We start from the raw sequence: 461373 nt of genomic DNA on the forward strand, positions 1-461373 counted from the left end.
GCGGCAAGCTGGACGGCACGCCGGAGGTGTGCGAGTTCGCGCAGACGGTCGAGGACGTCGTCATCGCCACGGTCGAGGGCGGCAAGATGACCAAGGACCTGGCCATCCTCATCGGTCCCGACCAGGAGTGGCAGCAGAGCGAGGAGTTCCTCAACTCGATCGCCGAGAACCTGGAAAAGGAACTGGCGGCCGGCTCCCGCTAACCGGCCGGCGGCTTCGCGGCGCCCCGCGCCGCCGCGGCGCACGAGTCGAGGAAGCCGGTGATCACCCCGGCGACGCGGTCGGGCGCCTCGAACATGGGGATGTGTCCGACACCGTCGAGCCTGGTGACCTTGTGGTCGTCGGGCAGGTGGGTGGTGAAATGCCGGCTGAACCTGGGCGCGGGCACCACCCTGTCCTTCTCGCAGATCACCAGGTGCGCCGGCACGGCATTCTCCGCGAGCTCACGCAGGCCGTGCAGCAGCACGGACTTGACGAGCAGCTGGAAGTAGGCCGGGCAGTGGGCGACGTCGTCGATGCAGCCGAGCAGTTGTTCGTCGCTGACCCCGTCGGGTGATGCGCTGATCGCGTAGGTGGCCAGTCGGCGGCTGAACGGCAGGCGCATCACGCGTGGCCCGAACAGCCAGGCCAGCACCAACAGCGGGATGCCCAGGACGAACTTGGCGATCACCTCGAACTTGTGCGGGCTCCACCGCGTCCAGCCGCCGGCCGGGGCGATGCCGGTGACGGTGCGTGCCCGCCCGCGCCGCTCCAGCTCGAAGGCGACCCAGCCGCCCAGCGAGTTGCCGACGATGTGGGCGTCCTGCCAGCCCAGCTCGTCCATCTGTCGCTCGACGTGATCGGCCAGCACCGCCGAGGACAAGAACCAGGTGCCCGCCGCCGGGCCGCCGTTGTGGCCGGCCATCGTCGGCGCGAACACCTCGTAGCGGCCGGTGTCGGCCAGCCGCCGGGCCACGTCCTCCCAGACCGCCTGCGACAACAGGAACGGGTGCAACAGCACGACCGGCTCCCCGGAACCCAGACGGATCGGTTGACGACTCCCCATAGCCCGAACCATAAAGCCGGTACCGCCGGTACCGCAAGCGAGCGTCCGCGAGGCGCCGCCGGTGGCTGAGGGGACGGCGGCGGCGCATGAAAAGATCGCAGACATCATGACCACAGCTACCGGATCCAGACGCATCTTCTCCGGCGTGCAGCCCACGTCCGACTCGCTTCACCTCGGCAACGCGCTGGGCGCCGTCGCGCAATGGGTCGCGTTGCAGGACGACCACGAGGCGTTCTTCTGCGTGGTGGACCTGCACGCCATCACCGTCACACAGGATCCCGAGGCGCTGCGCCGCCGGACACTGGTCACCGCCGCCCAGTACCTCGCACTGGGCATCGACCCCGGCCGCAGCACCGTGTTCGTGCAGAGCCACGTGCCCGCCCACACCCAGTTGGCGTGGGTGCTGGGCTGCTTCACCGGTTTCGGGCAGGCATCGCGCATGACGCAGTTCAAGGACAAGTCGGCGCGCCAGGGCAGCGACTCGACCACCGTGGGCCTGTTCACCTACCCGGTGTTGCAGGCCGCCGACGTGCTCGCCTACGACAGCGATCTCGTCCCGGTGGGCGAGGACCAGCGCCAGCACCTCGAACTGGCGCGCGACGTCGCGCAGCGGTTCAACGCCCGCTTCCCCGACACCTTCGTGGTTCCCGACGTGCTCATCCCCAAGGCCACCGCCAAGATCTACGACCTACAGGACCCCACGTCGAAGATGAGCAAGTCGGCGGCCACCGACGCCGGGTTGATCAACCTGCTCGACGATCCGGCCAAGTCCGCAAAGAAGATCCGCTCCGCGGTGACCGACAGCGAGCGCGAGATCCGGTTCGACCCCGAGGCCAAGGCGGGCGTGTCCAACCTGCTGACCATCCAGTCGGCGGTCACCGGGGTCGGCGTCGACAAACTGGTCGACGGCTATGCGGGCCGGGGCTACGGCGACCTGAAGAAGGACACCGCCGAGGCGGTCGTCGAGTTCGTCGGCCCGATCAAGGCCCGCGTCGACGAATTGCTGGCCGATCTCAGCGAACTGGAGACCGTGCTGGCGGCCGGGGCGCAGCGCGCCGAGGATGTGGCGGGCAAAACGGTCCAGCGGGTCTACGATCGGCTGGGGTTCCTTCCGCAACGGAGGTAGCGCGTTTCCTATGGGCGAACCGGGCAGGCCTGGGCTCCTCGATCGGCTGCGGACCCGCTACGGATCGTTCGACCACGCGATGCGCGCCTACCAGCGCTACAGCGACCGCAACGGCGGCTTCTTCGCGGCGGGCCTGACGTACTACACGATCCTTGCGCTATTCCCTTTGCTGATGGTCGGTTTCGCGGTGGTCGGGTTCACGTTGTCACTGCGTCCGCAGCTGGCGGCCCTCATCGAGCACCGCATCACCTCCACGGTGACCGGCGAGCTGGGCCGGCAGCTGGTCGACCTGATGCACTCGGCGATCCACGCGCGCACGTCGGTCGGTGTGATCGGGCTGGCCACGGCGTCCTGGGCCGGGCTGAGCTGGATGTCGCACCTGCGGCAGGCGCTGACCGAGATGTGGTGGGAGCAGCGTTTCGACTCACCGGGTTTCGTGCGCACCAAACTGTCCGACCTGGTGGCGATGCTGGGGACGTTCCTCATGACGGTGGCCACCATGGGCCTGTCGGTGCTCGGTCACGCGGCGCCGATGGCCGCGACGCTGAAATGGCTCGGCGTACCGCAATTCTTCGTGTTCGACTGGATCTTTCAGGCCGTGTCGATCGCGGTGTCGGTGCTGGTGTCGTGGCTGCTGCTGACCTGGATGATCGCCCGGCTGCCGCGGGAGAAGGTCAGCTTCGTCGACTCGATGCGGGCCGGGCTGATGGCCGCCGTCGGGTTCGAGTTGTTCAAGCAGGTGGGCTCGATCTATCTGCAGAAGGTGGTGCGCAGCCCGGCCGGCGCCGCCTTCGGCCCGGTGCTGGGCCTGATGGTGTTCGCCTACATCACGGCCTATCTCGTCCTGTTCTGCACCGCGTGGGCGGCGACGGCGTCGACGGACCCCCGGGCCCGGCGCGTGGAGCCGCCCGCACCGGCGATCATCACCCCGCGGGTGCGGGGGAACGAGGGGCTCAGCGCGCGCCAGGCGGTGACCGCGGCGGCGATGGGAGCCGTTGGTGCGCTGGCTTTTTCCCGGCTGACGCGGCGGCACCGCTAGCCCCGCGGGGCAACCCGCCAGTCGCCGCGGGCCATGACGGCGCTGACCCGCCAATCCCGATCCAGCACAACCAGGTTGGCGTCGTAGCCGGCCCGCAGGCTGCCGACCCGCTGCAGGCCCAGGGCCCGCGCCGGTGTCGCCGCGGTCACCTGCACCGCCTCGGCCAGACCGGAGCGCCCCGCCACCGCGCGGAAGAGCCGGTCCATCGTCGCGGTGCTGCCCGCGATCGTGTCCGTCCCGCGGACCCGCGCGACGCCGGCGACCACCTCGACCGGCACCGCCCCGAGCCGGAACGTGCCGTCGTCGCAGCCGGCCGCGGCGACGGCGTCGGTCACGACGGCGACCCGCTCGGGTCCCGCGGCGCGGATCACCGCGTCCACGACGGCCGGGTGCAGGTGGACGCCGTCGGCGATGAGCTCGACGGTCACGCCCGGGTCCGCCAGCAGGGCCAGCGCCGGCCCGGGCTCGCGGTGATGTAGCGGCGGCATCGCGTTGAACAGGTGCGTGCCGACGGTGGCGCCCAGGCCGATGGCGCGTTTGGTCTGCTCGTAGGTGGCATCCGAATGACCCACCGCCACAACGACTCCCGCGTCGAGAAAGCGCCGGATCGCCTCGTCGCAGCCGGGCCGCTCGGGCGCCAGCGTCACCATCTTGATCGCGCCGCCGCCGGCGTCGAGCACGGCGTCGATCTCGGCGGGCTCCGGGTCGCGCATCAGGGTGCGGTCGTGCGCGCCGCAGCGTGCCGCGCTCAGCCACGGCCCCTCGAGGTGGATGCCCGCGACGGTGCCGCGCCGGGCCGCTGCGGCGAGCGCGCGGACCCCGGCGATCAGCTCCGCCGGCGCGGCGGTGACCAGGCTGGCCATCGTCGTGGTGGTGCCGTGCCGCAGGTGGAAGGCCGCGGCGTCGGCGACGGCGTCGGGGTAGGAGGCCCCGCCCCCGCCGTGCACGTGCATGTCGACAAACCCGGGCACCACAACCGAATCGGGGAGGTCGGTGTCGGGCGGACGGGGCGGCGCGCCGGCGCCGCACCCCAGAATCCGGCCGCCGGAGGTTTCCAGCCATCCGGGCCGGCGGACCTGCCCGTCGAGCATCAGGGTGCCGGCGCCGATCAGGGACATGGTTTGTCCCAGCGCCCGCCGTTCTCCCAGAAATGCCGGATGTCCTCGAGTTCGCGGCCCCTGGTCTCCGGCGCGTAGCGGTAGACGACGCCGAACGCCACCACCGCGAGAACCGCGAACACCGCGAAAGTCCCGGCGCCGCCGAGGGTGTGCAGCATGCTCAGGAAGACCGCGGCGACGATCGCGTTGGCCACCAGGTTCGAGGTCAGCATCGTGCTCGACCCGATGGACCGCAGCCGGGTCGGGAAGCTCTCGCTGGCATACACCCAGCCCAGCGACCCGAAGCCGAGCGTGAACCCCACGATGAACAGCAGCACGCCCGCGAACCCGAGGACCGCGCCGCCCACGCCCCGCCCGAACACGGCCATCAGGACGACGTCGGCGGCGATCATCGTCGCGATGCCGCACAACAGGATCGGGCGCCGCCCCAGCCGGTCGACGAGCAGCATCGCGGTGAACACGGCCGCCAGTCCGGCGACCTGAACCAGCGCCGGCAACCCCAGCAGCGCGAAGTCCCCGGTGAACCCGATCGCCTCGAATATGCGCGGGCTGTAATAGACGATCGCGTTGATGCCGGTGATCTGGATCAGGAAGCCGAGCGCGACCACGAACAGGGTGGCCCGCAGGTACGGCGGGCGCAGCATCTCGGCCATGCCCCCGCGGCCCGCCGAGCCTTCGCCGACCGCGCGGCCGATCTCGGCGAGTTCGCCCTCGACGTCCGCGGCGGGTTCCACCCGCAGCAGCGCCGCGCGCGCGTCGGCGGTGCGGCCCTTCATCACGTACCACCGGGCGGTGTCGGGCATGCGGATCAGCAACGGCAGCAACAGCGCTGCGGGCACGGCGGCCAGGCCCAGCATCCAGCGCCAGGCGTGGGCGCCGGCCAACAGGTAGGCGGTGACGTAGCCGACGATGAGCCCGCTGACGGTGGCCAGCTGGTAGACGGTCAGCAGCGACCCGCGCACCGCCGCCGGAGCCGACTCCGCGACGTAGACCGGCACCACCACGATCGAGACGCCGACGGTCAGCCCCAGCAGGAACCGGGCCGTCAACAGCATCGGCAACGACACCGACAGGGCACCCAGCACCGCGAACGCCGCGTAGGCCACCAGCAGCGACACCACCGACCTCTTGCGCCCGAACGCGTTGGCCAGCACGCCGGCACCCAGTGCCCCGGCGATCTGGCCGAGCACCGCCATCGTCGTCAGCAGCTCCTGTTGCCGCGTCGTGAGCCCGAAGTCGCCGGTGACGAACAGCTGCACGCCGGCGATGATGGACAGGTCGTAGCCGTAGACGACGCCGACGCTGGCGGCGGTCAACCCGACCAGCCGGCCCCCGGGCCGGGTGCTCAACGATGCTGCGGCCGGCGGTTCATCGACCGCGCCGCCATGATCAGCCCGAAAACGACGATCGCCCCGATGACGCCGACGCCCACCCGCACCGGCACCGCGTCCGCCGACGGGAGGAGCCCGGCGGCCTGCGCGGCGCCGGCGTGTCCGGCGGCACCCTCCGGCTTGGCGGGCGCCAGCGAGGGGTCGGGCGCGACCAGCGACCCGACCTGCGTGCCCGGCGGGGTGGCGAACCCGTAGTCGAGCAGATGCGCGGCCTGCTCCCACGGCGCGATCGGCTGCCGGGTCCCGTGCAGCAGCACCGCCACCAGCCGTCGCCCGTCGCGGTTGGCCGCACCGACGAAGGTCTGGCCGGCGTCATCGGTGTAACCGGTCTTGCCGCCCAGCGCGCCGGGATAGTTGTAGAGCAGCTTGTTGTCGTTCTCCAGCTCGTAGCCGGGGTGGTCGCCGTGGCCGGGGAAGTCGAAGGTCTTGGTGGCGACGATGTCGGCGAACACGGGGTTACCCCAGGCGTAGCGGTAGAACAGGCCGATGTCGTAGGCCGAGGTGCTCATCCCCGGGCCGTCCAGCCCGGACGGCGTCGCCACCCGGGTGTCGCGGCCACCGAGCTTGGCGGCGAGCACGTTGATCTTCTCCAGCGCCTGCTGCATCCCGCCGAGCTGCATGGCCAGCGCGTACGCGGCGTCGTTGCCGGAGTGCATCAGCAGCCCGTGCAGCAGCTGGTTGACGGTGTACATCCCGCCCTCGGCGACCCCGACCTTGGTGCCCTCGACGGCCGCGTCCTCCGCGGTGCCGGGAACCACCTTGTTCTCGTTGAGCGCGTTGATGGACGCCATCGCGACCAGCACCTTGATGACGCTGGCCGGGCGGTGCCGGGCGTGCGGGTCCTTGGCGGCGATGACCGCGCCGCTGTCCAGGTCGGCCACCAGCCAGGCGTCGGCCGAGACGTCGGTGGGCAGCAGCGGCGTGTCGGGCGCGACGATGACGCCGCAGCTGCCGAGGGCCTCGCCGCCGACCGGCTTCGGGGGCACCGCCAGCGGCATCGGCGGGTCGCCCGCCTGGGGGACTTCCGACGAGTCCACCGCGGGCGGGGTGGACACCCGGTACGGGCAGTCGGTGGGCCCGGCGTTGGGCACCGGCTCGGCGCTCGCCGCGGGCGCGCCCAACGCGGCCGGGGCGGCCATCATGAAGACCGCCGCTGCCAGGCACGACGCGGATCGTAAGAAGGTCATCGGTGTGCAGACTAGGCGATCGGGCGGCCGATCCCCGGGAGCCGCGCTGTGACTAGTGGGGCGGAAGTTACTCGCCACCGCCGCGAAAGTGCAACCGTCGACGTGTCTACTCGCGCGATGCGTCGCTGGTTGCACTCTCGCGATGAGACGCGCCTACAGCCGCTTCCACGCCTCGGTGAGCACGTCGCGCAGGATGGACTCGATGGCGTCGAACTCGGCCTGACCGCTGATCAGCGGCGGCGCCAACTGGATCACCGGGTCGCCGCGGTCGTCGGCGCGGCAGTACAGGCCGGCCTCGAACAGCGCCGGCGACAGGTAGCCGTGCAGCAGCCGCTCGCACTCGGCGGCGGTGAAGGTCTCCTTCGTCGCCTTGTCCTTGACCAGCTCGATGCCGTAGAAGTAGCCCTCGCCGCGCACGTCGCCGACGATGGGCAGGTCGTACAGCTTCTCCAGCGTCGCGCGGAAGGCCGGCGCGTGATGCCTGACCCGGTCGTTGAGCCCCTCACGCTCGAAGATGTCCAGGTTGGCCAGCGCCACGGCCGCCGACACCGGGTGGCCGCCGAAGGTGTAGCCGTGCGGGAAGACCGTGGCGCCGTCGTCGAACGGCTCGAACAGGCGGTCGCCGGCGATCATCGCGCCGATCGGGGAGTAGCCCGACGCCATGCCCTTGGCGCAGGTGATCATGTCGGGGACGTAGCCGAAGTCGTCACAGGCGAACATCGACCCGATCCGGCCGAACGCGCAGATCACCTCGTCGGACACCAGCAGCACGTCGTATTCGTCGCAGATCTCGCGCACCCGTTCGAAATAACCCGGGGGAGGCGGGATCGCGCCGCCCGCGTTCTGCACCGGCTCGAGGAACACCGCGGCCACGGTGTCGGGCCCCTCGAACTCGATCGCCTCGGCGATCCGGTCGGCAGCCCAGCGCCCGAAGTCCTTGGGGTCGTTGGCAAATGGATCGGGTGCGCGGTAGAAGTTCGTGTTGGGCACGCGGAACCCGCCCGGCGTCACCGGCTCGAACGGAGCCTTGTAGGACGGCAGCCCGGTGATCGCCAGCGCGCCCTGCGTGGTGCCGTGGTAGGCGATCGAGCGCGAAATGACCTTGTGCTTGCCGGGTTTGCCGGTGAGCTTGAAGTACTGCTTGGCCAGTTTCCACGCGGTTTCGACGGCCTCGCTGCCGCCGGTGGTGAAGAACACGCGGTTCAGGTCGCCGGGCGCGTGGTGCGCGAGGCGCTCGGCGAGCTCTATCGCGGCCGGGTGCGCGTATCCCCAGAGCGGGAAGAACGCCAGCGTCTGCGCCTGCCGGGCGGCGGTCTCGGCGAGCTCGGCACGTCCGTGGCCGACCTGCACCACGAACAGCCCGGACAACGCGTCCAGGTAGCTCTTGCCGCGGTCGTCGAAGATGGTGACGCCCTCGCCGCGGGTGATGATCGGATGCGTGATGCCCGCGCCGTGGCGGGCGAAATGCAACCAGAGGTGATCGGTCATGGTGCCCGAGAGTAGCGCTACGCTCGGGCCATGACCTCAGTGCAGGGGGTCGCGCAGTTCGAGGCGTTGCGGCCCCATCTCATGGCCGTCGCCTACCGGCTCACGGGGACCGTCGCCGACGCCGAGGACATCGTCCAGGAAGCCTGGCTGCGCTGGAACGCAAACGACACCGCGATCGCCGACCTGCGGGCCTGGCTGACGACCGTGGTCAGCCGGCTCGGGCTGGACAGGCTGCGCTCGGCCGCGCATCGCCGCGAGAGCTACGTCGGAAACTGGCTGCCCGAACCGGTGGTCACCGGCCTCGACGGGGCCGACCCGCTGTCGGCGGTGGTCGCCGGCGAGGACGCCCGGTACGCCGCGATGGTCGTGCTGGAGCGGCTGTCACCGGGCCAGCGGGTCGCGTTCGTGTTGCACGACGGATTCGCGGTGCCCTTCGCCGAGGTGGCCGGGGTGCTGGGGACCACCGAGCCCGCGGCCCGGCAACTGGCGTCGCGGGCCCGCAAGGCCGTCAGCACGGCGCCGCCGCCGCACCCCGACCCCTCGCACGACGACGTGGTCGGGCGGCTGATGGCCGCCATGGCCGCCGGCGACCTGGACGCGGTGGTGGCGCTGCTGCATCCCGGCGTCATCTTCACCGGCGACTCGGATGGCAAGGCGCCCACGGCGGTTCAGGTCATCGTCGGCGCGGACAAGGTGTCCCGCTTCGTCTTCGGTCTGGCCCGCCGCTACGGCCCGGCGTTCTTCTCGTCCAGCCAACTGGCGCTGGTCAACGGCGAACTGGGCGTCTACACGGCGGGCGGCCCCGGCGGTGACGGCCACCGGGAGCTGTCGCCGCGCATCCTGGCGATGACGGTGCGCGACGGAAAGGTTTGCGCCCTGTGGGATGTCGCCAACCCCGAGAAGTTCACCGGCTCCCCGCTGCGGGTTCGCCGGGCTGCCCGGCCCACGGAATGCGGCAGGCGTCACCGGAATTGAAGCCCTGCTCGGTGATGCCCAGAGCGGTGTTCATCCGCGCCCGCATGTTCTCCAGCCCGATCTGATAGGTCAGCTCGATCACGCCGGCGTCGCCGAACCGGGCCCGCAGGTCGGCGACCTGCTCGTCGGTGACGGTGTGCGGGTCGGTGGTGATCGCGTCGGCGTAGGCGATGGCGGCGCGCTCATCGTCGGTGAAGGCGCAAGACGTTGCATACGAGTCGATCTCGGTGAGCCGGGTGATGTCCAGCCCGTCCAGGCGCTGCAGCATGGACCCGAAGTCCACGCACCAGGAGCAGCCGACCGCACGCGCCGTCCAGAACACCGCCAGCTCGCGCACGCCGGCGGGCAGCACCTGCGACGCCCGCTGCACCAGCGTCTCGTGCACCGCCCCGGCGACCAGCATTCCGCGGTGCTGCGCGGCGACGGCGAACGGTTCGGGAACCTGGCCGAATCGCCGTCTGGCGTAGCGGTACATGGCGCGGGTCAGCAGTCCGGCGCGCTCGGGGGGCAGGGGCTCGATGCGGGTCTTCTGTGTCATACCCCTCAGACGAGATCGGCCGCCGAAGTGTGACGGCCCCACGTCGCGGCGCGAGCGCGCGTGTCTGCACACCGACACGCCGCAAAATATGGCATTTTGCGCGCGCTCGCGGCGATGTAGCATCCAGGCACCACTTCGTTGCGCTCATAGGAGGTTGCGGTGGACGAGGTGGAAGGCGAAGTCTTCGGGCGTTATCGGCTGCTCGAGGTGCTGCGGTCCGGCAGCACCGGCACGGTGTACAAGGCCCGCGACACGATGATGGGCCGCGAAGTGGCCGTCAAGGTGCTCTCGCCGGAGTTGGCCGCCGATCCGGGCCACCGCGAGAGGTTCCAGCGTGAGGTCGCCGTCGCGGCCCGGCTCAACGACCCGAACATCCTCCCGGTCTACGAGGCCGGCGAGATCGACGGGCGGCTCGCCGTTGGCCGGCCTCGACCGCCCCGAGGACATCGCGGTCGACGACGCGGGCGACTTGGTGGTCACCGAGCCAGCGCTCCACCGGGTGCTGGAGCTGACGGCCGGGACGACCAACCCGACCGTGCTGCCGTTCACCGGTCTCGGGGAACCCACGGGGGTGGCGGTCGCCTCGCGCGATCCCGCCAACGACCGCGCCGTCGTTGTCAGCGACGCCGCGCACAACCGGGTGGTGAAGCTGCTCGCGCATTCGACCGAGCAGACCGACCTGCCGTTCAGCGGTTTGGCATTCCCGTCGGCCGTGACGCTGGGTCGCGGCGGCGCCCTCTTCGTCGTCGACCGGGACAACGAGCAGGTGCTGAAACTGCCCTGGAAGGCGACGGTTCCGACCGTGCTGCCCTTCGTCGTCGGACATCCCGACGATGTGGCCGTCGACACCAACGGAAACGTGTACGTGACCGACAGTCACGAAAATCACGTCACAAAGTTCGTCAAGGCCTCCAACACGTCGATAACACTGCCGTTCACCGGAGTTGACCATCCCAAAGGCATCGGCGTCGACACCGCCGGGAATGTCTACGTCGTCGACGCGGGCAACAACCGCGTGCTCGAGCTTCCGCCCGGTTGACCGTCTGCTCGGCGGGCTCAGCGCGAGAACATCAACGCGCGCTTGACCTCCTGGATCGCCTTGGTGACCTCGATGCCCCGCGGGCAGGCCTCGGTGCAGTTGAACGTGGTGCGGCAGCGCCACACGCCGTCGACCTCGTTGAGGATGTCGAGGCGCTCGGCGGTGGCCTCGTCGCGGCTGTCGAAGATGAAGCGGTGGGCGTTGACGATCGCCGCCGGGCCGTAGTAACTGCCCTCGTGCCAGAACACCGGGCAGCTGGTGGTGCAGGCCGCGCACAGGATGCACTTGGTGGTGTCGTCGTAGCGGGCGCGGTCGGCCGGGCTCTGAATGCGTTCGCGCGTAGGGGGATTGCCGGTGGTGACCAGGTAGGGCTTCACCGCCCGGTAGGCGTCGAAGAAGGGCTCCATGTCGACCACCAGGTCCTTCTCCACGGGCAGCCCGCGGATCGGCTCGACCGTGACGGTGAGTTGCTTGCCCTTCTTCTCGGGCAGCAGGTCGCGCATCAGCACCTTGCAGGCCAGCCGGTTGACGCCGTTGATGCGCATCGCGTCCGAGCCGCACACCCCGTGCGCGCAGGAGCGCCGGAAGGTCAGCGTCCCGTCCAGGTAGCTCTTGATGTAGATCAGCAGGTTCAACAGCCGGTCGGTGGGCAGGCAGGGAACCCGGAAGCTCTGCCAGCCACCGGTTTCGGTGAACGCGTCGGGCTGGTCGGGATTGAACCGGGCGATCTTGACCGTCACGAGCACCGCGCCCTCGGGAACCGGCGGCAGGGGCGGGCCCAGCGCGGTTTCGGCATCGTCTTCGGCCATCAGTACTTCCGTTCCTTGGGTTCGTAGCGGGTCTGCACGACGGGCTTGAAGTCCAGCGCGATGTCGCTGCGCAGGTCGCTTCCCTGCTTATCGGCCCCAATTTCCTTGTAGGCCATGGTGTGGCGCATGTAGTTGACGTCGTCGCGCTCGGGGTAGTCCTCGCGGGCGTGCCCGCCGCGCGACTCCTTGCGGTTCAGCGCGCCTACCACCGTCACCTCGGCCAGCTCCAGCAGAAAGCCCAGCTCGATGGCCTCCAGCAGGTCGCTGTTGAAGCGTTTCCCCTTGTCGTGCACGGAGATTCGCGCATAACGCTCCTTGCACGCGTGGATGTCGGTCAGGGCCTTTTTGAGCGTCTCCTCGGTGCGGAACACCGCGGCGTTGTTGTCCATCGTCTGCTGCAGGGCCCCGCGGATGTCGGCGACGCGCTCGTTGCCCTGCTCGGAGAGGATGTCGCCCACCCAGGCGACGACCATCGCCTCGGGGTTCTGCGGCATGTCGACGAAGTCGCGGCCGCGCGCGTAGGCGGCCGCGGCGATGCCGGCCCGGCGGCCGAACACGTTGATGTCCAACAGCGAGTTGGTGCCCAGCCGGTTGGCGCCGTGCACCGACACGCACGCGCACTCACCGGCGGCGTACAGGCCCGGGACCACCGAGGTGTTGTCCCGCAACACCTGTCCGGTGACGGTGGTCGGGATGCCGCCCATCGCGTAGTGACACGTCGGGTACACCGGCACCAGCTCGTGCACCGGGTCCACGCCCAGGTAGGTGCGGGCGAACTCGGTGATATCGGGCAGCTTGGCCGCCAGCACGTCCTCGCCGAGATGACGCACGTCGATGTAGACGTAGTCCTTGTCCGGGCCGGCGCCGCGGCCCTCGAGGACTTCGAGCACCATCGAGCGCGCGACGATGTCGCGCGGCGCCAGGTCGACGATCGTCGGGGCGTAGCGCTCCATGAAGCGCTCGCCCTCGCCGTTGAGCAGCCGGCCGCCCTCGCCGCGCACCGCCTCGGAGATCAGGATGCCCAGGCCGGCGAGCCCGGTCGGGTGGAATTGGTGAAACTCCATGTCCTCCAACGGAAGTCCCTTACGGAACACGATCCCCATACCGTCGCCGGTCAGGGTGTGCGCGTTGGAGGTGGTCTTGTAAATGCGGCCCGACCCGCCGGTGGCGATGACGACGGCCTTGGCGTGGAAGACGTGGATCTCGCCGGTGGCCAGCTCGTAGGCGACCACCCCGGTGGCCACCGGGCCGCCCGGGGTCTGCGTCAAAACCAGGTCGAGGGCGTAGAACTCGTTGAAGAACTCCACGTCGTGTTTGACGCAGTTCTGGTACAGCGTCTGCAGGATCATGTGCCCGGTGCGGTCGGCGGCGTAGCAGGCGCGGCGCACCGGGGCCTTGCCGTGCTCGCGGGTGTGCCCGCCGAAGCGGCGCTGGTCGATGCGGCCCTCGGGGGTGCGGTTGAACGGCATCCCCATCTTCTCCAGGTCGAGCACCGCGTCGATGGCTTCGCGGCACATGATCTCCACGGCGTCCTGGTCGGCGAGGTAGTCGCCGCCCTTGACGGTGTCGAAGGCGTGCCACTCCCAGTTGTCGTCCTCGACGTTGGCCAGGGCGGCGCACATGCCGCCCTGGGCGGCGCCGGTGTGGCTGCGGGTCGGATACAGCTTGGTCAGCACCGCGGTGCGCACCCGCGGGCCCGCCTCGACGGCGGCCCGCATCCCCGCGCCGCCGGCGCCGACGATCACCACGTCGTATCGGTGTTGGGAGATCACGCCTGCCCTCTCAGATGTTGGGGTCGAACGTCAGCAGCACGTAGGTCCCCAGCACCAGCGTGAAACCCATCGAGAGCGCCAGCAGGCTGTTCAGCCAGAACCGGGTGCTGTCCTTGCGGCTGTAGTCGTCGATGATGACGCGCAGACCGTTGCCCCCGTGCAGCTGTGCCAGCCACAGCAGCAGCAGGTCCCAGGTCTGCCAGAACGGCGACCCCCAGCGCTGCGCCACGTAGTTGAAGTCGATGCGGTACACGCCGTCGTCCCACATCAGCATGATGAACAGGTGCCCGAGCGCCAGGAACACCAGCACGACCCCGGAGAACCGCATGAACAGCCACGCGTATTTCTCGAAGTTTCCGACGCCGGCGCGCCGCCGCGGCGAGCGGGGATTGTCCAGGCCCGCGGGGCGGCTCATCGCGGATGCGCCATCAGGTGGATACCCAGCACCACCCCGGCCGGGACGATGAGCAACAGGAACAGGACGCCGACGATCCACAGCATCAGCCGCTGGTGGCGGGTGCCCTCGGACCAGAAGTCGATCAGGATGACGCGGATCCCGTTGAGCGCGTGGAACAGCACGGCGGCGACCAGGCCGAACTCCATCAGGCCGACGATCGGCGTCTTGTAGGTCGCGACCACCTCGTCGTAGGCCTGCGGCCCCACCCGGACCAGGGCGGTGTCCAGGACGTGGACGAACAGGAAGAAGAAGATCGTCGCGCCGCTGATGCGGTGCAGCACCCACGCCCACATGCCCGGATCGCCCCGGTACAGGGTGCGGGGCGGGCGCCGCCTGCGTGCCGCCTTCGCCGGGCCCGCGGTCGTCGCCTGTGTGCTCGCCACTGTGTTCACCGCCTTCCCCGGACGTTCCAGCCTAACTCGGCCGGGTTGCGGCCCAGGTTAGGGTGGCTTACTCACGTCGAGCATCGGTGAACGGGGTGCGCTATGCCTGAGGTCGACTGGAAAGCATTGCGCGGCAAGGCCGTCGACGTCGCGGCCAACGCCTACGCGCCGTATTCGCGGTTCGGGGTGGGTGCGGCCGCGCTGGTCGACGACGGCCGGGTGGTCGTCGGCTGCAATGTGGAGAATGTCTCATATGGCCTTGGTCTCTGCGCCGAGTGCTCGGTGGTGTCCGCGCTGTACGCAACCGGCGGCGGGCGCCTGGTCGCCCTGTCCTGCGTCGACGCGGCGGGGGCGCCGCTGATGCCGTGCGGGCGGTGCCGGCAGGTGCTGCTCGAACACGGCGGCCCCGGGCTGCTGATCGACCATCCGGCGGGGCCGCGCCGACTCGGGGACCTGCTGCCCGACGCCTTCGGCCCCGACGACCTGGCGCGGCGATGACGTTCGACGCGCCGACGGTGATCCGGACCAAGCGCGACGGCGGCCGGCTCTCCGACGCCGCCATCGACTGGGTCGTCGACGCCTACACCCACGGCAGTGTCGCCGACGAACAGATGTCGGCGCTGTTGATGGCGATCGTGTGGCGCGGCATGGACCGCGGCGAGATCGCCAGGTGGACCGCGGCGATGCTGGCCTCGGGACCGCGGCTCGACTTCACCGACCTGCCCGCGCCGACCGTCGACAAGCACTCCACCGGCGGGGTCGGCGACAAGATCACCCTGCCGCTCGTGGCCGTCGTCGCCGCCTGCGGGGCGGCGGTGCCCCAGGCGTCGGGCCGCGGGCTCGGGCACACCGGCGGCACCCTGGACAAGCTGGAGTCCATCGCCGGGTTCACCGCCGAGCTGTCCAATCGGCGTGTGCGCGAACAGCTTCGGCAGGTCGGCGCGGCGATCTTCGCCGCCGGCGAGCTGGCCCCCGCCGACGCCAAGCTCTACGCGCTGCGCGACATCACCGGCACCGTCGAGTCGCCGCCGCTGATCGCGAGCTCGGTGATGAGCAAGAAGCTGGCCGAGGGGGCGGGCGCGCTGGTGCTCGACGTCAAGGTCGGCTCCGGGGCGCTGACGTCCTCGCCGGAGCAGGCCCGGGAGCTGGCGCACATCATGGTCGGGCTGGGCGCGGCCCACGGGGTGCCCACCCGCGCGCTGCTGACCGACATGAACAGCCCGCTGGGCGCGACCGTCGGCAACGCGCTCGAGGTCGCCGAATCGCTGGAGGTGCTGGCCGGCGGCGGCCCGCCCGACGTGGTGGAGCTGACGCTGACGCTGGCCGGCGAGATGCTGGCGCTGGCCGGGATCGACGACCGCGACCCCGCCCAGACCCTGCGCGACGGCACCGCGATGGACCGGTTCCGGCGGCTCGTCGCCGCCCAGGGCGGGGACTTGTCGGTACCGTTGCCCATCGGTGCGCATACCGAGACCGTCACCGCCGCCCGGGGCGGCACAATGGGCGATATCGACGCGATGGCGGTGGGAATGGCGGCTTGGCGGCTCGGTGCGGGGCGATCCCGCCCGGGCGGGGCGGTGCAGCCGGGCGCGGGTATCCGGATTCACCGCCGCCCGGGGGAGCCGGTGGCGGCGGGCGAGCCGTTGTTCACCCTCTACACCGACACCCCCGAACGCTTCGGCGCCGCGATGGCCGAGATGGACGGCGGCTACGGCGTCGGCCCCGCGGCCCCGCGGCCCAGACCGCTGATCATCGATCGGATCGTCCCGTGAGCGAACTGGACCTCGAACAGATCAAGAAGGCGCCCAAGGCCTTGCTGCACGACCACCTCGACGGCGGGCTGCGCCCGGCGACCGTCATCGACATCGCGGCTGCGACCGGCTACGACGGGCTGCCCGCCACCGACGTCGACGAGCTGGCGACGTGGTTTCGCACCCGCTCGCACAGCGGCTCGCTGGAGCGCTACCTGGAGCCGTTCTCGCACACCGTGGCCGTGATGCAGACCGTCGACTCGCTGCACCGCGTGGCCCGCGAGTGCGTGGAGGACCTGGCGGCCGATTCGGTGGTCTACGCCGAGATCCGGTTCGCCCCCGAACTGCACATCGACCGGGGGCTGTCCTTCGACGAGATCGTCGACGCCGTGCTGGCCGGCTTCACCGACGGCGAGAAGGCCTGCGCCGACGCGGGCCGCCCGATCGTGGTGCGGCTGCTGGTGACCGCCATGCGCCACGCCGCGGTGTCGCGGGAGATCGCCGAGCTGGCAGTCCGGTGGCGGGACAAGGGTGTCGTCGGGTTCGACATCGCCGGGGCCGAGGCCGGCAACCCGCCGACGCGGCACCTGGACGCGTTCGAATACATGCGGGACAACAACGCGCGCTTCACCATTCACGCCGGCGAGGCGTTCGGGCTGCCGTCCATCCACGAGGCGATCGCGTTCTGCGGCGCCGACCGGCTGGGCCACGGGGTGCGCATCGTCGACGACATCGACGTGTCCGGCGACGGACAGGTGCGGCTGGGCCGGCTCGCGTCGATCCTGCGGGACAAGCGCGTCCCGCTGGAGCTGTGCCCGAGCTCCAACGTGCAGACCGGCGCCGTCAACAGCATCGCCGAGCACCCGTTCGACCTGCTGGCCCGGACCCGGTTCCGGGTGACCGTGAACACCGACAACCGGTTGATGAGCGACACCTCGATGAGCCTGGAGATGCACCGGTTGGTGCAGGCGTTCGGCTACGGGTGGAGCGACCTGGAGCGGTTCACCATCAACGCGATGAAGTCGGCGTTCATCCCCTTCGACCAGCGGCTGGCGATCATCGACGAGGTGATCAAGCCCCGGTACGCGGTGCTGATCGGCGGCTAAGGGGCCGGGCGGTCAGACGGCCTGCGACTTGCGCAGCAATTCGGCCGGGGTGGGCAGGCGCAGGCAGATGAGCCCGGCGTAGTTGTCGTCGAGCAGGTGCACGCGGTAGATGGTGCTGTGCACCACGGTCCACCCGCCGCCCTTCGCGCGCAGCCGCAGCAACCCTTCGGCCGGCCCCTCGGCGAACTGCTGCTTCATCGTGCGCAGCACGGAGTGGTCGTCGGGATGCACCAGCGGCTGGCCCGCCGTCTCGCCGCGCCAGTCGAAGTGGGGAAACGGGGGGTCGAGCCACTTGAGCAGATTCCACGACCGCAGGTCGACGAGGGCCCGGTGGATGCCCTCCTGCGCCATGTCCCGCAGGATGTGGCGGGCGAGGTCGCCGTCGGGCACCGGCTCCTCGCGGTCGGGCAGGCGCCAGTTCATGGCGCGGCAGACCAGAAATTCGGTGCCGTCCGGCTGGGGCTCGACGCGGGCGCGGGCGACGAAGCTCACCCGGATCCGTTCGCCGTCATGGCTGGTCGTGTCCCACGTGCTGCAGTAGGTGTCCCCGGGCTTGCAGCTCATCGTCAGCGCGAGCACCTGCGTCTCGTCGCGGTTGATGTGGCCGATCGGCAGGTCCGCCGCGAACGGGCGGCCGTCGGTTTGCTCGACGGCCAGATCGAGGCCGGAGTTGACCAGCGCCTGGGGCGTGTCGCTGGCCGTGCCCAGGGTGATGTTCCATGCCACCGCCCCGGGTTGCGGCCGTTCCGCCGGGGGAACGGTTCGGGGACCGGCCCACAGCTGTACGCCGTGCACGTGACCGTCGTTCATCACCACGGCCTCGGTTCGTACGACGGTCTTGCCGTCGGCCATCTCGCGGCTGACGCCCCGGCGTTTGCTGACCGTCTCGTCGACGGCCGCCGTGATCGCCTTGAGGTGCGGGTTTCTGCGCAAGAAGATGCTGAGCGGCACGAATTTTCGCAGCGCATGGCCCTGCGCGACGACGGCGGGCCCGTCGCCGACCACCTCCAGCAACAGCCATTCGCGATTCACGAGTGGGGATCATACGAGGGCATGCGCACCGCCGTTGCCGAAATCGGCGGACCGTGCGCCGACCGGATTCGGCCGGAAACCGGGGCGGCGCCCTCAGGCGAACCCGTACAACACCAACGCACAGCCCCCGGCAACCAGTGTCGTCGCCGTCATCGCGTGGCGGCGCCGCTGGATCCAGCGCCTGATTTGCTCCAGCCGGCGATCGATGCGCGGTCCGGCGACGACATAGGCCAGCACGGGGGCGGCCACGGTCGAAGTCGCCAGCGCGGCATAGCAGGCGACGGCCGCCGCCGCGCCGAGCACGGGCAGCCGGCCGGCGGCGATCTGGGTTCCCGCGGCCGCGCTGGCCGCAAGCACCTTCGGGTTCGCCAGCATGGGGAAGGTCCCTATCGCGGCCGCCACCGCTGGGGTGATCCTGCCTGCGCGGCTGTCCCAGCCCGCCTCGTCCGCGGCCGCGGCGCGCCGCCGCCACACCCACGCGCCGAATGCGACGAGTGCCGCACCGGCGGCCACGACCAGCCAGTCGGTCCACGGCGGCGCGGGTCCCCGGAGGCCGTCGAAGACCCGCGGGATGCGCATCGAGGCCACGGTCAGCCCGGTCAGCGAGAGCAATCTGCCCAGCAGGTAGGCGATGCTGGACGAGCGTGGCCGGTCGTTGTGGACGAGGAGTACCAACGCCAGCACGACGGGCACCGGCGAGAGCGCCACCACCAACGCCGGCGCGGCGAGCTTCGCGACCAGCAGCCCCGACGGACCGAAAGGTTCCAACTCTTCCCCCGACCAAAGTCCGCGGCGAAAATACCCGTCCCACGGTACCCGCGGGGGTATGGCCCCAGCGCGCGAACCGCCGTTCGGGCGGGGCCGGCCGCTCGCGACGGAACGGCTGTGCGGCGCCCGGCCGGGACGAATAGGGTGACTGGACATGAAGCTGCCACTGCTGGGTCCCGTGTCGCTCACCGGCTTCCAGAACGCGTGGTTCTTCCTGTTCCTGCTGATCGTGTTGCTGTTGGTGGGCGGCTACGTCGCCCAGCAGTTCGCCCGCCGCCGGCGGGTGCTGCGTTTCGCCAACATGGAGGTGCTCGAGCGGGTCGCCCCGCCGCGCCCGAGCCGGTGGCGGCACGTGCCGACGATCCTGTTGGCCACGTCGCTGGTGCTGCTGACCACCGCGATGGCCGGCCCGACGTCGGATGTGCGGATCCCCCTCAACCGCGCGGTGGTGATGCTGGTCATCGACGTCTCGGAGTCCATGGCGGCCACCGACGTCCCGCCGACCCGGTTGGCCGCCGCCAAGGTGGCGGGCAAGCAGTTCGCCGACGAGCTGACGCCGGCCATCAACCTCGGGCTGGTCGAGTTCGCGGCCAACGCCACGCTGCTGGTCGCCCCGACCACCAACCGGGCCGCCGTGAAGTCGGCGATCGAGCGCCTGGCGCCGGCCCCCAAGACCGCGACGGGCGAGGGGATTTTCACCGCGATGCAGGCGATCGCGACGGTCGGGGCGGTGCTGGGCGGCGGCGACGGCCCCCCGCCGGCGCGCATCGTGCTGGAGTCCGACGGCGCCGAGAACGTCCCGCTGGACCCCAACGCCCCGCAGGGGGCCTTCACCGCGGCGCGCGCCGCGAAATCCCAGGGCATCGAGATATCGACGATCTCCTTCGGCACGCCCGACGGCACCGTCGAATACCAGGGCGCCACCATCCCCGTCCCGGTCGACGACCAGACGCTGCAGAAGATCTGCGAGATCACCGGCGGGCAGTCGTTCCACGCCGACAGCCTGGAATCGCTCAAGCGGGTCTATGAGACGCTGCAGCGCCAGATCGGCTACCAGACCGTCAAGGGCGACGCGAGCCTGCCGTGGATGCTGCTGGGCGCGCTGGTCCTGGGCGGCGCCGTGCTGGCCGGTCTGCTGCTGAACCGCAGGCTGCCGTCCTGAGCCCTCAGGCGGGCAGGCGCCGGTTGATCAACAGCGCCAGGGCCGCGGCGAGCACGGCGGTCAGGACGCCCAGGCGCAGCCACCCGGCGCTGCCGGGGCCGGCCACGGTGCGGTACCCGATCTCGTTCTCGATGTTGTCGTAGCTCTTCTCGAGCTCGCCGATGTTGGTGGCGGTGTAGTACTGGCCGCCGGAGAGCCGGGCGATCGTCTTCATCTGGTCCGGCTTGACCGGCACCGCGACCCGCACCCCGTCCAGGTCGATCTCGCCGGTCGGCGTCCCGAACGCGATCGTGGAGACCGGCACCCCCTGGTCCTTGGCCAGGCGCGCCGCGGTGTATGCGCCGTCGTGCGGGTCCTGGGGGTCGGCCGGCTTGTTCTCCGCGCCGTCGGACAGCAGGATGATCCGCGCCGGCGGGGGCGCGTCGCCCCCGGTGACGTCGGTGGCCCCGATCGCGTGCAGGGCGGTGAAGATGGCCTCGCCGGTGGCGGTGCCGTCGCCGAACTCGAGCTTCTTGAGGGCGTCGACCGTCGCCTGGTGCTGCGGCGTGGGCGGCACCAGCAGGTAGGGGGTTCCGGCGAATCCGACCAGCCCCAGGTTGATGCCCGGGGTCAGCTGACCGGCGAAGTTGGCGGCCGCCTGCTCGGCGGCCTTGAGCCGGTTCGGGTCGACGTCGGTGGCCTTCATCGACTGCGACATGTCGATCACGAGCATGATCACCGCGCGGTTGCGCGGTATGCGCATGTCATGGGTGGGGGTGGCCAGCGCGACGGTCAGCAGGACCAGGCTGAGCAGCGCCACGGCGATCGGGAGGTGCCGCCACATCGACTGCGGCACTTCCGCTTCGGTGAACCGGCGCAGGCGGCGCCCGCGGCGGGACTGGACGAGGACGTACACGGCCAGCAGCGCCAGCGGGACCAGGCCGAACAGCAACAGGACCGGGCGCTGGAAGCCGTACAGGGGCAACGGGCCGACCCCGGGAAGCGACACCCCGACTCACCTCCGGTTCGGGCCGGCTGTTCAGGCTATTCGCGCCTGAGCCGCCCATCGACGAATTGTTCCAGTTTCTCCCATTCCCGCACCGCCGCCGCGTAGGGGGGCGTGGGCTTGGTCACCGACCCGGGTTCCAGCACGGAGGCCACCAGCTTGCCCAGCGGCCGGCCCGGCTCCAGCGCCGTGTCCACCGTCGGGTCCTCGGAGTAGTCGCCGACGTCGCGGAGCAACTCGACGGCCAGCTCGAGCTGGTCGCGGTCCACGGCGTCCGGCCCGTCGGCCAGGTCGTCGGCCAGGCCGCTGAGCACGTAGACGTTGTCGTCGGTGACCTCGACGGCCAGCGAGCCGTCGGTGGCCGCGGTGCGGATGTCGTCGTAGGTGCTCAGGTCCGACAGGTCGTGGTCGTGCTCGTCGGCCAGGTAGCGGGCCAGGGCGCGCTCGGAGGTGAACACGCTGATCCGCCCGTTGCGCCCGAGGAACACCGGTGCGTCGTCCAGGTAGCAGCGCAGGGTGTAGAACGTGCCGGAGCTCATCATGATCCGGATCGGGTCGATGCCGACCTGAAGCCAGAAGTCCTTGTCCCCGCCCAGCACGACGGTGTCGCCGGACGCGCGGGCCTCCTCCTCGTCCGCCGGTTCCTCCCCGGACTCTGCGGCGGACTCCTCGGCGGCCTCGGCCTCGGTTTCCGCTTCCTCGTCGGTCTCGTCGGTCTCGTCGGCCGCGAGGGTCTCCGGATCTTCGGCGGGCTCCTCGGCCAGTTCCTCTTCGGCCTCGGCCGACGCCGCGGCGGCGACCTCGGGGCTGGTGAGGATCCCCTCGACCGCGGTGAGCACGTCGTCCCAGCCCCGCCCGATGATCTCGGCGATGAGGTTCCAGCGCTTCTGCCCGGCCCGGCCGGCGAAGTTCTCGATCCCGCCCGTGACCGTGCCCAGGCTCGGGTTGCCGTTGAAGAACTTCGACACCGCCGGCAGCTCACACACCGACCCGAGCGACGACACGATCGCCAGCGCGCTCGCCACCGCGGCCACCGACTCCGCGGTCGGCTTCTCGGCCACCAGCTCCTCCACGGCGACCAGGTCGAACCGCGCGTCCTCTTTGGGATCGAACTTGTGCGCGTGCGCCGCGGTCAGGTCCTTCCACGCCGGGTGGTCGACCAGGTCGTTGTCGGTGTCGGAGCGCACGAACGCGACCAGGTCGGCCACGGACTCGAACGCGAACAGGTCCTCGTCCTTGCCCAGGAACGCCTCCCATTCGTCGCCGGCGTCGCGCCAGCGGGGCGCCCACACGGTGTAGCGGTCGCCGATGGACAGGCTCAGGCGGATCGGCACGAGGTCAGCAGCCATGCGGCACACAATAGCGACGGCGTCGCGGCGTTCGGGTTCAGCCCGCCCAGATGTCGGTGATCGCCGGGGCGTTGGCGGCGTACCCGGTCTTGGGCAGTCCGTACATCTGCTCCAGTGTGGAAAGCACGTTGTAGTGGCTGATCTGCTCGCCGTAGGTGCCGGGCCGCACATGCGCGCCGTAGAACACCGTCGGGATCCGGTTGCGGCTGGAGTTGTCGTCCTCGTCCCAGGTCACGATCAGCAGGCTGTTGTTGGCCGCCGCCCAGTTGGCGTACCCGGACAGGTTGCGGTTGAGCCAGGCGTCGGCCTGCGGGATGGAGCCGTCGTGCATGTTGTTGCCGTTGTCGGGGATGACGAACGACACCGTCGGCAGGGCGGAGTAGTTGCCCATGGGGAACGCCGAGAACGGCAGCGACGTGCTGGGCGGCACGTTGGTGAAGTTGGCCCAGGGCACGTGCTTGCGCGCGTACCTGCCCGCGCTGCACACCGGTGAGCCGACCGCGGGCAGTCCCTCGGAGAACCCGGCGAACGTGTAACCGGCGGCCAGCAACTCGGACGCCAGGTTGGGGGCCGCGCCGGCGTTGACCGGGCACGCGTCGGTGGTCACGCCGAACGTGCTGCCGGCGAACAGCGCCAGGTAGTTCGGCTCGCTGGGATGGGTCTCGGCGAACGACGCGGCCATGTTCGCGCCGGCCGCGGCCAGGGCGTTGATGAACGGCGCCGCCTTGTTGCCGATGATGCTGGTCGCCGCGCGGTTCTCCTCGATCACGACGACCACGTGCGCCGGTTGCGGGACCGCGGCCGCCGCAAGGCTCACGCGGGGGGACAGCGAGGCGGCCGCGATGCCCGCCAGCGCCACCGCGATGGCCAGCCCGGTGGCCCGCAGGGCCCGATGTGCCTTGCCTGTCAGTCTGCTTCGACCCCGCACCCCGGGAGTATATGGGCGGGTGCGGGGCCCCCGCGGTACCCGCATGAGCGTGTCAACCGGGTTGGCCCGAATCGTTATATAGGGTCAGGTGCCGTGGACGTGCGCATCGTCGATCACCCGCTGGCCCTGGCCCGGCTGACCACGTTGCGCGACAAGCACACTCCCAACGCCGAGTTCCGGGCCGCGCTGGCAGACCTGACGGTGATGCTGGTCTACGAGGCCACCCGCGACGCGCCCCGCGAGAGCTTCCCGATCCACACCCCGCTGGCCGAGACCCTCGGGGTGCGACTGGCCGGGACGCCGCTGCTGGTGCCCGTGCTGCGCGCCGGGCTGGGCATGCTCGACCGGGCGCTGGCGCTGCTGCCGCAGGCCCAGGTCGGGTTCGTCGGCGTGGCCCGCGACGAGGAAACCCACCGCGCGGCCGGGTATCTGGAGTCGCTGCCCGACGACCTGACCGGCCGGCCGGTGCTGGTGCTCGACCCGATGCTGGCCACGGGGGGGTCGGTGCGGCACACGATCGGTCTGTTGCACCGCCGCGGCGCCGCCGAGATCACCGTGCTGTGCGCGGTGGCCGCGCCGGAAGGCATTGCGGCGCTGGAGAAGGTGGCGCCCGACGCGCGGCTGTTCACCGTGGCCGTCGACGACGGCCTCAACGAGATCGCCTACATCGTGCCGGGTCTCGGCGACGCGGGCGACCGCCAGTACGGGCCCCGCTAGCCCCAGCCGCCGACCTCATCGACCAGTTCGTCGCGCAGCGCGCGGGCCCGCGTCCGGGCCGCGGCCAGCTCGGCGCCCGCCGCGCAGCGAACCTCGATGTAGCACTTCAGCTTCGGCTCGGTGCCCGAGGGCCGCACCACCACGCGCGCCGACACCGCGTCGTCGCCGCCGGCGAGGATCAGCGCGTCGGCGAGGTCGGTGACGGTCGCGGCGAACCCGGCCAGCCGGGCCGGCGGGTCCGCCCGCAACCGGTCCATGAGTGCGGCGGCCTCGCCGGCGCCGGCGACGCGGCGCGACACCGCCGCGACGTCGTGCACGCCGTGCCGCCGGGCCAGTTCGTCGAGCGCGCCCGGCACGGTTTCGCCCCGGGATGCCAGCGCGGCCACCAGGTCGCACACCAGGACGGCGGCGCTGATGCCGTCCTTGTCGCGCACCGCGTCGGGGTCGACGCAGTGGCCGATCGCCTCCTCGTAGGCGTACACCAGGGTGCCGCCGGGCACCTGCGAGTCGGCGCGGGCCAGCCACTTGAAGCCGGTGCCGGTCTCGACGTGCACCGCGCCGCGGTGCGCGGCGATGGCCGCCAGCATGCGCGAGGACACCAGCGAGCTGGCGACCACCGGGGTCCCGGTGTGCGGCTGCGACAGAATGTAATCACCGAGCAGCCAACCGGTTTCGTCGCCGGAGAGCATCCGCCACCCCGATGCGGTCGGGATGCCGACGGCACACCGGTCGGCGTCGGGGTCCAGCGCGATCGCGACGTCGGCGCCGACGTCGGCGGCCAGGGCCAGCAGCGCATCGGTGGCCCCGGGCTCCTCGGGGTTCGGGAACGCGACGGTGGGGAAGTCGGGGTCCGGCGCGAACTGGGCGCCGACGGTGTGCACGCGGCCGAAGCCGGCGCGGCGCAGCGTCTCGACGGCCACCGCGCCGCCCACCCCGTGCAGCGCGGTCAGCGCCACCCGCACCGAACCGGTGGCGCGCCGCACCCCGGCGGCCCGCTCGATGTAGCGCTCGACCAGGTCGGTGTGCGCGGGTTCGACCGGGGCGCGCGCGATCTCGTCGGCCGGCGGGGAGCCGGCCATCGCGGACTCGATCTCGCGGTCGGTGGGGGAGATGATCTGGATGCCGCCGTCGACGTAGACCTTGTAGCCGTTGTCGGTCGCCGGGTTGTGGGAGGCCGTGATCTGTATCCCGGCGGCGGCCCCGGTGCGCCGCACCGCGAACGCGACCACCGGCGTGGGCGTCGGCCCGGGCAGCAGCAGCACCGGAAAGCCTTGGGCGGCAATCACTTCGGCTGCCACGGTGGCGAACACGGCCGAGCCGTGCCGGGCGTCGCGCCCGACGATCACCGGCGAACCGGCGCGGCCGTGGCTCCTGAGCACCTGCGCCACCGCCCAGCTGGCGCTGCAGATCACCGCGACGTTCATCGCGTCGGGCCCGCCGCGCACCGGGCCGCGCAGGCCCGCGGTGCCGAACACCAGCGGGCGGGCGAACCGCGCGGCGAGTTCGCCGGGGCCGCAGGCGGCCAGCTCGGCGGCCGTGGCCGGGTCGGGGTCGTGGGCGATCCACTCCTCGGGCGTCATAGCCGGGCTATCCGCGTGATGACAGAGGCCAGCAGGGCGCCCATCCGGCGGGCCGAGGCGGCCCCGGCGGCGAGCACCTCGGCGTGGCTGAGCGGCTCGCCGCCGATCCCGGCGGCCAGGTTGGTCACCAGCGAGAGGCCCAGCACCTCGGCGCCGGCCGCGCGGGCGGCGATGGTCTCGTGCACCGTCGACATGCCCACCAGGTCGGCGCCCAGGGTCCGCAGCATCCGGATCTCCGCCGGCGTCTCGTAGTGGGGGCCCGGCAGGCAGGCGTAGACGCCCTCGGTCAGTTCCGGATCGGCGTCGCGGGCGAGCCGGCGCAGCCGCGCAGCGTAGGCGTCGGTCAGGTCCACGAACTGCGGACCGGTCAACGGGGACCGCGCGGTCAGGTTGAGGTGGTCGCTGATCAGCACCGGCCGGCCCACGGTCATCTCCGGGCGCAGCCCGCCGGCCGCGTTGGTGAGCACCACGACGCGCGCCCCGGCCGCGCAGGCCGCGCGCACCGGGTGCACGACGTGGCGCAGGTCGTGGCCCTCGTAGGCGTGCACGCGCCCGACCAGCACCAGCACCCGGTGCCCCCCGATCGGCACCGACAGCAGCTCACCGCTGTGCCCGGCGGCACTCGGCGGGCTGAAGCCGGGCACCTCGGCCTGGGGGAGCGTGGCGGCGGCGGCACCCAGCGCGGCGGCCGCCGAGGACCATCCCGACCCGAGGACTACGGCGACGGCGTGCTCGGCGGCCCCGGTGCGCTCGGCGATGAAATGCCCCGCCCGCCGGGCGAGTTCGTCGGCGTCGGTCGCGGCGTCGCTCACACTTGGCGAGCCTAGCCCGGCGGGGGCGCCGGGCCCGGCAATCGCGCCGCGACCTCGTCGATGTAGTAGCGGCGCGGCGCGTTGTCGCGTTCCACCGCCGAGCGGCACGCCAGCGCGTCGCCCTGCGTGGTGAACGGCCCCGCCATGACCGAACACACGTCGTCCCAGAAGAAGCCGTCGAGCACGTACCAACCGGGTGCCAGGCCGGCGGTGTGCCGCTCGATCATCGCCATGCGGTGTCGTATCGAGCGCTCCGCCCCGACCCCGTTTCCTGCCACGTTCTTCTCCGGTGTTCTCCCAGTGCCCTCCTCCGGCGAACTCGCGTTGCGCCGGGTCGGCATCGCCCACCCGGCAACATGGTGGCATGCAAGCGATAAATTGGCATACCATTTGCTTGAAAATCACGGAAATCAAATACCGAATGTGATCGGCGCCTCGGTCTGTGCCTACCACGGACAATCCGCGGCCGGATTGCTGACGGGCGCCGATCAGCGGCGGCAGGCTACGGAGCCTGAAGGCGGGGCGTCACAGCCCGAACAGGCCCGACTGCCCGTCCCCCGGGTTGAACCAGCCCGAGCTCGAGGCGCCCAGGTTCGCGAAGCCCGAACTGAGCCCGCTGCCGACGACGAAGAAGCCGGTGTTGCCGCCCGCGGCCCCGCCGCCCGCGTCTGCGACGCCGACGTTGTTGGACCCGGTGTTGAAGAAGCCGGTGTCGCCCCCTAACGATCCGTAGTTGAAGAAGCCGGTGTTCTCTCCTTGGGCGTTGGTGTTGAAGAAGCCGGTGTTCCACGTGTCCTGGCCCGGGAGGTCTGCCGAGTTGAAGAAGCCGGAGTTGAGGTTGCCGCCGGTGTTGAAGAAGCCCGACGTGCCGGTGCCGGTGTTGCCGAAGCCCGAGCTGGCCACCGATTGGGTGGCCGAACTGCCCACGCCGGTGTTCACGCTGCCCGCATCGAACAGGCCCGTGTTGGTGTTGCCCGAGTTCGCGATCCCGGTGTTGAAGTTGCCCGCGTTGTCGAAGCCGGTGTTCCAGTAGCCCGAGTTGAAGCTGCCCGTGTTACTGCCCCCCGAGTTGAAGCTGCCCGTGTTCCCATAACCCGCGTTCGCCACGCCCATGTCGTTGAAGCCCCCGTTCCCGAAGCCGACGTTCACGCCGTCGCCCGGTAATGCGTCGTAGCCCGCGTTGCCGATGCCGGTGTCGCCGCCGCCGGAGTTGCCGATGCCGGTGGCGATCTGGCCGGAGTTGAACAGGCCGGTGGCGGTGAGTCCGGAGTTGCCGATGCCGAAACTGCCGTTGCCGGAGTTGAAGAACCCGATGTCGTTGTTGCCGGAGTTGCCGAAGCCGATGTCGTTGCTGCCGGAGTTCAAGCCGCCGAAGCCGATCTGGTTGGTGCCGGTGAGCCCGAAGCCGATGTCGCCGGTGCCGCTGTTGCCGAAGCCGATGTTGCCGGCGCCGGTGTTGCCGAAGCCCCAGTTGTTGTTGCCGCTGTTGCCGAAGCCGATGTTGCCGAAGCCCGCGGTGCCCCCGATCCCGGAGTTGCCGGCGCCGATGTTGTAGTTGCCGACGTTGCCCAGGCCGAAGTTGTTGCTGCCGAGGTTGCCCAGGCCGATGTTGTAATTGCCCGCCGTGAGGGCCGGCCCGGCGTTGCCGAAGCCGATGTTGAAGTTGCCGAGGTTGCCGCCGCCGATGTTGAAACTCGACGTGACCCCGTAATACGAGCTGCCGTTGCCGAAGCCCAGGTTGGTGCTGCCGAAGTTGCCGGCGCCGAGGTTGTGGATGCCGATGTTGGCGCTGCCGAGGTTCTGGGTGCCGATGTTGGCGTTGCCCAGGTTCAGGCCGCCGAGGTTGCCGACGCCCAGGTTGACGTTGGGCAGGCTCAGCTGGGCCGTGGTGGTTTGCAGCGCGGTCTGCACCGACGACAACTGCGCGGCCGCGGCCGAGGCGCCGGCGTGATAGCCCGTCATGGCGGCGACGTCCTGGGCCCAGAACTGTTCGTAGTGGGCCTCCACGGCGGCGATCGCCGGGGCGTTCTGGCCGAACAGGTTCGAGGTCACCAGCGAGATCAGCTGGCCGCGATTGGCCGCGACCACGCCCGGGTGCACGGTCGCGGCGAACGCCGCCTCGAACGCCGAGGCCGCGGCCTGGGCCTGGGCGGCCGCCGACTGTGCGTGCGCGCCGGCGGCGCTGAGAAAGCCCGCATACGGTGTGGCCGCGGCCGCCATCGCCGTGGCGGCAGGACCCTGCCAGGCCTCACCCGTGAGCCTCGAGGTCACCGCGGAAAACGACGACGCCGCGGCCTGCAACTCGTCGGCCAGCCCAGTCCAGGCCGCCGCGGCCGCCAGCATCGGGCCGGACCCGGCGCCGCTGTAGAGCAGCGCGGAATTGATTTCGGGGGGACACACCAAGAAACTCATCGTTCACGGTCCCATCTCGGCGGGCCCGTGGTGGTGGCCGGCCGCCGTCACCGCCCCCGCGCCAACGTGACTCAGACAAAACGCCGATGTGACTCTAACGTCCGGGCACGCGCGCCGTCATTAGTTTCACGAACTATCACCGGGGTTTCTTCTGTGCGCCCCGCCATATGTGTCAGGATCTGCCACATGGGTTTTCGTTGCCGGCGCATCGTCGGTCCCATCGTCGGCCCGGCCGTCGCCGTCGTGGCAGCGGCCGTGACGTGCACGGGTGGCGCGCCGAGCGCACGGGCCGACGAGTGCGCCGACGTCCAGCTGATCTTCGCGCGCGGCACCGCCGAACCGCCCGGCCTGGGCGCCGAAGGAGAGGCGCTGCTGGCCGCCCTGCGGCCCGCGCTCGGCTCGCGCAGCGTCGACAGCTACGCGGTGAACTACCCGGCCAGCTACAACTTCCTGACCACCGCCGACGGCGCCAACGACGCCCGCGACCACATCGCCGAGATGACCGGCCAGTGCCCGTCGACCAAGCTGGTGCTCGGCGGCTTCTCGCAGGGCGCGTCCGCGGTCTCGATGCTGGCGGGGGTGCCACCCATCGGCCAGCGCATCGGCAACCTGGGATCGGCCCCCGCGCTGGATCCCGACCTGGCGAGCAAGGTGCGGGCGGTCGCGGTGTTCGGCAACCCCGGCAACCGCTTCGACACGCCCCTGTCGACCACGGGTGAGTTCGCCGGCCGCGCCATCGACCTGTGCAGCCCCGGCGATCCCGTCTGCGTCGTCGGCGGCCGCGACCGGGACGCGCACCACGACTACGCGGCGCCGCCCTACCCCGGTCAGGCGGCGGCGTTCATCGCCGGACTGGTCTAGGGGCCGCCGGAATGCGGCGGTGCGATACTGCGAGGATGCCCACCGCCACTTTGGACAGCGTCGAAGACGTCGTGCGGCGCCGGGGCGCCGACCTCGTCGAGCTGTCGCACTCCATCCACGCCGAGCCCGAGCTGGCGTTCGCCGAGCATCGCAGCTGCGCCAAGGCGCAGGCGCTGGTCGCCGAGCGCGGTTTCGAGATCACCGCACCCGCCGGTGGTTTGGACACCGCGTTTCGCGCCGACTTCGGCAGCGGCCCGCTGGTGGTCGGGGTGTGCGCGGAATACGACGCGCTGCCCGAGATCGGGCACGCCTGCGGCCACAACATCATCGCGGCGTCCGCGGTGGGCACCGCCCTGGCGCTGGCCGAGGTGGCCGACGAGCTCGGTTTGACGGTGGCGCTGCTGGGAACACCCGCCGAGGAGGCCGGTGGCGGCAAGGCGCTGCTGCTGGAGGCGGGGGTCTTCGACGACGTCGCGGTGGCGGTGATGGCACACCCCGGCCCGTCCGACATCGCCGCGGCGCGCTCGCTGGCGCTGTCCGAGGCGATCGTGCGCTACCGGGGCAAGGAGTCGCATGCCGCCGTCGCGCCCTACCTGGGGGTCAACGCCGCCGACGCGGTGACCGTCGCGCAGGTGGCCATCGGGGTGCTGCGCCAGCAGCTCGCCCCGGGCCAGCTCGTGCACGGCATCGTCACCGACGGCGGCCAGGCCGTCAACGTCATCCCGGGACGCGCGGCGATGCAGTACGCGATGCGCGCGGTCGAGTCGGAGTCGCTGCGGGAGCTGGAGGGCAGGATGTTCGCGTGCTTCGCCGCCGGTGCGCTGGCCACCGGATGCGAACACGAGATCGACCGGCCCGCACCGCCGTACGCCGAACTCAAACCCGACCACTGGCTGGCCGAGGTGTTCCGCGAGGAGATGCGCAGGCTCGGTCGCGAGCCGGTGGCCCCCGAGGTGGAGGCGGCGCTGCCGATGGGCAGCACCGACATGGGCAACGTGACGCAGGTGCTGCCGGGGATCCATCCGGTGATCGGCGTCGACGCCGGCGGTGCCACGGTGCACCAGCGCGCCTTCGCCGCGGCCGCCGCCGGGCCCAGCGCCGACCGCGCCGTCGTCGAGGCCGCGATCATGCTGGCGCGCAGCGTGGTCCGCCTGGCCGAGAGCTCCGCAGAACGCGACCGGGTGCTGGCGGCCCGAGAACGCCGGGCCGACTCATGAGAAGCCTGGGCGACGTCGCCGAGTCGTGGCTGGCCGGACACGCCGACGACCTGATCGGCTGGCGCCGGCACATCCACCGCCATCCGGAGCTGGGCCGTCAGGAGTACGCCACCACGCAGTTCGTCGCCGCACGGCTGGCCGAGGCGGGGCTGAACCCGAAGGTGCTGCCCGGGGGTACCGGGCTGACGTGCGACATCGGTCCCGAGCGCGAGCCGCGGATCGCGCTGCGGGCCGACATGGATGCGCTGCCCATGGCCGAGCGGACCGGGGCGCCGTACGCCTCGCGGATGCCCAACGTCGCGCACGCCTGCGGCCACGACGCGCACACCGCGATCCTGCTGGGCGCCGCGCAGGCGCTGGCGTCGGCGCCCGAGCTGCCGGTGGGCGTGCGGTTCATCTTCCAGGCCGCCGAGGAGCTGATGCCCGGCGGCGCCATCGACGCGATCGCGGCCGGGGTGCTGGCCGGCGTGACACGGATTTTCGCCCTGCACTGCGATCCCCACCTCGCGGTCGGCAAGGTCGCGGTGCGGCCGGGCCCCATCACGTCGGCGGCCGACTCGATCGAGATCACGCTGCATTCCCCGGGCGGGCACACGTCGCGTCCGCACCTGACCGCCGACCTGGTCTACGGGCTGGGCACCCTGATCACCGGCCTGCCCGGGGTGCTGTCGCGCCGCATCGACCCGCGCAACGGGACGGTGCTGGTGTGGGGCGCGGTCAACGCGGGCGTGGCCGCCAACGCCATCCCGCAGTCGGGGGTGCTGGCGGGCACCGTCCGCACGGCCAGCCGGCAGACGTGGGTGTCGCTCGAGGGGATCATCCGCGAGGCCGTCACCGCGATGCTGTCGCCGCTGGGGATCGAGCACACCATGCGCTACCACCGCGGTGTGCCGCCGGTGGTCAACGAGGAGATCGCCACGCACATCCTCACCCATGCGATCGAGGCCATCGGTCCCGACGTGCTGGCCGACACCCGCCAGTCCGGCGGGGGTGAGGACTTCTCCTGGTACCTCGAGGAGATCTCCGGCGCGATGGCGAGACTGGGCGTGTGGTCGGGCGAGGGCGCGCAACTGGACCTGCATCAGCCGACGTTCGACCTCGACGAGCGGGCCCTGGCGATCGGGGTGCGCCTGATGGTCCACATCATCGAGCAGGCCGCCCTTTTTTGATCGCGAGCGTGCGTGTTTGTACGGGGACACGCCGCTGCGGCCGGCATTCTGCGCACGCTCGCGCAGGTGAATTGTGGGCTGTCCGCGGCGCCCACACGATAGCGCGCATGCATGCAGGGCTCGAGCGGCTGCTCGATGCGCAAGGCGGGGTGGTGACATCCGCCCAGGCGCTGACCCACCTCAGCCGCCGAGGCCTGGAAGCGGACCTGAAATGCGGTGTTCTGCAGAAGATTTGGTACGGCGTCTACGGCCGGGGTGAGATAACCGACGCGCTGCGACTGAGGGCGCTGGATCTGGTCACCGGCGCGCAGGTCGCGGTATGCCTGAGCACCGCGGCGTCGATGCACGGCTTCGACACCGAATTGGATACGCACCTGCATGTGCTCAACCCGCCCGGGCAACAGTTGCGTCCCACCCGCGGCCTTTTCGTGCACCGTCGCGAGGGGGCGCCGCTCGTGGTCGTCGCCGGGCGCCCGGTCACCTCACCCGCGTGGACGGCGATCGAGGTGGCCCGGGCTCTACGCCGGCCGCGTGCGTTCGCGACGCTGGACGCCGCGCTGCGCAGCCGCACGTGCGCTCGCGAGGAGCTGGCGGCGGCGGTCGCGCGGCAGGCCGGCCGGCGGGGCATCGTGAGCACACGTGAGCTACTGGGCCTGGCCTCGCCGCTCGCGGAGTCTCCGATGGAGAGCGAGGCGCGGCTGGTCATGCTCGACGGCGGATTGCCGCCGCCGGTGCTGCAGTACGAGGTCACCGACCGGAGGGGGCGCACCTGGCGGCTCGACTTCGCCTGGCCGCAGCGGCGCGTCGGCGCGGAGTACGACGGCGTCGACTGGCACAGCGGACCCGACGCATTTCGCCGTGACCGGGAGCGCTCGGCCGCACTCCAAGAACTGGGGTGGTCGATCGTGCCCATCATCGCCACCGATGTCCGGCAACGGCCCGACGACCTGGTCCGCCGGCTCGACGCGCAGCTACGCAGGGCCGCGTGAGCGTGCGCAGAATGCCGGCCGGGACGGCGTGTCGCCGTGCAGACACGCACGCTCGCAAGCGGGAGGCGCCCCCAGCTCGCCGAGGACGGCTAAGTAGTCCCCGGGCCGATGTTGCGGGCCGGGCGGGTACGCAGGTCGTGCACGTAATCCGGTGGGGCTCCCGCGATTTCGGCGGCGTCGGCCATCACGCCCAGATATCGCGCCGACGGCAGGCCGCCCTCCCAGGCGTCGAGCACGTACAGCCATGCCAGCACCGGGTCGGTGTCGGTGTCCGACGCGATGCGCTCCACGCGGCACCGGATTTTCTTGTGGACGCCGAACTCGGAGCCCTCCCACCGGTCGAGGTTTCTCTCGTCCGCCGGTGTCATGTCGTAGAGGACGACGAACACGCGGGATCCGGGGTCCTCGACGACGGTGGCCAGCGCGCCCTCCCAGCCGATGTCCTCGCCGCCGAAGGTCAATCGCCACCCGTGCAGCCACCCCGTCCCGGCCATCGGCGAGTGCGGCGCGCGCTCCAGCATCTGCTCGGGATCCATGTTCGACCCGTAAGCGGCGTAGAGCGGCACGGGGAAAGCTTAAACGCCGGGGGTTGGCACGCCGTTAACCCGCGTGGTTTAGCCGCGCTGCGCAGTGCCCCGGATTCCGGCTAGGTTAGGGCTGTGGTGACCCGCATCGTGATCCTCGGTGGAGGCCCGGCCGGTTACGAAGCCGCGCTCGTCGCCGCCACGTCACACCCGGAGGCCCACGTCACCGTGATCGACTCCGAGGGCATCGGCGGGGCGGCGGTCCTGGACGACTGCGTGCCGTCCAAGACGTTCATCGCCTCGACCGGGCTGCGCACCGAGTTGCGCCGGGCCCCGCATCTGGGCTTCGACATCGACATCGAGGACGCCAAGATCTCGTTGCCGCAGATCCACGCCCGGGTGAAGGACCTGGCCGCGGCGCAGTCGGCCGACATCGCTACCCAGCTGTTGGGCACGGGGGTCCGCGTCGTCACCGGTCACGGCGAGCTGATCGACCCCACCCCCGGGCTGGCCTACCACCGCGTCCGGGCGACCGCTCCGGACGGCACCACCAGCGAGCACGAAGCCGAGGTGGTGCTGATCGCGACCGGGGCCAGCCCGCGGATCCTGCCGTCGGCCCAGCCCGACGGTGAGCGCATCCTGACCTGGCGCCAGCTCTACGACCTCGACGCGCTGCCCGAGCACCTCGTCGTGGTGGGCTCGGGGGTGACCGGCGCCGAGTTCGCCAACGCCTACACCGAGCTGGGCGTGCCGGTGACGGTGGTGGCCAGCCAGGACCGCGTGCTGCCCTACGAGGACGCCGACGCGGCGCTGGTCCTCGAGGACGAGTTCGCCGAACGGGGCGTGCAGCTGATCAAGAACGCCCGGGCCGAGTCGGTCACCCGCACCGGGACCGGGGTGCTGGTCACCCTCAAGGACGGCCGCACCGTCGAGGGCAGCCACGCGCTGATGACCATCGGGTCGGTCCCCAACACCGGCGGACTCGGCCTGGAACGGGTCGGCATCGAGCTGGGCCGCGGCGGCTACCTCACCGTCGACCGGGTGTCGCGGACGTCGGTGCCGGGCATCTACGCCGCCGGCGACTGCACCGGCCTGCTGCCGCTGGCCTCGGTCGCGGCCATGCAGGGGCGGATCGCGATGTATCACGCGCTCGGCGAGGGCGTCACCCCGATCCGGTTGCGCACGGTCGCGGCGACGATCTTCACCCGGCCCGAGATCGCCGCGGTCGGCGTGCCGCAGCGGATGATCGACGACGGTTCGGTGACCGCCCGCACCATCATGCTGCCGCTGCACACCAACGCCCGGGCGAAGATGTCGGGGCTGCAGAAAGGCTTCGTCAAGATCTTCTGCCGGCGTTCCACCGGCGTGGTGATCGGCGGGGTCGTGGTGGCGCCGATCGCCTCCGAGCTGATCCTGCCGATCGCCGTGGCGGTGACCAACCGCATCACGGTCAACGAGTTCGCGCAGACGCTCGCCGTCTACCCGTCGTTGTCCGGCTCGATCACCGAGGCCGCCCGCCGGCTGATGGCCCACGACGACCTGGACTAGAAGGCCGACTCGGCCGAGCCCGACGAACTAGCCTTTATCGAGGACACCTACCGACGAGTAACCGACAGGAGCCCCAGCCGTGAGTGATCCGTTGCGCCCGCCCGGCGAGCGCGGCTCGCCGGCGTCCGAGCTGGGACCGCGGCAGCGCGAGATCGCCTGGCAGCGGCTGGGCTCCGAGCAGTTCGACGTCGTGGTGATCGGCGGCGGCGTGGTGGGTTCCGGGTGCGCGCTGGACGCCGCCACCCGCGGGCTCAAGGTGGCGCAGGTGGAGGCGCGCGACTTCGCGTCCGGCACGTCGAGCCGCTCGTCGAAGATGTTCCACGGCGGGCTGCGCTACCTCGAGCAGCTGGAGTTCGGGCTGGTGCGCGAGGCGCTCTACGAGCGGGAGCTGGCGCTGACCACGCTGGCCCCGCACCTGGTCAAGCCGCTGCCGTTCCTGTTCCCGCTGACCAGCCGCTGGTGGGAGCGGCCCTACATCGCCGCGGGCATCTTCCTCTACGACCGGCTCGGCGGCGCGAAATCGGTTCCGGCGCAAAAGCATCTGACCCGCGCCGGGGCGCTGCGGCTGAGCCCCGGCCTGAAGCGCTGCTCGCTGATCGGGGGCATCCGCTACTACGACACCGTCGTCGACGACGCCCGGCACACCATGACCGTGGCCCGCACCGCCGCGCACTACGGGGCGGTGGTGCGCTGCTCCACCCAGGTGGTGGCGTTGCTGCGGGAGGGCGACCGGGTGACCGGCGTGCGGGTCCGCGACACCGAGGACGGCAGCACCACCGAGGTCCGCGGCCACGTCGTGATCAACGCCACCGGGGTGTGGACCGACGAGATCCAGGGCCTGTCCAAGCAGCGCGGGCGGTTCCAGGTGCGCGCGTCCAAGGGGGTGCACATCGTGGTGCCGCGCGACCGGATCGTCAGCGACGTCGCGATCATCCTGCGCACCGAGAAGTCGGTGATGTTCGTCATCCCGTGGGGCAACCACTGGATCATCGGCACCACCGACACCGACTGGGCCCTCGACCTCGCGCACCCGGCCGCCACCAAGGCCGACATCGACTACATCCTCGGCACCGTCAACACGGTGCTGGCCACCCCGCTCACGCACGCCGACATCGACGGCGTCTACGCCGGGCTGCGGCCGCTGCTGGCCGGCGAGAGCGAGGAGACCTCCAAGCTGTCCCGCGAGCACGCCGTGGCCGTGCCCGCGCCCGGGCTGGTGGCCATCGCCGGCGGCAAATACACCACCTACCGGGTGATGGCCGCCGACGCCGTCGACGCCGCGGTGCAGTTCGTGCCGGCCCGGGTGGCGCCCTCGATCACCGAGAAGGTCAGCCTGCTGGGCGCAGACGGCTACTTCGCGCTGGTCAACCAGGCCGAACACGTCGGCGCCCTGCGCGGCCTGCACCCGTACCGGGTGCGCCACCTGCTGGACCGCTACGGGTCGCTGATCGGTGACGTCCTGGACCTGGCCGCCGACGACCCCGGCCTGCTCGACCCGATCAAGGAGGCGGCGGGTTACCTGAGGGTCGAGGCCCGCTACGCCGTCACCGCCGAGGGGGCCCTGCATCTGGAGGACATCCTGACGCGCCGGATGCGGATCTCCATCGAATACGCGCACCGGGGCGTCGAGTGCGCCCGCGAGGTGGCCGACGTGGTGGCGCCGGTGCTGGGGTGGAGCGCCGAGGACGTCGAGCGCGAGGTCGCCAACTACGCGGCGCGGGTGGAGGCCGAGGTCCTGTCGCAGGCCCAGCCCGACGACGCCTCGGCCGACGAGTTGCGGGCCAGCGCCCCGGAGGCCCGCGCCGAGCTCCTCGAGCCGGTCCCGCTCAGTTGAGGTCCGCGTGAGGCCCGCGCCGCTGCCGGTGCGCGACGGGCTGGGCCCGGCCCGGGTGCGGCTGCGCGGCGGCCCGGTGCTGGCCGAGCTGGCCGAGCGGTTCGGCGAGCCGGCCCGCGCGAAGGTGCTCTCCGGCGAGGTCGTCGACGCCGACGGCGTGGCGGTCGACGCGGCCACCGTGCTGCCGTGCGGGGCCAGCGTCTACCTCTACCGCGAGCTGCCCGACGAGGTCGCGGTGCCCTTCGAGATCCCGGTGCTGTACCGCGACGCCGACCTCGTCGTCGTCGACAAGCCGCATTTCCTGGCCACGATGCCGCGGGGACGGCACGTCGCGCAGACCGCGCTGGTGCGGCTGCGCCGGGAGCTGGGCCTGCCCGAGCTCAGCCCCGCTCATCGCCTGGACCGGTTGACCGCCGGCGTTCTGCTGTTCACCGCGCGACGCGAGCTGCGCGGCGCCTACCAGTCGCTGTTCGCCCGCGGCCTGGTGCGCAAGACCTACCTGGCGCGCGCGGCCGTCGATCCGGCGCTGGAGCTGCCGCGCGTGGTCCGCAACCGGATCGTCAAGCGGCGGGGGCGGCTGCAGGCGTTCTGCGAGCCCGGCGTCCCCAACGCCGAGACGCTGGTGGAGCTGGTGTCCGACGGCCGCTACCGGCTGACGCCGCGCACCGGGCGGACCCACCAGCTGCGGGTGCACATGGCGTCGCTGGGGATTCCGATCCTGGGAGATCCGTTGTATCCGGACGTCGTCGACGTCGCTCCCGACGACTTCAGCGCGCCGCTGGCGTTGCTGGCGCAGCGCATCGAGTTCGACGACCCGCTGACCGGCGTGCGCCGCGAGTTCGTCAGCGGCCGGGGGTTGCCGTCGGGTTGATCGCGGTCGCCCGGTGCCGGCCGCGCGAGTCGTGGGGCGCGAACGGCACGCGATCGGGTAGCCACCGGCCCATGGATGCCATGGATGCCATGGATGCCATGGACGTCGCCGTCACCTTCGTGGGCAACGCCACCACGCTGATCTCGGCCGGCGGCGTGACGTTGCTGACCGACCCGAACTTCCTGCACCGCGGCCAGCACGCCTACCCCGGATACGGGCTGGTGTCCAAGCGGCTGAAGGAACCGGCGCTGGGCATCGACGAGCTCCCGCCGGTCGACGCCGTCGTGCTGTCGCACCTGCACGGCGACCACTGGGACCGCGTCGCGCAGCACGGACTCGACCACGAGCTCCCGGTGGTCACCACCCCGGATGCGGCAAAACGGTTGCGTCACCGCGGTTTCGGCCGCGCGCACGGCCTGTCGACGTGGCAACACCACACCATCGCCAAGGCCGACACCACGGTCCGGATCACGTCGCTGCCGGGCCGGCACGCGCCGGTGTGGGCCCGGCGGCTGCTGCCCACGGTGATGGCAGCATGCTGGGATTCGACTCCGCCGGCCGGTCGCCGCGGCGCCGGCTCTACGTCTCCGGCGACACCCTGCTCGTCGAGGAACTCGACGACATCCCGGCGCGGTTCGACCCGGTCGACGTGGGCGTGCTGCACCTGGGCGGCACCCGGTTGCCGGCGGGGCGGCGGCTGCCCTTCGGCCTGACCGTCACCATGGACGGTCGCCAGGGCGCGGAACTGGTGTCCAGGCTGAAGCTGCCGAAGGTGATCCCGGTCCACTTCGACGACTACGGGGTCTTCGCGTCGCCGCTGGCCGACTTCACCCGCGAGATGGTGCGCCGCGGCATGGCCGACCGGATCGTCGAGTTGGGCCGCGGCGCCTCGGTAACCGTCTAAACTGGCCTGACCTGCGTCGGCCGCCCGCCGGCAAAGGGGGCCAACGGCCGCTGTGGTCCGGGACCTATGCCCCTCGGCCCGCACGTTCCGGCCGGTTAGCGTGATCGGCATAGCGCTCGTCGCGTCTTAACGGGGAAGGACGCCAATATGTCGAATTCCTTACCGCCATCGGAAATCCTGGCCGTCGCGAGCGGGCACGTGCGGGTGCGCGCTACCGTACCCTGGGCCCGACGCCAGACGTTCGCGCCCTCGTTCCACCGGTTTGCCCAGCAATTCAGCGCCGTGTTGCAGAATCTTCCCCAGCACAGTCAACGAGAGATGCCATGGATGTCCTAGCGCCCCCAGAGGTCACCTCCGCGCTCATCTACTCCGGGCCCGGAGCGGCTTCGCTGACAGACGCCGCCGCCGCGTGGCAGCGGCTGGCCGTCGAACTGGAGAACTCGGCCGCGGTCTACACCTCGGTGTTGTCGTCGCTGATCGAGTCCTGGGACGGCGCCTCCTCGGCCGCGATGGCCCAGGCCGTCCACCCCTTCCTGCTCTGGTTGCGCGCCACGGCGCAGCAATCCCAGCAGGTGGGGCTTTCCGCGGAGGCCGCCGCGGCGGCCTTCACCGTCGTCCACTCGACCGTCGTCCCGCCCGCGCAGGTCGCCGCCAACCGGACGCGGCTGGCGCAGCTGCTGGCCACCAACCGGTTCGGAAGCAACACGGCCGCGATCGCCGAGACCGAGGGCCAGTACCAGGCGATGTGGGCCAACAACTCGGCGGCGCTGACCCGCTACCTGACGGCATCGGCGCAGGCCACCGCGCTGCCGCAGTTCTCCTCGCCGGTGACGATCGCCAGCCCGACGGCCGCGGCCGCCCAGGCCGGCGTCGTGCCGACGGCGAGCACCGGCAACGCCGCCTCGGTGCTGTCGTCGCTGTTCGGCACGGGCTCCGGGGGCGTGGTCAACAACGGCTGGTTCCAGCTGGCCAACACCTGGGGCAACCAGTTCATCTCCTCCGGCTTCCCGGTCAACCTGCTCGGCGTGGGGGCGCAGGTCGCGACCGCCCAGGGTGTGCAGTCGGTGGGCGGCGAGGTCGGCCAGGGCCTGGCCGAGGGGGAGGCCGCGCTGGGCGCATCGGCGGTGGAATTCGGCAACGCGCTCAAGGCCGTCGGGTCGGCCGCGTCGGCGCCCACGGCGGCGATGGGCGTCGGGGTCACGGTGGGCAAGCTGACCGCCCCGCCCGCGGTGGTGGGGCTGTTGCCCGCCGCGCAGTCGCCGGTGCAACTCGCGGCCGCGGCCTCGCCGCTCGGCGCGGGGGAGGGCGGGCTGTCCGCGCTGCCGTTGATGCCGATGATGGTGCCGCCGCCGGTCTCCGCGGGCAGCGGCTGGCGCAAGCGGAAGCAGCAGAAGCTCGAGGACCTCGACTACGGTGTCGAGGCCCCGAAACGGGTGATCCATCGGCCGCCGAGCGGGGGATGAGAGCCGACGATGTTACCCCAGGACAGCGAGATGTCCTGTCGTGCAACGCATGCGCGAATCCAGTAGGTAAGCCGCCATGGATTTTGGGATGCTGCCCCCCGAGGTCATCTCGGCGCTGATCCACGCGGGACCCGGATCCGGGTCCCTGCTCGCGGCCGCCTCCGCCTGGCACCAGCTGGGCCTGGAGCTCGACGAATCCGTGCGCAGCCACGCCGCGGTGCTGACATCGCTGGGCGGGACCTGGCACGGTCCGTCCGCGGCGGCGATGGCGAGCGCCGCCGAACCCTACCTGGACTGGCTGGCCGTGACCGCGCAGCAGTGCCAGCAGGTCGGCGCGTCGGTGCACGCGGTCGTCGCGGCGTTCGAGCTGACGCACTTCGCGGTCGTGCACCCGTCCGTGGTCCTCGCCAACCGGACGCGGCTGGCGTTCCTGCTGGCCACCAACTTCTTCGGGATCAACCTCCCGGCGATCGCCGAGACCGAGGCCGAATACCAGGCGATGTGGGCGAACAACTCGGCGGCGATTTATCGCTACGCCGCGTCCTCGGCGAGTGCGGTTGTGCCGGTGCAGTTCTCGGCGCCGCCGCCGATCGCCAACCCGGCCGCGCTGGTGACCCCCGCCGGTGTGGCTCCCGCCGCCACCGCCGACCTGTTCACGTCGGTGCCGGCCGCCGCCGGCTCCGGCGCCCTGATCGACAACCCCTGGTTTCTGTTGGCCAACGACTGGCTGAACCAGGGCATCGCGGCGGGCGGATATCCGGTCAACATCCTGGCGGTGCTGGCGCAGCTGGCCACCGCCGGCGGGTTCCAGGCGTTGGGCGGCGACATCGGGGCCGGCCTGTCGCAGACCGCGGCGGACTTCGCGGCGATGGAATCCCGGCTGGCCGGCGCGCTCGGCGCCGCCGGGCCCTCGTGGGCGCCCTCGGGGTCGATGGGCACCGGGATCCTGGTGGGCAAGCTGACGGCGCCGCCCTCGGTGGTGGGGTTGCTGCCGGCCGCGGAGTCGCCGGTGCGGCTCGCGTCCGCGGCGTCCCCGCTGTCCCCCGAGCTGTCCCGGCCGCCGATCACGATGCCCCCGCTGGGCGCGTCGCCGGCCGCCTCGTCGGGCGATCGCCGGCGCACCGGCCGCGACTACGACGACATCGAACTCGGCAAGGAGCTGCTGGGCACGGTCATGCAGCGGCCGCCGTCGGCGGGATGACGCCCGGCGACCAAGGACTCGCGATTGAGGACCGAGGTCACTAGCAGCCGCGGCCGTCGTTGGCGAGCATGATCGGCATGAATCGGCGATCCGTGGCCGCCCTGCTGGGCGGCACCCTGGCGGGGGTGACGGGCTGGGACCTCGCGCAGCGCCGCCACGCCATCCTGCGCAACTACCCGATCGTCGGCCACCTGCGGTACCTGCTGGAGGCGGTGGGCCCGGAGCTGCGCCAGTACATCGTCACCGACAACGACGCCGAGCGGCCCTTCAGCCGCGACCAGCGCCGCTGGGTGTACACCTCGTCGAAGGCGGCCAACCGCTACTTCGGGTTCGGCACCGACAACGACCTGGAGCGGGTGCACAACTACCCGATCATCAAGCACGCGGCGTTCCCCGTGCCCGCCCCCGACGGCGAGCCGCACCACCCCGACCCGGAGGTGCCGCTGCCCGCGGCCAAGGTGCTCGGCGGCGCGCGGCGCCGCGCCAGGGCGTTCCGGCCGTCGTCGGTGGTCAACATCTCCGGTATGAGCTTCGGGGCGCTGTCCGCCGCCGCCGTCACCGCGCTGAACAAGGGCGCGGCCCTGGCCGGCGCCCTGCACACGACCGGGGAGGGCGCGGTGACGCCGTATCACCTGGGCGGCGGGGACCTCGTCTGGCAGATCGGCACCGGCTACTTCGGCTGCCGCGACGCCGACGGCCGCTTCAGCCTGCCGCGCCTGATCGACCGGGTCGCGGCCACCCCGCAGATCCGGGCCATCGAGATCAAGCTCAGCCAGGGCGCCAAGCCGGGCCTGGGCGGCATGCTGCCCGGCGCCAAGGTCACCCCCGAGATCGCCGCGATCCGCGGCGTCCCGGCCGGGGTGGACTGCAAGAGCCCCGCCGGCCACTCGGCGTTCCGCGACGTCGACGGGCTGCTCGAGCTGGTGGAGACCATCGCCGCCGAGACCGGCCTGCCCGTCGGCGTCAAGTCGGCGGTCGGGGAGGAGCGGTTCTGGCGCGACCTGGCCGCGCGCATGGCCGGCACCGGCCGCGGCGTCGACTTCGTCACCGTCGACGGCGGCGAGGGCGGCACCGGCGCGGCCCCGCTGGTCTTCAGCGACCACGTCGCCCTGCCCTTCAAGTGGGCCATGCCCCGCGTGTACCGGGCCTTCGCCGAGCAGGGGCTGCACCACGACGTGGTGTTCGTCGGCTCCGGCAAACTGGGCATCCCCGAGAACGCGCTGCTGGCCCTGGCCGCGGCTGCGACATGATCAACGTCGGCCGGACCGCCATGTTCGCCCTCGGCTGCATCCAGGCGCAGCGCTGCCACACCGGCCGCTGCCCGTCGGGCGTCGCCACCCAGTCGGCGTGGCTGCAGCACGGCCTGGACCCGGACCTGAAGTCGGTGCGCTGCGCCGACTACCTGGCCACGCTGCGCTTCGAGCTGCTGTGCCTGGCCCGCGCCTGCGGCGTCGTGCACCCGGCGCTGGTGCCGCCGGACGCCGTCGAGCTCCTCGACGTCGACCTCAAGACGGTGCGGCTCGACGCGTTGCTGGACTACCGCGACGGCTGGGGGCTGCCCGGCCCGGCCGACGTCGACGCGATCACCCGGCTGATGGGCCCGACCGGGTAGCCCGCCGGCGGTCCAGCCGGCGCAGCACGAACTTGCGCGCTTCGCTCACCCACAGCACGCTGCTGGACACCGCCAGGCACACCAGCCACCGGCCCGGCGACAGCGGTGTGGTGGTGAAGGCCGTGTTGAACAGCGGCAGCTGCACCACCGCCACCTGCGCCAGCGCCGACAGCCCGATCGCGGACCACAGCCACCCGTTGGCGAAGACGCGGTGGAACGCCGACCGCGTCTCGGAGCGGGCGTTGATCGTGTTGAACAGCTGGGTGAGCACCAGCACCGAAAAACCCGCGGTGCGGGCGGTGTCCAGGGACGACGGCACCGGTCCGCCGGGGGCGTACAGGTGGATCGTGAACAGGGTCGCGGCCGCCACCGCCGCACCGATCACGATGATGTTGTTCCACATCCGCCCGTCGATGACCCGGTCGGTCTTGGCGCGCGGCGGCCGGTCCATCACCTCCTCGGTCGACGGGTCCACGCCCATGGCCAGCGCCGGCGCCCCGTCGGTGATCAGGTTGACCCACAGGATCTGCGTGGCCAACAGCGGCAGCGCGACGGTGTGGCCCTGGGTCAGCCCGATCGCGTCGGCCAGCACGACGCCGAAGAAGACGGTGAAGACCTCGCCCATGTTGGAGGACAGCAGGTAGCGCAGCGACTTCTTGATGTTGGAGAAGATGCCGCGGCCTTCCCGGATCGCCTCGATGATCGTCGCGAAGTTGTCGTCGGCCAGGATCATGTTCGCGGCTTCCCGGGCGACCTCGGTGCCGGTGCGGCCCATGGCGATGCCGATGTCGGCGACCTTCAGCGCGGGCGCGTCGTTGATGCCCTCGCCGGTGGCGGCGACGACGTCGTGGTCGGCCTGCAGGGCCTCGATGATGCGCAGCTTGTCCCCGGGTTCGACCTGTGTGTACCGGGAATGCAGGCGCACCATCTCGCGGAGTTGCTCGTCGCCCAGCTCGGCCAGCTCGGCGCCGGACACCGGCGAGCCCGTGCCGCCGATGCCGAGGTCGGCGGCGATGCGCGCCGCCGCGCGGGGATGGTCGCCGGTGAGCATCACGACCCGGACACCGGCGCGGTGCGCTTCGGCGATCGCCGCGGCCGCCTCCGGGCGGGGCGGGTCGGTGATGCCCACCATGCCCGCCCACACCAGCTCCCCGCGCTGGTCCCGGTACGCCACCGACACCGGGTGCAGCCCGCGGTCGGCGAGCCGCTCGGCGTCCCCGCGGATGGTTGCCCTCCCCGCGTCGTCGAGCGCCTCGAGCCGATCGCCGACCCGCACCCGGGCGCACCGGGGCAGCACCGCATCGGGGTCGCCGGTGGTCACGGCCGGCCCGGAGCGCTCGCCATCGTTTGACGAAACACCTTGCTGTGCAATGAGTTTCGACTCAGCTACCAGGAATGCCGCGGTGACGGGATCGCCGTCGGCGCTCCAGCGGCCGTCCTCCTCCCGCAGGGTGGCCGTGCCCGCCGCGCCGCCGGCGCCGAGCACCAGCGCGATCTGGCGCCACAACTGGCCGCGCCCGTCCAGCGCGACCCCGTCGTGTTCGACCCGTCCCTCGGGGCGGTAGCCGGCTCCGGCGACGGTCGCCTCGCCCAGCGGCGTCACGACCCGGACGATCGTCATCTCCCCGGTGGTCAGGGTGCCGGTCTTGCCCGAGCAGATCACCGAGGTCGAGCCCAGCGTCTCCGCGGACGAGAGCTCCTTGACGATCGCGTGGTGGCGGGCCATCCGCCGCATGCCCAGCGCGAGGACGACCGACATGATCGCGGGCAGCCCCTCCGGGACGGCGGCCACGGCCAGCGACACGCCGAGCAGCACCGCCGTGATGACGTCGGCGGCGCTGTGGATGCCGAAGACGAGCAACACCGTCGCGATCACCACCACGGCGACCACCAGCACCCCGATGCCCAGCAGCCGGCCGGCCCGCGCGACCTCCCGCTGCAGCGGGGTCGCCTCGTTGCCGACGCTGCGCACCAGGCCCGCGATCTGACCCGTCTGGGTGGCCATCGCCGTGGCCGTCACCACCGCCCGGCCCGCCCCCTGGGTGACGGCGGTGCCCTTGAACACCATGTCGGTCTTGCCGTCGAGCGCCGTCGGCCCCGCCGGGGTCCGCGCGTCCTTGAGCACGGGCTCGCTGCGGCCGGTCAGCGCGGCCTCGGACACCCGTAGCCCGGTGGCCGTCAGCAGCCTGGCGTCGGCCGCCACCGCGTCCCCCTCGGCCAGCAGCAGCACGTCGCCCGGCACCAGTTCGCCGGCCGGGATCCGCCGTTCGGCGCCGTCGCGGACGACCCTGGCCGTCGCCGCGGTCAGCCGCGCCAGGGCGTCGACGGCGCGCTCGGCGCGCGCCTCCTGCGCGTAGCCCAGGGCGGCGTTGAGCACCAGGATGACGCCGATCACCACGGCGTCGACGGGCCAGCCGGCCGAACCCTCGGCCACCCACACCGCCAGCGAGGCGACCAGCGCCGCGAACAACAGGTAGATCAGCGGGCTGCGGAACTGCGCGGCCACCTTCCGCCACCGCGGGACCGGGGGGACGCTGTCGAGGTCGTTGGGTCCGACCGTGGCCAGCCGCCGGGCGGCCTCGGCCGCGGTCAGTCCGCGCGCCGGGTCGGTGGCCAGGCGTTCGACGACCGCGGCCGCGTCGAGCAGTGCGGGATCGGGGTCGAGGAGTGCGCTGATCACCGGGACTCGGCGGCCCGGTCCCTGCGGGATTCCAGCATCCGGTTGCGCACGATGTGCTCGACCAGGATCGGCACGAAGGTCTGCAGCGGCGCGTCGACGAACTGTTGCGTGGCCTCCTCGGTCCACCGCCTGATCTCGGCGGCGCGCTGCGCGTCGCCGCCCTCGTGCTGGGCCAGCTTCTCGGCGATGTCGGCCAGCGACCGCGTCGCCGTGGACCCGGCGGGCGGGCACGGCGCGGCGCCGGCGCCGGCGTGCGCCTCCATCGCGCGCCGGGCGACGTCGTCGCCGGCGTCGAGGCGGACGACGTGCAGCGTGAGGTGCCGGCCGTCCTCCCCGATCAGGACGACGCTGGCCGGCTCGTCGCTGGTGAAGCCGAGCAGTTCGACGGTCTGGCCGCCGACGTCGACAAGGGGCGGCGTCTCGTCCCAGCCGTTGCGGCGATAGCCCACCAGCACCACCGGCCCGAGCCGGTCGGACACCGACGCGACCAGGCCCGGCAGCTCCTCGACCAGGTGCCGCGAGCGCGGCCACCAGGCGCCGTCGAAGTGCTCGGAGGCCGGCCGCTTGGGCATCAGCGTCACCCGGGCATCGCCAGTCATCTCAACCACCTGCCAATCCTTCGACCAGTCGTCGTTGCCCTATGTCGGCGGCGCGCGCGAGCAGTTCGGGAGCCGTCGCCGACACCAGGCTCGCCGCCGCGGCGGCCAGCAGGCCCTGACCCCAGGCCACCGGGCCGACCGGGACGCAGCCGAACACCTGGCTGACCCCGGGCGTGGAGATCACCACGAACAGCGCGGCCAGCGAGCCGACCGTCGTCAGCACCACCAGGTGGCCGTGCGAGTCCAGCAGGGTCTGCGTGAGCTGGGCGCCGACCAGCGCGATCAGCGAGACCGTCGCCGCGCGCTGTGGGGTGCCGGTCACGCTGGCCATCACCCAGCCCAGCGTGGCGCCGACCGTGGTGGAGGCGCCGCGGATCCCGATCGCGCGCCACATCGCCGCCTCGTCGCGGTCCACCTCGGCGCTGCCCGCCTGCTCGCTGACGGCCAGCGCGGCGGCGGGCAGGGCGTCGGTCAGCATGTTGACCAACAGCATCTGGCGGGCGTTGAGCACCGAACGCCCGGTCAGGATCGTGGTGATCAGCGCGAAGAACACCTCGCCGAGGTTGCCGCCGAGCAGCATCGACACCGCGGACTGCACCCGCCGCCACAGCTGTTCGCCCTCGTCGAGGGCGTCCAGCAGCGCCTCGATCCGCTCGTCGAGCAGCACCACGTCGGCCGCGGTGCGGGCCGCGTCGCTGCCGCGGGCGGCCACCCCGATGCCGACGCTGGCGGCGCGAATGGCCGCGGCGTCGTTGACGCCGTCGCCGACCATCGCGGTGACCAGGCCGGCCCGCTCCAGGGTCTGCACCACGTCGATCTTGTGTTCGGGCGACATCCGCGCGAACACCTGTCGTGACCTGGCGATCTCGGTCCGCCGGTCGGCCGACAGCGTCTCCCATTCGGCGCCGGTGACGACCTGCTCGGCCGTGACGTGCAGGCCCAGCTCGCGGGCGATCACGGCCGCGGTCGCCGGGTGGTCGCCGGTGATCAGCCGCACCCCGATGTCGCGCTCGGCGAGCTCCTGCAGCACGGCGTGGGCCATGGGTCGCGGCGTGTCGGCCAGCCCCAGCAGGCCGATCGGGGTGAGCCCGGAGGTGCACAGGGCCTCCAGGAAGTCGGGGTCGGCCGCCGCGGCCGCGGCCTCGGCGTCGCCGAGCTGCCGCTCGGCCACCGCCAGCACGCGCAGGCCGTCGGCGGCCATCTCGTCGACCTGCCGGGTCAGCGGCCCGTCGGAGTGCAGCAGCGCCGAGGCGAGCACCTCGGGGGAACCCTTGATGGTCAGCCGGGTGCCGACCAGGGCGGCCGCGAACGGGCGGCCGGACTGGAACGGCAGGAACGCGTCGCGGGTGCGCCGCGCCTGCGGCGGCGCACCGTCGCGCAGCGCGGGGTCGTCGGCGGCCTGGCTGATCGCGTCGTCGGTGGCGTGCTCCACCCGGTGGGTGTGCCGGGCGTAGCTCGTGCTCACCGCCGCGTCGAGCACCTGCCCGGCGGTGAACCCCGAATTCGGGCGCACCGCTTTGACTTTCAGCCGGTTCTCGCTCAGCGTGCCGGTCTTGTCGAAGCACACCACGTCCAGGCGGGCCAGCGCCTCGATGGCGTGGGCGTTGCGGATCAGCACCGATTCGCCGGTGAGCCGGCGGGCCGCGGACAGCTGGGCCAGGGTCGCCACCAGCGGCAGGCCCTCGGGAATGGCGGCCACGATCAGCGTGACCGCGCTGGAGACCGCCGCGCGCAGCGGGGTGCCCCGCGCCACGCTGAGCAGCCCGACCAGACCCCCGCTGGCCACGCTGAACGGCAGCGCCCGCCGGGTGATGTGCCGCAACTGCCGCTGCAGGCCGATCTCCTGCAGCTTGCGCGGTGCCATCGCCAGCGCGCGGCGCGCTTCGGTGCGTGAGCCCACCGCGGTCACCACCGCCACCGCCGTGCCGGCGACCACCGTCGTGTCCGCGTAGAGCATGCAGGTCCGTTCGGCCAGCGGCGCGCCCGGCGTGGGGTCGGTCTGCTTGCCCACCGGCAGCGACTCGCCGGTCAGCGTCGACTCGTCGACCTCGACGTTGGACGCGTGCAGCAGCCGGGCGTCGGCGGGAACCACCTCGTCGGAGCGGACCTCGATGATGTCGCCCGGACGCAGCCGCCTCGTCGGCACCTTCTCGCGGCGCTGCTCCTCGAGCGGGCCCAGCCGCCGCCGCGCCGGCGGATCCTGCACGGCGAGCAGCCGGTTCAGGGTGCGCTCGGCGTGCAGTTGCTGCTCGGCCGACAGGGCGGCGTTGACCAGCAGGACGCTGCCGACCAGCACCGCGTCCAGCGGCGAGCCCAGCAGCGCGCTGGCCAGCGCACCCGTGGCCAGCAGCGGGGTGATCGGGTCCGCCAGGTCGCCGCGCATCTCGGCGGCGAAATCCCGGGCCAGGCCCCAGGTCCGCGCGGCCCCGCCCTGCACCGCGCGCAACGCCGGAATCCGCGCCAGCCCCGGCCACTCGGCGGCGCCCGCCCCGGGTTGCTCCCCGGGCGGGCGGGGCAGCAGCCGCTGCACCTCCGCGACGGGCAGCGCGTGCCAGTCGTGGCCGGCCTCCGGCTCGGGCACCGGGTCCCGGAAGAGCTTGGCGGCGGCCCGGTACCCGAACCACAGGCTGGCGGCCATGCCGACGTTGACCGACGCCGAACTGCGCCCCGGCACACCGGGAATCAGCATCAGCGCGCCCAGCGTCGACGCCGCGGCCGACAGCCGCACGGCGCCGTCGGTGGCGGCTCGCGCCGACGGCAGCGCGTGCAGCAGCCGCCAGGCGCCGGTCAGGTCCGCGACGAACAGGTCCGCCCCCCAGGGCGGGGGCCGGCGCTGCCGCAACACGCCGATCGTGACGTCGGACCGGTGCGCCGCGCGCATCTCCGAAGTGGTCAGCAACGCCACCGTGGCGTCGCCGGCCTTCAGTTCCGCGACGGCCGCGGCCACCGCGACGTCGACCGACTCGCCCGAGGGATACAGTCGGTCGAATCCCTGTGTCAGAGAACGCAACCCGTCATCCTCGAGGGAGAACACCCGCGGGTGGGCCCGGCGCGCCTCGGTCAGCACCGCGGCGGCGAAGGGATCGCGGACCGGGCTGATCAGCGCCTCGCCGGACTCGCCGGCCCCGGGGATGTCGGCCAGCCGGTGCCAGCCGGGCTGCAGCCCGTCGCTCTCGAGGGCGGCCCGGACGGCTTCCCACGCCTGCGCGCGTTCCGAGTTCTGCACGCCCAGAACGCGGCTCACCGTCAGCTCGTCGGTGTAGAGCGCCCGCGGGTCGATCATGATCGCGTCGATCCGGTCGAGCACGCGCAGCGCGCCGGGACGCAGCACCAGCGCGTCGTGCCGGGCGGTCAGGCCGCGGTGCATCGTGGCGCCGAACGCCTCCCGGACGGTGCGCAACGGCTTGGGGACGGCGGCCAGCGCGGCCGCCCCGGCCAGGTCGGGGTTGCGGGTCAGCAGACCGACCGCGAGGCCGGCGCCGACGCCACCGAGCCCGGCGCGGTCGGCGTAGCGTTCGGCGGGCCCGTCGGGCGGGTGCGCGGTGTTCTGCGGCGCGAAGGCCGCGCCGTCGGGTACCGGCTGAGCGCCCAGCCCGGGCTCGTGGCGGGCCCACGTCAGCCGGCCGTTGAACGCCTCGGCCGCCAGCATGGTGCGGGTGGCGGCCTCCGCCGCGGCCGCCGTCGGCGACAGGGTCAGCGCGGCCGTCGTGGCGTTGACGACACCGAACAGGACGTCGGTGCCCTCCGTCCCGATGCGCCGGTCCAGCTCCCGGCGCAGCCGGGGCAGATGGTCGGCCAGCGTCGGGGGCACCGCCACCACGTCGGGCAGCCTGGGCAGCCGCAGCAGGCTGCCGGTCAGGGAAAGACCGAGGCTCGCGGTGGCGGCCGCGGCCGCCACCATCCGGCCCATCAGCAGCGCGTCGTCGCCCGGCAGGCTGGCCGAAGGCTGCCGGGCGGGCCGGGCCCCGCCCCGCCGTTCGGCGCCGGCGACGATCCGGCACAGCTCCGCCAGCGACGGCCCGCCGGCGGTTCCGGTGTCCAGGGTGACCACCAGCCGCGCCAGGTGGTGATTCAGGAAGGCCTCGCGCACACCGGGTGCGGCGCGCACGGCGGCGAGCACGTCGGCGGCGATCGCCGCGGCCCGCTCGCCGTCCAGGCCGCGCACCTCGATCCAGCGGCGCGCACCGTTGCTGCTGGTGCGCCGCACCGGCGGGCCGCCCGCCGCCTCGACCGCCATGCCCGCGGCGGCCCGGGTCAACGCGGGAACGTCCGGGGCGGCCCGGGCCAGCGACCTGCCCACGCTGACCGCCATGCCCCCGCCCAGCAGGGCCGTCCCGGCCACGGTGCCCGCGGCGACGGCGCTCACCGTGACCGCGAGCCGGGTGCCTTCCGCGGCGGCCCGCAGCGGCGCCGCGAGTAGCCCGGCGCCCGGCAGGCCGCGTGGGGCGATGGACATGTAGGTGGCCCCTGCTTACTGTTGCTCACCGTGCCGTCGACCGGTGACGCCCGAAGCCTAACCGGCGGTGACGTCGTGTGCAGGGGCCGTTCGGGCCCACTTGCGGGTGGCTTTCGTCCCTAGCCGAAAGCGCTGCGATGGCGTTGAGTTCGTGTCGCGGTGCCCCGCGACAACGTTGCCCGGAGGTTACAGCGATGCGAACCAGCTACCACACCAAGCTGGCCGAGCTGGCCAGGCAACTCGGGGAGATGTGCGGCCTGGCCGGGGCGGCGATGAAACGCGCCACGCAAGCGCTGCTGGAGGCCGACGCGGCGGCCGCCGAACGGGTGATCGCCGACCACGAAGTCCTCGTCGCGATGCGCGAACAGGTCGAGAAGGAGGCGTTCGCCCTGGTGGCGCTGCAGCAACCGGTGGCCGGTGAGCTGCGGGCGGTCTTCGCCGCCATCGACATCGTCGGGGACATCGAGCGGATGGGTGCGCTGGCCGTGCACGTCGCCAAGATCGCCCGCCGGGAGTACCCCCGGCATGCGGTCCCCGAGGAACTACGCGGGACGTTCGCCGAAATGGCCACGATGGCAATCGATTTGAGCGACAACGCCAAACAGGTGCTGGTCACCCGCGATCCGCAGCAGGCCGCGAAGCTGCACGAACACGACGACGCGATGGACGCGCTCTACCGGGAGCTGCTGAGTGTGCTGATGGGCCGGGAGTGGAAGGAAAGCGTCTCCGTCGGTGTGGAATCGGCGTTGCTCGGCCGTTTCTACGAGCGCTTCGCCGACCACGCCGTGGAGATCGGCCGCCGCGTCATCTTCGCGGGCACCGGCGCCCTGCCGGACGAGGACGAGATCTCCACCTACTGACAAGATGGGGCCCGTGCAGGTAGCTCCGAACGTCCAGGGCCGCCTGTGGCGTTCCGGCGAGCCGCAGGACGATTTCGAGGTCGCCAGGCTCGCCGACTACCCCGGCGAGCCCGACGCCCTGGTATGGGTCGACCTCTGCGATCCCGACCACGGCACGCTGTGCGAGCTGGCCGCCGAACTGGGCCTGAACACCTGGGCCGTTCAGGACGCGGTGGCGGCCTCCGAACGCGTGAAGGCCACCGCCTACGCCACGCACACCTTTCTCACCGCCTACGCCGTCGACGTGGTCGCGGAGCCGGCGTCCGCTGCCGATGCGGGAGGTCGTCAATTCCATTCAGCATCACCGTCTTCAGGACGGGGCCGGCCGCGAGCTGGACCCGCTCTACGCCGACCTCTACGACCACGTGCTGCGCGTGTCGGAGTGGACGGAGTCGCTGCGCCGACCGCGATCACCGGCTTCTACGGCCAGAACGTGCCCTACCCGGGCTTCGGCACCCCCGCGGGGTTCCTGGCCAGCAGCGGCGTGATGGTGGTCCGTGATGGTCGCGCTCTACGCGTTGTTCCGGCGCCGTGACCGGCTCTGAGCTGAGCACCGGCGCGGTCGCCGCGGCCCCGGTCGCCGACGTGCTGCGCCGCCTGGACAGCTCGGCCGCCGGCCTGTCCGCCGCACAGGCGGCCGCGCGGCTTCAGCGCTACGGCCCCAACGCGGTGCGCACCCACCACGTCAACGCGCTGGCGGTACTGGGCCGGCAACTGCGCAACGCGGTGCTCATCCTGCTGGGGGGCACCGCGGTCGTCTCCTACTTCCTGGGCGACAGCATGCAGGCGGTCATCATCGGGATCATCCTGGCGGCCAGCATCGGCTTGGGCTTCATCAACGAATATCGCGCCGAGCGGGCCGCCGCCGAGTTGCATGCGGGGGTGCATCACAACGTTCTCGTGCGCCGCGACGGCGAATACGTCCCGCTCGCGGTCACCGCGTTGGTGCCCGGCGATGTGATTCGGCTGTCGCTGGGCGAAGCCGTGCCGGCCGATGTCCGGCTGATCGAGGTCAGCGGTCTGGAATGCAACGAAAGCATCCTGACCGGGGAATCGACCGGGTCGGAGAAATCGCCGCAGCAGGTGCCCGCCGGAACCGAACTCGCCGAGTCGTCCGACCTGGCCTTCATGGGCACCATCGTCAGTGCCGGCGAGGCCACCGGGGTGGTGTACGCGACCGGCAGAAGTGCCGAATTCGGGCGGATAGCAGCCGGTCTGGATGCCCGGCAACCCGAAACCGACTTTCAAGTGGGGCTGCGCCGGTTCTCCTACCTGCTGCTGCAGGTCGCGATGGCGCTGATGGTCGTCATCCTGGCCGGCAACCTGCTCCTGCACAAGCAGGTCATCAACTCCGTGCTGTTCTCGCTGGCGATCGCGGTGGGTATCACGCCGCAGCTGCTGCCCGCCGTGCTCAGCACCAGCCTGGCCACCGGTGCGCGGCAGCTGGCCCGGGCCAAGGTGCTCGTCAAGCGCCCGGTGTGCATCGAGGACCTCGGCGACATCGACATCCTGATCACCGACAAGACCGGCACCCTGACCGACGGCCGGATCAGCCTGATCGACACGGTCGACCCCGCCGGTGCGCACAGCGACTCGGTCCGGCGCCTGGGGCTCATGGCTACCGACGTGGACCCGGAAACCGGTGGGGCGAGCGGCAATGCGCTCGACGCCGCGCTCTGGGAGTCCCCGCAAGCGCAGCAGCTCGTGGGTGCCGTGCGCCGGGTCGCGATGCTGCCGTTCGACCACGAGCGCCGGGCGACGTCGGTCTTGGTTGATGACGACGGCGAACGCGTGTTGCTGGTCAAGGGCGCGCCCGAACAGGTGCTGACCCAATGCCAGCCGACGGCGACGGCCGCACAAGACACCCTTGCGGCCCTGTTCGCCGCCGGACGCCGGGTGGTGGCCGTCGCCGTCAAACCCGCCGCCGGCCTGACCGCTATCAGCCCCGAGGACGAATGCGATCTGATGCTGGCCGGCTTTCTGGTGTTCGCCGACGAACCCAAACCCGCCGCACGCCGGTCCCTGTCGCGGCTGGCCGGCCTCGGCATCGAGCTCAAGATCGCCACCGGCGACAACCCGCGGGTCGCCGAAAAAGTCTGCGCCGAGATGGGTTTGGCGTCCAAGGGCACGATCACCGGCACGCAGCTCGAGCCCCTCGGCGACGACGACTTCGCCGCCGCCGCCCAGCAGCACACCATCTTCGCCCGCATCTCCCCGGAGCAGAAGGAGCGGCTGATCGTCTCGCTGCGCCGCACCGGGCGATCGGTCGGCTTCCTGGGCGACGGCGTCAACGACGCGCTGGCCCTGCACGCCGCCGACGTGGGCATCTCGGTCGACAGCGCCACCGACGTCGCCAAGGACGCGGCCGATGTCGTGCTGCTGGAAAAAGACCTGGACGTGCTGGCCACCGGGGTGGCCGAGGGTCGGCGAATTTTCGCCAACACCATCAAGTACGTGCTGATGGGCACGTCGAGCAACTTCGGCAACATGTTCAGCGCGGCCGCCGCCTCGGCACTGCTGCCGTTCCTGCCGATGCTACCCAGCCAGATCCTGCTGAACAATCTGCTCTACGACAGCTCGCAGCTGGCGATTCCCACCGACCGGGTCGACGAGGAACAGCTGCAGGCGCCGTCGCACTGGAACGTCGCTTTCATCCGCCGGTTCATGCTGGTTTTCGGCCCGATCAGTTCGCTGTTCGACTTCTTGACCTTCGGGTTGATGCTGGGCGCGCTGCACGCGAGTGCCATCGAGTTCCGCACCGGCTGGTTCGTGGAATCGCTTGCGACCCAGACGCTGATCATTTTCGCCATCCGCACACGCAAGGTGCCGTTCTTCCGCAGCCGATCGAGCCCGTTGCTGGCAATCACCAGTCTCACGGTGGTCGCCATCGGCGTAGTGCTCACCATTTCACCGCTCGCTCACACCCTGGGCTTCACGCCGCTGCCGTGGCAGTTTTTTGCCGTGCTCGGCGGATTCGTCGTCGTCTACCTGGTTTTGGTGGAGCTGGCCAAGATCATGTTCTACGCCGAGCCGGTGCGCCTCGTCGGAGCGCCGCGCCGCACCCGCGGGCGTGCCCATCGGATCCGGCGGCGCGCCGCCCGGTTCCACTACGTGGACGGGACGCCGCGCGGCACCGCGACCCGATGACCTGCACCCCGTGTTCACCTGTTGGGTGTGGTCACCGGTCGCGCCCCCGGCGTACGATCTTGCGGCCGAGCCGGTGCTCGTGCGCTATCGCAGAGGAGGGCGCGAGTGGATCCATCACATGCGGTGGCCGCGGGGGGTGGCGAGCGGCCGGCGCTGCACCTGTCGGAGCTGCTGCGCTCGCCGGTGCTGGCCCGCTCGGGCGAGACCGTGGGCCGGGTCGAGGACGTGATCGTGCGGCTGCGCGGCGCCGACGAGTATCCGCCGGTGACCGGGATCGTGGCCGGGGTCGGTGGGCGGCGGGTCTTCATCGGGAGCCGGGTGATCGGGGAGTACGGCCCCGACCGGATCGTGTTGACCAAGAACAAGGTCGACCTGCGCGGCTTCGAGCGCCGCGACGGTGAGGTGCTGCTGCGCGCGGACGTGCTCGGGCACCGGCTCATCGATGTGGCGGCCGTCGACCTGGTGCACGCCTACGACGTCGAACTCGAGGACGCGGGCGCCGGATGGGTGCTCGCGCGGCTGGACACCCGCCGCCCGGCAAGGCTTTTCGGGCTCATCAAGAGCTCGGGTGGGCACGCGTCGCGCGACTGGAAGGCGTTCGAACCGCTGATCGGCCACGCCCGTTCCAATCCGGTGCGCCGGCACTGGGGCAGGGTCGGCGGCTTGAAACCGGCCGAGATCGCCGACCTCCTCGAGGATGCGGACAAGGCGGAGGGCGGGGAGATCCTGGACCGGGTCCGCAGCGACCCGGAGCTGGAAGCTGACGTGTTCGAGGAACTCGACCCCGACAAGGCCAGCCGGCTGCTCAACGACATGCCCGACGAGGAAGTCGCCGCGCTGCTGGGCCGGATGCGCGCCGACGACGCGGCCGACGCGATTGCCGACCTGCGCCAGGCGCGGCGCCGCCGGGTGCTGGACCTGATGCCCGCGCCGCAGCGCACCAAGGTGGTCACCCTCATGGGGTTCAACCCCGAAAGCGCCGGCGGGCTGATGAACGTCGACTTCGTGTCCTGTGCCGCCGGCGCGACCGCGGGCACCGCACTCGCGCTGGTCGCCGACGCCCGCACCCTGCAGCCCGAGGCGCTGGTCAAGATCCACGTGCTCGACGAGGACAAACGCCTCTCGGGGGTGGTGTCGGTGATCGCGCTGCTGCAGGCCGAACCCGATGACAGCGTCGGGGCGCTGATGGATTCCGACCCGGTGCGGGTCACCGCGACCGCCGACCTGACCGACATCGCGCTGTTGATGGCCGACTTCAACCTGTACTCCATCCCCGTGGTCGACGAGCAGGACCACGTGCTCGGGGTGGTCACTGTCGACGACGTGCTGGAGGCCACCATCCCCGAGGATTGGCGCCGGCGCGAGCCCGCGCCCCGCCCCGCGCCGGTGACGGGAGGGCAGGACGGGTGAGGTCGCCCGACGACGCCACCATCCCCAGCGCCGTGCTCGACAGCGCGCACCTGGGCGACATCGAGGGCGCGTTCGGGCGCATCGCCGTGGGCGAGACCGAGCATGCCGCTACGCTGAAGACGCGGCTGCTGACCCTGCTGGCCATCGTCGGCCCCGGAATCATCGTGATGGTCGGCGACAACGACGCCGGCGGGGTGGCCACCTACGCCCAGGCCGGCCAGAACTACGGCTACTCCCTGCTGTGGGTGCTGCTGCTGCTGATCCCGGTGCTGATCGTCAACCAGGAGATGGTGGTGCGGCTCGGCGCCGTCACCGGCGTGGGGCACGCGCGGCTGATCAACGAACGCTTCGGCCGCGGCTGGGGCTGGTTCTCCGTCGGGGACCTGTTCCTGCTGAACTTCCTGACGATCGTCACCGAGTTCATCGGCATCACGCTGGCCGCCGAGTTCATCGGCGTCTCGAAGTACCTCGTGGTGCCGGTCTCGGCGGTGGCGCTGGTCGCGATCATGGCCAGCGGCAGCTTCCGCCGCTGGGAGCGGGCCATGTTCGTGTTCATCGCGGTGAGCCTGGTGCAGATCCCGATGCTGCTGATGTCGCATCCCCAGTGGATGCACGCGGCGAAGTCCTTTGTGATGCCGAGCATTTCGGGTGGGGTGAGCTCGGATGCGGTGCTGCTGGTCATCGCCATCGTGGGCACCACCGTGGCGCCGTGGCAGCTGTTCTTCCAGCAGTCCAACGTCGTCGACAAGCGGATCACGCCCCGGTTCATCGGCTACGAACGCGCCGACACCGTGCTGGGGGCCTTCGTCGTGGTGGTCGGCGCCGCGGCGCTGCTGATGACCGGCGACTGGGCGGGGCGCTCCACCGGAACCGTGGGCGGCTTCTCCGACGCCGGCGCCGTCGCGCACCTGCTCGGCCGGCACAGCGAGGTGCTCGGTTCGATCTTCGCGATCGTGCTGATCGACGCCTCGATCCTGGGCGCGGCCGCGGTCACCCTGTCCACCAGCTACGCCTTCGGCGACGTGTTCGGCCTCAAGCATTCGCTGCACCGCGGGTTCTCCGACGCCAAACAGTTCTACCTGTCCTACACGGCGATGGTGGCGCTGGCCGCCGCGATCGTGCTGATCCCCGGCGCCCCGCTCGGGCTGATCACCACCGCCGTGCAGGCGCTCGCCGGCCTGCTGCTGCCCAGCGCCAGCGTGTTCCTGCTGCTGCTGTGCAACGACCGGGAGGTGCTGGGGCCCTGGGTGAACCGGCCCTGGCTGAACTGGGTCGCCGGGCTGATCGTCGGCATCCTGCTGCTGCTGTCGGGGATCCTGATGGCCACCACGCTGTTCCCCGACATCGACGTGGTCGCCGTCGCCGGCTACCTGTCGCTGGCCCTGGTGGCGCTGGCCGCCGCCGCGGTCCCGGTGCTGCGCTGGATGGCCCGCCGCCAGCCCGCCCGGCCGGCTGCGCACCTGCCCGCCCGCGGCGTCGACCGCAACACCTGGCGCATGCCGCCGCTGACCCTGCTGGAGCCGGTCACCTGGTCACCCGGAACCCGCCTGGGCATGATCGCGCTGCGCGGTTACCTGGTGGTCGGCGCCGTGCTGCTCATCGTCAAAGCCGTGCAACTCGGCGCCCGGTAGCGCTACGGTCGCCTGCCATGAGCGAAGAACACGCGCTGGTCATCGTCGCCGGCTATCAGGACCTCGACACGGCCCGCCGCGACTTCGGGGCCCTCACCGAACGGACCGGGCGCGCTCACCTCGAGCTGCGGGGCGCGGTGCTGGTGGGCAAGGACGAGCGCGGGGAACCCGTCCTGGTCGACACCGGCAACCGGCTGGGCCGGCGCGGGGCCGCCTGGGGCGCCGGTGCGGGCCTGGCGGTCGGGCTGTTCTCGCCCGCGCTGCTCGCCACGGCCGCCGTCGGCGCCGCCGCCGGCGCGCTGGCCGGCACCTTCGCCGAGCATCGCGCCAAGAGCGGGCTGGCCGACAAGATCGGGGCGGCGATGGCCGCGGGCAGCGGCGTCGTCGTCGCCGTCGTGCCGGCGGACGGCCGGCTGGCCACCGAGCAGGCGCTGGCCGGCTCCCCGATGAAATCGGTTGCCGAGCTGAGCCGTTCGACGCTGCGGGCGCTGGGGTCGGCGCTGGAGGAGGCGATGGGCAAGTTCAACCCCGACCGCACCCGGCTGCCGTTGCCCCGGCCGAGTTTCGGCGGCACCATCGGGCGCACCATGGCCGAGTCGGTGGGCGACTGGACGGTCGTTCCCGGGCCCGGGGCGCCCGAGGGCGCCCCGAACGTGCTCATCGTGCTGATCGACGACGCCGGGTTCGGCGGCCCCGACACGTTCGGCGGCGGCATCCGGACGCCGACGCTGAGTCGCGTCGCGCAGAACGGCTTGTCCTACAACCGCTTCCACGTCACCGCGGTGTGCTCGCCGACCCGCGCGGCGCTGCTGACCGGGCGCAACCACCACCGGGTGGGCTTCGGGTCGGTCTGCGAGTTCCCCGGCCCCTTCCCCGGCTATTCGACGGTCCGGCCGCAAGGTTGTGCGTCGCTGCCGCGCATCCTGCGCGACAACGGTTATGTCACCGGCGGTTTCGGTAAATGGCATCTGACGTCCGACAACGGCCAGGGGGCGGCCGGGCCGTTCGACAACTGGCCGGTGGGCTGGGGCTTCGACCACTTCTGGGGGTTCCTGTCCGGTGCCGCCGGCCAGTACGACCCGATCATCACCCGGGACAACTCCGTCATCGGCGTCCCGGAGGGCAAGGACGGCAAGCCCTATTACTTCCCCGACGACCTCACCGACAAGGCCGTCGAGTGGCTGCACGCCGTGCGGGCCCAGGACGCCGAGAAGCCGTGGCTGATGTACTACGCGACCGGCGCCACCCACGCCCCGCACCACGTGTTCGCCGAGTGGGCCGACCGCTACCGCGGCCAGTTCGACGAGGGCTGGGACGTCTACCGGCGCAAGACGTTCGAGCGGCAGAAGGAACTCGGCATCATCCCGCCCGGCACCGAGCTCACCGAGCGGCCCGACCTGTTTCCGGCCTGGGACGGCCTGTCGGACACCGAGAAGAAGCTGTACGCCCGGCAGATGGAGGTCTTCGCCGGGTTCTCCGAGAACGCCGACTTCAACGTCGGCCGGCTGCTCGACGCCATCGAGGACCTCGGCGAATCCGACGACACGCTGGTGTTCTACATCTGGGGCGACAACGGCGCCAGCATGGAGGGCACGATCACCGGCTCGTTCAACGAGATGACCTTCCTCAACGGCCTGCTGCTGGACGCCGACCGCCAACTCGGGCTGATCGAGGAGTACGGGGGCATCGAGGCGCTGGGCGACGAGTTCACCGCGCCGCACTTCGCGGCGGCGTGGGCGCACGCGAGCAACACCCCGTTCCAGTGGGGCAAGCAGATGGCCAGCCACCTCGGCGGCACCCGCGACCCGATGGTGGTCGCCTGGCCGAGCCGGATCCGGCCCGACCCCGCGGTGCGGTCGCAGTTCGCCCACTGCATCGACATCGCGCCGACGGTGCTGGAGGCCATCGGTTTACCGGAGCCCACGCACGTCGACGGGATCGAGCAGGAGCCGATGGACGGAACCAGCTTCGTGCACACCTTCGACGACGCCGCGGCCGAGGAGCGTCACACGGTGCAGTACTTCGAGAACTTCGGCAGCCGCGCCATCTACCAGGACGGGTGGTGGGCCTGCGCCCGGCTGGACAAGGCGCCCTGGGACCTGTCGCCGCAGACACTGGCGCGGTTCGCGCCCGGCACCTACGACCCCGACGAGGACGTCTGGGAGCTGTACTACCTGCCCGACGACTTCTCCCAGGCCGTCGACGTGGCCGCCGAGCATCCCGACAAGGTCGCCGAGCTGACGAAGCTGTGGTGGCAGGAGGCCGAACGCAACCGGGTCCTGCCGCTGCTGGGCGGGCTGGCCGTGATGTTCGGCAGCCTGCCGCCACTGCCCACCACCACCCGGTTCGTCTTCAAGGGCGACGTGCAGAACATCCAGCGCGGCATGGTCCCGCGCATCTTTGGCCGCTCGTACGCGATCGAGGCGCGGCTGACAGTCCCCGAGGGCGGGGCGCAGGGCGTCATCGTCGCCAACGGCGACTTCATCGGCGGCTTCGCGCTGTGGGTCGACGACGGCGGACGGTTGCACCACACCTACTCCTACCTCGGCGTGGACACCTACAAGCAGGCATCGGCCGAGCCGGTGCCCACCGGCGACGTCACGGTCACCATGCTGTTCGAAACCGACCAGCCCGTGCCGGGCTCCGGCGGCCGGGTGAGCCTGTGGGCCGGCGGGCGGCGCGTCGGCGAGGGACGGCTGGCCGCGACCGTGCCGATCGCGTTCACCTCGTACGCCGGGATGGACGTCGGCCGCGACAACGGCCTGGTCGTCGACCGCGACTACGAGGACTGGGCGCCCTACGCGTTCACCGGGACGGTGCACGAGGTGATCTTCGACCTGCAGCCCGTGCCGCCGGAGGCCGAGCGGGCGCTGCACGGGCACGCGTCGGTGCAGGCCGTGGGGCGGGGCGCGGCGGGCTGACTAGCGGGCGTTTTCGCCGTCGTCCGGGGAATCCGCCAGGGCGGCCCGCAGGCCCTGCTTCACCTGGTCCCGGACGTAGGGGCCGCCCTTCTTGACGGGCTGCGGGCAGTCGGGGCAGCTGAGGACCGTGAACGGGTTGGGGCCCGGGTCGGCGCCGGCCGGTGCCGCCAGACCCGCCGCGGCCGCGCCTGCGAGGGCGAGACACATCACTAGTTTCGTAACCACCCACAACTCCCCAAAACCGACGCTGTCTGAATTTTAGGAGCCGGCGGTGTCGGGTTGCACGTCAACATTGCGTAACGGGGGTAACTACGAGATGTACTGCGGGCAGTAGGCCCGCATGCTGGCGCCGACGAAGTATCCCGCGTGGTAGCCGTCGAGCGGGCTGTTGTCCATCACCGCGGACGCGACCTGGCTCGGCGAGGCGCCGCGTTGCAGTTCGTTGCACACCTCGTGCGCGCCGCTGAGCGCGGCCTCGGGGCTCGGGTAGTGAATGTTCTTGGCCTGCAGCGCGTCCAGGAACGCGTCGTCGTTGGCGTCGGCGCGCGCGGTCGGGGCCACGGTCGGATCCACGGCGGTCAGCGCGCCGAGCAGCGCGACCGACGCGGTCCAGGTGGCGAGTCTCCGGATGGGCGTGATGACTCCAGGATCTCTCGGTGGACCAAGTCGATGAACGGCGGGTGCAGCAAGCTCAAACAGGTTAGCCGGAGCGCCCCGGCGGCGCAGCGGTTCGCGCCACGCGCCGCGCAATCCGTCACCCGCGCCGACCCGGGTCGGTACCTTATCGGCATGCCGTTCGCGCGATGGTTGTCGTTGGCCGGTGTGGTGGCCCTGGCGGTGGCGGCCCTGGCCGGCTGCGGCGCGCGGCATCTCTCGGCGGCCGGCGCCCGCGACGTGCCCGGCACGCTGTTCTCCGGCGGCCTCGACCGGACTTACACGCTGCACGTGCCGCCCGGCGACCCGGTCGGCCTGGTGCTCAGCCTGCACGGCGGCGGCGGCAACGGAACCGGGCAGCGGGGGTTGACCGACTTCGACGGCGTCGCCGACGCGCACCATTTGCTGGTGGTCTACCCCGACGGGTACGACAAGAGCTGGGCCGACGGCCGCGGGGCCTCGCCGGCGGACCGCCACCACGTGGACGACGTGGGGTTCCTCGTCGCCCTGGTCGGCAAGCTGCAGGACGACTACAACATCGACCCGGGACACGTCTTCGCCACCGGCATGTCCAACGGGGGCTTCATGTCCAACAGGCTGGCCTGTGACCGCGCCGACGTCTTCGCCGCGATCGCGCCGGTGGCGGGGACCCTGGGCGTGGGCGTGCCGTGCAACCCGTCGCGGGCGGTCTCGGTGTGGGAAGCCCACGGCACCGCCGACCCGCTGGTGCCGTTCGGCGGGGGCAACGTGCGTGGTCGCGGCGGGATCAGCCACGCCGTCTCCGTCGCGAGCATGGTGGACAAGTGGCGCTCGGTCGACGACTGCCACGGCGACCCGTCGGCGGAGGCGTCGCCCGGCGTCGGGGACGGCACCGCCGTGCACCGCTTCGCCTACACGGTGTGCGCGGCGGCCACCGAGGTGGTGTTCTACCGGATCGACAACGGCGGCCACACCTGGCCGGGCGGCAGGCAGTACCTGCCCAGGGCGGTCATCGGCCGCACCACCCGCGCCCTGGACGGCTCGGAGGCCATCGCCCGGTTCTTCCTCGCGCACGCCCGCGATTAGCCCGCCGCGCTGCCGGCGAAGCCGACGGCTGTCCGCCGAGCCGCGTTGGTGCGATCTTGTTACGATGCCTCAAGCCTGCGGGAGCCGCAGCGCTGCTGGCTGGCCACCGTCCAAAGGAATCGGGTTGCAACTCAATCGGTTTGGCGCCGCGCTGAGTATCCTGGCCCTCGGGGCGATGCTGTCGGGTTGCGGCGGCGACGGCAACGGGCAGCACGCGGCGACGGGCGCGTCGCCGGTCACCTGCGGCGGCAAGCAGACGCTGCGGGCCAGCGGTTCCACGGCGCAGGCCAACGCGATGACCCGTTTCGTCAAGGCCTTCGAACAGGCCTGCCCGGGGCGGTCCCTGGACTACACGCCCAACGGGTCCGGCGCCGGGCTCAGCGAATTCGTCGGCAACCAAACCGATTTCGCCGGCTCCGACTCGCCGCTGAGCATGGACGAGTACGCCGGGGCGCAGCGGCGCTGCGGTTCGCCGGCGTGGAACCTGCCGGTGGTGTTCGGACCCATCGCGATCGTCTTCCACATCGACGGTGTGACGTCGCTGAACCTCGACGGCCCGACCGCCGCGCAGATCTTCAACGGCGACATCAAGACGTGGGACGACGGCGCGATCCAGGCGCTGAACCCGGGGACCACCATGCCCGCCGAGCCGATCAGCGTGGTGTTCCGCAGCGACCAGTCCGGCACCACCGACAACTTCCAGAAGTATCTGGACACCGCCTCCGGCGGCGCGTGGGACAAGGGCGCCGGCAAGACGTTCAACGGGGGAGTCGGCGAGGGCGCCAAGGGCAACGACGGGGCCGCCGCGGCCGTCAAGAGGACCGGGGGCTCGATCAGCTACGTCGAATGGTCCTACGTCCGGGCCCAGCAGCTGGACATGGCCAAGATCGTCACCTCGGCCGGCCCGGACCCGGTGGGGATCAGCGCCGAGGCGGTGGGCAAGACCATCTCCGCCGCCTGGTTCATCAAGGAGGGCAACGACCTTGCCCTGGACACGATCTCGTTCTACCGGCCCAACCAGCCCGGCTCGTACCCGATCGTGCTGGCGACCTATGAGATCGTGTGCTCGAAGTACCCGGACGGGCAGGTCGGCGCGGCTGTCAAGGCCTTCCTGCAGAGCGCGATCGGCGCCGGCCAGGACGGCCTGGCCGACCAAGGCTACATTCCCGTTCCGCAGGCGTTCATGTCGCGGTTGTCGACCGCGGTCAACGCCATCTCCTGACCCGGCCGGGCGTCACGGCGCCGAGTGGTTCCTCGGGCAGAACGCGGCGATGCTCGCGCCGACGAAAAAGCCCGCGTGGTAACCGTCCAGGTGGCTGTTGTTCATCACTTCCGAGGCGACGTTGGACTTCTGGCTGCCGTGGTCGAGTTCGTCGCAGACCTCGTGCCCGGCGATGATCGCAGCCTGCGGCGACGGGAAGTTGATGCCCTTGGCTTTCACCGCGGACAGGAAGGCGTTGTCGATCGCGTCGGCATGCACGGCCGGGGCCGCGACCCCGGCCAGGCCGAGCAGCGCGACCGTCAGGGCAAGGCCGACAGACAGTGGACGCACGCGCTGCGGCGTGCGCGTCCGGCTGTTCGTCATCGGTGGGTCCTCCCGGTCGGCGGTGCAAGAAGGCAAGCCAAACCTTTGGCACTGCGATCATTGCATGCCGCGCCCGCGCCCGCGAAAGTCCCGGCGCACTTGATCGAAGTCCCCTGTTCAGCGCTGGCAAACCGGACACCGGTAGGTCACCCGCTCCCCGGTGCCGCTGTATTCGACGCGCGTGCCGCAGCGGCGGCAGGGCCGTCCCGCCCGCCCGTACACCCACAGCTGCCGGCCCGCCCGGGTGTCGCCGGTGGTGCAGCGGTTCCAGCGGAAGCGGTTGATCCACAGCATGTCCCGGGCCCGCGCCACCAGCCGGTGCGCGTCGGTGACCGCGCTCACCGGCGCGGTGGGCAGATGGCCGGTGACGAAGCACAATTCGTTGCAGTACACGTTGCCGACCCCCGCCAGCACCCGCTGGTCCAGCAGCGCCTCGGCGAGCGGCCGGCCCGGCCGCGCGGTGAGGTTGGCGGCGGCGCGCGCGGCGTCCCAGTCCGGGCCCAGCAGGTCGGGCCCCAGGTGGGCGACCGCGGCGGCGTCGCGGTCGCGGTCCAGGATCTCGAGCACCCCGAGGTCGACGCCCACGGCCCGCACGGGGCCGGCTTCCAAAACGATCCGCGCGCGGTGGTCCACGCGCACCGGACGGTCACCGACCCGCCAGCTGCCGTCCATCTTCAGGTGCGAGTGAATGCTGGCCGGCCCCACCCGGATGAACAGGTGCTTGCCGCGGCTGAGCACCTCGTCCACCGCGTGTCCGGTCAGGTCGACGGTCGCGAACTGCGGCACCCGGACGTCGCAGCGCGTCAGCGTGCGCCCGGCCAGGTGCTCCCGCAGGATCGCCGCGGTGTGCCAGACGGTGTCACCCTCGGGCATGGTTCCCCGGCACGTTCACCGCAGCCGCAGTCCGCGCGGGGTGCGCACGAACCCGGCGTCCAGCAACCCCGCCAGCGCGTCCGCCCGTCCCGCGCCGGGCGGTGGCTGCAGCGCCGCCACCCCGTCGATGCGTTCCACCAGGATCCCCGCGACCCGCCGCCCGGACACCAGGCCGGCCAGCGCCGCGGCGGCAGCGTGGTGGGCGGCGGGGTCGTCGGTGAAGGTCAGCAACGAGCGTCCGCCGCGTTCGAGGAACCAGGCGCACTCGCCGTCCACCAGCACCACCAGCGCCCCGGCCTTGCGGCCGGGCCGCGCCCCCTGGCCCTGCGCGGTGGCGGCAGGCCAGGGCAGTGCGGCGCCGTAGGGGTTGGCCGGGTCGGCCGCGGCCAGCACGACGGCCCGGTAGTCCGGCCGCTGCGCGTCGACGCCGTCGGTGTAGCCGCGCAGCCGGTCCACGGTGGACGCGACGGCGAACTGCGCGCCGCCCAGCGACTCCACGAAATAGCCACGCTGGCAACGCCCGGCGTCCTCGAAGGAGCTCAGCACCTTGTACAGGGTGGCGAACCCGCCCGGCACCCCCTCCGCCGTCACCGCGCCCCTGGTCAGCACGCCGTGCCGGCCCAGCAGCAGCTCGGCCTGGTAGTGCGCGCGCACCGTGGAATCCGGCTCGGGGGCCGGCAGGGCCGACCACCGACCCGCCACCGTCGGGTCGGCGGCGCGGTGCTGGGCGTGCGCGACGCTGTAGCGGCTCAGCCGCGGCGGCCGATGCGTCCGGTGCGCCGGCGCCGAACGCCTGCGGCCGCCCGTTCCGCTCAGCAGGGCGCGCACCGGGGCGAAGGTGTCGCCGGTGACCAAGCCGGCCCAGATCAGTTCCCACAGCGCGGCTTTGAGCCGGGCCGGGTCGGCTTCGCCGGCCGACCCGTCGGCCGCGAGCTGGCGGAAGAAGTACGCACCGCCCCCGGACAGCGTGTCCAGGATCGCGCGGTGGACGCCGGTGAGGTCGATCTGGGCGGGCGGCGCCAGGGTCAGGGGCGCGGAGTCGCCGTGATGCAGCGCGATCCAGCCGTCGCTGCCCGAGATGGACCCGGCGCCCGACCAGGTGACCTCCCCGGTCGCCAGCAGCTCGTCGAGCAGCGCCGGGGCGTAGTCGGTCACCCGGGGGGCCAGCACCAGCGGTTCGATCGCCGAGGCCGGCAGCCGCACGCCGGCCAGTTGGTCGATGACGGTCAGCAGGCCGTCGGGGCCGGACAGGTTCGCCGACACGCGGTGCCAGGCCGGCAGGAACCGCCCGTACGCGGCGGTGCTCACCGGCTCGACCTGGGCGCGCAGTGCGGCCAGTGAGCGGCGCCGCAGGATGCGCAACACCTCGGCGTCGCACCACTGCTCGCCGCCGCCGCCCGGTGTTCGGGAGGGCTCCGCGGCGGCGACGAACTCGCCGCGCACCAGGCGCCCCCCGGACGTCCCCGGGCCGGCCAGCCGGCTCAGCACGTCGGCCGCGACCCGCAGCCCCAGCCCGAACCGGGCGGCCGCCTCGGCGGTGGTGAACGGGGTGTGGGTGCGCGCGTAGCGACCCAGCAGCTCGCCCAGCGGGTCGGTCACCGCCTCGGTGAAGCCTGCCGGCACCCCCGGCGGGACCGCCACCCCCACCCCGTCGCGCAGCCGGCCGATGTCCTCGACGGCCACCCACCAGCCGCGGCCGGCGAACGACACCGTCAGCGCGCGGCGGGCGGCTCGCAGGCCCTCCAGCCAGCCGCCCACCTCGGCGCCGCCGGCCCGGGCGCTGATCTCCTCCTCGGTCAGCGGGCCCAGCAGCCGCAACAGGTCCGCGACCCCCTCGGCGTCGCGGGCGGCCCGCTCCGGCGACAGGTGCTGCAACTGCCGGCCGGTCGCGGCGATGATGTCCGGGTCCAGCAGCTCGCGCAGCTCCACCCGCCCCAGCAGCTCGGCGAGCAGGGTCGCGTCCAGCGACAGCGCCGCGGCCCGGCGTTCGGCCAGCGGGGTGTCCCCCTCGTACATGAACGCCCCGACGTAACCGAACAGCAGCGACGCCGCGAACGGCGACGGCTTCGCGGTCTCGGTCTCGAGCACCCGCACCCGGCGCGCGGCGATGCCGTCCATCAGCTCGGCCAGGGCCGGGACGTCGTAGACGTCCTGCAGACATTCGCGGACGGTCTCGAGCACCACGGGGAAGTCGGGGTACTTGCGGGCGACCTCGAGCAGCTGGGCCGCCCGCTGGCGCTGCTGCCACAGCGGCGAGCGGCGGCCCGGGTGGCGGCGGGGCAGCAGCAGGGCCCGGGCCGCGCATTCGCGGAACCGCGACGCGAACAGCGCCGACCCGCCCACCTCGGCGGTGACGACCGGGTCGATCTCGTCGGCGTCGAAGACGAATAGCTCGGCGCCGGGCGGGGTCTCCCCGGTTTCCGAGAGGGTGTCGGGCAACCGCACCACGATGCCGTCGTCGGAGGCGGTGGGTTTCTCGTCGATGCCGTAGCGTTCCCGCAGCCGCCGGCCCACCGCCAGCGCCAGCGGGCCGTGCACCCGCAGCCCGTACGGGGAGTGCAGGATCACCCGCCAGTCGCCGAGTTCGTCGCGGAAGCGCTCGACCAGCAGCGTGGTGTCGGTGGGGACCACCCCGGCCGCGGTCCGCTGCTCGTCGAGCAGCCCCCACAGGTTGTCTCGCGCGTAGGCGTCGAAACCCAGTGCGGCGCAGCGCGCGTCGAAGGCGTCGCGGCGCAGGCCGGCCAGCTCGCCGGTGAGCGCGCCCAGCGCGGCGCCCAGCTCGGCCGGGCGGCCCACGCCGTCGCCGCGCCAGAACGGCAGGCGGGCCGGCTGCCCGGGAGCGGGGACCACCAGCACCCGGTCGTGGGTGATCTCCACGATGCGCCAGCTGGTGGCCCCGAGCGAGATCACGTCGCCGGGCCGCGATTCGTAGACCATCTCCTCTTCGAGTTCGCCTACCCGCGAAGGCTTCTCGGCCTCGGAAGCGAGATAGACCGCGAACAGGCCGCGGTCGGGGATGGTGCCCCCGGAGGTGACGGCCAGCCGCTGGGCGCCGGGGCGGGCGGTCAGCGTCCCGGTGTCGCGGTCATAGACCAGCCGCGGCCGCAACTCGGCGAACTCCGTCGACGGATACTTGCCGCTCAACAGGTCCAGGGTGGCCTCGTACAGGCGGCGCGGCAGCGTCGCGAACGGGGCGGACCGCCGCACGGTGTCGAACCACCGGTCGGCGTCCAGCGGCTCGAGGGCGGCCGCCGCCACGGTGTGCTGGGCCAGGACGTCGAGGGGGTTGGCGGGCACCCGCATCGTCTCGATCTCGCCGGCCAGCATGCGCTGCACGCTGACCGCACAGCCGATCAGGTCGGTGCGGTGCTTGGGGAGCAGCACGCCGCGGGAGACCTCGCCGACCTGATGCCCGGCCCGTCCGATGCGTTGCAGGCCGCTGGCCACCGACGGTGGCGCCTCCACCTGGATCACCAGGTCGACCGCGCCCATGTCGATGCCCAGCTCGAGGCTGGAGGTGGCCACCACCGCCCTGAGCAGCCCGCGTTTGAGATCCTCTTCCACCAGCGCGCGCTGCTCCTTGCTGACCGAGCCGTGGTGGGCGCGGGCCAGCAACGTGTCGGCGCCGTAGGTCTGGCCGCTTCCCATGATGTGCGCCGGCGCCCCGCCGGGCACCCCGCGATTGGGCTCGGACGACTCGGTGGGCAGCTCGACGCCGCGGCGTTCGGCGTGAATTTCGTTGAGCCGCGCGGTCAGCCGTTCGGCCAGCCGCCGCGAGTTGGCGAACACGATGGTCGAGCCGTGCGCCTCGATCAGGTCGACCAGGCGCGCCTCGACGTCGGGCCAGATGCTGGGGGTACCACCGGATTGCGGGGGAGTGTGCGCCAGGTTCGTCATGTCGGGCACCGGCACCTGCACGGTGAGCTCGACGGTCTTGCCCGACGGCGGGGCCACGATCCTGGTCGGGGACTGTCCCGACAGGAACCGGGCCAGCTCCTCGGGCGGGCGCACGGTGGCCGACAACCCGATGCGCTGGGCGGGCCGTCCCTCGCGCAGCGCGTCCAGCCGCTCCAGCGACAGGGCCAGGTGCGCGCCGCGCTTGCCGGCGGCGATGGCGTGGATCTCGTCGACGATCACGGTCTGCACGCCGGCCAGGGTCTCCCGCGCGGCCGAGGTGAGCATCAAGAACAGCGACTCCGGCGTGGTGATCAGCACGTCGGGCGGACGGTTGAGCAGCTGCCGGCGCTGCGCGGGCGGGGTGTCGCCGGAGCGCACCCCCACGCTGATGTCGGGAGCCGGCACCCCGCGGCGTTCGGCGATCCGCGCCAGCCCCGCCAGCGGGGTGCGCAGGTTGCGCTCGACGTCGACGGCCAGGGCCTTGAGCGGGGAGACGTAGAGCACACGGGTGCCGGCCCGCCGCTCGGGGTGGGCGGCCAGACGGTCGATCGCCCACAGGAACGCCGCCAGCGTCTTGCCGGACCCGGTCGGCGCGATCACCAGGGTGTTGTCGCCGTCGGCGATGGCGTCCCAGGCGTCGGCCTGCGCGCTGGTCGGCGCGGCGAACGTCCCGGCGAACCACTCGCGGGTGACCGCGCCGAACCGGCCCAGCGGGTCGTGCGGACGGTCAGGCCGCTGCGGACCGGCGCGAGTGCTCACCCAACCATGGTGCCAACGGGGACCGACAGGCGCTCACAGCCTGGAGGTGGCCATCAGGTGGGCGAGTTCGTCCGGAATGCCCGGCACCCGGGCGATGGCGTCCAGCAGCGAGTGCGCGCACGCGTCGGCGAGCCGCTCGGCATCGGTGGTCGGGTCGATGATCCGCCGACGGCAGATCTCGAAGGTGAGCGCCAGCCAGCCGTGCAGGATCACCTCCAGGTGCTTCTCGGTCTCGGGTTCCAACTTGTCGGCCGGGATCGTGCTCACCAGTTCGGCGACCCGGTTCATGATGTGTTCCAGCTGCCGGTTCTTGGCCTCGTCGCTGACGCCGAGCAGGACCGGGTCCGAGCGGCCCAGGCCGACGTACGCCGCCCACGCCGACTGCGGGTGGTGTTGCTGGTAGGCCATGTAGGCCAGCACACCGGTCCGGATCTCCTCGAACAGCGTCAGGCCGGCGGGCCGCAACGCGTCGGTGGCCTCGTAGAGCCGGTCGGCCTCGTCCTGCACGACCGCGGCGAAGAAAGCCCGTTTGTCCGGAAAGTAGTGATACATCAACGCGCGGGAAACCCCGGCGCGCTCGGCGATCTCGTCGATGCGGACCTCGTCGTACGGCCGCTGACCGAAAACCTCCGCCCCCAGAGCAAGCAGCTCAGCTCGGCGGTCCTCGGGGGATAACCGCCTTCTAGCTGTTGACATGGGTCAGATAGTACCCACGCGGCCCGCGGCGACGTCCGGACTTGCGTCAATGGGATCGAAGCCCGCCGGACGGCGACTGCCCCCCGGGGGCCTCAATTCAGCGTGCGCACGCACAACCGGAACAGGCACCAGGAGATCTCGGCCTGCACGCCCGCCTTGTCCAGATAGCGCTGCCATTCGGCCCGGCGGAAGCTGCGGGTGATGGAAATGATGCCGTCGGAGCGCACGATCGGGTGCCAGCGCATCAGGTCGGCCAACAGCGGAAACAAGTAATAGTTCAGCGAATTGCGGTGCAGATCCGCGATATGCCAGCCGCGTGCGGAATTCGCCTGCAGCCACATCAGGAACTCGACGACCTCCTCGTCGTCGAGGTGATGGGTGAACTGCGAGCTGACGATGAAGTCCGGCCGCTCGTCGGGGGTGTAGGCGAACACGTCGCCCGTCCGGTACTCGATGCCCATCTCCGGCGGGGTGGCCGCCAGCGCGGTGGCGATGCTGCGCGGGTTCAGGTCGATGCCCGACAATCGCGCCTTGAGCCCGCGGCGATCCGCCCAGCGCGCGATGGCGCGCAACAGATCGCCGTCGCCGTAGCCCACGTCCAGGACCGAGATTTCCGCACCGGCGGGCAACGCCTTCGTCGCCCGCGCCAGCCAGCGCAGCGCCGGGCGATGGGTGAGCGTCATGCGGTTGACGACGGCGAGGTCGGCCAGGCAGCGCTGGTAGTCGGCGAAGGCGACATTGTCGTCGTCGAGGACTTCCGGCGTCATGCTGCGCACCGAGAGGTCCATGCATCCCATCCTTCGCGTCGATTCCCCGCGCTCAATCTTGCGACATGGTCCTGGACGTTGCCCAACCCCTCCCTCCCCGGCGGCTGAGAACGGCGGTTTACCGTGGTTTACCACCGGGTATGCGCTTTCGTGCGATCGTTTTGGGGGAGCGGTCTTTCGGGGGGCGGCAAGACATGAGGATGAAGGATGCAGAAGGCAGACGAGTGGTCCACGGGTGACCGCCTGGGGCAGGAGGACGGCGAGGTCCACGCCGCCATCCGCTTCGCGGTCCTGGCCACGGCTGCCGGAGTCGGCTTCCTGGTCATGGCGGCGCTGTGGGTCAGCACCTGCCCGGGCGTGCGCGTCGACACGGTGGCGTGCGGTGCGCCGCAGCGCACGATGCTGGCGTTCGGGGGCCCGCTGATCCTGCTGACGGCGGCGCTGTGGGCGTTCCTGCGCACCTACCGCGTGTGGCGTCACGAGGGCACCTGGTGGGGATGGCACGGTGCGGGCTGGTTCCTGCTGACGCTGACGGCGGCGACGGTGTCGTTGGGGGTGTCGCCGATTGCCGGCCCGGCGCTGGCGCTCTGAGGCGTTTCGCCGAGAGCACGCGGGAAAACCCGGCTCCCCGGGTTTTCCCGCGCGGCCGGGCGGGTATCAATAGTTCGACCATGACTAGTTGCCGCAACCATTGCCCCGACCCCTGCACCCGCCCCGACCCCGGCACCGAAACGCGCCGGCACCGGCGCGTTTCGGCCAACCCCATTCCGGCGATTTCGTGTCGGGTACCCGGCGGCGACAATGGCTAACCCGCTGCAACGTATGGTCCCAGGGGGGCTGCAGAGCGGTAGTAACGTCAGTCGAACAATGCCGGGAGACCATATGAACGATGCGGGATTGCGCGTCCACGAGCGCAACCGCGGCCACCGCGCCGTCGAATTGCACGTCGCCGCACGCCTGGAGAACCTGGCGATGCTGCGCACGCTGGTCGGCGCGATCGGCACCTACGAGGACCTGGACTTCGACGCCGTGGCGGACCTGCGGCTCGCGGTCGACGAGGTGTGCACGCGGCTGATCCGGTCGGCCACGCCGGATGCGACGCTCGTGGTCGTGGTGGACCCGCAGGACGACGTTCTGGTCGTGGAGGCCTCGGCCGCGTGCGACACTCACGACGTGGTGGCGCCCGGCAGCTTCAGCTGGCACGTGCTGACGTCGTTGGCCGACGACGTCAAGACCTTCCACGACGGCCGCGCACCCGATGAATCCGGCAGTGTCTTCGGAATCACACTGACGGCCCGGCGGGCGGCCTCCAGCAGGTGACGGCGCGAAATGCCGGCGGTTCGGCTTCGCGCCCCAACGAATACGCCGATGTGCCGGACATGTTCCGCGAGTTGGCCGCCTTCCCGGCCGACTCGTCGGATTTCCAGCGCCACCGGGACAAGATCGTGGAGCGGTGCCTGCCGCTGGCCGACCACATCGCCCGGCGGTTCGAGGGCCGGGGCGAGCCGCGCGACGACCTCGTCCAGGTGGCGCGGGTGGGCCTGGTCAACGCGGTGGTCCGGTTCGACGTCGACACCGGTTCGGATTTCGTCTCGTTCGCCGTCCCCACGATCATGGGGGAGGTGCGGCGCCACTTCCGCGACAACAGCTGGTCGGTGAAGGTCCCGCGGCGGCTCAAGGAACTGCATCTGCGGCTCGGCAGCGCCACCGCGGAGCTGTCCCAGCGGCTCGGCCGCGCACCCACCGCCACCGAGCTCGCCGAGGAACTCGGCATGGAGCGCGAGGAGGTCGTCGAGGGCCTGGTGGCGGGCAGCTCCTACAACACCTTGTCCATCGACACCGGCGGGGGCAGCGAGGACGACGAGGCCCGTGCGATCGCCGACACCCTGGGCGACGTGGACTCCGGCCTGGACCGCATCGAGGACCGCGAGGCGCTGCGCCCGCTGCTCGAGGCGCTGCCCGAGCGCGAGCGAATGGTGTTGGTGCTCAGGTTCTTCGAGTCGATGACGCAGACGCAGATCGCCGAGCGGGTCGGGATATCGCAGATGCACGTGTCCCGGCTGCTGGCCAAGTCGCTAGCGCGGCTGCGGGACCAGCTGGAGTAGCGGGCGCGGCTCCCCGGCTCCCCGCTGGCCGCCCGGCCGCAAAAGCGGTTCCTCCAGCGCCGTCGTCACCGGCAGGGTGCCGTCGGGGTCGCAGACGCGCAGCAGCCGGGCCACCGCGGGGCTGGGCACCATGGCCCAGTCCGCGCGGGCGCCCGAGCACACCACGTTGATCCGGTGCAGCGCCGAAAAGCCGGCCGTACCAATAAATTTCAGGCCGCGCAGGTCCAGGGTCACGCGCTTGCAGCTGCGAACGCTGCGTTCGACGTAGGAGGTGAGCTCGTCGGCGTTGGCCGCGTCGAGCTCACCGTCCACCGTGATCACGGTGCTGCCGGGTAGCCGGCACGCGCCGAACTGCGCGGTACGACTTTGTTGCCAAGATTGGGCCACAGACATAGCCGGACTCCATCAGTAGAGGAGGGTGTGCTGTGGATGACGTCAAGCGAAGCCGGGAAGTTCACGCGCCCCCGCGTTCCCGACGTGATCCGGGCGGCTGTGAACTCAACCTGACTGCACCCTACCCGTGCCGGGGCGGGCCGACAACGTCTGCGCCGTGGAGTCGACGGATCACTTGATCTCGGCGAGCACCGTGCCCTGGGTGATGGCCGCGCCGGCCTCGACGGCGAGCCCGGTGATGACGCCGTCCTTGTGCGCGGTGACCGGGTTCTCCATCTTCATCGCCTCGAGGACGACCACCAGGTCGCCGGTGGCGACCTCCTGTCCCTCCTCGACCGCGACCTTGACCACGGTGCCCTGCATCGGAGCGGTCACCGCGTCACCGGAGGCCGTCGCGCCGGCGTGCGCCCCGCGCTTGCGCGGCTTGGGCTTCTTGCGGACGACACCGGCCGGGTCGGCGGCACCGCCGGACAGGGCCAGGTCGCCGGGCAGCGACACCTCCAGGCGGCGGCCGTCGACCTCGACGACCACCTTCTGCCGCGGCCGGTTGTCCTCGTCATCGAGGGGCTCGCCGCCGGTGAAGGGTTCGACGGTGTTGTTCCACTCGGTCTCGATCCAGCGGGTGTGCACGGAGAAGCCCTCGTCGTCACCGATGAACGCCGGGTCGGACACCACGGCGCGGTGGAACGGGATCACGGTGGCCAGGCCCTCGACGTGGAACTCGTCCAGCGCGCGCCGGGCCCGCTCGAGGGCCTCGGTGCGGGTGGCGCCGTACACGATCAGCTTGGCCAGCATCGAGTCGAACTGCCCGCCGATCACCGAGCCGGTCTCCACCCCGGAGTCCAGCCGCACGCCGGCGCCCGCGGGCGGATCGAACCGGGTGACCGGGCCGGGCGCGGGCAGAAAGCCGCGACCGGCGTCCTCGCCGTTGATCCGGAACTCGAAGGCGTGGCCGCGCGGCGTCGGGTCCTCGGTCAGGTCCAGCCGTTCGCCGTTGGCGATGCGGAACTGCTCGCGCACCAGGTCGATGCCCGCGGTCTCCTCGGTGACCGGGTGCTCGACCTGCAACCGGGTGTTGACCTCCAGGAACGAGATCAGCCCGTCCTGGCCGACCAGGTACTCGACGGTGCCGGCGCCGTAGTAGTGCGCCTCCTTGCAGATCCGCTTGGCCGACTCGTGGATCTCCTTGCGCTGCGCGTCGGTCAGGAACGGCGCCGGGGCCTCCTCGACCAGCTTCTGGAAGCGGCGCTGCAGCGAGCAGTCGCGGGTGCCCGCGACGACGACGTTGCCGTGCTGGTCGGCGATCACCTGGGCCTCGACGTGGCGGGGCTTGTCCAGGTAGCGCTCCACGAAGCACTCGCCGCGGCCGAACGCGGCCGTGGCCTCGCGCACCGCCGACTCGTAGAGCTCGGGGATCTCCTCGATAGCGCGGGCGACCTTCATGCCCTTGCCGCCGCCGCCGAAGGCGGCCTTGATCGCGATCGGCACGCCGTACTCCCGGGCGAAGGCCACCACCTCGTCGGCGTCCTTGACCGGGTCGGGCGTGCCGGGCACCAGCGGGGCCTGGGCGCGCGCGGCGATGTGGCGGGCGGTGACCTTGTCGCCGAGGTCGCGGATCGACTGCGGGCTGGGCCCGATCCAGATCAGGTTCGCGTCGATGACCGCCTGGGCGAAGTCGGCGTTCTCCGACAGGAAGCCGTAGCCGGGGTGGATGGCGTTGGCCCCGGACTTGGCCGCCGCGTCGAGGATCTTGCCGAAGTCCAGGTAGGACTCCGCCGACGTCTGGCCGCCCAGGGCGAACGCCTCGTCGGCCAGGCGCACGTGCGGTGCGTCCGCGTCGGGCTCGGCGTACACCGCCACGCTGGGCAGGCCCGCGTCGCGGGCCGCCCGGATCACCCGGACAGCGATCTCGCCGCGGTTGGCGACGAGCACTTTGGAGATCCTCGAGCTGGCGTGACTAGCCACTGCGCCTCCTGTTTGGCTTATCAGCAGACTGGTGCTGCGACGTCTTTAAGAGAGTTTCTTACTCTGCTCGGGAAGTCTAAGCGGCGCGCCGTCGCCGCGATCAGCCGGTGCCGCAATTCCGGTGAATCACCGGGGTTACGGGGCCGACTCGCGCACCCGCCGCTTGATCCGGGCCAGCATCGCCGACATGCCGCGCAATCGCAGCGGGCTGATCAGCGCGGCCAGGCCCAGGCCGGTGTAGAAGTCCTCGGGCACCGCCAGGATGTCGGCGGCGGGTTGCCCGTCCAGGCCGGCGGCCAGGATCGAGGCGAACCCGCGGGTGGTCGGCGCCTCGGGGGGCGCGCTGAAGTACAGCCGCACCCGGTCCGGGTCGCCGGCGTCGACGTGCAGGAACAGCGGGGTCTGGCATTCGGGGACCGGCTCCATCGCCGCCTCGGCCAGCTCGGCGGGCAGCTCGGGCAGGTCGTCGGCGAATTCGAGCAGGAGCTTGAGCTTGTCCTGGCCCTCGACTTCGGCGAAGTCGGACACCACCTCGGCAAGCGGCGCGGGCACGCTCATCGGGCCGGTACGGCTCCCGGCGCCTGTCCCGGTTCCGCGCCCGCCACGATGGGGACGCGCACCGTGTTGCCCCACTCGGTCCACGACCCGTCGTAGTTGCGCACCCCGGGCTTGCCCAGCAGGTGCGTGAGCACGAACCAGGTGTGGCTGGACCGCTCCCCGATGCGGCAGTAGACGATGGTCTTGTCGTCGGGACCGAGGAATCCGTAGAGCTCCTCGAGCTCCTCGCGGCTGCGGAAGCGCCCGCTGTCGTCGACCGCCCTGCTCCACGGGATCGACCGGGCGGTGGGGATGTGGCCGGCCCGCAGCACCCCCTCCTCGGGGTAGTCGGGCATGTGGGTGCGCTCGCCGGTGTACTCCTCCGGGGAGCGCACGTCGATCAGCGGCTCGGCGCCCAGCGCCGCCAGCACGTCGTCCTTGTAGGCGCGGATGGGTTCGTCGTTGCGCTGCACGACGGGATAGCCGGTGGAGGTCCTGGTCGGGACCTCGAGGCTGGTCTCGCGCCCGTCGGAGAGCCACAGGTTGCGGCCGCCGTTGAGCAGCCGCACGTCGGGGTGGCCGAACAGCGTGAAGACCCACAGCGCGTACGCCGCCCACCAGTTGCTCTTGTCGCCGTAGATCACCACGGTGTCGTCGCGGGCGATGCCCTTGCGGTCCATCAGCTCGGCGAACTGCCGGCCGGTGATGTAGTCGCGCACGGGCGCGTCGTTGAGGTCGGTGTGCCAGTCGATCTTGACCGCGCCGGGGATGTGGCCGACGTCGTAGAGCAGGACGTCCTCGTCGGATTCGACGATCGCCAGGCCGGGCGCGCCCAGGTTGGCCGACAGCCAGTCGGCGGTGACCAGGCGTTCGGGGTGGGCGTAGGCCGTGAGCGTGGGGCTGGGATCCGGTGGTAGGGGCACACCGGAAAGCCTACCCACCCGCGGCGTTTCGCGGGCGCGGGCGCGGGCCTCAGGCGGGCGGATTGGCCGCCCACACCGCGGCGACCGACAGCCCCGCGCGGCCCAGCAGCGAACGGGTCAGCGGCAGCCCGATCCCCACCACGGCCGAGGGGTCGCCGTCGACGCCGTCGATGAACCAACCGCCCAGGCCGTCGAGGGTGAATCCCCCTGCCACGCACAAGGATTCACCCGAGGACAGGTACGCCTCGAGGTCCTCGGGGGACGGGATGCCGAAATGCACCGTGGTGACTGCGTTTTCGGAAGTGGTGTAGGTAATCTCGTTGTCCAGCAACCGAATCAGCGCATGGCCGGTGTGGAGCTGGCCGGCGCGCCCCGCCATGGCCCGCCACAGGTCGCGTGCCGCGGACGTCGAACCCGGCTTGCCGCAGAGCCGCCCGTCCAGGTGGAGCATCGAATCGCAGCCGATCACGACGCAGTCGGCGGCGACGGCGGGCTCGAGCTCCGCGGCCACCCGTTCGGCCTTGGCACGGGCCAGCGCGCACACCACGTCCCCGGGCGGCGCGTCGGCGCCCAGGCCGGCGATGACGGCTTCCTCGTCGATCCCCGAGACCCTGACCAGCGGATCGACGCCGGCTTGGCGCAGCACTTTGAGCCGGCCCGCCGACGCCGACCCGAGCACCAGCCGGGTCACTGCTGCATATGCTGCATGTGGATTTTCTGCTGCATGGTGAGTCGCTGAAAGTTCGTCATCGCGTAACGCAGTTGGTCGGCCGGCAGGCCCCAGCGGGTGCGCTCGGGCGGCGGCGGCTGGGGCGCGGCGCCGGTGCTGCCGAGCACGGCGATCAGCGCGGCCAACTCCGCGGCGGTGGGCTTGCCGCGCAGGATCTGGATGTGCGGCTCGTGCAGCTGGTGGCCGTCGTCGGCGCTCACGGCGCTCACAGCGGAATGTTCCCGTGCTTCTTGGGGGGCAGGTGGGAGATCTTGCGTTCCAGCAGCCGCAGCGCCGTGCCGATGTAGCCGCGGGTGTGCGACGGCGGGATCACCGCGTCGACGTAGCCCCGCTCGGCCGCCACGTACGGGTTCACCAGCGTGTCCTCGTACTCCTGCTGCAGCTGCAGCCGCAGCTCACCGACATCGGCGCCGTCGCGGGCGGCCTCCTTGAGCTGCTGGCGGTAGACGAACCCGACGGCGCCGGAGGCGCCCATGACGGCGATCTGGGCGGTCGGCCAGGCGATGTTGACGTCGCAGCCCATGTCCTTGGAGCCCATGACGCAGTAGGCGCCGCCGTAGGCCTTGCGGGTGATGACGGTGATCTTGGGGACCGTCGCCTCGCCGTAGGCGTAGAGCAGCTTGGCGCCGCGACGGATGATGCCGTTGTATTCCTGGCCGGTGCCCGGCAGGAACCCGGGCACGTCGACGAGCATGACGATCGGGATGCCGAAGCAGTCGCAGGTCCGCACGAACCGGGCCGCCTTCTCCGAGGCGTTGATGTCCAGGCAGCCGGCGAAATGGGTCGGCTGGTTGGCCACGATGCCGACCGGCCGGCCGTCGATGCGGCCGAACCCGACGACGATGTTCTGCGCGTAGCCGTTCTGGACCTCGAGGAACTCGTCCTCGTCGAGGATGCGGGTGATCACCTCGTGCATGTCGTAGGGCTGGTTGGGGGAGTCCGGGATCAGCGTGTCCAGCTCGATGTCCTCGGCGGTGAGGTTGTCCTCGATGGGGCCCTCGGGAATGGGCTCGGCGTAGCGCGGCGGGTCGGTGGCGTTGTTGGGCGGCAGGTAGCCCAGCAGCTCGCGCACCCAGTCGAAGGCGTCCTGCTCACCCGAGGCCACGTAGTGCGCGGTGCCGGACTTGGCCATGTGGGTGTGCGCACCGCCGAGCTCCTCCATGGTGACGTCCTCGCCGGTGACGGTCTTGATGACGTCGGGCCCGGTGATGAACATCTGGCTGGTCTGGTCGACCATCACCACGAAGTCGGTCAGGGCGGGGGAGTAGACGTGCCCGCCGGCGGCGGCGCCCATGATCAGCGAGATCTGCGGGATGACCCCGGAGGCCACGATGTTGTTGCGGAAGATGCGGCTGTAGAGGCCCAGCGAGACGACGCCCTCCTGGATGCGGGCGCCGGCGCCGTCGTTGATGCCGATCAGCGGGCGGCCGGTCTTGATCGCCAGCTCCTGCACCTTGACGATCTTCTCGCCGTACACCTCGCCCAGGCTGCCGCCGAACACCGTGGCGTCCTGGCTGAAGATGCACACGTCGCGGCCGTCGATGGTGCCGTAGCCGGTGATCACGCCGTCGCCCAGGGGGCGGTTGTTCTCCATGCCGAAGTTCGTGCTGCGGTGCCGGGCCAGCGCGTCGAGCTCGACGAAGGAGTCCTCGTCGAGCAGGGCGAGGATGCGCTCGCGGGCGGTCAGCTTGCCCTTGGCGTGGACCTTCTCGACGGCATCCTCGCCGACCGGGTGCAGCGACTCTTCCCGGCGCTTGTGCAGCTCGGCCAGCTTGCCCGCGGTGGTGTGGATGTCGACGGTGTGTTCGCTCGCAGGCTCAGCGGAATGAGCCGAGCGGTCGGTAACGCTTGTCATGGCAGTCGATGTTATCGGCTGGCCGTCCGGCGCTGCTTAGGCTGGGCCGGGTGAGCGACCGGGACCCGCCTTTCAACCCGCCTTTGGACGAGGCCGCGCTGCGGGCGGAGCTGATCGGCGCCGGGCTGGGCTGGCGACGGCTGGACGTCGTCGAGCGGACCGGCTCCACCAACGCCGACCTGCTGGCGCGCGCGGCGTCCGGGACCGGCGGGGCGGCCGACGTCGCCGGTGCCGTGCTGATCGCCGAGCACCAGACCGCCGGCCGCGGGCGGCACGGCCGCGGCTGGTCGGCCGGCCCGCGGGCCCAGATCACGATGTCGGTCGGGGTCAGCGTCGTCGACGTGCCGGTCGCGGCGTGGGGCTGGCTGTCGCTGGCCACCGGGGTGGCCGTCGTCGACGCGGTGGCCCCGCTGCTGGAGGGGACCGGATGCCGGGCCGGCCTGAAGTGGCCCAACGACGTGCTGGCGGGCCCGCCCGAGTCCCGCGGCAAGCTGGCGGGCATCCTCGCCGAGGTGGCGCGGCCGGCGGTGGTGATCGGCGTGGGGCTCAACGTCACCGGCGCCCCCGGCGACGTCGCCGGCGCCACCTCGCTGTGCGACCTCGGGGTGGCCGCACCCGACCGCGGCGAGCTGGTGCGCGCGCTGCTGACCGAACTCGGCGGGCGGATCGCGGCATGGCGGGCCGCGCGCGGCGCCGACCGGGCGCTGGCCGCCGACTACCGGGCGCACAGCCTGACGATCGGCACCCGGGTGCGTGCGCACCTGCCCGGCGGCCGGGAGATCGTCGGCGCCGCCACCGGCATCGACGACCAGGGCAGGCTGTGCCTGCAGACCGAACGCGAAACCGCCGTGATCTCGGCCGGTGACGTGGTGCATCTGCGGTAGCCGGCGCAGCTAATGTCGCGACCATGCGTTATCCGGACAACGCCCTGGCCGCCGCCGAGCAGGTGGTGCTGCACCACCACCCGCACTGGAAGCGGCTGTTCTGGCCCGCCGTGGTGTTCGTGGCCGCGACCGGGCTGGCGGCCTTCGGCTCGGGCTACCTCAACTCGACGCAGTGGGAGCAGACCGCCAAGAACGTCATCCACGGCGTCATCTGGGGCATCTGGCTGGTGGTCGTCGGCTGGCTGGCGTGGTGGCCGTTCCTGACCTGGCTGACCACCCATTTCGTCGTCACCAGCCGGCGGGTGATGTACCGGCACGGGGTGCTCACCCGGACCGGGCTCGACATCCCGCTGGCGCGGATCAACAGCGTCGAATTCCGCGACCGGATCTTCGAGCGGATCTTCCGGTGCGGGACGCTGGTCATCGAGTCGGCGTCACAAGACCCGTTGGAGTTCCACGACATTCCGCGGCTGCGCGAGGTGCACGCGCTGCTGTATCACGAAGTCTTCGACACCCTGGGCGCCCCGGGTTCTGCGGAGTCGCCGAGCTGACCCGATCGGCTCGCCTTGCGGCTGCGCCAGCTGCGCAGCAGCGTGACGTTCCCCATGTTCCCGCCCTCGATGGTGTCCTCGAAGACCTCGGCGATCCCGCCGGCGGTGAGGGCGGACTCGAGGGCCTTCTCCTCCAGGGCCATGTCGCGATTGCGCGCGAACGCGTCGGGGAACACCCAGCGCCGGAACGCCCAGAAGCGGAAAGCCATCTGCAGCAAGTTCCCGATGATGTAGGCCGAGACGAAGTCGGCGATGTTCTCCGCCGTCAGCGACACCATCGGCTCCCGCAACTGCAGCACGTAGCTGGAGAACCACAGCGGCGCCATGCTCAGCAGCACCCCGACACCGCTGAAGGCGAAGAACAGCAGCGCCTCGTGGTGGCGTTCGCGACCGCCGCGGTCGCGAAAGCTCCACTCCCGGTTCAGCACGTAGGAGGCGATGACCGCGACGATGCCGGCGATCACCTTGGCGGTGACCGGCTTGGTCTCCAGGACCGTGAGCTTGAGGGTGTAGAAGATTGCCGAGTCGACGATGAACGTGGTGCCGCCGACGATCGCGAACTTGATCAGTTCGTGGTGGCGCTGCACACAGGGCTGAAAAGCCGCAGGCAAACGCGCAATCGTTGCGTCGGCGAAGGGCACAACACGTGAGTGTACGGACGGACACAAAAACGACGCAAAATGGTGCATAACGATCCGGTCTCACCGCCGGTCACCGGCCGGCCCGCCCCCATGACACCATGATGGCCGTGCCGAGTACCCGCACCCCCGTCCTCGCCCCGCGTGTGGCCATGGTCGGCGGCGGCCAGCTCGCCCGGATGACCCACCAGGCCGCGATCGCGCTGGGGCAGACGTTGCGGGTGCTGGCGACCTCCGTCGACGAGTCGGCCGCGCAGGTCACTCCCGACGTGGTGATTGGCTCGCACCTCGATCTGGAGGACCTGCGCAGGGTCGCGGCCGGGGCCCACGTGCTGACGTTCGACCACGAGCACGTCCCCACCGACCTGCTGGACAAGCTCGTCGCCGAGGGCGTCAACGTCGCCCCGCCGCCCAGCGCCCTGGTGCACGCCCAGGACAAGTTCGTCATGCGGCGCCGGCTGGAGGCCCTGGGCGCCCCGGTGCCCCGCTACGCGCCGGTGGACAGCATCGACGACCTGGACGCGTTCGCGCGCACCCTGGGCGCCGCCGACGACGCCCCGGTCGTGGTCAAGGCGGTGCGGGGCGGCTACGACGGCCGGGGGGTCTGGATGGCCCGCGACCTCGCCGGCGCCCGCGAGATCGCCGGCAAATGCCTGGACGACGGGCTGCCCGTGCTGGTCGAGGAGCGGGTGCAGTTGCGTCGGGAGTTGTCGGCGCTGGTGGCGCGCTCGCCGTTCGGCCAGGGCGCGGCGTGGCCGGTGGTGCAGACCGTGCAGTGCGACGGGATCTGCGTGCAGGTGATCGCGCCCGCGCCGGAGCTGTCCGGGGAGTCGGCGGCCGCCGCGCAGCGGCTGGCGTTGCGGCTGGCCGCCGAGCTGGGGGTGGTCGGGGTGCTCGCGGTCGAGCTGTTCGAGACCACCGACGGGACCCTGCTGGTCAACGAGCTCGCGATGCGGCCGCACAACTCCGGGCACTGGACCATGGACGGGTCGCGCACCAGCCAGTTCGAGCAGCACCTGCGCGCGGTGCTGGACTATCCGCTCGGCGACACCGACGCGATCGCGCCGGTCACCGTGATGGCCAACGTGCTGGGCGCACCGGAAACGCCCGCCATGTCCATGGACGAGCGGCTGCACCACCTGTTCGCGCGGATGCCCGACGCCCGGGTACACCTGTACGGCAAGACCGAACGGCCCGGCCGCAAGATCGGGCACGTCAACTTCCTGGGCGCCGACCTGGCGGACCTGAAGGACCTGCGGGAACGCGCCGAGCTGGCGGCGCACTGGTTGTCACACGGCCGATGGACGGACGGATGGGACCCACATGAGCACCACTAACCCCCGCGTCGGGGTCATCATGGGCAGCGACAGCGACTGGTCGGTGATGTCCGACGCCGCCGCCGCGCTGGCCGAGTTCGACATCGCAGCCGAAGTCCGGGTGGTCTCGGCGCACCGCACGCCGCAGGTGATGTTCGACTACGCCCGGAGCGCGGCCGACCGCGGCATCGAGGTGATCATCGCCGGGGCCGGCGGCGCCGCCCACCTGCCCGGCATGGTGGCCGCGGCGACGCCGCTGCCGGTGATCGGGGTGCCGGTGCCGCTGGCGCGCCTGGACGGCCTGGACTCGCTGCTGTCGATCGTGCAGATGCCCGCCGGCGTCCCGGTGGCCACGGTCTCCATCGGCGGCGCCCGCAACGCCGGCCTGCTGGCCGTGCGCATCCTCGCCTCGTCCGACCCGGCGCTGCGGGCCCGGGTCGTCGCGTTCCAGGGCGAGCTGGCCGAGAGCGTGCGGCACAAGGATGCGGCGGTGCAGCGGCTGCACGGTAAAGTTACCGATGAGTAGCGCAGGGAGGCTTCACATGGCTGGATGGGCCGGAAACCCGTCGTTCGATTTGTTCCAGTTGCCCGAGGAACACCAGGAGTTGCGGGCCGCGATCCGCGCGCTGGCGGAGAAGGAGATCGCTCCGCACGCCGCCGACGTGGACGAGAACTCGCGGTTCCCGTCCGAGGCGCTGGACGCGCTGAACGCGTCGGGCTTCAACGCCGTGCACGTGCCCGAGGAGTACGGCGGGCAGGGCGCGGATTCGGTGGCGGCGTGCATCGTCATCGAGGAGGTGGCCCGCGTCGACGCGTCGGCGTCGTTGATTCCCGCGGTGAACAAGCTGGGCACCATGGGCCTGATCCTGCGCGGCTCCGACGATCTGAAGAAGCAGGTGCTGCCCTCGATCGCCGACGGCTCCGCGATGGCGTCCTACGCGCTTTCCGAGCGCGAGGCCGGCAGTGACGCGGCGTCGATGCGCACGCGCGCCAAGGCCGACGGCGACGACTGGATCCTCAACGGGACCAAGTGCTGGATCACCAACGGCGGGGTGTCGAGCTGGTACACGGTGATGGCGGTGACCGACCCCGACAAGGGCGCCAACGGGATCTCGTCGTTCATGGTGCACGCCGACGACGAGGGGTTCACCGTCGGCCCCAAGGAGCGCAAGCTGGGCATCAAGGGCTCGCCCACCACCGAGCTGTACTTCGAGAACTGCCGCATCCCCGGCGACCGCATCATCGGCGAGCCGGGCACCGGCTTCAAGACCGCGCTGGCGACCCTGGACCACACCCGGCCCACGATCGGGGCGCAGGCTGTGGGCATCGCCCAGGGCGCGGTGGACGCCGCGATCGCCTACACCAAGGAGCGCAAGCAGTTCGGCCGCCCGGTCGCCGACAACCAGGGTGTGCAGTTCATGCTGGCCGACATGGCGATGAAGGTGGAGGCCGCGCGGCTGATGGTGTACTCGGCGGCCGCGCGCGCCGAGCGTGGGGAGACCAACCTGGGCTTCATCTCGGCGGCCTCGAAGTGCTTGGCCTCCGACGTCGCGATGGAGGTCACCACCGACGCGGTCCAGCTGTTCGGCGGTTACGGCTACACCCGCGACTTCCCCGTCGAGCGAATGATGCGCGACGCCAAGATCACCCAGATCTACGAGGGAACCAACCAGATCCAGCGCGTCGTGATGTCGCGGGCTCTGCTGCGCTGAGCCGACCGTTTGTGCGGCCTTCGTTGGGAAAGCCCGGCCACACCGCATAGGATCTTCCACGGCAACCATTCGGGGTGGTAAGCCGGGACGTACAGTCACCGTCGGCGCACCGGCTCCGGTCGGACCGTCGCCATAGCTAATGGCTCCCGCGGCCGAGGGGGGTGGGGTAAAAAAGATGCCCGCCGACCCAATGCGCGGATGACCGGAAGTGATGCCCAGTGCGTGCTGCTCCCGTTACCCCGGCGGCCCATTGGCGGTCGTTGTCGCTGTTGCTGGTCGAGGACGACCGCGCCGACGCGGTGCTCGTCGAAGACCTGATCGCCGATGCCGTCGCCGACATCCGGGTGGTGTGGGCGCAGTCGATGGCCCACGCCGAGCGGGAGCTCGCGTCCTCGCGGCCCGACTGCGTGCTGCTGGACCTGCACCTGCCCGACGCCAGCGGCATCGACGCCCTGGACCGCATCGCCAAACGTGACGCCACCGTGCCGATCGTGGTGCTGACCGGCCTCAACGACGAGTACTTCGGGGCGTCCGCGGTCGCGGCCGGCGCCCAGGACTACCTGGTCAAGGGCCGCGTCGAACCGGAGATGCTGCGGCGGGCGCTGCTGTACGCGATCGAACGCAAACGGGCCGAACTCATCGCCGCCGACCTGCGCGCCACCCGGCTCCGTGCCCGCGAGAACGCGCTGCTGGAACGCGGCCTGCTGCCCTCCCCGCTGCTGCACGACAACTCGGGCGTCGAGATCGTCGCGCGGTACCGCCCCAGCCGCGAGGACGCGTTGCTGTGCGGGGACTTCTACGACGTCGTGCAGACCCCCGACCGGATCGTGCACGTCCTGATCGGCGACGTCGCCGGGCACGGCCCGCACGAGGCGGCCCTGGGCGCGGCCCTGCGGATCGCGTTTCGCGCGCTGACGTTCGCCGGGGTGCACGGTGTCGAACTGATGCGGCAGCTGGAGCGGGTGCTGCATTCCGAACGGACCGGCACCGGTATCTTCGCGACGGTGCTCGCCCTGGAGATCTCCGCGGACAGCCCGCGGGTCAGCACCGTGCGGGCCGGCCATCCCGGGATGCTGCTGCAGGGCGGCGGCTGCGTGGAGTGGATCGAGCCGCCGGCGGGGCCGGCCCTGGGGTTGCGCGCCGACGACTGGCCGCGCCACGAGCTGGAACTGCCCGCGGGCCACGGGCTGCTGCTGCTGACCGACGGGCTCTTCGAGGGATATTCGGGGCGGGGCACCGCGCGCCTCGGCGAGGACGGCCTGCTCGCCCTGGCGCGCCGGCACGCCAACCAGCCCGGTCCGGTGTTCGTCGACGCGCTCATCGACGAGGCCGAAAAACTCGCCCTGCCGCGGGGCGGGCTCACCGACGACATCGCGGTGCTGCGCGTCGCGCGGACCACGGCGTGACGCCGACGTTGCGGTGGCTGCGCCCGTCGCAGCTCACAACGCGGGGATGGCAGGCGGTGGTCCTGTTCGTCATGGGCGTGCTGGTGCTGACCGGTGCCGCGGTCGGCACCGTGCTGCTGGACCGCACCGACAAGACGTCGCGGGAGCTCATCGACGACATCCAGCCGGCGCGCGTGGCGGCCTGCCGGCTGCAGGCCGGGCTGCGCGACCAGGAGACCGGCGTTCGCGGCTACCTGATCGCCGCCGATCGCCAGTTCCTCACCCCCTACTACGACGGGCAACGCGCCGAGCGGGCCGCGGCCGAGGAAATCCGCCACCGCCTCGGCCGGCGGGCGAACCTCATCGCCAACCTGGACGAGATCGAGCGGTCCGCCGCGCAGTGGCGGTCCAGCTATGCCGAGCCGCTGATCGCCGGCGTGACCCCCAACGCCCCGAACGTCGTGAACCGCCGGGTGGCCGAGCGCGGCAAGACCCAATTCGACCATCTGCGTGCCCTGTTCGCCGCCCAGAACGCGAATCTGTCCGCGGCGTGGGTGCGCGCCGCCGAGCAACTCCGGCACACCGACGCCTGGCGCGACCGCGTGCTGATCGCGCTGGTGCTGGTGTTCTTCGGCACCGCGGCGGTGCTGGGACTGCTGGTGCGCGACATCGTCACCCGTCCGCTGACGCAGCTGGCCGCGGCGTGCCGGCGGATCACCGAGGGCAACTTCACGGAAACCATCTCACCCCCCAAGCGGCCCAGGGACATTCGCGACATGGCGATCGACGTGGAGAACATGCGCCGTCGGATGGTCGAGGAGCTCGACGTATCCCGTGCCGCCCGAGCGCAGTTGGACGAGCAGACCGAGGAGCTGCGACGCTCCAACGCCGAGCTCGAGCAGTTCGCCTACGTTGCCTCGCACGACCTGCAGGAACCGCTGCGCAAGGTGGCCTCGTTCTGCCAGCTGCTCGAGAAGCGCTACGGCGACAAACTCGACGAGCGCGGCACCGAATACATCGCGTTCGCGGTGGACGGGTCCAAGCGCATGCAGGTGCTGATCAACGACCTGCTCACCTTCTCCCGCGTCGGGCGCCTGGGCACCTCGGAGGCCGAGGTGGACCTCGACACGCCGCTGGAGGCCGGCCTGAGCAACGTCGCCGCCGCCATCGAGGAATCCGGTGCCGAGATCGTGCGCCCGCACGAGCCGCTGCCGCGGATCGTCGGCGACCCCACGCTGCTGACGATGTTGTGGCAGAACCTGATCGGCAACGCGGTGAAGTTCCGGCGCCAGGACAGCCCGCCGCGCATCGTCATCGAGTGCGAACCGGGCACCGGTGACCGCGAGGACCAATGGGTTTTCCGGGTTTCCGACAACGGCATCGGGATACCCGAGGAGTTCGCCGAGAAGGTGTTCGTCATCTTCCAGCGCCTGCACGGCCGCGACGCGTACCACGGGACCGGCGTCGGGCTGGCGCTGTGCAAGAAGATCGTCGAGCACCACGGCGGCAGCATCCACATCGACACGTCCTACGTCGACGGCACCCGGTTCGAGTTCACCCTGCCCATGGCCCCGGTCCCCGCCGAGGACCACGAGGACGCGCCGGCCACCGAAAACCAAGCAGAACGAACACAGCCAGAAGGAGCACAGCAATGACCTCGGGGAGAGCGATCGAAATCCTGCTCGTCGAAGACGACCCGGGAGACGAGCTGATCACCCGGGAGGCGTTCGAGCACAACAAGCTCAACAACAACCTGAACGTCGCGCACGACGGGGAGGAGGGTTTGGACTACCTCTACAAGCGCGGCCCGTTCAAGGACGCCGTGCGGCCCGACCTCATCCTGCTCGACCTGAACCTGCCGAAGTACGACGGCCGCCAACTGCTCGAGCAGGTCAAGTCCGACCCCGACCTCGCGCGCATCCCGGTCGTCGTGCTCACCACCTCCTCGGCCGAGGAAGACATCCTGCGCAGCTACCAGTTGCACGCCAACGCCTACGTCACCAAGCCGGTCGACCTGGACCAATTCATCAACGCGGTGCGCCAGATCGACGAGTTCTTCATCCAGGTGGTGCGGCTGCCGGGGCTCTGAGGGCGTTCCCTCACGATTCCGAGTGCCGCCCGGCCAGCCAGGTGATCAGCCGCCCGAGGGCGATCAGCAGCAGCAAGAAGACGATCAGCAGGAAAGCCGAGTCGTAGGAAAGGTTCTGGGCCGCCTGGGACGGCTGGTTGTAGAAGGTCCAGACCGGGTAGGTCAGGTAAGCCACCGGCGAGCCGACCAGGTGACCGGTCGGGGGCGTATCGGACCAGCCCGCCGTGTAGAGCAGCGGTGCCGTCTCGCCGATCGCCAGCGCCAGGGCCACCAGCATGCCGGTGACGATGCCGGGCAGCGCGGTCCTCAGCACGATCCTGCGCAGGGCCCAGCCGGCCGGCAGCCCGAGCGCCTCGGCGCCCTCCCGATACGACGTCGGCACCTGGGCGAGGGAGGACTCGGTGGCCTTGGCGATGTAGGGAATGCTCATCACCGACAGCACCAAAACTCCGGCCGCCAGCGAGAAACCCCAGTCGAAGTACACGACCAGCGCGAGGTAGCCGACGTAGCCGAGCACGATCGACGGGATGCCCGACAGCACCTCGTAGGCGCCACGCAACACCGAACGCATTCTGCCGGTGGCGAACTCCGACAGGTAGATGCCCGCCAGCACGCTCACGGTGCCCCCCACCAGCATGACGCCGAGGCCCAGGACCGCCGTGCCGATGATGGCGTTGCGCAGGCCGCCGCCGTTGCCCTCGGTGTCGGTCACCAGCACGCTGAAGTGGAACACCGGCGCAGCGCGGCCGACGACGCCGATCAGCATCCACAGCGTCGGCGCCACCACCAGGGCCAGGCACCCCAGGCACGCCGCCCAGAACAGTGCGTCGGCGACCCTGCGCCGCGCGGCGACCGATCGCCGCGGGGCCGGCGCCGACACCCCGCCGGTCGTGGCAGCGGCCGATCGGTTCACCCTCAGATACCCCGTCCCACCGGCAGCGCGGTCCCCGACGTCCGGCGCACCAGCGCGCGAGCGGCCATGTTCACCAGCAAGGTGATCACCATGAGCACCAGCCCCGCCTCGGCGAGGGTCTTCACCGCGAAGTTGGTGGAGTCCGTCATCGCCGAATCCAGTTGCGACACGATGGTGGCCGCGATCGTGGTCATGGTCGAGTAGATGTTGGCCGGCATCGCGCCCAACATCGCGCCGGAGACCATGGCCACGGCCATCGTCTCGCCCAGCGCGCGTCCGAGCCCCAGCACCACGGCGCCGATGATGCCGGTGGACACCCACGGCAGGGTGACCCGGCGCACGCATTCCCACTCCGACATGCCCAGTGCGATCGCGCCCTCGCGTGGCAGCGACGGCACCTGGCGGATCAGGTCACGGGTGGTGCTGGCGATGATCGGGATGACCATCACCGCCAGCACCAGACCGGATATGAGCATGCCCTCTCCGTTGCCGGTGTCGCCGCGCAAGTAGTCGAGCACGGGGACGTCGGGGGCGTTGCGGGCGATCACCGGGGCGACGTGATGGGCGATGAAGGGGCCGAACGTCATCGCTCCCCACAGCCCGACGATGACGCTGGGGATGCCGGCCAGCAATTCCAGCACCATGCCCACCGCCGAGGCGAGCCGCCTGGGCACCCGTTCCACGAGGGCGAATGCCGCCCCGATCGATACCGGCACGGCGACGATCAGGGCTATCGCGGAGCTCGCGAGGGTGCCGACGATCAGGGGCAGTGCGCCGTAGTAGGCGCCGACCGGATGGGCGACACCGTCGGTGGTTTCGTTGGCGCCATAGGTGTTTCCAGGGTTCCAGTCGGTGCCGGTCAGGAAGTGCGCCCCGTTGACCCGGATCGCCGGCAGCGCCTCGATCAGCAGCGTGCCCAGCACGAACCCCAGGGCGAGCAGCGGGATCACCGCACCCAGGCCACCCAGCCATCGAATGACCAAGCCCTCGCGGCTGAGGTGGCGGCGCGACACCGGGCCCAACAGAACCTAGCCCGCTATCTTGGCGATCTGGGCGTCGGACAGCTTGACCACCGCGGGTGGAAGCGGCTGGAAGTGGACCTTGTCGAGATACGAACGGTCGTTGCCATCGGTGATCGTCCAGTGCAGGAACGCCTGCATCGTCTGGGCGGTGGCCGCGTCCTTTTGGTGGCTGTCGACGATGGCGTACTCGTAGTTGATGATCGGGTACCCGTCCGCGGCGGGCCCGTCGATCAGCGAGATCGCCTCGTTGGCGGGGGTGGAGGTGAACCCGGCGGCCGCGGCCTGGATGCTTCGGGCGTCGGGCAGCAGGAACTTGCCGGCGGCGTTGCCCAGTTGCGCCTCACCCAATCCCTTCCGGGTGGCCTGGTCCAGGAAGCTGATCCCGATGTAGGCGACGCAGCCGGGAGTGTCGGCGCACCCGGTCACCATGCCGCCGTTGCCGTTCTCGCCGAGCGCGCCGGGCACGTCCGGGAAGTCGACGGTGGTGCCGAAGCCGGGCGACTTGCCCCATCCGTCGGGGTCCTGCTTGGACAGGTACTGCGTGAACAGGAAGGTGTCACCGGACCCGTCGGAACGGTGCAGGGGCACCACCGGGGTGGCCGGCAGGTTCACCCCCGGGTTCAGGCCGGCGATCTGCGGGTCGTTCCACGTCTTGACCTTGCCCTGATACATGGCCGCCAGGACCTTGCCGTCCAGGTTGAGGTGCGCGGTGACACCGGGCAGGTTGTAGTTGATCTGCTGCGCGGAGATGGCCAGCGCGATGTTCATCAACCCCTTGTGCGCGGACATGTCGCCTTGGGACAGGTACGCGTCGGACGCGCCGATGTCGATCGCCCCGGCGGCGGCCTGAGCGATTCCGGTGCCCGAACCGGTGCCCTCGGTGGTGATGGTGACATTCGGATACTTTTGCTGGTACGCCGGGCCCCAGAGGTTGAACAGCGGGTAGAGCAGCGTGCTGCCGGTCTCCGACAGGGCCACTTTGGAACTCGCCGGCGTCGTGGCGGGGCTGGTCCCGCCCTGCCCGGCGCCGGACGCCCCACCCCCCGAATTCGAACCGCACGCCCCCGCAGCCAGGGCCACCAGCGCGGCAACCGACGGGGCCAGCACCCTACGCAAACGAACTTTCACGTCGCTACCTCTTATCTCGAGTTACGTGCCTTACCTGACTTTTCCATGCCTGGAGTAACCCCGCGGCCGCCGAAGAACCCCGCGACGTAACGGGCGGTTTCCGCCTGCTGCGGCGAGTGGAACAGCTCATCGGTGGGAGCCTCCTCGACCAGTCGGCCGTCGAAGAACAAGGCGGTGCGGTCACCGATGCGGACGGCCTGGGCGAGGTCGTGGGTCACCATGACCACGGTCAGCCGGTCGGCCAGCGAGCGGATCAGCGCTTCGATCTTCTCGGTCGTGGTCGGGTCCAGCGCGGAGGTGGGTTCGTCGAGCAGCAGCACCTGAGGGCTCACCGCCAACGCGCGCGCCAGGCACAACAACTGCTGCTGGCCACCGGAGAGCCGGAACGGCGACGAGCCGAGCCGGTCTTTGACCGCGTCCCACAGGCCGACCTCGGCGAGCCGGGCCTCGGCAACACCTTTGAGCTCCTTGCGCGGGACCATCTTGTGGGCGCGCACGCCGGCCACCACGTTGTCGAGGATGGACATCGGGAACGGGTTGGGGCGCTGGAACAACATGCCGACCCTGCGGCGTAACTCCATGCGGTCACCGGCCGCGAAGATGCTCTGCCCGCCCAACAGGATGTCGCCCTCGTGGCGGAAGCCGGCAACCTTGTCGTTCAACCGATTCAGGGTGCGCAGGAACGTCGTCTTGCCCGAGCCGGTCGGCCCCAGCAGGACGGTGACCGCCCGTTCGGGGAAGTCCAGACTCACCCTCTCGAGCACCGTCGTGGCGCCGAAACCCAGGGTGAGGTCCACCGCCCTCAGCACCGGGACGGTGACGTCGGCTGCGCCGGCAACCGTCTCGGCGTCGCGCTGTTTACGGGCCATCGACGTTCGATGCTACTTGCTGTCCGTACGTGTGCGCGTCGACGGTCGTTTACATTGGGAGTTTGTATATTCACTTCGAGTTCACATTGCGGCCACCCGCGGTGGCCCACGACCCGGCAGAGGAGTTGCGTGAAGCTGATTCGACCCGGGGGCGCGGCGAGCCTGCTGGCGGCGGCCACGTTGGTGGTGGCGGCCTGCGGGGGAGGCCACCCGGGCGCCTCGTCGTCCGGGTCGAGTGCCACGTCGTCGCCGGTGGACTGCGGCGGGAAGAGCGAACTGCGCGACAGCGGTTCGACGGCGCAGGAAAACGCGATGGAACAGTTCGTCTACGCCTACATCCACGCCTGCCCGGGCCACACGCTCGACTACAACGCCGACGGCTCCGGGGCCGGGGTGCGCAACTTCGTCAACAACGAGACCGACCTGGCGGGTTCGGACGTCCCGCTGAACCCCGACAACGGGCAGACCGACAGGGCGGCGGACCGGTGTGGTTCGCCGGCGTGGGACCTGCCCACGGTGTTCGGCCCGATCGCGGTCACCTACAACGTCAAGGGCGTGAGCACGCTGAACCTGGACGGTCCCACCATCGCGAAGATCTTCAACGGCACGGTCACCACCTGGGACGACCCCGCGGTCAAGGCCCTCAACCCGAACGGCGGTCTGCCCTCGGAGCCCATCGTGGTGATCTTCCGCAGCGACCAGTCCGGGACCACCGACAACTTCCAGAAGTACCTCGACGGCGCCTCCGACGGCGCGTGGGGCAAGGGCGCCAGTGAGACGTTCAACGGGGGCGTCGGCCAGGGCGCGAGCGGCAACAACGGCACCTCGGCGCTGCTGCAGACCACCGAGGGATCGATCACCTACAACGAGTGGTCGTTCGCGGTGGGCAAGCAGCTGAACATGGCCCAGATCATCACGTCGGCCGGGCCGACGCCCGTGGCGATCACCGTGGACTCGGTCGGAAAGACGATCAACGGGGCCAAGTTCGCGGGGCAGGGCAACGACCTGGTGCTGGACACCTCGTCGTTCTACAAGCCCACGCAGGCCGGCGCCTATCCGATCGTGCTGGCGACCTACGAGATCGTCTGCTCGAAATACCCGGACTCGGCGACCGGTACAGCGGTGAAGGCGTTCATGCAGGCCGCCATCGGTCCGGGTCAGGTCGGGCTGGACCAGTACGGCTCCATCCCGCTGCCCGGCTCGTTCCAGGCGAAGCTGTCGACGGCGGTCAGCGCGATCTCGTGATGCGATCTCGTGATGCAATCTCGTGACCAGGTGAAGGGAACTCGACGGTGAGCGACACCGAGGCGGCCTCGCGGGGATCGAAGTTCGGCCCATACCGGCTGCTGCGGCTGTTGGGGCAGGGCGGCATGGGGGAGGTCTACGAGGCCGAGGACACCCGCAAGCATCGCGCGGTGGCGCTGAAGCTGATCTCGTCGCAGTACTCGGACAATCCGGTGTTCCGCGCGCGGATGCAGCGGGAGGCCGATACCGCCGGGCGGCTGACCGAGCCCCACATCGTGCCGATCCATGACTACGGCGAGATCGACGGGCATTTCTTCGTCGAGATGCGCCTGATCGACGGCGCCTCACTGCGCACCCTGCTGGCGGACTACGGCCCGATCGCCCCGGCCCGGGCGGTGGCCATCGTCCGGCAGGTGGCCGCGGCACTGGATGCCGCACACGCCGTCGGCGTGACGCACCGCGACGTCAAACCGGAGAACATCCTGGTGACCGCCGACGACTTCGCCTACCTGGTGGACTTCGGCATCGCGCGCGCCGCCAGCGACCCGGCGCTCACCCAGATCGGCACCACCGTCGGCACCTACAACTACATGGCCCCGGAGCGGTTCACCGGCAACGAGGTCACCCACCGTGCCGACATCTATTCGCTGGCCTGCGTGCTGGGCGAGTGTCTGACCGGGGTCCCGCCGTACCGGACCGAGAGCGTGGAACGGCTGATCGCCGCGCACCTGCTCGAGCCCGCGCCGCGGCCCAGCGAGCTGCGGCCCGGTCAGGTTCCCCCGGGCCTGGACCAGGTCATCGCCTGGGGGATGGCCAAGAACCCCGCAGAGCGCTACCGCACCGCCGGTGATCTGGCCGCCGCCGCCAACGACGCCCTCACGGCGCCCGAGCAGCGGCAGGCCGCCACGATCCTGCGCGAGGGTGAGACGGCGACGCTGCGGGCCAACGCAAACGCCGGCGGCTTTCGCCGAACCGCGCCGCCGCCCAATGCCGACACTCGTGCCGCCCCGGTGCCGTCCGCCGCGGGCGGCGCCTGGCGGGAGCCACCCGATCGACCCGCCGACGGCGGCGGGCTCGACCGCGCCGGCCCGTCGACGTACGGCCGGCAGCGCTACGGCCGCGAACCCGACTTCGGCTCCGATGCGTCCGCCGGGAAGACAAGCGGCAGGAAAAAACTGTGGATCGCCCTCGGCGTTGCCGCGCTCGTTCTCGTCACGGCCGTCGCCGTCACCGGCTACCTGGTATTGCGTCCGTCGCCGTCGTCGCAACAGGCCACCGGGCAAACCGTGCTGCCGTTCAACGGCATCGACTTCCGGCTCTCCCCGGGCGGAGTGGCACTGGACAGCGCCGGTGACGTCTATGTCACCAGCGAGGGCATGTACGGCCGGGTGGTGAAGCTGACCCCCGGGTCCAGCGCTCCGACGGTGCTGCCGTTCGACGGGCTCTACCAGCCCCAGGGTCTGGCCATCGACGGTGCCGACACCGTGTACGTCGCCGACTTCGACAACCGGGTGGTGGCCCTGGCCGCCGGATCCAACAAACAGACCGTGCTGCCGTTCACGGGCCTCAACTACCCCGAAGGGGTAGCGGTCGACGCCCAGGGCAACGTGTACGTGGCCGACCGGGGCAACAGCCGGGTGGTGAAGCTGGCGGCGGGCGCCAAGACCCAGACCGTGCTGCGGTTCACCGGTCTCAAAGACCCCGACGGGGTGGCCGTGGACCCCGCCGGCAACGTCTACGTCACCGACACCGACAACAACCGGGTGGTCAAACTGGACGCCGCGTCCGACACCCCGACGGTGTTGCCGCTCAAAGACCTTTCCGTCCCGTGGGGCATCGCGGTGGACAACGCCGGTGCCGTCTATGTCACCGAGCACGACAAGAACCAGGTGGTGAAATACGCGCCGGGAGCCGGCACGCCGACCGTGTTGCACTTCGAGGGACTCAACACCCCGTTGGCGGTCGCCCTGGGCGACGACGGCAGCGTCTACGTCGCCGATCGCGGCAACGACAGGGTGGTCAAGCTGGCCGGCTGACGGGCGGCGCACGCCGACCGGCATGCGGGCAGGTCCGGAGGCCGTGCGCCGACGGATCAGGGTGTCGCGAGGAACTCGTCGGTGTGCGCGCCGACCGCCGGCGGGGGCTCGGGCGTCGCGGCGTCGAAGCTACCGTAGCGGGCCGGGGTGCGCACGACGGTGACGGCGCCTTCGCCGTTGTCCGGGCCGCCGGCGATCCGCAGGGCGAGCTCGTTCTCCGCGAACAGCGGGGTGTCCACGACCTGTTTCCAGGTGTGCGCGTGGCAGGCCATCAGGCCGCCCTCCTGCAGCAGCCCGACCCATTCGGCCGCGGTCCGGGCGGCCAGCGCCGCTTCCAGTTCCTCGGTCAGCTCGGCGTAGTGCAGCGCCCGCGCCCGCTGGTCGATGAAGCGTTCGTCCTCGAGCAGGTCGGGCCGGCCGATGAGCTCGCACAGCTTGGCCCAGTGCTTGGGCACGTACGCGCTGATCACCAGGTAGCCGTCGGCGGCCCGGAACGCGTCCGAGGGCTGGGTGGCGAAGCCGACCCCCTTGCGCCGCTTGGGTTTCGGCGCCGAATCGGTGGGCGCCTCGGTCGGCTTGTTCAGGTGGATCGTGAGCTGGGCGGCCTGCAGGCCGACCGCGACGTCGTACATCGCGACCCGCACCACGTCGGCCACCCCGTGCCGTTCGCGGTGCAGCAGCGCGGCCAGCACCGCCTGGGCCAGCACATGCCCGCTGGCCGCGTCGACGAGCTGGAACGGGATGATCTGCGGTTTGCCGCTCGGTGTGGGCATCCCGGTGGTCATGCCCGACTCGGCGGCGACCATCAGGTCCACCCCCGGCCGGCTGCCGTGCGGGCCGTTGCCCCCGTAGGCCGACAGCCGGGCGTAGACCAGCCGGGGGTTGCGGGAGCGCAGCTCGTCGGGGCCCAGCCCCATGCGCTCCATCACGCCCGGACGGAACCCCTCCAGCACGACGTCGGCGGTCTCGGCGAGGCGCAGGATCTGCTGGCGGCCCTCGTCGGTGGTCAGGTCCACCGCCACCGACTTCTTGCCGCGGTTGTGCGGCAGGAACAGCGTGGCCAGCGGCGGGCGCCCGGGCAGGACCGCGGTGATGTGGCGGGCCGCCTCACCGGCGGGCGCCTCGATCTTGACGACCTCGGCGCCCAGGTCCGCCAGCACCTGCCCGGCCAGCGGGCCGGCGATGTTCTGGGTGAAATCGAGCACCCGGAAGCCGTCGAGTGGCTTGGGGGCGTTGCTGTCCGGCATGGGGTGCCTTCCTTCAGTCGGCCTTGCGCAGCACCGCGGTGCAGTAGTAGTTGCGGGCGAACGGCGCCTGCGCGCTGTCCTCGGGGCCGTCGGTCGGCTGCAGCGGCAGCCCGTGCTCGCCCAGCAACTGGTTCAGCGGCGTGCGCACCGGCTGCCAGCCGCGGGCCTCCAGGTAGGTAGCCGCGTCGTTGCGCTCGCCGGGGAAGCCCAGGTCGTCGAGCGCGACGTCCAGGCCGTTGTCCTGCCAGCGGGCGGCGGCGGCGTTGAGCGCCTGCGCGTTGACCCCGGAGTTCAGGAACACCTCGGCGACCAGCCGGCTGCCGTCGGCGCTGAGTTCGGTGATGTTGTCCAGCAGCCGATCCTGCGCGTCGGGCGGCAAAAACCCCAGCAGGCCCTCGGCGGCCCAGGCCGCGGGGGCGGCGGTGTCGAACCCGGCCTGCCGCAGCGCCGCGGGCCAGTCGTGGCGCAGGTCGATCGGGACGGGCCGCACCTGCGCGGTGGGGTTGGCGTCCAGCTGCGCGATGGTGACGCTCTTGAAGTCGAGCACCTGCGGCTGGTCGATCTCGAACACCGTGGTGCCCGCCGCCCAGGGCAGCCGGTAGGCGCGCGCGTCCAGGCCGGACGCCAGCAGGACCACCTGGCGCACCCCCGCGGCCGCCGCGTCGGCGAAGAACTTGTCGATGTAGCGGGTGCGCGCCGCCAGCATGTCGGTCATGCGCTGCATGCCCCACGCCGCGCCCGGAATGTCGACGTCGGCGGAGTCCAGTTCGCCCGCGGCCCAGCGGGTGAAGAAGTCCACGCCGACCGCGCGCACCAGCGGCTCGGCGAACGGATCGTCGATCAGCTTGTCGCGGGTCGCCCGGGCCCGGCCGGCCGCCACCATGGTGGCGGTGGCCCCCACGCTGGTCGCCAGGTCCCACGTGTCGTTCTCGGTGCGCGCCATTCGTCAGAACCCTTCGTCGATGTGCCGGACCCACTGGTTAGACAGCGTAACGAGGAACGCTATGGCGCTGTCCGCGGCTCGGTTTCGCGCGCACGTGGTGACCAAAGACCCCCGCCGGTGGTGGCGATGCGCCCTTGCCGCCGGCGGCGGCGACGGGCACAGTGCACACGTGCTCACTCGTCTTGGCCTGGAAGCCCGCTCGCTGCTGCTGTACGCGAGGGCGGGGGGACTGCGGTTGATCCCGCCCGGCCGCGCCGTGCCGGTGCTGCGCGCGTTCGGCCGCTACGGCCTGCTCGGGGCGGCGACGGCGATCACCGCCGCCCGCGATCCCGACGGCGTCGCGCTGATCGACGAGCGCGGCGCGCTGAGCTTCCGCGACCTGGACCGCCGGACCAACGCGCTGGCCGACGCGTGGCGGCGGCGCGGTGCCGGCCCGGGCACCACCGTGGCCGTCATGGCCGCCAACCACCGCGGCTTCCTGGAGGCGGTGTTCGCCGCCGGCAAGTGCGGCGCGGGCGTGGTCCTGCTCAACACGGGCTTCGGCGGCGAACAGCTCGCCGGCATGGTGGCCCGCGAGGGGGTCGACCTGCTCGTCCACGACGACGAGTACGGCGCCGCCGTCGCCGGCATCCACCCGCGGCTGGGGCGGTGGCGGGCCTGGGCGCAGACGCCCGGTCCCGACACCCTCGACGCGCTGATCGCCGGCGGCGACCCCGGCCCGCCGCCGGCCTCGGGCGGCCGGCCCAGGATCGTCATCTCCACCAGCGGCACGACCGGGATGCCCAAGGGGGCGGCGCGCTCGGAGCCCTACTCGCTGATACCGGTCGGGGGCCTGCTCGGCAAGGTGCCGTTCCGCGGCCGTGAGGTCACCGAATGCTGTGCGCCGCTGTGCCATTCGATGGGCTTCAGTCACGCGATGTATGCGATGGTGCTGGGCTCGACGCTGGTGCTGCGCCGCCAGTTCGAGCCGGAGCGGGCCCTGGCCGACGCGGCCGCCCACCGGGCCAGCGCCATGATCGTCGTGCCGATCATGTTGCGGCGCATCCTCGACCTGGGCCCCGGCGTTCTCGCCGGCCACGACCTGTCGGCGCTGCGCATCGTGTTCGTCGGCGGTTCCCAGCTCGGGTCCGAGCTGGCCACGCGCGCCCTCGACGCGCTGGGCCCCGTCGTCTACAACATGTACGGCTCCACCGAGGTCGCCTACGCCACCATCGCCACGCCCGCCGACCTGGCCGCCGAGCCCGGCTGTGTCGGCGGCGTGGTGCCCGGTTCGGTCGTCAAGATCTTCGACGGCGACGGGCACGAGGTCCCCGCGGGGACGCGCGGGCGCGTCTTCGTCGGCAACGTGCTGGCCTTCGAGGGATACACCGGGGGCGGCACGAAGGAGACCATCGGGGGCCTGCTGTCCACCGGCGACGTCGGCCACTTCGACCGGGCCGGGCGGCTGTTCATCGACGGGCGCGAGGACGAGATGATCGTCTCCGGCGGCGAGAACGTGTACCCGGGCGAGGTCGAGGAGGCGCTCGCCCGCCACCCCGACGTGCTCGACGCCGCGGTCGTCGGCGTCGCCGACGAGGAGTTCGGGCAGCGGCTGCGCGCCTACCTGGTCGCGCGGCCGGGCGCGTCGCTGACCGAGCGCGACGTCCGGGACTACGTGCGTGACCGGTTGGCCCGCTTCAAGGTTCCCCGCGACGTGGTGTTCGTCGACGCGCTGCCCCGCAACGCGGCGGGCAAGGTGCTCAAACGGCAGCTGAACCACTCGGCGTGAGGGTGCTCACCCCCGGTGTCGAAGTGCCCGCGTTCGGCGCCGTGCCTCTACCATCGGGGGCGATGACCACTTCGTCTTCGCTCTCCCACACCTGTCAAGGCGCGACGCAGCGCGACGCCGCCTGGCAGGACGGCGCCCGCTGGGCGCGGCGGCTGGCCTGGGTGAGCCTCACCGTGCTGCTCGTCGAGGGCGCCATCGGGCTGTGGCAGGGCCTGGCGGTCGGGTCCATCGCGCTGACCGGGTGGGCGCTGGGCGGCGGCGGCGAGGCGCTGGCCAGCGCGATGGTGGTGTGGCGCTTCAGCGGATCCCGCACCCTGTCCGAGACCGCCGAGTCGCGCGCCCGGCGCGGCGTGGCCGTGTCGTTCTGGCTGACCGCGCCCTACATCGCCGCCGAATCCGTGCGCGACCTCACCGACGGGCATCACGCCGAGACCTCGGTGATCGGCATCGTGTTGACGGTGGTCGCGCTGGTGTTGATGCCGGCCCTGGGCTGGGCCAACCACCGGCTGGGCGTTCGGCTGGACTCGGAGGCCACCGAGGGCGAGGGCATCCAGAACTACCTGTGCGCCGTGCAGGCCGCCGGCGTGCTGGTCGGCCTGGCCGTCACCGCGGCCTGGCCGAGCGGCGGCTGGTGGATCGACCCCGCGGTCGGGCTGGCGGTCGCCGCCATCGCGGTGTGGCAGGGCGTGCGCGCCTGGCGCGGCCACGACTGCTGCTGAGCGACGCCGCCTAGTCCAGCCGGTAGCGGATCAGCCGCGAGCTGTTGGCCACCACCGCCACCGACGACGCGTTGTGCAGTATCGCGGCCAGCACCGGCGACAGCGCGCCGCCCGCGCCGATGGCCAGCCCGGCGGCGTTGACCGCGATGGACATGCCGTAGTTCTGGCGGATCACGTCGACCGCCCGGGCGCCCAGGTCCCGCACGTCGAGCAGGCGGTGCAGGTCGTCGTTGGTCAGGGCCACGTCGGCGGTCTCGACGGCGACGTCGGTCCCGGCCAGGCCCATGGCGATGCCGATGTCGGCCGCCGCCAGCGCGGGGGCGTCGTTGACGCCGTCGCCGACCATGCCGACGACGAAGCCCTCGGCCTGCAGCGCGCGCACCGTCTCGAGCTTGTCCTCCGGCATCACCTCGGCGCGCCACTCGTCGATCCCCAGCTCGCCGGCGACGACCTCGGCGATGTCCGGGTGGTCGCCGGTGAGCATGACGATGCGGCGCACACCGCCGGCCCGCAGCTTCGTCAGCACCTCGGCGGCCTCGGGACGGACCTCGTCGCGCAGGCTGACCAGCCCCACCAGCGTGCCGTCCACGGCCAGCAGCAGCGGCGTCTCGGCCTGGCGGCGCAGCCGCTTGACCCACTCGGTGGCCTTCTTGGAAACCCGCACCTTCTCGGCGCGCAGCAGCGACGGGCTGCCCAGCAGCAGGGTGCGGCCGTCGGCGCGGGTCCGCATGCCCAGGCCCACCAGCACCTCGCACTCCTCGTGCGGCGGGATGCTGATGCGGCGCTCCTCGGTCGAGCGGATCACCGCCTCGGCCAGCGGGTGCCGCGAGTGGATCTCCGAGCTGGCCGCATACGCCAGCACCTGTTCGGGCTCCCAATCGGAGTGCATGGCAACGATATTGGTGACCACCGGGCGCCCGACGGTCAGCGTCCCGGTCTTGTCGAACACGATCGCGTCGACGCGGCCGGCCCGCTCGAGGTGGGAACCGCCCTTGATCAGGATGCCGCGGCGCGCGCCGTTGCCGATCGCCGCGCTGATCGCGGTGGGGGTGGACAGGCCCACCGCGCAGGGGCAGGCGATCAGCAGCATGGTCATCGCGCGCCGGACGTCGCCGGTGACCAGCAGGGTCAGGCCGGAGACGATGAACGAGGCGGGAACGAAGCGGCGCGAGAAGTTCTCCCCGACGGTCTGGATCGGCGCCCGGTCGTGCTGCGCCTCCTCGACGCGGGTGATGATGCGCCCGATCGCGGTCTCGTTGCCGACGGCCTGGGCGCGCACCACCAGGCGCCCGCGCACCACGACCGAGCCCGCGTGCACGTGCGCGCCGGCCGTGATGCTCACCGGCAGGTTCTCCCCGGTGATCGCCGACTGGTTGACGATCGCCTCGCCGTCGACCACCTCGCCGTCGACGGGGAGCGCGACGTGGTCGTGGACCACCACCTCGTCGCCGACCTGCACGGTGTCGATCGCGACCTGCACCTCGGTGCCGGCGTCGGGGCCGTCGGTCAGCCGGATCCAGGCGGTGTCCTGGGTGCCGCGCAGCAACTCCGAGATGGCGCGCCGGGTCCGGCGCAGGGTCAGGTCCTGCAGGTACTCGCCGATGTTGAGCAGCCACAGCACGGTGAGCGCGACGACGTTCTCGCCGAGCAGCAGGCTGGCCACCGTCGCCGCCGAGACCAGCGTGTCGGTGCCCGCCTTCCCGGACCGCAGCGAGCGCAGCGCGCCGCGCAGGAACGGGTAGCCGGTGAAGATCGCCACCCCGCCGGCCACCAGCTGCCCGCTCGGCCCCAGCAGCGGCGGCCGGACGAACACGTAGCGGCGCAGCCCGAGCAGGGCCAGCGCCGCCCCGCCGATGACCATCCGCAGCACGTCGGCGTTGCGGATCTCCGCCGAATGCGGTGCGCGCACCGGGATCAGGTCGGCGGCCACGTGCGCGGCCCCGGCGATCGCGGCCAGCAGCGCGGAGCGCTCGGCGCGGCGCGGCGAGTACCAGACGACGACGGAGCCGGTGCGCGGATAGGCGTGCACGACGCGCACGCCGGAGCACTGGGCGACGGCCTCCTCGACCGCGACCGCGCGCCGGGAGTCGCCGCGGACCCAGTCGGCCTTGACGCGCATGCGCCCGGCCGCATCCGAGATCACTGCGAGCGCGAGGTCCTGTAAGGGGGCGTCCGATGCGGGGGCCAGGCTCATCGCGGCGGGATCAGTGGTCGTGGTCGTGCAGGTCGGTGACCGCCGGGGTGGGCGCCTCCTCGCCGATGCGCTCGCGGGCCTCGGCCATCACGTCGGACATCTTCAGGCGGGCCGATTCCGCGGCCTCCTCGGCCTTGCGGGTGCCGCGCAGGCTCAGCTCGGCCGCCGAGACCGCGGCCTGGTGCAGCGGCGCCTTCTTCGCGGCCCGGACCACCAGGTCGTAGGCGGCCGCCCCGACCACCCCGTAGGCCAGAAATATGGCTCCCTTCGCCAAGAATCCCATCGCGTCAACCTTCCTCGTGCCGTGGGCCGATACCGCGGTAGCGACGTTAACATCGAAATATCGCGATATCAACATGGATCGCCCGGCCGGCCGGGGCGCGGGCGGCGGCCCGGTTCACAGCACCCGGGTGACCTTCTCGGCCTCGATCCGGCGCTGCAGCAGGGCTGGATCGGGATGCGCCACCTGCACCAACGACGCGCCGACCGCCAGGATCGCCAGCAGCCCGTCGACCAGGTCGTCCGGCCCGGTCCACGCCGCGCTGGAAAGCACCCGATCCGCCGACGTCAAACCCCTGGCCGCCGCCGATCTTTCGCAGTCCGCCAGGACTTCGCCGACCGACCGGCCGTTCAGCGCGGGACCCGGGTGGGGCTCCGCGACGATCTGGTCGCCGTGCACGCGCACCGCGGTGGCGTAGTCGGTGACGCCGAACGGCAGGTCGGAGGCGGGCCGGCCGAAGGGGTCCAGCGACAGCACCGCCACCTCGCCCCCCGGCGCGGCCGCGTCGGCCTCGTCCAGGCGTTCGGCGGTGCACAACGCGAGGTCCGCCGGGCCGCGGTCGAGCACGGCCTCGGCACCGATCCACCACACCCCGAACAAGACCGCGGCGGTCTGCCAGTGCGCCGGCAGCAGGATCGCGACCCGGCTGCCCGGACCGGCGCCCAGCTCGTCGCGCAACAGGTTGCCGGTCTTGGCGGCCCAGTTGGCCAGCGTCGCCGCGGACAACTCGATGCGCTCGCCGGTCGCGTCGTCGTAGTAGGTGATGCGCGGGCCGACGGGGTCGGTCCGCAGCATCGGTTCCAGGATCGCGCCGGCGAGCGTGCTCAGTTGATGCACTCCGGCTTGTCGGAGCCGGCGGTCAGGATGGGCGAGGGCGCCGGGGTGTCGGTGTCGGCCGCCCCGCCCGCGCTGGACACGTGCGCGGCCGCCGGCTGGCTGTTCGCACCGCCGCCCAGGCCGGAGCCCGGGCCGCTGTAGTCGTTGGCCAGCACCACGCGCACGGTTCCCGGGGCTATCGACGTGTCGGCGACCACCGGCAGCCCGCCCAGTTGCCGGGCGACCTCCTGGGCGCCGACGTCGTCGCTCTTGGCGGCCCGCACCTGGCTGCCCTTGACGTGCCCGCCCACGTTGTTGCCGACGGGTCCGGGCGTGAATCCCTTGGCGCTCAACACGTCCGACACCGCCGCGGCCAGTCCGTTGATGTCGGTGTCGTTGACCACGCTGGCGGTCGTCTTGGCGGGGGTGAAGGCCAGTTCCTCGGTCTTTCCCTCGTCCTGGTTGTGCAGCAGGCCGCTGACCCAGTCCTGCACCTGGTGCGGGTCCACCCGCACCACGCTCTGCATGCCGTCGTCGCTCCAGCCGGCGCCGTCGAGCACCGGGATGGTGGCGAAGGCGACGTTGCCGCCGGCCAGTTTCTGCATCTGCTGCACGAAATCCATGACGTCCCAGCCCGAGGACAGCACCACCGAACGCTGCACGGCGGCCTCCAGGCGCTGCAGCGTGGTGGGGCTCGACAGCGTCTTGCCGGAGATGACCCGGTGGGCCAGCGAGGCCATCACCGCCTGCTGGCGCACGACGCGGTCCAGGTCGCCGCGGGGCAGCTCGTGGCGCTGGCGGACGAAGCTGAGCGCCTCCGGGCCGGACAGGCGCTGCTGGCCGGCGGGGAAGTCGGCGCCCGAGAGCGGCTCGAACACCGGTTCCTTGAGGCAGACGTCGACGCCGCCGAGGGCGTCGGTGATCAGCGCGAAACCGAGCAGCCCGATCTCGGCGTAGTGGTCGACGGTGACCCCGGTGAGTTCGGCGACGGTCTTGATCAGCGCCTCCCGGCCGGCCTCGGTGCCCTGGGCCGCGGCGTGCTCGGCGGAGTCGCCGGCCTTGACCAGGTTGGCGCGCCTGGTCTCGCGGGTCTGGCCGTAGACGCCGTTGATCTTCGTCTTGCCCAGGCCCGGGGCCGACACGTAGGAGTCGCGGGGGATCGAGATGGCGGTCGCCGACTTCCCGTTGTTCGGGATCCGGATCAGGATGATCGTGTCGGTGTTGGTCGCCTCCTCGTCGCCGGCCCGCAGCGTCTCGAGCTCCTCGGCCGACAGCGGGTTGCCGTGCGCGTCGGTGCGGCTGTCCAGGCCGACCAGCAGGATGTCGATCGCGCCGTCGTCGCCGCCCTTGCCCAGCGAGGCCGCCGACATGTGGAAGATGCCGTCCTCGAAGGACCGCACATTGGTCCACGCGATCCCGGTGCCGAGCACGACGAGCACCGTCAGCGCGGTGGCAGTCACACGAACCACACGTTGCACTCCCATCCCACTAGGTTACTTGCGGCACAGCTGCTTCGCGGGTAGCGGCCGCCCGCGTGCCCCGGGCGTGCCAGACTCATGCCATGTCGGGCAGGATCGTGATCAGCGGGGCCGGGGGTCAACTGGGGAGCACCTTGGCGGCGCTCGCGGCCGATCAGGGCCGCGAAGTGCGGGCCTACACGTCGTCGCAGTGGGACATCACCGACCCGGCGGCGGCCGAACGAATCGAGGCCGGCGACGTCGTGATCAACTGCGCGGCATACACCGACGTCGACGGCGCCGAGAGCGACCAGGACCGCGCCCACGCCGTCAACGCCGCCGGGCCCGGATACCTGGCGCAGGCGTGCGCGCGCGCGGGCGCCCGGCTGATCCACGTCTCCACCGACTATGTCTTCGGCGGCGGGGCCTCCGGCGGCGGGGCCTCCGGCGGCGACCCGGCGCACGTCGCGTCGCGCCCCTACGAGCCGAGCGACCCCACCGCGCCGGCGGGCGTCTACGGCCGCACCAAGCTCGCCGGCGAGCGGGCCGTGCTGGCGGCGCTGCCGGACGCCCGGCAGGGCGTGGTCGTGCGCACCGCCTGGGTCTACACCGGCGGCACCGGCAAGGACTTCGTCGCCGTCATGCGCCGGCTGGCGGCCGGCGACGGTCCGGTGAACGTCGTCGACGACCAGACCGGCTCGCCGACCTACGTGGGCGACCTGGCCGCCGCGCTGCTGCAGGTGGCCGACGACGGCGTGCCCGGTCCGGTCCTGCACGCCGCCAACGAGGGGGCGGTGTCCCGGTTCGAGCAGGCCCGGGCGGTCTTCGAGGAGTGTGGCGGAGACCCGTCGCGGGTGCGGCCGGTCAGCACCGCGCAGTTTCCCCGGCCGGCCCCGCGGCCGGTCTATTCCGCGCTGGGCGGCGAACAATCCCGGGCGGCGGGCCTGCGCCCGCTGCGGCCCTGGCGCGAGGCGCTGGTCGCCGCGCTGGCGGCGGCTGGCGGCGTCGCCGCGGGCGACCGACCGTTACCCTCGACGCGTGCCTGACGTCGTACCGGTGGTCACGGTGACCTACTCGCCGGGCCCGCACCTGGAGCGTTTCCTGGCCTCCCTGTCGCTGGCCACGGATCGTCCGGTCGAGGTGCTGCTGGCCGACAACGGCTCCACCGACGGGACCCCGCAGGAGGCGGTCGAGCGCTACCCGAACGTGCGTCTGTTCGAGACGGGGAGCAACCTCGGGTACGGCACCGCGGTGAACCGCGCCGTCGACCGGGTGGGCGACGACAACGACTGGGTGATCGTGGCCAACCCGGACGTGCAGTGGGGCCCGGGCAGCATCGACGCGCTGCTGGACGCCGCCAACCGGTGGCCGCGGGCGGGCGCGCTCGGCCCGCTGATCCGGGACCCCGACGGGTCGGTGTACCCGTCGGCGCGCCACCTGCCCAGCCTGGTCCGCGGCGGCATGCACGCCGTGGTCGGGCCGTTCTGGAAGCGCAACCCCTGGACGGCGGCCTACCGCCAGGAGCGGCTGGAGCCCAGCGAGCGGCCGGTCGGCTGGCTGTCCGGGTCGTGCCTGCTGCTGCGCCGGTCGGCCTTCCGCCAGGTCGGCGGGTTCGACGAGCGCTACTTCATGTACATGGAGGACGTCGACCTCGGCGACCGGCTGGGCAGGGCCGGCTGGTTGAGCGTCTACGTGCCCTCGGCCGAAGTGCTGCACCACCGGGGCCACTCCACCGGGCATGACCCGGCGAATCACCTCACGGCGCATCACAAGAGCACCTACATCTTCCTGGCGGACCGGCATGCTGGGTGGTGGCGGGCACCCCTGCGCTGGACGCTGCGCGGGTCGCTGGAGGTGCGTTCCCGCCTGATGGTGCGCAATTCGCTGCGCAGCAGACGACGCAACGTGGAAGGGCGCCAGAGGTGGCAAAAACCCCGGTCGACGCGGTGATCCTGGTAGGCGGCAAGGGCACCCGGCTGCGTCCGCTGACCCTGTCGGCGCCCAAGCCGATGCTGCCGACCGCGGGGCTGCCGTTCCTGACCCATCTGCTGTCGCGGATCGCCGCGGCCGGCATCGAGCACGTGATCCTCGGCACCTCGTACCGGGCCGAGGTGTTCGAGGCCGAGTTCGGCGACGGGTCCAAGCTGGGCCTGCAGATCGAGTACGTGACCGAGCCGAACCCGCTGGGGACCGGCGGCGGCATCGCCAACGTCGCGCCGAAGCTGCGTCACGACACCGCGATGGTGTTCAACGGCGACGTGTTGTCCGGCGCCGACCTGGGCGAGTTGCTCGAGTTCCACCACGCCAAGCAGGCCGACGTCACGCTGCACCTGGTGCGGGTCGGCGACCCGCGGGCGTTCGGCTGTGTGCCCACCGACGAGGACAACCGCGTCGTCGCGTTCCTGGAGAAGACCGAGGACCCGCCGACCGACCAGATCAACGCCGGCTGCTACGTCTTCCAGCGCGAGGTGATCGACCGGATTCCCCGGGGCCGCGAGGTCTCCGTCGAACGCGAGGTCTTCCCGGCCCTGCTGGCCGACGACCTCAAGGTGTGCGGCTACGTCGACGCCACCTACTGGCGCGACATGGGCACTCCGGAGGACTTCGTGCGCGGGTCGGCGGACCTGGTCCGCGGCATCGCCCCGTCTCCGGCGCTGCACGGCCACCGCGGCGAGCAGTTGGTCCACGACGGCGCCGCGGTGTCGCCCGGCGCGGTGCTCATCGGCGGCACGGTCGTCGGGCGGGGCGCCGAGATCGGTCCCGGCGCGCGGCTGGACGGCGCGGTGATCTTCGACGGCGTCAAGGTCGAGGCCGGCAGCGTCATCGAACGGTCGATCATCGGCTTCGGGGCGCGCGTCGGTCCGCGGGCCCTGATCCGCGACGGGGTGATCGGCGACGGCGCCGACATCGGCGCGCGCTGCGAGTTGCTGCGCGGCGCCCGCGTCTGGCCCGGCGTGACCATTCCCGACGGCGGGATCCGCTACTCCTCGGACGTCTGAGCCCGGCTAGCGGCCCACGGCCCGGGCGACCAGGTAGGCCAGCGCGTGGTCGGCGTCCTCGGGCAGCCCGTCGGCCGGGAACCACCGCAGGTCCAGCGACTCGTCGCTGATCGCTGTCCGCGCGCCGGCCGGCGCGCGCGCCACGAATTGCAGGTCCAGGTGCCGGGTCGGCACGCCCAGCGAGCACACCACGGGGTGGACGTGGACGGCCGCCAGTTCCGGATCGAGGCGCAGACCGGTGATGCCGGACTCCTCGGTCGCCTCGCGCAGCGCGGCGGCGACGATGTCGGCGTCGTCCTCGCCGCCCTCGTCCCCGTCGTTGCAGTGCCCACCCATCTGCACCCAGCGGCGCAGCCGGTGGTGCAGGGTCAGCAGCACCTTGCCGCCGGTGTCGTCGAGCACCAGCGCCGACGCGGTGACGTGGCCGGGCACGCAGTCGCGGCGGCAGGCGTCGGGGCGGGCGTGCAGGAAGGCCAGGACGGCGTGGCGCACCGCGTCCTGGCACTCGTCGGGCGCCCGCCAGTCGGTGAGGACCGAGATCGCCGAGTCGCGAACGCTCACCGCGACACCCGCCCGGTCCGGCGGTCGCGCAGCGCCGACCACGCCGCGCGGCAGCCGGCCACGACGTCGGCGGACCAGCCGAGCCGGTCGATCAGCACGCGGCGATCGACGATGTCGAGGGCCTTTCCGAACTCGCCGGCCTTGAGCAGCAGGTCGACGTCGGCGGCGAGTTCGCCGTCGGCGCAGGACGGCGGCGGGATGGGCAGCTGCTCGGCTTCGGCGGGTTCGAGTTCCAGGATTCCCCCACCGTAACTGCGGCCCCCGATCTCGGCGAAGGCGAACGTCGCGCTGTTGTGGAACGCCGCGGCCAGCGCCGCCGGGTCGGCCCCCGGCCGCAGCCGGACCCGGTGCACGGTGTCGGTGCTCGTCGCGGCGGCGGCGTTGACGGTCAGCCGCGGCGCCTGGTGGATCTGGCGCAGCAGGAACAGGTCGGGCATCCACAGCGACGGCGTGGTCCACCACGGCTTGCGCAGCGAGCACTTGTAGCCGCGGTGCACGCCCGCGGCCTCCCCGGCGGCGATGTGGGCGGCCAGCGCGGCGCCGGCCGGCTCGCGCGGCGCGTCGAGCAGCCAGGTCCGCTGTCCGGCGGCCATGTCGGCCGCCCGGCAGTCGCCGTCGTAGACCAGCCCGGACAGCTGGGCGCTGCGCGAGACGAGCGGGACGCAGTGCGGCGTCAGGCCCCGCGCCCGCGCCTGCGGGTCGGTGAAGGTGAAGAAGCTGTTGCGGCCGGTCACGATGCCCACGTCCACCTCGGCCACGTCGCCGAGCCGGGTCATGGTGCCGGATTCCCTGAGCCGCCGCAGCAGGCGGATCGCGTCGGGCTCGAGGAAGTATGCGGTCCACTTCTCCTGTTCGTGCAGCAGCGCGGGAGCGGAGGCGACGTCGAGGTCCGCGCCGGCGAGGGCGTCGGCGTCGGCGAGGTGGACGGTGCGCACCCGGGCCGGGCCCGCACCCGCGATCCCGCAGAACAACACGACCTCCTGCAGCACACCGCCGAACACCAACCGCTGAAACGTCAGCAGGGTGATGTCGCGGAACCGGCGCAGCAGGAAGTCGCGCAGCTGCGCGGCGTAGCCGACCTGCAGCAGTTCGGCCGGGAGCACCAGGCCCACCCGTCCGCCCTCGCGGACCAGCACCGTGCTCGCGACGACGAACGGGACCCACGCGTTGGTCAGCCGGGTCGGGCGCAGGCCCTCGCGCCGCATCAGGTCCAGTGCCGGTTCGCGCTCGCCGGATGCCCAGTTCCCGAACCGGATGTAGGGCGGGTTGCCCGCGACGCCGTCCCAGCCGCCGGCCGCGGCGGTGGCCAGCCAGGTGAACAGGTTCTCGGCGTCGACGGGTGCGAACCGCCGCGACTTGACCGCCTCGGCGGCGACGAGTTCCACGCCGCGCACCCGGCTGCTCAGGCCGGCCAGCTCGCGCAGGATCGCGCCGTCGCCGCAGGCCGGTTCGACGATGCGCGGGCCGGCCTCCCGGACCCAGCGGGCCAGGAACCGCGCCACCGGTTCGGGGGTGTAGTAGCCCCCGCGAACCTTGTCCGCCGACGCCGCCGGCTTGCCCGCGAACGCCGTCACGGGGTCATATCCCGATCAGCAGGTCCGCGACCGGAACCGGGTCGCGCGGCCCGGCCGGCTCCTCGGCGTAGCCGATCGCGACGGCGCCCAGCGGTTCCCAGTCGGCGGGCAGGCCGAGCTCGGCGCGCACCAGGTCGGCGGCGAAGATCGTCGAGCCGATCCAGCAACTGCCCAGCCCCCGCACCGCCAGCGCCACCAGCAGGGCCTGCACGGCCGCCCCGACCGCCACCGTGAACATGGTGTGCTCGGCGTCGGTGCGGGCGGCGTCGGAATAGGTGTGCGCGCCGTCGGGAACCAGGAACGGGATGACGACCTCGGGTGCGTCGTAGAGGATCTGGCCGCGGGCCACCCGGCGCTCTATCGTCTCGGGGGGCCTGCCGTCGGCGGCGAGGTCGGCGCGCCACCGGTCCTTCATCCGGTCCAGCAGCCGCAGCCGCGTGGCCGGGGTGCGCAACCACGCGAACCGCACCGGCCGGGTGTGGTGGGGGGCCGGCGCGGTCAGGGCCTCGGCGACGGCGGACTCGACGAGTTCGGGCGGCACCGGCCGGTCGCCGAAGGAGCGCACCGACCTGCGCAACAGCTGGGCCTGCCGGCGGCCCAGCTCGAGCGCCTCGGCGGTGCCCAGCCAGAACAGGTCTTCGGTGCCCGGCCGCACCAGGTGCCGGGCCGTCGAGCCGTCGTCGGTCACGTGCAGGCCGCGGACCACGGCCACCGGCATCGCGGTCAGTTTGCCCTTGACCAGGTCGGCGGCGGCCGCGACCTCGTCGGCGACCGCGACCTCGGTGACCAGCAGCTCGTTGCCGTGGCCGTCGACGGCGCCCGAATAGTTGTGCAGCACGGCCAGACCGGCCGCGCCGATCGCCGCGTCGGTCTGGCCGTTGCGCCAGGCCCGGCCCATCGTGTCGGTGACGACCACCGCGACCTCGACGCCGAGGCGTGCCCGCAGGCCCGCGCGCAGGGCCGCGGCGCTGGCGTCGGGGTCGACGGGCAGCAGCGCGAGTTCGTCGCGGCCGACGTTGGAGCCGTCCACGCCGGCGGCGGCCTGGACCAGGCCCAGCCGGCTCTCGGTGATCAGGGTGCGGCCCTTGCGTGCCAGCACCCGCACCGCCTCGTCGTCGACGAGCCGGCGCCGCAGCCGGTCCCGTTCCTCGGCGTCCCGCGGCGCCGGCACCAGGCGGCCCTCGCACTTGGACACCGCCTTGCTGGTCACCACCACGACGTCGCCGTCGCGCAGCCAGGGCGCGGCCGCGGCGAGGGCCGCGGCCAGGTCGTCACCCGGGCGGAACTCGGGGAGCCCGCGCACCGGCAGGATCTCGACCGCGGCCGCGGTGCCGTGCTCGCCGACGCCCGGCCCGCTCACGCGCGCACGCCCGCGAGGTCCAGCCCGGCGGCGACCATGGCGGCCGTGGCCTGCGGGTCGGTCATCACCAGCGGCACCGAACGCACCGCGACCCCCTCGATGAGCGCCCCGTCGCCGTCGTGCACCAGCCAGCAGTCCAGGATGCCGGTGCCGGCGCGCGCCCCGTAGTGGCGGCCCACCGCCTCGGCGGTGGACTCGACCCCGATCACGGACAGGCAGGCATCGGCCATGCCGCGCAACGGCTTTCCGCCGATGATCGGCGAGTAGCCGACGACCGGGGCGGTGGCGGCCCGCAGCGCCCCCCGGATGCCGGGGACCGCCAGGATGGCGCCGACGCTGACCACCGGGTTGGACGGTGCCAGCAGGATGACGTCCGCCTCGGCGATGGCCGCTACGGCTTCGGTTGTGGCGCTGGCTTTTTCGGCGCCGACGAACGCGAAGCTGTGGGTCGGCACCTGGGCGCGGTAGCGCACCCACCACTCCTGGAAGTGGACCGCGCGCCGGCTGTCGTCGGCCGGGTCGGTGATCACCACGTAGGTCTCGCACCGGTCGTCGCTGGCCGGCAGCAGCCGGGCGCCCGGTTGCCAGCGGTCGCACAGCGCCGCGGTGATCTGCGTCAGCGGGTAGCCGGCGCCCAGCATCTGGGTGCGCACCAGATGGGTGCCCAGGTCGCGGTCGCCCAGCATGAACCAGTCCGGCTGCACTCCGTACCGCGCCAATTCGTCTTTGGCGTGCCAGGTTTCGTCGCGGTGCCCCCACCCGCGCTCCGGGTCCACCCCACCGCCTAAGGTGTACATGCAGGTGTCCAGATCCGGGCACACGCGCACCCCGTGGATCCAGGCGTCGTCGCCGATGTTGACGACGGCGGTCAGTTCGTGGTCGTCGGGCGGTTGCCCCGGCGCGCGGAACCGGCCCAGCCCGAGCAACTGCTGGACCCCCAGCAGGAAGCGGGCGCCGCCGACCCCGCCGACCAGAACGGTGACCTTCACAGGGCACGACAGTACCGGCCGGTCACGGTCCGGCGGCGGGCCCATGAGGCGGGCCGGGAAGCGGGACCGGAAACGGTTGTGACAGTTGTGATCGACACGCCGGGGGGCCAAAACAACAGAAACGCCGAAATTTGGTCACGAGATGATATGGAAACGCCGTCTAACGCTTGACCGGGCACATCAACCCGTGTCTAATCACAACAGTGTCATTTCCCGGTTGGCCGGCCGTTTCCGGTGTCGCAGACCGAGATTCGATCACTTGTTCGAATGTTCGAATTGTCTGTACATCAGAACAGTGGGAACCCCTACTCTTCCAATCAGCCTGAGGAGGCGGAAACGCATGTCCTACGAACACCTTCGGGGCGTCATGGCAGGCACACCGCACACCACGTTCGGCTCAGCCCCGGTGGTGCTCGCCCGGCCGCATCTGACCGTGGTTCCCGATGCGCCGGTCGCATTCGAACCCGAACCCGACCCCGAGCCTCTGCCGACCCCGGACCAGTGGCAGGACCGGGCCCTGTGCGCCCAGACCGACCCCGAGGCGTTCTTCCCCGAGAAGGGCGGCTCCACCCGCGAGGCCAAGAAGATCTGCCTGGGCTGCGAGGTGCGCAGCGAGTGCCTCGACTACGCCCTGGCGCACGACGAGCGCTTCGGCATCTGGGGCGGGCTCTCCGAGCGGGAGCGGCGCCGCCTCAAGCGCGGCATCATCTGACGCGACACCCCCGACGCGACACCGCAATTGGCGTCAGTCGTCATCGATCGTCGGGTCGATGACCGAGGGCTCGACGTCGAGGTAGATGGCCACCTGCGCCACCAGGATTTCGTGCAGCAACTCGGCGAGTTCGACGGTGTCCTTTGCCCGTCGCTCGATTGGCTTGCGGAACAACACAATTCGTGCCCGCGTGGCGTTGCCGCGGACGTCGACGCCCGCCGGGATCAGGCGGGCCAGCGCGATCGGCCCGTCGGCGACGACCTCGGGCGGCCACTGCACGCTGTCGGGGTCCTTGGCCGCGATGCGGGGAATTTCGTCGACCGCGACGTCCAGGTCGCCCAGCCGGTCCTGCCAGCGCCGCTCGATGGGTTCGTAGGCTTCCAGGACCGCCATGTCGAACCGCTCCGCCCGGCTGCGCCACCCCGGCACCGTCGGCGGCAGCAGCGGACCGCGCATGTCCCGGCCCCGCCGGGACACCCGGGGCGAGCCGGGCCGGCCCCCCTGCCGATCGCTGCGGCCGAAGCCGCGCCAGCCGCCGCGGGAATCACTCATCGGGCACGATGGTAACGGTTGGACATCGGGCGCCGAGCGATTGCGCGTGTCCGGCGCTTCGGCGGGGTTTGTCCACGATAACCTTTCGGCGTGAACGTTCCCCGTCGCTGTTGCCGGCCCGGGTGTCCGCACTACGCCGTGGCGACTCTGACGTTCGTCTACTCGGATTCGACGGCCGTTGTGGGTCCACTCGCGACCGCGCGGGAGCCGCATTCGTGGGACCTGTGCGTCGGCCACGCCGGCCGGATCACGGCGCCCCGCGGGTGGGATCTCGTGCGCCACGCCGGCCCGCTGCCCACCCATCCCACGCATCCCGAAGACGACGACCTGGTGGCGTTGGCCGACGCGGTGCGTGAGGTCGGGCCCGGCGAGACGCCGCTGCCCGGCCTGCCCGGTTTCCGGCAGAGCGGATCCTCCGAGCCTCAGGTTCAGCACGCCGCCGCCCACGCCACCGCACCGAGCGGCGGCGTGCTCGCGCCCCCCGAGCACCGGTCCGGGCGCCGCCGCGGCCACCTGCGCGTGCTGCCCGATCCGACGGACTAGGCGGCTTCGGCGCCGACCGACCGTGGCTGCCCGTGCCCGCCGGAGGTTATAGGCTGGCGGCCAAGAGTCGAAGCGATCCATGGCGTCAGGAGGCCCCGCATGTCTCGGCCCGCCGCGGCCGTCCACCGTGTCGTCAAGGCGTACGACGTGCGTGGGCTGGTCGGTGAGGAGCTCGACGAGTCGCTGGTCGCCGAGTTGGGTGCCGCGTTCGCCGGGCTGATGCGCGCCGAGGGCGCGCGCCAGGTCGCGATCGGCCACGACATGCGGGAGAGCTCACCGACGCTGGCGGCCGCGTTCGCCGCCGGCGTCACCGGGCAGGGCCTGGACGTGGTGCGCATCGGTCTGGCGTCCACCGACCAGCTCTACTTCGCCTCGGGGCTGCTGGACTGCCCCGGCGCGATGTTCACCGCCAGCCACAACCCGGCGGCCTACAACGGCATCAAGCTGTGCCGCGCCGGGGCCAAACCCGTCGGCGCCGACACCGGTCTGCGCGTCATCGGCGACGACGTGATCGCCGGAGTCGCGCCCTACGACGGGCCGCCCGGTACCGTCGCCGATCGCGACGTGCTCGCCGACTACGGCGCCTACCTGCGTTCGCTGGTGGACACCTCCGGGCTGCGGCCGCTGCGGGTGGCCGTGGACGCCGGCAACGGGATGGCCGGGCACACCACGCCCGCCGTGCTCGGCGCGATCGAGTCGATCACGTTGCTGCCGTTGTACTTCGAACTCGACGGCTCGTTCCCCAATCACGAGGCCAACCCGCTCGACCCCGCCAACCTGGTGGACCTGCAGGCCTACGTGCGCGAGACCGGGGCCGACATCGGGCTGGCCTTCGACGGCGACGCCGACCGCTGCTTCGTGGTCGACGAGCGCGGCGAACCGGTGGCGCCGTCGACGGTGACCGGCCTGGTCGCCGCCCGCGAGCTCGAGCGCGAGATCGGCGCGACCGTCATCCACAACGTCATCACCTCCCGGGCGGTGCCCGAACTGGTCACCGAACGGGGCGGCACGCCGCTGCGCTCGCGGGTCGGCCACTCCTACATCAAGGCGCTGATGGCCGACACCGGCGCGATCTTCGGCGGCGAGCACTCGGCCCACTACTACTTCCGCGACTTCTGGGGCGCCGACTCCGGGATGCTGGCCGCGCTGTACGTGCTGGCCGCCCTCGGCGAGCAGGAACGGCCGCTGTCGGAGCTGACCGCCGACTACCAGCGCTACGAGTCCTCCGGCGAGATCAACTTCACGGTGACCGACGCGCCGCAGTGCGTGGAGGCGGTGCTGAAGTCGTTCGGCGCCCGCATCCACTCCCTGGATCACCTCGACGGGGTGACCGTCGACCTCGGTGACGGCAGCTGGTTCAACCTGCGCAGCTCCAACACCGAGCCGCTGCTGCGGCTCAACGTCGAGGCCCGCACCGCCGAGGACGTCGCCGCCGTCGTCGAGCGGGTCCGGGCGGAGATCGGCGCGGCGACCGCGGCGCTGCCGGGGGACGCCGTCCCGTGAACGCGACCCGGGCGATCGACCTCGAGGACGCCGAGGGCCTGCTGGCCGCCGACCGGGACGGCCTGCTGCGGGCGGCGTCGTCGGCCGGCGCCCAGGTGCGTGCCGTCGCCGCCGCCGGCGAGGAGGGGACGCTGGACACGCTGCGCGTCGACCACCCGCCGCGCAGCGTGATCTGGGTGGCCGGCCGCGGAACCGCCGAGACCGCAGGCGCCATCCTGGCCGCGACGCTCGGTGGCGAGGTCTCCGCGCCCATCGCGGTGCTCGGCGAGGCGCCGCCGTGGATCGGCCCGCTGGACGTGCTGATCGTCGCCGGCGACGACCCCGGCGATCCGGCACTGGTCACGGCCGCCGCGACCGGGGTGCGCCGCGGCGCGCGGGTCGTGGTGGCGGCGCCGTACGAGGGCCCGCTGCGGGATTCCACCGCCGGGCGGGTCGCCGTGCTCGCCCCGCGCCTGTGGGTGCCCGACGAGTTCGGGCTGTGCCGCTACCTGGCCGCCGGCCTGGCCGCCCTGCGCACCGTGGACGCCAGAACGGGCATCGACCTGGGGCGGCTCGCCGACGAGCTGGACGCCGAGGCCCTGCGCAACAGCGCGGGCCGCGACCTGTTCACCAACCCCGCCAAGACGATCGCCGCGCGGATGTCCGGTCGCCGGGTCGCGCTGGCCGGCGACTGCGCCGCCACGCTGGCCGTGGCGCGGCACGGCAGTTCGATCCTGTTGCGGATCGCGCACGAGGTGGTCGGCGCCGCCGGCCTCGCCGACGCGGTCGTGGCGCTGCGCGCGACCGACGGCTTCGGCGGTGCCTCGTCGTCGGTGGACTCGCTGTTCCACGACGAGCAGATCGACGGGCCGCTGCCCGAACGGCTGCGGGTGCTGGCGCTGACGCTGGCCGCCGAACGCACGGTGGTGGCGGCGCGCGTGGCCGGGGTCGACGACGTCCATCTGGTCTGCGCCCAGGACGTGCCGGCTTCGCCGGATGCGCCCGGCGGACCGGCCGAAGCCGGTGGTGGGGCCGGTGCCGAGCGCATGCCGGCCGGTGCGGGCAGCGCCTGGCAGCAACTGGCAGTATTGGCCGTCCGGCTGGAGATGGCCGCGGTTTACCTGCGACTGGTGCGGGGATAGATACACACGTGGAACTGCTACGCGGGGCCTTGAGGACGTACGCATGGGGGTCGCGTACCGCCATCGCCGAGTTCACCGGCCGGACGGTGCCGGCGGCCCACCCGGAGGCCGAGCTCTGGTTCGGCGCACACCCGGGCGATCCGGCCTGGCTGGAGACCGAGCACGGCGAGGTCTCGTTGCTGGACGCGCTGGTCGCCGACCCGGAGGGCCAGCTCGGGCCCGGCTCGCGCGCCCGGTTCGGCGACGTGCTGCCGTTCCTGGTGAAGGTGCTGGCTGCCGACGAGCCGCTGTCGCTGCAGGCCCATCCCAGCGCCGAGCAGGCCGTCGAGGGCTACCTGCGCGAGGAGCGGCTGGGCATCCCGGTGAACTCGCCGGTCCGCAACTACCGCGACACCTCCCACAAGCCGGAGTTGCTGGTCGCGCTGCAGCCCTTCGAGGCGCTGGCCGGGTTCCGTCAGGCCTCGCGCACCGCGGAGCTGCTGCGGGCGCTGGCGATCGCCGAGCTGGACCCCTACATCGAGCTGCTCAACGACCAGTCCGACGCCGACGGCCTGCGGGCGCTGTTCACGACCTGGATCACCGCGCCCCAGCCCGACCTCGACGCGCTGGTCGCGGCCGTGCTGGACGGCGCGATCGCCTACGTCAGCTCCGGCGCGACCGAGTTCGCCGACGAGGTCAAGACGGTGCTCGAGCTCGGCGAGCGCTACCCCGGCGACGCCGGGGTGCTGGCTGCGCTGTTGCTCAACCGCATCAGCCTGGCCCCGGGTGAGGCGATCTTCGTGCCGGCCGGAAACCTGCACACCTACCTGCGGGGCTTCGCCGTCGAGGTGATGGCCAACTCCGACAATGTGCTGCGCGGCGGGCTGACCCCCAAGCACGTCGACGTCGCCGAGCTGCTGCGGGTGCTCGACTTCGAGCCCACCGCCGAGGCGCGGCTGCGCCCGCACATCCGCCGCGAGGGCTTCGGGATGGTGTACGAGACCCCGGCCGAGGAGTTCGCGGTGGCGCTGCTGGCCCTCGACGGCGAGTACCTCGGGCACGAGGTCGACGCGTCGTGCAGCCACGAGGGGCCGCAGGTCCTGCTGTGCACCCAGGGGTGCACGACGGTGCACGGCAAGTCCGGCTCTCTCACGCTGCGGCGCGGGATGGCCGCCTGGGTGGCCGCCGACGACGGCCCGATCCGGCTCGTCGCGCGCGAGCCCACCAAGTTGTTCAGGGCGACCGTGGGGCTGTGACGGCCCGCCGCTCCGGCGAGGCCTGCCGGCGCTCGCCCAGCCACAGCTTCATGTTGTGGGCGACGGCGCGGCCGACGAGCCGCGGCGGCGGCACCATGTAGAGGCTGTCGAGCAGCGAGAACCGGCGCAAAAACCATTCGGCCAGCACGGGTTCGGTCTCGGCCGCGCCGAGGAACTGGTCGAACAGCGCACCGACCGGCCGCCGCCAGCGGGGGATCGGGTCGGTCTCGGCGTGGTGGAAGCTGACGTCGCCGATGGCGTTCATCAGCCACACCGGGTAGGTGGTCTTCGCGGTGGCCCGGTTGAGCGTCGCCGCCACCCGGGCGTTCGGCTGCTGCAGCGCCCGCCGCAGGTGTCCGGCCTGCAGCGACGTCATCGTCATGCCCTGCCCGAAGGTGGGGTTGAAGCTGGCGACCGCGTCGCCGAACGGGACGATGCCGCCCGGGAAGCGGTCCAGTTTGTCGTAGCGCCGCCACCGGCTGGCCGGGAAGGCGCGAAACGCCGGCTCGCCGAGCGGCTCGGCCTGCGCCAGCGCGGCGGTGAAATGCGCCGGCAGCAGCTCCTCGGCCAGCGCCAGCATCTCCGGGAACGTCCGCGGCGGTTTGGCGTCGGCCACCCCGAAGGTGGTGAGCACCCAGGTGCCGTCCTCATAGCACAGCATGCCCAGCCCCAGCGACTGGTCGTGGGAGGCCCCGGCGACGACCACCTTCTCGGCGATCGAGCCGTCGGGGATCCGCAGCTGCCGGGTGGCGTAGTTGATGCCGGTGTCCAGGGTCCGTTCGGGCGGGCGCCGGTATCCCCACTGCTCGAGCCACACCGGTAGCCGGGTGCCGCGGCCGGCCGCGTCGACGACCAGGCCGGCCGGCACGAACTCGGTGCCCTCGGGGCTGCCGGAGTCCAGCAGCACCCCGGTGACCCGCTGCGGGGATCGGTCGAACCCGGGCTCGGCGACCCGGCGCCGCACGATCTCGACGTTGGCGATCTCGACGTTGGCGATGTCGCGGACGCGCCGGCGCAGCTGCCACTCCAGGTGCGGGCGGCTGGGCACGAAGGCGGTGAACTCGTCGCGCAACGTCCGCCCCACCCCGAGCACGTGACCCGCGGCGGCGAGGTGGATGCAGTCGGGCCGGTTCTCGAGCATCGGCACGCCCGCGGCGACCATGTCCTCGAGCAGTCCGGGGAACAGGCCGTCGAACTCGATCGCCCCGCGGGCCATCAGCATGTGCAGGTGCCGGTCCTGGGGCACCGTCGCGCGGTTTGCCGGGGTGTCGGGCAACTCGTCGCGTTCGTAGACGGTCACCCCGCGTAGAACTCGGAGAGCACCCGGGCGGCGCACAACCCCGCGATGCTGGCCCCGATGACGACCGCGTGATCCCGTGTGTTGCCCTCGCCCCCGGACACTCTCGCAGCCTACCCAGTACTGTGCCGTCCAACGGGTGACCAACGGGAGGGTGGATGGCCAATCGGTGGCGCACGAAGTCCGTAGAGCAGTCGATCGCCGACACCGACGAGCCGGACACCCGGCTGCGCAAGGACCTCAACTGGTGGGACCTGGTGGTGTTCGGCGTCGCGGTGGTGATCGGCGCCGGCATCTTCACGGTGACCGCCTCGACCGCCGGCGACATCACCGGCCCGGCGATCTGGGTCTCGTTCGTGATCGCGGCGGTCACCTGCGCGCTGGCGGCGCTGTGCTACGCCGAGTTCGCGTCGACGCTGCCGGTGGCCGGCAGCGCCTACACCTTCTCCTACGCCACCTTCGGCGAGTTCCTGGCCTGGATCATCGGCTGGAACCTGTTGCTGGAACTGGCGATCGGCGCGGCCGTGGTGTCCAAGGGCTGGTCGACCTACCTGGCGACGGTGACCGGATACGCCGGTAGCCGCCTCGAACTGGGATCGGTCCGGCTCGACTGGGGGGCACTGCTGATCGTCGCGGTGGTGGCGACCCTGGTCGCGCTGGGCACCAAGTTGTCGTCGCGGTTCTCGGCGGTGGTCACCGGCGTCAAGGTGGCGGTGGTGGTGCTGGTCGTGGTGGTCGGCGCCTGCTACGTCAAGGGCTCGAACTACTCGCCGTTCATCCCGCCGCCCGAAGCGGGGCACGAGGCCTCGGGCGTCAATCAGTCGGTGCTGTCGCTGCTGACCGGGGCGCACAGCAGCCACTACGGCTGGTACGGCGTGCTCGCGGGGGCGTCGATCGTGTTCTTCGCGTTCATCGGCTTCGACATCGTGGCCACCATGGCCGAGGAGACCAAGCGGCCCCAGCGGGACGTCCCCAAGGGCATCCTGGTGTCGCTGGCGATCGTCACGGTCCTCTACGTCGCGGTGTCGGTCGTGCTCTCGGGCATGGTGCCCTACTCCGCGCTCAAGACCGTCCCGGGCCGGGGGCAGGCCAACCTCGCCACGGCGTTCACCGCGAACGGTGTGCACTGGGCCAGCAAGGTCATCGCCGTCGGGGCGCTGGCCGGGCTGACGACCGTGGTGATGGTGCTGATCCTCGGGCAATGCCGGATCCTGTTCGCGATGGCGCGCGACGGGCTGTTGCCGCGCTCGTTGGCGAAGACCGGTGCGCGGGGAACCCCCGTGCGGATCACCGCGCTGGTCGCGGTGGTGGTGGCGCTGACGGCCTCGGTGTTCCCGATCGCCAAGCTCGAGGAGATGGTCAACGTCGGAACGCTGTTCGCGTTCGTCCTGGTCTCCGCCGGCGTCATGGTGCTGCGCCGCACCCGTCCCGACCTCGAGCGCGGCTTCCGGGCGCCGTGGGTGCCGCTGCTGCCGATCGCCTCGATCTGCGCCTGCGTGTGGCTGATGCTGAACCTCACCGCGCTGACCTGGATCCGGTTCGGGGTCTGGCTGGTCGTGGGGATCGCCATCTACCTCGGGTACGGGTACCGGCACTCGGCGCAGGGGCTACGGCAGGCGAGCCGGGTAGACGCCCCGTAGTCCCTTTACAAAATAGCGCCTTATGTCTAGACGCGAGACGCGGCAGGTCGTATTGTCAACCTCACGTAGTGGTGTGACTCACGAGGAGGTTTGGCATATGACCACACTCAACTCCCGGGCGGGCCGGGACGTTGAACGAGCCGAGGCGCCGGTCTGGCGGGACAAGAAGCGCCGGCTGTGGCTGCTCGGGCTCGTCGCCCCGACGGCGTTGTTCGTGATGCTGCCGTTGATCTGGGCGCTCAACCGGCTCGGGTGGCAGACCGGCTCGCAGGCGTTGCTGTGGATCGGCCCGCTGCTGGTCTACGTCCTGCTGCCGATCCTGGACCTGCGCTTCGGGCCGGACGGGCAGAACCCGCCCGACGAGGTGATGGAGCGGCTGGAGAACGACAGGTACTACCGCTACTGCACGTACGTCTACGTCCCGTTCCAGTACCTGAGCGTGGTGCTGGGCGCCTACCTGTTCACCGCGTCCGACCTGAGTTGGCTCGGCTATGACGGCGCGCTGGGCTGGGCGGGCAAGCTGGGCGTGGCGCTGTCGGTCGGCGTGCTCGGCGGCGTCGGCATCAACACCGCGCACGAGATGGGCCACAAGAAGGACTCGCTGGAGCGCTGGCTGTCCAAGATCACCCTGGCGCAGACCTGCTACGGGCACTTCTACATCGAGCACAACCGCGGCCACCACGTGCGGGTCGCCACCCCGGAGGACCCGGCCTCGGCCCGCTTCGGGGAGACGTTCTGGGAGTTCCTGCCGCGCAGCGTGTTCGGCAGCCTGCGCTCGTCGCTGCGGCTGGAGGCCCAGCGGCTGCGCCGGCTCGGCAAGAGCCCGTGGGACCCCAGGACTTACCTGTCCAACGACGTGCTCAACGCCTGGCTGATGTCGGTGCTGCTGTGGGGCGCGCTGATCGCGGTGTTCGGCCCGGCGCTGATCCCGTTCGTGGTGATCCAGGCCGTCTTCGGCTTCTCCCTCCTGGAGGCGGTCAACTACCTCGAGCACTACGGGCTGCTGCGGCAGCAGACCACCACCGCGTCGGGCGCGGTCCGCTACGAGCGGTGCGCGCCGGTGCACAGCTGGAACTCCGACCACATCGTCACCAACCTGTTCCTCTACCACCTGCAGCGGCACAGCGACCACCACGCCAACCCGACGCGCCGTTACCAGACGCTGCGCAGCATGGCGGACGCCCCGAACCTGCCCAGCGGGTACGCGTCGATGATCTCGCTGACCTACTTCCCGCCGCTGTGGCGCAAGGTGATGGACCACCGGGTGCTCGAGCACTACGGCGGCGACATCACCAAGGTCAACGTGCAGCCGCGGCTGCGGGCCAAGATGCTGGCCAGGTACGGCGCGTCCGGCCAGGCGGGTGCGGCATGACCGCCTACCGCTGCCCGGGCTGCGGCTACGTCTACGACGAGGCGCAGGGCAATGCACGCGAGGGCTTTCCGGCCGGCACGACGTGGGACCGGATCCCCGACGAGTGGTGCTGCCCGGACTGCGCGGTGCGCGAGAAGGTCGACTTCATACCGATGGGAGCGAACGCGTGAGCGACCACAGACTGTTCCGCTGCCTGCAGTGCGGCTTCGAGTACGACGAGGCGCTGGGCTGGCCCGAGGACGGCATCGACCCCGGCACCCGCTGGGACGACATCCCCGAGGACTGGAGCTGCCCGGACTGCGGCGCGGCGAAGTCGGACTTCGAGATGGTGGAGATAGCGCGGCCGTGATCGCCACGACCGTCTCCGCGAATGCCGTCGCGAAAACAGATATCGTCGCGCCTGTGAAGCGGATGCCGTACGCCGAGGCATCGCGGATGCTGCTGCGCGACTCGGTGCTCGACGCGATGCGCGACCTGCTGCTGGCCCGCGACTGGTCCGCGGTCACGCTGTCCGACGTGGCCCGCGCCGCCGGCGTCAGCAGGCAGACCATCTACAACGAGTTCGGCTCCCGGCAGGGCCTGGCGCAGGGGTACGCCCTGCGCCTGGCCGACCGGCTGGTCGACACCGTGCACGCCGCCCTCAACTCCCACGTCGGCGACGTCTACGAGGCGTTCCTGCACGGCTTTCGCGACTTCTTCGCCGAGTCGGCGGCCGACCCGCTGGTGATCTCGTTGCTGACGGGGGTGGCCAAGCCCGACCTGCTGCAGATCATCACCACCGACAGCGCGCCCATCATCACCCGCGCGTCGTCGCGGCTGACGACGGCGCTCACCCAGAGCTGGGTGGCCGCCAGCGACGAGGACGCCGGCGTGCTGGCCCGCGCCATCGTGCGGTTGGCGCTGAGCTACGTGTCCATGCCGCCCGAGGCCGACCACGACGTCGCGGCGGATCTGGCCCGGTTGATGACCCCGTTCGCGGAGCGGCACGGCGTCGTCAACCTGCCCTGAACCCCTCCTCGGCTCTCCCTGAGATAAGGCGCCCGACGGCCGCCTACTACAGTGGCGGAAGAACATACTAAAGCTAAGTACCGCCAGTGACGGTGAGATTCGAGTGAGGATGAGAGACGCTATGACGACGACCGAAAAATCGCCGAGTGCCGACGTCCGGAACGGCATCGACTTCAAGGTTGCCGATCTGTCGCTGGCGGATTATGGGCGGCGCGACATCGAGCTGTCCGAGCAGGAGATGCCGGGTCTGATGTCGCTGCGCCGCGAGTACGCCGATGTGCAGCCACTCAAGGGCGCCCGGATCTCGGGCTCGCTGCACATGACGGTCCAGACCGCGGTGCTCATCGAGACCCTGGTCTCGCTGGGCGCGCAGGTGCGCTGGGCGTCGTGCAACATCTTCTCCACCCAGGACCACGCGGCGGCGGCCGTCGTCGTCGGCCCCTACGGCACCCCCGAGGAGCCCAAGGGGGTTCCGGTGTTCGCCTGGAAGGGCGAGACGCTCGAGGAGTACTGGTGGGCCGCCGAGCAAATGCTGACGTGGCCCGACCAGCCGGCCAACATGATCCTCGACGACGGCGGTGACGCCACCATGCTGGTGCTGCGCGGTGCCCAGTACGAGAAGGCCGGCGTGGTGCCGCCCGCCGAGGACGACGACCCCACCGAGTGGAAGATCTTCCTGGAGCTGCTGCGCAACCGCTTCGAGACCGACAAGGGCAAGTGGACCAAGATCGCCGAGTCGGTCAAGGGCGTCACCGAGGAGACCACCACCGGCGTGCTGCGGCTCTACCAGTTCGCCGCGGCCGGTGACCTGGCGTTCCCGGCGATCAACGTCAACGACTCGGTGACCAAGTCCAAGTTCGACAACAAGTACGGCTGCCGGCACTCCCTGATCGACGGGATCAACCGCGGCACCGACGTGCTGATCGGCGGCAAGAAGGTGCTGGTCTGCGGCTACGGCGACGTGGGCAAGGGCTGCGCGGAGTCGGTGAAGGGCCAGGGCGCGCGGGTCGTCGTCACCGAGATCGACCCGATCAACGCGCTGCAGGCGCTGATGGAGGGCTACGACGTCAAGACGGTCGAGGACACCATCGCCGAGGCCGACATCGTCATCACCGCGACCGGCAACAAGGACATCATCACGCTGGCGCACATGAAGGCGATGAAGGACCACGCGGTCCTGGGCAACATCGGGCACTTCGACAACGAGATCCAGATCGCCCAGCTCGAGAAGTCGGGCGCGACCAGGACCAACATCCGCCCGCAGGTCGACCTGTGGACGTTCCCCGACAGCGGCAAGTCGATCATCCTGCTGTCCGAGGGCCGGCTGCTGAACCTGGGCAACGCCACCGGCCACCCGTCGTTCGTGATGAGCAACAGCTTCTCCAACCAGGTGATCGCCCAGATCGAGCTGTGGACGAAGAACGACGAGTACGACAACGAGGTGTACCGGCTGCCCAAGCACCTCGACGAGAAGGTGGCCCGCATCCACGTCGAGGCGCTCGGCGGCCAGCTGACCAAGCTGACCAAGGAGCAGGCCGAGTACCTCGGCATCGACGTCGAGGGCCCCTACAAGCCGGACCACTACCGCTACTGAGCCGGCTTTGGCCGAACACCCGGCCAGCCGGGCGTTCGGCACCGAGTGCCCGGCCAGCCGGGCGCTGGACGAGGGAATAAGCTTCGCGGCGTGCTGATCGCGATCGAAGGGGTCGACGGCGCCGGCAAACGGACGCTGACCGGGGGGCTGCGCAAGGCGTTCGAAACCGCGGGGAAGTCGGTGGCCACCCTGGCCTTCCCGCGCTACGGACGATCGGTGACCGCCGACCTCGCGGCCGAGGCGCTGCACGGGCAGCACGGCGACCTCGCGTCCTCGGTCTACGCGATGGCGACGCTGTTCGCGCTCGACCGCGCGGGGGCCGTCGCCGAGATCGAGCGCCTGGGCCGCGACCACGACGTGGTGATCCTGGATCGCTACGTCGCCTCCAACGCGGCCTACAGCGCCGCGCGGCTGCACCAGGACGCGGCGGGGGAGGCGGTGGCGTGGGTGCACCGGCTCGAATACGGCCGGCTGGGGTTGCCCGTGCCCGACTGGCAGGTGCTGCTCGCGGTGTCCGCCGAACTCGCCGGGCAGCGGGCGCGCCACCGGGCCGCCGCCGAGCCGGGCCGGGCGCGCGATGCCTACGAGCGCGACGACGGGCTGCAGCAGCGCACCGGCGCGGTGTACGCCGGGCTGGCCGCCGCGGGCTGGGGCGGGCGCTGGCAGGTGGTCGACGCGGACGTCGATGCGGCCCGTCTGGCGGCGACGCTGACCGCTCCGCAGGCCGGAAATTGACGGTTTTGGCCGTCTAGCCAAATTGACCTTGTGGTCGCCCGTTCCGGGGTGAAAATGGTGTGGTGGTCGCCTTGCGACGCCGTCGCTCTATGGTCCTTGCAGGCCGTCGTCTAGCCGGGTGCTGGGATCGCGTTGTGGGCCCTTCATTGTTGCCGCTTGTTCGAGCACGAGGATTAGATTCTGTTGTTGGCCTTGCGATTCCACGGGCGACCACACCCTTAGATATAGATCGGTGTGGAGACGGGAGGTCAGTGGCGGTGTTGCAGGAGTCCCATGATGACGAACAGATCATCGCCAGGGTCGCGGCCCTGGATATCGGCAAGGCCGAACTGGTGTGCTGTGTGCGTGTTCCTGCGCCCGACAGCGCGCGCAAACGGTTGCAGGAGGTGTCGACGCAGTCGACGATGACCGGCTCGCTGATCGAGTTGGCCAACCGACTGGTCGAGTTACGGGTCGAGCGGGTGGTGATGGAAGCCACCTCGGATTACTGGAAACCGGTGTTCTACCTGCTGGAGGCCCACGGGCTGGATCCGTGGCTGGTCAACGCCCGCGATGTCAAACATCTCCCGGGCCGACCCAAGACCGATGTGCTGGATGCGGTGTGGTTGTGCAAGGTGGCCGAACGCCAGATGCTGCGGCCCAGCTTTGTGCCACCCCCACCGATCCGGCGGTTGCGGGATCTGACCCGCTACCGCATCGACCTGGTCGGGGTGCGCACCGCGGAGAAGAACCGGGTCGAAAAGCTGCTCGAGGACGCCTGCATCAAGCTCTCGGTGGTGGCCTCCGATATTTTCGGGGTGTCCGGGCGTGTCATTCCATCTGTGTAAGTCCGGGGTGGTCCATCATCGGACCGCCGTTGGGCGGACAGAAGGAGTGTTTTGTGACCAAGACCATGCAGATGCCGGCTGAGGAGACGACCGCGGCGCGGCGGCTGGCCGAGATGTTCACCGAAGAGACGCTGGACTCGTTGATTAAGGATGCGGTGAAGACCGGGACCCCGATCGACGGCGCGGACGGTTTGCTGAACCAGCTGACTAAGGCCGTGCTGGAGCGGGCGCTGAATGCGGAGCTAACCCACCATCTGGGCTATGAGGCCGGCGATCCGGCCGGACGCGGATCGGGAAATTCGCGCAACGGCACCACGCCGAAAACGGTGACCACCGTCAACGGCCCGGTGCAGATCGATGCGCCGCGTGATCGCAACGGCTCGTTTGAGCCGGCGATTGTGCCGAAGAAGACCCGCCGGCTCAACAACATCAATTCGGTGGTGTTGTCGCTGTATTCACGGGGAATGACCACCCGCGATATCGAAGCCCACCTGCAGGAGGTCTATGGGGCGTCGGTGTCGCGGGAGTTGATCTCCAATATCACCGAGGTGGTGGTCGATGAGATCAAGGCCTGGCAGGCCCGCCCGCTCGATGAGGTCTACCCGATCCTCTACATCGATGGGCTGCGGCTGCGGATCGGCGACAACGGGGTCATCACCACCAAGGTCGCCTATTTGGCCATTGGCGTGGATCTGGAGGGCCGCAAACACGCCTTGGGCTGCTGGATCCAGGACTCCGAGGGGGCGAAGTTCTGGCAGAAGGTCGTCATCGACCTGCGCAACCGCGGGGTGCGCGACATCCTCATCGCCTGCTGCGACGGGCTGACCGGTCTGCCTGATGCGATCCGCTCGATCTATCCCGATACCGTGGTGCAGACCTGCGTCGTGCACGTCATTAGGAATGCGATGCGCTTCGTGTCTTATAAGGACCGCAAGAAGGTCGCCACCGCGATGCGGGCGATCTACAGTGCGCCGACCGTCGATGGAGCCGAACTCGCACTCAAGGAGTTCGACCAGCAATTCGGCGCCCAATATCCGGGTGCAATTGACGTGTGGCACAACGCCTGGGGGGAATTCGTTCCGTTCCTGGACTATCCGGTGGAGTTGCGCAAGATCGTCTACACCACCAATGCGATCGAGTCGATCAACTTCCAGTTGCGCAAGATCACCAAGAACCGTGGTCATTTCACGGACAAGGACGCCGCGATGAAGTTGCTGTACCTCGGGCTGCGCAACATCTCCAGCGAGAGAGGAGGCTATTCGGGTACTGGAACGCACAACTGGACTGTGGCGCTCAACACACTCGCCAGACTATTCCCTGGGCGAATCCCATTGTGCTAGAATACAACTCGTAGTCAAATCACCTCTGACTTACACAGAAATCGTGACAGGCTCGGGTGTCCGGGCGCGCGATGATGGCGGCGTTGATCTCCGGCGAACGCGACCCCAAGGTACTCGCGCAGATGGCGCGGTCTCGGATGCGGACCAAGATCGGCCGGCTCGAGGACGCGTTCAACGGCCACTTCGACGCCCATCACGGGTTCCTGCTGGCGCGGATGTTGGACCGCATCGACGGTATCGACGCCGACATCGCCGCCCTCGACGAACAAATCGAGGCCTATCTGGCCCCTTTCGCCGCGGCGGCGACACGCCTGGATGAAATCCCCGGCATCGGGCCCATCGCCGCCGCGATCATCCTCGCCGAAATCGGCACCGACATGTCGCGCTTCCCCACCGCCGGGCACCTGTGTTCATGGGCGAAGTTCTCACCGGGGATCAACTCCTCGGCAGGCAAAACCAAGGGCAACGGCTCGACCGGGCACGGTAATCGCTACCTGGCGCGGGTCCTGGGCGAGGCCGCCGTGGTGGCCGGGCGCACCGACACCTTCCTGGGCGAACGCTACCGGCGCATCGCCCGCCGACGAGGCAAGAAACGCGCCATCGTCGCCGTCGGCCGCTCCATCCTCGTCATCGTCTGGCACCTCCTGGCCGACCAGGACACCCACTTCACCGATCTCGGCGCCGATCACTTCACCAAACACACAAACCCAGAGGTCAAAAAACGCAACCACATCCGCCAACTCGAAGCACTCGGCTACACCGTCACCCTCACCCCCGCAGCCTGACCACACCCGTATCGAGTCAGCGCACCGCCATTTTCGGATTAGAGCAAGAAACGCCCGTGTGGCGCCCGTAATTTGTCCCGATCTGGTGACACCATGGAGTCCATGAGGCAAAGGATTCTCGTCGTCGACGACGACGCTTCGCTGGCCGAGATGCTCACCATCGTGCTGCGCGGGGAGGGCTTCGACACCGCGGTCATCGGCGACGGTACCCAGGCCCTGACCGCGGTGCGCGAGCTGCGGCCCGACCTGGTGCTGCTGGACCTGATGCTGCCCGGCATGAACGGCATCGACGTGTGCCGGGTGCTGCGCGCCGACTCCGGCATCCCCATCGTGATGCTGACAGCCAAGACCGACACCGTGGACGTGGTGCTGGGCCTGGAGTCCGGCGCCGACGACTACATCATGAAGCCGTTCAAGCCCAAGGAGCTGGTCGCGCGGGTGCGCGCCCGGCTACGGCGCAACGACGACGAGCCGGCCGAGATGCTGTCCATCGCCGACGTCGACATCGACGTGCCGGCGCACAAGGTCACCCGCAACGGCGAGCAGATCTCCCTGACCCCGCTGGAGTTCGACCTGCTGGTCGCGCTGGCACGCAAGCCGCGGCAGGTGTTTACTCGTGATGTGCTGCTCGAACAGGTGTGGGGGTACCGGCACCCGGCGGACACCCGCCTGGTGAACGTGCACGTCCAGCGCCTGCGGGCCAAGGTCGAGAAGGACCCTGAGAACCCGACCGTGGTGTTGACCGTTCGAGGAGTGGGGTACAAGGCCGGACCCCCGTGATCCGCGATGCTGAGGAGCGGCGCAGGTGATCCGCGCTGGCGACGATGCAGAGCGGAGCGATGCTGAGGAGCGGCGCAGGTGATCTTCGGCTCGCGCCGACGCACTCGTAGTCGCTGGGGCCGCTCGGGTCCCCTGCCTCGTGGCATGGGCGCGGTGAGCCGGGCCGTGGCCGTCGCCTGGCGCCGATCGCTGCAGCTGCGCGTGGTGGCGTTGACCCTCGGGCTGTCGCTGGGGGTGATCCTGGCCCTCGGCTTCGTGCTGACCAGCCAGGTCACCAACCGCGTGCTCGACGTCAAGGTCCGGGCCGGCATCGAGCAGATCGAGCGGGCGCGCACGACGGTCGGCGGGATTGTCAGCGGCGAGGAGACGCGCTCGCTGGACAGCAGCCTGCAGCTGGCCCGCAACACGCTGACCTCCAAGACCGACCAGGCCTCGGGCGCCGGGCTGGCCGGCATGTTCGACGCGGTGCTGATGGTGCCGGGCGACGGCCCCCGCGCCGCCACCACGGCCGGGCCCGTCGACCAGGTGCCCAACGCGCTGCGGGGTTTCGTCAAGGCCGGGCAGGCGGCCTACCAGTACGCCACGGTGCACACCGACGGTTTCTCGGGGCCCGCGCTGGTCATCGGCTCGCCGGCGTCGTCGCAGGTGGCCAACCTGGAGCTCTACCTGATCTTCCCGCTGAAGAACGAGCAGGCCACGATCACGCTGGTGCGCGGCACGATGATCACCGGCGGCGCGGTGCTGCTGGTGCTGCTCGCCGGGATCGCGCTGCTGGTGTCCCGCCAGGTGGTGGTGCCGGTGCGGTCGGCGTCGCGGATCGCCGAGCGGTTCGCCGAGGGGCACCTGTCCGAGCGGATGCCGGTGCGCGGCGAGGACGACATGGCGCGGCTGGCGATGTCGTTCAACGACATGGCCGAGAGCCTGTCCCGCCAGATCACCCAGCTCGAGGAGTTCGGCAACCTGCAGCGCCGGTTCACCTCCGACGTCAGCCACGAGCTGCGCACCCCGCTGACCACGGTGCGCATGGCCGCCGACCTGATCTACGACCACAGTGCCGATCTCGACCCCACGCTGGCGCGCTCCACCGAGCTGATGGTCAGCGAGCTGGACCGGTTCGAGACACTGCTCAACGACCTGCTGGAGATCTCCCGGCACGACGCCGGTGTGGCCGAGCTGTCCGTGGAGGCGGTGGATCTGCGCGCGACCGTGCGCAGCGCGCTGAGCAACGTGGGGCACCTGGCCGAGGACGCCGGCGTCGAGCTGCAGGTGGACCTGCCCGCCCACGAGGTGATCGCCGAGGTGGACACCCGGCGGGTGGAGCGCATCCTGCGCAACCTGATCGCCAACGCCATCGACCACGCCGAGCACAAGCCGGTGGAGATCCGGATGGGCGCCGACGAGGACACCGTCGCCGTCACGGTGCGCGACCACGGGGTCGGTTTGCGCCCCGGCGAGGAGAAGCTGGTGTTCAGCCGGTTCTGGCGCGCCGACCCGTCGCGGGTGCGGCGCTCCGGGGGCACCGGACTGGGCCTGGCGATCAGCATCGAGGACGCGCGACTGCACCAGGGCCGGCTGGAGGCGTGGGGCGAGCCCGGCGAGGGCTCGTGCTTCAGGCTGACGCTGCCGCTGGTGCGCGGCCACAAGGTGACCACCAGCCCGCTGCCCATGAAGCCGGTCCCGCAATCGAATTCGCAGCCGATACCGCAGGTCGGCGACACCGGCCCGCAGCACCGCAAGGACCGTCAGCGCCAGCGCGAGCCCGCCGAGAGGAGCGGCTAGATGCGGCGCCTGCTTTCCCTGCTGTTCGCGGCGGTGCTGCTCGGCGGCTGTGCCGGGGTGCCCAGCACGTCGGCGCCGCAGGCCATCGGCACCGTCGAGCGGCCCGCGCCCTCCAACCTGCCCAAGCCGACCCCGGGCATGGATCCCGACGTGCTGCTGAGGGAGTTCCTCAAGGCCACCGCGGACCCGGCGAACCGGCACCTGGCCGCGCGGCAGTTCCTCACCCAGTCGGCGTCCAACGCGTGGGACGACGCCGGCAGCGCGCTGCTGATCGACCATGTGGTGTTCGTGGAAACCCGTGCGGCCGAACGTGTCTCGGCGACGATGCGGGCCGACATCCTGGGTTCGCTGTCAGATATGGGCGTGTTCGAGACCGCCGAGGGCGTGCTGCCCGACCCGGGGCCGATCGAGTTGGTCAAGACGTCGGGCGGCTGGCGGATCGACCGCCTGCCCAACGGCGTCTTCCTGGACTGGCAGCAGTTCCAGGCGACCTACAAGCGCAACACGCTCTACTTCGCCGACCCGACCGGCAAGACGATGGTGCCCGACCCGCGCTACGTCGCGGTGCCCGACCACGACCAGCTGGCCACCGAGCTGATCTCCAAGCTGATCGCCGGGCCCCGCCCCGAGATGGCCCACACCGTCCGCAACCTGCTCGCCCCGCCGCTGCGGCTGCGCGGGCCGGTGACCCGCGCCGACGGCGGCAAGAACGGGATCGGCCGCGGTTACGGCGGTGCGCGCATCGACCTGGAGAAGCTGTCCACCACCGATCCGCACAGCAGGCAACTGCTGGCCGCCCAGATCATCTGGACGCTGGCCAGGGCGGACATCCGCGGGCCGTACGTGATCAACGCCGACGGCGCACCGCTGGACGACAGGTTCGCCGAGGGGTGGACCACTTCCGACGTCGCCGCCACCGACCCGGGCGTGGCCGACGGCGCGGGGGCGGGGGTGCACGCGCTGGTCAACGGCGCGCTGGTGGGCCTGGACGGCCAGCACACCACGACGGTGCCCGGGGCCTTCGGGCGGATGCCGGACCAGACCGGGGCGGCGCTGTCCCGCAACGGCCGGCAGGTCGCCTCCGTGGTGACGCTGCGCCGCGGCGCCCCGGACCAGGAGGCGTCGCTGTGGATCGGGGACCTCGGCGCCGAGGCGGCCCAGTCCGCCGACGGCCACACCCTGTCGCGGCCCAGTTGGTCGCTGGACGACGCGGTGTGGGTGGTCGTGGACGGCAACAACGTGCTGCGGGCGATCCAGGAACCCGCCTCCGGGCAGCCCGCGCGCATCCCGGTGGACTCCGCGGCCGTCGCGAGCCATTTCCCGGGACCGATCACCGACCTGCAGTTGTCCCGGGACAGCACTCGCGCCGCGATGGTGATCGGTGGCCAGGTGATCCTGGCCGGTGTCGAGCAGACGCAGGCCGGCCAGTACGCCCTCACCTACCCGCGGCGGCTGGGCTTCGGGCTGGGCACCTCGGTGGTGTCGCTGTCCTGGCGGACCGGCGACGACATCGTGGTGACCCGCACCGACGCCACCCACCCGGTGTCCTACGTGAACCTCGACGGGGTGAACTCCGACGCGCCCGCGCGTGGCCTGCAGCTTCCGGTGACGACGGTCGCCGCCAACCCGTCGACGGTGTACGTCGCTGGGCCCCAAGGGGTGTTGCAGTACTCGGCGTCGGCCGGTGAAGGCCAACCGCGCTGGTCGGAGGTCCCGGGGCTGACGGTCGTGGGGGCGGCGCCGGTGCTGCCGGGCTGACTTGCCGTGGTGGCCGCCGGCGGCTACGTTCCCCGCGTTGAGCCGATGGCGACAGCCGTCGCGCGCGAGCGCTTGCCGAGGGTGGTGAGGCATTGCGGAACAAGTCGGGCGCGGTGCCCTGATGGCACCGCTGGGAGTTGATCCCGCCGCGCTGGATGGTGCCGGTTCTGCGGTGGTCTCGGTGGGTGAGGGTTTGTGGTCGGTGACATCCGGTCTTGCCGGGGTGCTTTCCGGATGCGCGGGAATGGCGGGCAGCGATCCGGCCGGCACCGCATTCGGACGCGGCTACGACAATTCGGCGGCGAAGGTGTTGGAGGCGATGGCCGTAACCCGGAACGGGTTATGCAGCATCGGCGACGGTGTGCGGATGTCCGCGCACAACTACTCGATGGCCGAGGCGATGTCAGATGTATCCGGCCGCGGGGAGCCGCTGCCGGTACCCGGGCCTACCGGGTCCGTGGGGACGGGGTCAACGCCGTCGGCGGTCGGAACCGGCACCGGCGCCCCGGCGGGGTGGGGGTGGGTGGCTCCCTATATCGGGATGATCTGGCCGAGCGGTGATTCAACGAAACTGCGTACCGCAGCGGCCGCCTGGATCAGCGCCGGAACGAATTTCGAGGTCAGCGAGATAATCGGCGCGGCGGGGCCCATGGGCATCGTCGAAGCCCAGCAGATGCCGGAAGGACCGGCGATTGCAGCGGCGCTCACGGACGCTCACCGCAGCGCCGCCGGCGTTTTGCAACAGTGCATCTCGATCGCGGCTCAGCTGAATGAGTACGCCGACAAGATCGATCGGGTTCATGCTGCGATCCTCGATCTGTTGTCCCGCATCTGTAACCCCATGACGGGTATCAAAGAAGTCTGGGACATTCTCACCGACGAAGACGAAGACGAGATCCGCAAAATCGCCGACGATATCCGCACGGTGGGCGACAATTTCACCATTGAAGTCGACGCGCTGCGTGAGCAGCTGGCCGCCGCGGTCTCCGAGGCCACGACCGTGCTCACGACAATGGGCCACAAGGCTGCCAAAGATTGGAATCAGTTCCTGCACGGGACAGATGTCGGACGAATTGTCGACTCCCAGCTGCATATCAGCAAGGGCGCCCTCGAAGAGGCCGGCGGAATCCTCAAGAACGACTGGACGTATGGGCCGCCACGGGCACTGGTCGATCCTGAAGGTTGGTACAACTCCTGGCGGGAAATGGTAGGCGGGATGGCGCCGTTGGTCGGGCTGGGTGGGGATCACGCGCCTGGGGTAGGGCACGCCTGGAAAGAATTCGGCAAAGGCCTGGTCCATTGGGACGATTGGAAAAAAGATCCTGCTGAGGCCGCAGGGAAAAACCTGTTCGATCTCGCTACTTTTTTCGTACCGGGTGGGGAAGCAGGAGCAGCCGCCAAGGGCGCTCGCGGGGCGGCTGAAGCGGGGGAAGCGGCCGCCAAGGCGGCCCACGGGGAGGTTGCGGCGTCGCGGGGGTTCGGCGACGTCGCGAAACCCGTCCCTGCCGCGCCCGCGCCGCACGCACCCCATGTCGAAGTGCCGTCCCCGGACCGGCCGCCGGCGTCGATCGACACGTCTGGCGCCCCCGCTCCGCCCAAGCCGGGTGGTTCTTTGCCGCACAGTCCAACCGAATCGAGGGTGCCGGTAGGCGAAAATCCGCGTGCGCCTGGTGAGCATCCGGTCAGCACCCCGGCGATCCCGGATGATCGCGTGCCCTCAAGCCACCGGCAACCGTTGGAATCTGCGCCGTCCGCGATTCCCGGTGGGCATGCCGTCGACCGGGCGCCGGCCGCCGTACACGCTCCGCCGCCCGCGGCCACGGTTTCGGCTCCGCACGCACCCACCCCTGGCTCGGCACCCGCCCCACACGCATCCGGGCCGCCTTTGCCAAGTGCTGGGGATGCGTCGCGCGGTGGTCCGACCGAACCGCCGTCGCACGTCGACGACGCGCCGCATGGTGGTGGTGGGAGCCCCGAGGGCGCGGGCGAGCACCACCCACCGGCGCGAATCGGCCCCGATGAGCCGGCGGCGGGTGACCATTCGTCGCCGGTAGCCGGTGATCACTCGGGCAGCGGCGCACCTCACGCGGCCGACGTTGCGTCCAACCTCAACGACGCCTTCGTCAATGGCCGTCCGACAGACGAACTCGCCCGCGAGGTTGCCGACCTCTCGACTCACCACATGCCGAGCCCGATCAACGACATAGGCAACGTCGACCGCGTGGTCTTGGGCAAGTGGGATGGGCAGGAAGCGGGCTACATCGGCGAAGCGAGGCGCAACGGCGGGATCTACTTCGACACCGGAGGCGCGACCTGGGACGCCATAACGCACGGGCTGGGTGAGGCCGACGCCAAGGTCTTGGCCTGGCGGGTGAACGAGCAGTTCCTTCGCGCGCAATTGGAGAACGGAGTGTCGCGCATCGAATACCTTCTAGGTGGCGAGTACTCCTCGCTAGAGGAAATCCTGTTGAAGCGACAGGGCTCTTTTTCTGCGATGGAGATAGAATACCTGGCCGACAACGCCGTGAAATACGGATATACACGAATCGGAAACGCCTGGATTAAGGATAACTGACAGTGGCGCAAGACTTTCCAGAGAAAGTGCAGTCCATTATTGGACCGCTTCTATCCTCCCTCGGGTTTCAGTTGGACGAAATTGACAACAATGTTGATGAAGGCGGCCGACGGGGCTCGGTGGTCTATTATCGGAGCGCCGACTGCCGGCTCCAAGTCTACTGGTCGGCTCGCGAGTACGAGGTCAATGCGATGATCGCCTCCTTGGACGCGCCGAATGAGCACGGACTCTACAACAGATCCTCGAAATGGCACTATCTCAATGAATTCGCGGAAACACCTGACCTACCTCTTGAGGAACTCGTTCAGGTACTCAAGGCCGAGCGAGGCAATTTCGAATCCGACACGAAATGGCTCGAGTGGCTGCGGGGGAGAATCGAGAAATATTATTCCGTCGCACGTGATGGCGTACTGAGGCCAGCCCAAGGGAGTCCGTAGTTTCGACGACCGATCGCCAGAGGAGTTGCCAAACGTGCTGAATTGGCGACGGCGGCGGTCAGTTGCGGGGGTCCGCTCGGCTGATCTGGGAGTGCTCTCGAAGTTCGAGATCGATGAATGCTCCGACCATCGCGTCGTACACCCGCCGCACCACTTCCGGTGACGCCCCTTCTCGGATAGCCCACTCATGTCGCCGCGCCATCATGGCGGCGCGGCGGTCGGGTGCACGAACCGAGTGCTGATCGGTTTTGTAGAGCGCGGCCTCTGTTACCAGCTTTTGGCGCGTGGCCAAGAGCCTGACGATGTGCTCGTCGATCTGATCGATCTGGGAGCGGACCTCGGCGAGCGACACGTCCGCGACCGTACATGAGCCAGCGAGCCACCGAAGTCGTCGTTTGCCCGCGAAAGTGCGAGTGATCGCCTGCAAGACGTCGATCTCGGCGCGAAGCGGGGGACATGTCGGCCCCGGCCGCCACACTGGGCGACGTGCTCGACCTCATCCTGCCGCTGGAGTGCGGCGGCTGCGGGGCGCCGGCGACCCGCTGGTGTGACGCCTGCGGCCGCGAGCTGTCGGTGGCCGCCGACCAGCCCCACGTCGTCACCCCGCGCGTCGACCCGCAGGTGCCGGTGTTCGCGCTGGGCCGCTACGCCGGGGCCCGCCGCCAGGCGATCCTCGCGGTCAAGGAGCGCGGCCGGGGCGACCTCGTCGCGCCCCTGGCGCGCGCCCTGGCGCTCGGCGTGCACCGGCTGCTGACCTGGGGGATCGTCGAGACCCCGCTGACCATCGTGCCCGCACCCACGCGGCGCTCGGCGGCGCGCCGCCGCGGCGGCGACCCGGTCACCCGCCTGGCCCGGGCCGCCGTGGCGGGGCATCCCGACGTCACCGTCGCCCAGGTCCTGCGGATCAAGGCGCTGGCCCGCGACTCGGCGGGCCTGGGCACCGCGGCCCGCGAGCGCAACATCGCGGGCCGGGTGCTGCTGCACGCTCAGCCGCCCCACACCGAGGTGATGGTCGTCGACGACGTCGTCACCACCGGCGCGACGGCCCGCGAGTCGGTGCGGACCCTGCACGCCGCGGGGGTGCGGGTCGCCGCGGTCCTCGCGGTCGCGGCGGCGTGAACCCGGGGTGAGACCGTGCGCGTGCCAAGAGGTTGTGAAGAACTCGCAACGGGTCGGCGAAATCAGTGGCATCCCAAGGCGAACACGAGCTAACGTCGAGAACAACATGCAATGACCTACCGGTCATGCCGCACTGGTCGAAAGTCCCAGGTTGCGACCCCACTGGCGAAGGGGGTGAGTATTCGGCACCTTGCACCGGCGGGCAGCCTGCGCGTGAACCATTCCGGAACCGCTCTCACCCCGTCGGCGCGCCTCTGAGTAAGTCGGGCACGCAGCGCGCGTGCGACGTGGAAAGGGAACGAATTGTCACGCATGTCAAGGCTGTCCATGGATTCCAATCAGCTGCTCGCCGACCCGCCGGCGGAGACCGACGGTCAGGCCGAACCGGCCGCCAGCGCCGAAGTCGTGTTCAAGGGCCGCAACGTCGAGATCCCCGACCACTACCGCTTGTACGTCTCCCAGAAACTCGCCCGCCTCGAGCGGTTCGACCGCTCCATCTACCTCTTCGACGTCGAGCTCAAACACGAGCCCAACCGCCGTCAGCGCAAGTCCTGTCAACGCGTGGAGATCACCGCCCGGGGCCGCGGACCGGTCAGCCGGGCCGAGGCCTGCGCCGACAGCTTCTACTCCGCGTTCGAGTCCGCGGTCGCCAAGCTGGAGAACCGGCTGCGGCGCGCCAAGGACCGGCGCAAGGTCCACTACGGCGACAAGACCCCCGTTTCGCTGGCCGCGGCCACCGCGGTCGCGCCCCCGTCCGAGCGGCTGAACGGCGCGCCTCAGGCGCCGCCGTCCGAGCGCAACGGCGCCGCCCCCGAGCAGCTCGGGGACCACGAGCCGGGCCGGATCGTGCGGACCAAGGAGCATCCGGCCACGCCGATGACGGTCGACGACGCGCTGTACGAGATGGAGCTGGTCGGGCACGACTTCTTCCTGTTCCACGACAAGCAGAGCGAACGGCCGTGCGTCGTCTACCGCCGGCACGCCTACGACTACGGCCTCATCAGACTGGCCTGAGGCGACCGGGCTGATCGGGCTCGCCTGATCCGGCTCGGGCGGCCGGCGCGGCGTGTCACCTAGGATGGACGGCGTCTCATAGACAGAGAAGACTCCAACCCACAGGGGACATAGCTGTGCTGTCGAAGTTGCTGCGCCTTGGTGAAGGTCGCATGGTCAAGCGCCTCAAAAGCATTGCCGACTATGTCGACTCGCTGTCCGAGGACATCGAGAAGCTCACCGACGCCGAGCTGAGGGCCAAGACCGAGGAGTTCAAGAAGCGGCACGCCGACGGGGAGAGCCTCGACGACCTGCTGCCCGAGGCCTTCGCGGTGGCCCGCGAGGCCGCGTGGCGCGTGCTCGACCAGCGCCCCTTCGAGGTGCAGTTGATGGGTGCCGCGGCGCTGCACTTCGGCAACGTCGCCGAGATGAAGACCGGTGAGGGCAAGACCCTGACGTCGGTGCTGCCGGCCTACCTCAACGGCATCGGCGGCAAGGGCGTGCACATCGTCACGGTCAACGACTACCTGGCCAAGCGCGACAGCGAGTGGATGGGCCGCGTGCACCGCTTCCTCGGCCTGGACGTCGGGGTGATCCTGGCCCAGATGACCCCCGACGAGCGCCGGGTGGCTTATGCCGCCGACATCACCTACGGCACCAACAACGAGTTCGGCTTCGACTATCTGCGCGACAACATGGCCCATTCGCTGGAGGACTGCGTCCAGCGCGGCCACAACTTCGCCATCGTCGACGAGGTCGACTCCATCCTGATCGACGAGGCCCGCACCCCGCTGATCATCTCCGGCCCCGCCGACGGCGCCTCCAACTGGTACCTCGAGTTCGCCCGCCTGGCGCCGCTGATGGAAAAGGACCTGCACTACGAGGTCGACCTGCGCAAACGCACCGTCGGTGTGCACGAGAAGGGCGTCGAGTTCGTCGAAGACCAGCTGGGCATCGACAACCTCTACGAGGCGGCCAACTCGCCGCTGGTCAGCTACCTCAACAACGCGCTGAAGGCCAAGGAGCTGTTCAACCGCGACAAGGACTACATCGTCCGCGACGGCGAGGTGCTCATCGTCGACGAGTTCACCGGCCGCGTGCTGTACGGCCGCCGCTACAACGAGGGCATGCACCAGGCGATCGAGGCCAAGGAGCACGTCGAGATCAAGGCCGAGAACCAGACCCTGGCCACCATCACGCTGCAGAACTACTTCCGGCTCTACGACAAGCTGGCCGGCATGACCGGCACCGCCCAGACCGAGGCGGCCGAGCTGCACGAGATCTACAAGCTCGGCGTGGTGCCCATCCCGACCAACAAGCCGATGGTCCGCACCGACTGCTCCGACCTCATCTACAAGACCGAGGAAGCCAAGTACATCGCGGTGGTCGACGACGTCGCCGAGCGCTACGAGAAGGGCCAGCCGGTGCTGATCGGCACCACCAGCGTGGAGCGCTCGGAGTACCTGGCGCGCCAGTTCGCCAAGCGCCGCATCCCGCACAACGTGCTCAACGCCAAATACCACGAGCAGGAGGCGCAGATCGTCGCCGTGGCGGGCCGTCGCGGCGGCGTCACCGTCGCCACCAACATGGCCGGCCGCGGCACCGACATCGTGCTGGGCGGCAACGTCGACTTCCTGACCGACCAGCGGCTGCGGGAGCGCGGGCTGGACCCGGTGGAGACCCCCGACGAGTACGAGGCGGCCTGGCACGAGGAGCTGCCCAAGGTCAAGGAGGAGGCCGGCAAGGAGGCCGCCGAGGTGATCGAGGCCGGCGGCCTGTACGTGCTGGGCACCGAACGGCACGAGTCGCGGCGCATCGACAACCAGCTGCGCGGCCGCTCCGGCCGGCAGGGCGACCCCGGCGAGTCCCGCTTCTACCTGTCGCTGGGTGACGAGCTGATGCGCCGGTTCAACGGCGCCGCGCTGGAGTCGATGCTCAACCGGCTCAACCTGCCCGACGACGTGCCGATCGAGGCCAAGATGGTCACCCGGGCGATCAAGAGCGCGCAGACCCAGGTCGAGCAGCAGAACTTCGAGGTCAGAAAGAACGTCCTCAAGTACGACGAGGTGATGAACCAGCAGCGCAAGGTGATCTACGCCGAGCGCCGCCGCATCCTCGAGGGCGAGAACCTCAGGGAGCAGGCCCTCGACATGGTCCGCGACGTGGTCACCGCCTACGTCAACGGCGCGACGGGCGAGGGTTACGCCGAGGACTGGGACCTGGAGGCGTTGTGGACGGCCCTGAAGACGCTGTACCCGGTCGGGATCGACCACGAGAAGCTGATGCGCCTGGACGCCGACACCGAGCGTGACGACCTGACCCGCGAGGAGCTGCTCGACGAGCTGCTTGCCGACGCCGAACGCGCGTACGCCACACGGGAAGCCGAGCTCGAGGAGCTCGCGGGTGAGGGCGCGATGCGCCAGCTGGAGCGCAACGTGCTGCTCAACGTCATCGACCGCAAGTGGCGCGAGCACCTCTACGAGATGGATTACCTCAAGGAGGGCATCGGGCTGCGGGCGATGGCGCAGCGCGATCCGCTGGTGGAATACCAGCGGGAGGGCTACGACATGTTCATGGCCATGCTCGACGGCATGAAGGAGGAGTCGGTCGGCTTCCTGTTCAACGTCGCCGTGGAAGCGGTGCCCGCGCCGTCCCCGCAGGTGGCTCCGGTGGAAGCGCCGGAAGGGCTCGCCGAGCTGGGCGCGGGCTCAGGCGACGGCGGCCAGCAGACCGACTCCGGCGGTGCACGCGAGGAGGCGCGAAGTATGTTGCACGCCAAGGGTATCGATGACGAGCAGCAGCCGGCGCTGACGTACTCCGGCCCCTCGGAGGACGGTTCGGCGCAGCTGCAGCGCAACGGCGGCGGCGCGGACAAGGCCCCCGCCGGGGTGCCCGGCGGCGCCAGCCGGCGCGAGCGGCGCGCGGCGGCGCGACAGCAGGGCCGCGGCGCCAAGCCGCCGAAATCGGTGAAAAAGCGGTAGTCGGGCTGTTTGCCAGGACGCCGTCGCGGTGGACACTGAGTCCATGAAGCGCTACCTGGCCCTGGGTTACGGCGCCGCGGCGTACGCGGTGTTCGTCGTGGTCTTCCTGTATGCGATCGGGTTCGTGGGCAACATGGTCGTTCCGCGCAGCGTCGATCACGGGCTCACCGCGCCCGTGGGGCGGGCGTTGCTGGTCGACGCGTTGCTGCTGGGCGCGTTCGCGGTCCAGCACAGCGTCATGGCGCGGCCGGGATTCAAGGTGTGGTGGACGCGCTTCGTGCCGCCGGCGATCGAGCGCAGCACCTACGTGGTGCTGTCCAGCGCCGTGCTGGCGCTGCTCTACTGGCAGTGGCGCACGATGCCGGCCGTGGTCTGGGACGTACGGCCGCAGGCGGGCCGGCTAGTTTTGTGGGCCCTGTTCTGGCTCGGCTGGGCGATCGTGTTCGCCTCGACCTTCATGATCAACCATTTCGACCTGTTCGGGCTTCGGCAGGTGTATCTGGCCTGGCGCGCAGAGCCCTACACCGAACTGGGGTTTCAGGCCCGTTCGCTGTACCGGCTGGTGCGCCACCCGATCATGCTGGGCTTCGTCATCGCTTTCTGGGCGACGCCCACGATGACGGCGGGGCACCTGCTGTTCGCGGTGGCCACCACGGGTTACATCCTTACCGCGGTGCGGTTGGAAGAGCGCGACCTCGTGGCCGCCCTGGGGCAGCAATACCACGCATACCGCAGGAGCGTGTCGATGCTGCTACCGCGGCCGCCCCGCCGGAAGCCCGAATAGGGGGCCGGAGGGTCGGACTACCGCAGCGCCGGTCGGACCTGGAACGATCGACGCTATGGATGTCAACGAGGTGTTGCTCCCGGGCGTCGGCCTCCGCTACGAGTTCACCGACCACAAGGGTGACAGGATCGGCATCATCGCCCGGCGCAGCGGCGATTTCGACGTCGTCGTCTACGCCCGCGAGGACCCGGACCAGGCGCGACCGCTGCTGTGCCTCACCGACGAGGAGGCCGAGGCCATGGCCCAGATCCTCGGGGCGCCGCGGATCGCCGAGCGGTTCACCGAACTGGCCCGCGAGATCCCCGGGCTCGAGACGGGGCAGGTCCACATCCTGGCGGGCAGCCCGTTCGCCGACCATCCGCTGGGCGACACCCACGCGCGCACCCGCACCGGGGCCTCGATCGTCGCGATCGTGCGCAACGAGGAGGTGCTCGCCTCGCCGGGTCCCGCCGAGGTGCTGCGCGCCCAGGACGTCCTGATCGTCATCGGCACCGCACAAGGCATCGCCGGGGTCGAGCAAATCGTCGACAAGGGCTGAGCCCGTGCAGGTTTCGGAGGCGCTGCTGTTCCAGCTCGGCGCTCTCCTGGCAGTGCTGTCGGTGCTGGGGGCCCTGGCGCGCCGTTTCGCGTTGTCGCCGATACCGCTGTACCTGCTGGCCGGCCTGGCGCTGGGCAACGGCGGCATCTGGCCGGTGGCCGCCGCGGGCGGGTTCATCACCACGGCCGCCTCGCTGGGCATCGTCCTGCTGCTGCTGACCCTGGGACTGGAGTTCTCCGCGACCGAGTTCGCCAGCAGCCTGCGGCACCACCTGCCGTCGGCCGGCGCCGACGTGGTCCTCAACGCCACACCGGGCGCGGTGGCGGGCTGGCTGCTGGGGCTGGACGGTGTCGCCATCCTGTCGCTGGCCGGGGTCACCTACATCTCCTCGTCGGGAGTGATCGCGCGGCTGCTGGAAGACCTGCGCCGGCTCGGCAACCGGGAGACGCCGGCCGTGCTGTCGGTGCTCGTGCTCGAGGACTTCGCGATGGCGGCCTACCTTCCGCTGTTCTCGGTGCTGGCCTCCGGCGGCACCTGGCCGGTGGCGATCGCGAGCATGGTCGCCGCGATCGTCGCCCTCGTCGCGGCGTTCACCGCGTCCTACCGCTGGGGCCACCACTTCGGCCGGCTGGTGACGCATCCCGACTCCGAGCAACTACTGCTGCGGGTGCTGGGGGTGACCCTGATGGTGGCCGCGCTCGCCGAGTCGGTGCACGCATCGGCCGCCGTCGGCGCCTTCCTGGTGGGTCTGACGCTGACCGGGGACACCGCGGACCGGGCCCGCAAGGTGCTGGGACCCCTGCGCGACCTGTTCGCCGCGACGTTCTTCCTGTCGATCGGCCTCTCGGTCGACCCGCAGCAGCTGCTGCCGATGCTGCCGGCCGCCCTGGTGCTGGCCGTCGTGACCGCGGCGACGAAGGTGCTCACCGGGATGATCGCGGCCCGCCGCGACGGGGTGGCGCGGCGCGGCCAGCTGCGTGCGGGCACCGCGCTGATCGCCCGCGGCGAGTTCTCCCTGGTCATCATCGGGTTGATCGGCGCGACCATCCCCGGCGTGGCCGCGCTGGCGACGTCGTACGTCTTCGTGATGGCGATCGCGGGACCGGTGCTGGCGCGGTTCACCGGCGGCCCGCTGCCGGAGGGGGCCGGCTCGCCGCAGTAGCCCTCAACCGATGTGTAGCGCCACCACCAGCCATCGGGACCGGCCCCCGGCGTGCAGCTGCTCCACGCGGCAGGCGATGGCGTGGACCCTGTTGCCGCGGCTGTAGGAGCCGAAGACCTCGGCGGCCGCTTCCGGGTCGCGGTGCCCCGCCGGCTGCAGCCGTATCCGGCGCAGCACGGCGGCGCCGTCACGCCCGGCGCCGGCCCGGCCCACCGCGAGCACCGAGTCGACCAGGCCGGGCGCGAGCACGGGCTGCAGCTGGGCGGCGGGACGGCGGCGGTCGATGACCTCGAGGACCCGGCGCAGCGCCGCGTCGGCGAAGATCGCCGCCTGCCGCATCCGCGGCGAGAGGGTCGTGCCGCCGGACGGCGGGGCGCCGGGTGGTCCGTCGTGCCGGCGCAGCGGCGCGCGGGCGCCGCGCCGCCGCGGCGACACCGCCGACGGGTGCCGGCACCCGGGCACGTCGCGCGTCGGGGGCTCGTAGTCGACGACGGGCGTCACGGCGAACGCGTCCGGGCCGGACGGCCGCACGACGGGATGAACGGACAATGCGCACTCTCCAGTCAACCGATGGTTGGTGGGCAAGCCTGCTGGAGAGGGGCAGACACCGGTCATCATGACACAACGCGACCTCACGCGTACCCGCGCCGTGCTGTGCGCCGGTTGTGCGGTTACCGTGGGCGAGAACAGCGGTGTGGCAACGGATGACAAGGAGGACGGGGCGGCAATGGTGACCCGCTTGTCCCCCTCGGACGCGTCGTTCTTCCGGCTGGAGAACACCTCCACCCCGATGTACGTCGGGTCGCTGTACATCCTGCGCCGGCCACGCGCCGGCCTGAGCTACGAGTCGCTGCTGGCAACCGTCGAGCAACGCCTGCCGCAGGTGCCGCGCTACCGGCAGAAGGTGCGCGAGGTCGTCGGTATGGCCAGGCCCGTGTGGATCGACGACAGCGACTTCGACATCACCTATCACGTGCGGCGCTCGGCGCTGCCCTCGCCCGGCAGCGACGAGCAACTACACGAGCTGATCGGCCGGCTTGCCGCGCGGCCGTTGGACAAGTCGCGCCCGTTGTGGGAGGCCTACCTCGTGGAGGGCCTGGCCGGCAGCCGCCTGGCCCTCTACACCAAGTCCCATCAGGCCCTCATCAACGGCGTGACGGCGCTGTCGATCGGCCACGTCATCGCCGACCGCACGCGGCGCCCGCCGCCGTTCCCCGAGGACATCTGGGTTCCGGAACGCGACCCCGGCAACACCCGGCTGCTGCTGGGCGCGCTGGGCGACTGGGTGGGGGGCCCGGGCACGCAGCTGCAGGCCGTCGGGTCGGTGGTGGCCGCGGCGGTGACCAACCACGGCGAGCTGCGCAACGTGGGCCGCCGCGTGGTGCACCTCGCGCGTGCGGCGGCGCGCGGGACGGCGCCCAGCAGCCCGCTCAACGCCACCGTTTCCCGCAACCGCCGGTTCACGGTCGCGCGGGCCAGCCTCGAGGATTACCGGACCGTGCGGGCGCGCTACGGCTGCGACGTCAACGATGTCGTGCTGGCCGTGGTGGCCGGCGCGCTGGCCAACTGGCTGCTGTCGCGCGGGGAACCGGTGTCGCCGACCGCGACCGTGCGGGCGATGGCGCCGCTGTCCGTCTACGCCGAAGACCAGTTCGACGCCACCGGGCCGGGGCAGATGATCAGCCAGGTCACGCCGTTTCTGGTCGACCTCCCCGTGGGGGAGCCCAATGCCGTGGTGCGGCTGTCGCAGATCGCCCACGCCACCGAGTCCAACCCGACCGCCGCCAGCGCGGTCGACGCCAGGACCATCATCACCCTGTCGGGTTTCGCGCCGCCCACCCTGCACGCCATGGGCGTCCGCGTCGCCACCAGCTTCCCCAGTTTCTCCAAGCGGACGTTCAACCTGTTGATCACCAACGCCCCTGGGGCGCAGTCACAGATGTACATCGCCGGCACCAAGCTGCTGGAGGCCTACGCGGTGCCGCCGTTGCTCAACGACCAGGCGCTGGCGATCAGCGTGACGTCGTACAACGGCATGCTGTATTTCGGGATCAACGCCGACCGCGACGCGATGAGCGACGTCGACCTGCTGCCCGACCTGTTGAACCAGTCGCTCGAGGAACTCCTGGACGCCTCCCGTTAGGGCACGGCGCGAAAGATGGTGCCGGCGAATCGTGGAGGGATAGCATTCGTTCCTGTGAGCACCGCGACCGGCGACGCCGCCCCGGCGAAGGCGAAGAAGAAGGCGAAGAAGAAGAAATCCGCGCCGGCGGCGCCCAAGATCCCCGACGCCGTCTACGAGGCCGAATTGTTCCGGCTGCAAACCGAACTCGTGAAGATGCAGGAATGGGTGCGCAATACCGGGGCGCGTCTGGTCGTCATCTTCGAGGGCCGCGACGGCGCGGGCAAAGGCGGTGCCATCAAACGGATCACCGAATATCTCAATCCGCGGATGGTGCGCATCGCCGCGCTGCCGGTGCCGACCGATCGGGAACGCGGGCAGTGGTATTACCAGCGCTATATCGCCCACCTGCCCGCCCACGGGGAAATCGTGCTCTTCGACCGGTCGTGGTACAACCGCGCCGGCATCGAGAAGGTCATGGGGTTCTGCACGCCGCAGGAGTACGTGCTGTTCCTGCGCCAGACGCCGATCTTCGAGCAGATGCTGGCCGAGGACGGGATCCTGCTGCGCAAGTATTGGTTCTCGGTGTCGGAGGCCGAGCAGCTGCGCCGGTTCAAGGCGCGCGTGAACGACCCTGTGCGGCAATGGAAACTCAGCACCATGGACCTGGAGTCGGTCTATCGGTGGGAGGACTATTCGCGCGCCAAGGACGAGATGATGGTGCACACCGACACCCCGGTCAGCCCGTGGTATGTCGTGGAATCGGACATCAAGAAGCACGCCCGGATCAACATGATGGCCCATCTGCTGTCCACGATCGAATACCACGACATCGAAAGGCCCAAGATCAAGCTGCCGAAACTCCCGCTGGAAGCCAAGAACTACCAGCGGCCGCCGCGCGAGTTGTCGAAATACGTCGCGGACTACGCGGCAACGTTGATCGGGGACCGGCCCGGCGGATGACGCACGTCTACATTCCGGCCACGCTGGCGATGCTGCAGCACTTGGTCGCGCACGGGGAGCTGACGCCGGTCAGCGGCATCGCGTTCGCGGTGACACCGGCGTTGCGCGAGGCCTACGCCGAGGGCGACGACGACGAACTGGCCGAGGTGGCGCTGCGCGAGGCGGCGCTGGCGTCGCTGCGCCTTTTGGCGGCGGAGCGCGACGCCGGGACCGAGGACCTGCCGCCGCGGCGCGCGGTGCTGGCCGCCGAGGCCGACCTGGGCGAATCCGGGGCCGAACACCGCCCCGATCTCGACGACGCCGTCGTCAAACTCGGTGCGCCGATCGCGATGGGCCGGGTCATCGCCGCCTACGTCGACACCGTCGAGGCCGAGCCGGACGTCGTCACGGCGATCGAGGCGATAGACGCCGCGGACCTCGGCGACGAGGATGCCGAACTGGCCGTCGGGGACGCGCAGGACCACGACTTGGCCTGGTACGCCGCCCAGGAGCTGCCGTTCCTGCTCGAGCTGCTGTGACCGGATGCGGCACACCTGGCATACGGGACCGTAAGTTACGGTACCGTAGGTTGGTGGAGCGACCCGTGGACAGGAGCCTGCGATGAGCAAGAAATATTTCCCCCCGGTCACCGCAAACGTCGTCGAGACCACGCGGCCGACCGTCGCCGGCGCCGACCGGCACCCCGCCTGGCACGCGCTGCGCACGATGGCGGCCCGCATCACCACGCCGCTGCTGCCCGACGACTACCTGCGCCTGGCCAACCCGCTGTGGTCCGCCCGCGAACTGCGGGGCCGCATCCTCGAGGTGCGCCGCGAAACGGAGGACTCCGCGACGCTGGTGATCAAACCGGGCTGGGGCTTCAGCTTCGACTACCAGCCGGGCCAGTACATCGGGATCGGCGTGCCGATCGACGGTCGCTGGCGCTGGCGGTCGTATTCGCTGACGTCGAGCCCGGCCGCGCACTCCGGTTCGTCGCGCACGGTCACGATCACCGTGAAGGCGATGCCCGAGGGGTTCCTCTCCACCCATCTGGTCGCCGGTGTCGCGCCGGGCACCATCGTGCGGCTGGCGGCCCCGCAGGGCAACTTCGTCCTGCCCGATCCGGCGCCGTCGTCGATCCTGTTCCTCACCGCCGGGTCCGGCATCACGCCGGTGATGTCGATGTTGCGAACGCTGTTGCGCCGCAACCAGATCAGTGATGTCGTGCATCTGCATTCGGCACCCACCGAAGCCGAGGTGATGTTCGGTGCCGAGTTGGCCGCGCTGGCGGCCGGCCGGCAGGGCTACCGGTTGCGGGTGCGCGAGACCCGCGTCCAGGGGCGGCTGGACCTGGCCGGGCTCGACGGGGAGGTGCCGGACTGGCGCGAACGCCAGACGTGGGCGTGCGGGCCCGAGGGGATGCTCGCCCAGGCCGAGAAGGTGTGGTCGGCGGCCGGCATCGGCGACCGGTTGCACCTGGAGCGGTTCGCGATGGCCAAGGCGGCGCCGGCCGGGGCGGGGGGGACGGTCACGTTCGCGCGCAGCGGGCGCGCCGTCGCCGCGGATGCCGCGACGTCGGTGATGGAGGCGGGGGAGGGTGCCGGGGTGCAGATGCCCTACGGCTGCCGGATGGGCATCTGCCAGTCGTGTGTGGTGAGCTTGGTGGACGGCCACGTGCGCGACCTGCGAACCGGCCGCGAGCACGATCCCGGGAGCCGCATCCAGACCTGCGTGTCGGCGGCATCCGGCGATTGTGTGGTCGACATCTAAGCGCTACTCACAGGTAACCTACGGATTCGTAGGTTACGATAACGTAGGTGAGGGGTCCCGTGGCCAACCACCCGATCAACCACAGGAGTTGAGGACGATGGCGATTACCGACGTCGACGTATTCGCGCATCTGACCGATGCCGACGTCGAAAGCCTGGCGGTCGAGCTCGACGCCATCCGCCGGGACATCGAAGACTCGCGCGGCGAGCGCGACGCACGCTACATCCACCGCACGATCGCCGCCCAGCGCGCCCTCGAGGTGGCCGGGCGGCTGCTGCTGGCGGCCAGTTCGCGCCGTTCGGCCTGGTGGGCGGGCACCGTGACGCTGGGCGTGGCCAAGATCGTCGAGAACATGGAGATCGGCCACAACGTCATGCACGGCCAGTGGGACTGGATGAACGACCCCGAGATTCACTCCTCGACGTGGGAGTGGGACATGAGCGGGTCCTCCAAGCACTGGCGCTACACCCACAACTTCGTGCACCACAAGTTCACCAACATCCTCGGGATGGACGACGACGTCGGCTACGGGTTGCTGCGCGTCACCCGCGACCAGCGCTGGAAGCGCTTCAACGTCTTCAACCTGGTCTACAACACGATGCTGGCCCTGCTCTTCGAGTGGGGCGTCGGCCTGCAGCACGTGGAGCTCGGCAAGATCGCCAAGCGCCGGATGGAGCAGGACGAGGCCCGGAAACGGACTGAAGAGTTCCTGGCCAAGGCCGGCCGGCAGGTGCTCAAGGACTATGTCGCCTTCCCCGCGCTGACCGCGCTGTCGCCCGGGGCGACGTACACCTCGACGCTGAAGGCCAACGCGCTGGCCAACGTGATCCGCAACGTGTGGGCCAACGCGGTCATCTTCTGCGGCCATTTCCCCGACGGCGCCGAGAAGTTCACCACCACCGACATGATCGGCGAAACCCAGGGCCAGTGGTACCTGCGCCAGATGCTGGGCAGCGCCAACTTCGACGCCGGGCCCGCGCTGCGGTTCATGAGCGGCAACCTGTGCCACCAGATCGAGCACCATCTCTTCCCCGACCTGCCCAGCAACCGGTATGCCGAGATCTCGGTGCGGGTGCGCGAGCTCTGCGACAAGTACGACCTGCCCTACACCACGGGACCGTTCCTGGTGCAGTACGGCAAGACCTGGCGCACGCTGGCCAAGCTGTCGTTGCCGGACAAGTACCTGCGCGACAGCGCCGACGACGCGCCGGAGACCCGCAGCGAGCGGATGTTCGCCGAACTGGGGCCCGGCTTCGCCGGCACCGACCCGGCGACGGGGCGCCGGCGCGGGCTCAAGACCGCGATCGCCACGGTGCGGGGATGGCGGCGCAGGAAGTCCGCCGCCTGACCTGGCCGCGGGAAGCGTCCGGCCATACTGGGATTCGTGAAGGTCTTCGCCGGACAACAGGTCTCGCACTGGGACTTCCCGCGGAACACGGCCAGCGCCGCGTTGATGACCGAGTTCGGCCGCGAGAACGGGCTGGCGGCCGCGGAGGTGCTCGAGGGGTCCGGGCTGTCCGAATCCGACCTGCGCGACCACCGGCGGATGATCACCGGGCGCCAGGAGCTGGCGGTCGCGGCGAACCTGGTGGACCGGCTGGGCGACCCGGCGAACCTGGGAGTGCGCGTGGGCGGCGGCTATCACGTGGGATCGCTGGGCATCTTCGGCTTCGCCTGCCTGACCAGCTCGACGCTGGGCGACGCCGTCCGGTTCGCGGCCCGGTTCTACGAGCTCAGTTACGGGTTCTGCCTGCCCAGCGTCACGGTGGACGGCCCGCTGGCGGCGTTGCGGCTCGACCTGCCCGACCTGACCGGCCCGGTCGCGGAGTTCCTCACCCGGCGTGACCTGGCGGCGATCGCCCGCGTCATGGCCGAATCGCTGGGCAGGACCGTCCCGTTCGCGTCGGTCGAGTTCGCGGGTCCGGCGCCGGCGTCGGGCGATGCGGCGGCCCGCCAGATGTTCGGCGTGACGCCGCGATACCACTCGCCGGTCACGGTGGCCTCCTGGCCGGCCGCGCTGCTCGACGACCGGCTACCCCAGGCGAGTGAGATCAGCGTGGCGATGTGTGAGCAGCAGTGCGACGCACTGCTGGAACGCCGTCGAGCGCGGACCGGGGTGGCCCGCCGGGTACGCGAACGACTGGCGTCGATCGACGGCAAGCCGCACACGATCTCCGGCGTCGCCCGGCAGCTGGCGATGAGTGAGCGCACGCTGCGGCGGCGTCTCGCCGAGGAGAACACGACCTTCAGGGACCTGGCCGAGGAGGTCCACCGGGTGCTCGCGGAGGAGCTGTTGGCCACGGGTGCACTCTCGGTGGACGACGTCGCGTTGCGGCTGGGCTACGCCGAGGCGACCAGCTTCATCGCCGCGTTCAAGCGGTGGACGGGCACAACACCCGCGCGCTATCAACGGAAAGTGGCGCCGCGCGCGCGCTCGGTGGCCGTCTGAACCCGGGCCCCCGGTCGAACCCGGCCCCCGTGGCCGGAATCATCGATTTGCGGTCCGCAATCGCCTGGGCGATCGCCCCGCTTGCTCCTAATTTGTCAGGCATGCCTCTTCGTCGTCCCCGCGCCCTGGTGATCGGCGCCGGCTTCGGCGGCCTCGCCGCGGCCTACGAATTGTCCAAGGACGGGCTCGCCGACGTCACGGTGCTGGAGAAAGCCGGGGACGTCGGCGGCGTCTGGCGGGCGAACACCTATCCCGGTGCCGCCTGCGACGTGCCGTCGAACCTGTACTCCTACTCGTTCGCCCGCAAGACGGACTGGGGTCGCCGCTACGCCGAGCAGCCCGACATCCTCGGCTACATTCGTGACACCGCCGACCGGTTCGGTCTGCGTGATCTGGTGCGCACGGGTGTCGAGGTGACGTCGGCCCGCTACGACGACGGCACCGCCACGTGGCGGGTGACGACCTCGTCGGGGGAGGTGCTCGAGGCCGAGGTGCTCGTGCCCGCGGTGGGCCAGCTGTCGCGGCCGGCCCTGCCGCAGATCCCCGGTCTCGACGCCTTTGCGGGGCCGTCCTTCCATTCGGCCGAGTGGCGCCACGACGTCGACCTGACCGGCAAGCGCGTCGCGGTGCTGGGCACCGGCGCGTCGGCGATCCAGTTCGTGCCGCGCATTCGCCGGGCCGCCGCGCATGTCACGGTGTTTCAGCGCTCCGCGCCGTACGTCGTGCCGAAGCCGGACCGCGGCTACACCGGCGCGCACCGCGCCGCGTTCCGGAGTGTGCCGGGTTTCGCCGCCGCGATGCGACAGCTGATCTGGGAGATCTCGGAGTTCTTCGGGCTCGCGCTGACCCGGGTCGCCCCGCTCGCCCGGTTGATCGGCATCGTCGCGGCGGCGAACCTGCGGCGCCACATCAAGGATCCGGTGCTGCGGGCCAAGCTCACCCCCGACTACCCGATCGGCTGCAAGCGCGTGCTGTTCAGCAGCGACTGGTATCCGGCGCTGGCGTGCGACAACGTCGACGTCGAGACCGCCGCGATCACCGAGGTGACGCCCACGGGCGTGCGCACCGCCGACGGCCGGCTGCACGAGGCGGACGTCATCGTCTACGGCACCGGGTTCAAGGCCACCGAATTCCTCGCCCCGATGACGATCACCGGCCGCGACGGGCGCGACCTGCATTCCGAGTGGGCCGAGGGGGCGCGCGCCCACCTGGGCATGGCCGTGCCGGGCTTCCCGAACATGTTCTTGATCTACGGCCCGAACACCAACCTCGGCAGCAGCTCGATCATCCTCATGATGGAGCAGCAGGCCCGCTACATCCGCCAGATCGTCGAGAGGCTGGCCCGCGGCGGCGTGGCCCGCGCATTCGAGGTGCGGCGCGCCGTGGAGCAGGCCTACGACGCCGAGGTGCAGTCCCGCCTCGATGCCGGCGTGTGGACGACGTGCGAGTCCTGGTACCGCGTCGCCTCCGGACGCGTCACCACCAACTGGCCGGGTCTGGTCCGCGAATACCAGCGCCGCACCCAGACCGTGAGTTTCGCGGAGTTCGACGTGATCCTCCCCGCTTCGGCCCCCCAGGAGGTCGGTGCGTGACCCGGGCGTCGTTCGACTACGACGTGCTCGTGATCGGCTCGGGCTTCGGCGGGAGCGTCACGGCGCTGCGGCTGAGCGAAAAGGGTTACCGGGTCGGCGTATTGGAGGCCGGCCGGCGTTTTCGCGACGAGGACTTCGCCAAGAACAGCTGGCATGTCCGCGATTACCTGTTCAAGCCCTCCGTCGGCTGCTACGGCATCCAGCGGATCGACCTGCTTTCCGACGCCGTGGTGCTCAGCGGCGCCGGGGTGGGCGGCGGCTCGCTGGTGTACGCGAACACCCTCTACGAGCCCGGCGACCCCTTCTACGCCGACCCCCGCTGGAGCGGCATCACCGACTGGCGCGCCGAACTCGCGCCCGCCTACGACCAGGCCAAGCGGATGCTCGGCGTCGCGACCTATCCGCGGATGACGCCCTCGGACAAGGTGATGCTGCAGGTCGCCACCGACCTCGGCATCGCCGACTCGTTTCACGCCACCCCGGTTGGCGTGTGTTTCGGCGGCGCGGACGGCGATCAGGCCGCGCCGGGTGCCGCGGTCGGTGACCCGTACTTCGGCGGGGCCGGCCCGGACCGCAAGGCGTGCCTGCATTGCGGCGAGTGCATGACGGGGTGCCGGCACAACGCGAAGAACACGTTGGTCAAGAATTATCTGTATCTGGCCGAAAAGCTCGGTGCGACAGTGCATCCGCTGACCACCGTTGTCGACGTGCGGCCGCGTCACGACGGCGGGTACGACGTCGTCGCCCGCCGCACCGGCGGCAAGCTGCGCCGGCGACGCGCTACGTTCACCGCGCAGCAGGTGGTGTTCTCGGCCGCCGCCCTGGGCACGCAGCGGCTGCTGCACCGGCTACGCGACCGCGGCAGCCTGCCGCACGTCTCGCCCCGGCTCGGGGAGCTCTCGCGCACCAACTCCGAGGCGATCCTCGCGGTGCGGGCGCGCGGCGACGACGTCGACTACTCGGAGGGCGTGGCGATCACGTCGTCGATCCACCCGGACGGCCACACTCATGTGGAGCCGTGCCGCTACGGCCACGACTCCAATCTGATGGGGCTGCTCGGCACCGTCCTGGTCGACGGCCTGGACGCGCTGGACGGGCGACGGCGTTGGCGGACCGGGATGAAAGAGCTTGTGCGGCAACGGCGTGACCTGACCCGCCTGCTCAACCCGAGGAACTGGTCGGAACAGACCATCCCGCTGCTGGTGATGCAGACCCACGACAACTCCCTGACCACCTACACCCGGCGCGGTCCGTTCGGGCGGCGGATGCTGACGCGGCAGGGCGTGGGCGAGCCGAACCCGACGTGGATCCCGGTGGGCCACGAGGTCGCCCGGCGCGCGGCGGAGTACATGGACGGCATCGCCGGCGGCGCCTGGGCGGATCTGGCGGACATCCCGATGACGGGTCACTTCATCGGCGGTTGCGTGATCGGCGAGACCGCGGCCGACGGCGTCGTGGACCCCTACCACCGGATGCACGGGCATCCCGGGTTGCACGTGATCGACGGGTCCACGATCACCGCGAACCTGGGCGTCAACCCGTCGCTCACGATAACCGCGCTGGCCGAGCGCGCCGCCGCATTGTGGCCGAACAGGGGCGAGCCCGATCCGCGGCCGCCGTTGGGTTCGCCCTACGTGCGCGTCGCGCCCGTAGCGCCGGTCAACCCCGCCGTCCCCGACGGGGCGCCGGGCGCGCTACGGCCGGCCCGGTCGGACTGAGGGCGAGCGTGCGCAAAATGTATGTCCTACCCGGCGTGTCGTTGTGCAGACACGCGCCCTCGGCGGGGCCTCAGGCCTGATGGAGCGCCGCCAGCAGCCGGCGCGCCGCGGCCACGCGGCGAACGGCCGGCCCGGACAACGCGTCCAGCGCGCACTCGGGGTCGGCGGGCGGCCCCATGTGCCCGCAGCCGCGCGGGCAGTCGCCGATCGCGTCGGCCAGGTCCGCGAAGGCCATCAGCACGTCGTCGGGCTCGATGTGGGCCAGCCCGAACGAGCGGATGCCCGGGGTGTCGATCACCCAGCCGGAACCCTGCAGGGGCAGCGCGAGCGACTGGGTGGAAGTGTGCCTGCCCCGACCGATGTCGGTCACCTCGCCGACGGCCCGTTCCGCCTCGGGGACAAGGCGATTCACCAGCGTAGACTTGCCGACCCCGGAATGCCCCAGCAGCACGGTGATCTTGCCGGCGAGCAGGTCCGCCACCGCGAGCAGCGGGTCGTCGCGGCCCGCGACGACCACCGTCAGCTCGAGGTCGACGAACAGCTCGGCGAACGGCTCCGGCGGGGCGAGGTCGGTCTTGGTCAGGCACAGGATCGGCTTCAGCCCGCCGGCGTAGGCGGCGATCAGCGTGCGGTCGACCAGGCCGGTGCGCGGTGGCGGGTCGGCCATCGCCACCACGATCAGCAGCTGGTCGGCGTTGGCGACCACCACCCGCTCGCTGGGGTCGGTGTCATCGGCGGTGCGCCGCAACACCGTTCGGCGTTCCCCGCGGCGCACGATGCGGGCCAGGGTGTCCGGCCGCCCCGACAGGTCGCCGACCAGGTCTACTTCGTCGCCGACGACGACGGGGGTGCGCCCCAGCTCGCGGGCCCGCATCGCGGTGACCGGGCGACCGGGGTCGCCGCCCAGCACGCACCCCCAGCGGCCGCGGTCGACGCTGACCACCATGGCGGCTTCGGCGTCGGCGTGCTCCGGACGGGTCTTGGTTCGCGGTCGCGACCCCCTTCCGGAGCGGACCTTGACGTCGGACTCGTCGAGATCGCCGCGCCTCAACCGCCGGGCTCTTCCCCGATTGCCCGACTCCTCCTCGGGCCGCCACCGCGGCCCGCATCGTCGCCGGGGTCCAGCATGCGCGCCCATAGCTGCGGAAACTCCGGCAGCGTCTTGGTGGTGGCGCCGATGTCGTCCACCTCGACCCCGGGCACCCGCAGCCCGACGATCGCACCGGCCATCGCCATCCGGTGGTCGGCATACGCGCGCCAGGTACCGGCGTGCAGCGGCGTCGCGGTGATCACCAGGCCATCGGGCGTCTCGGCGCAATCGCCCCCCAGGCGGTTGATCTCGGTGCGCAGCGCGGCGAGCCGATCGGTCTCGTGGCCCCGCAGATGCGCGATGCCGGAGAGGCGCGACACCGATCCCGGCGCGGCCAGCGCCGCGAGTGCCGCCACCGTCGGCGTGAGCTCGCCGACGGCGCGCAGGTCGACATCAAAACCGGGGTAGTCCGCCGAACCCCGCACCTCCAGCACTGAATCCGACTGGGTGACAAAGGTATCGAGTGCAGCCAAGACCTTGAGGAGGTGGTCGGCCGGTTGCACGCTGGCCGCGGGCCAGCCGGTGATGCGCACCGTTCCGCCGGTGACCACCGCCGCCGCCAGGAACGCGACCGCGTTGGTCAGGTCCGGCTCGACCTCCCAGCGCCGGGCCGTCACCGCGCCCGGCCGCACCCGCCAGCGATCGGGAATCGAGTCGTCGACGTCCACCCCGGCCTGCCGCAGCATCACCACGGTCATCGCGATGTGGGGGGCCGACGGCAGCGTCGAACCCGTGTGTTGCACGGTCAGGCCCTCCTGGAACGACGCCGCGCACAACAGCAGGCCGGACACGAACTGCGACGACGCCGACGCGTCGATGTCCACGGTGCCCCCGGCGACCGACCCGCCGCCGTGGACCCGGAACGGGAGCCCGGTGCCGTCGATCCGGACCCCAAGCCCGCGCAGCGCGTCGAGCAGCGGTGCGATGGGCCGGTCGCGGGCCTGCTCGTCGCCGTCGAACTCGACCACCGAGTCGGCCAGCGCGGCCAGCGGCGGGACGAAACGCAACACCGTGCCCGCCAGGCCGCAGTCGACCCGCGCGCCGGGCCCCGGGGCGACCCCGCCGCTCACCGTCAGTTCGGACCCGGTCCCGTCGACGCGCAGGCCGAGGGTGCGCAGGGCCCCGATCATCAGGTCGGTGTCGCGGCTGCGCAGCGCCCCGCTGATCGTCGAGGAGCCCTGACCCTGCGCGGCCGCCAGCGCGGCCAGCACCAGCGCCCTGTTGGTCTGCGACTTCGATCCCGGGACGGTCACGGTCGCATGCACAGGTGCGGTCGCGTGGGGGGCCGGCCACGGCTGGGTGCTCACCGGTCCATCATTGCCTGTCGCCGGTTCTGCCACCATGGGAGTCATGTGCGGACGGTTTGCGGTCACGACGGATCCGGCACTGCTGGCCCAGAAGATCAAGGCGATCGACGAGGTCACGGCGACGGCGGGGGGTGCGGCGCCCAACTACAACGTGGCGCCCACGGCCAGCATCGCCACCGTCGTCACGCGGCACAGCGAGCCCGACGACGAGCCGACCCGCCGCGTGCGATCGATGCGCTGGGGTTTGGTGCCGCCGTGGGTCAAAGCCGGTCCCGACGGGGCGCCGGAGGCCAAAGGCCCGATGCTGATCAACGCCCGCGCCGACAAGGTCACCACCTCGCCGGCTTTTCGGTCGAGCGCCAAGAGCAAGCGCTGTCTCATCCCGATGGACGGCTACTACGAGTGGCGGGTCAACGACCCGAAGGCGGGTCAGAAGTCGCGCAAGACGCCCTTCTACATGTATCGCGACGACGGCGAGCCACTGTTCATGGCGGGGCTGTGGTCGGTCTGGAAGTCGGTCAACGACGCGCCGCCGCTGCTGAGCTGCACGATCATCACCACCGACGCGCCCGGCGAACTCGGCGAGATCCACGACCGGATGCCGCTGGTGGTGCCCGAACGAGATTGGGACCGCTGGCTCGACCCGGACGCCCCGGCCGACGAAGATCTGCTCGCACGGACGCCCGACGTCCACGGCATTCGCATGCGCGAGGTCTCGACGTTGGTCAACAACGTCCGCAACAACGGACCCGAACTGCTCGACCCGGTCGAGTCGCAGCCCGAGCAGATGAAGCTGCTGTAGGCACGCACCGCTGCCGCTATGCCGCGTCATCGTCGTCGTCCCGGTGCTGGAGGAGCTTTTCGGGGTGCCAGTAGGTGTTGGTGCGGGGTTGGCCGCGCTCGAGGTGTTTGGGTGGGATCCACTCGGTGTCGCCTTTGCTGTTTTTGCGGGTGGTCCAGCCTTTTTCGGTGATGGGGTGGTGGCCGCCGCAGCCGAAGGTGAGGTCGTCGATGCCGGTGGTGCCGGATTTCGCGTAGGGGATGACGTGGTGGACTTCGCAGTAGTAGCCGCCGACGGTGCAGCCCGGTGCGCTGCAGCCGCGGTCCTTGGCGTACAACACGATTCGCTGCGCGGGTGAGGCCAACCGCTTCGTGTGGTAGAGGGCCAGGGTTTTGCCTTGGTCGAAGATCGCCAGGTAATGATGGGAGTGGCGGGCCAGGCGGATGACGTCGCTCATCGGCAAGATGGTGCCCCCGCCGGTGAGAGCTTGTCCGGCGGCGGCTTCGAGTTCGGCCAGGGTGGTGGTGACGATGATCGAGGCGGGCAGCCCGTTGTGCTTGCCCAATTCCCCGGAGGCCAGCATCGCGCGCAGCGCGGCGAGCAGGCCGTCGTGTTGGCGCTGTGCGGGGCCGCGGGTGTCGCGGTCGATGGCGTCCTGACTCGGCGTGCCGTCAACGCAGGGGTTGTCGTCGAGGTTGTTGCACATGCCGGGGGCGGCGAGCTTGGCCCACAGGGCTTCGAGGGTGGCGCGCAGTTCGGGGGTGATCCAGCCGCTCAGGCGGGACATCTTGTCGGGGCCCTGGGCGCCCAGGATCAGTGCGCGCCGGCGTGCCCGGTCTTCGTCGGTGTAGTTGCCGTCGGGGTTGAGGGCGTTGTCGAGTTGCTCGGCCAGTGTGCTGAGTTGTTCGGGGCGGATGTGGGTGCCGTGGCGGGCCAGGTCGGCTTCGGCGCGTTCGCGGGTGGGTTGGTCGACCCAGCCGGGCAGCTGGTGGCAGAAGTGGCGGATCACGGTGACGTGTTCGGAACCCAGGCTGCCCTGGCGCTGACGCAAAGCGGTCTGGGCCAGCGTCGGGGGTAGGGGTTCCCCGGTCAGCCCGTGGCGCTCGCCCAGGTCGGCGGCTTCGCGCACCCGCCGGTTGGCTGCAGCACGCGAGATCAGGGTGGCCTCGGCGATGGCGTGGGAGAGTTTGCCGCCCAACTCTTGCGGGGTGGCTTGGTGGGCCAGGGTGTTGATCACCGCATGCTCGAGGGCGGGCAGGCGCCGGCGCACCTTTTCCACCCGGCCCAGCCAGGCCAGCAACTCCGGGGTGGTCAACGCATCGCAGTCGAACCCCAGCAGCGTGTCCAGGTCGGCGTCGAGCGCGTCGAACGCCGCACCCAACGCCTCCCGGTCAACACTCACACCGTCAAACTATCGGCACCCACCGACAAGAAACCCCCGATTGTGACCACAGAAACCAAAGTGACGCAAGTTTTTTGGCGCACGACGCTCGGGCCGCCTCCGTCGCCGGCGCGGGGAGCCGCCTACCATGCATGGGTGACTGGCTCTTACCCTTACGCATTCGACGACGTCAAGAACCGCCCGGTCGCGGTGATCGGCGCGGGGACGCTCGGTCGTCGCATCGCGCTGATGTTCGCCGGCCGCGGCGGAACCGTGCGGATTCACGCCCGGCGCGCCGAGCAGCTCGCGTCCGCCACGCAGTACGTGACCGACTCCCTCCCGAAGTTGTTGGCGGACAGAGGCTTCGGCGAACCCGGTACCGCGACGGCCGCGGACTCCCTGGAGGCGGCACTGGACGGCGCCTGGCTTGCCGTCGAATCCGTCCCAGAGAAACTCGAAACCAAGATCGACGTCTGGGGCCAGATCGACCGGGCCGCGCCGCCGGACACCATCTTCGGGACGAATTCGTCGTCGTTGCCCTCGCGCCTGATGGCCGAACGGGTGCGCGACAAGACGCGGTTGTGTAACACGCACTTCTACATGCCGCCCGGGATCAACGCGGTCGAGTTGATGTCCGACGGTCACACCGCTCGCGGTGTGCTGGACACGATGCTGACGGTGTTGCCCGAGTTCGGGTTCCGGCCCTTCGAGGTGCGCCGGGAGTCCACCGGATTCATCTTCAATCGCATCTGGGCGGCCATCAAGCGCGAATCGCTGGCCGTCGTCGCCGAAGGCGTGGCCCGGCCCGAGGACGTCGACGGCATGTTCAAGGAGAACTGGCGCGTTGCGGTCGGGCCGTTCCAGATGATGGACCAGGTCGGCCTGGACGTCGTCCTCGACATCGAAAACCACTACACCGCAGAGTTCCCGTACCTGCCCACGCGGGCGCGAGACCTGTTGCGGGCCTATGTCGATGCGGGAAAGCTCGGCGTCAAGACCGGAGAGGGCTTCTACACCTACTGAACTGCGATGTCGGCGGTGACCGCCCCCGTCAACCGGATCAGGTCCGCGGGGGCCACCGCGACGTCCCAATGGCGCTTGCCGGCACTGCACAGCACCCGGTCCCAGCGCAGGGCCGAGGTGTCGACCACGGTGCGCAGCCGCCGGCGCTGCCCGAACGGGGAGATGCCGCCGACCACGTAACCCGTGACCCGTTGGGCGGCAACGGGTTCGGCCATGACGGCCCTGGGCGCGTCCAGCGCGGCCGCCGCGGCCTTCAGCGACAGCTTCTCCGGCACCGGCAGCACCGCGACGGCCAACTCGCCCGGCAGCGCGATGATCAACGTCTTGAAGACCTGTCCGGCGGCGACGTCGCCGGACTCCGACAGGTCGGCGACGGCCTCGAAGCGCACGACCTCGTGCGGCACGCCGGCGGCGACCAGCGCGGCGATGCCCGGTGTGGCGGCGCGGGCCACGCCGCAACCCTCCGGCGCCCGCTAGGGGCCCGTGTACCCCGGCGGGTTGACGCCGTCGACCCAGAAGTCGAGGCCGAGTTCCCCGCCGGGCACGCAGTTGTAGACCGACAGGTCGGTGACGCCGGACTCCAGCAACACGTCCTCACACAGCAGCGACTTGCCGGTGTACTCCCGGGCGGGCTTGTTGAGGATGACGTAGGCCGCATCGGAGTACACCTCGGGCTTGCGGGCCCGGCCCATCGCCTCGTCGCCGCCGAGCAGGTTCTGCACCGCGGCGGTGGCGACCAGGGTGCGCGGCCACAAGGTGTTCGAGGCGATGCCGTCGGCGCGCATCTCCTCGGCGATGCCCAGTGCGCACAGCGTCATGCCGAACTTGGCCATCATGTACGCGGTGGGTTTCAGCCACTTGCTTTCCAGCAGCACCGGCGGCGACAGGGTCAGGATGTGGGGGTTCTCGCGGCCCTTCAGGTGCGGGATGCAGGCCTGTGACACCGCATAGGTGCCGCGCACCTGGATCCCGTTCATCAGGTCGAACCGCTTCATGGGCACCTCGAGGACCGACCCCAGGTTGATCGCCGACGCGTTGTTGACGCAGATGTCGATGCCGCCGAACTGCTCGACGGCCTTGGCCACCGCGGATTCGACGGATTCCGGGTCGCGGACGTCCCCCACGATCGGCAGCGCCTGTCCGCCGGCCTCCTCGAGTTCCTTGGCCGCGGTGTAGACCGTGCCCGGCAGCTTGGGGTGCGGTTCTGCGGTCTTGGCCACCAGGGCGATGTTGGCGCCGTCCTGTGCGGCGCGTTTGGCGATCGCGAGGCCGATACCGCGACTGGCGCCGGAGATGAACATGGTCTTGCCGTTCAGGGACATGGCGTCACACTAACCTCCGGCTGTGACGGTGCCGATGGAGCCTCGGAAATACCGCTCCGGCCAGCGCTGTTGTACCACCCGGTTTCCGATGCGCGCGAGCACCCGCAGACACTGTCGGGGGCAGCCTTTAGATTGGGAGGAGCAGTCTGGTGTCAACGGCGACGTGCCTGTTGGGCAGCCCGCAGGGCGCCGGGCAGTCGGCTCGCATTCTTGCGGGTCCGGATGCGTTTCCGGTCTCGTCCGGCGACACCGCAGCAGAAGGGACCGGGGTAATCGACATGGCCGACTTCGAAGATGGACGGGACGGCGCGACGCCCCCGGAGCTTCCCGAGCCCGAACCGGAGACCGACGACGAGCTGACCGCCCGGTTCGAGCGCGACGCGATTCCCCTGCTGGACCAGCTCTACGGCGGTGCGCTGCGCATGACGCGCAACCCGGCCGACGCCGAAGACCTCCTGCAGGAGACGATGGTGAAGGCCTATGCGGGCTTTCGTTCCTTCCGGGCCGGAACCAACCTCAAGGCGTGGCTCTACCGCATCCTGACCAACACCTACATCAACAGCTACCGCAAGAGGCGGCGACAGCCGGTCGAGTACCCGACCGAGGAGATCACCGACTGGCAGCTGGCGTCCAACGCCGAGCATTCCTCCACCGGGCTGCGTTCGGCCGAGGTCGAAGCCCTCGAATCGCTGCCCGACACCGAGATCAAAGAAGCCTTGCAGGCATTGCCGGAGGAATTCCGGATGGCGGTCTACTACGCCGACGTCGAGGGTTTCCCTTACAAAGAGATCGCCGAGATCATGGACACGCCGATCGGCACCGTCATGTCACGGCTGCACCGTGGTAGACGTCAGCTGCGCGGTCTGCTGGCCGACGTGGCCAAAGAGCGGGGCTTCAATCGAGGTCAACAGGCGCACGAGGAGGTGTCGTCATGAGCCGCGCCGGCGACGATGTAGAGCGAATCGATGAGGAGGAGCGGCGCTCGTCGAGCGAGTTGTCGGACAAGGACGGCTCGTGCCCCAACGACCATGCCCACGGCGGTGTCGGCTGCGCCGAGGTCATCGCCGAGGTGTGGACCCTGCTCGACGGCGAGTGCACACCGGAGTCCCGCGCGAGGCTGCGCCAGCACCTGGAGGCGTGCCCCGGTTGCTTCCAGCACTACGGGCTAGAGGAACGGATCAAGGCGCTCATCGCCTCCAAATGTCAAGGCGAGAAAGCCCCGGACACCCTGCGGGAGCGGCTCCGGCTGGAGATCCGCCGCACCACCATCATCCGGGACATGCAGTAGCGGCACCGGCCCGCGGGACGCTCAGGCGTTGGGCCGCTTGCCGTGATTGGCCTTGCTGTACTTGCGATCGCGCTTCTTGCGGCCACGCTTGGCCATCGTCGTAACCTCCGAATTTGGTCGAAAACCGGGCGTTCGGCGCCCGTCGTGTTGTCCCACAGTCTCTCACGCCGCCTGGATGCGTGACCAACAGCCCGCGCGCCGCGGCCCCCGGCGGCGTTGTGGTTCGATATACATGAGTTTGCGACAGAAGCTTGCTGGGTCGGCAGCCAGCGTGCGCCGACGGCCGGAACGGATGAGGTGAAGATGGCGGAGGATGTTCGCGCCGAAATCGTGGCCAGCGTGCTTGAAGTCGTCGTCAACGAGGGTGACCAGATCGGCAAGGGCGACATCGTCGTGCTGCTGGAGTCGATGAAGATGGAGATTCCCGTCCTGGCCGAGGTCGACGGCACGGTGAGCAAGGTGAGCGTCTCGGTGGGCGACGTCATCCAGGCCGGTGACCTCATCGCCGTCATCAGCTAGCCGTTGGGTCCGCGCATCCACCGCCGGGACGGCTCGGGAGTTGTCGATGTCTACCCTCGGTGACCTGCTCGCCGAGCATACGATGCTGCCCGGCAACGCGGTGGACCACCTGCACGCGGTCGTGGGGGAGTGGCAACTGCTCGCCGACCTGTCGTTCGCCGACTACCTGATGTGGGTCCGCCGCGACGACGGGATGCTGGTGTGCGTCGCGCAATGCCGGCCGAACACCGCGCCGACCGTCATGCACGCCGACGAGGTGGCGAGCGTCGTCGACGCCGAGCAGGTGCCGCTGGTGGCCGCGAGCTTCGCCTCCGGCGCGACCGTCCGGAACCGCGATGCGGGTCCCCAGACGTCCTGGCAGTTGCTGGGACCGCACGTCGAAGCGTCCCCGGTGCGGTATGGCGGCCAGGTGGTGGCGGTGCTCACGCAGCACCAGAACGCGTTGGCTGCCCGTCGCAAATCCGGCCGTCTCGAGACCGCCTACCGGGAATGCGCGACGAGCCTGGTGCGGATGCTGGCCGAGGGCACCTTTCCCGACGTCGGCGACGTGGCCATGTCCCGCTCGACGCCGCGGGCGGGCGACGGCTTCATCCGCCTCGACGTCGACGGTGTCGTCGTCTACGCCAGCCCCAACGCCCTGTCGGCCTACCACCGGATGGGGCTGACGACGAAGCTGGAGGGCTGCAACCTGATAAAGGTGACACGGCCGCTGATCTCCGACCCCTTCGAGGCCCAGGAGGTGGCCGAGCACATTCACGACCTGGTGGCCGGCGGGCTGAGCATGCGGATGGAGGTCGACGCCGGCGGCGCCACGGTGCTGTTGCGGACGCTGCCGCTCGTCGTCGACGGCGCCAGCAAGGGGGCCGCGGTGCTGATCCGCGACGTCACCGAGGTGAAGCGCCGCGACCGTGCCCTGATATCCAAGGACGCCACGATCCGGGAGATCCACCACCGGGTCAAGAACAACCTGCAGACCGTGGCGGCGCTGCTGCGGCTGCAGGCCCGCCGGACGGTCAACGCCGAGGGGCGGGAGGCGCTGATGGAGTCGGTGCGTCGCGTCTCCTCGATCGCGCTGGTCCACGACGCGCTGTCGATGTCGGTGGACGAGCAGGTGAACCTCGACGAGGTCATCGACAGGATCCTGCCGATCATGAACGACGTGGCGTCGGTGGACCGGCCGATCCGGATCAACCGGGTCGGTGACCTCGGGGTGCTCGACTCCGACCGCGCCACGGCGCTGATCATGGTGATCACCGAACTCGTGCAGAACGCGATCGAGCACGCGTTCGACCCCGCGGTCCAGGAGGGTTCGGTGACGATCCGGGCCGAGCGCTCCGCGCGCTGGCTGGATGTCGTGGTGCACGACGACGGGCGCGGGCTTCCGGAAGGATTCGCCCTGGAGAAGTCCGACAGTCTCGGTCTGCAGATCGTGCGGACGCTGGTGTCGGCCGAACTGGACGGCACGCTCGGCATGCGGGCCGCGGCCGGGCAGGGCACCGACGTGGTGCTACGGGTGCCGATCGGCCGTCGGGCCCGGCTGCTGCTGTAGCCGCACACGACAGTGCGGCCCCGACAATCGTCGAGGCCGCACTGTCGTGTGAAACTGGGTCAAACTCCGCTACGGGCCTTCGTCCGAGCGCTGCGACGCTTCAGGGCGCGTCGTTCGTCTTCGCTCATCCCACCCCATACGCCCGAGTCCTGACCGGTGTTCAGGGCCCAGGCGAGGCACTCGGTCGTCACCGGGCACCGATGGCAGATCAGTTTCGCGTCAGCGATCTGCGCGAGCGCCGGGCCACTGTTCCCTACCGGGAAGAAGAGCTCCGGGTCCTCGTCACGACAGACCGCCTTGTGGCGCCAATCCATACGTTGTTACTCCTCACTGAGTGCGCAGCAAGGCGCACGGCATTTTCTTCGGCTGTTCAGCGTGCAGAAGAAAAAGACTCCGTACCCCTACGTAAATTTCTGCATGCAACCTTTTGATCGTTTCACAGGCTCAACAGAAGTCAATAGCGTGCGTTCGCTCGTGGGCTATCTCACTTTGACGAACTCTTAGTCAAGCCCTTACTCCGTTGTACTACACTGACCCGCTACGCTCCCGGGAATTTTTCCCGGTCTTCTCTTGGTGCCCTGTTATCGCAGGTCGGGCCGGTTCTTGGCGGGAGGGGCCACGATCGACAGTGCGTCGGGAACCGCCCGGAAAGTCATGGTTTCGCGGGTGCCGAGGTAGTCCCCGTCGAACTGGCAGGCGACCGGGCCCCCGGTTGCGGTGACCCGCAGGCAGGCGACGTCGTCCTCGGTGATGAGGTTCTTCAAGTCGAACTTGGGCCGCTTGGCGAACATTTGCCGGACGATGCGCAGGGTGGGGATCAGCTTCAGGCTGGTGGGGGCGAACACTCCGAGTCCCGACTCGAAGCTGCAGCCGGGATTGGTCCACACCGGCCGCTCGTTGGCGAAGGTCCACGGGCTGGAATTCGACACGAAGACGAAGCTCACCCCGGGGAGCGGCGCCCGGTCAGGCAATTCCAGTGTCAGCATCGGTTCGCGGCGCGTGTAACCCCAGACCGCGGGGACCGCGGCGCGGACGTAGCGCCACGGCGTGACCTTGCCGCCCCTGTCGCGTTCGGCCTCGACCGCGGCCACCACCTCGGCATCCACGCCCATCCCGGTGTTGAGCACGGCCCACCGCTCGCCGCAGTCGATCAATCCGATGCGCCGCCAGGTCTGGTGACGTCGGTGGTCGTCGAGCAGCTGGATGAGCTGGTTGGTGGCGGCGACCGGGTCGCGGGAAATGCCCAGCGACCGGGCCAGCACGTTGGCCGAGCCGCCGGGCACCACCGCGACCGCGGGAACGGGCCATGATGGCGGCGAACCGGGGCGGCCGAGCAGGCCGTTGACGACGCCGCTGACCGTGCCGTCGCCGCCGTGCACCACGACCAGGTCGACGCCGTCTTTCGCCGCCGCCTGCGCGAGTTCGCTGCCGTGGCCGCGGTGGTTGGTGTGCTCGACGGTGAGCTGCAGGCGGCTCTTGAGTGCATGCGTCAGCAGGTCGCGGCCGGCGGGTGTGGTGGACGTGGCTGTGGGGTTGACGATCAGCACGGCGCGCATGACGACTGAGCTTAGGCGCGGCGACGATGCGGGCCGTGAAACGGCCCGGGGAGGAGGCGGGCGATGTGGCCGGGCGCGGCGACGATGCGGGCCGTGAAACGGCCCGGGGAGGAGGTGCCTCCCAGCCGCGGCGCGGCGAGGGCGAGCGCGGGGCCGGTGACTACGCTGGCGCCGTGGCACTCCCCAGCAGGCAGGTGACGCCGGCCGTGGTGCGGGCGGCGGGCGTGATCGTCGCCGCCCAGGGCGCGGCCGGTCTGGTGGTGGCCGCGGTGCTGGTGGTCCGGGGAATCGCGGGCGCCGACCAGCGCCTGGTCAACGGGCTGGGGACCGCGGTGTGGTTCGTCCTGGTCGGCGGCGTGGTGCTGGCCGCCGGACGCGCGCTGACCCTCGGCAGGCGCTGGGCCCGCGGGCTCGCGGTGGTCACCCAGCTGCTGCTGCTACCCGTGTCGTGGTACCTCGCGGTGGGCTCGCATCGGCCGGCCTTCGGGATCCCGGCGGGGGTGGTGGCGCTGGGCGTGCTGGTGCTGGTGTTCAGCCCTCCGGGCGTGCGTTGGGCCGCCGGGGGCGATCAGCGCGGGCCGGCCAGTTCGGCCAATCGGAAGCCGGACGGCAGGTAGGCGGTCGAGTCGCGTCGCGGCCTGCCCTGCCCGCCGATCCGGTCGTACAGGGCGATGGCGCCGGTGTTTCCGTCGAGCACCGCCCACGCCGGCCGCGAGTAGCCGTTGTCGAGGCATTCGCGCGCCAGCGCCGACAGAATCGCGCGCCACGCCGCGCCGGCGGAACCGGGGCCACACGAACAGTCGCTCCAGGTGGGCCCCCGCCCCGCCGCAAACCGTGTACCGCACGCACCACAGCGCCATGGCGGCGAGTTGGCCGTCGACTTCGGCGACGTGGCAGCGGGCGGTCGGAAATGGCCCGAAAATTGTTGTCGAAATATGCAATTCGGTGACCGCGCTATGTTCGGGATCGTGCTCGAATTCGGCCAGCGCATGGACCATGGCCGTGATGTCGGCGGTGTCGCGCGGTGTGGCCGCGCGAATCGCCGTGGTCACGGACGCACCCCCAGAGCCGTGAGTATCGTCGCGAATTTCGTTGTGGTCTCGTCGAGTTCGTCGTCGGGGTCGGACTCGGCGACGATGCCGCCGCCGGCCCGAGCCAGCGCGGCGCGCCGGTCGGCCGAGAGCTGCGCACAGCGGATGGACACCACCCAGGTGCCGTCGCCGCGCGCGTCGCACCACCCGACCGCCCCGGCATAGAACCCGCGGTCCCCTTCCAGCTCGGCGATGAGCTCGGTCGCGGCCTTGGTCGGGACGCCGCCGACCGCCGGGGTGGGATGCAGCGCCAATGCCAGATCGATTGCGGTCGTGGACTTGTCGCGAAGCCGGCCGCTGATCGGCGTGCACAGGTGCCACACCGCCGCGGTGCGGCTCAGGTGGGGTTCGGGCGCGATGATCAGGTCGTCGCACAGCGGCTCCAAAGCCGCCCGGATGGCGTCGATCACCAGCTGATGCTCGTGCCGGTTCTTGGCCGAGCCGGCCAGGGCGGCGCCGTTGGCGGCGTCGCGTTCGGGGTCGGCGTCGCGGGGGGCCGAACCGGCGAACGGCTGGCACACGACGCGGTCCCCGGATCGGGCGACCAGGAGTTCGGGGCTGGCGCCCACCAGGGCGACGCCGCGGTAGTCGCCACCGGCGGCGCTCAGGTCGACGAGATAGCCGTAGGCGGCGGGGTCCGCGGCGAGCAGTCGGCTCAGGACGACCCGCGCATCCAGGGGAGCGTCCGCGGCCAGCCGCAACGCGCGGGCCAGCACCACCTTGTGCAGCGAGCCGCCCGGCGCGCGGAGCCGCTCGCGTGCGCGGCTGATCCGGTCGCGGTAGTCGGCGGGCGGCGGGACGGCGGCGGCGACGTGCACCGCCGGCAGCGGGCCCGTCGGCCAGTCGGGGCGGCCCTCGCTGCGCGCGACGCTGCCCGGCGCCAGCAACGCGGCGGGCATATCGGTGTCGAAAGGCAACGCGCCCAACACTATCGGCACCGACCCGGAGCGCAGCGCCGCTCGAGCCGCGCGCACGTCGCAGAACCGGTCGCGCACCCCGTCGGCGACCAGGGCCCCCCGCGGACCGCACAGCGCGAACGGCGGCTCGGTGGCGCTCACCCGTGCGCGAGCGCCTGCGCGCGACCGGTCAGCCCGAGCGCGGCGAGCTGCCGCACGCCATGCTCGAACCCGCACACGGCGATCGAACCGGCGACCATCCAGAAGCGGCTGCCCTCGACGAGCGGCAGCTCGAGCCAGCGGGTGATCACCGAACGCGAGAAGTGGCTGTGACCCACGAACACCACGTCGCGCGAGGTCATGTGCCCCAACGCCAGCGCGATGGCCCGATCGGCGCGGTCGCTGACCTGCGCCACGCTCTCCCCGTCCGGGCATCCGTGCGTCCAGACCAGCCAATCGGGTACCGATTCGTGGATCTGCGGAGTCGTCAGTCCCTCGTAGGCCCCGTAGTCCCATTCGGCGAGCAGCGGGGTCACCTCGTCGATCGAGAGCCCGGCCAACGTGGCCGTGGTGACGGCGCGTTGCCGTGGGCTGCTGAGCACGACGGGTTCGGTGAGCCCGAGTTGAGCCACCACCCGTCCGGCGAGCTCGGCCTGCGCCCGGCCGTTCCCGGTGAGTTCGAGATCGGTCCGGCCCGTGTGCTGGCCGGACTTGGACCACGCGGTTTCCCCGTGGCGCAGCAGGACCAGTCGGTGGTTGTGCAAGCCCATGCGACCGATTCTGCCCGACGCGAACCCGGGCCTGTCGGCCGCAGCGCGGGGCCGGTGGACGTGCCAGGATGGCACTGTGACTGCGCGGGGACGATGCAGCGCGAAGTCGACGAGAAGGGGCGGTGCCTGTGGCTAAGACACGGGTATTGGCGGTGGCCAACCAGAAGGGCGGTGTCGCCAAGACGACTACGGTCGCTTCGCTGGGAGCGGCGATGGCGGCTGCGGGACAGCGGGTTCTGCTCGTCGACCTGGATCCGCAGGGCTGTCTGACCTTCTCGCTCGGCCAGGATCCCGACAAGCTGCCGGTGTCGGTGCACGAGGTGCTGCTCGGCGAGGTCGAGCCCGGCGCCGCGCTGGTGGCCACGATCGAGGGGATGACGCTACTGCCGGCAAACATCGACCTGGCGGGCGCCGAGGCGATGCTGCTGATGCGCGCCGGACGCGAATACGCCCTCAAACGGGCCCTGGCGAAACTCTCCGACGAGTTCGACGTGGTCATCGTGGACTGCCCGCCGTCGCTGGGCGTGTTGACGCTCAACGGGCTCACGGCGGCCGACGAGGTCATCGTGCCGCTGCAGTGCGAGACGCTCGCCCACCGCGGCGTCGGGCAGTTTTTGCGCACGGTCGCCGACGTCCAGCAGATCACCAACCCGGACCTGCGCCTGCTGGGTGCGTTGCCGACGCTGTACGACGCCCGCACCACCCACACCCGTGACGTGCTGCTCGACGTCGCCGACCGCTACGACCTGCCGGTGCTGGCCCCGCCGATCCCGCGCACGGTGCGTTTCGCCGAGGCCAGCGCCTCGGGTTCGTCGGTGATGGCCGGGCGCCGGAACAAGGGTGCGGCGGCCTATGCCGAGTTGGCGAAGGCGCTGCTCAAGCACTGGAAGAGCGGCAAGGCGCTGCCGACGTTCACAGTCGAGGTGTAGCCCGGCTCCGGCCGCGCGGATCAGCCCAGGGCCACCACGGTGTCGCCGCGCTGCTCGAACACCCGCGATCCCGACACCGCCGGCACCACCGCGCCGCTGCCCGGTGACCGCTGCACCGGGATGTAGCGCTCGTTGGCGCCGCTGACCGGGTCGTAGACCCCGATCGCGTTGCTGACCGGCACCAGCAGCTTGCCCGCCATCATCGCCGCGGGCCCCAGCGGCGCGGTCGCCGCGCCCGCGGCGATCGTGTAGCGCAGCGTCAGGGTGCTGGCCTCGAACACCATCAGGGCGTCGCCGGTCCACCAGGTCACCAGGTTGCCGGCCTGCGACGCCACCGCCGAGCGCGAGGGTGGCTTGGGCAGCAGGGTGCTCGACACCGTGGTGCCCGTCTCGTCGACGACGTCGAGCCTGGGCTGCGGTGCCGGCAGGTACACCGCGGTGTTGTTCTCCCACACGGCCACCACGCGGGCCCCCGAATCGGGGCGGATGCCCGGCTCGGACACGACCTGCTGGCGGGGCTCGTCGTCGTCCTTGCCCGGCCGCAGCAGGACGAGCCGCAGGTCGGGCCGGTCCGTGCAGCTCTCGAGCACCGACACCGCGGCCGAGCTGGCCGCGGCCGAGATCAGCCGGCAGCCGGAGTGCAGTCCGCGTGCCGACGGCTTCACCCGGGCGTCCGTCTCACCGTAGGCCAGCACCCGGACCATGTCCGAGCGCCAGAGCTCGAGATGGGTGTCGCCGGCCGACAGCACTGTCGTGCCGTCGGAGGACAACCGCACGTGGGGGTCGGCGTAACCGCTGCGGGCGGGTCCGCGCCGGCCGGTCGACCCGTCCACGGTGCTGACCTGCCCGCAGCCGCGGTCGTCCCGGTACACCGCGACGGCGTAGCGGTAGATCCAGGACACCCCGCACAGGTCGGCGTCGCGGGAATAGCTCCAGCGTGTCTGACCGGTGCCGGGGTCGCGCCCCTCGACGCGGCGGCCGGCGCCGGTGACGACCGTGCCGCCGACCACCACCGGGGCCACGGTTTCGGGGCTGGCGGCCGTCCAGAGCTGGTTCAGCGCGGCCGGGACGTCGCGGGCCGGCTTCGGGTTGGGGGCCGGGCCGGCGGCGGGCCTGCTGATGGTGGCGCGGGCGTCGCCGGTCCACCAGATCAGGGACGCGGCGACGGCGACGACGACCGCGATCGCCGCGGCGGCCAGCATGTCGCCCCTGGTACGGCGCTCGGGTCTGACCATGCCGCGGCGCGGGCCTCTAGTCCGAGGTGGTGGCGGAAACGGCGTTGCCGTCGGCGGGCTTGCGGCGCCGGCGGCGGCGCTTCGGCGCGCCGTTGGCCTCGGGCGACCCGGACGGTCCGTCGGTGCCGCCGTCGCCGTCGGCGGCCGGAGCCGACGTGCCCGCGGGGTGCCCGGTGGCGGGCTGGCCGCCGCGCGTGCGCCGCCGGCGTGCGCCGGAGCGGGTGCGGGCGGGCTTGCGTTCCGCGGTTTCCGCATCGGTGGCGGCGTCGCGGCGCTTGACCGGCGACTTGCGCGGCGTCCCGACCTTGCCGCGCGCCTCGGTGGGGATGCCCAGCTCTTCGTACAGGTGCGGCGAGTTGGAGTAGGTCTCGGCCGGGTCGGGGGAGTCCAGGCCCAGCGCCTTGTCGATCATCGTCCAGCGGGGCAGCTCGTCCCAGTCCACCAGGGTGACCGCGACGCCGGTCTTGCCGGCGCGGCCGGTGCGGCCGATCCGGTGCACGTAGGCCTGCTCGTCCTCGGGGATCTGGTAGTTGATGACGTGCGTGACGTCGTCGATGTCGATGCCGCGGGCGGCCACGTCGGTCGCGACGAGCACGTCGATGTCGCCGGTGCGGAACGCCTTGAGCGCCTTCTCGCGGGCGATCTGGCCCAGGTCGCCGTGCACGGCGCCGACCTTGAAGCCCCGCTCGGCCAACTCGTCGGCGACCTTCTGCGCGGTGCGCTTGGTGCGGGTGAAGATCATCGTCGCGCCGCGGCCCTCGGCCTGCAGCACCCGGGTCACCAGTTCCACCTTGTCCAGGGCGTGGGCCCGGTAGACGAACTGCTCGGTGGTGTCGTGCGTGGCCGCCGAGTGCGGCGCCTCCGCGCGGATGTGGGTGGGCTGGTTCATGAAGGTGCGGGCCAGCGTGATGATCGGGCCCGGCATGGTCGCCGAGAACAGCATCGACTGCCGGTTCTCGGGGATCTGCCGCAGGATGCGCTCGATGTCGGGCAGGAAGCCCAGGTCCAGCATCTCGTCGGCCTCGTCGAGCACCAGACTGGACAGCCCGCCGAGTTGCAGGTGGCCCTGCTGGGCCAGGTCGAGCAGCCGGCCCGGGGTTCCCACCACGACGTCGGCGCCGGCCCGCAGCGCCTCGATTTGCGGCTCGTAGGGCCGCCCGCCGTAGATGGACACCACCGACAGGCGGCGCCCGTCCTCGGCGCTCAGGTACTTGGCGGCCGTGGCCAGGTCCTCGGTGACCTGCATGCACAGCTCGCGGGTGGGCACCACGATCAGGGCGCGCGGCACCCCGGTGAGCGGGGCCTCGGCGGCGCGCGTCGTGATGCGGTGCAGCAGCGGCACGCCGAAGCCGAAGGTCTTGCCCATGCCGGTGCGGGCCTGGCCGATCACGTCGTCGCCGGCCATCGCCAGCGGCAGGGTCAGCTCCTGGATGGCGAAGGGATGTTCGATGCCCTCCTCGGCCAGCGCGCGGACGATCTCGTCGCGGACGCCGAGCTCGGCGAATGTTGTTTTCGGGGGCAGTTCGGTTGTGGTTGTCGGTGCGGTCATACGCGGAGGTCGGGCCTTTCGGTGACGTTGTTCGGTGTTGTGTCGGTGTTTCTCTGTTGCGGTCACGCACGCACGAGTTCCGACTCCGAATACGTCGCCGAGGCGCCGGGCCTCACCCGGTTGCGCCGGGCGGGCCAGCTGTGCGCGCACATTTCGCCGATAGCGGCGTTCTGCGTAACGGACGAAGACGGCCGCTATCTACAGACATGATAGCCGCTCGACAGCCGGCGCCCGTTTCCGCCCGCGCCCGCCGACTACAGTGTTGCCATGACTTCGGCCTCTCCAGCCTCGTCGGCCGACCAGGTGGACGATTCGCCGGCGCCGCGGGTTCCGGCGGATCACCCCGGCGTCGACGAACTGTTCGCGGTGCTGGCCTACGGTGAGGTCGCCGCGTTCTACCGGCTGACCGATGAGGCGCGGATGGCTCCCGACCTGCGGGGACGCATCTCGATGGCCAGCATGGCCGCCGCCGAGATGGGCCACTACGAACTGCTGCGCGACGCCCTGGAACGCCGGGGTGTCGACGTCGTGGCGGCGATGGCCAAGTACGTCTCCGCGCTGGAGAACTACCACCGGCTGACCATGCCCAGCACCTGGCTGGAGGCGTTGGTGAAGACCTATATCGGCGACGCGCTGGCCGCCGACCTGTACCTCGAGATCGCCGACGGACTGCCCGACGAGGTGGCCGGCGTCGTGCGGGCGGCCCTGGCGGAGACCGGGCACTCGCAGTTCGTCGTGGCCGAGGTGCGCACCGCGGTGACCGCGAGCAGCAAGCAGCGCAGCCGGTTGGCGCTGTGGGCGCGCCGGCTGTTCGGCGAGGCGATCACCCAGACGCAGTACGTGCTGGCCGACCACGATGAGCTGGTCGACCTGGTGTTGTCAGGGGCCGGCGGGCTGGGTCAGCTCAACGCGTTCTTCGACCGCCTGCAGCAGACCCACGACCGGCGCATGCACGAGCTCGGGCTGGGCTGAGCGCCCCGCTCAGCGGGTGCACGTCGCCATGATCGAGGTGGTGGTCGACGACACCACCGGTTGGCCCTCGGCGTTGACGATCGAGCAGTTGAGCCGGCCGGAGAGGCTGGTCGCGATCACCGACTCGGTCTGCACTCCCGGATTGAGCACGATCATCTTCGACCACGGCAGGGCCGCGTTGAACTCGGTCTGCGGGAAGCCGCGGGCGTCGGTGTAGATGATGTTGACCAGGTCCAGCAGCCCCTTGGTGCCGGTCACGCTGTAGACGACGGTGCGGGGGTTCAGCGCGGCGGACGGCGGGGCCGGCGGGAGGGGTGCCAGCGGGGGCGGTGCCGCGGTGGGTGTCGCCGTCGGCGTGGGGACCGGCGCCGCCGACGGGGGTTTCGCGGCGGGCGGCACGGTGGTGAACGTCTCCGGCGGCAGGCGGGGCTGCGTCGACTGGCTCGGCGGAACGGTGTTCCGCGGCGGGGCGGGCAGGGAGGTCATCGGCCGGGGTGCCGGCGCCCCCACGGTCGCCTTGGTCGACGCGCTGTCGCCGCTGTTGATGATCACCGCGGTCGCGATGGCGCCGAGGGCCACCACGGCGCCGAGGACCGCGGTGAGCGGCCGCCAGCGGCTGTCGCCGGGCCAGACCAGCTGGCCGTAGTCCTCCGCGAGGGTCTCGTGGCTCTCGTCGTCGGGGTAATCCTGGACCTCGTCTTCGTCAAGATCATGAAGGTCGTGCAGCGTGTTACCCATGTTGCCGATGTTATAGACGTGAAAGCAGTGGTTTGGGGGCGCGCGCTGCCGGATGACCAGTTGCAAGCCAATCGTTATTCGGCGTTGTCCACCCGGGTTATCCACCCGGCGTGTGGGGCGTATCCGGGGTGTCCACTAGCCTGCAGGCTGACGCGTCAGCGACAGCACGACCTGACGGCACGACCTGAGGAAGGGGCCACGGTGGAGGTCAAGATCGGGATCACGGACAGTCCGCGCGAGCTGGTCTTCCCCAGCGGGCAGACCCCCGAAGAGGTGGAAGAACTCGTCGCCGCCGCGCTGCGCGAAGGCTCGGGGCTGCTCGCCCTGAGCGACGAGAAGGGCCGTCGGTTCCTGATCCACACCGCCAAGATCGCCTACGTCGAGATCGGTGCCGCCGACGCCCGTCGGGTCGGGTTCGGCATCGGTGCGGAAGCCGCGGCCGCGCGGGCCGCCGGGAAGGCCGCTAAGAACGAGTGAGCGGCACGTGGGACAACCCGCCCCAGGCGAACTGCACGGTGCCGTCGACGGCGTCGGCCTTGGAGATGGGGCGGTCATTGTCCAACCAGTACCTGGCGCAGTCCACACTGATGCCGACGAGTCCCACCGCGATCATCCGGGCGCGGTGGGGGTCGAGCCCGGAGTCGGCGCTGATCAGCGCGAACACCGCGTCGGTGCAGGATTCGGTGGCGACGCGCACCTGCGCGGCGACCTCGGGCTCGGTCACGTAGTCGTTCTCGAAGATCAGCCGGTAGCCCTGGCTGTCGTGCTCGATGAAGTCGAAGAACGCCTGCACCGCCGCGTGCAGCCGCCCGCGGTTGTCGGTGGTGGTCCGCAGCGCCTGCTGCACGCCGGAGACGAGCTTGTCGACGTGCCGGTTCAGCACCGCCAGATAGAGCTCGAGCTTGCTCGAGAAATGTTGGTAGAGAACCGGTTTGCTCACCCCGGCCCGCTCCGCGATCTCGTCCATGCCGGCCGCGTGGAAGCCGCGGTCGACGAAGACGTCGCTGGCGACGATCAGCAGCTGGCCCCGCCGCTCGTCACGTGGCAACCGGTTGCCACGGCGACTCGCGGGTGCCGCGCCGTCTCCCGGCCGAGCGCGGTCACCCGTCTTGACGGCGCGCCGCGCCGCCCTGGTGAGATCGCTCATCGAGTGCCCATCTGATTGGTTTGTAGCCGGCGTCGGACCGCCGGCCCGGCCACGCCCTGCTCGTGGCAACAGACATTACTACCTGCGGGGTCCCGGGGGCCGCCGTCGTCGTAGGTGCTGGCAGCAGGGGTGTCGCGCCGGGCGTTCGGGCGCGCCGGGAGCACCGCCGGTGCCACCTGTGCCATCCTGGGAAAATGACGTCCGAGCGGCCCGTAAGCAGCACCGAACGGATTCCGGTGCTGCGCGACGATTGGCGTGAGCCGCTGCGGGCCCTGCGCGACCCGATCGACCGGGCCGCCGGGCGGCCCCGGACCGACCGCGACCGGGCGCGCCGCTGGCGCAAGCAAACCTGGCTGGGGAAGTTCGTGTCGACATACGGCTGGCGCGCCTACGCGCTGCCGGTGCTGGTGGTGCTGACCGCGTTGGTGATCTACCAGACGGTGACCGGCACGGCCGCGCCGCGGCCGGCGGCCAGCCAGCCCTTCCAGGAATCGCCGGCCATCGGCACGGTGGGCACCGTGATCCTGGACGCACCGCCGCGCGGGCTGGCCGCGTTCGACGCCAACCTGCCGGCCGGGACGCTGCCGGCCGGCGGCCCGTTCACCGAGGCGGGTGACAACACCTACCGCGTCGTACCGGGCACCACGCCGCAGATCGGCCGCGGCACGGCCAAGGTGTTCCGATACACCGTCGAGGTGGAAAACGGCCTGGACCCGACGATGTTCGGCGGCGACGACGCGTTCGCGCAGATGGTCGACCAGACGCTGGCCAACCCCAAGGGCTGGACGCACGACCCCAAGTTCGCGTTCATCCGGGTGGACGCAACCAGCGGGGTCAACCCCGACTTCCGGATCTCGCTGGTGTCGCCGGTGACGGTGCGTGAGGGATGTGGCTACGAGTTCCCGCTGGAGACGTCGTGCTACAACCCGGCGTTCGGGCCGGACCGGCAGTCCCGGGTGTTCGTCAACGAGGCGCGCTGGGTGCGCGGAGCGGTTCCGTTCGAGGGGGACATCGGCTCCTATCGCCAGTATGTGATCAACCACGAGGTCGGCCACGCCATCGGCTACGAGCGACACCAGGCGTGCGACCAGCAGGGTGGTCTGGCCCCGATCATGATGCAGCAGACGTTTTCCACGTCGGACGACGATGCCGCCCCGTTCGACCCCGATTTCGTCAAGGCGGACGGCAAGACCTGCAAGTTCAACCCCTGGCCGTACCCCATCGCTTAGATCCGCGCCGATCCGCTGAGTAGCCTCGGGTCATCGGGACCTTTCCGGGGGACCCCGTCGGAGGAGATGTTCGGTGTCGACGTCGTTGCCGCCGCTCGTGGAGCCGGCGGCTGAGCTGAGCCGCGACGAGGTGGCCCGCTACAGCCGCCACCTGGTCATTCCCGACCTCGGCGTGGACGGCCAGAAACGGCTCAAGAACGCGCGCGTGCTGGTGGTCGGCGCCGGCGGCCTCGGGTCGCCGACGTTGCTGTACCTGGCCGCGGCGGGTGTCGGCACGATCGGCATCGTCGACTTCGACGTCGTCGACGAGTCCAACCTGCAGCGTCAGATCATCCACGGGGTCGCAGACGTCGGACGGTCCAAGGCGCGGTCGGCGCGCGACTCCATCGCCGCCCTCAACCCCCTGGTCGAGGTCCGCCTGCACGAGTTGCGGCTCGAGGCCGGCAACGCCGTCGAACTGTTCGCGCAGTACGACCTGATCGTCGACGGCACCGACAACTTCGCCACCCGCTACCTGGTCAACGACGCGGCGGTGCTGGCCGGCAAACCCTACGTCTGGGGATCGATCTACCGGTTCCAGGGCCAGGTCTCGGTGTTCTGGGACGATGCCCCGGGCGGGGGCGGCCTGAACTATCGCGACCTGTACCCCGAGCCGCCGCCGCCCGGGCTGGTGCCGTCGTGCGCCGAGGGCGGCGTGCTGGGCATCCTGTGCGCCTCCGTCGCCTCGGTGATGGGGACCGAGGCGATCAAGCTGATCACCGGGATCGGCCAACCGCTGCTCGGCCGGCTGCTTGTCTACGACGCGTTGGAGATGACCTACCGCACGATCGCGGTCCGCAAGGACCCGTCGGTTCCCAAGATCACCGAACTGGTCGACTACGAGCAGTTCTGCGGGGTGGTGCCCGAGGAGGCCGCCGGTTCCTCGATCACCCCCCGGGAGTTGCGCGAGCTGCTGGACTCGGGCGCCGCGCTCGCCCTGATCGACGTGCGCGAGCCCGCGGAGTGGGAGATCGTGCACATCGACGGGGCCCGGCTGATCCCGCAGTCCGCGATCGACTCCGGTGCGGGCCTGGCGCTGCTGCCCCCGGACCGCAGGCCGGTGCTGTACTGCAAGACGGGGGCGCGCTCGGCGCAGGCGCTGGCCGCGCTGAAGCGGGCGGGATTCGCCGATGCGGTGCACCTGCAGGGCGGGATCGTGGCGTGGGCGCAGCAGATGCAGCCCGACATGGTGTTGTACTGACCCGGTAGCCGCAAACTGCTCCATTAGGCTGACCGGTGTGAGCGTCGAACCACCGCCCGACCATGTGCTGTCGGCTTTCGGTTTGACCGGTGTGAAGCCCGCGGCCCTGGGGGCCGGCTGGGAAGGCGGCTGGCGGTGCGGCGAGGTCGTGTTGTCGATGGTCGCCGACCACGCCCGCGCCGCATGGTCGGCGCGGGTGCGCGAGACGCTGTTCGTCGACGGCGTGCGGCTGGCCCGGCCGGTGCGTTCGACCGACGGACGGTACGTGGTCTCGGGCTGGCGGGCGGACACGTTCGTCGCCGGCACCCCCGAGCCCCGGCACGACGAGGTGGTGTCGACGGCGGTGCGCCTGCACGAGGCCACCGGCAAGTTGGAGCGCCCGCGCTTCCTGACGCAGGGGCCCACAGCGGCGCCCTGGGCGGACGTCGACGTCTTCATCGCCGCCGACCGCGCGGCGTGGGAGGAGCGGCCGTTGCAGTCGATGCCCCCGGGCGCGCGGACATCCCCGCCGACGGCGGACGGCCAGCGCTCGGTCGAGCTGATCAACCAGCTCGCCACCCTGCGCCGGCCGACCCGAAGCCCCAACCAGCTGGTGCACGGGGATCTCTACGGGACGGTGCTCTTCGTGGGCACGGCGGCGCCGGGGATCACCGACATCACGCCCTACTGGCGGCCCGCGTCGTGGGCGGCGGGCGTGGTCGTCGTCGACGCCCTGTCCTGGGGAGACGCCGACGACGGGCTCATCGAACGCTGGAACGCGCTGCCGGAGTGGCCGCAGATGTTGTTGCGCGCGTTGATGTTCCGGCTCGCGGTCCATGCGCTGCACCCGCGCTCGACCGCCGACGCCTTTCCGGGTCTGGCCCGCACCGCGGCGCTGGTCCGGCTGGTGCTCTAGGCACCGCTCGGGAATTCGTACCGCACGTCGTCGCCCAGCACGACCCTGCCGTCGACCGCGAGCACCCCTTCGGCCCGCAACAGCTCCAGCTGGCGGGTCCGCACGTGGGGCGCCGGACGGCCGGTCGCGGTGATCACCCGGTGCCACGGCAGGTCCGAGGAGTCGGTCCGCATGATCCAGCCGACGATGCGCGGGCTGGAAAGCCCGGTCACGGCGGCGATCTCGCCGTAGGTGGCGACCCGCCCGGAGGGGATGGCCGCGACCAGGGATCGCACCCGTTCGACCTGCTCGTCAGTGACCGGTGCCATGGTCAGCGACCGCCCAGCAGCCCGCGGGCCAACGCCGCGACCTCGGCGGGCCTGGCGTAGGGCACCATGTGGTTGCAGTCGAAGTCCAGCAGCCGGAAGTCCGCGCCCAGCCGGTTCCGCAGCCCCGCGACGAGCCGCTCGCCGACGTAGGGCGGCGAGGTCTGCTTGGCCCGCACCAGCGTCGTCGCCGTTCCCGGCGGCGGTGGCACGACCTCGCGCGCGAGTTCGCTCCAGTACGACATCATCGCCGGCAGGCTGATCCGCCAGCCGTACCGGCCGTTCGGCAGCTCGATCAGGTGCTCGTCGATCTCGGCGTCGAGCAGCGCGGGGTCCACGTCCACCCACACGCCCGTCGCCTTCTCCCCGCGGGCCTCCGTGGGGTCGGCGTAGTCGGGGGATGCCAGCATCGCGTCGGCGATCTCGGCCATCCAGCCGCCGTCCAGCCCGACCGCCGGATCGAGCAGCAGCAGCGCGGCCACCCGGTCCGGCCGGGCCGCGGCCAGGTGCATCGCCAGCGCGCCGCCGAACGAGTGGCCGACCACCAGCACCGGCGCGTCGGCCTGATCGTCGAGCAGCGCCCCCAACGCGGCGACGTTGGCGTCGATGCTCCACGGCGCCGCCCACGACGACCTGCCGTGTCCGATGACATCGGGCGCGGCGACGGCGATCTCGGGCAGGTAGCCGGCCAGGTGCTGCCAGCGCTGCCCGTGGCCGGTCAGCCCGTGGATCGCCAGCAGCCGCACCGGGCCCGACGGACCGTAGCGGTGCACGTGTAGGTCTGCGCTCACCCGTCGATCGTGCCAGGTGCGGCTTACCCGATGTCGTCCCAGTCGTCGTCGGCGGGGACGGCGAAGGCCTGGTCGAGCACGTCGGCGTCGTTGGCGTCGCGGTCCGTGGCGTCGGCGCTCAGATACGCGGTGTCCAGGCCCGCCTCGTCGTCGGCATCGACCAGCTGGCGCTGTTCCTGTGCGTCTGCTTCGGGAACCTCGTCGTCGGGAACGAGGCCCTCGACGTCGTTCACCATCGGATACCTCCTCACCTCGCGTCGGACTGCCTCGATCGAGTTTAGGGGTCGGCCGGGGCCGGCCAAATCTGCGCTGCCAAAGCTGTCGGACCCTCGTGGTTGCATGCAGCCATGTCGTACACCTGGGATGCCGAGGCGCGTGCGGTCCTCGCGCCGGGGGCGCGCGGCCTGTTCCGGATCGTCGGCGGTCCCGGCACCGGCAAGAGCAGCCTGCTGGCCGACGCGGCGATCGCCCGCATCGGCGCCGGTGCCGAGCCGGAATCGGTTCTGCTGCTTACCGGTTCGGGTCGGATCGGGACGGGTGCGCGCAGCGCGCTGACGACGGCGCTGCTGCGGTCGCGCAGCGCCGGCGCGTGCCGGGCCGCGGTTCGCGAGCCGCTGGTGCGCACGGTGCACAGCTACGCCTACTCGGTGCTGCGGCGCGCCGCCGAGCGCGCCGGTGACGCGCCCCCGCGGCTGGTCACCAGCGCCGAACAGGACGCCATCATCCGCGAACTGCTGGCCGGGGACCTGGCGGACGGGCCGCGCAGCGCCTCCGCGTGGCCGGACCAGCTGCGGCCCGCGCTGAGCACCGCCGGCTTCGCCACCGAACTGCGCAACCTGCTGGCGCGTTGCGCCGAACGCGGGGTCGATCCCCTCCGACTGGAACGGCTGGGCCGGCGGTGCCGGCGCCCGGAGTGGAGCGCCGCGGGTCGGTTCGCGCGCCAGTACGAGCAGGTGATGCTGCTGCGCGCGGCGGTCGGGACGGCGGCGCCGGAGGCGACGACGCCGGCCCTGGGTGCGGCCGAACTCGTCGGCGCCGCCCTGGAGGCCTTCGCCGTCGACCCCGAGTTGCTGGCGGCCGAACGCGCCCGGGTCCGCATCCTGCTGGTCGACGACGCCCAGCAACTCGACCGGCAGGCGGTCCGGTTGGTGCGGGCGCTGGCGGCGGGCTGCGAGCTGGCGCTGGTCGCCGGTGACCCCAACCAGGCGGTGTTCGGCTTCCGGGGTGGCGAACCCGCCGGGTTGCTCGCCGACGATTCGCCGGTGGTGGCGTTGGCGGTCTCGCACCGGTGCGCGCCGGCGGTGGCGCGTGCGGTCAGCGGTGTCGCGCGCCGCCTGCCGGGTGGCACCGGCGGCCGGCGGATCGAGGGCACCGGTGACGGGCCGGACGCGGGGTCGGTCGTGGTGCGCCTGGCCGCCTCGGCGCACGCGGAGGCGGCCATGATCGCCGACGCGCTGCGGCGTGCGCACCTCGTGGACGGGGTTCCGTGGTCGCAGATGGCGGTCGTCGTCCGGTCGGTGCCGCGGCTCGGCCCGCGGCTGCAGCACGCGCTGGCCGCCGCCGGGGTGCCGGTCGCGCGGCCCGCCGCGGGCGGTCCGCTCTTCGCCGAGCCCGCGGCGCGGGCGCTGCTCACGGTGCTGCAGGCCACCGCCGAAGGTCTCGACGGTGAGCGGGCGCTCGACCTGCTGACCGGGCCCATCGGCCGCGTCGACCCGGTCTCGCTGCGGCAGCTGCGCCGGACGCTGCAACGCGCCCGCTCCGGCGGTCCCGACCGTGCGCCGGGGAGCTTCGGCGACCTGCTGGTGGAGGTGCTCTCGGGCGACGGGCCGGTGCCGGGCGGGCAGTCCCGCGCGCTGCGCCGGGTGCGTGCGGTGCTGGACGCGGCCGCACGCTGCCACCGGGACGGACAGGATCCGCGCTACACCCTGTGGGCCGCCTGGAACCGGTCGGGCCTGCAACGGCGCTGGCTGGCGGCCGCCGAGCGGGGCGGGCCCGGCGGCGCCCAGGCGAGCAGGGACCTCGAGTCGGTGACCGCCCTGTTCGACATCACGGACGACTACGTGGCCCGCACCTCGGGTGCGTCGCTGCGCGGACTCGTCGAGCACGTCGCGGCGCTGCAACTGCCGGGCGTCAGCCTCGAGCCGGCGGCGGGCGCACAGCAGGTCCGGGTGCTCAGCGCACACGCCGCGCTGGGACACGAGTGGGATCTGGTCGTCATCGCCGGTCTGCAGGAGGGGTTGTGGCCCAACACGGTTCCCCGCGGCGGGGTGCTGGGCACCCAGCGGCTGCTCGACGTGCTCGACGACGTCGGCGCGGACGCGTCGGTGCGGGCGCCGCTGCTCGCCGAGGAACGGCGGCTGCTGGTCGCCGCGATGGGCCGGGCGCGGCGCCGCCTGCTGGTGACGGCCGTCGACAGCGACACGGGCGGGCCGGCCGGTGCGGCCGCGCTGCCCTCGGCGTTCTTCTCCGAGATCGCGCAGTGGGCCGATGACGCCCCCGCAACCGTGGCGGCGCAGCCTGTGTCGGCGCCCCGGGTGCTCTCCGCGGCGGCGCTGGTCGGCCGGCTGCGCGGGGTCGTGTGCGCGCCCGACGGCGCCGTGGACGACGGCGCGCGCCGGTGTGCGGCCTCGCAGCTGGCCAGGCTGGCCGAAGCCGGCGTGCCCGGCGCGGACCCGGCCACCTGGCACGGGCTGAACCCGGTCAGCACCAGCGAGCCGCTGCGGGGCGGCGACGAGGTCGTCACGCTGACGCCGTCGACGTTGCAGACGCTCACCGACTGCCCGCTGCGCTGGCTGGCCGAGCGGCACGGCGGAACCAACCCGCGCGAGCTGCGGTCCACCATCGGCTCGGTGCTGCACGCGCTCGTCGCCGAACCGGGGGGCACCGAATCGCATCTGCTCGCCGAGCTGGAACGGGCCTGGCAGCAGCTGCCCGTCGAGGCCCCGTGGCATTCGGCCAACGAGCTGGCCCGCCACCGCGCCATGATCGAGGCCTTCGTGGAGTGGCGGGCGCGCACCCGCGGGGAGCTGACCGAGGTCGGTGTCGAGGTCGAGGTCCACGGAGCGCTCGGCGCCGACGACGACGGCGGTGCAACGGTCCGGCTGCGCGGTCGCGTCGACCGGCTGGAGCGCGACGCGGCCGGGCGGCTGGTGGTCGTCGACGTCAAGACCGGCAAGACACCGGTCAGCAAGGACGACGCCCAACAACACGCCCAGCTGGCGATGTATCAGCTCGCGGTGGCCGAGGGCCTGATCCCCGCGGGCGACGAGCCGGGCGGCGCGCGGCTCGTCTACCTCGGCAAGGCCGGGACCGCGGGTGCCACCGAACGCGAGCAGGACCCGCTGACCCCGGCCGCCCGCGAGGAATGGCGCGCCGTGCTGCGGCGGGCGGCCGCGGCGACGGCCGGACCGCAGTTCACCGCCCGCCGCAACGACGGCTGCGCCCACTGCCCGATCCGGCCCTGCTGCCCCGCCCACCGTGAGGAACCCACAGCGTGAACCCCCGCTACAGCCCCGCCGAATTGTCCAGTGCGCTCGGTCTTTTCCCGCCCACCGACGAACAGGCCGCGGTCATCGCCGCCCCGCCGGGCCCCCTGGTGGTCATCGCCGGGGCCGGTGCGGGCAAGACCGAGACGATGGCCGCGCGGGTGGTGTGGCTCGTCGCCAACGGCTACGCCGACCCCGGGCAGGTGCTGGGACTGACGTTCACCCGCAAGGCCGCCGGTCAGCTGCTGCGCCGGGTCCGGACCCGGCTGGCCCGGCTGGCCGGTGCCGCTCCGGGCCTGCCCGGCCCCGCCGGCGCCGCGGCCGCCGACCCGGCCGGCGCGCCGGTGGTGAGCACCTACCACGCGTTCGCCGGCTCGCTGCTGCGCGACTACGGGTTGTTGTTGCCCGTCGAGCCCGACACCCGGCTGCTCGGCGAGACCGAGTTGTGGCAGCTGGCTTTCGACGTGGTCACCGAATACCGCGGGGAGTTGCACACCGACAAGACGCCGGCCGCGGTCACCTCGATGGTGCTGCGGCTGTGGGGCCAGCTCGCCGAGCACCTGGTGGACACCGGCCAGCTGCGCGACACCCACGTGGAGCTCGAACGGCTGGTGCACACGCTGCCGGCGGGCCCCTACCAGCGCGAGCGCGGCCCCAGCCAGTGGCTGCTGCGGCTGCTGGCGACCCAGACCCAGCGGGCCGAGCTGGTGCCGCTGCTGGACGCGCTGGGCGAGCGGATGCGTGCGGCGAAGGTGCTGGACTTCGGCGGTCAGATGGCCGCCGCGGCGCGGCTGGCGGCGACGTGCCCGCAAGTCGGGCAGGAATTGCGGAGCCGCTACCGGGTGGTGCTGCTCGACGAGTACCAGGACACCGGTCACGCGCAGCGCATCGCCCTGTCGGCCCTGTTCGGCGGCGGGGTCGACGACGGTCTGGCCCTGACGGCGGTCGGCGACCCGATCCAGTCGATCTACGGCTGGCGCGGCGCCTCGGCGACCAACCTGCCGCGGTTCACCACCGACTTCCCCCGGCCCGATGGCAGCCCGGCGCCCGTGCTGGAGTTGCGGACCAGTTGGCGCAACCCGCCGCGGGCGCTGCAGGTGGCCAACGCGATATCGGCGGAGGCGCGGCGGCGTTCGGTCGCGGTGCACGCGCTGCGCCCGCGTCCGGACGCCCCGCCCGGCACGGTGCGCTGCGCGTTGCTTCCCGACGTGCGCGCCGAACGTGAGTGGATCGCCGACCACCTGTCCGCGCACTACCGGCGAGCCCGCGCCGAGGGCGTCGGTCCGCCGACCGCCGCGGTCCTGGTGCGCCGCAACGCCGATGCCGCCCCGATCGCCGAGGCGCTGCGGGCGCGCGGGGTCCCCGTCGAGGTGGTGGGGCTGGCCGGGTTGTTGTCGGTGCCCGAGGTCGCCGACGTGGTGGCCATGCTGCGGCTGGTCGCCGACCCCACGGCGGGCCCGGCGGCGATGCGGGTGCTGACCGGTCCGCGGTGGCGCCTCGGCGGCCGCGACATCGCGGCGCTGTGGCAGCGCGCGCTGGCCCTCGGCGGGGGCGGGACGCGCCCGGGTGACGCGCCGTCGCCCGCGGCGATCGCGATGGCGGCCGGTCCCGACGCCGACACCGCCTGCCTGGCCGACGCCATCAGCGACCCCGGCCCGGCCGGCTCGTATTCCGTCGCGGGATATGAGCGCATCACCGCGCTGGCCGCCGAGCTCGGCGCCCTGCGCGCCCGCCTGGGCCATCCGCTGCCCGAGCTGGTCGCCGAGGTGCGCCGCGTGCTGGGGGTCGACTGCGAGGTCCGGGCCAAGGTGTCGTCGGGCTGGACCGGGGCCGAACACCTCGACGCGTTCGCCGACGTGGTGGCCGGCTACGCCGAACGCGCGAACGCGGCGGACGCGGCGGCCGCCCCGGTGGCGGCGTCGGCCGCGGGGCTGCTGGCCTACCTGGACGTGGCCGAGGCGGTCGAGAACGGTCTGGCGCCCGCGCCGCCGGCGGTGGCGCGCGGCCGCGTTCAGGTGCTCACGGTGCACGCCGCCAAGGGCCTGGAGTGGCAGGTGGTGGCGGTGGCGCACCTGTCCGGTGGAACGTTCCCGTCGACCGCGTCGCGGAGCACCTGGCTCACCGACGCCGCCGAGCTGCCGCCGTTGTTGCGCGGCGACCGCGCCGCGGCGGGCGCCCTGGGCATCCCGGTGCTGGACACCTCGGCCGTCACCAACCGAAAACAACTGTCCGACAAGATCTCCGATCACCGCCGCCAGCTCGAACAGCGGCGCATCGACGAGGAGCGGCGCCTGCTGTACGTGGCGATCACCCGCACCGAGGACACCCTGCTGGTGTCCGGTCACCACTGGGCGGGCACCGGGGTCAAACCGCGCGGGCCCTCGGAGTTCCTGTGCGAGCTCAAGGACGTCATCGACCGTTGCGCCGCCGCCGGCGAACCCTGCGGAGTGGTGGAGCACTGGGCGCCCGCCCCGGCCGACGGTGAGCGAAACCCCTTGCGCGACAACGTCGTCGAGGCGGTATGGCCTGCCGATCCGTTGGCCGGGCGCCGCGGGGATGTCGAGCGCGGCGCGTCGCTGGTGATGCGCGCCATGTCGGGCGAGGAGCCCCGGGACGGCATCGACGCCGAAGGCTGGGCCGCCGACGTCGATGCGCTGCTGGCCGAGCGGGCGCGGGCGGCGCGACGAACGGTCCCCGCGCTGCCCAGCCAGTTGTCGGTCAGCGGATTGGTGGACCTGGCCCGCGACCCCGAGGGCGCCGCGCAGCGCCTGGCGCATCGGCTGCCGACTCGCCCGGACCCGCATGTCCTGCTGGGCAACGCCTTCCACGCGTGGGTGCAGCAGTACTACGGCGCCGAGTGGCTGTTCGATCTGGGTGACCTGCCGGGCGCGGCCGACTCCGGCGTCGGCCACAGCCAGGAGTTGGCCGCCTTGCAGGAGGCGTTCGCGGGTTCACGGTGGGCGAGCCGCACACCGGTGGCCGTGGAGGTGCCCTTCGAGATGCCGATCGCCGACACCGTGGTGCGCGGCCGCATCGACGCGGTCTTCGCCGACCCCGACGGCGGGGCCACCGTCGTGGACTGGAAGACCGGTGAGCCCCCGCGCGGGCAGGAGGCGATGCGCCAGGCCGCCGTCCAGCTGGCGGTGTACCGCCTGGCGTGGGCCGCGCTGACCGGGATCCCGGAGTCCTCGGTGCGCGCCGCCTTCTATTACGTGCGCACCGGCGTCACCGTCGCTCCCGAGGAGTTGCTCGAGCCGGACCAGCTGGCCGCGTTGCTGGCCGACCCCGCGGAGGGCCGCCGCGTCGCCGGGTGATGCCAAGTCCCCGGCGGCGGGCAAAGGTGGTTACATTTGTTCGCGTGCGTGTCTCGTGCGCCGGGCCTGAGCCGATGATGGACCGCCGTGGGCAACGGTAAGTCGCGGCAACTGAGCGGTCTCAAGCAACGGCTGACCTCCCAACCCGGTCACCAACTGGTCGGCGTCGTGCGCATCCCCGAAGACCCCGCCAGCCCCGCGCGCGTCATCACGCGCCGGGTGGCCATCGCCCTGGTGGTGTTGTTCGCCGCCGCCGCCATCGTCTATTTCGAACGTGGCGGCTACCGCGACGTGCGGGACCGGGAACTGACGTTCGTCGACTCGCTCTACTTCGCGGCGGTGTCGCTGTCGACGACCGGATACGGCGACATCACCCCGGTCACCGAGTACGCGCGTCTGATGCACACCGTGATCTTCACGCCGCTGCGGATCGCGTTCCTGGCCGTGCTGGTCGGCACGACGCTGGAGGTGCTCTCCGAGCGGTCCCGGCAGGCGTGGAAGATTCAGCGTTGGAGGAACAAAGTGCGCAACCACACCGTCGTGATCGGCTACGGCACCAAGGGCAAGGCGGCGGTCGCCGCCAAGGTCAGCGACGAGGCCGCCCAGGGCGACATCGTCGTCGTCGACATCGATCGCACGGCGCTCGAGCACGCCGCGGCCGCCGACCTGGTCACCGTGCACGGCGACGGCACCAAGTCCGACGTGTTGCGGTTGGCCGGCGTGCAGCACGCGTCGTCGATCATCGTCGCGACGGGCCGCGACGACACCGCCGTCCTGGCGACGTTGACGGCACGCGAACTCGCCCCCAAGGCCAAGATCGTCGCCGCGATCCGGGAGGCCGAGAACCAGCACCTGTTGCAGCAATCGGGAGCGGACTCGGTGGTGGTCTCGTCGGAGACGGCCGGCCGGCTGCTCGGCCTCGCCACGACCACGCCCAGCGTGGTCCACATGATCGAGGACCTGCTGACCCCGGACGTCGGGTTGGCGATCGCCGAGCGCGAGGTGGAGCAGAACGAGATCGGCGGTTCGCCGCGCCATCTGCGCGACCTCGTGCTCGGCGTGGTGCGCGACGGCCAGCTGCTGCGCATCGGCGCGCCGGAAGCGGACGCCATCGAGGCGAATGACAGGCTGCTCTACGTCCGCAGCGCGGGGCAGTAGTGGGGGCCGACTTTCAGCTGCGGGAGATTCCGTTGCTCTCGCGCGTCGGTGCCGACCGCGCCGACCAGCTGCGCACCGACGTCGACGCGGCCGCCGCCGGATGGGCCGACGCGGCGTTGTTGCGGGTGGACTCGCGCAATCAGGTGCTGGTCGCCGACGGCCGGGTGGTGCTCGGCGCCGCGGCGACCCTCGCCGACGAGCCACCGCCGGACGCGGTGTTTTTGGGCCGCATCGATGGCGGCCGCCACGTCTGGGCGATCCGGGGCGCGCTGCAGGCGCCGGAGGAGCCCGGCGTGGACGTCGAGGTGCTCAACCTGCGCAGCCTCGGCCCGATCTTCGACGACACCAGCAGCCAACTGGTGTCGTCGGCGATCGCGCTGCTGAACTGGCACGACCGGGCGCGGTTCAGCTCGGTGGACGGGTCCCCGACGAAACCGGCGCGGGCGGGCTGGTCGCGCATCGACCCCGTCACCGGTCACGAGGAGTTCCCGCGTATCGACCCGGCCGTGATCTGTCTGATCCACGACGGCGGGGACCGCGCGGTGCTGGCCCGCCAGGGCACCTGGCCGGAACGGATGTTCTCGCTGCTGGCGGGGTTCGTGGAAGCCGGCGAATCGTTCGAGGTGTGCGTCGCCCGGGAGATCCGCGAGGAGATCGGCCTGACCGTCCGCGACGTGCGCTACCTCGGCAGCCAGCCCTGGCCCTTCCCGCGTTCGCTGATGGTCGGGTTCCATGCCGTGGGCGACCCGTCCGAGCAGTTCTCGTTCAACGACGGCGAGATCGTCGAGGCGGCGTGGTTCACCCGCGACGAGGTGCGCGCCGCGCTGGAGGCCGGCGACTGGAGCAGCGCGTCGGGCTCGAAGCTGCTGCTGCCCGGGTCGATCTCGATCGCGCGGACCATCATCGAATCGTGGGCCGCGCTCGACTGACGCGGGGGTTAGTGGATGCGCTCGGTGATGGCGTGCAGCACGGTGTCGGCGATGTGCTCGGTCGGTTCGATGCCCAGCACGCCGACGGAGACCAGCACCGCGGCCTTGGTGCGGTACAGGTGGCTCCAGCCCGCGGAGGTGAGTTCCACGGTCGAGGAATCCGGCCGTGCCAGGGCGAAGTCGTAGGCGGGATCGTGTCATGCGGCGCACTCGTGCCGCCTGGATACCAGCTTGGTCAGGGCCGCGCGCGCGTCGCGGTACACGGCGACGGCCTGGCTGACGTTGTTGATCGGGGCGATGCCGCCCGGCCTCAGATCGTCGGTCGTGCCACCGTAGGCCACCGCGCGGTACTCCTTCCCGCTGCGGTGCCGGGCCGGGCACCAAAATGCGGGTCGGGGCCGCTCAGCCGGCGACTTCGGCCAGCTTCGCCTTCACCTCGGCGGCGCTCGGGTTGGTCAGCGTCGAGCCGTCGGCGAACTTCACCGTCGGGACCGTCCGGTTGCCGCCGTTGACCGAGCTGACGAACTCCGCGGCCGTCGGGTCCGCCTCGATGTCGACGGCCTCGTAGGCGATCCCGTTGGACTTGAGCACCGTCATGAGCCGGTGGCAGTAGCCACACCAGGACGTCGTGTAAACGGTGACGGCAGCATTCGTCATGACAGCCAAGGTAGCGCGGGGCGGTCCGATGCAGCCCGGCGGTCCCGGCGGCGGCGCGACACGCCGAAGGCCGCGTTTGTCGGCGGCCGCTGCCAAGATGGACGCCATGCCGATGGTCGCCGATTCCCTGACCGCCGGGCTGGACGACGAGCAGCGCGACGCGGTGCTGGCCCCACGGGGACCGGTCTGCGTGCTCGCCGGCGCCGGGACGGGCAAGACGCGCACCATCACGCACCGGATCGCCCAACTCGTCGCCGGCGGCCATGTCGCCGCCGGGCAGGTGCTCGCGGTGACGTTCACCCAGCGGGCGGCGGGGGAGATGCGGTCCCGGCTGCGGGCGCTGGACGCCGTCGCGCGCACCGGCGCGGGTGTCGGCGCGGTGCAGGCCCTGACGTTTCACGCCGCCGCGCACCGTCAGCTGCGGTACTTCTGGCCCCGGGTGGTCGGCGACACCCGGTGGCAGTTGCTGGACAGCAAGTTCGCCGTGGTGGCGCGGGCGGCCGGTCGCGCCCGGCTCAATGCCGGCACCGACGACGTGCGCGACCTGGCCGGTGAGATCGAGTGGGCCAAGGCGTCGCTGATCGGACCCGAGGAGTACCCAAGCGCGGTGGCCGCCGCGGGCCGGGACATCCCCCTGGACGCCGCGCAGGTGGCGGCCGTCTACTCCGCCTACGAGGCGCTCAAGGTCGGCGACGAAGCGGTGACGCTGCTCGATTTCGACGACCTGCTGCTGCACACCGCGGCGGCGATCGAGAACGACGCGGCCGTGGCCGAGGAGTTCCGCGACCGCTACCGCTGCTTCGTCGTCGACGAGTACCAGGACGTCACCCCACTGCAGCAGCGGGTGCTGTCGGCCTGGTTGGGCGACCGGGACGACCTGACCGTGGTCGGCGACGCCAACCAGACCATCTACTCGTTCACCGGGGCCTCGCCCCGCTTCCTCCTCGACTTCTCGCGGCGCTTTCCCGACGCCACGGTGGTGCGCCTGGAGCGTGACTACCGTTCGACCCCGCAGGTGGTGTCGCTGGCCAACCGGGTGATCGCCGCGGCCCGCGGCCGGGTGGCCGGCAGCAAGCTGCAGCTGATCGGTCAGCGCGCACCCGGCCCGGCCCCATCGTTCCGCGAGCATCCCGACGAGCCCGCCGAGGCCACGGCGGTCGCGGCGTCCATCGCCCGGCTGATCGAGTCCGGCACCGCCCCCGGCGAGATCGCCGTGCTGTACCGGGTCAACGCGCAGTCCGAGGTCTACGAGGAGGCGCTGACCGACGCGGGCATCGCCTACCAGGTCCGCGGCGGCGAGGGGTTCTTCAACCGCCAGGAGGTCAAGCAGTCGCTGCTGGCGTTGCAGCGCGTGGCCGAACGCGGCCCCGAGGGCCCCCTGCCCGAGGTGGTGCGCGGCGTCCTGGAACCGTTGGGCCTGAGCGCCGAACCGCCGGCCGGCAGCAAGGCGCGGGACCGGTGGGACGCGCTGAACGCGCTCGCCGCGCTGGTGGACGACGAAGTGGCGCAGCGCCCGCAGCTGACGCTTCCGGCCCTGCTCGCCGAGCTCCGGACCCGCGCCGACGCGCGGCACCCGCCGCCGGTCCAGGGGGTCACGCTGGCCTCGCTGCACGCCGCCAAGGGCCTCGAGTGGGACGCGGTGTTCCTGGTCGGCCTGGCCGACGGCACGCTGCCGATCTCGCACGCGTTGGCGCACGGGCCCGACAGCGAGGCCGTCGAGGAGGAGCGCCGGCTGCTGTACGTCGGCATCACCAGGGCGCGGGTGCATCTGGCGCTCAGCTGGGCGCTGGCGCGCAGCGCGGGCGGGCGTCAGGGCCGCAAGCCGTCGCGGTTCCTCAACGGCATCGCGCCGCAGGCCCGCGCCGACGCCGCGCCGGTCAAGTCGCGGCGCGCCAAGTCGGCGCCGACCCGCTGCCGGATCTGCAACGACAACCTGACCACCCCGGCGGCCGTGATGCTCTCGCGCTGCGAGACCTGCGCCGCCGACGTCGACGAGGACCTGTTGCTGCGGCTCAAGGCCTGGCGGCTGGACACCGCCAAGGAACAGAACGTGCCCGCCTACGTCGTCTTCACCGACAACACGCTGATCGCGATCGCCGAGCTGCGGCCGGCGGACGAGGCGGCCCTGATCGCGATCCCCGGCATCGGCGCGCGCAAGCTCGAACAGTACGGACCCGACGTGCTGGACATGGTGCGCGGCCGCTGACGGCCGGACCCGCAGGTAGAAAATCGATTGCGGTCGGCGCCGGCGGCCGTTTACCCTCTATCAGGCACGACGAGAGGAGGGCGGCCGCGATGCTGATCATGCGTACCCCGCATGCCGCCCACGCCGCCGCGCCGGCGGCCCGGGGCAAGCAAGCCAAGCACCGCGCCGCCGCCGCCGCGACTCGCGCGTCCGTGCACCGGGGTTCTCCCTAACCAGACCCCATCCCCTCGAGGCCACGGACCCGAAGTCACCAGGATCCGTGGCCACAGTTTTCTCGACTGTCCGCACTCTGGCCCGGATCACCAGCACCCCGACCAGAAAGCAGGTGAACGGACATGTCGGCAGCGACGGTCCCCAGACGGCCCCGCAGACAATCCCTGCCGTGTCACGCCGGCGATCCCGACCTCTGGTTCGCCGAGACCGCCGCCGACCTCGAGCGCGCCAAGGCCCTGTGCGGGAGTTGCCCGCTGCGCCGCGAGTGCCTGGCCGCGGCCCTGGAACGGGCCGAACCCTGGGGTGTGTGGGGCGGCGAGATCCTGGACCGCGGCGCGGTCGTGAGCTGCAAACGTCCGCGCGGGCGTCCCCGCAAGGATGAGGCCGCCGCCTAGACGACGGCGGTGTCGGGCTCGGCGAAGCCGGGGATCAGTTCCTCCGAGAGCGCCTTGATCGGCACATGGGCATCCAACTGGCACAGGATCGCCGACACCGACGCGATCACGCGCATCGGGATCGCGAGCTTGGGCGGCAAGTCCATCTGCCGGGCCGTCTTGATCTGCGACACCGACCGGTCGATCTGCCTGTAGGTCATCTTCTGCAGCCACTTGCGGGTGTAGTGGAAGACGTCGACCTGCACGGGCTCGACGTACTGGCGCAGCATCTCGTCGATGTCGCGCACCGAGACCTGCTGGCCCTTCTGGATGAAGCCGACCTTCTCCATCGTCGGCAGCAGCAGGTCGTAGTTCTTCTCGCGCGCCAGCCGGATCGTCATCCCGAGCTCGATGGGATAGCCGCCGGGCAGCGGCGCGACGGCCCCGAAGTCGATGACGCCCATCCGGTTGTCGGGCAACAACATGAAGTTGCCCGGATGGGCGTCCCCGTGCAGCATGCCCAGCCGGCGCGGCGCGTCGAAGGTGAGCTCCAGCAGCCGGGTGCCGATCAGGTCGCGCTGCTCGGGGGTGCCGTGGCGGATGATCTCCGCCATCGGCAGGCCCTCGATCCACTCCTGCACCACCACCTTGGGGGCGCTGGCCACCACGTGCGGTACCGCGAACCGCGAGTGCCCCTGGTAGGCCTTGGCGAAGGCGCGCTGGTTGTCGGCCTCGAGCCGGTAGTCGAGTTCCATCTCGGTGCGCTCGATCAGTTCGTCGACGACACCCTGCACGTCGGCGCCGGGGGCGAGCTGTTTGACGACGCCGACCATGCGCTGCATGGTCTTGAGGTCGGCGCGCAGCGCCTCGTCGGCGCCGGGGTACTGGATCTTGACGGCCACCTCGCGGCCGTCCGACCACACCGCCTTGTGCACCTGGCCGATGCTGGCCGAGGCCACCGGCTTGTCGTTGAACGAACTGAACCGGTCCCGCCACTTGGTGCCCAGCTGGGCGTCGAGCACCCGGTGCACCTTGTTGGCGGGCAGCGGCGGGGCGTCCTTCTGCAGCTTGGTCAGGGCTTCGCGGTAGGGCTCGCCGTACTCCTCGGGGATCGCGGCTTCCATCACCGAGAGGGCCTGGCCCACTTTCATCGCGCCGCCCTTGAGCTCGCCCAGCACGGTGAACAGCTGGTTGGCGGCCTTCTCCATCAGCTCGGCCTGGACCTCGTCCTTGGACTTGCCGGTCAGGCGCTTGCCGAAGCCGAGCGCTGCCCGGCCGGCGAAGCCGACCGGGATGCTGGCCAGCTTCGCGTTGCGCGCAGCACGGCCGCGTTTGATGTCTGCCACACACCTATCATCCACGACGGTCAGCCCCGCGGGGGTGTTGATCTCGCAACAACCCGGCGCCGGGCCGCCGGCGCCGGGCCGTAGGTTGTGCTGTGCCGGCCGCGGTCCCGCGACTGGGCGACACGCGCATCCGAAGGGTGGACCGGGAAAGTCATGGCAGCAAAGCAGGCGCAGCACGACGCCGCCGAGGCCCTGTTCAGGGCGATCATCGAAGCGCTGGACAAGAACCGCAAAGAAGGAACCTTGACCTCGGCGGCGCTGGACGAGCTCGCCAGGGCGTACGCCTCGGTGGCGACGAACGTGCCGGAGCAGGGGCGACTGGGGTAGCCGTGCCGACCCACGGCCGCGTCAGCAGGAGCACAGCGGATGCCTGCTCCACTGGCGCGCCACCAGGGCGCCGGCGGCGAGATCGAATTCCAGCGTGGCGTTCAGCGCCTGCGGCGGGCCGGGATCGGGTGCCGCCTGCTGTCCGCGGACCGCGGCGATCACGCGGTTCACCTGGCTGAGCGCCAGCGCCGCCGTGGCCAGCAGGGTCGCGCGGTCGGCGACCCCGACGGCGTCGCGCAACTGCGCGGCGATCGCCGGCCACGCCGCGTCACGGTCGCGGCGGTGCAGGTCCGCGCAGCCCAGGCAGCTGGTCACCCCGGGGATGACCAGCGGCCCGACCAGCCCGATGCCGTCGCGCACGCGCACCGGCAGGTGCGGCACTTTGCGCTTGTGCAGCTCGCGCACCATGCGCGGGTCGGCGACCAGGTAGTCCGACAGCACGACCAGATCCACGGCGGCGCCCGACATCGCCGCGTGCGGCTGGCTGCTGTGCGCGATCCGGGCTCCGGAGCAGCGCAGCGACTCCACGAGCAGGTCCGACAGGGGCCCCCGGCCGTGCACCCGGATCGTCGCCGTCCGGCCGTCGGCGCGCCGGCATTCGGTGGCGACGCCGGCGCCGACGAGTTGCGCCACCAGGCCGGTCAGCCCGTCGGGATCGTCCAGCCCGCGGTCGAGGGCCTGGCGCTGCAGCTCGGGCAGCGGCGTCGGTGATCGCATGGAGAGCAGCAGCGCGGCCAGGTCGGTGGCGGCCAGCCCGGCCGGCGGCTGGATCAGGACGGCGCGGCGGGGATCCCAGCCCACCTGGACCGCGCCATCGGGCCGCAGCAACACCGGCATCGCCGGGTCCAGCGCGTAACGGGCGGAAGCCAGCACCGGGGACATGAGTCGAGACTGTGCCACGCCGGGCGCGGCGGCCCCACTCAGTTGTCCACAGGACCGCCGTCGGCGTCGCCGTCCTTCTCGAACTGGGCGAGCGCCTCGTCGATGCCGCTGGTGTCCCCGCCGATGATCCGGTCGATGAACCCGGCCGGCTCGTCGAGGTCGTCGGCGGAGGGCAGCAGGTCGGGGTGCTGCCAGACGGCGTCGCGGGCGTCGGCGCCCGCGGCCTGCGTCAGGCGCTCCCACAACGCGGCGGCCTCCCGCAGCTTGCGGGGCCGCAGTTCCAGGCCGACCAGCGTCGCGAACGTCTGCTCGGCCGGGCCGCCGCTGGCCCGGCGGCGGCGCAGTGTCTCCGAGAGCGCGGCCGTGCCCGGGATCCGGTCGCCCAGCGCCGCGGTCACCACCACCTGCACCCACCCGTCGATCAGCGCCAGCAGTGTTTCGAGGCGTTCCAGCGCCTGCTTCTGGGCCGGTGTCGCCTTGGGCTCGAAGACGCCCTGGCCGAGCAGGTTCTCGATGGCCGCGGGATCTGCCAGCGACGCCGGGTCGAAGTTGCGCGCCAGGTCCTCGATTCCGCTCATGTCGATCTGCATGCCGCGCGCGTAGGCCTCGACGGTGCCCAGCAACTGGCTGGCCAGCCAGGGCACGTGGCTGAACAGCCGGTGGTGCGCGGCCTCGCGGGCCGCCAGGAAGGTCAGGATCTCGCTGCGCGGCTGCTCGAGCCCCTTGGCGAACTCTTCGACGGCCTCCGGCATGATCGCGGCCACGCCCTTGGGTCCCAGCGGCAGACCGATGTCGGTCGAGGTCAGCACCTCGCGGGACAACCGGCCCAGCGCCTGGCCCAGCTGCGACCCGAACGCCATGCCGCCCATCTGGGACATCACCGCCAGCAGCGGGCCCGCCATGGTCTTGGCCTCCTCGGGCAGCGAGGACGCCCACACCGACGAGATCTGCTCGGCCATCGGGTCGCACAGCCGCTTCCAGGTTTCCAAGGTGTTGTCCACCCAGTCGGTGGGCGACCAGCCCACCGCCTTGCTGGTGCCGGCGGGCAGCGCCGTGGCCCCGTCCAGCCAGGTCTCGGCCAGGTGGACCGCGTCCGCGATCGCCGCGTTCGTCGTGGCGGGGACCGGGGCGGCGAACCCGATCGAGCTGGCGGCGACCCGGCGCGCCAGTTCGTAGTTGACCGGACCGGAGGTTTTGCCCCCGGCCATGACGGTGCCTGCGCTGTTGAACATCTGGCCCAGTTGGGTGAAGAGCTGGCCCAGGTCGCCCATGCCGAAATCGCCGCCGAGGCCGAACGCGCCGAACGGGTCGGAGGCGCCCGACCCGGAATCGGGGTCCTTCTTCCTGTCGCGGTCGGGATCGTCTCCCGACGAGAAGCCGAAAGGCAGGTCAGCCATGACCCCAACGGTACTCATCGCCGGCACGGAACGTGGGGAGCCCGGGTCACGCTCGTAGCTGAATGGGACCAACGCGGTCCCGTCTAGTGTGATCGGCGTGAACAGGCGGATTCTGACCTTGATGGTCGCGCTGGTGCCGATCGTGGTGTTCGGGCTGCTGCTGGCGGTGGTGACGGTCCCGTTCGTGTCGTTGGGGCCCGGGCCCACTTTCGACACGCTCGGCGAGGTGGACGGCAAGCAGGTGGTGCAGATCCAGGGCGCGGTCACCCACCCCACGACCGGTCACCTCAACATGACGACGGTGTCCCAGCGTGACGATCTCTCGTTGGGAGAGGCGCTGACGCTGTGGCTTTCGGGGCAGGAACAGCTGGTGCCGCGCGACGTCGTCTACCCGCCGGGCAAGTCGCGCGAGGAGGTGGACAAGGACAACAACGCCGATTTCAAGCAGTCCGAACAGAGCGCCGAGTACGCCGCGCTGGGGTATCTGAAGTACCCGTCCGCGGTCACCGTCGCGAAGGTCAGCGATCCCGGCCCGTCGGCGGGCAAGCTGAAGTCCGGCGACGCGGTCGACGCGGTCGACGGCGTCCCGGTGGCCGACGTCGAGGCGTTCACCGGATTCCTGAAGCACACCAAACCGGGCCAGGTCGTGACGATCGACTTCCGGCGCAAGAACGAGCCGGCCGGCGTGGCCCAGGTCACCCTCGGCGCCAACAAGGACCGCGACTACGGCTTCCTGGGTGTCGCCGTGCTCGATGCGCCGTGGGCGCCGTTCGAGGTGACCTTCAACCTGGCCAACATCGGGGGACCGTCCGCGGGGCTGATGTTCAGCCTGGCGGTCGTCGACAAGCTCACCACCGGGGAGTTGGCCGGCTCGAAGTTCATCGCCGGGACGGGCACCATCTCCGTCGACGGCAAGGTGGGGCAGATCGGCGGCATCACGCACAAGATGGTCGCCGCGCACGACGCCGGTGCCACGGTCTTCCTGGTGCCCGCGAAAAACTGCTACGAGGCGAGTTCGGACAACGCGACCGGCATGCGCCTGGTCAAGGTCGACACGCTCGGCGAGGCGGTCGACGCCCTGCACAAGATCACGTCGGGGGGTCAGCCGCCGACGTGCTAGACGATGCGGACCGCGCCTAAGGCGAGGTGCGTACAGTTGTGACCGTCCAGGAAAATGCGTGGAAACACAGCAAACTGCCAGGGACCGTCCAGCGGGACGGCGCCGGCCACGTTGACGCCAGTTGAATCGATCAGGAGCGTAGCCAGTGGGGATGCGGCCCACCGCAAGAATGCCGAAGCTGACCCGGCGCAGCCGGATTCTGATCATGATCGCCCTGGGCGTGATCACCCTGCTGCTCGCGGGCCCGCGGCTGGTCGACGCGTACGTCGACTGGCTGTGGTTCGGCGAGCTGGGCTACCGCTCGGTGTTTTCCACCGTGCTGGTCACCCGCCTGGTGGTGTTCCTGGTCGCCGGTCTGCTGGTCGGTGGCGTCGTGTTCGGCGGGCTGGCGCTGGCCTACCGGACCCGCCCGGTGTTCGTCCCGAGCAACGAGAACGACCCGTTGGCGCGCTACCGCACCGTGGTGGTGTCCCGGCTGCGCCTGGTCGGCATCGGGGTGCCCGTCGCGATCGGGCTGCTGGCCGGCATCGTCGCGCAGAGCTACTGGGTGCGCATCCAGCTGTTCCTGCACGGCGGCGACTTCGGCATCAGGGACCCGCAGTTCGGCAAGGACCTCGGCTTCTACGCGTTCGAACTGCCGTTCTACCGGCTGGTGCTCAGCTACCTGTTCGTCGCGGTGTTCCTGGCGTTGGTGGGGAACCTGCTGGTGCATTACCTGTTCGGCGGGATCCGGTTGTCGGGCCGCAGCGGCGCGCTGAGCCGCTCGGCGCGCATCCAGTTGGTCAGCCTGGTCGGGACGCTGGTGTTGCTCAAGGCGCTCGCCTACTGGCTGGACCGCTACGAGTTGCTGTCGCACACCCGCGGCGGCAAGCCGTTCACCGGTGCCGGCTACACCGACATCAACGCCGTGCTGCCGGCGAAGCTGATCCTGATGGCGATCGCGCTGATCTGCGCCGCCGCGGTGTTCTCCGCGATCACGTTCCGGGACTTGCGCATTCCGGCCATCGGCCTGGTGTTGTTGCTGCTGTCGTCGCTGATCGTGGGTGCGGGCTGGCCGTTGATCGTCGAGCAGATCAGCGTCCGACCCAATGCGGCGCAGAAGGAAAGCGAGTACATCAGCCGCAGCATCTCCGCGACGCGCCAGGCGTACGGCCTGACCTCCGATGTCGTGACGTACCGCAACTACTCCGGCGACGCCAGGGCCACCGCCCAGCAGGTCGCCTCCGACCGCGCGACCACGTCGAACATCCGGCTGTTGGACCCCACGATCGTCAGCCCCGCGTTCACGCAGTTCGAGCAGGGCAAGAACTTCTACTACTTCCCCGACCAGCTGTCCATCGACCGCTACATCGACCACAACGGCGCGTTGCGCGACTACGTCGTCGCGGCGCGGGAACTCAACCCGGACCGGCTGATCGACAACCAGCGTGACTGGATCAACCGGCACACCGTCTACACCCACGGCAACGGCTTCATCGCCTCGCCGGCGAACACGGTGCGCGGCATCGCCAACGACCCCAACCAGAACGGTGGCTACCCGGAGTTCCTGGTCAACGTCGTGGGCCCCAACGGCGGGGTGATCTCCGACGGGCCCGCCCCGCTGGACCAGCCGCGCATCTACTTCGGTCCCGTGATCGCCAACACCTCCGCCGACTACGCGATCGTCGGACGCAACGGGGCGGACCGCGAATACGACTACGAGACCAGCAACGAGACCAAGAACTACACCTACACCGGTCTCGGGGGAGTGCCGATCGGCAGCTGGCTTTCCCGCAGCGTGTTCGCCGCCAAGTTCGCCGAGCGGAACTTCTTGTTCTCCAACGTGATCGGCTCCAACAGCAAGATCCTGTTCAACCGCGACCCGGCGGCGCGTGTCGAGGCGGTGGCGCCGTGGCTGACCACCGACAGCTCGGTGTACCCGGCGGTGGTCAACAAGCGGCTGGTGTGGATCATCGACGGCTACACCACGCTGGACAACTACCCGTACTCACAGCTCACCTCGTTGGAGTCGGCCACCGCCGACTCCAACGAGGTGGCGTTCAACCGGCTGGGGCCCGACAAGCAGGTCTCCTACATCCGGAACTCGGTGAAGGCCACCGTCGACGCCTACGACGGCACCGTCACGCTCTACCAGCACGACGAGAACGACCCGGTGCTCAAGGCCTGGATGCGGGTGTTCCCCGGCACCGTCAAGCCCAAGAGCGAGATCACCCCCGAGCTGGCCGACCACCTGCGCTACCCCGAGGACCTCTTCAAGGTGCAGCGCATGCTGCTGGCCAAGTACCACGTCAACGACCCGGTGACGTTCTTCTCCACCTCGGACTTCTGGGACGTGCCGCTGGATCCGAACCCCACCGCCAGCAGCTATCAGCCGCCGTTCTACATCGTCGCGAAAAACATTGCCAAGAACGATAATTCGGCGTCATACCAGTTGACGAGCGCGATGAACCGGTTCAAGCGCGACTACCTGGCTGCCTACATCAGCGCCAGCTCCGACCCTGCCACCTACGGCAAGATCACCGTGCTGACAATCCCGGGGCAGGTCAACGGGCCCAAGCTGGCCAACAACGCGATCACCACCGACCCGGTGGTGTCCCAGGACCTCGGCGTGATCGGGCGCGACAACCAGAACCGGATCCGGTGGGGCAACTTGCTGACGCTGCCGGTCGGTGCGGGCGGGCTGATGTACGTCGAACCGGTCTACGCCTCCCCGGGGGCCAGCGACGCCGCCTCGTCGTACCCGAGGCTGATCCGGGTGGCGATGATGTACAACGACAAGATCGGATACGGGCCCACGGTGGGCGATGCGCTCACCGGGTTGTTCGGCCCGGGCGCGGGTGCGGCCGCGACGGGCATCCAGCCCACCGAGGGCGGCGGCGGGGCGAGTCCGCCCGCGAGCCCCCCGACGCCGGCCGGAACGCCGGGGACGCCCGGGTCGCCTGCGTCGCCGGCGCAGGCGATGCCGCCGGCGCCGGACGGGGCGGTGACCCTGTCCCCGGCGAAAGCCGCTGCGCTGCAGGACATCCAAACGGCGCTGAGCGCGGCCAAGGACGCGCAGAAGAAGGGTGATTTCGCGGCCTACGGCGCGGCGCTGCAGCGCCTCGACGATGCGATCACCAAGTACAACAATGCCAAGTAGGTGGCTTCGTGCCCCGCGCCGGTGCGCGGGTCGGCGACAAGCCTGCCCGGCGCCGACAACCCCGCTGACCGTGCGATTTGGTAGCGCTGACGTCGGTTCGGTAACCTGGGGTTCACCAACGCGGGGTGGAGCAGCTCGGTAGCTCGCTGGGCTCATAACCCAGAGGTCGCAGGTTCGAATCCTGTCCCCGCTACCAGGTGAAATGGCTCCCGGAGACTTCTCCGGGAGCCATTTTCATGCCCGATGGGAACACTTTTGGGAACATTAGGGTCGCTAACGACTCTGCACAAGGGGACTTTGATTGATGTGTCGCGCGACTCCCGTCTGTCGGGCATTTGAGCTCGTGAAAGGCCCAGCGTGACGCTGTGCGTCGTGCCAAGAGATCGATTCGCATGCGGGCCGGCGCGTGCTTCGATAGCGGATGGGTTCGCGAAAGCGAGCCGTGGTTCGGCCGTGCTCTTCAATGGTCGCCATGGGTCCTGGCCTCAAACCCGACTGCGCTGCAGACCCCTGACGAGCTATGCGTCTGATCAGGTCGCCTGTACCCGCGTCCATTCAGGGGACCGGGGTTGGCCGACATAGAGTTGTCTGATGGAGACCGCACCCGCCATAACTGATGCTGACGCTGTCGACCTCTACGAAGACGAGAAAGCTGAGCTCTTCGAGGCAGAGAAGGATTCGGGCTACCCGATCTCTTACTCTGGGACAGATTTCGACGCTGAAGGACTTGTTCGCCGACTCGATCGCGGCGATATCATCGTGCCTAACTTTGGTTACGCCGAAGATGCTATCGATGTATCTCCTTTTCAGCGCGGGTTCGTATGGACGCGGCCACAGATGGATAGGTTTATCGAGTCATTATTGCTCGGGTACCCGATCCCGGGGATAGTTCTGGTTCAGCAGGAAGACAAAAGCTATCTGGTACTCGATGGTCAACAACGCCTTAAGACCCTGGCCGCCTTCTACAAAGGTATCCATCGCGGTAAGGAGTTCGTTTTAACTAATGTAGCAGAGCAGTTTCAAGGACTCAGGTACGAAACGCTTTCACCATCGCTGAAGAGAATGCTCGACAATTCTTTTATCCAAGCAATAATCGTAAAAGGTGATAAGTCGGATGCGTCGGCGGAATCGATTTATCAGGTGTTCGAACGTCTCAATTCGGGTGGTACGCAGCTGACTCCTCACGAGATTCGAGTCGCACTAAATACGGGTGCACTTGTGTCTCTGCTTTCCGAACTTAATCAAGAGGTCGGCTGGCGCCAGATATATGGTCCCGTATCGTTAAGAATGCGGGACCATGAGCTGATTCTGCGGATACTTGCGCTGTATCACAGATCCGCGGAGTATGCGACGCCCATGAAAAGATATTTGAATAAGTTTCTTCGCGATCATCGGAATCTTTCCGGTTTGCATGCAGACACGATAAAAGGTCTTTTCGGCCAGGCGACCACGTTACTATCTGAGGCGGGCGCTCGAGACGTACTGCGCCGCCAAGGCCAGCGCGTGAACACAGCGCTGCTCGAAGCATCCGTAATTGCGTGTATGAAGTTGCTCGCGGCCAATCCATCTGCCTCGGTCGATGAGGTAAGAATCGGGTTGTCTCGACTCGTGGGTGATGTAGACACACCTCGGGTTACTTCATCCGGCACGACAAACGAGGAGACGGTGCGGAAGCGGCTTGCTATCGCCGCAAAGGCGTTCGGAGTTGTCTAAGAAGCAGCATCAGTGGCCACCCATCTCGATCCCGGTCTTGGAACGAGAACTTGATCGGCTGGCCGACGCGGTTATGGCAGGAGATGATCGCGAATTGAACGAGCAAATGTGGTTATCGCGATTTCTGGTGGTGCGAGCTTGCGGCTATTTGGAGCAATGTGTGCACTTGATAGTGAGTGACCACGTCCAGGAAAATAGCTGGGGTACGGTCAGGTCGTTCGCTATTTCTTGGATGCCTAGGAGTAGAAATCCATCAGCCGAGAATCTGATGGAAGTGCTAGGGCGACTCGACGCGTCGCTTCAAGAAGAATTTGAGATCCTACTAGCAGATAATGACGGTGAACTTCGCCAGCGCCTTGCACTTCTAGTTGGCAGAAGACATCAGATAGCCCATGGGGAGAATGAAGGAATGGGAACGCAGTCTGCATTGGATCTGTATCGTGCCGCGAAAGCTATCTCAGATTGGTTTGTAAGACGTTTTGCACCGTATACGGGCGCAAAAACGAGTTGAAGTCTCGCCGAAGGTCCGCGCGAATTATGGAAAGCCCACACGGACCATCTTGCTATCGGCAACTAAGTTGCACGTAACAACTGTCGTCAGGTCGGCCAATCCTGCTTCGAGCTGGTCAACTCGACCACGCTTTCGCCGAAGTCGGCGACGACCCGCAGGTTTCCGCCAAGTGCGGCGACATAAGACTGCAGCGTGCCGAGTTCGGTGTGGGACAGGTCGCCACCTTCGAGCTTGGACACACGCGCCTGGGAGACGCCCATCAAAGCGGCGACGTCGGCCTGGCGGGCATGTCCACACGCCTTGCGTATGTCGGCAAGGCGTTGCGCCTGCACGGCGTCGTGCATTTCCTTGCGCGCGGCATCGGCGCGGGCCGGGTCCACCCTTCCCTGCGCGATGGCTTCCGCACGAATCTCACGCCAGTTACGTGCCACGATCATTCACCTCCCTTGTTCGCCAGCCAGTTCTCATACCGCTGCTCGGCCACCGGAATGTAGTCGTCGTACCAGCTCTTCCAGTTGCCCGCCTTGTCCCCGCCGAGCAATAGGATCGCCTGACGCCGCGGATCGAACATGAACAGGATCCGGATGCTGGTGCCGGCTGGCCGTAGCTCCTTCATGCTGTGGAACTTCGATCCCTTGACCTTGTCCACCGTGGGCCGGCCTAGCGTTGGTCCTTCCAGCTCGAGCAGGTCGATGGCCCCGGTGACCGCTGCCATCGCTTCGTCGTCGAGTGAGAAGTACCAGGCTTCGACCTCCTCGAGCAGGATCACATCCCAGGACATCGACATTAATATAACTCTGGGATTATATGCAACATCCGAAGGCGCAGGACAGTCATATCGAGCCCTCGCCGTCCTGCCATGCGTCGCCGAGCAGGAATTCGGCGGCCTGCTCTGCTGCCTCGCGATCGTCGTTTCCCAGGAAATGGGCGTAGGTCTCTAGGAAGAACCCGACATTGGCGTGGCCAATCCGCTCACTGATCACCTTTGGGCTGATGCCGGCGCGCAGCGCGCCGGTGGCGTAAGAGTGGCGCAGATCGTGGAAGGTGATGCGCGATAGGCCCGCCGCAGCCGCTAGTCTGTCGAAGCGTTGGCGAATCGTGTCGGGATGTGGCGGCCGACCGTCCTGGTAGGTGAACAGGTAGTCGCCGGGGTGGTAGGCGTCGCCGAAGAATTCGCGTTCGCTGTCTTGGAGCTGACGCCAACGGCGTAGCGCCGCCACAGTGGCGCGGTCGATGGAAATTGTCTGGTCAGCGTTGCGGGTCTTGCCGCCGGCTTTGTCGAGCGCCCGTCCGCCGACCACCACGCGATTGTCGTGCACGGTGATTACGCCGGCGTCCAGGTCGACATCGGACCACTTCAGTCCGCACACTTGGCCGCGTCGAATGCCGGTTGTGAGTTCCAGCAAGAACAGCGCTGCGAAGCGGTCGTCCCGGATTGAGGCGAGGAAGGTCCGGATCTCGTCGGGCTTCCACACCGTGCGGCGGGTTCGCGGCCGGCGCGGTGGCTTGACGTTGCTCGCGGGGTTGTCGGTGATGTATTTCCACGCCACGGCGTCGACGAGTGCTCGGTGCACGAAGGCGTGGACGTTGCGGACGGTCTTGGGCGCCAGGCCCGGCGAGACCGGTCTGGGCACTATGCCTGCTCGATAGCGCCGGACGGCGGTGCGAGCCGCGTGAATGGTTGCATTGCATGCCTCGGACAGCTGCCGTGGCGTCGGCGGGTTGCCAGCGGCGTTGCGTTCTGACCAGTACGCGTACATCACGGAGTCGTTGTCGCGCTTAACGCGGCCCTCTGTGAGCAGCTTGGCGTAGAGCCTGAGCAGCTGGGGCTCGTCGAGTCGTTGCAGACGCTCCGCGCCGATGTGGGGGATGATGTAAGTGCGCGCGTAGTCGCTCCAACTTCGCCATGTCGTGGCATCGAGCGCGGGTTCGACGGCGGCGAGCCATTCGGTCAGGAACTGCGCAACCGTGCGGGTCGACGGCTTGACGACTCGGCCGCGGTCGGCGTCGCGCATGGCATCTCGGCAGGCTTTCCAGGCCTCGCGCTCGGTGTCAAACCCTCCTTTGGTGATCCAGGGATACCGCCCGGTCGACGGGTCACGCTCGGGGAGGCGAAACTTGTAATACCACACCGAACCGCGCTGAAGCACCGTGCCTTTCACGATGCGACCAGTTCGCGCAGGCCGTCGGTCACAACGTAGATGCGGCCGCCGAGCCGACGAACCGGCAGCTCGCCGGAGGCCACCAACCGATAGGCTGCGGCCCGGCTGATTCCGAGCAGCTGAGCGGCTCGGGGCACGGCGAGCAGCAGGGGAAGGTCACTGAACACGTTGTTCTCCAAGATAATTCACCACCTTTCCACAATTTTGGACGGATTGTTCTTCGGACGATCGGGTCCTGTGGACTTGCGGGCTGCACTGTGGACAAAACTGTGCTGCTTCTGTTCCGTCTGGCTCGGTGACCGTGATGGTGCGAGAATGCGCGTCCTCGCATTCGCCACACCACGGCACGTTGGTTACGGGCGGTTGAGGTGGCTGTCCGAGATCAAGGCGCCGGGCCAGCACCCGAACTGGATCACGCGCCCCATTCGGGTTCCGGATCAGAAGGTCGGTGAGATCTGAGGGCGGCCAGCCGCGCGCCAGGGCAGACTCGATTGCCGGTCGAAGACTGCGCGCGTCGTGGGTCCCGAGCTTCCACGCTCTGGCCACAGACTCCAGGACCAGTATCGCGGCGTCGCCCGGTTCGGATAAGGATTCGGTTGATGGGTTTAAGGGGTCCCGCTGCGGGACCCTCGGGGGGTGCCGCTTTGACACCGTCTCCGTCTCACTGCGAGACGGCCCCCGTCCCGCTGCGGGACGGGGAGGGCCCGGATCGGGACCGGGTAGAACATGCGGCGCCCGAGGATGATTCAGGTAGTAGCGGGTTGAACGGCGGGCCCCGGAGTCATGGAATTGCGGACGCCGGCTCATCAACCCGCGCGTCTCCAGATAGCTCAGCGCACGCAAGATCGTGCTTCTGCCGGCACCGGATTCGGCCATGAGTGTGCGAATTGAGGGGTAGCACGAGAAGTTTTCGTCCGCCTTGTTTGCCAATAGGACAAGAATGAACTTCGCGACCGGTTGTGCGATGTCCGAGTCTTTCGCCCAGGCGAGGGCTTCCCAACTCATGTTGAAGCGCTGATCACGGACTGCTCACCGACAGCCGTCTCGGCGGGCTGCGCCTCACGGCGATCCGTCTCGCATCGTTTCATGTCTAGAACGGTAAGCCACCTAATCGCGCTATGCGACGGTCGTATGAAATAGATTCGTCGAATTCCGCTGCGACACACACGATTACCGCTACGTACGAAACTCAATGAAACAACGTGAAACCCGCTGCTTCACAACGGCATCACTCGTACCGGGCTGTGGCTGAGCGGAGGGCCATCATCGACGGCTCCCTTGCTCCGCTTGGCCCTGCTAATTTGGCATCGGCCGCAAAGGTTCGGAATGGTTGGATGGCTCCGCGTTAGCCATTGATGAGTCGTGCCCGCCTGAGCGAATCGAGCAAGCGCTGAGCGGCGCGCAGCGTGGGGGCAAACGTGGCGGCGTTTAACCGTCCTGAGTCCGCTTCAGCAGCCAACGACTCCAAAACAGTGCGGCACGCGCGGGGTGACTTCAGCACGATCTGGGCGGCCTCGGCTGGACTGGAATGGACCTCCCTTGTCTCGATGCGGATGCGTTGCACGATCCGCTCGATGGGTTTCTCGACCACCTCGACCCGCACCGAAACCGCGCCGTTCTCGGCCGCGCGGCGCTCTTCGTAGGCCGCTCGCCGGCATTGTTGGGAGCACCAGATCGAGGGACGTCCGGGCTTGGGTGGCCAGGCGCTACCGGGCATCTCCGCGCTACATCTCGGGCATCGTTTCGTCGGCATGAATTGATGGTAAGGGATGCCTTACCAGTTAGATACGGACGAAATTACGTTATCGTTTCGTGACCTGAGTGCAAGAGGTGTGATGTCCGGGGAAGTGATGGAGTTAGGGTGACCTAAGTGTCGACGGGCGACTGCGCTTGCCGCTGGCAGGTTGCCGTGATCGAGGGAGAACATACAGCCGATGAATGATCGGCAAAGATTGGGGCGGTGTCGGTAACGTTTGTCACGCCATGAGTAATGAGGACGGTGCCAGCGTTCTCCCCGCGGAGACGCGTGCCCGCGTGCGTATCGACCAGCAACTGACCCAAGCGGGCTGGAAGGTCCAGGACAAAAAGGATCTCAATCTGTTCGCGGGACAGGGCATCGCTGTGCGGGAGGTCGTGATGAAGCCCGGGCACGGCCGGGTCGACTACCTGCTGTACGTGGAGAAGGCCGTGGTCGGCGTCATCGAGGCCAAACCAGTGGGTACGCCCCTGTCAGGCGTTGAGTGGCAGTCGGCCATGTACGCCGACGGGCTTCCGGCCGATGTGCGCCTCGCCGCCAAGACCCGGGACGGCCGGCTGCCGTTCGTGTTCGAGGCATCGGGGGTGGAGACACACTTCACCAACGGCTTCGATCCCGAGCCGCGGGCGCGGCTCATCTTCAACGTCCCCACGCCGGCGACGCTGGCCCGCATCCTGCGCGACGCCGACGCGTCGCCCGAGCGCCCGACGTGGCGCGCCAAGGTCCGAAATCTCCCGCCCCTGGATGCCGACCCGCTGCGCCCAGCGCAGGTCGAAGCCGTCAACGGGGTCGAGAAGAGCCTCGCCGAGCAGAATTTCGACCGATCACTGGTGCAGATGGCGACTGGGGCCGGCAAGACCTACACCGCGGTCACCGAGTCCTACAGGCTGCTGAAATACGGTGGCTTCAACAGGATTCTTTTCCTGGTCGACCGCAACAACCTGGCCGATCAGACGCTGGCGGAGTTCCAGAATTACCGCACGCCAGACGACGGTCGTCGCTTCACCGAGCTGTACAACGTGACCAAGCTGTCCAGCGCTGGGCTGCTCGGGTCGAGCAAGATCGCGATCTCGACGATCCAGAGGGTCTACAAGTTCCTCAATGACGGTGAAGTCGGCGACGCCGACGACCCCAACCTCGATGACTTCACCCCGGATGCCCCGGTCACCGTGTCGTACAGCGAGGCACTTCCCCCGGAAACGTTTGATCTGGTCATCGTCGACGAGGCCCACCGAAGTATCTACGGGGTCTGGCGCGGCGTCCTTGAGTATTTCGACGCTCACGTCATCGGATTGACCGCTACACCCGGCAAGCAGACATTCGGGTTCTTCCGCCAGAATCTCGTCTCCGAATACACCTACCCTGAGTCAGTCGCGGACGGCGTGAACGTGGACTTCGACATCTACCGCATCCGCACCCAGATCAGCGAAGAGGGTTCTCGGATCGAAGCCGGGACGATCGTGCCGAAAGTTGATCGCCGTACGCGGGAACAGAGACTCGAAATCCTCGATGAGGATCTGGATTACGGTGCCGCGCTCCTTGACCGTGCCGTGACCGCGACTGATCAGATTCGTACCGTTTTGGAAACTTTCCGCGATCGGCTGTTCACCGAGATCTTCCCGGGACGCTCCACCGTGCCAAAGACCTTAATCTTCGCCAAGGACGACAACCACGCGGAGGAGATCGTCACCCAGGTCCGCAAGGTGTTCGGCAAGGGCAACGACTTCGCGGCAAAGATCACGTACAACGTCCGCAACGCCAAAGAACAGCTCCAGGCCCTGCGGACGAGCCCGTCGCTGCGTATCGCGGTGACCGTCGACATGATCGCCACCGGAACCGACGTCAAACCGCTGGAATGCGTGTTCTTCATGCGGGATGTGCGCTCCGCCCAGTACTTCGAGCAGATGAAGGGTCGTGGCGCGCGCACGATCGCCTCGGCCCCCTGTGTGACAGGGTTAGGTGAGACAGCAGCAGTAGCCGATTATCGCTACAGGGCGAGACAGGATCACCATTTCCGTGACTATGACGATCGCATCCCTGCAGGGGTGCGCTGATACTGATCAAGTGGACAGCGCGCCGGATCCAGGTGCTCGGGCCCGGCGGCGCACGTTTACCGCTGAGTACAAGGCCCGGATCCTCGATGAGTACGACGCGCTGCCGGCGGGTTCGTCCGAGCGTGGTGCGTTGCTGCGCCGCGAGGGCCTGTATAGCTCGCACATCGCCGAGTGGCGCAAGGCCCGCGACGCCGGTGCCCGTGCCGGGCTGGCGTCGCGGGGCAAGCCGAAACGCAGCGCTGAGCAGGTCGAGCTGGACAAGCTGCGGCGGCGCACCAAGGCGCTGGAAGCCGAGCTGAGCCGCACCAAGCTGGCCCTGGAGATCACGGGAAAAGCACACGCGCTCTTGGAGATGCTCTCCGGGAGCGCGGACTCCGAGCCGAGGTGCAAGCCGTGATCGGCGAGCATCTGCCCGCCCTGGAGGCGGCGACGTCGACGACGCGGGCGTGTGAGTTGCTGGGCGCGTCACGGGCCACGCTGTATCGGCGCCGCAACCCGCCACCACGCCCGGCGCCGCGGGCTCGGCCGGAGCCGCCCAACAAGCTCACCGAGGCCCAACGCCAGCAGATCCTGACGGTGCTGCGATCGGCGGAGTACTGCGATCTGGCACCGGCGCAGGTGTGGGCGCGGCTACTCGATGACGGCATCTACTTGTGCTCGATTCGCACCATGTACCGGCTTTTAGCCATTGCCGGGGAGAATCGGGAGCGGCGCCGTCAGCGCACCCACCCGGCGCGCAAGAAACCCGAGCTGATCGCCACCGCACCCAACCAGGTCTGGTCGTGGGACATAACGAAACTGCAAGGGCCGCAACGCGGTATCTTCTATCAGCTGTATGTGATCATCGACATCTTCTCGCGCTACGTGGTCGGTTGGACCCTCGCTGCCACCGAGACCGGTGAGTTGGCCAAGCAGTTCATCGACGACACGCTGGCCAGCCACGGCATCGAGCCCGGTCAACTGGCCCTACATGCCGATCGCGGCACTTCGATGACCTCCAAGCCGGTCGCCCAACTGCTGACCGACCTGGGTGTGGACCGCAGCCACAGCCGCCCGCATGTATCCAACGACAATCCCTACTCGGAGGCCAATTTCAAGACCCTCAAGTACTGCCCGGCGTTCCCGGCCCGGTTCGGCTCCATCGAAGACGCCCGCGCCTTCTGCGGCGCATTCTTCGATTACTACAACCATGAACATCGTCACAGTGGCATTGCGCTACACACCGCGGCCTCAGTGCACTACGGCACCGCAACCCAGATCCAGGCCCAGCGCGCCGCCACCCTGGATGCGACCTACGCCGCCAACCCCGCCAGATTCCGGCACCGCCGACCCACCCCACCGAAACTGCCCACCGTCGCCTGGATCAACCAACCAACCCCCGAAGCACTCATCAAATCCGCGTAAGAAACTGTCTCACCGGCCTTGACATGTTCCGGCCGACTTCCAGGCAGTCACGCCCGACGCGGAGAACAAGACTCGGTTCGTCATCGTCGATGCGATCGGCGTGACCGAGCACCCCTTCGTCGAGCCACCGCTGAATCGGCAGAAGTCGGTCAGCCTCAAGAAGCTCCTGGACAAGGCTGCCGCCCTCACGCTCACCGAGGACGAAGCGGCAACCCTGGCGTCACGGCTGGCGAAACTCGAACTTGCGCTTACCGATGAGGAGCGGCGGGAACTCGACGAGGTCGCCGGCCAACCTGTCCGCGACATCGTCAGGGCGCTCGTGGACGCCGTCGATCCGTCCACTGGATCGGCCGACGCGATCGAGCGGGCCATCGAGCCGGAACATGTCAAGGCCGGTGAGACAGTTTCTTACGCGGATTTGATGAGTGCTTCGGGGGTTGGTTGGTTGATCCAGGCGACGGTGGGCAGTTTCGGTGGGGTGGGTCGGCGGTGCCGGAATCTGGCGGGGTTGGCGGCGTAGGTCGCATCCAGGGTGGCGGCGCGCTGGGCCTGGATCTGGGTTGCGGTGCCGTAGTGCACTGAGGCCGCGGTGTGTAGCGCAATGCCACTGTGACGATGTTCATGGTTGTAGTAATCGAAGAATGCGCCGCAGAAGGCGCGGGCGTCTTCGATGGAGCCGAACCGGGCCGGGAACGCCGGGCAGTACTTGAGGGTCTTGAAATTGGCCTCCGAGTAGGGATTGTCGTTGGATACATGCGGGCGGCTGTGGCTGCGGTCCACACCCAGGTCGGTCAGCAGTTGGGCGACCGGCTTGGAGGTCATCGAAGTGCCGCGATCGGCATGTAGGGCCAGTTGACCGGGCTCGATGCCGTGGCTGGCCAGCGTGTCGTCGATGAACTGCTTGGCCAACTCACCGGTCTCGGTGGCAGCGAGGGTCCAACCGACCACGTAGCGCGAGAAGATGTCGATGATCACATACAGCTGATAGAAGATACCGCGTTGCGGCCCTTGCAGTTTCGTTATGTCCCACGACCAGACCTGGTTGGGTGCGGTGGCGATCAGCTCGGGTTTCTTGCGCGCCGGGTGGGTGCGCTGACGGCGCCGCTCCCGATTCTCCCCGGCAATGGCTAAAAGCCGGTACATGGTGCGAATCGAGCACAAGTAGATGCCGTCATCGAGTAGCCGCGCCCACACCTGCGCCGGTGCCAGATCGCAGTACTCCGCCGATCGCAGCACCGTCAGGATCTGCTGGCGTTGGGCCTCGGTGAGCTTGTTGGGCGGCTCCGGCCGAGCCCGCGGCGCCGGGCGTGGTGGCGGGTTGCGGCGCCGATACAGCGTGGCCCGTGACGCGCCCAGCAACTCACACGCCCGCGTCGTCGACGTCGCCGCCTCCAGGGCGGGCAGATGCTCGCCGATCACGGCTTGCACCTCGGCTCGGAGTCCGCGCTCCCGGAGAGCATCTCCAAGAGCGCGTGTGCTTTTCCCGTGATCTCCAGGGCCAGCTTGGTGCGGCTCAGCTCGGCTTCCAGCGCCTTGGTGCGCCGCCGCAGCTTGTCCAGCTCGACCTGCTCAGCGCTGCGTTTCGGCTTGCCCCGCGACGCCAGCCCGGCACGGGCACCGGCGTCGCGGGCCTTGCGCCACTCGGCGATGTGCGAGCTATACAGGCCCTCGCGGCGCAGCAACGCACCACGCTCGGACGAACCCGCCGGCAGCGCGTCGTACTCATCGAGGATCCGGGCCTTGTACTCAGCGGTAAACGTGCGCCGCCGGGCCCGAGCACCTGGATCCGGCGCGCTGTCCACTTGATCAGTATCAGCGCACCCCTGCAGGGATGCGATCGTCATAGTCACGGAAATGGTGATCCTGTCTCGCCCTGTAGCGATAATCGGCTACTGCTGCTGTCTCACCTAACCCTGTCACACAGGGAGCCGATCGCGGCCAACCCTGAGCTGCGCAACCGCATACTCGAACTTCGCGCCGCCCACGATCGGGTCATCGACGAGGTCAGCAGTGACGAACTCGTCGAAGCCGGGGGAGTGGTCGACACGGATCGCGCCCGGTCGATCGTGGAGTCATGGCGGACCTACCTTGATGAGCATCGCGACGAAATTACCGCGATTCAGGTTGCTTATGAGGCCGGTGAGCATCGAATTGATTTCGCCTACATTCAGGGACTAGCTGCCCGCATCGCTCGGCCGCCGCATAACTGGACGCCCGACATCATCTGGAACGCCTACGCCGCGATCGACGCGCCCAAGGTGCGGAACTGTGCCACGCACACCCTCACCGATCTCGTTCCACTGATCCGGTACACCATCGGCGTCGACGATGAACTCGTTCCTTACGGTGAGCGGGTGCGTGAGAAATATGCGGCGTGGTTGGCTCAACAGGAACAGGCTGGTGTGGTGTTCAATGACATCGAGCGCTGGTGGCTGGACCGCATGGTGTCGGTGATCGCCAACTCCGCCGGTATCTGCGTGGAGGACCTCGACGACGCGCCGTTCATTGAACGGGGCGGAACCGATGGAGCACTGCGGGATTTGGGTGACCGGGCCGGCGATCTCGTCGAACAGCTCAACGCGGAGCTGACAGCGTGAACTGGCAGGTCCGGCAGCTCGGTGAGATGGCGGAGACAGCTTTGGGCAAGATGCTCGATAAGGGGAAACGGAAGGGGCTGCCGCAGGTCCCTTATCTGCGTAACGTCAATGTCCAGTGGGGGCGTGTGGACACTGACGATCTGCTGACTATGGAACTTGCCGACGACGAACGAGAGCGTTTCGGTGTCAGCCCAGGCGACCTGCTTGTCTGCGAGGGCGGCGAGATTGGACGCAGCGCCATTTGGCATGGTCGAGCCGATTACATTGCATACCAGAAAGCGCTTCACCGGATTCGGCCTAGTGAATTACTTGACGTTCGTTTCCTACGCTATCTGTTGGAGCTCTATTCGCTCGATGGCACGCTTGTCAGGTTCGCCACTGGATCGACCATCGCTCACCTGCCGCAACAGCAGCTTAGACGGATCCCCGTGCCGCAGGCGCCCATCGATGAACAACGTCGAATCGTCGAGCTCCTCGAAGACCACTTTTCCCGCCTCGAAGCAGGTGGTGTCGGCATTGCTCGGTCACTCAAGCGCCTCGGCATTCTGCGTGAGGCTGCGCTTGCGCAGTGCGTAGATCGCGCCAAATCTGCTATTGGCGGCGAGGCCGTGCCGCTGGGGAATCTCGGGAGGGTAACGACGGGGACGACCCCCCTCAAGAGCAACAGGGCCTTCTATGAGAACGGCACGGTACCTTGGATTACCAGCGGTGATCTCCATCGAGGTGTGATCGCTGAGGCGTCTCAATTTGTCACTGAGCGAGCTTTGAAGGAGACTAGCCTTAAGCTCATTCCCGCTGGTGCGATCTTGATCGCGATGTATGGCGAAGGGCGTACCCGAGGTACCGCGGCTGAACTTGCCATCGAGGCAACGACGAACCAGGCCTGTGCCGCACTAATTCTTAACGAACCCGAGCTGCGATCGTGGGTTCGTTTGATGCTCGATGCCAACTATGATGCACTGCGGCGAATGGCGGCTGGGGGGGTACAGCCGAATCTCAACTTGTCGCTTGTTCGTGCGATCCAAGTCCCAATTCCGTCCACACGGGTACGCGATGAGATCTCAACTCAAATGGCTGAAATTGATTTCGCTCGCTTGCGTCTGAAACAGTCGCTGGCCGTTGCCTCTGCACGATGTGCGAGTATTCGCCGCGCCCTCCTTTCCGCAGCCTTCTCGGGTCGACTGACCAAATCGACGCTTCACCCGTCGGAGTTGGGAGTCGGCGCGTGAGCGATAAGCAGATCAAGCCGCTACTTCTCGATTTCGCACCCGACGGATTGAAGACGGCGACGTGTCGGAGGGCGCTGTGATCATCGGGGAGACCGTTACTGCGGGTGAGCGCACAGTTGTTCTGGACGTCGCGCGCTATACCGTGGTGACGACTCGCCGAAGCATGGACTAAGGAGGTAGCTGCGATGATCAAGGAGATCGAGCTCCGTCTCATTGACGCTCCCGCCCCCAGCGGCGAGATTGCGGTCAGGGACCTAACCGCCCTCGCGACTGCTCTGCAGGAATTGACGATCCGCATCAGCCGCGACGTGATCAATACGCCCGGGCCCGGCCGCACAAGGCAGTTCATGGAGGAACTCTCGCAACTGCGGCTACATGCAGTCGAACCTGGAAGCACTGTCCTTCGATTCAGCAAGGGGCCGGCCGACAAACTTGACGTCGACCTGCCCGAACAAGTCGTGGCGGATGACCGCTTTTGGGAAATAGTGCAAGCTATGGGCGACGACAGGCGCCCGGAGTGGGCGACCAACCTGATCGCGGAGAGCGTCGGGAAGCTAGTCAACGCTATTCAAGCTGCGGCGCCCACCGTAGTCCTGGGCTCGCCTTCGCGGCCTGACGTACGGATTGTCTCGTCGGCGGTGCACGTCGAAACATGGACGACCATACGCGTTCACCTGGGAGGCATCATGACAGCGACCGGCCGACTGGAGAAAGTTGATCTACGGTCACACGAGTTTCGTGTCCGCGACGACGTCGATCAAACCGTGGACCTCAAGCATGTCCAAAGCGATACCACCGCAGCGCAACTCGTTGGTCAGTGGGTGGTTGCTCGGGGCGATGCTGTGCTGCATCAATCGGGCCGGCTCGTCATGCTGGACAATGCCAGCATCTCGCGTGTTGACGATCCGGCGGCCGAGCACATGGACCGCAGCGTCACGACGCTCGACGAGATCCTAGCCAGCGCCCCCGGACCAGACATCAATGGCGGGATCGACCTTGCTGACGACGAATTCCAGGCATTTCTTGAGGCGGCGCGTTCGTGAATCAGGTAGCGGCGACGGTGGTCGATATCGACGTCTTCAGCCTGATGTACCTACGCCGCGCTAACAGTGATTCACGGGTCGCTGGTTGGCGGGAGTACCTGACCGGCCGGCGTGTGCTCATTTCCTTTCAGACCAGAGCTGAGGTGCTTGCGGGCGCGCGAAGCGCCCAGTGGGGTGGTCGGCGGATGGCCGAAACAATCGAGATCCTTGACCGTACGCCCACGATCCGTCCTGATAACGAAGTGGTGGACGCGTATGCAGAGCTAGCCGCCGAGTGCCGCAGGCTCGGCCACGGCCTACAGGCCAGAGAGCACACCGGCGATCGGTGGGTAGCTGCCTGCGCCATCGCCAAGCGGCTTGATCTGGTGGCCGGAGACGCCATCTACCAGGGCGCGCCGAACCTCGTCGTGCATAGCTGACCAGAAGGGCAACCACTGTGTCTGATTCCCGGCGCCTGGTCGACAAACTCTGGGCGTACTGCAATGTGCTGCGCGACGACGGTGTTGGTGTCATCGAGTACACCGAACAACTCACCTACCTGCTGTTCCTGAAGATGGCACACGAGCGGGCGACCAGAAAGCTCAACCCGCAGCAGATCGTTCCCGACGAATACTCCTGGCAGAAGCTGCTTGACGCCGAAGGAACCGACCTCGAAGTCCAATACACGAAGATCCTCGTCGGATTAGCGCAACAGCCGGGCACCCTTGGCACGATTTTCCGCAAAGCGCAGAACAGAATTCAGGACCCGGCGAAACTCAAACGCCTCATCGTGGATTTGATCGACAAAGAGAACTGGTCTGCTTCGGGCACAGATCTCAAAGGCGACGCGTACGAGGCGCTGCTCTCCAAGGGCGCCTCAGACAAGGGGTCGGGCGCCGGCCAATACTTCACCCCCCGTGACCTCATCCGGGCGATCGTCGACGTCATCGATCCCACACCTGCCGACGAGGTCGTCGACCCTGCGATTATGCGAAATTTTGGTGTCTCACGAGACACTGTTGAAGGTGAACGATCGGGCTTGCGACACGTTGTCAGGCCTCCGGCGGCCGCTTGGAGTACGTCGCATCGAGTGCGTGTTACTCCGTCGCAGCCGCGTATTGCGTTCGGGCGTCCTGCAGTTCCTTCCAGTGTGTCTCCAAACCCGCCAGGCTTGGGCCCACTCCGAGGGTGGGCAGTGGCTGCGAATGCGCCGCGATGTATCGGCAGGCGTCCTCGAACACGCGAGTTACAACTTTCGACACGGCCGGGAGTGCCCCGCCCTTGATCTCACTGAGGGTGGTCATACGGATGTTGGGCTGATACCGCTGGGATACGCCCTTCAGTAGCTCCGTCTCCGTGAACACTTCGCACCACGACCTGATCCAGCCATAGCCATCGCGGATCAAGGCGGCACGCGCCTCGCCGTCGACGGCTCGGGCAGCCTCGATGGTCTTGTTGATGTTGGATTTGAGGCTGCCGAGAGAATCCCAACGTGGACCAGATGCACGGGTTACCTTGCCCTTCCCGTCCTCGTCAGTGACCTGGAAGTAGGCGCAACGCTTCGACGCTTCGAAGAGCGACAACAGCGTGGTCGCAAAGAAAATGTCATGCGTAAAGACGATCACCTGGTTGCATTCCGCGAGGCTTGCGACTCGGCGGGCGACCTCGTTGATGCGGCGGTGGTCCAGACTCGATACAGGATCGTCGAAGATGACCGGAGCCGTGATCCCAGCTAAGCGGGCCTCAGCAAGGAAATCGGCAAGCGCGAGCACTTTCTGCTCTCCCTCAGACAGGATTTTGGAGGGCTTGTGCCGACCGGCGAGGGTCTTGCGACGTTGTGCTCGGCCTTGTCGGCCCACGAACTCGACCTTGAGCTCCGGTGCACGGAGAGCCGCGCACTCCTCAGCGAACAGCTTGTCGAAACTCTGATTAATGAGTTGGTCGCTCGCCGCCTTTGCGAGCTCTGTCACCGACCGACCCAAGGAGGAGAACTTGCCGGCCAAGACCCGCAGTTTGTCCGACTCCTTTGCCCGTTCTACCTGGGCCTGGATTGTTGTCCACGACTTCGCAAGCTCCCCGGCCGCCGTCAGCTCCGCCAACTCACGCTTCTTCTCGCGAAGAGCATCGGCGCGATTCTCCGCCTGATTCTTCAGGTCCGCGATCTCTGCCGCGATAGACACCTGCGCCGCCGACACCGCAGAAGCCAGAGTCGACACGCCCGCCAAGCTGGACGTATCTATGGGGCCTCCCGCTCGAATTGCCGCCGCCGCAGTAGTAGCGGCGTCTCTAATGCCGGCAACTCCCGCGAAGAACGACGGCCTGTCGGCCTGACCCCCGTATTCATCTACGAATGGGTTGACGTCGTTCAGTTGGATTGCCAGTATCGGCGCCGTCACGCTACCGATGCTTTGTTGGGCGGAGGCGATGTCGGAGCTGATCTTGTCCGTGAGGTACTCGCCGTATTTCGCGACAAGTGCCCTGGCTGGATCCGTCAGGGGTTGACGGCAGTAGAGACAACGCTCCACATCATGCACGCCAAGGGATTCCAGATGCGCCGCGTACCGGTCACCACTCGATACGAACGCTTCCCATGTCTCCTCCGGGTCTGCCGGGAGATCGGCCGCCGCGAATAGCTCCGTGCGGAAGGTGCGGTAATCGGACTGCAGTTCGGCTAGTCGCGCGATCCGCGCGTTTAACGCTTGGACGTCCAATGCGCCGAGCGTGGTGGCCGCAAGCACTGCCTGCCGCAGCACTCGCTCGCCTCGCTGTCGCTCTGCGATCTGGGCAGTAAGGGCGTCGGCTTCAAGCGCGGCAACCGCGCGGCGCAGGACATCGGTCCGCTGGTCGACGTCCAAGCCTCTATCAGCTCGCGCGTTGAGGTCCGCAAGATCCGTCGACGCGCCGAGCGTTTCCACGAGCGGATAGATAGTCGATTCCCGGGGGAAGCGACTGAGCAGTGTGGTCGATCCGGACGACAGGTCCCCGACGGACTTGGCTATGCGCTCGTGCACGCCCTTGATCGCCGTGCTTACGTGATTGAACAGGGCAAGGACAGTCGGGACGTAGGAGTACTCCAAGTCGTCATCAACATGGAAATTAACCGCGGGACTGTCGAAGATCGACATCCGTGTGAAGGGGGCGTGGCCCTGCCCGCCAGTCCACACGAACTCGTTGACGTCGGGTCCGATCGTGTACCCGATCTTTGCTGATAGCGCTACCTCTTGGCTCGCTGAGATATCGCCAAGAATCGTGTCCGCGGTACGGCTTCCCGCGAGCGCCTTGAGGATCCGCGCGTAGCCAGTCTTGCCGGTGCCGTTCTCGCCGAACAGAATGGTCATTCCTACGTGGGGCTCGATCACCGAGCCCGTCACGATCGCATTGACGCCGGTGACCTCAGAGAGCCTGGTGATCACAAGCGGGAGCTCGGCATCTTCCTCTGGCGCCTCCATCGCGAGCCTCGGCTCCGTCGGGAGCGTTCGCTCATCGAGTCCCTTCTCTTGCCGAAAGAGCGTGTAGGCAACGTCGATGTCGTCGTTCGACAGGGCACGGCCAGTGCCAAGTACATGTCGAATGATTGAGCGGATCCACTCATCCTGCTCATTCGCCCACCCCGCGAGAGTCTCACGCGGGTCGGGAGTACCAGGCTCCTCCATGACGACCGCTTGAGATTCCAGCACCTCGTCCTTCATGTGAATACGCTCGCGCTCACACCGTCACGAGCTGCATCAGCTCGGTGTAGTCGGTGACAACTTCGTACTTGACGTCCTCGCCATTCTTCTCGCTCAGCGATGCGAAGAACTTCCGGGCGCATTCGATTTTTGCATCCTCGACACCTTTGAGCTGGAGAGACGAGAGCGAGCCTTTGGTCTCGGCGACGAAGTAGATGTGTTTGACGGACCCCTCGGTGAACGCGATAGCCCAGTCTGGGTTGTAGTCACCGACAGGAGTCGGGATGAAGAATCCTCGTGGCAGCTTCGCGTAGACGGCAACCTCCTGACTGGTATCGAGTTCGGTGACAAAGGTGCGTTCCACTTTGGAGTCTGTGACGGCGTAGTCGTAGATATGCTTCGTCAGCTTGCCGCCGGCAAGCGTGAGATCCTGCTTGGTCTGGTTCTCCGTGAAAATCGCTGTGTCGAAACGGTCTTCGAGTGCATCGTAGGTCAGGTGCTCAACGATCACTGTTGCCTTCTGCTCGTTGATGAGTCGGGCGGCCTCGGTGATGAACTGCTCTGGATTGAGCCGGAACTTGGCAAACGTCTCCGGGGTGACTCCGCTGAGGATTGCTGCCGCGGTACGGCGGGTGAGCTTCGTTTTCTCGGTGACTTCGCCGAGTAGGTCGTATTTGACCTGGGATGCGGCCGACACCGTCGCGGTGTGGGTTGCGGTACTGGACACGTCGAAGCCGCCGCCGCTGGCGAGGTCGTCAGCCTCGAGGGAGTCGCGCTGCCTGCCTGCTTGGACGACGTATTGCATCGCGGCGACGTTGAGATGCTTGTCGAGTGCCTGAATGCACTCGGTGATGAGCTCGGATGAGTCGAACTCGACCTGATAGACAGCCTTGTGGTTGATGCGGCGCCATAGGGCCTGGAACTCCTTCTTGGCGAAGTTGGCCTCATTGAGCGGGATCTTCTTGGGCTTGCGGTCATCGGTTGGGACCGGTATGTCGATGTTGAGCGAGTCGACCAAGGGCAAGAGAAACTTGAGCATCGGTTTCAGGGCCTCTGATGTCGGCTCTGCAAGGGTGCCAGCCTCCTTTGCTGCCTTGTAGTCGTCGGAGAGCGTGTCATCGTCGTTCACGTAGTCGTTCTTGATTAGGTACTTGTAGAGCGCCTGCGCGAGGGCTTCCTCGACTACCGACTCGCCGTCTTCCGTCTGAATTGCCTTGCCGGTGAAGAACTTCACGCTCGCCTTGCGTGGCCGTTTGGCGAGCGAGTCGGAGATTTCCTTTTGTAGCCCTACGACGAAGTCGGTGTAGGACTCGTCGGTGACGACCGTCAGCTCGTTGATGTCGTGCACCGTCACGGGGTTGTCCATACGTTCGCCATGTTGGTCGACGGCCAGGCGCAGGCCTCGGCCGATCTCCTGGCGTCGGGACACGGTGTTGTCGCTCTTTTTGAGCATGCCCATCACGAACACGTTTGGGTTGTCCCAGCCTTCGCGCAGTGCGGAGTGGGAGAAGATGAAGCGAACGGGCTCGGCCAGCGATAACAGCTGTTCCTTGTTCTTGAGGATCAGGTCGTAAGCATCGACGTCCTTGGATTGGCCCTTCTCGTCGCCTGTCGCGTGTACTGGCCCGTCGACCGCGTGCCTGGTCTTCTTGTCGATCGAGAAGTATCCCTCGTGCACGGCATGCACATCGTCGCGGCGAAGATACGCCCGATATGCTGCAGCTGCGACGTCGAGCTCCAGCTCGCCGAGTATCTCATCGACGATCGAGGCGTACTCCTCCTCGAAGACCCGGGCGTAGTCGCCGAGCGTGTCTTCGCGGTTGTAATCGCGGTACTTCGCAACCTCATCAATGAAGAACAGCGACAACACCTTAACGCCTTGGGCGAACAGCTCCCGTTCCTTATCGAGGTGAGCCCTAATCACCTCCCGGATCTGAATGCGGCGCTTGGCGTCCTCGGTGACGTCACGGTCGGAGAGCTGCCCAGCGATGACCAAATCACCGTTGCTGAGTTCGATGACGTCGCGGTTAGCGTCGATGTCGGTAATGAAGAGGTCCTTATAGGCCTCGATGCCATTGGAGATGTCATGGAAGTTGGCGCCCACGTCGAGGCGCTTGAGCTGACGCGTGATCGGTCCGCCTTTGGTCTGTACCTCGATCTCCACGCGGGCCCGCGGTTTTGCGCTCTTGGCGATCTCGATGGCATCGAGGTACAGGTAGGCCGTCGTGCCGGCCAGTCCCTTCACGGTGATGCCTCGCACCGCGATCTTCTTGACCAACTTCTGGTTGTACGCATCAAGCGCATCGAGGCGGTGAACTTTGGAGTGCTCGACCTTGTGAGTTGCCGAATAGCGCAGCACCATGAGTGCATTGAACCGCGACAGTGCCTCCAATGACTTTGGCGCACTGATCTTCTGCGGTTCGTCGATAATCACCACGGGGCGGTTTGCGCTGATGACATCGATGGGACGCCGTGACTGGAAGTCATCGAGTTCGTCGTAGATGCGACGGTTATCCTTGCTCGTCGAATTGAACGCCTGAATGTTGATGATCATCACCTGCACCCCGGCGTCCGAGCTGAACCGCTCCAACTCATGCAGCTGGGATGAGTTGTAGATGAATGACCTGGGCTTACGGCCGTACGTCTGCTGGAAGTGCTCGGCCGTTAAATCGATTGACTTCTTCACCCCCTCGCGAATCGCGACCGACGGAACGACGATGATGAACTTCGACCAGCCGTACCGCTTGTGCAGCTCCATGATCGTTTTGATGTAGACGTAGGTCTTACCGGTACCCGTTTCCATCTCAACGTCGAGATTCGGAGCACCCGGAGCGGCTTTGCTGTCCACCAGTTTGTCCGAGAGCGGCAAGTTTCGCGACCGTTGAACTCGCTGAACGTTCTCTAGCCGCTGCGTTGGTGTCAACGCGATCTCGGCATTTCGCAGACCCGAGTCGGGGGTCGCGCTCGGGTCGAACAGCATCGGGGTCGTGGCTGGCTTCGCCCTGCCCGGATCGATCCGATAGGAGACACCATCATGCTTCGGCTGTCCAGCGAAGACCTCGACAACCGCGTCTACGGCATCGGTCTGGTACTGCTGAATCTTGAACTGAAGTTTCATCAGGTTCAGATGGCCTTCACATCCGTCGCCGGGGAAACCTCGCGGAAAATCTGTTCCGCATTGATCCGAGCGTCGTCGGAGGCGAAGCCCGAGTCACGGAAAACCGCGCGGAGCGGCCCACGCTTCGCGATGGCGCGCACCAACCCTGGACTGACTTCTGTGTCGAAGCAAGCGATAAGGGCGCTGTCCTCGACGACGAAGACCTCAATCCCCTCAAGCTTCTCGACGGCGATGGGCATCGTCAGGTCGAGACCCCAGTCGAGCAGCACCTGGAACAGCAGGTCCTCTCCGCTACGGTCCGGCTTCACACTTTCTTCAAGGACCGCGAGCGCTTGCTGATCTGTGTCGTCAGGAGTTCGCAGGACATCCACCATATTCGTCGTGTCGACCTTCAGGTTCCGGAACCCAACATCGATTCCGTCACCAGTGAGCCCTAGCCCTTCGATAATTGTTGAGCCAACTCGACGAATGCGATCCCGGGTGATCTCTGCGATGGACGAATAGCCGGCCTTAGCTGCCTCCGACTTCGGATCGGCCTCTTCGGCAATTTGCATCATGATGAAGCGGCGGGTGCTGCCAGTGTCCGCATTCAGGTCCAGCACTGCGTGTGCGGTTGATCCCGATCCTGCAAAAAAGTCAACAACCACATCGTCAGGACCGCTCAAGTACTCGATGAGGCGACGCAGATCCTTCCAGTTCTTCGGGTTGTCGAAGACCTTTCCACCCATCAGTTGGGCGAAGTCGACGGCAGCAGTTTGCGCGTAGCTGTAGTGCACTGATCCCATGACGAGCCCCTCAGACTCGAAGAGATAGCGGATAAGCCGAGGCAGAGTCGACTCGTCAGGGCCGAAGACAATCCTCCCGCTAGCGATCTCTTCGTCGAACCGCGCCTTCGTGGGAAAGCGCCAACCGCCGGCAGGGAGTCGGCAGGGACGGCCGGTATCTGGATGAAGAACTTCGAAGCGGGGACCGCCGCCGCCGGGCCAAGAGATGTCGCCGTCATCGCGGAAGGGTCCTCGCGGGCCAACTTTGCTAAAGCGCCCAAGCTTCCGCCGCTCATCATCTGTCGGGAACGCATTAGTCCACTTTCGCCACTCCGTCTGGATCGTCTCCCAGTCGTCGCCGAAGCGAGCCTTGAGCTGCACGACGAAGTCGCGGGCTTCGTCGACTCCAGGTTGAGGTTCACGGAGGCGTGTGCCAGCTGCGGTGAGGCTCGCCTTGTTGCGGGCGTACACAAGCATGTATTCGTGTCCAACAGAGAAGAACCGGGCATCGTTCTTTCGGTTGCGGTCCCATACGAGGACGGCGAGCTTGTTGTCGGCACCCATGACCTCGTCAAGCAGAAGTTCCATGGTCGAAAATTCGCCATCATCGATGCTGACGACGATGTACCCATCAACCTGGAGAAGATTCCGCGCCAACCGGAGGCGCGGATAGATCATGTCGAGCCAGTCGGAGTGGAACCGTCCATTCGATTCGAGGTTTGCGACTAACTTCGCACCGTCATGGTCGGTCTGGCCTGAACGCAACAAGTACTCATCTGTGGTCTCCGCGTAGTCATCGTCGTAGATGAAGTCGTTACCGGTGTTGTAGGGCGGGTCAATGTAGATGAGTTTGACTTTGCCGAGGTACGACTCCTGGAGCAGCTTCAGGGCTTCGAGGTTGTCACCTTCGATGAATAGGTTCTTGGTCGTGTCGAAGTCGACTGATTCCTCGCGGACCGGGCGAAGGGTCTTGGCGATTGGTGCGTTGGCCGCGAAGGCTGCTTCCCGTTTGCCGGGCCAGTCGAGCCGGTAGCGCTCCTGTGGGCCTTCGACAACATGATCCGACAGTTCCTGGCGCAGCAGGTCGAAGTCGACGGCCTTCTTGGGATTCCCATCGGCATCGAGCATCTCGGTAATGACGTTGGGGAACAGTCCCGCGAGCTTCTCAATATTGGCCTCGGTCATGTCGGGCGATGTCATGCGAAGTTTCTCCACCTGCTACCTCTGCTGTTCCAGTTCTGCTTGCTTCGACTTCAGGGCACGCCGAAGCTCCATCTTGCGGTTGAGTTGCGGCTCGGCGCGGAGTTTGCGCTCCAGGGAGGCGACCTCGCGTTCAAGTTTGCGCACTGCCTGGAGTCTCGCAGCAACGTCTGACAGTTCTTCTCCTGGCCGTGCTGATACCGGTGTCAGCGGAGCGAGGAGTGCGGTGTACAGGGACGGCAGGCTGATCGCTGGCGGTAGTGGCTGTCGCTCGGCGTCCTGCGGCTGCCAGTCGGTCGTGTAATAGGCGCCGAGCTTCGGCGCAGCCGAGCTGACCTGCTTGTGTGACGCAGTCATCCGGACTCGCTGGTCGTGTCCTTGGCCCGTGACTATCTCGAAGATGATGGGGGTCTTCACCGCTTTGTCGACGGCGGCGAGTACGGACTCACCGACGTCGTCACCCTTTGTATCGATCTGGAAGACTTGGATCTCGGGGACATCTGCGTTGCCGGGCAGGTTGATGGTGGATTGAGCGAGCTTGTAGACCCAGGTGATGCGCTGGACCTCGGTGACGAATTTGTCACGCACCGCGCCGGGGACGGTGCCGTGTTCGTAGAACTTGGCCTTGGGGACGGTACGACCGAATTTGGCGGCGACGGGCCAGCGGTAGAGCAGGGCCGTCATGCGGTTCCTTCGGTGGCGTCGACGATCGCGATGAATGCGGTGAGTTCGAAGTCGTCGAGGCCGGCGATTGCCTGGGTGAGGGCGGTCGTGTGTCCTCCGCTGAAGAGGCTGTCGATATCGCGTTCTTCGGTGACGTCGATCATGGATCGGATTGCTGCGGTGAGCAATTCGGAGTACTTGCCCATCTCTGCGCCTTCGCGGGTGGCAGCGTTGAAGACGCGGGTGACCTCGGTGACGGGTTCCTCATGGGGCCGGCATCCTGCGCGAATCAGGTCGAGAAGGTGTTTGACCTCTGTGTGGTCGGCGATGACGTTGCCGTTGTCGTCGAGGTAGACCAGGTAGTGCGGGTGCAGCCGGTTGCCCCGATTGATGTTCTCGTTGGCGTCGACGTTGCGCAGCGCGAACAGCACACCGGGGTGGAGGCCTCTGGAGGGGTCTGCGGGGATTACTGCGTGAAGTCCCTTCGGCGCGGTGGCCAGGTCGCCAGACTCCTTGAGGTATCCCAGCAGGTCCATTCGGAAGTCGTTGAGGCCGAGATCGGTGATGGATACACCGGTGCGGACGTCTTCGAGTTCGATGACTTCGTCTTGGAGCTTGCGGAGCTGCTCCTTGCGGAACGCGGCGTCGCTGCCTTCGAGGGTGAGGACGTTGTCGTCGGCGGTGCCGGCGAGGTCGGCGATGACCATGCGGTTCTCGACGCGTTCCTTGAGGTTGATGTATTCGTCGAGGGAGATGTCGGGCCAGAAGTTCACGAGCTGGATCTGGGCGTTGGTCGAGCCGATGCGGTCGATGCGGCCGAATCGTTGGATGATCCGTACCGGGTTCCAGTGAATGTCGTAGTTGACGAGATAGTCACAGTCCTGGAGGTTTTGGCCTTCACTGATGACATCGGTGCCGATCAGCACATCGAGTTCGCCGGTGTCCTTAGCCTGAATCCGTGGATGGGCCGGTGATTTGATCGGCGTGTGAACAGCGAAAGCGCCTTCTGAACTGGGATAATACGAGTGCTTACGTCGTATTTGTCCAGAGTTCAAGAAGGCACTTTCGATGCACTCATCGTATACGTTCACCGCCGACTCGGCGGTCTTTGACGAGCAGAATCTGGTATCGGCGGCCGGGCTGGTGCCGGTGTTGGACCTAGCTGAGCAGGCCGGTCTTTCGGAGTTGATCGGCGAACACGTGCAGCTGCCGTCGACTCGGGTGGCGTCGGGGGCGGTGAATCCGGCCGGCAAGCTGACCTCGATCATCGCGGGCATGATGTGCGGCGCGGACAGCATCGACGATGCCGGCGTGCTGCGCGCGGGCGGCACCCCGCGGGTGTTCGACGAGGTGTATGCGCCCTCCACGTTGGGGATCTTTCTGCGCGAGTTCACTTTCGGGCACGCCAACCAACTCGCTGCGGTAGGTCGAGCCCATCTGGTGGCGCTCGCGGCGCGGGTACCGCTGTTACCCGGCATCGAGCAACGCGCTTTTGTCGACATCGACTCGCTGCTGCGCCCGGTCTACGGGAAAGCCAAGCAGGGCGCCAGCTTCGGGCACGCCAAGATCGCCAGCCGCGCGCTGCTGCGCAAAGGCCTCTCACCGCAGATCACTACCATCTCCACCGCGCAGGCCGCACCGGTGATCGCCGAGGCCAGGCTGCGCAGCGGCAAGGCCGCCTCCGGGCGCGCGGCCGCCTCCCAGATCACGGTGGCCATCGGCACCGCCCGCGCCTGCGGGGCCGCTGGGGCGATCATGGTGCGCGGCGACTCGGCGTTTGGCACCAAGAAGGTGATCACCACGTGCGTGGCCCAAGGTGCCGAATTCTCCTTGTCGATCAGCCGCAACAAACGCATCAACGCTGCGATCGCAGCCATCGACGAAGCCGCCTACACCCCGGTGCACTACCCCGGCGCGGTGACCGACCCCGACACGGGGACGCTGATCTCGGATGCCCAAGTCGCCGAAACGCCCTACACCGTGCGGTTGGGCTCTGGCCGCACGCTGACGGTGCGGCTGGTGGTGCGCCGGGTCAAAGACGCCCGCTACCCCGATGCGTTGTTTCCGGTGTGGCGCCATCACCCGTTTGTCACCAACTCCGAACTGCCGGTTACCGAGGCCGATATCACCCACCGGGGCCACGCCGTCATCGAAACCACCTTCGCCGATGTGATCGACGGCCCGCTGGCTCACATCCCTTCCGGGCTGTTCGCCGCCAACTGCGCCTGGCTGGCGGCCGCGGTGATCGCCCATAACCTGCTGCGCGCCGCAGGCACCCTCGCTGGTGGCCATCACGCCGTGGCCCGCGGCGCCACCCTGCGCCGCGACCTGGTCAACATCCCGGCCCGCTTCGCCGCCCCGGCCCGCAAACCGATGCTGCACCTGCCCGCGCACTGGCCGTGGCAAAACGGATGGAAAACGCTGTGGAACAACACCATCGGCTATAGGCCCGCGATCCCACGAGCAGGATAACTATCACATCCCCTGCCCATCTGCCCTCCCAGGCCCGACCCGAGGAACCCCGCAACAAGGAAAAGCTGGTGCAGGCCAGCGGATCACTCATACCCACAACACCCCGAACCGCCCCAACCGTGCAAAAATCAACCCCACGACACCACGAAATCACTGATCCACGGATTCAGGCTTAGGCATGGTGAGGTGGCGTTGCTTGGACCTTGGCGAGAACAGCGTCAGGACCTGCTGGAAGTCGTAGCCGGTCCCCAGCGTTGTTTTCGCGGCGTGGGCACCGCCGGTGACGAGGGCGGTGTGTAGCCCGGAGTTGCTCAATGTGGGCGCGAGCTGTTTGTAGAGGTACTCGGCAGTGTCGGCGAACGCCGAGAAGATCAGTGCCTTGCGGTTCAGTGGGTTGAGGGGGTTGGCGGCCTTGTCCTCGATGAGTCGTTTGAGCGCCTGCAGCTTGAGGTCGTGATCTGGTGTGACCCTGCGCATCTCGTCGAGTAGCTCGCGGAGGGTCTCACGGTCGTTCCACAGATCACGCTGCCAGGATTCTACGTCGATGTCATCGAGGTCGATCTTGATCTTCTCGCCAAACGAGAGCGCTTCGACGTTGGCGTCATCCTCGTCGTCGACATCGAGGTCCAGGCCGGAGAAATCGACGCTCAGATCGTTCAAGGATCCTGTTCGTGACTTGATTCGGATAAGAGTGTTGTCGACCGCGCCTTCAATTTTGGCGAGGGTGAGCCGGAACGCCTCGACCGAACTCTCCAAACGTTTGAGCAGGTTGACCGTCATGAGCTTTTTCAAGCCCTGCTCACGGCCGAGTTGCCCGATGTTGGAGCGCGCCGTGCCGCCCTTGACGTTGTAGAGGTCTTCGTACTTGCCGATTCGGCTTGGGAATACGTAGGACAGCGGCGTGTAGACGGCCAGGGTGAGCGCTTGAAGTTGTCCGAAGATTTCGTTGAATGCGGGCACATCGGGGAGGTCGGAGAGCGGCTCACGAATGGACCGCGGCGGGAGCCGTTGTGGGAAGGTACCGATTTCGGTGGTGTCGTAGAACGCCTGAATGTGTTTGCGGGACCGTGCGATGGTGACCGAGTCGAGCAGTTCGAAGAAGTCGAAGTCGAGCATCTGCAGGATACGGTCGGTGGTGCGCGCCTCGGGGTCGAGCTTGGACCACTCGTTGAAGACGCGCTGCGCGTCGCTGAACACTTTCTCGACCGTGGTCGAGATGTTCAAGTGTTGGCTGAGGTTCTCCGACTCTCCTTCGTAGGCAAGTTGGAGTTGGTTCTTCAGGTCGTTGAAGCGGTTGTTGACCGGTGTGGCCGACAGCATGAGCACCTTGGTCTTCACACCCTCGCGGATGACTTGACGCATCAGCCGTTGGTAGCGCGACTCTTTCTCTTCTGCGTAGTCCGCGTTCCGGAAGTTGTGGGACTCGTCGATAACGACGAGGTCGTAGTTGCCCCAATTGATTCGGTCGAGCCGCAGCCCCAACGATTCACCCTTGGTGCGGGAAAGATCGGTGTGGGCGAGGACGTCGTAGTTGAACCGGTCTTGAGCGAAGATGTTCGTCGTCAGGTTGGCGTTGTAGTTGGTCCAGTTCTCCGCAAGCTTCTTCGGTGCAAGCACCAGGACGGACTTGTTGCGCAGCTCGTAGTACTTGATCACTGCCAACGCGGTGAAGGTCTTCCCGAGCCCCACGCTGTCAGCGAGGATGCAGCCGTTGTAGGTCTCCAGCTTATTGATGATTCCCGTCGCCGCGTCCCGCTGGAAGTTGTACAGGCTCTGCCAGACCTGCGTTTCCTGGTAGCCGGTGCGATCATTCGGCAGGACGTCCTCGCTGATGTCGTCGAGGAACTCCGAGAACAGGTTGTACAGGATCAGGAAGTAGATTCGCGCCGGTGAGTTTTCGGCGTACACGCTCGCGATGTGGTCGTACACCGCTTGGGTCACATCTTCGAGCTGCGTGGGGTTGTTCCAGATCTGATCGAACAGGGCGGCGTACTGCCGTGCCATGGGAGCATCGTCGAGCTTGGTCACGACGTTCGACACGGCGTTCCCACGCTCATAGCCAAGGTCGGCGGAGGTGAAGCCTTGGATCGGCTGGTAGGCGACCTTGTCATCCACAACGACGAACTGCTGCATCGGGGCACCGGTCCGGTTCGACCGGAAGCGAACCTTTCGGCGCACCCATTCCGCGCATTCACGCGCGATGGCCCGCTGCGTCAGCTTGTTGCGCAGACGGATCTCGAACTGCGAACCGTAAAGCGACGACTCCCCGTTGGACCCCGGCGGAATGAAAAACTGTCGGCGTTCCTTGGGCAGCTGATCAGTAGCCGCCGCGGCGACAAACGACGGCGAGGTGAAGACGAACTCGAGCTCTTCGACGCGCTCCAACTCCTTGCGCAGCGCCTCAAACGCGAAGATGGAAAACGTCGATGCAGCGATACGCAGCTTCGACCCAGCCTGCACCTCAGCCTTGAGATCATCGCCGAGGAGGTCGTTGACGTTGTCGATGATGTGCATGTTCAGTCCTCCGCGGCCGTCGCCCCGTTACGACGAACCCAATCGTCGACCTCAGCCGCCTGGAACTTCCACAGGCGCCCCACCTTGTGAGCGGGCATGGCCTTCTCGGCGATCCAGCTGTAGATCGTGTCCTTGGTGACGCCGAGGTGGGTGGCGATGTCGTCAGCTGACAGCCACGGCTCAGCCACAGGCAACCTCCTGACTATCGACCCCCTGCGTGCCGACTGGCCGATCTTAGCGGGATGAACCGATTTAGACCGGGTATTTGCGGGTTCAACCCACTATGCCGAGGTCGGGAAGCCAGCTCGCGGTCACCATCGTCGCCGCGGTTGACGATCCAGCAGCGGTGTGACCGTGCCGCGGGGCTCTGCACCCTGAGCTGCGCGCAGCTGTACGTGGAGTTCGGCAATCAGTGTGACTGCGGCCTGATTCTTGCGTTCGAGGTCGGTGTTGCGCTGACGCAGCGCGGCGATCGTCCGCTTCTGTTCGGACATGGTCTCCTGCAGTTCGACGATCTGGGCGTCGCGGGGTGCGGCCTGTGTGCCGACGGCGATGTTCCACTCAGCGATGATCGCGTCGGCGCGGTTCATCGTGGCGCGGCTGATACCAGCCTCGACGTGCAGATTGGCCTTGGTTAGCCGTCCGTCGGTCCGTTTGGACTGGCCTGCGAGTAGTCGCTGCATTGCGTCGCGCAACTTCTTCTCCGTTGCTGGGCTGACCGAGGTCATTTGGGCTCTTGCTGAGTGATGCGACGGACGTCGGCGAGTTGGGTTTCGAGTCGCTGGCGGTGGACGTCAGCCATGTTCTTGTCCTTGAGTTTCTCGACGAGATCGGTTTCCTCGTGTTGCCAGACGGGGAGGTGCTTGTCGGTGATGACCGAATTTCGGCAGGTGGAGGGCTGACACATGCTCGGGATAGGACCGCCAGCCTTGACCGCAGCGGATGCTCCTTCGAGGCAGAGCGACTTGCTGGGGTCGCCGAGGCAGTGGTTGAGGGTGCCCAGCCGGATGGTGGTGAATTCATCACGTAGCAGGTTTCGGAGCATGCGTTCATTGCCTATGGCGGTCGTGGTCTCGGCACGGTCGGTGACGTTGGAGAGGCTGTTGACGAATGTGGCGGCGCCAGGGCCGCGCACTTCTCGGTCACCGTTGGCGTGCCGTGCCCAGTCGGCGACGAGCTCTCCGGCAGCGGCCTCCTTGGCGTGGTGTTCGAACTCTTTGGCCCACTCTGGTGTCGGTGCCCCATAACCGCTGGTGGTCGCGTTGGCCAGTGCCCGCGTGGCGTTGTGCTTGAGGGTGATTCCGAGGGCGATCTCTCCGTCGGGTTCGTTGGCGGTGAGGACGGCCATGGTTCGGCGAAACATATGCGGCGCCAACGCTGTTGCGAGGATCGGCTCCAGCCCGTTACGGGGTGAGTGGTCATTGACCCAGTTGATGAACGACCGAATCTGTTCGTGCTGGTCGAACCCGGCGAGGTCACGGTTGACGCCGGTGCGGACACTGCCGAACAGCCTGCCTGGGTCACGGGTAATGCGTTCTGCGACTTCGAGGGCGCGAACGACCGGCGGGCTTACCCACCAGCGCTGTGGTGTACCCGCACCCGTCTGGCCTTTATGGAGGTTGCTGGTGATCGCGGGGGCGCCATAGTGCGTGCCGATCGCTCCGGCGGCGAGTCCTTGGACTTCGCTGTCCCGCATCATCGTCATGATTGCGACGAAAATATAAGCAGCGTTGCGCATTTGGGTGAGTTCTTTGCTTACGATGACGCGGTCGAATCCGCTGATCCATGGTCCGCGTGTCCCGTCGGGTCGGTCGACGACCGTGGGTGGAACGGCGGAGTAGCCGAACTTGGTGGGCAAGCCGGCGGCGATCGCGTCGCGGACTCGTTGCCGTCGGGCTGCTCCGCTGCCGTTGTAGAAGTTGACTGCCCGGATCCGCGGCGTGGTGCATAGCGCCAGGCCGTCCCAGTTGATCTCGCCGGCTTTTCCGCGTCCAAGCGTGTAGATGTGCAGCGGAATGAAACCGTCGGGTGATGTGAGCCAGGAGTCGATTGCGCGGTCGATGGTTTGTGCCGCCGGCCATTTTGCGGGAGGTGGGCTGGCATCCAGTGTGTCGATCTCGTCGCGGGCGGCAAGAACGTCAGGGGCGAATACGTCGATATAGGTCCAGCAGGCGCGAATCAGTGGCCAGAATGTGTCTGGAGGGATGACCGGTGTCTTGATCTCGCCCGAGCTGCCAGTTTTGGAACGCCCCACCGGTACCCGCAGGCCGCCGTTGTGCATCAGCGGCCCGAACGCCACCAGGTGGCGCAGGAGATCGTTCGCGGAATGCTCGGCGGTGGCTGCGCGGGTGGCGCGAACCGATGCGAGATAGGCCTCACTGTGGTCATCGGTCCATCGCGACAGGTCGCCCGTGTAGCCGCGGGTTTCGGCCCATGTGGCGAGATATCGGATCTCGGCGAGGGCGTGCTGGATCGACTTGGTCTTGTACGGTCGGTTGGACCGGTAGACGTGCGCTTCGCGAACGACGCTGTGGGTTGGTTGCAGCATCGCCATTGCCAGCGTCTTGGCGATCGGCACCCAGTCATCAGGGAGGTCGTCGAAGCGCAGATGTGCACGAGATGGGCTCAGGTTGGGGGCGATTCCGGCCGCGGCCAGATCCCATCGGGGCATGTCGCCAAACCGCGGTTCGGGACCGGGCGCGACACGACGCGCTGCGGGCAGGACGGGTTCGTCCGGGGCGAAGGGTGGGTCCCACGCCGCCGCAATCGGTGATGTCAGTTGGCGGGTCACTGTTCAGCCCTTTGCCCGAGCGGTCGATGAAGGTGCGCGGTTTGCTGGCGCGCGGCTTCGATGTGGTCTGTGGTGAATTCGGTGAGGACGGCATCGATATTGACGCGTTGCTGGCCGTATACCTCACTGAACTGTATTGGCGGCATGGTCTTTTCGATGTCATCTAGCACGTCGCGGTACACGAGGAGACGTGGCAGGTGGTCGCGGAAGATGACCGCGTTTCGGCACTGCAAACACAGCGACGGTGATGCGTGGCACAACGAGCCTGTCTGGCCGACCGGCGGATCATAGGGGTCTCGGCATGCCGAAAGTGTCAGCTGCTGCTCGGTAGGGGATTCTTCGGCCACCGACGTGGCGAGGGCAGTCACATCGGAGTCACTTCGGCCGGCGGCGAGGTCGGCGGCCGTCGCGTCGATAAACGTCGGTCCGCTTGATGCGCGTTCGAGCACTTTGCACTGGGCCCGCAAGACCGTCTGCGCCGCAATGGTGTGGACCGTGGTGGTCTGGGCGTAGTGACCCCGGAAGACTTCAACGGAGTGGTCGTCACCGGCGGCACCGCTGAGAGTACCCAGCAACGCGGCCCGCGCGCTCTTTACCGTCTTGCGGAGCCGGCGCATGTCGTGCGGTTCGCTGATTGACAGTCCGTAACGCCCGATCAGCTTACTGAGTGTGTTGGTGCATCCGAAATGTCTTGCACGAATGATGTATTGGGGGTACTCACCATCGCGCCGGTCTCGTGCTGAGCGAATCCCTGTCACCCAGAAGAGCGGCTCGTCGGGACTGAGCGCATGGGCGTGCTGCATCGCGTCTGCGGCGCGCCGAATAAGGTCGCCGGCCTTCCACCCCCACGGCGCCTGTGGCGTCGAGGACAGCGTATGCCAACGGATTCGTTGAGCCCGTAGCTTGGTCGCGCGGACACGGACAGACGACTCGCCGAATTCGATGTCACTGCGCAGCAACCGCCCGCTCTCCTCAGGCGCCCAACCCGTTTGCAGGTGGAGCAGCACTCTAACCGCGAGAAGATACTCGTCCTCTGGCGCAAGGTATGCGCCTACTGCCGTGATCAGCGGGCGGGCCTTCAAACGGGCATCACGGTTGACTCCGGACTCTTGGTCGACGTCGCATCCATTCAGCGCTCGTCGCGGCCCGGCCAGATGAACATGGAACGATTCGTCGTAGGACAGGTTCCGAATAGCCCACACGAGGTTCTCCAACCGGTTCCAACCGTGGCGGCGTGGATCCCTTCCAGCCTTCAGCAAAGCATTGCCGCGGGCGAGGCGCTCTTCGGTGTCTCGCACGATCGTTCGGCATGTCTGCTCAAGCTGGAGGCGTTCGTCGTTGCTGAACTCGTCGAGCGGCAGGTTTTCCTGTGAGCTGCCGTCCAAGACCCATCCGCTGGCCCACTCCGCGAGCACACCGTCGAATGGCCCATGTGATTGGAGATATCGGGCGACGTGGTTGCGCAACTCCATGCCGAGGTCTTTCGCGTGCACGCTGGGCGGCGGATGACGCAGGACCATCGTCGATTCCCAGTCGTGGAGTCGCCGTGCCACCTCTGCGCCTTCTCCAGACAGGGTGAGAAACCGGTCGGCGCAGTCGGTGAAGAATTCGCCGACCCGCCTGATGACCCCGGCTTGGCGAGAGACCGTGCCGGGTGTGAGGTCTAGGTTCTCGGCACTCTCTTTCCAGGCGTCGGCAAGCTCGGCGACGAGTCGAGTGGCGACATAGTTACCCGGGCTGATGCGGGCGGACTTCATCGGCCCGCCAGGCGGGAAGAGGATGATCCGCGGCTCACGGTCAGCGGGCGTCACGACGACTGTGCCTCAAGTTCGTCCAGAATGTAAATGGCGTAGTCGCGGGTATTGTCACTCCATGATTCAAATGCCCGTTGTATCAGCTCATCTGACTCATCGACATGCCTGAGGTAAACCATCGTCGTGGACGGGCTGGCGTGTCCGAGTAAGCGCTGCAGCGTCAAGAGCGGATTGTGGATGATGTGTTCGCTGATGGTGCCGACTCCTGTTCTGCGACGGGACTGTTCGAACTGCATCGCGCGCCGCTGCAGGCTGCGAAGCATGACCACAGCGAACGTATGTCTCAGGTCATGGGGGGTGACCGCGGGAGGCATCGTGAGCGTCGCGTTCGTGAACGCGACGAGGCGGTCGTTGGCCTCTTCGAAGTATTGATGCCAGCGCCGCTGCGAGGGCGGGCGGCCACCCTTGCCCACAAACAGCGACAAAGGCTCGATGCAGCCAGCCTCGTCGACTCTGACCCTGATTTTTCAGCCTGGTGTGGGGTGATCGCCGTGTCGTGATGCGAAAGTGCCCTTCGTGCAAGGGAAAATCATGGTGTCAACAGTCATGCTGTCCCGAGCAGAAGGGCACCCGCGAGGTGAATGCTACCGGTTTGTTGTTCGATGTCGATGATGTGGTGCTGGCGAGTCCGCAGCGCGCCGTGCCGCACCCGGTGGTTGCCGCGTCGGAGGACGATCTGACGCCGGTGGCGGGGGTCGCGTTATGGGGTCCGCTGCTGGACCGGCTCAACGTGGTCGCCGAGGCCGATCGGCGTGGGCTGCGCCCGATCGGGCCGGGTGGCTACACCGGTGGGCAGTGCTACCGGGCGCTGACCGAGACACTGCTGGCCGGTGGGGACTTCTTGAGTGATCGGGCGTTACTGGCCGACCCGGCAACCACGGTGCTGCGCGGGACCAACGCGTTGCCGTCGGTACCTACGTTGTGGCGGTTTTTGGCGGGTGCGGATTTGGGTCGGGTGGTCAAGGCCGCCGCGGTCAACCGGGTGATGCTGCGTCGAGCCTGGGCGGCCGGCGCCGCCCCTGAGGGCGATCGGCTCACCATCGACCCCGACGCCACCCGGGTGGCCACCTACGGGCCGGGCAAAGAAGGCAGCGCGTTTTCGCGTACCGGACAAACCGCCCTGTCCCCGCTGGTGGGGGTGTGCGGGGAGACCGGGGATGTGCTCGCACTGCGGGCCCGGGGCGGGGCGGCCAACGACGGTCGGGCGATGGGTAGCTTCATCGATGAGTGTGTCAGTGCGATCCCGGCCGGTTGCCGCGGTAAGTACCGGTTGTGGCTGCGGGTCGACTCGGCGGGCTATCAGCAGCAGGTGATCGAGGCGGCCGAACGCCACGACGCGGACTACTCGGTCACGGTCAAACAGTACAAGCCGGTCGCGGCCGTAATTCACGCCCTGGCAACCGATCCGGGCACGGCATGGGTTGCGGCGTTGGGGCATGAGACCGACAAAGGCAGCCAGATCGCCCAGACCACCACTACGTTGCTCGGGCGCAGCGTGCGGTTGATCGTGCGCCGTCAACCCAAAGGGTGCGGTGACCAGTTGGCCTTCGATGACCTGGATGGCTGGCGGTTGCACGCGATCATCACCAACGTTTCTGCCGAGCGGCTCAGCGCAGCCGAGGTCGAGGCGCATCACCGGCTGCGCGGTGGTATCCCCGAGGACACCATCCGGGCGCTCAAGAACGACTTCGGGATGATCCACGCCCCGGTGCAATCGTTCTTCGGTAACTGGCTGTACTGGCACGCTGCCGCGCTCGCCCACAACATCGCGCTGTGGTTGCGCACCCTGGCGCTACCCCGCACGGTACGTCGAGCGCGCGGCAAACGACTACGCCTGGCGTTTTTCAACGTCGCCGCCCGGCTGGTGCGCCACGGCCGGCGCCTGCATCTGCGCTTCGGCGCCGCCTACCCGCACCTGCAGGCGTTCATCGCGGCGCTGCACCGCATCCGGGCACTACCAGCCTTCGGTTGACCGCCACCCGCACCTAAAAGCACACCCTCGCAACACATCCCGAACCTCACACCGCGATCGGCCACGCCCGAAACCGGTTACCCCGCCGCCGCAGCCGTGTGCGCACCCAGTTACGCCATCGCCCAACAGCTTCCAACCCCGTCAGCGCGTCCCAACAGCGCAGCCGTCACCGACCCGATCACCGAAAACAAGATCATCACAAGCCGGCTGAAAAATCAGGGTCTGACCAGGAGACGGCGCACGTCGGGAGGGATCGCAGCGAACTCCTCGCGCTTCTCGAGCCCTTGGTGACGGTATGTGAGCTGTCCCGCGCCCAGGTCGATGTTGGTGGCTACCGCCAGCGTCGGCAGCTTCCGCCGCAGAGCGTTCTGGGCCTTGCGGACAAGGGCCTTACGTTCTGTGCTGCGGTAAAGTTCAACGGTCTTCACGGTCGAGGACGGGATATACACCCGCCGGCGACGCGCGTTCTTCGCACACGCCTCCAGCACAACCGAGGCGCCGCCATCCGAAGACGGGATCTCAGCGTCCAGCAGCGTCGACCACTCGGTGAGGCGCATCCCGGTGGTTATGGCAAGGTCGACCGCGCACACGTTCCGGACGGTCGATTGACCACGATAGGAGCGGTCTAGCTCTCCCGAAGGCAGCTCTCCGCCAAAACCAATGTTGCGCAGCGCAAGCCATTGCGCATGCGACAGTGCTCGAACGTCCATCTCCGTGCGCGGTGTCCTGGGAGTGACGACCGACCTACTCCCGACCTGAATCCACGGCAGGCTGTCGCGCTGTCCAGTCTCGTACAGGTAGGTGAACAAGGCTCGAACGACCACAAGGTGCCTCGACCAGGATCTCGCCGACACGCCCTCACCGAGACGGTGTTTGCGGAAGGCGACGAGATCACTCTCGCAGACATCAAGCACTCCAACGCCTCTCGATTCCACGAACTGTCCGAACTCCAACGCGTCCCGGGCGTACGCGAGAACGGAGTTCTTCCGAAGATTCTGGCAATAGAGCCGCAGGAACGTGCACCACGGTTCCATCGGCCGCATCGCGTCGTCGACGAGCACGGGAGTGCCGCTGGCTAGCCGCCGGTCGGCCGGGTCAACATCGATCTGATAGTCGCTTTGCTCAACGGCGGTCCAATCCGCGAAGTACAGCTGCAACTTGTTGCCTCCCCGCTGACCAATCTGGCCCACCGTATTCGCCGGGGACACCTTGGTGCGTGAGACACGCCCAGAGAGAGCGCATAACGGCCTGTGGTACTGGTGGCTTCCTCCTCGTCGCCCATGAACACGCCGTGCAAGGGGCCGAGAACCTCACCCCGACGAAGCGCAAACACCTGCGCGATGATTTCGTCACCGGATACGAACTCGTCGACGGAACAGCGCGACTGGCTGCGATGAACCTGCTGCTCCACGGCATCGGAACCGCCGACGGCGACTCACTGATCGAGGTTCGCGACGCACTCATCTCTGACCCGGGCCGACGCTGGTCGGTGGTGCTGACCAACCCGCCGTTCGGCCGCAAGTCGTCGTTGACGACCGTCGGCGCCGACGGTCGGGAGGTTCGCGAGGACATCGAGATCGAACGGCAGGACTTCGTCGTCACGACCAGCAACAAGCAGCTCAATTTCCTGCAGCACATCATGACCATTCTCGACATCAACGGCCGCGCCGCCGTCGTCCTTCCAGATAACGTCCTTTTCGAGGGCGGTGCTGGCGAGAAGTTGCGACGAAAGCTGTTGGCCGACTTCGACCTACATACGATCCTTCGCTTGCCCACCGGCATTTTCTACGCTCAAGGTGTAAAGGCCAACGTGCTCTTTTTCGACAAGAAGCCGGCATCCGAGCAGCCGTGGACTACGAAGCTCTGGGTCTACGACCTGCGCACCAATCAGCACTTCACTCTCAAGCAGAACCCGTTGCGCCGCCACCACCTCGACGATTTCGTCGACTTGTTTCTCAGCGGAAAGCCTCGCGACGAACGTGTCGAGTCGGAGAGATGGAAATCGTTCACCTACGAGGAACTCATTGCGCGCGACAAGGTCAACCTCGACATCACCTGGCTGCGTGATGAGTCGCTCGACGACGCCGATCACCTCCCAGCGCCCGAGGTCATCGCCAGAGAGATCGTCGAAGATCTCACCGCTGCACTCTCGGAGTTCGAGGCGGTCGCAGCAACCCTCGAAGCCGCGGCGAACGGAGACGCAGGCCCAACCTGAGCCGCCCCGGGTCACTGCTGCTCCGGCCGTCAGGTAGCACAATGCCGACTTCGGCCAGTTCCTTCGGTGGGGCGAGGAGCGCTCGGATCAATCAGAGTTAGGCCAGTTCGGCTGCAAGCCAAATAGACTGGCGGCTGTCGCGGACGCATCAGTGCGAGCCAGCTTGCCGTCGTCGCCGACCGCTACTGTGGCGAAAGGCGGCAACGAAGGCATAGGGTTAACTGCCCATGGGTTGATCCATAGTTCGGGCAGTTTGGATGCCACCAACCATGCCCGCATTGCGTCGCCGAACAGTACAGCCGATATCCGGCTCCCGCGAGGATCTGCCCCGGAACGCCAATATCCGTCGGGTGTGTGAATGAAGTGAGGCGCGTCTAGGCGATCCCGAGGCGCCGCGAGCTTTATTGACCCGAAAAGCGCCTCCCTCAACTCGTATTCATCAAGGACGTTCCAGGTTGTGAGCGCAACGAAGAGCGGCTTATCGGGTGTGTTGTATTTGCCGCCCTTCTTGTTCAGCGTCTTCTGTAGTTGCTCAACGTCCTTGCTGAATTGAGCTGGTTTTGTTGGATAAATCGCGATCAATCGTCGAGGAGTGCCGCGGCGGTCAGGTCGCACGGGCACGGCGGTGTAGTCGAGGACCCAGTCACCGGCAGCTAGTTGAGTATGGGGCAATGGGTGCCCTGCGGCTTGTTCAGCTATGACGCGGTCAGCATCTAGGCTTGCGAGCCACTTCTCGAGTGGAGCGATGATGTTCCGCGCCGGGGGGCGCTGCTTGCCTTGCGTAGGTATCTCGAGGTCGACCATGAAGTCGGGGTTCTTGGCGTCGTTAACGCAGTCACATACCCAGTTCCAGGCATCCGGGTCGAGGTCGCCGTTGAACACCACCGCCGCTTCGACGTACATGCTTGACGAACCTTTGGTGACAAGGAAATCCGGTTTGTTGTTACTGCCGGGCAGTCCTGGGTGAACCTCAATGTTGTATCCGAGGCGGTCGAAGAGAGTGAATACGTACAGCTCCCACCATGCGGGAAGGTGTTGCCTCTCGTCGTCCTTCCTCAGGCGGCTGACCAAGCCTGCCTTGTGCTCCTCAGGAAAAGCTGCGTAGCAGAGCTCAAGGTGATCTCGTACCCGATCCCAGAATGCGCCAGCGCGACGGTCCAGGAAGGCAAATGACGACTCAAGATGGCGCCCTGGTCTGTCGTCAAACCGGGCCGAATTATCGAACAAATTCAGCCTCGCGGTGGCTGGCGCTACCCTGTCGGATAGTTGGCTGATTCTCTGTGGTGAGACATCGAGCAGTTCGCCGGCGTCACGCACAGGAATCCCTGCGTTGACAAGCTCGTTCACCAATGCTTCGGTTAGATCCTGGGCCTTTCTGGTTGCGCTAGCGGCGCGCTCGCGCATATCGATGAGGTCCAGTGCAGCTTCTTGAACGTTGCCCAATCCAGGCACGTTGATGCTGGTGATGTGCACGGAGACGTCGTCCAAAGGTGTTCCGGTGGTTACCGCGATCCACTCACGGCCCATCAATTCGGCTTCGGATAGGCGTCGTGCCTGGGTTAAGCCATCCAGCTCGGGAACATGAACCATCCACCAGCGGCCGTCGCGTTCGATCTCAATCTTGTATTCGCGCTTCATTTCCCCTCTTCCGCCTCGTTCCCTTCTTTGGCCAGTCGTTCGGCCTCTGCGATCGCGTTGTTGACTTGGCGGACAACGCCCGGCGATATCGTGCGGTGCCCGTCCGGGATCGAAACCGAGGGCCCCAGCTGGTGAATCCATTTGGTGTGGCTGCCAGCCGCGTCGGTCGGGCTGAACCCCGCTTTCCGGAGCCGCTTGGTGACCGTTCTGGTTGGTTCCTCTTTGACCACCACGATAGTCTAACTGGCTAGACAAATTCTAGTAAAGCCAGCTAGACGAAAGTGGCCCCAGTCGTACTGCAGGTGGTTGGTGGACGATGAGGTTGGGAACAAATTTGGGAACAAAACTCTGCGAAACCACCTCAAATCAGCCCAACACGGCGCAACCACCCGGACGCCCGGCCTACGCTGACCTGCACAAATGAGACCAGCCGGACGCCCGAGAACCCCTGGCCCGTAGCTCATAACCCAGAGGTCGCAGGTTCGAATCCTGTCCCCGCTACCAGGTGAAATGGCTCCCGGAGACTTCTCCGGGAGCCATTTTCATGCCCGTTGGGACACTTTTGGGAACATCGGGCTCGGTAGCGAGTTGAGCGGGGACAGGTCCGGCCCGCGGGGCTGCGTGCGCTCCCGTCCCGGCGAGCCTGTAATTCTGCAGACGAAGTGCGAGTAGGGGCCTGCAGATTTACAGCCTCGAGGCCACCGCGGCTCACGGCCGGCCAGGCCGGCCAGGGTTCGAGCGCGTGGAAAACTGAGGCACCGCCGTGAGCACGACGCACGTCATTTCGTGTCGGTCGATGGAGGATCGATGTAGCGGGCCACCGCGGCGTAGAAGATTTCGACGTAGATGTCGATCATGTGCGCGCGGCCTAGGTCGGGTCGCGTCCGCCACCAGTGTCCGAGGCGTTCAGCTGCCCCGGACATTGCGTGTGCGAGCCCTTCGGCGAACAGCGTGGGTATGCCGCGCTGATCCTTGGTGATCAGCGCGTAGGTGGTTTCGATGTTGTCCGACCGCAGGGCGGCGAGTTCTTCGCGCGACTGGGCGGGCAGCACGGCGGCGCTGCCGTAAATGAGCTCCCAGCGCTCCGGGTGGGTTTCCAGAAGCCCGAAGAAGAGGTCGGCTGCGGCCGCGAATTGCTCGCGCACGGCCAGCGAGGGGTCCACCCGCAGTTTCAGGGCCTGCACGAAGTCGGCCTGCGCCCGTCGGGCGCAGGCCAGGTATGCGCCCTCTTTGGTTGTGAAGTGGCGGTAGGCAATGGGCTTGGTCACCCCTGCGGCCTGCGCGATGTCGCCGAGCGACACCGCGGCGAACCCACGCTCGAAGAACAACCGTTCGGCGGTGTCCAACAGGTCGGTGTGGCGCAGTACCCAGGGTTGACGTGGCCTCGAGCCCAGCGTCGAGTTCGCCTCCATGGAGCAACAGCCTAACCAGCTGTTGTTACTGTTGGTAACAACCTGGTATGTTACTGCGAGTAACAAAGGTATTGCGTCGAGTTTCGGAGTCGAGTTTCGGAGGAGTTCGTGATGAGCAGCCGAGCCAGCGTGCGCATGGGGCTCGTCCAGCTGGCGGCCGATGAAAGGTTGGGCCCGCTGGTCGTTGAGTCGTCCGTCGTCGAGATTCGGTCTCGGATATGAACCGGCACGAACGATCCCGGGGCCGGGCCGGGCGCATCTTCGCCGGCGCGTGGATGCCTGCGGTCGCGCTGGTCGTCATCGTGATGGTGGGTTTCGGGGTGATTCGGATCCGGGAGAACTCGCACGCGATCAGTCATCCGCCGCAAAAACGGGCGATCCCCGCCACGGTCGTTCAGACCAACCCCAAGCGGGTCACCTACGAGGTTTTCGGCGAGCTCGGAGCTGACGGGAAAGTGTCCTACGCCGACCTCAACAGCCAACCGATCGAGGTCGACCTGACGTCTTTGCCGTGGTCGGTGTCCGAGGCCACGATGTCGTCGGCGGCGTCGCTGAGCCTGGTGGCGCAGGTCGACGGCGACTCGTTGGGATGCCGCATCCGGGTCGACGGCCAGGTTCGCGACGAGCAGGTCGTCACCCATCCGGGTGCGGCGGTGGCATGCACGGTGACGGCAGCATGACTGCGGTCCAGCTCCCGCCACTGCCGCCGAGCGAGCAGCACACCGCTCCGGTGCCGGCGCAACCCGCGGGGAAGCACGGGTCAAAGAATCGTCGGACACCCGCGCGGCTGCTGCGGGTTCTGGCGATCCCGGTGGTGATCTTCTGGGTGGTCGCCGGGGCGGCACTGAACATTTTCGTGCCCCCCTTGGAGAAAACGACCGCGGCCAACGCCAAGGCGATGATCCCGCGCGATGCACCGTCCGCGGCGGCCGCGATCACCCAGGGACACGATTTCGCGGAGTCCGACTACACGAGCATGGCCGTGGTGGTCCTGGAAACCCAGGGTCGCAAGCTCGGCGAGCAGGACCACCGGTACTACGACGAGCTGGTTCGTCGTCTGCGCGGCGACAGCGAGCACGTGCAGTCCTTGATGGACCTATGGGGCGATCCGGTGACCCGGTCGGGCCAGCAGAGCGCCGACGCGCAGGCCGCAACACTGACCGTGCGACCCGTCGGGGACTTGGGCGATGCTGACGCGAACAGGTCGATCAAGGCCATCCGCGACATCGTGGAAAAACTCGACAAAGACAAACCCGAGGGCCTCACGGTATACGTCAGCGGGCCGGCGCCCCTGGCTTCGGACACCCTCAACGCGGCCGACGAGAGCATGGTCAAGCTCACCGTCGTGACGATCGTCGTCATCACCGTCATGCTGCTCGTCGCCTACCGGTCGTTCACCAGGGCGATCATCCCGTTGTTCGGTGTGTTGATCACGCTGGCGACGGCGCGTGGCGTCGACTCGCTCCTGGTCGAAAATCACCTCATCGGGATCTCCTCGTTCGCCATGAACATGGCCGTGTCCCTGGTGCTCGGTGTCGCCACCGACTACGGGATCTTTTATCTGGGCCGTTTCCAGGAAGCCCGACGCGCCGGGCAGGACCCTGAAACCGCCTACTACACCTCGGTACACAGCGTGGCCCACGTCGTCTTGGGATCCGGCATCGCCATCTCAGGTGCGTGTCTGTGTTTGAGTTTGACCACGCTCGACTACTTCCGCACCTTGGGCCCACCGTGTTTCGTTGCGATGGTGATCGCCGTCTTCGCGGCGCTCACCCTGGGCCCGGCGCTGCTGACTTTGGGCAGCAAGCTCCCCTGGCTGTCCGAACCGGCCAGGACCAGCCCGCTGTGGCGCAAATTCGGGACCGTCATCGCCAAATGGCCCGGTGCGATGCTCGCGGTGGCCGCCCTGGTGATCCCGCTGTGCATCGCCAACCTGGCCACCTACACGGTGAGCTACAACGACCGGGATTACGCACCGGCAAGTGTCGAATCTTCCCGCGGCTACGCCGCCGCCGACCGGCATTTCCAGCCCAGCCAGCTTTCCATCGACACGCTCTACGTCAAGGCCGATCACGACATGCGCAACACCACCGACATGATCAGTCTTGACCGCATCGCCAAGAACATCGTTCGCACACCGGGCATCTCGATGGTGCAAAGCATCACCCGCCCCAACGGCCGACCGCTGGAACACGCCTCGCTGCCCTATGCGATGGGCTCCATGGGCACCAAGATCGGCCAGAATCTCGGATTCCTCAAAGACCGGGTCAAAGACGTCGACACCATGGCCGCCCGGATGGGTGACGTGATGGCCTCCACCAGGAAGATGGCCGAGATCACCGGCCAGCTCTCCGCGGGCACGCACATGTCGTTGGAGGCGTCCCGCGGTCTGAAAACCGCGATGGAGAAGACCCGCGACAATCTGGCCACGTTCGATGACTTCATCCGGCCGGTACGCAGCTATCTGTATTGGGAGCCGCACTGCTTCGACATTCCAGCATGCTGGGCGCTGCGCTCGCTCAATGAGTCGATCGACAACATCGACGAAGCGACCTCCCAACTCGGCCCCCTGGTCGACGGCTTGGGCACGGTTGACGCCGCCACCGGACAGATGATTGCGCAACTCAACGCGACGGTGAAGAACATGGCCGTCATGCAGCAACTGACGCTGACGACGCAAAGCCTGCTGCACGCCGCAGTTTCCCAGCTGGAGCCGATGGTCGGCCCGATGGTCGACATGGCTACCGCATTCGACAACGCCAAGAACGACGACTTCTTCTTCATGCCACCGGATGCGTTCACAACTCACGATTTTCGGGTCGGCCTCAAGTTCATGATGACCTCCGACGGCAAAGGCGCCCGGATCCTGATCTACCACGAGGGCGAGGCCATGAGCCCGCAAGGCATCGACCAGGTCCAGCGCGCCGAATCGGCCGCACACGAGGCCGTCAAGGGCACCTCGCTGTCGGGGGTCCGCCTGCTGACGGCCGGTGCCTCCTCGAACTACCGAGACGTACAGGCTCTTTCCGCCAACGACATTCTGACGATGATGCTCGCGACCTTCGGACTGGTGTTCCTGATCGTGATGGCGATTTCCCGAACCTTGGCAGGTTCGGTGATCGTGCTCATCACCGTGGTGCTTTCCTTCCTGGGCTCCCTGGGTTTGGCCACCTTCATCTGGGAGACCTTGCTCGGCGTCCAATTGCATTGGCTGACAATGCCGATCGCGTTCATCGTGCTGGTCGGCGTCGGGTGCGACTACAACCTGTTGTTGCTCTCGCGATACCGGGAAGAACTCCCCGCGGGCATCCGGACCGGGCTGATCCGCACCATCGCCGGGTCGGGCAACGTGGCGGTCACCGCCGCACTCGTGCTGGCAGGAACCATGCTGGCGATGCTGTCCAGCGAAGTGGTCAACATCGGCCAAGCCGGCTCCACCATCTGCATCGGACTGATCTTCGACATGGTGATCGTGCGACTGCTCCTGGTGATGCCGCTGGCCCGCACGCTCGGCCCCTGGTTCTGGTGGCCCCAAAGACTACCCACACCCCGGCACGCTCGGGGTGGAGTCACGGATGGTCGTGGCACCACGTAGCCGAGTTTGATCAGGGCATTGCGAAATTTGAGCCTTCAGCGGTGGAGCGCCGAGCGCACTCAGCCTGATAAAGCGCAGACCGTCGTACCGACTGAGTTCAATTTTTTCCCACATCGTGTCGTCGTGCGATCGCACGTCGCGTCCAGTCCCGCCGTGATCAAGCCCAGTCCAGTTCCCGCAATACCGGAAGAGGTGGCCTACTTCCGGCGAGCGCGCCCCGAATCTGTCGGAGGGATTCTCTACGCTTTCGGAGATGGACTATCCGGCGATCGATGCGCTGCGGGAACGGCACCCCGCGTGGCGGCTGCTGCGCGCCGGCAACTCCACGTTGATCCTGGCCTTCCTCGGGGAGTTTTTCGTCGAGGGCAACCGCGGTGCGTGCCCGGCAAGCGTGGTCGCGGCGCAGCTGGACGACCACCTCCATGCGCTGAACGCCGAAGTGTCCAGCGAGGACGGCTCCGAACGCTTTCCTAAGGACGCGCGGTCCTATTTGGAGGACTGGGCGGCCACCGACACCGCGTATCTGCGGCGTTTTTATCCGCCCGGCGACGACGAAGTGCACTACGAGGTCACCCCGGCGTTCGAGAAGGCCTACGCGTGGGTGACGAGTCTGCAGGGCAGGTCGTTCGTGGGGACCGAGTCCAGGCTGCACACCGTCGTCGAGCTACTGCGACAGATCGTGCACGGCACCGAAGTCGAACCCCAGGTCCGGTTGGCCGAACTGCGTCGCCGCCGTGACGAGCTCGACGCCGAGATCGCGGCCGTCGAAGCCGGCGTCGTCACCCTGCTGGACGCGACCGGGGTCCGCGACCGCTACCAGCAGCTGTCGGCGACCGCGCGGGAACTGCTCGCCGACTTCCGCGAGGTGGAAGAGAATTTTCGGCATCTCGACCGTGCCGCGCGAGAAAAGATCGCGGCATGGGATGGCTCCAAAGGCGAACTGCTCGCCGAGCTGGTCGGAAGCCGCTCCGAGATCACCGGCTCGGACCAGGGGCGCAGCTTCGGAGCCTTCTACGACTACCTACTCTCCGAGACCCGCCAAACCGAACTCGCGGAGTTGCTCGCCAAGGTCTCGGCCCTCGACACGATCGAGACCGATCACCGCATTCGCGGCATCCACCACGACTGGTCCGAGGCGGCCGATCGCGCGCAGCGCACAGTCCGCCAGATATCCGAACAACTGCGCCGCTTCCTCGACGACCAGGTCTGGCTGGAGAACCGGCGCGTTCTCGACCTGGTTCGCGCGGTGGAGGGCGTCGCCCTGGAGCTCCGGGACAACCCGCCGGCCTTCGGGCTGGAAGTCGATCAGCCGGGCATCGACACGGCGCTGCCGTTCGAGCGCCCGCTCTACCAGACGCCTGCGCCGGTAGCGGTCGAGAGCCACATTGCGGCGGCCACCGAAGAGGTCGACGCCGACCTGCTGTTCAGTCAGACCTTCGTCGACCAGGCGCGCCTGGTCGAAATCGTCCGCAGCGTCCTGCCCGAGGGCTCGGTGGCGCTGTTGTCGGACATCATCGCCGCGCACCCCATCGAGCAGGGCGCGGCGGAGATCGTCGGTTACCTCGCCCTCGATGACGAAGACGTGACGGTCGACATGGACGACACCGCTGAGACGTTGCTGGAGTACTCCGACCCCGCCGACCCGGATATCACCAAGCGGGCGCGGCTGCCCACAGTGACGGTGAAGCGGAGGTGAGAGTGAGGCGGCGATGAGTAGCGACCACGCGGTCGCCCGCGCGATCATCCGGCTGATGGGCGGTGTCGTTTACCGCGAATCCGACGAGGACACCTGGCTGACGCTGGAACGGCTGGGCGCCGGTGTCCGAGACCATTTCGCCACCATCGGCGTCGAGGTGGTCGTCGACGACGCCGAGGGCTATGCCTACCTTCGGTCCCGGCCCGAGGAAGACGGCGATGAGGCGCTGCCGCGCCTGGTCCGCCGGCGCGCACTGACCTACAACGTCAGCCTGCTGCTGGTGTTGCTGCGCAAGCGGCTCGTCGAGTTCGAAACGGCCGGTGGCGACGGCCGGCTGGTCCTGTCCACCGAGCAGATCGTGGAGATGCTGAGGCTTTTCCAGGCCGAGTCCAGCAACGACGCGCGCATCGTCGACCAGGCCGAGGCCACGATCAACAAGGCGCGCGAACTCGGGTTCTTGCGGCAGCTTCGCGGTCAGCACGACCATTGGGAGGTGCGGCGCATCCTCAAGGCCTACGTCGACGCCCAGACGTTGTCGGACTTCGCGGCGAAGCTGCGGGAGTATGCCGGAACGGTGGCCGCCGATGAGTGACGGATTGTTCTCGATGGTCGGGCTCGGTGACACCCGAAGGGCCGGCTACCGGCTCCAGTGCGCGGAAGTATTCAACTGGGGCACCTTCGACTCCCAGGTGTGGCGGTTCACTCCCGACACCGAGACGGCGCTGCTCACCGGGGATATCGGGTCGGGCAAATCGACGATCGTCGACGCGCTCACAACCTTGCTGATGCCGTCCCACAAGGCCGCCTACAACAAAGCCGCGGGTGCTGAGGCCAAGGAACGCACCCTGCGGTCCTACGTCGAGGGCCACTACAAGTCCGAGCGCAACGAGGCCACCGGACGGTCGCGGGCCAAGGGCCTGCGCGAGAACAAGCGGACCTACTCCGTCGTCCTCGGGGTGTTCACCAACCACGGCTACGACGAGACGATCACCCTCGCCCAGGTCTTCCAACAGCGCGAAAGCACCGGGCAGCCCTACCGCTTCTTCGTCACCGCGACCAAAGCGCTCTCGATCGCAACGGATTTCGCCGACTTCGGCACCGACCTACGCGATCTTCGCAAGAGGCTGCGCGCGACCGGGGCGGAGGTCTTCGACGAATTCCCCAAATACGCAACCTCGATGCGCCGCCTGCTCGGAATCCGATCCGAGCAGGCGCTCGAGCTGTTCCACCAGACCGTGTCGATGAAGTCGGTCGGCAACCTCAACGACTTCGTGCGCGACCACATGCTCGAACCCAGCGACTCGACCGAGCGGGTGCGAGACATCATCGCCCATTTCGAAGACCTGACCAAGGCACACGACGCCGTCAAGCGCGCGCGGGAGCAACTGGAGGTGCTCGACCCCGTCGTGGTGACCGCGGCGAAGTACGACGCCGCACTCGCGGGGCGTGAGTCGTTGGAGCACGAGCGATCCGCCGTCCGGCTGTTCATCGCCGAGCTTCGCTCGGGTCTGTTCGGCGACGAGATCGCCGCGCTGGAATCCGAGGGCTTGGGCCTGCTGAAAGAGCAGGACGCCGCCAAAGCGCACCAGCAGAAGCTCAAACACGAACACGACGCTCTCATCGAGGAGCGCGCCAAAGCCGGCGGGGACCGCATCGGCGAGTTGGAACGACTCGCCGAGGAGGCCCGTGCGCAGGCCCAGAGCCGTCGTCATGCCCGGACCCGGTTCGACGTCGCGATCGCCGAAGCCGGGTTGGCTCCGGTCGCCTGCGGCGAGGACTTCACGGTCCTGACCGCTGTGGCCTCCGCGGAGCGGTCGCGGCTCACCGCTCAGAAGGGAGCACTCGATGCTGACACCGTCGACGCGATCGGGCGGGAGAGGGAGTTCCAACGCCAGTGTGGCCTGATCTCCGAGGAGCTCGCGAGCTTGGAGCAGCGCACCAGCAACCTGCCCGTCGAGCAGGTCGAGGTGCGCGCGGAACTGTGTGCGGCCCTCGGGCTGACGCCCGACGACCTGCCGTATGCGGGCGAACTGCTCGACGTGACCGACGAGCACGCCCAGTGGCGCGGCGCTGCGGAGCGGGTGCTGCGCGGGTTCGCCCTCTCGCTGCTGGTGCCGCAACAACACTACGACGCTGTCGCCGGATGGGTGAACGGGCGAAGGCTCACGTTCCAGGCGCGCGGGGGCAAGCCGATCGGGGCCAAGCTTGTCTACGAAAGGGTTGCCAGACAACGGGTTCGGTTGCAAACGCCGGGGCACGAGGGGCTTTGGCTCGCCGACTGCATCGAGGTCAAGGACGGGCCGTTCCACCAGTACCTCACCGACGAGCTCACGAAGCGTGCCGACTACCGATGCGCGCCGAGCCTCGAGGAGTTCCGCGGCCAGCGGCGCGCCGTGACCCGCGAGGGCCAGGTGCGGTCCGGCGAGCGCCACGAGAAGGATGACCGGCACCGCGTCGACGATCCCCGCCGCTGGGTCCTCGGCTGGGCCAACGAACGCAAGATCGCCGCGCTCCGCGAGGAGCTGGCCGGGCTACAGGACAAGCTCGCGACGGCGGCCGCCGAGCTGGCGAGGCTCGATGCGCAGCGGGATGCGGTGCAGGCAAAGCTGCACGCCCTCGCACGTCTCGAGGGCTACCACTCCTGGAACGACCTCGACGTCGATGAGGCCCAGGCGCGCGCAGACCACCACGACGCCGAACGCGTCCGGCTGCTGTCGGGCTCTTCGCGGCTGGAGGAGATCACGCGGGCGCTCGCCGACAACGACGAGCACGCCAAAGTCGTGGGGGAATCCATCGACAGGCTCACCGGCAGGATCGCGACCACGGCCGTGGCACAAAGGCAAGCCGAGCAGGGAAAGCAACGCGATGACGCGTTTGTCGCGGCGCACCCAGAGCACGAGCTGGCGGTCGCTCGCGCGTCGTACGCCGCCCTCGACGAACGCATCGGAAAGAGCCGCCCCGGGCGGGCGGCGGACTGCGCCGAGGCGGAGGTGGCGCTGTCGGCCGATCTCCATCGGCGCATCGAGCGCCTCACCGGCCAACTCAACGGCTATGCGCTGAACCTGGGCCAGTACATGAGCGAGGTCTTGCGTCGGTGGCCCGAGCTTCGCGCGGACATGGACGCCAACGTCGATGCTCGCCAAGACTTTCTGGCGTTTCGCGATCGTGTCGCGACCGACGACCTCCCGCGTTTCGAGGCCGAGTTCAAAGAGCAGCTCAACAAGAACGCCATCCAGGAGCTGGCGGGGTTCAACAACTGGCTCAATCGACAGGCGTCGGCCATCGACGAGCGGGTGGATCGGATCAATGAGGCGCTGGGCGCGGTGCCCTACAACCCGGGCCGCTACATCCGGCTGGAGAAGGAACCCACCACGAATCAAGATGTCGCCCAGTTCCGTTCGGACCTGCGCGACCTGACCAACGACAGCCTCGCGGTCGACGGCGACCAGTACTCCGAACAACGCTTCCTCGATGTCAAGCGCATCATCGAGCGCTTCCGCGGCCGCGACGGCTACGCCGAATCCGACAAGAACTGGACGCGCCGCGTCACCGACGTGCGCAACTGGTTCGTCTTCTCCGCATCGGAGCGCGATGCCGAAACCGGCGCCGAATGGGAGCATTACAGCGATTCCGACGGCAAGTCCGGCGGCCAGAAGGAGAAGCTCGCCTACACGATCCTGGCGGCCTCCCTGGCTTACCAGTTCGGGCTGGAGTGGGGCGCCGAGCGATCCCGGGACTTCCGGTTCGCGGTCATCGACGAAGCATTTGGGCGCGGCTCGGACGTCTCGACGCGTTACGCGCTGGACCTTTTCGCGACGCTGGGGCTGCAACTTCTCATCGTCACACCCCTGCAGAAGGTGCACGTCATCGAGCCCTACGTGAAGGCGATCGGCTTCGTCGACAACCCGAACGGAACGTTCTCCCGACTTCAGACGATGACCATCGAGGAATACCGGACGCGGCGCGACGGACGGCGGTCGTGACTGCCGCGCCGACGATGCAGCGCGAAGCGATGAGGAGGAGTGGCGCCATGAGCGCGACGTGGACCACGCCGCACGACATTGCCGCGAAGGTGAGACGACGGTGGGACGACGGGTCGCTGCTGCGCGCCCACGCCAACGGCGATCCCTTCCAGCCGATCGAGGTGCCGCTGCGCGGCCCCACACCGTCGCAGGTCGGTGACGACGTTGCCGCCGCGCGCGAGTGGGTGGCCGCCCTGGATGCCGGCCGCCACTCACGCGCGGGTGACAGCCGATACGCCCTGCAATGGCAGCCGATCGGCGGCCGACGGATCGGCCGCAACCTACTGCCGGTCCGCGCGGTGGTGTCCTCGATCGAGCAGGCCTGGGCCTTGTTGGGCGCGACGACGATGGTTCGCCGATTCGACGATCTCCTGGCCCTGGCAGACCGGCAGCCGCAGGTTCGCGAGTGGATCGTCGGCCATCCGCATCGCGCGCTCGAACTGGGGCACGAGATGCCGCGGCTGATCGCCGCCTATGTGTGGCTCGACAGTCATCGTCATTCGCAGCGATACCTTCGCGAGATCAGTGCGCCCGGCGTCGACACCAAGTTCGCCGAGCGGCACCGGACGGTCCTGGCCGCGATGCTGGGTGTTTCATCGACGGCCTCCGGGTTCCTGGCCGATCTCGGTCTGCGGTGCAAGCCCGCATTGGTGCGGCTCCGGCCCTCGCCCGCACTGGGTTTCCCGGGGGCGACGCTGACCGAGCTGGCGGTGCGTTCCGAGGAGTTGGCGCAGCTCACCGTCGAACCGCGTGTTGCGGTAATCGTGGAGAACGAGATCAGCTATCTGAGCGTCGCTGTTCCCGAAGGCGGGATTGTGTTCTGGGGGAAGGGCTTCGAGGTCGACAGCATAGGCCGGCTGCGATGGCTGGCGGAGGCTGACGTCCTCTACTGGGGAGACATCGACACGCACGGATTCGCCATTCTCGACCGCCTGCGGGCGCGGCTCCCGCGGGCGCGCTCGGTACTGATGGACCGGGAGACGCTGCTGGCCCACCGCGACCGTTGGGTGACCGAGGAAAGCCCTGCGAAGTCGGCCCTGACGCGACTGACGCCGGACGAATACGACCTCTATTCGGAACTGGTCGCAGATGGGCTGGGTGAACGAGTGCGCCTCGAACAGGAGCGAATCGACTGGCATTGGGTGCAGCAACGGCTACCGGCACCGCACTGACCGTTTTCTGTGTGAAGGCCACGTCGGCGAGGCCGTGCGGATCGGGCATTGGGTCGACGACGGGTCCTTCGCTTCTACGTCGCCGCACTTGGCCACCGACGTCGGCGATGATTCGACCCCCATTCGGGGGCTCCCGCGAACTCGTCGACGAGCTCTGCGCATCCGAGGTGTTCGAGGTTCTCGAGATCGCACCCGACGCCCCGTTCGAAGATCTCGTGAATCGCTAACCCGCGCCCACCGCCAGCGCCACTGCAGCACCCCGTCCAGGCGATGGCGCACGCCGCCGGGGTGGCGTGGATCGGCTGCCTGCCCCGCACCACACCCGGCATGCCACGACCGCTGAAGCTCGGGTCACCGGCTCGCATCGCGACTGTGCCGAGGCCCTGGGCAACGTCAAACCCGACCAATTCCAGTTTGCAAAACCGACCGTCTCCAGTTTGCAAAACCGACCGGCTCCAGTTTACAAATCCGACCATTTCCAGTGTCACCAAATCTATTTCGATCACCGACCGGCTTGCAGTACCGTTTCGACTTGGTTGCTCGAATGCAGTCTCGGATCATGCCCTTCCGCTGGGCCGGCGATGAACGTGAGGTGGAATGCCGTGAGCTCTCCTTTCTACATCGACCCCGCAGTAGTCCAGTGGCTGACTGCGAATCTCGACAACATCGGCACGAACCTGGCCAGCGGCCAAGCGGCGGCGGTCGGCCCGACGACCGGGGTGGCGCCGATGGCGGCCGACGAGGTGTCGGAAGCAATCGCATCGGTGTTCGGCCAGCAGGGGCAGGAGTTTCAGTCGCTGGTCGCGAAGGCAGCGGCCTTCCATGACCAGTTCACGCGCAACTTGACGACCGGCCTGTCGCAGTATGTCAGTGCCGAGGCGGCCAATGCGGCGCGAATGTTGCAAGGTGCCGTGAGCGCGCCCGCTGGCGCAATCCTCAATTCGATCAATACGTTTTTCCTGCAGGAAACAGGGCGTGTGCTGATCGGTAACGGCGCCAACGGATACACCAACGCCCAAGGGGTCGGGACGGCCGGTGGGGCCGGCGGGTGGTTGTACGGCAGTGGCGGTAGCGGTGGTGTCAGCACGGCATCAGGCGTGGCCGGCGGTGCTGGCGGATCGGCGAGTCTCATCGGTAATGGCGGGGCCGGCGGCACAGGCGGTTACGGCGCCGCCGGTGGCGCCGGCGGTGCCGGCGGGTGGTTGTTCGGTAGCGGCGGGTCCGGCGGCACGGGTGGTTTCGGCGGTATTGGTGGTGCCGGCGGCAGGGCGTGGTTGTTCGGTGCCGGCGGCGTCGGCGGTGCCGGCGGATCATCCACCGATCCGTCTATCGCTGGTGGTGCCGGCGGTCACGGCGGTGCCGGCGGCTTGTTCATGGGCCATGGCGGTGCCGGTGGCCCCGGCGGGGCGGGGTCTCCGGGCACTACCGGCTCTGTCGCTAATCCGGCTGGTGGTCTCGGTAGTGACGGCGGCGCCGGTGGTGCCGGCGGTCGGGGCGGGTTGTTCTTGGGCGCCGGCGGTGACGGCGGTGCTGGCGGGCAGGGCGGCGCGGGTGGTAACTCCGTCGGTGGCGCTACCCCCGGTTCCCCCGGCGACGGCGGTCTAGGCGGTGTCGGGGGTCACGGCGGCATCTTGGGTGCGGAGGGTGCTCACGGCGCCCAGGGTGCTCAGGGTGCTCACGGCGCGACCGGGTAGCTATTCACCTGATGCGGCTTGACGTCAGTGGCCGATGTCGATTGTGTTGAGCGTGCCGACCTGGGTTGCATCGTGATTCGCGAACCTCGTCGCGGTGTTCGCCGACCCGTGTCCGTCCCGTGAGCAGCTTGCCGCTTTGGAGCGGCGGCAGCCGGATCGGATCGTGCGGCTGGAGGAAACCGTTGCGCGGCAGGCGGATCTGATCGCGGAGCTGCAGCGCCGGCTGGGGGGATTCATCGAATCGGGCCACGGCGCCCAAGCGCTCATCGCGAACGCGGTCGGAGCGCAAGTTCTTGAACCACATGCGCGAACTGCGTGCATCGCCGCCGGTACTACATGCTGACGAAACCTTGGCCGCCGCGCCCGCGTGCGCGACACCACCTGCGCCCCTTTCGCCCAGAAAGCGCCCTCGCTCGGAATGACGGCCCTGAGCAGTCTCATCATCTCTGCAGGACAGGATCTTTCGCTGTCGCTCGAGGCCGGAGCGCAGCAGGCAGGCGGTGCTGTCGTCACCGGCGACACGCCCGAGGAAACCGTCGCGAATCGTCGGCCTTGCCCCGGTGCGGTGTACGCCGAACAGCACGACCAACGCTCTAATGATGTACCGCCGCCGGTACTTTGCGCGCAACCCGATCCGCGACACGCGATTGCTCTGTACACTTTGAGCGGTGTCCAAACGGGTAACCGCACACTCCACGATCTGCCTGAACATGATCGTGAAAGACGAAGCCGACGTCATCGCGGAGACGCTTGATTCGGTCGCGCCCTACATCAGCTCGTGGGTGATCGTCGACACCGGCTCCACGGACGGGACCCAGGACGTGGTCCGCGAACACATGGCCCGCCTGGGCATCCCAGGCGTGATCTACAAACGACCATGGCGCAATTTCGGCCACAACCGCACCGAGGCACTGAACCTCGCCCAAGGCCACGGCGACTACATCTGGGTCATCGACGCCGACGACATCGTCGTCGGCACACCCGACTTCACCCAACTCAGCGCCGACATCTACCGCATGCGCCTCGGAGACGCCTCCTTCACCTACTGGCGCCCGCAGTTGTTCCGCGACGGGGTGCACGTGCGCTATGAAGGCGTCGTCCACGAGACGGCCGTATGGGAGTCTGACTGCGTCGTTGGGCGCCTCGAGGGCGACTACTACGTCGAATCCCGTCGCCTCGGTGCCCGCAGTCAGGATACGCAGAAGTATGCGCGTGACCGCGACCTGTTGCTGGCCGAGGTCGAACGCAACCCCGAAAATGCGCGGTCGGTGTTCTATCTGGCCCAGAGCTACTTCGATCTGGGTGATTTCGCCAACGCTCGTAAGTGGTATGAGCGGCGGGCCGAGATGGAAGGCTCGGACGAGGAGGTCTATTACTCGATGCTGCGGCTCGCAGAGTCGATGGCGGGACTCGATTGGCCGTGGCTGGTTGTCCAGGACGTCTACCTCCAGGCTTGGGAGTTTCGACCGACCCGCGCCGAGGCGCTTTATGCGATCGCTCGGCGGTACCGCGAACAGCAGCGCTACCTGCCCGGTCACTTGTTTGCCCAGCGCGCCGCCCAAATCCCGCTTCCCGAAAAGGATCTCTTGTTTGTCCGCGCGGACGTCTATGCCTGGCGTGCGCTCGACGAGCAGGCGGTGTGCGCCTCCCAGCTTGGGAAGCACGCGGAGGCGTTTGTGCTGTGCCGGCGCCTGCTGGCCCGTTCCGACATTCCTGACAGTGATCGCCAACGGATTGCGGTCAACCGCGACGTCAGCGTGCCGGTCATGCTCGAGGCGGCGTCATCCTATCCCGAGGCGCTGGTGCAACGTCTGGTCGCTGGTCCGGGCGCCAAGGTGGTGGTGAGCCTGGTCGCTGGACCGGACCGCGAGACCACCGAGCAGGCCATCAACTCGTTTCTGAACTGCTGCCTCGATCTGTCACTGTGGTTCGGGCGCTTCCTGGTGGTCGGTGCCGGCCTGTCAGGCCCCGACCGCGCGCTGCTGCGCGAGCGCTATGGGTTCCTCGAGTTTGTCGATTGCAGCCCCGGCGACGCGCCCGCCGCCCAGCTCGCGCAGCTTCGCGCCCAGATCCAGGGACGGTTCTGGCTACACCTGGGCCAGGGCTGGCGGTTCTTTGCGCCCGAGAATTTCATCACCCGCATGATCGCGGTGCTCGAATCCGAACCGCAGGTATTCCAGGTGGGCATCAACTTTGACGATGCGGGCAAGCTGACCGGCGTCTGCGCGGCCGAGCAGGCGGTGCGCCGCTCACCCGACGCCGGCCGCTACGTCCTGGCCGGGGCGGTGGCCAGCGGTCCGGCCATGTTCGACACCGCACGCCTAGATCGGGCCGGCGGCATAGGGGGCAGCGACCCAGATCCGATCGCCGAACTCGGTTGGCGGGCGGCCGCTGTCGGACTGCAGACCGCCAGCCTCGACGAGGTGCTCTGCATCGCCGCAGCCCGACCCGTGCAGCAACCCAAAGCTCCGGCCCGGGTTGCGAAGAAGGCGCCTGCCCAACCCGTCCAACAACCGAAAGCGGCGGCGCGGGTCGCGAAGAAGGCGCCTGCGCGGCCGGCTCAACAACCCACAGCCCCGGCACCGGCCGCGAAGAAGGCTGCTCCCCGACCGGCTCAGCAACCCAAAGCGCCGGCGCGGGTCGCGAAGAAGGCGCCGGTGAAGAAGGCCCCGGCGAAGACGGGACGTCGGCCGAAATCACCTCCTCAGTAACCGGATCGAAGCCGGACGGTGTTCGATATCCATTAATATCCAGTCCCCGGAATAAACTTCGCCGATGCGGGCACGCCGACCGGTATCTGCGCGGCCGAACACGAGGAGCGCCGACGCACCCGACGCAGCCGCTACGTCCTAATCGATGAGATGGCCAGCGGCCCAGCAGTTTTCGACACCGCGCTCAGCTCAAAGTGGCACTCCAGGAACCAAGCCTGGTCGAGGCGGTCCTAATCCGAAGTATCGTCGGCCGGCTTTGTATTCCGGGTCATCGCGACGAAATCTAGACGCCACAACGATTCGAATAGCTTGCGACCGAATTCCTCCATCTCGGCCGCGTTGCCTCGTGGCGCCCCTTTGCTCTGCGCCATTCGCTTGGCAATCTGTCGAATCGTTTGACGGCCATCCACCTGCTGCACGAACTGGAATTGAGCCGGGGTGAGACCCGTACGCCAATTCGGCCGGTAAATCTCTTCGCCGTCCAGGCCGCAACGCATGCGCATCCGCGGCACGTAGTCAAGGGCGTCAGCAGCTGAAAAATCGATCTTGTAGCTCTTTTCCGGCCGGTCAGGCCGGCACGCAATGAAATAATGACATGCGTTCAAGACGTGGAGCTCCTCGATCACGGACCACAGTTTGGGCTCCGGCAATGCGTTCATGGCTCGATCGAGCGAGCCCCCCGGGCTAAACCAATCGTGCGGGTAATACGGAGCATTGATGAGCCATCCCTGGAACACCAGTCCAGCTGAGTCGACGAGATCGAGAGATTCATCGACGGTAAAACTGCGCTCGTGGCCATTCAAAAATACACTGGCCAGGGCGGCGTCGGTCTGCGCCGAAACCGGTGCCATTTTGAAATAGTTGTGGACGGGGTGCTCGGGTGGTAGCGCCGAGATGATTTCTCTGACCTTTTGGACCGATTCGTCGTCGGGACCTAGACCTATGTTACTGAAGGCCAATTGCAGCATTTCGATCCCGATTCGGCCGTACTTCGCGTTGAGCATTACGCCGAGGGCACCGTCGGGCCGCAGGCAAGCGCCAAGTGCTTTCATGCCTGCCGCAGCGTCTGGCAGATGATGCAAAACGCCGGTCGTCACGATGAGGTCGAAGTCACGTTTCAGCTTCCGCACTTCTTCGAGCCGAAGCTGGTGCAACTCCAGGTTCCACAACCCGTATTTGTCTTTCAGGAATTGCTGATGGTCCAGTGCCGGTTGACTGGTGTCGACCGCGACTACTTTCGCGGCACGGTTCGTGAACGCAAAAACCGCAGCCTGGTTGGCTCCGCATCCCGCAACCAAGATGTCGAGGTTGTCCTTGTATTCGCGGTCAGGCCACAAAACCGGGTGAGCGTGAAGGGGATCGAACCATTCCCAATTGTCTTCGGTCCATGCCTGGAGGTCCTGTATCGGTTCCGGATACCTCCACGACTCGTATCGTGGGGAAAAAAGCTCGGCACGCAGATTCTGAGTCATCTCAGCAGTAGGCCTTCCCGGTCGAATGTTGATCGAGGATCGCGGATCGCTTGTCGCTGAGGGCATCAAAGGTCCAGCATCCTCCCATGGGGGATTATCGGGTACCTCCCTGTTCTGCCGCAAGCAAACACGTCGATTGGTCGAAACCGACACGATGAACGCGACTCGGCAGGAGAAGTGAATCACCCTGGGCGGTTTAGAGACTTCAGACCTTGGAATGAGGATGGAGTCGTGCCGAACGAACAGTAATCGGGAAGTCAACCGCTCGCAGATATGGTCTGGAAGAGCAAGGCAGTGCGGTCCGTATGGTCCACACGTTGCGCGCCGAATTGCGGTACCGCGCAGAGGGCGATTCAGCGGATGGCTCGTCGGCTTGGGTACGGCGTCGAGTCGGTGCGGTCGTGGAAGCGCCAGGCCGAAGAGCTGAACAGGAGAACCGAGAACCCAAGCGCGCCAACGAGATTCTGAAGCGCCAGGGAGTGCATCCGGGACGGAGCTCGACCGCCAGCACAAGAATATAGTCGCATTCACCGACGCCAACCGCGACGAAAGCGGGGTCGAGCCCATCTGCGCCGTCCTGCGCAGCGAGCTGGCCGCAACCTGCGGCGCGTCGTCGGTCCCTGGCGGCGAACCGGATGCGTGCGGTTAGCTTCGCTGGCTAACCGAGGTCAAGCCCAATCCTCTTGCTGTAATTTGCACCCATGCGCTTCGCGGTGGCGGTGGTGTCACCTCCCTCCCACCATGACCTCAGCGGCGGCGCTTTCAACGAGGTTGCCGAGGCAGTGCACCATGCTCTTCTGGCGCTTGGCCATGACTCGGTGCTGACCAACCGTCTGGACCTCGACGAGCGCCGCACCATCGTGTTCGGCGGAAACCTTCTCGTCCAGTACGGCTTGGAGCCGCCCAAAAACCCCATCTTCTACAACCTCGAGCAGTTGGGTGACGACTTGCCGTGGATGACGATGCCGGAATTCGTCGACCTGTTCCGGCGCTACCCGAGTTGGGATTACAGTCAAACCAACATCGAATACCTCGCCGCTAGGGGACTGCCCCGGCCCACCTACGTGCCGATCGGATACGTCCCCGAGCTGACCCGGATCGCGCCGGCCCCCGAGGACATCGACGTCCTTTTCTACGGCGCGCTCAACGGGCGCCGCTACGCCGTTCTCCGGGACCTGCACGACCGAGGTCTTCGGGTCAAATGGCTAACGGGCGCCTACGGCGCGAGCCGCGATGCCTGGATCGCGCGTTCGAAGATCATCCTCAACATCCATTACTGGGACGCGAAGATCTTCGAAATCACGCGGGTGTCCTATCTGCTCGCCAACAGACGCGTGGTGGTCTCCGAGCGTGGTGCCGATCCGACATTGGAGCGCGACCTGCAGTCGGGCATCGCGTTCGCCGACTACGACGAACTGGTCGATCGCTGTGTGCAGCTCCTCGGCGACGAGCGCGCGCGACACACGCTCGCCGAGCGGGGCTACCAGGTCTTCTCCGCTCGCGACCAGGCCGCCATCGTGGACCGCGCGCTGTCGGCAGGCCTCGAGGACCTCACCCACCAGACCACCACGCGGGACGGCCCGTGCCTCGATGTGCGCCGCGAAGACCACGACCACAGCGCAGATCAGCAACTCCGCGAGCGCCAACTGTTGACCTTCAACCTGTTCAAGCATAAGTCTGCGCAGGAGTGCGATTGGTTGCTGGCCCAGGTGAAACGCAATCCCGAGGATGGGCGGTCGGTCTTTTTCCTCGCCGAGACCTACTTCCGTATGGAGGATTTCGTCAACGCGCGCCGGTGGTGTGAGCGGCGGGTCGAGATGGGTGGCTGCGACGAGGAGGTCTACTGGGCGATGTATCGGCTCGCGGTGTCGATGGCCGAACTCGGTGAGCCATGGCCAGATGTTCAGGAGGCCTACCTCAAGGCGTGGGAGTTTCGACCGACCCGCGCCGAGGCGCTGCACGCCATCGCCTTTCGGTGTCGCGGCGAGCAGCGCTACTCGCTCGGTTACCAATTTGCCCAGCGCGCCGCCGAAATCCCCTTTCCCGAAGAGGACCTCTTTGTCCCCAGATACGCCGACGTCTACGCGTGGCGCGCCACCGATGAGCAGGCGGTGTGCGCATCCTGGATCGGTCAGCACGCCGAGGCATTCACGCTGTGCCGGCGGCTCATGGCCCGACCCGACCTGCCCGAGCCGGATCGGCAACGGATTGCGGCCAACCGCGATTTTTCGGTGCCGGCCATGCTCGAGGCGGCCTCACCCTACCCCGAAGCCCTAGTGCAGTCCCTGGCCGCCGGTCCCGCTCACGGCGAGGTCACCGTCAGCCTGATCGCCGGACCAGACCGGGCGACCACCGAGCAGACCATCAACTCGTTTCTGCACTGCTGCCTCGACGTGTCACGGGTCGGGCGTTTCCTGGTGCTCGACACCGGCCTGTCCGCGCCCGACCGCGCGAAACTGCGGAAACGTTACGGGTTTCTCGAGTTCGCCCGCCGCCGATCCAGCGGCAAGCCCGCCCCCCAGCTCGCGCAGTTGCGCGCGCAGATCCACGGACGGTTTTGGCTGCACCTGGGCGCGGGCTGGCGGTTTTTCGCCCCCGAAAACTACATCACCCGGCTGACCGCGGTGCTCGACGCCGAACCCCAGGTGTTTCAAGTGGGCATCAACTTCGACGATGCGGCCAAGCTGACCGGCGCCACCGCCGCCGAGCAGGCGGTGCGCCGGGCACCCGATGCTGGCCGCTACCTGCTCACCGACGGGATGGCCAGCGGCCCGGCGATGTTCGACACCGCACGCCTAGATCAAGCCCGCGGTGGGCAAAACAACGCCCCCGATCCGAACCCCCAACACGGCCGCCCCACCGCCCGCGCCGCGCTGCGCACCGCCAGCCTCGACGAAGTGCTCTGCATCTCAGATCTGGCCTCCTAGAAGTGGTCTCCGGCCATCGTGGAAATTTTGCTGGTACGCCGAGCGCACCCCGAGCCGGTGATCGACGCCAGCGGCTGCGGATCGGCACTGGCACAGTCGAATTGGCGCCCGACCGCATCGGGTCGACCGCCGTTCAGCGCTATCGGTGCCAGGTGATCGCCACCGACACTGCCGGCGGGCAGGTCCAGCGGCTCGGGGGCTGCCACCGAGTGCACGCCCGCGTGCAGGGATTCGTCCCGCTGCTCAAGGGCCACGACTGACGCCGCCAACACCGATGAGGATGATCTACGGCAGCAGAACCTAGCCCAGATTTTTCGTGAAATGCCCCGCGAAACGGGGTGTAGATAAGCGAAAGTGCCTGTCCTGCAAGGGATAATTGGACTTGTCTAGGGTTCAATTATTCCTACGGGAAGGCACTTCGCGAGTGAAGAATATCGCGCTGGCATCGCGGGTGAAAGTGTCTGCTGACGGTCATGGTGTCGTGTCGCATGCCGGGATGGGCATGCTGCGCGAGCTCGCGGACCGCACTGGGTTGTCGGCGCAGGTCACCACCGCGTTGGCCGACACTTACCGGGGCCCGTGGGTGTATGCGCCCGGGGACGTGTTCGCCGATCTGGCGGCCGCGGTCGCCGACGGCGCGGACTGCATCGACGCAGTTGGTCAACTGTGCGGCGATCGTGAGCATGTGTTCGGCGCGAAGGCGTCGACGACCACCATGTGGCGGCTGATCGATCAGCGCATCGATGCCGCCCACCTGCCGGGGGTGCGGGCAGCGCGGGCCGGGGCGCGGGCGGCGGCCTGGGAGGCCGGAGCCGCCCCCACCGAGGGTTGGCTGCACATCGACATCGACGCCACTTTGGTGATCGATCACTCCGACAACAAGACCGGCTCTGCGGCGACCTGGAAGAAAACCTATGGTCATCACCCGCTGCTGGCGTTTTTAGACCGCCCGCAGATCGCCGGAGGGGAAGCCCTGGCCGGGCTGCTGCGCAACGGTAACGCCGGCTCCAACACCGCCTCCGATCACGTCATCGTCCTCGAGCAGGCGCTGGCCTCGCTGCCGCCGCGATACCAGCCTGACCCCGACCATCACGAGGACCCCGACAAGCCGAAGGTGCTGGTGCGCTGCGACACCGCCGGAGCCACCCACCGGTTCGCCCAGGCGTGCCGCAGGCTGGGAGTGGGGTTCTCCTTCGGCTACCCCGTCGATTGGCGGGTGCAGGACGCCGTGGACACCCTCACCCTCGCCGATGTCTGGGACCCGGCCATCGACACCGACGGTGGTATCCGTGAGGGCGCCTGGGTCGCCGAGGCCACCGCTCTGGTCAACCTGTCCTCGTGGCCGGCCGGAACCCGGCTGATCCTGCGCCGGGAACGCCCCCACCCCGGGGCCCAGCTGCGGTTCACCGACGCCGACGGCATGCGCGTGACCGCGTTCATCACCGACACCGCAGCCGGCGTCATCCCTGGTCAGGTCGCCGGATTGGAGTTGCGGCACCGTCAGCACGCCCGCGTCGAGGACCGCATCCGCGAACTGAAGACCACCGGGCTGCGCAACTTGCCTTGTCACTCGTTTTGGGCCAACGCCGCCTGGTTGGAAATCATCCTGGCCGCCACCGATCTGGTCACCTGGGCCCGTCTGATCGGCTTTCACGACCACCCCGGCCTGGCCCGCGTCGAGATCACCACATTCCGCTACCGGATCCTGCACGTCGCCGCCCGCATCACCCACGGCGCACGCCAACAACGGCTACGCCTGGACGCCACCTGGCGATGGGCCGCAGCCATCGTGACCGCCTGGCAACACATCCGCACCGCCTTCGGATAACACCCTGGCGACCTCACCCAACCGATCACGAAAGACCCACCGGCCTCAGGAAAGCCCGCCCCACCCGGCGACACGGGACAACTCTCCACGCAACCACACCGAAAATGCCTACCCGGCAACACCATTCAGCGACAGAACGGCTCAATCATCAATTCGATGCAAAATCGAGGCTAGATACGCCGCAGACGCCCTCGCGGGCTCTGAGCTGCGACGATACGCGAAAGTGCCGAAATGCCGGCGATGACCGCCGGCAAACAAGACCGAATCAGCACGGTTCGTGTCTAAGATTCTTGGCGCGCCCGCTCTCTTTGCTTGGAGACTCCGAATGGATGATTTGCCGCGCCGTGAAGTGTTCGACGAGGAGCTATACCTTCGTACCTTTCCCGACATCGCGCAGGCCGTGCGCGATGGCCAATTCTCGTCGGGCTACCACCACTGGGCGCTGCACGGCCGGTTCGAGCTCGCTGCTGGCCAGCGCGTGGCCACATCATCATTTTTGCTCGCTGCGTTCGACCACGGTGTCGAAGGCTTTGCGGCCAGCGACGACCTGTTTGGCGATCTGGCCGTCGAAGAGACCTCGCTGGCGGTCACCCAGCCAGACTCGCCACAGGAGCCGGACGGCGGGTCTGAACCCGGCAAGCGGACAAGGCGGCGTGGCCGGCCGGATAATTCCGAGGCGGAAGATCTCGTGGAGGACGAGCCTCAATTCGGGCTGCGCCCGGCCCACCGTCACGCCGAGCGGGCCCGGAAGCTGGTGGAGGTCGGGGACATCGAGGGGGCAGCCGAGGCGATCGCCGATGCCGTCGCAGCTGCGGAACCGTCCGACACGGCGATCCTGCTCCTCGCCGGCGAGATATTCAGCCGGGTCCGCTTCCCGCCGGGCCCGCTCGTCATCAAGAGTCTTCAAGCCAGTCTCACCGATGCGCAGTACCAAAGCCTCGTCACCGTCTGGACCGAACACTGCCGCGCTGGACTGTCGGAGGCGGATGTCGAGAGCCTGCTCACGGCGGTCAAGGCCGCCCGCGGGATCCTGGATGGCACGCCGTCCGGCCGGGCGGCCGCCCTCAACGCCAGGCTCTGTCCGTTCATGTTGGCGACGATGATCGGCAGCATCAGGTTGCCGGCGGCGCTGCAGATGCGCGTCTTCGACCATCTCCAAGAGACGATCACCGACGAGCCCGGAGACACCGCACGCTCACGCGCGTGGCCGGTCCTGCTACCAGTCCTCCACGACTATGTCGGGGTGGTCTCGGTCCGTGCGATGCAAGGCGGCCTTCCAGATCTCGCTCCGCTGGTCACTGAGTTCGCGGCACTTCTGTTCCGCGAATTCCACGAGCAGGCTGTAGCTGAACGGCTGCTGGAAGTGGCGACCTCGCTCGATCCGGCGCAGCGCGCGGACCCCTTCCACCGGTCGACCTATGTGCAGGTGCTGCAGGGCAGATCCGCCAACTACGAGATCGCGGCCTATCTCGGCTCGATCGACGGGACGGAGCTCACCGCTCCCAACCTCTTTCTCGCAGCCTGCCGTGTCTCCACAGCGCTTACCGCCGGCAATCCGGCCGACTTCCTTTCGACTCTGGACTGGCTGTGCGAGCTCTCATGGAAGGTCTATGACAAGGATCCCCGCGTCTTTCAGCAGGCCGTCCAGCTGATCCAGGGCGAGCTGCGGCGCTTCACCGACGCGATGATCGGCCGCACCCAGCAACGGGCCAACCGCGGTGACCTCGCCGGCGGGCGCCGGCAGCGCGCCGAGATCCTCGAGCACAGCCTGGCCGTGTTGCGCGGCCTGGAGGAAATTCAGCATCTTGCCGCCACGCCCGCGACGGTGAGCAGCGACCGTACCAGGCCCGCGCGCATCCTGGTGATCGGCTCGCAAAACCTGCCGCAATGCTGGCTCTACCGCGTCCAGCAGAAGGTCGAATTCCTGCGCATGGCTGGGTATGACGCAGTGGCGATCGATTTCGGCCGCGCCAGCCCTGCCGAAATCCAGGAGCAGCTGTGCTTTGCCAGCCACGCCATCATCTTCAGGCTTCCGGCCTTCAGCGATGTTCTGATGTTGACGCTCTATGCCAGGAGGCTGGGCGTCAGCTTGTTCTACGACATCGACGACCTGATCTTTGACGACCGCCACTTCCCGGGACCGTTCGAGAGCTACTCCGGGCTGATCAAGCGCGACACGCACACGCATCTGGCGATGGACACCCCGTTCTTCCGGGTCGCCATGGCCGCGGCGGGAGACGTGATCGTCTCGACGGAGCCGCTGGCCGAGATCGCGCGCGAGCTGCTCGGGCCGTCCGCGCGCGTCCAGGTCCATCGCAATATGGTGGCACTCGAGCTCGAGGCCGCCGCGATGCTGCCGAGGCTGCGCAGCAACGACGACACGATCCGGATCTTCTTCGGCAGCGGGACCCTCGCCCACAAGGGCGAATTCTATGATGTCGTGGTTCCGGCCATCGTCCGAATCATGGCCAAGCGACCGAAGGTCGAACTACATCTGGTCGGCGCCTTCGACGTTCCCACTCCGCTCGCCGACTTCGCGAGCCGCATCAAAGTAGCGCCTGCGGGCATGGCGTACGGCGGCTATATCGACCTGGTCCGCGAGGCCGACATCAACATCGCCGTGATGGAGGACAGCGTCGCGGTCGACTGCAAGAGCGAGCTGAAATGGTTCGAGGCCGGAATCTTCGGCATCCCGTCGGTGGTCTCCCCGTCCCGCAACTACGCAGATGTGCTGGCGGACGGCAAGGACGTACTCTTCGCACGGACGACCAAAGAGTGGCACGACACGTTGTTGCGCCTGGTGGACAGGCCAGCGCTCCGGCAACGGATCGGCGCCGAGGCCAAGCGAAAGGTCGAGCAGAGCTATACCTGGCGCGCGGGCGCAGAGAACCTCGCTGCAGTCCTCGGGCTTGGCGCGCCGCGGGGCGCCGCGGGGCATCGGCGCACCAGGCTGCTCTTCGTGAACGTTTTCTTCTGGCCGCAATCGATCGGGGGTGCCACCCGCATTCTCGAAGATTCGGTCCGCTATATCAGCGAGCACTACCACGACGAGGTCGAGCTCTATGTGCTCTGCGCCGACGAGAGCCCCGACCCCCGGCAGCCTTATCGCATCGAGCAGTACTGGTACGGCGCGGCGCTGGTGACGCGCATCGGCGTACCGCAGCGCCCCTGGTCCGATCATGAGGATCCCCGCATCGAGAGCTTCGTGCGGCGCTTCGTGCACGAATACCAGATCGACATCGCGCACATCCACTGCGTCCAGCTCCTGACCGCCGCGGTCCTTCGGGCGCTTTGTGACAGCGGAATCCCGACGGTCGTGACGGTGCACGACGCCTGGTGGCTCTCGGTGTCGCAGTTTCTGTGCACCCCGCACGGCGAGGTGATCGAGCCCGGCTGGGCCGAATGGGCCGCGTGCGAGCTGGCCGGCGCCGATGCCGAGCAGCGCGGCAAACTGCTGGCGCGCCGGTTGGACCTCATGGCGCTGCTGCAGCGGGCGAGCCGCGTGCTGGCCGTGTCGGAGAGCTTTGCGGCGGTCTATCGCGCGGCGGGCCTGACGATGACCGGAGTCAACGAGAACGGCGTGGCTGAGCTGCCGGCCGTGCCTGAGCCCCGTTCCCGTCAGGCAGGCGCGCCGATCGTCATCGGTTTCGTTGGCGGCATGAGCGCGCACAAGGGCTATGACCTGCTGCGTGCGATCGTCCGGGGCGCGTCGTTCCCGAACCTCGAGTTCCTCATTGTGGACCATGCGATGGATTTCGGGTCATCGCGGCGGTCCCGCTGGGGCGATTCGCGTGTGCGCTTCGTTGGCCGTTACCCCCAGACACGTGTGCACGAGCTCTACGCCGAGATTGATATCCTCGTCGCCCCCTCTCTCTGGCCGGAAAGCTTCGGCCTCGTCACGCGCGAGGCGCTGCTGGCGGGCGTGCCAGTCATCGCTTCCAGTCGCGGCGATGTCGGCCGGCACGTCACACCCGGTGTAGACGGCTGGATCGTGGATGTGACCACGCCGAAGGCGCTTCATGACCTGCTGATGCGGCTCGATCACGGAGAGGAGAAGGTTCCCGTCTTCTCGCCCGAGCGCAGCTTTCGCCTCCCGACCGACCAGGTCGAGGAATTGGTAACCCTGTATCGGAGCCTCACCGGCGCACCGGGTTCGGCTCGCATCCGCCGATCTCGATCTTCGGCAGACCCGAGCCCCAAGCGTCCTCCCGAACCAGGCGGGCGATCGCGACAGCGTGGGGGGCGCCCTAGCCGAGGAGCCACACAGTGATTTACGGCGGTCGCGGTTCATTTTGGAATATTCTGTGTACATCGAACACTAAGGGATCGAGCTGATGGGCCAGCCGGTGAAACCGCCCGGACACGATGGGGACGTTTGATGCTGAAGTTTGTGATTTGCGGGCTGGAACACACCGGAACCACGCTGCTCTCCGACATATTTCGCCAGGTGCCGTGGATCGATGCCGGGTTCGAGTGCGGGGTCCTGCTGTGCCCGTCTCCAAGGGAGTTCGAGGGGTTCGACCCCAACGGGGATCCATTTTTCGACAACATGCTCGAAGGGTGGGGGCTCACCAGAGAGGAGCTCGCCGAGGCGTGCCATGCCGAAACTTTCGACGGCTTCTATGCCAGGCTCCAGGCGTTCTCGAAGGTTTTGCGGCCTGGCACGACGGAGATTATCGACAAGACTCCACGCTATTTCAGCCGCCTCGAAGAGTGCATGAACCGAGCGGACGTTCCGTTCATCGCCAGCTTCAAGGACCCGCGCAGCATCGTCTTCTCGGATTTCAGGCGGTCACAGAGTAATGACTTCGACGCTTGGTATCAGGCTTACCTGGGGCCGAAACATTTTTACGTCGTGGAGGAGTGCTACAAGAACTACCAAAAGGCGCGGGCGCGCAACGAGGGGAGGGTCGCCTTTGTGGCACTCGAAGAGCTCTGCATGGACGCCCGCGCGACCTGTGAGCGCCTGTTCAGGCATGTAGGACTCGAGTTCAAGACCGAATACATGATCCTGGAGGACCAGCGCCACGGCGATCCCCGCCCCAATGGCATCTCGCCGCGCCTCCCGTTCGAGTACAAGAAGCACCTGACCGATGGGCAACAGCGGCGGATCATGGATGATTTCGCGGAATGCGGCGACTGGTTCTACGAGTGACGCAGCTGCACCGGCTAACTCGCGGATCCGAGTGGCGCGATCGGGTTCGTAGGCTACGGCGCCGCGCCGCACTCGGCCGCGAGCGTCAACAAGTGAACAAACCGCATGCGTCGTGACGCGCTGGGCGCGCTCGGAATCGTGACCTCGGCAGAGACGTCCACCAATGCGCCAGCACTGCCGAGCCTATCCATCGTCGGTTCCGTCAGTGAGCTGCAGAGCCGAACACAGACTGAGAGCGGGTGGCCACGCGCCTACAGTGTTGTTGCGGAATTTCGCATCGAGGCGGATGAGGGAAGTGCGGTGCTTGTAGCCTTTCCAATTAATCAATACAACGAGGGATCCAGTGCACCAGTTTATTCATACGACCAACTCCTTTCGTTTGCTCGGCGTGCCATACTTGGATTTCCTTGCCGCTTTGCACACCCACCTGACGCCACGCACATACTTGGAGGTGGGCACAGCGAGGGGGGATTCGCTGGAGCTCGCGGGTTGCGACGCGATCGCGGTGGACCCAGGATTTCAGCTTGAGGTTACCGCCACCGGCAAGCGCAGGCGCACCTTCTTCTTCCAGATGACGTCTGACGATTTCTTTACCACCGAAAATGTGCGGGAGTTGCTGGGACGGCCGGTGGACATGGCCTTTTTGGATGGCCTGCACCGGTTCGAATTCCTGCTGCGCGATCTGATCGGGACAGAGGCTGCCTGTCATCCCCGCTCACTGATCCTGCTGCATGATTGCGTGCCTTTGAATCCGCGGATGGCGTTGCGGCAGTGGTTGCCGGGCGGTCCCTTGGAGACAGAAACTGCTTCCTTCTGGACGGGTGATGTTTGGAAGTTGCTGCCAATCCTGAAGAAGTACCGCCCGGACCTGCGGCTACATGTGCTGGACTGCCCGCCGACTGGCCTGGTCGCGATCACCCGCCTCGACCCGGCGTCGCGCATTTTGGCCGATTCCTACTACGACATCGTCGATGAGTACGCCGCAACCGTTATGGACGACAATCGGCTGCGGTCGTTTTGGGAGGAACTCGAAATGACCGACTCACGTCCGCTCTGCGAGGAACCCGACCGCCTGACCTCGCTGTTCAGCCTCATGGGAAGCCCACTTCCGCCGCCCCAATTTCCGGGCTCGTACCGCGGTGGGGCCGGGCGCGAGCAGCGAGGCCAGAGCTTCCGCGGGCAGGTAGTCTCCGACCTGTCGCAGCGCGAGCTGCAGCCGCTCCTGAGCTTTGAGCCGGCCGGCCGTAGCATGAGTGCCGCTCAGCTGCTGGTTCCGTGTACCTCCGTAATTGGTGCGAGCGACATTCGCGAAACGATACCGAAGGTGCTGGAGTGCACCGAGGTAATGTATCTGCCGTATCGGAATCCGGGTCCTTGGGGTATCTATGACGCACAGGGCATGGCGATCGAGGGCGCGATCAATTTCCGTGGTCCGTGGCGGGAACCGAGGCACCAATCGGTGACTGTGACACCTGAGCCCGCCGAGGCGATCTGCAACGAAGCTGATCTCGTCTATGTCGGCGAGATCATGGATCATTTCGGCCATTTCCTGACGCAGAGCTTGTCCCGGTTCTGGTACCTGCGCGAACGGCCCTCGGCGCGGGTGCTGTTTCATTCGATGTGGAATGCAACGCAGCTGTTCTCGTTTCAGCATGTCGCACAGATTTTTGAGGCGCTCGGCCTTCGCGAGGAGCAGTTCGTCCGGTTCGAAGTGCCCACTCTCGTGCAAAGCCTGACGGTGCCGCAGCCGAGCTTGGAGGAGATGCATTTCGCGCATCAGATCTATGCGGAATGCCTCCGCGAGATCGGTGCGTTCTTCACGCAAGGTGATGTACACGCGGACGAGGGGCCGGTCTATCTGTCGAAGACGCGGCTCAACGTCGGCGTACGTCGTTTCGTCAACGAGCAGGAGATCGAGGACGAGCTCGCCCGCCAGGGCGTGCGGATTGTGCATCCGGAAACTCTCTCCTTGCCGCAGCAAATCGACACCCTGCGGCGTCATCGGACGTTGCTGGGGTGCTGCGGATCCGCGTTTCACTCGACGTTGATGCTGCCGGAAGGGCGCCGGATCGTCGGATTGAATGAATTCGAGACTCTGAATTCGAACTTCGAGCTGTTCGACAAGCTGAGCGGCAACAACGCCAGCTACTATTACGCGCCGTCCACGAAGCAGGTTGACGACCCGAAATTTCTGGTGGCCTCCCGTATCGACGATCCCGTGGGCGTCGCCAGAGAGTTGCTGCAACGGATCTGAGTTTGCCGTCATATGCTGATGGCTCGCCCAGCGAGCAGCCTCAGCAGTCCGTCACGACGCCGTTCTCGACCGGAAATCCTGCGACGATTGCCCTTTACGGGACACGCTTCGGGCGCCATGGACCTCGTATCCGTCAGGCATTACCTTGGTAGGCCCGCTTCCCGTGTTGGTGTAGGCCTTGGTCGTGGAGTTGGCCGAGGGCGTGGGCGAGTTGGCAGCGCAGCCGCTGGTTTTCTCGCGGATGTCACACGCGCGGTAGCTTGAACGGGAGGGAGCATGGTCTTGTGCTCCCGTCGCCATTCGCTGATGCGTGAGGCGTTGCAGTCGATGAGCCCGTCGCCTACCGCCTATTCGATCACGCGGAAATGTGCCGTAAGGCTGTTCTTGACGGTTGGTCGGCTGCAGTCATTGGAAATCCGCGTGTACAGCTCGGTCGACGGCGCCGATGTGATCGTCGTGCCAAACTTCGTGGCCGAGGGTTGGCATAACCCGCTTGCACCAGCCGGCTCGCTTTCGCCGGCCTTGGCGTTATCGGAGCGGCGACGGCGGTATTAGCCTCGATTTTGCGCGTCGGCGTGGTCCGGCGATGCTGAGCCGCGGAAAGCGTTGAGGAATAGCTGTTTTGGGCTTGGGGTGTGTTTAGCCCGCCCGTGTCGCCGGGTGGGCGGGCTTTCCAGGGCCGGTGGGTCTTTCGGGTCGGCGGGGCAAGGTGTTGCGGCTGGTCAGGGGAAGGCGGTGCGGAGGCGGTGCCAGGCAGTGCTGATGGCGGTGGCCCAGCGCCAGGTGGCGTCGATGCGCAGCCGTAGTTGGCGGGCGCCGCGGGTGATGCGGGCCGCCACGTGCAGAACCCGGTAACGGAAGGCGGTGATCTCGCAGCAAGCCAACTCGGGGGTGTCGGTGAAGCCGATCAGTTGAGCCCAGGCGACCAGGTCGGCGGCGGCCAGCACGATCTCCAGCCAGGCAGCGTTGGACTGGAAGTCATGGCAGGGCAGGTTGGCCAGGCCGGCGGCTTTGGCCTGGCGGATGCGGTCCTCGACGCGGGCGTGCTGGCGATGGCGCAGTTCCAGGCCGGCCAGCTGCCCGGGCACGGCCCCAGGGGCGGTGTCGGTGATGAACGCGGTCACCCGCATGCCGTCGATGTCGGTGAAGCGCAGCTGCGCACCGGGGTGGGGCCGCTCTTTGCGTAGCACCAGCCGGGTCCCGACCGGCCAGGTAGCCAGGTTGACCAGGGGCGTAGCCTCAGCCACCCACGCCCCGTCACGTATCTCGCCGCTGGAGTCGATCGCCGGGTACCAGCCCTGGGCGAGGTTGAGGGTGTCCACGGCATCCCAGATGCGGGCATCGACGGGAAATCCGAAGGAGAACCCGACCCCGCGATCACGGCAGGCCTGGGCGAAACGGTGGGTGGCCCCGGCGGTGTCGGAGCGCACCACCACCGCCGGCGCGCCCGGATCGTGCGGGTCGGGACGCCACTCTGCTGGTAGCGAGGCCAGCGCCTGGTCAAGGACCGTGACGTGGTCGGCGGCGGTGTTCGAGCCGGCGTTGCCGGCCCGCAACAGCCCGGCCAAAGCCTCACCGCCAGCGATCTCCGGTCGGTCCAAAAACGCCAGCAGCGGGTGATGGCCGAAGGACTTCTTCCACGTCGGGGCCGCCTCGGCCTTGTTGTCGGAATGGTCGATGACCAGCGTGGCGTCGAAGTCGATATACAGCGGCTGACCACCGATGGGGGCGGCTCCGGCAGCCCAGGCCGCCGCCCGTGCCGCCGCCCGTGCGGCGCGAACCTTCGGCAGGTGCGCGGCGTCGATACGCGCATCGACCAGCCGCCACATCGTCGTCGTGGAGGCCTTGGCCCCGAACACATGCTCGCGGTCCCCGCATAGCTGGCCGACGCCGTCGATGCAGTCCGCCCCGTCGGCCACCGCTGCGGCCAAATCGGCGAACACCGCACCCGGGGCATGCACCCAGGGCCCCTTGTAGGAATCAGCCAACACCGCTGTGACCTGCGCGGATAATCCGGTCTGGTCGGCGAGCTCACGCAACAGCCCCATCCCAGCGTGCGACACAACCCCATGGCCGTCCGCCGATACTTTCACCCGCCGCGCCGCCGCGATACTCTTCACCTGCGAGGTGCCTTCCAGCCAGGATATTGAACCGTAGAGAAGTCCAATCATCCTTTGCAGGACAGGCACTTTCGCGCATCAACACCCATCTACACCGGCATTCCGCGAAAAATCCGGGCTAGGGGCTGTCGCGGGCCGCGAACGCGCCGGCCTACGTGAGGCGCATGCAAGAGTTGGTCGCTGATTTTGTTTTAAGCGGGCCGCGCGCGCCTCGGACGATCTACACTTTCGTGGTGGGCGAAGTCGAGATTCAGGCGGCGCTGCGCGCCGAGGTGATGGAGCACCTGACGCCCGTAGAGGCGGACAAGCTCGGCCTCGAGCTACCAGCCGGAGCCGATCACTACCGCGCCTGGGTCGGGCCGCCGGCTAAGTACGACCTGCTTGGCGCGATCCAGTTTCAGGCGCTGACCAACCTCGGCCTGCGCGACTACCACTACGTGTGCGAGGTCGGCTGCGGTAGCCTTCGCGCCGGTCGCCTGCTGATCGCCTACCTGCTCGACGGCCGCTACTGCGCGATCGAGCCCAACACGACGATCCTCCAAGAGGGTCTGCGGGAGCACTTCGGCTGGCACGGTCCCGGCAGCGACATCATGGTCAAGAAGTGCCCTCGCTTCCAGTACGGCACCGACTTCGACATCGGCGGCTTCGGCGTTGAGTTTGACTTCGTGCTCGCCCAGTCGGTGCTGTCGCACACCGGCCCCGCCGAGACCGCGCTCTTCTTCCGCCAGTGCGCCGAGTCGATGACCTCGCGCACGACCGTGCTGTTCACGTTCATCAGCGGCACCGAGAATTGCACCATTGACGGCTGGTACTACCCCGCCTGCGTCACCTACACCCCGGACTACATGCACGCGCTGGCCGCCGCGCACGGCCTCACACTCGAGATCATCGAGTGGCCTGCGCTCAACCGCCACGAGCAGGGTCTCGTGTCAGGGCAGACGCCAGCGCTGCTGCGCAAGGCGGTCCCATCACCCTTGATGCAGTTGAACGGCAGTCCTACCAGCGACGTCAACAGCCCTCAATTGACATCACCGCCAGCATCCCCGATCACCCCCGGGGAGCCCCGAACAGATGGTGTCACTGGCAAATCGGTGGGTCCGAAGTATCACGGTTACCTCGACCGGTTTTCCATCTTAAATCGCGCCGTCGTTTTCGAAGGGTGGGCGAGTGAAGCCGATATCGAGATCTATTACGACGACACAAGGCTGAATTTGAGTCTTGCCTCTGTGAAGAGGCCCGACCTCGTGCCTGTATTCGGCGAGGACGCCGAAGGTTGGGGCTTCGCCGCCTGCGCGACGCTTCCTACGAACGAAATTGACCGGACAAAGTTCAGGCTACGCCTGAGTCAAGGCATTCCTAGCGCCAACATCGACGTCTTCAGCGCCCGCTCAGACAAGGTGTTCACGCAGATGGTCAACGCATTCAGGACGGCGGTGGCGCAGAAGCCCGATCCCAGCCTTTTGGAGATCGGCTCTCGGGCGCGAAGCGGACAAGCCTATCGCCTTTGGTTTCCGGAGAAGCTGGACTACGTGGGAATGGACATTCACGCGGGGCCGAACGTCGACGTCGTCGGCGATGCGCATCACCTGAGCCGATGCGTCAATCGCAAATTCGACTTCATGTTCTCCATGGCGACGTTTGAGCACCTCCTCATGCCGTGGAAGGTCGCCCTGGAGATGAACAAGACACTGAATGACGGCGGAAAGGCGCTGATCATTTCGCACCCTTCGTGGCCGCTGCACGAGGAGCCGTGGGACTTCTTCCGCTTCTCGAAAGAATCCTGGCAAGGCATCTTCAATGCTCATACCGGATTCCGCGTCGTCGACGCGCAGTACCAGTATCCAGCGAGCATCGTGCCCTTGTATAGCAATGCCTCGCACTTCGAGGTCATGAGCAAAGGCCGCACGTTCCTGCTCAGCGGATGTGTCGTCGAGAAGACCGGACCGCCTCAGGTCGCGTGGGAGGCGGACGCCTCAGACGTCTACAATCTGAACTACTCCCACGCCTGAAGTGAGCGCGGCGTCGCCGCCCCACCGCTTCATCCTCACGCCGAGCAGCACCGTGCCGGTCTCTGTAGTTCGCCCCGGGCAGGTCGGTGGCGGCCTATTGGTGATTCGCGGTCGCCTTCAGCGCGACAGGTGATACTCCGCCGTCGCGCCCAGCGTGTAGATGCGGTTAGCGTGGCTCAGCCCGACATAGTCGTCGGTTGCGAAACCGGCGTTGAGGCCGAGCTTGATCCGCTCAGTCAGCGAATGGTCGAGGCGGATACTCTGGCGCGGTTGACCTCGGCCGAGGCGCCGGCGATCACCGCGTCCTGCAACTACGTCGCGGCCTTGAGGCTGACCGTTCATCAAACGCGACTTTAGACCCGGTGCGCACGGTCAATATCGGCTCCGTCCTGAAGCCGCTCGCGGTCGGTGAAAAGTGCACGGCCGCAGACCCAGGTCGCCTATAGTGTTGTTGCGGGATTCCGAATTCCGCAACGACGCGCATGGGGGAGGCGCGGCGCTTGCCGCCTTTCTAATTGATCAAGACAACGAGGGGCCCAGTGCACGACTTTGATGATGCGACCAACTCCTTTCGTTTGCTCGGTGTGCCATACTTGGATTTCCTTGCCGCTTTGCACACCCACCTGACGCCACGCACATACTTGGAGGTGGGCACAGCGAGGGGGGATTCGCTGAAGCTCGCGGGTTGCGACGCGATCGCGGTGGACCCAGGATTTCAGCTTGAGGTTACCGCCACCGGCAAGCGCAGGCGCACCTTCTTCTTCCAGATGACGTCTGACGATTTCTTTGCCACCGAAAATGTGCGGGAGTTGCTGGGACGGCCGGTGGACATGGCCTTTTTGGATGGCCTGCACCGGTTCGAATTCCTGCTGCGCGATCTGATCGGGACAGAGGCTGCCTGTCATCCCCGCTCACTGATCCTGCTGCATGATTGCGTGGCTGTGAATGCGCGGATCGCGTTGCGGCAGTCGCCGGGGGGTGCCTGGACGGGTGATGTTTGGAAGTTGCTGCCAATCCTGAAGAAGTACCGCCCGGACCTGCGGCTACATGTGCTGGACTGCCCGCCGACTGGCCTGGTCGCGATTACCCGCCTCGACCCGGCGTCGCGCATTTTGGCCGATTCCTACTACGACATCGTCGATGAGTACGCCGCAACCGTTATGGACGACAATCGGCTGCGGTCGTTTTGGGAGGAACTCGAAATGACCGACTCGCGTCCGCTCTGCGAGGAACCCGACCGGCTGACTGCGCTGTTCAACCTCAACTGAGCCTGCATAAACGCCGGCTTGCGAATGAATTTGGACCCCGGACATCTTTCGCCCGCGTACCGAACGGCCGAGTTTGGCCGTGGAGGGCGGTTGGCGCGGCGCGGTCGCTGCCTCCGACTGGTCGGTGATAAACCGACATAGACGCGGCCATTGGCAAAATCAGTGAGGTGCGACACCCCCGAGGACTGCGACCGTGCCAGGGGTACATGTGTTGTTCAATATCTGCGTGTTGGAGGAATCGTTGCCGATTGCCGCAAGGATGCCGTCATTTCGGATGTCAGCATAGCTGTTCGCAACCGAACAGTCGATATTCCCAGAGTGCAACAGCACGCCAATTCGGTTGGCCCTCTGCTCGTACGTAAACAGTGAGTTATTTATGCGAGTCGCAGTAGTGTTAATCAGCACGATATCCGCTCTGGCCGCGCTGACGGTGGCACCGATTTCGTAGTCAGAACCCGGGTCGCCTGTACCGAACTGTGAGCGCACAACATTGTGCAGTGCAGTGCCGTCCATGCCGGTCGCTAGGTTGTTGTAGGTAAACCACTCCGAGCCAATTTTTAATGCCCCGACCTGGGGGAACCCGGCGGTTGAGGCAAGCGTGAGCACCGTAGGTGAACTTCCTGTGGTCAAGGCGGTTGCGAGCGTAGACGACGGATTCCAACTGACCTGCGGCGTGCCGCATAAGGCTACATCTGAGATTATAGTTAGCGCGCGTGTATTTAAGCAAATATTGAAGTCGCGACATGACAGCCATCCGCCGCGGATCGTGAGTTGCGGCTGTCTACCATCGGTTTGGAAATAGATACCCTCCCTACAGTCAGCAATGGAACATTCGTTAAAAAAGCCACCTTGGGAACCGGAAGCAATCATCTGCACCGCACGCTTGCAGTCAGAAATATTCAGGTGGGAAAGCTCAGGCGCGAAAGAGTTATTCAGGTTGATGGCGAGCGTGGGTAGGTAAATAGACTCTGTGTCGAGCATATCTGTTGTTGGTGTCCATAATCCATTAATGACCACGTCGTTTAAAAGCGCCAAATACATGCCAATAGCCTCAATTGGCTTGTCCCAATAGCCATCGTCTTGATCAAAGCCCTGGCAAAGGATGTGCTCGGCGGTATACGACCGGCTATGCCTAGAGCCGACTCCGGTGCTCGTTACACTCAGCGCGTGGCTAGCTCCCGCCACTGCGCTGGTGAGGGTCAGCTCACGGAAATCAAAATTGGAAAGCATTCCGCCCCAAGGTGCACCAGTAACGTCTAGCGTCAAGAACCCGCCGGGCGCCGTGCAGATGATCTCACTGGTGCCGACACTCGCGCCGCGTAGTGAAAACAGTTCGATGTTGTCCTTCGGTGCAAGCGAGATTGCCTGGCCGCAAATGCTAATACCGGCGGGCATGATCAGTTGCGAGTCGTAACTGTTGGTCATGTCGGTTAATGCCGCCAGCCATGCTGCACCGTCATCGGTGCCCCACGCGACGAAGGCCGCCGAGACTGCCTGTGCTGCCGGGGTTTTAAGAACAGCATTGTTGCCTGAGATGCTTGCGATGGTCGTGATGTGCGGCTGGTTGGGAGTGCTGCCAGCATGCTGGGTATGACCCGTACCCAAGCCAATGATGAGGATTTTGCCTACGTCGGCAGCAGTGAAGTCGTAGCCGCTGCAACTGACAACATTCAGGCTACCGGGAGAAATGGTCGCGTCTTTACGACGCTTACCATCGACCTTAGCGCCCCAGTCGGTGACTAGCGTCGGCTTGGGGCGTCCGTGTGCCACCCTGACACGGGAAAGCGCCTCGACCCACACCGTCGCGGTCACGGCCGCGACCCCCAGCGTCGCGGCCACGGCCGCTAGGAACCGTCGTCGGTCCAGTTCGCCCACGGAGTTATCCTAAGCAGGTCATGTGTCGCCCGCGATCCAACACAGGCCGCCCGCGCAGGGAGCACTCGCGAAACGCGTCTTCGCCCAAAGGTTCCCGGATCGTCATGGGGCCATTGACCTTGGGCCGCCTCGTGCCGCCAGGCGGGCCTCGGTATTGAAGCCGGACCCTAGGTCCGGCAGGTCATCCCAGTCGGCGTCGTCGATGTCACGCAGGGTGCCGCTGGCCGCGCGCGCAGCGTCAGGTGCGCGGGCGCGTCCACGCGGATTGCCTGCAACACGGCCTGTTCAACGGTTCCCGCCGCGCTGACGAGGCTGTGTCCACAGAGGATCACCACCGGCTGGCCGCGCGCATTGCCGCCACGATGTCCCTGCCGAGCGCCCAAATTTCGGATCAACACCGCGCGCTCGCAGACGGCCCCCGTCGCGCGTCAGCCGGGCACCGGGGATGTCGAAGGGACCGTAGATGGGCCGGAGCGCGATGCCGGCGAGGTCGGCGGCGACGGCCGCGGGCGGATGCAGGTGCGCGACGGCTCGGTGCCGCGGATCGGCCAGCATGGCTTCGGCGTGGATGGGCAGTTCGTCGGGCACGCGTTAGCCGTCCAGCCTTCGTCTAACCTCGGTCTTTCGCGCCGCCTGACTGGGTGATCTGAGCCGCTGTCGATCTGGACATCAGTGACCAGACGATCTACGGCCGGCGTAAACAGGCACGGATCGACACCGCCAACTACCCGGTCTCAACCGCGCCGAGCAGGCCGAGCTGACCGCAGGCAACAAACGCATCCGTGCGCGCGAGACCGAGGTGGCGATCCTGGAAGGGGCCGGGAGCTGCTGCGGGAGCCGTACGACCCATAAGGCGGTACGCGGCCATAGCGACTGTGACCGCAGAAGGACTGCCGATGCGAACGACCTGCCGGCTGCTGCCGGTGTCCGAGTCGGGTTACTAAGAATGGCAACGCCACCGTCGGCGCGAGCAGTGCGCCACGCATGGCTTACCGAATAGATCCGGGCCGTACACACCCGATTCCCACGGCACCTGCGGCAGCATATGGGTGCACGCCAAACTCGCCCTCGGTCTGGGACTTCGGGACAAACAGGTGGAGCTGCTGATGGCACGTGCTGTCATCTAGCCACGCAACCGTCGGCTCAGCAACATCAATTCCGTTGTGCTGTAATTGTATTCATGTGAGATGACTATCCGCGACTTTGAAGCCGGCCTCGAGGAGGCCTACTGGGCGACGGCGTCGCGGGGATTGATCTCCAACGTCATCGAGGTAGCGGTCGATGAGATCGAAGCCTGGCAGGCCCGCCCGCTCGATGAGGTCTACCCGACTCTACATCTACGGCCTGCGGCTGCGCGCCAAGGACAACGGGGTGGTCACGACTAAGCTGGCTACTGGTGATCGGGGTTGATCTGGAGGGCCACAAACACGCTCTGGGGATCTGGATCCAAGACTCTGAGGGATATGGAACGAGCACATGTTCGCTTCCCCGAATCCGCGGTGCTGCATGAGGTTTTTTCGGGTCTATCGGTGTCGCTGATCTCCAAGGTTTAAGCCCGTGAGTTAAGGTCCCACCTAGAAACCTTCGGTGTGAGGAAGGCGTGCGGTGGGCGAAGGCAGCTGCGGGTGATCACGGGCGAGTTCGCAGCGGTCGTTGAGATCCGAGATCCGCAGCGGTTTCAGACCGGGCCGATAAACGAGAATGACAACGCGACTGTAACGCCCTGCTTCTCCGGCGTCTGCTGCATCGCATTCCTCGACTCGCTGAGTACTCACCTGACACCGTGTAGCTACCTAGAGGTCGGCAGTGCGCACAGGGCTTCGCTAGCGGTTGCTGGCTGCGACACGATCGCGGTGGAGCCGCGGTTCGCAGTTTCGGCCCACGCCACCTGCAACCGGACACGCACGCACTTCTTCCAGTTGACATCAGACGATTTCGTAGCGAAAGAGAGTGCACCCGCGTTGCGGAGACGGCCAGTGAATATGGCCTTCCCGGAGGGCCCGCACCGCTACGACGACCTGCTGCGCGAGCGTCCTTGCCGATCTTTATTACGAGATTGTCGATCGGCACGCCGCATCCGTTCTCGACGAGGACCGGCTCAACTTGTTGTGGGACTCAACCGAACTCACCGTTTCGCAACCGCTTTGCGACGGAACCGACCGTCTGCCAGACCCGTTCGCCGTCTACAGCACGTTGCGGGGTCGCATCCGTGAGTGATGAAATCAAAGAGACGCGGAACGAAGAATGTATGGTTTGCGCATCCTCGGAGCGAGGACCGGATTTGTTCCCTCGAGGCCGATTTCCGCTCCGAGACTGGCCGCCATCGGAGGGCACGCTGAGCGTCATCGAAGCGCCCAAGGTCGAGCAATTCAGGCCGCCTGAGTTCGTTTGCAACCTCTCCGGTAAGGAGATACCCGACTGGCTCGGTCCGCGCACCGAAATCCATGGAAGCTACTTGGTTTCGCGCCCTGACGTGCTTCTCTTTGGGGCCAACCACCTGGTGAGTCAATCCGGGCTGTGGTCGTGCGAATCACGGATGTTCAAGCGGCAATTCATGGAATTGGCGGCAAATCCTGATTTTTCTCATTTCTTCCCCGGCGTGAAGCCCGACATCGAATTTGAGGGCGATGAAATCGCTCTCGATTGCAGCACGCTAAGCCAGTACGATGTTGATTCGATCACCGAGCCCGTGTTCCTCGCCACTCCTCTAGAGCCCGACATCTGGGGCAGATGGATCGCCACGACCCTCCCTAAATGCGCTCAGTTCAAGGCATTCGGGAAGGGAAGAAGATTCTTTTGCCGGACGACGCATCCCTGGCAGCGGGGCCTCTTGCAACTGATGGGCATCGAGCAGGCTGAAGTGCTCGAACACGATCCGGGCAAGACATACTTTTGCCGCGACGCCCTCACCGTGGAATATTCGGTGGCAGACCTGCGGGTTAGTGAGGCCGAGAAGCGGGTCTACGCCGAGTTGGCGGATGCCTGCCGGCGAGATTCCGCAGACATTTTTGGCGAGCGCATCTTCGTGTCACGTCTCGCCACTTCGGCGAAGCATCCTCACTTCCGCGTCCTGCAAAACGAGGGCGAGCTTATCGCGGCGCTGAGCGAGTTGGGTTTCAAGACCGTTCAGCCGGAGCAGCTACCAGTCAAAGAGCAGATTAGGATGTTTGCACGAGCCAAATGCGTTGTCGCCTTGGGTGGCTCGGCACTCTTCAGCGTTCGTTTCTGCCCGCCCGGCGCAACTGTGGTGGACATCGAATCGAGTGACCTCTTTCTCGCCCTCCACTCCGCCATGCTCAGTTCAGTGGGACACCGCTTTGGCGTTATTGTTGGGCAGCAAGACCCCGCAGATCCGACGCCGGTGCACAAACGGTGGACCATCGATGTGCAGCGTGCCTGCAACGCAATTCGGGAGATTCTCTGAGTATTTTCCCGACCTCAAGGCAGAGCAGGCCGGCCGAGCCACCAATACCGCTTACTTAAGCGGTGATGATCGGGTATGGACCTGAGATGCAGAGCACTTCGTCGAGGCTGGCGGTGCGCAGCGCGGCGCGGGCGGTGGGGCGGCCGTGTTGGGGGTTCGGATCGGGGGCGTTGTTTTGCCCACCGCGGGCTTGATCTAGGCGTGCGGTGTCGAACATCGCCGGGCCGCTGGCCATCCCGTCGGTGAGCAGGTAGCGGCCAGCATCGGGTGCCCGGCGCACCGCCTGCTCGGCGGCGCTGGCGCCGGTCAGCTTGGCCGCATCGTCGAAGTTGATGCCCACTTGAAACACCTGGGGTTCGGCGTCGAGCACCGCGGTCAGCCGGGTGATGTAGTTTTCGGGGGCGAAAAACCGCCAGCCCGCGCCCAGGTGCAGCCAAAACCGTCCGTGGATCTGCGCGCGCAACTGCGCGAGCTGGGGGGCGGGCTTGCCGCTGGATCGGCGGCGGGCGAACTCGAGAAACCCGTAACGTTTCCGCAGTTTCGCGCGGTCGGGCGCGGACAAACCGGCATCGAGCACCAGAAAGCGGCCGACCCGTGACACGTCGAGGCAGCAGTGCAGAAACGAGTTGATGGTCTGCTCGGTGGTCGCCCGGTCTGGTCCGGCGATCAGGCTGACGGTGACCTCGCTGCGAGCGGGACCGGCGGCCAGGGACTGCACTAGGGCTTCGGGGTAGGGTGAGGCCGCCTCGAGCATGGCCGGCACCGAAAAATCGCGGTTGGCCGCAATCCGTTGCCGATCCGGCTCGGGCAGGTCGGGTCGGGCCATGAGCCGCCGGCACAGCGTGAACGCCTCGGCGTGCTGACCGATCCAGGATGCGCACACCGCCTGCTCATCGGTGGCGCGCCAGGCATAAACCTGTGTGATTTCTGCGGGGAGAAGGAGGTCCTCTTCGGGAAAGGGGATTTCGGCGGCGCGCTGGGCAAATTGGTAACCGAGCGAGTAGCGCTGCTCGCCGCGACACCGAAAGGCGATGGCGTGCAGCGCCTCGGCGCGGGTCGGTCGAAACTCCCACGCCTTGAGGTAGGCCTCCTGAACATCTGGCCATGGCTCACCGAGTTCGGCCATCGACTCCGCGAGCCGATACATCGCCCAGTAGACCTCCTCGTCGCAGCCACCCATCTCGATCCGCCGCTCACACCACCGGCGCGCGTTGAGGAAATCCTCCATACGGAAGTAGGTCTCGGCGAGGAAAAAGACTGACCGTCCATCCTCGGGATTGCGGTTGACCTTGGCCAGCAATTCATTACATTCGTGCTCAAATTTTTGACTGATCAGGTTGCGTTCGCGGAGATCTGCGCTGTGGTCGTGGTCTTCGCGGCGCACCTCGAGGCACGGGCCGTCCCGCGCGGCGCTCCGGGGGGTGAGGTCCTCGAGGCCTGCCGACAACGCGCGCTCCACGATGGCGGCCTGGTCGCGAGCCGAGAAAACCTGGTAGCCCCGCTCGGCGAGCTTGCGTCGCGCGCGCTCGTCGCCGAGGAGTTCCACACAGCGATCGACTAGTTCGTCGTAGTCGGCGAACGCGATGCCCGACTGCAGGTCGCGCTCCAAGGTCGGATCGGCACCACGCTCGGAGACCACCGCGCGCTTATTGGCGAGCAGATAAGACACACGCGCGATTTCGAAGATCTTCGCGTCCCAGTAATGGATGTTGAGGACGATCTTCGAGCGCGCGATCCAGGCATCGCGGCTCGCGCCGAGGACGCCGGTTAGCCATTTGACCCGAAGACCGCGGTCGTGCAGGTCCCTGAGAACGGCGTACCGGCGCGCGCTGAGCATGCCGTAGAAAAGGACGTCGATGTCCTCGGGGGCCGGGGCGATCCGGGTCAGCTCGGGGACGTATCCGATCGGCACGTGGGTGGGCCGGGGCAATCCCAGGGCAGCGAGCCGCTCGATGTTGGCGCGACTGTAATCCCAAGTCGGGTAGCGCCGGAAAAGGTCGACGAATTCGGGCATCGTCATCCATGGTGAGTCGTCACCCAACTGCTCGAGGTTGTAGAAGATGGGGTTTTTGGGCGGCTCCAAGCCGTACTGGACGAGGTGGTTTCCGCCGAACACGATGGTACGGCGCTCGTTGAGGTCCAGACGGTTGGTCAACACCGAGTCATGCCCAAGCGCCAGAAGGGCATAGTGCACTGCCTCCGCAACCTCGCGAAATCCTCCGCCGATGGTCGGATTGCTAGGAGGTGCCACAACTGCGACGGCGAACCGCATGGGTGCAGAGTAGTGGAAGAGGGACCGGTGCATTACCCGTCGAAACCCCCGACAGGTAGCAGGAGGCCACCGTGGCGGTTAGAACCCGCTCGGCGAACGCTGAGTCGTCATTGGCCAAGTCGATGGTTTTCAGCCCGCCAAGTGTGGCCAGCCAAGGCTCCGGGAGAAGCCGGGCTACTGCTTGTACTGAGTGAGGATTTCCAAGCTGTGCGTCGCGCAGGTATACCGGAATGTTGGCATCATCTCCTGCGGGACGAATGCATAGTTCCGAGACAGGCGGTCAAAGATGATGATCGGCGTCTCGATGAGGCAGTTCTCGCGCATTCGGAAACTCACATAACCGTGGTCGGTCATCAGCTTCGAAATCTCGAAGAAATGCTTCTTTGCGCCCGACGGCATCTCGGCAAAGATAACCGGCCTATCCTCGGCAAGCATGCGGCGCGCGCCTTTTATGACGGCGTGTTCATGGCCCTCGACGCCGATCTTCACGACAGAGATAGGCTGATCGAATGAGTAAGAGTCAAGCGTTCTCGTCTCGACCTGAAGATACCCGACGTCCTCCTTCCGGAATTCGGCTTCCAGCGAGGCGCTTGTTTGCAGGAGCCCATGGCTGGGGTCGGGAAGATAGAGCTTCGCCTGACCGGCACTGTCACTCAGGGCGAGATCGTGGATCGTAACGCGATCCTTGATGCCATTGATTGCCGCATGGTGATGAAGAAGGTCGACAGCCTCACGGAAGGGCTCGAATGTGTGGATCTGGACGTCTGGGCGTGTGATCCCCGCCAAGATCGTGTAGGCGCCGTAGTTCCCGCCAACATCGACGAATATGCCCTTCGTCCTGGACACCATGCCCACGAGTAGGGACGGTAGAGGCGCTTCCCGCGCCTGCGACTCCAGTTGCTTTTCGATGGATTCGCCACCACGGAACTTTGCTAGCCTAAATGCGTGCGATGCGAATACAAGTTCGTGATAGCCAGCACTCTCCCGGCCCGGATCGACCACGTCTTTCACGATCCCGTTCTTTGCTCGCGGTTTGACCGCTATCGCGACGTCCTGCCCGCTCATACCGTCCGTTCGGCCGGACCACGCGCCATAGTGCAGCGGTTCCCGAAGCTCGAGGCCGCATTCCCCATACAGATACCTGACGAAGGATTCCGGGTAGGCGATCGCCGCTTCGGGATTTTCGACGTGGGTCGTTCGATAACCAGGCATCTCATGCTCGAAGGTAAAGAATGCTTTTCCTTCCTTGATGCGGGCTGACGATTCCTCATTGATCAGGAAGAAGGTTATCAGGGTTCGCCCGCCCGGCTTCAGCACACGGACGATCTCGTGCAGGTAGTGCTTCACATCCACCGGCAGCATGTGCGTGAACACTGAGGCAAGCAGCACTACATCGAACGAGTCGTCGGGATAGGGGAAACGGAAATTCGACGAATTGTATTTCCCTATCGGGTTGTACGCTCCGTTCTGAATATCTACGACTCGGAATTCGAAGTTGGGATGTGATCCCGAGATGTTCTCCGTGCACCAGGCGATCGCTTCCCTTGAGACGTCGAAGCCGGCGTAGCGGCCCTCGCGGTTCAGGTAGCCGGTGAGCGGCAGGGCCATCCGCCCTGACCCGCAACCAACGTCGAGTACTGCATCACCTGGCTGCAAACCACACAGGTCAACCAAATAACTCAGGAATTCTTTGCCGGTTGCCCTGTACGCGTCGTCGCCACCGCCACCGACCCAGTCCTGAAGCTCCCGGGGAGGCAGCACTTCACCGGGCGAGCCGCAGTTCGTTGTCGAAGTGCGGCTCGAGCCGGGCGGAATACTCCCGGTCATGGTGCCACCTCACTGTAGTCAGCCGAGCTTGTGCGTCCTCTCAACCACGCCTCACTATAAGGGGCTCTTCGGCCTCTTCGAGGAGTATCCGATTACTAAAACGCCCTGGTTGTGCCGGAGGCGTGACTAGGTTCGTCGCTCCGGCTCTTCTGCCGTAGTCGTGGGTCTGTGACCAGGGGGCTTGTGGCCCAACGCCGTGTCCTGCTTACGTTTTGGACTGTTATCGGGTTCAAGACGAAGGAGGGTGTACGGCGTTGGGTAAATCCAGGGTATTCGCGACGGTCCTCGGTGGCCAGGACATGGTCGTCGATGACGTGATGATCGAGACGGAGACTTCGCGCGGAAAACAGCCGGTGACCAGCGAGGTGCTGGTGTTTGAGGTGCGGCCCAAGGCGAACCAGGCCAGCCGGTGCTCGCGGTGCCGCAAACGCTGTGCGGGCTATGACGGCGGGGAGGGGATCAGGCGCTGGCGCACCCTGGATCTGGGGACGACGAAGGCCTATCTGCAGGCCGCAGCGCCGCGGGTAGCCTGCCCCGAGCATGGAGTGGTGGTGGCCCACCTGCCCTGGGCGCGGCCCGGGGCCCGTCACACCTGGGCGTTTGAGGACACAGCCGCGTGGTTGACCGCGCATGCCGCGATCAGTGTGGTCGCGGTGTTTTTGCGGGTGGCCTGGCGCACCATCGCCGCGATCGTGGGCCGGGTGGTCGCCGATGGCCGCGACACCAACGACCTGCTGGCCGGGTTGACCCGCATCGGCATCGACGAGATCGCCTACCGCAAAGGCCACCGCTATGTAACCTGCGTCATCGATCACACGACAGGCCGGCTGGTGTGGGCAGCCGAAGGCCGCAACCAGGACACCTTGGGCCGGTTTTTCGACCAGCTCGGCGCCCAACGTGCCGCGGCGTTGACTCACGTCAGCTGTGATGGGGCGGAATGGATTCACGCCGTGCTGCGGGACCGGGCCCCGGGTGCGGTGATCTGCCTGGATCCGTTTCATGTCGTGGCCTGGGCGCTCAAGGCCCTCGACAAGGTGCGGGTGCGTACCATGGCCCGCGCCGGTGTCCGCGACCGGCACGCGATGTGGGCGACCCGCAAGAACCCGGCCGATCTGACCGGTGAGCAACGCACCAGCCTCGCGTCGATCACGGCTACCAACGCCACGCTGTATCGGGCGTATCTGCTCAAAGAGCAACTCCGCGAAGTGTTTCGGGTCAAAGGCCGCGACGGCCATCGCCTGCTGGCCGGTTGGTTGTCCTGGGCGTCGCACTCGCGCATCCCGGAATTCGTTGCCGTAGCCCGCACCGTCCGCCGTCACAAGGAGCTCATCGGCAACACTCTCGACCACCAACTGTCGAATGCCCGCTCAGAGGCGACGAACACCCACCTGCGGGCATTGACCACGCGTGCGTACGGGTTTCACAGCCCTGAGGCGATGATCGGCATGGCCATGCTCACCCGCGGCGGCCTATGCCCCGCACTGCCCGGTCGAGCAGCATGAAACCAGACCCACAGAAACGTCAGGAGACCCGTCGCTCCGTTGCGCCACGGTCGGGGGCGGCCCCGCGCTTTTTGGCCGCGATGATCGTTTGACGCCGCCGAGTGGCTGTCCGGGTTCGACTCGGCCGCGGTCGCGCCGGCAGTGAGTAAACCTCACCGTGGCCGGGCTCGTCGCCGACGACCGCGCGGAACGCGACCTGCTTGTAGATTTCACGGGTATCTCGCTGCGGTTCGTCTGTCATGCCCACGAGTTCTTTCGGCATCCTCGTCAAAACGCTTGGACAAGTCCGGAATTCGGTCACTGCCGGGGCATACCACCACGGTGGCCCCGCCGGGAGAGCTCGCCGTGTCGATGTAACCGCCAGTACCGCAACGCCGTAGCGTGACCTGCCGCGCCTCACTCCGGCCGGCGGTCGGCGACCAGGCGGCGCGCGATCTCGGCCAGCCGCACGTTCTTCTCCTGCGACAGCCGCGTCAGCAACCCGAACGCGGCGGCGGCGTCGATGTCGAACCGCTCCATGATGATGCCCTTGGCCTGGCCGATGGTGTCCCGGTTGGCCAGGGCGCTCTGATATTGGTCGATGCGGCGGGCGCTGGCCAGTCCGACGGCCGCGTGGGCGGCCAGCGCGTCTGCGTGTTCCTCGACGACCGGCGTGATGGCGTGGGTGTCCTCGGAGTAGAGGTTCAGGGCGCCGAGCTCTGTCTCGTTGGTGTAGAGCTGAATGGACAGGCTCGATCTGACGGGGGTGGTTGCCAGCACCTCGGCGGCGAATCGGGGCCACCGCTGGTCGGAGTTGTAGTCGTCGACGCGGACCGTGTGGTGTTCCCAGATCGCGTTGAGGCAGGGGCCGTCGTTGTGCGTTTCCTGCAGCGCGTCGAGTTTGCCCGGTATGGGGCCCGTCGCGGCCAGCGACCGCACCCTGCGGCCACGGCCCTCGTGCAGCGTGACGCCCGCGTGATGGACCCCGGGCAGCATCCGTACGGCACTGGTGGTCACCTCGGCCAGCAGGTCATCGGATTGCGCCTTGCCGACTTGCCGGCTGTGCAGGTCCCGCGCCAGCCTGGCGATCTCCGCGCTCACGCCGCGGTCGAACTCGCCTCCCGACGCGCCCGGTTGCCGCCGGTGATCGCATACGCCCTCGGTGCCGTCTGGCATGCGTCCAGGGTTGACGGGCCCGAGCGCCCCGAAACCTCAGCTCGGCTCCGCCGGGTGGTCGATCTCGATCAGCCTGCGGGCGATCTGCTCGACCGGGACGTTCGCGTTCTGCGACACCTTTACCAGCAGGTTGAAAGCCTCGTCGGCGCCGACCTGGAAGCGCTCCATGAGCATGCCCTTCATCTGCCCGATCGTGTCCCGGGTCTCGAGGGCGCGCCGGAGCTGATCGTTTTCGGCGACCAGCGCGTCGTTACGTGCGCGCTGGCGGGCGTCCTCTATGGCGGTGACGGCGGCGAACGTGTGGAGCAGCTGTCGGGCATCGAGGCCCGGATGGACGACGATTGACCGGCCACGCGCTCGCCCGCCCGCCGCGTTTCGGGCGGCGCCGCGGCGCCCAACGGATGCACAATGACACCCGTGCTGACCGGGAACCTGGCCGTCGAACCGAGGGACCACTGACGTGCCGGGGTTCGACTTCGGCACCCTGGCGTTGCTGTGCGCGGTCGGTTTCGCCGGCCCGATACTGGCCTCGCTGCCGCGGCTGCGGATTCCGGTGGTCGTCGGCGAGCTGACCGCCGGGATCGTGATCGGCCGAACCGGTTTCGGGCTCGTCGACGCCACCGACCCGACATTTCAGCTGTTCGCCAACATCGGCTTCGCGCTGGTCATGTTCGTGGTGGGCACCCACGTCCGCGTCCGCGGCGGCGAGTTGCGGTCGAAGCTGCCGGCGGCGTTCGGCCGGGCGGTCGCGGCCGGCGCGGTCGCGGTGGCCCTCGCGTCCGGGCTGGCTGCGGGGTTCGGCATCCACCACGCGGCGCTCTACGCGGTCCTGATGGCCTCGTCGTCGGCGGCGCTGGCGCTGCCGGTGATCGATTCGCTGCGGTTGCGGGGGCCCGGGGTGCTGGCCGTGACCGCGCAGATCGCCATCGCCGACGCCGCGTGCATTGTCCTGCTGCCGTTGGTGATCGACACCCGGCGGTTGCCGGAAGCGGCGGGGGGCGCGCTGGCGGTCACCGGCGGCGCCGTCGTCCTGTTCGTGGCGTTGCGCGCCATCGACCGCAGGGGATGGCGCCGGCGCATGCACGTCTATTCCGAGAAGCGCCGGTTCGCGCTGGAACTGCGGACCAACCTCGTCGTGTTGTTCGCGCTGGCCGCTCTCGCCGTGCACACCCACGTGTCGATCCTGCTGGCCGGCTTCGCCCTGGGCCTGGTGATCGCGGTCGTCGGGGAACCACATCGGTTGGCGCGCCAGCTCTTCGGCATCACCGAGGGATTCTTCAGCCCGCTGTTCTTCGTCTGGCTGGGCGCCTCGTTGCAGGTCCGCGAGCTGGGTTCGCAGCCGCGGTTCATTCTGCTCGGCATCTGCCTGGGCCTGGGTGCCGTGCTGGCCCACGGCGTGGGGAGGTTGCTCGGCCAGCCGCTGACGCTCGGGGTGCTCTCGGCCGCGCAACTCGGCGTGCCGGTGGCCGCGGCCACGATCGGCACCCAGGAACACCTGCTGGTGGCGGGGGAGGCGTCGGCCCTGATGCTCGGCGCGCTGCTCACGATCGCCGCCGCCACCGTCGCCGCCGCGCTGGCCGCCCGCGGGCAGGCGCCGGCCGAGGCAACACCGCCCGCCCCGGCGGCGCCTCCCGTGCCTCCCGTGCCGATGTGACCTAGGGCACATGCCGGCGGGACTTCCGCACGTCGGCGGGAGCGACGCAAGCCCCACCGGCCGACTCCGTTCGGCCCTACAGGCGGCGGTCGCGACGGTGGTCGGATGGACCCCTGAGTTCGAGCGAGGAGGCGGCGATGAGGTCACCAGCGTCGGTCCATCCGTCCTTCTACGTCGGTCACGTCCGGAAAGTGGCCCAGCACTTGGCATCAGGGCGTCAGCCCCGGCACCTCGCGCCGGCGATGTACCGGGTCACCGACTGCCTGCACGGCGAACGCACCGTGCGGGTGCCCGCCGAGGGGATAGCGCCGATCGTGTCGGCGTGGCTGGCCGAGCTCGGCGCGCACAGCCCACTGGTCGACGACCTGGCCCGCGCGGCGTGCGCCGGTGACTGGGCGCTCGCCCGCGCGGTCGGCGACCAGCTGTCCGTCGAGGTCGTGCGCGCGGCGTAATACGCCCGGATTGGCCCAAAGTCCCTCCGGTTAGAGCCGTCGTGCTCTCGCGCGGCCGCCGCAATGACGTGATCGTGAAGACCATATGTTCGACCCCGAAGGGACAACCGCGATGAGCGCGCACTTTCCGGATGCCGGCACGATCCGGACCGTTCTGACACTGGCCTCCCGAGCGCCCTCGGTGCACAACACGCAACCGTGGGGCTGGCGCGTCGACGAGGCGAGCCTGCACCTCTACGCCGACGAGAATCGGCAACTGCCCAACACCGACCCCGACGGCCGTGACCTGATCCTGAGTTGCGGTGCCGCGCTGCATCATTGCATGGTCGCCTTCGCGGCCGTCGGCTGGCGTCCCAAGGTCACCCGGCTGCCGAATCCGGCCGACCCCAGCCACCTCGCCGCCATCCAGCTGTCGGCCCATCCCGCCGACGCCGTCGACATCGCGCTCGCCGCCGCGATACCGCGCCGGCGCACCGACCGGCGCCACTACAGCTCCTGGCCGGTGCCGGTGGCCGACATCGCGCTGATGGCCGCGCGGGCGGCCCGCAACGGGGTCACGCTCTGCCAGGTCGAGGACGTCGAGAAGCTGCACGAGATCGTCGCGCAATCGGTGGCGGATCACCTGAACCGCGATTACATGGCCGAGCTGACCACCTGGAGCGGGCGCTACGCCTCGGTGGCCGGAGTGCCGGCCCGCAACACGCCGGCGCCCGACCCGGCGTCGAAGATCCCCGGCCGGCTCTTCGCCGGCCCGTCGCTGCCGATGACGCCGGGCGCCTCGGCGGCCGAGGACAACGCCGTCGTGCTCGCGCTGGGCACCCGCGCCGACGACCGGGTGTCCCAGCTGCGCGCCGGCGAAGCGACCAGCGCGGTGCTGCTCACCGCGACGTCGCTGGGGCTGGCCAGCTGCCCGGTCACCGAACCGCTGGAAACCCCGGTCACCCGCGCGGAGGTCCGCAACGACATCTTCGGCGGCAGCGACTACCCGCAGATGCTGCTGCGGGTCGGCTGGCCGCCGATCAACGCGGACCCGCTGCCGGCCACCCCGCGCCGCGAGCTCTCCGAGTTCGTCGACTGGGCTTTCGGCCCCGAGAAGAACGTCGTCGAATAGGCCGCCCGATGGAGACTTTCACCTGGGACCCCCGCCGCTGGCTGATCGCCCGTGTCTTCGGGCGCAACCCGTTGCTGCGCCCCGCCGACCGGATCGAGGCGCTGGTGGTGCTGGTCGCGCTCGTCGCGGCGCTCGTCGCGGTGCCGGCCGCCGGCGTGGTGGGAGCCGCGACCTACGGCGCACGTGACCGGTTGTACGCCCAGCAGGCCCGCGAGCGCCACCCCGTCCGGGCTCAGGTCACCGACGCCCACCCCGGCGAGCTGGGCGCGACCGTCGCGCAGATTCGGTGGCCGGCGGCCGGCGGGGAGCAGCGCAGCGGCACGCTGCGGCTGGCCGATCCGGTCAAACCCGGTGAGGGCATCGACATCTGGGCGGACGGGGCCGGCAACCTGACGGCCCCGCCGACCCCGGCCTGGCATGCCGTGGGCGCGGCGGCCGGCACGGTCGTGCTGACGCTGCTGTGCGCGAGTGCGGTGCTGGGCCTGTTGCTGGGCGCCGTCGTCTACGAACTCGACCGGGTCCGCGAAGCCCGGTGGGAGCGCGAACTCAGAACGCTGGTGGAAGACGGCGGCCGGACGAACCGACCGTGAAAGCGCCCGTTTTCTGCCTGCTTTGGATGGCGCGGAACGGGATTGAGGGCGGATGATGGGCCGGTGAACGGGTACGGCGAAGATCCCGGGGCCGCGGTGTTCGACGCGGCGGCATTGCATCGCCTCGTCGAGGTCCTGATCGGCCGCGGGTATCGCGTCATCGGTCCGACGTTGCGGGACAACGCGATCGTGCTGGCCGAGCTGGAGTCGGCCGCGGACCTGCCGCGCGGCTGGGGCGTCGACGTGGCCCCGGGGCAGTACCGGCTGCGCCGGCGTGACGACGACGCGGTGTTCGGGCACTCCGCGGGCCCGCAGTCGTGGAAGCAGTTCCTGCACCCCCCGCGGCAGCGGCTGTGGGCCGGCACGCGGGACAGCTCCGCCGCGGCGGACGGCGAGGAGGCCCCGCGCTACGCGTTCCTCGGGGTCCGCGGGTGCGACCTGGCCGCGATCGCCACCCTCGACGGCGTGCTGGGCCGCGCGGAGTGTCCCGACGACGCCTACGTCGGCCGCCGGCGCCGGATCTTCGTGGTGGCGGTGAACTGCACCGAACCCGGGGGGTTGTGCTTCTGCGCCTCGATGGGCACCGGCCCGGCTGCCGGGCCCGGCTACGACCTGGCGCTCACCGAACGCCCCGGCGGCGGCGCCGTGACGTACCTGGTCGACGTCGGCAGCCCCGACGGCGCCGACGTGCTCGCCGCGGTACCGCACCGGCCCGCCGACAGCGACGAAATCGACTGTGCGCGCGCCGATGTCGAGGCCGCCAGCCACAAGATGGGCCGCCGGATGCCCGAGGCCGATCTGCGGGAGCTGCTGGTGGCCTCCCGCGAGTCCCCGCAGTGGGAGGAGGTGGCGAGCCGCTGCCTGACGTGCGGCAACTGCACGATGGTGTGCCCGACGTGCTTTTGCACCAGCACCGAGGACGTCAGTGACCTCACCGGCGAGCACGCCGAGCGGTGGCGGCACTGGGCGTCCTGCTTCGAGTTCGACTTCACCTACGTCCACGGCGGCGGCAGCGTGCGCCAGTCCGGCGCGTCGCGCTACCGCCACTGGCTGACCCACAAGCTGGGCACCTGGCACGACCAGTTCGGCATGTCGGGCTGCGTCGGCTGCGGGCGGTGCATCGCCTGGTGCCCCACCGGCATCGACATCACCGAAGAGATGAACAAGATGGCCCGCGATGACTGAACGGCCGATGGCGCCCAACCCCTACCGGGTGCGCAGCCGCGTCGTGGAGAGCCCCGACTCGGCGACGCTGTGCCTGGAACCGCTCGGCGAAGCGCTGCGGGCGCCGCTGCCCGGGGAGTTCATGATGCTCTACGCGTTCGGCGTGGGGGAGGCCGCGATCTCGATCAGCGGCGACCCAGGAGTCACCGACGGCTCGATCACGCACACGATCCGCGCGGTCGGCGCGGTCAGCCGCGCGCTGCACGATTCCCAACCGGGCGCGATCGTCGGTGTGCGCGGCCCGTTCGGCACCACCTGGGGACTGGACGAGGCCGCCGGCCGGGACCTGGTCATGGTCGCCGGCGGTGTCGGCCTGTGCCCGCTGCGCCCTGCGGTGCTGGGCGCGCTGGCCCAGCGGTCGCGCTACGGCAAGCTCACCCTCATCGTCGGTGCCCGCTCGCGCGCCGACTTCGTGTTCGCCGCCCAGCTGGAGCAGTGGGCGCAGGACCCGCAGATCGAACTGCACCGCACCGTGGACGTCGCGGTGCAGGGCTGGCGCGGGGACGTCGGGCTGGTCACCGAGCCGCTGCGCCGGCTGACGCTGGACGCCGGACGCACCACCGCGTTCCTGTGCGGGCCCGAGCCCATGCTGCGCTTCGGCGCCCAAGCGCTGCTGGATAAAGGCGTTGCCGCCCAGCACATTCGGGTCTCCCTGGAGCGCAACATGCAGTGCGGCGTCGGCTGGTGCGGCCACTGCCAGCTGGGGCCGCTGCTGCTGTGCCGCGACGGGCCCGTCGTCGGCTACGACGTCGCGGGCCCGTTGCTGACCGTGAAGGAGCTGTAGATGAGCCCGCCCACGCTGGCCGTGTGGAAGTTCGCCTCCTGCGACGGCTGCCAGCTGACCCTGCTCGACTGCGAGGATGAGCTGCTCACCCTCGCCGACCAGGTGCGGATCGCCAACTTCGCCGAGGCGTCCAGCGCGATGGTCGGCGGGCCCTACGACGTGTCGCTGGTCGAGGGCTCGATCACCACCGCTCACGACGAACGACGCATCCGCGAGATCCGCGACCAGTCCCGGGTGCTCGTCACCATCGGCGCGTGCGCGACGGCGGGGGGAGTGCAGGCGCTGCGCAACTTCGGCGACGTCGCCGAATTCGCCTCGGTCGTCTACGCCAAACCCGAGTACATCGACACCCTGGCGACCTCCACCCCGGCGTCGGCGCACGTCAAGGTCGACTACCAGCTGCACGGCTGCCCGATCGACCGCGGCCAGCTGCTCGACACCCTCGCGGCGCTGCTCATCGGCCGCAAACCGAGGCTGCCGGCCAAGACGGTGTGCACCGAGTGCAAGCAACGCGGCGTGACGTGTCTGGTTGTCGCGCAAGGCACCCCGTGCCTGGGGCCGGTCACCCACGCCGGCTGCGGCGCGCTGTGCCCCCGGCACAACCGGGGCTGCTACGGCTGCTTCGGCCCGTCGGCCGCACCCAGGACCGCGACCCTGATCCCGCTGCTGCGCCGCGACGGCATGTCCGACGGCGACGTCGACCGGGTGTTCTCGACCTTCAACGTCACCGCCTTCGCGGCCGAACGGGGGAAGCGGTGACGCCGGCCAAGCGCACGCTCAGCGTCGGCACGCTGACCCGCGTGGAAGGCGAAGGGGCGCTGCACGTCTCGTTGCGCGACGGTGCGCTGGACAGCGTCGAACTCAACATCTACGAACCGCCGAGGTTTTTCGAGGCGTTCCTGCGCGGCCGCGCCTACACCGAACCGCCGGACCTGACCGCGCGCGTGTGCGGGATCTGCCCGGTCGCCTACCAGGTCAGCGCCTGCAACGCGATCGAGGACGCCTGCGGGGCCGAGATCGATCCCGAGATCGTCGCGCTGCGCCGGCTGCTGTACTGCGGCGAATGGATCCACAGCCACGTCCTGCACGTGTACCTGCTGCACGCACCGGATTTCCTGGGCCACTCCGACATCATCGGCATGGCGCGCGACCACCCGGGCGCCGTCGAGCGGGGGCTGTCGCTGAAGAAGGCCGGAAACCGGTTGATGGAGTTCGTCGGCGGGCGCGCGATCCACCCGGTCAACGTGCGCCTCGGCGGGTTCTACTCGGTGCCCACCCGCGCGGAGTTCAAACCGCTGGAAGAAATGCTGCGCCGCGCGCTCGACGAGGCGCTGGCCACGGTCGAGTGGGTGTCCGGGTTCGACTTCCCCGACCTGGAGTTCGACCACGAGTTCCTGGCACTCTCGACGCCGGGCAGCTACGCGATCGAGAACGGCGCCATCGCGCGCAGCGCCGGCCCGGCGTTCCCGATCGCCGACTTCGGCGACCACGTCGTCGAATCCCAGGTGCCCCACTCCACGGCCCTGCACGCCACGCTGGACGGCGGCCGGCACCTGACCGGTCCGCTGGCGCGGTTCGCGCTGAACTCCGCGGCGTTGTCGCCGATCGCCGCGCAGGCCGCGGCCCGCGCGGGTCTGTCGGGCGAATGCCGAAACCCGTTCCGCAGCATCGTGGTCCGCGCGGTGGAGGTGGTCTACGCGATCGAAGAGGCGCTGCGCATCATCGGCGACTACCAGCGCCCGGCGCGCCCGTTCGTCGAGGTGACCGCCCGCCCCGGCGTCGGGCACGGCGTGAGCGAGGCGCCCCGGGGCCTGCTGTATCACCGCTACCGGATCGACGACGACGGGCTGGTCGCCGCCGCGACGATCGTCCCGCCCACCTCCCAGAACCAGGCCGCGATCGAAGCCGACCTGGCCGGCGTCGTGGCCGGCAACCTCGCGCTCGACGACGCCGCGCTGACCACGCTGTGCGAACGGGTGATCCGCAACCACGACCCCTGCATCTCGTGTTCGGCGCACTTTTTGACCCTGACGGTGGACGGGCGGTGAGCGCCGGCGTCGTCGTGCTCGGCCTGGGCAACGCCTACCGGCGCGACGACGGCGTGGGCGTCGCCGCCGCGGCGGCGTTCGAGCGGCTCGCGTTGCCCGGCGTCGAGGTCCGCGCGGCGATCTCGGACCCCATGGACCTGATCGAGGCGTGGTCGGGCCGGGACCTGGCGGTGGTGATCGACGCCGTCGTCACCACCCCGGCGGTGCCGGGCCGCGTCCACCGGCGCGCGCCGGCCGACCTGGACACCGGCGACGGCCTGAGCTCGCACGGCCCCGACGTCGCGCGGGCGCACGCGCTGGGCCGGGTGCTCGGGCGGGTGCCCGGCGCGCTGGTGGTGTTCACCGTCGAGGTCGCCGACGTCGGGCACGGGACCGGCCTGAGCCCCCGGGTCGCGGCGGCCGTGCCCGACGTGGTCGGGCGCGTCGTGGACGAGGTCAGCCGCCCGACAGCGAACCGATCGCGGCGCCCAGCCTCGCGGTGACCTCGTCGGCGACGGCCACCAGGTCCTTGTTGCCGGTGACCTGGACCAGCACGCCCGGGTTCATGCCCTCGACGATCACGATCCCCGGGGCGTCCGGGTCGGCGCGGACCACCACATTGCAGGGCAGCAGCAGCCCGATCTCCCGGTCCAGGCCGATCGCCCGGTGCGCGAGCACCGGGTTGCATGCGCCGAGGATCAGGTAGTCCTCCATGTCCGCGCCGAGCTTGGCCTTGACGGTCGCGGCGACGTCGATCTCGGTCAGCACCCCGAAACCCTGATCCGTTAGCGCTTTTCGGGTACGGGCCACCGCGTCGTCGAATCCGGTTGCCAAACTCGTCGATAGTGCGATGCCCACGGTCGATCCTCCACCCCCGCGCTGCGCGTTCATATCCCGACATCGCAGCACGCGCGCGGCCCCGCCCGCGAGGGACCGAAGTCCCACGCCAGGAGGACCTTGGTCGCGCAACGCGGCGTGCCGACCTGAGGACGAACGGCTCTCGCGGACGCGCCGGGCGCCAATTAGCGTGAACCTTCTGGTGCGCGGGCACCGGCTACCCGGGGAGCGAACACGGCATGAAGGTCAGGCGCGACGGCGAGCGCCCCGCTTCGGCGCGCGGCCGGGAACGGGTGCTGGTCAGCGCCGACGTCCCGGCGGCCCGCATCGGCAGCGTGGTGCTGCTGGCGTGCGCGCTCGGCTGGACGACGGTGCTGGCCGCGCGCCAGTACCTCGGCGAGGGCCGGGTCAGCCCCGGCCGGTTCGGGTGGTCGTTGGCGTTGCTCGGCGCGGTCGCGCTGATCGCGCGGGGCATCTTCCTGGGCCGGCCGGTCACCACCGGGCATGCCTGGGCGGCGGCCGGTGCGGTGGTCGGCGGGCTGTGCGCGCACTTCCTGTCGTTCGCGCTGCCCGGCAACCTGCTGGTCGCCGGCGCCGGGGCGGCCCTCATGTGGCCCACCACGGTGCGCCCCCAGCCCGAGTTGCTCGAGCAGGTGTGGACGCTGGTCGACGCCACCCACGGGGATGCGTTGGCGCCCTTCGCCATGCACTCGGGCAAGAGCTATCACTTCAACGCCGAGGGGACCGCGGCCATCGCCTACCGTACCCGGCTCGGATTCGCCGTGGTGAGCGGCGACCCGATCGGCGACGAAGACCGGTTCGGCGACCTGGTGGCCGATTTCGTGCGCTGCTGCCGCGAGCGGGGCTGGCGCATCATCGTGCTGGCCGCGGGCCAGCGGCGGCTGGAGCTGTGGCGCGGCGGGGCGGTGAGCGCGCCGGTGCTGGCCGTGCCGATCGGGCACGACGTCGTCGTCGACGTCCGCCGGTTCAACCTGCGGGGCCGCCGGTTCCGCAACCTGCGTCAGGCGGTGCAGCGCACCCGTAACGGCGGGGTCACCACCGAGATCGTCGACGAACAACACCTCGACGGCCCGCTGACCGCCCAGCTCACCGAGGTGCTGTACGCGGCGCACCGCGTCGCACGCACCGAACGCGGCTTCTGCATGAACCTCGACGGCGCCCTGCAGGGCCGCTTCCCCGGGATCAGGCTCGCCGTCGCCCGCGACCGCGGCGGGCGGGTGGTGGCCTTCCACCGGTACGCCACGGCCGGGCACGGTTCGGAGGTGTCCCTCGACGTGCCGTACCGCCGACCCGACGCGCCCAACGGTGTCGACGAGCGGCTCAGCGTCGACATGATCCTCGAGGCGCGAGCCCATGGTGCCCAACGCCTTTCGCTGGCCTTCGCGTCGTTCCCGGAGATCTTCGACGCCACCCGTCCGACCGTGCCGCAGCGGGTCGCCTACCGGCTGATCCATCTGCTCGATCCGCTGATCCGGCTGGAGTCCCTCTACCGCTACCTGTGCAAGTTCCATGCGATGGGGGAGCGGCGCTACGTGGTGCTGTGCGCGCGCCACATCCCGTCCGCGCTGATCGTGCTGCTGTCCTTGGAGTTCCTGCCGCGCCCGCGCCGGCTCAGGCGCGGTCGGAATCCTGCTGCGGCTGCCCGCCGAACCGGAAACGGCGGCCCGTGACCCGCCGGGGGATGACCCGCACATAGTGCGATTTCTCCGACGTCGTCCACGGCAGCACCTGGGCGCGGTCGGCGTCCTCGATCTCCTCCTCGGTGCGAAGCGAGCGGGCCGTGCCCCGCACGATCACGCTCCAGCCCTCGGCGACGTTGTGGTCGTCGACCTCGAAAAGCACGTCGTTGTTGATCACGGTGCTGACCAGCTTGGTGCCCTCCGCGGTGCGGAACAGCACGCTGCGGCGCTGCACGACGTAGTTGACCGGGAAGATCTCGGGCTGGCCGTCGACGCTGGTGACCAGCCGCCCCAGCGTCACACCGGCCATCAGCTCCCAGCATTCGCTCTCCGGCAGGATGCTGACCCCATCATCGATCATTGACATCGGCCATCCCCTTCGTGGACGCGGCTGTGCCTCCGATGCTAGCCGTGCGCCGCACCGCGGACGCCGGCCGAAGGTCCCGCGGCGCAGGGACCAAAGTTGTTCGACCCCTTGGCCGGTGCCGGGTCCGCTAGGACTGCTCGGTGGTGGCCGCCGCGGCGTCGTCGTGGGCCGCCCGGGCCGCCGACCAGCGGTCGCTACCGGTCGCCTGCCGCCAGTCCACCGGCAGCGCGTCCAGAGCGTCCTCGATGCACACCCAGATCGACTCGAGCGGCGTCGCGCCCGGCATCACCGCCGCGATCCGGTGCTGCGCGGCGTGGTTCGGCTCGTGCGGCGTGTCACCGAAGGGGGCGAGCGCGTTGATCGCGTCCATGACGTGGCGCCGCCGCTGGGCGTAGGGCCGCGCGGTCAGGTCCGCGGGCGTGATCGGGCGACCGAAGATGTAGTCCTGCGCGGCATGGCGATAGGGCACCTCGAGCTTGCGCTGCACGGGTTCCTCGGGCAGGCCTCCCGCGAAATACACCGGCACGATCGGCATCGACGCCTCGCCAGCGCGCCACCCGGGCCGCGGGCCCGGCGACGGTCCCATTCGTCGATCAGCCGGCGAACCTGCGCGACGGGCGGATGAACAGTTCGGCGACGCGTTCTTCGAGCGAAACCTCATCGGGGGAGTGGATCAGGTTCGCCGCCCAGGCGAGCCCGGTCCTGCCCGCCAACCCCGCCCGCGCCGAAGAAGCCCAGCATGCCTCCACTGGCGAGTCCCCTTGTTCCGAAGGCATCGTTCGACGGCGCTGACGTGCATTGCCCGTGCACGAGTTTCTCAGGCGCCGCCCCGGTTCGGGATATCGGAGTGGGCTTTGCGCCGCCGGATCCGACGAGGTCGCCGATGCCGCGTCAGCGGATCTCGAGCACGTCGTCCAACGGGCGCCGCGGCGTCGGGGCCGGCAGGGTCTCCATCCGCGGTGCTATCCCGGCGCGGATCAGCAGCTGCGGATGGCCCTGCTCGTCGAGCAGGCTGCGCACGAGGTCGCGGCTTTCGTCCAACTCGATCAGATGCGTCAGCGTGCACGTCGCCAGGAACGCCACGGTGCACTCCAGCAGGACCGCCGACAACGCCTCGCCGCACCGCAGTGCGTCCTCCCTGGTGTCCTCCGGGGAGGACACCACGAGGATCTTCGACCAGTCCGCGCCGACCTCGGGGCGACGGTCCCCGTGGCTGCGTGCCGGGAACTCGCGCCCGACATCGACGCGGCGGTGCTCCGTCTCGGAAGCCAGCGCGCTGGGCGGCACCCCCTCGTTCAGCGCGAACGGCGAAGTCCACCAATCGAGTTCGGCGTGGTAGGACGTGTCGTGGCGGCGCAGCAACCCGCTGAGCTGGGACGCCTTGGCCAGCAGCGGACGCACGTCGTCGGAGAGCACGTCGAGCCGGACCGGGTGCTCGGCCGCGATGGCCTGCAGGGTGGGCTCGAAGAAGTTCCAGTAGGTGGGCTGTCCCAGCGGGAGCCGGTCGGTCCGGCGTTGCAGGATCGCCTCGGCCTGCCCGCGCTGCGCCTTGGTGATGCGGTCGACGGAGTGGAATTCGATCGACGCCAGACGGTCGGGCTCGCCCGGGCTGGGGAACCGCTCGACGACGCTGCGCCAACCCGCGCCCAGCATCGCGACACGGAAGTGATCGAGCACGGCGCCGCAGCTGACCAGGGCCTGCCGGCCCGAGCGGTCGGTGCCCGGCACCATGCGCCGGCGATCCAGGTGCAGGTGCGCCACCCCGTCCCCGACGACCCAGCGCCACGGCTGGCTGTTGTGCACCGAGGGGGCCCGGCACGCCAAACCCACCGCCCTGCGAAGGACCTCGGTGTCCGGCGTCTTGGCCATCACGTCAAACCTCTCGCCTGACCCCCACGCCGTCGAGGCTAGGCAAGCCGGAACGGTGACGCCAGGGACGTTGGTCCCGTTCCGCAGGGCCATTCGACGCCCCGCCGCGTCTCACCCGGTGGGGGACGCGTTCTTCTCGACGTAGCCCACCACGTCGGCCAGCGTGCGCAGCGACGCGTAGTCCGACTCGGGTATGTCGACGTGGAGCCGGCTGTGGATGCCGCGCAGGAAGTTCAGCCAGTCCATCGAGTCGAGGTCGACCTGGTCGCGCAACAGTGCGTCGTCGCTGATGTCGTCGGGGTCGACTTCCGGGGCGATCCTGGTCAGCACGGCCAGCACCGCGGCACGGGTGTCCTGTTCGCTCATGTGCGCTTCACTTCTCTAGGAGGTCGGGCTGCTGGAGCAGCTCGTTGACTGCGGTGAGGAACAACGCGCCCCGGTGACCGTCGCTGGCGCGGTGGTCGGCGGACAGCGTGGCGTGCACGCTGGTGACGACCCGGATTCCACCGTCGATGACGCACACCCGCTCGGCGGGCCTGCCGAAGCCGACGATCGCGACCTGCGGTGGGTAGATGACGCCGTAGACCGTGTCGACGCCGTTGTCGCCGAGGTTGGTGACCGTGATGGTCGGGTCCGACATCTCCGAACTGCGCAGGGAGAACGACCGCGCCCGCGCCACCAGATCGGTGAGGTCGGTCATCAATTCGTCGAGCTTCTTCTCCGGGACGTCGTGAATGGCCGGCGCGACCAGCCCGCCGCCGCGCAGCGAGATGCCCACGCCGACATGGACTCCGGTCGCGGGTTCGAACCCGTCTTCGCGCCAGAATCCGTTGAGCTCGGGGTACCGCTGCGCGGCGAGGCCGACGGCCTTGAGCAACAGGACGGCCGGCAGGACCCGTTCGTCGATGGAGCGCTGCGCATTTCGCGTCGTCAGCCAGGTCAGGGACTTGTGCAGCAGGATCTCGTCGGCCAGGTAGTAGTGCGGGATCTCGCGCTTGGACCGGCTCATCGCGGCCGCGATCGACTTGCGCATCTGCGCGCCGCGGTCGGCGGCCGTCGGCTTGCCCGCCGGTTTGGCCACGGGTTGTGCCACCGGTTTCGCGGCCGCCGCGTGCTCGACGTCGTTGATGGTGACCGCACCCTGCGGGCCGGTGCCGGTCACCGCGTCGAGATCGACGCCCAGCGACTGGGCCAACCGCCGGGCGGCCGGTGACACCCAGCGCCGGTGCGCGGGTGCGGCCGCGGGTCCGGCGGTCGGCGCCGGAGCGCTCGCCGGTGCCGCCGCCGGCTTCGCGGCCGCCTTCGCCGACGGCGCGGGCTGTGCGCGGGGCTTCTTCCCGGCGCGTTCGCCCGGCTCGAGCAGGGTCGCCAGCGGCGTGCCCACCTGCACGGTTTCACCGACCGGAACGAGCAGCTCGTCCACGGTGCCCTCCTGCCAGCACTCGACTTCGACTGCGGCCTTGGCGGTTTCGACGACCGCCACGATCTGCCCGCGAGTCACCTTGTCGCCGGGCTTGATCAGCCACTCGTCCAACGTGCCCTCGTCCATGTCCGAACCCAGGGCGGGCATCTTGAACTCGATCACGACCGGTCACCCAACAGGTTCTGCGCGGCGGCCACGATGCCGGCGGTCTGCGGCAGGGCCGCCTCCTCGAGGTGCTTGGCGTAGGGGATGGGCACCTCGGCGCTGCACACCCGGGCGACCGGCGCGTCGAGGTCGTAGAAGGCCCCCTCCATGATCCGCGCGGTGATCTCCGCGGCCAGGCTGCCGGTGCGCCACGCCTCGTCGACGACGACGGCGCGGTGGGTCTTGCGGACCGACTCGAGCAGGGTGTCGTCGTCGATCGGCCGCAGCACCCGCAGATCGACCACCTCGCAGTCGATTCCGGACAGCGACAACTCGTTGGCGGCGTCGAGGGTCTTCGGCAGGGAGCCGCCGTAGGTCACCAGCGTGACGTCGGTCCCGGCGCGGCGGACCGCGGCGCGGGCGATGTCGGTGGGGGCCAGGGCCTCGACGTCGGCCGAGGTGTTGTAGAGCTGGACGTGCTCGAAGATCACCACCGGATCGGGGTCCGCCAGCGCCGGGCCCAGCATGCCGTAGGCGTCCTCGACGGTGGCCGGGGCCACCACCTTGATGCCGGGGATGTGGGCATACCAGGGCTCGAGGCTGTGCGAATGCTGGGCCGCGAGCTGGCGTCCGGCCCCGGTCGCCATCCGCACCACCAGCGGAACGGAGAACTGTCCTCCCGACATATGGCGAAGGGCCGCAGCGGTGTTCACGATCTGGTCGAGCGCCAGCAGGCTGAAGTTGACCGTCATGACCTCGACGATCGGGCGCAACCCGTTCAGCGCCGCGCCGATGCCGATGCCGACGAAGCCCAGCTCGGAGAGCGGGGTGTCGCGTATCCGCTCGGGCCCGAACTCCTCGAGCAGGCCCTTGGACGCGGCGTACGTCCCGCCGTAGCGCCCGACGTCTTCGCCCATCAGCAGGACACGGGGATCGTCGCGCAGGGCGTCGCGCAGCGCGTCGTGGACGGCGGTCCGGTAGGAGGTCTTCATCGGGCCACCCCCGGGGTGAGCACGTCGCGCTCGAGATCGGCCGCGTCCTCCCAGGTTCCGGCCTCGGCGTAGGCCACGGCGTCCTCGATCTCGCCGGCGGCCGCCTCTTCGATCGCGCTCACGTCGGTCTCGGTCAGCGAGCCGTCGTGCAGGCAGCGCTCGGTGAATGTCCGGATCGGGTCGCGCTCGCGCCACTGCTCGACCTCGGCCTTCTCCCGGTACAGCTCCGGGTCGAACATCGAATGCGCGCGGAAGCGGTAGGTGCGGAACTCGATGAAGAACGGGCCGCCGGTGTCGCGGACGTGGTCGACGCCCTGCTGCGCGGCGGTGTGGCACGCCTCGACGTCCATCCCGTCGACGGCCAGGGTCGGAACGCGGTAGGCGGCCGCCTTGACGGTGAGATCGGTCTGGGACTGCGCGCGATCCAGCGCCGTGCCCATCGCGTAAAGGTTGTTCTCGCAACAGAACAGCACCGGAAGCTGCCACAGCGCGGCCATGTTCAGCGACTCGTGGAACGCGCCCTCGGCCACGGCGCCGTCGCCGAAGTAGCAGGCGGTCACCCGCTTCTGCTGCAGCATCGCGTCGGCGAGCGCGATGCCCACCGCCAGCGGCAGGCCGCCGGCGACGATCGCGTTGCCGCCGTAGAACCGCCGGGCGGCGTCGAACAGGTGCATCGAGCCGCCGCGCCCGCGGGAGCAGCCCTCCTGCTTGCCGAACATCTCGGCCATGATCGAGGTCATCGGGATGCCGCGCAGCAGCGCGTGCGCGTGCTCGCGGTATGTCGCCACCACGGCGTCGTCATCGGCCAGTGCGCGCAGGGACCCCGCGGCCACGGCCTCCTCGCCGACGTAGAGATGCAGGAACCCGCGAATCTTGGCCGCGCTGTACAGTTCTGCGCACTTCCCCTCCATGCGTCGCACGCGCACCATGTCCGAGAGCAACTCGTGCGCCAGCTTCGTGTCGGTCATGACGCCACCCCCTCGGCGCGGCGGTGGGGTTGCTCGATGGTGGAGGTGTCGCCTTCGGGCAGCCCGAGTTCGCGGGCCTTGAGCAGCCGGCGCATGATCTTGCCGCTGCTGGTGTGCGGCAGCGCGTCGACGAACTCGATCTCCTTGGGCGCCACGGTGGCCCCGAGCCGCTTGCGGGCGTGGCCCAGCAACTCCAGGCGCAGGTCCTCGTCGGCGACGACGCCGTTCTTGAGCGTGACGAAGGCCTTGATCAGCTCGCCGACCGTCGGGTCGGGCTTGCCGATGACCGCGGCCTCGGCCACGGCCGGGTGATCGGTGAGCGCGCTTTCCACCTCGAATGGGCCGATCAGGTGGCCCGAGGACTTGATCACGTCGTCCTTGCGCCCGACGAACCAGAAGTAGCCGTCGGCGTCTCGTTTCGCGAGGTCACCGGTGAGGTACAGGCCGTCGGCGAACGAGTTGCGGTAGCGCTCTTCGTTGTTGAGGTAGCCGCGGAACATCGACGGCCAGCCGGTCCGCAGCGCGAGTTCGCCCTCGACGCCGGGCTCGTCGACGACGGTGGTCGTGCCGTCCTCGTCGTGGCGCACGATGCAGGCATCCACGCCGGGCAGCGGCCGCCCCATCGAACCGGGCCTGATGTCGAACGCGGGCGTGTTGGCGATCATGATGCCGCCCGTCTCGGTCTGCCACCAGTTGTCGTGAATCGGCAAGCCCAGCACCCGTTTTCCCCACCAGACCGCTTCGGGGTTGAGCGGCTCGCCCACGCTGGCGATGAAACGCAGCCGCGGGAAGCGGTAGCGCGCCGGCAGTTCGGGGCCGGCCTTGATCAGCATCCGGATGGCGGTCGGGGCCGTGTACCACACGGACACGGCCTGGTCCTGCAGGATCCGGTACCAGCGCTGCGCGTCGAACTCGGCCTCGTCGACGATCGAGGTGACCCCGTGCAGCAGAGGGCTGATGATGCCGTAGGAGGTGCCGGTGACCCAGCCGGGATCCGCTGTGCACCAATAGGTGTCGTCGGGGTGCAGGTCGAGCGCATACAGCCCGGTGACGTAGTGCATGGTGACGGCGCCGTGCACGTGCAGGGCGCCTTTGGGGGTGCCGGTGGTGCCGCTGGTGAAGTGCAGCAGCGCCGGGTCCTCGGCGGTGGTCGGCTCGATCGGCGCGTCGTCGTCGGCCGCGTCCACCCGATGCCAGAAGTCGAGCGTCCCGTCGGGCGGGCCGGCGGTCTTGTCGTCGTCGACGACGATGACGTGGCGCAGGGTCGGCAGCCGGTCGCGGATCTTGGCCACCTTGCGCTGGTAGAGGGCCCTCGTGGTCACCAGCACCTCGGCCTGCCCGATGTTCACCCTGGTGGCGATGGGCTCGGGCCCGAACGCCGAGAACAGGGGGGAGACGACGCTGCCGTTGCGCAGCGCGCCCATCATCGCGATGTAGAGCTCGGGGGTGCGGCCCATCAGCGTGAACACGCGGTCGCCCTTGTTGATGCCGAGGGAGCGCAGCACCGCGGTGAATCGCTTGCCGAGCCGGGCCAGTTCGGCGTAGCTGAGGTCTCGGGTGCCCAGCACGCCGTCCCAGTTGGAGTCGGCGACGAAGCGCAGCGCCGTGCGCCTCGCGGCGGGGCCCGACGCGTGCCGGTCGACCGCGGCGTAGGCGATGTTGCACCGTCCCTCGCCCATGCCCTCGCACAGCGCGGGCACGTCGGACCAGTGGAAGTCCGCGCGCGTCTGCTCGTAGTCGGTGAAGTTGGGCCGGACGCCGAGGTCTTCGGGGGTTTTGTGAATGACATCCATGCGGGGACTGTCCCTTTTCTTCCGGTCGTGCCCATCATCGTTTGCTGCCGGCCGCGCGCCACGATAGAGACGAAAGTCATCGGCTGGCGTGGGCGGGCCCAATGACGTGGGGCCCGGGGACCAAGGACCCTGGCATCGGCGGCCGGTATGGCCGAGGCTCGAAGTCACACGTGAGAGTCAGGGGAGACGAATGGTCGGGACGACGGTCGACACCATGGTGGTCAAGGGCGCGGTGGAGTCGGCGTGCCGCGCTCCCTCGCTGCACAACAGCCAGCCGTGGCGCTGGGTGGCCGGCGGCGCGGCCGTCGACCTGTTCGCCGACCCGCACCGGATCGTGACCGCGACCGACAGCTCGGGCCGCGAGTCGATCATCAGCTGTGGGGCGGTGCTCGACCACTTCCGCGACGCGATGCTCGCCGCCGGCTGGGACACCGAGGTCGACCGGTTTCCCAATCCCAACAACCTCGACCACCTCGCCTCGATCGGGTTCGCCCCGGCCGACTACGTCACCGACGCCGAGCGCGACCGCGCCGCGGCGATGGCGCGGCGCCGGACCGACCGGCGCCCGTTCGGCGCCCCCGAGGACTGGGCGTCGATCGAGCCCGCGCTGCGCAGCGCGTTCGACCCCGGCCTGGCCACCCTGGACGTGCTGTCCGACGAGGCGCGGCCCCGCCTGGTGGAGGCGTCCCGGCTCACCGAGGTCCTGCGCCGCTACGACGACCTCTACCACCACGAATTGCGTTGGTGGACGGCGCCGTTGCGGGAATCCGAGGGGATACCCGGGGGCGCGTTGCCCTCCGTTGCGCAGGGTAGCGACGTCGACGTGAACCGCCGCTTTCCCGCCGACGGGCATGCCGGAGACTCGCCGGCCGCCCAGGACGAGGCCAAGATCGTGGTCCTGTCCGGCTACGGCGACACCCGCGCGGACTGGCTCGGCGCCGGGGAGGCGCTGTCGGCGGTGTTGCTGGAGTGCACCATGGCCGGGCTGGCGACGTGCACGGTCACGCACATCACCGAGGTGCAGGCCGGCCGGGACATCGTGCGGGGACTCCTCGCCGACCCGGCGATGGTGCCGCAGGTGTTGATCCGGGTCGGCGCGGAGCCCGCGGGCGGCCCCCCGGAGCCGACGCCGCGCCGGCCGTTGCGCGACGTGCTGGAAATGCGGGGCTGAAACGCCGGCGCGCGAAAGTCGCGAAAGCCTCTGACAACTAGGAGTTTTACGATGTTCGACTCATACCCGCCCAAGTCGGTGGTCGTCGGTGTCGACGGGTCGCAGGCCGCGATTCGCGCGGCGCGGTGGGCGGTGGACGAGGTCGCCGGGAGCGATGTCCCGCTGCGTCTGCTCTATGTCGCCCGGACGGATCCCGGCGCCGGCCCGCTGGAAGCCAGGGCGGCATTGGCGGCCGCGGAGGAGGTCGTGCACGAGGCGTACAGCGCCGTCGAGGCCCTGGGCAGGTCGGTGAAAGTCGAGACCGAGGTGCTCGACGGCGAGCCGGTGCCGACGCTCGTCGCGGCGTCGCGCTCCACCGGATTGCTCTGCGTCGGGGACACCGGCGCCGCGCAGCATCCGGAGGGCTGGTTGGGTTCCACCGCAAGGGAAGTGGCGCAGTCCGCGCACTGTTCGGTCGCCATCGTCAGGGGTGAGCGCGACGGCGCGGCCGGCGCCGACCGGCGCTGGATCGTCGCCTGTGTGGACGGATCTCCCGAGGACGTCGACGTTCTCGAGCTCGCGCTCAACGAGGCCCGGCGCCGGCACGCCCGGCTGCGGGTGGTGACCGAGGCGGCGCCGGGTGGCGCCCCGGGCGGCGGTGGCGCGGGCGTGATACTCGACCCGCACCTGGTGCGCTGCCTGGACGGCTACCCCGACGTGCACGTCGACACCGCGGTGCCGCACGGTCCCTTCCGGGACTACCTCGCCGAGCATGCCGCGTTCGTCCAGCTGGTCATGGTCTCCGCCGCCCGGACCGCCGAGGTGCGCCAACTGCTCGGCCCGGACGGCGCTCCCGCGCTGCGCAACAGCGATTTCTCGCTGCTCGTCGTCGGGCCCGAGCGGCCGGGCCGCTGATGAAGGCCCGCGTCGGCGACTGGCTGGTCGTCAAGCGCGGCACTGTCGGGCAGCCCGACCTGCGCGGGTTGATCACCGCCGTGCGCGCGCCGGACGGGGCGCCGCCCTACCGCGTCCGCTGGCTCGCCACGGGTGAGGAGGCGACGGTGTACCCGGGCCCCGACGCGCTGGTCGTCACGGCCGAAGAGCAGCGGGCCGCCGACGAGCGGGCGCGGTCGCGGTACGCCGCGGTGCAGGCCGCCATCCGGCAGCGCGCGGACGCCGGTCGCGGCGGCGCCCCGGATTAGCTGCTGCGTCGCGAATTCCGAACGCGCGTCGCCGCGCAACGGTTGACAACGAACCGGACACGCCGATGTCGCGGTTTGTCGGCGCCCCGTGCCGGACGCCGCCCGGCCCACTAGCCTGAGACGGTCCAACAGGTGACTTCAGGCCCTATGGGCGGGGTGGTCGCCGCCGCGATGATGAAACCACCCTGCACATAAAGGAAATTCGTATGTCCCCTACGGTAAGCGGTCTGCACTTGCTGACGGACTCCGACGTCGACGCGCTCGCCTGGCAGTTCATGCACTCGGACTATGCCGACGACATCTACGCCGACTGGCCGCTGGACCGGCGTCTCGACGGGTTCCTCCGGCGCCAGGGTCTCACCCGTCTCACCGAGGACGGCGACGCATACGACCTCATCCTCAACCGGGTCATGGCCTACATCGGGGTGCGCGCGTAAGCCCGGGACTTCGGTCCCTATCGCCGCCGCCGGCGGACTGGTCGGATGGATGTGTCGATGGTGACGTCGACGGTGATCGCAGACCCAGGAGCGGTGCCCCATGACCAGAGCAACCGATGTCGCCCGGCACTCGCCGCGGCGGGTTTTCCGCGACCGGCGCGAGGCCGGCCGGGTGTTGGCGAGCCTCCTGAGCGCCTACCGCGACCGGCCGGACGTGATCGTCCTGGGGCTGGCCCGCGGCGGGGTGCCGGTGGCGTGGGAGGTGGCGGCCGCGCTGCGCGTCCCGCTGGACGCGTTCGTCGTGCGCAAGCTCGGCGCCCCCGGTCACGAGGAGTTCGCCGTGGGGGCGTTGGCCAGCGGGGGCCGTGTCGTGGTCAACGACGATGTCGTGCGCGGGCTGCGGGTCACCCCGCAGCAGCTGCGCCACATCGCCGAGCGCGAGGGCCGGGAGCTCGCCCGGCGCGAGATCGCCTACCGGGACGGACGCCCACCCGTCGACGTGACGGGCAGGACCGTCATCCTCGTCGACGACGGCCTGGCCACCGGCGCGAGCATGTTCGCGGCCGTGCAGGCGCTGCGGGAGGCGCAGCCCGCCCAGATCGTGATCGCGGTGCCCGCGGCCCCCGAGTCCACGGTCCGGGAGTTCGCGAGCCTCGTCGACGACGTCGTCTGCGCGACCATGCCGACGCCGTTCCTGGCGGTCGGGGAGTCGTTCTGGGACTTCCGGCAGGTCACCGACGACGAGGTCCGTCAGCTGCTCGCCACCTCGACCACCGAAGTGGCGGCGAAAAGCGTTGCGGCGCAGACCCCCGCCGACCTGATCGCCGCCGTGGCGATCGACGCCCCCGGCGGCGTCCCGCCGCTGGCCGCCCTCGAGGAGCTGATCGGCGATGCGCGGGTGGTGCTGATCGGCGAGAGTTCGCACGGCACACACGAGTTCTACGAGGCCCGCGCGGAGATCACCAAGTGGCTGATCGAGGAGAAAGGTTTCTGCGCCGTCGCGGCGGAGGCGGACTGGCCCGACGCCTACCGGGTGAACCGGTATGTGCACGGCACCGGCGAGGACACCACCGCCGACGAGGCGTTGAGCGGGTTCGAGCGCTTCCCGGCCTGGATGTGGCGCAACGTCGTCGTCCGCGACTTCGTGGACTGGCTGCGCGACCGCAACCGCCGCCACGGGTCCAACGGGCGCCGGCAGGCCGGGTTCTACGGCCTGGACCTGTACAGCCTGCACCGCTCGATGCACGAGGTGATCGGCTATCTGGACAGGGTGGACCCCAAGGCGGCGGCGCGGGCCCGCAGCCGCTACGCCTGCTTCGACCACGCCTCGGCCGACGACGGGCAGGCGTACGGCTTCTCGGCGGCGTTCGGTGCGGGCCCGTCGTGCGAGAAGGAGGCCGTCGACCAGCTGGTCGACATCCAGCGCAACGCGCTGGCCTACGCCCGCATGGACGGGCTGCTCGCCGAGGACGAGCTCTTCTACGCCCAGCAGAACGCGCAGACGGTGCGCAACGCGGAGGTCTACTACCGCGCGATGTTCAGCGGGCGCGTCACCTCGTGGAACCTGCGCGACAAACACATGGCGCAGACCCTCGATGCGCTGCTCGAACACCTGGACCGCCACCACGACGTGCCGCCGGCGCGAATAGTGGTGTGGGCGCACAACTCTCACGTCGGCGACGCGCGGGCGACCGAAGTATGGGCCGACGGGCAGCTCACCCTGGGCCAACTGGCCCGCCAGCGATACGGCAAGGCGTCGCGGCTCATCGGGTTCAGCACCTACACCGGCACGGTCACCGCGGCCAGCGAGTGGGGCGGCGTCGCCGAACGCAAGGCCGTGCGGCCGGCGCTGGGCGGCAGCATCGAGGAACTCCTGCACGAGACCGGCAACGGCGCCTTCCTGGTGTCGGCCCGCATCACCCCGGGCGCCGCCGAACCGCTGAGCACCGTCCGGCTGGGCCGCGCCATCGGCGTGATCTACCTGCCCGCCACCGAACGGCAGAGCCACTACTTCCACGTGCGGCCCGCGGACCAGTTCGACGCGATGATCCACATCGACAGGACCCGGGCGCTGCAGCCCCTGGAGCCCACGAGCGTCTGGGTCGCCGGTGAGACGCCGGAAACCTACCCGAGCGGCCTGTGATGGAGCCACCGGCCGGGCCGGCCCCGGGCCGCGCGCAGATCGTCACGCTGACGATGAACCCGGCGCTGGACATCACGACCGGCGTCGACGCGGTGCGGCCGACGGACAAACTGCGCTGCGACACACCGCGCTACGACCCGGGCGGTGGCGGCATCAACGTCGCCCGCATCGCCCGCGTGCTCGGCGCGTCGGTCGAGGCGGTGTTCCCGGCCGGGGGGCCGACCGGTGACGTGTTGACGTCGCTGCTCGACGTGGCGGGGGTGCCGTACCGGCGCGTCGCGATCGGCACCTCGACGCGGGAGAGCTTCACCGTCAACGAGACCGGCACCGGCCGGCAGTATCGCTTCGTCCTGCCCGGGCCCCGGCTGTCCCACCTCGAACAGGCCTGGTGCCTGGACGAGTTGCGCGCGGCGGCCGCGGCCGCCGGCTTCGTCGTGGCGAGCGGCAGCCTGCCTCCCGGCGTCCCCGCCGACTACTACCAGCGGGTCGCCGGGATGTGCCGGGAGCTGGGCGTGAACCTGATCCTGGACACCTCCGGCGGCGGCTTGCGGCACGTGTCCTCGGGGGTATTCCTGCTCAAGGCGAGCGTGCGCGAGCTGCGGGAGTGCGTCGGCCGGCCGCTGGCGACCGAGGCCGACCAGCTCGCCGCCGCGCACGAACTCGTCGACACCGGTCGCGCCGGAAGCGTGCTGGTGTCGCTGGGCTCCCGCGGGGCGCTGCTCGCGACGGCGCACGCGAGCCAGCGATTCGCCGCCATCCCGATGTCCGGCGGGAGCGGGGTGGGGGCCGGCGACGCGATGGTCGCCGCGATCACGGTGGGGCTCGGTCGCGGATGGCCGCTCGTCAAGTCCGTGCGGCTGGGCATCGCGGCGGGCACGGCCATGCTGATGACACCCGGCACCGCCGCGTGCGAGCGGGCCGACGTGGAAAGGCTTTTCGCGCTCGCCGCCGAACCAGTGGACGTCTGAGCATCGCCGGCCCGCACCGTACGAGGACGAACGGCATCGCAGGTGGGGCCCAACGGCCCCTCCGCACCGGGCCGCGGCGCAATAGCCTGGCATGGACGCACGGAACAAGTCAGGAGCCGACATGGACGAGCTGGACTCGAAGTCGGTGGTCGTGGGCATCAATGGCTCACGGGCCGCGATCAACGCCGCCAAGTGGGCGGTCGACGAGGCGCGCAGCCGGCAGCTGCCGCTGCGGCTGGTGTACGTCGTCGCGGGTCGCGGCGCGGAACCCGGGTCCGAAACGGCCTCCGAGTGGGAGGTCGAGCGCGGCGAAACGGCGCTCGCGGAGGCGGAGTCCGCCGTGCGGAGTTCGGGCAAACCGGTCGAGGTCGAGACGGCGATCCTCGCGGGGGACCCCGCGCAGGTCCTGGTCACCGAATCGCAGGACGCGGCCGTGGTCTGCGTGGGCACCTCGCGGCGCGGGTGGGCGGCCGACGGCCTGCTGGGGCCCACCGCTGCCGGCCTGGTCGCGCACGCGCGCTGCCCGGTGGCCGTCATCCGCAGCAATCCGGACGGCTCCCCGACAGAGATCGGCGTGATCGCGGTGGTGCTCAACGACGATCCCGACAACGACGAGGTCGTGCACCGGGCGATGGAGGAGGGACGCCTCCGCCACGCCACCGTGCGGCAGATAGACCGGCGTCTGAACAGCTGGGTCCGGCGCTACCCGGACGTGCCCGTGCAGACCGTCGCGGCGGGCACCGGGACGAAGCCCGGCGAAAGCCACGGCACCGCAATCGAGCTGGCCGTCGTGGGCGGTGCCGACGCCGAACAGATGGCCGGACTCGCCACCCCCAACTGCCATCCGATCGTCGGCTACCCCGACTGTTCGGTGCTCGTCGTCCGGCAGTAGGCGGCCCACGACCGCTATGAACGAGTCCGCGCAGCCCCGGTCGGTCGTGGTCGGCGTCGACGGCTCGAAAGCGGCGCTGCGGGCGGCGTTGTGGGCCGTCGACGAGGCCGTCAGCCGCGATGCCACGCTGCGCCTGGTCGGTGCGGTCGAGCCGGGCGAGGTCCCGGACGCCACGGAAAGGGCGGAAAGGGTGGAAAGGGTGGAAAGGGCGGTCAACCACGCGATCACCGCCATCCAGGCCGCGGGCGCGCCGCCGAAAATGGAGACCCGGGTGACCGACGGGCCGGCGGCCCGCTCGCTGATCCGCGCCTCGGCGTCGGCGGCCCTGCTGTGTGTGGGTGCGGTCGGGTTGCGTCACTTCCAGCCGGGCCGGGTCGGTTCAACCGCCGCCGCGGTGGCCACGTCGGCGCACTGCCCCGTGGCGATCGTCCGGGCCCAGCAGCCCCGCCTGCCCAGCGGTCCCGCCGCGGCGATCGTGGTCGAACTCGGCGGGGCCGCCGAGAGCGAGGACGCGGAGATCGTGTTGGGCGCCGCCGTCGACGAGGCCCGGCTGCGCGACGCCGCCCTGCACGCGGTCGTGCGCGGCAGAGCGGACGACATCGCCGGCGCAGCGGGGCAGGGTGACCGCTCGGCGCTGGCCGACCTCGATCGCCGGCTGGCCCGGTGGACCCGGCGCTACCCGGACCTGCGGGTGGAATCGGCTGTGGCGCGGGGTGGCCTGCTGGACTACGTGGCCGGGCACCGGCCGGTGCAGCTGGCGATCGTCGGTTCCCGCAACCGGCAGCGCCTCGCCGAACTCGTCGGTCCGGCCGGCACCGCGGGACTGCAGGACGCGGGCTGCTCGCTGCTGGTGGTCAATCGGCGGCATCTGTGAGCCCTGCCGCCGGTCGCGATATGGGATATTGGGTCGGTAGTCGGTGGGTGACGCGCTCGCACGGCCGGCAGGAAGGACTCGCCATGGTTAAGGTTTTCCTGGTCGACGATCACGAAGTGGTCCGCCGCGGTCTTGCCGACCTGCTCGCCGCGGATCCCGAGCTGGAGATCGTCGGCGAAGCCGGATCGGTCTCGGAGGCCAAGGCCCGGATACCGGCGCTGCAGCCCGACGTCGCCGTGCTCGACGTGCGCCTGCCCGACGGCAACGGCATCGAGCTGTGCCGCGACCTGGTGTCGGATCACCCGGACCTGCGCTGCCTGATGCTGACGTCGTTCACCTCCGACGAAGCGATGCTCGAGGCGATCCTGGCCGGCGCCAGCGGTTACGTCGTCAAGGACATCAAGGGTATGGAGCTCGCTCACGCCATCAAGGAGGTGGGCGCCGGGAAGTCCCTGCTGGACAATCGGGCGGCGGCCGCGCTGATGGCCAAGCTGCGCGGCGCGTCGGAGCGCGAAGACCCGCTGTCCGGGTTGACCGAGCAGGAGCGGACGCTGCTCGGCCTGCTCAGCGAGGGGCTGACCAACAGGCAGATCGCCGCCCGGATGTTCCTCGCCGAGAAGACGGTGAAGAACTACGTGTCGCGGTTGCTGGCGAAACTGGGCATGGAGCGACGCACCCAGGCGGCGGTGTTCGCCTCGAAACTGGATCGGCGTTCGGGCGAGCCGCACGTACCGACGGAGACAGCGACCGATTGACCGGGGGTCCCCTGGCGCAATGCGGCTAAGCTGACAAAAGGCACTTCCGTACCGGACTGCGTTTCGTCGCTTGTTCCCGATGCGCGCTTCCGGATGACTGTGCTTGTCTGGAGGTATCGGGTCGGTGGCTGACGAAGAACGCAGCTCGGCATTTGCCGGGCTCGGTCAGCGCGGGCTGGTCAGCAGGATGCACCAGCAGCTCGACGAACTGCTGGTGGCGCGCGACCAGATGGAGCAACTGCTGCGGGTCATCGTCGAGATCGGTGCCGGCCTGGACCTGGACGCCACGCTGCGCCGCATCATCGCCGCGGCCCGGGAACTGACGTCGGCTCCCTACGGCGCCCTGGCCATCCGGGATCCCGACGGCAACCTGGTCTCGTTCGTCAACGAGGGGATCGACGCGGAGACGGCCGCGCGCATCGGCCACCTGCCGGTCGGAAAGGGCCTGCTCAGCCTGTCGCTGATGGACGCGCCCGCCCTGCGGATGGACGACCTGACCACGCACCCGGCCGCCGTCGGGTTCCCCGAGCACCACCCGCCCATGCGGGCCTTCCTTGCCGTGCCCATCACGATCCGGGGGAACCTGTTCGGCAACCTCTATCTCACCCACGACGACCCGGCGCGGTTGTTCTCCGAATCCGACGAGGTCGCCGCGCGTGCGCTCGCGTTCGGGGCCGCGGTCGCCATCGACAATGCGCAGGTGTTCGAACGCGAGCGCACGGCGGTCAAGTGGATGAAGGCCAGCCGCGAGATCACCACCGCGCTGCTGTCCAGCACCGAGCCGCACCGGCGCCCGCTGCAGCTGATCGCCGAAAGCGCGCGCGTCCTGACCGGCGCCGAGCAGGCGATCGTGCTCGTCCCGGCCGACGCTGACGTCCCCGACGACGAAGTGGACATGCTGGTGGTCTCCACGGCCGTGGGAATCCACGCCGCCGACGTGATCGGCCAGCAGGTCCCGGTGGACACCTCGACCTCCGGCGGCGTCTTCCGGACCGGCGCGCCGCTGATCACCGAGTCGCTGCGCTACCCGATCCAGGGGTTCAGCGACGTCGGGCAGCGCCCGGCGATCCTGATGCCGCTGCGCGCCCGCGACGAGGTGGTCGGCGTGATCGCGATCGCCCGCGGCGCCGACCAGCCACCCTTCGACGAGAGCTACCTGGACCTGGTCAGCGACTTCGCCACCCACGCCGCGATAGCGCTGGTGCTGGCGTCGGCCCGCGACGACGCGCGCCGGCTGACCATCCTGGCCGAGCGCGAGCGCATCGCCCACGACCTGCACGACCACGTCATCCAGCGGCTGTTCGCGGCCGGGATGGACCTGCAGGGCACGCTGGCCCGCGCGCGTTCCCCCGAGGTGGCCGAGCGGCTCAACCGCACGCTCGACGACCTGCAGACCATCATCGAGGAGATCCGGACGACGATCTTCCAGCTCAAATCCCCGGCGGGGAAGAACGGCGACTTCCGGCACCGCATCCAGCGGGTGATCGCCGACCTGACCGAGAACCGGGACGTCGTCACCACGGTGCGCATGCACGGGCCGATGACCGCGGTGGACGGCGAACTCGCCGACCACGCCGAAGCGGTCACCGCGGAGGCCATCAGCAATTCCCTGCGCCACTCCGGGGCGTCGCGCCTGACCGTGGAGGTCGGCGTCGGCGACATGTTCGTCCTCGACGTCGTCGACAACGGCTGCGGCATCCCGGCCGACAACCCGCGCAGCAGCGGCCTGTCCAACATGAAACGGCGCGCCGAGCAACTCGGCGGCGCCTGCGAGGTCACCAATCCGCCCGAGGGCGGCGCCCGGGTCCACTGGGTCGCCCCGCTGACCAGCTAGCGACCGAGGCCGAGCGCTGACCAATGGCGTCGGCATGGGGTCCAACGGCCCCTGTCTCACCGCGCCGCGCCGTAATAGCGTCAGGAACCGTGAGCGAGCACGCGGTGGAATCGGCGGCGACCGCCCGGTTGCTCGACGGGCGGGTCGTGGCGTTGCGCCGCCTGGGCCACGACGACGCCGCGGCCGTGCTGGCGCTGCACGAGCACCTCTCCGACCGGGACCGGTATTTCCGCTTCTTCACCCTGCAGCCGGCGCCGCTGCGCGAACTCGCCGGCAGGCTGACCGAGCCCGTCGGGGGAATCTACGCGGTGGGCGCGTTCGACGCCGGCCGGCTGATCGGGGTCGCGCACTACACCGTCGTCGACGACCCGGCGGTGGCCGAGATCGCGGTCGTGGTCGCCCACGAGGATCATTCCGTGGGCGTGGGAACGGCCCTGCTCAAGCATCTGGCCCCGATCGCGCGGTCCCGCGGCGTCGAGCGCTTCGCCGCCGACGTGCTCGGCGAGAACCATCTCATGCTCACGGTTTTCTTCGACCTCGGATGGCGTTGCGAGCCGAGCGGTTACGGATCGGTCCGCCATCTGGAGATCGAGTTGCCCCGGGATTGACAGCGAGGAGTTCGACATGGCGGACAAGTCAACGGAATTCGGCGTGCTGGTGTGCGTCGACGGGTCGGCGGCGTCCGATGCCGCCGTGGCCTGGGGGGTACGCGAGGCCGCCCTGCGCGGGCTGCCCGTCACCCTGTTCCACGCCGTGCAGCCCGTGGTCGTCGGCTGGCCGGTCGGCCAGCTGTACGCGGACATCCCCGAATGGCAGCAGGAAGAGGCGCAGCGCGTCCTCGAGCGGGCCCGCGCCGCGGTGACCGCCGGCCCGGGCGGCGCCGAGCCGCCCGAGATCCGCACGCAGCTGGTGTATTCCGGCGTGATTCCGGCCCTGGTCGAGGCCTCCGAGGGGGCGCGGATGGTCGTGGCCGGCAGCCAGGGGATGGGTGCGCTGGGACGACTGCTGCTGGGTTCGGTGACCGCGGGTCTGCTCCATTACGCGCACTGTCCGGTCGCGGTCATCCATTCCGATACCGCCCCCGATCCCGGGGCGCCCGTGTTGCTCGGGATCGACGGGTCGCCCGCATCGGAGGAGGCGACGGCGCTGGCCTTCGACGAGGCCTCCCGCCGCGGCGTCGGGCTGGTGGCGCTGCACGTCTGGAGCGACGTCGCGGTGTTCCCGATCCTCGGAATGGACTGGCACGAGCGGGAAGCCGAAGGCCAGGAGATCCTCGCCGAACGCCTGGCCGGCTGGCGGGAACGGTATCCCGACGTGGACGTCGAGCGAAAGTTGTTCTGCGACAAGCCCGCCCATTGGCTGCTGCAGGAATCCGAACGCGCCCAACTCGTCGTGCTCGGCAGCCGTGGGCGCGGGGGCTTCCCCGGCATGCTGCTGGGTTCGGTCAGCTCGGCGGTGGCACAGTCGGCGCGGGTCCCGGTGGTCGTCGTTCGCTGACGAGCCGCGTCGGCGAGGACGCTGTAGCACTCGTGCTACGCTGCGGTTGTGGCCAAACGGATCACGCAGCGCGAACTGCGCAACAACAGCGGCGAGGTCATGCGCCAGCTCGACCAGGGCGAGTCGTTCGTGGTCACCAGGAATGGAATCCCGGTCGGTGAGCTTTCGCCGGTGCGTCGGGCTCGATTCGTCAGCGCCGAGGCGGCGGTCGTTGCGTTCAGGAGCGCTCCGCGGATGGAGTTCGACCGTTTCCGCGCAGATCTCGATCGGGTCGTCAGCCAGGAGGTCGCGCCTCGTGGCTGAGGCTTCCCGTCCGTCGCAGGGGCTGATCGACACCTCGGTCGTGATCGGGCTGGATCACCTCGATGCCGGGCAGCTCCCCGCCGAACTCGCCATCAGCGCCCTTACCCTGGCCGAACTGGCCGCTGGTCCGCACGCAACGGCCGATGCGAATGAGCGAGCGCGACGCCAGGATCGCTTACAGCGGGCCGAAGCCACCTTCGATCCACTGCCATTCGACAGCGACGCGGCGAGGGCCTACGGACGTGTCTACGCCGCGGTCGCCGCGACGGGGCGCAAGGCTCGTGGGCCCCGAGCCGTCGATCTGCTGATCGCCGCCACCGCCGTGGCGATCGACCTCCCGCTCTACACGCGCAACGTCGCTGACTTCCGGGGGCTCGGACATCTCCTGACCATCGTCGGCGTCTGATTGCCCCGCCTCAGCGCACCACCAGCACCGAACACACGGTGTGGCCGTGCGCGCGCCCCGTCGGCCCGACGAGCCGGGCGACCTTGTCGGCGTCGGCGGCGCCCACGACGGCGAGCTGGACGGGTTCCTGGGTGCGGGCGAGGAACTCGGCGGCCCCCCGCCGCGCGGCGGCCGGCATGACGTGCACCTCGGGGTGCCGGGAGACCCAGGGGCCGAGCCGGTGTTCGAGCTGGCGGTAGGGGACCTCACCGAGACCCCAGCGCCACACGCCCATCGCCAGCACCGGCGCCCCGCGCAGCCGCGCCTCGCGGAACCCGTGTTCGAGCACCGCGTCGTTGCCGGGGGAGTCGTCGACGACGACGGCGACATACCCGGGGTCCGGCGCGGGGCCCGGTTCGGTGGCGTCGCGGTCGCACCGGATGATCGCCACCGGGCACTGCGCCCCGCGAGCCACGACGTCGGCGGTCGAGCCGAGGACCTTGCTGGCGATGCGCCCGATGCCCACCGACCCCACACACACCATCGCCGCGCCCCGCGACTCGTCGAGCAGGGCGCTTTCGGGCGATCCGTGCACGATGTCACATTCGACCTTCACCGGCTCGCCCAGCGCCTGCAACGCCGCGTCGGCGGCGCGCAGCGACGTTTCGGCGTATTCGACCTCCAGGCCGTCGTCGGCGGTGTCGCCGTCGGCCCGCCGGTCGGGAACGGCGTGCACGAGCCGCAGCGGGATGTTGCGCCCGACGGCCTCGGTGACCGCCCACCTGGCCGCGTTGATCGCCGCGTCCGAGCCGTCGATACCGACCACGATCCGCTGTGCCGGCTGGTTCATCGCGTCCTCCCGATCTGGTGGCGCCGGGGCGATTCCCCGGGCCGCCGATGCCTGACACTATGCGCCGGACTCCCCGTCCAGCAGGGCCGTTGGGCCCCCAATAGGCCGGCGATGGTCACCGGCGCCGGGCTCGGCCTCACTCGACTTCGAGCCGGTGTCCGGGCAGCAGGTGCTGCACGCGGCCGCGACATTCGACCAGGACCGGTCCGGCGTTCTTGGCCTCGGAGGTCAGCGCGCCCGCGCGTCCGCTGATCCGCAGGTGCAGACGCTGGCCGCGATACAGGAACGGGAACTCGATCGGACCCAACCGCTCCGGCCAGTGCGGGTTGAGTATCAGCCGGTCGTCGCGGGTTTCCAGTCCGGTGAAGCACCGTTGCAGCAGGTCGATGCTGCCGGCCATCGCGGCCAGGTGTATTCCCTCCGAGGTCGTGCCGCCCTGGATGTCGAGGACATCGGAACTCAGTACCTTTACGAAGTACCTCATGGCCCGGTGCCGTTTGGCGCGGGCCAGGACCCACGCGTGCACGATGGCGCTCAACGTCGACCCGTCCGAGGTGCGCGCCAGGTAGTAGTCCACCGTCTTGGGAATCTGCTCGGGCGCGAAGCGGTAGCCGAGCCGGCCGAACAGGCCCAGCAGCTCGTCGGACGACAGCAGGTAGAACAGCATCAGCGCGTCGGCCTGCTTGGACGCCTGGTAGTTGTTGACGCTGTCGCCCTCGGCCTCCAGGATGCGGTCGAGTCGCTGGATGTTTCCGTACCGCTGCCGGTAGTCGTCCCAATCCAGCTCAGCCAGTTCCGGATAGCCCTCGAACTGACTGATCACAATGCCGTCGTCCGTGTCGTGGAAGGGAACGAACATGCGCCGGGTCACGTGTTGCCAGCGCTCGAGTTCCTTGGCTCTCAGACCGACCTTTGCGACGAGGTCGAGCCGGTCGCGCAGCGTCAGCAGGTTCAGCGCGTCCATCGCCCGCAGGATCACCCAGACCGCCATCACGTTGGTGTAGGCATTGTTGTCTATCCCGTCGAATTCCTTGCCCGGATAACCGGAATGGAATTCGTCGGGGCCGATGACCCCCCGGATGGTGTAGCGGCCGCGGCTGTCGTCGAATTTCGCCAGACCGACCCAGAACCGCGCGATCTCGACCAGCATCTCGGCCCCGTAGTCGACGAGATACTGCCGGTCACCGGTCACCTGGTAGTGCTGCCACACGTTGTAGGCGATGGCCAAACCGACGTGATGGGCGCGCGCACTGGCGTCGGGAATCCACCGGCCCGACTGCGGATTGAGGTGCACCTCCTGGCTCACCTCACGCCCGTCGCTGCCCGACTGCCACGGAATCATCGCGCCGCGATAGCCGGCCCGCCGCGCCGCGCGGCGGGCTTCGGGAAGGCGTCGGTAGCGGTACTGCAGCAGGGACCGGGCGACGTTGGGCAGGCGCACGCTCAGCACCGGGGAGACGAACAGCGAGTCCCAGAAGACGTGCCCCCGGTAGGCCTCCCCGTGCAGCCCGCGGGCCGGCACTCCGGCGTCGAGTTCGGCGGTGTGCGGGGACAGGGTCTGCAGCAGGTGCACCAGATGCAGCCGCAGCACCCGCACCGCCACGACGTTGTCGGTCAGTCCGATGTTGCATTGCTCCCACAGCCGGGCCCACGCCCGGGCGTGCTGTTCGTGCAGCTCGGCGTATCGACCGGCCGCCTCGAGGTACTGGCGGGCGCTGGCGGCCGGCTCGGAGATGGCGGGATCCCGACCGGTGAAGACGGTCACGACCTTCTCGCACGTCAGCGACTGCCCCGCCGACAGCGCGACCCGGACGTCGTGACCACCGCGGTTTCCTTCGCGCACGGCCGTGTACTGCGCGTCGGCGAGGCCGTCCTCGCCCCAGACGGTGCTGCGCGCGGCCACCGCGATCGCGATCCGCGATTGCGAGGTTTCGGTGCGCAGTACCACCGAGCCGGAGCCGATCTCGTCGATCGCCGCCCCGCTCAGGTGGGTGCTCGACAACGACCGGTAGCGCTCGACCATGGTGTTGCCGACGGCTCCGTCCAGCAGTGACCGGAATTCCACTGTGCCCGACCAGTTCTCGGCGCCGAGTGTGGTCCGCATGGCGAGCAGGTGGGGTTCGTGCATGGAGGCGAACCGCTGCTGGGTCAGCGTGGATATCTGTCCCGCGTCGTCCCGGAATCGCAGCGTGCGCGTCAGCGTCGCGTGCCGCAGGTCGAAAGTCTGCCGGTAGGAGAGCACCTGGACGGCGTCGATGTGAAACCACTTGCTGCCGTTGATGCGGAAGGTCAGCGCCAGCCAGTTGGGCAGGTTGACCAGGCTTTCGTTCTCGATCGCACGGCCGGCGACCACGTCGCCCAGCTGGTTGTACACGCCGGCGGCGTAGGTGCCCGGATAGTGCGATTCGGACGCGGCCGCCTCCGGAGCGCAACCGCGGGTGGCGACGTAGCCGTTGCCGACGGTGCACAGCGCCTCGCGCAGTCGCTCGCTGCCGGGGTCGTAGCCCTCGTAGACGAGCTGCCACGGATCGTCGGCCTCGGTGGCGGCGTTCTGCCGCAGATCCGCTGCCAGCCGCCGCAGGAATTCGCAGACGGCCGAAGGGTTTTCGAGGCTGAACAGCGCCGCCGACGGGCGATCGCCGTCCTCTTCGTGGCGCACCACGATTCCCACGCCGTCGAATTGCACCGCGTCGAAGGCGTCCTCGTCGGTGATGTCGTCGCCGATGTAGATCGGCAACACAGCGTCTGGGCCGACGGCGCCGTCGATTCCGTCGCCGTGTCCGTCGATGCGTTGCAGGAGCCATTCCAGCGTCGCGCCCTTATTCCAGTCGATGTCCGGGCGTAGCTCGATGACCTTGCGGCCGGACGTGACCCGAAAACCTTCGGACCGGCCGAGTCGGCGAACCGCCGCGATGACCCGGTCGATGTCCGCGGGTTCGGCATTGCGGTAGTGGACCGCCACGGCAAAATGCTTGTGCTCGACCATGATCCCGGATACGTCACCGAGCGTCTCCACCAGCCGCTTGGCCGCGCCCGCCAGCGCGTCGACGACGCCGGCGGCGTCGGGGTTCTCGTGGTGGGTGCCGTCCGGTGCGGACAGCTCGAAGCCGTGGCTGCCCGCGTACCACAACCCGTCGACGCCGACGCGGCCGCGGACGTCCGCCAGGTCCCGGCCGCTGATCACCGCGACGGGGCACTGTGCGGTCAGCGCACGCAACGCGTCGGCGGCGCCGTCGACCGGTGTCGCCGCGTCCGGCCGGGCGACGATCTCGGACAGCGTGCCGTCGAAGTCGAGGAACACCGCGGGCCGGCGGGTCGCGACCAGTTCCTTGAGCTGGTTGTAGACCTGCAGCGCGTCGGCGATGGCGAGCATGTCCTTGCCGCCGCGCCGCACCGAGATCTCGGCGAGGTCGGCGACGACGGTGTCGGCGCCGGCTTCCAACAGTTCGTCGGCGTGGCCGTTGCGCTGCAGGCCGAGGACCAGGCCGAAGCCGCCGTCCCGGCCGGCCCGCACCCCGTCGGCGTCGCGCCCGATCACCACGCAGCGGAGGGGCCGGACGCCCAGGCGGCCGGCCATTTCGGTCAGTATCGCCCGCCGGTCCTTCCCGCCGAGGTCGTCGTCGATCAGAACGTCGACGAGTTCGGCGATGCCGGCGGCGCGCAGCGCCGGTGCGCACTCGCGGGTGGTCGAGCACACGGCGGTGGCGGCGCCGACTTCGCGCAGCCGGCGCAGCAGCGGCACGGTGGAATCGCAGACCTCCACCGCGCCGGCTCCATCCTCGGTGACCATGCAGTCGAGGTCGAAGATCACCGCGTCGTGGTAGCGCCGGTCGATGGTGGCGGGCCATTCGGTCACCCGTGTGACGATGCCACAGCGGGGACGCCGATCGAACCCGTGCGAGCCGATCGGGGCCCCTTGTCCACGCGGTTGAGGACTAAAGCCTCATGCCCGACGGCCGTTCCCGCCATAGCGTTTTCACTGACCGAGGGGAGTGCGATATGTCCGGACCCGCCAACCGATACGGGATCCTCGCCGGCGTCGACGGATCGCCCGCGTCCAACGCCGCCGTCTGCTGGGCGGTGCGTGAGGCGGCGCTGCGGCACGTCCCGCTGACCGTGGTGCACATGGTGAACGCCGCCGTGCCGATGTACCCGCAGTTCCCGCTGTCGTCGGGTGTGTCGGCCTGGGAGGAGGGGGAGGCCCGCCGGGTCCTCGAGCAGGCGGTCAAGATCGCCGGGGAAGCCGTGCCCGCCGACCGCAGTGTCGCCGTGTCCGGCGAGCTCAGGTGTTCGCCGCCGGTGCCGACGCTGGTGGACATGTCCGAAGACGCGGAGCTGCTCGTCGTGGGCAGCCACGGGCGCGGCACGGTGGCGCGGATGCTGCTGGGCTCGGTCAGCTCGAACGTGGTGCGCAGCGCGCACTGCCCGGTCGCGGTGGTCCGCGACGAGGACCCGCTGATGCCCCATCCCTGGCAGGCCCCGGTGCTGGTGGGCGTCGACGGTTCGCCGGCCTCGGAGCTCGCCGTGACGATCGCCTTCGACGAGGCGTCCCGGCGCGGCGTGGACCTGCAGGCGCTGCACGCGTGGAGCGACGTCCAGGTGTACGAACTGCCGGGGGTGGACTGGGCGGCGGTCAAGGAGGAGGCCGAGCTCAGCCTCGCCGAACGGCTGGCGGGCTGGCAGGAGCGCTACCCCGATGTCACGGTGCATCGGCTCGTCGAATGTGACCGTCCGGCAGAGCAGTTGATCGAGAAAGCGGAGGGCGCCCAGCTGGTCGTCGTGGGCAGCCACGGCCGGAGCGGGCTGACCGGCATGCTGCTGGGGTCGGTCAGCAACGCCGTCCTGCACTCGGTCCGCATGCCCGTGATCGTGGCGCGGCCGCGCTGAGGCCATGGTTACGGCGACCACTGCCGCTCCGGCGATGACGACCGCGGTGCCCCACGTCGAGGTGCGGGAGACCCACACGGGTGTGGTCGTGCTGGCCGGTGACCGCGCCTTCAAGGCCAAGAAGCCGGTGCTGACCGACTTTCTCGACTTCCGGACGCCGGAGCGGCGCGAGCGCGCCTGCGCCCGGGAAGTCGAGTTGAACAGCCGCCTGTCGCCGCAGAGTTATCTCGGCGTCGCCCACCTCAGCGACCCCGCCGGCGGGCCGGCGGAACCGGTCGTCGTCATGCGCCGCTACCGCGACGAGGACCGGCTGGCGTCACTGGTGGCCCGCGGCCCGGACGAGGCCGTCCGCGGCGTGCTGGACGCCGTCGCCGCGACCTTGGCCGGCTTCCACGCCCTTGCCGAGCGCGGCCCGCTGATCGACGCCCAGGGCGATGCCGGGGCGATCGGCCGGCGCTGGGCCGAGAACCTGACGGAACTCGACCGCTACGCGGGGGTGCCGGTTCCCGGTGTCGCGGCCGGGGAGGTGGCGCGGCTGCGGCACCTCGCCGAGGAATTCGTGGCGGGGCGGGGGCCCCTGTTCGCCGGCCGGGTGGCGGCGGGACGCATCGTCGACGGGCACGGCGACCTGCTCGCCGACGACATCTTCTACGCGGGCGGGCGGCCGGCGCTGCTGGACTGCCTCGAGTTCGACGACGAACTGCGCTACGTCGACCGCATCGACGACGCCGCCTTCCTCGCAATGGATCTGGAGTTCCTCGGCCGGGGCGACCTCGGGGACTACTTCCTGGACCGTTACGCCGCGCACGCGGCCGACACCGCGCCGGCGGCGCTGCGGGACTTCTACGTCGCCTACCGCGCCGTCGTCCGCGCGAAGGTCGAATGCCTGCGGTTCACCCAGGGCAAACCGGGGGCCGCCGACGACGCCGCCCGCCACCTGGACGTCGCGGGCCGGCACCTGCGGAGCGGCACCGTTCGCCTGGCGCTCGTCGGCGGCAACCCGGGCACCGGCAAGTCCACTCTGGCGCAAGGGCTTTCCGAAGCGTTCGGCGCCCAGGTGATCTCGACCGACGACGTCCGGCGCCAACTGCGCGAGGCCGACGTCATCGCCGGCGATTCCGGCGTCCTGGACACCGGGCTTTACAGCCCGGATAACGTCGCGACGGTCTACAACGTGGTCCTGCGGCGGGCCCGGGAGTCGCTGGACAACGGCCGGTCGGTGATCCTGGACGGCACCTGGCGCGACCCGCGGATGCGTGCGCACGCGTACCGCCTCGCCGACGAAACGCATTCGGCGATCGTCGAACTCATGTGCTCGTCGACGACCGGCCTGGCGGCCGACCGGATCACGACCCGGCGGCCGGGCAACTCGGAGGTGACCCCGGAGATCGCCGCGGCACTGGCCGCGCACGATGCCGGCTGGGACGACGCGCACCGCATCGACACGTCCCGCCCCGTCGAGCAGGTGCTGGAGCAGGCCCGCGGCATCTGGCAGCAGGCAACGCCCCGACGGCGCCCGGGGTGATGGCATGGGGGTGAAAGGGCCGGCGAAAGAACCTACGCCCGAGGCGATCCGCGACGCGGTGGCGCTCGCGTGTCGCGCACCGTCGCTGCACAACAGCCAGCCCTGGCGGTGGGTCTTCGAGGACGCGACCCTGCACCTGTGGGCCGATCCCCGGCAGTCGATGCCGGCGACCGACCGCACCGGCCGGGAGCTGATATTGAGCTGTGGCGCGGTACTCGATCACCTGCGGGTGGCCATGGCCGCCGCCGGCTGGGCCGCCGACACCGAACGGCTCCCCGAGCCGGGCGAGCCCGACCATCTCGCCGCGGTGCGGTTTCGCCCGATGGACACGGTCACCCGGGCGGACCGGTTGCGGGCGGACGCGATCCTGCGGCGCCGAACCGACCGGCTGCCGTTCGACCCGCCGCCCGGCTGGCCGGCCGTGCATGCCGCGCTGCGCCGCGCGGTGGCACCCTACGACGTGCTGCTGGACGTGGTGGCCGACGAGCAGCGCCCCCGGCTGGCCGAGGAGTCCGCGCTCGAGGAGACGCTGCGCCGTTACGACACCACCTATGTGTCCGAATTACGCTGGTGGACATCGCCGTTCGAATCGGATGCCACGCATGTTCCCGAAAGCGCGCTGGTGTCCGCTTCCGACGCCGACCGCGTCGACGTCGCCCGCTCCTTTCCGCCGGCGAGCGGGTCCGGGCGCCGCGCCGCGGTCGACCACGACCGCTCGAAGATCGTGGTGCTGTCCACCCCCCACGGCGACGACCGCTCCGAGGTGTTGCGCTGCGGCGAGGCGCTCTCGGCGGTGTTGCTCGAGTGCACCGTGGTCGGCCTGGCCACCTGCACGTTGACCCACCTGACCGAGGTGCCGGCGAGCCGCACCGTGATGGCGAAGATCGTCGGGACCGCGGGACAACCGCAGCTGCTGGTCCGCGTCGGGCGCTCACCGTCGGACGGCCGGCGCCCCGAACGCACCGAGCGGCGTCCGGTCACCGAGGTCCTCACGTTCGGGACCGCGAGAGAGGAGCGCCGATGACTCGGCACTGGCTGGTCATGGAGGCCCCCGGCGAAGGGTCCCGGTTCGTCGCCCGGCTGGCGGGGGCCGGTCGGCATCTGCCCGAAACCCACCTCACCACCGAAGAATTGATGGCGACCACCCGCCACCACACCCACATCGACCTGGAGCGGCTGACCGGGATCCGTGAACGCCGCGTCTCGGTCGGCGACGAGGATTCCTACACCCTGGCCACCGCGGCGGCGCGCAACGCGCTCGCCACCGCGGGGATGGACCCGGCCTCGCTCGACGTGGTGGTCAACTGCAGCATCACCAAGTTCCGCGGGGGCCTGACCCAATGGCTGGAGCCCTCGACGAGCAGCGCGGTGGCCCGCGGGATCGGGGCGCACCACGCGATGACGTTCGACGTGTCCAACGCCTGCGCCGGGATGCTCACCGGGGTCACCATCGTCAACAACTGGATCCGGCAGGGCATCGTCGAGCGCGCCCTCGTCGTCAGCGGCGAGTACATCTCCCAGCTCGGCCACAACGCGGCCCGGCACATCCGCAACATCATGAGCAAGGAACTCGCCTCGCTGACCCTCGGTGACGCCGGTGCCGCGCTGGTGCTGGAGCGGGCGCCCGCCGGCTCGGCCGGCATCAGCCTCGCCGGGTTCACCACGGTCGCCGACTACAGCAGGCTCTGTCTGGCCTACCCGCGCGGTCACGACCCGGGGGCGCGGATGTTCACCGACGCCCGCGCGATCCATCGGGCGGCCATGGACAACACCCCGGTGCTGCTGCAGGAAGTCCTTGACACGGCGGGGATCTCGATCCACGACATCGACCACGTGATCACCCATCAGACCTCGGCCCGGGCCATCCGCAAGGGGATGGCGCGGATGTCGGAGTCCTTCGGCGACGCGCCCCGCCACGACGCGGTGATCACCGTCGACCGCTACGGCAACACGGCGTCGACGACGCACACCGTGGCCCTGGTCGAGGAGCTGGAGGCCGGGCACATCGCGCCCGGCGAGACGATCGCGTTGATCGCGCTGGCCTCCGGACTGGAGATCGGGGTGGTCCTGCTGACCCTGGACGAGGAGGTGGTGAGCCGCTATGGGCACCACGATTGACCGCATCGACATCGCCCGTCCCCAGGGTGTGGGCGGGTGGCGGCACCGGCGCAGCGCCCTGCACCTGGCCGTCGCCGCGGCGAAGGACTGCCTGAAGGGGGCGGGCTGCGACCCGGCCGAGCTGGACCTGGTGGTCAACGCGGGGATCTACCGCGACCGCAACCTGGGCGAACCGGCGCTGGCGGCGCTGATCCAGGACGACATCGGGGCCAACCCCGAGGAGCCACACGCCGGCGGGCACGGCACGTTCTCCTTCGACATCGCCAACGGGGCCTGCGGAGTGCTCACCGCGCTGCAGATCGTCGACGGGTTCCTGCGGGCGCGCAGCATCCGCCACGCGATCGTCGTGGCCAGCGACGCCGACCCGGGTCACGGCCTCAGCGAGCACTTCCCGTTCTCGGCGGCCGGGGCGGCGGTGTTGTGCGGGTGGTCCGACGACGACTACGGCCTGGGCCGCGTGTCGTGGGTGAATTCGGCGGAGGATGACGGAACCTTCTCCGCGACGGTGGGTTTCGCCGACGCCCGCAACGTGCTCCGGTTCGGTCAGTCGGCCGGGATGGACGAGGAGTTCGCCACCGTCGCGGCCCGGGCGGCGCGCCGCTGCCTGGATGCCGAATCGGTGGAGCCGGCGGACGTCGACCTGATCGTCGCCGCCCCGCCGCGGCCCGGGTTTCGCGCCGCGCTGGGCGAGCGGCTCGGGTTTCCGGTGGAGCGCATCGCCGTCGCCGACGACGAGCGCATGCACACCGCCGCGTTGGCCGCCGCGTTCGAGGGGCAGGCCGGGCGGCTCGCGGCGGGCACGCGGGTCCTGTTCGTCGCCGCGGGCGCCGGGGTCACCGCCGGCGCCGCGCTCTACCGTCAGCCGCCGGGCACCGCGTGAGGACCCGCATCGGGCGGATCGCCGTGAGCACCGGCGGCGGTGACGCGCCGGGGCTCAACGCAGTGATCCACGCGGCCACCCTGGCCGCCCGCAACCGCGGCTGGGAGGTCGTCGGGATCCGCGACGGCTTCAATGGCCTGCTGGCCCCGGACGACTACCCCGACGGCGGGCTGATCGAGCTGTCCCGTGACCGGGTCCGCGGCATCATCCACCAGGGCGGCACGATCATCGGCACCACCAATCGCGGGAACCCGACCGCCTATCCGGTGCAACAGGGCGGCGCCTGGGTCGAGGTGGACCGCACGCCGGAGTTGCTCGGGCGCTTCAAGGAGCACCGGATCGACGCGTTGATCACCGTCGGCGGCGACGGCACGATGGCGATCGGCCACCACCTGCACGAGGCCGGGCTGCGCCTGGTCGGCGTGCCCAAGACCATCGACAACGACCTGGACAAGACGACGACGACATTCGGCTTCGACTCCGCCGTGGACTTCGCGTCGCAGTGCATCGACCGGCTGTTCACCACCGCCACCTCGCATGGCCGAATCATCGTGGTGGAGGTGATGGGCCGCTACGCGGGATGGATCGCGCTGAACGCCGGCATGGCGTCGGGGGTGCACGCGATCCTCATCCCCGAGATCCCGTTCAGTCTCGAACCGGTTGCGGCGTTGATCGCCGACCGCGAGCGGCACGGCGCGAAGTTCTCCATCGTCTGCGTCGCCGAGGGCGCCCGGCCGCTCGGCGGGGAGGTGTCGATCCTGGGCAAGTCGCTGGGGCAGGCCGAACGGCTCGGCGGCATCGGCACCAAAGTGGCTGCCGAACTGCAGCGGATGACCGGGCGGGAAGCGCGGACGGTCGTGCTCGGCCACCTGCTGCGGGGCGGATCGCCCACCTCGTTCGACCGCCTGCTCGGCCTGCGTTTCGGGGCGGCCGCCGTGCGTGCCCTCGAGGAAGGCCAGCGCGGCGTGATGGTGGCGCTCAACCCCCCGACGGTCGACTACGTGCCGATCGCCGAGGCCACCCGCCGGCAGAAGAGGGTCCCGCTCGACTGCGACTCGCTGCTGACCGCCCGCGACATGGGGATCAACTTCGGCGACGAGATGCCCACGCACAGCACGATCGGCGAATAGCGCTCACGCCGCGCCAGTGTCTTCATCCTCGTCGTCTTCGTCGTCTTCGTGGCGCAGGAGTTTTTCGGGGTGCCAGTAGGTGTTGGTGCGGGGTTGGCCGCGCTCGAGGTGTTTGGGTGGGATCCATTCGGTGTCGCCTTTGCTGTTTTTGCGGGTGGTCCAGCCTTTTTCGGTGATGGGGTGGTGGCCGCCGCAGGCGAAGGTGAGGTCGTCGATGTCGGTGCGGCGGGTGTGGGCGTAGGGGGTGACGTGGTGGACTTCGCTGTAGTAGCCGCCCACGGTGCAGCCCGGTGCGCTGCAGCCGCGGTCTTTGGCGTAGAGCACGATTCGCTGCGCGGATGAGGCCAACCGCTTGGTGTGGTAGAGGGCCAGGGCCTTGCCCTTGTCGAAGATCGCCAGGTAGTGACGGGCGTGGCGGGCCAGGCGGATCACGTCGCTCATCGGCAGCAGGGTGCCCCCGCCGGTCAGGGCGCATCCGGCGGCGGCTTCGAGTTCGGCCAGGGTGGTGGTGACGATGATCGAGGCGGGCAGCCCGTTGTGCTTGCCTAATTCCCCGGAGGCCAGCATCGCGCGCAGCGCGGCGAGCAGGCCGTCGTGTTGGCGTTGGGCGGGGCCGCGAGTGTCTTTATCGATGGCGTCCTGGGTGGGGATGCCGTCCACGCGGGGCTGCTCGTCGAGGTTGTTGCACATGCCGGGGGCGGCGAGTTTGGCCCACGCCGCTTCGAGGGTGGCGCGCAGTTCGGGGGTGATCCAGCCGCTCAGGTGCGACATCTTGTCGGGGCCCTGGGCGCCCAGGATCAGCCCGCGCCGGCGTGCCCGGTCGTCGTCGGTGTAGTTGCCGTCGGGGTTGAGGGCGTTGTCGAGCTTGTCGGCCAGTGTGGCCAGGTCTTCGGGTCGGCGGTGGCTGCCCAGTTCGGCCAGGTCGGCTTCGGCGCGTTCGCGGGTGGGTTGGTCGACCCAGCCGGGCAGCTGGTGGCAGAAGCGGCGGATGACGGTGACGTGCTCGGAACCGAGCGTGCCCTGGCGCTGACGCAAAGCGGTCTGGGCCAGCACCGGGGGTAGGGGTTCCCCCGTCAGCCCGTGGCGCTCGCCCAGATCGGCGGCTTCGCGCACCCGGCGGTTGGCTGCAGCGCGCGAGATCAGGGTGGCCTCGGCGAGGGCGTGGGAGAGTTTGCCGCCCAACTCCTCCGGGGTGGCTTGGTGGGCCAGGGTGTTGATCACCGCATGCTCGAGGGCGGGCAGGCGCCGGCGCACCTTTTCCACCCGGCCCAGCCAGGCCAGCAGCTCCGGGGTGGTCAACGCATCGCAGTCGAACCCCAGCAGCGTGTCCACACTGGCGTCGAGCGCGTCGAACGCCGCACCCAACGCCTCCCGGTCAACACTCACACCGCGAAACTATCGGCACCCACCGACAAGAAACCCCGGAATGCGACCACAGAAGCCTCCGGCGGCGCCGAGCCTATTGCGTCCGCGCGAACTCGGTCTCCAGCGCGAGGATCTGGCGCGTCGTCTTCACCACCACATCGGGGTTCAGGCTGATCGAGTCGATGCCCAGGCGCACCAGGAACTCGGCCATGTCCGGGTAGTCCGACGGCGCCTGCCCGCACAGCCCCGAGTGAATCCCGTTGCGGCGGCAGCCTTCCACGGCCAGGCGGATCATCTCCTTGACGCCGTCGTCGCGCTCGTCGTAGTCGAACGCCACGATCTCGCTGTCCCGGTCGACGCCGAGGGTGAGCTGGGTCAGATCGTTGGAGCCGATGGAGAAGCCGTCGAAGCGCTTGGCGAACTCGTCGAGCAGGATGACGTTGTTGGGGATCTCGCACATCGCATACACTTGCAGCCCGTTGTCGCCGCGCCGCAGGCCGTGTTCGGCCATCGTGGCCAGTACCAGGTCCGCCTCGGCGACCCGGCGCACGAACGGCAGCATGATGACGACGTTCGTCAGGCCCATGTCGTCGCGGACGCGTTGCATGGCGCGGCATTCCAGCGCGAAGCCCTCGGCGTAGGCCGGGTGGGCATAGCGCGAGGCGCCGCGGAAGCCGATCATCGGGTTGGCCTCGGTCGGTTCGAAGCCGCGGCCACCGATCAGGCTGGCGTACTCGTTGGTCTTGAAGTCCGACATCCGCACCACCACGGGCTTGGGCCAGAACGCGGCCGCGATCGTGCCGATGCCCTCGGAGAGGCGCTGCACGAAGAACTCCGCGCCGTCGGCGTAGCCGTAGGTGAGCCGCTCGATCGTGCGGCGCGCCGCGGCGTTGTCGACCTTGTCGGGATGCAGCAGGGCCAGCGGGTGCACCTTGATGTACTCGCCGACGATGAACTCCATGCGCGCCAGTCCCACACCGTCGTTCGGCAGGAACGACGTCTTGAAGGCCAGGTCGGGATTGCCCAGGTTGACCATGATCTGGGTGCGCGGCCGCGGCAGGCCGGCCACCTCGGTGCGCTCCACGTGGAAGCCCACCTCGCCGCGGTACACCCGCCCGGTGTCGCCCTCGACGCACGACACCGTCACGACCTCGCCGTCGGGCACGCTCGTGGTGGCGTCGCCGGCGCCGACCACGGCCGGGATGCCGAGCTCGCGCGCGATGATCGCCGCGTGGCAGGTCCGCCCGCCGCGGTTGGTGACGATCGCGGCGGCGATCTTCATGACCGGCTCCCAGTCCGGTGTGGTGATGTCGGCGACCAGTACATCGCCGGGCCGGAAGTCCGACATGCGCCCGGGGTTATCCATCGGTTTCGCCACGCCGGAGGCGACCTTCTCGCCGACCGAGCGGCCCTCGGTGAGTATCTCGCCCTTACCCTCGAGCACATAGGTCTCCACCGTGGTGGAACTGCGCTGGGAGGCCGCCGTTTCGGGACGCGCCTGCACGATGTAGAGCTTGCCGTCGAGACCGTCTTTGGCCCACTCGATGTCCATCGGGCGCCCGTAGTGCTGCTCGATCGCGCACGCGTAACCGGCCAGCTCGAGGACGTCGTCGTCGGTGATGCAGAACCGGGCGCGGTCGGCCTTCGGGGTGGGGATGTTGCGGGTCGTGTGCTTGGTCCCGCCCTCGACGAAGATCATCTTCACCGCCTTGTCCCCGATCAGGCGGCGCAGCACGGCGCGGTGCCCGGCCTGGTAGGTCGGCTTGTGGACGTAGAACTCGTCGGGGTCGACCGCGCCCTGGACGACGTTCTCACCCAGGCCGTAGGCGCCGGTCACGAACACGACGTCGGTGAAACCGGACTCGGTGTCGAGGGTGAACATCACCCCCGAGGCGGCGAGGTCGGAGCGCACCATCTTCATCACGCCGATCGACAGATAGACCTTGAAGTGGTCGAAGCCCTGGTCGATGCGGTAGTGGATGGCCCGGTCGGTGAACAGGCTGGCGAAACAGCGGCGGCACGCGTCCAGCAGGCTTTCGGGGCCCGTGATGTTGAGGAAGGTCTCCTGCTGGCCGGCGAAACTCGCCGTCGGCAGGTCCTCGGCGGTGGCCGAGCTGCGCACGGCGAGGCTGACGTCGTCGCCGTACTCGTCCTGCAGCGTGCGGTAGGCGTCCAGGATCTCGTCGGCCAGGTCGGCGGGGAGGCCGGCGCCGTAGACGATCTCGCGGGCGCGTTTGCCCTTGCGCGCCAGCGCGGTGACGTCCGCGGGGTCGAGATCGTCGAGCTCGGCGTGCAGCGCGTCCCAGGCGTCGGCGCGGTCCAGCATGTGCTTGTAGGCCTCGGCGGTGATGGCGAACCCGTGCGGCACCCGGACGCCCTGTTGCGAGAGCTTCTGGAACATCTCGCCGAGCGAGGCGTTCTTGCCGCCCACGAGCGGCACGTCGGCGATGCCGAACTCCTCGAAGAAGCGTATGTAGGTGAACCCGGTCATGATCTGTTCCTTCGCGTCGTTGCCCAGTCGCCGCGAAACCGCTTGGGCGTCACCTGATGACGATATGGCCGCGCGGGCGGCGGTACAGCTTGCGTTTGGCACCGAAGCTGAGGACTTCCGGCCCTGATCGGGGGGCGGTGTGGCGGTGGACAGTGGCGGGATGGAGCATCTGACCGCCTTGGACGCCGCCTTCCTGGAGGTCGAGGACGCCGATCCGCACGTGAGCCTGGCGGTGGGCGGGGTGTCGGTCGTCGAGGGGCCCGCTCCGCGCTACGACGAGTTCGTCGCGGCCTTCACGCGGCGGGCGGCGACGATCCCGCGCTGCAGGCAGGTGTTGCGGACCCACCCGCTCGATCTGCGGCCACCGGAGTGGGTGGACGACCCGCACTTCGACCTGTCGCGCCACCTGCACCGCGCCGCGCTGCCGCACCCCGGCGGCGACGCCGAGCTCTTCGAGATGATCGCCGCCCTGATGGAGCGCCGGCTCGACCGCGAGCGCCCGCTGTGGGATTGCTGGATCATCGAGGGGCTCAGCGACGACCGGTGGGCGGTGCTGACCAAACTGCACCACTGCATCGCCGACGGCATCGCGACCACGCAGATGATGGCGAGGTTCAGCGACGACGACGCTGGCACCTTCGCCACCGACATCCTCGGCTCCAAGGGGCAAGCGCCCCCGGGCGTGAACCTGGCGCGGATGAATTTGAACCCGCTGAGCTGGGTGCGCGAGATCGGGCGGGGCGCCCTGGCGGCCGAGCACGCCGCCGTCGGTGCGGCCGAGTTGACGGCCGGACTGCTGCGCCCGGCCCGGCCGTCGTCGCTGAACGGGCCGCTCACGACGATGCGGCGCTACAGCGCGGCCCGGGTCCGGCTGGCCGACCTGCAGAAGGTGTCCCAGGCATTCGGCGTGACGCTCAACGACGTCGCGCTGGCGGCGATCACGAACAGCTATCGCAGCATCCTGCTGGAGCGGGGCGAACGCCCCGGCCACGATTCGTTGCGCACCCTGGTTCCGGTGTCGGTCCGCACGGCCGACCACTTCGCGGCCACCGACAACCGGGTCTCGGCGATGCTGCCGTTGTTGCCGGTCGACGAGCCGGACCCGATGCGCCAGCTGCGGTTGGTGCACGAACGCCTCGGCCGGGCCAAGGCCAGCGGTCAGAGCGACGGCGGCAGCGCGGCGGTGGCGATGGCCGGCAACGCGCCGTTCGCCCTCTCGGCGTGGGCGATCCGCCTGCTGGCGCGGTTGCCGCAACGCGCCGTCGTCGGCCTGGCGACCAACGTCCCCGGCCCGCGCAGTCGGCAGCGGCTGCTGGGCCGGCGGGTGCTCGAGATCCTGCCCGTCCCGCCGATCGCCCTGCAGGTGCGCACCGGCGTCGCGATGGTCAGCTACGCCGACGCGTTCGTCTTCGGCATCACCGCCGACTACGACGCCGCATACGACATCGAGGTGCTCGCCGCGGGAATCGAGGACGGGGTGGCCCAACTGGTGGCGGCGAGCCGCGCGCGGGGCCGCAAGCGCGCCCCGGCGCCGGCGGGCTAACCTCGATTTTTCGCGCGGCTTGACCGGGGCGGGCTGACCCAGCTGGGGCGGGCTGGTGATGTTGATTGTGGCGTGTGGGTGTGACCGTTCGCCCGGTGTCGCTCGGTGGCGGGCTTTCCAGGGCCGGGATGGTCTTTCATGTGGTTGGGCCAGGGGGAAGCGGTTAGCCAAAGGCGGCGCGGATTTGGGTCCAGGCCGCGGCGATAGCGTGTGCCCAGCGCCAGCTGGCGTCGATACGCAGCCGGGTTTGTCGGGCGCTGCAGGTGATGCGGGCGGCCACATGCAGGACGCGGTAGCGGAATGTCGCTATTTCGCAGCGCGCTAACTCGGGGTGGTCGGTGAAGCCGATGAGTTTGGCCCAGGCGATCAGATCGGTTGCTGCCATGATGATTTCGAGCCAGGCGGAATTGGCGTCGAAGGCGTTGAACGGCAAGTTGCGCAGGCCGGTGGCTTTGGCTTGACGGATCCGGTCTTCGACGCGGGCGTGTTGGCGATGCCGCAGTTCCAGCCCGGCGAGCTGACCGAGCACCACACCGTCGGGGGTGTCGGTGAGAAAACCGGTAATGCGGTGTCCCTCGGAGTCGGTGAACCGCAGCTGCGCACCCGGATGCGGGCGTTCCTTACGCAGGATCAACCGGGTACCGCTCGGCCATTTGGACAAGTCCACCAGCTCGGTGGCTTCGGCGACCCAGGCGCCCTCTCGGATGCCGCCGCCGGAATCGATCGCTGGATACCAGCCATCGGCGCTGTGGAGCACCTCGACCGCGTCGCGGATCGGCGCGTCGATTGCTGCTCCCAGGGAAAACCCCACCCCTGATTTGCGGCAGACGGCCGCAAACCCGTAGGTGGCGCCGGCCGAGTCCGAGCGGATCAGCACCTTGGGGGCATCCGGATTGTCCGGGTCGGGGCGGTATTGCGCCGGCAGCGACGCCAACGCCTGCTCAAGCACGCTGATGTGATCGGCGGTGGTATTGCTTCCGGCGTTGCCCTTGCGTAACAGCCCGGCCAGCGCCTCCCCGGCGGCGATGTCGGGGCGGTCCAAAAACACCAGCAGCGGGTGAAACCCGAACGTCTTTTTCCAGGTCGCCGCGGCGTTTTCTTTGTGATCGGAATGATCGACGGTGATGGTCGCATCGACATCCAGATGCAGCCAACCATCACGGTCGGGGGCAGCACCGGCGGCCCAGGCCTGTTGGCGGGCATGGGCACGGGCGGCCCGGATCCGCGGTAGGTGAACGGCGTCGATGCGCTCATCGACCAACCGCCACAGCGTGGTTGTCGAGGCGACCTGACCGAACACGTGCTCACGATCCCCCCACAACTGGCCAACCCCATCGACACAATCAGCACCGTCGGCCACCGCGGCGGCCAGATCGGCGAACACATCCCCGGGCGCATGAATCCACGGCCCTTGGTAGGTGTCGGCCAACGCGGCTGTGACCTGCGAGGACAGCCCGGTCGAATCAGCGATCTCACGCAACATGCCCACCCCGGCGTGCGACACCACGCCATGGCCGTCCGCCGACACTTTGAACCGAGAAACCGCTGCGCTACCCTTCACCTAGAAAGTGCCCTCCCGCTCGGAATGATGGACCTTCAGCAGTCTTATTATCCCTTGCAGGACAGGCACTTTCGCTAAATCAGCAGCGTGTCACGCCAACTCGCGCGCAAAATCCAGGCTAAGCCGTTTCGCGCCCCGCCGCCCGGCCCTGCTCGGCGCGGCGGGCCCGTTGGTGCGCCGTCAGCAGCAGGTGGTCGAACTCCGACCGGGAGTTGGGGGCCACGCCCGATGTGCGGAAGTCCTCGGCGATCTGCTCGGCCAGCGCCCGCAGCTTGACGTTGGTTTCCTGCGACAACCATTTGAGCAGGTCGAACGCGGCGTCGCCGGCGATGCCGTAGACCAGCATCAGCATGCCTTTGGCCTGCTCGATGGCGGCGCGGTTCTGGCTGATGCGGGCCAGCTTCGCGCTGACGGCGTCCTCCTCCTCGTCGGCCGAGGAGGTGAGGTCGACGTAGAAGCCGTGCGTCCCGATCACCTCGCCGTCGTCGTCGCAGAGCTGGTCCCCGACGACGACGACGGAGCGCACCCGGCCACGGGTGTCGATGATCCGGTGGCGGGTGCTGAATGCCTGACGCGTGTGGATCATCCGGTCGAGGCTCGCCGCGACCTGGCCGCGGTCGTCGGGGTGCTTGTGCGCGAGCACCAGGTCGGTCGTCGGGGTGACGCTGCCGGGCTCGTAGCCGAGCATCCGCTGCAGCTGGTCCGACCATTCCCACCGCTGGTCGGCGAAGTGGAACCGGAACCAGCCCACCCGTTGCGGCGTGCCGCCGGCCCGGGCTTGCTCGACGTCCTCGGTGTCGCCGTTGAGATTCCATCCCATCGGTCAACCTGCCTCCCCGGTGGGTTTCGCGGACGGGAGGGCGGCGACCAGGGCCGTCGCCCTCCCGCCGGACGATCAGGCGTCGATGACCTCGCGCTTGACCGCGTTGTCGTTGATCGCCGTGTGCCCGCCGCGGTCGACGGAGATCTTGCGCGGCTTGGCCTTCTCCGCGACCGGGATGTGCAGCCTCAGAACACCCTCGCGGTAGGCGGCCTCGATCTTGTCGGTGTCGAGGTTTTCACCGAGCACGAGCTGGCGGCTGAAGACGCCGCGCGGCCGCTCGGTGGCCAGCATCTCCCGGTTGGGGTCCAGGGCCGGCCGCTCCGCGCGCACGGTCACGACGTTGCGCTCGATGTCGATGTCCAGCGAGTCGGCGGCGATGCCCGGTAGGTCGAATTCGACGACGAAATTCTCACCCTCGCGCCAGGCGTCCATCGGCATCACCGCCGGCCGCGCCGCGGTGCCGAATACCTGTTGGGTGAAGCGGTCCAGATCACGGAACGGGTCGGTGCGCATCAGCATGGCGGTCACCTCTCACTCCTCGTCTTTCGTGGTTAATCCCTTATCTGTGCCGTATGGCATAGATTTTATATAGCACCGTCGACACATCAGTGCAACTGTGGTAGACAAGTTTTCTGTACATGCTAACTGAGGAGATGCGCCGATGCCCGACCAGCCTGGCGACAGCGGTGCGCCGGCGCCGGACCGCGGCGTGTACGGGATCTCGGTGGCCGCCGAACTCTCCGGTGTCGCGGTGCAGTCGCTGCGGCTCTACGAGCGCCACGGACTGCTGACGCCCGCCAGGAGCGAAGGCGGCACGCGGCGCTACAGCGCCGACGACCTGGCCCGGCTGCAGCGCATCAGCGCCCTGGTGGACGACGGCGTCAACCTCGCCGGCATCGCCCGCATCCTGTCGCTCGAGGACGACAACGCCGCGCTGTCCGCGGACAACACCGACCTGCGATCCACCAACCGCAGCCTGCGCGACACCGCCCAGGCCGGCGAGCCCGCCCCGCAGGCCGAACCGCCGCAGCCCTGACCCGTGGCGCGGGCCGCCGATTGTGGGCGCCGGCACGGGGTACCCGGCCAGGTGTGTCCGCAGACCGGCCTGCGAAGGAGTTGCCATGGGAGAAGTGACGGACGCCGGCGCTGCCGCGCACCGGGAAGCCGAGGCCTACCGCGGTGACGAGCCCGTTGCGGGCGCCGTTCACCCGGTACGAGGGCAGCGCCGGCCCCGCCGAAGTCAGCGAGGACGTCCGGGAGCAGGGCCAGTTGCGGCACAGTCTGGGCGAGCTGCTGACCTGTCCGTTCTGCCTCGACATGTGGGTCGCCACGGTGTTCACCATCGGCCTGGTCTTCGCCCCGCGGTTCACCCGGCTGGCCGCGGGCACCTTCACCGTGCTGACCGGTGCCGACTTTCTGCAGCTCGCCTACGCAATGGCCCAACAATCGGCCCAGGGCTGAGCGGCCCCCTTCGGGGCCGGGGCGCCGAGTGTGCGCCCGGCGACGCGCCGTCGTGAGCGCAATCTTGATTTCGACAGTTGCGATCTCGAGGAGACCGAGGACTTCCTGGTCCGCGCCTACGTGCCGATGCGCATCGGCGGCACCGGGTACCCCTCCCGCGCTCGCATCCACCGGCGGTGGGTCGGCTCGGTCAACTTCGACACGATGTCGTTCAGCTACACCCTGAGCTACACGGCCAAGCCGCTGGGGCGCATCTGCCTGTGCCGGGTGCACTCCGGCCGGATCGAGGAGAACTTCGTCGGCGGCTCCCGGGACGTCTTCGCCCCCGGCGATCTGGCGCTGCTGACACCGCCGGACCTGCCCTTCTCCGGCCGCGTCTGCGCCGCCGACTACGACCTGACGATGTTCGACACGGCCCAGCTGGCGCGCGTCGCCGCGACCGCGCCCAACACGCGGTCCGCGAGTGTGCGGCTGACCGGGCACCGTCCCGTCTCGGTCGCGGCGGCCCGACAGCTCGCCGCGACGATCGACTATCTCCACGAACTGGCGGCCGCGCACCCGAAGCCGTCGGAGCTGCTCGCGGGCACCGCCGCCGCGCACCTGGCGGCCGCCGTGCTCAGCGCGTTCCCCAACAACGCGCTGACCGAGCCCACCGCCGCCGACCGCGGCGACGCGACGCCGGCGCTGTTGCGCCGCGCGCTGGCCTACATCGACGAGTTCGCCCACACCGATATCGCGATCACCGACATCTCGGCCCACGTCTACGCCACCCCGCGCGCCGTGCAGTACGTGTTCCGCCGGCACCTGGACATGACCCCGATGCAGTACCTGCGGCGGGTCCGGCTGGACCGCGCGCACCGCGACCTGATCGAGTCGGACCCGGGCGCGACCACCGTGGGCGCCGTCGCAGCGCAGTGGGGATTCGCCCACCAGGGCCGCTTCGCCAGGTTCTACCGCCAGACCTACGGCAGGAGCCCCAACCAGACGCTGACCACCTGACTCTGCGCGCGATCGAAAGCTTGGGCACGCCAAGCTGTTTCGGGGGCTGCAGCGGTCCTGAGTTTCGGCGACCGCAGGACGGGTACGGGCCAGGCATGAAGGCTGTCACATGGCACGGCAAGCGCGACGTCCGGGTGGAGTCGGTTCCCGATCCCAGGATCGAGAAGCCCACCGACGCGATCATCGAGGTCACCTCGACCAACATCTGCGGCTCCGACCTGCACCTCTACGAGGTGCTCGGGGCCTTCATGAAGCCCGGTGACGTACTGGGCCACGAGCCGATGGGGATCGTCCGCGAGGTCGGTGGCCAAACGGGTGACCTGCGGGTCGGCGACCGCGTCGTCATCCCCTTCCAGATCTCGTGCGGCAACTGCTACATGTGCGACAAGCAGCTCTACACCCAGTGCGAGACCACCCAGGTGCGCGACAAGGGCATGGGGGCGGCGCTGTTCGGCTACTCGGAGCTCTACGGCGAGGTGCCCGGCGGGCAGGCCGAACTGCTGCGCGTGCCCCAGGCCCAGTTCACGCACATCAAAGTGCCTGAGGGGCCGCCGGATTCGCGCTTCGTCTACCTGTCCGACGTGCTGCCCACCGCCTGGCAGGCGGTGGCCTACGCCGACATCCCGGAGGGCGGCACGGTGGCGGTGCTCGGCCTGGGCCCGATCGGGGACATGGCCGCGCGCATCGCCGACCATCTCGGTCACCGGGTCATCGCGGTGGACCTGGTGCCCGAGCGGCTGGCGCGGGCCGCGCAGCGCGGCATCCACACCGTCGACCTGGGCCGGCTAGACGGGCCGCTCGGCGACGCGATCCGCGACCTGACCGACGGCCGGGGCCCGGACTCGGTGATCGACGCGGTGGGCATGGAGGCGCACGGCTCGCCGGTGGCCCACGTCGCCCAGCAGGCCACCGCCATGCTGCCCGACGCGGTCGGCAAGCGGCTGATGCAGACCGCCGGAATCGACCGGCTGGCCGCCGTGCACTCGGCCATCGACATCGTGCGGCGCGGCGGGACGATCTCGCTGGCCGGTGTCTACGGCGGGATGGCGGACCCCTTCCCGATGCTGGTCATGTTCGACAAGCAGGTGACGGTGCGGATGGGCCAGGCCAACGTCAAGCGCTGGGTGGACGACATCATGCCGCTGCTGACCGACGACGACCCCCTGGGCGTGGACACGTTCGCGACCCACGCGCTGCCCCTGGACCAGGCGCCGCACGGTTACGAGATCTTCCAGAAGAAGCAGGACGGCGCGGTGAAGGTGTTGCTCAGGCCGTGACCGTCGGGGGCCCGGCCCGGCTCGGCCCGCAAAAGCCCTGTCTGGCAAGGCATCTCCGCGCGCAGGTTTGATTGCCGCGCCTCTCGGGTATGAAGTGCGCCATGACAACCGCCGACGCACCCGTCCCCACGCCCACCGGCGAAGTGTGGCCGGGCAAGGCCTACCCGCTGGGCGCCACCTACGACGGCGCGGGGACCAACTTCGCGGTCTTCTCCGAGGTGGCCGAGCGCGTGGAGCTGTGCCTGTTCGACGCCGACGGCGCCGAGGCGCGGGTGCCGATGCCCGAGGTCGACGGCTTCGTCTGGCACGCCTACATCCCCGGCATCGAACCCGGCCAGCGCTACGGCTACCGGGTGCACGGGCCCCACGACCCGGAGAACGGGCTGCGGTGCAACCCGAACAAGCTGCTGGTGGACCCGTACTCGAAGGCCATCGACGGCACCTTCGAGTGGAACCAGTCCCTGTTCGGCTACGACTTCGGTGACCCCGACACCCGCAACGACGAGGACTCCGCGCCCAGCATGCCCAAGTCGGTGGTCATCAGCCCCTACTTCGACTGGGGCAACGACCGGCCGCCGGACCACCAGTACGCCGACTCGGTGATCTACGAGGCGCACGTCAAGGGCCTGACCCAGACCCACCCCGACATCCCCGAACAGATGCGCGGCACCTACGCCGCGGTGGCGCACCCGGTGGTCATCGAGCACCTCAAGAGCATCGGCGTCACCGCGATCGAGTTGATGCCGGTGCACCACTTCGCCAACGACTCGACCCTGGTCGACAAGGGCCTGTCGAACTACTGGGGCTACAACACGATCGGGTTCTTCGCGCCCGACTTCAAATACTCCAGCTCGAAGTCCCCGGGCGGCCAGGTGCAGGAGTTCAAGGCGATGGTGCGCGCCCTGCACGAGGCGGACATCGAGGTCATCCTGGACGTCGTCTACAACCACACCGCCGAGGGCAACCACATGGGCCCGACGCTGTGCATGCGCGGCATCGACAACGCCGCCTACTACCGGCTGGTCGACGACGACAAGAAGTACTACATGGACTACACCGGCACGGGCAACAGCCTCAACGTCGGGCATCCGCACGCGCTGCAGCTGATCATGGACTCGCTGCGCTACTGGGTCCTCGACATGCACGTCGACGGCTTCCGGTTCGACCTGGCCTCCACGCTGGCCCGCGAGTTCTACGACGTGGACCGGCTGGCCACGTTCTTCGAACTCGTGCAACAGGATCCGACCGTCAGCCAGGTCAAGCTCATCGCGGAACCCTGGGACGTCGGACCGGGCGGCTACCAGGTGGGCAACTTCCCGCCGCAGTGGACGGAGTGGAACGGCAAGTACCGCGACACCGTCCGCGACTTCTGGCGGGGCGAGCCCGCCACGCTCGACGAGTTCGCCTACCGGCTGTCGGGCTCGGCCGACCTCTACGAGCACACCGCGCGCCGCCCGGTGGCCTCGATCAACTTCGTCACCGCCCACGACGGGTTCACGCTGCGGGATTTGGTGTCCTACAACGAGAAGCACAACGACGCCAACGGCGAGGACAACAACGACGGCGAGAGCCACAACCGCTCGTGGAACTGCGGCGCCGAGGGGCCGACCGAGGACGCGCACGTCAACGAACTGCGCGCCCGCCAGCAGCGCAACTTCCTGACCACGCTGCTGCTCTCCCAGGGTGTGCCGATGATCTGCCACGGCGACGAACTCGGCCGCACCCAGGACGGCAACAACAACGGCTACTGCCAGGACAACGAGCTCACCTGGATCGACTGGGCCGGCGCCGACACCGGCCTGCTGGAGTTCACCCGCACCGTGTCGGCGTTGCGTGCCGAGCACCCGGTGTTCCGCCGGCGCCGGTTCTTCTCCGGCAAGCCGCTGGGCCGGCGCGGTCAGGACGGCCTGCCCGACATCTCCTGGTTCACCCCCGAGGGTGCGGAGATGACCGAGGAGGACTGGGGTGCCGGATTCGCCAAGTCGGTCACGGTGTTCCTCAACGGTCACGGCATCCCCGGCCGCGATGCACGCGGTCAGCGGGTGGTCGACGACTCGTTCCTGCTGTGCTTCAACGCCCACCACGAGCCGATCGAATTCACCCTCCCGCCAAAGGAATTCGGGGCCGCCTGGCAGGTGGTGGTGTTCACCGGGCCGGAGGAGAGGACTCCGGCCGACGAGGTTCCCGGGGGCGGCAAGCTGACCGTGGAGGCCTACGCCGCCGTGGTGTTGCGGGCCCCGGACGGCGCCTGACGAGGACACCGATCCCGCCGGTTCCGCGACATCGGCTCCGTCCATTGCGCACACCGGCGAAGCTATGGAGCCCCACCCCGACGCGCGTCTGCGGGCATCGCTGGCCCGGTACGGCCGGGCCGCGGTCACGCCGTCGACCGCGGCCAGTCGATCTCGACGGCGTTGACCCTGCTGCTGCTGGTCACCGCCACGGTGGCGGCCCGCCCCGACCGGCGCTCGCTGATCCGCCTGCTCGGGGTCCTCGCCGGCTTCCCGGTCGTCGTGGCGCTGTCGCGGGCGGCGTTCCTGGCGGCCGGCCTCGGGCAGCACGCGGAGTGGAGCCTGTCGATCGTGGTGGGCACGCTGGTCGTCGGGACGGTCACCTTCTACCTGAGCCAGCGCGAGCAGCGGGTGCTGAGCGAGAAGGAGCTGGTCAGCAAGCAACGCGCCGACGCCGAGGCGCGTTATCGCATTCTCGCCGACAATGCCGTGGACATCATCGTGCACCTGCGCGGCGGCGCGGCCGCATGGATCTCGCCGTCGGTGGAGGCCGCGCTGGGTGGACCGCCACAACGGTGGGTCGGCGCGGACCTGAGCCGCCGCATCCACCCGGACGACATGGACACGGTGGTGGCCGCGCCCGGATCGCCGAGAAGATTCGCTCGCGGGTCGCCGAACCGATCCACGAGCCCGGCTGCACGCTCACGGTGACGCTGAGCATGGGCGTCACGATCGCCGTGCCCGGGGAGGCGGTCACCTCGATCACGGCCCGCGCCGACGCGGCGATGTAACAGGCCAAATCGGGCGACCGGAACACCGTCATCCGTATCTCAACGAGCAGGGCACCGCGATCCGGTAGGTTGCACGCCAGTGGGTGACTCGTTACAGAAAAGGGTGAATATGTCACGGACAGTGGTGGTGGGAGCCTCGAGCGGCCTCGGGCGCTGCATTGGTGTCGGCCTCGCGCGGCGCGGCGATCAGGTGGCGCTGCTCGCCCGGCGCCGGGAGCGGATCGAGGCCGCCGCCCGAGAGGCGGGGGACGGCGCGATCGCCGTCGAATGCGACGTCACCGACGAGGCCGCGTGCCGCGCCGCCGTCCGGGAGGCCGCCGACGCGCTCGGCGGCATCGACAACCTCGTCTACACCCCGGCCGTCGGGCCGCTGGTCCGCATGGTCGACACCGACGCCGAGACCTGGCGGCGCATCTTCGACACCAACGTGATCGGCGCGGCGCTGGTCACGGCCGCGGCGGTGCCGTACCTGACGTCCGCTCCGGGCAAGGAAGCGGGCAAGGCGGTCTACCTGTCCTCCGACGCGGGAACCTTCGGGCCGCCCTGGCCGGGGCTGGGGGCCTACGGCGTCAGCAAGGCGGCGCTGGAGCGGCTCGTCGAGGCCTGGCGGGCCGAGCATCCCGACATCGGCTTCACGACGCTCATCGTGGGGGAGTGCCCCGGCGGCGAGGGCGACGCGGCGACGGGGATGAACATCGGCTGGGACATGGACCTGGCGATGAAGGCCGTCCCGCTGTGGGCGTCCCGCGGCTGCATGCCCGGCAAGCTGATGCCCGTCGAGGACCTCATCGAGGTCGTGCACACGATCCTGCGCACGGACGCGGCGACGTCGATGCCGCTCGTGGTGGCCCGCGGCGCGCCCGCCGCCACCGCGGCGTTCGCGGACCCCGCCCCGTCGTCACAGCCGTAACGCCGGCGCCGGCTCAGCGGCCGAGCTTCTCGCGGACCTTGCCGGTGAGGAAGCGCCCGGCCGAGACCGGCCGGAACGCGCGGGCGGCGGCGGTGAGCGCGTCTCGGGACTCCGCGGGCAGCTCGACGTCGGCGGCGGCGACGTTGAACTCGAGCTGCTCGACGCTGGAGGCCCCGGGGATGGCGACGACGCCCGGCAGGCTGATCAGCCACGCCAGCGCCACCTGGGCCGGCTTGGCACCCACCTGCGCGGCGACGTCGCGCAACGTCTGCAGCAGCGGCTCGATGCGGCGCAGGTTCTCGGTGCCGAACAGCGGGTTGAGCGCGCGGATGCCCCCCGGCCGGTTGTCCAGGCCGTATTTGCCGCCCAGCAGGCCCTGGGCCAGCGGGCTGTAGGCGATCACGACGCGGTTCTCGCGCTCGGCGAACGGGACCAGGTCCTCGAGCGCGCCGGCGTGGGCGAGCGAGAAATGGACCTGGTTGCTGATCACCGGGCGGCCGAGCGCGGCGTCGGCCTTGCGCCACCGCGCCAGCGAGTAGTTGGAGACCCCGGCCGCGCCGATCCTGCCGCGCTCCAGCAGGTCACGCATGCCGGGCATGATCACCGAGTCCGGGAACACCGGGTTCGGCTGGTGGATCTGGTAGAGCGGGATGCGGTCCAGCCCCAGCCGCCGCGCGCTGGCGGACTCGCGCTGCCTGACCACGGCGGGGAAGGGGGCGACGGGCATGATCTTGCTGGCCACCGCGACCTCCGCACGCTCGGCGCCGAGCGCCTCGCCGAGGATGCGCTCGCTCTTGCCCAGCCCGTACACCTCGGCGGTGTCGAACAGCGTCACCCCCAGGGCGCGGGCCCGCCGCACGATGTCACCGGCGGCGCCGGCGGCGTAGCGGTCCCCGTAACCCCACTCGCGCGACCCGAACTGCCATGTGCCCAGGCCGATCCGGCTGACCCGTCCGACCCCGTCGACGTCGACATATCGCATGCGCCCACCCTACTGGCCCGCGCCCACCCTACTGGCCCGTGCCCACCCTACTGGCCCGTGCCCACCCTACTGGCCCGCCCTACTGGGGGATCTTGTCGAGGATGTAGTTGGCGATGCTCACCGCGGACTGGCGCGGGATGTGGCCGTCAGTCGTGCCGCTGCAGGACACGTAGAGGTCGACCACCACGTTGGACCGGGCCGCGATCGCGCGCACGGAGCGCACCTGGAGCCCGCGCGGCACCAGGTCCAGCGTGGTGATGCCGTCACCGGCGTCGGCGGGTTCGCCCAGCGAAAACGGGATCGCTTGCCCGCCGGGGACGGTCACCGCGACGGTGGAGCCGCCGCAGTCGCGCCACCCGGACAGCAGCTTCGCCAGCTGCGACCGGGCCGCGGCCGGGTCGCGGAAGGCCGCGACCGCCAGGATCGCCTGCGTCGACTTGAGGAAGCTGCGCGTGTCGGAGAACTCCGCCGCGCGGTAGCCGAAGATGGAGCCGGCGGTGTAGGCGTCCGGGGTCCCCGGCGCGACGCTTCCCCAGCACTGCGGGCGGTCGATGGTGCCCTCCCGGTCGGAGCGGGCCGGGTGGTCCCACGTCTGGCCGGCCACGAGGTTCTGGTCGCCGGTGATGTTCTGCAGGTCGCTCAGGGCGGGCAGCAGCGTGCCCACGGCGTTCGGCGCCACCGTGGGCACCGGCGCGGCGGTGGTGGCGGGCGCGCCGGGGGCCGCGGTGTGGCGCGAGGTGGAGGCGGCCAGCGTGGCCCAGGCGATCAGCGCGAACACCGCCAGCATGACGAAGGCGTACGACAGCGCCACCCCGGCCACCGCGCGGCCGTGGCCACGCTCGCCGCTGCGCCGGATCTGTGCGAGCGCCACGTGTCCCAGCAGCGCGCCGACGGGGGCGCACAGGAACGCGAAGATCAGCGACAGCGTGGCGACCGCGTTGACGGGCGCGGGGTAGGGGGTCACCGGCGGGGGCGGGAGAAAGGGCGGGCCCGCGGGTGGGCCGGCGTACGGAACCCGGCCGAGCGGGTCGTAGCTGAACGGGCCCTGTCCGTAGGGATCCTGGCCGTAGGGATCCTGGCCGTAGGGGTCCTGGCCGTAGGAGCCGGCGGAATCGTGGGGAGCGCTCACTGCGGTGCCCTCCTCGGTGTGGGTCCTGCCGCGAATGTATCCGACGCTGGGCCGGGGTGCGCCAAGGGTTCGTCCGCGTCCTCCCGGAAAATTGCTGGGGACCGGCCGCGGGCGGGCCCCGGATCGCGGTGCGACCGGCGCCGGGAAGGTTTGGCATCGGGGGCGACGGGTAGCCGGAACGGGAGCGCGCCAACAGCCCGGCGCGCGAGCCGCGACCATGAAGGGGAGGACATCATGGCTCGATCCACCATCACGTCGCCCACCGATGTGATCGACTTTCTCGTTAGCCAGCACGAGCAGATCAAGTCGCTGTTCGCCAACGCCTTGGCGGCCTCCGGCGAGGCCCGGGAGAAGGCCTTCGTCGATCTGCGGCGTCTGCTCGCCGTGCACGAGACCGCCGAGGAGGAGATCGTGCACCCGCGGGCGAAGCGCAAGCTCGCCGACGGTGCCGAGGTCGTCGACAAGCGCCTGAAGGAGGAGCACGAGGCCAAGACGGTGCTGCAGAAGCTGGAGAAGCTCGACGTCGACAGCGAGGAATTCACCAAGATGTTGACCGAGCTGCGCGACGCCGTCGTCGAGCACGCGACCCACGAGGAGAAGGACGAGTTCGCCAAGCTGGGTGAGCAGTTGGACGGCGAGGAGCTCGAGACCATGGGCCGTGCCGCCAAGCTCGCCGAGGCGATCGCCCCCACCCGTCCGCACGCCGGAGTGGAGTCGCAGGTCGCCAACCTCGTCGCGGGACCGTTCGCGGCGATGCTCGACCGCGCCCGCGACGCCATCACCGGCAAGGGCTGACTCACAGGGTGTTTCGCACCCATCGGCAACGGTAAGCCCAGGGACATACGTAACGTCCCTGGGCTCCTTCCTGTGTTGCGAGGCGTTCACTCCCGACAAGCTGGTGCGCCAGGCCGTGCGCGCCGAATCCGCGGGCTTCGAACGCCTGTGGATCTCCGACCACTTCCACCCGTGGAACGACCAGCAGGGCCAGAGCCCCTTCGTGTGGTCGGTGATCGGCGCGCTGTCCCAGGCCTGTTCGCTGCCGGTCACCACGGCGGTCACCTGCCCCATCGTGCGGATCCACCCGTCGGTGATCGCGCAGGCCGCCGCGACACCGGGGAGGCGCTCAACGAGCACATCACCGGCGAGCACTGGCCACCCGCGGGCACCCGGCTGGAGATGCTGGAGGAGTCGGTGGAGGTGATGCGCGAGCTGTTCACCGGCAAGCAGGTCAGCCACACCGGGCGGTTCTTCACGGTGGAGAACGCCCGCATCTACGCGCTGCCCAAAGCTCCCGTCCCCATGTACATCTCGGCCTTCGGGCCGCGCGCGGCGCGCGTCGCCGGGCGCATCGGCGACGGGTTCCAGACGATGATGCCCTCGAGCGAGCTGATCGCGGAGTTCCGCGAGGCCGGCGGGGCCGGCAAGCCGTGCCAGGCCGGCCTCAAGGTGTGCCACGCCGCCTCCGCAGAGGAGGGCGTGCGCACCGCCCACCGTCTGTGGGCCAACGAGTACCTGCCCGGCGAGCTGGGCCAGATACTGCCCACGCCAACGTATTTGGAGCTGGCCTCCACGCTGGTCCCCGAATCCGCGGTGGCAGAGGCCGTCCCGTGCGGCGCGGATCCCAAGCCGTACGTCGAGCGGGTCCGGGAGTTCACCGACGCCGGCTTCGACGAGGTGTACATCCAGCAGATCGGCCCGGACCAGGACGCCTTCTTCGAGTTCTGGGAAGCCAAGGTCGCCCCGGAGCTGGCCGCCTGAGGGTTGCGATGACCGCGACGACGAGCAGTGCCGCGCCCTACCCGCCGCGGGATCGGGGCCTCGGGTCGCTGCGGAGCGCGGCCGAGCACTGCCGCGGCTGCGACCTGTTCCGCCATGCGACGCAAACGGTGTTCGGGCACGGGGATTCGGGCGCCCCGCTGATGCTGGTCGGCGAGCAGCCCGGGGACCGGGAGGACCTCGCCGGCCTGCCGTTCGTTGGGCCGGCCGGACGGCTGCTCGGCCGCGCGCTAAAGGACGCCGGCATAGTCCTCGGGGACCCCGGGGCGACCTACCAGACCAACGCCGTGAAGCATTTCAAGTTCACCCGCACATCCGGTATGGCGGATACACCAGAAGCCGCGCCGCTCCGAGGTCGTCGCCTGCCGGCCCTGGCTGCTCGCCGAGATCGGGTCGGTGCGGCCGCGGGTGGTCGTCTGCCTCGGCGCGACCGCCGCACAGTCGCTGCTGGGGGCGGCGTTTCGGGTGTCCGCCCACCGCGGCGAGGTGCTGGGGCCGCCCCCCCGAGGTCGAGGAGGGGGTCGCTCCCGGGCCGGCGCCCGCCATCGTGGCGACGGTGCACCCCTCGGCGGTGCTGCGCGACCGCAGCGACCGCCACGACGAGGCCTACAAGTCGTTCGTCGACGACCTGCTGCGCGCGCGGGGCGCGCTCACGTAGGCGATCTCACCCGGGCGGCGGCAGGGTCCGGGCGAGCACCTGCGCGGTGTGCACCGGGTGCCGGCCGGAGGCCAGTTCCCGGATCTGGGTGCGGCAGCTGAACCCGTCGGAGATCACCAGCGTGCCGGGATCGGCGTCGCGCAGGGCCGGCAGCAGCTTGTCCTCGGCGCAGGCCACCGATACGTCGTAGTGGCCGTTCTCGAAGCCGAAATTGCCTGCCAGGCCGCAACATCCGGCGTCGAGGACGTCGACGTGCACCCGGCGCCGGCGAGCAGGTCGCGCTCGTGGGTGTAGCCCAGCAGCGCATGCTGATGGCAGTGCTGTTGCACGATGGCCTGAGTGGCATCGGTGGTCCCGGCGCTGACCCGGGGCGGCTTCCAGTCGGGGGCCCTGTCGGCCAGCAGGTCGCCCAGGGTGTAGGTCTGATCGGCCAGCCGATGGGCGTCGGTGTCGTCGTACAGCAGCTCCGGCAGGTCGGAGCGGAACACCGCCGCGCAGCTGGGCTCGAGCACCACCACCGGTGTGCCGCTGCGCAGCGCCGGGCGAAGGGCCGAAAGCGTCCGCCGCAGAACGCGTGTGGCGACGCCGAGTTGTCCGGTCGAAATCCAGGTGAGCCCGCAGCACACGGTCCGGCGCGGAACCTCCACCTCGAAGCCGGCCGCCTCGAGCACCGCCACGGCGGCCTGCCCGACCGCGGGGTCGAAGTTGTTGACGAACGTGTCGGGCCACAGCAGCACCCGCCCGCGGGTCGGGGCGGTGACGCCGAGCGGCCGCCCGGCGAACCACGAACTGAACCGCTGCGGCGCGAAGTTCGGCAGCTCGCGCTGCGGGGCGATGCCGCCGGCCTTCTTGAGCAGGCCCGACAACGCGGGAGCGTGCGACACGGCGTTGAGCGCGCGCGGCGCCACCGCGGCCAGCCGCGCCCACAGCGGAATCCAGCCCATCGAATAGTGCGCCATCGGCCGGAACCGGTGCCGGTAGTGGTGGAACAGGAACTCGGCCTTGTAGGTGGCCATGTCGACGTTGACCGGGCAGTCGCTGCGGCAACCCTTGCAGGCCAGGCACAGATCGAGCGCGTCGTGCACCTCGGCGGAGCGCCACCCGTCGGTGATGACGTCGCCCTGCAGCATCTCGAACAGCAGCCGCGCCCGCCCGCGGGTGGAATGCTCCTCCTCCCCGGTGGCCCGGTAACTGGGGCACATCACCCCGGACTCGTGGCCGCGGCACTTGCCGACGCCCATGCAGCGGGCCGCGGCGTGCGCGAAGCGGTGGTGGTCGTCGGGATAGGCGAACATCGTCTCGGGCTCTGCGGGAAGGTAATCGACCCCCATGCGCAGGTTCCCGTCGAGCCGGTGGGCGTTGACGACCTTGCCGGGGTTCATCCGGTTGTGCGGGTCGAACAGCGCCTTGACCTTCTCGAACGCCCCGACGATGCGGTCCTCGAACATGATCGGCAGCAACTCCCCGCGCGACTGCCCGTCGCCATGCTCGCCGGACAGCGAGCCCCCGTAGCTCACGACGAGCCGCGCCGCCTCCTCGGCGAAGTCCCGGTAGGCGGCCAGCCCCTCGGCGGTCCACAACACGAACGGGATCCGGGTGTGCACGCAGCCCTGCCCGAAATGCCCGTACAGCGAGGCGCCCCCGTAGCCGTAGCGGTCGAGCATTTTGAGGACCTCGCGCAGGTAGTCACCCAGCCGGTCCGGGGGCACCGCCGAATCCTCCCAGCCCGCGAGGGTTTGGCGTCCGTTGGGCGGGAACGCGGTGGCACCCAGCGCGGCCTCGCGGGCGGCCCACACCTCCTGCTTGCTGCCCGGGTCGTCCAGCACCGTGGTGTCGCACTCCGCCACACCGTCCAGCGCGTGCAGCATCGCCTTGGCCGTGCGGTCGGCCTCGTCCTGGTCGTCGCCGTCGAACTGCACCAGCAGCCAGGCCCGGCCGTCCGGCAGCTGTCGCAGCGCCTTCTCGGCCAGCCGCCGGGAGTGCTCGAGTTCGACCAGCCGGTCGTCCATGCCCTCCAGCGCCGCCGGCTGATGCTCGAGGATGGCCGGCACCGCGTCGGCGGCCGCGGGCAGGTCCTCGAAACCCAGGACGGCCAGGGCGCTGGCCGCGGGCACCCGCACCAGGGTCAGCTCGGCGCGCAGCACCGTCACCAGGGTGCTCTCGGAGCCGACCAGCGCCTTGGCCACATGAAAGTCGTTCTCGGGCAACAACGAATCCAGGTTGTAGCCCGAAACCCTTCTGGGGATGTCCGGGTAGCGGGACCGGATGTCGTCGGCGTACTCGCCGGCGAGGTCCTTGAGGCCGCGGTAGATCTCGGCGCGCCGGCCGCCCCCGGCGACGATGCGGGCGAACTCGTCGTCGCCGGTCGCACCCACCCACATCCGCAGCCCGTCGTAGGTGAGCACCTCCAGGCGCCGCACCGAGTCGACCATCTTGCCGTAGGCCTGCGCGGTCGACCCGCACGAGTTGTTGCCGATCATGCCGCCGATCGCGCAGCTGACGTGCGTGGAGGGCCGGGGACCGACCATCCAGCCCGACGACTTCAACCGGTCGTTGAGTTGGTCGAGCTTGATGCCGGGCTCCACCACGGCGATCCCGGCGTCGGCGTCGACGGAGACGACGCGCGTGCAGTACTTGCTCCAGTCGATCACCACCGCGGCGTTGCAGCACTGCCCGGCCAGGCTGGTGCCGCCCCCGCGGGACAACACGGGCACGTCGTAGCGTCGGCAGACGGCGACGGCGACGGCGTCGGCCGCGGCCTCCGGGGTGCGGGGCACCACGACGCCGACGGGCACCTGGCGGTAGTTGGAGGCGTCGGTGGAATAGGCCGCCCGCGAGCCCGGATCGAAGCGGATCTCCCCGTCCACGGTGTCGCGCAGATCCGCTGCCAGTGCGTCGAACAACTTCGGGGCCGGGCCCGCCTTCGCGGTCACTCCACCTCCTGGTCGGCTGTCAACTTGTGCGGTACTTGTCGATGTCACCGGCCCGGAGGGTCAGCCCGTGGCCCGGCGCGCCCGGGTCGGGCCGCATCGCGCCGCCCTGCGGTGACACCGTGCCGTCGAAGGCCATCTGTTCGATGCGGGCGTGGTCGTGGAAGTACTCCAGGTGGCGCAGGTTGCGGGTGGCCGCGCCGGCGTGCAGATGCAGATGCGGTCCGCAGTGAGCGGAGATCTCCAGGTTGTAAGCCGCGGCGACCGCCGCCACCCGCAGCCATTCGGTGATCCCCCCGCAGCGCGACACGTCGGCCTGCAGGCAGTCCACCGCACCGGCCTGGCACATGCGCCGGAAGTAGATCAGGTCGTAGCCGTACTCGCCGGCGGTCACGTCGGCCTCGACCGCCTCGGCGACCACGCGCAGCCCGTCGAGATCGTCGGAGGAGACCGGCTCCTCGAACCAGCGCACGTCCAACTCGGCCGCGTCGGCCATCAGGCGGACCGCCTGCTTGCGGGTGTAGCCGCCGTTGGCGTCGACGTAGAGTTCCACCCCGTCGCCGACCGTCTCCCGGGCCTGCCGCATCCGGGCCAGGTCGCGGCCCAGGCAGGTGCCCCACGATTCGCCGATCTTGATCTTCACCCGCGGGATCTCCAGCCGCTGCGTCCAGCGCAGCAGCTGTTCGCGCAGCTGCTGCTCGTCGTAGGTGGTGAAGCCGCCGCTGCCGTACACCGGGACCGCGTCGCGCACCGCCCCGAGCAGCCGGTGCAGGGGAAGCCCCAGCAGCCGCGCCTTGAGGTCCCACAGCGCGACGTCGATCGCCGAAATGGCTTGCCCGGCAACGCCGGGCCGGCCGATGTTGCGCACCGCCTTGATCATGGTGTCGGAGGCCCCGGTGACGTCCAGCGCGTTGTGGCCGACCACCACGTCGGTGAGCTTGCCCTCGATCAGATCGGCGCACACCGGGCTGCCGTAGGTCCAGCCCGTGCCGAGCACGCCCTCGCAGGAGACCTGCACCACGATCATCGTGGTCGAATCCCACGCGATCGTGCCGTCGGCCTCGGGGGCGTCGGTCGGGATCGTGTAGGCGCTGACGTTCAGGCCGCCGACCGCGGTGCTCTTCTCGGCCAATGCTGAGGAGGCCATGTCCCCTCAGCTCTTCTTGTGCGGCAGGAACTCCTGCGCCTTGGTCTTCAGGCCCACCTTGACGAACCCGACCCTGTCCTCGTCGCCCGACAGGACCGCGGTGGTGGCCGCCTTGAACTGGTCCCAGGTGGCGTGCGGCGGGATCGGTGGCATGTTCGGGTCGGTGTGCACGTCCATCACGGTGGGACGGTCGGCCGACAGCGCCTCGCGCCAGGCGTCGCCGAGTTCCTCGGGGTCCTTGATGGCCATCGCGTGCAGGCCCAGGCTGGATGCGAACGCCGCGAAGTCGATGTCGGGAAGGCTTTGGGACTCCGTGAATTTCGGGGCTCCTGCCATGGCGCGCATCTCCCAGGTGACCTGGTTGAGGTCGTTGTTGTGCAGGATCGCCACGATCAGGCGCGGGTCGGCCCACTCCTTCCAGTACCGCTTGATGGTGATGAGCTCGGCCATGCCGTTCATCTGCATGGCGCCGTCACCGGCGAACACGATGACCGGGCGCTGTGGGTGCGCGAACTTCGCGCCGATGCCGTAGGGGACCCCGGGCCCCATCGTGGCGAGGTTGCCCGACAGGGAGCCGCGCATGCTGCCGCGGAACTTCAGGCACCGCGCGTACCAGTTGGCCGACGAGCCGGAATCTGCTGTGACGATCGCGTTGTCGGGCAGCTGGGGGGACAGCTCGGAGAACAACCGCAGCGGGTTGATCGGGTCCGCGCTGACCTTGGACTCCATGTCGATGGTCTCCCACCACCGGGCCACGTTCTTCTCGATGGTTTCGCGCCAGGACCGGTCCTCTTTGCGCCGCAGGTGCGGAATCAGGGCCCGCAGCGCGGATTTCGCGTCGGAGACCAGGTTCACCTCGTTGGGGTAGCGCATGCCGATCATCTTGCCGTCGACGTCGATCTGCACCGCGCGGCACTGGTCGAAGTCGGGCAGGAACTGCGTGTACGGGAAGCTGGAACCGATGGTCAGCAGGGTGTCGCAGTCGCGCATCAGCTCATAGCTGGGCCGCGTGCCCAGCAGGCCGATCGACCCGGTGACCCACGGCAGTTCGTCGGACAGCACGTCCTTGCCCAGCAGCGGCTTGGCGGCCCCGGCGCCGAGCAGGTCGGCGACCTGGGCGACTTCCTCGTGGGCGCCCCGCGCGCCGCTGCCCACCAGCATCGCCACCTTGCTGCCCGCGTTGAGCACCTCGGCCGCCCGCGCGATGCCGGCGTCGTCGGGGTCGATCGACGGCCACTCGATGCCCAGACTGGAGGGCACCATCTTGAATTCGTGGGTGGGCGGCGAGTACTCGAGCTCCTGCACGTCCGCCGGGATGATCAGCGCCGTCGGGGCGCGTTGGGTCATCGCCACCCGGATGGCGCGGTCGAGCACGTTGGGCAATTGCTCAGGGACGGTGATCATCTGGAGGTAGTCGCTGGCGACGTCCTTGAACAGCGTCATCAGGTCCACCTCCTGCTGGTAGGACCCGCCCATGGCGCTGCGGTTGGTCTGGCCGACGATGGCCACCACCGGGACGTGGTCGAGCTTGGCGTCGTAGAGGCCGTTGAGCAGGTGGATGGCGCCGGGCCCCGACGTGGCCATGCACACCCCGACGCGGCCGGTGAACTTGGCGTAGCCGCATGCCTCGAAGGCGCTCATCTCCTCGTGGCGCGACTGGACGAATTGTGGCTTGTTGTCGGCGCGGCCCCACGCGGCGAGGATCCCGTTGATCCCGTCGCCGGGGAACGCGAAGACATGCTCGACATCCCAGGCCCGCAGGCGCTCCAGCAGGTAGTCGGCAACGTCTTTCTTGGACATCGGTTTTCCTCCTCAATCGAATACTTCTGGCCTGGCTCAGTACGAAGTGGCCGAACGAAAATGCGGGTGGTGTGCCGACGCGACGAGGCGCGCCGACCCGGCGCGGTCGCCGGCGATCATCGGCCCCGCCGGCGCAGCAGCCGCGCCGCCGCCCCGACGCCGGCGGCGAGCGCGCCGCCGGCCGCGCTGCCGAGCAGCCCGTGGTGCTGGGACGCCCACAGCTGCAGGCTGCGGGCAGACGACTGGTTGTCGAAGATGCCGTGGGCCCCGTAGTCGCGGCCGCCGCTTCCGTCGGCCGGCTCCCACAGGTTGGCCGGCTGCCCGGGGGGCCGGGGGTCCTTGGTCTGCTGGGAGTCGAACCCGTTCCGTGCCAGGTAGCGGTCCAACAACCCGGGCGCGAGGGCATTGCCGGCCAGCGTCGCGGCCGTGCTCCCCCCGACCCAGTACTCGCGCCGCCGGGGATGGTCCGCGGCGTGCAGCACCGCCCGCGCGGCCACCTCGGGTTGGTAGATCGGCGGAACCGGCTGGGCCTGGCGCGGCAGCCGCGACAGCACCCACGAGAACTGCGGGGTGTTGACCGCCGGCATCTGCACCATGGTGACGCGGACCTTGCTGCGCTCGTGCAGCAGTTCGCAGCGCAGCGATTCGTTGAAACCCTGAATCGCATGCTTGCCGCCGCAGTACGCGCTCTGCAGCGGGATGCCCCGGTAGGCCAGCGCCGAACCCACCTGCACGATGGTCCCGGAGTTGCGGGGCCGCATCCGGCGCAGCGCCGCCATGGTGGAGTAGACGTAGCCGAGGTAGGTGACCTCGGTGACGCGCCGGAACTCGTCCGGCTCGATCTCCCAGAACGGCGCGAAAACCGAGGTGAACGCCACGTTCACCCAGACGTCGATGGGCCCGAAAGCCCGCTCGACCTCTTCGGCCGCCGACTCGCACTCCTGCGGGTCGGCGACGTCGGTGGGCACGGCATGCGCCTTCCCGCCGGCGGCCTCCACGTCCCGCGCCGCGCCGTTCAGCCCCTGCTCGCCGCGGGCGAGCAGACCCACCTGTGCGCCGCGCGCGCCGAACGCTCTGGCCGTCGCGCGCCCGATGCCCCCGCTCGCACCGGTGACGACCACGGTCTGGCCCGAATGGGCTGCCTTCCCCACATAGCGCCGGGTACCCGCATCCGACGGCGTTATTCCTGGATTTGGCCGAAGCCGCTTACCGCGCCCGGCGCCGTATCGATTCCGGGTGCGAAACATGCTGTATTACTTACGCTTTGGGACGCGTTCGGCGCTTCAGCAGTTCGGCGTTTGCTCCGCGGCCGCGCCGGGCGTCACCTGTTCTTCGAGCCAGGTGTCGACGTCGGGGCCCAGCACGACCGCATGGTCGGGCGCCAGCAGCCCACCCACGGCCAGCGGGGCCAGGGCGGGTTTGACGACGCGCACGCGGCGTCCGTCGCCGCGCGCGGCGAGCAGCTTCGACGCGAGGTCGGGCAACCGGATCACCTCGGGGCCGGTGATGGTGCGTGGTGTGCGCGTCTGTCCCAGGGCCGCCTCGACCAGGACGTCGGCGACGGTGTCGGCCGCGATGGGCTGGATCAGCCAATCCTGGGCCACGACCTCGCCGTCCCGGCAGACCACGGCGTCGGAGTAGACGGCGGATTCGTGCCACTGCGTCGATTTCACGATGGTCGGGGGGATCGGGCCCTCCAGCACGATCTCCTCGGCGGCTCGTTTGGCCTCGAAATAGGGGAGCCCGTCGAACTCGGGATTCTCCATGCCCGCGATCGTCGACAGGACCAGCCGCTCCACCCCGTGCGACGCGCACGCGCCGACGAGATTGCGGGTGGCCGTGGTGATGGTGGCGGCGGGGTCGCACCGGTAGTCCCCGGGCGCGGGATTGCACACGTCGATCACGGTGTCGACGCCCTCCAGCGCCTCCGCCAGGCCGTGGCCGCTGACCACGTCACACCCGCCGGCGCGCGACACCTCCACCACCCCGACCCCGCGGCTTCGCAGCCGCGCTGCGACACGCGAGCCCGCCGTGCCGGTCGCCCCTATGACAGCGATTGTGGTCATGGCGTTTGCCGCCTTCCATGCTCACCCGGGCCAATACCCGGGAAAAAGCCGACCAAACGCACTGATCAGGCCACTTCGGGTGACGTATGCCCGGGCGATTGCGGCGACGGGTTTGACCCGCTGCGGGGCGGGAAGCCCGTCAACTGCGGCCACGTCAGTGTCGGCTCACCCGATGGCTTTCGAATGGCGTTGCGGTGCAGCCTTATTCGGCGGACCGCGGCCGCAGACAGAAGCGCAAGCCACGACTAGCGAAAGGATCGTAGCTATGGGCGATCAGAATGGTGGCGCGGAAGAAGCCGTGAAGGGAACAGTCGAGGGAATCAAGGGCAAGGCCAAAGAGGTCGGCGGGGCGCTGACCGGTCGTGACGACATGTACCGGGAAGGCGAAGCCCAGCAGGACAAGGCCGACGCCCAGCGCGACGCCGCCAAGAAGGAGGCGGAAGCCGAGGCGGCACGCAGCGGCGCCGAAAGCGCCGAGGAGCGCGAGCAGCGGCACCAGTAGTCACCTCGCTCGATGGGCCCGGTCCGACGCGTTGGGCCGGTCCGTCGTCGCGGGAGTGCGACAATGCCGTTGACCCGCGGCCGATGACTCGTCGCCGGCACGGGTTTGAAATCCGCCGCAGGGCGCTATCCGCGCCCAGGGCTGCTGCGGGTAGCGTGCGGCGAAGCGAGCGAGGCGGGTTGACGATGGCGAACGTGGTGTCCAGAGTGGTCGGATTCCTGCGCGCGGGCTACCCCGCGGGCGTGCCGGCAACCGGATACGTGCCGTTGTTCGCGTTGCTTCCCCGCCGGGTCTCCGACGACGAGATCGTGGCGATCACCGAACGGATCCGGGTTCGGGGAGTCCCGGTCGGCGCCGCCGACATGGGCGTGGAGATCAGCCGGGTCACCGACGAGATGCCCTCCCTGGACGACATCGACCGAGTACACGATCGCCTCGCCGCCCTCGGCTGGCCGGCCGGTCAGGGCGCCTGACGCCCCCGGCGTTCCAGGCTGACGGCCGGCGGTTCCAGCCCGGCACGAAGGACAGGTGCGTGTTGGCCACCGTCGATCCCCTCAACGGGGTTACGCGCCCATGGCCTCGGCGGTCACCGCGGTCAGGTCGGCACGCTGCGAGCGCGGCTGGCCGAAGTCGGCGCACGCAGTCCCGCAGCCGGCGCAGGTGCACCCCCTCGCCGACGGTGCGGCCGTGCAGGATGTTGAAGTTCGCCACGCGCATACGTGGTGCGATACCCACTTACCCGCTCATGCACCGGGCCCGGTCATGCACCGGGCACGCGCTCGCGCGCCGCCACCGACCGCGCGCCGCCACCGACCGCTCGTCGCCGAGGTCGAACACCTCGACGACGACGTCGCAGTCGCGGTAGCACCCCAGCGACGCCAGGCCCGGCGTGCGCGCGACGACACGGTGCGCCGCGTCGCCGCCGAGCGGGTAGTCGGCGACGGCGTGGCGCCAGTGGGCGGCGACGACGGTGGTGCCCGGCCGCAGCCGGGCGCATTCGCGATCCAGCACGGCGGCCAGCGCGTCGGCCTGCAGGTAGTAGCCGACCTCGCTGAGAACCACCAGGTCGAAGGGTCCGCCCGGCCACGTCTCGTCCAGGGAAGACCGCGCCAGGTGCACCCGCTCACGGCAACCGGCCGCGCGCAGCCGCCGGTCCGCGCCGCGCAGCGCGGCGTCGGCCACGTCCACCGCGGTCACCCGGTCGCAGCGGCGTGCCAGCAGCTCGGTCAGCGTCCCGATCGAGCAGCCCGGCTCGAACGCGTGCCGGTAGCGGCGGCCGGGCAGCAGCGCCAGGGTGATCGCGTACTTGCGCTCCTCGTACCACCGCGTCGACAACCGCCAGGGGTCGTCGTCGCCGGCGTAGAGCCGGTCGAAGTACGCGTCGGGCAGCCGGGTGCTCACCGGAAGACCACTTCGCCCACCGCGAGCAGCCGCGGCAGCACGAACCCGGGCAGCACCGGCGCCGGCGCCCCGTGGCACGGCTCGAACTGACTGCGAAAGCATTGCGCGGCAAGCTTTTTGCGGGCGATCGCGCGACCGGGCACGGGCACGGTGTGGGCGCGCTCCCACGGCACCACGGAGTCGGCGGGGGTGGCCCAGTGCCACATCCACACCGGGAACTCGAGCAGCGTGGCGTCGGTGCGCGCGCAGGCCGCCGCCGCCGCGCGCCCCACGGCCTCGTGGTCGGGGTGCCCGTCGCCGCGCCAGGTGGCCGCACACCAGGTGTCCGGCCCGGCGGCGCCGAGGACGCCGGCGAGCTCCTCGGTGAGGCTGTCCTCGTGGTCGGCGACCTCCCCGTCGGGCAGGCCCAGCGGCAGCGGCGGGGGAATCCCCAAAGCCCCTGCCGCCCGACGCAACTCGTGGCGGCGCGTGGTCTGTAGGCGGGTCCGCTGCAAGGCCGTCGCGCCCGGGTGGGCGGCGCCGCCGTCGCTGACCGACACCACCTGGACGTCGACCCCCGCGGCGGCCAGGTGCGCGATCGTGGCGCCCATGCCCAGGGTCTAGTCGTCGGGGTGCGGGGCGACGACCACCAGCCGCCGGCACCCGGTCAGGTCCAGCGGCGGCAGGGGGCCGCGATCCAGGGCGGCCAGCCACACCGGCAGCGGTGTGCCGCCGCGGGTCAGCGGCTTGGCCGCGAACCGATCGCAGTTGCCGGCCGGCAGGGTCGTCAGCGCGTCCAGCGCGTTCAACGGTGTTGTCCCGCCAGCGTTCCGAGCTCGGCCAGATCGCGCTCCGCGTGGCTCTGCCGGATGTAGATGGTGAGGTCGGCCACCCGCTGGGCGTGCCGGCCGTCCTGGCACAACGGCCCGGGGCCCAGGGCCCGGCCGGTGCGGGTGATCGCCTCGTCGGCCGCGTGCTCGACGACGCTGCGGACGCGGCGCGCGAGTAGTTGGGCGGTGTCGGTCCGGTCGAACGGGTCGGCGTCGATGCGGGCGGCGGCGGTGCTCAGCATCGCCTCGCCGGCGGCGAGCGCGGCGTCCACCGCGCCCAGGTGGGCCAGCGAGTAGGCGTCCGCGGACTGGCTTCCCGCGCAACGGTACAGCGGTTCGGCAACCCGGCGGGCGCCGCCGAGCCAGCACGCGGCCACCCCGATCGCGCCGTGCCAGAACCCGGGCCGGCTCAGGTAGTCGCCGGGGCCGCCCAAGGCGACGGCCTGGGTGTTGGTGAACTGCACCGGCCGGGTGTCGCTGCCGGCCATCCCGGCGTTCCACCACGTGGTCGGCAGCGCCTTGACGGTGGGGTTGAGCGCCGAAACCGCGAACAGGCCGCGCGTTCCGTCCCCCAGTTGCGCCGTCACCAGCGCATGGGTGCAGAACCCGGCGCCCGAGCACCACACCTTGGTGCCGGTCAGGGTGAACGCGCCGCCGGCTTCGGTGGCCGTCAGCATCGCGTCGGGGGCCTCGGCGGCCCACACGCCCCACAGCTGGCCGGGATCGGGCGGCTTGCCGCCGAGTTCGTCGAGGATGGCGACGGCGTCGACGTGGGCCTCGGCGATGCGGGCCGCCACGATGTCCTCCTCGGCCAGCAGGGCCAGGCCCTGCCAGCGCTCGGCGGTCCGGCCCGAGGCCGGCAGCGGCAACTCGAGCCGCCCGGTCTCCAGCCAGTGCTTGACCAATCCCGCCGTCACGCGCAGTCCCCCGTTGCCGGCGTGCCCAGTCGGCGGAGGTGATGGGCGAAGCCGTGCGGGGCCCGGGCCCGGGCCCGCGCCGACGTGACGACCGATATCCCGGTGTCCCGGTGGATGGAGTAGCCGGCGGCCTCGAACCGCTCGACCAGGTCGACGTCCTCGCCGGAGGCCAGCGAGCGGAACCCGCCGACCCGCCAGTAGGCGCGGGCGGAAAAACCCATGTTGGCGCCGTGGATGTGGTCGTGCGGGTCCCCCGCCCCGCCCTCGTAGGCCCGCAGGAACCGGTCGGCGACGTCGGGGGAGTGCTGGTGCCAGTCGGTCACGCGCACCACGCCCAGCACCATGTCCGCCCCCGTCTCGAGCTGGCGGACCAGCCAGCCGGGATCGACGCGGCTGTCGGCATCGGTCGTGGCATACCAGCACCGGGCGCCGGGCCCGAGCAGCGACCGGGCATAGCCGAAGCCCACCGCCCGCGCGGTGCCGACGTTGCGGGCGTCGACGCTGACGAAGTGCACGTCGGGGCCGTACTCGCCGGCCAACCGGGCGCTGTCGTCGTCGCTGTCGTCGAGCACCACCACGACGGTGACCGGAACCCGGGCGCACAGGGCCGCGGTCAGCACCGCGCGCAGGCACGCCGGCAGCTTGGCCCGCTCGTTGTGGGCGGGGATCACGACGGCAGCCCCGTCGTAGGCTCTCAGGACTGCGGCTGGCATAGCTCCTGGTTTGCCAATCCGGCCGTTGCTTAAACAGACGACAAACGCTGGGGCGCAATGGCGTCGGGCCGCCGGGTTGCCCGCCCGGATCGCGGGGTATGACGTAGGGACCATGGCAGCACAGACTCCGCCGGGTCCGCCCGGGCACGACGGCCGGCTGCGGGAGGCGCTGCGCGCGGCGGCGTCGGCGCTCAAGGCTGGCGGGCCGCGGTTCGCCCTGGCCGGCGGCTATGCGCTGTGGGCTTACGGGGCGCCCGAACCCAGACCGCCGACAACGACTACGCGGCCGCCTTCCTGGTGCTGGCCGGATCGGCTCGGCCTCTGCGGTTGATCAGCGGCTGCGCAGCTTGGCGATCAGCTTGTCCTTGGTCAGGCCCGAATACCCCGACATGCCAAGCTCTTTGGCGCGCTTCTTCAGCTCCGGCACCGTCCAGTCGGTGTAGGAGCCGGCCTTGCCGCCCTTGCGGGCGACCGACGACTTGCCCCGCCCGGCGGCCGCATTGGAGATCCGGGCGGCCTTTTCCTTGGAGTCGCCCTGCCGGCGCAGATCCTCATAGAGCTTCTCGTTCTTGATGGACGACGGCACGATGCCCCCTCCTTATCTGTGACGTCTTTGCCGGGGGGATGCCCCGCGCGGGGACCGGGAAAACCCCGGCGCGCCACGCCCGGGCCGCCGACACCCGGCGTGTCGGGGTTTTTCCGGTCGCCGGAAACGCCCGATCCGGGCACTAGCCACGACCTATGCGGTTACCTACGCTTGACGGGGGTAGCCGAGGGTGGTGATCAACGCGACCAGTGAAAACGTGCTGCGCGGAGTCGTGGCGATCGGCGCCTCGGCCGGAGGCGTCGAGGCCTTGTCGCGCCTTGCCGCGGGTCTGTCGCCGGATTTGCCGTACGCCTACCTGGTCACGCTGCACATTCCCGCGGGGGCACCGAGCGTGCTGGCCCGCATCATCGACCGCGCCGGCCCGTTGCCGGCGACCACCGCGCGCGACGGGGAAGAGCTGGAGCCCGGACACATCTACGTCTGCAGCCCGAACCGCCATCTGCTGGTCGCCGACCACCACGTGGTGCTCTCGCAGGGTCCGACGGAGAGCGGACACCGGCCCGCGATCAACGCTCTGTTCCGCTCGGTGGCGCTGGCCTTCGGCTCCCGCGCCGTCGGGGTGCTGCTGTCCGGGGTGCTCGACGACGGGGTGCTGGGCCTGGCCGCGATCCGGGCTCGCGGGGGGACCACCATCGGCCAGACCCCCGAGGACGCGTTGTTCCCGGTGATGCCGACCAGCGCGCTGGAGGCCGGAGTGTTGGATCGGCAGGCCGCCGCCGGTGACATCGGCGGCGTCCTCAAGGAGCTTGCGCAGCGAGACATAGAGGACCCCGAGATGGAACGCGACGCTGGGCTGGAACTCGAGAACCGCATCGCGATGAAGGCGCGCTTCGCCACCGACTTCGACGCCCAGGAACTGGGCACCCCGTCGGGGTACACCTGCCCGGACTGCAACGGGTCGCTGATCTCGGTCGGCGAGGGCCACTACCGGTGCCGGGTCGGCCACGCGTGGACCGCCGACGCACTGCTCGCCGCCCGCGACGACGAGATCGAGGGCGCGCTCTGGGCGGCGCTGCGCAGCCTGCAGGAGAAGGCCAGACTGGCTCGCAAGATGGCCGACAAGGCGGGCACGGGCATGCTGCGCCGGCACTACACCGACCGCGCGCAGGAAACCGAGGCGGCGCTGGGCGTGCTCAGCGAACGGTTGTCGCACACCAGTCCCCGGCCGGGCGAGCCCGGTGGCTGAGGTCAGCCCGCCCGTGCGGGTCGAGGCCCAAGCCCGCGACGAGGTGGTGCACCTGGCCGTCAGCGGGGTGTTGGACAGTGTCACCTATCGAGGACTGCGCGACGCCGTCATCAAGGCCGCGCTGGACGAGCCGCGCGCGGTGATCGTCGACGTCAACGGGTTGTCCGTGCCGTCTGCGACGGCCTGGACGGTGTTCACGAGCGCCCGCTGGCACGTCAGCACCTGGCCCGACGTGCCAATCCTGCTCGTCTGCGACGAGCCGCGAACCCGGCGGGCCATCGAGTCGGCCGGGGTGGCCCGCTACGTGCCCGTGCACGCGGCCCACGAGTCGGCGCTGCGGGACGTACACGGCCAGTCCCTGCAAATCCGGCGGCGTGCGCGTGCCGAACCGCCCGCCGGGCCGGCCGGCGTCGGCCTGGCCCGCGCGATGATCACCGACTGGCTTCACCGGATGGGGCGCGAGCGAACTGATCCCCGTCGCGGGCACGGTGGCCACCGTGCTCGTCGAGAACGTGCTCGACCACACCCAAAGCGCGCCGGTGCTGATAGCCGAGAGAGAGCGGGACACCGTCACCGTCGCGGTGGAGGATCGCAGCCGTCGGCCCGCAACCCGGCGCGAGAGCGTCGATCGGGGTGTGGACATCGTGTCGGGCCTGGCCATCATTTCCGCGCTCTGCCGCGCCTGGGGCAGCACCCCGACCCCCACCGGCAAGACGGTGTGGGCGGTGATCGGGCGGGAAAACCGGATCTGAGGTCCGCTGTCCGGCGTCGCGAGTAGTGTTCGAGCCCGTTGGCGGACGCTCTTTCGAACGGGACGTGGATGGACGACAAGAAGCTCCGGGGAGGTGGTCGTCGACGCCCTCAACCGGCGTGGCCGCAACGCCCGGGTGCGGGTGACGTGCGCGTCGTTTCGTGCCGCGGACGGCACCGTCGGCGGGGCGCTGCTGTTGATGGAGGTCCTGAACTGAGCGCGGCCCCGCCCTGATGCGGACGACGAATCCGTGGTCCAAAACCAAAGAGGCGGCACTTCGCCGTTTGTCCGACACGCCGACGGGGTAGCACTTCCCGCGTAGGACCACTTCCGCGTCGGACCGCGTGAAGGGAGTTGCGCTTGAAGATCGCCATCGTCTGCGGCGACGACCAGGTCGGTGACGACCCCCGGCAGGTCTGTGCCGCGCTCGCCGCCCGCGGACACGACGTCACGGCCTACGTGCGGCGCGCGGGCCGGCGCCGCGAGGGCGCCGGGGGCGGTGACCGCGTCGTGCCGCTTCCCGTGGGCCCCCGGGGTCCGGTGTCGGCACCGGAAGTGCTGCCGTACGTGGGGGACTGGGCGGCCGCGCTGCAGCGCGAGTGGTCGTCGGACCAGCCCGACGTCGTGCACGCCTACGGGTGGCTCGGCGGGCTGGCCGCCCAGCTGGCGGCGCGGCGGCAGCGGATACCGACCGTGCAGAGCTTCCAGGGCGTGGCCGCGGCGCGCCGTCCCGACGGTTCACCCCACGAGAGCGAACGCGAACGGATCGAGCCGCTGCTGGCGCGCAGCGCGACGTGGGTGACCGGCGAGAGCAGCGCCGACGTCGACGCGCTCGCCCGGCTGCGCCGCAGCCGGGCACGGATGTCGGTTCTGGCCAGCGGCGTGGACGGGGAGCGCTTCGCCCCCGTCGGCCCCGTGGCCCCCAGAGGGGAGCTCAACCGTGTGCTGTGCGTGGCGCCGAATCCGCTGTGGTGCAACGGGTTCGACAGAGTCATCCGCGCGCTGCCCCGGCTGGCGGGCACCGAGCTGGTGCTCGCGGAGACTGCCCCGGCCGATGCCGCCCACGTCGAGGCGCGAGCCCAGCTCGAGGAGCTCGCCGCCGAGCTGGGCGTCGCCGACCGGGTGCGGTTCGCGGGCACGTTGCCCGAAGACGAACTGCCGCAACTGATCCGCTCCGCCAACGTTTTCGCGTGCACGCCGCGCCAGCCGCCCCGCCCGACGACGGTGCTGCAGGCGATGGCGTGCGGGGTGGCCGTGGTGGCGCTGCCCGTCGGATTCCTCACGGAGGCCATCGTGGACAACGTGACGGGGCTGTTGTTGTCACCGGAGCGGCCCGGCGAACTGACAGCCGCGCTGCGCGCGCTGCTCGCGCAGAGTTTCCAGCGCGAGAGCATGGGATCGGCCGGGCGAAGCCGCGCGCTGTCGCGTTTCACCTGGGACCGGGTGGCGCTGGACGCGCTCAACATCTATCGACAAATCGGTTCGGAGCGCCTGCCGTCGCACCCTCTGCAGTCGGCGGGACTACCGTGAGGAAATGGTCGGGAGGAATACGCTGACCACCGTGCAGGCGTTCGGCAAACCCGCGGTCCCGCGGGGGATGACGCGCGCCGTGGGCACGGCACCGCGCCCCGCTTGCGCCGTCCACGTCGACCTGCATCCCGCGCCCGATACCCCCGCCGGTACCGCGGGCCCCGTCACCGCGGGCCCGGGCGGCCACGGCCCGGCAGCGCTGCGTTACGAGCAGTTCCGCACCGGCGAGCCCGAGTCGGCACGCCAGTTCTTCGCCGCCGCCTACACGCCGGGGTGGCGGATCACCGGTCTGACGCGGGGCGCGGTCGTCACGCACCGGCGCTGCGAGGCGGGCGGGGTCACCATCGACGACGTGCTGATCCAGGGCCGGGCGAGCGTCCAGATCGCTCCCGACGACTCCGTCGTCGTGATCCAGCCCCGCGCGGGATCGCTGACAGTGCGGGGTGGCGGCCCGCCGACCATGGACTGCCCGGTCCTCGTCGCCCACGGCATGTCTTGCGTGCTGCAGGTGAGCGGTGCGCGCTTCGACGTCGTGCGCTTCGGGGCGGACGTGTTACACAAGGTGGCCGCCGACCTGCAGGCGCCGCCGTCGCAGCAAATCCGGTTCCTCAGCGGCCGGCCGCGCTCACGGGCCGCGATCCGCGCGTGGCACCGGGCGCTGGACTACGCGACGGGTGCGCTGGCGTCGGCGGACACCGCCCAGCAGCCGCTGATCGTGGCGACGCTGCCGCCGCTGCTGGCCGGGGCGCTGCTTGAGCGCTACCCGTCCAACGTGACCGACCAGGACGTGGCCGGCAACCCCGCGCTGCCCGAAGTGCTGAAGGACGCGGTGTCGTTCATCCACTGCAACGCCTCCGGCGACATCGGCGTCAACGACGTCGCGGCCGCGGTCCACCTGACCCCCAGGGCGGTGCAGTACCTGTTCCGCCGCCAGCTGGACACCACGCCGACGGAGTACATACGCCGCGTCCGGCTGCACCGGGCGCATCAGGACCTGGTCGCCGGGTCGCAGTCCTCGACGACCGTCACCGAGATCGCCCAGCGGTGGGGTTTCGCGCACACCGGCCGCTTCGCGGTCGTCTACCGGCACACGTACGGCCAGAGCCCGCACACCACGCTGCGGCAGTGATCGCCGCTCGCCGGTGCCCCGTTCGAAAGCCTGCTCAAAAGCCCTGCGGCACAACGTTTCCGACATAGCGGATTCCGGCCGCGCGAACCACGGCCGGGTCGAGGAGGTTTCGGGTGTCGACGACCGCGGCGCCCGGCGCGGCCCGGGCGACGGTGCGCCAGTCGAGGTCGCGGAACTGCGGCCACTCGGTCAGCACCACGATCGCGTCGGCGGCCTTGACCGCGCGGTAGGGCTCGTCGACCGCGGTCACCGCCTCGGCGAAACGACGTCCCGTGGCGCTGCGCGGTGTGTATCAGGGCGGCGGTGTCCTTCGGCGTGCGCGGGTGATGCCCGGTTCGCTGAGCGCGCTGCGACCCAGCCGCATCTTCTCATCCCCAGTTCGCTCGGTCGACTGGGAAATGCCCGGCCGGAGCGGTCAGCCGGCCATGAACTCGTGGTAGGCCGACTCCAGGTTCGGCGGCAGCGCCGTCACCTTGCACTGGCTCTCGGTGTCACCGATCGGCGCCAGGATGCCGCGCAGGTCGGTGTACTCCTGCGGGTGCGCGGTGAAGTAGGTGCGCAGGCTGGACTCGGCCTGCGGGCGCGGCTCGGCGTATGCGGCCGTGACGACCTGGTTGGCACCCGGGTGCGCGGCCAGGTACTGCTGCGCGGTGTCGGTCACCGAGGAGACGGTGGCGTTCACACCGCCGGAACTGCAGTCGGGTGCGGCAACCGCGGTCGGTGCGCCGGTGAGTCCCAGGGCGATCCCCCCGAGCAGGCAGCCCGCGCTGATGCCGGCCACTCGCCGCCGCGCGGCGGCGCTGCTGTTTTTCATCATCCGTGTTGTCCTCACATCCGGTCACGGGACACACTCCCCGCCCCGGATCCAACGTAACCAGGGCAAAGCCGCCCGCCGCCCGGCGCGCCCGCGCAGCTAACGTCCGCTCGGCCCGTCCGCCGGCGTCGCCCGGCGGCGGCCCGACCCGCCCGACGCCGGGGCCGAATGCGCTGCTCCGCGGCGCGAGCGGGATTGCGTGGCGGCAATCGCGTGCGATCGGGCGAAGGACCTTGACGGACCTTGCTCAGCGAGGTACCAGCAAACTCTACTTGAGCGTCCCGACGGCCTTCACCGGCAAGGCTGCGGGGCGGCGCAAAGATCTCGGCGGTTGCGTGCGGCGACTCGCGCACGCCCGGGCTGGGCGGGGAACAGGGGGAATAGCATGGGCGTCATGGTGCGTCCTAGAAGCTGGATCAGGCTTGCGGGTGTAAGTCCCGTCCCGGTAGGCACCGGAGCGCCGGGTAGCAGGCCCCGGTTCGTCGTTGAGAGGCGGCGGGCTAAGCGGGGTGTCGAGAGCCTCTTTGGAGGGAGCAAGTGCGCGGGCCGTAGTGCCGCTAGGCGCGAGTCCTGCAGCCTCGTCAAATGTACAACGGAGGAGCCGAGCCGCTCATGTCACGGCGAAGGCCTATGTCCGTCGAGCCCCGGTCCGGGGTTAGCTCGGCGGGTCCTTCCGGGGTATGGGGAGCGGCACGTGCACACAGTCTGGTTCGGAAGGGGAGAGACCCGTCTGCCTGGCCTGCGTCAGGCAAAGACCAAGGGTATAAGCCGATGGTGAAATCCTTTGGAGGGCAGCGGGAGTCCGAGGGGGTCGTAGTACCGCTGATCGGCGTGAGAGACACGCCGGGAGGGAAGGGCCCCTGCTTTGATCACGCGCGCGAAGCGGGTAAGCATCAGGGCATGACCGAGGTGACTCGGTCCAATTACCCCGGCAAGCCATCGCTTGCTGTAGCCGACGACGAGCCGTTGGTGGCCTCGCCGGTGAAAGTGCAACAACTGCAACGGGTGCTATGGGCTGCGGCCAAGCAGTCTGAGGGTCGGCGTTTCCACGCTCTGTATGACCGTGTCTACAGGGGTGACGTCCTGTGGGAGGCGTGGGAGCGGGTGCGTAAGAACAAAGGTGCGGCCGGGGTGGATCGGATCACCGTGGCTGCGGTGGAGGACTACGGCGTGGACCGCATGTTGCGCGAGTTGCGTCGTGACCTTCGCGAGGGTGTGTATCTTCCCGCGCCAGCCAGGCGTGTGGAGATTCCGAAACCACGAGGTGGTAAGCGGCCGTTGGGGATTCCCACGGTGCGAGATCGGGTGGTCCAGGCGGCGGCCAAGATCGTGTTGGAACCGATTTTCGAGGCGGACTTTTTGTCGTGCTCGTTCGGGTTTCGGCCGAGGCGGTCGGCGGTGATGGCCAAGGAACGCTTGCGGACCGGGTTCATCGAGGGCCAGGTGTTTGTGGTCGAGTTCGATATCGCTAATTTCTTCGGCGAGATTGACCACGACCGGCTGCTCACGCAGGTGGGTAGGCGGGTCTCGGATCGGCGGGTGCTCAAACTGCTGCGGTTGTGGCTGCAAGCAGGAGTGATGGTCGAGGGGGTGACCCAGCGGACGGTCGCGGGCACCCCGCAGGGCGGGGTGATCTCGCCGCTGTTGGCCAATATCTTTCTGCATGTGCTCGACACCGAACTCGCTGCCCGTGGGGTGGGTGAGTTGGTGCGTTACGCCGATGACGGTGTGGTGTTGTGCCGCACGGCGGAACAGGCCGAGCATGCTTTGGCGGCGGTGGGAGAGATCCTGGCGTCGTTGGGGTTGCGGCTGCATCCGGAGAAGACGAAGGTGGTCGATCTGCGGGCAGGGCGTGAGGGCCTGGACTTTCTGGGCTGTCATTTCCGCGCCCGCATGTCGGGACGGTTGTGGGAGCAGAAGCGGGTCATCCGCTACTACTTGCACCGCTGGCCCAGTCAAACGGCTATGGCCCGGTTACGGGCCAAGGTGCGCGACCGCACCGGCCGCAACCGGGTCGGTCTCGATATCCGTGACGTGATCGCGGAGTTGACGCTGATTCTGCGCGGCTGGGGCAACTACTTTCGTACCGGCAATGCCGCCGTTAAGTTCCGCCAGATCGACCGGTACGTGTGTTGGCGGTTGTTTCGCTTGATGGTTAGAAAGCGGGGCCGCAATCTGCGTGCTGGACAAGCTGAGCAGTGGACCGAAGAGTGGTTTAACGGGCACGGCCTGCACCGGCTTCGTGGCACCATCCGTTACCCGAAAGCTGCGTAACCATGTCTAGAAGATCATCGGTAAGCCGTGTGCGGGAAAACCGCACGCACGGATTGAAAGGGGGAAGGGGAAACGGGCTCAACGAGCACCGCGCCCCCGACTACCAATGACCCGGATCCATCTGGAACGAACGATTGCCGCACCGGTGGAACAGGTCTTCGACTGGCTCGCCGAGCCGGCCCATCTGGCCGCCGCCCCGTTGGCGCTCAGGGCCGACTACGCCAGGGACTCGCCGGGACGCGAGGTGGGTGCGGTGCGCGAGGTCACCGGCGTCGGCACCTGGTTCCGCGAGGAGATCACCGCCTACGACCGGCCTCGCAGCTACACCTACCTGATCGTCCGGTCGTTTCCGCCGTTCCACCACGAGGGCGGCACGCTGACGTTCACCCCGGCGACCTTCACCCCGGCGACGTCGACCGCGGCGGGAACCGGCACCCACGTCGACTGGCTCACCAACTACACCCACCCCGCCTGGGCGGGCGGGCGGCTGCTCGAGGCGGTCAGCCAGCGGGTGCTGCGCTCGAGTTTCGAGGCGATCCTCGACGCCTGCGCGGAGGCGCTGGAGCGCTGACGCGCGGCGACATGCGGCCGCGTGGGTATCCCAGCGTGGACATGGATATCGCCAAGGACATCAGGAAATTCCTGACGACCCGGCGTGCCCGGCTCACGCCCGGGCACGTGGGCCTGCCGCCGGGCCGGCGCCGGCGCGTGCCCGGGTTGCGCCGCGAGGAGGTCGCTCAGCTGGCCGGTGTGAGCATCGACTACTACACGCAGATCGAGCGCGGGCACGTCGCCGGAGTCTCCGAGGAGGTGCTGTCTGCCGTGGCCCGGGCGCTGCAACTGAGCGACGCGGAATCCGCGCACCTGTTCGACCTGGTGCGCGCGGCCACCACCCGGATCGACCGGACCCGCACACCGCCGCATCCCGGCCCGGCCGTGCCCGACGGTGTGCAGGCGCTGCTGGACAGCATGGTCACCGCCCCGGCCGTGGTGCTCGACGGTCGTCTCGACATCGTCGCCGCCAACGCGCTCGGCCGGGCGCTGTACGCGCCGTTGTTCGCCCGCGCCGGGGCGACGCCGAACCTGGCGCGGTTCATCTTCTTCGATGCCGCCGCCGGCCGGGTCTTCCCGGACTGGGACATCGCGGCCGACGACGCCGTCTCCCTGCTGCAGGGCGAGGCCGCGCGCTCCCCGGACTCGCCGGCCGTCACCCGGCTCGTCGGGGAGCTCACCACCCGCAGCGAGGACTTCCGCAGCCGCTGGGCGGCGCACAACGTCAAGGCGCACCGCCACGGCGTGAAGCGCTTCCGCCACGCCGACGTCGGGGAACTCGTGCTCAGGTACAACATGCTCGACATCGGCACGGGCGGCTTGTCGTTGTTCGGCTACACCGCCGAACCGCACTCGCGGTCCGAGGAGGCGCTGCGGCTGCTTGCCTCCTGGGCGGTGACCGCCGAATAGGACCGGAAATCAAAGGCGAATCTGCCCGAATTGACGCCGGCGTCAGGCTAGACTCGCGGCATCCGAAACCGCGGCAGCGTGGCCGCATTGGAGGGGGAACGGCGATGAGTCCCAGGCGATCCGCCCGCGGCGACGACGGCCTGTCCGAGGTGTTGCCGCCCAGCCGGGAGCTGACCGTGCGCGCGGCCGACGACACCCCGCTGCACGCCGAGGTGTTCGGGCCGCCGGACGGCTATCCGATCGTGCTGACCCACGGCATCACCTGCGCGATCCGCGCGTGGGCCTACCAGATCGCCGACCTGGCCACCGACTACCGGGTGATCGCCTTCGACCACCGGGGCCACGGGCGCAGCGGCGTCCCGCGCGGCAACGGCTACACCCTCAAGGCCCTCGCCGCGGACCTGGATTGCGTGCTCGAGGCGACGCTGGCGCCGCACGAACGGGCGGTGCTGGCCGGGCACTCGATGGGCGGCATCGCGATCGCGGCCTGGTCGGCGCGCTACCGGCACAAGGTGCACCGGCGCGCCGACGCGGTGGCCCTGATCAACACCACGACCGGCGACCTGGTCGGCAAGGTCAGCCTGCTGCCGGTGCCGCGCAGGCTGGCGCCGGCGCGGGACCTGCTCGCGCGCGGGCTGATCGGCGCGTTCGGCGGGTTCCCGCTGCCCGGCGTCGCCCGCGTCCCGAGTCGTTACCTGGTCGCCATGCTGGCCGTCGCCAAGGACGCGGACCCGAGCGCGGCCAGGCTCGTCTACGAGCTGTTCGCGCAGACCTCGGCCGTGGGGCGCGGCGGGTGCGCGCGGATGCTCGTCGGGTCGCTGGGGTCGCGCTACCTCGACCTGGAGGGCCTCACGGTGCCGACGCTGGTGATCGGCAGCGAGCGCGACCGGCTGACGCCCATCAGCCAGTCCCGTGCGATCGCGCGCACCGCGCCCAACGTCGTGGGCCTGGTCGAGCTGCCCGGTGGTCACTGCTCGATGCTGGAACAGCCCGCCGAGGTGACCCGCCAGCTGCGGGAACTGGCGGGATCGGTCAGCCGCGAACTGCGGCGCATCAGCTCCTGACGGGGCGGCTCACAGCAGGGCCGCGACCTCGGCGGCCGCCCGGCGGCCGGATCGGATGGCGCCGTCGAGAAATCCGGTCCATTCGTCGGCCGTTTCGGTGCCGGCCCAATGGATCGGCCCGACGGGCCGGCGCAGGTACGGCCCGGACCGGGTCCACGACCGCGGCGGCACCGCGGCCGTCGGGCCACCCGGTGCGAATTCTTCGGTGCCCCAACGATAGTCGACGTAGTCGAGGGGTTTGAGCGCGTCGCTGCCGAACAGCGACGCGAAGCAACGCAACGCCTCGCGGCGCCGCTGGTCGGCGGGCAGCGAGTCGAACGCGCGGGCGTCGACGAAGCCCATCAGGATGCCCGGCCCGTCGGCGTGCGGGCTGACGTCGAAGGTGATGAAGACCGGACCCTCGTCGGAGAGGGCCTGGCCGGAGAAGCCGTCGGCCCGCCAGAACGGCGTGGAGTAGGCCGCATAGGCCTTGCTCAGGCGTCCCTGCGGCCAGTGCCGGGCGAGTTCGTCGTACTCCTCGGGTAGCGGGGGAGTGAACTCGATCGAGGCGCGGTGGGCGGGCGGGACGGCGACGATGACGAATCCGGCCTCGGCCCGGCCCCGGTCGGAGGTGACCGCCACCCCGGCGCCATTGCGCTCGATGCGCCGCACCGGTGCGTCGAGCACGACGCGCGGGCCGAGCTCGGCCGCCACCGCGTCGGCGATCTGCTGGGTGCCGCCCGGGAAACGGTCCTGCTGGGCCCCGTTCTCGACGTCGAGCATCCGGTCCAGGCCGCCGGCGGCGCGCACGTACCGGGCAGCGTGCAGCATCGACACCTCGTCGGGTTCGCACCCCCAGCTCACCCGGGCCACGATCGCCAGCAGGTCGCGGGAGGAGGCGGAGGCGCGCACCGAGCGCAACCAGTCGCCGAGCGACTGGGCGTCGAGTTCGCGGGCGCGGCGCGCGTTCCACGGGTCCGCCAGCGGGATGCCGCGCGCGATCCGCGCGAACTGCCAGCGCAGCCGGCCGATGTCGATCAGCCCCGCCAGCGAGAGCTTCGGAATGGTGCCGTGGTAGGGGCGCGCCCAGCCGCGCCACTGGATGATGCTCCGGCCGTGGTGGTGGGTCGGGGTGGTCGGGATCTGCAGTTCGGCCGCCAACGCCAGCACCGCGTCCTGGGTGGGGCCGACGAAGGTGCCGCCCATGTCGGCGGGCAGCCCGGCGACGCTGCCGGTGAACGAGCGGCCGCCGACGCGGTCGCGGCCCTCCAAGACCACCACGTCATGGCCCAGCCGGGTCAGTTCCCGCGCGGCGGCCAGCCCGGCGAAGCCGGCTCCGACCACCACGACGTCCACGTTCCAGGACCCGGCGTCGGGGGGCGGCGGATTCGTCACGCCGTCTAGTGAACCGCACTCGGGCGAGAATGCCCAGCGTCAGGGGGCAACCGACAGCCAGTCGGCGAACCCGGACGGGTCGTGGCGGCCCAGCGCGCCGTGCTCGTAGAGCCCCCAGCCCTCCACCGGCTCCGCGTCGCCGTCGCGGCACAACGCCCGGCCCACGTGATCGATCACGCCGAACCCGGAGCGTGCGACGATCGCCGGGTCGGTCATGTCGTAGGTCAGCCGCTCGACGAACTTCTCGCCCTTCCACATCCCGTGCAGCCAGTCGGAGTCGCCGCCGTAGCCGCCGCCGACGTGGATGGGGACGGGCAGCTTGGACTCCACGTCGAAGTGGACCGGGGTGCCGTCCGGTGCGGTGGCGTCGATCGTGGCGCCGGTGGGGATGCGCGTGCCGGAGCGGTAGTGGATCTTGACCCGCGGCCAGCCCAGCTGCTCGACGCGGCCGTCGCGCCAGACCCGGGTGCAGTCGTTGAGCGAGCGGAAGCCGTCGGGCTCCTCCTGGATGATCAGCACGATCGCGAAGTCGTCGAACGCCATGGGCACGTAGAGCCACCACATGCCCTCGAAGGGCGGATCGGCGGGGCGGCCCGCCGGCTCGGGCTCGCCGATCGGCCGGATGCCCCAGGACCGGTCGCGGCTGCCGATCCAGGTCGCCGGGTCGACGGCGAACTCGTCGCCGTCGACGGCCAGGCGGCCGCTCCAGGCGCCCAGCTGGGCGAACCGCTGCGCGTTGAGCGTCACCCGATTGCCCGACCGCAGGACATGCGGCTGTTCCTGCACGACGTCGAACAGGCCTTCCCAGGTGAGATCGGCTGCGATGCCGTCGGTTTCGTCGAGTACCAGGCGCAGTTTGCGCAGCGGCTCGACGACCTCGATGCGGTAGCCGTTGACGTTCTGGTTGAGCCGGTCGGAGTCGATGGCGTCGGACAGGTGCACCGCGGTCTGGGTGTCGCCGCGCCGGACGAGCAGGAACGCGTCCTTGACGCCCAGGTTCGGGTAGTAGCCGATGCCGCTGACGACGAAGATGTCCCCGGTACGGTCGTGGGCGTTGAAGTAGGCGCGGTCGTAGAAATTGCGGTCCGAGGAGCCCGGCCACGCGATGGGCTGCGGGAGCTGGTGCACCGGGAATTCGTCGAGCGGGCCAAGTGATTGCGGCATTACCGGTCCTCTCCGATGAGACCGTCGCCGATTAAACGGCGCATCAGTCCGGCGTGGTAGAACAGCGATTCGACGTCGTCGGGTTTCTCGGTCTCCCCGAAGTGCACCCGACGGGCGCCGGTGCGCATGAACACGCACGCCCACATCACACCCGAGTACACGTAGAACCAGTTCAGGTCGCCGAGCTCGACGCCGGTGAGTCGCCGGTAGGTGGCCCGGACGTCGTCCTCGCGCATCACCTCCGGCAGGCCCGGCAGCCCGGCGAGGCCGGTGAGTTCCTGAAAGACCATGTGCGCGTAGATCATCCACGCGACGTCGAGCTCACGCGGGCCGAGCGTCACCATCTCCCAGTCGAGCACCGCCACCGGCCGGAAGTCGCGGTACAACACGTTGCCCACCCGGGCGTCGCCCCACAGCAGGACGGGTTCGGCGGCGGCCGCCCCGGCCGGCCAGTGGGCCTCGAGCCACTCGAAGGTCCGCTCCAGCAGCGGTGAGCGGCCGATGTCGGGCACCGCGAAGTCATACCAGGACCGCACCCAGTTGAAGTGCCGGCGCAGCGCGGTGTCGCCTGCGGAACCCTCGGCGAGAAAGCCGAATTCCTCGGCGGCGCAGGGTATTGCGTGCAGCTTGGCCAGCACCCCGACCGTGGCGTCCTGCAGTTCGCGCTGGCGCTCGGCGGGCGCGTCGGCGAACCAGTTGTTGCCGAAGGTGTAGGGCATGACGTCGGGCGGCACCTCGCCGTCGACGTAATCCATCACGAAGTAGGGCGTGCCCAGCACGTCGCCGGTGGACTCCAGCCAGCGGACCGGCGGAACGGGGACGTCGGTGAGTTGACCGACCTTTCGTATCACCTCGAATTGGTGGTCGAGCCGGTAGGTGGGGAAGACCTGCACGTCCTCGGCGGCCGGGGCCACCCGGGTCACCAGCTTCTGCTCGATCTGCCGCCCGTCCTGGCACCAGCGGGCGGTCAGGATTATGGTTTCCGAGGACATGCCCGTGGAGTCCACGCCGCTCTCGACGGTCACCTCCGGTGTCGCCCCGCCGGGCAGGACCGTGGCCAGCCACCGCGACATCACCCCCGGCAGGGTGCTGACGTCGCGGCTCGAGCGCTGCAGCCGGTCGACCTTGTCGAGGACGGGTTCGTTGGCCACGGGGTGCCCCCATTCTTTGCGACTTCTGCGCGGCAATTACGATACGGTAGGTAGCGTTATGAAAGCAGACCCGTCCGCCCTTGACAAGGCCCCCGGCGCCGGCCGCCCGCGGGACCCGCGCATCGATTCGGCCATCTTATCGGCAACCGCGGAACTGCTTGTGCAGATCGGATATTCGAATTTGAGCCTGGCCGCGGTCGCCGAGCGGGCCGGCACCACGAAATCCGCGCTGTACCGGCGGTGGTCGAGCAAGGCCGAGCTGGTGCACGAGGCGGCTTTCCCGACGGCCCCCACCGCGCTGGAGGCGCCGGCCGGCGACATCGCCGCCGACGTCCGCATGATGATCGAGGCCACCCGCGACGTGTTCACGACGCCGGTCGTGCGCGCCGCGCTGCCCGGCCTGGTGGCCGACATGACGGCCGACCCCGCCCTGAACGCCCGGGTCATGTCGCGTTTCGTCGACGTGTTCGCCGCGGTGCGGCTGCGGTTGGGCGAGGCGGTCAAGCGGGGCGAGGCGCATGCCGACGTGGACCCGGACCGGTTGATCGAGCTGATCGGAGGAGCGACGATGCTGCGGATGCTGCTGCGCCCGGAGGACGAACTCGACGCGGCGTGGGTGGAGCAGACCACCGCGATCGTGGTGCACGGGGTGCGGCGATGACGGGGCGGCTCGCGGGCCGGGCCGCGATCGTCACCGGCGGCAGCCGCGGGCTGGACCGGGCGATCGCCGCGGCGCTCGCGGCGGAGGGTGCGGCAGTCGCGGTCGCGGGCCGCACCGAGCAGGTGTGGGACGAGCGGTTGCCCGGGACTATCGGCGAGACGGTCGCGGCGATCGAGTCGGCCGGTGGCCGCGCCGTGGCGGTCCGGTCCGACTTGACCGACCCGAATGACATCTCCGGGCTGGTGGATTCGGCACGAGATGCCTTGGGGCCCATCACGATCCTCGTGAACAATGCGGCCTTCACCGCGCCGGGGCGCCCGCCGGCGCCCGGCGGCGCGCCGCGCGCCAAGCCCGCGGCGAAGGCGGCCGGCGCCAAGCCCGGCTGGCCCGGGTTCGTCAGCGTCCCCCTGGCCGCCTACCGCCGGCACTTCGAGATCGCGGTCTTCGCCGCCTACGAGCTGATGCAGCGGGTGTGCCCCGACATGATCGACGCGGGCGGGGGCGCGGTCGTCAACATCAGCTCGGTCGCCTCGCGACTGCCCGGCGACGGCCCCTACCCGACCGCAGCGGGGGAGTGCTGCCCGGCTACGGCGGATCGAAGGCGGCGCTCGAGCACCTTACCCAGTGCGCCGCCTACGACCTCGCCGACCACAACGTCGCGGTCAATGCCTTGTCGCCGTCCAAGCCCATCATGACCCCGGGCCTGGCCTACTATGCGCGGGAATTCGGCGACACCGCGAACGCCGAGGAATTCGCCCGCGCCGCAGTCGAATTGGCGTTGGTCGATCCCAGCGCGGTCACCGGCCGCACGATCGGCCATCTGCAGGTCCTCGACGGCAGCTTCCGGCCGTTCGAACCCGAATAGGGGGCTTGGCCGCCGGTGGCGCCGCGCGCCCGGCTGGGGCCTCGAGGCGCCCGGGCTCAGTACCCCGGTGCCGGTGCGCCCGGCCCGCCGGGCATCGGCCCCGGCCCAGCCGGTCCGCCGGGCATCGGCCCCGGCCCAGCCGGTCCGCCGGGCATCGGCCCCGGGCCACCCGGCCCGCCGGGCATCGGCCCCGGCCCAGCCGGCCCGCCCGGACCGGGCGGACCGGGTGGCGCCGGCTCGTCGGGCAGGAAGCTCACCTGCGAACCGTGCGCGACGGACTGCGTGCGCGCGTCGCCGGTCGCGCCGGCCGGAGCGATCCCCGAGGCCGCGATCGCTGCGCTGACGGCCAGGCCTGCGACGCCCGCGCCGATCGCCGCCAACGGACGGTGGAGTGCATGGCTGTCGTGGCTCTTCTTGCTGTCCATGATGTTTCCCCATTCTCAACTGGACTTGGTTCGGGTGGATCCGGACTCTCCCCGGCTACCCGGCAAACTCGCGCCGAAACTTCGGCGGCCGATCCCACCTCACTCCTCCGGAACCGGCGGATCGAGATCACCGCGCAAAAGCTCGTCGGGATGGTGGGCGTGGTTGATCTCCGGCGGGCCGTCGCCCTTGCTCCAACCGAGCCGCCCGTTTTCGGTGACCTCGGTGTGCCATTCGCCGCGGCTCGCGCCGTCATGGTCGCCGCCGCAGGCGAAATGCAACGAATCGGCGTCGGTGCGGCCGCCTTGGGCCCAGTCCGGCGAATGGTGCACTTCGCAGTTATAGCCCGGTTCAAGGCAATTGGGGCGCGTGCAGCCCCGGTCGCGGGCGTAGCAGACGAGCCGCTGATCGGCTGTCGCGATCCGCTTCTGGCGGCCCAGGTACAGCGGCCGGCCGGTGTGCTCGTCGAACACGGCCAGGCAGTGAATCGCATTGGCGGCCATGCGGATGAGGTCCGGCATCGGCAGCCTGGAACCGCCGCCGGTCCGCGCGGGCGCGGGCATCGGGACGGACTCGTCGGCAACCGCTGCGGCGGCTCGCTCGAGATCGCCCAGCGTGGTCGTGACGATCACCGTGACGGGGTGGCCCCGGTGCGATCCCAGCCGACCGGACGAGACCGCGGCCTCCAGGCCCAGTTTCAGCGCGTCATGGCAGCGTTGGGCGGGTGTGCGCGTGTCGCGCTCCTGCGGCGCGGCGCCGTCGGGTTGGTGACGGCCCGGACGCACGGCCGCGTGGATGGCCTCGAAGTACGCTCGGGCCTCGGGGTCCAACAATCCCGACAACCGGGACATGCCATCCGGTCCCTGTGCGCCCAGGTGTAGCCCGCGGCGACGGGCCCGATCCTCGTCGTCGAACAAGCCGTCGGGGTTGAGGTGGTCGGCGATCCGGTGACCCAGCTTGGTGACGACACCGGCATCGAGTTTGCGCGCGTGCTGCACCAGCGTTCGCTCGGCATCCGCCACGTCGGAGGCCGAAACGCAGGACGGCAGCACGTCGACCGCGTCGCAAACCGCGCGGATGTGGTCCTCACCGACCGCGCCCGCCTCGACCGCCGCCGCCAACTCCGGCAGCTCCGGTGCGACGGGGGGACCGGTCAGCGAGCGCCGCGGTCGGATCCGCGCGGCCAGCTTGAAGCGGCGTTTGATTTCCCGCGGCGGGATGCGCAACCGGGCCCACAGTCGGTCGCGTTGCGCCGGTATGGACTCGGCGCCGTCGGGCGGCTCGGCGATCTCGGCGAAAAACCGATACATCAGGCCGCGGTTGGTGCGGTGCTGGGTCTCCAGCCGTTCGGCGACGTCCACCCGGAAGTCGTTGCCCACCACATCCGAGGAGGTCGCCCGCAGCAGGTCCTGGGCGGCGTCGATCGCGTCGAGGGCGGCGCCGATCCGCTCTCGTGCCTGTTCGGGGCTCGCCGCGACCATGCCCCCACGATATCGAACATGCGTTCGAAGATCGCCCCCGTTTCACCGGGTTGTGGATGAAACTCCGACTGTGGACAACGCACCACCGGCCGGCGCCGCGACTCCTGGCGAAGCCGCCGCCTGACGTGCGAGGATGAAAAACCGAAGCCGCAACGGCGGCAGTTAACCGGTCGAGTGGTGTGCCAATGCCCGGTAGTGACAAACCTGCGGCGCGGGTCGTTGCGTTGATCGTGCTCCTGCTCGTGGTCGCGGCGGCGCTGCGCGGCTATCTTCCGGCCCATGAGCTGGCCCCCCGCACCGAGGCGGGCAGCAATGCCGCGGCCTGGACGGCCGTCGTCGCGGCGCTGGCCGGGACGGTGACGCTGCTCGCGATCGCCGTCGTCGCGCGGCTGCGCGATCCGCGAGGGTTCGCGCCCAGCGGGCCGGACCTGCCCGCGCTGCTCGGCACCGGCACCGGCCGGCCGAGTTGGCGGGTGGTGCTGGTCGCGCTCGGGGTGATCGCGGGCCTGCTGCTGGCGCTGACGCTGCTGACGCGGGCCGCGGCGGGCCACGACGTCACGCCGCCGGCGCCGGGGACCACGAACGCGTCGCCGCCGCCGTCACACACCGGAGCCCCGCCGCCCCGACAACCCCCGAAAGCCGACTCGGGCAACATGTCCGGCGTTCTGATCGCCTGCACGCTGCCCCTGCTGCCGATCCTCGTCGTGGGCACGCTCCTCGAGTCGCGTCGGCGCTGGCGCGCGAGGGACGCGGGCGCAACCACCGCGGAAGAGCGCGCAACCGCGGCGCCGCAACCGAACCCGGGCTCGCTGGTGCGGGCCGCCGAGCGCGGCCTGGCCGAGATGACAGACCTGCGCCGGGAGCCGCGCGAGGCGATCATCGCGTGCTATGCCGCAATGGAACGCGAGCTCGCAAACGTTCCGGGCGCCGTCCCGCAGGATTTCGACACTCCCACCGAGGTGCTGGCCCGCGCCGTCGAGCGCCACGCGCTGCACGCCGACAACGCCATCCAGCTGGTCGACCTCTTCGCCGAGGCGCGGTTCAGCCCGCACGTGATGAACGAAGGTCACCGCGACGTCGCGGTCCGAGTGCTGCGGCTGGTCCTCGACGAACTGCGGTCTGTGAGCCACGCATGAACAGGCTTGTCGCCCTGGGCGTATTCCTCATCCTCAGTGTGGAGCTACTGACGCTGGCCCTGCCCGATCGCGGGCTCGTGCTCGCGGCCACCGGCGTCGCGCTGGCCCTGGTGCTGCTCAACGTCCGTCGCGTCGTGGGGAGGGGGCCGCAGCCCTACGAGGAGGCCGGTCCGGACGACCTCGGGGACGCGCTGCGCCGCTGGGTCGCCAACACGGAGACGACCATCAGGTGGTCGGACTCGACCCGGGCGGACTGGGACCGGCACCTGCGGCCGATGCTCGCGCGGCGCTACGAACTCGCCACCGGCCAAAGGCTTTCGAAGGATCCCGCCGCGTATCACGCCAGTGGGCGGATGCTGTTCGGAGCCGAACTCTGGGAATGGGTCAATCCCAACAACGTCGTCCGTGGCGGTGACCGGGGGCCCGGCCCCGGCCGTGCGGCGCTCGAGGCGATCCTACGGAAGCTGGAGCAGGTATGACGTTGCCCACCGCACTGCCGGCCGACAAGACCACCGAGTACTGCGGTGCCGTCATCGACGAGATCGAACGCGTTGTGGTGGGCAAGCGTTCGGCACTGACGCTCATCCTGACCGCGGTCCTCGCCCGCGGGCATGTGCTGATCGAAGATCTGCCGGGACTGGGCAAGACGCTCATCGCGCGGTCTTTCGCCGCCGCGCTGGGGCTTCGGTTCACCCGGGTGCAGTTCACGCCCGACCTGCTTCCGGCCGACCTGCTCGGCTCGACGATCTACGACATGCAGTCGGGCCGGTTCGCGTTCCGCGCCGGACCCATCTTCACCAACCTGCTGCTCGCCGACGAGATCAACCGCACCCCGCCCAAGACCCAGGCGGCCCTGCTGGAGGCGATGGCCGAAAGCCAGGTCAGCATCGACGGCGAAACTCACCAGCTGCCAACGCCGTTCATCGTCCTGGCGACCGACAACCCGATCGAGTACGAGGGCACCTACCCGCTGCCTGAGGCACAGCTGGATCGGTTCGCGATCCGGCTGGAGCTGCGCTATCTCTCCGAGCGCGACGAGACCGCGATGCTGCGCCGGCGGCTGGAGCGCGGGTCGGCCGAGCCGGTGGTCGATCAGGTGGTGGACGCGCACGATGTGCTGGCCATGCGCGAGTCCGTCGAGCAGGTGACCGTGCACGACGACGTCCTGCGCTACGTGGTGTCGCTGGCGGCGGCCACCCGGCACCACCCGCAGGTCGCGGTCGGCGCCAGCCCGCGCGCCGAACTCGACCTGGTTCAACTGGCCCGGGCCCGTGCGCTGTTGCTGGGGCGCGACTATGTGATTCCCGAGGACGTGAAGGCGCTGGCGATCCCGGCGATCGCACACCGGATCACCCTGCGGCCGGAGATGTGGGTGCGAAAGATCCAGGGCGCCGACATCGTCGGAGAGCTGTTGCGGCGCCTGCCGGTGCCCCGGACCGGCGGCGGCGAGAGTCAAGCCCCGACGGGCCCGGCGTGACACAGGACCGGGCAGTCGAGTTTCGCTGGCGCGCATCCCTTTTGACGCGGGCGGTCGCGACATGTGCTGGCGCTGCGCTGGCGGTCGCGGTGATCGGCGGCCGGTGGCAGCTGATCGCTTTCGCCGCACCGCTGCTCGGTGTGCTGTGTTCGGTCAGCTGGCAGCGTCCGATGCCCCCGATCCGCGTGCACGGGGACCCCGTGTCGCAGCGATGCTTCGAAGACGAGCGGGTGCGACTCCGGGTGTGGGCGACCACCGAAGACGCCGGGGCCGCCACCGTCGAGCTGGCGGTCCCGGACGTCGCGGGCGTGCGGCTCGAAGTCCTCGCCGCCGATGGCCGTGCGGCGAAAACGGTTGCGGCGACGGCGCATCGCTGGGGCCGGTATTGCCTGCGGGCACGCGTGGACGTGGTGGCGCGCGGGGGGCTGCTCACCGGCACGGCCACCGTCGCCGCCGCCGCCGTCGTCGTGTTCCCGCTGACGCCGCCGCAGTCGACGCCCGTCCCGCAGACCGAGCTGCTCGACCGCCTGGGTGCGCACCTGACCCGGCACGCCGGGCCGGGCGTCGAGTACGCCGACATTCGTCCCTACGTGCCGGGCGACCAGTTACGGGCGGTGAACTGGCCGGTGAGCGCGCGCCGCCGCCACCTGCATGTCACGCAACGGCTGACCGACCGCGCCGCCGACGTGGTGGTGCTGATCGACACCTACCGTCAGCCGGCCGGCCCGGCGACCGAGGCCACGGAACGGGTCGTACGCGGGGCGGCCCAGGTGGTGCAGACGGCGCTGCGGCACGGTGATCGGGCCGGAATCGTCGCCCTGGGCGGCAAGCGCCCGCGGTGGCTCGGCGCCGACATCGGACAACGCCAGTTCTTCCGTGTCCTCGACACCGTGCTCGACGTCGGCGAGCACTTCGAGGACACCACCGGCACCCTGGCGCCACGCGCGGCCGTCCCCGCCGGGGCGATCGTCGTCGCGTTCTCCACGCTGCTCGACACCGAGTTCGCGCTGGCGCTGATCGACCTCCGCCGCCGCGGGCACGTCGTCCTGGCGGTCGACGTCCTCGACCGGGCTCCGTTCCGGGGCGAGCGCGACCCGCTGGTGGACGAGTTGTGGGGACTGCAGCGCTCGGCTATGTATCGCGACATGGCTACCGTCGGTGTCGACATCGTGCCGTGGCCCGAAGGCGCCGCCCTGGAGCAGTCCATGGGTGTGCTGCCGGACCGCGGGCGACGGGTGCGGGGATGAGCGTGGGCATGGCGGGCGCGGCGAGGGTGGGACTGCCCGCCCTGTCGACGGCATCCGGGCTGCTGATGGTGGGATCGGTCGTCGTCGGTTCGCACGGGGCGGCGCTGGTCGGGTGCGCGGCGGCGCTGACCGCGGTGGCCGTCGGGACGGTGTTTCGGCCGGCCGCAACGTTCGCCGTTCTGCTCGTGGTGTTCGCGATCGCGCTGTCCGGCCCGCCGCCCGTGCCCGTCGGCCTGTCGGGGCTGTGCGCGGCGGCCTATCTGGTGTCCCGCCACGCCACCGGACCGTCGGCCGCGATGGTCATCGGGAGCCGCGCGACATGGGTGGCCGCCCTGTGCTTCACGTCGGCCGGGTTGGTGGCGGTGTCGTTTCCACTGCAGCTGCCGTGGCTGCCGCTGCTGGCCCCGCTGGGCGCGCTGGCGGTTTTCGTGCTGGCTACGCGCCCGTTCACCTAGTCGGGGGCGCACCACCGAAACGGGCCTTCCCGCAATGTGTCGAACCGTTCATCGCGCGGCTTTCCTGCCCCGTCCTGACCGGATCCGTCCTGACCGGATCCGTCCTGACCCGTGTGGGGTGGCCTGCCAGCGGGAGGTGCGTCGGCAGCTTCTCGGCGTTGTCGCCGGAGATCTTTTGGCTGCTGATGTTCGCGGTGACCAATTCGCCCCCGAATGCTTGAGGCGGCGCGGCCTGGGACAGCCTGCCGCCGAGGCAGTCTCTGCCGCAGCGCCTTTCGGGTCGGTGACGTCGACACTGGCCGGGCTCGCGAACGCGGGCACCCGACCCTTCGGCTTCCAGAACGCCGGCTACCGCGACAACGGGTTCGACAATTCCGGCGCCTACAGCTCCGGCGCCTCCAAGATGGGGCCTTCAACTCGGGCTTGACGAACATGGGGCGTTCGACCCCGGTCGCACCAGCCAGCGGGGGACCGCCGGAGCGTACGCGGGCGAGTCCACCGGCACCGTCGGCTACTTCGCCTCCGGCATCCCCACCACCGGGCGCGGGAGCTCGGGGAACCCCGGAACCGGCCTGGGCAACGCGGGCAGCCTGAATACGGGTATCGGCAGCTCGTGCGCGCAGGCCGGCACGGTCTCGGGCATCGGCGGCACCGGCACCAACGACTCGGGCGCCTGCAACCACAGCGACACGCCAGTCGGGCTTCGTCAACTGAACCGACCTAGGTTTGCCAGCGGCGTGGGCATCGCCGTTGCCGTCGCGCGGCCCTGCGTTACGGTTTGGTGTAACGGAGGGCTCAGTGGTAGGACGTTCGCGGTGTTCAGTCCGCTGCCGGTCTCGGAATAAAAATTTCTCAGGGATTTCCCGAATTTTCGAATATTTGCGCCGCGATGCTCTTAGAGTTTACTGGCTGGTCGAGTGTCGTGTGCCGCGCCGAGGGGTGGTGACACACGAGACCCGTGGGAACGGTGTGTGCGTCACACCTCACGGGAAGGACACGCTGATGAGCTCCAACTCGGGTCTCGGGGTCAACTCGGGCTTCGGGAACTCGGGCAGCGGCGGCCACGACGTCGGCTTCCTCAACTCCGGCAGCGGCCGCCATGAGATCGGCTTCCTCAACACGGGCGCCGGTACCCTCCAGGTCGGCATCGCCAACTCCGCCAGCGGTTCGCACACCGTGGGCGTCGGGAACACGGCCAGCGGGAACTTCAACACCGGCTTCGGCAACAGCGGCAGCGGCAGCAACAACACCGGCTGGTACAACTCGGGCGGCAACGATGCCGGTATCGCCAACACGGGGACCAACGACTCGGGTGCCGCCAACGCCGGCAATCTCGACTCGGGCGCGTTCAACCACAGCGACAACCAGTCCGGCTTCTTCAACTGATCCGCGCGGGCCGGGTCTTCGGGCCCGGCCCGGACCACGTCGCACCACGCGCCGGCGACCGGCCGCGGGGCGCCGTTGTCCCACATTCCGTTGTCGCACATTCCGTTGTCCCACATTTGACTGTGCACGCGTGGCGGGCATCAACTGTTACCACATCGGCTTGTACAACTCGGGTACCTACGACCCCGTTTTCGGCTCTTCTGCCGTAGTCGTGGGTCTGTGACCAGGGGGCTTGTGGCCCAACGCCGTGTCCTGCTTACGTTTTGGACTGTTATCGGGTTCAAGACGAAGGAGGGTGTACGGCGTTGGGTAAATCCAGGGTATTCGCGACGGTCCTCGATGGCCAGGACATGGTCGTCGATGACGTGATGATCGAGACGGAGACTTCGCGCGGAAAACAGCCGGTGACCAGCGAGGTGCTGGTGTTTGAGGTGCGGCCCAAGGCGAACCAGGCCAGCCGGTGCTCGCGGTGCCGCAAACGCTGTGCGGGCTATGACGGCGGGGAGGGGATCAGGCGCTGGCGCACCCTGGATCTGGGGACGACGAAGGCCTATCTGCAGGCCGCAGCGCCGCGGGTAGCCTGCCCCGAGCATGGAGTGGTGGTGGCCCACCTGCCCTGGGCGCGGCCCGGGGCCCGTCACACCTGGGCGTTTGAGGACACAGCCGCGTGGTTGACCGCGCATGCCGCGATCAGTGTGGTCGCGGTGTTTTTGCGGGTGGCCTGGCGCACCATCGCCGCGATCGTGGGCCGGGTGGTCGCCGATGGCCGCGACACCAACGACCTGCTGGCCGGGTTGACCCGCATCGGCATCGACGAGATCGCCTACCGCAAAGGCCACCGCTATGTAACCTGCGTCATCGATCACACGACAGGCCGGCTGGTGTGGGCAGCCGAAGGCCGCAACCAGGACACCTTGGGCCGGTTTTTCGACCAGCTCGGCGCCCAACGTGCCGCGGCGTTGACTCACGTCAGCTGTGATGGGGCGGAATGGATTCACGCCGTGCTGCGGGACCGGGCCCCGGGTGCGGTGATCTGCCTGGATCCGTTTCATGTCGTGGCCTGGGCGCTCAAGGCCCTCGACAAGGTGCGGGTGCGTACCATGGCCCGCGCCGGTGTCCGCGACCGGCACGCGATGTGGGCGACCCGCAAGAACCCGGCCGATCTGACCGGTGAGCAACGCACCAGCCTCGCGTCGATCACGGCTACCAACGCCACGCTGTATCGGGCGTATCTGCTCAAAGAGCAACTCCGCGAAGTGTTTCGGGTCAAAGGCCGCGACGGCCATCGCCTGCTGGCCGGTTGGTTGTCCTGGGCGTCGCACTCGCGCATCCCGGAATTCGTTGCCGTAGCCCGCACCGTCCGCCGTCACAAGGAGCTCATCGGCAACACTCTCGACCACCAACTGTCGAATGCCCGCTCAGAGGCGACGAACACCCACCTGCGGGCATTGACCACGCGTGCGTACGGGTTTCACAGCCCTGAGGCGATGATCGGCATGGCCATGCTCACCCGCGGCGGCCTATGCCCCGCACTGCCCGGTCGAGCAGCATGAAACCAGACCCACAGAAACGTCAGGAGACCCCCGTTTTCGCTAATCAAGGTATGAACAATTCGGATATCGGAACCCCGGCACCAACAATTCGGGTGCTTTCAAGGTGGGCGACAACCAATCCGGCTTCGTCAACTGATCGGGTCTTGGCTGGTCCCGCCAAATCATGTGCTGCCGTTGGCTTTTGGGTGAGCTGAAGCCGGCTGTTACTGTAAGCGAAGTCGGGCATAACGCCAACTTTACGTGCGTCGAATAGTTAGCGGAAAGTCTATTTTTCCGCGGATTGACTGTTTAAAGTCCGGGCTGAGCGTTTGACGCCGCGGCCCGATGAAAGGACACGTTGATGAGCTTTTTGACGTTGCCGCCGGAGATCAATTCGTTGCTGATGTTTTCCGGTGCCGGTTCGGCGCCGATGTTGCAGGCCGCGGCGGCCTGGGACGGGCTTTCCGCTGAGTTGGGTGCGGCCGCGGAGTCGTTCTCGTCGGTGACGTCGAATCTGACCGGTGCGGCGTGGCAGGGTCCGGCGTCGGCGGCGATGATGGCCGCGGCCACACCGTACTCGGATTGGCTCAGTGCAGCCGCGACTCAGGCCTCGGGTGCGGCGGCCCAGGCGCGGGCGGTGGCGGGAGTGTTCGAGGCGGCGTTGACCGCGACCGTGCACCCGATGGTGGTGTCGGCCAACCGGTCGGACTTCGTGCAGATGGTGATGTCGAACATCTTCGGGCAGAACGCGCCGGCGATCGCGGCGCTGGAAGGCCAGTACGAGGAGATGTGGGCCGCCGACGTGGCGGCGATGGTTGGTTATCACGGCGGGGCCTCGGCGGCGGCCGCGCAGCTGGCTTCGCTGCCGGAGCTGTTGCAGAGCCTGCCGGGCCAGCTGGCCGGCGCGATGGCGGGCGGCCCGGTGGCGGCGGCGGCCACAATCGCCCCCATCGGGGCGTCGCCGTCGTTGACTGCCGACCTGAACGTCTTCGGCCTCAACATCCCGGCCCTCAACACGGGCCTCGGCAACATCGGTGTCTGGAACCTGGGCGGCGGCAACACCGGCGACTTCAACCTGGGCGGCGGCAACATCGGCAGCCTGAACCTGGGCAACGGCAACATCGGCAACCTCAACTTCGGCAGTGGAAACTGGGGATTCGCCAACCTGGGCAGCGGCAACGTCGGGAACACCAACCTGGGGTGGGGCAACCTCGGCGACCTCAACCTGGGCAGCGGAAATCTCGGCTCGGCGAACTTCGGCTTCGGCAACAGCTCCGGCGGCGGCGGCGCCGTCACCGCCGCCCGCGGCGGCCTGCTCGCGGGCATCGGCAACGGAAACTTCGGTAGCGGCAACGCCGGCCGCTTCAACTTCGGCGACGGCAACCTCGGATCGTTCAACATCGGCTGGGGTAACCAGGGCAGCTCGGACATCGGGTTCGGCAACCTCGGCAGTTTCGACTTCGGGTTCGGCAACGCCGGCAGCAACGACATCGGGTTCAACCTCTCCGGCGACAACATGGTGGGCATCGGCGGGCTGAATGCGGGCCTGAACAACATCGGCTTCGGCAACTCCGGCAACGGCAACGTCGGCTTCTTCAACTCCGGCAACGGCAACGTCGGCATCTTCAACTCCGGCAACGGCAACTTCGGCTTCCTGAACTCGGGCAGCACCAACACCGGCTTCTGGAACTCCGGCGTCGCCGACACCGGCTTCGGCAACGGCGGTTCCCACGACTTCGGGGTCTTCAACGCCGGCTCCAACAACATGGGCGTGTTCAACGCGGGCGACCACAACTACGGCTTGGCCAACGCGGGCACCTACAACAGCGGTGGGTTCAACGCGGGCGGCGCCACCTTCGCCGCTACCGGCCTGGGCGTCGGCGGAAACACGGGCTTCTTCAACTCGGGCAGCCTGAACACGGGCCTGTTCGACTCCGGCGACCTCAACACCGGCCTGTACAACGCGGGCAGCGTCAACACCGGCATCGGCAGCGCGATCACCCAGCCGGGCTCGGTCTCCGGCATCGGCACCTCCGGCACCGACGTGTCCGGGTTCTACAACTCGGGCGTCGACGTCTCCGGCTACCAGAACGCGAGCGCCGGCGCCATCGGGGTGCCGAGCTCGGGCTTCGGAAACATCGGCGACGGCAACGTCGGCATCGACAACTCGGGGACGCAGTTGGTCGGCATCGCCAACACGGGCAGCAACAACGTCGGCATGTTCAATTCGGGCGCGAACAACTCCGGCATCGCGAACACGGCCACCAACGCTAGCGGCGTCACCTACACCTCGGGCGTCGGCAACTCCATCGACGACTTCGCGGGAATCGCCGACCAGGGCACCAGCTTTGACCCGGGCGCGTCCGCGGCCAAGGCTTAGCCGCGCAAACAGCGCGGGCGGGGGCCTGCCCGCATGGCCACGGACCTTCAGGCAGGCGTCCCCCTGCGGGGCGGCCGGCTCAGTGCAGCAGGTGGGCGGCCTGGTCGGCCAGGTCCAGCAGCGGCTGCGGGAAGATCCCCAGCGCCACGGTGGCCACGGCGCAGACGGCGATCGCGGCCTTGCTCAGGATGCCGGGCGCGACCACGTGCGGCGTGTCCTCGGTCGCCTCGGTGAAGAACATCGAAACGATCACGCGCACATAGAAGTACGCGGCCACCCCGCTGGCGATCACACCGATCACCACCAGCGGTACCGCCCCGCTCTGCGCGGCGGCCCGGAACACGGCCAGCTTGCTGACGAATCCGCTCGTCAGCGGGATGCCGGCGAAGGCCAGCAGGAACATCGCGAACATCACGCCCACAAGGGGTGAGCGGCGCCCGAGCCCGGCCCAGTGGGACACGGTGGCGTCCTCGACGCCGTCGGCGTTGCGGATCAGGCCCACGATGGCGAACGCCCCCATCGTGCTGAGGCTGTAGGCGAGCAGGTAGAACAACGTGCCCGACAGGCCCGAATGGTTGTCGGCGATGACGCCGGTGAGGATGAAACCGACGTGGGCGACCGACGAGTAGGCCAGCAGCCGCTTGACGTCGGTCTGGTTGACCGCGGTGATCGTGCCCACCGCCATGGTCAGGATGGCGATCGTCCACAACACCGGGCGCCACTGGTCGTGCAGCGGCGGCAGCGCCACGTACACCACCCGCAGCAGCGCGCCGAACGCCGCGACCTTGGTGGCCGCCGCCATGAAGCCGGTGACCGGGGTGGGGGCGCCCTGGTAGACGTCGGGAATCCAGGAGTGGAAGGGGACCGCGCCGACCTTGAACAGCAGGCCGACCGACAGCAGCGCGACGCCGACCAGCGCCATCGACGTACCGCCTTGGGCGGCAAGCGCTTTGCGGATACCGGGCAGCACCAGCGTGCCGGTCGCGCCGTACACCAGCGCGACCCCGTAGAGGAAGAACGCCGACGAGAACGCGCCCAGCAGGAAGTACTTCATCGCCGACTCCTGCGACAGCAGGCGGCGATGACGGGCCAGCCCGCACATCAGGTACAGGGGCAGCGACAGCACTTCCAGCGCGACGAACATGGTCAGCAGGTCGTTGGACGCGGGGAACACCATCATGCCGCCGACCGACAGCATCGTCAGCGGGAAGAGTTCGGTCTGCGCGGCCCCCGTCCGCTCGGCCTCGATCTCGGCGTCGCTGCCGGGCACCGCGGAGGCCTGCGGGGTGAAGGAATCCAGGCCGGCCGCCCGTGCGGCACCCACGGCCGCCCTGCTTTCCGCCTTGGACTGCGTGCGTTCGGCCATGAATATGACCGCGAGCACGGCCACCAGCAGCACGGTGCCCTGCAGGTACAGCGCCGTGCGGTCGACGGCCATCGCGCCCAGCACCGCGGCGCGCCCGCACGGGCACACCGAGCGGCTCACCACGACGACCGCGACGAACGCCGCCACCAGACCGCCGAGGGCGAGCGTCACCTGGGCGCCGTAGCGGAACCTGCGCGGCACGAACGCCTCGGCCAGCACGCCGGCCACCGCGACGCCGAACACGATCAGCATCGGTGACAGCAGGAAGTACTCGATGCTGGGGGAGGGGAGCAGGATCATCGGTGCGGTCCTTCGGCTGTGCGGGGTAGACCGGTGCCCGGCGGCACGCTCGGCGCGGGATCGTGCTGGCCGATGGTGGTCATCGTGTTGGCGACGGCCGGGTTGATCAACTCCAGCACCGGCTTGGGGTAGACCCCTAGACCGATCAGCAGCGCGATCAACGGCGTGACGACGAGCAGTTCGCGCGGCTTGAGGTCGGTGATCTTCTCGTTGCCCGCGGCCACCGGTCCGGTCATCACGCGCTGGTAGAGCCACAGCATGTAGATGGCCGCCAGGACCAGTGCGGTGACCCCGAACGCGCCCGCCAGCCAGTAGCGGTTGAAAGTGCCCAGCAGCACCAGGAATTCGCTGACGAACGGCGCCAGCCCGGGCAGCGACAGGGTGGCCATGCCGGCCACGAGGAAGGTGCCCGCCAGGACCGGCGCCACCTTCTGCACACCGCCGTAGTCGGCGATCAACCGGCTGCCGCGCCGCGTGACCAGGAACCCGGCGATCAGGAACACCGCCGCGGTGGACAGGCCATGGTTGAGCATGTACAGCGTCGAGCCGCTCTGGCCCTGGCTGGTCATCACGAAGATGCCCGCGATGATGAACCCGAAGTGCGAGATCGAGGTGTAGGCGATCAGGCGCATCATGTCTTTCTGGCCGATCGCCACGATCGCGCCGTAGATCACGCCGACGATGGCCAGCGTCACGATCAGCGGCCGGAAATACGTCGAGGCATCGGGAAACAGCTGCAGGCAGTAGCGCAGCATGCCGAAGGTGCCGACCTTGTCCATCACCGCTGTGATCAACACCGCGGTCGCGGGCGTGGCCTCCACGCAGGCGTCGGGCAGCCACCGGTGGAACGGCCACAGCGGCGCCTTGATCGCGAAGGCGAACATGAAGCCCAGGAACAGCGCCTTGAGGACGGCGGGGTCGACGCCCAGGTTCCCGTGCTGCACGGCGTCGACGATCGCCCGGAAGTCGAAGGTGCCCGAACCGTGCTCCGCGGTCACCACGTACAGCCCGATCACCGCGGCCAGCATGATCAGCCCGCCGAACAGGTTGTACAGCAGGAACTTCACCGCGGCGCGGGAGCGGCCCGAACCCTGACCGAAGCCGCCGATCAGGAAGTACATCGGGATCAGCATGGCCTCGAAGAACACGTAGAACAGCAGCACGTCCAGGGCGATCACCGAGATCAGCACCATCGACTCGATCACCAGCGTCAGGGCGATGTAGGTGTGGACACCCCGCGTGCGCTCGCCACCTGACGATCGCAAGCTCGGCGAAGCCGAGCGCTGCGGGTCGTCACCATCGCCATCGTTCCAGCCGGCCACCTGCAGCACCGGGATCAGCACCACGGTCAGCAGCACCAGCACCACGGCGATGCCGTCCACACCGAGGGTGTAGCCGGCCCCGAACGACGGGATCCACGAATGGCTTTCGACGAACTGGTAGGTGGGGCCGCCGGCCTTGAAGCCGGCGGTGACCACCACCGCCACCGCCAGCGTCAGCAGCCCGAACGCCAGGCCGATCCACTTGGCGAGTTGCCGCAGCCCGGGCGGCACCAGGATGACCAGCGCGGCACCCGCGAGTGGCACCAGCCACAGCACGCTCAGCCAGGGGACGTTACTCATCCAAGCCCCGTTCACCAGAACCTCACCGCCAGGATCAGCGCGACCACCAGGGTGGCGCCCGCCAGCATGGACAATGCGTAGTTGCGCGCGAACCCGGTCTGCATTCCCCGCAGGCGGTTCGACGTCGCGCTCACCAGCGCCGCGAGGGCGTTGACCGAGCCGTCCACACCCGCGTCGTCGAATTCGGTCAGCGCGTGCGTCAGTTGGGCGCCGGGGCGCATGAACACCTCCTCGTTGAAGGCATCGCCGTAGAGGTCGGCGCGCGCGGCCGTCGTCGCCGGCGAGACCGACAGCGGGGCCACCCGCGGGATCGCCAACCTGCCGTACTTGGCGTAGGCCACCGCGATGCCGACGGCGACGACGGTCAAGGTCACGCTGGTGGTGGCCCAGGCAGGTAGGGCGTGGACCGTCCCTTCGTGCGCGCCGACGACCGGTTCGAGCCAGTGCTGCAGGGTGCCGCCGATGGCCAGCAGGCCGCCGGCGAACACCGAGCCGAAGGCGAGCAGGATCATCGGCCACGTCATCAGCGCCGGCGCCTCGTGCGGATGAGCGCCCGGCGCCCAGCGCTTTTCGCCGAAGAAGGTCATCAGCATGACCCGCGTCATGTAGAACGCGGTAACCCCCGCGCCCAGCAGCGCGGTGCCGCCCAGCACGTAGCCGCGGATCCCGCCGGAGTCCAGCGCCGCCTCGATGATGGGGTCCTTGGAGAAGAAGCCCGAAAACGGCGGCACACCGATGATCGCGAGGTAGGCGAAACCGAACGTGGCGAAGGTGACCGGCAGGGCGGCGCGCAGCCCGCCGTAGCGGCGCATGTTCTGCTCCTCGTTCATCCCGTGGATCACCGCACCGGAGCCGAGGAACAACCCGGCCTTGAAGAACCCGTGGGTCAACAGGTGCATGATCGCGAACGCGTAGCCGGCCGGGCCCAGGCCGGCGGCCAGCACCATGTAGCCGATCTGGCTCATCGTCGAGGCGGCCAGGGCGCGTTTGATGTCATCCTTGGCGCAGCCGATGATCGCGCCCAGCATCAACGTGACGGCACCGACGATCACCACCGCCAGCTGCGCCCCGGGCGCCAGGTTGTACAGGGGGTTGGACCGCACGATCAGGTACACGCCGGCGGTCACCATGGTGGCGGCGTGGATCAGCGCCGACACGGGGGTGGGGCCCTCCATCGCGTCGCCCAACCAGGCCTGCAGCGGGACCTGCGCGGACTTGGCGCACGCGCCCAGCAGCAACAGCAACCCCATCGCGTTCAGCACGCCCGAGCCCGCGGCCGGCGCGGCGGCGAACACGCCCGCGTAGGACAGCGTCCCGAAGGTGCCGAACATCAGGAACATTCCCAGCGCGAGGCCGGCGTCGCCGACCCGGTTCATCACGAACGCCTTCTTGGCCGCCGTGGCCGCCGTCGGCTTGTGGTACCAGAAACCGATCAGCAGGTAGGACGCCAGGCCGACGCCCTCCCAGCCGACGTAGAGCACCACGTAGTTGTCGGCGACCACCAACAGCAGCATCGAGGCCAAGAACAGGTTGAGATAGCCGAAAAAGCGGCGGCGGTCGGGATCCTCGGCCATGTAGGCGACCGAGTAGATGTGGATCAGCGAGCCGACCCCGCTGATCAGCAGCACGAAACACATGGACAGCTGGTCGACCTGCAGCCCGAGGTCGACCTGCAGCTGGTTGACCGGGATCCAGGTGTACAGCTTCTGGTGGATCGTGCGGTCGTCGGCGCTGCGGGCCAGCATGTCGGCCAGCAGGGTGGCGCCCACCCCGAACGACGCGAGGGCCGCCGCGCAGCCCAGCCAGTGGCCCCACGCGTCGGTGCGCCGACCGCCGAACAGCAGGATCGCGGCACCGGCCAGCGGCAGGGCCACCAGCAGCCACGTGTAGTGAGTCCCCAAAAGATTTGTCACGGTGGCGTTCTCAGCCTTTGAGTAGGTTCGCGTCGTCGACTGACGCCGATTTGCGGGCACGGAAAATCGTCATGATGATGGCCAGGCCGATCACGACCTCGCAGGCGGCCACCACCATCGTGAAGAACGCGATCACCTGTCCGTCCAGGTGGCCGTGCATCCGGGCGAAGGTGACGAAGGCCAGGTTGACGGCGTTGAGCATCAACTCGACGCACATGAACATCACGATGGCGTTGCGGCGCAGCAGCACACCCGAGGCCCCGATGGTGAACAGCAGGGCCGAAAGGTACAGGTAGTTGGCCGGATTCACGACGCACCCCCCTGGGGCAGGCTCGGGCTCGCTTCCGGGGAGGGGATCTCGGTGCCCTCGCCGGTGTGCCGGTGCAGGATCGGCGACACCGATATCTCCGAATACGAGCCGTCGGGCAGCAGCGCGGCCGTGTCGACGGCGTTGCGGCGTGCGAAGACGCCGGGGTTGGGCAGCGGCGTGGGATGCCCGCCGGGCCGGAAGCGTTCCTCGGAGAGCTCCCGCTGGGTCTTGCGGCGTTCGAACCGCTCGCGGTGCGCCAGCACCATCGCCCCGACGGCCGCGGTGATCAGCAGCGCGCTGGTCAGCTCGAAGGCCCACAGGTAACGCGAGAAGATCAGCGCCGCCAGGCCTTCCACGTTGCCGTTGGCGTTGGCGCCGCGCAGCCCGGCGAAGCTTCCCGTCGCCACGTTGCCGATGGCGGCGACCATCAGGACACCGAACCCGACCCCGGTCACCACGGCCGCGACGCGCTGTCCGTGCAGCGTCTCCTTCAGGGACTCGGCGGTGTCCACGCCGATCAGCATCAGCACGAACAGGAACAGCATCATCACCGCGCCCGTGTAGACCACGACCTGCACGATGCCGAGGAACAGCGCGTCCTGGGCCATGTAGAACACCGCCAGGATGATCATCGTCATCGCCAGGAACATGGCCGAGTAGACGGCGTTGACCGCCAGCACCACCCCGAGCGCGCCGATCAGCGCCAGTGCGCCCAGCACCCAGAACGTCACCGCTTCACCGGTGGAGGTCCGGACGATGGCGTCGGCCGCCAGGAATTGGACGGCGGAGCCGGTCACCGGGACTCCCCGGCGGTCTGGGGTGCGCGCAGGCCCTGCGCGGTCACGTTGCCCTGGTAGTAGTCCTTGTCGGTGGCCCCCGGCGTCCGGGGGTGCGGCGGCGCGAGCATGTCGGCCAGCAGCGGGGCCAGCAGCCGGTCCTTCTCGTAGATGAGGTCGGCGCGGTTGTCGTCGGCCATCTCGTAGTTGTTCGTCATCGTCAGCGCCCGGGTGGGGCAGGCCTCGATGCACAGGCCGCAGCCGATGCAGCGCAGGTAGTTGATCTGGTAGACGCGGCCGTAGCGCTCACCGGGGGAGAATCGTTGCTCCTCGGTGTTGTCCGCGCCTTCGACGTAGATGGCGTCCGCCGGGCAGGCCCACGCGCACAGCTCGCAGCCGATGCACTTCTCGAGGCCGTCGGCGTAGCGGTTGAGCTGGTGGCGGCCGTGATAGCGCGGCGCCACCGGGCCCGGCTTCTCCGGATACTCCTCGGTCACCCGCTTTTTGAACATCGCGGCGAACGTCACGCCGAATCCGGCCACGGCGTCTAAGAACTTAGCCATGTGCTTTCTCCTTGCTCGCACCGATCGGGGTCGTCAGGGCCTTCATCGGCAGCGGCGGCACCGGGAACGCCGGCTCGAGGGCCGCGGCGCCGCGACCCTTCTCGCGGCGGCGCATTTCCCGTTCCATCGCGCGGACACCGGGATTGGCGAACGGTTTCCGCAACAGCAGCACCAGCACCGCGGCCACCACGATGCTGCTGACGACCAGCAGCGGCGTCCAGTATGGGTAACCCTGGTTGCGCAGCGTGCGGATGACCGCCGCGATCAGGACCCACACCAGCGATGCCGGGATCAGCAGTTTCCAGCCCAGCGCCATGAACTGGTCGTAGCGCAGGCGGGGCAGGCTGGCGCGCAGCCACATGTAGACGAACAGGAAGGTCCACATCTTGGCGGTGAACCAGAGCACCGGCCACCATCCGGTGTCGGCACCGGCCCACATGTTCAGCGGCCACGGCGCGTGCCACCCGCCGAAGAACAGGGCCGTGGCGAGCGAGGAGACCGTCATCATGTTCACGTATTCGGCGAGCATGAACATCGCGAACTTCAGCGACGAGTACTCGGTGTGGAACCCCGCGACCAGCTCACCCTCGGCCTCGGGCAGATCGAATGGCGCACGGTTGGTTTCGCCGACCATCGAGATCAGGTAGATGATGAACGACGGCAGCAGCAGGAACACGTACCAGACCCGGTTCTGGGAGGCGACGATCTGCGACGTCGACATCGAGCCGGCGTAGAGGAACACCGCGGCGAACGACAGCCCCATCGCCACCTCGTAGGAGATGACCTGGGCGGTGGAGCGCACCCCGCCCAGCAGCGGGTAGGTGGACCCGGACGCCCAGCCGCCCAGCACGATGCCGTACACCCCGATCGCCGAGAGCCCGAGGATGAACAGCACCGCGACCGGCAGGTCGGTCAGCTGCAGCGGCGTCCGGTGGCCGAACACCGACACCACCGGGCCGAACGGGATGAACGCGAAGGCGGTGAACGCCGGGATCGTCGCGATGACCGGCGCCGCCATGTACACGAACCAGTCGACGCCCTTGGGGGTGATGCTCTCCTTGAGCGCCAGCTTGATCCCGTCGGCCAGGCTCTGCAGGGCGCCCCACGGTCCCACCCGGTTGGGGCCGGGCCGCAGCTGCATCCAGCCGAGAATCTTGCGCTCCATCAGGATCGCGACCAGCACGTTGAGCATGAGGAACACGAAGATGGCCAGCGCCTTGGCCAGCACCAGCCACCACGTGTCGTGTCCGAAGGCGCTCAAGCTGTTCATATGCGCCGCTCCTCCTCATCGCTGCGCTCTGCATCGTCGCCGGCGTTCATCGGGTCACTCCAATCCCCACGATGCTGCCCGCCGTGACGCCCAGTTCCCGGTGCACCGCCGAACCCGGCGAGTTCAGCGGGAGCCACACGACCCGGTCGGGCATGTCGGTGACGCTCAGCGGCAGGGTGATCGAGCCGCGCGGTGTGCTGACCGTGACCTCGTCGCCGTCGTCGGCGCCGATCTCGGCCGCCGTGCCGGCCGACAGCCGCGCCACGGGTGTGCGCGCGGTCCCGGCCAAGTGCGGTTCGCCGTCCTGCATCCGGCCGCCGTCCAGCAGCATCCGCCAGCCGGTCAGCACGGCCTGGCCTTTGTCCGGCTGCTCATTGGACCCGGCCGGAGGCGGCGTCGCGACGTCTGGCCCGGCGGCCCAGTTGCCGTCCCAGGTGCCCAGTCCGGCCAGTTCCGCGCGCGCCGCGTCGGCGGTCGAGAGCCCCAGGTAGATGCCCATCTCGTCGGCCAGCGCGTCGAGCACCTGGTGGTCGGATTGGGCGGCGTGCCCGCTGGTGCCGTGCAGCGGCGGTTCGAACGGGCGGTACCGGCCCTCCCAGTTGACGAACGCCCCGGCCTTCTGCGTCGTCGGCGCGACCGGGAACACCACGTCGGCGCGCTCGGTCACGGCGCTGTGCCGCAGCTCCAGGCTGACCACGAACCCGGCGGCGTCCAGCGCGGCCAGCACCGCGTCGGGGTCGGCGAAGTCGTCGGGCTCGACACCGCCCACCACCAGCGCGCCCAGCGTCCCGTCGGCGGCGGCCGCCAGGATGCCGGCCACGTCACGTCCACCGGCGGAGGGCAATTCGGAGACGTTCCACGCCGCGGCAATCTGCGCGCGGGCGGCCTCGTCGCCGATTGGGCGGCCACCGGGCAGCAGCCCGGGCAAGGCGCCGGCCTCCAGCGCGCCGCGCTCGCCGGCCCGCCGTGGGATCCACGCCAGCCGGGCCCCGGTGGCGTCGGCGAGCCGCGCGGCGGCGGACAGCCCGCCGGGCACCGTGGCCAGGCGCTCGCCGACCATGATGACCGCACCGGGAGCCGACAGCAGCTCGCCCACCTCGCCGGTGGCCAGGCCGTCCAGCGTGGCCACTTCGGCGCCGGGAGCGGTTTGCAGCAGCCGGCCCGCCATCTTGTGCAGCGCGCGGGTCGCGAACGGCGCGACCGCGTACACCGGGACGCCGCGTTTGCGGGCCGCCTTGCGCAGCCGCAGGAACACGATCGGCGACTCTTCTTCGGGCTCGAACCCGACCAGCAGCACCGCCGGCGCCGATTCCAGGTCGGCGTAGCCGACGTCGCGGCGGCCGGCGATCCGCGCCGCCAGGAAAGCGGCCTCCTCGGCCGAGTGCGGGCGGGCGCGGAAGTCGATGTCGTTGCTGTCCAACACGATTCGGGTGAACTTGGAGTACGCGTAGGCGTCTTCCAGGGTGGCGCGGCCACCGACCAGGACACCGGTGCGCCCGCGGGCCGTGTCGAGGCCCCGGACCGCCATCGCCATCGCGTGCGACCACGACGCCGGCGCCAGCGCGCCGTCTTCGCCGCGGATCAGGGGAGTGGTGATCACGTCCGGGGCGGTCGCGTAGTTGAATGCCCACCGCCCCTTGTCGCAGTTCCACTCCTCGTTGACCTCGGGGTCGTCACCGGCCAGGCGGCGCAGCACCTTGCCGCGGCGGTGGTCGGTGCGCTGCGCGCAGCCCGAGGCGCAGTGCTCGCACACGCTGGGGCTCGAGACCAGGTCGAACGGGCGGGCCCGGAACCGGTACGCCATCCCGGTCAGCGCGCCCACCGGGCAGATCTGCACGGTGTTGCCCGAGAAGTAGGAGTCGAATGGCTCGTTGGCGTAGATGCCGACCTGCTGCAGCGCGCCCCGCTCCTGCATGTCGATGAACGGGTCGCCGGCGATCTGCTCGGAGAACCGGGTGCAGCGCGCGCACAGGATGCAGCGCTCCCGGTCCAGCAGCACCTGCGAGGAGATGTTGATCGGCTTGGCGAACGTGCGCTTGACGTCGGTGAAGCGAGAGTCGGTGCGGCCGTTGGACATCGCCTGGTTCTGCAGCGGGCACTCGCCGCCCTTGTCGCACATCGGGCAGTCCAGCGGATGGTTGATCAGCAGCAGTTCCATCACGCCGTGCTGGGCCCTGTCGGCGGCCTCGGAGGTCAGCTGGGTGCGCACCACCATGTCGTCGGTGGCCACCGTGGTGCACGAGGCCATCGGCTTGCGCTGCCCCTCGACCTCGACCAGGCACTGCCGGCACGCGCCGACCGGGTCCAGCAGGGGGTGGTCGCAGAAGCGCGGGATCTGGATGCCCATCAGCTCGGCGGCGCGGATAACCAAAGTCCCCTTCGGAACGCTGATTTCGTTACCGTCGATGGTCAGCGTCACCATCTCGGGTCGGCTCACCTCGCCGCCGGTCTCGGGTTTGGCCGCAGCCGTCATGTGACGGTCATACCTTTCCGTTGGGGTTCAGCATGGAGTCTTTGGGGTCGAACGGGCACCCGCCGCCCTCGACGTGCGCGACGTATTCGTCGCGGAAGTACTTGATCGACGACATCACCGGGCTGGCGGCGCCGTCGCCCAACGCGCAGAACGCCTTTCCCAGGATCGAATCGGAGATGTCCAATAGTTTGTCGATGTCCTCGGGTGTGCCCTTGCCGGTTTCCAGCCGCTCGTAGATCTTGTCCAGCCAGAAGGTGCCCTCGCGGCACGGCGTGCACTTCCCGCAGGACTCGTGCTTGTAGAAGTAGGTCCAGCGCTGGACGGCGCGCACCACGCAGGTGGTCTCGTCGAAGATCTCCAGCGCCTTGGTGCCCAGCATCGAGCCGGCCCCGCCCACGCCCTCGTAGTCCAGGGGCACGTCGAGGTGCTCGTCGGTGAGCAGCGGGGTCGACGACCCGCCGGGCGTCCAGAACTTGAGCCGGTGCCCGGCACGAACCCCGCCAGCGTAGGCGAGCAACTCGCGCAGCGTGATACCCAGCGGGGCCTCGTACTGGCCGGGCCGGGTGACGTGCCCGGACAGCGAGTACAGCGTGAAACCGGGCGACTTCTCGCTGCCCATCGACCGGAACCACTCGACGCCGTGGTGGATGATCGCCGGCACGCTGGCGATCGTCTCGACATTGTTGATCACGGTGGGGCAGCCGTAGAGCCCGGCCACCGCGGGGAACGGCGGACGCAGCCGCGGCTGGCCGCGCCGGCCCTCCAGCGAATCCAGCAGCGCGGTCTCCTCACCGCAGATGTAGGCGCCCGCCCCGGCGTGCACCACCAGCTCCAGATCGAACCCCGAACCGTTGATGTCGCGGCCCAGGTAACCGGCGGCGTAGGCCTCGGCCACCGCGTTCTGCAGGCGGCGCAACACCGGCAACACCTCCCCGCGCACGTAGATGAACGCGTGGTGGGCACGGATCGCGTACGCCGCGATGATGACGCCCTCGACCAGCACGTGCGGGGTGGCCAGCATCAGCGGAATGTCCTTGCACGTACCGGGTTCCGACTCGTCGGCGTTGACCACCAGATAGTGCGGCTTGGCGGCCGCCCCGGAGTCGCCCTGCGGGATGAACGACCACTTGGTGCCGGTCGAAAAGCCCGCGCCGCCGCGCCCGCGCAACCCGGAGTCCTTGACGGTGGCGATCACCGCGTCGGGGTCCATCGCCAGGGCCTTCTTCATCGCCTGATAGCCGTCGTGGCGCAGATAGGTGTCCAGCGTCCACGACTCGGCGTCGTCCCAGAAGCGGCTGATCACCGGCGTCAGCGGCGTCGCCTGCGATGCCGTCATGACCGGGCCTCCGGCCCCGGCTCGGGCCCTGCCGGCGCCTCCATGCCCAGCTCCCGCGCCACCTTCAGACCGGCCAGCGTGGCGGCGCCGGCCCCACCCTGGCCCTGGTCCGGCCGCTCGTCGGGCAGGCCGGCCAGGATGCGCGACGTCTCCCGGAAGGCGCACAGCGGGGCGCCGCGGGTCGGCGGCTTGGGGGTGCCCGAGCGCAGCGAGTCGACGAGTTCGCGCGCCGACTCGGGTGTCTGGTTGTCGAAGAACTCCCAGTTGACCATCACCACCGGGGCGAAGTCGCAGGCGGCGTTGCACTCGATGTGCTGCAGCGTGACCGACCCGTCGGCCGTCGTCTCGTCGTTGCCGATGCCGAGGTGCTCTTTGAGGCTCTCGAAGATCGCGTCGCCGCCCAGGACGGCGCACAGCGTGTTGGTGCAGACCCCGACCAGGTAGTCGCCGGTGGGGCCGCGGCGGTACATCGTGTAGAAGCTCGCCACCGCCGACACCTCGGCCCCGGTCAATCCCAGCTGCTCACCGCAGAATTCGAGACCCGCCGGAGTCAGGTAGGAATCCTGGGCCTGCACCAGGTGCAGCAGCGGCAGCAGCGCGGAGCGCTTGCTGGGGTAGCGGCTGATGATCTCCTTGGCGTCGACCTCCAGCCGTGCCCGCACCTCCGGCGGGTAGGACTGCGGCGCGCCCTCGACCACGAACGCGTTGGGCTCCTCGGGCGGTGGGCCGAGCCGGATGAACACGGGCTGCCCCTGCGGGCCGGTCTCCGCCTGACGACGATGCGGCCGCGCAGCGGCCGAGGAGGAGTCGGGCAAATCGGTCATCGGTCCACCCCGCCCATGACCGGGTCGATGCTGGCGACCGCGGTGATCAGGTCGGCGACCATCCCGCCCTCGCACATCGCGGCGACCGACTGCAGGTTGGTGAACGACGGGTCCCGGTAGTGCACCCGGTAGGGGCGGGTGCCGCCGTCGCTGACCATGTGCACGCCCAGCTCGCCGCGCGGCGATTCGACCGTGCTGTACACCTGGCCCGCGGGCACCCGGATGCCCTCGGTGACGAGCTTGAAGTGGTGGATCAGCGCCTCCATCGAGCCGCCCATGATCTTGGCGATGTGTTCCTGCGAGTTGCCCATGCCGTCGGGGCCGACCTTCAGATCGGCCGGCCAGGCGATCTTGCGGTCCTCGACCATCGTCGGACCCGGCCGCAGCTTGTCCAAACACTGCTCCACGATCTTCATCGACTCCCACATCTCTTTCACGCGAATCATGTAGCGCCCGTAGGCGTCACACGTATCGGCGGTGATCACGTCGAACTCGTAGTTCTGGTACCCGCAGTAGGGCTCGCTCTTGCGCAGGTCATACGGCAGACCGGTGGACCGCAGGATCGGGCCGGTGATCCCCAGCGCCATGCACCCGGTCAGGTCCAGGTAGCCGACGCCCTCGGTGCGGGCCTTCCAGATGGCGTTCTCGTTGAGCAGGGCGCCCATCTCGCGCAGCGGGTGGCGCAATTCCTCGAGGGCGGCCGCGACCTCGTCGATCCCGTTGGGCGGCAGGTCCTGTGCCACGCCACCGGGCCGGATGTAGGCGCTGTTCATCCGCAGGCCGGTGATCGACTCGAAGAGCTTGAGCACGATCTCGCGGCCCCGGAAGCCGACGAACATCGGGGTCATCGCGCCCAGTTCCATGCCACCGGTGGCCAGCGCCACCAGGTGCGAGGAGATCCGGTTGAGCTCCATCATCATCACCCGGATGACGCTGGCCCGCTCCGGGATCTGGTCGGTGATGCCGAGCAGCTTCTCCACGCCCAGGCAGAACGCGGCCTCGTTGAAAAACGGTGCCAGGTAATCCATCCGGGTCACGAACGTGACGCCCTGGGTCCAGTAGCGGTATTCGAGGTTCTTCTCGATCCCGGTGTGCAGGTAGCCGATTCCGCACCTGACCTCGGTGACCGTCTCGCCCTCGATCTCCAGGATCAGCCGCAGCACCCCGTGCGTGGACGGGTGCTGGGGTCCCATGTTGACGACGATGCGCTCACCGGGGTCGGCCTTGCGGGCGGCGTCGACGACCTGCTCCCAGTCCTGGCCGCCGGCGACCACGAGGGTTTCAGTTTGGCTCATCAGTTGTAGCCCCTCCGCTCGTCGGGCGGGGGTATCTGCGCGCCCTTGTACTCCACCGGGACCCCGCCCAGCGGATAGTCCTTGCGCTGCGGGTGCCCCTGCCAGTCGTCGGGCATCTCGATCCTGGTCAGCGACGGATGCCCGTCGAAGACGATGCCGAAGAAGTCGTAGGTCTCGCGTTCGTGCCAGTCGTTGGTCGGGTAGATCGCGTACAGCGACGGGATGTGCGGATCACCTTCCGGCGCAGCCACTTCCAGCCGCACGCGGCGGCCGTGGGTGATCGACTGCAGGTGATAGACCGCGTGCAGTTCCCGCCCGGCCTCGTGCGGGTAGTGCACGCCGCTGACGCCCAGGCACATCTCGAACCGCAGTTCCGGTTCGTCGCGCAGCCGCTGGGCGACCAGCGGCAGCGACTCCCGGCGCACGTGCAGCGTCAGCTCGTCGCGGTGGACGACGACCTTCTCGATCGCGGTGTCGAAATCGACACCGGCGCGCCCCAGCGCCTCGGCCAGGCCGTCGGCGACGTCGTCGAAGTAGCCGCCGTAGGGCCGGGAACTGCTGCCCGGCAACGTGACCTCGCGCACCAGCCGGCCGTATCCGGACGTGTCGCCGGTGCCCGAGACCCCGAACATGCCGCGCCGGACGTCGATCACTTCCTCGTCGGCGCGGGCCACCGCTTCCTGCGGGTCCTGGTCCGGTGAGCTCATCGGAGCAGTCCGCGCATCTCGATGGTGGGCCGGGCCGCCAGCGCCGCCTCCTCGGCCTCGGCGATGGCGTGTTCCCGGTTCACGCCGAGCGGCATCTCCTGAATCTTCTCGTGCAGCTTCAGGATTGCGTGCAGCAGCATCTCCGGGCGCGGCGGGCAGCCGGGCAGGTAGATGTCCACCGGGACCACGTGGTCGACGCCCTGCACGATCGCGTAGTTGTTGAACATCCCGCCGGAGGACGCGCACACGCCCATCGACAGCACCCATTTCGGCTCGGCCATCTGGTCGTAGATCTGGCGCAACACGGGTGCCATCTTCTGGCTGACCCGCCCGGCCACGATCATCAGGTCGGCCTGCCGCGGTGTCGCCGAGAACCGCTCCATGCCGAACCGTGCGATGTCGAATCTCGGCCCGGCCGTCGCCATCATCTCGATTGCGCAGCAGGCCAACCCGAAGGTCGCCGGCCACAGCGAGTTCTTGCGCACATAGCCCGCGACCTTCTCGACGGTGGACAGCAGAATCCCACCGGGCAGCTGTTCTTCCAGGCCCACGCCCTACCTCAATCCCATTTCAGTCCTCAATCCCACGTCAGGCCCCCGCGGCGCCACACATAGGCGTAGGCCACGAAAACCGTGAGCATGAACACGACCATTTCGACCAGCGCGAACGTCCCCAGGGCGTCGTAGCTGACCGCCCAGGGATACAGGAACACGATCTCGATGTCGAAGACGATGAACAGCATCGCGGTGAGGTAGTACTTCACCGGGAACCGCTGGCCGCCGGTCGTGTGGGCGGTGCTTTCGGTCGGTTCGATCCCGCACTCGTAGGCGGCCAGCTTCGACCGGTTGTACCGGGACGGGCCGACCAGGCTGGCGATCACCACCGAACCCACGGCGAAGGCGGCGGCGATGGCTCCCAGTACCAGGATGGGTATGTAGGCGTTCAACTCGCTCCAAGATCCGTCGTACGGGCCGCCGGGCGGCGGCCGGTGGCCGGGCTGCTGTGACGGGCAGGGTCTTTGTCAGGTCGCAGTGGCCTACAACATAGCGTCGCGACGGCCGGAGCGCTTGCCCGGGGTGGGCTATCCGATCGGTTGCCCGGCGCGTGACCGGGATGGGCGCTCATCCCCGGTGAAACCGCAGATTGTCAGCCCGACCTGGGACATGGGGTGCCTATGCTTTGTGCTCCGCGGACCGTTGCCGCGGCCGCGACGGGCCGCGATCTGCCCGTCCAGACGGGGGGTGTGATGCGTTACTCGGTGTCGCCGCCGGAGGTGAACTCTGGGCGAATGTTTTCCGGGCCCGGATCCGGTCCGACATTGGCCGCGGCGAACGCCTGGGAGGGGTTGGCCGCCGACCTCCGCTCGGCCGCCGCCTCGTTCCGCTCCGTGACCGCCGACGTGGCGGACCGGTGGTGGCGGGGTCCGTCGTCGGTCGCGATGGGGGCCGTGGCCGCCGCGTACGCGGCGTGGCTGCAGACCACGGGTGAGGCGGCCGAGCAGACGGCCACCCAGGCGCGCGCGGTGGCCGGGGCGTTCGAGTCGGCGCTGGCCGCGACCGCGGATCCGGCGGCGGTCGCGGTCAACCGCGCGCGGCTGCTGGCGTCGGCGGCGTCCAACGTGTTCGGCCAGAACGCCCCGGTCGTCGCGGCACTCGACGCCGAATACGAGCGGATGTGGGCCCAGGATGTGGCCGCGATGGCGGGTTACCACACGGCGGCATCGGCGGCCGCGGCGCAGGTGACGCCGTGGCAGCCGATGCGCATCACCGTTCCCGGTGCCTCCCCCGGCTGGCTGGCGGGCGTCGAGGCGCTGCGCCAGTACGCCGACTGGAACGCCGCGATCGGCGAGAACTGGTTGCCGGGCACCGTGGCGCAGATAGTGAACTACCCGGCCACCGCCGGCCTGATCAGCGGGCTGACCGCACCTTCGGCGAATGCGTCCTTCGCCATCGGCCAGCAGGTCCTGAACCATGACATCTTCAGCGCCGTGGCCGCAGGTCACCCGGTGGTGGTGGCGGGGTTCTCCGAGGGCACGATCGTCATCGACCACGAGCAGGCATATCTGGCCGGCCTGGCCAACGCGCCGTCCCCGAGCATGCTGTCGTTCGTCGAGTTCGCCAACCCGGAGCGCGGACTGGCGGCCACCTTCCTGCCCGCCGGCATCACCATCCCGGGAATGGGTTACACGGTGGGCACCGCCCCGGTGAGCCAGTACAACACGTCGGTGGTCTACAGCCAGTACGAAGGCTGGGCCGACCCGCCCAACCGGCCCTGGAACCTGCCGGCCGACCTCAACGCGCTCGCGGGCGCGGAATACCTGCACTGGCCCACCGAACTCGCCTCGCCGTCGCAGGTGGTGGAGGTGTCATCCGTCACGAACGCGCTCGGCGGCACCACTACCACCTACATGGTTCCCACCCCGATCCTTCCCATCCTGATGCCACTGCAGCAGATCGGGGTCGCGGCGCCGATCGTCGGCGACCTGAACGCCGCGCTGACGCCCCTCGTCGACGCCGGCTACTCCCAGTACGACCCGACCGGCGGCCCCTACCTCAGCCACGGCAGCCTGGTGTGGTGAGGGCTGGTCTCGATGGGGGCGACCCGCTGCGCCCGGCTGCGCCGCGCTTGCGGTCGCCGCTGGCCTGATGGGGGCGACCCGCTGCGCCCGGCTGCGCCGCGCTTGCGATCGCCCCTAGCGGGCGGGGGTTCGCAGCAGGCCCAGCACCGTACGGCCCAGCACGATGGGGTCAATGGGGTGCGGCACCGCGGCTTCGGCGCGAGACCATTTGGCCAGCCACGCGTCGTCGCGACGCCCGGTGAGCACGACGACGGGCGGGCACGTCTCGAGTTCGTCCTTGAGCTGCTTGGCGATTCCCATGCCGCCCGTCGGCGTCGCCTCCCCGTCCAGGATGGCCAGGTCGATGCCGCCCTCGTCCATCCGCTGGACGACCATGGGGCCGGTCGCCACCTCGATGTAGTTGAGCTCTGGCAGATCCGGGTGCAGGTGCCGGCCCAACGCCTGGATCACTTCCCGGCGCGTGTCGGCGTTGTCGCTGTAGACGAGGACGCGCAGGGCGACGGCGGAGTCGGGGTTCGAGGCGGGCACGAGCAGATGGTACTGCGGCGGCGCCGGGCTTACCGGGGTACCCGCACGAAGACGGCGTCGGCCGCCGCCGTCGCGGTGGCCGCCATCATGCCGAACTTGTTCCAGCCCAAGCCTAGCCGGGCCCGCTCGACCCGGCTGTGGCCGGCGATGCGGACCGCGCCGTCGTCGAGTTCGGTGACGGTGACGGGCAGCGGCAAGGGCGCGGTGACCCCCTTGATGGTGAGGTCGGCACGCACGTCGGCGGCCTTGCCCTTGTTGGGGTGTACCCCGGTGACGACGACGGTGATCGCGGGGAAGCGGTCGACGTCGAAGAAGTCAGGCGAACGCAGGTGGGCGTCGCGCCGCCCGATGCCGGTGTCCAGCGAAGCGGCCCGGATGTCGAGGCGTCCGGACACCGCGCCGTCGTCGGTGACCCGCCCCTCGCCGGTGAACTCGGTGAAGCGGCCCTTGACGGTCAGCAGGCCCCACATGTTCTTGATCGTGAAGGTGATCGCGGAGCGGTCCGGGGCGAGCGCCCACGCCCCGGGCGTGCCGGGATCGTTGAGAAGTGTCTCCAGAGTCGTCATGGTCTTCCTCGTGTTGCTCAGGATCCCGCGTCGATCAGCGGCGCGATCTCGGCAGGGTCGAAGTACTCGTCGATCCGCTCGATCAGGCCGTCGCCGCCCACCCTGATCACGATGCAGACCCGCATCGAGATCGATTGGCCGGCGTGGCCTCCCGCGTGCAGGACGTGCTGCTGCACGAAGCCGCCGTCGAAGAGCCGACGGTCGAGTATCTCGTAGTGGCGCTCGCCGGTGGCGGTGATGAACCAGTCGACGACGCGCAGCGCGCGGGCCTTGTCGTCGGTCCCGGTGCGGCGCCCGCCCGACCGCCACACCGCGATGTCGTCGCGCCAGAGCCGGTCCACCGTTGCCCTGTCGCCGCTCTCGATCGCGGCGAACAGGCGATCGGCTACGTCGGTTACGGTTTCGGCGTGGGGCTCGGGCATGGGCTGGCTCCTGTTCGCTGCCTACTCGGTGTCTATTCGGTGTCTATTCGGTGTCCTGGTCCGGCTCGTCGTATCCCGGGTGCGCGACCGCCAACCGGCGCCGGACCAGGGTGCGCAGGCAGGCGGTGACCTCCCCGGCGCGCCCGTCCAGGTCGCCGGCCCGGATCGCGGTGGCGAGTTCGTCCTCGTCGGCGTAGCCCAGGCGGGCCAGCGCCGCACCGCTTTCCGCCTCGCTCTCGTCGAGCAGTTCCCGCTCGACGATGCGCAACGCGTTGGCGGCCACCCGGGCGTGGAAGTTGACCTGTCCGGTCGTGGCTTCCCGGACTTCGGATTCGAGGAACTCGGCCACCGCGGCGACGAGTTCGGCCGCCAGCGGGCGGCCGTAGGCGCCGATCACGAGCCCGCCTTCGACTGCGGGCCCTCGAGCAGGTCGAGCAGGTCCCATTCGGTCTCGCAGACGCGGCGGCCGATCGTCGCCAGCTCCACCGAGCGGGCCTGCCCGCTCAGATGCCGTTCCGCCTGGTAGCGGCAGATGACGCCCCAGCGCAGCGTCGCCAGCACCAGCCACCAGTGGAACGCCACCCGGTCGACGGTAGTCGCGGCGGCTTCCTCATAGGCCCGCAGGAAGCTCTCGATGCTGCCCAGGCCGCCCGCGCCCAGGCTGGCGGGGGCCCCGAACCGCCAGGCGCGGATGCAGAACCAGGCCAGGTCCTCGTAGGCCTGCCCGGCGTGCACCAGTTCCCAGTCGAGGACGGCGGCCAGGCCGGAGACGTCGACGATGAGGTTTCCCATCCGGAAGTCGCCGTGCACCAGCACCCGCGGCGACGGCCGGGGCCGGCGGGCGGCCAGCCACCGGAACGCCCATTCGAACGTGGCGGTGGTGTCGCCCATCGCGTCGAGGCGCTCGCGCCACTGAGCGAGTTGGTCCTCCTGGGTCAGGCCGGGCAGGCCGGGGTCGGCCCGGTGGATGGCCGCCAGCGCCCGCGCGCACTGGTGGAGTAGTCGGGTGCGGGCCTCGTACCCGTGACCGCCGGCGTCGAGCTGCCGCTGGATGCGCCGCACGATCGTCTCGCCCTTGATCTCGTCGCAGATGAGAAACGGATTGCCAAGTGCGGCGGCCGAATCGTCGGCGATCAGGACGTGGGGGACCGGTGCGCCGGCCGCGGCCGCCGCGGCCTGCGCGCGGGCCTCGAGCTCCATGCCGGCGTGCACGTCGTCGGGAGGACCGATGCGCAAGATCAGCGCCCGGCGCTCGCCGCCGGTGACGGCGTCGAACGCCCAGGTGGTTCGGCTGGCGCCACCGGTCAGCGCGCGCAGATTCTCGACGGCGGTGCCGGCGCCGAGCAGCCGCGCCAGCACCCCCGTCAGCCTGCCGAGTAGCTCCGGTGCGGCCGTCACTGCTTGCCGAACCCGAACAGCCGCTGCGCCACCCGGCGGATCTGGATCTCCTCGGCGCCCTCGGTGATCCGGTACCGGCGGTGGTGGCGGTAGATGTGCTCGAACGGTTCGTGACGGCTGTAGCCGAGGCCGCCGAAGACCTGCATGGCGCGGTCGGCGGCGTCACAGACCAGCCGGTTGGCCCGGTAGTTGGCCATCGACACCTTGTCGGACACCTCCATGTGGTGGTCGCGGTCCAGATGCCAGGCAGCGTAGGCCACCAGCAGCCGCACCATCTGCGCCTCGGTCTGCAGCTCGGCCAGCGGCCACTGCACGGCCTGGTTGACCGACAGCGGCTTGCCGAACACGGTGCGCTGCGCGGCGTATGCGGCGGCGCGGTCGATGCAGTACTGCGCGGCGCCCAGGCTGCTCGCGGCCTGGCGAATCCGGTTCTCGTGCAGGAAAGTCTGGGCGACCTCCAGACCGCGGCCCACTTCGCCGAGCACCGCGTCGGCGGGAACGCGCACGTCGGTCAGTTCGACCTCGCCGTGGTCGGTGGGCATGTTGAACGTCCACCAGTAGTAGGGCACGCCGAACCCCGGGGCGTCGGTCGGGACCAGGAACGCGGTGATTCCGTGCGCCTGCCCCGGCTCCCCGGACGTGCGGGCGAAGACCAGGTCGTGGGTGGCGCGATGCACGCCGGTGTTGAACCGCTTGGACCCGTTGATCACCCAGTCGTCCCCGTCGGGTACGGCGCGGGTTTCCAGCCAGGTGGCGTCCGAACCGTGCTTCGGTTCGGTCAGACCGAACGCCATGGAGCGCTCCCCGGTGATCAGCGCCTCCGACCAGGCTGCGCGCTGCTCGTCGGTGCCGAACCGCTCCATCATGATCACCTGCGGGAAGTTCCCGACGATCGACGACTCGTTCTGCAGGTCGTTGTGCAGGCCGAGGCCCTTGTGCGCCAGATGCTCCCGGATCACGGCCATGTCGAGGTTGGTGCCGTCGCGGCCGCCCAGCGAGGCGGGCAGCGCGTAGCGCAGCCAGCCCGCCTTGTCGGCGCGCCTGCGCATCTCGGCGAGCAGGTCCTCCCACTCCCGGGTCGGGATGCCGTCGTTGTCCCAGTCGGTGCGGGCGTGCTCGCGGCGCTTGTCGAAGTACTGGATGTGGTCGCGCTCCAGCGGCTTGATCTCCGCCTCGATGAACGCGTCCATCTCGGCGAGCAGGCCCGGAAGATGTTCGGGGAGAGTGAAATCCATGGTGGTCTCCTTAGGTGCCGTACAGGGTTTTCTTCCAGACCGTCGACAGGGTCGCGATGGCGTCCTCGTCGCTGATCTTCAGGCCGAGGCCCTCGGGGCCCGAGGTGCCGACGAACACGGTGGTGAAGTTCTCGAACAGCAACGCGATGGCCGCCGCGGTGTGCTGTGGGTGTAGGTCGGTCCCGTGGCCCTGCTCCTGCGCCCGGCGCACGGATGCCGCGACGATGTCCATGCCGAAGCGCCGGAACTCGTTCTGCAGGTCGGCGAACCGGCGCTGGGTGGCCGCCAGCTGCGCGACCGCGATCATGATGCCGATGTTCTGCTTGAACATGTCCCAGTAGCCGGTGACCACCGAGGTGAAGAACGCGTCGTCGTCCGGGGCGTCGGGCAACTGGACGCGCAGTCCCGACGGTGTCACCACGTCGTGCAGGAAGGACTCCGCCAGGAAGGCCAGCAGGTCTTCCTTGTCGGCGAAATACCGGTAGAACACCGCCGGTGATTTCCCGGCCGCCGAGGTGATGTCGGTCAACGTGGTGCCGTGAAAACCGCGCTCGGCGAAGAGTTTACGGGCGGCTTGTTCGATGGCCGCCCGGGTCTGGCGGCCTTTGGCGGTCAGGGTCGCTGCGGGCATCAGGCCCGGATCCGGTCGCCGGCGCGCAGCAGGGCGCCCGGCAGGTCATGGCCGACAACCGATCTCGCGACGCCGGCGGCGGCGATCGCGGCCCGCAGGTCCACGTCGACGGTGATCCCGCTGTCGGTCAGCAGGTACACCAGGTCCTCGGTGGCGATGTTGCCGGTCGCGCCCGGCGCGAACGGGCAGCCACCCAGCCCGCCGGCCGAGGCGTCCAGGCGGGTCACCCCGGACCCGACCGCCGCGTAGGCGCTGGCCAGCCCGGCGCCGCGGGTGTTGTGGAAGTGTCCGCCCAGTGGCAGGTCGCCGATCACCGGACGCAGTTGTGCGATCAGCGAACTCACCCGCCCCGGGGTGGTGGTGCCGATCGTGTCGGCGATGCAGAACCGGTCGGCGCCCTGCTCCCGGGCGGCCGCGGCGATGTCGAGGACCCGCTGCGGCGGCGTGGGACCCTCGAACGGGCAGTCCCACGCGGTGGCCACGATGACCTCCACGGTGACGCCGCCGTCGTGGGCGATGGCGACGATCTCACCGACCTGCCCGGTGGCCTCGGCGGCCGACCGCCCGACGTTGGCCCGGCTGAACGCGTCGCTGGCCGCCACCACGTATTCGATCGAGCCCAGTCCCGCCGCGACGGCCCGCCTGGCGCCGTTGGGGCTGGCCACCAGCGCCGAGAACTCGATGTCGGGGTAGTCGCGCAGGTGTGCGGCCAGTTCGGCGGCGTCGGCCATCGACGGCACCTTCGACGGGGAGACGAACGCCGTCGCCTCCACTTCCCGCACCCCGGTGGCGGCCACCGCGGCCAGCAGTTCCAGCTTGGCCGGCAACGGGATCGGCTTCTCGATCTGCAGGCCGTCGCGCAGCGCGACCTCGCGGATGGCGACGTGCTCAGTCAACGGCACCGCTCCTCCTCATCGCTGCGCTCTGCATCGTCGCCGGTGCGGTCACAGCACCCCCTCCGCCCTCAATTCGTCGAGCTCCGCGGCGGTCCTGCCCAGCAGCCCGGTGTAGACGTCGTCGTTGTGCTGCCCCGGGCGGGCGGGGCCGGCGTTGCGGACGCCGCCGGGCGACTCGGAGAGCACCGGCACGACGCCCGGGCCCAGCACCGTGCGCCGCAGCCGCTCGTCGTAGTGCTCGACCAACATGCCGCGGGCGCGCAGCTGCGGGTCACGCACCACCTCCGCGACCGTATTGATCGGCCCGGCGATCACGCCCGCGGCGCTGAGGGTTTCGATGATCTCTGCCGGGCCGCGTCGTGCGGCCCAGTCGCCGATGATCGCGTCGAGCTCGTCCTGGTTGCGGCCGCGGGCCACGTGCGTGGCGAACCGGTCGTCTCCTGCGAGCTCCGGGCGGCCCATTGCCTTGCACAGCCGGCCGAACACGGTGTCCTGGTTGGCGGCGATCACCACCCACGAGCCGTCGGCGCTGCGGTAGATGTTCGACGGCGCGATGCCCTCGAGCCGGGTGCCCGACGGTCCGCGCACCACACCACCGACGTCATAGTCGGGAATGGTGGATTCCTGCACGGCCAAACAGGATTCGGTCAGGGCGACGTCGACCACCTGGCCGCGTCCGGTGACGCTGCGGCGGTACAGGGCGGCCAGCGCGCCCTGCGCGCCGAACATGCCGGCCAGGCTGTCGCCCAGCGAGAGCGCCAGCCGGGGCGGCGGGCCGCCGGGGAAGCCGTTGAGGTGCCGCAGCCCGCTGGCGGCCTCGGCCACCGAGGCGTAACCGGCCTTGTGCGCCTCGGGGCCGGTCTGCCCGTAGCCGGACACCCGGACCAGGATTACGCCCGGGTTGCGCGCGCTGAGCACCTCGTAGCCCAGCTCCCACTTCTCCAGGGTGCCGGGCCGGAAGTTCTCCACCACGATGTCGGATTTCGCCACGAGATCGAGGAACAGTTCCCTGCCGCGGGGCCGGCGCAGGTCCAGCGTGACGGCCCGCTTGTTGCGCGCGTGCACCGTCCAGAAGACGTGCTGCCCGTCGACCTCGGCCTGGCCCCAGGTCCGCAACGGGTCCGGGGCGCCGGGCGGTTCGACCTTGATGACGTCGGCGCCCATGTCCCCGAGCAGGCGCCCGGCAAACGGCCCGGCGATCAGGGTGCCCAGCTCGAGCACCCGGATCCCGTCGAGCGGTCCAGCCGGCATCAGCGCCTCGCGAAGTCGTGGCGGCCCAGCCAATCGGTCACGATGTCGACGGCCGCGCGCAGCTTGTCGCGCTGCTCGGGGCCCGCGTAATAGTGTGTGGCGCCGGGAATCTCGTGCATCTCCTTGTCATGGTGCCCGATCGCATCGAACAGCCGCCGGGTGTGGCTGGGCGTGCAGGCGTCGTCGGCCAGATTACCGATCACCAGCGCCGGGACGGCGATGTCGCGCCCGCACGTCACGCCGTCGCCGCGGGCGTCGTCGTAACTCCACTGCGACAGCCAGCCGCGCAGCGTGGAGAAGCGGGCCAGCCCGACCGGGCTCATGTTCACCACCCGGGGGTCGCCCAGGTAGCAGGTTCCCGGGGCGCGTTCGTTGGGATCGACCGTCGGGTCCAGCCAGCGCGGGTCGGCCATGGTGCCGTGCACGACGAAGCAGAATTCTTCGTCGGGGCGCCCCGACGACTTCAGTTCGGCCAGCTTGTCTTTGACCCACGCGGTGATGCGCCGGTTGCGGTCGATCTGGGCCGCCCGGTAGCGGTTCAGGAATTCCTGGGTGTAGGGCGGCTGGTTGGGGTTGTCGGGGTTGTAGAGGTCCAGTTCGGGATCGCGCCTGGTGGGGTCGGACTCGTCGAGGATGGAGGCGTCCAGCCATTCGGTGAGCGTGCCGTGGCGGCTGATGTGCGCGGCCAGCAGCATGATGCCGTCGGCGGGCGGCAGGTCCAGGGCCGTGAGGTCGGGTCCGTCGCCGGACGGGCTCGAGGTGATGGTCGCGTGCTGGGCCTGCTGCTGGTAGAACACCGACAGCGAACCGCCGCCGCTCCACCCGGCCAGCACCACCTTGGTGTAGCCCAGCCGGTTCTTGGCGTCCTTGATGCACTCGCCGAGGTCCTCGACCACCTTCTCCATCAGCAGGCCCGAATCCGTGCCGCGAAACCGGCTGTTGCAGTAGATGACGTGATGCCCGGCCCGGGCCAGCGCGTTGATCATCGGCAGGTAGGCGCCGCCGCCGATCGGGTGCATGAACACCAGCACGGTGTCCGAGGGCTCGTCCTTCGGCCTCAGCAGATAGCTCTCCAGCACGGTGATCTCGGCGAGCCCGCCGTAGACGTCGCGGACCGCGGAGTTGTTCTGGAACGCAACCAGATACGGGATGCGCTCGTATTCGTGTTTCATCAGTGCTGCCCCAGGTCGTGGGCCAGCACCTCGGCCGACGGGGTCAGCCGGCGGCGGGTGTCGACGGCGATCACCTGCCAGTCCACCCGCGAATACTCGTCGAACTTGCGGCGCGCCCGCTCCCGCGCCTTTTCCGGCGCGCCGTGGTGAATTCCCTGCGGTGCGTGGGTGATCAGACCGGGGGGCATCGGGATGCCGTAGAGCGAGCCGCCGTGGAAGAAGGCGATCTCGTCGTAGTCGACGTTGCGGTGATACCACGGGGTGCGCTCGGTGCCGGGGACGCCCTCGGCGGGCTTGGGCAGGAAGTTCATCACATACACGCCGGTGGCCTGCATGAACAGGTGCACGGTCGGCGGCAGGTGCACGCTGTCGGAGGTGACGACGTTGTAGTCGGCGATGTTGAACGTGAACGCGAAGTTGTCGCCGCGCCAGCCCTCGATGTCGAGCGGATTGTGTTGGTAATACAGGGTTGTCGTGCCGGCATCCGCAACGGGCCGGTGGACGACGCGGAGCTCGTATTCGTCGCGGCCGTCATCCTCGACGGGTGCGGGTTCGGGGATGGTGGCCTGGGAGGGGTCGAACGGGAAGTGCCGGCCCAGAGCGCCCGGGGGAGGGACGCGCAGCTCGTCGGTGGTCTCGATCATCAGCAGCGTCGTCTCGCACTCGGGCACCTGCCGCCAGGTGCACGCCTTGGGCAGGTAGACCCAGTCGCCCTCCCGGTAGCGCAGCGGCCCGAACTCGGTCTCGAGAAGGCCGGAGCCGCGGTGCACGAAGCACAGCAGGTCCCCGTCGACGTGGCGGGTGTAGAAGGGCATCGGTTCGTGGCGGCGGCTCAACGATATTCGGCAGTCGTCGTTGTCGAACATGAGCAGCGGGCCGCCGCGCGCATCGGTGGCGTCGCCGGGTTTCAGCGCGTCGGACAGCACGTCGACGGGCCGCAGCGGGCCGACCGCCCGGTAGGCGGTGGGATCGTGGCGGCGGTAGAGATTGGCGGTCCGGCCCGTGAACCCGCCGCGGCCCAGCTCGTCGTCTTTCAGCCCCTCGAGGTCGGCGTGCAGCCGCCGCGGCGTCCTGCCTTTGCGCAGATGAACGAAGGATTCCATGGGGCGACTCCGGGGTGGTACGGCCAGGGCGCAAAACTAAAAGTGACATTAGTTTTCTTTTCTTCGCCGTGCAAGGGCTTTTGCGAGCTGCGCCAGCCACAGCAGTCCGCGCCGGACGGGGACGCGCATTCTGCCCGCCTCATAGCGACACCCACCTCATAGGCGAAATGTGAAGGGCGCACTCAGCGGACCCGATTGTCGCTATGAGGCGGGCACATAGTCGGTCGCTCCGCGCCGGAGGCGGGTGGGGCAGACGTGACCGCGCGGTGCTCGCCGCCGGGTCATCAATCGCGAACTCGGAGAACGACTTTCCCTTTGGCGGTGCGGTTCTCCAGGGAAGCGACCGCGGCGGCGGCCTCCTCGAGCGGGTAGACCACCGGTTCCGGCGGGGTCAGCCGGCCGGAGCTGAGCAGTTCCTCGAGGCCGGCCCACTGCTCGGCCAGCGCGTTGGGGTGGGTGCCGGTCCAGGCGCCCCAGCCGACACCGACCACGTCGATGTTGTTGAGCAGCAACCTGTTCACCTTCACGGTGGGGATCTCCCCGCCGGTGAACCCGACGACCAGCAGGCGGCCCCCGGGCGCGAGCGAGCGCAACGAGTCGGTGAACCTGTCCCCGCCGACCGGGTCGACGACGACGTCGACCCCGCGCCCGTCGGTCAACTCCTTGACCGCGTCCTTGAAGCCCTCGGCCAGCACCACGTCCGTCGCGCCGGCCGCCGTGGCGATCTCGGACTTCTCCGGCGTGCTGACCACCGCGATGGTGCGCGCCGCCCCGAGCACCGGTGCCAGCCGCAGCGCCGACGTCCCGATGCCCCCGGCCGCGCCATGCACCAGCACCGTCTCGCCGTGGGCCAGCCGGCCGCGGACCGTCAGCGCGAAGTACACCGTCAGATCGTTGAACAGCAGGCCGGCGCCCGCCTCGAAGCTGACGTTGTCGGGCAACCTGAAGACCCGGTCCGGCGAGAGCACCGCGACCTCGGCCATGCCGCCGGACAGCATCGTCAGCCCGACCACCCGGTCACCGGCGCGCACGTGGGCGCCCTCGGGCGCCGATCGCACCACCCCGGCGATCTCGGCGCCCAGCACGAACGGCGGATCCGGCCGGTACTGGTAGAGGCCCCGGCTGAGCAGCGCGTCGGGGAACGCGACCCCGGCGGCGTGCACGTCGACGACCACGCCGTCGCCTTTGGGTTCCTCGGCCTCGGTCACCTCGATCGCGTCCGGACCGTCCAGCCGAGTCACTTGTGCCGCGCGCATGCCACCTCCATCGTCGGTGCCGATCAGCCTACTTCCGCCTCAGAATCCGCCGGCGACCCGGACCACCGCCCGGCCGGAGTGCGTCCCGGCCCGCAGCTGATCGAGCACGCCGGCAACGTCTTTGACGTCGACGTCGCGGGTCAGCGACGTCAGATGACGCGGCCGCAGCGAATCGGCCAGCAGCGCCCACAACTCCTGGCGCGGGCCGATCGGCATCTGCACCGAGTCCATTCCCAGCAGCGCGATGCCGCGCAGGATGAACGGCAGCACCGTGGTGTGCAGGGCCGCCCCGCCGGTGAGGCCGCTGCAGGCGACCGCGCCGCCGTAGTCGACGGCACTGAGCACGTCGGCGAGCGTCGCGCCGCCCACGCAGTCCACCGCCGCGGCCCAGCGCGTCTTGGCGAGCGGCCGCGCCGCCGCCCCGGGGTCGGCGGGCAACCGGCCGATGATCTCCGCGGCGCCAAGCTCATTCAGCAGCCCGGCGGCCGACTCCTTGCCGGTCGATGCCACCACGCGGTAGCCGGCGGCGGCCAGCAGGTCCACGCTGACCGCACCGACGCCGCCCGAGGCGCCGGTGACGACCACCGGTCCCGCATCCGGCGGGACACCCCAGTCGATCAGCGCCCGCACGCTCATGGCCGCGGTGAAGCCGGCGGTGCCGATCGCCGCGCCCTCGTACGGGCTCAGCGCGCCCAGCGCCACCACCTGGTCGGCCGGTAGCCGCGCGTATTCGGCGTATCCGCCGTGGTGTCCGGTGCCGATCTGGTAACCGTGCGCCAGTACCGCGTCGCCGACGGCGAAGCCGGGGGAGCGCGACTCGACCACCTCGCCCGTCAGGTCGATGCCCGGCACCACGGGGTAATGCCGCACCACGCCGCCGCCCGGTGTCAGCGCGAGCGCGTCCTTGTAGTTGACACTCGAGTACAGCACCCGGATCGTCACCTCGCCGGGCGGCAGGTCCGAACCGCTCAGAGTCTCGACCGATGCGGTGATCCGGTCGCCGTCCTGGCGTGCGACCAGCGCCTGAAAGGTGTCCATCGTCTCGACGCTAGCCGTCAGGTTTCGCCGAACGTGCACGCAGGGCGAAAGCCGGTCGACACCTCGCCGTGGTCACCCGCTCGGCGCGGCTGACCGCGCTCGCTACTTGAGTTCGGCCGACGACAAGCCCAGCAGACGGCGGGCGACGACCAACTGCTGGATCTGCTGGGTGCCCTCGAAGATGTCGAGAATTTTGGAGTCGCGTGCCCACTTCTCCAGCAGCGTGTGCTCGGAATAGCCCGTGGTGCCGGCCAGTTCGACGGTCTTGCAGGTGATGTCGGTGGCCACCCGGCCCGCCTTGGCCTTGCTCATCGAGGCCTCTTTGGAGTTGGGGATGTTGTTGTCGGCCTGCCACGCCGCGCGCAGGGACAGCAGGTAGCTGGCCTCCCAGTCGGCCTCCATCCGCAGGAACTCGGCCGCCGCGGCGCTCTGCACGTGCGACGGCCTGTCGTAGGAGATCTCCACCCCGGCGGCGGTGAGGATCTTGCGGATCTCCTCGAGCGCGGCGCGGGCGACACCGACGGCCATGGCGGCCACGATCGGGCGGGTGTTGTCGAAAGTCTCCATCACCCCCGAAAAGCCCTTGCTGACCTCGATCTCGGGACTGCCGAGCAGGTTCTCCCTGGGAATGCGGGCGTTGTCGAACCGGATCGCCGCGGTGTCGGATCCCTTAATGCCGAGCTTGCGCTCGAGCCGTTCGACCGTGACGCCGGGATGGTCGCGGGGAACGATGAACGACTTGATCGCCGCGCGGCCCGCCGACTTGTCCAGCGTGGCCCACACCACGATGTGGGTGGCGCGCGAACCGGCGGTGACATAGATCTTCTCGCCGTTGATGACGTACTCGTCGCCGTCGAGGGTGGCGGTGGTGGACACGGCCGCCGAGTCCGACCCGAATCCCGGTTCGGTGATCGCCATCGCCGCCCACACCTTGCCCAGGCGCTCCAGCTGCTCGTCGGTGGCGACCGCGGAGATGGCCGCGTTGCCCAGTCCCTGATAGGGGACCGAGAGCATCATCGCCAGATCGCCCCAGCTGGCCTCCAGGGTCTGCAGCAGCGCGGCCATGTTGGCACCGTTGTGGTTGGTGTCGCGCCGTTCCTCCTCATCGCGCAGCGCGTCCGCGCCGGCGAAGGCCATCGCCGAGGACGCGCCCTCGAACAGGCTGAAGAGCGTGTCGAGCTCGACGGGGTAGGCGTGCTCGTTCAAGTCGTATTTGCGCGCGATCGGCCGCATCAACTCGGCGGCCCCCTGATGGGTCGTGTCCATCACCGCTTGCAGTTTGCGAGGAAGTTCCAGATTGATTGCCATGATTGAACTTTCGGCTCGGGTTGGACGGGGCTCCGATGTGGAAGCGACTCAGATGACGACGACGCCCTCGGCGACGCCGATGGCCCGCAGGTCGCGGTACCAGCGCTCGACCGGGTGCTCTTTGGTGTAGCCGTGGCCGCCGAGCAGCTGCACGCCGTCCAGGCCGATCTGCATGCCCTTGTCGGCGCCGAGCCGCTTGGCCAGCGCCGCCTCGCGGGTGAACGTCAGGCCCTGTTCGGCGCGCGCGGCGCCGCGCCAGGTGATCAGCCGCAGGCCGTCGAGTTCGATGGCGATGTTGGCGCACATGAAGGCGACCGCCTGGCGATGGGCGACGGGTTCGCCGAAGGCTTCGCGCTCCTTGACGTACGGGACGACGTAGTCCAGCACCGCGTGCGAGGTGCCGACGGCCAGCGCCGCCCACCCCAGCCGCGCCAGTGCCAGCGCCTCGGAGTAGTCGTCGTCGCAGGCGTCGTCCTCGCCCAGCCGGGCGTGCAGCGGCACCGACACCCCGGACAGCTCGACCTGACCCAGGGCCGCCGCGCGGATCCCCATGCTCGGATCGGCCTTGACGGTCAGACCCGCGGCGGACGACTCGACGATGAACAGGGCGGGCTTGCCGTTGAGTTGCGCGCCGACGACGAACAGCTCGGCGTCGGCGGCGGCGGGAACCAGTGACTTCACGCCGTCGAGCCGGTAGCCGCTCGGGGTGCGCACCGCCGTCGTCCGCAACCGGGTCGGGTCGAAGAGCGGGTGCGGCTCGGCGATGGCGACGCACGCCTGCGGGACGTTCTCGCCGGCGAACGCCGGCAGGTAGGTGGCCTGCTGGTCGGCGCTGCCCCAATGGGTCAGCGCGGCTGCCACCCCGCCCGGGGCCAGGATCGGCAGCGCCAGGCCCATGTCGCCGTAGGCCAGCGCCTCGGTCACCAGCACGTTGGTCACGCTGGAGCGGTGCGCGGCGATGCCGTCGAAGTCCTCGGGGATGTTGATCGCGGTGATGCCCAGCTCGGCGGCCTTGGCGATCAGGTCGGGCGGGTAGGCGGCGGCCTCGTCGGCGTCGTGCGCCGCCGGGCGCAGTATCTCCTCGGCGAATTCCCCGACCGTCTCGACGATCAGCTTCTGGTCCTCGTCGGGCGTCAGATCGAAATAGTCCTTGCCGCTGGCCTTCAGCCGCGTCGGCCCGCTGCGCAGGTTCTGGACCCGCTTGAACTGCCGGGAAGCGGCGGCGCCGGTGGAGAAGATCGTCTTGGCACCGTAGCCGAGGCCGCGGTTGAGCGGGCCGCGCAGGCCGTACTTGTCCAGGAAGTCCTGGCCGACGAGCGGGGTGATCAGACCCTGATTTTTCAGCCGGCTTGTGATGATCTTGTTTTCGGTGATCGGGTCGGTGACGGCTGCGCTGTTGGGACGCGCTGACGGGGTTGGAAGCTGTTGGGCGATGGCGTAACTGGGTGCGCACACGGCTGCGGCGGCGGGGTAACCGGTTTCGGGCGTGGCCGATCGCGGTGTGAGGTTCGGGATGTGTTGCGAGGGTGTGCTTTTAGGTGCGGGTGGCGGTCAACCGAAGGCTGGTAGTGCCCGGATGCGGTGCAGCGCCGCGATGAACGCCTGCAGGTGCGGGTAGGCGGCGCCGAAGCGCAGATGCAGGCGCCGGCCGTGGCGCACCAGCCGGGCGGCGACGTTGAAAAACGCCAGGCGTAGTCGTTTGCCGCGCGCTCGACGTACCGTGCGGGGTAGCGCCAGGGTGCGCAACCACAGCGCGATGTTGTGGGCGAGCGCGGCAGCGTGCCAGTACAGCCAGTTACCGAAGAACGATTGCACCGGGGCGTGGATCATCCCGAAGTCGTTCTTGAGCGCCCGGATGGTGTCCTCGGGGATACCACCGCGCAGCCGGTGATGCGCCTCGACCTCGGCTGCGCTGAGCCGCTCGGCAGAAACGTTGGTGATGATCGCGTGCAACCGCCAGCCATCCAGGTCATCGAAGGCCAACTGGTCACCGCACCCTTTGGGTTGACGGCGCACGATCAACCGCACGCTGCGCCCGAGCAACGTAGTGGTGGTCTGGGCGATCTGGCTGCCTTTGTCGGTCTCATGCCCCAACGCCGCAACCCATGCCGTGCCCGGATCGGTTGCCAGGGCGTGAATTACGGCCGCGACCGGCTTGTACTGTTTGACCGTGACCGAGTAGTCCGCGTCGTGGCGTTCGGCCGCCTCGATCACCTGCTGCTGATAGCCCGCCGAGTCGACCCGCAGCCACAACCGGTACTTACCGCGGCAACCGGCCGGGATCGCACTGACACACTCATCGATGAAGCTACCCATCGCCCGACCGTCGTTGGCCGCCCCGCCCCGGGCCCGCAGTGCGAGCACATCCCCGGTCTCCCCGCACACCCCCACCAGCGGGGACAGGGCGGTTTGTCCGGTACGCGAAAACGCGCTGCCTTCTTTGCCCGGCCCGTAGGTGGCCACCCGGGTGGCGTCGGGGTCGATGGTGAGCCGATCGCCCTCAGGGGCGGCGCCGGCCGCCCAGGCTCGACGCAGCATCACCCGGTTGACCGCGGCGGCCTTGACCACCCGACCCAAATCCGCACCCGCCAAAAACCGCCACAACGTAGGTACCGACGGCAACGCGTTGGTCCCGCGCAGCACCGTGGTTGCCGGGTCGGCCAGTAACGCCCGATCACTCAAGAAGTCCCCACCGGCCAGCAGTGTCTCGGTCAGCGCCCGGTAGCACTGCCCACCGGTGTAGCCACCCGGCCCGATCGGGCGCAGCCCACGCCGATCGGCCTCGGCGACCACGTTGAGCCGGTCCAGCAGCGGACCCCATAACGCGACCCCCGCCACCGGCGTCAGATCGTCCTCCGACGCGGCAACCACCGGGTGCGGCACGGCGCGCTGCGGACTCGCCAGCACCACATCATCGACATCGAACAACAAACCGGTAGCATTCACCTCGCGGGTGCCCTTCTGCTCGGGACAGCATGACTGTTGACACCATGATTTTCCCTTGCACGAAGGGCACTTTCGCATCACGACACGGCGATCACCCCACACCAGGCTGAAAAATCAGGGTCAGAGCGATCGCGATGTCGATGGCGGTGCGCTTGTGCGGTTGCATCCCGACGGCCGTGACGCCCCCGCCCCGTCGGGGCCTGCGGGAGGAATCGGAGTTCGAACCGGAACGAGTTGCGGTCATGTCGGCAGCCTCTGTCGTTGGGGCAGTGCGGATAGCCCTATCTTACTCCGGAGTAAGATAGATGGCGCCGCCTGTTACCTAATTCACAACAATCCTGCCCAGCACCTGCTGGTGCAACAGGCCGTTGGTGGCCACGGCGCTGCCGCTGTGCGGACCCGCCACCCCGTCCAGGCCGGTGAACTCCCCACCCGCTTCGCGCACCAGGATGTCGAGTGCGGCCAGGTCCCATACCGAAACCTCCGGCTCGGCGGCGATGTCGACGGCGCCCTCGGCGACGAGGCAGTAGGACAGGAAGTCGCCGTAGGCGCGCACCCGCCACACGGCGTCGGTCAACTCGATGAAGCGGTCGCGCAGGCCGCGCTGCGCCCACCCCGACAGGCTCGAGAACGACAGGCTGGCCGAATCCAGTTGGGCCACCGCCGAAACCGACAACCGGCGGGGTGGGTCACCGTCGAACCCGACGAACGCGCCGTGGCCGCGGGCCGCCCACCACCGGCGCCGCAACGCCGGCGCGCTCACCACACCGACCGTCGGGACGCCGTCGGTGAGCAACGCGATCAGGCTGGCCCACACCGGCACCCCGCGGACGAAGTTCTTCGTCCCGTCGATCGGGTCGATCACCCACTGCCGCCCGCGGAATGTCGTTGTCCCGCCGAACTCCTCGCCCAGGACGCTGTCGTCCGGCCGGTCGCGCCCGAGCAGCTCACGCAGTTCGGTCTCCACGGCGCGATCGGCGTCGGTCACCGGTGTCAGGTCCGGCTTGGTGTCGACGTGCAGGTCCAGCGCACCGAACCGGGTGCGGGTCAGCGCGTCCGCGCGGTCGGCCAGCGTCAGCGCCAGCGCCAGATCCTCCGGGGGGCTCATGACAGCAGTCCTACCATGGCTCTAACCTGGCCCCGTGTGGGAATTCGGTGTGCTGCTCATCCTGGTGGCGGTGCTGGGGGTGTTCCTTGCCCAGCGATTCCTCTCCCGCGGGCCGCGCGGGGAGTCGCTCGCCGGCACGCTGCTGGTGACCGGCGTCAGTCCGCGGCCGGACGCCACCGGTAGGCAGTACGTCACCATCGCCGGTGTCATCAACGGGCCCACCGTCGCCGAGCACGCCGTCTATCAGCGCATGGAGGTCGACGTCGACCAATGGCCGACGATGGGTCAGCTGCTGCCGGTGGTGTACTCGCCCAAGAATCCCGACAACTGGAGGCTGGCACCGCCCCAGCCGCCCCAGCCGCCCCAGCCGCCCGAGCCGCCGCCCGGAGGCTAGCCACCGGTCAGGGGACGGCTCATCGCCGTGATCCGCACGCCGTAGCGCGGGACGACGGTCGAGGGGCGGAAGGTCTTGCCGGCGGGCGGATCGGACAGCCCGGCAAGGCCGGGAAGGGCACCCCCGAGCGCGGACGGCGGCGCCGCCCCCAGGTCGGGCAACATCCTCAAGTTGTTCATGACGTCGATGACGCCCGCGGGAAAGTCCGAGTAGTCGTCGAGTTGGCTCATCACGGTGTCGATGGCCACGGCAGAATCGAAGGCCGTCGGGGCGAACCCGGTCGCCTCAGTTGTCGACAGCGCCCCCGAAGCGGCCTGTGAAAGCCACCCCCGCGGCGGTGTCGACGGCTCGCACGACCGCGGCGTTCTGGGTGCTCAGCCCTGCCTCGTTGGCGGTTTGCCGCGGCGAGTTGAACGGCGGCAGCGTGGTGGTGGCCGTGGCGGCGCCGGCGGCGTAGCCGTACATCGCGGTGGTGTCTTGGGCCCAGTACTCGACGTACTGGGCTTCGGTGGCCGCGATCGCGGCGGTGTTGTGGCGAAATCCACCCCGTCACCCGGCCGCCGGCGGCCTCGACATGACCGTGGGCCGGGCGCCGTACCGCGGGACGACCAACGTGGCCCGTGAGCCGGTCCCATCCGGTACCCCGGGGATGCCCGGCATGCCGGAGGCCGGCTGAGCCGGGCCGCCCGTCGCCGCGGCCGAGACGTCGGTGCCCGGCAACGCCGTGACCGTGCCGCCGACCGGTGTCGTCCAACTCGCCGGCACCGACATCGACCCGATCGTGCCCGCGCGGGCAAGGGTTGCGGTGACGCTCCCCAGGCCCGGGCCGCCGCCCAGGCTCGACGCGGACAGCGCGGGCGCCGCCTCCGCTGCCTCCGCCGCCGCCGCGAGGTCGGGCAGAATCCCCAACCTGTCCTCGGCCCCGATGATCCCGGTCTCGATCAAGCCCGTCTTGGCGGTGGAATTTATCGCGGTGCCCACGGCCCTGATCGCGATGAAAACGGTGAGGCTATCCGGCAGGAGCGACGCCTTGGTGGGCAGGATCGACGGCGCCGCGCTCGTCGTGGCCGCCAGCGCGTTCGTCGCCGCCGAGAGCGCCCGTGACACCGCGGTGGCGGTGTGGGGGGAGTGGAAGGGCGGCAGTGTGGCGGTGGCGGTGGCGGCGTTGGTGGCGTAGCCGTACATGGCGGTGGCGTCTTGGGCCCAGTATTCGGCGTATTGGGCTTCGGTGGCTGCGATGGCGGCGGTGTTTTGGCCGAAGAAGTTGGTGGCGATCAGGGCTGCCAGTTGGGTGCGGTTGGCGGTGACCGCGGCGGGGGGCACGGTCATGGCGAAGGCCAGTTCGTAGGCGGCGGCGGCGGCGCGGGCGTGCAGGGCGGTTTGTCTGGTGTGTTCGGCGGTGGTGTGCAGCCAGTCCAGGTAGGGGGTGGTGGTGGCCGTCATGGTCTGGGCGGCCGGGCCGTGCCAGTGCAGGGTGGACAGGGCCGAGAACACCGATGCGCAGGTGGCGGCGGTGATGTCCAGTTCGGCCGACACCGCGTCCCAGGAGCCCGCGGCGGCCATCAGTGAGCCCGAGCCTGGGCCGGCGTACATCCGGCCGGAGTTGACCTCCGGCGGCAAGAAAGCGAAATCCATTGTCCCACTTTTCTTTAGCTGCTAAGCGCGGCGAACCGTTGCGGTGTTGCCACCGCCCGGGCCGCCCGCGGGCCGGAGTTCGGGTCAGCCGGCCGCCGGCGGGCGCGGCATCACCGTCAACTTGACGCCGTATCGGGGCGGGGCGCCCACGCCGACGCCGCGCGCGGCCATTCCCCCGGGCATCCCCGGGTAGCCCGGGTAGCCGGATGCGGCCGCCTCTTCGGTTCCCGGCAGCGTGGTCATCCCGGCGGGCTCCAGCGCCGCGATGGTGCTGGCCGACGGTGCGGACCAGCTGGCCGGCACGGACATCTGTCCGATCGCGCCCGCACGGGCCAGGGTCGCGGTGACGTTGCCCAGCCCCGCGGCACCGCCCGTGGAGGCGCCGCTGAGCGCCGGGGTGATCTCGGCCGGAGCGGCGGCAGCGGCGGCGGCGGCGCCGAGGTTGGGCAAGATGCCCAGGTTGTTCTCGGCGCCGATGACGCCGGCGGGCAACGCCTCCATGTAATAGGTGGAGTTGATCGCGGTGCCGGTGGCCTGTATGGCGTCAAGAACGGCCAGGTCTCTGAGAATGCTCGGTGAGCCGGCGGGCAGGATCGAGGTCGCCGCGTTGGAAAACCCCGACAGCGCCTGCGCCACCGGGTTCGACGCGGCGGCGCCGTTGGCGGCGTTGTTGACGGCCGCGTTCTGAGCGCTCAGCCCGGATTGGTCGGTGCCGTTGTGCGGCGAGGAGAACGACGACAACTGCGTCGTCGCCGCCTTCGCGGCGGTGTCATAGCCGGACATCGCGGTGGCGTCCTGGGCCCAATACTCGGCGTACTGCGCATCGGTCTGCGCGATCGCCGCGGTGTTCTGGCCCAAGATGTTGGTCGCCACCAGGTGGGACAGCCGGGTGCGGTTGGCCGCGACGGCCGGCGGGGGCACCGTCATCGCATACGCATGTTCGTATGCGGCCGCCGCCGTCCTGGCGGCCATGGCAGTCTGCTTGGCCTGCTCGGCTGTCGACTGCAGCCAATTCATGTACCGGGCGGCGGTGGCCGCCATCGCCTCGCTGGCCAGGCCGCGCCAATGCAGGTCCAGGCCCGAAACCGCCGACTCGTAGCCCTCGGCGGTGGTGCTCAATTCGGCGGACACCGCGTCCCAACTTCCCGCGGCGGCCAGCAGCGAGCCGGCGCCGGGACCGGAATACATCCGGGTGGAATTGATCTCCGGAGGGAAGAAGAGGTAGTCCATGCGTCATATCTCCTTAACTGAGGGGGAGGAGCGGCTGCGGAGGGGGCGAACAACCAAAGAGTCTGTGAGTCAGAGGATCTCAGGCCTGCGGGGCGCGTGGGCGGGAATGCCGTCAGACGACGCGGGGCGGGCACCAATCAGCCCGCTGGTGGGGCATGCGCGCAGGGCATTCGCGGTGACCTTCACTCGGGACCGCCATAAAAATGGCAAGACGGCATGGGCGGTGCATGCGATTTATATTAATTTCTTGCGGTGATTGAGTGAAATCTGAATATTGGCAGAAGAGCCACACCACCCGCACCTCTCAGCTCCGGTGTGCGACGTTGTCCTTCCCGAACGCGGCGATACTTTCCAGCAGCTCCGGGTGCCGCAGAAATGGCGTGATGATGTCCACGGGCAGCGGGGAGACGACGGTCGAATTCTGATCTGCGCCCAATTCGAGCAGCGTTTGCAGGTAGCGCAATTGCAGCGACGCGGGGTTCTTCGAGAGCGTCTCGGCCGCCGCCCGCAATTGTTCGGATGCCTGCAACTCGCCGCGCGCGTTGATGACCTTTGCGCGACGTTCGCGTTCGGCCTCGGCTTCCCGGGCCATCGCCCGCTGCATCGACTCCGGGATCTCGACGTCCTTGATCTCGACCACCCGCACCTGCACGCCCCACGGTTCGGTCTGCTTCTCGATGATCGTGCGCAGGTCGCTGTTGAGCTCCTCCCGGTGCGCCAGCAGCGTGTCCAGGTCGGCGCGGCCCAACAGCGAGCGCAACGTCGTCTGAGCGATCTGTGAAGTCGCCACGGCGTAGTTCTCCACCGCCAGGATCGCGCAGCTGGCCGGCGACGTCGTCGGTGGCCATCCGCAGGTACTCGGCCGTGTAGTGCCATCCAATGTTTCCTCGCGTACTTGTCACGGGCCACGGATACAGCGGTGCCTGACGCCCCCGAGGAACGCCACAACCCATCCAAATTGGCGTCGGGCCGCCTTGGCAACCTGTTGCGATACGGCGAATAGGGACCAATGACACCCGTTTGTGCATCCAATGCCTCTGCGCCTCCCCGGATTGCCGCAGCTAGCGTGCGGAGGGAACGAGCCGGGGAGAGCACATGCTTCATTCAGCTGCGACCGTCGTCGTCGGCGTGGACGGGTCCAAGGCGGCCACCGATGCGGCCCGGTGGGCGGTCGACGAGGCGGTCGGCCGGGACATACCGCTGCGGCTGGTCTACGTCATCGAGCCGTCGGACCCGGTGGGCGCGGAAGTCGAGACGGGCGGGCATGCCGCCGCGCGGTCGGCCCTACGCGACGCTCAGCGCGCGGTCGAGGCGACCGGCAAGCCGGTGAAGATCGAAACCGAAATCCTCACGGGCAAGCCGCTAGTCGCGCTGATGGAAGAGTCCAGGGCGGCCGCGATGATCTGTGTGGGGGCGCTCGGACTCAACCACGCCCACCACGGCGTCGGTTCGCTGGCCGCGGCCGTGGCCGCCTCGGCCCTGTGTCCGGTGGCGGTCATCCGGCGGGCGCCGGGCCGGCCGGCGCACCGGCAGGTCAGCCGGGTCGTCGTGGAAGCGGACAATGCCGCGCTGTTGCGCTTCGCCTTCGACGAGGCCCGGCTGCGGCGGGCGCCGCTGTGCGCGATCTCGGTGTCTGCGACGGCCGGCCCCGACAACACCGACGGGAGACGGCTGGCGCAGGCGGAACTGCGCCGGCGGATCGCCCCGTGGGAGCACCTGTACCCCGACGTGCCGGTCGAGTCCGGCGTCGTGCGCGGAACCGTCGACAAATATCTGGCCGCCGCCGAGGAGCCCGACCAATTGTTCGTCACCGACTCGCGCGCCTGCCGCCAGTTGTGCGGCACCCCCAATGCCAAACACTCCGTTCTCGCTTTGCGTTTCGGAAACCTGTAGGGCGGCGCGATGACTCCCGCACAGGCCGGGACGGAAACGGTTCCCGACGGGGATGGCGCCGCCGTGCGCCGGCTGCGCCACACGTTGCCCCAACTCCGGCTGCGCGAGCTCCTGGCCGAGGTGCAGGACCGCGTCGAGCAGATGGTCGAGGGGCGCGACCGCCTCGACGGGCTGGTGGAGGCGATGCTGGTGGTCACCGCCGGGCTGGAGCTGGATGACACCCTGCGCTCGATCGTGCACTCGGCGACCGATCTGGTGGACGCGCGCTACGGCGCCCTGGAGGTGCACGACCGGAATCGCCGGGTATCGCAATTCGTTCACGAGGGCATCGACGAGGAGACGGTGCGGCGCATCGGCCACGTCCCCGAGGGCAAGGGGATCGTCGGCCTGCTGATCGGCGAACCCGCACCGCTGCGGCTGGACAACATCGCGGATCACCCTGCCGCGGTGGGGTTTCCGCCGCATCATCCGCCGATGCGGACCTTCCTGGGGGTGCCGATCCGGGTGCGCGACGAATCGTTCGGGACTCTCTACCTGGCCGACAAGCTCAGCGGGCAGCCGTTCAGCGACGACGACGAGGTGCTGGTCCAGGCACTGGCCGCAGCCGCCGGTATCGCCGTGGCGAATGCCCGGCTCTACGAGCAGGCCAGGGCGCGCCAGTCCTGGATCGAGGCCACGCGCGACATCGCAACGGAACTGCTGTCCGGTACGGAGCCCGCGACGGTGTTCCGGCTCGTCGCAGAAGAGGCGCTGACGCTGACCGCGGCCGACGGTGTCGTCGTGGCGGTCCCCGTCGACGAGGGGATGCCGATCGCCGGCGCCCACGAGCTGCTGGTGATCGAAACCGGAGGCAACGTAACGCCTTCGGCGATCGGGCGAACCCTTGCGGTGGTGCGTACACCGCTCGCCGACGTGCTGGCCGACGGTGCTCCGTTACAGGTCGAACACTTCGACCTGGACGGTGCGGACCTGGGGCCCGCCCTGGTGTTGCCGCTGCGGGCCACCGGCACCGTCGCCGGCGTCGTGGTCATGCTGCATGGCGGCGCGGTGGGCTCGTTCACCGACGAACAGGTGGAGATGATGGCCGCGTTCGCCGACCAGGCGGCGCTGGCCTGGCAGCTGGCCACCTCGCAGCGCCGGATGCGCGAACTCGACGTGGTCACCGAGCGGGACCGCATCGCGCGCGACCTGCACGACCACGTGATACAGCGGCTCTTCGCCGTCGGGCTGACGTTGCAGGCCGCGGCCCCGCTCGCGCGCGTGCCCGAAGTGCAGCGGCGGCTCGCCGACGCCGTGGACGACCTGCAGGGTGTCATCCAGAAGATCCAGACGACCATCTACGGCCTGCACGGGGCGCCGCAGGGCGCCTCGCTGCGCGAACGGATCGACGAGGCGGTCGCCCGGCTCGCCGGCGACCTGCGCACCAGCGTGCAGTGCGTCGGGCCGTTGTCGGTGCTCGAGGGCGCCCTGGCCGAACACGCCGAGGCGGTGGTCTGCGAAGCGCTCGTCAACGCGGTGCGCCATGCCCGGGTCGCCGCGGTGACGATCCGGGTCGTGGTCGGCGACGATCTGTGCATCGAGGTGAGCGACGACGGTTGCGGCACAACGGAAGCCAGCAGCCGCCGGAGTCTGGCACGCCTGCGGCGGCGGGCGGAGCAGGTCGGCGGCGAGCTCACCGTCGAGACCACCGCCACCGGTGGAACAACGCTGCGGTGGACGGCGCCGCTCGTCTGACCGGTAAATGATCCAAGGTGACCAGACGCGCGACAGCTTCCGGCGGAGCTTGCGGAGCCGGATTACGTTTGGGTGGTGCGTGGTTAGGGGTTCAGGCGGCGGGTTCGAGGGTGACCCGATAGCCGAGGGCGGTGAGTTGGGCGATGTGGTTACGCATGCGGCGTTCGACGTTGATGCGCAGTGTGTGGTAGTCGGGCCCGAGGTCATGAAAACGCGCGAGCGGGTCGGCCAGCAGATGCCAGACGATGACCAGGATGGAGCGGGCGACCGCGACCAGGGCTTTGAGCTTGCCGCGGCGTTTGACGATGCGGCGGTAGCGCTGGCCGAGGAAGGTGTCGGTGCGGGCGGCCGCGGCAGCGGCTTGCCCGAGCGCGCCCTTGAGGTACGGGTTGCCCTTGCCGGTGCGGCCGCCCCGGGTGACGGGCCCGGATTGGATGGTGCGCGGGCACAGCTTCGCCCACGCCACGAGATGGCCCGGGGTGGGAAAACGGGTCATGTCCAGCCCGATCTCGGCGATGATCACTTGCGCGTTGTGTTCACCGACGCCGGTGATCTCGTCGAGACGCTCGAGGACACTCAGGCGCTCGCACTCGGCCTCAACGGCGGGATCCACCCGAGTCGGCGTGCCGCCGGTGAATCCGGCTGCACCTCGATCTGGCAGCGGCCCGGTATCGGATCGGTCACCTGGGTTGGGTGCGGTGGTGTCGTCGCCGCCACCGTGATCGACCGGGGCGGTCTCGGGCAACTCGGCGATCAGGTCCTCGATCCGGCCGGTGAGGGTGTTGATCTGGGTGCTGAGCGCATCGATCTGGGCCAACAGCATCCGGGCCAGCTCGGCGTGATGGTCATCAAAGCGCCCGTCGAGTGCGGTCATCAGTTCCGAGCGCTTGGCCCTCATCCGCCCGCGAGCCAGCTCGGCCAACCGCCGCGCATCGCGTTCCCCGGCGATGAGCGCCTCGATCATGTCCCGCGTCGACATCGTGTCAAGCCGCGACGCCACGACCGACACCTTGATCAACGCATCCTCGAGCAACTTTTCCAGCCGCTGCCAGTAACGGCTGCGTTCGCGGGTCAGATCCTCGCGCAGCCGGGTGTAGTCGCGCAACCGCCGGATCTTGGCCGGGGGCACAAACGACGGCCGCAGCAGGCCCTTCTCGGTCAACTTGGCCAACCAGACAGCGTCGAGTTTGTCCGTCTTCGGCCGGCCCGGCACATTCTTCACATCCCGGGCATTGACCAGCTGCACCGACAGGCCCGCAGCCTCCAGCAGGTAATACCAGATCCGCCAATAATCCGAGGTCGACTCCACGGTGATCTTCTCCACCCCGAGGTCAACCAACTGCTCACCCAGCTCGGTAATGGCCCCGGTACGCGCGGGAACGTCCCACACCCGGCTAAACCGGCGCCCAGACTTGCCGGGCAATCGCACGCACACCTTCCCGGTCGCCTTGGCCACATCGACCGCGGCGACCCGCTCGATAACCAACTCATACTCGGCGTCAGGAATTACCTCCGGCGCCGCCCTATCGACCGGCGCCGGCCTACGTTTCCGTCCACTGACCATTTCGCTTGCCCTCCATCCGAATCCGTACCAATCCATCGGGTGGGCCGCCTGGGGGCCTCGGTCAAGGGAACCGAAATTCTGACCGGCGTGCTCGAAGCAACAGTGCGTGACCCTTCCAGGTCGGGCCCCGGCACCAGGCTGACTAACGGGCTCCACAGCCCAAGGAAGCGTCGGCGTCGACAGGCGACCCGAACCCATTTTCACGCCTACGAGGCGTCACCGACAGGGACAGGGGGCTGACTAACCGTGGCCGATGCGCAGCAGCTCCGCCAGGTCGGGCAGTTTGACGCGGGGCCGTCCCTGCGCCTCGCCGGCGGCGCGCTCGTAGCGGTCGATGAGTTGCCAGTGGTCGGCGGTGACCAGCTTGGGCTGGCGCGAGGCCAGCCACTCGGCCAGTTCGTCGGCACGGGCGGCTCCGCGCCCGGCCGGCACGTCCGAGCCGACGCCGGTCAGGTCGGCGATCAGGGTGTCGACGGTGTCCTGGGAGTCCTTTTTGTTGGTGCCGATGACACCGCTCGGCCCCCGCTTGATCCAACCGACGACGTATTCGTTGCGGCTGCCCGCTATCCGGCCGTCGGTGTGGGGGATGGTCCCGGTCCGCTCGTCGAACGGCAGCCCCGGGATCGGCACACCGCGGTAGCCGACCGACCGCACCACCAACTGGGCCGGCAGCTCCTCGCGCTCACCGGTGTCCTGCGCCGTCACCCGCCCGCCGGCGTCGGTGACCAGTTCGTTGCGGCCGAGCACGATGCTTTCCACCTTGCCGTCGCCCTTGATCTCGATCGGCGAGGTCAGGAACCGGAACACCATGCGCCGGTGCCCCGGACGGGGTTCGCGGACGGCATAGTCGCGCAGCACCTTGATGTTCTGCTTGGCGGTCTTGCCCGCCGCGGCCGCGTCCTCGTCGGTGATGCCTTCCAGCTGGGCGGGGTCGACGATCACGTCCACCCCCTCGAGGTCGGCGAGCTCGCGCAGCTCCAGCGTGGTGAACGCGGCCTGCAGGGGGCCGCGCCGGCCCACCAGGACGACTTCCTGCACACCGCAGGGCCGCAGCGTCTCCAGCGCGTGGTCGGCGATGTCGGTGCGCGCCAGCACTTCCGGGTCGGTGATCAGGATGCGGGCGACGTCGAGTGCGACGTTGCCGTTGCCGATGACGACGGCCCGTGCGCCCGACAGGTCGGGCGTCATCCGCGCGAAGTTGGGATGGGCGTTGTACCAGCCCACGAAGTCGACGGCGGCGACGCTGCCCTGCAGGTCTTCGCCGGGAATGTGCAGCGCCCGGTCCGACTGGGCCCCGACGGCGTAGACGACGGCGTCGTAGCGCTCGGCGAGCTCGCCCGCCGAGACGTGTTCGCCCACCATCACGTTGCCGAAGAACCGGAAGCGCGGGTCTTCGGCGGTCTTCTCGAATTGCTTGCTGATCGACTTGATCTTCGGGTGATCGGGCGCCACCCCCGACCGGACCAGTCCCCACGGGGTCGGCAGCATCTCCAGCATGTCGACGTAGATGTCGAAATCCTCCGACGCGTCGGCCGCCTTGAGCAGGGAGGCCGCGGCGAAGAATCCCGACGGTCCGGAGCCGACGATGGCTATGTGATACGGGTGGGGCGTACGCATGCTCAAGCCTTTGCGCGGTCGGAGGGTGCAACGGAGCGGTACCTCGATGCTAAACGTCAGCTCGCGGACGGCGACCTGAGCATTCGCCGCGGGCCACTGCGCCGGTAACGTGGTCGGCTGTGGAACCCGACCGTCAAGCCGACATCGCCGCCCTCGACTCCACCCTGACCACGGTGGAGCGGGTGCTCGATGTGGATGGTCTGCGCACCCGCATCGAGAAGCTCGAGCACGAGGCGTCCGACCCGCAGCTGTGGGACGACCAGACCCGGGCCCAGCGGGTGACCAGCGAGCTCTCGCACGCCCAGGGCGAGCTGCGCCGCATCGAGGAGTTGCGGCGGCGCCTCGACGATTTGCCCGTGCTCTACGAGCTGGCGGCCGAGGAGGAAGGCGGGGCCGGGGCCGACACGCTGGCCGAGGCCGACGCCGAGCTCGCGGCGCTGCGCGCCGACATCGAAGCCACCGAGGTGCGCACCCTGTTGTCCGGCGAGTACGACGAGCGGGAGGCGCTGGTCACCATCCGCTCCGGCGCGGGTGGGGTCGACGCCGCCGACTGGGCCGAGATGCTGATGCGCATGTACATCCGGTGGGCCGAGCAGCACAAGTACCCGGTCGAGGTGTTCGACATCTCCTACGCCGAGGAGGCGGGCATCAAAAGCGCCACCTTCGCCGTGCACGCGCCGTTCGCCTACGGCACGTTGTCGGTGGAGCAGGGCACCCATCGGCTGGTCCGGATCAGCCCGTTCGACAACCAGAGCCGGCGCCAGACGTCGTTCGCCGAGGTCGAGGTGCTCCCCGTCGTGGACACCACCGACCACATCGACATCCCCGAGGGCGATGTCCGCGTGGACGTCTACCGTTCCAGCGGGCCCGGCGGGCAGTCGGTGAACACCACCGACTCGGCGGTGCGTTTGACCCACATTCCCACGGGGATCGTCGTGACGTGCCAGAACGAGAAGTCCCAGCTGCAGAACAAGGTGTCGGCGATGCGGGTGCTGCAGGCGAAGCTGCTGGAGCGCAAGCGCTCCGAGGAGCGCGCCGAGATGGACGCCCTGAAAGGCGAGGGCGGCAGCTCCTGGGGTAACCAGATGCGCTCCTATGTGCTCCACCCGTATCAGATGGTCAAGGATCTGCGCACCGAGTACGAGGTGGGCAATCCCGCGGCGGTCCTGGACGGAGACATCGACGGGTTCCTGGAAGCGGGGATTCGGTGGCGCAACCGAAGAGATGACGACTAACCCCACCGTCCTCGCCGCGGCCCGGGTGTCGGCGGCCTCCGCCACCCAGCGCTGGCACGACTTCTGGCGCGGCGAGATCGGCGAATGGATCATCACCCGTGGCCTGCGGGTCGTCATGGTGCTGATCGCGGCGGTGCTGGCGGCCCGCTTCGTCAACTGGGTGGCCCAACAGGTGACCCGGCAGCTGGACATCGGGTTCGCCGAGAGCGACGCGCTGGTGCGCTCGGAGGCCACCAAGCACCGGCAGGCCGTGGCCTCGGTGATCTCGTGGGTGTCGATCGTCATCATCGGCGTCTGGGTGATGCTGCAGATCGCCGACGTGCTGCGGTTCTCAGTGGGTGGCCTGATCGCGCCGGCCACCGTGGTGGGCGCCGCGCTGGGCTTCGGCGCCCAGCAGCTGGTCAGGGACCTGCTGAGCGGCTTCTTCATCATCGTCGAGAAGCAGTACGGCTTCGGCGACCTGGTCACCCTGACCGTGGTGGCCTCGACGGAGGCCAGCGGCACGGTCGAGAACGTGACCCTGCGGGTGACCCGACTGCGCTCGGCCGACGGTGAGGTGTTGACCATCCCCAACGGCCAGATCGTCAAGGTGGTCAACCTGTCCAAGGACTGGGCGCGCGCGGTGGTGGACATTCCGGTGTCCATCAACGCCGACCTCAACCGGGTCAACGACGTGCTGCACCAGGAATGCGAACGCGCGATGGACAACCCGGTGCTCAAGGATCTGCTGCTGGACGCGCCCACCGTGATGGGGGTGGAAAGCATTCAGGTCGACACCGTCACCCTGCGCATGGTGGCCCGCACGCTGCCCGGCAAGCAGTTCGAGGTGGGCCGGCAGTTGCGGGTGCTGGTCATCCGGGCGCTGGCCCGCGTCGGCATCGTCACCGCGGCCGACGCGACGGTGGGCCTGGTCGAGGACGACCCCGCGGCACCGGCCGCCAAGGCCGCCCGCGACAAAGCGGAGGCCGCCGGCGACACGTCCACCGACGCCGGTGACACGACCACGGATGCGGTGCAGCGCCGATGAAAGTCACCCTCAACGTCCTCGAGAAGCACGGCGCGGAGCAGGAACGACGCTGGCCGGGTTATCTGTTCGGCGGCCGGATCCGCACGTCGACGCTGGTGCTGATCGTGGCGTTCCTGGCGGTGTGGTGGGTCTACGACACCTACCACCCGCAGCCGCCCCCCAAACCGCCGGCCCCGGCGGTGGTGCCGCCGGGCTTCGTGCCCGACCCGAACTACACCTGGGTGCCGCGGACCCGGGTGCAGCCGCCCCCCACCGTCAGGTACACCCCGACCACGACCGTGCCGCCGGTCCCGACGACCACGACCGAGCCGCCGCCCGTCACGACCACGACCACCGCGCCGCCGCCGTTCGTGCCGCCGCAGCTGCCGTGCCTGCTCCCGCCGCCCTTCTGCCCGCCCAGCACCACCCCGACCACACCACCGCCGGTGCCGGGCCCCGGCCCGGCGCCCACTCCGGCACCACCGGCCAGTTGACTTCGCCCACCGGCGAAAGCCGCGGCTACACTGGCGTGCCGTGATGATCACCCTGGACCATGTCAGCAAGAAGTACAAAGCGTCGGCGCGGCCGGCGCTGGAGGACGTGAACGTCAAGATCGACAAGGGTGAATTCGTCTTTCTGATCGGACCGTCGGGTTCGGGCAAGTCGACGTTCATGCGCCTGCTGTTGGGCGCGGAGTCACCGAGCGCCGGTGACGTGCGGGTGTCGAAGTTCCACGTCAACAAGCTCCCCGGCCGCCACATACCCAAGCTGCGCCAGGTGATCGGCTGCGTGTTCCAGGACTTCCGCCTGCTGCAGCAGAAGACGGTGTACGACAACGTGGCCTTCGCCCTGGAGGTCATCGGCAAACGCACCGACGCCATCAACCGGGTGGTGCCCGAGGTGCTCGAGACGGTCGGCCTGTCCGGCAAAGCCAACCGGCTGCCGCACGAGCTGTCGGGCGGCGAGCAGCAACGCGTCGCGATCGCCCGCGCGTTCGTCAACCGGCCCCTGCTGCTGCTGGCCGACGAGCCCACCGGCAACCTCGACCCCGACACCAGCAACGACATCATGGATCTGCTCGAGCGGATCAACCGGACCGGCACCACGGTGCTGATGGCCACTCACGACCACCACATCGTCGACTCGATGCGGCAGCGGGTCGTCGAGTTGTCGTTGGGCAGGCTGGTTCGCGACGAACAGCGCGGCGTCTACGGGATGGATCGCTAAGTGCGCTTCGGCTTCCTGCTCAACGAGGTCCTGACCGGTCTTCGTCGCAACATCACCATGACCGTTGCGATGATCCTGACGACGGCGATCTCGATCGGCCTGTTCGGCGGCGGTCTGCTGGTGGTCCGGTTGGCCGACAACTCCCGGGCCATCTACCTCGACCGCGTCGAGACCCAGGTCTTCCTCACCGAGGACGTCTCCGCCAACGACCCGGCCTGCGACGCCGACCCCTGCAAGGCGCTGCGGGAGCGCATCGAGGCGCGCAACGACGTCAAGTCGGTGCGGTTCCTCAACCGCAAGGACGCCTACGAGGACGCCATCCGGAAGTTCCCGCAATACAAGGAGGTCGCCGGCAAGGACTCGTTCCCGGCGTCGTTCATCGTCAAGCTGAACAACCCCGAGCAGCACAAGGACTTCGACATGGCCATGCAGGGCCAGCCCGGGGTGCTGTCGGTGCTCAACCAGAAGGATCTGATCGACCGGCTGTTCGCGGTCCTGGACGGCCTGAGCAATGCCGCCTTCGCCATCGCGCTGGTCCAGGCGGTCGGGGCCGTCCTGTTGATCGCCAACATGGTCCAGGTCGCTGCGTACACGCGGCGCACCGAGATCGGGATCATGCGGCTGGTCGGGGCCAGCCGCTGGTACACCCAGCTGCCGTTCCTGGTCGAGGCGATGTTCGCCGCCACCGTCGGGGTCGCGATAGCAATCGCCGGCCTGATCCTGGTGCGCGCGTGGTTCCTGGACAGTGCCCTCAACCAGTTCTACCAAGCAAACTTGATCGCCCGGGTGGACTACGCCGACATCCTCTACATCGCGCCGTGGCTGTTTTTGCTCGGCGTGTCGATGTCCGGCCTGACGGCGTACGTGACTTTGCGGCTCTACGTGCGGGAGTAGCTGTGGCCAACAACTCCGGTCGGGCCAACGTGACGGGCGACAAGCGCGGTGGCAAACGAATCGTCGCGACCAATCGCAAAGCGCGGCATAACTATTCGATTGTCGAATTGTTCGAGGCCGGGGTCGCGCTGCAGGGTACAGAGGTCAAGAGCCTGCGCGAGGGCCACGCCTCGCTGGCCGACGCCTTCGCGCTCGTCGAGGACGGCGAAGTCTGGCTACACAACGTGCACATCCCGGAGTACCAGCACGGCAGCTGGACCAACCATGAGCCCCGCCGCAAACGAAAGTTGCTGTTGCACCGTCGGCAGATCGACACCCTGATCGGCAAGATTCGCGATGGTAATCTCGCGCTGGTGCCGTTGTCATTGTATTTCTCCGAGGGCAAGGTCAAGGTCGAACTCGCACTGGCGCGCGGCAAGCGGGCGTACGACAAGCGCCAGGACATGGCTCGCCGTGACGCCCACCGCGAAGTGGTCCGCGAACTGGGCCGCCGGGCCAAGGGGTTGAGCTGATCGGCGCCGCGTACGCCCAGCTTTCGGCCGTGTCCTACGGCGTGAGCGATTTCGTGGGCGGGGTAGCCGCACGCCGCGTCGCGGCGCTGCGGGTGATGCTGGTCGCCTACCCGATCGAGGTTGTGCTGCTGGGCGTGCTGGCAGCCAGCGCGGGTGGGCCGATCCGCTTCGGCGCGGTCTTCTGGGGCGTCCTCTACGGGCTGAGCCAGGCGCTGGGAATGTGGGCGTTCTTCGCGGCGCTGGGATCGGGTCCCATCTCGGTGGTCTCGCCCGTGGCGGCGGTGCTCAACGCGGCGGTGCCCGTGGCGGTCGGCGTGGTGTGGGGGGAGCGCCCCGGGCAGACCGCCTCCGTGGGTGTCGTGCTGGCGATGGTCGCGGTGATGCTCGTCAGCCGCGAGGGCTCCGTCGAGGGCGTCACGCCGTACCGGTTCACGCCGAAGGTGGCGTGGCTGACGGTGGTGGCCGGCGTGGCGTTCGGGTTGGACCTGGTGTTCCTCCATCAGGCGCCCCACGAATGCCGGTTCTGGCCGCTGTTCATCGCCCGCCTGTCGGCGACCGTGGTGGTGTTGCTGCTCGCCGCGACGAGCAAGAAGTTGCGGCCGCCGCGTGGGAAGCCGTTGCTGCTGGCGGGGGCGGTGGCCCTGCTGGACATCCTCGCCAACGTCACCATGCTCGAGGCGCTGCGGTCGTGGCTGCTGTCGTTGGCCAGCATGTTGATCTCGCTGTATCCGGCGGCGACGGTCGTGCTGGCGATGCTGGTGCTGCGCGAGCGCGTGACGCGGTGGCAGGGCCTCGGCATGGTGTTGGCCATGGGTTCCGTGGCGATGATCGCCGCGACGTGACCGCGAGGGTCGGCGGCTTGGCCGGAAGCTGAGCGGCTTACGATCCGAGGATGGCCGACCGACCCGTGACCAAACTCGACAAGTCTGAGGTCCTCGCCGGGCTCTTCGCGGTGTGGGACGACCTTGGGGCGCTCCTCGACGGGCTGCCCGACACGCAGTGGCAGGCGGTGAGCCCGCTGCCCGGCTGGGACGTGCAGGCGCTGGTGGCGCACATGATCGGCACCGAGTCGTTCCTCTCCGGCATCGCCTCGCCCGAGCCCGACTGCGACGTCAAGGCGCTCGAGCACGTCCGCAACGACATCGGGGCGATGAACGAGTGCTGGGTGCGCCACCTCAGCGGGGAACGCGGCGCCGACGTGCTGGCCCGGTTCCGGGAGATCACCGGCAGCCGCCGCACGGTGCTGGCCGGCATGTCCGACGAGGAGTGGAACGCGGTCACCCCGACGCCGGCGGGCATGGACAGCTACGGGCGGTTCATGCGGATCCGGGTCTTCGACTGCTGGATGCACGAGCAGGACATCCGCGCCGCGCTGCAGCGGCCCTCGTCCGACGCCGAACTCGACGGGCCGGCGTCACAGCTGTCCCTGGACGAGATCGCTGGCACCATGGGATTCGTCGTCGGCAAGCTCGCCAAGGCCCCCGAGGGCTCCCGCGTCCTGTTCGAGCTGACCGGGCCGCTGGCCCGCAGCATCCGCGTCAGCGTCGACGGCCGCGCGCAGGTGGTCGACGATTTCGGCGGGCAGGAGCCGACCGCGACGATCCGGATGGACGGGCTGCAGTTCACCAGGCTCGCCGGGGGGCGGCCGATGTGCCCGAGCCGCGCGCAGGACGTCGAACTCGGTGGTGACAGCGACGTCGCGCAGCGCATCGTCGAGAACCTGAACTTCGTGATCTAGGACCGGCGGGCGTCGGGAACAAAGGTTCACCGTCGCCGGTTGGTAAGGGCGTATCATTGATTGTCCTGCCGGAATTCGGCGGGGATGTTCGAAGACGAGGGGCTGAACGGTTTCGACTTCGCGCATCGAATCAAGGGAAGCGTGCCGGTGCAGGCAAGAGACCACCGTAAGCGTCGTTGCAAACAGATAAGCGCCGTTTCAACACAGCGCGACTACGCTCTCGCTGCCTAAGCGACAGCTAGTCCGTCAGACCGGGAAAGCCCTCGACCCGGAGCCTGGCGTCAGCTAGAGGGATCCACCGTTGAGTCCGGTCGCGGGACTCAACGGGACACTCACAGCGACTGGGATCGTCATCCTGGCTGGTTCGCGTGACCGGGAGATCCGAGTAGAGGCATAGCGAACTGCGCACGGAGAAGCCTTGAGGGAATGCCGTAGGACCCGGGTTCGATTCCCGGCAGCTCCACCACTGATCAACGGTGCCGCTGTTCATCTGGCACGGTAGGCATCCGCGCGGCTGAAAACGCCGACTACGCCCTCCCGCGGGCCGGCTGGGCGTCAGCTTCGCCAAGGGCGCGGAGCGCTGCCGGGTCGGACAGCACTGCGATCGTTTCCTCGAGTGACTCCAGGTCATCGACCGCGAGAAGTACCGCCATCAGACGTCCGTGCACCGTGACCGTGATTCGTTCGTGATGTTCGCCGACGCGGGCTACCAATTCCGACATATCTCCCGGCGTCCAGGCGCATCCCTTGGCCCAATCGCCACTACCTGCGGTTACTGCGGCGAGGCCGCCTGTGAATCAGTGCTACACTGGATCACTGTGGCGACCAAGAACATCACGTTGTCGATGCCCGAGGAATTGGTACGCCGCGCGAAGGTGCTGGCCGCGCAGCGTGATATGTCCGTGTCGAGTCTGGTTGCCCGGCTGCTCGAGCAACTCGTCGGCGACGTGCGCGACTACGACGAAGTGGCCGAACTCGAGCGTCGCCGCATGAACGGAGGGCTCGGCCTGCAGGTCGGGCCGATCACCTGGTCCCGTGGAGAGGTTCACGAACGCTGACCATGGAGTTCGTCGACACCAACATCTTGCTCTACGCATACGATGCGGCGGCCGGTGAACGGCACGACGGGGCCACCGCGCTGGTCGACCGGCTGTGGCGAGAGCGCCGCGGGGCAGTCAGCGTTCAGGTTCTGCAGGAGTTTTACGTCAATGCGACACGCAAGGTCGCAAAGACGATCGATACCGAAGTCGCGGTCGACATGCTGAAAAGCCTGATGCGATGGCGGGTCCATTCGCCGCTACCCGATGACGTGATCGCTGCGGCGATGTTGTCCAGTCGCTACCAGCTTTCCTTCTGGGACGCCATGATCGTCCGAAGTGCCGCCGAATTGCGTTGCGACACTTTGTGGACCGAGGACCTCAACGAGGGCCAGGTCATCGAAGGAGTACGGCTGAGCAATCCGTTCGCCCGCGGATAACATCTCAGGCCTTTCTGGCTCTCCTCCACCAGGCGGACCTGGCCGAGTGTCGATGTCATCGACGCCTTGGGCATATCCATACGACAATTTTGGAACGGGTTCGATTGTCACTTCGTGGCGTCGAGAATGAACTCCTTCTTCAGTCCGATCAGCACCCGGTCGGCGGTGAGCAGTCGCAAGCCGGCACGATCGGCCTGGGCAACGAGGAGCCGGTCGATGGTAGGAGCTTGGACTTAGCCTGGTCTAGTCAAGCGCCGACCGCTTGAGGTGCTACCAACGACGCGCCACGATCACCGGGATCTTGGCGCTGCTGACCACCGCCGCCCCGACCGATCCCAGCAACGCACCCCTGAGCCGGCCGGAGCCGTGGCTGCCGACCACGATCAGTTGCGCCTGTTCGGACGCGTCGATGAGACAGCTTGCGGGATCACCGATTTCGAGCCTGCGACGGATCGTCACCTCGGGGTGGCGATCTTGCCAACCCGCCAGCCGTTCGGCGAGCGTCGCCTCTTGTTCGGACAGCTGAGCGTCCCAGTGGGCGTTCTGGAACCGCCCGGAGCCGGAAGCCCACGGCTCGATCCACGCGTGCAAAGCCACCAGGTCGACACCTCGTCGGGAGGCCTCCTGAAAAGCGATAGCGGTCGCCGCTTCCGATGCCGTTGAGCCGTCGATGCCCACCAGCACCGGCGCCCGTGCGACGGCGGCGCCCCTGGCTTCGCGGTCGTGGATCACGGCGACCGGGCAATGCGCGTGGTAGACCAACGCGGAGCTCACCGAGCCGAGGACGCTGCGCGCCAGCGCGTCACGCCGCCGGTAGCCGACCACGACCATCGCCGCCTGTGCGGAGAGGCCGACGAGCGTCGGGATGGGGGCCGAAGCAAGTACCTTGCTCTCGATGTGCACCGGGCCGTGCCCATCGGTGCTCTCCTCGGCAACCTTGATCGCCGACTCGACGAAATCGCGCGCCCGGCGTTGCTGCCGTTGCCCGAAGTCGGTCAGCGCGGCGACCTCGAACCACTCCGGCAAGGCGGCGTCGATGACATGGACCAGAACCAGCGGCACGCGGTGCAGCGCTGCATCGCGGGCCGCCCACCGTACAGCTCCCAGGGCCGCCGCCGAGCCGTCGACGCCTACCAAGACCGCGCCGCGTGGTGGTTGCCACATGTGAGTCCGTTCCGTGACCGGCTATCCGCCCACCGCAGCATCTTTCACACAGGCCGTGATCGTCAGGGCCGAAGCGATGCAAGCCGAAGGACCAAAGGCACCGATCGAAGCGTCAGCTCCCAGCCAGCGCCTCGCGCACGCGTCCCCGCGCGCGGTCGAGCCGGGTGGCGGCCTCGGTCGCGTCGACGCCCGTGAGCAGCGCGACGATCGCGGTCTTGGCGTGACCGCCCGCGGCGGCGAGCGCGGCGGTCGCGGTCGCCTCGTCGACGCCGGCCGCGTCGCGGACGATCCGCACCGCGCGGCGGCGCACTTTCGCATTCGTCGCGCGCACGTCGACCATCCACGGTCCATAGGCCTTGCCGAGCGCGATCATCACGCTCGTCGAAAGCGCGTTGAGCACGACCTTCTGGGCCGTGCCCGCGGTCAGGCGCGTGGAGCCGGCGAGCACCTCGGGCCCGGTCGGCAACTCGATCACCAGGTCGGCGGGAACCTCGCTGCCCGTGTTGTTGACGATCGCGACGGTCAATGCGCCCGCCCCGCGCGCGTGATGGAGCGCCCCGAGCACATATGGCGTGCGGCCCGACGCCGTGATCCCGACGAGCGCGTCGGCGGCGGTCAGGTCGGCGAGATCGGCGGGCTCGAAGGCGTCTTCGGCGCCCTCGAGCGCCTCGGTCAGCGCCGCGGGGCCGCCGGCGAGCACGCCGCGCACAAGGTCGGTGCCGAACGTCGGTCCGCACTCGGCCGCGTCGAGCGCCCCGAGCCGACCGGGTGTCCCGGCGCCGGCGTAGACCAGGCGTCCGCCGCGCTCGAGCCGCGCAGCGATACCCTCTGCCGCCGAAGCGATTTGGGGGACCGCCGCCGCGACTGCGCCGTGCGCCTCGCCCTCGGCGGCAACGAGAAGCGCGACGACTTCGGCGATCGGCCTCGCGTCGAGGTCGTCCAGGCCTGGCCGGGCTTGCTCGGTGGCGAGCGCGTCGAGCCCTTGCGCGGCAAGAACTTCAGAGGTGGCGTTCACGCGGATCAGGTGCGGCTCGTGGATCGCCCCCAGCCGCAGTGCGCCGTCGAGCGCGTCGCCGGCGGCCGGGATGAGGTCGAGCTGCTTGCGCAGCGCCGGGACTGCCGCCAGTCCGCCGACCATCGCCACCGGGCCATGCCCGGCCGCGCGGGCGGTCGCGGCGAGCGCCTCGGCGGCGGCGCTGACGATCGCCAGCGCCGCGACGTCGCCGTCGGCGGCGAGGACGTCGGGCGCGAAACGCGCCAGCGCGGCGGCGTCGGTGAGCCGCGCTGGCCAGGTCTCCGGTGCGCCGAAACGGGCACGCGCGGCGTCGAGCAGCGTGGTGGACGGGCCGCGACCGTCGTGGGCGCGCAGCGCCGCGCGCAGCCCGGCGGCGCCGATCCACGCGCCGCCGCCCTCGTCGCCAAGCCAGGGTCCCCAGCCGTCGGCGGTGCGCAGCGCGCCGTTCGCGTCGATGGCGAGCGCCACGACGCCGGTGCCCGCAACCAGCACGACGCCCGGCTCCCCGCCCAGCGCGCCCGCATGCGCGAGCACGGCGTCGCTGGTCACCGCGATGCGCCCGACCCGCAGCGAGGTCAGCAGCGCAGTGCCCAGCACGCGTGCTGCGTCCGGCGCCGCCAGCGCCCCGGCGGCGCCCACGATCGCTTCGTCGGCCGGACCCAAATCGCCTGCCACCTGGCCGGCCACGGCCAGGATGGCCGCCTCCGCGGCCCGCACGCCGCCCGGCGTGGCGAGCCCCGGCGCGCCGGCTCCCTCGTCCCTGCGGCCGCGCGCAGCGGCCCGGCAGGACGTCTTGCCGAGGTCGACGGCGAGGATCACGGGCCCATCCTTTTGCCAGGGCTCACCGCATCCGGGGGTGTCGGTGCCCGGCACGACAGGTCGGGAATCATCGAAGCTTCTGTGCGAATTCGATGACGTTGCCGTCCGGGTCGGCGATGTGCAGCGTCCTTTCATGCCATGGCCGATCCGCCGGTCCGCGAAGGATCTCGACACCGAGCCCTCTCAACCGCTCCGCTTCCGCGTCCACGTCTTCGACCAGGAATCCGACTTCACCGCAGGGCCCGTTGCCGCCGTCGCGGCCGATGAGCTCCGGCAGCTTCGAACGTGCGAAAAGCGAGAACTTGGTGTTTTCCAGTTCGAACTCGACATAGCCGTCGCCTTCGATTCGTACTCGGAGCCCGAGCACCTCGCGGTAAAACACCACCGACCGCCCGATCGACTCGACGTATTGAATGACGTAGTCCACGCGACGCATAAAGCGCACCGTAGCGCTTCCCGCCGTGAGCTGCGGCGCCCTGTGCATCCGCCGGCGGCACGGCATCCGCGGGGCGCTTCGGTGATCGGCACCGCGAATCCGTTGACCCCCTTGTTTCCTGACCGCCCGGCCGCACGGCGCGGGCGGTATGCATCGCACTGTGCGCGCTGATCGTCTAGCCAGTGGCGGCCCGAACCTTGATCGCGTCCTGGGAGACGTACACGTCGAACTCGCCGGGCGGCGATATGACGGCATTGCCGTATGCCGACCGCACGAAGGGCTTGGTCCACCATTTGCCACCGTGCATGTCGGCGAAAAAGCTCCCGTCGCCGCCGTTGAGCAAGATCTGGTGCTGTGCCGGTGAAACCCCGTCCAGGCGCTCACCGAAGAGGCGAGTCACCTTGTACCCGGAATGCATACCCAGGACATTCACCCAGTGCTGGAGCTCGACAATGTCGGCTTGCAGCACCCACAGGTCCCCTTCGACCTCATAGCTCTTGCGGGTCGATGCGTGGCCCTGCTCGTCGTAGAGCGTGAGATCCACGCTCAGGCGGTGACTGGCGTTGCTGATCTCTGTCGCAACGACGCGGGCGGCTTTGACTTCGCCGGTCAGGCCCAAATACGTCTGCACCAGCGTGGCGAACCAGAGCATCAGAAGCGAAACAACAAGCAGCACAACCCCGGTGACCGCGCGTACTGGTCGGAACCGCAGTCGACCCCCCCGCGGCGCCGATTCCGCCGAACCCGCATTTGACCGGACCTTGCGGCGCCGCCCGACCACCGACGACACCAACATCACCACCGCGATCAGCGCCACCCCGGCCAGCGCGATCTGGGGCACGCCGAACTGGTGAGGGTATGTCATACCCCTACTTGTACCCAGCAATGGATCAAATGTGGCGTGTCAGCCGTGATGCGGCGGTTGCCCGTCACGCAGCCGGCCCTCATCCCATGCCGCGCGCACCTGATCCACGTCGCCGAAACTTCTCCAAGTCCTCGGGCGTGACGCGCAACCAGGGCCGATTGTCTGCAATCTTCGCTCCGGACCCGCAGACCCCGTCGTCGGCCGGACTGCTGCTCAGTTGCCTGCCTCGATGGCCGCGACCCTCGCGGCGGCGTCGGGCCCGCAGAAGCGCTGCAGGTCCACGCGGCCGGCGGCCAGCAGCTCGTTGATGCGCCGCTCGAGGTCACCGGAGGAGAGGTGGGCATACAGGTTCGCGCCCGGGCACGAAGTCTGGGCCAGGTCTCTGTGCCCTGCCAACGTGTCGGTCGCGATGCGGAAATTCTGCGCGGCCCAGGCGAACGCGAGAGCTGCGCCATGCAGCTGGGCCTCCGACACGGCCTCGCGACCGAAGTCTCCTTCGCAGAGGACCAGGAAGTGGCCCGTCGTGTCGTAGTCCGTTGCCGTATCACCCGCGATTTCCGGGGTGCGCAGTTCGTAGATGTTGCCGTTGCGGTCAACGCCGACGTGGTAGGCGATGTCGATCCAACCCAGCTGGCCCTGGTGGTACCGCTGATCCTGGCGCAATCGGCCTGGGGCGTTGCGGTTGTCGCCGAGTGTGACGGCCTCATGGTGGAGCGTCATGCGCGTGATGGTGTGAGGCCGCCCACCGGGGCGTGCCGGGCGGGCACCCCAAGAATCTCGACAAAGCAGCATTGCCGAAGTGGCGTCGGAAGCGGATGTGGGCGAGGCCATGGTCTCGGCTGATGGTGTGCTCGTCAGGCCGGCGTTGGCGGGCAACGGCGCGGTCGAACCAGGAGTCGACGACGGATTCGCGCCGGCATAAGGGTCTGGGCCCGAGTTCACCATGGCATTTCGTGCGCAGCCGACCACGGTGGTCGCCAAGCCGACGCCTCCAGCCAACCGAAGTAGGTGACGGCGGCTGACCGAATTGGGGCCTGCGTCGGGCTCGGATGCCTCCATGTAGGCCACGATAACGGTGTAGTTCTGCACGGTCGGGCTTTCGGGTTTCACTCTTGACGCCGTCGAGTCCCGAATGGAACCGCAGTTCGGGCGGCGGTTTGCCTGGAGAAAGCCGGTTCGATTCCCGGCAGCTTCACAGGGGTGAAGGGCGGGTTCCCCCGAAGTGCGAATTGGTATCGCTCGGGCACGCGATCTGCGCCGATCGCAAACACGGTGAGACACCCGACGAGATCGCCACGGACATCCATCCGCCCCTCTCTTCGGGCGGCCTGTCGTTGGACGAAGTCACCGGCATGGTCACCGCCGCGGAATCGACCCTATTGGCCCTGATCGGCGACCGGCCCAGCGGGCCTTGGCTGGTGCAGGACGGCGACCGCGGCGTGCTCGCCGCGTCGTCCAAACCGGTATGCAGGCGGGATCTGGCTGAGCGGCAACGGCTTCGGGGCGCGGCCCGCGGTGGGGGCCGTCGCCCTCGACCCGTCGTCATCGCGGCGGTGTTGTCGGGCCCGTTGCCGGCGTGGGGTTGGGAGCCGGGGGAGCCGAGGTGGGTGTGGCGACGGCCAACGGACCGCCGGAAACCCATTGGATGGTGATCTTGGCCTGCGGCAGCGCAGTCTGAAGCTCGGCTCGCAGCGTGTCGACGTCCGGTTTGGTGCTGCCGAGCAGGGTGACGGTGACCGCATCGGCGGACCCGGTGACGCTCAAGACGGTGATGCCCGGCTGGGTCGAGACCCATGTCGCGGCGGTCGCCTCCGCGGTCGCGAGCGCCGTTTTGGAGGTAGTGGACGCGCCGGCCCCGCGGGTCCAGGCCATGCTGACCGGTAGGTGGTGGTTGAACCGGGCGTCGATCAGCGTCGTCAGGTCGTCGGAATTCCCGGGTGGACGGGGCCCGGCGGTCGAGACCACCAGCGTCCCGGACTGATAGCTGAGTCCTTGCAGCGTCAATGATTGTGCGGCCAGCCACTTCTCGACCACCGGGCTCAGCTCGCTCAGCGGCGGTGGCGGTGTCTGCGGCCGACTGTGCTCCGGATCCCGCACCGGTAACCAACTCAGCTGCACCGTGACCGGGTGGCCCAGCGCGCGGCTGAGGCCGGCGGCCATGTCCTGGATGGGCGGGGGCGCCGTCGGCCCGGTGACGTCTGCGCGGACCTTACTGCCAGAGATGGCGATATGGCTGAGTTTGCTGCTCGGGCTGAGCATGTGCGTGATGGTTTTCGTCGCGGTCTTGAGGTCCCGGGCGTGGCCGGTGAGGGCGATAAACGGTGGGGTGAGGATCAATGCGACCGCGAGCGCGCACACGGCGGCCATCGCCAGGGAGACGAGGATCTGGCGCCGATGGGTGCGGAACCTGTCGGCGCTGACCAGGCCGGTCAGCAGAAAGACCACGGTCGCCAGCAACACGATGCCGACCAGGTTCGTCAGAAACAGCAGCGCCGCGCCGCGGGCCAGCTCCGGTTGCCCGCGCCCCAGCAGCACACCTGCTGCCGCCAGTGGTGGGACGACGGCGACAGCGACCGCGACGCCGGGCAGTGCTGCGGAGACCTTCTTCTGAACGGTGGCGAACGCTCCGGCGGCGCCGGCCCCCAGGGCAACAAGAAGGTCTCGGATGTCGGGGCTGGAGCGCGCGACAACCTCGGAGGGCAGCCCGACTCCCGTAGGCGGCAGCACAGTGGACAACCCCCATCCCACCGCGACTACCGCCGCCGCAGAAACCAACACCAGCGCCAGCATCTGCACCAGCCGTTGTCCCCATCCCATCACCAGGCAGGCGGCGATTCCCATGATCGGTGTCATCAAAGGGGCGATCATCATCGCGCCGATGATGACGGCCACGGAATTCTGCAGCAGTCCGACGGCCGCGATCAGGCTCGACAGGAACATCAGCACTACGAATCGCCATATTGCCGCGCCCGAGGGAATCACCATCAGCGCGTCCATGACCGAACGGCGTTCTTCGAGCGGTAACCGCGGCATCCGCCACGCCACGACCCGATCCGTCAGCCCGGTCGCCATACCCTCGCCGGCATCCGCCGCGATGCCGTCATCGTCGACGTCACTACCTGCCACTGTCGCGCGTGAGAAACCGATGCCAGGATTTTGCCTGACCCCGGCCGGATTCGCCGGTAACTCAGCGGCCTATGTCTTGCACCGGTGGGTCAGCTGTGATGCGGCGGTCGGTCGTCGCGGAGCCGGCCCTCGTCCCACGCCGCGCGCACCTGATCCTCGTCGCCGTACCTCTCCAAGTCCTCGGGGGTGACGCGCACCCGCGGCGGCTTGGGCTCGGCCGGTGGTCGATGCGGGGGATCGGTGGGCACGAGGCGATTGTCTCAGTTCGACGTCGCGCACGCGTCCGCGGCCATCGACATTCCCGCCTCGGTGAGGGCCTCATACATTGACCCCGCCACCGATCGGTTCGCAAAGGGCGCTCGATGTCGCTACCTCGCGGGCTGGTTGCGCTGACTATCCCTGTGACGGTCGGCGCTGCCCTGACCTCAGGCACGGCAATCGCTCTTGCCGACAGCAACGACAGCACTTACTGTATCTCGCAAAGCTGCACAGGCTTGGCATCGTGTGGCAGCCGGGCGGCGACAACGACCTGGTAGCACTCGGGCACGCGATCTGCGTCGATCGCAAGACCGGCGCGACGCCGGATGAGATTGCGTCGGACGTCCACCCCGAACTTTCTTCGGTGGGCGTTTCATCCGCCGACGCCACCGGCATCGTCAGTGCCGCGGAATCGAACCTACTGCCCGTAGCCGCCGGCCGGTCCCACCGCAGCGCAACGCTGTAGGGCAACGCAAGTGCCGTGGTCAGAACGGCATCGGTGCGTTGTAGACGGTCGCGGTTTGGCTTTGGACGGGGTCGGTGCAACTGACGGTGACGTTCCACAGCGTGCCCGTCGGCAGCTCGGGTGCGAAGTTCAGCTCCTGCTGACCACCCTGGGGCAGTTCGAAGGTCTGGTTGAGCGGCGCCATCGGGGTGCCGATGCCCTGGAGGACGTCCATGGTCCCCAGCGTGGGCGTGGCGTTGAAAGTGCAGGACCCGTACGTGCCGGGGTTCCCGTTCCCGCTGGTGTCGGTGACGGTGACGCGCAGACTGGGGACGTTGTTCATCGTCGTCGGCTGGAACTTGACGCTGGCGGTGTTGATGCTGGCGGTGTCGGCCTGGGCAATTGCTGCGCTCACGCACAGGGCGGCGAATGCGGCCAGGCCCAGCGTCGGGAGGGCCCGTTTCGTGGTCGTGCTGTAGGGGTTCACGGGGTGCGTCCTTTCTGCGGCCGCGTTGCCCCCCGCAGTTTGTCGCTCTCAGGGTAGTGAGACCGGCGACCCGGCAACGCTCGCCACGCCGCACAAAAATGGATGTTTTCGCGGATTTGTGGGCGGGCCGGACCCGGGCCGGTTGGCGTGGCCGGGCCTCGGCTGGCATACGCTCGCTGGTTGGCGAGTACGGACTGGGAGAGCAGATGAGCAACGACGCGAGGGGCTCGAAGCCCCGGCCCCTTGTCCGGTCAGACGGCACAACCGAGCTTTGAACCGTGCGTGCGTTCGGATGCCCAAAGTGCGGGCAGGCGGTCGGTTTCGAGGTGCAAGGCTGCCCGACGTGCGGGGCGGCGGTCGGCTATCACTACCCGTCGCGCCGGATGCTGGCCCTCTCGGGGCGGGCCCAGGTGGTCGTCGACGGCCGTCGGTGGACACGGTGTGCGCACTGGAAGCGTGGCTGCAACTGGCTCGCGGCCTGCGACTCCGGGTCGGATCGGTGCTTTGCGGACGGTTTCGTTCGCCGGGGACCGGCGGCCGACGACGCCAAGGCGCTGGCCGAACTCGACGACACATTGAAGACGTTGCGGCGGTTGATCTTCGAGTTGATCGAGCTGGGACTGCCGGTCCGGCCGTACCACCAGGCCGACGACGGGCTGGCGTTCGACCTGTTGTCGAGCGAATCGTCGGGCGGCCCGGTGACGATCGGGCACGCCGACGGAGTGATCACCATCGACCTGGCCGAGTCGCTCGAACTGTACCGGGAGCGACTGCGCATCCGCTTCAAAGAGCCTTACCGCACGATGCTGGGCCACTTCCGTCACGAGGTCGGCCATTACTACGAGATGATCCTCGTCCAGAACACGCCCCTGGCCGAGGACGCGAGGGCCTTGTTCGGCGATGAGCGCGAGGACTACGAGGCCGCCCTGCAGCGCCACTACAGCGGCGTCGTCCCGGCCGACTGGCAGTCGGGCTACATCTCGGAATACGCGACCGCGCATCCCTGGGAGGATTTCGCCGAAACCTTCGCGCACTACCTGCACATCACGGGAACCCTTGCCACGATCTCGGATTCGGGGCTGGTGCTGCAGGCCGACAGGGTCAAGTGGGACCTGAAGGCGGACATCGACGCAAAAGAGTCCTATGCCGACGCCACGATTGCCGACATCGTGGGGGACTGGATACCGTTGTCGGGGGTCCTGAACCGTGTCAACCACTCGATGGGCCGCGACGATCTGTACCCGTTCTCGCTGCCGCCGCGCGTGGTCGACAAGCTCGGCTTCATCCACCGCGTCGTCACCACCGCCGCCGGCCATGCTGCCGCCAAACAGAATTGAGCCGATGACTCTTATCGCGATGTCTGCCGACCGGATCGAGAAGGCAGTTGTCGACGCGTACGACAGCCAGAAGACCAAGCGGGGCGGCGCGAACGCCAGTTACATTCCGGTCCTGGCGAAGGTGGACCCGGATCTGCTCGGCGTCTGCGTGGCGACCGTCGACGGGCAGGTAGTCGCCGCGGGCGACGCACGCTACGAATTCGCGCTGGAATCGATCTCCAAGGTGTTCACGCTCGCCCTGGTGATCGAACAGCGCGGCCCCCAGGAGGTTCTGCACCGGGTCGGCGCCAACGCCAGCGGCCGTGCCTTCAACTCGGTGTCGGCACTGGAACAGCACAACGACAAGCCGATGTCGCCGCTGGTCAACGCCGGCGCGATAGCGACGGCCAGCCTGGTGGACGCCGCCGACGCCGAGGACCGCTGGCGTCAGATCCTGCAAGTGCAAAGCGATTTCGCGGGCCGTCAGATCTCGGTCAGCGACGAGATCAACGCCTCCGAGCAGGACACCAACTTCCACAACCGCGCAATCGCCTGGCTGCTGCGCGACGGCGGGTCCATCTACTGCGACCCGATGGAAGCCTGCGACGTCTATACCCGCCAGTGTTCGACGCTGGTCACGACGGTGGACCTGGCGGTCATGGGCGCGACACTGGCAAACGGCGGGGTCAATCCGCTCACCGGCAAGCGGGTCGTCGCACACGGCAACGTCCGGTACGTCCTCGCGGCGATGACGATGGAAGGCATCTACACGCGTTCGGGCGACTGGGCCTACACCGTGGGGTTGCCCGCCAAGAGCGGTGTGGGAGGTGGGCTGGTTGCCGTGGCGCCCGGTCAACTGGCGATTGCCGCGTTCTCGCCGCCACTGGACGAGGTGGGCAACAGTGTGCGCGCCCAAGCCGCCGTCGCGCGGGTCGCCCGGACGCTGGACCTCGGACTGTTCGACGTCCCGCTCCGCGGCGACTGGGCAAACGGATAGTTCCGCCGCACTGTCCTGATTGCGAAGCGGTCGCGTCGGCGGGCGGCCCCCCGCCCGGACCCGGCGGGCGACGGCCGCCGCCGCACCACAGCAGTGTGGCGTACGTCACACTCAATCCTTTCCCCGGACACACGCTCAGCCCGCTGGTAAAACGCAACTGGGTACCGCTGTTGGACACACGACTAGCAGGCTCGCACATCTGCCGGGGTGGGACGCCGTGACAGCGATTTAAGGAGGTACCTGCCGTTGACCGCAGGGGTCCATGACGCGACGGCGGCTCGACCCGCGAGTCAATCAGTAGGCAACGGCCTACCCGACGTCGATGTCGACGACGCGGGCGTCACCACGAACGGCGAAAACTCCGCTGCTGCGGCGAGGACGTCCGACGCGCGAGAAGAGCGCCGGGCCGACGCGTACGGGTCGATCGGCCAGCAGGTCCTCGCCAGATTGGGCAAACCGCTGCGGTCCGGGGGCAACCAGCTCGATTCCTCGTTACAGACGCTGGGCCGCTTCTTCGACCTGGCCGCGCAGTCGTTCTTCTACCTGATCGTGGACGCGATCCGGCTGCGCCACCCGTGGCGGGACACCATCAACCAGGCCTGGTTCATGATCAGCATCACGGCGATCCCCGCGTTACTGGTGTCCGTCCCGTTCGGCGTCATCGTGGCGGTGCAGGTGGGCAACTTCATCCAGCAGGTCGGCGCTTCGTCGATCTCGGGTGCGGCCGGCGGCCTCGGGGTGATCCGGCAGGGCGCGCCCATCGTGGCCGCGCTGTTGCTGGGCGGTGCGGCCGGTTCGGCGGTGGCCACCGATCTCGGCGCCCGCACCATTCGCGAGGAGGTCGACGCGCTGCGGGTCATGGGCGTCGACCCGGTGCGCCGGTTGGTCGCCCCCCGGTTGGCGGCGATCGTGCTCGTGGCGCCGGTGCTGTGTTCGTTCATCGTCTTCATGGGGCTGGCGGCGGGCTACGCGATCAATGTCGGCTTCCAGTCCGGCACCCCGGGCAGCTATATCGCGTCGTTCGCTTCCTTCGCCAGCGTCGCCGACGTCGGCGTCGCGGTGCTCAAGACGTGGTTGTTCGGCGTGGTCGTGATCCTGGTGGCCTGCCAGCGGGGCCTGGAGGCCAAGGGCGGTGCGCGCGGTGTGGCCGACGCGGTCAACGCCTCGGTCGTCATCGGCGTGGTCGCGGTGTTCGGCCTCAACCTGGTCATCACCCAGGGGCTTTCGATGTCCATGCCGCTGAGACTGGGTTGATGGCTCAGATGAGTCAGCCGTCACGATACCTACCGCTCGGCCTGCCCACGGCCGCGCGCGCCACGTGGTGGGTCGCCGGCCGGGGCGACTCGCTCGTCCAGCGCCTGGGCCACCAGCTCACCTTCCTCACCGAGGTGCTCGGCGCGATTCCGCACACGCTGAAGCGCTACCGGCACCAGACCGGGGTGCTGTTGGTCGACATGATCTGGGGCAACGGGTCGCTCATCGTCGGGGGCGGCACCATCGGCGTGCTGGTGTTCATGGGCGCGGCGGTCGGTGGTTCGGTCGGGATCGAGGGCTACGGGGCCCTCGACATGGTCGGGATGGGCCCGCTGACCGGGTTCGTCTCCGCCTACGCGAACACCCGGGAGATGGCGCCGATGATCGCCGGGATCGGCTTCGCTGCCCAGGCCGGGTGCCGCATGACCGCCGAGATCGGCGCGATGCGGATCTCCGAGGAGATCGACGCGCTGGAAGCGCTTGGCATCCAGTCGATTCCGTTCGTGGTCACGACGCGGGTGATCGCCGGGATGATCACGATCGTTCCGCTCTACGTGGTGACGCTGGCATTGAGCTACATGTCGTGCGTGCTGGTGGTCAACGTGCTGCACGGACAGTCGTCGGGCACCTACTACCACTACTTCGACTCGTTCATCCAGCCGTCCGACGTGGTGTTCTCGCTGCTCAAGGCGGCCACCTTCGTGACGCTGGTCATCGCGATCCACGGCTACCAGGGCTACTACGCCGCCGGGGGCCCCGAGGGGGTCGGGCGGGCTTCGGGCCGGGCCATCCGCGCCAGCATCGTCACGGTGGTCGCCGCCGACATGGTGCTGACGCTGTTGTTCTGGGGCAACAGCCCCGGCGTCCGGATATCGGGGTAGGGCATGCCCATCTTTCCAGATCAGGGGGTGCTGGCGCCCAGTTCACGCTCGCTGCGGATCCGGGGACTGATCGCCGCGGCGGTACTGGGCATCGCGGGCATCGCGCTGTATCAGATGGGGACCGGCGGCTATGCCGACGCGTTCAAGCTGACCGTGGTCGCCGACGCGATCGGGGAGGGGCTGACGCCGGGCGCGGAGGTGAAGTTCCGCGGCCTGACGATCGGATCGGTCAAGACGCTGGAATCGTTCGGGTACAACAGGCAGAAGATGACGGTGGAACTCGAGCCGGGGCAGGCGCGCGTCCTGGCCGCCGACACCACGGCCAGGTTCATATCCTCGAACACCTTCGGCCTCGCGGCGGTCGAACTGCTCAGCAGCGGCACCGGCCCCCGGTTGCGGCCGAACCAGACGCTGTTGATCGGGGCCGACGTGCGCTCGGCCTCCATCACCGGGCTGCTGCGCCAGGGCCAAAAGCTCGGCCAGATCATCGATTCCCCCGACGTCGATCACATCATCGAAGTCGTCCGTCGCCACGCCGACCTGACCGAGCCGGTGGCCCGGGCCTTCTTCGACCTGGCCAAGATGCTCGTCGACGCCCAGAAAGTGCCTTTCTCGCAGTCGCTTTCGGTGTTCGCCTCGGTGGTCAACGGGGCCAGCGACGCCATCCCGCTGATCAAGCTGGCCTACGACCTGCTCAACGGGATGGAGTTTCTGGCGCACCCCGACGGGGTCGCGCGCATGAACGCGATCCTGGACCAGACGGCGCAGCTGCTCTTCAAAGCCGACAACGTCTTCGCCAAGAACGTGTCCTGGATCGCCCCCATGGTCGCCTCGCTGACCGACGTGCTGAAGCCGTACTCCTACATGCAGGCCAGCTTCGCGCCGGTGTATGACCGGCTCTCGGGTCTGCTGGACCGCACCAGTGCGGCGTTCCCGGTCATCGACGGCAAGGTGCGCATGCAGATCGAGGTCGCCCTGGACACTATGCCGGGGCTGCCGGCGGCCCTCGGGCCGAGCGCGCCGCCCGGGCCGGCCCCGCCGCCGGGTCCGCCCGCGCCGGCACCGCAGGGGGCTGGCCGATGAGAAGCGTCACCAAATCGGTGGTGTGGCTGACCGTTTTCACCGCGGTCGCCGTGGTGTGCGCGCTGATCGTGCTGACCGCCCTGCGCAGTCCGGTCACCGGCGCGGTCTCCCGCTACACCGCGGCGTTCTCCGATGTGTCGGGGCTCTACGTCGGCGACGACGTGCGCATCTCCGGGGTGCAGGTCGGCAAGGTGGAGACCGTCCGGCTCGACGGGCGGATCGCCAAGGTGGACTTCACCGCGCAAGACGATCACCCGGTGTTCGCCAACACCGTCGCCGCGGTGCGCTACCAGACCCTGCTCGGTCAGCGCTATGTCGAGCTCGTCCAGCCGGCGAAGCCGGCGCGACGGTTGGCGGCGGGAGGCGTCCTTCCCCTGGGACAGACGATTCCGTCGTTCGATGTGGCAAGACTGTTCAACGGGTTTCGGCCGATTTTCCAAACCCTTGACCCCGCACAGTTCAACCTGCTCGGCGAGAACCTGCTGCGGCTGATCCAGGGCGACGAATCCGGCGTCGGCCCGTTCCTGCACGACCTCGACGTCATCTCCAAACTCGCCGTGGACCGCCAGGCGGTGATCGTCGCCGTGATTCGCAATCTCAGTTCGATCTCGCGGGACCTGGGTGGCAAGTCGCAGCAACTGTTTCATCTGATCGCCACCCTCAACGACGTGCTGACGAAGTTCGGTTCCAAGGCCGAGGAGTTCCGCGATGCGCTCGAGACCGGGCTGCCCGTCCTGCGGACCAGTGCCCATCAACTGCAGTACATCGAGCGGATCTTCGACGGGACGACGACTCCGCTCTACGACCTGACCAGCCGGATGTGGCCGCAGACGCCGACGATCATCGCGGGGCTGTCGCTGGTGCCGTCGCTGATCCAGGGGATACGGGACTCACTGGTCGACGACAAGCCCGCCACACCGACGTTTTCCTGCTCGCACGGCGAGATGACGCTGCCGGGGATCGGGCAGGTGTCGTTCGCACAACAGAACTTGGTGGTGTGCCGGTGAGGTGGGGCAGCGGCATGGGGCGTCGGCGCGTTGCTCTCGACGAGCGTGCCGCCGCGACCCGCAGCCGCCGCCACGGCATCATCGGCGTGGTCGTCATCGCCGCGGTGCTGGCCGCCACCGCGATGGCCTATCTGAATCCGACCGATCAGTCGGCCTACACCGCGGACCTGCCCAACTCCGCCGGTGTGCGCGTCGGCGACCAGGTCCGCGTCGCCGGCATCCCGGTCGGCAAGGTCACCAGCATCGGGCTCGCGGGCGCCGTCGTCGAGATGAAGTTCGACGTCAAGCGTTCGGTGCTGGTCGGCTCGCAATCCACCCTGGACGTCAAGCTGCTGACCCCACTGGGCGGCCACTACGTGGCGCTCGACCCCAAGGGCGGTATACCGCTGGGCCACAACGTCATCCCGCCGCAGCGCGTCACCTTGCCGTTCGAGGTCAACGACATCCTGCAGGCGGCGACCCCGATGATCAAGGAAGTCAACGGCCAGGTCATCCACGACACCTTCAGCGAGGTGGCCAACGCGGCCGACAGGTATCCCAACGCGTTGCGCGACCTGCTGCAGTCGGCCAACGCGTTGACCACGTCGTTGAGCAAGACGACCGCCGACTTCCACCGCAGCCTGGATTTCACCAACAACGGGCTGCATGCCATGGTCGCCGGGCGCAAGCAACTCGTCACGCTGTTCGAGCAGATCGACATCATCGGCAAGACGTACACGGCGAAGGCGGTCGACATCGTCGAGTTCTTCACCCTGTTCAAGGAATTGTCGAGGATCTTGGACCGCGTCACGGTGTTCTACGGTCGGGAGGTCGCGCCGATCGTCAACGGGCTCAACGACATCATCGACACGCTGCAGGCCCATCCAGACCGGCTCGGCCTGGCGGCCGAGGGCCTGGGGCAGACCCTGGGCGTCGTGATGCCGATGCTCAGCGGGAACGGGGTCGTCTTCGACGAACACAACCGGCTGGTCCCCGGTCAGGACCTGTGCCTGCCCAACATCATGAGGAACTGTTGAGATGTCCTGGGTTTCGGCTGTCGGCTCGCGGTTGCGCTCCCCGCTGGGGATCGCGGCAGCGGTGGTTCTCGTCGCCGCGATCACGGCGGCGGCGTTCTTCGGCGCCCAGGCCGTCCTGCCCGCCAAAACCCGTGCGATGTGCGCCGAATTGACCGACGCGGTGGGCCTGTACCCGGGCAACAAGGTCGCGCTGCTGGGCGTCGACGTCGGCTCGACGACCGCGATCGTCAACAAACCCGACCACGTCGAGGTCGACTTCACCGTGCCCGCCGACCTCGACCTGCCGGCCGACGTCGGCGCGGTCACCTACTCGCAATCGATCGTCACCGACCGGCATCTCGAACTGACCAAGCCCTACACGTCGGGGCCGAAATTCACCGGGCCGGGCTGTATCGGGCTGGCGTCCACCAGAACCCCGATCAGTGTCAGCGAAACCTTCGCGGCCATCGGCAAGCTCGCCGACGACATCCTGGGCCCCCAGCCCGGCCAGGAACCGTCCCGCGCCCCGGGCGTGCAGGCCATCAACGACAGCCTGCGCGCGGCCGGCCGCTCGCTGGACGGCACCGGCCCCGGCCTCAACCAGACGCTGCGCAATCTGGTCACCATGCTCGCCGATCCCTACCAGGCCGACGCCGAGTACCGGCAGCTGTTCGAGAACAGCGAGGTCTTCACGTCGGGCTTTCTCAAGCACTGGGACACCTTCGCCTCGGTGGTCGCAACGCTGCCCGCCACCACCGAACTGATCGAGGGCCTGTCGGACAATTTCTCCGCGGCCCTGAGCCACATTTCGCACCTGCTGCCGATCCTGGTGGAGGCCATGAACCGGTGGGCGCCGCGGCTCTATCAGAGAATCACCGACAAGCTGATCCCGTGGGTGCGCGACGTGCTGAACCGCTACACCCCGGCCATCCTGGGCACCATCAAGTCGTGGCCGCAGTTCAGCCATTGGCTGTCCGACATCTACGAGCCGGCGTGGGGCACCCACAACGTCACCTACATCCCACCGCAGGTGGCGATTTCGCCGACGCAGGCCGGCGCCATCTGCGACGTGCTGCGCAAGCGCCACACCCCCGGGGCCGCCGCGGCGTGCGCGTCGGACGCCCCGTCGGATCCGGTCACCCTCGGGCTGACCGATCTCATCCTGGGGGCCGCGCTGTCATGACCCGTCGATCGGCGCGTGTCGCCTGCCTGCTGCTGGCCGTGCTGGCCATCGTGCCCACGGCGGCCTGTTCGCTGGACCCGACCCGGCTGCCGGTCCCGGGCGCCTACACCCCCCACCACGCCTACCGGATCACGATCGAGTTCTCCAGCGTGCTCAACCTGCCCGCGCGGGCCAAGGTGGACTCCGGCGGTATCCAGATCGGCGTGCTCGACCACGTCGCACTCGACGGCAGCAGGGCGGTCGCCTACGTCGACATGTCCGGCGACACCACGCTTCCCGACAACACCCGCGCCGAACTGCGCCAGGCCACCCCACTGGGCGACATCTACATCGCGCTGCTGCCCGCCGCCAAACCGTCGGCGGGGGTGCTGCACGACGGCGGCACCATCCCGTTGCGCAACACCGAACCGGCCGCCAACGTCGAGGACGTCTTGCGGTCGGTGTCGAACCTGGTGGCGGGCGGGGCGATCGGCACGCTGCGCGACACCGTGGTCAACTTCAACAAAGCCTTCCCGAAGGATCCCGCCGCGCTGACCCGCATCCAGCACACCATCGCCGGAGTGCTGAACGACCTTGCGGCCAACCAGGACACGATCAACGGGATCCTGGCCAGCATGGAGAACATCAGCACGAACCTGTCGGGTAACACCGAGGTGTTCAACCGGCTGGTCGCCGAGGGCCCGGCGAAGCTCGAAGGCCTGTCGGCGATCACGCTCGCCATCGTCCGGCTCGTCGCGGACTCCAAAGGGATCGACGAATTGGGCGGGCAGGTCATCAACCCGGTCGCCGGCGACTGGATGGAGATGCTCTCCTACCTCACGCCGTGGGTGGGCACCGTGAACACCGTCGACACCACCATTCCGGTGCTCGCCGACAAGCTGATGGCCTTGATCCGCACCAAGCTCATCCCGTTCTTCCGGCACGGGGGCCCGAAATACACCATCTCCGAACTTCATCCACCGACCGGGCACGAGGGTGTGGATCCCGCCGACAAGGCCGACCAGGCGGTCTCGGCGATGCGGACGATGGGGCTGCTGCCATGAAGTTCAACGCCCGCATCACGCTGGTCATCCTGACGGTGATGACGCTGCTGGGCGCGGTGTACATGGCGGTCGGCGTGCTCGACATGGACCCGACCAAGCAGGACACCCGACTTACCCTGCTGCTCAACACGTCCGGGGGCCTGCTGCCCACGTCCGAGGTGACCATGCGGGGCATCAAGATCGGCCGGGTGACCGGCATTCGCACCACCGCGACGGGGCTGGCCGTCTCGATCGACCTCGATCGCGCCCACCCGGTCCCCGCCAACAGCGCGATCAGCGTGGAAAACCTCTCCGCGGCCGGCGAACAGTACATCGACTTCAAACCGAAGCTGATTGCGCCGCCGTACCTTTCCGACGGGGCGGTGATCCCCGCGGACCGGGTCGCGCCGACGGTCACCGGAAGCGACCTGCTGACCAAGGCCAATGCCCTGATCTCGGCCCTCGACCCCGACAGCGTGCACACCGTCACCGGTAGCATCTCGGCGGCGTTCGCCGGAAACGACGACACCCTCGATTCCCTGGCCACCACCGCCGGCCTGGCCGCCAAGGTGGTCCGCGACGACAAGCAACTGATGGCCACGCTGTTCGGCAACATCTCCACGCTGACCACCAATTTGGGTGAGGTCCACGCGGCCGAGGTGATCAGCACGACCGGCCAGCTGCTGCCGAACTCGGTGCCGGCGTTCTTGCGGCTGATCCATGAAATCGAAACCCTGTCGCACAGCGGGCTGGGCGTGATGGGCCCCGACGACGCGGGCGGGGTCCTGATCTCCAAGATCAGCGAATACGTCGACATGCTGGCCGGTCCGTTGAGCACCTTCGCCCCCGTCCTGCTCCCCGCGGTCGCCCCGCTGCGCGACATCAAGGTGGACGCCGGGCACTGGCTGGACTTCTGGGAATCGACCTTCAACGACACCGGCGGCGTGCGGGTGCAACTCAACGTGCCCGAATGGCACCAGTGATCAAGCACAGAAAGAGCTGACATGGCCAACTCAACGACCAGCGACGACGAGACAACGACGGAGACCGAGCCCGAGGCCGCCGTGAACGCCCCGGACACCGAGGACAGCCAGGAGGCCGAGCGGACCGAGAACGCCGGGCGGCGGCTTTGGCCGCGGCGGCCGTGGCGATGGGCCGCAGCCGTTGCCGCGGCGGCGGTACTCGCCGGCGGCGTCTTCGGGTTCATGAAATATCGCGAGGTGAGCGGCGAGCTCGCGCAGCTGCGCCGGCAACAGGCGGACCGCGAGGCCGCGGCGCAGCTGGCCAAGGATTACGCGCTGAAGTCGCTGACCTACAGCTTCGAAGACCCCGACGCCTTCTTCCGCTCGGTCGAAGACGGTGTGTCGCAGCAACTCAAGGACAAATACGTCAACGCCACCGACGTGCTGAAGAGCATCATGTTGCAGGCGCAGGTCACCTCCACCGGTGAGGTGCTGGCCACCGACCCGGTCGCCCAGCCCGGCGGGGTCTACCAGGTGGTGGTCTCGGCGCACCAGACCACCCGCAACCTGCAGAACCCGACACCCAAGGTGTCGATCATCCTGCTGCAGGTGACCGTCAGCCGGGCGGGCAACGGCTGGCAGGTATCCGACATCGGTCCCAAGACCGGCTCCCACCCGCCCGTCGAGGAGCAGCTGCCGCCGCCCGAGGCTCCTTCCGCGCCCCCCAAGCCGGCACCGAAGCGCTAGGTGCGCCGGGATGAAGCGGCTGTCGGCGCCGGCCGTCACGCTGGTGGCCATCGCGGTGACCGGGTGCCTGACGTGCCCCACCGCGGCCGCCGACACCACGCTGCCGCCGTGCCCGCAGCGGACCGCGGTGATCAGCCCGAAAGCCATGTCTCCGCATTCTGACTGCCAAATGCATTCCGGTGCTCTGGGTTTCGCGGTCACCTACTTCAGCGTGCCCGAGTTGCCGCAGCCCAGGTCGGTGAAGGTGACCGTGACCGGCCCGGCGGGTGAAACCGTGCAGACCATCGACGAGCTGTTGGAGCCCTCGAGCCCGGGCGGCGTCGGATTGCAGGACATCGACGAGGACGGCCGCGAAGAGCTGATCATCCCGATCGCCCAGCACTTG

The 461373-nt window shown here is 69.3% G+C and carries 406 protein-coding genes, 1 tRNA gene, 1 other RNA gene and 24 pseudogenes (2 of these 432 running past the window's edge); 233 read left to right on the forward strand and 199 right to left on the reverse strand.

Annotation, left to right across the window (positions count from 1 at the left end; translation table 11 throughout):
* On the forward strand, nt 1-203 hold the final stretch of the coding sequence (locus ACJ512_RS05750; protein WP_407685844.1) for an NADP-dependent isocitrate dehydrogenase. 1036 nt of this gene lie to the left of the window's left edge; only the last 203 of its 1239 coding nucleotides appear in the window; the start codon falls outside the window, past its left edge; the stop codon is at nt 201-203.
* Here ACJ512_RS05750 and ACJ512_RS05755 read toward each other — a convergent pair.
* Nucleotides 200-1045 (reverse strand): alpha/beta fold hydrolase, encoded by an 846-nt coding sequence (locus ACJ512_RS05755; RefSeq protein WP_407685843.1) that lies wholly within the window; start codon nt 1043-1045, stop codon nt 200-202. The two genes, ACJ512_RS05750 and ACJ512_RS05755, sit on opposite strands and share 4 nt — an antisense overlap.
* A 106-nt stretch (nt 1046-1151) precedes the next feature.
* Between ACJ512_RS05755 and trpS the strand changes: the two genes are divergently transcribed.
* Together trpS and yhjD are read left to right on the forward strand one after the other, a co-directional pair.
* The gene (gene trpS, locus ACJ512_RS05760; protein WP_407685842.1) at nt 1152-2171 is read left to right on the forward strand and encodes a tryptophan--tRNA ligase; all 1020 of its coding nucleotides are present in this window, start codon (nt 1152-1154) and stop codon (nt 2169-2171) included.
* A 10-nt stretch (nt 2172-2181) separates the two neighbouring features.
* Nucleotides 2182-3210, forward strand: a complete 1029-nt coding sequence (yhjD, locus tag ACJ512_RS05765) for an inner membrane protein YhjD (RefSeq protein WP_407685841.1) — start codon at nt 2182-2184, stop codon at nt 3208-3210.
* Here the strand turns inward: yhjD and nagA are convergent.
* From nagA to ACJ512_RS05785, 4 genes are all read right to left on the reverse strand, one after another.
* Nucleotides 3207-4328 carry an N-acetylglucosamine-6-phosphate deacetylase gene (gene nagA, locus ACJ512_RS05770; RefSeq protein WP_407685840.1) on the reverse strand — a complete coding sequence of 374 codons (1122 nt, stop codon included), beginning with the start codon at nt 4326-4328 and terminating at the stop codon, nt 3207-3209. The genes yhjD and nagA overlap by 4 nt on opposite strands.
* Nucleotides 4319-5677: a sugar porter family MFS transporter gene (locus ACJ512_RS05775; RefSeq protein ID WP_407685839.1), complete on the reverse strand. Its 1359-nt coding sequence runs from the start codon at nt 5675-5677 to the stop codon at nt 4319-4321. The genes nagA and ACJ512_RS05775 overlap by 10 nt, the downstream gene beginning before the upstream one ends.
* Nucleotides 5674-6906: a D-alanyl-D-alanine carboxypeptidase DacB1 gene (dacB1, locus tag ACJ512_RS05780; protein WP_407685838.1), complete on the reverse strand. Its 1233-nt coding sequence runs from the start codon at nt 6904-6906 to the stop codon at nt 5674-5676. The genes ACJ512_RS05775 and dacB1 overlap by 4 nt, the downstream gene beginning before the upstream one ends.
* Before the next feature lie 153 nt (nt 6907-7059).
* Nucleotides 7060-8394, reverse strand: a complete 1335-nt coding sequence (locus ACJ512_RS05785; RefSeq protein ID WP_407685837.1) for an aspartate aminotransferase family protein — start codon at nt 8392-8394, stop codon at nt 7060-7062.
* A gap of 30 nt (nt 8395-8424) precedes the next feature.
* Between ACJ512_RS05785 and ACJ512_RS05790 the strand changes: the two genes are divergently transcribed.
* Nucleotides 8425-9369, forward strand: coding sequence for a sigma-70 family RNA polymerase sigma factor (locus tag ACJ512_RS05790; RefSeq protein WP_407685836.1), 945 nt, complete (start codon nt 8425-8427; stop codon nt 9367-9369).
* Here ACJ512_RS05790 and ACJ512_RS05795 read toward each other — a convergent pair.
* Complete coding sequence (locus ACJ512_RS05795) at nt 9299-9907, reverse strand: carboxymuconolactone decarboxylase family protein (protein WP_407685835.1); 609 nt, start codon at nt 9905-9907, stop codon at nt 9299-9301. The genes ACJ512_RS05790 and ACJ512_RS05795 overlap by 71 nt on opposite strands.
* A gap of 418 nt (nt 9908-10325) precedes the next feature.
* On the opposite strand from ACJ512_RS05795, the gene ACJ512_RS05800 reads away from it, so the two are divergent.
* Nucleotides 10326-10946 (forward strand): NHL repeat-containing protein, encoded by a 621-nt coding sequence (locus ACJ512_RS05800; protein ID WP_407685834.1) that lies wholly within the window; start codon nt 10326-10328, stop codon nt 10944-10946.
* A gap of 17 nt (nt 10947-10963) precedes the next feature.
* Here the strand turns inward: ACJ512_RS05800 and ACJ512_RS05805 are convergent, their stop codons facing one another.
* From ACJ512_RS05805 to sdhC, 4 genes are read right to left on the reverse strand one after another with little or no spacing between them, the layout of a single operon-like run.
* Nucleotides 10964-11755: a succinate dehydrogenase iron-sulfur subunit gene (locus ACJ512_RS05805; RefSeq protein WP_407685833.1), complete on the reverse strand. Its 792-nt coding sequence runs from the start codon at nt 11753-11755 to the stop codon at nt 10964-10966.
* Nucleotides 11755-13527: a succinate dehydrogenase flavoprotein subunit gene (sdhA, locus tag ACJ512_RS05810; protein WP_407685832.1), complete on the reverse strand. Its 1773-nt coding sequence runs from the start codon at nt 13525-13527 to the stop codon at nt 11755-11757. Before sdhA ends, ACJ512_RS05805 begins: the two co-directional genes overlap by 1 nt.
* A gap of 10 nt (nt 13528-13537) precedes the next feature.
* Nucleotides 13538-13942 (reverse strand): succinate dehydrogenase hydrophobic membrane anchor subunit, encoded by a 405-nt coding sequence (locus tag ACJ512_RS05815; protein WP_407685831.1) that lies wholly within the window; start codon nt 13940-13942, stop codon nt 13538-13540.
* Nucleotides 13939-14277: a succinate dehydrogenase, cytochrome b556 subunit gene (gene sdhC, locus ACJ512_RS05820; protein WP_407685855.1), complete on the reverse strand. Its 339-nt coding sequence runs from the start codon at nt 14275-14277 to the stop codon at nt 13939-13941. Before sdhC ends, ACJ512_RS05815 begins: the two co-directional genes overlap by 4 nt.
* A gap of 192 nt (nt 14278-14469) precedes the next feature.
* Here sdhC and ACJ512_RS05825 point away from each other — a divergent pair, with 192 nt between their 5' ends.
* The 3 genes from ACJ512_RS05825 to ACJ512_RS05835 are packed head-to-tail and all read left to right on the forward strand — an operon-like array spanning nt 14470 to nt 17224.
* Nucleotides 14470-14865, forward strand: coding sequence for a cytidine deaminase (locus ACJ512_RS05825; RefSeq protein ID WP_407685830.1), 396 nt, complete (start codon nt 14470-14472; stop codon nt 14863-14865).
* Nucleotides 14862-16139: a thymidine phosphorylase gene (locus ACJ512_RS05830; protein WP_407685829.1), complete on the forward strand. Its 1278-nt coding sequence runs from the start codon at nt 14862-14864 to the stop codon at nt 16137-16139. Before ACJ512_RS05825 ends, ACJ512_RS05830 begins: the two co-directional genes overlap by 4 nt.
* A complete protein-coding gene (locus tag ACJ512_RS05835) occupies nt 16136-17224 on the forward strand; it encodes an adenosine deaminase (RefSeq protein WP_407685828.1) in 1089 nt (362 codons plus the stop codon). Before ACJ512_RS05830 ends, ACJ512_RS05835 begins: the two co-directional genes overlap by 4 nt.
* Nucleotides 17225-17236: 12 nt before the next feature.
* Here the strand turns inward: ACJ512_RS05835 and ACJ512_RS05840 are convergent, their stop codons facing one another.
* On the reverse strand, nt 17237-18256 hold the full coding sequence (locus ACJ512_RS05840) for a PAS domain-containing protein (RefSeq protein ID WP_407685827.1): 1020 nt from the start codon (nt 18254-18256) through the stop codon (nt 17237-17239).
* Nucleotides 18257-18349: 93 nt separating this feature from the next.
* Nucleotides 18350-19024, reverse strand: coding sequence for a GAP family protein (locus ACJ512_RS05845; RefSeq protein ID WP_407685826.1), 675 nt, complete (start codon nt 19022-19024; stop codon nt 18350-18352).
* 154 nt (nt 19025-19178) lie between these two features.
* On the opposite strand from ACJ512_RS05845, the gene ACJ512_RS05850 reads away from it, so the two are divergent.
* Complete coding sequence (locus ACJ512_RS05850) at nt 19179-20186, forward strand: VWA domain-containing protein (RefSeq protein WP_407685825.1); 1008 nt, start codon at nt 19179-19181, stop codon at nt 20184-20186.
* A 4-nt stretch (nt 20187-20190) separates the two neighbouring features.
* Here ACJ512_RS05850 and ACJ512_RS05855 read toward each other — a convergent pair whose 3' ends face one another.
* From ACJ512_RS05855 to ACJ512_RS05865, 3 genes are read right to left on the reverse strand one after another with little or no spacing between them, the layout of a single operon-like run.
* The gene (locus tag ACJ512_RS05855; RefSeq protein ID WP_407685824.1) at nt 20191-21174 is read right to left on the reverse strand and encodes a VWA domain-containing protein; all 984 of its coding nucleotides are present in this window, start codon (nt 21172-21174) and stop codon (nt 20191-20193) included.
* Nucleotides 21175-21209: 35 nt separating this feature from the next.
* Nucleotides 21210-22520: a protein export chaperone SatS gene (gene satS / locus ACJ512_RS05860; protein WP_407685823.1), complete on the reverse strand. Its 1311-nt coding sequence runs from the start codon at nt 22518-22520 to the stop codon at nt 21210-21212.
* Nucleotides 22521-22557: 37 nt separating this feature from the next.
* Nucleotides 22558-23493 carry an alkaline phosphatase family protein gene (locus tag ACJ512_RS05865; RefSeq protein ID WP_407685822.1) on the reverse strand — a complete coding sequence of 312 codons (936 nt, stop codon included), beginning with the start codon at nt 23491-23493 and terminating at the stop codon, nt 22558-22560.
* Nucleotides 23494-23541: 48 nt separating this feature from the next.
* On the opposite strand from ACJ512_RS05865, the gene upp reads away from it, so the two are divergent.
* The gene (gene upp, locus ACJ512_RS05870; RefSeq protein ID WP_407685821.1) at nt 23542-24165 is read left to right on the forward strand and encodes a uracil phosphoribosyltransferase; all 624 of its coding nucleotides are present in this window, start codon (nt 23542-23544) and stop codon (nt 24163-24165) included.
* Here upp and ACJ512_RS05875 read toward each other — a convergent pair.
* From ACJ512_RS05875 to ACJ512_RS05890, 4 genes are all read right to left on the reverse strand, one after another.
* Nucleotides 24162-25745 (reverse strand): phospho-sugar mutase, encoded by a 1584-nt coding sequence (locus ACJ512_RS05875; protein WP_407685820.1) that lies wholly within the window; start codon nt 25743-25745, stop codon nt 24162-24164. The two genes, upp and ACJ512_RS05875, sit on opposite strands and share 4 nt — an antisense overlap.
* Nucleotides 25742-26557 carry a purine-nucleoside phosphorylase gene (locus tag ACJ512_RS05880; RefSeq protein WP_407685819.1) on the reverse strand — a complete coding sequence of 272 codons (816 nt, stop codon included), beginning with the start codon at nt 26555-26557 and terminating at the stop codon, nt 25742-25744. Before ACJ512_RS05880 ends, ACJ512_RS05875 begins: the two co-directional genes overlap by 4 nt.
* 11 nt (nt 26558-26568) lie before the next feature.
* Nucleotides 26569-26835, reverse strand: a complete 267-nt coding sequence (locus tag ACJ512_RS05885) for a hypothetical protein (protein ID WP_407685818.1) — start codon at nt 26833-26835, stop codon at nt 26569-26571.
* Nucleotides 26836-27082: 247 nt separating this feature from the next.
* The gene (locus tag ACJ512_RS05890) at nt 27083-28969 is read right to left on the reverse strand and encodes a PPE family protein (protein ID WP_407685817.1); all 1887 of its coding nucleotides are present in this window, start codon (nt 28967-28969) and stop codon (nt 27083-27085) included.
* A gap of 207 nt (nt 28970-29176) precedes the next feature.
* On the opposite strand from ACJ512_RS05890, the gene ACJ512_RS05895 reads away from it, so the two are divergent.
* The 4 genes from ACJ512_RS05895 to ACJ512_RS05910 all read left to right on the forward strand — a co-directional run bounded on the left by ACJ512_RS05895 (nt 29177) and on the right by ACJ512_RS05910 (nt 33205).
* Nucleotides 29177-29830: a cutinase family protein gene (locus tag ACJ512_RS05895; protein WP_407685854.1), complete on the forward strand. Its 654-nt coding sequence runs from the start codon at nt 29177-29179 to the stop codon at nt 29828-29830.
* Between the two features lie 35 nt (nt 29831-29865).
* Nucleotides 29866-31047, forward strand: a complete 1182-nt coding sequence (locus ACJ512_RS05900) for a M20 family metallopeptidase (protein WP_407685816.1) — start codon at nt 29866-29868, stop codon at nt 31045-31047.
* Entirely contained in the window at nt 31044-32216 is a 1173-nt protein-coding gene (locus ACJ512_RS05905) for a M20 family metallopeptidase (RefSeq protein WP_407685815.1), read from the forward strand. Before ACJ512_RS05900 ends, ACJ512_RS05905 begins: the two co-directional genes overlap by 4 nt.
* A 107-nt stretch (nt 32217-32323) precedes the next feature.
* Nucleotides 32324-33205, forward strand: a complete 882-nt coding sequence (locus ACJ512_RS05910; protein WP_407685814.1) for an endonuclease domain-containing protein — start codon at nt 32324-32326, stop codon at nt 33203-33205.
* Nucleotides 33206-33294: 89 nt separating this feature from the next.
* Here the strand turns inward: ACJ512_RS05910 and ACJ512_RS05915 are convergent, their stop codons facing one another.
* The gene (locus ACJ512_RS05915; protein WP_407685813.1) at nt 33295-33771 is read right to left on the reverse strand and encodes a gamma-glutamylcyclotransferase; all 477 of its coding nucleotides are present in this window, start codon (nt 33769-33771) and stop codon (nt 33295-33297) included.
* Between the two features lie 93 nt (nt 33772-33864).
* On the opposite strand from ACJ512_RS05915, the pseudogene ACJ512_RS05920 reads away from it, so the two are divergent.
* From ACJ512_RS05920 to ACJ512_RS05950, 7 genes and pseudogenes are all read left to right on the forward strand, one after another.
* A pseudogene (locus ACJ512_RS05920) lies at nt 33865-35360 on the forward strand (NAD(P)H-quinone dehydrogenase).
* Nucleotides 35357-37111: a glycerol-3-phosphate dehydrogenase/oxidase gene (locus ACJ512_RS05925; protein WP_407685812.1), complete on the forward strand. Its 1755-nt coding sequence runs from the start codon at nt 35357-35359 to the stop codon at nt 37109-37111. The pseudogene ACJ512_RS05920 and the gene ACJ512_RS05925 overlap by 4 nt, the downstream one beginning before the upstream one ends.
* Before the next feature lie 7 nt (nt 37112-37118).
* Nucleotides 37119-37982 carry a pseudouridine synthase gene (locus ACJ512_RS05930; protein ID WP_407685811.1) on the forward strand — a complete coding sequence of 288 codons (864 nt, stop codon included), beginning with the start codon at nt 37119-37121 and terminating at the stop codon, nt 37980-37982.
* A gap of 98 nt (nt 37983-38080) precedes the next feature.
* Nucleotides 38081-38886, forward strand: a pseudogene (locus ACJ512_RS05935) (MBL fold metallo-hydrolase).
* 323 nt (nt 38887-39209) lie between these two features.
* The gene (locus ACJ512_RS05940; RefSeq protein ID WP_407685810.1) at nt 39210-40349 is read left to right on the forward strand and encodes a PPE family protein; all 1140 of its coding nucleotides are present in this window, start codon (nt 39210-39212) and stop codon (nt 40347-40349) included.
* A gap of 76 nt (nt 40350-40425) precedes the next feature.
* Nucleotides 40426-41550, forward strand: a complete 1125-nt coding sequence (locus ACJ512_RS05945; protein ID WP_407685809.1) for a PPE family protein — start codon at nt 40426-40428, stop codon at nt 41548-41550.
* Between the two features lie 77 nt (nt 41551-41627).
* Nucleotides 41628-43162, forward strand: a pseudogene (locus tag ACJ512_RS05950) (glutamate synthase-related protein).
* Here the strand turns inward: ACJ512_RS05950 and ACJ512_RS05955 are convergent.
* Genes ACJ512_RS05955 through ACJ512_RS05965 form a run of 3 tightly spaced genes read right to left on the reverse strand, consistent with a single transcriptional unit; the run spans nt 43134 to nt 50897 of the window.
* On the reverse strand, nt 43134-45842 hold the full coding sequence (locus ACJ512_RS05955) for a cation-translocating P-type ATPase (RefSeq protein WP_407685808.1): 2709 nt from the start codon (nt 45840-45842) through the stop codon (nt 43134-43136). The pseudogene ACJ512_RS05950 and the gene ACJ512_RS05955 sit on opposite strands and share 29 nt — an antisense overlap.
* Nucleotides 45839-46441, reverse strand: a complete 603-nt coding sequence (locus tag ACJ512_RS05960) for a DUF5994 family protein (protein WP_407685853.1) — start codon at nt 46439-46441, stop codon at nt 45839-45841. Before ACJ512_RS05960 ends, ACJ512_RS05955 begins: the two co-directional genes overlap by 4 nt.
* A 1-nt stretch (nt 46442) precedes the next feature.
* Nucleotides 46443-50897, reverse strand: coding sequence for an HAD-IC family P-type ATPase (locus tag ACJ512_RS05965; protein ID WP_461479991.1), 4455 nt, complete (start codon nt 50895-50897; stop codon nt 46443-46445).
* A 194-nt stretch (nt 50898-51091) separates the two neighbouring features.
* Here ACJ512_RS05965 and phoU point away from each other — a divergent pair, with 194 nt between their 5' ends.
* From phoU to ACJ512_RS05995, 6 genes and pseudogenes are all read left to right on the forward strand, one after another.
* The gene (gene phoU, locus ACJ512_RS05970; RefSeq protein ID WP_407689481.1) at nt 51092-51757 is read left to right on the forward strand and encodes a phosphate signaling complex protein PhoU; all 666 of its coding nucleotides are present in this window, start codon (nt 51092-51094) and stop codon (nt 51755-51757) included.
* A gap of 4 nt (nt 51758-51761) precedes the next feature.
* A pseudogene (locus ACJ512_RS05975) lies at nt 51762-52341 on the forward strand (CorA family divalent cation transporter).
* The gene (gene mgtA, locus ACJ512_RS05980; protein WP_407689480.1) at nt 52328-54943 is read left to right on the forward strand and encodes a magnesium-translocating P-type ATPase; all 2616 of its coding nucleotides are present in this window, start codon (nt 52328-52330) and stop codon (nt 54941-54943) included. Before ACJ512_RS05975 ends, mgtA begins: the two are co-directional and overlap by 14 nt.
* Before the next feature lie 123 nt (nt 54944-55066).
* The gene (locus tag ACJ512_RS05985) at nt 55067-56353 is read left to right on the forward strand and encodes a magnesium transporter MgtE N-terminal domain-containing protein (RefSeq protein ID WP_407689482.1); all 1287 of its coding nucleotides are present in this window, start codon (nt 55067-55069) and stop codon (nt 56351-56353) included.
* Complete coding sequence (locus tag ACJ512_RS05990; protein ID WP_407689479.1) at nt 56350-57984, forward strand: Nramp family divalent metal transporter; 1635 nt, start codon at nt 56350-56352, stop codon at nt 57982-57984. Before ACJ512_RS05985 ends, ACJ512_RS05990 begins: the two co-directional genes overlap by 4 nt.
* Nucleotides 57985-58001: 17 nt before the next feature.
* Complete coding sequence (locus ACJ512_RS05995; RefSeq protein WP_461479992.1) at nt 58002-60905, forward strand: arylsulfatase; 2904 nt, start codon at nt 58002-58004, stop codon at nt 60903-60905.
* Here the strand turns inward: ACJ512_RS05995 and ACJ512_RS06000 are convergent, their stop codons facing one another.
* Together ACJ512_RS06000 and ACJ512_RS06005 are read right to left on the reverse strand one after the other, a co-directional pair.
* Nucleotides 60906-61130, reverse strand: coding sequence for a hypothetical protein (locus ACJ512_RS06000; RefSeq protein ID WP_461479993.1), 225 nt, complete (start codon nt 61128-61130; stop codon nt 60906-60908).
* An 84-nt stretch (nt 61131-61214) separates the two neighbouring features.
* Nucleotides 61215-61466 (reverse strand): DUF732 domain-containing protein, encoded by a 252-nt coding sequence (locus ACJ512_RS06005; protein WP_461479994.1) that lies wholly within the window; start codon nt 61464-61466, stop codon nt 61215-61217.
* Between the two features lie 228 nt (nt 61467-61694).
* Here ACJ512_RS06005 and ACJ512_RS06010 point away from each other — a divergent pair, with 228 nt between their 5' ends.
* Together ACJ512_RS06010 and pstS (ACJ512_RS06015) are read left to right on the forward strand one after the other, a co-directional pair.
* Nucleotides 61695-62624: a CE1 family esterase gene (locus ACJ512_RS06010; RefSeq protein ID WP_407685541.1), complete on the forward strand. Its 930-nt coding sequence runs from the start codon at nt 61695-61697 to the stop codon at nt 62622-62624.
* Nucleotides 62625-62748: 124 nt separating this feature from the next.
* Nucleotides 62749-63846 carry a phosphate ABC transporter substrate-binding protein PstS gene (gene pstS / locus ACJ512_RS06015; RefSeq protein ID WP_407685542.1) on the forward strand — a complete coding sequence of 366 codons (1098 nt, stop codon included), beginning with the start codon at nt 62749-62751 and terminating at the stop codon, nt 63844-63846.
* A 12-nt stretch (nt 63847-63858) separates the two neighbouring features.
* On the opposite strand, the gene ACJ512_RS06020 is transcribed toward pstS (ACJ512_RS06015), so the two are convergent.
* From ACJ512_RS06020 to ACJ512_RS06040, 5 genes are all read right to left on the reverse strand, one after another.
* Nucleotides 63859-64209 (reverse strand): DUF732 domain-containing protein, encoded by a 351-nt coding sequence (locus ACJ512_RS06020; protein ID WP_407685543.1) that lies wholly within the window; start codon nt 64207-64209, stop codon nt 63859-63861.
* Between the two features lie 117 nt (nt 64210-64326).
* Nucleotides 64327-65082 (reverse strand): endonuclease VIII Nei2, encoded by a 756-nt coding sequence (gene nei2 / locus ACJ512_RS06025; protein ID WP_407685544.1) that lies wholly within the window; start codon nt 65080-65082, stop codon nt 64327-64329.
* Between the two features lie 15 nt (nt 65083-65097).
* Complete coding sequence (locus ACJ512_RS06030; RefSeq protein WP_461479995.1) at nt 65098-69738, reverse strand: ATP-dependent helicase; 4641 nt, start codon at nt 69736-69738, stop codon at nt 65098-65100.
* 33 nt (nt 69739-69771) lie between these two features.
* Nucleotides 69772-70434 (reverse strand): TetR/AcrR family transcriptional regulator, encoded by a 663-nt coding sequence (locus tag ACJ512_RS06035; protein WP_407685545.1) that lies wholly within the window; start codon nt 70432-70434, stop codon nt 69772-69774.
* A 92-nt stretch (nt 70435-70526) separates the two neighbouring features.
* Entirely contained in the window at nt 70527-71222 is a 696-nt protein-coding gene (locus tag ACJ512_RS06040; protein WP_407685546.1) for a methyltransferase domain-containing protein, read from the reverse strand.
* A 186-nt stretch (nt 71223-71408) separates the two neighbouring features.
* Between ACJ512_RS06040 and ACJ512_RS06045 the strand changes: the two genes are divergently transcribed.
* The 3 genes from ACJ512_RS06045 to ACJ512_RS06055 all read left to right on the forward strand — a co-directional run bounded on the left by ACJ512_RS06045 (nt 71409) and on the right by ACJ512_RS06055 (nt 73306).
* Complete coding sequence (locus ACJ512_RS06045) at nt 71409-71792, forward strand: hypothetical protein (RefSeq protein ID WP_407685547.1); 384 nt, start codon at nt 71409-71411, stop codon at nt 71790-71792.
* A gap of 291 nt (nt 71793-72083) precedes the next feature.
* Nucleotides 72084-72521 (forward strand): anti-sigma factor, encoded by a 438-nt coding sequence (locus tag ACJ512_RS06050; RefSeq protein WP_407685548.1) that lies wholly within the window; start codon nt 72084-72086, stop codon nt 72519-72521.
* Nucleotides 72518-73306: an RNA polymerase sigma factor SigF gene (locus ACJ512_RS06055; RefSeq protein WP_407685549.1), complete on the forward strand. Its 789-nt coding sequence runs from the start codon at nt 72518-72520 to the stop codon at nt 73304-73306. The genes ACJ512_RS06050 and ACJ512_RS06055 overlap by 4 nt, the downstream gene beginning before the upstream one ends.
* Here ACJ512_RS06055 and ACJ512_RS06060 read toward each other — a convergent pair.
* From ACJ512_RS06060 to ACJ512_RS06090, 7 genes are all read right to left on the reverse strand, one after another.
* Nucleotides 73277-73699: an STAS domain-containing protein gene (locus ACJ512_RS06060; RefSeq protein WP_407685550.1), complete on the reverse strand. Its 423-nt coding sequence runs from the start codon at nt 73697-73699 to the stop codon at nt 73277-73279. The genes ACJ512_RS06055 and ACJ512_RS06060 overlap by 30 nt on opposite strands.
* A gap of 171 nt (nt 73700-73870) precedes the next feature.
* Nucleotides 73871-75664 (reverse strand): acetyl/propionyl/methylcrotonyl-CoA carboxylase subunit alpha, encoded by a 1794-nt coding sequence (locus ACJ512_RS06065; protein WP_407685551.1) that lies wholly within the window; start codon nt 75662-75664, stop codon nt 73871-73873.
* A 135-nt stretch (nt 75665-75799) separates the two neighbouring features.
* Nucleotides 75800-76222, reverse strand: a complete 423-nt coding sequence (locus tag ACJ512_RS06070) for a SufE family protein (RefSeq protein ID WP_407685552.1) — start codon at nt 76220-76222, stop codon at nt 75800-75802.
* Nucleotides 76219-77124 (reverse strand): sulfurtransferase, encoded by a 906-nt coding sequence (locus ACJ512_RS06075; protein WP_407685553.1) that lies wholly within the window; start codon nt 77122-77124, stop codon nt 76219-76221. Before ACJ512_RS06075 ends, ACJ512_RS06070 begins: the two co-directional genes overlap by 4 nt.
* Before the next feature lie 49 nt (nt 77125-77173).
* Nucleotides 77174-77815 (reverse strand): Maf family protein, encoded by a 642-nt coding sequence (locus ACJ512_RS06080; protein WP_407685554.1) that lies wholly within the window; start codon nt 77813-77815, stop codon nt 77174-77176.
* Nucleotides 77812-78063, reverse strand: coding sequence for an acyl-CoA carboxylase subunit epsilon (locus ACJ512_RS06085; RefSeq protein ID WP_407685555.1), 252 nt, complete (start codon nt 78061-78063; stop codon nt 77812-77814). The genes ACJ512_RS06080 and ACJ512_RS06085 overlap by 4 nt, the downstream gene beginning before the upstream one ends.
* Nucleotides 78060-79709 carry an acyl-CoA carboxylase subunit beta gene (locus ACJ512_RS06090; RefSeq protein WP_407685556.1) on the reverse strand — a complete coding sequence of 550 codons (1650 nt, stop codon included), beginning with the start codon at nt 79707-79709 and terminating at the stop codon, nt 78060-78062. The genes ACJ512_RS06085 and ACJ512_RS06090 overlap by 4 nt, the downstream gene beginning before the upstream one ends.
* Nucleotides 79710-79759: 50 nt before the next feature.
* On the opposite strand from ACJ512_RS06090, the gene ACJ512_RS06095 reads away from it, so the two are divergent.
* Together ACJ512_RS06095 and ACJ512_RS06100 are read left to right on the forward strand one after the other, a co-directional pair.
* Nucleotides 79760-80593, forward strand: coding sequence for a biotin--[acetyl-CoA-carboxylase] ligase (locus ACJ512_RS06095; protein ID WP_407685557.1), 834 nt, complete (start codon nt 79760-79762; stop codon nt 80591-80593).
* A gap of 23 nt (nt 80594-80616) precedes the next feature.
* Nucleotides 80617-81144, forward strand: a complete 528-nt coding sequence (locus tag ACJ512_RS06100; RefSeq protein ID WP_407685558.1) for a PH domain-containing protein — start codon at nt 80617-80619, stop codon at nt 81142-81144.
* On the opposite strand, the gene ACJ512_RS06105 is transcribed toward ACJ512_RS06100, so the two are convergent.
* Nucleotides 81090-81785, reverse strand: coding sequence for a GtrA family protein (locus ACJ512_RS06105; protein WP_407685559.1), 696 nt, complete (start codon nt 81783-81785; stop codon nt 81090-81092). The two genes, ACJ512_RS06100 and ACJ512_RS06105, sit on opposite strands and share 55 nt — an antisense overlap.
* Before the next feature lie 98 nt (nt 81786-81883).
* Here ACJ512_RS06105 and ACJ512_RS06110 point away from each other — a divergent pair, with 98 nt between their 5' ends.
* The 6 genes from ACJ512_RS06110 to ACJ512_RS06135 all read left to right on the forward strand — a co-directional run bounded on the left by ACJ512_RS06110 (nt 81884) and on the right by ACJ512_RS06135 (nt 88284).
* Nucleotides 81884-83119, forward strand: a complete 1236-nt coding sequence (locus ACJ512_RS06110; RefSeq protein WP_407685560.1) for a 5-(carboxyamino)imidazole ribonucleotide synthase — start codon at nt 81884-81886, stop codon at nt 83117-83119.
* Nucleotides 83106-83624 carry a 5-(carboxyamino)imidazole ribonucleotide mutase gene (gene purE, locus ACJ512_RS06115; RefSeq protein WP_407685561.1) on the forward strand — a complete coding sequence of 173 codons (519 nt, stop codon included), beginning with the start codon at nt 83106-83108 and terminating at the stop codon, nt 83622-83624. Before ACJ512_RS06110 ends, purE begins: the two co-directional genes overlap by 14 nt.
* Nucleotides 83625-83640: 16 nt before the next feature.
* Entirely contained in the window at nt 83641-84810 is a 1170-nt protein-coding gene (locus tag ACJ512_RS06120; protein ID WP_407685562.1) for an acyl-CoA dehydrogenase, read from the forward strand.
* Nucleotides 84811-85070: 260 nt separating this feature from the next.
* Nucleotides 85071-86216 (forward strand): PP2C family protein-serine/threonine phosphatase, encoded by a 1146-nt coding sequence (locus tag ACJ512_RS06125; RefSeq protein ID WP_407685593.1) that lies wholly within the window; start codon nt 85071-85073, stop codon nt 86214-86216.
* Nucleotides 86217-86287: 71 nt separating this feature from the next.
* Nucleotides 86288-87850, forward strand: coding sequence for a sensor histidine kinase (locus ACJ512_RS06130; RefSeq protein WP_407685594.1), 1563 nt, complete (start codon nt 86288-86290; stop codon nt 87848-87850).
* Nucleotides 87847-88284: a response regulator gene (locus ACJ512_RS06135; protein WP_407685563.1), complete on the forward strand. Its 438-nt coding sequence runs from the start codon at nt 87847-87849 to the stop codon at nt 88282-88284. Before ACJ512_RS06130 ends, ACJ512_RS06135 begins: the two co-directional genes overlap by 4 nt.
* Before the next feature lie 10 nt (nt 88285-88294).
* Here the strand turns inward: ACJ512_RS06135 and ACJ512_RS06140 are convergent, their stop codons facing one another.
* Genes ACJ512_RS06140 through ACJ512_RS06155 form a run of 4 tightly spaced genes read right to left on the reverse strand, consistent with a single transcriptional unit; the run spans nt 88295 to nt 92153 of the window.
* On the reverse strand, nt 88295-89164 hold the full coding sequence (locus ACJ512_RS06140; RefSeq protein ID WP_407685595.1) for a PstA family ABC transporter permease: 870 nt from the start codon (nt 89162-89164) through the stop codon (nt 88295-88297).
* Nucleotides 89165-89199: 35 nt separating this feature from the next.
* A complete protein-coding gene (pstC, locus tag ACJ512_RS06145; RefSeq protein ID WP_407685564.1) occupies nt 89200-90210 on the reverse strand; it encodes a phosphate ABC transporter permease subunit PstC in 1011 nt (336 codons plus the stop codon).
* Nucleotides 90211-90225: 15 nt separating this feature from the next.
* Complete coding sequence (gene pstS, locus ACJ512_RS06150; RefSeq protein ID WP_407685565.1) at nt 90226-91347, reverse strand: phosphate ABC transporter substrate-binding protein PstS; 1122 nt, start codon at nt 91345-91347, stop codon at nt 90226-90228.
* Nucleotides 91348-91358: 11 nt separating this feature from the next.
* Nucleotides 91359-92153 carry an ATP-binding cassette domain-containing protein gene (locus tag ACJ512_RS06155; RefSeq protein ID WP_407685596.1) on the reverse strand — a complete coding sequence of 265 codons (795 nt, stop codon included), beginning with the start codon at nt 92151-92153 and terminating at the stop codon, nt 91359-91361.
* Between the two features lie 192 nt (nt 92154-92345).
* Between ACJ512_RS06155 and pstS (ACJ512_RS06160) the strand changes: the two genes are divergently transcribed.
* Both pstS (ACJ512_RS06160) and ACJ512_RS06165 read left to right on the forward strand, forming a co-directional pair.
* On the forward strand, nt 92346-93461 hold the full coding sequence (gene pstS, locus ACJ512_RS06160; protein WP_407685566.1) for a phosphate ABC transporter substrate-binding protein PstS: 1116 nt from the start codon (nt 92346-92348) through the stop codon (nt 93459-93461).
* Nucleotides 93462-93508: 47 nt separating this feature from the next.
* Entirely contained in the window at nt 93509-95497 is a 1989-nt protein-coding gene (locus ACJ512_RS06165) for a serine/threonine-protein kinase PknD (protein WP_407685567.1), read from the forward strand.
* Nucleotides 95498-95553: 56 nt separating this feature from the next.
* Here the strand turns inward: ACJ512_RS06165 and ACJ512_RS06170 are convergent, their stop codons facing one another.
* Nucleotides 95554-96744: a CoA transferase gene (locus tag ACJ512_RS06170; protein ID WP_407685568.1), complete on the reverse strand. Its 1191-nt coding sequence runs from the start codon at nt 96742-96744 to the stop codon at nt 95554-95556.
* Nucleotides 96745-96757: 13 nt separating this feature from the next.
* On the reverse strand, nt 96758-97687 hold the full coding sequence (locus tag ACJ512_RS06175) for a class I SAM-dependent methyltransferase (protein ID WP_407685569.1): 930 nt from the start codon (nt 97685-97687) through the stop codon (nt 96758-96760).
* 169 nt (nt 97688-97856) lie between these two features.
* On the opposite strand from ACJ512_RS06175, the gene ACJ512_RS06180 reads away from it, so the two are divergent.
* Complete coding sequence (locus ACJ512_RS06180) at nt 97857-99455, forward strand: AMP-binding protein (protein ID WP_407685570.1); 1599 nt, start codon at nt 97857-97859, stop codon at nt 99453-99455.
* 62 nt (nt 99456-99517) lie between these two features.
* Complete coding sequence (locus tag ACJ512_RS06185) at nt 99518-100174, forward strand: cation transporter (protein WP_407685571.1); 657 nt, start codon at nt 99518-99520, stop codon at nt 100172-100174.
* Between the two features lie 10 nt (nt 100175-100184).
* On the opposite strand, the gene ctpC is transcribed toward ACJ512_RS06185, so the two are convergent.
* From ctpC to ACJ512_RS06205, 4 genes are all read right to left on the reverse strand, one after another.
* The gene (gene ctpC, locus ACJ512_RS06190) at nt 100185-102368 is read right to left on the reverse strand and encodes a manganese-exporting P-type ATPase CtpC (protein WP_407685572.1); all 2184 of its coding nucleotides are present in this window, start codon (nt 102366-102368) and stop codon (nt 100185-100187) included.
* 10 nt (nt 102369-102378) lie between these two features.
* Complete coding sequence (locus ACJ512_RS06195; RefSeq protein ID WP_407685573.1) at nt 102379-102651, reverse strand: DUF1490 family protein; 273 nt, start codon at nt 102649-102651, stop codon at nt 102379-102381.
* A 114-nt stretch (nt 102652-102765) separates the two neighbouring features.
* A complete protein-coding gene (locus ACJ512_RS06200; protein ID WP_407685574.1) occupies nt 102766-103485 on the reverse strand; it encodes a TIGR03089 family protein in 720 nt (239 codons plus the stop codon).
* The gene (locus tag ACJ512_RS06205) at nt 103473-104948 is read right to left on the reverse strand and encodes an LCP family protein (protein ID WP_407685575.1); all 1476 of its coding nucleotides are present in this window, start codon (nt 104946-104948) and stop codon (nt 103473-103475) included. Before ACJ512_RS06205 ends, ACJ512_RS06200 begins: the two co-directional genes overlap by 13 nt.
* 77 nt (nt 104949-105025) lie before the next feature.
* On the opposite strand from ACJ512_RS06205, the gene rfbD reads away from it, so the two are divergent.
* From rfbD to manB, 3 genes are read left to right on the forward strand one after another with little or no spacing between them, the layout of a single operon-like run.
* Entirely contained in the window at nt 105026-105967 is a 942-nt protein-coding gene (gene rfbD / locus ACJ512_RS06210; protein ID WP_407685576.1) for a dTDP-4-dehydrorhamnose reductase, read from the forward strand.
* A gap of 10 nt (nt 105968-105977) precedes the next feature.
* The gene (locus ACJ512_RS06215) at nt 105978-106871 is read left to right on the forward strand and encodes a glycosyltransferase family 2 protein (RefSeq protein ID WP_407685597.1); all 894 of its coding nucleotides are present in this window, start codon (nt 105978-105980) and stop codon (nt 106869-106871) included.
* Entirely contained in the window at nt 106844-107920 is a 1077-nt protein-coding gene (manB, locus tag ACJ512_RS06220) for a mannose-1-phosphate guanylyltransferase (RefSeq protein WP_407685577.1), read from the forward strand. Before ACJ512_RS06215 ends, manB begins: the two co-directional genes overlap by 28 nt.
* Before the next feature lie 6 nt (nt 107921-107926).
* Here the strand turns inward: manB and ACJ512_RS06225 are convergent, their stop codons facing one another.
* Genes ACJ512_RS06225 through cofD form a run of 4 tightly spaced genes read right to left on the reverse strand, consistent with a single transcriptional unit; the run spans nt 107927 to nt 112404 of the window.
* The gene (locus ACJ512_RS06225; protein WP_407685578.1) at nt 107927-108481 is read right to left on the reverse strand and encodes an NUDIX hydrolase; all 555 of its coding nucleotides are present in this window, start codon (nt 108479-108481) and stop codon (nt 107927-107929) included.
* On the reverse strand, nt 108478-110055 hold the full coding sequence (locus ACJ512_RS06230) for an Eco57I restriction-modification methylase domain-containing protein (RefSeq protein WP_407685579.1): 1578 nt from the start codon (nt 110053-110055) through the stop codon (nt 108478-108480). Before ACJ512_RS06230 ends, ACJ512_RS06225 begins: the two co-directional genes overlap by 4 nt.
* Nucleotides 110056-110059: 4 nt before the next feature.
* Nucleotides 110060-111415: a coenzyme F420-0:L-glutamate ligase gene (locus tag ACJ512_RS06235; protein ID WP_407685580.1), complete on the reverse strand. Its 1356-nt coding sequence runs from the start codon at nt 111413-111415 to the stop codon at nt 110060-110062.
* On the reverse strand, nt 111412-112404 hold the full coding sequence (gene cofD, locus ACJ512_RS06240) for a 2-phospho-L-lactate transferase (RefSeq protein ID WP_407685581.1): 993 nt from the start codon (nt 112402-112404) through the stop codon (nt 111412-111414). Before cofD ends, ACJ512_RS06235 begins: the two co-directional genes overlap by 4 nt.
* 367 nt (nt 112405-112771) lie before the next feature.
* On the opposite strand from cofD, the gene ACJ512_RS06245 reads away from it, so the two are divergent.
* Nucleotides 112772-113116, forward strand: coding sequence for a WhiB family transcriptional regulator (locus ACJ512_RS06245; protein WP_407685598.1), 345 nt, complete (start codon nt 112772-112774; stop codon nt 113114-113116).
* Between the two features lie 33 nt (nt 113117-113149).
* Here the strand turns inward: ACJ512_RS06245 and ACJ512_RS06250 are convergent, their stop codons facing one another.
* A complete protein-coding gene (locus ACJ512_RS06250; RefSeq protein ID WP_407685599.1) occupies nt 113150-113572 on the reverse strand; it encodes a metallopeptidase family protein in 423 nt (140 codons plus the stop codon).
* Between the two features lie 186 nt (nt 113573-113758).
* Between ACJ512_RS06250 and ACJ512_RS06255 the strand changes: the two genes are divergently transcribed.
* The 4 genes from ACJ512_RS06255 (at nt 113759) to manA (ending at nt 118070) form a co-directional block, all read left to right on the forward strand.
* Entirely contained in the window at nt 113759-114211 is a 453-nt protein-coding gene (locus ACJ512_RS06255) for a DUF3499 domain-containing protein (protein ID WP_407685582.1), read from the forward strand.
* Nucleotides 114212-114310: 99 nt separating this feature from the next.
* The gene (locus tag ACJ512_RS06260) at nt 114311-115714 is read left to right on the forward strand and encodes a phosphomannomutase/phosphoglucomutase (protein WP_407685583.1); all 1404 of its coding nucleotides are present in this window, start codon (nt 114311-114313) and stop codon (nt 115712-115714) included.
* Nucleotides 115711-116835 carry a TobH protein gene (locus ACJ512_RS06265; protein ID WP_407685584.1) on the forward strand — a complete coding sequence of 375 codons (1125 nt, stop codon included), beginning with the start codon at nt 115711-115713 and terminating at the stop codon, nt 116833-116835. Before ACJ512_RS06260 ends, ACJ512_RS06265 begins: the two co-directional genes overlap by 4 nt.
* Before the next feature lie 8 nt (nt 116836-116843).
* A complete protein-coding gene (manA, locus tag ACJ512_RS06270; protein ID WP_407685585.1) occupies nt 116844-118070 on the forward strand; it encodes a mannose-6-phosphate isomerase, class I in 1227 nt (408 codons plus the stop codon).
* Here manA and ACJ512_RS06275 read toward each other — a convergent pair.
* A pseudogene (locus ACJ512_RS06275) lies at nt 118048-119471 on the reverse strand (FAD-dependent oxidoreductase). The gene manA and the pseudogene ACJ512_RS06275 overlap by 23 nt on opposite strands.
* 54 nt (nt 119472-119525) lie before the next feature.
* Between ACJ512_RS06275 and ACJ512_RS06280 the strand changes: the two are divergent.
* From ACJ512_RS06280 to ACJ512_RS06350, 15 genes are all read left to right on the forward strand, one after another.
* Complete coding sequence (locus ACJ512_RS06280) at nt 119526-121007, forward strand: amino acid permease (protein ID WP_407685586.1); 1482 nt, start codon at nt 119526-119528, stop codon at nt 121005-121007.
* A 97-nt stretch (nt 121008-121104) separates the two neighbouring features.
* Nucleotides 121105-122379 carry an alkane 1-monooxygenase gene (locus ACJ512_RS06285; RefSeq protein WP_407685587.1) on the forward strand — a complete coding sequence of 425 codons (1275 nt, stop codon included), beginning with the start codon at nt 121105-121107 and terminating at the stop codon, nt 122377-122379.
* A complete protein-coding gene (locus ACJ512_RS06290) occupies nt 122376-122549 on the forward strand; it encodes a rubredoxin (RefSeq protein ID WP_407685588.1) in 174 nt (57 codons plus the stop codon). Before ACJ512_RS06285 ends, ACJ512_RS06290 begins: the two co-directional genes overlap by 4 nt.
* The gene (locus ACJ512_RS06295) at nt 122546-122728 is read left to right on the forward strand and encodes a rubredoxin (protein WP_407685589.1); all 183 of its coding nucleotides are present in this window, start codon (nt 122546-122548) and stop codon (nt 122726-122728) included. The genes ACJ512_RS06290 and ACJ512_RS06295 overlap by 4 nt, the downstream gene beginning before the upstream one ends.
* Before the next feature lie 62 nt (nt 122729-122790).
* The gene (gene alkX / locus ACJ512_RS06300) at nt 122791-123387 is read left to right on the forward strand and encodes a TetR family transcriptional regulator AlkX (RefSeq protein ID WP_407685600.1); all 597 of its coding nucleotides are present in this window, start codon (nt 122791-122793) and stop codon (nt 123385-123387) included.
* Between the two features lie 121 nt (nt 123388-123508).
* Nucleotides 123509-124981 (forward strand): adenosylhomocysteinase, encoded by a 1473-nt coding sequence (ahcY, locus tag ACJ512_RS06305; protein WP_407685590.1) that lies wholly within the window; start codon nt 123509-123511, stop codon nt 124979-124981.
* 90 nt (nt 124982-125071) lie between these two features.
* Complete coding sequence (locus ACJ512_RS06310) at nt 125072-125716, forward strand: dTMP kinase (protein ID WP_407685591.1); 645 nt, start codon at nt 125072-125074, stop codon at nt 125714-125716.
* 251 nt (nt 125717-125967) lie between these two features.
* Nucleotides 125968-126543 carry an IS110 family transposase gene (locus tag ACJ512_RS06315; RefSeq protein WP_461479996.1) on the forward strand — a complete coding sequence of 192 codons (576 nt, stop codon included), beginning with the start codon at nt 125968-125970 and terminating at the stop codon, nt 126541-126543.
* A 104-nt stretch (nt 126544-126647) separates the two neighbouring features.
* Nucleotides 126648-127883 carry an IS256 family transposase gene (locus tag ACJ512_RS06320; RefSeq protein WP_369741377.1) on the forward strand — a complete coding sequence of 412 codons (1236 nt, stop codon included), beginning with the start codon at nt 126648-126650 and terminating at the stop codon, nt 127881-127883.
* Nucleotides 127884-127939: 56 nt separating this feature from the next.
* Entirely contained in the window at nt 127940-128668 is a 729-nt protein-coding gene (locus ACJ512_RS06325) for an IS110 family RNA-guided transposase (RefSeq protein WP_461479997.1), read from the forward strand.
* A 93-nt stretch (nt 128669-128761) separates the two neighbouring features.
* Complete coding sequence (gene mtrA, locus ACJ512_RS06330) at nt 128762-129448, forward strand: two-component system response regulator MtrA (RefSeq protein WP_144948567.1); 687 nt, start codon at nt 128762-128764, stop codon at nt 129446-129448.
* 78 nt (nt 129449-129526) lie between these two features.
* Entirely contained in the window at nt 129527-131227 is a 1701-nt protein-coding gene (gene mtrB / locus ACJ512_RS06335) for an MtrAB system histidine kinase MtrB (protein ID WP_407688499.1), read from the forward strand.
* The gene (gene lpqB, locus ACJ512_RS06340; RefSeq protein ID WP_407688498.1) at nt 131228-132985 is read left to right on the forward strand and encodes an MtrAB system accessory lipoprotein LpqB; all 1758 of its coding nucleotides are present in this window, start codon (nt 131228-131230) and stop codon (nt 132983-132985) included.
* A gap of 121 nt (nt 132986-133106) precedes the next feature.
* A complete protein-coding gene (locus tag ACJ512_RS06345) occupies nt 133107-135560 on the forward strand; it encodes a hypothetical protein (protein ID WP_407688497.1) in 2454 nt (817 codons plus the stop codon).
* A 2-nt stretch (nt 135561-135562) separates the two neighbouring features.
* Complete coding sequence (locus ACJ512_RS06350; protein WP_407688496.1) at nt 135563-135997, forward strand: hypothetical protein; 435 nt, start codon at nt 135563-135565, stop codon at nt 135995-135997.
* A 58-nt stretch (nt 135998-136055) separates the two neighbouring features.
* Here the strand turns inward: ACJ512_RS06350 and ACJ512_RS06355 are convergent, their stop codons facing one another.
* Nucleotides 136056-136349 carry a chorismate mutase gene (locus ACJ512_RS06355; protein ID WP_407688495.1) on the reverse strand — a complete coding sequence of 98 codons (294 nt, stop codon included), beginning with the start codon at nt 136347-136349 and terminating at the stop codon, nt 136056-136058.
* 134 nt (nt 136350-136483) lie between these two features.
* Here ACJ512_RS06355 and ACJ512_RS06360 point away from each other — a divergent pair, with 134 nt between their 5' ends.
* From ACJ512_RS06360 to ACJ512_RS06385, 6 genes are all read left to right on the forward strand, one after another.
* Nucleotides 136484-137116: a ComF family protein gene (locus ACJ512_RS06360; protein ID WP_407688501.1), complete on the forward strand. Its 633-nt coding sequence runs from the start codon at nt 136484-136486 to the stop codon at nt 137114-137116.
* A 327-nt stretch (nt 137117-137443) separates the two neighbouring features.
* Nucleotides 137444-138130 (forward strand): ribosome hibernation-promoting factor, HPF/YfiA family, encoded by a 687-nt coding sequence (hpf, locus tag ACJ512_RS06365; RefSeq protein WP_407688494.1) that lies wholly within the window; start codon nt 137444-137446, stop codon nt 138128-138130.
* A 116-nt stretch (nt 138131-138246) separates the two neighbouring features.
* A complete protein-coding gene (gene secA / locus ACJ512_RS06370) occupies nt 138247-141090 on the forward strand; it encodes a preprotein translocase subunit SecA (protein WP_407688493.1) in 2844 nt (947 codons plus the stop codon).
* A gap of 43 nt (nt 141091-141133) precedes the next feature.
* Nucleotides 141134-141874 (forward strand): methanethiol S-methyltransferase, encoded by a 741-nt coding sequence (gene mddA, locus ACJ512_RS06375; RefSeq protein ID WP_407688492.1) that lies wholly within the window; start codon nt 141134-141136, stop codon nt 141872-141874.
* 55 nt (nt 141875-141929) lie between these two features.
* Nucleotides 141930-142412, forward strand: a complete 483-nt coding sequence (locus tag ACJ512_RS06380; protein ID WP_407688491.1) for a cation:proton antiporter regulatory subunit — start codon at nt 141930-141932, stop codon at nt 142410-142412.
* Nucleotides 142413-142416: 4 nt separating this feature from the next.
* On the forward strand, nt 142417-143574 hold the full coding sequence (locus tag ACJ512_RS06385; RefSeq protein ID WP_407688490.1) for a cation:proton antiporter: 1158 nt from the start codon (nt 142417-142419) through the stop codon (nt 143572-143574).
* Between the two features lie 3 nt (nt 143575-143577).
* On the opposite strand, the gene ACJ512_RS06390 is transcribed toward ACJ512_RS06385, so the two are convergent.
* Nucleotides 143578-144123, reverse strand: coding sequence for an Rv3235 family protein (locus tag ACJ512_RS06390; RefSeq protein ID WP_407688489.1), 546 nt, complete (start codon nt 144121-144123; stop codon nt 143578-143580).
* 178 nt (nt 144124-144301) lie between these two features.
* On the opposite strand from ACJ512_RS06390, the gene ACJ512_RS06395 reads away from it, so the two are divergent.
* From ACJ512_RS06395 to ACJ512_RS06430, 8 genes are all read left to right on the forward strand, one after another.
* On the forward strand, nt 144302-145717 hold the full coding sequence (locus tag ACJ512_RS06395; protein ID WP_407688500.1) for a WS/DGAT/MGAT family O-acyltransferase: 1416 nt from the start codon (nt 144302-144304) through the stop codon (nt 145715-145717).
* Nucleotides 145718-145771: 54 nt separating this feature from the next.
* Complete coding sequence (gene ppk2, locus ACJ512_RS06400; protein ID WP_407688488.1) at nt 145772-146659, forward strand: polyphosphate kinase 2; 888 nt, start codon at nt 145772-145774, stop codon at nt 146657-146659.
* A complete protein-coding gene (locus ACJ512_RS06405; protein ID WP_407688487.1) occupies nt 146656-147177 on the forward strand; it encodes a DUF6912 family protein in 522 nt (173 codons plus the stop codon). The genes ppk2 and ACJ512_RS06405 overlap by 4 nt, the downstream gene beginning before the upstream one ends.
* A gap of 82 nt (nt 147178-147259) precedes the next feature.
* The gene (locus tag ACJ512_RS06410; RefSeq protein WP_407688486.1) at nt 147260-148408 is read left to right on the forward strand and encodes a ferredoxin reductase; all 1149 of its coding nucleotides are present in this window, start codon (nt 147260-147262) and stop codon (nt 148406-148408) included.
* A gap of 97 nt (nt 148409-148505) precedes the next feature.
* Entirely contained in the window at nt 148506-149756 is a 1251-nt protein-coding gene (locus ACJ512_RS06415) for a fatty acid desaturase family protein (RefSeq protein ID WP_461479998.1), read from the forward strand.
* Between the two features lie 36 nt (nt 149757-149792).
* Entirely contained in the window at nt 149793-150857 is a 1065-nt protein-coding gene (locus ACJ512_RS06420; RefSeq protein ID WP_407689455.1) for an AraC family transcriptional regulator, read from the forward strand.
* Between the two features lie 101 nt (nt 150858-150958).
* A complete protein-coding gene (locus ACJ512_RS06425; protein WP_407689456.1) occupies nt 150959-152449 on the forward strand; it encodes a flavin-containing monooxygenase in 1491 nt (496 codons plus the stop codon).
* Nucleotides 152446-154167 (forward strand): GMC oxidoreductase, encoded by a 1722-nt coding sequence (locus tag ACJ512_RS06430; RefSeq protein WP_407689457.1) that lies wholly within the window; start codon nt 152446-152448, stop codon nt 154165-154167. The genes ACJ512_RS06425 and ACJ512_RS06430 overlap by 4 nt, the downstream gene beginning before the upstream one ends.
* Nucleotides 154168-154237: 70 nt before the next feature.
* Here the strand turns inward: ACJ512_RS06430 and rsgA are convergent, their stop codons facing one another.
* Nucleotides 154238-155218: a ribosome small subunit-dependent GTPase A gene (gene rsgA / locus ACJ512_RS06435; RefSeq protein WP_407689458.1), complete on the reverse strand. Its 981-nt coding sequence runs from the start codon at nt 155216-155218 to the stop codon at nt 154238-154240.
* Nucleotides 155215-156564 (reverse strand): 3-phosphoshikimate 1-carboxyvinyltransferase, encoded by a 1350-nt coding sequence (gene aroA / locus ACJ512_RS06440; protein WP_407689459.1) that lies wholly within the window; start codon nt 156562-156564, stop codon nt 155215-155217. Before aroA ends, rsgA begins: the two co-directional genes overlap by 4 nt.
* Nucleotides 156565-156607: 43 nt before the next feature.
* On the opposite strand from aroA, the gene ACJ512_RS06445 reads away from it, so the two are divergent.
* Entirely contained in the window at nt 156608-157366 is a 759-nt protein-coding gene (locus ACJ512_RS06445; protein ID WP_407689460.1) for an SOS response-associated peptidase, read from the forward strand.
* Between the two features lie 16 nt (nt 157367-157382).
* Here the strand turns inward: ACJ512_RS06445 and ACJ512_RS06450 are convergent, their stop codons facing one another.
* Nucleotides 157383-158747: an HNH endonuclease signature motif containing protein gene (locus ACJ512_RS06450; RefSeq protein WP_461479999.1), complete on the reverse strand. Its 1365-nt coding sequence runs from the start codon at nt 158745-158747 to the stop codon at nt 157383-157385.
* A gap of 135 nt (nt 158748-158882) precedes the next feature.
* Between ACJ512_RS06450 and ACJ512_RS06455 the strand changes: the two genes are divergently transcribed.
* A complete protein-coding gene (locus ACJ512_RS06455) occupies nt 158883-159749 on the forward strand; it encodes a 3-hydroxyacyl-CoA dehydrogenase family protein (protein ID WP_407689337.1) in 867 nt (288 codons plus the stop codon).
* Here ACJ512_RS06455 and ACJ512_RS06460 read toward each other — a convergent pair.
* Nucleotides 159743-160201, reverse strand: coding sequence for a YbaK/EbsC family protein (locus tag ACJ512_RS06460; protein WP_407689338.1), 459 nt, complete (start codon nt 160199-160201; stop codon nt 159743-159745). The two genes, ACJ512_RS06455 and ACJ512_RS06460, sit on opposite strands and share 7 nt — an antisense overlap.
* A gap of 21 nt (nt 160202-160222) precedes the next feature.
* Entirely contained in the window at nt 160223-161071 is an 849-nt protein-coding gene (locus tag ACJ512_RS06465) for an SDR family oxidoreductase (protein WP_407689339.1), read from the reverse strand.
* 278 nt (nt 161072-161349) lie between these two features.
* Between ACJ512_RS06465 and ACJ512_RS06470 the strand changes: the two genes are divergently transcribed.
* Together ACJ512_RS06470 and rsrA are read left to right on the forward strand one after the other, a co-directional pair.
* Nucleotides 161350-162006, forward strand: a complete 657-nt coding sequence (locus tag ACJ512_RS06470; protein ID WP_407689340.1) for a sigma-70 family RNA polymerase sigma factor — start codon at nt 161350-161352, stop codon at nt 162004-162006.
* Nucleotides 162003-162359: a mycothiol system anti-sigma-R factor gene (gene rsrA, locus ACJ512_RS06475; protein WP_407689341.1), complete on the forward strand. Its 357-nt coding sequence runs from the start codon at nt 162003-162005 to the stop codon at nt 162357-162359. Before ACJ512_RS06470 ends, rsrA begins: the two co-directional genes overlap by 4 nt.
* 21 nt (nt 162360-162380) lie before the next feature.
* Here rsrA and ACJ512_RS06480 read toward each other — a convergent pair whose 3' ends face one another.
* On the reverse strand, nt 162381-162455 hold the full coding sequence (locus tag ACJ512_RS06480) for a 50S ribosomal protein bL37 (RefSeq protein ID WP_089025046.1): 75 nt from the start codon (nt 162453-162455) through the stop codon (nt 162381-162383).
* A gap of 207 nt (nt 162456-162662) precedes the next feature.
* Here ACJ512_RS06480 and ACJ512_RS06485 point away from each other — a divergent pair, with 207 nt between their 5' ends.
* Both ACJ512_RS06485 and ACJ512_RS06490 read left to right on the forward strand, forming a co-directional pair.
* Nucleotides 162663-162878 (forward strand): biotin/lipoyl-binding carrier protein, encoded by a 216-nt coding sequence (locus ACJ512_RS06485; protein ID WP_040622133.1) that lies wholly within the window; start codon nt 162663-162665, stop codon nt 162876-162878.
* Nucleotides 162879-162924: 46 nt separating this feature from the next.
* Nucleotides 162925-164427 carry a sensor histidine kinase gene (locus tag ACJ512_RS06490; RefSeq protein WP_407689342.1) on the forward strand — a complete coding sequence of 501 codons (1503 nt, stop codon included), beginning with the start codon at nt 162925-162927 and terminating at the stop codon, nt 164425-164427.
* A gap of 59 nt (nt 164428-164486) precedes the next feature.
* On the opposite strand, the gene whiB1 is transcribed toward ACJ512_RS06490, so the two are convergent.
* Together whiB1 and ACJ512_RS06500 are read right to left on the reverse strand one after the other, a co-directional pair.
* On the reverse strand, nt 164487-164741 hold the full coding sequence (whiB1, locus tag ACJ512_RS06495; protein WP_407689343.1) for a transcriptional regulator WhiB1: 255 nt from the start codon (nt 164739-164741) through the stop codon (nt 164487-164489).
* A 267-nt stretch (nt 164742-165008) separates the two neighbouring features.
* A complete protein-coding gene (locus ACJ512_RS06500; protein ID WP_407689344.1) occupies nt 165009-165983 on the reverse strand; it encodes a diacylglycerol/lipid kinase family protein in 975 nt (324 codons plus the stop codon).
* A 194-nt stretch (nt 165984-166177) separates the two neighbouring features.
* On the opposite strand from ACJ512_RS06500, the gene ACJ512_RS06505 reads away from it, so the two are divergent.
* Nucleotides 166178-166600: a hypothetical protein gene (locus tag ACJ512_RS06505; RefSeq protein ID WP_461480099.1), complete on the forward strand. Its 423-nt coding sequence runs from the start codon at nt 166178-166180 to the stop codon at nt 166598-166600.
* Here the strand turns inward: ACJ512_RS06505 and ACJ512_RS06510 are convergent.
* The 3 genes and pseudogenes from ACJ512_RS06510 to ACJ512_RS06520 form a co-directional block, all read right to left on the reverse strand.
* Nucleotides 166552-167035: pseudogene (locus tag ACJ512_RS06510) on the reverse strand (GNAT family N-acetyltransferase). The gene ACJ512_RS06505 and the pseudogene ACJ512_RS06510 sit on opposite strands and share 49 nt — an antisense overlap.
* Nucleotides 167032-168132 (reverse strand): isochorismate synthase, encoded by a 1101-nt coding sequence (locus ACJ512_RS06515; RefSeq protein WP_461480000.1) that lies wholly within the window; start codon nt 168130-168132, stop codon nt 167032-167034. Before ACJ512_RS06515 ends, ACJ512_RS06510 begins: the two are co-directional and overlap by 4 nt.
* Nucleotides 168129-168740: an acid phosphatase gene (locus ACJ512_RS06520; protein WP_407689740.1), complete on the reverse strand. Its 612-nt coding sequence runs from the start codon at nt 168738-168740 to the stop codon at nt 168129-168131. Before ACJ512_RS06520 ends, ACJ512_RS06515 begins: the two co-directional genes overlap by 4 nt.
* Nucleotides 168741-168868: 128 nt before the next feature.
* Between ACJ512_RS06520 and ACJ512_RS06525 the strand changes: the two genes are divergently transcribed.
* Nucleotides 168869-169669, forward strand: a complete 801-nt coding sequence (locus ACJ512_RS06525; RefSeq protein ID WP_407689739.1) for a ParA family protein — start codon at nt 168869-168871, stop codon at nt 169667-169669.
* 20 nt (nt 169670-169689) lie between these two features.
* Here ACJ512_RS06525 and ACJ512_RS06530 read toward each other — a convergent pair whose 3' ends face one another.
* Nucleotides 169690-170904, reverse strand: a complete 1215-nt coding sequence (locus ACJ512_RS06530; protein WP_407689738.1) for an Rv3212 family protein — start codon at nt 170902-170904, stop codon at nt 169690-169692.
* Nucleotides 170905-170920: 16 nt separating this feature from the next.
* Nucleotides 170921-172453 carry a DEAD/DEAH box helicase gene (locus tag ACJ512_RS06535; RefSeq protein WP_461480001.1) on the reverse strand — a complete coding sequence of 511 codons (1533 nt, stop codon included), beginning with the start codon at nt 172451-172453 and terminating at the stop codon, nt 170921-170923.
* Between the two features lie 267 nt (nt 172454-172720).
* Between ACJ512_RS06535 and ACJ512_RS06540 the strand changes: the two genes are divergently transcribed.
* On the forward strand, nt 172721-173425 hold the full coding sequence (locus ACJ512_RS06540; RefSeq protein WP_407689007.1) for a ferritin-like fold-containing protein: 705 nt from the start codon (nt 172721-172723) through the stop codon (nt 173423-173425).
* A gap of 9 nt (nt 173426-173434) precedes the next feature.
* Here ACJ512_RS06540 and ACJ512_RS06545 read toward each other — a convergent pair whose 3' ends face one another.
* A complete protein-coding gene (locus tag ACJ512_RS06545) occupies nt 173435-174163 on the reverse strand; it encodes an MmpS family transport accessory protein (RefSeq protein ID WP_407689008.1) in 729 nt (242 codons plus the stop codon).
* A gap of 201 nt (nt 174164-174364) precedes the next feature.
* Between ACJ512_RS06545 and ACJ512_RS06550 the strand changes: the two genes are divergently transcribed.
* Nucleotides 174365-174640: a DUF3107 domain-containing protein gene (locus tag ACJ512_RS06550; protein WP_407689009.1), complete on the forward strand. Its 276-nt coding sequence runs from the start codon at nt 174365-174367 to the stop codon at nt 174638-174640.
* Here ACJ512_RS06550 and ACJ512_RS06555 read toward each other — a convergent pair.
* Nucleotides 174627-175310, reverse strand: a complete 684-nt coding sequence (locus tag ACJ512_RS06555; protein WP_407689010.1) for a TetR/AcrR family transcriptional regulator — start codon at nt 175308-175310, stop codon at nt 174627-174629. The genes ACJ512_RS06550 and ACJ512_RS06555 overlap by 14 nt on opposite strands.
* A gap of 194 nt (nt 175311-175504) precedes the next feature.
* On the opposite strand from ACJ512_RS06555, the gene ACJ512_RS06560 reads away from it, so the two are divergent.
* From ACJ512_RS06560 to ACJ512_RS06570, 3 genes are all read left to right on the forward strand, one after another.
* Nucleotides 175505-176539, forward strand: a complete 1035-nt coding sequence (locus ACJ512_RS06560) for a DUF3152 domain-containing protein (RefSeq protein WP_407689011.1) — start codon at nt 175505-175507, stop codon at nt 176537-176539.
* A gap of 73 nt (nt 176540-176612) precedes the next feature.
* A complete protein-coding gene (gene moeZ / locus ACJ512_RS06565) occupies nt 176613-177779 on the forward strand; it encodes an adenylyltransferase/sulfurtransferase MoeZ (RefSeq protein WP_407689012.1) in 1167 nt (388 codons plus the stop codon).
* A 37-nt stretch (nt 177780-177816) separates the two neighbouring features.
* The gene (locus ACJ512_RS06570; protein WP_407689013.1) at nt 177817-178674 is read left to right on the forward strand and encodes a TIGR02569 family protein; all 858 of its coding nucleotides are present in this window, start codon (nt 177817-177819) and stop codon (nt 178672-178674) included.
* On the opposite strand, the gene ACJ512_RS06575 is transcribed toward ACJ512_RS06570, so the two are convergent.
* The 3 genes from ACJ512_RS06575 to ACJ512_RS06585 are packed head-to-tail and all read right to left on the reverse strand — an operon-like array spanning nt 178671 to nt 180006.
* Nucleotides 178671-178982: an MGMT family protein gene (locus ACJ512_RS06575; protein WP_407689014.1), complete on the reverse strand. Its 312-nt coding sequence runs from the start codon at nt 178980-178982 to the stop codon at nt 178671-178673. The two genes, ACJ512_RS06570 and ACJ512_RS06575, sit on opposite strands and share 4 nt — an antisense overlap.
* 2 nt (nt 178983-178984) lie before the next feature.
* Nucleotides 178985-179770 carry an alpha/beta fold hydrolase gene (locus ACJ512_RS06580; protein WP_407689015.1) on the reverse strand — a complete coding sequence of 262 codons (786 nt, stop codon included), beginning with the start codon at nt 179768-179770 and terminating at the stop codon, nt 178985-178987.
* Between the two features lie 23 nt (nt 179771-179793).
* Nucleotides 179794-180006, reverse strand: coding sequence for a hypothetical protein (locus tag ACJ512_RS06585; protein WP_407689016.1), 213 nt, complete (start codon nt 180004-180006; stop codon nt 179794-179796).
* A 111-nt stretch (nt 180007-180117) separates the two neighbouring features.
* On the opposite strand from ACJ512_RS06585, the gene ACJ512_RS06590 reads away from it, so the two are divergent.
* The 4 genes from ACJ512_RS06590 (at nt 180118) to nudC (ending at nt 188656) form a co-directional block, all read left to right on the forward strand.
* Nucleotides 180118-183267: an ATP-dependent helicase gene (locus tag ACJ512_RS06590; protein WP_407689017.1), complete on the forward strand. Its 3150-nt coding sequence runs from the start codon at nt 180118-180120 to the stop codon at nt 183265-183267.
* A complete protein-coding gene (locus ACJ512_RS06595) occupies nt 183264-186569 on the forward strand; it encodes an ATP-dependent helicase (protein ID WP_461480002.1) in 3306 nt (1101 codons plus the stop codon). The genes ACJ512_RS06590 and ACJ512_RS06595 overlap by 4 nt, the downstream gene beginning before the upstream one ends.
* A gap of 87 nt (nt 186570-186656) precedes the next feature.
* Nucleotides 186657-187727, forward strand: coding sequence for a potassium channel family protein (locus tag ACJ512_RS06600; protein WP_407688254.1), 1071 nt, complete (start codon nt 186657-186659; stop codon nt 187725-187727).
* A complete protein-coding gene (gene nudC / locus ACJ512_RS06605) occupies nt 187727-188656 on the forward strand; it encodes an NAD(+) diphosphatase (RefSeq protein WP_407688253.1) in 930 nt (309 codons plus the stop codon). The genes ACJ512_RS06600 and nudC overlap by 1 nt, the downstream gene beginning before the upstream one ends.
* An 8-nt stretch (nt 188657-188664) precedes the next feature.
* Here nudC and ACJ512_RS06610 read toward each other — a convergent pair whose 3' ends face one another.
* The 3 genes from ACJ512_RS06610 to mrx1 all read right to left on the reverse strand — a co-directional run bounded on the left by ACJ512_RS06610 (nt 188665) and on the right by mrx1 (nt 189313).
* Nucleotides 188665-188805, reverse strand: a complete 141-nt coding sequence (locus tag ACJ512_RS06610; RefSeq protein WP_407688252.1) for a hypothetical protein — start codon at nt 188803-188805, stop codon at nt 188665-188667.
* A 48-nt stretch (nt 188806-188853) separates the two neighbouring features.
* The gene (locus ACJ512_RS06615) at nt 188854-188997 is read right to left on the reverse strand and encodes a hypothetical protein (RefSeq protein ID WP_407688251.1); all 144 of its coding nucleotides are present in this window, start codon (nt 188995-188997) and stop codon (nt 188854-188856) included.
* 61 nt (nt 188998-189058) lie between these two features.
* Nucleotides 189059-189313 carry a mycoredoxin Mrx1 gene (mrx1, locus tag ACJ512_RS06620; RefSeq protein WP_407688250.1) on the reverse strand — a complete coding sequence of 85 codons (255 nt, stop codon included), beginning with the start codon at nt 189311-189313 and terminating at the stop codon, nt 189059-189061.
* Nucleotides 189314-189419: 106 nt separating this feature from the next.
* Here mrx1 and ACJ512_RS06625 point away from each other — a divergent pair, with 106 nt between their 5' ends.
* From ACJ512_RS06625 to ACJ512_RS06635, 3 genes are all read left to right on the forward strand, one after another.
* The gene (locus ACJ512_RS06625; RefSeq protein WP_407688249.1) at nt 189420-191519 is read left to right on the forward strand and encodes an ATP-dependent DNA helicase UvrD2; all 2100 of its coding nucleotides are present in this window, start codon (nt 189420-189422) and stop codon (nt 191517-191519) included.
* A gap of 89 nt (nt 191520-191608) precedes the next feature.
* The gene (locus ACJ512_RS06630; RefSeq protein ID WP_461480003.1) at nt 191609-191731 is read left to right on the forward strand and encodes a hypothetical protein; all 123 of its coding nucleotides are present in this window, start codon (nt 191609-191611) and stop codon (nt 191729-191731) included.
* 123 nt (nt 191732-191854) lie between these two features.
* Nucleotides 191855-192127, forward strand: a complete 273-nt coding sequence (locus tag ACJ512_RS06635) for a WhiB family transcriptional regulator (protein ID WP_407688248.1) — start codon at nt 191855-191857, stop codon at nt 192125-192127.
* Here ACJ512_RS06635 and ACJ512_RS06640 read toward each other — a convergent pair.
* Entirely contained in the window at nt 192124-193467 is a 1344-nt protein-coding gene (locus ACJ512_RS06640) for a macrolide-binding ATPase MABP-1 (protein ID WP_407688247.1), read from the reverse strand. The two genes, ACJ512_RS06635 and ACJ512_RS06640, sit on opposite strands and share 4 nt — an antisense overlap.
* A 138-nt stretch (nt 193468-193605) precedes the next feature.
* On the opposite strand from ACJ512_RS06640, the gene ACJ512_RS06645 reads away from it, so the two are divergent.
* The gene (locus ACJ512_RS06645) at nt 193606-193779 is read left to right on the forward strand and encodes a hypothetical protein (protein ID WP_369740020.1); all 174 of its coding nucleotides are present in this window, start codon (nt 193606-193608) and stop codon (nt 193777-193779) included.
* Between the two features lie 21 nt (nt 193780-193800).
* On the opposite strand, the gene ACJ512_RS06650 is transcribed toward ACJ512_RS06645, so the two are convergent.
* Together ACJ512_RS06650 and ACJ512_RS06655 are read right to left on the reverse strand one after the other, a co-directional pair.
* Nucleotides 193801-194661 carry a cyclodehydratase gene (locus ACJ512_RS06650; RefSeq protein WP_407688246.1) on the reverse strand — a complete coding sequence of 287 codons (861 nt, stop codon included), beginning with the start codon at nt 194659-194661 and terminating at the stop codon, nt 193801-193803.
* A 38-nt stretch (nt 194662-194699) separates the two neighbouring features.
* Entirely contained in the window at nt 194700-196076 is a 1377-nt protein-coding gene (locus ACJ512_RS06655) for a zinc-dependent metalloprotease (protein WP_407688245.1), read from the reverse strand.
* 79 nt (nt 196077-196155) lie between these two features.
* On the opposite strand from ACJ512_RS06655, the gene ACJ512_RS06660 reads away from it, so the two are divergent.
* The 5 genes from ACJ512_RS06660 (at nt 196156) to ACJ512_RS06680 (ending at nt 202541) form a co-directional block, all read left to right on the forward strand.
* A complete protein-coding gene (locus ACJ512_RS06660) occupies nt 196156-197178 on the forward strand; it encodes a YlbL family protein (RefSeq protein ID WP_407688244.1) in 1023 nt (340 codons plus the stop codon).
* Between the two features lie 145 nt (nt 197179-197323).
* On the forward strand, nt 197324-200317 hold the full coding sequence (locus tag ACJ512_RS06665) for a UPF0182 family protein (protein WP_407688243.1): 2994 nt from the start codon (nt 197324-197326) through the stop codon (nt 200315-200317).
* 119 nt (nt 200318-200436) lie between these two features.
* Nucleotides 200437-200513, forward strand: a tRNA-Met gene (locus ACJ512_RS06670).
* Between the two features lie 395 nt (nt 200514-200908).
* Entirely contained in the window at nt 200909-202030 is a 1122-nt protein-coding gene (locus tag ACJ512_RS06675) for a DUF262 domain-containing protein (protein ID WP_407688242.1), read from the forward strand.
* Entirely contained in the window at nt 202023-202541 is a 519-nt protein-coding gene (locus tag ACJ512_RS06680; RefSeq protein ID WP_407688241.1) for a HEPN domain-containing protein, read from the forward strand. The genes ACJ512_RS06675 and ACJ512_RS06680 overlap by 8 nt, the downstream gene beginning before the upstream one ends.
* Before the next feature lie 86 nt (nt 202542-202627).
* On the opposite strand, the gene ACJ512_RS06685 is transcribed toward ACJ512_RS06680, so the two are convergent.
* From ACJ512_RS06685 to ACJ512_RS06710, 6 genes are all read right to left on the reverse strand, one after another.
* Complete coding sequence (locus ACJ512_RS06685; protein ID WP_407688240.1) at nt 202628-202978, reverse strand: helix-turn-helix domain-containing protein; 351 nt, start codon at nt 202976-202978, stop codon at nt 202628-202630.
* Nucleotides 202975-203322 carry a type II toxin-antitoxin system RelE/ParE family toxin gene (locus ACJ512_RS06690; protein WP_407688239.1) on the reverse strand — a complete coding sequence of 116 codons (348 nt, stop codon included), beginning with the start codon at nt 203320-203322 and terminating at the stop codon, nt 202975-202977. Before ACJ512_RS06690 ends, ACJ512_RS06685 begins: the two co-directional genes overlap by 4 nt.
* Nucleotides 203323-203374: 52 nt before the next feature.
* Nucleotides 203375-204703, reverse strand: coding sequence for a tyrosine-type recombinase/integrase (locus ACJ512_RS06695; RefSeq protein WP_407688238.1), 1329 nt, complete (start codon nt 204701-204703; stop codon nt 203375-203377).
* On the reverse strand, nt 204700-204882 hold the full coding sequence (locus ACJ512_RS06700; protein ID WP_225345502.1) for a helix-turn-helix domain-containing protein: 183 nt from the start codon (nt 204880-204882) through the stop codon (nt 204700-204702). The genes ACJ512_RS06695 and ACJ512_RS06700 overlap by 4 nt, the downstream gene beginning before the upstream one ends.
* Entirely contained in the window at nt 204860-205708 is an 849-nt protein-coding gene (locus ACJ512_RS06705; protein ID WP_407688237.1) for a helix-turn-helix domain-containing protein, read from the reverse strand. Before ACJ512_RS06705 ends, ACJ512_RS06700 begins: the two co-directional genes overlap by 23 nt.
* 340 nt (nt 205709-206048) lie before the next feature.
* Entirely contained in the window at nt 206049-206456 is a 408-nt protein-coding gene (locus tag ACJ512_RS06710; protein ID WP_407688236.1) for a hypothetical protein, read from the reverse strand.
* 230 nt (nt 206457-206686) lie between these two features.
* Here ACJ512_RS06710 and ACJ512_RS06715 point away from each other — a divergent pair, with 230 nt between their 5' ends.
* The 3 genes from ACJ512_RS06715 to ACJ512_RS06725 all read left to right on the forward strand — a co-directional run bounded on the left by ACJ512_RS06715 (nt 206687) and on the right by ACJ512_RS06725 (nt 210437).
* Nucleotides 206687-208513 carry a DEAD/DEAH box helicase family protein gene (locus tag ACJ512_RS06715; protein ID WP_461480004.1) on the forward strand — a complete coding sequence of 609 codons (1827 nt, stop codon included), beginning with the start codon at nt 206687-206689 and terminating at the stop codon, nt 208511-208513.
* A protein-coding gene (locus ACJ512_RS06720) for an IS3 family transposase (protein ID WP_407689799.1) occupies nt 208482-209917 on the forward strand; the annotation gives its coding sequence in 2 pieces (ribosomal slippage) (nt 208482-208842 and nt 208842-209917; 1437 coding nt in all). The genes ACJ512_RS06715 and ACJ512_RS06720 overlap by 32 nt, the downstream gene beginning before the upstream one ends.
* Nucleotides 209918-210017: 100 nt before the next feature.
* Nucleotides 210018-210437, forward strand: a complete 420-nt coding sequence (locus tag ACJ512_RS06725; protein WP_461480005.1) for a hypothetical protein — start codon at nt 210018-210020, stop codon at nt 210435-210437.
* Here the strand turns inward: ACJ512_RS06725 and ACJ512_RS06730 are convergent.
* Nucleotides 210326-211761, reverse strand: a protein-coding gene (locus ACJ512_RS06730) for an IS3 family transposase (protein ID WP_407689799.1) whose coding sequence is annotated in 2 segments (ribosomal slippage) — nt 210326-211401 and nt 211401-211761 — 1437 coding nt in all. Because the reading frame shifts where the segments join, the coding sequence is not laid out codon by codon here. The two genes, ACJ512_RS06725 and ACJ512_RS06730, sit on opposite strands and share 112 nt — an antisense overlap.
* Here ACJ512_RS06730 and ACJ512_RS06735 point away from each other — a divergent pair.
* The 6 genes and pseudogenes from ACJ512_RS06735 to ACJ512_RS06760 form a co-directional block, all read left to right on the forward strand.
* Nucleotides 211720-212514 carry a type I restriction-modification enzyme R subunit C-terminal domain-containing protein gene (locus tag ACJ512_RS06735; protein ID WP_461480006.1) on the forward strand — a complete coding sequence of 265 codons (795 nt, stop codon included), beginning with the start codon at nt 211720-211722 and terminating at the stop codon, nt 212512-212514. The genes ACJ512_RS06730 and ACJ512_RS06735 overlap by 42 nt on opposite strands.
* Nucleotides 212511-213743 (forward strand): restriction endonuclease subunit S, encoded by a 1233-nt coding sequence (locus ACJ512_RS06740; RefSeq protein WP_407689096.1) that lies wholly within the window; start codon nt 212511-212513, stop codon nt 213741-213743. The genes ACJ512_RS06735 and ACJ512_RS06740 overlap by 4 nt, the downstream gene beginning before the upstream one ends.
* 185 nt (nt 213744-213928) lie before the next feature.
* Nucleotides 213929-214144 (forward strand): annotated as a pseudogene (locus ACJ512_RS06745) (hypothetical protein); the annotation flags it as partial.
* 552 nt (nt 214145-214696) lie between these two features.
* Nucleotides 214697-214786: pseudogene (locus tag ACJ512_RS06750) on the forward strand (hypothetical protein); the annotation flags it as partial.
* On the forward strand, nt 214783-215205 hold the full coding sequence (locus tag ACJ512_RS06755; protein WP_407689095.1) for a PIN domain-containing protein: 423 nt from the start codon (nt 214783-214785) through the stop codon (nt 215203-215205). The pseudogene ACJ512_RS06750 and the gene ACJ512_RS06755, both read left to right, overlap by 4 nt.
* 65 nt (nt 215206-215270) lie before the next feature.
* Nucleotides 215271-215693 (forward strand): annotated as a pseudogene (locus tag ACJ512_RS06760) (type I restriction-modification system subunit M N-terminal domain-containing protein); the annotation flags it as partial.
* Nucleotides 215694-215862: 169 nt separating this feature from the next.
* On the opposite strand, the gene ACJ512_RS06765 reads toward ACJ512_RS06760, so the two are convergent.
* Genes ACJ512_RS06765 through ACJ512_RS06785 form a run of 5 tightly spaced genes read right to left on the reverse strand, consistent with a single transcriptional unit; the run spans nt 215863 to nt 225269 of the window.
* Nucleotides 215863-218454 (reverse strand): AAA family ATPase, encoded by a 2592-nt coding sequence (locus ACJ512_RS06765; protein WP_407689094.1) that lies wholly within the window; start codon nt 218452-218454, stop codon nt 215863-215865.
* 16 nt (nt 218455-218470) lie between these two features.
* Nucleotides 218471-221551, reverse strand: a complete 3081-nt coding sequence (locus tag ACJ512_RS06770; protein WP_407689093.1) for a type III restriction-modification system endonuclease — start codon at nt 221549-221551, stop codon at nt 218471-218473.
* Between the two features lie 5 nt (nt 221552-221556).
* Complete coding sequence (locus ACJ512_RS06775; RefSeq protein WP_407689092.1) at nt 221557-223515, reverse strand: site-specific DNA-methyltransferase; 1959 nt, start codon at nt 223513-223515, stop codon at nt 221557-221559.
* 18 nt (nt 223516-223533) lie between these two features.
* Nucleotides 223534-224199, reverse strand: coding sequence for a DUF4391 domain-containing protein (locus ACJ512_RS06780; RefSeq protein ID WP_407689091.1), 666 nt, complete (start codon nt 224197-224199; stop codon nt 223534-223536).
* Entirely contained in the window at nt 224196-225269 is a 1074-nt protein-coding gene (locus tag ACJ512_RS06785; RefSeq protein WP_461480007.1) for a C-terminal helicase domain-containing protein, read from the reverse strand. The genes ACJ512_RS06780 and ACJ512_RS06785 overlap by 4 nt, the downstream gene beginning before the upstream one ends.
* On the opposite strand from ACJ512_RS06785, the gene ACJ512_RS06790 reads away from it, so the two are divergent.
* A complete protein-coding gene (locus tag ACJ512_RS06790; RefSeq protein WP_461479860.1) occupies nt 225247-226650 on the forward strand; it encodes an IS1380 family transposase in 1404 nt (467 codons plus the stop codon). The genes ACJ512_RS06785 and ACJ512_RS06790 overlap by 23 nt on opposite strands.
* A gap of 150 nt (nt 226651-226800) precedes the next feature.
* Here ACJ512_RS06790 and ACJ512_RS06795 read toward each other — a convergent pair whose 3' ends face one another.
* From ACJ512_RS06795 to ACJ512_RS06820, 6 genes are all read right to left on the reverse strand, one after another.
* Nucleotides 226801-229164: an SNF2-related protein gene (locus ACJ512_RS06795; protein WP_461480008.1), complete on the reverse strand. Its 2364-nt coding sequence runs from the start codon at nt 229162-229164 to the stop codon at nt 226801-226803.
* Between the two features lie 2 nt (nt 229165-229166).
* The gene (locus tag ACJ512_RS06800; protein ID WP_069404361.1) at nt 229167-229352 is read right to left on the reverse strand and encodes a helix-turn-helix domain-containing protein; all 186 of its coding nucleotides are present in this window, start codon (nt 229350-229352) and stop codon (nt 229167-229169) included.
* A 123-nt stretch (nt 229353-229475) separates the two neighbouring features.
* Nucleotides 229476-229892: a hypothetical protein gene (locus ACJ512_RS06805; RefSeq protein ID WP_407689833.1), complete on the reverse strand. Its 417-nt coding sequence runs from the start codon at nt 229890-229892 to the stop codon at nt 229476-229478.
* The gene (locus ACJ512_RS06810; protein WP_461480009.1) at nt 229889-231955 is read right to left on the reverse strand and encodes a hypothetical protein; all 2067 of its coding nucleotides are present in this window, start codon (nt 231953-231955) and stop codon (nt 229889-229891) included. Before ACJ512_RS06810 ends, ACJ512_RS06805 begins: the two co-directional genes overlap by 4 nt.
* Nucleotides 231952-233766 (reverse strand): hypothetical protein, encoded by a 1815-nt coding sequence (locus ACJ512_RS06815; RefSeq protein WP_407689759.1) that lies wholly within the window; start codon nt 233764-233766, stop codon nt 231952-231954. Before ACJ512_RS06815 ends, ACJ512_RS06810 begins: the two co-directional genes overlap by 4 nt.
* A complete protein-coding gene (locus tag ACJ512_RS06820) occupies nt 233763-234194 on the reverse strand; it encodes a hypothetical protein (protein ID WP_461480010.1) in 432 nt (143 codons plus the stop codon). The genes ACJ512_RS06815 and ACJ512_RS06820 overlap by 4 nt, the downstream gene beginning before the upstream one ends.
* Before the next feature lie 152 nt (nt 234195-234346).
* Here ACJ512_RS06820 and ACJ512_RS06825 point away from each other — a divergent pair, with 152 nt between their 5' ends.
* Nucleotides 234347-235741, forward strand: a complete 1395-nt coding sequence (locus ACJ512_RS06825; RefSeq protein WP_461479798.1) for an IS1380 family transposase — start codon at nt 234347-234349, stop codon at nt 235739-235741.
* A 215-nt stretch (nt 235742-235956) separates the two neighbouring features.
* Here ACJ512_RS06825 and ACJ512_RS06830 read toward each other — a convergent pair whose 3' ends face one another.
* The gene (locus ACJ512_RS06830) at nt 235957-236898 is read right to left on the reverse strand and encodes a tyrosine-type recombinase/integrase (protein ID WP_461480011.1); all 942 of its coding nucleotides are present in this window, start codon (nt 236896-236898) and stop codon (nt 235957-235959) included.
* A gap of 134 nt (nt 236899-237032) precedes the next feature.
* Here ACJ512_RS06830 and ACJ512_RS06835 point away from each other — a divergent pair, with 134 nt between their 5' ends.
* Nucleotides 237033-237956, forward strand: coding sequence for an HsdM family class I SAM-dependent methyltransferase (locus ACJ512_RS06835; protein WP_461480012.1), 924 nt, complete (start codon nt 237033-237035; stop codon nt 237954-237956).
* An 87-nt stretch (nt 237957-238043) separates the two neighbouring features.
* On the opposite strand, the gene ACJ512_RS06840 is transcribed toward ACJ512_RS06835, so the two are convergent.
* From ACJ512_RS06840 to ACJ512_RS06850, 3 genes are all read right to left on the reverse strand, one after another.
* Nucleotides 238044-239594 (reverse strand): hypothetical protein, encoded by a 1551-nt coding sequence (locus ACJ512_RS06840; protein WP_407688283.1) that lies wholly within the window; start codon nt 239592-239594, stop codon nt 238044-238046.
* A complete protein-coding gene (locus ACJ512_RS06845) occupies nt 239591-239824 on the reverse strand; it encodes a type II toxin-antitoxin system HicA family toxin (RefSeq protein ID WP_407688282.1) in 234 nt (77 codons plus the stop codon). Before ACJ512_RS06845 ends, ACJ512_RS06840 begins: the two co-directional genes overlap by 4 nt.
* Before the next feature lie 549 nt (nt 239825-240373).
* Nucleotides 240374-240943, reverse strand: coding sequence for a TetR/AcrR family transcriptional regulator (locus ACJ512_RS06850; RefSeq protein WP_407688286.1), 570 nt, complete (start codon nt 240941-240943; stop codon nt 240374-240376).
* A 281-nt stretch (nt 240944-241224) separates the two neighbouring features.
* Between ACJ512_RS06850 and ACJ512_RS06855 the strand changes: the two genes are divergently transcribed.
* The 7 genes and pseudogenes from ACJ512_RS06855 to ACJ512_RS06885 all read left to right on the forward strand — a co-directional run.
* Nucleotides 241225-241686, forward strand: coding sequence for an MmpS family transport accessory protein (locus ACJ512_RS06855; protein WP_407688281.1), 462 nt, complete (start codon nt 241225-241227; stop codon nt 241684-241686).
* Nucleotides 241683-244601 (forward strand): MMPL/RND family transporter, encoded by a 2919-nt coding sequence (locus tag ACJ512_RS06860; protein ID WP_407688280.1) that lies wholly within the window; start codon nt 241683-241685, stop codon nt 244599-244601. The genes ACJ512_RS06855 and ACJ512_RS06860 overlap by 4 nt, the downstream gene beginning before the upstream one ends.
* A gap of 253 nt (nt 244602-244854) precedes the next feature.
* Nucleotides 244855-246297 (forward strand): DUF3375 domain-containing protein, encoded by a 1443-nt coding sequence (locus ACJ512_RS06865; RefSeq protein ID WP_407688279.1) that lies wholly within the window; start codon nt 244855-244857, stop codon nt 246295-246297.
* A gap of 13 nt (nt 246298-246310) precedes the next feature.
* Nucleotides 246311-246889 (forward strand): DUF4194 domain-containing protein, encoded by a 579-nt coding sequence (locus ACJ512_RS06870; RefSeq protein WP_407688278.1) that lies wholly within the window; start codon nt 246311-246313, stop codon nt 246887-246889.
* Complete coding sequence (locus ACJ512_RS06875; protein WP_407688277.1) at nt 246882-250280, forward strand: ATP-binding protein; 3399 nt, start codon at nt 246882-246884, stop codon at nt 250278-250280. The genes ACJ512_RS06870 and ACJ512_RS06875 overlap by 8 nt, the downstream gene beginning before the upstream one ends.
* A 47-nt stretch (nt 250281-250327) precedes the next feature.
* On the forward strand, nt 250328-251491 hold the full coding sequence (locus ACJ512_RS06880) for a Wadjet anti-phage system protein JetD domain-containing protein (protein WP_407688276.1): 1164 nt from the start codon (nt 250328-250330) through the stop codon (nt 251489-251491).
* Between the two features lie 677 nt (nt 251492-252168).
* Nucleotides 252169-253176 (forward strand): annotated as a pseudogene (locus ACJ512_RS06885) (PE family protein); the annotation flags it as partial.
* 13 nt (nt 253177-253189) lie between these two features.
* Here ACJ512_RS06885 and ACJ512_RS06890 read toward each other — a convergent pair.
* Nucleotides 253190-253774, reverse strand: coding sequence for a hypothetical protein (locus ACJ512_RS06890; RefSeq protein ID WP_407688275.1), 585 nt, complete (start codon nt 253772-253774; stop codon nt 253190-253192).
* 79 nt (nt 253775-253853) lie between these two features.
* On the opposite strand from ACJ512_RS06890, the gene ACJ512_RS06895 reads away from it, so the two are divergent.
* Nucleotides 253854-255896 (forward strand): tetratricopeptide repeat-containing glycosyltransferase, encoded by a 2043-nt coding sequence (locus tag ACJ512_RS06895; RefSeq protein WP_407688274.1) that lies wholly within the window; start codon nt 253854-253856, stop codon nt 255894-255896.
* 230 nt (nt 255897-256126) lie between these two features.
* Here the strand turns inward: ACJ512_RS06895 and ACJ512_RS06900 are convergent, their stop codons facing one another.
* Nucleotides 256127-257368, reverse strand: a complete 1242-nt coding sequence (locus tag ACJ512_RS06900) for a class I SAM-dependent methyltransferase (RefSeq protein WP_407688273.1) — start codon at nt 257366-257368, stop codon at nt 256127-256129.
* Between the two features lie 248 nt (nt 257369-257616).
* Here ACJ512_RS06900 and ACJ512_RS06905 point away from each other — a divergent pair.
* The 7 genes and pseudogenes from ACJ512_RS06905 to ACJ512_RS06935 form a co-directional block, all read left to right on the forward strand.
* Nucleotides 257617-257951, forward strand: a pseudogene (locus ACJ512_RS06905) (IS3 family transposase); the annotation flags it as partial.
* A 118-nt stretch (nt 257952-258069) separates the two neighbouring features.
* The gene (locus ACJ512_RS06910; protein WP_461480013.1) at nt 258070-260295 is read left to right on the forward strand and encodes a hypothetical protein; all 2226 of its coding nucleotides are present in this window, start codon (nt 258070-258072) and stop codon (nt 260293-260295) included.
* A 424-nt stretch (nt 260296-260719) separates the two neighbouring features.
* The gene (locus ACJ512_RS06915) at nt 260720-262123 is read left to right on the forward strand and encodes an IS1380 family transposase (RefSeq protein ID WP_407688579.1); all 1404 of its coding nucleotides are present in this window, start codon (nt 260720-260722) and stop codon (nt 262121-262123) included.
* A 325-nt stretch (nt 262124-262448) separates the two neighbouring features.
* Nucleotides 262449-266393 (forward strand): glycosyltransferase, encoded by a 3945-nt coding sequence (locus ACJ512_RS06920; protein ID WP_407688580.1) that lies wholly within the window; start codon nt 262449-262451, stop codon nt 266391-266393.
* 108 nt (nt 266394-266501) lie between these two features.
* Nucleotides 266502-267278, forward strand: coding sequence for a sulfotransferase (locus tag ACJ512_RS06925; protein WP_407688581.1), 777 nt, complete (start codon nt 266502-266504; stop codon nt 267276-267278).
* Nucleotides 267279-267621: 343 nt separating this feature from the next.
* Nucleotides 267622-269532: a glycosyltransferase 61 family protein gene (locus tag ACJ512_RS06930; protein ID WP_407688582.1), complete on the forward strand. Its 1911-nt coding sequence runs from the start codon at nt 267622-267624 to the stop codon at nt 269530-269532.
* 306 nt (nt 269533-269838) lie between these two features.
* Nucleotides 269839-270087 carry a hypothetical protein gene (locus ACJ512_RS06935; RefSeq protein ID WP_407688583.1) on the forward strand — a complete coding sequence of 83 codons (249 nt, stop codon included), beginning with the start codon at nt 269839-269841 and terminating at the stop codon, nt 270085-270087.
* 167 nt (nt 270088-270254) lie between these two features.
* On the opposite strand, the gene ACJ512_RS06940 is transcribed toward ACJ512_RS06935, so the two are convergent.
* Nucleotides 270255-271652, reverse strand: coding sequence for an IS1380 family transposase (locus ACJ512_RS06940; protein WP_407688584.1), 1398 nt, complete (start codon nt 271650-271652; stop codon nt 270255-270257).
* 164 nt (nt 271653-271816) lie between these two features.
* Between ACJ512_RS06940 and ACJ512_RS06945 the strand changes: the two genes are divergently transcribed.
* A complete protein-coding gene (locus ACJ512_RS06945; RefSeq protein WP_407688585.1) occupies nt 271817-273661 on the forward strand; it encodes a class I SAM-dependent methyltransferase in 1845 nt (614 codons plus the stop codon).
* A gap of 117 nt (nt 273662-273778) precedes the next feature.
* Here ACJ512_RS06945 and ACJ512_RS06950 read toward each other — a convergent pair whose 3' ends face one another.
* Entirely contained in the window at nt 273779-274003 is a 225-nt protein-coding gene (locus ACJ512_RS06950) for an outer membrane beta-barrel protein (RefSeq protein ID WP_407688586.1), read from the reverse strand.
* 197 nt (nt 274004-274200) lie between these two features.
* On the opposite strand from ACJ512_RS06950, the gene ACJ512_RS06955 reads away from it, so the two are divergent.
* A complete protein-coding gene (locus ACJ512_RS06955; protein WP_407688587.1) occupies nt 274201-274929 on the forward strand; it encodes a class I SAM-dependent methyltransferase in 729 nt (242 codons plus the stop codon).
* A gap of 159 nt (nt 274930-275088) precedes the next feature.
* Here the strand turns inward: ACJ512_RS06955 and ACJ512_RS06960 are convergent, their stop codons facing one another.
* Both ACJ512_RS06960 and ACJ512_RS06965 read right to left on the reverse strand, forming a co-directional pair.
* A complete protein-coding gene (locus ACJ512_RS06960; protein ID WP_407688588.1) occupies nt 275089-276804 on the reverse strand; it encodes a hypothetical protein in 1716 nt (571 codons plus the stop codon).
* 119 nt (nt 276805-276923) lie between these two features.
* Nucleotides 276924-277395: pseudogene (locus ACJ512_RS06965) on the reverse strand (class II aldolase/adducin family protein); the annotation flags it as partial.
* Between the two features lie 545 nt (nt 277396-277940).
* Here ACJ512_RS06965 and ACJ512_RS06970 point away from each other — a divergent pair.
* A pseudogene (locus tag ACJ512_RS06970) lies at nt 277941-278266 on the forward strand (transposase); the annotation flags it as partial.
* A gap of 747 nt (nt 278267-279013) precedes the next feature.
* Nucleotides 279014-280228 carry a glycosyltransferase family 61 protein gene (locus ACJ512_RS06975; RefSeq protein ID WP_407688590.1) on the forward strand — a complete coding sequence of 405 codons (1215 nt, stop codon included), beginning with the start codon at nt 279014-279016 and terminating at the stop codon, nt 280226-280228.
* Between the two features lie 55 nt (nt 280229-280283).
* Here ACJ512_RS06975 and ACJ512_RS06980 read toward each other — a convergent pair whose 3' ends face one another.
* Nucleotides 280284-282500 carry a hypothetical protein gene (locus tag ACJ512_RS06980; protein ID WP_461480014.1) on the reverse strand — a complete coding sequence of 739 codons (2217 nt, stop codon included), beginning with the start codon at nt 282498-282500 and terminating at the stop codon, nt 280284-280286.
* 174 nt (nt 282501-282674) lie between these two features.
* Complete coding sequence (locus tag ACJ512_RS06985; protein ID WP_407689737.1) at nt 282675-284327, reverse strand: class I SAM-dependent methyltransferase; 1653 nt, start codon at nt 284325-284327, stop codon at nt 282675-282677.
* A 254-nt stretch (nt 284328-284581) separates the two neighbouring features.
* On the opposite strand from ACJ512_RS06985, the gene ACJ512_RS06990 reads away from it, so the two are divergent.
* Nucleotides 284582-285829, forward strand: coding sequence for an ISL3 family transposase (locus tag ACJ512_RS06990; protein WP_407689820.1), 1248 nt, complete (start codon nt 284582-284584; stop codon nt 285827-285829).
* Between the two features lie 396 nt (nt 285830-286225).
* Here the strand turns inward: ACJ512_RS06990 and ACJ512_RS06995 are convergent, their stop codons facing one another.
* Together ACJ512_RS06995 and ACJ512_RS07000 are read right to left on the reverse strand one after the other, a co-directional pair.
* Complete coding sequence (locus ACJ512_RS06995) at nt 286226-286984, reverse strand: GAF and ANTAR domain-containing protein (RefSeq protein WP_407686836.1); 759 nt, start codon at nt 286982-286984, stop codon at nt 286226-286228.
* Between the two features lie 36 nt (nt 286985-287020).
* Complete coding sequence (locus ACJ512_RS07000) at nt 287021-287167, reverse strand: ANTAR domain-containing protein (RefSeq protein ID WP_407686878.1); 147 nt, start codon at nt 287165-287167, stop codon at nt 287021-287023.
* Nucleotides 287168-287444: 277 nt separating this feature from the next.
* Here ACJ512_RS07000 and ACJ512_RS07005 point away from each other — a divergent pair, with 277 nt between their 5' ends.
* The 9 genes from ACJ512_RS07005 to ACJ512_RS07045 all read left to right on the forward strand — a co-directional run bounded on the left by ACJ512_RS07005 (nt 287445) and on the right by ACJ512_RS07045 (nt 295329).
* Nucleotides 287445-288638, forward strand: a complete 1194-nt coding sequence (locus ACJ512_RS07005) for a cation:proton antiporter (RefSeq protein ID WP_407686837.1) — start codon at nt 287445-287447, stop codon at nt 288636-288638.
* A 137-nt stretch (nt 288639-288775) separates the two neighbouring features.
* Nucleotides 288776-289090: a hypothetical protein gene (locus ACJ512_RS07010; protein WP_407686838.1), complete on the forward strand. Its 315-nt coding sequence runs from the start codon at nt 288776-288778 to the stop codon at nt 289088-289090.
* 112 nt (nt 289091-289202) lie between these two features.
* Nucleotides 289203-290201, forward strand: a complete 999-nt coding sequence (locus ACJ512_RS07015) for an Acg family FMN-binding oxidoreductase (protein WP_407686839.1) — start codon at nt 289203-289205, stop codon at nt 290199-290201.
* 8 nt (nt 290202-290209) lie between these two features.
* Nucleotides 290210-290791, forward strand: a complete 582-nt coding sequence (locus ACJ512_RS07020; RefSeq protein ID WP_407686840.1) for an Rv1733c family protein — start codon at nt 290210-290212, stop codon at nt 290789-290791.
* Between the two features lie 63 nt (nt 290792-290854).
* Nucleotides 290855-291976 (forward strand): 4Fe-4S dicluster domain-containing protein, encoded by a 1122-nt coding sequence (locus tag ACJ512_RS07025; protein WP_407686841.1) that lies wholly within the window; start codon nt 290855-290857, stop codon nt 291974-291976.
* Nucleotides 291969-292799: an FAD/NAD(P)-binding protein gene (locus ACJ512_RS07030; RefSeq protein ID WP_407686842.1), complete on the forward strand. Its 831-nt coding sequence runs from the start codon at nt 291969-291971 to the stop codon at nt 292797-292799. The genes ACJ512_RS07025 and ACJ512_RS07030 overlap by 8 nt, the downstream gene beginning before the upstream one ends.
* Nucleotides 292800-293558, forward strand: a complete 759-nt coding sequence (locus ACJ512_RS07035) for an NADH-quinone oxidoreductase subunit B family protein (RefSeq protein WP_407686843.1) — start codon at nt 292800-292802, stop codon at nt 293556-293558. It begins immediately after the preceding gene.
* Nucleotides 293555-294847 (forward strand): Ni/Fe hydrogenase subunit alpha, encoded by a 1293-nt coding sequence (locus tag ACJ512_RS07040; protein ID WP_407686844.1) that lies wholly within the window; start codon nt 293555-293557, stop codon nt 294845-294847. The genes ACJ512_RS07035 and ACJ512_RS07040 overlap by 4 nt, the downstream gene beginning before the upstream one ends.
* A complete protein-coding gene (locus tag ACJ512_RS07045) occupies nt 294844-295329 on the forward strand; it encodes a hydrogenase maturation protease (protein ID WP_407686845.1) in 486 nt (161 codons plus the stop codon). The genes ACJ512_RS07040 and ACJ512_RS07045 overlap by 4 nt, the downstream gene beginning before the upstream one ends.
* On the opposite strand, the gene ACJ512_RS07050 is transcribed toward ACJ512_RS07045, so the two are convergent.
* The gene (locus tag ACJ512_RS07050) at nt 295283-295684 is read right to left on the reverse strand and encodes a DUF302 domain-containing protein (protein WP_407686846.1); all 402 of its coding nucleotides are present in this window, start codon (nt 295682-295684) and stop codon (nt 295283-295285) included. The genes ACJ512_RS07045 and ACJ512_RS07050 overlap by 47 nt on opposite strands.
* 218 nt (nt 295685-295902) lie before the next feature.
* Between ACJ512_RS07050 and ACJ512_RS07055 the strand changes: the two genes are divergently transcribed.
* Nucleotides 295903-297354, forward strand: a complete 1452-nt coding sequence (locus tag ACJ512_RS07055) for a bifunctional lysylphosphatidylglycerol flippase/synthetase MprF (protein ID WP_407686847.1) — start codon at nt 295903-295905, stop codon at nt 297352-297354.
* Here the strand turns inward: ACJ512_RS07055 and ACJ512_RS07060 are convergent.
* The 9 genes from ACJ512_RS07060 to acsA form a co-directional block, all read right to left on the reverse strand.
* Nucleotides 297296-297730, reverse strand: coding sequence for a pyridoxamine 5'-phosphate oxidase family protein (locus tag ACJ512_RS07060; protein WP_407686848.1), 435 nt, complete (start codon nt 297728-297730; stop codon nt 297296-297298). The two genes, ACJ512_RS07055 and ACJ512_RS07060, sit on opposite strands and share 59 nt — an antisense overlap.
* A 127-nt stretch (nt 297731-297857) precedes the next feature.
* Nucleotides 297858-298265 (reverse strand): hypothetical protein, encoded by a 408-nt coding sequence (locus ACJ512_RS07065; protein WP_407686849.1) that lies wholly within the window; start codon nt 298263-298265, stop codon nt 297858-297860.
* Nucleotides 298266-298323: 58 nt separating this feature from the next.
* Nucleotides 298324-298479 carry a hypothetical protein gene (locus ACJ512_RS07070; protein ID WP_407686850.1) on the reverse strand — a complete coding sequence of 52 codons (156 nt, stop codon included), beginning with the start codon at nt 298477-298479 and terminating at the stop codon, nt 298324-298326.
* Nucleotides 298480-298621: 142 nt separating this feature from the next.
* Nucleotides 298622-299599: an Acg family FMN-binding oxidoreductase gene (locus ACJ512_RS07075; protein ID WP_407686851.1), complete on the reverse strand. Its 978-nt coding sequence runs from the start codon at nt 299597-299599 to the stop codon at nt 298622-298624.
* Nucleotides 299600-299710: 111 nt separating this feature from the next.
* The gene (locus ACJ512_RS07080; protein WP_407686852.1) at nt 299711-299965 is read right to left on the reverse strand and encodes an acyl carrier protein; all 255 of its coding nucleotides are present in this window, start codon (nt 299963-299965) and stop codon (nt 299711-299713) included.
* A gap of 7 nt (nt 299966-299972) precedes the next feature.
* A complete protein-coding gene (locus ACJ512_RS07085) occupies nt 299973-301184 on the reverse strand; it encodes a dihydrolipoamide acetyltransferase family protein (RefSeq protein ID WP_407686853.1) in 1212 nt (403 codons plus the stop codon).
* Nucleotides 301181-302158 carry an alpha-ketoacid dehydrogenase subunit beta gene (locus tag ACJ512_RS07090; protein WP_407686854.1) on the reverse strand — a complete coding sequence of 326 codons (978 nt, stop codon included), beginning with the start codon at nt 302156-302158 and terminating at the stop codon, nt 301181-301183. The genes ACJ512_RS07085 and ACJ512_RS07090 overlap by 4 nt, the downstream gene beginning before the upstream one ends.
* The gene (gene pdhA, locus ACJ512_RS07095; protein WP_407686855.1) at nt 302155-303126 is read right to left on the reverse strand and encodes a pyruvate dehydrogenase (acetyl-transferring) E1 component subunit alpha; all 972 of its coding nucleotides are present in this window, start codon (nt 303124-303126) and stop codon (nt 302155-302157) included. Before pdhA ends, ACJ512_RS07090 begins: the two co-directional genes overlap by 4 nt.
* Nucleotides 303123-304919 (reverse strand): acetate--CoA ligase, encoded by a 1797-nt coding sequence (gene acsA, locus ACJ512_RS07100; protein WP_407686856.1) that lies wholly within the window; start codon nt 304917-304919, stop codon nt 303123-303125. The genes pdhA and acsA overlap by 4 nt, the downstream gene beginning before the upstream one ends.
* Before the next feature lie 190 nt (nt 304920-305109).
* On the opposite strand from acsA, the gene ACJ512_RS07105 reads away from it, so the two are divergent.
* The 14 genes from ACJ512_RS07105 to ACJ512_RS07170 all read left to right on the forward strand — a co-directional run bounded on the left by ACJ512_RS07105 (nt 305110) and on the right by ACJ512_RS07170 (nt 317380).
* Nucleotides 305110-306090 (forward strand): Acg family FMN-binding oxidoreductase, encoded by a 981-nt coding sequence (locus tag ACJ512_RS07105; RefSeq protein ID WP_407686857.1) that lies wholly within the window; start codon nt 305110-305112, stop codon nt 306088-306090.
* A 51-nt stretch (nt 306091-306141) separates the two neighbouring features.
* The gene (locus tag ACJ512_RS07110; RefSeq protein ID WP_407686858.1) at nt 306142-306984 is read left to right on the forward strand and encodes a universal stress protein; all 843 of its coding nucleotides are present in this window, start codon (nt 306142-306144) and stop codon (nt 306982-306984) included.
* Nucleotides 306984-307271, forward strand: a complete 288-nt coding sequence (locus ACJ512_RS07115; protein WP_407686859.1) for a DUF1918 domain-containing protein — start codon at nt 306984-306986, stop codon at nt 307269-307271. Before ACJ512_RS07110 ends, ACJ512_RS07115 begins: the two co-directional genes overlap by 1 nt.
* Nucleotides 307272-307477: 206 nt before the next feature.
* On the forward strand, nt 307478-307708 hold the full coding sequence (locus ACJ512_RS07120) for a hypothetical protein (RefSeq protein WP_407686860.1): 231 nt from the start codon (nt 307478-307480) through the stop codon (nt 307706-307708).
* A 100-nt stretch (nt 307709-307808) separates the two neighbouring features.
* The gene (locus tag ACJ512_RS07125; RefSeq protein ID WP_407686861.1) at nt 307809-309851 is read left to right on the forward strand and encodes an erythromycin esterase family protein; all 2043 of its coding nucleotides are present in this window, start codon (nt 307809-307811) and stop codon (nt 309849-309851) included.
* Nucleotides 309851-310819, forward strand: a complete 969-nt coding sequence (locus tag ACJ512_RS07130; protein ID WP_407686862.1) for a 1-phosphofructokinase family hexose kinase — start codon at nt 309851-309853, stop codon at nt 310817-310819. Before ACJ512_RS07125 ends, ACJ512_RS07130 begins: the two co-directional genes overlap by 1 nt.
* Before the next feature lie 121 nt (nt 310820-310940).
* Complete coding sequence (locus ACJ512_RS07135) at nt 310941-311711, forward strand: universal stress protein (protein WP_407686863.1); 771 nt, start codon at nt 310941-310943, stop codon at nt 311709-311711.
* Nucleotides 311712-311727: 16 nt separating this feature from the next.
* On the forward strand, nt 311728-312585 hold the full coding sequence (locus ACJ512_RS07140; RefSeq protein ID WP_407686864.1) for a universal stress protein: 858 nt from the start codon (nt 311728-311730) through the stop codon (nt 312583-312585).
* A gap of 83 nt (nt 312586-312668) precedes the next feature.
* A complete protein-coding gene (gene dosR / locus ACJ512_RS07145; protein WP_407686865.1) occupies nt 312669-313340 on the forward strand; it encodes a hypoxia response regulator transcription factor DosR/DevR in 672 nt (223 codons plus the stop codon).
* A gap of 187 nt (nt 313341-313527) precedes the next feature.
* A complete protein-coding gene (locus ACJ512_RS07150; protein ID WP_407686879.1) occupies nt 313528-315174 on the forward strand; it encodes a sensor histidine kinase in 1647 nt (548 codons plus the stop codon).
* A gap of 89 nt (nt 315175-315263) precedes the next feature.
* Nucleotides 315264-315782, forward strand: a complete 519-nt coding sequence (locus tag ACJ512_RS07155; protein ID WP_407686866.1) for a GNAT family N-acetyltransferase — start codon at nt 315264-315266, stop codon at nt 315780-315782.
* A gap of 16 nt (nt 315783-315798) precedes the next feature.
* Nucleotides 315799-316671, forward strand: a complete 873-nt coding sequence (locus ACJ512_RS07160; protein WP_407686867.1) for a universal stress protein — start codon at nt 315799-315801, stop codon at nt 316669-316671.
* A 48-nt stretch (nt 316672-316719) separates the two neighbouring features.
* Nucleotides 316720-316974, forward strand: coding sequence for a type II toxin-antitoxin system Phd/YefM family antitoxin (locus tag ACJ512_RS07165; protein WP_407686868.1), 255 nt, complete (start codon nt 316720-316722; stop codon nt 316972-316974).
* Nucleotides 316967-317380 (forward strand): type II toxin-antitoxin system VapC family toxin, encoded by a 414-nt coding sequence (locus tag ACJ512_RS07170; protein ID WP_407686869.1) that lies wholly within the window; start codon nt 316967-316969, stop codon nt 317378-317380. The genes ACJ512_RS07165 and ACJ512_RS07170 overlap by 8 nt, the downstream gene beginning before the upstream one ends.
* Before the next feature lie 10 nt (nt 317381-317390).
* Here ACJ512_RS07170 and ACJ512_RS07175 read toward each other — a convergent pair whose 3' ends face one another.
* Together ACJ512_RS07175 and otsB are read right to left on the reverse strand one after the other, a co-directional pair.
* The gene (locus ACJ512_RS07175) at nt 317391-318209 is read right to left on the reverse strand and encodes a universal stress protein (RefSeq protein WP_407686870.1); all 819 of its coding nucleotides are present in this window, start codon (nt 318207-318209) and stop codon (nt 317391-317393) included.
* A gap of 136 nt (nt 318210-318345) precedes the next feature.
* A complete protein-coding gene (gene otsB, locus ACJ512_RS07180) occupies nt 318346-321999 on the reverse strand; it encodes a trehalose-phosphatase (protein ID WP_407686880.1) in 3654 nt (1217 codons plus the stop codon).
* Between the two features lie 209 nt (nt 322000-322208).
* Here otsB and ACJ512_RS07185 point away from each other — a divergent pair, with 209 nt between their 5' ends.
* The 6 genes from ACJ512_RS07185 to ACJ512_RS07210 are packed head-to-tail and all read left to right on the forward strand — an operon-like array spanning nt 322209 to nt 328749.
* Nucleotides 322209-323096 (forward strand): universal stress protein, encoded by an 888-nt coding sequence (locus tag ACJ512_RS07185; RefSeq protein ID WP_407686871.1) that lies wholly within the window; start codon nt 322209-322211, stop codon nt 323094-323096.
* 34 nt (nt 323097-323130) lie between these two features.
* Complete coding sequence (locus ACJ512_RS07190) at nt 323131-324621, forward strand: bifunctional aminoglycoside phosphotransferase/ATP-binding protein (RefSeq protein ID WP_407686872.1); 1491 nt, start codon at nt 323131-323133, stop codon at nt 324619-324621.
* A 4-nt stretch (nt 324622-324625) separates the two neighbouring features.
* Entirely contained in the window at nt 324626-325645 is a 1020-nt protein-coding gene (locus ACJ512_RS07195) for an Acg family FMN-binding oxidoreductase (RefSeq protein WP_407686873.1), read from the forward strand.
* Entirely contained in the window at nt 325642-326739 is a 1098-nt protein-coding gene (locus tag ACJ512_RS07200) for a 3-oxoacyl-ACP synthase III family protein (protein ID WP_407686874.1), read from the forward strand. Before ACJ512_RS07195 ends, ACJ512_RS07200 begins: the two co-directional genes overlap by 4 nt.
* Nucleotides 326723-327619, forward strand: a complete 897-nt coding sequence (locus tag ACJ512_RS07205) for a 3-oxoacyl-[acyl-carrier-protein] synthase III C-terminal domain-containing protein (protein WP_407686875.1) — start codon at nt 326723-326725, stop codon at nt 327617-327619. Before ACJ512_RS07200 ends, ACJ512_RS07205 begins: the two co-directional genes overlap by 17 nt.
* On the forward strand, nt 327616-328749 hold the full coding sequence (locus ACJ512_RS07210; protein ID WP_407686876.1) for a 6-phosphofructokinase: 1134 nt from the start codon (nt 327616-327618) through the stop codon (nt 328747-328749). The genes ACJ512_RS07205 and ACJ512_RS07210 overlap by 4 nt, the downstream gene beginning before the upstream one ends.
* A 3-nt stretch (nt 328750-328752) precedes the next feature.
* On the opposite strand, the gene ACJ512_RS07215 is transcribed toward ACJ512_RS07210, so the two are convergent.
* Complete coding sequence (locus ACJ512_RS07215) at nt 328753-330135, reverse strand: HNH endonuclease signature motif containing protein (RefSeq protein ID WP_461480015.1); 1383 nt, start codon at nt 330133-330135, stop codon at nt 328753-328755.
* Between the two features lie 73 nt (nt 330136-330208).
* Nucleotides 330209-332605, reverse strand: coding sequence for a phosphoenolpyruvate synthase (ppsA, locus tag ACJ512_RS07220; protein ID WP_407689691.1), 2397 nt, complete (start codon nt 332603-332605; stop codon nt 330209-330211).
* A gap of 160 nt (nt 332606-332765) precedes the next feature.
* On the opposite strand from ppsA, the gene ACJ512_RS07225 reads away from it, so the two are divergent.
* A complete protein-coding gene (locus ACJ512_RS07225) occupies nt 332766-334148 on the forward strand; it encodes a WS/DGAT/MGAT family O-acyltransferase (RefSeq protein ID WP_407689690.1) in 1383 nt (460 codons plus the stop codon).
* Between the two features lie 163 nt (nt 334149-334311).
* Here the strand turns inward: ACJ512_RS07225 and ACJ512_RS07230 are convergent, their stop codons facing one another.
* The 3 genes from ACJ512_RS07230 to ACJ512_RS07240 form a co-directional block, all read right to left on the reverse strand.
* Complete coding sequence (locus ACJ512_RS07230; RefSeq protein ID WP_407689789.1) at nt 334312-335709, reverse strand: IS1380 family transposase; 1398 nt, start codon at nt 335707-335709, stop codon at nt 334312-334314.
* A 118-nt stretch (nt 335710-335827) separates the two neighbouring features.
* The gene (locus tag ACJ512_RS07235; RefSeq protein ID WP_407689053.1) at nt 335828-336529 is read right to left on the reverse strand and encodes a PAS and ANTAR domain-containing protein; all 702 of its coding nucleotides are present in this window, start codon (nt 336527-336529) and stop codon (nt 335828-335830) included.
* A 75-nt stretch (nt 336530-336604) separates the two neighbouring features.
* Nucleotides 336605-337051, reverse strand: a complete 447-nt coding sequence (locus tag ACJ512_RS07240) for an Hsp20/alpha crystallin family protein (protein WP_407689062.1) — start codon at nt 337049-337051, stop codon at nt 336605-336607.
* A 142-nt stretch (nt 337052-337193) separates the two neighbouring features.
* Here ACJ512_RS07240 and ACJ512_RS07245 point away from each other — a divergent pair, with 142 nt between their 5' ends.
* The 7 genes and pseudogenes from ACJ512_RS07245 to ACJ512_RS07275 all read left to right on the forward strand — a co-directional run bounded on the left by ACJ512_RS07245 (nt 337194) and on the right by ACJ512_RS07275 (nt 344201).
* Nucleotides 337194-337568, forward strand: coding sequence for a MerR family transcriptional regulator (locus ACJ512_RS07245; protein ID WP_407689054.1), 375 nt, complete (start codon nt 337194-337196; stop codon nt 337566-337568).
* A gap of 140 nt (nt 337569-337708) precedes the next feature.
* Nucleotides 337709-337993: pseudogene (locus ACJ512_RS07250) on the forward strand (DUF1360 domain-containing protein); the annotation flags it as partial.
* 30 nt (nt 337994-338023) lie between these two features.
* Entirely contained in the window at nt 338024-338992 is a 969-nt protein-coding gene (locus ACJ512_RS07255) for a helix-turn-helix transcriptional regulator (protein WP_407689055.1), read from the forward strand.
* Nucleotides 338993-339087: 95 nt separating this feature from the next.
* A complete protein-coding gene (locus tag ACJ512_RS07260) occupies nt 339088-340269 on the forward strand; it encodes a zinc-dependent alcohol dehydrogenase (RefSeq protein ID WP_407689056.1) in 1182 nt (393 codons plus the stop codon).
* Between the two features lie 101 nt (nt 340270-340370).
* Nucleotides 340371-342521, forward strand: a complete 2151-nt coding sequence (gene glgX, locus ACJ512_RS07265; RefSeq protein WP_407689057.1) for a glycogen debranching protein GlgX — start codon at nt 340371-340373, stop codon at nt 342519-342521.
* A 162-nt stretch (nt 342522-342683) separates the two neighbouring features.
* A complete protein-coding gene (locus ACJ512_RS07270; RefSeq protein WP_407689058.1) occupies nt 342684-343211 on the forward strand; it encodes a PAS domain-containing protein in 528 nt (175 codons plus the stop codon).
* Between the two features lie 201 nt (nt 343212-343412).
* Nucleotides 343413-344201: an SDR family oxidoreductase gene (locus ACJ512_RS07275; protein WP_407689063.1), complete on the forward strand. Its 789-nt coding sequence runs from the start codon at nt 343413-343415 to the stop codon at nt 344199-344201.
* A gap of 13 nt (nt 344202-344214) precedes the next feature.
* On the opposite strand, the gene ACJ512_RS07280 is transcribed toward ACJ512_RS07275, so the two are convergent.
* Nucleotides 344215-345183, reverse strand: coding sequence for an aldo/keto reductase (locus ACJ512_RS07280; RefSeq protein WP_407689059.1), 969 nt, complete (start codon nt 345181-345183; stop codon nt 344215-344217).
* A gap of 79 nt (nt 345184-345262) precedes the next feature.
* Nucleotides 345263-346312 carry a sensor domain-containing protein gene (locus tag ACJ512_RS07285; RefSeq protein WP_407689060.1) on the reverse strand — a complete coding sequence of 350 codons (1050 nt, stop codon included), beginning with the start codon at nt 346310-346312 and terminating at the stop codon, nt 345263-345265.
* Nucleotides 346313-346546: 234 nt separating this feature from the next.
* Here ACJ512_RS07285 and ACJ512_RS07290 point away from each other — a divergent pair, with 234 nt between their 5' ends.
* From ACJ512_RS07290 to ACJ512_RS07300, 3 genes and pseudogenes are all read left to right on the forward strand, one after another.
* Nucleotides 346547-347107, forward strand: coding sequence for a hemerythrin domain-containing protein (locus ACJ512_RS07290; protein WP_407689061.1), 561 nt, complete (start codon nt 346547-346549; stop codon nt 347105-347107).
* Between the two features lie 58 nt (nt 347108-347165).
* Nucleotides 347166-348070: pseudogene (locus ACJ512_RS07295) on the forward strand (TIGR03557 family F420-dependent LLM class oxidoreductase).
* 8 nt (nt 348071-348078) lie between these two features.
* A pseudogene (locus ACJ512_RS07300) lies at nt 348079-348746 on the forward strand (UdgX family uracil-DNA binding protein).
* Nucleotides 348747-348752: 6 nt separating this feature from the next.
* On the opposite strand, the gene ACJ512_RS07305 reads toward ACJ512_RS07300, so the two are convergent.
* From ACJ512_RS07305 to ACJ512_RS07330, 6 genes are all read right to left on the reverse strand, one after another.
* Nucleotides 348753-348923, reverse strand: a complete 171-nt coding sequence (locus ACJ512_RS07305) for a hypothetical protein (protein ID WP_407689576.1) — start codon at nt 348921-348923, stop codon at nt 348753-348755.
* Complete coding sequence (locus ACJ512_RS07310; protein WP_407689577.1) at nt 348860-351679, reverse strand: FAD-binding and (Fe-S)-binding domain-containing protein; 2820 nt, start codon at nt 351677-351679, stop codon at nt 348860-348862. The genes ACJ512_RS07305 and ACJ512_RS07310 overlap by 64 nt, the downstream gene beginning before the upstream one ends.
* Nucleotides 351680-351698: 19 nt before the next feature.
* On the reverse strand, nt 351699-352823 hold the full coding sequence (locus ACJ512_RS07315; RefSeq protein ID WP_407689578.1) for an enolase C-terminal domain-like protein: 1125 nt from the start codon (nt 352821-352823) through the stop codon (nt 351699-351701).
* Nucleotides 352824-352829: 6 nt separating this feature from the next.
* A complete protein-coding gene (locus ACJ512_RS07320) occupies nt 352830-354623 on the reverse strand; it encodes a thiamine pyrophosphate-requiring protein (protein WP_407689579.1) in 1794 nt (597 codons plus the stop codon).
* A gap of 116 nt (nt 354624-354739) precedes the next feature.
* Nucleotides 354740-355744, reverse strand: coding sequence for an SDR family oxidoreductase (locus ACJ512_RS07325; RefSeq protein WP_461480100.1), 1005 nt, complete (start codon nt 355742-355744; stop codon nt 354740-354742).
* 162 nt (nt 355745-355906) lie between these two features.
* Nucleotides 355907-356689, reverse strand: coding sequence for an SDR family oxidoreductase (locus ACJ512_RS07330; protein ID WP_407689072.1), 783 nt, complete (start codon nt 356687-356689; stop codon nt 355907-355909).
* A gap of 265 nt (nt 356690-356954) precedes the next feature.
* Between ACJ512_RS07330 and mbp1 the strand changes: the two genes are divergently transcribed.
* Nucleotides 356955-357191 (forward strand): microaggregate-binding protein 1, encoded by a 237-nt coding sequence (gene mbp1, locus ACJ512_RS07335; protein ID WP_407689071.1) that lies wholly within the window; start codon nt 356955-356957, stop codon nt 357189-357191.
* Nucleotides 357192-357376: 185 nt separating this feature from the next.
* Entirely contained in the window at nt 357377-357664 is a 288-nt protein-coding gene (locus tag ACJ512_RS07340; protein WP_407689070.1) for a DUF3349 domain-containing protein, read from the forward strand.
* Between the two features lie 93 nt (nt 357665-357757).
* Here the strand turns inward: ACJ512_RS07340 and ACJ512_RS07345 are convergent.
* From ACJ512_RS07345 to ACJ512_RS07365, 5 genes and pseudogenes are all read right to left on the reverse strand, one after another.
* Nucleotides 357758-357908, reverse strand: a pseudogene (locus ACJ512_RS07345) (endonuclease/exonuclease/phosphatase family protein); the annotation flags it as partial.
* 18 nt (nt 357909-357926) lie between these two features.
* Entirely contained in the window at nt 357927-358592 is a 666-nt protein-coding gene (locus ACJ512_RS07350; RefSeq protein WP_407689069.1) for an SAM-dependent methyltransferase, read from the reverse strand.
* Nucleotides 358589-359362 (reverse strand): annotated as a pseudogene (locus ACJ512_RS07355) (PIG-L deacetylase family protein). Before ACJ512_RS07355 ends, ACJ512_RS07350 begins: the two are co-directional and overlap by 4 nt.
* Before the next feature lie 14 nt (nt 359363-359376).
* Complete coding sequence (locus ACJ512_RS07360) at nt 359377-360318, reverse strand: acyl-CoA dehydrogenase family protein (RefSeq protein ID WP_407689068.1); 942 nt, start codon at nt 360316-360318, stop codon at nt 359377-359379.
* Complete coding sequence (locus ACJ512_RS07365; protein WP_407689067.1) at nt 360315-361031, reverse strand: glycosyltransferase family 2 protein; 717 nt, start codon at nt 361029-361031, stop codon at nt 360315-360317. Before ACJ512_RS07365 ends, ACJ512_RS07360 begins: the two co-directional genes overlap by 4 nt.
* A gap of 112 nt (nt 361032-361143) precedes the next feature.
* Here ACJ512_RS07365 and ACJ512_RS07370 point away from each other — a divergent pair, with 112 nt between their 5' ends.
* Nucleotides 361144-361362 (forward strand): hypothetical protein, encoded by a 219-nt coding sequence (locus ACJ512_RS07370; RefSeq protein ID WP_407689077.1) that lies wholly within the window; start codon nt 361144-361146, stop codon nt 361360-361362.
* On the opposite strand, the gene ACJ512_RS07375 is transcribed toward ACJ512_RS07370, so the two are convergent.
* Nucleotides 361363-361620 carry a DUF7218 family protein gene (locus ACJ512_RS07375; RefSeq protein ID WP_407689076.1) on the reverse strand — a complete coding sequence of 86 codons (258 nt, stop codon included), beginning with the start codon at nt 361618-361620 and terminating at the stop codon, nt 361363-361365.
* Nucleotides 361621-361807: 187 nt separating this feature from the next.
* On the opposite strand from ACJ512_RS07375, the gene ACJ512_RS07380 reads away from it, so the two are divergent.
* The 5 genes and pseudogenes from ACJ512_RS07380 (at nt 361808) to ACJ512_RS07400 (ending at nt 366234) form a co-directional block, all read left to right on the forward strand.
* Complete coding sequence (locus ACJ512_RS07380) at nt 361808-362824, forward strand: chemotaxis protein CheB (RefSeq protein ID WP_407689066.1); 1017 nt, start codon at nt 361808-361810, stop codon at nt 362822-362824.
* Nucleotides 362817-363576, forward strand: a pseudogene (locus tag ACJ512_RS07385) (STAS domain-containing protein). Before ACJ512_RS07380 ends, ACJ512_RS07385 begins: the two are co-directional and overlap by 8 nt.
* 93 nt (nt 363577-363669) lie before the next feature.
* On the forward strand, nt 363670-363792 hold the full coding sequence (locus ACJ512_RS07390; RefSeq protein ID WP_407689065.1) for a hypothetical protein: 123 nt from the start codon (nt 363670-363672) through the stop codon (nt 363790-363792).
* A gap of 143 nt (nt 363793-363935) precedes the next feature.
* Nucleotides 363936-365105, forward strand: coding sequence for a glycosyltransferase (locus ACJ512_RS07395; RefSeq protein ID WP_407689064.1), 1170 nt, complete (start codon nt 363936-363938; stop codon nt 365103-365105).
* A 67-nt stretch (nt 365106-365172) separates the two neighbouring features.
* On the forward strand, nt 365173-366234 hold the full coding sequence (locus ACJ512_RS07400) for a helix-turn-helix transcriptional regulator (RefSeq protein ID WP_407689075.1): 1062 nt from the start codon (nt 365173-365175) through the stop codon (nt 366232-366234).
* A 34-nt stretch (nt 366235-366268) separates the two neighbouring features.
* Here ACJ512_RS07400 and ACJ512_RS07405 read toward each other — a convergent pair.
* Nucleotides 366269-366484: pseudogene (locus tag ACJ512_RS07405) on the reverse strand (UDP binding domain-containing protein); the annotation flags it as partial.
* 165 nt (nt 366485-366649) lie between these two features.
* Nucleotides 366650-367048, reverse strand: a complete 399-nt coding sequence (locus ACJ512_RS07410; RefSeq protein ID WP_407689074.1) for a heme-binding protein — start codon at nt 367046-367048, stop codon at nt 366650-366652.
* A gap of 900 nt (nt 367049-367948) precedes the next feature.
* Here ACJ512_RS07410 and ltrA point away from each other — a divergent pair.
* From ltrA to ACJ512_RS07430, 4 genes are all read left to right on the forward strand, one after another.
* Nucleotides 367949-369322 (forward strand): group II intron reverse transcriptase/maturase, encoded by a 1374-nt coding sequence (gene ltrA / locus ACJ512_RS07415; protein ID WP_407689776.1) that lies wholly within the window; start codon nt 367949-367951, stop codon nt 369320-369322.
* 106 nt (nt 369323-369428) lie between these two features.
* A complete protein-coding gene (locus ACJ512_RS07420) occupies nt 369429-369893 on the forward strand; it encodes an SRPBCC family protein (RefSeq protein WP_461480016.1) in 465 nt (154 codons plus the stop codon).
* Between the two features lie 41 nt (nt 369894-369934).
* Nucleotides 369935-370783 (forward strand): helix-turn-helix domain-containing protein, encoded by an 849-nt coding sequence (locus ACJ512_RS07425; RefSeq protein WP_407689513.1) that lies wholly within the window; start codon nt 369935-369937, stop codon nt 370781-370783.
* A 104-nt stretch (nt 370784-370887) separates the two neighbouring features.
* Nucleotides 370888-371847, forward strand: coding sequence for an alpha/beta fold hydrolase (locus tag ACJ512_RS07430; RefSeq protein WP_407689506.1), 960 nt, complete (start codon nt 370888-370890; stop codon nt 371845-371847).
* 9 nt (nt 371848-371856) lie between these two features.
* Here ACJ512_RS07430 and ACJ512_RS07435 read toward each other — a convergent pair whose 3' ends face one another.
* Genes ACJ512_RS07435 through ACJ512_RS07445 form a run of 3 tightly spaced genes read right to left on the reverse strand, consistent with a single transcriptional unit; the run spans nt 371857 to nt 375536 of the window.
* Nucleotides 371857-373221 carry a flavin monoamine oxidase family protein gene (locus ACJ512_RS07435; protein WP_407689507.1) on the reverse strand — a complete coding sequence of 455 codons (1365 nt, stop codon included), beginning with the start codon at nt 373219-373221 and terminating at the stop codon, nt 371857-371859.
* A 39-nt stretch (nt 373222-373260) separates the two neighbouring features.
* Nucleotides 373261-374385, reverse strand: a complete 1125-nt coding sequence (locus ACJ512_RS07440) for a hypothetical protein (RefSeq protein WP_407689508.1) — start codon at nt 374383-374385, stop codon at nt 373261-373263.
* A complete protein-coding gene (locus ACJ512_RS07445) occupies nt 374385-375536 on the reverse strand; it encodes a phosphotransferase family protein (RefSeq protein WP_407689509.1) in 1152 nt (383 codons plus the stop codon). Before ACJ512_RS07445 ends, ACJ512_RS07440 begins: the two co-directional genes overlap by 1 nt.
* A gap of 58 nt (nt 375537-375594) precedes the next feature.
* Here ACJ512_RS07445 and ACJ512_RS07450 point away from each other — a divergent pair, with 58 nt between their 5' ends.
* Both ACJ512_RS07450 and ACJ512_RS07455 read left to right on the forward strand, forming a co-directional pair.
* The gene (locus ACJ512_RS07450) at nt 375595-376197 is read left to right on the forward strand and encodes a TetR/AcrR family transcriptional regulator (protein ID WP_407689510.1); all 603 of its coding nucleotides are present in this window, start codon (nt 375595-375597) and stop codon (nt 376195-376197) included.
* Nucleotides 376194-377062, forward strand: a pseudogene (locus ACJ512_RS07455) (SDR family NAD(P)-dependent oxidoreductase). Before ACJ512_RS07450 ends, ACJ512_RS07455 begins: the two are co-directional and overlap by 4 nt.
* 56 nt (nt 377063-377118) lie before the next feature.
* Here the strand turns inward: ACJ512_RS07455 and ACJ512_RS07460 are convergent.
* Together ACJ512_RS07460 and ACJ512_RS07465 are read right to left on the reverse strand one after the other, a co-directional pair.
* Nucleotides 377119-377487: a hypothetical protein gene (locus ACJ512_RS07460; protein WP_461480017.1), complete on the reverse strand. Its 369-nt coding sequence runs from the start codon at nt 377485-377487 to the stop codon at nt 377119-377121.
* A gap of 99 nt (nt 377488-377586) precedes the next feature.
* Nucleotides 377587-378966 carry a 13E12 repeat family protein gene (locus ACJ512_RS07465; RefSeq protein WP_407689412.1) on the reverse strand — a complete coding sequence of 460 codons (1380 nt, stop codon included), beginning with the start codon at nt 378964-378966 and terminating at the stop codon, nt 377587-377589.
* Between the two features lie 185 nt (nt 378967-379151).
* Between ACJ512_RS07465 and ACJ512_RS07470 the strand changes: the two genes are divergently transcribed.
* The 6 genes from ACJ512_RS07470 to ACJ512_RS07495 all read left to right on the forward strand — a co-directional run bounded on the left by ACJ512_RS07470 (nt 379152) and on the right by ACJ512_RS07495 (nt 383708).
* Nucleotides 379152-380102 carry a DUF4129 domain-containing protein gene (locus ACJ512_RS07470; RefSeq protein ID WP_407689411.1) on the forward strand — a complete coding sequence of 317 codons (951 nt, stop codon included), beginning with the start codon at nt 379152-379154 and terminating at the stop codon, nt 380100-380102.
* Nucleotides 380099-380581 (forward strand): hypothetical protein, encoded by a 483-nt coding sequence (locus ACJ512_RS07475; RefSeq protein WP_407689410.1) that lies wholly within the window; start codon nt 380099-380101, stop codon nt 380579-380581. Before ACJ512_RS07470 ends, ACJ512_RS07475 begins: the two co-directional genes overlap by 4 nt.
* Nucleotides 380578-381579, forward strand: a complete 1002-nt coding sequence (locus ACJ512_RS07480) for an AAA family ATPase (RefSeq protein ID WP_407689409.1) — start codon at nt 380578-380580, stop codon at nt 381577-381579. Before ACJ512_RS07475 ends, ACJ512_RS07480 begins: the two co-directional genes overlap by 4 nt.
* The gene (locus ACJ512_RS07485) at nt 381576-382826 is read left to right on the forward strand and encodes a DUF58 domain-containing protein (RefSeq protein ID WP_407689408.1); all 1251 of its coding nucleotides are present in this window, start codon (nt 381576-381578) and stop codon (nt 382824-382826) included. Before ACJ512_RS07480 ends, ACJ512_RS07485 begins: the two co-directional genes overlap by 4 nt.
* Before the next feature lie 8 nt (nt 382827-382834).
* Complete coding sequence (locus ACJ512_RS07490) at nt 382835-383281, forward strand: hypothetical protein (RefSeq protein WP_407689414.1); 447 nt, start codon at nt 382835-382837, stop codon at nt 383279-383281.
* 283 nt (nt 383282-383564) lie between these two features.
* Entirely contained in the window at nt 383565-383708 is a 144-nt protein-coding gene (locus ACJ512_RS07495) for a hypothetical protein (protein WP_407689407.1), read from the forward strand.
* An 84-nt stretch (nt 383709-383792) separates the two neighbouring features.
* Here the strand turns inward: ACJ512_RS07495 and ACJ512_RS07500 are convergent, their stop codons facing one another.
* The gene (locus ACJ512_RS07500; RefSeq protein WP_407689406.1) at nt 383793-383972 is read right to left on the reverse strand and encodes a hypothetical protein; all 180 of its coding nucleotides are present in this window, start codon (nt 383970-383972) and stop codon (nt 383793-383795) included.
* A 311-nt stretch (nt 383973-384283) separates the two neighbouring features.
* On the opposite strand from ACJ512_RS07500, the gene ACJ512_RS07505 reads away from it, so the two are divergent.
* From ACJ512_RS07505 to ACJ512_RS07515, 3 genes are all read left to right on the forward strand, one after another.
* Nucleotides 384284-384667 carry a hypothetical protein gene (locus tag ACJ512_RS07505; RefSeq protein ID WP_407689405.1) on the forward strand — a complete coding sequence of 128 codons (384 nt, stop codon included), beginning with the start codon at nt 384284-384286 and terminating at the stop codon, nt 384665-384667.
* A gap of 305 nt (nt 384668-384972) precedes the next feature.
* Entirely contained in the window at nt 384973-386220 is a 1248-nt protein-coding gene (locus tag ACJ512_RS07510; protein WP_461479756.1) for an ISL3 family transposase, read from the forward strand.
* Between the two features lie 340 nt (nt 386221-386560).
* Nucleotides 386561-388579 (forward strand): PPE family protein, encoded by a 2019-nt coding sequence (locus ACJ512_RS07515; RefSeq protein ID WP_407687682.1) that lies wholly within the window; start codon nt 386561-386563, stop codon nt 388577-388579.
* A 79-nt stretch (nt 388580-388658) separates the two neighbouring features.
* On the opposite strand, the gene nuoN is transcribed toward ACJ512_RS07515, so the two are convergent.
* From nuoN to ACJ512_RS07585, 14 genes are read right to left on the reverse strand one after another with little or no spacing between them, the layout of a single operon-like run.
* Nucleotides 388659-390242 carry an NADH-quinone oxidoreductase subunit NuoN gene (nuoN, locus tag ACJ512_RS07520; protein WP_407687709.1) on the reverse strand — a complete coding sequence of 528 codons (1584 nt, stop codon included), beginning with the start codon at nt 390240-390242 and terminating at the stop codon, nt 388659-388661.
* Nucleotides 390242-391867, reverse strand: a complete 1626-nt coding sequence (locus ACJ512_RS07525; protein WP_407687683.1) for an NADH-quinone oxidoreductase subunit M — start codon at nt 391865-391867, stop codon at nt 390242-390244. Before ACJ512_RS07525 ends, nuoN begins: the two co-directional genes overlap by 1 nt.
* Before the next feature lie 11 nt (nt 391868-391878).
* The gene (gene nuoL, locus ACJ512_RS07530) at nt 391879-393780 is read right to left on the reverse strand and encodes an NADH-quinone oxidoreductase subunit L (protein ID WP_407687684.1); all 1902 of its coding nucleotides are present in this window, start codon (nt 393778-393780) and stop codon (nt 391879-391881) included.
* A 10-nt stretch (nt 393781-393790) separates the two neighbouring features.
* Nucleotides 393791-394090 (reverse strand): NADH-quinone oxidoreductase subunit NuoK, encoded by a 300-nt coding sequence (gene nuoK / locus ACJ512_RS07535; RefSeq protein ID WP_407687685.1) that lies wholly within the window; start codon nt 394088-394090, stop codon nt 393791-393793.
* The gene (locus ACJ512_RS07540; RefSeq protein WP_407687686.1) at nt 394087-394887 is read right to left on the reverse strand and encodes an NADH-quinone oxidoreductase subunit J; all 801 of its coding nucleotides are present in this window, start codon (nt 394885-394887) and stop codon (nt 394087-394089) included. Before ACJ512_RS07540 ends, nuoK begins: the two co-directional genes overlap by 4 nt.
* Nucleotides 394884-395429: an NADH-quinone oxidoreductase subunit NuoI gene (gene nuoI, locus ACJ512_RS07545; protein WP_407687687.1), complete on the reverse strand. Its 546-nt coding sequence runs from the start codon at nt 395427-395429 to the stop codon at nt 394884-394886. The genes ACJ512_RS07540 and nuoI overlap by 4 nt, the downstream gene beginning before the upstream one ends.
* On the reverse strand, nt 395422-396690 hold the full coding sequence (nuoH, locus tag ACJ512_RS07550) for an NADH-quinone oxidoreductase subunit NuoH (RefSeq protein WP_407687710.1): 1269 nt from the start codon (nt 396688-396690) through the stop codon (nt 395422-395424). Before nuoH ends, nuoI begins: the two co-directional genes overlap by 8 nt.
* A 55-nt stretch (nt 396691-396745) precedes the next feature.
* Nucleotides 396746-399172, reverse strand: coding sequence for an NADH-quinone oxidoreductase subunit G (locus ACJ512_RS07555; protein ID WP_407687688.1), 2427 nt, complete (start codon nt 399170-399172; stop codon nt 396746-396748).
* A 7-nt stretch (nt 399173-399179) separates the two neighbouring features.
* Nucleotides 399180-400508 (reverse strand): NADH-quinone oxidoreductase subunit NuoF, encoded by a 1329-nt coding sequence (gene nuoF, locus ACJ512_RS07560; RefSeq protein WP_407687689.1) that lies wholly within the window; start codon nt 400506-400508, stop codon nt 399180-399182.
* Nucleotides 400505-401332, reverse strand: coding sequence for an NADH-quinone oxidoreductase subunit NuoE (gene nuoE, locus ACJ512_RS07565; protein ID WP_407687690.1), 828 nt, complete (start codon nt 401330-401332; stop codon nt 400505-400507). Before nuoE ends, nuoF begins: the two co-directional genes overlap by 4 nt.
* Nucleotides 401329-402627 (reverse strand): NADH dehydrogenase (quinone) subunit D, encoded by a 1299-nt coding sequence (gene nuoD / locus ACJ512_RS07570; RefSeq protein WP_407687691.1) that lies wholly within the window; start codon nt 402625-402627, stop codon nt 401329-401331. Before nuoD ends, nuoE begins: the two co-directional genes overlap by 4 nt.
* The gene (locus ACJ512_RS07575; RefSeq protein ID WP_407687692.1) at nt 402627-403334 is read right to left on the reverse strand and encodes an NADH-quinone oxidoreductase subunit C; all 708 of its coding nucleotides are present in this window, start codon (nt 403332-403334) and stop codon (nt 402627-402629) included. Before ACJ512_RS07575 ends, nuoD begins: the two co-directional genes overlap by 1 nt.
* A complete protein-coding gene (locus tag ACJ512_RS07580; protein WP_407687693.1) occupies nt 403331-403885 on the reverse strand; it encodes a NuoB/complex I 20 kDa subunit family protein in 555 nt (184 codons plus the stop codon). Before ACJ512_RS07580 ends, ACJ512_RS07575 begins: the two co-directional genes overlap by 4 nt.
* Before the next feature lie 26 nt (nt 403886-403911).
* Nucleotides 403912-404280: an NADH-quinone oxidoreductase subunit A gene (locus ACJ512_RS07585; RefSeq protein ID WP_369739849.1), complete on the reverse strand. Its 369-nt coding sequence runs from the start codon at nt 404278-404280 to the stop codon at nt 403912-403914.
* Nucleotides 404281-404622: 342 nt separating this feature from the next.
* On the opposite strand from ACJ512_RS07585, the gene ACJ512_RS07590 reads away from it, so the two are divergent.
* Nucleotides 404623-405912 (forward strand): PPE family protein, encoded by a 1290-nt coding sequence (locus ACJ512_RS07590; RefSeq protein WP_461480018.1) that lies wholly within the window; start codon nt 404623-404625, stop codon nt 405910-405912.
* A 114-nt stretch (nt 405913-406026) separates the two neighbouring features.
* Here the strand turns inward: ACJ512_RS07590 and ACJ512_RS07595 are convergent, their stop codons facing one another.
* The 17 genes from ACJ512_RS07595 to hisN form a co-directional block, all read right to left on the reverse strand.
* A complete protein-coding gene (locus tag ACJ512_RS07595; RefSeq protein ID WP_407687695.1) occupies nt 406027-406440 on the reverse strand; it encodes an Rv3143 family two-component system response regulator in 414 nt (137 codons plus the stop codon).
* A gap of 29 nt (nt 406441-406469) precedes the next feature.
* Nucleotides 406470-407006, reverse strand: a complete 537-nt coding sequence (locus ACJ512_RS07600; RefSeq protein WP_407687696.1) for a YceI family protein — start codon at nt 407004-407006, stop codon at nt 406470-406472.
* A gap of 17 nt (nt 407007-407023) precedes the next feature.
* On the reverse strand, nt 407024-407428 hold the full coding sequence (locus ACJ512_RS07605; protein ID WP_407687697.1) for a nuclear transport factor 2 family protein: 405 nt from the start codon (nt 407426-407428) through the stop codon (nt 407024-407026).
* Between the two features lie 43 nt (nt 407429-407471).
* Nucleotides 407472-407825, reverse strand: coding sequence for a DUF6285 domain-containing protein (locus tag ACJ512_RS07610; RefSeq protein WP_407687698.1), 354 nt, complete (start codon nt 407823-407825; stop codon nt 407472-407474).
* Nucleotides 407822-408826 (reverse strand): phosphotransferase family protein, encoded by a 1005-nt coding sequence (locus tag ACJ512_RS07615; RefSeq protein WP_407687699.1) that lies wholly within the window; start codon nt 408824-408826, stop codon nt 407822-407824. The genes ACJ512_RS07610 and ACJ512_RS07615 overlap by 4 nt, the downstream gene beginning before the upstream one ends.
* Entirely contained in the window at nt 408823-410061 is a 1239-nt protein-coding gene (locus tag ACJ512_RS07620) for an acyl-CoA dehydrogenase family protein (protein ID WP_407687700.1), read from the reverse strand. The genes ACJ512_RS07615 and ACJ512_RS07620 overlap by 4 nt, the downstream gene beginning before the upstream one ends.
* Before the next feature lie 10 nt (nt 410062-410071).
* Nucleotides 410072-410692 (reverse strand): TetR/AcrR family transcriptional regulator, encoded by a 621-nt coding sequence (locus ACJ512_RS07625; RefSeq protein ID WP_407687701.1) that lies wholly within the window; start codon nt 410690-410692, stop codon nt 410072-410074.
* A complete protein-coding gene (locus ACJ512_RS07630) occupies nt 410692-411588 on the reverse strand; it encodes a hydroxymethylglutaryl-CoA lyase (protein ID WP_407687711.1) in 897 nt (298 codons plus the stop codon). Before ACJ512_RS07630 ends, ACJ512_RS07625 begins: the two co-directional genes overlap by 1 nt.
* Before the next feature lie 48 nt (nt 411589-411636).
* On the reverse strand, nt 411637-412839 hold the full coding sequence (locus ACJ512_RS07635) for a CaiB/BaiF CoA transferase family protein (protein WP_407687702.1): 1203 nt from the start codon (nt 412837-412839) through the stop codon (nt 411637-411639).
* Nucleotides 412839-414011 (reverse strand): alpha/beta hydrolase family protein, encoded by a 1173-nt coding sequence (locus ACJ512_RS07640; protein ID WP_407687703.1) that lies wholly within the window; start codon nt 414009-414011, stop codon nt 412839-412841. Before ACJ512_RS07640 ends, ACJ512_RS07635 begins: the two co-directional genes overlap by 1 nt.
* Nucleotides 414011-415114 (reverse strand): homogentisate 1,2-dioxygenase, encoded by a 1104-nt coding sequence (locus ACJ512_RS07645; RefSeq protein ID WP_407687704.1) that lies wholly within the window; start codon nt 415112-415114, stop codon nt 414011-414013. The genes ACJ512_RS07640 and ACJ512_RS07645 overlap by 1 nt, the downstream gene beginning before the upstream one ends.
* 284 nt (nt 415115-415398) lie before the next feature.
* Complete coding sequence (locus ACJ512_RS07650; RefSeq protein ID WP_407687705.1) at nt 415399-416370, reverse strand: NADPH:quinone oxidoreductase family protein; 972 nt, start codon at nt 416368-416370, stop codon at nt 415399-415401.
* A 39-nt stretch (nt 416371-416409) separates the two neighbouring features.
* Complete coding sequence (locus tag ACJ512_RS07655; RefSeq protein WP_407687706.1) at nt 416410-417408, reverse strand: acrylyl-CoA reductase family protein; 999 nt, start codon at nt 417406-417408, stop codon at nt 416410-416412.
* Between the two features lie 102 nt (nt 417409-417510).
* The gene (locus tag ACJ512_RS07660) at nt 417511-418716 is read right to left on the reverse strand and encodes an acyl-CoA dehydrogenase family protein (protein WP_407687707.1); all 1206 of its coding nucleotides are present in this window, start codon (nt 418714-418716) and stop codon (nt 417511-417513) included.
* Between the two features lie 48 nt (nt 418717-418764).
* Entirely contained in the window at nt 418765-420090 is a 1326-nt protein-coding gene (locus tag ACJ512_RS07665) for an acyl-CoA dehydrogenase family protein (RefSeq protein ID WP_461480101.1), read from the reverse strand.
* A 177-nt stretch (nt 420091-420267) separates the two neighbouring features.
* Complete coding sequence (locus ACJ512_RS07670) at nt 420268-421662, reverse strand: IS1380 family transposase (protein ID WP_461479798.1); 1395 nt, start codon at nt 421660-421662, stop codon at nt 420268-420270.
* A 322-nt stretch (nt 421663-421984) separates the two neighbouring features.
* A complete protein-coding gene (gene hisN / locus ACJ512_RS07675; RefSeq protein ID WP_407689432.1) occupies nt 421985-422770 on the reverse strand; it encodes a histidinol-phosphatase in 786 nt (261 codons plus the stop codon).
* 34 nt (nt 422771-422804) lie between these two features.
* On the opposite strand from hisN, the gene ACJ512_RS07680 reads away from it, so the two are divergent.
* Complete coding sequence (locus ACJ512_RS07680; protein ID WP_407689433.1) at nt 422805-423164, forward strand: hypothetical protein; 360 nt, start codon at nt 422805-422807, stop codon at nt 423162-423164.
* Here ACJ512_RS07680 and ACJ512_RS07685 read toward each other — a convergent pair.
* From ACJ512_RS07685 to ACJ512_RS07705, 5 genes and pseudogenes are all read right to left on the reverse strand, one after another.
* Nucleotides 423161-423412, reverse strand: a complete 252-nt coding sequence (locus ACJ512_RS07685) for a hypothetical protein (protein WP_407689434.1) — start codon at nt 423410-423412, stop codon at nt 423161-423163. The two genes, ACJ512_RS07680 and ACJ512_RS07685, sit on opposite strands and share 4 nt — an antisense overlap.
* Nucleotides 423413-423503: 91 nt before the next feature.
* Nucleotides 423504-423704 (reverse strand): annotated as a pseudogene (locus tag ACJ512_RS07690) (PPE domain-containing protein); the annotation flags it as partial.
* Nucleotides 423705-423713: 9 nt separating this feature from the next.
* Nucleotides 423714-424799, reverse strand: coding sequence for a PPE family protein (locus ACJ512_RS07695; RefSeq protein ID WP_407689435.1), 1086 nt, complete (start codon nt 424797-424799; stop codon nt 423714-423716).
* Nucleotides 424800-424883: 84 nt separating this feature from the next.
* On the reverse strand, nt 424884-426029 hold the full coding sequence (locus ACJ512_RS07700) for a PPE family protein (RefSeq protein ID WP_407689436.1): 1146 nt from the start codon (nt 426027-426029) through the stop codon (nt 424884-424886).
* 304 nt (nt 426030-426333) lie between these two features.
* Nucleotides 426334-426846 (reverse strand): annotated as a pseudogene (locus ACJ512_RS07705) (SPFH domain-containing protein); the annotation flags it as partial.
* Nucleotides 426847-427124: 278 nt separating this feature from the next.
* On the opposite strand from ACJ512_RS07705, the gene ACJ512_RS07710 reads away from it, so the two are divergent.
* Nucleotides 427125-427922, forward strand: coding sequence for a universal stress protein (locus ACJ512_RS07710; RefSeq protein ID WP_407689437.1), 798 nt, complete (start codon nt 427125-427127; stop codon nt 427920-427922).
* Between the two features lie 9 nt (nt 427923-427931).
* Entirely contained in the window at nt 427932-429656 is a 1725-nt protein-coding gene (locus tag ACJ512_RS07715; RefSeq protein WP_407689438.1) for a GAF domain-containing sensor histidine kinase, read from the forward strand.
* Between the two features lie 91 nt (nt 429657-429747).
* Here the strand turns inward: ACJ512_RS07715 and ACJ512_RS07720 are convergent, their stop codons facing one another.
* A complete protein-coding gene (locus tag ACJ512_RS07720; protein WP_461480019.1) occupies nt 429748-431220 on the reverse strand; it encodes an IS110 family RNA-guided transposase in 1473 nt (490 codons plus the stop codon).
* A gap of 240 nt (nt 431221-431460) precedes the next feature.
* Nucleotides 431461-432837 carry an FAD-dependent oxidoreductase gene (locus ACJ512_RS07725; RefSeq protein WP_407689108.1) on the reverse strand — a complete coding sequence of 459 codons (1377 nt, stop codon included), beginning with the start codon at nt 432835-432837 and terminating at the stop codon, nt 431461-431463.
* Nucleotides 432838-432956: 119 nt separating this feature from the next.
* Between ACJ512_RS07725 and prfB the strand changes: the two genes are divergently transcribed.
* The 9 genes from prfB to ssrA all read left to right on the forward strand — a co-directional run bounded on the left by prfB (nt 432957) and on the right by ssrA (nt 439915).
* The gene (gene prfB / locus ACJ512_RS07730) at nt 432957-434072 is read left to right on the forward strand and encodes a peptide chain release factor 2 (RefSeq protein ID WP_407689107.1); all 1116 of its coding nucleotides are present in this window, start codon (nt 432957-432959) and stop codon (nt 434070-434072) included.
* Nucleotides 434062-435099, forward strand: a complete 1038-nt coding sequence (locus tag ACJ512_RS07735) for a mechanosensitive ion channel family protein (protein ID WP_407689106.1) — start codon at nt 434062-434064, stop codon at nt 435097-435099. Before prfB ends, ACJ512_RS07735 begins: the two co-directional genes overlap by 11 nt.
* The gene (locus ACJ512_RS07740) at nt 435096-435572 is read left to right on the forward strand and encodes a hypothetical protein (RefSeq protein WP_407689105.1); all 477 of its coding nucleotides are present in this window, start codon (nt 435096-435098) and stop codon (nt 435570-435572) included. The genes ACJ512_RS07735 and ACJ512_RS07740 overlap by 4 nt, the downstream gene beginning before the upstream one ends.
* A gap of 43 nt (nt 435573-435615) precedes the next feature.
* Nucleotides 435616-436305, forward strand: coding sequence for a cell division ATP-binding protein FtsE (gene ftsE, locus ACJ512_RS07745; protein WP_407689111.1), 690 nt, complete (start codon nt 435616-435618; stop codon nt 436303-436305).
* Complete coding sequence (ftsX, locus tag ACJ512_RS07750) at nt 436306-437199, forward strand: permease-like cell division protein FtsX (RefSeq protein WP_407689104.1); 894 nt, start codon at nt 436306-436308, stop codon at nt 437197-437199. It abuts the gene before it with no gap.
* Nucleotides 437200-437201: 2 nt separating this feature from the next.
* The gene (gene smpB / locus ACJ512_RS07755) at nt 437202-437711 is read left to right on the forward strand and encodes an SsrA-binding protein SmpB (protein ID WP_407689103.1); all 510 of its coding nucleotides are present in this window, start codon (nt 437202-437204) and stop codon (nt 437709-437711) included.
* Between the two features lie 92 nt (nt 437712-437803).
* On the forward strand, nt 437804-438553 hold the full coding sequence (locus tag ACJ512_RS07760) for an EamA family transporter (protein ID WP_407689110.1): 750 nt from the start codon (nt 437804-437806) through the stop codon (nt 438551-438553).
* Between the two features lie 50 nt (nt 438554-438603).
* On the forward strand, nt 438604-439449 hold the full coding sequence (locus tag ACJ512_RS07765) for a maleylpyruvate isomerase family mycothiol-dependent enzyme (protein WP_407689102.1): 846 nt from the start codon (nt 438604-438606) through the stop codon (nt 439447-439449).
* A gap of 98 nt (nt 439450-439547) precedes the next feature.
* Nucleotides 439548-439915: a transfer-messenger RNA gene (gene ssrA / locus ACJ512_RS07770) on the forward strand.
* Nucleotides 439916-439976: 61 nt separating this feature from the next.
* Here ssrA and ACJ512_RS07775 read toward each other — a convergent pair.
* The gene (locus ACJ512_RS07775) at nt 439977-440171 is read right to left on the reverse strand and encodes a type II toxin-antitoxin system Phd/YefM family antitoxin (protein WP_407689101.1); all 195 of its coding nucleotides are present in this window, start codon (nt 440169-440171) and stop codon (nt 439977-439979) included.
* A 96-nt stretch (nt 440172-440267) separates the two neighbouring features.
* On the opposite strand from ACJ512_RS07775, the gene ACJ512_RS07780 reads away from it, so the two are divergent.
* Both ACJ512_RS07780 and ACJ512_RS07785 read left to right on the forward strand, forming a co-directional pair.
* Nucleotides 440268-440507: a DUF6364 family protein gene (locus ACJ512_RS07780; protein WP_407689100.1), complete on the forward strand. Its 240-nt coding sequence runs from the start codon at nt 440268-440270 to the stop codon at nt 440505-440507.
* Nucleotides 440508-440509: 2 nt separating this feature from the next.
* Nucleotides 440510-440926 (forward strand): PIN domain-containing protein, encoded by a 417-nt coding sequence (locus tag ACJ512_RS07785; RefSeq protein ID WP_407689099.1) that lies wholly within the window; start codon nt 440510-440512, stop codon nt 440924-440926.
* A 270-nt stretch (nt 440927-441196) separates the two neighbouring features.
* Here ACJ512_RS07785 and ACJ512_RS07790 read toward each other — a convergent pair whose 3' ends face one another.
* From ACJ512_RS07790 to ACJ512_RS07815, 6 genes and pseudogenes are all read right to left on the reverse strand, one after another.
* Nucleotides 441197-442090: a universal stress protein gene (locus tag ACJ512_RS07790; protein WP_407689098.1), complete on the reverse strand. Its 894-nt coding sequence runs from the start codon at nt 442088-442090 to the stop codon at nt 441197-441199.
* A gap of 112 nt (nt 442091-442202) precedes the next feature.
* Nucleotides 442203-443105 carry an N-acetylmuramic acid 6-phosphate etherase gene (locus ACJ512_RS07795; protein WP_407689109.1) on the reverse strand — a complete coding sequence of 301 codons (903 nt, stop codon included), beginning with the start codon at nt 443103-443105 and terminating at the stop codon, nt 442203-442205.
* A 138-nt stretch (nt 443106-443243) separates the two neighbouring features.
* A pseudogene (locus tag ACJ512_RS07800) lies at nt 443244-444059 on the reverse strand (BadF/BadG/BcrA/BcrD ATPase family protein); the annotation flags it as partial.
* A complete protein-coding gene (locus tag ACJ512_RS07805) occupies nt 443992-444360 on the reverse strand; it encodes a VOC family protein (RefSeq protein ID WP_407686760.1) in 369 nt (122 codons plus the stop codon). The gene ACJ512_RS07805 and the pseudogene ACJ512_RS07800, both read right to left, overlap by 68 nt.
* Before the next feature lie 175 nt (nt 444361-444535).
* Complete coding sequence (locus ACJ512_RS07810; protein WP_407686755.1) at nt 444536-445225, reverse strand: hypothetical protein; 690 nt, start codon at nt 445223-445225, stop codon at nt 444536-444538.
* 213 nt (nt 445226-445438) lie between these two features.
* Complete coding sequence (locus tag ACJ512_RS07815) at nt 445439-445945, reverse strand: N-acetylmuramoyl-L-alanine amidase (protein ID WP_461480020.1); 507 nt, start codon at nt 445943-445945, stop codon at nt 445439-445441.
* A gap of 79 nt (nt 445946-446024) precedes the next feature.
* Between ACJ512_RS07815 and ACJ512_RS07820 the strand changes: the two genes are divergently transcribed.
* Complete coding sequence (locus ACJ512_RS07820) at nt 446025-446147, forward strand: hypothetical protein (RefSeq protein ID WP_461480021.1); 123 nt, start codon at nt 446025-446027, stop codon at nt 446145-446147.
* Between the two features lie 307 nt (nt 446148-446454).
* The gene (locus ACJ512_RS07825; protein WP_461480102.1) at nt 446455-446877 is read left to right on the forward strand and encodes a DUF732 domain-containing protein; all 423 of its coding nucleotides are present in this window, start codon (nt 446455-446457) and stop codon (nt 446875-446877) included.
* On the opposite strand, the gene ACJ512_RS07830 is transcribed toward ACJ512_RS07825, so the two are convergent.
* Together ACJ512_RS07830 and ACJ512_RS07835 are read right to left on the reverse strand one after the other, a co-directional pair.
* Nucleotides 446768-448351 carry a DUF389 domain-containing protein gene (locus tag ACJ512_RS07830; protein WP_407686752.1) on the reverse strand — a complete coding sequence of 528 codons (1584 nt, stop codon included), beginning with the start codon at nt 448349-448351 and terminating at the stop codon, nt 446768-446770. The two genes, ACJ512_RS07825 and ACJ512_RS07830, sit on opposite strands and share 110 nt — an antisense overlap.
* An 89-nt stretch (nt 448352-448440) precedes the next feature.
* A complete protein-coding gene (locus ACJ512_RS07835; protein WP_407686751.1) occupies nt 448441-448599 on the reverse strand; it encodes a hypothetical protein in 159 nt (52 codons plus the stop codon).
* 254 nt (nt 448600-448853) lie between these two features.
* Here ACJ512_RS07835 and ACJ512_RS07840 point away from each other — a divergent pair, with 254 nt between their 5' ends.
* Nucleotides 448854-449075: a DUF732 domain-containing protein gene (locus ACJ512_RS07840; RefSeq protein ID WP_407686750.1), complete on the forward strand. Its 222-nt coding sequence runs from the start codon at nt 448854-448856 to the stop codon at nt 449073-449075.
* Nucleotides 449076-449094: 19 nt separating this feature from the next.
* Here ACJ512_RS07840 and ACJ512_RS07845 read toward each other — a convergent pair whose 3' ends face one another.
* Nucleotides 449095-449541 (reverse strand): hypothetical protein, encoded by a 447-nt coding sequence (locus tag ACJ512_RS07845; RefSeq protein WP_407686749.1) that lies wholly within the window; start codon nt 449539-449541, stop codon nt 449095-449097.
* 326 nt (nt 449542-449867) lie between these two features.
* On the opposite strand from ACJ512_RS07845, the gene ACJ512_RS07850 reads away from it, so the two are divergent.
* The 12 genes from ACJ512_RS07850 to ACJ512_RS07905 all read left to right on the forward strand — a co-directional run.
* Nucleotides 449868-450878 (forward strand): zinc-binding metallopeptidase family protein, encoded by a 1011-nt coding sequence (locus ACJ512_RS07850; RefSeq protein WP_461480022.1) that lies wholly within the window; start codon nt 449868-449870, stop codon nt 450876-450878.
* 4 nt (nt 450879-450882) lie between these two features.
* Nucleotides 450883-451854, forward strand: coding sequence for a glutaminase A (gene glsA, locus ACJ512_RS07855; protein ID WP_407686747.1), 972 nt, complete (start codon nt 450883-450885; stop codon nt 451852-451854).
* 246 nt (nt 451855-452100) lie between these two features.
* On the forward strand, nt 452101-453108 hold the full coding sequence (locus ACJ512_RS07860; RefSeq protein ID WP_407686746.1) for an MlaE family ABC transporter permease: 1008 nt from the start codon (nt 452101-452103) through the stop codon (nt 453106-453108).
* Nucleotides 453109-453116: 8 nt separating this feature from the next.
* Nucleotides 453117-453989, forward strand: a complete 873-nt coding sequence (locus tag ACJ512_RS07865; protein ID WP_407686759.1) for an MlaE family ABC transporter permease — start codon at nt 453117-453119, stop codon at nt 453987-453989.
* Nucleotides 453990-453992: 3 nt separating this feature from the next.
* On the forward strand, nt 453993-455072 hold the full coding sequence (locus tag ACJ512_RS07870; RefSeq protein ID WP_407686745.1) for an MlaD family protein: 1080 nt from the start codon (nt 453993-453995) through the stop codon (nt 455070-455072).
* The gene (locus ACJ512_RS07875) at nt 455069-456079 is read left to right on the forward strand and encodes an MlaD family protein (protein ID WP_407686744.1); all 1011 of its coding nucleotides are present in this window, start codon (nt 455069-455071) and stop codon (nt 456077-456079) included. Before ACJ512_RS07870 ends, ACJ512_RS07875 begins: the two co-directional genes overlap by 4 nt.
* Before the next feature lie 14 nt (nt 456080-456093).
* Entirely contained in the window at nt 456094-457095 is a 1002-nt protein-coding gene (locus ACJ512_RS07880; protein WP_407686743.1) for an MlaD family protein, read from the forward strand.
* Between the two features lies 1 nt (nt 457096).
* On the forward strand, nt 457097-458257 hold the full coding sequence (locus ACJ512_RS07885; RefSeq protein ID WP_407686742.1) for an MlaD family protein: 1161 nt from the start codon (nt 457097-457099) through the stop codon (nt 458255-458257).
* Nucleotides 458254-459300, forward strand: a complete 1047-nt coding sequence (locus tag ACJ512_RS07890) for an MlaD family protein (RefSeq protein WP_407686741.1) — start codon at nt 458254-458256, stop codon at nt 459298-459300. Before ACJ512_RS07885 ends, ACJ512_RS07890 begins: the two co-directional genes overlap by 4 nt.
* Nucleotides 459297-460262, forward strand: a complete 966-nt coding sequence (locus tag ACJ512_RS07895; protein ID WP_407686740.1) for an MlaD family protein — start codon at nt 459297-459299, stop codon at nt 460260-460262. The genes ACJ512_RS07890 and ACJ512_RS07895 overlap by 4 nt, the downstream gene beginning before the upstream one ends.
* Nucleotides 460263-460283: 21 nt before the next feature.
* Nucleotides 460284-460988, forward strand: coding sequence for a hypothetical protein (locus ACJ512_RS07900; RefSeq protein WP_407686739.1), 705 nt, complete (start codon nt 460284-460286; stop codon nt 460986-460988).
* Nucleotides 460989-460998: 10 nt separating this feature from the next.
* Nucleotides 460999-461373, forward strand: the start of a protein-coding gene (locus tag ACJ512_RS07905) for a hypothetical protein (RefSeq protein ID WP_407686738.1). It continues 402 nt past the right edge of the window; only the first 375 of its 777 coding nucleotides appear in the window; it begins with the start codon at nt 460999-461001; the stop codon falls past the right edge of the window.

Origin of the sequence: Mycobacterium cajalii (assembly GCF_045809005.2) — a bacterium.
Lineage (GTDB): Bacteria > Actinomycetota > Actinomycetes > Mycobacteriales > Mycobacteriaceae > Mycobacterium.

Bases quoted from the DNA above. Each gene is read 5' to 3' on its own strand.
- ACJ512_RS05755 (WP_407685843.1), bottom strand. From the start codon at position 1,045: ATGGGGAGTCGTCAACCGATCCGTCTGGGTTCCGGGGAGCCGGTCGTG.
- trpS (WP_407685842.1), top strand. From the start codon at position 1,152: ATGACCACAGCTACCGGATCCAGACGCATCTTCTCCGGCGTGCAGCCC.
- yhjD (WP_407685841.1), top strand. From the start codon at position 2,182: ATGGGCGAACCGGGCAGGCCTGGGCTCCTCGATCGGCTGCGGACCCGC.
- nagA (WP_407685840.1), bottom strand. From the start codon at position 4,328: ATGTCCCTGATCGGCGCCGGCACCCTGATGCTCGACGGGCAGGTCCGC.
- dacB1 (WP_407685838.1), bottom strand. From the start codon at position 6,906: ATGACCTTCTTACGATCCGCGTCGTGCCTGGCAGCGGCGGTCTTCATG.
- ACJ512_RS05785 (WP_407685837.1), bottom strand. From the start codon at position 8,394: ATGACCGATCACCTCTGGTTGCATTTCGCCCGCCACGGCGCGGGCATC.
- ACJ512_RS05790 (WP_407685836.1), top strand. From the start codon at position 8,425: ATGACCTCAGTGCAGGGGGTCGCGCAGTTCGAGGCGTTGCGGCCCCAT.
- ACJ512_RS05795 (WP_407685835.1), bottom strand. From the start codon at position 9,907: ATGACACAGAAGACCCGCATCGAGCCCCTGCCCCCCGAGCGCGCCGGA.
- ACJ512_RS05805 (WP_407685833.1), bottom strand. From the start codon at position 11,755: ATGGCCGAAGACGATGCCGAAACCGCGCTGGGCCCGCCCCTGCCGCCG.
- ACJ512_RS05815 (WP_407685831.1), bottom strand. From the start codon at position 13,942: ATGAGCCGCCCCGCGGGCCTGGACAATCCCCGCTCGCCGCGGCGGCGC.
- sdhC (WP_407685855.1), bottom strand. From the start codon at position 14,277: ATGTGGGCGTGGGTGCTGCACCGCATCAGCGGCGCGACGATCTTCTTC.
- ACJ512_RS05825 (WP_407685830.1), top strand. From the start codon at position 14,470: ATGCCTGAGGTCGACTGGAAAGCATTGCGCGGCAAGGCCGTCGACGTC.
- ACJ512_RS05830 (WP_407685829.1), top strand. From the start codon at position 14,862: ATGACGTTCGACGCGCCGACGGTGATCCGGACCAAGCGCGACGGCGGC.
- ACJ512_RS05850 (WP_407685825.1), top strand. From the start codon at position 19,179: ATGAAGCTGCCACTGCTGGGTCCCGTGTCGCTCACCGGCTTCCAGAAC.
- satS (WP_407685823.1), bottom strand. From the start codon at position 22,520: ATGGCTGCTGACCTCGTGCCGATCCGCCTGAGCCTGTCCATCGGCGAC.
- ACJ512_RS05865 (WP_407685822.1), bottom strand. From the start codon at position 23,493: ATGCGGGTACCGCGGGGGCCCCGCACCCGCCCATATACTCCCGGGGTG.
- ACJ512_RS05875 (WP_407685820.1), bottom strand. From the start codon at position 25,745: ATGACGCCCGAGGAGTGGATCGCCCACGACCCCGACCCGGCCACGGCC.
- ACJ512_RS05890 (WP_407685817.1), bottom strand. From the start codon at position 28,969: ATGAGTTTCTTGGTGTGTCCCCCCGAAATCAATTCCGCGCTGCTCTAC.
- ACJ512_RS05900 (WP_407685816.1), top strand. From the start codon at position 29,866: ATGCCCACCGCCACTTTGGACAGCGTCGAAGACGTCGTGCGGCGCCGG.
- ACJ512_RS05905 (WP_407685815.1), top strand. From the start codon at position 31,044: ATGAGAAGCCTGGGCGACGTCGCCGAGTCGTGGCTGGCCGGACACGCC.
- ACJ512_RS05910 (WP_407685814.1), top strand. From the start codon at position 32,324: ATGCATGCAGGGCTCGAGCGGCTGCTCGATGCGCAAGGCGGGGTGGTG.
- ACJ512_RS05940 (WP_407685810.1), top strand. From the start codon at position 39,210: ATGGATGTCCTAGCGCCCCCAGAGGTCACCTCCGCGCTCATCTACTCC.
- ACJ512_RS05945 (WP_407685809.1), top strand. From the start codon at position 40,426: ATGGATTTTGGGATGCTGCCCCCCGAGGTCATCTCGGCGCTGATCCAC.
- ACJ512_RS05960 (WP_407685853.1), bottom strand. From the start codon at position 46,441: ATGACTGGCGATGCCCGGGTGACGCTGATGCCCAAGCGGCCGGCCTCC.
- ACJ512_RS05965 (WP_461479991.1), bottom strand. From the start codon at position 50,897: ATGTCCATCGCCCCACGCGGCCTGCCGGGCGCCGGGCTACTCGCGGCG.
- phoU (WP_407689481.1), top strand. From the start codon at position 51,092: ATGCGAACCAGCTACCACACCAAGCTGGCCGAGCTGGCCAGGCAACTC.
- ACJ512_RS05995 (WP_461479992.1), top strand. From the start codon at position 58,002: ATGAGCGAAGAACACGCGCTGGTCATCGTCGCCGGCTATCAGGACCTC.
- ACJ512_RS06010 (WP_407685541.1), top strand. From the start codon at position 61,695: ATGCCGTTCGCGCGATGGTTGTCGTTGGCCGGTGTGGTGGCCCTGGCG.
- ACJ512_RS06020 (WP_407685543.1), bottom strand. From the start codon at position 64,209: ATGACGAACAGCCGGACGCGCACGCCGCAGCGCGTGCGTCCACTGTCT.
- nei2 (WP_407685544.1), bottom strand. From the start codon at position 65,082: ATGCCCGAGGGTGACACCGTCTGGCACACCGCGGCGATCCTGCGGGAG.
- ACJ512_RS06035 (WP_407685545.1), bottom strand. From the start codon at position 70,434: ATGTCAACAGCTAGAAGGCGGTTATCCCCCGAGGACCGCCGAGCTGAG.
- ACJ512_RS06040 (WP_407685546.1), bottom strand. From the start codon at position 71,222: ATGGACCTCTCGGTGCGCAGCATGACGCCGGAAGTCCTCGACGACGAC.
- ACJ512_RS06045 (WP_407685547.1), top strand. From the start codon at position 71,409: ATGCAGAAGGCAGACGAGTGGTCCACGGGTGACCGCCTGGGGCAGGAG.
- ACJ512_RS06050 (WP_407685548.1), top strand. From the start codon at position 72,084: ATGAACGATGCGGGATTGCGCGTCCACGAGCGCAACCGCGGCCACCGC.
- ACJ512_RS06060 (WP_407685550.1), bottom strand. From the start codon at position 73,699: ATGTCTGTGGCCCAATCTTGGCAACAAAGTCGTACCGCGCAGTTCGGC.
- ACJ512_RS06070 (WP_407685552.1), bottom strand. From the start codon at position 76,222: ATGAGCGTGCCCGCGCCGCTTGCCGAGGTGGTGTCCGACTTCGCCGAA.
- ACJ512_RS06090 (WP_407685556.1), bottom strand. From the start codon at position 79,709: ATGACAAGCGTTACCGACCGCTCGGCTCATTCCGCTGAGCCTGCGAGC.
- ACJ512_RS06100 (WP_407685558.1), top strand. From the start codon at position 80,617: ATGCGTTATCCGGACAACGCCCTGGCCGCCGCCGAGCAGGTGGTGCTG.
- ACJ512_RS06110 (WP_407685560.1), top strand. From the start codon at position 81,884: ATGATGGCCGTGCCGAGTACCCGCACCCCCGTCCTCGCCCCGCGTGTG.
- purE (WP_407685561.1), top strand. From the start codon at position 83,106: ATGAGCACCACTAACCCCCGCGTCGGGGTCATCATGGGCAGCGACAGC.
- ACJ512_RS06120 (WP_407685562.1), top strand. From the start codon at position 83,641: ATGGCTGGATGGGCCGGAAACCCGTCGTTCGATTTGTTCCAGTTGCCC.
- ACJ512_RS06130 (WP_407685594.1), top strand. From the start codon at position 86,288: ATGGGCGTGCTGGTGCTGACCGGTGCCGCGGTCGGCACCGTGCTGCTG.
- ACJ512_RS06135 (WP_407685563.1), top strand. From the start codon at position 87,847: ATGACCTCGGGGAGAGCGATCGAAATCCTGCTCGTCGAAGACGACCCG.
- ACJ512_RS06170 (WP_407685568.1), bottom strand. From the start codon at position 96,744: ATGCCGGACAGCAACGCCCCCAAGCCACTCGACGGCTTCCGGGTGCTC.
- ACJ512_RS06175 (WP_407685569.1), bottom strand. From the start codon at position 97,687: ATGGCGCGCACCGAGAACGACACGTGGGACCTGGCGACCAGCGTGGGG.
- ACJ512_RS06185 (WP_407685571.1), top strand. From the start codon at position 99,518: ATGACCACTTCGTCTTCGCTCTCCCACACCTGTCAAGGCGCGACGCAG.
- ctpC (WP_407685572.1), bottom strand. From the start codon at position 102,368: ATGAGCCTGGCCCCCGCATCGGACGCCCCCTTACAGGACCTCGCGCTC.
- ACJ512_RS06195 (WP_407685573.1), bottom strand. From the start codon at position 102,651: ATGGGATTCTTGGCGAAGGGAGCCATATTTCTGGCCTACGGGGTGGTC.
- ACJ512_RS06205 (WP_407685575.1), bottom strand. From the start codon at position 104,948: ATGGGAGTGCAACGTGTGGTTCGTGTGACTGCCACCGCGCTGACGGTG.
- rfbD (WP_407685576.1), top strand. From the start codon at position 105,026: ATGTCGGGCAGGATCGTGATCAGCGGGGCCGGGGGTCAACTGGGGAGC.
- ACJ512_RS06245 (WP_407685598.1), top strand. From the start codon at position 112,772: ATGGCAGGCACACCGCACACCACGTTCGGCTCAGCCCCGGTGGTGCTC.
- ACJ512_RS06250 (WP_407685599.1), bottom strand. From the start codon at position 113,572: ATGCGCGGTCCGCTGCTGCCGCCGACGGTGCCGGGGTGGCGCAGCCGG.
- ACJ512_RS06260 (WP_407685583.1), top strand. From the start codon at position 114,311: ATGTCTCGGCCCGCCGCGGCCGTCCACCGTGTCGTCAAGGCGTACGAC.
- ACJ512_RS06280 (WP_407685586.1), top strand. From the start codon at position 119,526: ATGGCCAATCGGTGGCGCACGAAGTCCGTAGAGCAGTCGATCGCCGAC.
- ACJ512_RS06285 (WP_407685587.1), top strand. From the start codon at position 121,105: ATGACCACACTCAACTCCCGGGCGGGCCGGGACGTTGAACGAGCCGAG.
- ACJ512_RS06290 (WP_407685588.1), top strand. From the start codon at position 122,376: ATGACCGCCTACCGCTGCCCGGGCTGCGGCTACGTCTACGACGAGGCG.
- alkX (WP_407685600.1), top strand. From the start codon at position 122,791: ATGCCGTACGCCGAGGCATCGCGGATGCTGCTGCGCGACTCGGTGCTC.
- ahcY (WP_407685590.1), top strand. From the start codon at position 123,509: ATGACGACGACCGAAAAATCGCCGAGTGCCGACGTCCGGAACGGCATC.
- mtrA (WP_144948567.1), top strand. From the start codon at position 128,762: ATGGAGTCCATGAGGCAAAGGATTCTCGTCGTCGACGACGACGCTTCG.
- lpqB (WP_407688498.1), top strand. From the start codon at position 131,228: ATGCGGCGCCTGCTTTCCCTGCTGTTCGCGGCGGTGCTGCTCGGCGGC.
- ACJ512_RS06345 (WP_407688497.1), top strand. From the start codon at position 133,107: ATGGCACCGCTGGGAGTTGATCCCGCCGCGCTGGATGGTGCCGGTTCT.
- hpf (WP_407688494.1), top strand. From the start codon at position 137,444: ATGGATTCCAATCAGCTGCTCGCCGACCCGCCGGCGGAGACCGACGGT.
- mddA (WP_407688492.1), top strand. From the start codon at position 141,134: ATGAAGCGCTACCTGGCCCTGGGTTACGGCGCCGCGGCGTACGCGGTG.
- ACJ512_RS06380 (WP_407688491.1), top strand. From the start codon at position 141,930: ATGGATGTCAACGAGGTGTTGCTCCCGGGCGTCGGCCTCCGCTACGAG.
- ACJ512_RS06395 (WP_407688500.1), top strand. From the start codon at position 144,302: ATGGTGACCCGCTTGTCCCCCTCGGACGCGTCGTTCTTCCGGCTGGAG.
- ACJ512_RS06405 (WP_407688487.1), top strand. From the start codon at position 146,656: ATGACGCACGTCTACATTCCGGCCACGCTGGCGATGCTGCAGCACTTG.
- ACJ512_RS06410 (WP_407688486.1), top strand. From the start codon at position 147,260: ATGAGCAAGAAATATTTCCCCCCGGTCACCGCAAACGTCGTCGAGACC.
- ACJ512_RS06415 (WP_461479998.1), top strand. From the start codon at position 148,506: ATGGCGATTACCGACGTCGACGTATTCGCGCATCTGACCGATGCCGAC.
- ACJ512_RS06425 (WP_407689456.1), top strand. From the start codon at position 150,959: ATGCCTCTTCGTCGTCCCCGCGCCCTGGTGATCGGCGCCGGCTTCGGC.
- ACJ512_RS06445 (WP_407689460.1), top strand. From the start codon at position 156,608: ATGTGCGGACGGTTTGCGGTCACGACGGATCCGGCACTGCTGGCCCAG.
- ACJ512_RS06465 (WP_407689339.1), bottom strand. From the start codon at position 161,071: ATGTCCCTGAACGGCAAGACCATGTTCATCTCCGGCGCCAGTCGCGGT.
- ACJ512_RS06470 (WP_407689340.1), top strand. From the start codon at position 161,350: ATGGCCGACTTCGAAGATGGACGGGACGGCGCGACGCCCCCGGAGCTT.
- rsrA (WP_407689341.1), top strand. From the start codon at position 162,003: ATGAGCCGCGCCGGCGACGATGTAGAGCGAATCGATGAGGAGGAGCGG.
- ACJ512_RS06485 (WP_040622133.1), top strand. From the start codon at position 162,663: ATGGCGGAGGATGTTCGCGCCGAAATCGTGGCCAGCGTGCTTGAAGTC.
- ACJ512_RS06490 (WP_407689342.1), top strand. From the start codon at position 162,925: ATGTCTACCCTCGGTGACCTGCTCGCCGAGCATACGATGCTGCCCGGC.
- whiB1 (WP_407689343.1), bottom strand. From the start codon at position 164,741: ATGGATTGGCGCCACAAGGCGGTCTGTCGTGACGAGGACCCGGAGCTC.
- ACJ512_RS06500 (WP_407689344.1), bottom strand. From the start codon at position 165,983: ATGCGCGCCGTGCTGATCGTCAACCCCACAGCCACGTCCACCACACCC.
- ACJ512_RS06520 (WP_407689740.1), bottom strand. From the start codon at position 168,740: ATGGGCTTGCACAACCACCGACTGGTCCTGCTGCGCCACGGGGAAACC.
- ACJ512_RS06530 (WP_407689738.1), bottom strand. From the start codon at position 170,904: ATGGTCAGACCCGAGCGCCGTACCAGGGGCGACATGCTGGCCGCCGCG.
- ACJ512_RS06535 (WP_461480001.1), bottom strand. From the start codon at position 172,453: ATGACCGCACCGACAACCACAACCGAACTGCCCCCGAAAACAACATTC.
- ACJ512_RS06540 (WP_407689007.1), top strand. From the start codon at position 172,721: ATGACTTCGGCCTCTCCAGCCTCGTCGGCCGACCAGGTGGACGATTCG.
- ACJ512_RS06545 (WP_407689008.1), bottom strand. From the start codon at position 174,163: ATGGGTAACACGCTGCACGACCTTCATGATCTTGACGAAGACGAGGTC.
- ACJ512_RS06555 (WP_407689010.1), bottom strand. From the start codon at position 175,310: ATGAGCGATCTCACCAGGGCGGCGCGGCGCGCCGTCAAGACGGGTGAC.
- ACJ512_RS06560 (WP_407689011.1), top strand. From the start codon at position 175,505: ATGACGTCCGAGCGGCCCGTAAGCAGCACCGAACGGATTCCGGTGCTG.
- ACJ512_RS06575 (WP_407689014.1), bottom strand. From the start codon at position 178,982: ATGGCACCGGTCACTGACGAGCAGGTCGAACGGGTGCGATCCCTGGTC.
- ACJ512_RS06585 (WP_407689016.1), bottom strand. From the start codon at position 180,006: ATGGTGAACGACGTCGAGGGCCTCGTTCCCGACGACGAGGTTCCCGAA.
- ACJ512_RS06590 (WP_407689017.1), top strand. From the start codon at position 180,118: ATGTCGTACACCTGGGATGCCGAGGCGCGTGCGGTCCTCGCGCCGGGG.
- mrx1 (WP_407688250.1), bottom strand. From the start codon at position 189,313: ATGACGAATGCTGCCGTCACCGTTTACACGACGTCCTGGTGTGGCTAC.
- ACJ512_RS06625 (WP_407688249.1), top strand. From the start codon at position 189,420: ATGCCGATGGTCGCCGATTCCCTGACCGCCGGGCTGGACGACGAGCAG.
- ACJ512_RS06630 (WP_461480003.1), top strand. From the start codon at position 191,609: ATGCTGATCATGCGTACCCCGCATGCCGCCCACGCCGCCGCGCCGGCG.
- ACJ512_RS06635 (WP_407688248.1), top strand. From the start codon at position 191,855: ATGTCGGCAGCGACGGTCCCCAGACGGCCCCGCAGACAATCCCTGCCG.
- ACJ512_RS06645 (WP_369740020.1), top strand. From the start codon at position 193,606: ATGGCAGCAAAGCAGGCGCAGCACGACGCCGCCGAGGCCCTGTTCAGG.
- ACJ512_RS06650 (WP_407688246.1), bottom strand. From the start codon at position 194,661: ATGTCCCCGGTGCTGGCTTCCGCCCGTTACGCGCTGGACCCGGCGATG.
- ACJ512_RS06655 (WP_407688245.1), bottom strand. From the start codon at position 196,076: ATGAGTACCGTTGGGGTCATGGCTGACCTGCCTTTCGGCTTCTCGTCG.
- ACJ512_RS06675 (WP_407688242.1), top strand. From the start codon at position 200,909: ATGGAGACCGCACCCGCCATAACTGATGCTGACGCTGTCGACCTCTAC.
- ACJ512_RS06685 (WP_407688240.1), bottom strand. From the start codon at position 202,978: ATGATCGTGGCACGTAACTGGCGTGAGATTCGTGCGGAAGCCATCGCG.
- ACJ512_RS06690 (WP_407688239.1), bottom strand. From the start codon at position 203,322: ATGTCCTGGGATGTGATCCTGCTCGAGGAGGTCGAAGCCTGGTACTTC.
- ACJ512_RS06705 (WP_407688237.1), bottom strand. From the start codon at position 205,708: ATGAGTTGGGAAGCCCTCGCCTGGGCGAAAGACTCGGACATCGCACAA.
- ACJ512_RS06710 (WP_407688236.1), bottom strand. From the start codon at position 206,456: ATGCCGACGAAACGATGCCCGAGATGTAGCGCGGAGATGCCCGGTAGC.
- ACJ512_RS06715 (WP_461480004.1), top strand. From the start codon at position 206,687: ATGAGTAATGAGGACGGTGCCAGCGTTCTCCCCGCGGAGACGCGTGCC.
- ACJ512_RS06765 (WP_407689094.1), bottom strand. From the start codon at position 218,454: ATGAAGGACGAGGTGCTGGAATCTCAAGCGGTCGTCATGGAGGAGCCT.
- ACJ512_RS06770 (WP_407689093.1), bottom strand. From the start codon at position 221,551: ATGAAACTTCAGTTCAAGATTCAGCAGTACCAGACCGATGCCGTAGAC.
- ACJ512_RS06775 (WP_407689092.1), bottom strand. From the start codon at position 223,515: ATGACATCGCCCGACATGACCGAGGCCAATATTGAGAAGCTCGCGGGA.
- ACJ512_RS06780 (WP_407689091.1), bottom strand. From the start codon at position 224,199: ATGACGGCCCTGCTCTACCGCTGGCCCGTCGCCGCCAAATTCGGTCGT.
- ACJ512_RS06790 (WP_461479860.1), top strand. From the start codon at position 225,247: ATGCACTCATCGTATACGTTCACCGCCGACTCGGCGGTCTTTGACGAG.
- ACJ512_RS06795 (WP_461480008.1), bottom strand. From the start codon at position 229,164: ATGCACATCATCGACAACGTCAACGACCTCCTCGGCGATGATCTCAAG.
- ACJ512_RS06805 (WP_407689833.1), bottom strand. From the start codon at position 229,892: ATGACCTCGGTCAGCCCAGCAACGGAGAAGAAGTTGCGCGACGCAATG.
- ACJ512_RS06840 (WP_407688283.1), bottom strand. From the start codon at position 239,594: ATGAAGCGCGAATACAAGATTGAGATCGAACGCGACGGCCGCTGGTGG.
- ACJ512_RS06855 (WP_407688281.1), top strand. From the start codon at position 241,225: ATGAACCGGCACGAACGATCCCGGGGCCGGGCCGGGCGCATCTTCGCC.
- ACJ512_RS06860 (WP_407688280.1), top strand. From the start codon at position 241,683: ATGACTGCGGTCCAGCTCCCGCCACTGCCGCCGAGCGAGCAGCACACC.
- ACJ512_RS06865 (WP_407688279.1), top strand. From the start codon at position 244,855: ATGGACTATCCGGCGATCGATGCGCTGCGGGAACGGCACCCCGCGTGG.
- ACJ512_RS06870 (WP_407688278.1), top strand. From the start codon at position 246,311: ATGAGTAGCGACCACGCGGTCGCCCGCGCGATCATCCGGCTGATGGGC.
- ACJ512_RS06875 (WP_407688277.1), top strand. From the start codon at position 246,882: ATGAGTGACGGATTGTTCTCGATGGTCGGGCTCGGTGACACCCGAAGG.
- ACJ512_RS06880 (WP_407688276.1), top strand. From the start codon at position 250,328: ATGAGCGCGACGTGGACCACGCCGCACGACATTGCCGCGAAGGTGAGA.
- ACJ512_RS06900 (WP_407688273.1), bottom strand. From the start codon at position 257,368: ATGACTCAGAATCTGCGTGCCGAGCTTTTTTCCCCACGATACGAGTCG.
- ACJ512_RS06910 (WP_461480013.1), top strand. From the start codon at position 258,070: ATGCGCTTCGCGGTGGCGGTGGTGTCACCTCCCTCCCACCATGACCTC.
- ACJ512_RS06920 (WP_407688580.1), top strand. From the start codon at position 262,449: ATGGATGATTTGCCGCGCCGTGAAGTGTTCGACGAGGAGCTATACCTT.
- ACJ512_RS06925 (WP_407688581.1), top strand. From the start codon at position 266,502: ATGCTGAAGTTTGTGATTTGCGGGCTGGAACACACCGGAACCACGCTG.
- ACJ512_RS06935 (WP_407688583.1), top strand. From the start codon at position 269,839: ATGCGTGAGGCGTTGCAGTCGATGAGCCCGTCGCCTACCGCCTATTCG.
- ACJ512_RS06945 (WP_407688585.1), top strand. From the start codon at position 271,817: ATGCAAGAGTTGGTCGCTGATTTTGTTTTAAGCGGGCCGCGCGCGCCT.
- ACJ512_RS06950 (WP_407688586.1), bottom strand. From the start codon at position 274,003: ATGAACGGTCAGCCTCAAGGCCGCGACGTAGTTGCAGGACGCGGTGAT.
- ACJ512_RS06980 (WP_461480014.1), bottom strand. From the start codon at position 282,500: ATGCGGTTCGCCGTCGCAGTTGTGGCACCTCCTAGCAATCCGACCATC.
- ACJ512_RS06985 (WP_407689737.1), bottom strand. From the start codon at position 284,327: ATGACCGGGAGTATTCCGCCCGGCTCGAGCCGCACTTCGACAACGAAC.
- ACJ512_RS06995 (WP_407686836.1), bottom strand. From the start codon at position 286,984: ATGCCAGACGGCACCGAGGGCGTATGCGATCACCGGCGGCAACCGGGC.
- ACJ512_RS07000 (WP_407686878.1), bottom strand. From the start codon at position 287,167: ATGAAGGGCATGCTCATGGAGCGCTTCCAGGTCGGCGCCGACGAGGCT.
- ACJ512_RS07010 (WP_407686838.1), top strand. From the start codon at position 288,776: ATGAGGTCACCAGCGTCGGTCCATCCGTCCTTCTACGTCGGTCACGTC.
- ACJ512_RS07015 (WP_407686839.1), top strand. From the start codon at position 289,203: ATGAGCGCGCACTTTCCGGATGCCGGCACGATCCGGACCGTTCTGACA.
- ACJ512_RS07020 (WP_407686840.1), top strand. From the start codon at position 290,210: ATGGAGACTTTCACCTGGGACCCCCGCCGCTGGCTGATCGCCCGTGTC.
- ACJ512_RS07030 (WP_407686842.1), top strand. From the start codon at position 291,969: ATGACTGAACGGCCGATGGCGCCCAACCCCTACCGGGTGCGCAGCCGC.
- ACJ512_RS07035 (WP_407686843.1), top strand. From the start codon at position 292,800: ATGAGCCCGCCCACGCTGGCCGTGTGGAAGTTCGCCTCCTGCGACGGC.
- ACJ512_RS07055 (WP_407686847.1), top strand. From the start codon at position 295,903: ATGAAGGTCAGGCGCGACGGCGAGCGCCCCGCTTCGGCGCGCGGCCGG.
- ACJ512_RS07060 (WP_407686848.1), bottom strand. From the start codon at position 297,730: ATGTCAATGATCGATGATGGGGTCAGCATCCTGCCGGAGAGCGAATGC.
- ACJ512_RS07065 (WP_407686849.1), bottom strand. From the start codon at position 298,265: ATGCCGATCGTGCCGGTGTATTTCGCGGGAGGCCTGCCCGAGGAACCC.
- ACJ512_RS07075 (WP_407686851.1), bottom strand. From the start codon at position 299,599: ATGGCCAAGACGCCGGACACCGAGGTCCTTCGCAGGGCGGTGGGTTTG.
- ACJ512_RS07080 (WP_407686852.1), bottom strand. From the start codon at position 299,965: ATGAGCGAACAGGACACCCGTGCCGCGGTGCTGGCCGTGCTGACCAGG.
- ACJ512_RS07090 (WP_407686854.1), bottom strand. From the start codon at position 302,158: ATGAAGACCTCCTACCGGACCGCCGTCCACGACGCGCTGCGCGACGCC.
- pdhA (WP_407686855.1), bottom strand. From the start codon at position 303,126: ATGACCGACACGAAGCTGGCGCACGAGTTGCTCTCGGACATGGTGCGC.
- acsA (WP_407686856.1), bottom strand. From the start codon at position 304,919: ATGGATGTCATTCACAAAACCCCCGAAGACCTCGGCGTCCGGCCCAAC.
- ACJ512_RS07105 (WP_407686857.1), top strand. From the start codon at position 305,110: ATGGTCGGGACGACGGTCGACACCATGGTGGTCAAGGGCGCGGTGGAG.
- ACJ512_RS07110 (WP_407686858.1), top strand. From the start codon at position 306,142: ATGTTCGACTCATACCCGCCCAAGTCGGTGGTCGTCGGTGTCGACGGG.
- ACJ512_RS07115 (WP_407686859.1), top strand. From the start codon at position 306,984: ATGAAGGCCCGCGTCGGCGACTGGCTGGTCGTCAAGCGCGGCACTGTC.
- ACJ512_RS07120 (WP_407686860.1), top strand. From the start codon at position 307,478: ATGTCCCCTACGGTAAGCGGTCTGCACTTGCTGACGGACTCCGACGTC.
- ACJ512_RS07125 (WP_407686861.1), top strand. From the start codon at position 307,809: ATGACCAGAGCAACCGATGTCGCCCGGCACTCGCCGCGGCGGGTTTTC.
- ACJ512_RS07130 (WP_407686862.1), top strand. From the start codon at position 309,851: ATGGAGCCACCGGCCGGGCCGGCCCCGGGCCGCGCGCAGATCGTCACG.
- ACJ512_RS07135 (WP_407686863.1), top strand. From the start codon at position 310,941: ATGGACGAGCTGGACTCGAAGTCGGTGGTCGTGGGCATCAATGGCTCA.
- ACJ512_RS07140 (WP_407686864.1), top strand. From the start codon at position 311,728: ATGAACGAGTCCGCGCAGCCCCGGTCGGTCGTGGTCGGCGTCGACGGC.
- dosR (WP_407686865.1), top strand. From the start codon at position 312,669: ATGGTTAAGGTTTTCCTGGTCGACGATCACGAAGTGGTCCGCCGCGGT.
- ACJ512_RS07150 (WP_407686879.1), top strand. From the start codon at position 313,528: ATGCACCAGCAGCTCGACGAACTGCTGGTGGCGCGCGACCAGATGGAG.
- ACJ512_RS07160 (WP_407686867.1), top strand. From the start codon at position 315,799: ATGGCGGACAAGTCAACGGAATTCGGCGTGCTGGTGTGCGTCGACGGG.
- ACJ512_RS07175 (WP_407686870.1), bottom strand. From the start codon at position 318,209: ATGAACCAGCCGGCACAGCGGATCGTGGTCGGTATCGACGGCTCGGAC.
- otsB (WP_407686880.1), bottom strand. From the start codon at position 321,999: ATGGTCACCGAGGATGGAGCCGGCGCGGTGGAGGTCTGCGATTCCACC.
- ACJ512_RS07185 (WP_407686871.1), top strand. From the start codon at position 322,209: ATGTCCGGACCCGCCAACCGATACGGGATCCTCGCCGGCGTCGACGGA.
- ACJ512_RS07190 (WP_407686872.1), top strand. From the start codon at position 323,131: ATGACGACCGCGGTGCCCCACGTCGAGGTGCGGGAGACCCACACGGGT.
- ACJ512_RS07195 (WP_407686873.1), top strand. From the start codon at position 324,626: ATGGGGGTGAAAGGGCCGGCGAAAGAACCTACGCCCGAGGCGATCCGC.
- ACJ512_RS07200 (WP_407686874.1), top strand. From the start codon at position 325,642: ATGACTCGGCACTGGCTGGTCATGGAGGCCCCCGGCGAAGGGTCCCGG.
- ACJ512_RS07205 (WP_407686875.1), top strand. From the start codon at position 326,723: ATGGGCACCACGATTGACCGCATCGACATCGCCCGTCCCCAGGGTGTG.
- ppsA (WP_407689691.1), bottom strand. From the start codon at position 332,605: ATGACCGGGTTCACCTACATACGCTTCTTCGAGGAGTTCGGCATCGCC.
- ACJ512_RS07225 (WP_407689690.1), top strand. From the start codon at position 332,766: ATGGAGCATCTGACCGCCTTGGACGCCGCCTTCCTGGAGGTCGAGGAC.
- ACJ512_RS07235 (WP_407689053.1), bottom strand. From the start codon at position 336,529: ATGGGATGGAATCTCAACGGCGACACCGAGGACGTCGAGCAAGCCCGG.
- ACJ512_RS07240 (WP_407689062.1), bottom strand. From the start codon at position 337,051: ATGCTGATGCGCACCGACCCGTTCCGTGATCTGGACCGCTTCACCCAA.
- ACJ512_RS07245 (WP_407689054.1), top strand. From the start codon at position 337,194: ATGCCCGACCAGCCTGGCGACAGCGGTGCGCCGGCGCCGGACCGCGGC.
- ACJ512_RS07260 (WP_407689056.1), top strand. From the start codon at position 339,088: ATGAAGGCTGTCACATGGCACGGCAAGCGCGACGTCCGGGTGGAGTCG.
- glgX (WP_407689057.1), top strand. From the start codon at position 340,371: ATGACAACCGCCGACGCACCCGTCCCCACGCCCACCGGCGAAGTGTGG.
- ACJ512_RS07280 (WP_407689059.1), bottom strand. From the start codon at position 345,183: ATGCGATATGTCGACGTCGACGGGGTCGGACGGGTCAGCCGGATCGGC.
- ACJ512_RS07290 (WP_407689061.1), top strand. From the start codon at position 346,547: ATGGCTCGATCCACCATCACGTCGCCCACCGATGTGATCGACTTTCTC.
- ACJ512_RS07315 (WP_407689578.1), bottom strand. From the start codon at position 352,823: ATGGCCTCCTCAGCATTGGCCGAGAAGAGCACCGCGGTCGGCGGCCTG.
- ACJ512_RS07320 (WP_407689579.1), bottom strand. From the start codon at position 354,623: ATGTCCAAGAAAGACGTTGCCGACTACCTGCTGGAGCGCCTGCGGGCC.
- ACJ512_RS07330 (WP_407689072.1), bottom strand. From the start codon at position 356,689: ATGACCACAATCGCTGTCATAGGGGCGACCGGCACGGCGGGCTCGCGT.
- mbp1 (WP_407689071.1), top strand. From the start codon at position 356,955: ATGGGCGATCAGAATGGTGGCGCGGAAGAAGCCGTGAAGGGAACAGTC.
- ACJ512_RS07340 (WP_407689070.1), top strand. From the start codon at position 357,377: ATGGCGAACGTGGTGTCCAGAGTGGTCGGATTCCTGCGCGCGGGCTAC.
- ACJ512_RS07365 (WP_407689067.1), bottom strand. From the start codon at position 361,031: ATGCCAGCCGCAGTCCTGAGAGCCTACGACGGGGCTGCCGTCGTGATC.
- ACJ512_RS07370 (WP_407689077.1), top strand. From the start codon at position 361,144: ATGGCAGCACAGACTCCGCCGGGTCCGCCCGGGCACGACGGCCGGCTG.
- ACJ512_RS07400 (WP_407689075.1), top strand. From the start codon at position 365,173: ATGACGCGCGCCGTGGGCACGGCACCGCGCCCCGCTTGCGCCGTCCAC.
- ACJ512_RS07410 (WP_407689074.1), bottom strand. From the start codon at position 367,048: ATGAAAAACAGCAGCGCCGCCGCGCGGCGGCGAGTGGCCGGCATCAGC.
- ltrA (WP_407689776.1), top strand. From the start codon at position 367,949: ATGACCGAGGTGACTCGGTCCAATTACCCCGGCAAGCCATCGCTTGCT.
- ACJ512_RS07420 (WP_461480016.1), top strand. From the start codon at position 369,429: ATGACCCGGATCCATCTGGAACGAACGATTGCCGCACCGGTGGAACAG.
- ACJ512_RS07425 (WP_407689513.1), top strand. From the start codon at position 369,935: ATGGATATCGCCAAGGACATCAGGAAATTCCTGACGACCCGGCGTGCC.
- ACJ512_RS07430 (WP_407689506.1), top strand. From the start codon at position 370,888: ATGAGTCCCAGGCGATCCGCCCGCGGCGACGACGGCCTGTCCGAGGTG.
- ACJ512_RS07440 (WP_407689508.1), bottom strand. From the start codon at position 374,385: ATGCCGCAATCACTTGGCCCGCTCGACGAATTCCCGGTGCACCAGCTC.
- ACJ512_RS07450 (WP_407689510.1), top strand. From the start codon at position 375,595: ATGAAAGCAGACCCGTCCGCCCTTGACAAGGCCCCCGGCGCCGGCCGC.
- ACJ512_RS07460 (WP_461480017.1), bottom strand. From the start codon at position 377,487: ATGGACAGCAAGAAGAGCCACGACAGCCATGCACTCCACCGTCCGTTG.
- ACJ512_RS07465 (WP_407689412.1), bottom strand. From the start codon at position 378,966: ATGGTCGCGGCGAGCCCCGAACAGGCACGAGAGCGGATCGGCGCCGCC.
- ACJ512_RS07470 (WP_407689411.1), top strand. From the start codon at position 379,152: ATGCCCGGTAGTGACAAACCTGCGGCGCGGGTCGTTGCGTTGATCGTG.
- ACJ512_RS07475 (WP_407689410.1), top strand. From the start codon at position 380,099: ATGAACAGGCTTGTCGCCCTGGGCGTATTCCTCATCCTCAGTGTGGAG.
- ACJ512_RS07480 (WP_407689409.1), top strand. From the start codon at position 380,578: ATGACGTTGCCCACCGCACTGCCGGCCGACAAGACCACCGAGTACTGC.
- ACJ512_RS07490 (WP_407689414.1), top strand. From the start codon at position 382,835: ATGGCGGGCGCGGCGAGGGTGGGACTGCCCGCCCTGTCGACGGCATCC.
- ACJ512_RS07505 (WP_407689405.1), top strand. From the start codon at position 384,284: ATGAGCTCCAACTCGGGTCTCGGGGTCAACTCGGGCTTCGGGAACTCG.
- ACJ512_RS07515 (WP_407687682.1), top strand. From the start codon at position 386,561: ATGAGCTTTTTGACGTTGCCGCCGGAGATCAATTCGTTGCTGATGTTT.
- ACJ512_RS07525 (WP_407687683.1), bottom strand. From the start codon at position 391,867: ATGAGTAACGTCCCCTGGCTGAGCGTGCTGTGGCTGGTGCCACTCGCG.
- nuoI (WP_407687687.1), bottom strand. From the start codon at position 395,429: ATGGCTAAGTTCTTAGACGCCGTGGCCGGATTCGGCGTGACGTTCGCC.
- ACJ512_RS07555 (WP_407687688.1), bottom strand. From the start codon at position 399,172: ATGACGGCTGCGGCCAAACCCGAGACCGGCGGCGAGGTGAGCCGACCC.
- nuoF (WP_407687689.1), bottom strand. From the start codon at position 400,508: ATGACGGCATCGCAGGCGACGCCGCTGACGCCGGTGATCAGCCGCTTC.
- nuoE (WP_407687690.1), bottom strand. From the start codon at position 401,332: ATGACCGATTTGCCCGACTCCTCCTCGGCCGCTGCGCGGCCGCATCGT.
- nuoD (WP_407687691.1), bottom strand. From the start codon at position 402,627: ATGAGCCAAACTGAAACCCTCGTGGTCGCCGGCGGCCAGGACTGGGAG.
- ACJ512_RS07575 (WP_407687692.1), bottom strand. From the start codon at position 403,334: ATGAGCTCACCGGACCAGGACCCGCAGGAAGCGGTGGCCCGCGCCGAC.
- ACJ512_RS07590 (WP_461480018.1), top strand. From the start codon at position 404,623: ATGTTTTCCGGGCCCGGATCCGGTCCGACATTGGCCGCGGCGAACGCC.
- ACJ512_RS07600 (WP_407687696.1), bottom strand. From the start codon at position 407,006: ATGACGACTCTGGAGACACTTCTCAACGATCCCGGCACGCCCGGGGCG.
- ACJ512_RS07605 (WP_407687697.1), bottom strand. From the start codon at position 407,428: ATGCCCGAGCCCCACGCCGAAACCGTAACCGACGTAGCCGATCGCCTG.
- ACJ512_RS07620 (WP_407687700.1), bottom strand. From the start codon at position 410,061: ATGGATTTCACTCTCCCCGAACATCTTCCGGGCCTGCTCGCCGAGATG.
- ACJ512_RS07625 (WP_407687701.1), bottom strand. From the start codon at position 410,692: ATGCCCGCAGCGACCCTGACCGCCAAAGGCCGCCAGACCCGGGCGGCC.
- ACJ512_RS07635 (WP_407687702.1), bottom strand. From the start codon at position 412,839: ATGCCGGCTGGACCGCTCGACGGGATCCGGGTGCTCGAGCTGGGCACC.
- ACJ512_RS07640 (WP_407687703.1), bottom strand. From the start codon at position 414,011: ATGAAACACGAATACGAGCGCATCCCGTATCTGGTTGCGTTCCAGAAC.
- ACJ512_RS07645 (WP_407687704.1), bottom strand. From the start codon at position 415,114: ATGGAATCCTTCGTTCATCTGCGCAAAGGCAGGACGCCGCGGCGGCTG.
- ACJ512_RS07650 (WP_407687705.1), bottom strand. From the start codon at position 416,370: ATGCGCGCGGCACAAGTGACTCGGCTGGACGGTCCGGACGCGATCGAG.
- ACJ512_RS07655 (WP_407687706.1), bottom strand. From the start codon at position 417,408: ATGGACACCTTTCAGGCGCTGGTCGCACGCCAGGACGGCGACCGGATC.
- ACJ512_RS07660 (WP_407687707.1), bottom strand. From the start codon at position 418,716: ATGGCAATCAATCTGGAACTTCCTCGCAAACTGCAAGCGGTGATGGAC.
- hisN (WP_407689432.1), bottom strand. From the start codon at position 422,770: ATGAGCCCCCCGGAGGATCTGGCGCTGGCGCTGACGCTGGCCGACCGC.
- ACJ512_RS07695 (WP_407689435.1), bottom strand. From the start codon at position 424,799: ATGGATTTCGCTTTCTTGCCGCCGGAGGTCAACTCCGGCCGGATGTAC.
- ACJ512_RS07700 (WP_407689436.1), bottom strand. From the start codon at position 426,029: ATGGACTACCTCTTCTTCCCTCCGGAGATCAATTCCACCCGGATGTAT.
- ACJ512_RS07710 (WP_407689437.1), top strand. From the start codon at position 427,125: ATGCTTCATTCAGCTGCGACCGTCGTCGTCGGCGTGGACGGGTCCAAG.
- ACJ512_RS07715 (WP_407689438.1), top strand. From the start codon at position 427,932: ATGACTCCCGCACAGGCCGGGACGGAAACGGTTCCCGACGGGGATGGC.
- ACJ512_RS07720 (WP_461480019.1), bottom strand. From the start codon at position 431,220: ATGGTCAGTGGACGGAAACGTAGGCCGGCGCCGGTCGATAGGGCGGCG.
- ACJ512_RS07725 (WP_407689108.1), bottom strand. From the start codon at position 432,837: ATGCGTACGCCCCACCCGTATCACATAGCCATCGTCGGCTCCGGACCG.
- ACJ512_RS07735 (WP_407689106.1), top strand. From the start codon at position 434,062: ATGACGACTAACCCCACCGTCCTCGCCGCGGCCCGGGTGTCGGCGGCC.
- ACJ512_RS07740 (WP_407689105.1), top strand. From the start codon at position 435,096: ATGAAAGTCACCCTCAACGTCCTCGAGAAGCACGGCGCGGAGCAGGAA.
- ftsE (WP_407689111.1), top strand. From the start codon at position 435,616: ATGATCACCCTGGACCATGTCAGCAAGAAGTACAAAGCGTCGGCGCGG.
- ACJ512_RS07765 (WP_407689102.1), top strand. From the start codon at position 438,604: ATGGCCGACCGACCCGTGACCAAACTCGACAAGTCTGAGGTCCTCGCC.
- ACJ512_RS07775 (WP_407689101.1), bottom strand. From the start codon at position 440,171: ATGTCGGAATTGGTAGCCCGCGTCGGCGAACATCACGAACGAATCACG.
- ACJ512_RS07785 (WP_407689099.1), top strand. From the start codon at position 440,510: ATGGAGTTCGTCGACACCAACATCTTGCTCTACGCATACGATGCGGCG.
- ACJ512_RS07790 (WP_407689098.1), bottom strand. From the start codon at position 442,090: ATGTGGCAACCACCACGCGGCGCGGTCTTGGTAGGCGTCGACGGCTCG.
- ACJ512_RS07805 (WP_407686760.1), bottom strand. From the start codon at position 444,360: ATGCGTCGCGTGGACTACGTCATTCAATACGTCGAGTCGATCGGGCGG.
- ACJ512_RS07810 (WP_407686755.1), bottom strand. From the start codon at position 445,225: ATGACATACCCTCACCAGTTCGGCGTGCCCCAGATCGCGCTGGCCGGG.
- ACJ512_RS07815 (WP_461480020.1), bottom strand. From the start codon at position 445,945: ATGACGCTCCACCATGAGGCCGTCACACTCGGCGACAACCGCAACGCC.
- glsA (WP_407686747.1), top strand. From the start codon at position 450,883: ATGACTCTTATCGCGATGTCTGCCGACCGGATCGAGAAGGCAGTTGTC.
- ACJ512_RS07865 (WP_407686759.1), top strand. From the start codon at position 453,117: ATGAGTCAGCCGTCACGATACCTACCGCTCGGCCTGCCCACGGCCGCG.
- ACJ512_RS07870 (WP_407686745.1), top strand. From the start codon at position 453,993: ATGCCCATCTTTCCAGATCAGGGGGTGCTGGCGCCCAGTTCACGCTCG.
- ACJ512_RS07875 (WP_407686744.1), top strand. From the start codon at position 455,069: ATGAGAAGCGTCACCAAATCGGTGGTGTGGCTGACCGTTTTCACCGCG.
- ACJ512_RS07880 (WP_407686743.1), top strand. From the start codon at position 456,094: ATGGGGCGTCGGCGCGTTGCTCTCGACGAGCGTGCCGCCGCGACCCGC.
- ACJ512_RS07885 (WP_407686742.1), top strand. From the start codon at position 457,097: ATGTCCTGGGTTTCGGCTGTCGGCTCGCGGTTGCGCTCCCCGCTGGGG.
- ACJ512_RS07890 (WP_407686741.1), top strand. From the start codon at position 458,254: ATGACCCGTCGATCGGCGCGTGTCGCCTGCCTGCTGCTGGCCGTGCTG.
- ACJ512_RS07895 (WP_407686740.1), top strand. From the start codon at position 459,297: ATGAAGTTCAACGCCCGCATCACGCTGGTCATCCTGACGGTGATGACG.
- ACJ512_RS07900 (WP_407686739.1), top strand. From the start codon at position 460,284: ATGGCCAACTCAACGACCAGCGACGACGAGACAACGACGGAGACCGAG.